428 protein-coding genes, 2 tRNA genes, 2 other RNA genes, 7 pseudogenes and 1 riboswitch (2 of these 440 only partly in view) are annotated in these 453993 nt (G+C 64.4%); of the genes and pseudogenes, 171 read left to right on the top strand and 268 right to left on the bottom strand.

From position 1 onward, the window contains the following. From AC0GNO_RS02465 to cbiT, 23 genes are all read right to left on the bottom strand, one after another. Positions 1-1001, bottom strand: the 5' portion of a protein-coding gene (locus AC0GNO_RS02465; protein WP_472902818.1) for a DUF445 domain-containing protein. Its footprint begins 280 nt before the window's first position; the window shows 1001 of its 1281 coding nt (coding positions 1-1001); it begins with the start codon at positions 999-1001; its stop codon lies off the left edge, out of view. 60 nt (positions 1002-1061) lie between these two features. After that, entirely contained in the window at positions 1062-1616 is a 555-nt protein-coding gene (locus tag AC0GNO_RS02460; protein ID WP_472902817.1) for a histidine phosphatase family protein, read from the bottom strand. Then, a complete protein-coding gene (locus AC0GNO_RS02455) occupies positions 1613-2422 on the bottom strand; it encodes an adenosylcobinamide-GDP ribazoletransferase (protein WP_472902816.1) in 810 nt (269 codons plus the stop codon). The genes AC0GNO_RS02460 and AC0GNO_RS02455 overlap by 4 nt, the downstream gene beginning before the upstream one ends. Before the next feature lie 127 nt (positions 2423-2549). Next, positions 2550-3617, bottom strand: a complete 1068-nt coding sequence (gene cobT, locus AC0GNO_RS02450; protein WP_472902815.1) for a nicotinate-nucleotide--dimethylbenzimidazole phosphoribosyltransferase — start codon at positions 3615-3617, stop codon at positions 2550-2552. A 3-nt stretch (positions 3618-3620) separates the two neighbouring features. Continuing rightward, complete coding sequence (locus tag AC0GNO_RS02445) at positions 3621-5087, bottom strand: cobyric acid synthase (RefSeq protein WP_472902814.1); 1467 nt, start codon at positions 5085-5087, stop codon at positions 3621-3623. Then, positions 5084-6064 carry an aminotransferase class I/II-fold pyridoxal phosphate-dependent enzyme gene (locus AC0GNO_RS02440; protein WP_472902813.1) on the bottom strand — a complete coding sequence of 327 codons (981 nt, stop codon included), beginning with the start codon at positions 6062-6064 and terminating at the stop codon, positions 5084-5086. Before AC0GNO_RS02440 ends, AC0GNO_RS02445 begins: the two co-directional genes overlap by 4 nt. Then, the gene (cbiB, locus tag AC0GNO_RS02435) at positions 6061-7038 is read right to left on the bottom strand and encodes an adenosylcobinamide-phosphate synthase CbiB (protein WP_472902812.1); all 978 of its coding nucleotides are present in this window, start codon (positions 7036-7038) and stop codon (positions 6061-6063) included. Before cbiB ends, AC0GNO_RS02440 begins: the two co-directional genes overlap by 4 nt. Then, a complete protein-coding gene (gene bioF, locus AC0GNO_RS02430) occupies positions 7035-8282 on the bottom strand; it encodes an 8-amino-7-oxononanoate synthase (protein ID WP_472902811.1) in 1248 nt (415 codons plus the stop codon). Before bioF ends, cbiB begins: the two co-directional genes overlap by 4 nt. A 10-nt stretch (positions 8283-8292) precedes the next feature. Then, a complete protein-coding gene (gene bioD / locus AC0GNO_RS02425; protein WP_472902810.1) occupies positions 8293-8970 on the bottom strand; it encodes a dethiobiotin synthase in 678 nt (225 codons plus the stop codon). Continuing rightward, positions 8960-10342: an adenosylmethionine--8-amino-7-oxononanoate transaminase gene (gene bioA, locus AC0GNO_RS02420; protein ID WP_472902809.1), complete on the bottom strand. Its 1383-nt coding sequence runs from the start codon at positions 10340-10342 to the stop codon at positions 8960-8962. The genes bioD and bioA overlap by 11 nt, the downstream gene beginning before the upstream one ends. Further along, on the bottom strand, positions 10339-10755 hold the full coding sequence (panD, locus tag AC0GNO_RS02415) for an aspartate 1-decarboxylase (RefSeq protein ID WP_236965711.1): 417 nt from the start codon (positions 10753-10755) through the stop codon (positions 10339-10341). The genes bioA and panD overlap by 4 nt, the downstream gene beginning before the upstream one ends. 47 nt (positions 10756-10802) lie before the next feature. Further along, the gene (bioB, locus tag AC0GNO_RS02410) at positions 10803-11840 is read right to left on the bottom strand and encodes a biotin synthase BioB (RefSeq protein ID WP_472902808.1); all 1038 of its coding nucleotides are present in this window, start codon (positions 11838-11840) and stop codon (positions 10803-10805) included. Positions 11841-11873: 33 nt separating this feature from the next. Next, the gene (gene bluB / locus AC0GNO_RS02405) at positions 11874-12563 is read right to left on the bottom strand and encodes a 5,6-dimethylbenzimidazole synthase (protein ID WP_236965713.1); all 690 of its coding nucleotides are present in this window, start codon (positions 12561-12563) and stop codon (positions 11874-11876) included. A gap of 18 nt (positions 12564-12581) precedes the next feature. Further along, a complete protein-coding gene (locus AC0GNO_RS02400; RefSeq protein WP_472902807.1) occupies positions 12582-12974 on the bottom strand; it encodes a DUF1636 domain-containing protein in 393 nt (130 codons plus the stop codon). A 27-nt stretch (positions 12975-13001) separates the two neighbouring features. Beyond that, on the bottom strand, positions 13002-13658 hold the full coding sequence (locus AC0GNO_RS02395) for a vWA domain-containing protein (protein WP_472902806.1): 657 nt from the start codon (positions 13656-13658) through the stop codon (positions 13002-13004). Positions 13659-13684: 26 nt separating this feature from the next. Continuing rightward, positions 13685-14752: an ATP-binding protein gene (locus AC0GNO_RS02390; protein ID WP_472902805.1), complete on the bottom strand. Its 1068-nt coding sequence runs from the start codon at positions 14750-14752 to the stop codon at positions 13685-13687. Further along, positions 14749-18537 (bottom strand): cobaltochelatase subunit CobN, encoded by a 3789-nt coding sequence (gene cobN / locus AC0GNO_RS02385; protein ID WP_472902804.1) that lies wholly within the window; start codon positions 18535-18537, stop codon positions 14749-14751. Before cobN ends, AC0GNO_RS02390 begins: the two co-directional genes overlap by 4 nt. A gap of 22 nt (positions 18538-18559) precedes the next feature. Further along, positions 18560-19606: a cobalamin biosynthesis protein CobW gene (gene cobW, locus AC0GNO_RS02380; protein WP_472902803.1), complete on the bottom strand. Its 1047-nt coding sequence runs from the start codon at positions 19604-19606 to the stop codon at positions 18560-18562. 54 nt (positions 19607-19660) lie between these two features. Then, positions 19661-20230, bottom strand: coding sequence for a cob(I)yrinic acid a,c-diamide adenosyltransferase (gene cobO, locus AC0GNO_RS02375; RefSeq protein WP_236965719.1), 570 nt, complete (start codon positions 20228-20230; stop codon positions 19661-19663). After that, positions 20220-21002 (bottom strand): precorrin-6A synthase (deacetylating), encoded by a 783-nt coding sequence (cobF, locus tag AC0GNO_RS02370; protein ID WP_472902802.1) that lies wholly within the window; start codon positions 21000-21002, stop codon positions 20220-20222. The genes cobO and cobF overlap by 11 nt, the downstream gene beginning before the upstream one ends. Beyond that, positions 20999-21784: a precorrin-4 C(11)-methyltransferase gene (cobM, locus tag AC0GNO_RS02365; protein ID WP_472902801.1), complete on the bottom strand. Its 786-nt coding sequence runs from the start codon at positions 21782-21784 to the stop codon at positions 20999-21001. The genes cobF and cobM overlap by 4 nt, the downstream gene beginning before the upstream one ends. Then, positions 21781-22191, bottom strand: coding sequence for a cobalamin biosynthesis protein (locus AC0GNO_RS02360; RefSeq protein WP_472902987.1), 411 nt, complete (start codon positions 22189-22191; stop codon positions 21781-21783). Before AC0GNO_RS02360 ends, cobM begins: the two co-directional genes overlap by 4 nt. 5 nt (positions 22192-22196) lie before the next feature. Next, a complete protein-coding gene (cbiT, locus tag AC0GNO_RS02355; protein ID WP_472902800.1) occupies positions 22197-23381 on the bottom strand; it encodes a precorrin-6Y C5,15-methyltransferase (decarboxylating) subunit CbiT in 1185 nt (394 codons plus the stop codon). Between cbiT and AC0GNO_RS02350 the strand changes: the two genes are divergently transcribed. Next, positions 23380-24138 carry a cobalt-precorrin-6A reductase gene (locus tag AC0GNO_RS02350; RefSeq protein ID WP_472902799.1) on the top strand — a complete coding sequence of 253 codons (759 nt, stop codon included), beginning with the start codon at positions 23380-23382 and terminating at the stop codon, positions 24136-24138. The two genes, cbiT and AC0GNO_RS02350, sit on opposite strands and share 2 nt — an antisense overlap. Here AC0GNO_RS02350 and cobJ read toward each other — a convergent pair. The 13 genes from cobJ to AC0GNO_RS02285 form a co-directional block, all read right to left on the bottom strand. Next, on the bottom strand, positions 24114-24848 hold the full coding sequence (cobJ, locus tag AC0GNO_RS02345) for a precorrin-3B C(17)-methyltransferase (protein ID WP_472902798.1): 735 nt from the start codon (positions 24846-24848) through the stop codon (positions 24114-24116). The two genes, AC0GNO_RS02350 and cobJ, sit on opposite strands and share 25 nt — an antisense overlap. Positions 24849-24975: 127 nt before the next feature. Beyond that, positions 24976-25707, bottom strand: coding sequence for a precorrin-2 C(20)-methyltransferase (gene cobI / locus AC0GNO_RS02340; RefSeq protein WP_472902797.1), 732 nt, complete (start codon positions 25705-25707; stop codon positions 24976-24978). After that, complete coding sequence (locus AC0GNO_RS02335; protein ID WP_236965726.1) at positions 25707-26339, bottom strand: precorrin-8X methylmutase; 633 nt, start codon at positions 26337-26339, stop codon at positions 25707-25709. The genes cobI and AC0GNO_RS02335 overlap by 1 nt, the downstream gene beginning before the upstream one ends. Continuing rightward, positions 26323-27513 (bottom strand): precorrin-3B synthase, encoded by a 1191-nt coding sequence (cobG, locus tag AC0GNO_RS02330; protein WP_472902796.1) that lies wholly within the window; start codon positions 27511-27513, stop codon positions 26323-26325. Before cobG ends, AC0GNO_RS02335 begins: the two co-directional genes overlap by 17 nt. A gap of 18 nt (positions 27514-27531) precedes the next feature. Further along, positions 27532-28278 carry a uroporphyrinogen-III C-methyltransferase gene (cobA, locus tag AC0GNO_RS02325; RefSeq protein ID WP_236965728.1) on the bottom strand — a complete coding sequence of 249 codons (747 nt, stop codon included), beginning with the start codon at positions 28276-28278 and terminating at the stop codon, positions 27532-27534. A gap of 63 nt (positions 28279-28341) precedes the next feature. After that, positions 28342-29019 carry an energy-coupling factor ABC transporter permease gene (locus AC0GNO_RS02320; protein WP_472902795.1) on the bottom strand — a complete coding sequence of 226 codons (678 nt, stop codon included), beginning with the start codon at positions 29017-29019 and terminating at the stop codon, positions 28342-28344. Positions 29020-29068: 49 nt separating this feature from the next. After that, complete coding sequence (locus AC0GNO_RS02315; protein ID WP_472902794.1) at positions 29069-29848, bottom strand: ABC transporter ATP-binding protein; 780 nt, start codon at positions 29846-29848, stop codon at positions 29069-29071. A gap of 8 nt (positions 29849-29856) precedes the next feature. Further along, entirely contained in the window at positions 29857-30900 is a 1044-nt protein-coding gene (locus AC0GNO_RS02310; protein WP_472902793.1) for a FecCD family ABC transporter permease, read from the bottom strand. A 116-nt stretch (positions 30901-31016) separates the two neighbouring features. Then, on the bottom strand, positions 31017-31910 hold the full coding sequence (locus AC0GNO_RS02305; RefSeq protein WP_472902986.1) for an ABC transporter substrate-binding protein: 894 nt from the start codon (positions 31908-31910) through the stop codon (positions 31017-31019). Between the two features lie 5 nt (positions 31911-31915). Then, complete coding sequence (locus tag AC0GNO_RS02300) at positions 31916-32491, bottom strand: bifunctional adenosylcobinamide kinase/adenosylcobinamide-phosphate guanylyltransferase (RefSeq protein WP_472902792.1); 576 nt, start codon at positions 32489-32491, stop codon at positions 31916-31918. After that, positions 32484-33305 carry a cobalamin-binding protein gene (locus AC0GNO_RS02295; protein ID WP_472902791.1) on the bottom strand — a complete coding sequence of 274 codons (822 nt, stop codon included), beginning with the start codon at positions 33303-33305 and terminating at the stop codon, positions 32484-32486. Before AC0GNO_RS02295 ends, AC0GNO_RS02300 begins: the two co-directional genes overlap by 8 nt. Further along, positions 33302-34657, bottom strand: coding sequence for a cobyrinate a,c-diamide synthase (locus tag AC0GNO_RS02290; protein WP_472902790.1), 1356 nt, complete (start codon positions 34655-34657; stop codon positions 33302-33304). The genes AC0GNO_RS02295 and AC0GNO_RS02290 overlap by 4 nt, the downstream gene beginning before the upstream one ends. An 8-nt stretch (positions 34658-34665) precedes the next feature. Further along, positions 34666-36510: a TonB-dependent receptor domain-containing protein gene (locus AC0GNO_RS02285; RefSeq protein WP_472902789.1), complete on the bottom strand. Its 1845-nt coding sequence runs from the start codon at positions 36508-36510 to the stop codon at positions 34666-34668. A gap of 81 nt (positions 36511-36591) precedes the next feature. Next, positions 36592-36837, bottom strand: a riboswitch (cobalamin riboswitch). Between the two features lie 50 nt (positions 36838-36887). Here AC0GNO_RS02285 and AC0GNO_RS02280 point away from each other — a divergent pair. The 4 genes from AC0GNO_RS02280 to AC0GNO_RS02265 all read left to right on the top strand — a co-directional run bounded on the left by AC0GNO_RS02280 (position 36888) and on the right by AC0GNO_RS02265 (position 38723). Further along, on the top strand, positions 36888-37124 hold the full coding sequence (locus tag AC0GNO_RS02280) for a DUF904 domain-containing protein (RefSeq protein ID WP_472902788.1): 237 nt from the start codon (positions 36888-36890) through the stop codon (positions 37122-37124). Next, positions 37121-37504, top strand: coding sequence for a cell division protein ZapA (locus AC0GNO_RS02275; RefSeq protein WP_472902787.1), 384 nt, complete (start codon positions 37121-37123; stop codon positions 37502-37504). The genes AC0GNO_RS02280 and AC0GNO_RS02275 overlap by 4 nt, the downstream gene beginning before the upstream one ends. A 73-nt stretch (positions 37505-37577) precedes the next feature. Then, positions 37578-37756, top strand: a non-coding RNA gene (ssrS, locus tag AC0GNO_RS02270) — 6S RNA. Positions 37757-37907: 151 nt separating this feature from the next. Continuing rightward, positions 37908-38723: a sulfite exporter TauE/SafE family protein gene (locus AC0GNO_RS02265; protein ID WP_472902786.1), complete on the top strand. Its 816-nt coding sequence runs from the start codon at positions 37908-37910 to the stop codon at positions 38721-38723. A gap of 104 nt (positions 38724-38827) precedes the next feature. Here AC0GNO_RS02265 and rraA read toward each other — a convergent pair whose 3' ends face one another. Further along, on the bottom strand, positions 38828-39334 hold the full coding sequence (gene rraA, locus AC0GNO_RS02260) for a ribonuclease E activity regulator RraA (protein ID WP_472902785.1): 507 nt from the start codon (positions 39332-39334) through the stop codon (positions 38828-38830). A 281-nt stretch (positions 39335-39615) separates the two neighbouring features. Between rraA and AC0GNO_RS02255 the strand changes: the two genes are divergently transcribed. From AC0GNO_RS02255 to AC0GNO_RS02240, 4 genes are all read left to right on the top strand, one after another. Next, on the top strand, positions 39616-40068 hold the full coding sequence (locus AC0GNO_RS02255; protein WP_177139822.1) for an SWIB/MDM2 domain-containing protein: 453 nt from the start codon (positions 39616-39618) through the stop codon (positions 40066-40068). Between the two features lie 276 nt (positions 40069-40344). After that, entirely contained in the window at positions 40345-42072 is a 1728-nt protein-coding gene (locus AC0GNO_RS02250) for an adenylate/guanylate cyclase domain-containing protein (RefSeq protein WP_472902784.1), read from the top strand. A 275-nt stretch (positions 42073-42347) separates the two neighbouring features. Continuing rightward, positions 42348-43196 (top strand): phosphatase PAP2 family protein, encoded by an 849-nt coding sequence (locus AC0GNO_RS02245; RefSeq protein WP_290966446.1) that lies wholly within the window; start codon positions 42348-42350, stop codon positions 43194-43196. Further along, on the top strand, positions 43193-45196 hold the full coding sequence (locus AC0GNO_RS02240) for a S8/S53 family peptidase (protein WP_472902783.1): 2004 nt from the start codon (positions 43193-43195) through the stop codon (positions 45194-45196). The genes AC0GNO_RS02245 and AC0GNO_RS02240 overlap by 4 nt, the downstream gene beginning before the upstream one ends. 90 nt (positions 45197-45286) lie before the next feature. Here AC0GNO_RS02240 and AC0GNO_RS02235 read toward each other — a convergent pair whose 3' ends face one another. From AC0GNO_RS02235 to AC0GNO_RS02220, 4 genes are all read right to left on the bottom strand, one after another. Next, a complete protein-coding gene (locus AC0GNO_RS02235; RefSeq protein ID WP_472902782.1) occupies positions 45287-45937 on the bottom strand; it encodes a Crp/Fnr family transcriptional regulator in 651 nt (216 codons plus the stop codon). A gap of 6 nt (positions 45938-45943) precedes the next feature. After that, entirely contained in the window at positions 45944-46639 is a 696-nt protein-coding gene (locus tag AC0GNO_RS02230; RefSeq protein ID WP_472887211.1) for a helix-turn-helix transcriptional regulator, read from the bottom strand. Between the two features lie 125 nt (positions 46640-46764). Then, entirely contained in the window at positions 46765-48462 is a 1698-nt protein-coding gene (locus AC0GNO_RS02225; protein ID WP_472902781.1) for a thiamine pyrophosphate-binding protein, read from the bottom strand. A 26-nt stretch (positions 48463-48488) separates the two neighbouring features. Continuing rightward, positions 48489-49718 (bottom strand): MFS transporter, encoded by a 1230-nt coding sequence (locus AC0GNO_RS02220; RefSeq protein WP_472902780.1) that lies wholly within the window; start codon positions 49716-49718, stop codon positions 48489-48491. 89 nt (positions 49719-49807) lie between these two features. Between AC0GNO_RS02220 and AC0GNO_RS02215 the strand changes: the two genes are divergently transcribed. Then, entirely contained in the window at positions 49808-50662 is an 855-nt protein-coding gene (locus AC0GNO_RS02215; RefSeq protein WP_472902779.1) for an AraC family transcriptional regulator, read from the top strand. On the opposite strand, the gene arsC is transcribed toward AC0GNO_RS02215, so the two are convergent. Beyond that, positions 50663-51043 (bottom strand): arsenate reductase (glutaredoxin), encoded by a 381-nt coding sequence (gene arsC, locus AC0GNO_RS02210; protein ID WP_472902778.1) that lies wholly within the window; start codon positions 51041-51043, stop codon positions 50663-50665. 148 nt (positions 51044-51191) lie between these two features. Between arsC and AC0GNO_RS02205 the strand changes: the two genes are divergently transcribed. Further along, complete coding sequence (locus AC0GNO_RS02205) at positions 51192-51437, top strand: hypothetical protein (protein WP_177139808.1); 246 nt, start codon at positions 51192-51194, stop codon at positions 51435-51437. Positions 51438-51449: 12 nt separating this feature from the next. Here AC0GNO_RS02205 and AC0GNO_RS02200 read toward each other — a convergent pair whose 3' ends face one another. The 11 genes from AC0GNO_RS02200 to AC0GNO_RS02150 form a co-directional block, all read right to left on the bottom strand. Further along, positions 51450-52883 (bottom strand): coniferyl aldehyde dehydrogenase, encoded by a 1434-nt coding sequence (locus tag AC0GNO_RS02200; RefSeq protein WP_472902777.1) that lies wholly within the window; start codon positions 52881-52883, stop codon positions 51450-51452. Positions 52884-52933: 50 nt separating this feature from the next. Then, on the bottom strand, positions 52934-55366 hold the full coding sequence (locus tag AC0GNO_RS02195; protein ID WP_472902776.1) for a DUF1631 family protein: 2433 nt from the start codon (positions 55364-55366) through the stop codon (positions 52934-52936). Between the two features lie 114 nt (positions 55367-55480). Continuing rightward, entirely contained in the window at positions 55481-58096 is a 2616-nt protein-coding gene (clpB, locus tag AC0GNO_RS02190) for an ATP-dependent chaperone ClpB (RefSeq protein WP_472902775.1), read from the bottom strand. Between the two features lie 154 nt (positions 58097-58250). After that, on the bottom strand, positions 58251-59003 hold the full coding sequence (locus AC0GNO_RS02185; protein ID WP_472887219.1) for a GNAT family N-acetyltransferase: 753 nt from the start codon (positions 59001-59003) through the stop codon (positions 58251-58253). A 14-nt stretch (positions 59004-59017) separates the two neighbouring features. Continuing rightward, complete coding sequence (gene moaE, locus AC0GNO_RS02180) at positions 59018-59491, bottom strand: molybdopterin synthase catalytic subunit MoaE (protein WP_290966480.1); 474 nt, start codon at positions 59489-59491, stop codon at positions 59018-59020. A gap of 2 nt (positions 59492-59493) precedes the next feature. Further along, entirely contained in the window at positions 59494-59745 is a 252-nt protein-coding gene (locus AC0GNO_RS02175) for a MoaD/ThiS family protein (RefSeq protein WP_472887221.1), read from the bottom strand. Positions 59746-59756: 11 nt separating this feature from the next. Further along, positions 59757-61037 (bottom strand): molybdopterin molybdotransferase MoeA, encoded by a 1281-nt coding sequence (locus AC0GNO_RS02170; RefSeq protein ID WP_472902774.1) that lies wholly within the window; start codon positions 61035-61037, stop codon positions 59757-59759. Between the two features lie 35 nt (positions 61038-61072). Continuing rightward, positions 61073-61606: a molybdopterin-guanine dinucleotide biosynthesis protein B gene (gene mobB / locus AC0GNO_RS02165; RefSeq protein ID WP_472902773.1), complete on the bottom strand. Its 534-nt coding sequence runs from the start codon at positions 61604-61606 to the stop codon at positions 61073-61075. 22 nt (positions 61607-61628) lie between these two features. Then, positions 61629-63071: a threonine synthase gene (gene thrC, locus AC0GNO_RS02160; protein WP_472902772.1), complete on the bottom strand. Its 1443-nt coding sequence runs from the start codon at positions 63069-63071 to the stop codon at positions 61629-61631. A 1-nt stretch (position 63072) separates the two neighbouring features. Then, on the bottom strand, positions 63073-64395 hold the full coding sequence (locus AC0GNO_RS02155; RefSeq protein WP_472902771.1) for a homoserine dehydrogenase: 1323 nt from the start codon (positions 64393-64395) through the stop codon (positions 63073-63075). A gap of 59 nt (positions 64396-64454) precedes the next feature. Beyond that, positions 64455-65735 (bottom strand): pyridoxal phosphate-dependent aminotransferase, encoded by a 1281-nt coding sequence (locus AC0GNO_RS02150; protein ID WP_472902770.1) that lies wholly within the window; start codon positions 65733-65735, stop codon positions 64455-64457. Between the two features lie 158 nt (positions 65736-65893). Between AC0GNO_RS02150 and AC0GNO_RS02145 the strand changes: the two genes are divergently transcribed. The 3 genes from AC0GNO_RS02145 (at position 65894) to AC0GNO_RS02135 (ending at position 68903) form a co-directional block, all read left to right on the top strand. Beyond that, positions 65894-66274: an Mth938-like domain-containing protein gene (locus tag AC0GNO_RS02145; RefSeq protein WP_177139783.1), complete on the top strand. Its 381-nt coding sequence runs from the start codon at positions 65894-65896 to the stop codon at positions 66272-66274. 178 nt (positions 66275-66452) lie between these two features. Beyond that, the gene (locus tag AC0GNO_RS02140) at positions 66453-66929 is read left to right on the top strand and encodes a peroxiredoxin (protein ID WP_305362684.1); all 477 of its coding nucleotides are present in this window, start codon (positions 66453-66455) and stop codon (positions 66927-66929) included. 183 nt (positions 66930-67112) lie between these two features. Next, entirely contained in the window at positions 67113-68903 is a 1791-nt protein-coding gene (locus AC0GNO_RS02135; RefSeq protein WP_472902769.1) for a PhoH family protein, read from the top strand. Positions 68904-68969: 66 nt separating this feature from the next. Here the strand turns inward: AC0GNO_RS02135 and dnaB are convergent, their stop codons facing one another. The 9 genes from dnaB to AC0GNO_RS02090 all read right to left on the bottom strand — a co-directional run bounded on the left by dnaB (position 68970) and on the right by AC0GNO_RS02090 (position 75528). Further along, the gene (dnaB, locus tag AC0GNO_RS02130) at positions 68970-70400 is read right to left on the bottom strand and encodes a replicative DNA helicase (protein ID WP_472887228.1); all 1431 of its coding nucleotides are present in this window, start codon (positions 70398-70400) and stop codon (positions 68970-68972) included. A gap of 211 nt (positions 70401-70611) precedes the next feature. Beyond that, positions 70612-71064 carry a 50S ribosomal protein L9 gene (gene rplI, locus AC0GNO_RS02125; RefSeq protein ID WP_472902768.1) on the bottom strand — a complete coding sequence of 151 codons (453 nt, stop codon included), beginning with the start codon at positions 71062-71064 and terminating at the stop codon, positions 70612-70614. Between the two features lie 13 nt (positions 71065-71077). Beyond that, positions 71078-71359 carry a 30S ribosomal protein S18 gene (gene rpsR / locus AC0GNO_RS02120; protein WP_177139773.1) on the bottom strand — a complete coding sequence of 94 codons (282 nt, stop codon included), beginning with the start codon at positions 71357-71359 and terminating at the stop codon, positions 71078-71080. A gap of 12 nt (positions 71360-71371) precedes the next feature. Further along, positions 71372-71644, bottom strand: coding sequence for a primosomal replication protein N (gene priB, locus AC0GNO_RS02115; protein ID WP_305723356.1), 273 nt, complete (start codon positions 71642-71644; stop codon positions 71372-71374). A gap of 38 nt (positions 71645-71682) precedes the next feature. Beyond that, entirely contained in the window at positions 71683-72072 is a 390-nt protein-coding gene (gene rpsF / locus AC0GNO_RS02110) for a 30S ribosomal protein S6 (RefSeq protein WP_305362689.1), read from the bottom strand. A gap of 149 nt (positions 72073-72221) precedes the next feature. Then, entirely contained in the window at positions 72222-74330 is a 2109-nt protein-coding gene (locus AC0GNO_RS02105) for a sodium:solute symporter family protein (protein WP_472902767.1), read from the bottom strand. 3 nt (positions 74331-74333) lie between these two features. Beyond that, entirely contained in the window at positions 74334-74594 is a 261-nt protein-coding gene (locus AC0GNO_RS02100; protein WP_472902766.1) for a DUF4212 domain-containing protein, read from the bottom strand. Between the two features lie 74 nt (positions 74595-74668). Next, complete coding sequence (locus AC0GNO_RS02095; protein WP_472902765.1) at positions 74669-75181, bottom strand: tetratricopeptide repeat protein; 513 nt, start codon at positions 75179-75181, stop codon at positions 74669-74671. A gap of 50 nt (positions 75182-75231) precedes the next feature. Next, positions 75232-75528, bottom strand: a complete 297-nt coding sequence (locus AC0GNO_RS02090) for a hypothetical protein (RefSeq protein WP_472902764.1) — start codon at positions 75526-75528, stop codon at positions 75232-75234. Positions 75529-75696: 168 nt separating this feature from the next. On the opposite strand from AC0GNO_RS02090, the gene AC0GNO_RS02085 reads away from it, so the two are divergent. Then, a complete protein-coding gene (locus AC0GNO_RS02085) occupies positions 75697-77553 on the top strand; it encodes a putative nucleotidyltransferase substrate binding domain-containing protein (protein ID WP_472887234.1) in 1857 nt (618 codons plus the stop codon). A gap of 37 nt (positions 77554-77590) precedes the next feature. Here the strand turns inward: AC0GNO_RS02085 and AC0GNO_RS02080 are convergent, their stop codons facing one another. From AC0GNO_RS02080 to ppsA, 5 genes are all read right to left on the bottom strand, one after another. Further along, positions 77591-79792 carry a 3'-5' exonuclease gene (locus AC0GNO_RS02080; RefSeq protein ID WP_472902763.1) on the bottom strand — a complete coding sequence of 734 codons (2202 nt, stop codon included), beginning with the start codon at positions 79790-79792 and terminating at the stop codon, positions 77591-77593. Beyond that, the gene (locus AC0GNO_RS02075; RefSeq protein WP_472902762.1) at positions 79789-80163 is read right to left on the bottom strand and encodes a response regulator transcription factor; all 375 of its coding nucleotides are present in this window, start codon (positions 80161-80163) and stop codon (positions 79789-79791) included. Before AC0GNO_RS02075 ends, AC0GNO_RS02080 begins: the two co-directional genes overlap by 4 nt. After that, entirely contained in the window at positions 80160-82937 is a 2778-nt protein-coding gene (locus AC0GNO_RS02070; RefSeq protein ID WP_472902761.1) for an ATP-binding protein, read from the bottom strand. The genes AC0GNO_RS02075 and AC0GNO_RS02070 overlap by 4 nt, the downstream gene beginning before the upstream one ends. Before the next feature lie 17 nt (positions 82938-82954). Next, on the bottom strand, positions 82955-83188 hold the full coding sequence (locus AC0GNO_RS02065) for a hypothetical protein (protein ID WP_472887238.1): 234 nt from the start codon (positions 83186-83188) through the stop codon (positions 82955-82957). A 151-nt stretch (positions 83189-83339) separates the two neighbouring features. Then, positions 83340-85751 (bottom strand): phosphoenolpyruvate synthase, encoded by a 2412-nt coding sequence (gene ppsA, locus AC0GNO_RS02060; protein WP_472887239.1) that lies wholly within the window; start codon positions 85749-85751, stop codon positions 83340-83342. Positions 85752-86002: 251 nt separating this feature from the next. Here ppsA and ppsR point away from each other — a divergent pair, with 251 nt between their 5' ends. Then, entirely contained in the window at positions 86003-86824 is an 822-nt protein-coding gene (gene ppsR / locus AC0GNO_RS02055) for a posphoenolpyruvate synthetase regulatory kinase/phosphorylase PpsR (RefSeq protein WP_472887240.1), read from the top strand. Between the two features lie 41 nt (positions 86825-86865). Here the strand turns inward: ppsR and AC0GNO_RS02050 are convergent, their stop codons facing one another. The 3 genes from AC0GNO_RS02050 to AC0GNO_RS02040 all read right to left on the bottom strand — a co-directional run bounded on the left by AC0GNO_RS02050 (position 86866) and on the right by AC0GNO_RS02040 (position 89563). Further along, entirely contained in the window at positions 86866-87237 is a 372-nt protein-coding gene (locus AC0GNO_RS02050) for a hypothetical protein (RefSeq protein WP_305339249.1), read from the bottom strand. Positions 87238-87436: 199 nt separating this feature from the next. Continuing rightward, positions 87437-89287: a sodium:solute symporter family protein gene (locus AC0GNO_RS02045; protein WP_472902760.1), complete on the bottom strand. Its 1851-nt coding sequence runs from the start codon at positions 89285-89287 to the stop codon at positions 87437-87439. A gap of 15 nt (positions 89288-89302) precedes the next feature. Next, complete coding sequence (locus tag AC0GNO_RS02040; RefSeq protein WP_472902759.1) at positions 89303-89563, bottom strand: DUF4212 domain-containing protein; 261 nt, start codon at positions 89561-89563, stop codon at positions 89303-89305. Between the two features lie 389 nt (positions 89564-89952). Between AC0GNO_RS02040 and AC0GNO_RS02035 the strand changes: the two genes are divergently transcribed. Further along, on the top strand, positions 89953-90261 hold the full coding sequence (locus AC0GNO_RS02035; RefSeq protein ID WP_472902758.1) for a DUF485 domain-containing protein: 309 nt from the start codon (positions 89953-89955) through the stop codon (positions 90259-90261). Next, a complete protein-coding gene (locus tag AC0GNO_RS02030) occupies positions 90261-91985 on the top strand; it encodes a cation acetate symporter (protein ID WP_472887374.1) in 1725 nt (574 codons plus the stop codon). Before AC0GNO_RS02035 ends, AC0GNO_RS02030 begins: the two co-directional genes overlap by 1 nt. 91 nt (positions 91986-92076) lie before the next feature. Here AC0GNO_RS02030 and ahpF read toward each other — a convergent pair whose 3' ends face one another. Continuing rightward, a complete protein-coding gene (gene ahpF, locus AC0GNO_RS02025) occupies positions 92077-93666 on the bottom strand; it encodes an alkyl hydroperoxide reductase subunit F (RefSeq protein WP_472902757.1) in 1590 nt (529 codons plus the stop codon). A 240-nt stretch (positions 93667-93906) separates the two neighbouring features. Further along, positions 93907-94470, bottom strand: a complete 564-nt coding sequence (gene ahpC / locus AC0GNO_RS02020) for an alkyl hydroperoxide reductase subunit C (RefSeq protein WP_177139734.1) — start codon at positions 94468-94470, stop codon at positions 93907-93909. A gap of 422 nt (positions 94471-94892) precedes the next feature. On the opposite strand from ahpC, the gene AC0GNO_RS02015 reads away from it, so the two are divergent. The 7 genes from AC0GNO_RS02015 to hemP all read left to right on the top strand — a co-directional run bounded on the left by AC0GNO_RS02015 (position 94893) and on the right by hemP (position 101450). Further along, entirely contained in the window at positions 94893-97145 is a 2253-nt protein-coding gene (locus AC0GNO_RS02015; protein ID WP_472902985.1) for a TonB-dependent receptor, read from the top strand. A 96-nt stretch (positions 97146-97241) separates the two neighbouring features. Then, entirely contained in the window at positions 97242-97934 is a 693-nt protein-coding gene (locus AC0GNO_RS02010; protein ID WP_472902756.1) for a Fe2+-dependent dioxygenase, read from the top strand. Beyond that, positions 97931-99037: an alpha-hydroxy acid oxidase gene (locus tag AC0GNO_RS02005; RefSeq protein WP_472902755.1), complete on the top strand. Its 1107-nt coding sequence runs from the start codon at positions 97931-97933 to the stop codon at positions 99035-99037. Before AC0GNO_RS02010 ends, AC0GNO_RS02005 begins: the two co-directional genes overlap by 4 nt. Before the next feature lie 308 nt (positions 99038-99345). Next, positions 99346-99999 (top strand): energy transducer TonB, encoded by a 654-nt coding sequence (locus tag AC0GNO_RS02000; RefSeq protein ID WP_472902754.1) that lies wholly within the window; start codon positions 99346-99348, stop codon positions 99997-99999. Positions 100000-100050: 51 nt separating this feature from the next. Further along, complete coding sequence (locus AC0GNO_RS01995) at positions 100051-100785, top strand: MotA/TolQ/ExbB proton channel family protein (RefSeq protein ID WP_472887250.1); 735 nt, start codon at positions 100051-100053, stop codon at positions 100783-100785. Between the two features lie 18 nt (positions 100786-100803). Then, entirely contained in the window at positions 100804-101217 is a 414-nt protein-coding gene (locus tag AC0GNO_RS01990) for an ExbD/TolR family protein (RefSeq protein ID WP_177139726.1), read from the top strand. Continuing rightward, the gene (hemP, locus tag AC0GNO_RS01985; protein ID WP_472902753.1) at positions 101214-101450 is read left to right on the top strand and encodes a hemin uptake protein HemP; all 237 of its coding nucleotides are present in this window, start codon (positions 101214-101216) and stop codon (positions 101448-101450) included. The genes AC0GNO_RS01990 and hemP overlap by 4 nt, the downstream gene beginning before the upstream one ends. A 112-nt stretch (positions 101451-101562) precedes the next feature. Here hemP and AC0GNO_RS01980 read toward each other — a convergent pair whose 3' ends face one another. After that, a complete protein-coding gene (locus tag AC0GNO_RS01980; protein ID WP_305359379.1) occupies positions 101563-101970 on the bottom strand; it encodes a GlcG/HbpS family heme-binding protein in 408 nt (135 codons plus the stop codon). Positions 101971-102217: 247 nt separating this feature from the next. Between AC0GNO_RS01980 and AC0GNO_RS01975 the strand changes: the two genes are divergently transcribed. Further along, on the top strand, positions 102218-102916 hold the full coding sequence (locus tag AC0GNO_RS01975; RefSeq protein ID WP_472887253.1) for a Bax inhibitor-1/YccA family protein: 699 nt from the start codon (positions 102218-102220) through the stop codon (positions 102914-102916). A 246-nt stretch (positions 102917-103162) separates the two neighbouring features. Here AC0GNO_RS01975 and rlmD read toward each other — a convergent pair whose 3' ends face one another. The 5 genes from rlmD to surE all read right to left on the bottom strand — a co-directional run bounded on the left by rlmD (position 103163) and on the right by surE (position 108226). Next, positions 103163-104629, bottom strand: a complete 1467-nt coding sequence (gene rlmD, locus AC0GNO_RS01970) for a 23S rRNA (uracil(1939)-C(5))-methyltransferase RlmD (protein WP_472902752.1) — start codon at positions 104627-104629, stop codon at positions 103163-103165. Between the two features lie 22 nt (positions 104630-104651). Beyond that, a complete protein-coding gene (locus tag AC0GNO_RS01965) occupies positions 104652-105437 on the bottom strand; it encodes a 3'-5' exonuclease (RefSeq protein WP_472902751.1) in 786 nt (261 codons plus the stop codon). Between the two features lie 143 nt (positions 105438-105580). Continuing rightward, positions 105581-106408 carry a peptidoglycan DD-metalloendopeptidase family protein gene (locus tag AC0GNO_RS01960; protein ID WP_472902984.1) on the bottom strand — a complete coding sequence of 276 codons (828 nt, stop codon included), beginning with the start codon at positions 106406-106408 and terminating at the stop codon, positions 105581-105583. Positions 106409-106565: 157 nt separating this feature from the next. Then, entirely contained in the window at positions 106566-107399 is an 834-nt protein-coding gene (locus AC0GNO_RS01955) for a protein-L-isoaspartate(D-aspartate) O-methyltransferase (protein WP_472887256.1), read from the bottom strand. Further along, positions 107396-108226: a 5'/3'-nucleotidase SurE gene (gene surE / locus AC0GNO_RS01950; RefSeq protein ID WP_472887257.1), complete on the bottom strand. Its 831-nt coding sequence runs from the start codon at positions 108224-108226 to the stop codon at positions 107396-107398. Before surE ends, AC0GNO_RS01955 begins: the two co-directional genes overlap by 4 nt. Before the next feature lie 156 nt (positions 108227-108382). On the opposite strand from surE, the gene AC0GNO_RS01945 reads away from it, so the two are divergent. Then, positions 108383-109369 carry an NADPH:quinone oxidoreductase family protein gene (locus tag AC0GNO_RS01945; protein WP_472902750.1) on the top strand — a complete coding sequence of 329 codons (987 nt, stop codon included), beginning with the start codon at positions 108383-108385 and terminating at the stop codon, positions 109367-109369. Positions 109370-109523: 154 nt separating this feature from the next. On the opposite strand, the gene AC0GNO_RS01940 is transcribed toward AC0GNO_RS01945, so the two are convergent. Then, positions 109524-110096, bottom strand: coding sequence for a hypothetical protein (locus tag AC0GNO_RS01940; protein ID WP_472887376.1), 573 nt, complete (start codon positions 110094-110096; stop codon positions 109524-109526). 335 nt (positions 110097-110431) lie between these two features. On the opposite strand from AC0GNO_RS01940, the gene AC0GNO_RS01935 reads away from it, so the two are divergent. The 4 genes from AC0GNO_RS01935 to AC0GNO_RS01920 all read left to right on the top strand — a co-directional run bounded on the left by AC0GNO_RS01935 (position 110432) and on the right by AC0GNO_RS01920 (position 113253). After that, positions 110432-110803, top strand: a complete 372-nt coding sequence (locus AC0GNO_RS01935) for a VanZ family protein (protein WP_472887259.1) — start codon at positions 110432-110434, stop codon at positions 110801-110803. A gap of 49 nt (positions 110804-110852) precedes the next feature. Further along, a complete protein-coding gene (aat, locus tag AC0GNO_RS01930; RefSeq protein WP_472887260.1) occupies positions 110853-111623 on the top strand; it encodes a leucyl/phenylalanyl-tRNA--protein transferase in 771 nt (256 codons plus the stop codon). After that, positions 111620-112357 (top strand): arginyltransferase, encoded by a 738-nt coding sequence (locus AC0GNO_RS01925; protein WP_472887261.1) that lies wholly within the window; start codon positions 111620-111622, stop codon positions 112355-112357. The genes aat and AC0GNO_RS01925 overlap by 4 nt, the downstream gene beginning before the upstream one ends. 92 nt (positions 112358-112449) lie before the next feature. After that, positions 112450-113253: an IclR family transcriptional regulator gene (locus tag AC0GNO_RS01920; protein WP_472887262.1), complete on the top strand. Its 804-nt coding sequence runs from the start codon at positions 112450-112452 to the stop codon at positions 113251-113253. A gap of 63 nt (positions 113254-113316) precedes the next feature. Here the strand turns inward: AC0GNO_RS01920 and AC0GNO_RS01915 are convergent, their stop codons facing one another. The 6 genes from AC0GNO_RS01915 to AC0GNO_RS01890 all read right to left on the bottom strand — a co-directional run bounded on the left by AC0GNO_RS01915 (position 113317) and on the right by AC0GNO_RS01890 (position 121037). Then, complete coding sequence (locus AC0GNO_RS01915) at positions 113317-114462, bottom strand: D-alanyl-D-alanine carboxypeptidase family protein (protein ID WP_472902983.1); 1146 nt, start codon at positions 114460-114462, stop codon at positions 113317-113319. A gap of 256 nt (positions 114463-114718) precedes the next feature. Further along, positions 114719-116260, bottom strand: coding sequence for a 2-isopropylmalate synthase (locus AC0GNO_RS01910; RefSeq protein ID WP_472902749.1), 1542 nt, complete (start codon positions 116258-116260; stop codon positions 114719-114721). Between the two features lie 235 nt (positions 116261-116495). Next, the gene (pssA, locus tag AC0GNO_RS01905; protein ID WP_472887265.1) at positions 116496-117305 is read right to left on the bottom strand and encodes a CDP-diacylglycerol--serine O-phosphatidyltransferase; all 810 of its coding nucleotides are present in this window, start codon (positions 117303-117305) and stop codon (positions 116496-116498) included. 203 nt (positions 117306-117508) lie between these two features. Continuing rightward, positions 117509-118525, bottom strand: a complete 1017-nt coding sequence (gene ilvC / locus AC0GNO_RS01900) for a ketol-acid reductoisomerase (RefSeq protein WP_472887266.1) — start codon at positions 118523-118525, stop codon at positions 117509-117511. A 135-nt stretch (positions 118526-118660) separates the two neighbouring features. Further along, positions 118661-119152, bottom strand: coding sequence for an acetolactate synthase small subunit (ilvN, locus tag AC0GNO_RS01895; protein ID WP_068168656.1), 492 nt, complete (start codon positions 119150-119152; stop codon positions 118661-118663). 109 nt (positions 119153-119261) lie between these two features. Continuing rightward, the gene (locus AC0GNO_RS01890; RefSeq protein ID WP_472887267.1) at positions 119262-121037 is read right to left on the bottom strand and encodes an acetolactate synthase 3 catalytic subunit; all 1776 of its coding nucleotides are present in this window, start codon (positions 121035-121037) and stop codon (positions 119262-119264) included. 264 nt (positions 121038-121301) lie between these two features. On the opposite strand from AC0GNO_RS01890, the gene AC0GNO_RS01885 reads away from it, so the two are divergent. From AC0GNO_RS01885 to AC0GNO_RS01875, 3 genes are read left to right on the top strand one after another with little or no spacing between them, the layout of a single operon-like run. After that, positions 121302-121847 carry an RDD family protein gene (locus AC0GNO_RS01885; protein WP_472902748.1) on the top strand — a complete coding sequence of 182 codons (546 nt, stop codon included), beginning with the start codon at positions 121302-121304 and terminating at the stop codon, positions 121845-121847. Between the two features lie 40 nt (positions 121848-121887). Then, positions 121888-122286: a diacylglycerol kinase gene (locus tag AC0GNO_RS01880; RefSeq protein WP_472887269.1), complete on the top strand. Its 399-nt coding sequence runs from the start codon at positions 121888-121890 to the stop codon at positions 122284-122286. A 25-nt stretch (positions 122287-122311) separates the two neighbouring features. Then, positions 122312-122899: an LOG family protein gene (locus AC0GNO_RS01875; RefSeq protein ID WP_472902747.1), complete on the top strand. Its 588-nt coding sequence runs from the start codon at positions 122312-122314 to the stop codon at positions 122897-122899. A 7-nt stretch (positions 122900-122906) separates the two neighbouring features. Here the strand turns inward: AC0GNO_RS01875 and AC0GNO_RS01870 are convergent, their stop codons facing one another. After that, on the bottom strand, positions 122907-123245 hold the full coding sequence (locus AC0GNO_RS01870; RefSeq protein WP_226466551.1) for a P-II family nitrogen regulator: 339 nt from the start codon (positions 123243-123245) through the stop codon (positions 122907-122909). Positions 123246-123334: 89 nt separating this feature from the next. Further along, positions 123335-125032 (bottom strand): NAD+ synthase, encoded by a 1698-nt coding sequence (locus AC0GNO_RS01865; protein ID WP_472887271.1) that lies wholly within the window; start codon positions 125030-125032, stop codon positions 123335-123337. A 104-nt stretch (positions 125033-125136) separates the two neighbouring features. Between AC0GNO_RS01865 and AC0GNO_RS01860 the strand changes: the two genes are divergently transcribed. The 6 genes from AC0GNO_RS01860 to AC0GNO_RS01835 all read left to right on the top strand — a co-directional run bounded on the left by AC0GNO_RS01860 (position 125137) and on the right by AC0GNO_RS01835 (position 128801). Beyond that, positions 125137-126357 (top strand): GNAT family N-acetyltransferase, encoded by a 1221-nt coding sequence (locus AC0GNO_RS01860; protein WP_472902746.1) that lies wholly within the window; start codon positions 125137-125139, stop codon positions 126355-126357. Between the two features lie 103 nt (positions 126358-126460). After that, a complete protein-coding gene (locus AC0GNO_RS01855; RefSeq protein ID WP_472902745.1) occupies positions 126461-126778 on the top strand; it encodes a hypothetical protein in 318 nt (105 codons plus the stop codon). Next, a complete protein-coding gene (locus AC0GNO_RS01850) occupies positions 126769-127209 on the top strand; it encodes a bactofilin family protein (protein ID WP_472887274.1) in 441 nt (146 codons plus the stop codon). Before AC0GNO_RS01855 ends, AC0GNO_RS01850 begins: the two co-directional genes overlap by 10 nt. A 76-nt stretch (positions 127210-127285) precedes the next feature. After that, on the top strand, positions 127286-127834 hold the full coding sequence (locus tag AC0GNO_RS01845) for a bactofilin family protein (protein ID WP_472902744.1): 549 nt from the start codon (positions 127286-127288) through the stop codon (positions 127832-127834). A gap of 9 nt (positions 127835-127843) precedes the next feature. Further along, on the top strand, positions 127844-128392 hold the full coding sequence (locus AC0GNO_RS01840; RefSeq protein ID WP_472902743.1) for a hypothetical protein: 549 nt from the start codon (positions 127844-127846) through the stop codon (positions 128390-128392). 4 nt (positions 128393-128396) lie between these two features. Beyond that, complete coding sequence (locus AC0GNO_RS01835) at positions 128397-128801, top strand: bactofilin family protein (protein ID WP_472887277.1); 405 nt, start codon at positions 128397-128399, stop codon at positions 128799-128801. Between the two features lie 95 nt (positions 128802-128896). Here the strand turns inward: AC0GNO_RS01835 and ppa are convergent, their stop codons facing one another. Beyond that, positions 128897-129433: an inorganic diphosphatase gene (gene ppa / locus AC0GNO_RS01830; RefSeq protein WP_472902742.1), complete on the bottom strand. Its 537-nt coding sequence runs from the start codon at positions 129431-129433 to the stop codon at positions 128897-128899. A 308-nt stretch (positions 129434-129741) separates the two neighbouring features. On the opposite strand from ppa, the gene AC0GNO_RS01825 reads away from it, so the two are divergent. Next, on the top strand, positions 129742-131805 hold the full coding sequence (locus tag AC0GNO_RS01825; protein WP_472902741.1) for a sodium-translocating pyrophosphatase: 2064 nt from the start codon (positions 129742-129744) through the stop codon (positions 131803-131805). A gap of 73 nt (positions 131806-131878) precedes the next feature. On the opposite strand, the gene AC0GNO_RS01820 is transcribed toward AC0GNO_RS01825, so the two are convergent. Beyond that, positions 131879-132505: a TetR/AcrR family transcriptional regulator gene (locus AC0GNO_RS01820; protein WP_472902740.1), complete on the bottom strand. Its 627-nt coding sequence runs from the start codon at positions 132503-132505 to the stop codon at positions 131879-131881. Positions 132506-132649: 144 nt separating this feature from the next. Between AC0GNO_RS01820 and AC0GNO_RS01815 the strand changes: the two genes are divergently transcribed. The 4 genes from AC0GNO_RS01815 (at position 132650) to moeA (ending at position 136720) form a co-directional block, all read left to right on the top strand. Then, positions 132650-133471: a metal-dependent hydrolase gene (locus AC0GNO_RS01815; RefSeq protein WP_472902739.1), complete on the top strand. Its 822-nt coding sequence runs from the start codon at positions 132650-132652 to the stop codon at positions 133469-133471. An 81-nt stretch (positions 133472-133552) separates the two neighbouring features. After that, the gene (moaA, locus tag AC0GNO_RS01810) at positions 133553-134689 is read left to right on the top strand and encodes a GTP 3',8-cyclase MoaA (protein WP_472902738.1); all 1137 of its coding nucleotides are present in this window, start codon (positions 133553-133555) and stop codon (positions 134687-134689) included. Positions 134690-134808: 119 nt separating this feature from the next. Further along, positions 134809-135432: a molybdenum cofactor guanylyltransferase MobA gene (gene mobA, locus AC0GNO_RS01805; RefSeq protein WP_472902737.1), complete on the top strand. Its 624-nt coding sequence runs from the start codon at positions 134809-134811 to the stop codon at positions 135430-135432. A 10-nt stretch (positions 135433-135442) separates the two neighbouring features. Continuing rightward, entirely contained in the window at positions 135443-136720 is a 1278-nt protein-coding gene (gene moeA, locus AC0GNO_RS01800) for a molybdopterin molybdotransferase MoeA (protein WP_472902736.1), read from the top strand. A 75-nt stretch (positions 136721-136795) separates the two neighbouring features. Here moeA and AC0GNO_RS01795 read toward each other — a convergent pair whose 3' ends face one another. From AC0GNO_RS01795 to AC0GNO_RS01775, 5 genes are all read right to left on the bottom strand, one after another. Then, entirely contained in the window at positions 136796-137245 is a 450-nt protein-coding gene (locus AC0GNO_RS01795; protein WP_472902735.1) for a hypothetical protein, read from the bottom strand. Beyond that, entirely contained in the window at positions 137245-140343 is a 3099-nt protein-coding gene (locus tag AC0GNO_RS01790) for an efflux RND transporter permease subunit (protein WP_472902734.1), read from the bottom strand. Before AC0GNO_RS01790 ends, AC0GNO_RS01795 begins: the two co-directional genes overlap by 1 nt. A gap of 18 nt (positions 140344-140361) precedes the next feature. Beyond that, on the bottom strand, positions 140362-141564 hold the full coding sequence (locus AC0GNO_RS01785) for an efflux RND transporter periplasmic adaptor subunit (protein WP_472902733.1): 1203 nt from the start codon (positions 141562-141564) through the stop codon (positions 140362-140364). Between the two features lie 117 nt (positions 141565-141681). After that, positions 141682-142116: a ribonuclease HI gene (rnhA, locus tag AC0GNO_RS01780; protein WP_472902732.1), complete on the bottom strand. Its 435-nt coding sequence runs from the start codon at positions 142114-142116 to the stop codon at positions 141682-141684. Positions 142117-142245: 129 nt separating this feature from the next. Then, positions 142246-143130 carry a class I SAM-dependent methyltransferase gene (locus AC0GNO_RS01775; RefSeq protein WP_472902731.1) on the bottom strand — a complete coding sequence of 295 codons (885 nt, stop codon included), beginning with the start codon at positions 143128-143130 and terminating at the stop codon, positions 142246-142248. A gap of 103 nt (positions 143131-143233) precedes the next feature. On the opposite strand from AC0GNO_RS01775, the gene gloB reads away from it, so the two are divergent. Continuing rightward, a complete protein-coding gene (gene gloB / locus AC0GNO_RS01770) occupies positions 143234-144007 on the top strand; it encodes a hydroxyacylglutathione hydrolase (protein WP_472887290.1) in 774 nt (257 codons plus the stop codon). Positions 144008-144129: 122 nt separating this feature from the next. Next, positions 144130-145629 carry a transglycosylase SLT domain-containing protein gene (locus AC0GNO_RS01765; protein WP_472902982.1) on the top strand — a complete coding sequence of 500 codons (1500 nt, stop codon included), beginning with the start codon at positions 144130-144132 and terminating at the stop codon, positions 145627-145629. Positions 145630-145654: 25 nt separating this feature from the next. On the opposite strand, the gene AC0GNO_RS01760 is transcribed toward AC0GNO_RS01765, so the two are convergent. The 5 genes from AC0GNO_RS01760 to dnaX form a co-directional block, all read right to left on the bottom strand. Then, complete coding sequence (locus tag AC0GNO_RS01760; RefSeq protein ID WP_472887291.1) at positions 145655-146722, bottom strand: ABC transporter substrate-binding protein; 1068 nt, start codon at positions 146720-146722, stop codon at positions 145655-145657. Between the two features lie 133 nt (positions 146723-146855). After that, a complete protein-coding gene (locus AC0GNO_RS01755) occupies positions 146856-147260 on the bottom strand; it encodes an MAPEG family protein (RefSeq protein WP_472887292.1) in 405 nt (134 codons plus the stop codon). Between the two features lie 26 nt (positions 147261-147286). Further along, positions 147287-147892 (bottom strand): recombination mediator RecR, encoded by a 606-nt coding sequence (gene recR / locus AC0GNO_RS01750; RefSeq protein ID WP_472887293.1) that lies wholly within the window; start codon positions 147890-147892, stop codon positions 147287-147289. Between the two features lie 19 nt (positions 147893-147911). Next, positions 147912-148244, bottom strand: a complete 333-nt coding sequence (locus AC0GNO_RS01745; protein ID WP_304836340.1) for a YbaB/EbfC family nucleoid-associated protein — start codon at positions 148242-148244, stop codon at positions 147912-147914. A gap of 45 nt (positions 148245-148289) precedes the next feature. After that, the gene (gene dnaX, locus AC0GNO_RS01740) at positions 148290-150236 is read right to left on the bottom strand and encodes a DNA polymerase III subunit gamma/tau (RefSeq protein WP_472902730.1); all 1947 of its coding nucleotides are present in this window, start codon (positions 150234-150236) and stop codon (positions 148290-148292) included. Between the two features lie 65 nt (positions 150237-150301). Between dnaX and ffs the strand changes: the two genes are divergently transcribed. Further along, positions 150302-150398, top strand: an RNA gene (gene ffs / locus AC0GNO_RS01735) — signal recognition particle sRNA small type. Positions 150399-150473: 75 nt separating this feature from the next. Here ffs and AC0GNO_RS01730 read toward each other — a convergent pair. The 6 genes from AC0GNO_RS01730 to AC0GNO_RS01705 all read right to left on the bottom strand — a co-directional run bounded on the left by AC0GNO_RS01730 (position 150474) and on the right by AC0GNO_RS01705 (position 157608). Beyond that, the gene (locus AC0GNO_RS01730) at positions 150474-150986 is read right to left on the bottom strand and encodes a bacteriohemerythrin (protein ID WP_472887295.1); all 513 of its coding nucleotides are present in this window, start codon (positions 150984-150986) and stop codon (positions 150474-150476) included. A 247-nt stretch (positions 150987-151233) separates the two neighbouring features. Continuing rightward, on the bottom strand, positions 151234-152226 hold the full coding sequence (locus AC0GNO_RS01725) for a Bug family tripartite tricarboxylate transporter substrate binding protein (RefSeq protein WP_472902729.1): 993 nt from the start codon (positions 152224-152226) through the stop codon (positions 151234-151236). Positions 152227-152328: 102 nt separating this feature from the next. Further along, positions 152329-154710, bottom strand: coding sequence for a YgiQ family radical SAM protein (locus tag AC0GNO_RS01720; protein ID WP_472902728.1), 2382 nt, complete (start codon positions 154708-154710; stop codon positions 152329-152331). 73 nt (positions 154711-154783) lie between these two features. Beyond that, on the bottom strand, positions 154784-154972 hold the full coding sequence (locus AC0GNO_RS01715; RefSeq protein WP_472887298.1) for a DUF2783 domain-containing protein: 189 nt from the start codon (positions 154970-154972) through the stop codon (positions 154784-154786). Positions 154973-154974: 2 nt separating this feature from the next. Then, positions 154975-156678 (bottom strand): FAD-dependent monooxygenase, encoded by a 1704-nt coding sequence (locus AC0GNO_RS01710; RefSeq protein WP_472902727.1) that lies wholly within the window; start codon positions 156676-156678, stop codon positions 154975-154977. Positions 156679-156774: 96 nt separating this feature from the next. Then, the gene (locus AC0GNO_RS01705) at positions 156775-157608 is read right to left on the bottom strand and encodes a helix-turn-helix transcriptional regulator (protein ID WP_472902726.1); all 834 of its coding nucleotides are present in this window, start codon (positions 157606-157608) and stop codon (positions 156775-156777) included. 178 nt (positions 157609-157786) lie between these two features. On the opposite strand from AC0GNO_RS01705, the gene AC0GNO_RS01700 reads away from it, so the two are divergent. From AC0GNO_RS01700 to AC0GNO_RS01685, 4 genes are all read left to right on the top strand, one after another. After that, the gene (locus tag AC0GNO_RS01700; RefSeq protein ID WP_472902725.1) at positions 157787-158365 is read left to right on the top strand and encodes a bactofilin family protein; all 579 of its coding nucleotides are present in this window, start codon (positions 157787-157789) and stop codon (positions 158363-158365) included. Between the two features lie 80 nt (positions 158366-158445). Beyond that, a complete protein-coding gene (locus AC0GNO_RS01695; protein WP_472902724.1) occupies positions 158446-160101 on the top strand; it encodes an ExeA family protein in 1656 nt (551 codons plus the stop codon). 26 nt (positions 160102-160127) lie between these two features. Beyond that, a complete protein-coding gene (locus AC0GNO_RS01690) occupies positions 160128-160841 on the top strand; it encodes a general secretion pathway protein GspB (protein ID WP_472902723.1) in 714 nt (237 codons plus the stop codon). 17 nt (positions 160842-160858) lie between these two features. After that, positions 160859-161482 (top strand): ABC transporter ATP-binding protein, encoded by a 624-nt coding sequence (locus AC0GNO_RS01685; protein ID WP_472902722.1) that lies wholly within the window; start codon positions 160859-160861, stop codon positions 161480-161482. A 92-nt stretch (positions 161483-161574) separates the two neighbouring features. Here the strand turns inward: AC0GNO_RS01685 and AC0GNO_RS01680 are convergent, their stop codons facing one another. From AC0GNO_RS01680 to AC0GNO_RS01575, 22 genes are all read right to left on the bottom strand, one after another. Continuing rightward, entirely contained in the window at positions 161575-161763 is a 189-nt protein-coding gene (locus tag AC0GNO_RS01680) for a hypothetical protein (protein ID WP_472887304.1), read from the bottom strand. Between the two features lie 34 nt (positions 161764-161797). Then, positions 161798-162988 carry a PLP-dependent transferase gene (locus AC0GNO_RS01675; protein WP_472902721.1) on the bottom strand — a complete coding sequence of 397 codons (1191 nt, stop codon included), beginning with the start codon at positions 162986-162988 and terminating at the stop codon, positions 161798-161800. Between the two features lie 5 nt (positions 162989-162993). Then, a complete protein-coding gene (locus AC0GNO_RS01670) occupies positions 162994-163518 on the bottom strand; it encodes a phosphoribosyltransferase (RefSeq protein WP_472902720.1) in 525 nt (174 codons plus the stop codon). A gap of 57 nt (positions 163519-163575) precedes the next feature. Next, a complete protein-coding gene (locus AC0GNO_RS01665; protein ID WP_472902719.1) occupies positions 163576-164964 on the bottom strand; it encodes an adenylosuccinate synthase in 1389 nt (462 codons plus the stop codon). A 13-nt stretch (positions 164965-164977) separates the two neighbouring features. After that, positions 164978-166144 (bottom strand): ATP phosphoribosyltransferase regulatory subunit, encoded by a 1167-nt coding sequence (locus AC0GNO_RS01660; RefSeq protein WP_472887307.1) that lies wholly within the window; start codon positions 166142-166144, stop codon positions 164978-164980. Positions 166145-166254: 110 nt separating this feature from the next. Beyond that, the gene (locus AC0GNO_RS01655) at positions 166255-166440 is read right to left on the bottom strand and encodes a DUF2065 domain-containing protein (RefSeq protein ID WP_472902718.1); all 186 of its coding nucleotides are present in this window, start codon (positions 166438-166440) and stop codon (positions 166255-166257) included. Between the two features lie 13 nt (positions 166441-166453). After that, positions 166454-167341 carry a protease modulator HflC gene (gene hflC / locus AC0GNO_RS01650; RefSeq protein WP_305724344.1) on the bottom strand — a complete coding sequence of 296 codons (888 nt, stop codon included), beginning with the start codon at positions 167339-167341 and terminating at the stop codon, positions 166454-166456. 38 nt (positions 167342-167379) lie between these two features. After that, positions 167380-168777 carry an FtsH protease activity modulator HflK gene (hflK, locus tag AC0GNO_RS01645; RefSeq protein ID WP_472902717.1) on the bottom strand — a complete coding sequence of 466 codons (1398 nt, stop codon included), beginning with the start codon at positions 168775-168777 and terminating at the stop codon, positions 167380-167382. A 46-nt stretch (positions 168778-168823) separates the two neighbouring features. Next, positions 168824-170014, bottom strand: coding sequence for a GTPase HflX (hflX, locus tag AC0GNO_RS01640; protein ID WP_472902716.1), 1191 nt, complete (start codon positions 170012-170014; stop codon positions 168824-168826). A 49-nt stretch (positions 170015-170063) separates the two neighbouring features. Next, entirely contained in the window at positions 170064-170333 is a 270-nt protein-coding gene (gene hfq / locus AC0GNO_RS01635; RefSeq protein WP_177134908.1) for an RNA chaperone Hfq, read from the bottom strand. 67 nt (positions 170334-170400) lie between these two features. Then, positions 170401-171735 carry a ribosome biogenesis GTPase Der gene (gene der / locus AC0GNO_RS01630; RefSeq protein WP_472902715.1) on the bottom strand — a complete coding sequence of 445 codons (1335 nt, stop codon included), beginning with the start codon at positions 171733-171735 and terminating at the stop codon, positions 170401-170403. A gap of 51 nt (positions 171736-171786) precedes the next feature. After that, entirely contained in the window at positions 171787-172947 is a 1161-nt protein-coding gene (gene bamB, locus AC0GNO_RS01625) for an outer membrane protein assembly factor BamB (protein WP_472902714.1), read from the bottom strand. A gap of 11 nt (positions 172948-172958) precedes the next feature. After that, positions 172959-173633 (bottom strand): YfgM family protein, encoded by a 675-nt coding sequence (locus tag AC0GNO_RS01620; protein WP_472887314.1) that lies wholly within the window; start codon positions 173631-173633, stop codon positions 172959-172961. 83 nt (positions 173634-173716) lie between these two features. Continuing rightward, on the bottom strand, positions 173717-175021 hold the full coding sequence (gene hisS / locus AC0GNO_RS01615; RefSeq protein WP_472902713.1) for a histidine--tRNA ligase: 1305 nt from the start codon (positions 175019-175021) through the stop codon (positions 173717-173719). Between the two features lie 65 nt (positions 175022-175086). Continuing rightward, complete coding sequence (ispG, locus tag AC0GNO_RS01610; RefSeq protein WP_472902981.1) at positions 175087-176355, bottom strand: flavodoxin-dependent (E)-4-hydroxy-3-methylbut-2-enyl-diphosphate synthase; 1269 nt, start codon at positions 176353-176355, stop codon at positions 175087-175089. Between the two features lie 32 nt (positions 176356-176387). Further along, positions 176388-177332 carry a RodZ domain-containing protein gene (locus AC0GNO_RS01605; protein ID WP_472887316.1) on the bottom strand — a complete coding sequence of 315 codons (945 nt, stop codon included), beginning with the start codon at positions 177330-177332 and terminating at the stop codon, positions 176388-176390. Beyond that, positions 177325-178110 carry a type IV pilus biogenesis/stability protein PilW gene (pilW, locus tag AC0GNO_RS01600; protein ID WP_472887380.1) on the bottom strand — a complete coding sequence of 262 codons (786 nt, stop codon included), beginning with the start codon at positions 178108-178110 and terminating at the stop codon, positions 177325-177327. The genes AC0GNO_RS01605 and pilW overlap by 8 nt, the downstream gene beginning before the upstream one ends. A gap of 119 nt (positions 178111-178229) precedes the next feature. Next, the gene (rlmN, locus tag AC0GNO_RS01595) at positions 178230-179384 is read right to left on the bottom strand and encodes a dual-specificity RNA methyltransferase RlmN (protein ID WP_472902712.1); all 1155 of its coding nucleotides are present in this window, start codon (positions 179382-179384) and stop codon (positions 178230-178232) included. Between the two features lie 23 nt (positions 179385-179407). Continuing rightward, positions 179408-179833 carry a nucleoside-diphosphate kinase gene (ndk, locus tag AC0GNO_RS01590; RefSeq protein WP_305360518.1) on the bottom strand — a complete coding sequence of 142 codons (426 nt, stop codon included), beginning with the start codon at positions 179831-179833 and terminating at the stop codon, positions 179408-179410. 109 nt (positions 179834-179942) lie between these two features. Next, entirely contained in the window at positions 179943-181268 is a 1326-nt protein-coding gene (locus tag AC0GNO_RS01585; RefSeq protein WP_472902711.1) for a pseudouridine synthase, read from the bottom strand. Beyond that, a complete protein-coding gene (gene scpB / locus AC0GNO_RS01580; protein WP_472902710.1) occupies positions 181265-181936 on the bottom strand; it encodes an SMC-Scp complex subunit ScpB in 672 nt (223 codons plus the stop codon). Before scpB ends, AC0GNO_RS01585 begins: the two co-directional genes overlap by 4 nt. Positions 181937-182145: 209 nt before the next feature. Beyond that, a complete protein-coding gene (locus AC0GNO_RS01575) occupies positions 182146-183141 on the bottom strand; it encodes an RluA family pseudouridine synthase (RefSeq protein ID WP_472902709.1) in 996 nt (331 codons plus the stop codon). Positions 183142-183243: 102 nt separating this feature from the next. Here AC0GNO_RS01575 and AC0GNO_RS01570 point away from each other — a divergent pair, with 102 nt between their 5' ends. Further along, positions 183244-184023, top strand: coding sequence for an outer membrane protein assembly factor BamD (locus AC0GNO_RS01570; RefSeq protein WP_472887321.1), 780 nt, complete (start codon positions 183244-183246; stop codon positions 184021-184023). Here AC0GNO_RS01570 and AC0GNO_RS01565 read toward each other — a convergent pair. Then, positions 183995-185986 (bottom strand): ATP-dependent DNA helicase, encoded by a 1992-nt coding sequence (locus AC0GNO_RS01565; protein WP_472902708.1) that lies wholly within the window; start codon positions 185984-185986, stop codon positions 183995-183997. The two genes, AC0GNO_RS01570 and AC0GNO_RS01565, sit on opposite strands and share 29 nt — an antisense overlap. A gap of 240 nt (positions 185987-186226) precedes the next feature. Between AC0GNO_RS01565 and AC0GNO_RS01560 the strand changes: the two genes are divergently transcribed. Further along, a complete protein-coding gene (locus AC0GNO_RS01560; RefSeq protein ID WP_472887323.1) occupies positions 186227-186985 on the top strand; it encodes a PP2C family protein-serine/threonine phosphatase in 759 nt (252 codons plus the stop codon). Positions 186986-187090: 105 nt separating this feature from the next. Here the strand turns inward: AC0GNO_RS01560 and zapE are convergent, their stop codons facing one another. The 7 genes from zapE to AC0GNO_RS01525 form a co-directional block, all read right to left on the bottom strand. Further along, positions 187091-188188 (bottom strand): cell division protein ZapE, encoded by a 1098-nt coding sequence (gene zapE, locus AC0GNO_RS01555; RefSeq protein ID WP_472902707.1) that lies wholly within the window; start codon positions 188186-188188, stop codon positions 187091-187093. Positions 188189-188201: 13 nt separating this feature from the next. Further along, positions 188202-189629 (bottom strand): dihydrolipoyl dehydrogenase, encoded by a 1428-nt coding sequence (gene lpdA / locus AC0GNO_RS01550; RefSeq protein WP_472902706.1) that lies wholly within the window; start codon positions 189627-189629, stop codon positions 188202-188204. Positions 189630-189803: 174 nt separating this feature from the next. Continuing rightward, complete coding sequence (gene odhB / locus AC0GNO_RS01545; protein WP_472902705.1) at positions 189804-191063, bottom strand: 2-oxoglutarate dehydrogenase complex dihydrolipoyllysine-residue succinyltransferase; 1260 nt, start codon at positions 191061-191063, stop codon at positions 189804-189806. A gap of 84 nt (positions 191064-191147) precedes the next feature. Then, the gene (locus tag AC0GNO_RS01540) at positions 191148-194039 is read right to left on the bottom strand and encodes a 2-oxoglutarate dehydrogenase E1 component (RefSeq protein WP_472887327.1); all 2892 of its coding nucleotides are present in this window, start codon (positions 194037-194039) and stop codon (positions 191148-191150) included. Positions 194040-194287: 248 nt separating this feature from the next. Further along, complete coding sequence (locus AC0GNO_RS01535; RefSeq protein ID WP_305360507.1) at positions 194288-194662, bottom strand: ArsR/SmtB family transcription factor; 375 nt, start codon at positions 194660-194662, stop codon at positions 194288-194290. Positions 194663-194835: 173 nt separating this feature from the next. Next, on the bottom strand, positions 194836-196869 hold the full coding sequence (locus AC0GNO_RS01530) for a propionate--CoA ligase (RefSeq protein ID WP_472902704.1): 2034 nt from the start codon (positions 196867-196869) through the stop codon (positions 194836-194838). 83 nt (positions 196870-196952) lie between these two features. Further along, positions 196953-197558 carry an isochorismatase family protein gene (locus tag AC0GNO_RS01525; protein ID WP_472902703.1) on the bottom strand — a complete coding sequence of 202 codons (606 nt, stop codon included), beginning with the start codon at positions 197556-197558 and terminating at the stop codon, positions 196953-196955. Positions 197559-197749: 191 nt separating this feature from the next. Between AC0GNO_RS01525 and AC0GNO_RS01520 the strand changes: the two genes are divergently transcribed. Then, positions 197750-198313, top strand: a complete 564-nt coding sequence (locus tag AC0GNO_RS01520; RefSeq protein ID WP_472887330.1) for a C40 family peptidase — start codon at positions 197750-197752, stop codon at positions 198311-198313. 53 nt (positions 198314-198366) lie between these two features. Here the strand turns inward: AC0GNO_RS01520 and AC0GNO_RS01515 are convergent. The 4 genes and pseudogenes from AC0GNO_RS01515 to AC0GNO_RS01500 all read right to left on the bottom strand — a co-directional run. Next, positions 198367-198618 (bottom strand): annotated as a pseudogene (locus AC0GNO_RS01515) (rhodanese-like domain-containing protein); the annotation flags it as partial. 242 nt (positions 198619-198860) lie between these two features. Then, the gene (locus tag AC0GNO_RS01510; RefSeq protein WP_472902702.1) at positions 198861-199532 is read right to left on the bottom strand and encodes a c-type cytochrome; all 672 of its coding nucleotides are present in this window, start codon (positions 199530-199532) and stop codon (positions 198861-198863) included. A 326-nt stretch (positions 199533-199858) separates the two neighbouring features. Then, entirely contained in the window at positions 199859-200503 is a 645-nt protein-coding gene (locus AC0GNO_RS01505; protein WP_472887333.1) for a class I SAM-dependent methyltransferase, read from the bottom strand. 150 nt (positions 200504-200653) lie between these two features. Then, the gene (locus tag AC0GNO_RS01500; protein ID WP_472887334.1) at positions 200654-201937 is read right to left on the bottom strand and encodes an OmpP1/FadL family transporter; all 1284 of its coding nucleotides are present in this window, start codon (positions 201935-201937) and stop codon (positions 200654-200656) included. A 337-nt stretch (positions 201938-202274) separates the two neighbouring features. On the opposite strand from AC0GNO_RS01500, the gene AC0GNO_RS01495 reads away from it, so the two are divergent. The 8 genes from AC0GNO_RS01495 (at position 202275) to AC0GNO_RS01460 (ending at position 212286) form a co-directional block, all read left to right on the top strand. After that, entirely contained in the window at positions 202275-203057 is a 783-nt protein-coding gene (locus tag AC0GNO_RS01495; protein ID WP_472902701.1) for a Crp/Fnr family transcriptional regulator, read from the top strand. A 211-nt stretch (positions 203058-203268) separates the two neighbouring features. After that, positions 203269-204072: a Crp/Fnr family transcriptional regulator gene (locus tag AC0GNO_RS01490; protein ID WP_472902700.1), complete on the top strand. Its 804-nt coding sequence runs from the start codon at positions 203269-203271 to the stop codon at positions 204070-204072. Between the two features lie 142 nt (positions 204073-204214). Next, positions 204215-204661 carry a PRC-barrel domain-containing protein gene (locus AC0GNO_RS01485; protein ID WP_472887337.1) on the top strand — a complete coding sequence of 149 codons (447 nt, stop codon included), beginning with the start codon at positions 204215-204217 and terminating at the stop codon, positions 204659-204661. 33 nt (positions 204662-204694) lie between these two features. After that, positions 204695-205033 (top strand): hypothetical protein, encoded by a 339-nt coding sequence (locus AC0GNO_RS01480; RefSeq protein WP_472902699.1) that lies wholly within the window; start codon positions 204695-204697, stop codon positions 205031-205033. Between the two features lie 11 nt (positions 205034-205044). Further along, on the top strand, positions 205045-205275 hold the full coding sequence (locus AC0GNO_RS01475; protein WP_472887338.1) for a hypothetical protein: 231 nt from the start codon (positions 205045-205047) through the stop codon (positions 205273-205275). Between the two features lie 183 nt (positions 205276-205458). Beyond that, the gene (locus tag AC0GNO_RS01470; protein ID WP_472902698.1) at positions 205459-207663 is read left to right on the top strand and encodes an EAL domain-containing protein; all 2205 of its coding nucleotides are present in this window, start codon (positions 205459-205461) and stop codon (positions 207661-207663) included. Beyond that, positions 207656-209800: a diguanylate cyclase gene (locus tag AC0GNO_RS01465; RefSeq protein WP_472902697.1), complete on the top strand. Its 2145-nt coding sequence runs from the start codon at positions 207656-207658 to the stop codon at positions 209798-209800. Before AC0GNO_RS01470 ends, AC0GNO_RS01465 begins: the two co-directional genes overlap by 8 nt. A gap of 68 nt (positions 209801-209868) precedes the next feature. Further along, the gene (locus AC0GNO_RS01460; protein WP_472902696.1) at positions 209869-212286 is read left to right on the top strand and encodes a GspE/PulE family protein; all 2418 of its coding nucleotides are present in this window, start codon (positions 209869-209871) and stop codon (positions 212284-212286) included. 66 nt (positions 212287-212352) lie between these two features. Here the strand turns inward: AC0GNO_RS01460 and AC0GNO_RS01455 are convergent, their stop codons facing one another. The 4 genes from AC0GNO_RS01455 to aceE form a co-directional block, all read right to left on the bottom strand. Next, the gene (locus AC0GNO_RS01455; protein WP_472902695.1) at positions 212353-214152 is read right to left on the bottom strand and encodes a sensor histidine kinase; all 1800 of its coding nucleotides are present in this window, start codon (positions 214150-214152) and stop codon (positions 212353-212355) included. A gap of 214 nt (positions 214153-214366) precedes the next feature. After that, positions 214367-216205: a dihydrolipoyl dehydrogenase gene (gene lpdA, locus AC0GNO_RS01450; RefSeq protein WP_472902694.1), complete on the bottom strand. Its 1839-nt coding sequence runs from the start codon at positions 216203-216205 to the stop codon at positions 214367-214369. Between the two features lie 92 nt (positions 216206-216297). Then, positions 216298-217995: a dihydrolipoyllysine-residue acetyltransferase gene (gene aceF, locus AC0GNO_RS01445; protein ID WP_472902693.1), complete on the bottom strand. Its 1698-nt coding sequence runs from the start codon at positions 217993-217995 to the stop codon at positions 216298-216300. Positions 217996-218013: 18 nt separating this feature from the next. After that, positions 218014-220716: a pyruvate dehydrogenase (acetyl-transferring), homodimeric type gene (gene aceE / locus AC0GNO_RS01440; RefSeq protein ID WP_472902692.1), complete on the bottom strand. Its 2703-nt coding sequence runs from the start codon at positions 220714-220716 to the stop codon at positions 218014-218016. Positions 220717-220921: 205 nt separating this feature from the next. Here aceE and AC0GNO_RS01435 point away from each other — a divergent pair, with 205 nt between their 5' ends. The 3 genes from AC0GNO_RS01435 to folD all read left to right on the top strand — a co-directional run bounded on the left by AC0GNO_RS01435 (position 220922) and on the right by folD (position 225031). Continuing rightward, the gene (locus AC0GNO_RS01435) at positions 220922-223480 is read left to right on the top strand and encodes a PAS domain-containing sensor histidine kinase (protein WP_472902691.1); all 2559 of its coding nucleotides are present in this window, start codon (positions 220922-220924) and stop codon (positions 223478-223480) included. Continuing rightward, positions 223477-224103, top strand: coding sequence for a response regulator transcription factor (locus tag AC0GNO_RS01430; RefSeq protein WP_472887348.1), 627 nt, complete (start codon positions 223477-223479; stop codon positions 224101-224103). The genes AC0GNO_RS01435 and AC0GNO_RS01430 overlap by 4 nt, the downstream gene beginning before the upstream one ends. A 79-nt stretch (positions 224104-224182) precedes the next feature. Further along, positions 224183-225031, top strand: a complete 849-nt coding sequence (gene folD / locus AC0GNO_RS01425) for a bifunctional methylenetetrahydrofolate dehydrogenase/methenyltetrahydrofolate cyclohydrolase FolD (RefSeq protein ID WP_472902690.1) — start codon at positions 224183-224185, stop codon at positions 225029-225031. Between the two features lie 105 nt (positions 225032-225136). On the opposite strand, the gene AC0GNO_RS01420 is transcribed toward folD, so the two are convergent. The 21 genes from AC0GNO_RS01420 to rpsB all read right to left on the bottom strand — a co-directional run bounded on the left by AC0GNO_RS01420 (position 225137) and on the right by rpsB (position 246570). Beyond that, positions 225137-225595 carry a DUF4149 domain-containing protein gene (locus AC0GNO_RS01420; RefSeq protein WP_472902689.1) on the bottom strand — a complete coding sequence of 153 codons (459 nt, stop codon included), beginning with the start codon at positions 225593-225595 and terminating at the stop codon, positions 225137-225139. A 5-nt stretch (positions 225596-225600) separates the two neighbouring features. Then, positions 225601-226077, bottom strand: coding sequence for a transcription elongation factor GreA (gene greA / locus AC0GNO_RS01415; RefSeq protein WP_472887351.1), 477 nt, complete (start codon positions 226075-226077; stop codon positions 225601-225603). Positions 226078-226220: 143 nt separating this feature from the next. Beyond that, positions 226221-229496, bottom strand: a complete 3276-nt coding sequence (gene carB / locus AC0GNO_RS01410; RefSeq protein ID WP_472902688.1) for a carbamoyl-phosphate synthase large subunit — start codon at positions 229494-229496, stop codon at positions 226221-226223. A gap of 27 nt (positions 229497-229523) precedes the next feature. Further along, the gene (locus tag AC0GNO_RS01405) at positions 229524-229886 is read right to left on the bottom strand and encodes a hypothetical protein (RefSeq protein ID WP_472902687.1); all 363 of its coding nucleotides are present in this window, start codon (positions 229884-229886) and stop codon (positions 229524-229526) included. Positions 229887-229905: 19 nt separating this feature from the next. Then, on the bottom strand, positions 229906-231066 hold the full coding sequence (gene carA, locus AC0GNO_RS01400) for a glutamine-hydrolyzing carbamoyl-phosphate synthase small subunit (RefSeq protein WP_472902686.1): 1161 nt from the start codon (positions 231064-231066) through the stop codon (positions 229906-229908). A gap of 265 nt (positions 231067-231331) precedes the next feature. Then, positions 231332-232099, bottom strand: a complete 768-nt coding sequence (locus AC0GNO_RS01395) for a TrmH family RNA methyltransferase (protein ID WP_472902685.1) — start codon at positions 232097-232099, stop codon at positions 231332-231334. Then, the gene (gene rnhB, locus AC0GNO_RS01390; protein ID WP_472887356.1) at positions 232096-232731 is read right to left on the bottom strand and encodes a ribonuclease HII; all 636 of its coding nucleotides are present in this window, start codon (positions 232729-232731) and stop codon (positions 232096-232098) included. Before rnhB ends, AC0GNO_RS01395 begins: the two co-directional genes overlap by 4 nt. Then, positions 232703-233845, bottom strand: a complete 1143-nt coding sequence (lpxB, locus tag AC0GNO_RS01385; RefSeq protein WP_472902684.1) for a lipid-A-disaccharide synthase — start codon at positions 233843-233845, stop codon at positions 232703-232705. The genes rnhB and lpxB overlap by 29 nt, the downstream gene beginning before the upstream one ends. Positions 233846-233864: 19 nt before the next feature. Then, positions 233865-234653 carry an acyl-ACP--UDP-N-acetylglucosamine O-acyltransferase gene (gene lpxA / locus AC0GNO_RS01380; RefSeq protein WP_472902683.1) on the bottom strand — a complete coding sequence of 263 codons (789 nt, stop codon included), beginning with the start codon at positions 234651-234653 and terminating at the stop codon, positions 233865-233867. A 19-nt stretch (positions 234654-234672) separates the two neighbouring features. Beyond that, positions 234673-235113, bottom strand: a complete 441-nt coding sequence (gene fabZ / locus AC0GNO_RS01375) for a 3-hydroxyacyl-ACP dehydratase FabZ (RefSeq protein ID WP_177134989.1) — start codon at positions 235111-235113, stop codon at positions 234673-234675. After that, the gene (gene lpxD / locus AC0GNO_RS01370) at positions 235110-236162 is read right to left on the bottom strand and encodes a UDP-3-O-(3-hydroxymyristoyl)glucosamine N-acyltransferase (protein ID WP_472902682.1); all 1053 of its coding nucleotides are present in this window, start codon (positions 236160-236162) and stop codon (positions 235110-235112) included. Before lpxD ends, fabZ begins: the two co-directional genes overlap by 4 nt. 17 nt (positions 236163-236179) lie before the next feature. Next, positions 236180-236698, bottom strand: coding sequence for an OmpH/Skp family outer membrane protein (locus AC0GNO_RS01365; RefSeq protein ID WP_472887360.1), 519 nt, complete (start codon positions 236696-236698; stop codon positions 236180-236182). After that, on the bottom strand, positions 236698-238998 hold the full coding sequence (gene bamA, locus AC0GNO_RS01360) for an outer membrane protein assembly factor BamA (RefSeq protein ID WP_472887361.1): 2301 nt from the start codon (positions 238996-238998) through the stop codon (positions 236698-236700). The genes AC0GNO_RS01365 and bamA overlap by 1 nt, the downstream gene beginning before the upstream one ends. 12 nt (positions 238999-239010) lie before the next feature. After that, positions 239011-240378 (bottom strand): RIP metalloprotease RseP, encoded by a 1368-nt coding sequence (gene rseP, locus AC0GNO_RS01355; protein ID WP_472902681.1) that lies wholly within the window; start codon positions 240376-240378, stop codon positions 239011-239013. Between the two features lie 81 nt (positions 240379-240459). Further along, positions 240460-241647 carry a 1-deoxy-D-xylulose-5-phosphate reductoisomerase gene (gene ispC, locus AC0GNO_RS01350; RefSeq protein WP_472887363.1) on the bottom strand — a complete coding sequence of 396 codons (1188 nt, stop codon included), beginning with the start codon at positions 241645-241647 and terminating at the stop codon, positions 240460-240462. Between the two features lie 5 nt (positions 241648-241652). Further along, positions 241653-242486, bottom strand: a complete 834-nt coding sequence (locus tag AC0GNO_RS01345) for a phosphatidate cytidylyltransferase (protein ID WP_472902680.1) — start codon at positions 242484-242486, stop codon at positions 241653-241655. After that, complete coding sequence (gene uppS, locus AC0GNO_RS01340; protein WP_472902679.1) at positions 242479-243249, bottom strand: polyprenyl diphosphate synthase; 771 nt, start codon at positions 243247-243249, stop codon at positions 242479-242481. Before uppS ends, AC0GNO_RS01345 begins: the two co-directional genes overlap by 8 nt. A gap of 43 nt (positions 243250-243292) precedes the next feature. Then, on the bottom strand, positions 243293-243853 hold the full coding sequence (frr, locus tag AC0GNO_RS01335; protein ID WP_472887366.1) for a ribosome recycling factor: 561 nt from the start codon (positions 243851-243853) through the stop codon (positions 243293-243295). Positions 243854-243895: 42 nt separating this feature from the next. Beyond that, entirely contained in the window at positions 243896-244606 is a 711-nt protein-coding gene (pyrH, locus tag AC0GNO_RS01330; protein ID WP_305361062.1) for a UMP kinase, read from the bottom strand. Positions 244607-244783: 177 nt separating this feature from the next. Then, entirely contained in the window at positions 244784-245701 is a 918-nt protein-coding gene (tsf, locus tag AC0GNO_RS01325) for a translation elongation factor Ts (protein WP_472887367.1), read from the bottom strand. 113 nt (positions 245702-245814) lie between these two features. Next, positions 245815-246570: a 30S ribosomal protein S2 gene (gene rpsB / locus AC0GNO_RS01320; protein WP_472902678.1), complete on the bottom strand. Its 756-nt coding sequence runs from the start codon at positions 246568-246570 to the stop codon at positions 245815-245817. A gap of 396 nt (positions 246571-246966) precedes the next feature. On the opposite strand from rpsB, the gene lysM reads away from it, so the two are divergent. Continuing rightward, positions 246967-247464 carry a peptidoglycan-binding protein LysM gene (gene lysM, locus AC0GNO_RS01315; protein WP_472902677.1) on the top strand — a complete coding sequence of 166 codons (498 nt, stop codon included), beginning with the start codon at positions 246967-246969 and terminating at the stop codon, positions 247462-247464. A 5-nt stretch (positions 247465-247469) separates the two neighbouring features. Further along, positions 247470-249021, top strand: a pseudogene (locus tag AC0GNO_RS01310) (NAD(P)H-hydrate dehydratase). A gap of 21 nt (positions 249022-249042) precedes the next feature. Here AC0GNO_RS01310 and AC0GNO_RS01305 read toward each other — a convergent pair. After that, complete coding sequence (locus tag AC0GNO_RS01305; RefSeq protein WP_472890331.1) at positions 249043-249594, bottom strand: YggT family protein; 552 nt, start codon at positions 249592-249594, stop codon at positions 249043-249045. A gap of 113 nt (positions 249595-249707) precedes the next feature. After that, complete coding sequence (gene rnr / locus AC0GNO_RS01300) at positions 249708-252008, bottom strand: ribonuclease R (RefSeq protein WP_472890332.1); 2301 nt, start codon at positions 252006-252008, stop codon at positions 249708-249710. A gap of 59 nt (positions 252009-252067) precedes the next feature. Between rnr and AC0GNO_RS01295 the strand changes: the two genes are divergently transcribed. Then, a tRNA-Leu gene (locus AC0GNO_RS01295) sits at positions 252068-252152 on the top strand. 169 nt (positions 252153-252321) lie between these two features. Here AC0GNO_RS01295 and rimO read toward each other — a convergent pair. From rimO to AC0GNO_RS01270, 5 genes are all read right to left on the bottom strand, one after another. Further along, positions 252322-253707, bottom strand: a complete 1386-nt coding sequence (rimO, locus tag AC0GNO_RS01290) for a 30S ribosomal protein S12 methylthiotransferase RimO (RefSeq protein ID WP_472890333.1) — start codon at positions 253705-253707, stop codon at positions 252322-252324. A gap of 44 nt (positions 253708-253751) precedes the next feature. Further along, positions 253752-254294 (bottom strand): polyhydroxyalkanoate synthesis repressor PhaR, encoded by a 543-nt coding sequence (phaR, locus tag AC0GNO_RS01285; RefSeq protein WP_177135022.1) that lies wholly within the window; start codon positions 254292-254294, stop codon positions 253752-253754. Between the two features lie 201 nt (positions 254295-254495). Next, positions 254496-254572 (bottom strand) — tRNA-Val (locus AC0GNO_RS01280). A gap of 60 nt (positions 254573-254632) precedes the next feature. After that, on the bottom strand, positions 254633-256960 hold the full coding sequence (locus tag AC0GNO_RS01275; protein ID WP_472902676.1) for a RelA/SpoT family protein: 2328 nt from the start codon (positions 256958-256960) through the stop codon (positions 254633-254635). 19 nt (positions 256961-256979) lie between these two features. Beyond that, positions 256980-257903, bottom strand: a complete 924-nt coding sequence (locus AC0GNO_RS01270) for an alpha/beta fold hydrolase (RefSeq protein WP_472902675.1) — start codon at positions 257901-257903, stop codon at positions 256980-256982. Between the two features lie 78 nt (positions 257904-257981). On the opposite strand from AC0GNO_RS01270, the gene AC0GNO_RS01265 reads away from it, so the two are divergent. Beyond that, positions 257982-258752, top strand: coding sequence for a 3-hydroxybutyrate dehydrogenase (locus AC0GNO_RS01265; protein ID WP_472902674.1), 771 nt, complete (start codon positions 257982-257984; stop codon positions 258750-258752). A gap of 62 nt (positions 258753-258814) precedes the next feature. Here the strand turns inward: AC0GNO_RS01265 and AC0GNO_RS01260 are convergent, their stop codons facing one another. Further along, positions 258815-259573 (bottom strand): SIMPL domain-containing protein, encoded by a 759-nt coding sequence (locus tag AC0GNO_RS01260; protein WP_472902673.1) that lies wholly within the window; start codon positions 259571-259573, stop codon positions 258815-258817. 6 nt (positions 259574-259579) lie between these two features. After that, entirely contained in the window at positions 259580-259885 is a 306-nt protein-coding gene (locus tag AC0GNO_RS01255; protein ID WP_472902672.1) for a hypothetical protein, read from the bottom strand. 154 nt (positions 259886-260039) lie between these two features. On the opposite strand from AC0GNO_RS01255, the gene ompR reads away from it, so the two are divergent. Together ompR and AC0GNO_RS01245 are read left to right on the top strand one after the other, a co-directional pair. Then, the gene (gene ompR / locus AC0GNO_RS01250; RefSeq protein ID WP_472890338.1) at positions 260040-260771 is read left to right on the top strand and encodes an osmolarity response regulator transcription factor OmpR; all 732 of its coding nucleotides are present in this window, start codon (positions 260040-260042) and stop codon (positions 260769-260771) included. After that, positions 260771-262174, top strand: a complete 1404-nt coding sequence (locus tag AC0GNO_RS01245) for a sensor histidine kinase (protein WP_472890339.1) — start codon at positions 260771-260773, stop codon at positions 262172-262174. The genes ompR and AC0GNO_RS01245 overlap by 1 nt, the downstream gene beginning before the upstream one ends. A gap of 12 nt (positions 262175-262186) precedes the next feature. On the opposite strand, the gene ispF is transcribed toward AC0GNO_RS01245, so the two are convergent. Both ispF and ispD read right to left on the bottom strand, forming a co-directional pair. Then, complete coding sequence (gene ispF, locus AC0GNO_RS01240) at positions 262187-262669, bottom strand: 2-C-methyl-D-erythritol 2,4-cyclodiphosphate synthase (protein ID WP_472902671.1); 483 nt, start codon at positions 262667-262669, stop codon at positions 262187-262189. Positions 262670-262680: 11 nt separating this feature from the next. Then, on the bottom strand, positions 262681-263403 hold the full coding sequence (ispD, locus tag AC0GNO_RS01235; RefSeq protein WP_472902670.1) for a 2-C-methyl-D-erythritol 4-phosphate cytidylyltransferase: 723 nt from the start codon (positions 263401-263403) through the stop codon (positions 262681-262683). Positions 263404-263527: 124 nt separating this feature from the next. Between ispD and mfd the strand changes: the two genes are divergently transcribed. From mfd to AC0GNO_RS01215, 4 genes are all read left to right on the top strand, one after another. Next, positions 263528-267103, top strand: a complete 3576-nt coding sequence (gene mfd, locus AC0GNO_RS01230; RefSeq protein WP_472902669.1) for a transcription-repair coupling factor — start codon at positions 263528-263530, stop codon at positions 267101-267103. Positions 267104-267218: 115 nt separating this feature from the next. Then, positions 267219-267725 carry a DUF4405 domain-containing protein gene (locus tag AC0GNO_RS01225; protein WP_472902668.1) on the top strand — a complete coding sequence of 169 codons (507 nt, stop codon included), beginning with the start codon at positions 267219-267221 and terminating at the stop codon, positions 267723-267725. Positions 267726-267770: 45 nt separating this feature from the next. Further along, a complete protein-coding gene (serB, locus tag AC0GNO_RS01220; RefSeq protein ID WP_472902667.1) occupies positions 267771-268496 on the top strand; it encodes a phosphoserine phosphatase SerB in 726 nt (241 codons plus the stop codon). A 7-nt stretch (positions 268497-268503) separates the two neighbouring features. After that, positions 268504-269064, top strand: a complete 561-nt coding sequence (locus AC0GNO_RS01215; protein ID WP_472902666.1) for a redoxin family protein — start codon at positions 268504-268506, stop codon at positions 269062-269064. A gap of 12 nt (positions 269065-269076) precedes the next feature. Here AC0GNO_RS01215 and AC0GNO_RS01210 read toward each other — a convergent pair whose 3' ends face one another. After that, positions 269077-269439: a translation initiation factor Sui1 gene (locus AC0GNO_RS01210; protein WP_472902665.1), complete on the bottom strand. Its 363-nt coding sequence runs from the start codon at positions 269437-269439 to the stop codon at positions 269077-269079. A gap of 59 nt (positions 269440-269498) precedes the next feature. Between AC0GNO_RS01210 and AC0GNO_RS01205 the strand changes: the two genes are divergently transcribed. Then, on the top strand, positions 269499-270746 hold the full coding sequence (locus AC0GNO_RS01205) for a DEAD/DEAH box helicase (protein ID WP_472902664.1): 1248 nt from the start codon (positions 269499-269501) through the stop codon (positions 270744-270746). 48 nt (positions 270747-270794) lie between these two features. Here the strand turns inward: AC0GNO_RS01205 and AC0GNO_RS01200 are convergent, their stop codons facing one another. Together AC0GNO_RS01200 and AC0GNO_RS01195 are read right to left on the bottom strand one after the other, a co-directional pair. Continuing rightward, positions 270795-271142 carry a DUF6172 family protein gene (locus AC0GNO_RS01200; RefSeq protein ID WP_210827372.1) on the bottom strand — a complete coding sequence of 116 codons (348 nt, stop codon included), beginning with the start codon at positions 271140-271142 and terminating at the stop codon, positions 270795-270797. A gap of 55 nt (positions 271143-271197) precedes the next feature. After that, positions 271198-271506: a hypothetical protein gene (locus AC0GNO_RS01195; RefSeq protein WP_472902663.1), complete on the bottom strand. Its 309-nt coding sequence runs from the start codon at positions 271504-271506 to the stop codon at positions 271198-271200. A gap of 92 nt (positions 271507-271598) precedes the next feature. Between AC0GNO_RS01195 and AC0GNO_RS01190 the strand changes: the two genes are divergently transcribed. Continuing rightward, positions 271599-272195, top strand: a complete 597-nt coding sequence (locus tag AC0GNO_RS01190; RefSeq protein WP_472902662.1) for a 3'-5' exonuclease — start codon at positions 271599-271601, stop codon at positions 272193-272195. 421 nt (positions 272196-272616) lie between these two features. Here AC0GNO_RS01190 and cysQ read toward each other — a convergent pair whose 3' ends face one another. Continuing rightward, the gene (gene cysQ / locus AC0GNO_RS01185; RefSeq protein ID WP_472902661.1) at positions 272617-273387 is read right to left on the bottom strand and encodes a 3'(2'),5'-bisphosphate nucleotidase CysQ; all 771 of its coding nucleotides are present in this window, start codon (positions 273385-273387) and stop codon (positions 272617-272619) included. 70 nt (positions 273388-273457) lie between these two features. Here cysQ and cysD point away from each other — a divergent pair, with 70 nt between their 5' ends. The 6 genes and pseudogenes from cysD to AC0GNO_RS01155 form a co-directional block, all read left to right on the top strand. Continuing rightward, positions 273458-275173, top strand: a complete 1716-nt coding sequence (cysD, locus tag AC0GNO_RS01180; RefSeq protein WP_472902660.1) for a sulfate adenylyltransferase subunit CysD — start codon at positions 273458-273460, stop codon at positions 275171-275173. After that, the gene (gene cysC / locus AC0GNO_RS01175; protein WP_472902659.1) at positions 275173-276045 is read left to right on the top strand and encodes an adenylyl-sulfate kinase; all 873 of its coding nucleotides are present in this window, start codon (positions 275173-275175) and stop codon (positions 276043-276045) included. Before cysD ends, cysC begins: the two co-directional genes overlap by 1 nt. A gap of 331 nt (positions 276046-276376) precedes the next feature. Further along, the gene (locus AC0GNO_RS01170) at positions 276377-277810 is read left to right on the top strand and encodes a tyrosine-type recombinase/integrase (RefSeq protein ID WP_472902658.1); all 1434 of its coding nucleotides are present in this window, start codon (positions 276377-276379) and stop codon (positions 277808-277810) included. Positions 277811-277970: 160 nt separating this feature from the next. Beyond that, a complete protein-coding gene (locus tag AC0GNO_RS01165; protein ID WP_297655429.1) occupies positions 277971-278303 on the top strand; it encodes a helix-turn-helix domain-containing protein in 333 nt (110 codons plus the stop codon). Beyond that, entirely contained in the window at positions 278293-279573 is a 1281-nt protein-coding gene (locus AC0GNO_RS01160; protein WP_472902657.1) for a type II toxin-antitoxin system HipA family toxin, read from the top strand. The genes AC0GNO_RS01165 and AC0GNO_RS01160 overlap by 11 nt, the downstream gene beginning before the upstream one ends. A gap of 94 nt (positions 279574-279667) precedes the next feature. Beyond that, a pseudogene (locus AC0GNO_RS01155) lies at positions 279668-280168 on the top strand (IS21 family transposase); the annotation flags it as partial. Between the two features lie 134 nt (positions 280169-280302). On the opposite strand, the gene AC0GNO_RS01150 reads toward AC0GNO_RS01155, so the two are convergent. From AC0GNO_RS01150 to AC0GNO_RS01140, 3 genes are read right to left on the bottom strand one after another with little or no spacing between them, the layout of a single operon-like run. Next, positions 280303-281235 (bottom strand): electron transfer flavoprotein subunit alpha/FixB family protein, encoded by a 933-nt coding sequence (locus AC0GNO_RS01150; protein ID WP_472902656.1) that lies wholly within the window; start codon positions 281233-281235, stop codon positions 280303-280305. A 37-nt stretch (positions 281236-281272) separates the two neighbouring features. Beyond that, positions 281273-282022: an electron transfer flavoprotein subunit beta/FixA family protein gene (locus AC0GNO_RS01145; protein WP_472902655.1), complete on the bottom strand. Its 750-nt coding sequence runs from the start codon at positions 282020-282022 to the stop codon at positions 281273-281275. Between the two features lie 45 nt (positions 282023-282067). Further along, entirely contained in the window at positions 282068-285553 is a 3486-nt protein-coding gene (locus tag AC0GNO_RS01140) for an indolepyruvate ferredoxin oxidoreductase family protein (RefSeq protein WP_472902654.1), read from the bottom strand. A 114-nt stretch (positions 285554-285667) separates the two neighbouring features. On the opposite strand from AC0GNO_RS01140, the gene AC0GNO_RS01135 reads away from it, so the two are divergent. The 3 genes from AC0GNO_RS01135 to AC0GNO_RS01125 all read left to right on the top strand — a co-directional run bounded on the left by AC0GNO_RS01135 (position 285668) and on the right by AC0GNO_RS01125 (position 288278). Next, complete coding sequence (locus AC0GNO_RS01135; protein ID WP_472902653.1) at positions 285668-286612, top strand: LysR family transcriptional regulator; 945 nt, start codon at positions 285668-285670, stop codon at positions 286610-286612. A gap of 63 nt (positions 286613-286675) precedes the next feature. Next, positions 286676-287530: an SDR family oxidoreductase gene (locus AC0GNO_RS01130; RefSeq protein ID WP_472902652.1), complete on the top strand. Its 855-nt coding sequence runs from the start codon at positions 286676-286678 to the stop codon at positions 287528-287530. 10 nt (positions 287531-287540) lie between these two features. Next, on the top strand, positions 287541-288278 hold the full coding sequence (locus tag AC0GNO_RS01125; protein WP_472902651.1) for an SDR family oxidoreductase: 738 nt from the start codon (positions 287541-287543) through the stop codon (positions 288276-288278). A gap of 87 nt (positions 288279-288365) precedes the next feature. Here the strand turns inward: AC0GNO_RS01125 and AC0GNO_RS01120 are convergent, their stop codons facing one another. Beyond that, on the bottom strand, positions 288366-289313 hold the full coding sequence (locus AC0GNO_RS01120) for a VOC family protein (protein WP_472902650.1): 948 nt from the start codon (positions 289311-289313) through the stop codon (positions 288366-288368). Positions 289314-289429: 116 nt separating this feature from the next. After that, the gene (locus tag AC0GNO_RS01115; RefSeq protein WP_472902649.1) at positions 289430-289657 is read right to left on the bottom strand and encodes a ferredoxin; all 228 of its coding nucleotides are present in this window, start codon (positions 289655-289657) and stop codon (positions 289430-289432) included. 339 nt (positions 289658-289996) lie between these two features. Here AC0GNO_RS01115 and AC0GNO_RS01110 point away from each other — a divergent pair, with 339 nt between their 5' ends. Continuing rightward, positions 289997-290821 carry an IclR family transcriptional regulator gene (locus AC0GNO_RS01110; protein ID WP_472902648.1) on the top strand — a complete coding sequence of 275 codons (825 nt, stop codon included), beginning with the start codon at positions 289997-289999 and terminating at the stop codon, positions 290819-290821. Between the two features lie 38 nt (positions 290822-290859). Here the strand turns inward: AC0GNO_RS01110 and AC0GNO_RS01105 are convergent, their stop codons facing one another. Together AC0GNO_RS01105 and AC0GNO_RS01100 are read right to left on the bottom strand one after the other, a co-directional pair. Further along, positions 290860-292509: an AMP-binding protein gene (locus AC0GNO_RS01105; protein ID WP_472902647.1), complete on the bottom strand. Its 1650-nt coding sequence runs from the start codon at positions 292507-292509 to the stop codon at positions 290860-290862. 2 nt (positions 292510-292511) lie between these two features. Next, positions 292512-293495: a Bug family tripartite tricarboxylate transporter substrate binding protein gene (locus AC0GNO_RS01100; RefSeq protein ID WP_472902646.1), complete on the bottom strand. Its 984-nt coding sequence runs from the start codon at positions 293493-293495 to the stop codon at positions 292512-292514. A gap of 610 nt (positions 293496-294105) precedes the next feature. On the opposite strand from AC0GNO_RS01100, the gene AC0GNO_RS01095 reads away from it, so the two are divergent. The 10 genes from AC0GNO_RS01095 (at position 294106) to AC0GNO_RS01050 (ending at position 304023) form a co-directional block, all read left to right on the top strand. After that, positions 294106-295077, top strand: coding sequence for a Bug family tripartite tricarboxylate transporter substrate binding protein (locus AC0GNO_RS01095; protein WP_472902645.1), 972 nt, complete (start codon positions 294106-294108; stop codon positions 295075-295077). Positions 295078-295102: 25 nt separating this feature from the next. Next, a complete protein-coding gene (locus AC0GNO_RS01090; protein ID WP_472902644.1) occupies positions 295103-296056 on the top strand; it encodes a porin in 954 nt (317 codons plus the stop codon). Between the two features lie 309 nt (positions 296057-296365). Continuing rightward, positions 296366-297673, top strand: coding sequence for an amidohydrolase family protein (locus tag AC0GNO_RS01085; RefSeq protein ID WP_472902643.1), 1308 nt, complete (start codon positions 296366-296368; stop codon positions 297671-297673). A 36-nt stretch (positions 297674-297709) separates the two neighbouring features. Continuing rightward, positions 297710-298879 carry an acyl-CoA dehydrogenase family protein gene (locus tag AC0GNO_RS01080; protein ID WP_472902642.1) on the top strand — a complete coding sequence of 390 codons (1170 nt, stop codon included), beginning with the start codon at positions 297710-297712 and terminating at the stop codon, positions 298877-298879. Positions 298880-298888: 9 nt separating this feature from the next. After that, complete coding sequence (locus AC0GNO_RS01075; RefSeq protein WP_472902641.1) at positions 298889-300004, top strand: acyl-CoA dehydrogenase family protein; 1116 nt, start codon at positions 298889-298891, stop codon at positions 300002-300004. Beyond that, positions 300001-300816: a crotonase/enoyl-CoA hydratase family protein gene (locus AC0GNO_RS01070; RefSeq protein ID WP_472902640.1), complete on the top strand. Its 816-nt coding sequence runs from the start codon at positions 300001-300003 to the stop codon at positions 300814-300816. Before AC0GNO_RS01075 ends, AC0GNO_RS01070 begins: the two co-directional genes overlap by 4 nt. Positions 300817-300845: 29 nt before the next feature. Beyond that, complete coding sequence (locus tag AC0GNO_RS01065; protein ID WP_472901382.1) at positions 300846-301970, top strand: acyl-CoA dehydrogenase family protein; 1125 nt, start codon at positions 300846-300848, stop codon at positions 301968-301970. Between the two features lie 26 nt (positions 301971-301996). Then, entirely contained in the window at positions 301997-302317 is a 321-nt protein-coding gene (locus AC0GNO_RS01060; RefSeq protein WP_472902639.1) for a 2Fe-2S iron-sulfur cluster-binding protein, read from the top strand. Between the two features lie 48 nt (positions 302318-302365). Then, positions 302366-303553 (top strand): MFS transporter, encoded by a 1188-nt coding sequence (locus AC0GNO_RS01055; protein WP_472902638.1) that lies wholly within the window; start codon positions 302366-302368, stop codon positions 303551-303553. A 56-nt stretch (positions 303554-303609) separates the two neighbouring features. Beyond that, positions 303610-304023: a VOC family protein gene (locus AC0GNO_RS01050; RefSeq protein WP_472902637.1), complete on the top strand. Its 414-nt coding sequence runs from the start codon at positions 303610-303612 to the stop codon at positions 304021-304023. On the opposite strand, the gene AC0GNO_RS01045 is transcribed toward AC0GNO_RS01050, so the two are convergent. Next, a complete protein-coding gene (locus AC0GNO_RS01045) occupies positions 304020-304799 on the bottom strand; it encodes an SDR family oxidoreductase (RefSeq protein ID WP_472902636.1) in 780 nt (259 codons plus the stop codon). The two genes, AC0GNO_RS01050 and AC0GNO_RS01045, sit on opposite strands and share 4 nt — an antisense overlap. A gap of 219 nt (positions 304800-305018) precedes the next feature. Continuing rightward, a complete protein-coding gene (locus AC0GNO_RS01040) occupies positions 305019-306293 on the bottom strand; it encodes a cytochrome P450 (RefSeq protein ID WP_472902635.1) in 1275 nt (424 codons plus the stop codon). Between the two features lie 249 nt (positions 306294-306542). Here AC0GNO_RS01040 and AC0GNO_RS01035 point away from each other — a divergent pair, with 249 nt between their 5' ends. The 8 genes from AC0GNO_RS01035 to AC0GNO_RS01000 are packed head-to-tail and all read left to right on the top strand — an operon-like array spanning position 306543 to position 314184. Next, positions 306543-307268 carry a hypothetical protein gene (locus AC0GNO_RS01035; protein ID WP_472902634.1) on the top strand — a complete coding sequence of 242 codons (726 nt, stop codon included), beginning with the start codon at positions 306543-306545 and terminating at the stop codon, positions 307266-307268. A gap of 43 nt (positions 307269-307311) precedes the next feature. Further along, positions 307312-308889, top strand: a complete 1578-nt coding sequence (locus AC0GNO_RS01030) for a phytoene desaturase family protein (protein WP_472902633.1) — start codon at positions 307312-307314, stop codon at positions 308887-308889. Between the two features lie 52 nt (positions 308890-308941). Beyond that, entirely contained in the window at positions 308942-310231 is a 1290-nt protein-coding gene (locus AC0GNO_RS01025; RefSeq protein ID WP_472901390.1) for a cytochrome P450, read from the top strand. A gap of 17 nt (positions 310232-310248) precedes the next feature. Continuing rightward, a complete protein-coding gene (locus AC0GNO_RS01020; protein ID WP_472902632.1) occupies positions 310249-311280 on the top strand; it encodes a hypothetical protein in 1032 nt (343 codons plus the stop codon). A gap of 15 nt (positions 311281-311295) precedes the next feature. After that, entirely contained in the window at positions 311296-311646 is a 351-nt protein-coding gene (locus AC0GNO_RS01015) for a Cif family virulence factor (protein ID WP_472902631.1), read from the top strand. 15 nt (positions 311647-311661) lie between these two features. Next, the gene (locus tag AC0GNO_RS01010; protein WP_472902630.1) at positions 311662-312084 is read left to right on the top strand and encodes a nuclear transport factor 2 family protein; all 423 of its coding nucleotides are present in this window, start codon (positions 311662-311664) and stop codon (positions 312082-312084) included. Then, positions 312081-312914, top strand: a complete 834-nt coding sequence (locus tag AC0GNO_RS01005) for an SDR family NAD(P)-dependent oxidoreductase (protein WP_472902629.1) — start codon at positions 312081-312083, stop codon at positions 312912-312914. Before AC0GNO_RS01010 ends, AC0GNO_RS01005 begins: the two co-directional genes overlap by 4 nt. Positions 312915-312963: 49 nt before the next feature. After that, positions 312964-314184, top strand: coding sequence for an MFS transporter (locus AC0GNO_RS01000; protein ID WP_472902628.1), 1221 nt, complete (start codon positions 312964-312966; stop codon positions 314182-314184). Here the strand turns inward: AC0GNO_RS01000 and AC0GNO_RS00995 are convergent. The 10 genes from AC0GNO_RS00995 to AC0GNO_RS00950 form a co-directional block, all read right to left on the bottom strand. Next, positions 314181-314612 carry a dihydroneopterin aldolase gene (locus AC0GNO_RS00995; protein WP_472902627.1) on the bottom strand — a complete coding sequence of 144 codons (432 nt, stop codon included), beginning with the start codon at positions 314610-314612 and terminating at the stop codon, positions 314181-314183. The genes AC0GNO_RS01000 and AC0GNO_RS00995 overlap by 4 nt on opposite strands. Before the next feature lies 1 nt (position 314613). Further along, a complete protein-coding gene (locus AC0GNO_RS00990) occupies positions 314614-315390 on the bottom strand; it encodes an SDR family oxidoreductase (RefSeq protein ID WP_472902626.1) in 777 nt (258 codons plus the stop codon). Positions 315391-315449: 59 nt separating this feature from the next. After that, the gene (locus tag AC0GNO_RS00985; RefSeq protein WP_472902625.1) at positions 315450-316028 is read right to left on the bottom strand and encodes a glutathione S-transferase family protein; all 579 of its coding nucleotides are present in this window, start codon (positions 316026-316028) and stop codon (positions 315450-315452) included. 62 nt (positions 316029-316090) lie between these two features. Next, positions 316091-317290: an MFS transporter gene (locus AC0GNO_RS00980; RefSeq protein WP_472902624.1), complete on the bottom strand. Its 1200-nt coding sequence runs from the start codon at positions 317288-317290 to the stop codon at positions 316091-316093. Continuing rightward, positions 317277-317825 carry a glutathione peroxidase gene (locus AC0GNO_RS00975; protein ID WP_472902623.1) on the bottom strand — a complete coding sequence of 183 codons (549 nt, stop codon included), beginning with the start codon at positions 317823-317825 and terminating at the stop codon, positions 317277-317279. Before AC0GNO_RS00975 ends, AC0GNO_RS00980 begins: the two co-directional genes overlap by 14 nt. Beyond that, the gene (locus AC0GNO_RS00970) at positions 317822-318349 is read right to left on the bottom strand and encodes a carboxymuconolactone decarboxylase family protein (protein WP_472902622.1); all 528 of its coding nucleotides are present in this window, start codon (positions 318347-318349) and stop codon (positions 317822-317824) included. Before AC0GNO_RS00970 ends, AC0GNO_RS00975 begins: the two co-directional genes overlap by 4 nt. Positions 318350-318351: 2 nt before the next feature. Beyond that, positions 318352-319527 carry a thiolase family protein gene (locus tag AC0GNO_RS00965; RefSeq protein ID WP_472902621.1) on the bottom strand — a complete coding sequence of 392 codons (1176 nt, stop codon included), beginning with the start codon at positions 319525-319527 and terminating at the stop codon, positions 318352-318354. Further along, the gene (locus AC0GNO_RS00960; protein WP_472902620.1) at positions 319524-320429 is read right to left on the bottom strand and encodes a 3-hydroxyacyl-CoA dehydrogenase; all 906 of its coding nucleotides are present in this window, start codon (positions 320427-320429) and stop codon (positions 319524-319526) included. The genes AC0GNO_RS00965 and AC0GNO_RS00960 overlap by 4 nt, the downstream gene beginning before the upstream one ends. A 19-nt stretch (positions 320430-320448) precedes the next feature. Continuing rightward, positions 320449-321294 (bottom strand): fumarylacetoacetate hydrolase family protein, encoded by an 846-nt coding sequence (locus tag AC0GNO_RS00955; RefSeq protein WP_472902619.1) that lies wholly within the window; start codon positions 321292-321294, stop codon positions 320449-320451. Next, on the bottom strand, positions 321291-322367 hold the full coding sequence (locus AC0GNO_RS00950) for an amidohydrolase family protein (protein WP_472902618.1): 1077 nt from the start codon (positions 322365-322367) through the stop codon (positions 321291-321293). The genes AC0GNO_RS00955 and AC0GNO_RS00950 overlap by 4 nt, the downstream gene beginning before the upstream one ends. A gap of 222 nt (positions 322368-322589) precedes the next feature. On the opposite strand from AC0GNO_RS00950, the gene AC0GNO_RS00945 reads away from it, so the two are divergent. Continuing rightward, positions 322590-323636 carry a universal stress protein gene (locus AC0GNO_RS00945; protein WP_472902617.1) on the top strand — a complete coding sequence of 349 codons (1047 nt, stop codon included), beginning with the start codon at positions 322590-322592 and terminating at the stop codon, positions 323634-323636. Positions 323637-323666: 30 nt separating this feature from the next. On the opposite strand, the gene AC0GNO_RS00940 is transcribed toward AC0GNO_RS00945, so the two are convergent. Then, positions 323667-324515 (bottom strand): TetR/AcrR family transcriptional regulator, encoded by an 849-nt coding sequence (locus AC0GNO_RS00940; protein WP_472902616.1) that lies wholly within the window; start codon positions 324513-324515, stop codon positions 323667-323669. 146 nt (positions 324516-324661) lie between these two features. On the opposite strand from AC0GNO_RS00940, the gene AC0GNO_RS00935 reads away from it, so the two are divergent. After that, on the top strand, positions 324662-326293 hold the full coding sequence (locus AC0GNO_RS00935) for an ATP-dependent acyl-CoA ligase (protein ID WP_472902615.1): 1632 nt from the start codon (positions 324662-324664) through the stop codon (positions 326291-326293). Between the two features lie 17 nt (positions 326294-326310). Here the strand turns inward: AC0GNO_RS00935 and AC0GNO_RS00930 are convergent, their stop codons facing one another. After that, a complete protein-coding gene (locus tag AC0GNO_RS00930) occupies positions 326311-327111 on the bottom strand; it encodes an SDR family NAD(P)-dependent oxidoreductase (protein WP_472902614.1) in 801 nt (266 codons plus the stop codon). 122 nt (positions 327112-327233) lie between these two features. Here AC0GNO_RS00930 and AC0GNO_RS00925 point away from each other — a divergent pair, with 122 nt between their 5' ends. Continuing rightward, on the top strand, positions 327234-327974 hold the full coding sequence (locus AC0GNO_RS00925; RefSeq protein ID WP_472902613.1) for a DUF2889 domain-containing protein: 741 nt from the start codon (positions 327234-327236) through the stop codon (positions 327972-327974). A gap of 15 nt (positions 327975-327989) precedes the next feature. Here the strand turns inward: AC0GNO_RS00925 and AC0GNO_RS00920 are convergent, their stop codons facing one another. From AC0GNO_RS00920 to AC0GNO_RS00885, 8 genes are all read right to left on the bottom strand, one after another. Further along, positions 327990-328529, bottom strand: coding sequence for a 3-phenylpropionate/cinnamic acid dioxygenase subunit beta (locus AC0GNO_RS00920; RefSeq protein WP_472902612.1), 540 nt, complete (start codon positions 328527-328529; stop codon positions 327990-327992). 60 nt (positions 328530-328589) lie between these two features. Continuing rightward, positions 328590-329990, bottom strand: coding sequence for an aromatic ring-hydroxylating dioxygenase subunit alpha (locus tag AC0GNO_RS00915; protein WP_472902611.1), 1401 nt, complete (start codon positions 329988-329990; stop codon positions 328590-328592). A gap of 181 nt (positions 329991-330171) precedes the next feature. Then, on the bottom strand, positions 330172-331098 hold the full coding sequence (locus AC0GNO_RS00910) for a quinone oxidoreductase family protein (protein ID WP_472902610.1): 927 nt from the start codon (positions 331096-331098) through the stop codon (positions 330172-330174). A 104-nt stretch (positions 331099-331202) separates the two neighbouring features. Further along, on the bottom strand, positions 331203-332513 hold the full coding sequence (locus AC0GNO_RS00905) for an amidohydrolase family protein (protein WP_472902609.1): 1311 nt from the start codon (positions 332511-332513) through the stop codon (positions 331203-331205). A 108-nt stretch (positions 332514-332621) separates the two neighbouring features. Then, positions 332622-333902, bottom strand: a complete 1281-nt coding sequence (locus AC0GNO_RS00900) for a cytochrome P450 (RefSeq protein WP_472902608.1) — start codon at positions 333900-333902, stop codon at positions 332622-332624. 35 nt (positions 333903-333937) lie between these two features. Continuing rightward, on the bottom strand, positions 333938-334507 hold the full coding sequence (locus AC0GNO_RS00895; RefSeq protein WP_472902607.1) for an aromatic-ring-hydroxylating dioxygenase subunit beta: 570 nt from the start codon (positions 334505-334507) through the stop codon (positions 333938-333940). Positions 334508-334544: 37 nt separating this feature from the next. Continuing rightward, positions 334545-335945 (bottom strand): aromatic ring-hydroxylating dioxygenase subunit alpha, encoded by a 1401-nt coding sequence (locus AC0GNO_RS00890; protein ID WP_472902606.1) that lies wholly within the window; start codon positions 335943-335945, stop codon positions 334545-334547. Positions 335946-336291: 346 nt separating this feature from the next. Further along, positions 336292-337311 (bottom strand): amidohydrolase family protein, encoded by a 1020-nt coding sequence (locus AC0GNO_RS00885; RefSeq protein WP_472902605.1) that lies wholly within the window; start codon positions 337309-337311, stop codon positions 336292-336294. Positions 337312-337449: 138 nt separating this feature from the next. Between AC0GNO_RS00885 and AC0GNO_RS00880 the strand changes: the two genes are divergently transcribed. Further along, on the top strand, positions 337450-338562 hold the full coding sequence (locus tag AC0GNO_RS00880) for an aldo/keto reductase (RefSeq protein ID WP_472902604.1): 1113 nt from the start codon (positions 337450-337452) through the stop codon (positions 338560-338562). A 15-nt stretch (positions 338563-338577) separates the two neighbouring features. Here AC0GNO_RS00880 and AC0GNO_RS00875 read toward each other — a convergent pair whose 3' ends face one another. Genes AC0GNO_RS00875 through AC0GNO_RS00855 form a run of 5 tightly spaced genes read right to left on the bottom strand, consistent with a single transcriptional unit; the run spans position 338578 to position 344141 of the window. Next, on the bottom strand, positions 338578-339345 hold the full coding sequence (locus AC0GNO_RS00875) for an SDR family NAD(P)-dependent oxidoreductase (RefSeq protein ID WP_472902603.1): 768 nt from the start codon (positions 339343-339345) through the stop codon (positions 338578-338580). 36 nt (positions 339346-339381) lie between these two features. After that, positions 339382-341010: an AMP-binding protein gene (locus tag AC0GNO_RS00870; protein ID WP_472902602.1), complete on the bottom strand. Its 1629-nt coding sequence runs from the start codon at positions 341008-341010 to the stop codon at positions 339382-339384. Then, complete coding sequence (locus AC0GNO_RS00865; RefSeq protein ID WP_472902601.1) at positions 341007-342056, bottom strand: phosphotransferase family protein; 1050 nt, start codon at positions 342054-342056, stop codon at positions 341007-341009. The genes AC0GNO_RS00870 and AC0GNO_RS00865 overlap by 4 nt, the downstream gene beginning before the upstream one ends. Further along, on the bottom strand, positions 342053-343336 hold the full coding sequence (locus AC0GNO_RS00860) for an acyl-CoA dehydrogenase family protein (RefSeq protein ID WP_472902600.1): 1284 nt from the start codon (positions 343334-343336) through the stop codon (positions 342053-342055). The genes AC0GNO_RS00865 and AC0GNO_RS00860 overlap by 4 nt, the downstream gene beginning before the upstream one ends. Positions 343337-343391: 55 nt before the next feature. Beyond that, positions 343392-344141, bottom strand: coding sequence for an SDR family NAD(P)-dependent oxidoreductase (locus AC0GNO_RS00855; protein ID WP_472902599.1), 750 nt, complete (start codon positions 344139-344141; stop codon positions 343392-343394). A gap of 97 nt (positions 344142-344238) precedes the next feature. Between AC0GNO_RS00855 and AC0GNO_RS00850 the strand changes: the two genes are divergently transcribed. Continuing rightward, positions 344239-344871 carry a TetR/AcrR family transcriptional regulator gene (locus AC0GNO_RS00850; RefSeq protein WP_472902598.1) on the top strand — a complete coding sequence of 211 codons (633 nt, stop codon included), beginning with the start codon at positions 344239-344241 and terminating at the stop codon, positions 344869-344871. Between the two features lie 34 nt (positions 344872-344905). On the opposite strand, the gene AC0GNO_RS00845 is transcribed toward AC0GNO_RS00850, so the two are convergent. The 3 genes from AC0GNO_RS00845 to AC0GNO_RS00835 form a co-directional block, all read right to left on the bottom strand. Continuing rightward, complete coding sequence (locus AC0GNO_RS00845) at positions 344906-345916, bottom strand: fumarylacetoacetate hydrolase family protein (RefSeq protein WP_472902597.1); 1011 nt, start codon at positions 345914-345916, stop codon at positions 344906-344908. Positions 345917-345986: 70 nt separating this feature from the next. After that, the gene (locus AC0GNO_RS00840) at positions 345987-346493 is read right to left on the bottom strand and encodes a bacteriohemerythrin (RefSeq protein ID WP_472902596.1); all 507 of its coding nucleotides are present in this window, start codon (positions 346491-346493) and stop codon (positions 345987-345989) included. Between the two features lie 17 nt (positions 346494-346510). After that, positions 346511-347206, bottom strand: coding sequence for an SDR family oxidoreductase (locus tag AC0GNO_RS00835; RefSeq protein WP_472902595.1), 696 nt, complete (start codon positions 347204-347206; stop codon positions 346511-346513). Between the two features lie 137 nt (positions 347207-347343). On the opposite strand from AC0GNO_RS00835, the gene AC0GNO_RS00830 reads away from it, so the two are divergent. The 4 genes from AC0GNO_RS00830 to AC0GNO_RS00815 all read left to right on the top strand — a co-directional run bounded on the left by AC0GNO_RS00830 (position 347344) and on the right by AC0GNO_RS00815 (position 351548). Beyond that, complete coding sequence (locus AC0GNO_RS00830) at positions 347344-347742, top strand: Zn-ribbon domain-containing OB-fold protein (protein ID WP_472902594.1); 399 nt, start codon at positions 347344-347346, stop codon at positions 347740-347742. Next, positions 347742-348932, top strand: coding sequence for a thiolase family protein (locus tag AC0GNO_RS00825; protein WP_472902593.1), 1191 nt, complete (start codon positions 347742-347744; stop codon positions 348930-348932). Before AC0GNO_RS00830 ends, AC0GNO_RS00825 begins: the two co-directional genes overlap by 1 nt. Positions 348933-348995: 63 nt before the next feature. Beyond that, positions 348996-350300 carry an MFS transporter gene (locus AC0GNO_RS00820; RefSeq protein ID WP_472902592.1) on the top strand — a complete coding sequence of 435 codons (1305 nt, stop codon included), beginning with the start codon at positions 348996-348998 and terminating at the stop codon, positions 350298-350300. Positions 350301-350306: 6 nt separating this feature from the next. Then, positions 350307-351548 carry an NAD(P)/FAD-dependent oxidoreductase gene (locus AC0GNO_RS00815; RefSeq protein WP_472902591.1) on the top strand — a complete coding sequence of 414 codons (1242 nt, stop codon included), beginning with the start codon at positions 350307-350309 and terminating at the stop codon, positions 351546-351548. A 152-nt stretch (positions 351549-351700) separates the two neighbouring features. Here the strand turns inward: AC0GNO_RS00815 and AC0GNO_RS00810 are convergent, their stop codons facing one another. From AC0GNO_RS00810 to AC0GNO_RS00770, 9 genes are all read right to left on the bottom strand, one after another. Next, positions 351701-352213 carry a DUF1993 domain-containing protein gene (locus AC0GNO_RS00810; protein ID WP_472902590.1) on the bottom strand — a complete coding sequence of 171 codons (513 nt, stop codon included), beginning with the start codon at positions 352211-352213 and terminating at the stop codon, positions 351701-351703. An 18-nt stretch (positions 352214-352231) separates the two neighbouring features. Beyond that, a complete protein-coding gene (locus AC0GNO_RS00805) occupies positions 352232-353062 on the bottom strand; it encodes an SDR family NAD(P)-dependent oxidoreductase (protein WP_472902589.1) in 831 nt (276 codons plus the stop codon). A gap of 32 nt (positions 353063-353094) precedes the next feature. After that, positions 353095-353931: an enoyl-CoA hydratase/isomerase family protein gene (locus AC0GNO_RS00800; RefSeq protein WP_472902588.1), complete on the bottom strand. Its 837-nt coding sequence runs from the start codon at positions 353929-353931 to the stop codon at positions 353095-353097. Positions 353932-353938: 7 nt separating this feature from the next. After that, positions 353939-354904 (bottom strand): VOC family protein, encoded by a 966-nt coding sequence (locus AC0GNO_RS00795; protein WP_472902587.1) that lies wholly within the window; start codon positions 354902-354904, stop codon positions 353939-353941. Between the two features lie 50 nt (positions 354905-354954). Beyond that, complete coding sequence (locus AC0GNO_RS00790; protein WP_472902586.1) at positions 354955-357378, bottom strand: efflux RND transporter permease subunit; 2424 nt, start codon at positions 357376-357378, stop codon at positions 354955-354957. Positions 357379-357418: 40 nt separating this feature from the next. Continuing rightward, positions 357419-358288 carry a WD40/YVTN/BNR-like repeat-containing protein gene (locus AC0GNO_RS00785; protein ID WP_472902585.1) on the bottom strand — a complete coding sequence of 290 codons (870 nt, stop codon included), beginning with the start codon at positions 358286-358288 and terminating at the stop codon, positions 357419-357421. Positions 358289-358558: 270 nt separating this feature from the next. Further along, a complete protein-coding gene (locus AC0GNO_RS00780) occupies positions 358559-359923 on the bottom strand; it encodes a DUF1329 domain-containing protein (protein WP_472902584.1) in 1365 nt (454 codons plus the stop codon). A gap of 18 nt (positions 359924-359941) precedes the next feature. Next, a complete protein-coding gene (locus AC0GNO_RS00775; protein ID WP_472902583.1) occupies positions 359942-361681 on the bottom strand; it encodes a DUF1302 domain-containing protein in 1740 nt (579 codons plus the stop codon). Positions 361682-361882: 201 nt separating this feature from the next. Further along, positions 361883-362206 (bottom strand): DUF937 domain-containing protein, encoded by a 324-nt coding sequence (locus AC0GNO_RS00770; protein WP_472902582.1) that lies wholly within the window; start codon positions 362204-362206, stop codon positions 361883-361885. Positions 362207-362567: 361 nt separating this feature from the next. Here AC0GNO_RS00770 and mscL point away from each other — a divergent pair, with 361 nt between their 5' ends. The 3 genes from mscL (at position 362568) to AC0GNO_RS00755 (ending at position 364217) form a co-directional block, all read left to right on the top strand. Beyond that, the gene (mscL, locus tag AC0GNO_RS00765) at positions 362568-362996 is read left to right on the top strand and encodes a large conductance mechanosensitive channel protein MscL (protein ID WP_472902581.1); all 429 of its coding nucleotides are present in this window, start codon (positions 362568-362570) and stop codon (positions 362994-362996) included. A gap of 458 nt (positions 362997-363454) precedes the next feature. Beyond that, positions 363455-363757: a hypothetical protein gene (locus AC0GNO_RS00760; protein ID WP_472902580.1), complete on the top strand. Its 303-nt coding sequence runs from the start codon at positions 363455-363457 to the stop codon at positions 363755-363757. A 13-nt stretch (positions 363758-363770) separates the two neighbouring features. Next, positions 363771-364217 carry a hypothetical protein gene (locus AC0GNO_RS00755; RefSeq protein ID WP_472902579.1) on the top strand — a complete coding sequence of 149 codons (447 nt, stop codon included), beginning with the start codon at positions 363771-363773 and terminating at the stop codon, positions 364215-364217. A gap of 35 nt (positions 364218-364252) precedes the next feature. Here AC0GNO_RS00755 and AC0GNO_RS00750 read toward each other — a convergent pair whose 3' ends face one another. Next, on the bottom strand, positions 364253-364564 hold the full coding sequence (locus AC0GNO_RS00750; protein ID WP_472902578.1) for a hypothetical protein: 312 nt from the start codon (positions 364562-364564) through the stop codon (positions 364253-364255). Between the two features lie 748 nt (positions 364565-365312). Here AC0GNO_RS00750 and argP point away from each other — a divergent pair. Continuing rightward, entirely contained in the window at positions 365313-366320 is a 1008-nt protein-coding gene (gene argP, locus AC0GNO_RS00745) for an HTH-type transcriptional regulator ArgP (RefSeq protein WP_472902577.1), read from the top strand. Here argP and AC0GNO_RS00740 read toward each other — a convergent pair. Then, positions 366222-367478 carry an SLC5/6 family protein gene (locus AC0GNO_RS00740; protein ID WP_472902576.1) on the bottom strand — a complete coding sequence of 419 codons (1257 nt, stop codon included), beginning with the start codon at positions 367476-367478 and terminating at the stop codon, positions 366222-366224. The two genes, argP and AC0GNO_RS00740, sit on opposite strands and share 99 nt — an antisense overlap. Positions 367479-367486: 8 nt before the next feature. Next, the gene (locus AC0GNO_RS00735) at positions 367487-368434 is read right to left on the bottom strand and encodes a fatty acid desaturase family protein (protein WP_472902575.1); all 948 of its coding nucleotides are present in this window, start codon (positions 368432-368434) and stop codon (positions 367487-367489) included. 271 nt (positions 368435-368705) lie between these two features. Between AC0GNO_RS00735 and AC0GNO_RS00730 the strand changes: the two genes are divergently transcribed. From AC0GNO_RS00730 to AC0GNO_RS00720, 3 genes are all read left to right on the top strand, one after another. After that, on the top strand, positions 368706-369119 hold the full coding sequence (locus tag AC0GNO_RS00730) for an ACT domain-containing protein (RefSeq protein ID WP_472902574.1): 414 nt from the start codon (positions 368706-368708) through the stop codon (positions 369117-369119). Between the two features lie 194 nt (positions 369120-369313). Further along, on the top strand, positions 369314-369754 hold the full coding sequence (locus AC0GNO_RS00725; RefSeq protein ID WP_472902573.1) for a hypothetical protein: 441 nt from the start codon (positions 369314-369316) through the stop codon (positions 369752-369754). Next, the gene (locus AC0GNO_RS00720) at positions 369729-370511 is read left to right on the top strand and encodes an autoinducer binding domain-containing protein (RefSeq protein WP_472902572.1); all 783 of its coding nucleotides are present in this window, start codon (positions 369729-369731) and stop codon (positions 370509-370511) included. The genes AC0GNO_RS00725 and AC0GNO_RS00720 overlap by 26 nt, the downstream gene beginning before the upstream one ends. A gap of 29 nt (positions 370512-370540) precedes the next feature. On the opposite strand, the gene AC0GNO_RS00715 is transcribed toward AC0GNO_RS00720, so the two are convergent. Then, positions 370541-371209, bottom strand: coding sequence for an SOS response-associated peptidase (locus AC0GNO_RS00715; protein WP_472902571.1), 669 nt, complete (start codon positions 371207-371209; stop codon positions 370541-370543). Between the two features lie 45 nt (positions 371210-371254). Between AC0GNO_RS00715 and AC0GNO_RS00710 the strand changes: the two genes are divergently transcribed. The 14 genes and pseudogenes from AC0GNO_RS00710 (at position 371255) to AC0GNO_RS00645 (ending at position 384013) form a co-directional block, all read left to right on the top strand. Beyond that, a complete protein-coding gene (locus AC0GNO_RS00710) occupies positions 371255-371695 on the top strand; it encodes a LexA family protein (RefSeq protein ID WP_472902570.1) in 441 nt (146 codons plus the stop codon). Positions 371696-371723: 28 nt separating this feature from the next. Further along, a pseudogene (locus AC0GNO_RS00705) lies at positions 371724-372923 on the top strand (Y-family DNA polymerase); the annotation flags it as partial. A gap of 60 nt (positions 372924-372983) precedes the next feature. Then, a complete protein-coding gene (locus AC0GNO_RS00700) occupies positions 372984-374141 on the top strand; it encodes an ATP-binding protein (protein ID WP_472902980.1) in 1158 nt (385 codons plus the stop codon). A 51-nt stretch (positions 374142-374192) separates the two neighbouring features. Continuing rightward, positions 374193-374726, top strand: a complete 534-nt coding sequence (locus AC0GNO_RS00695) for a hypothetical protein (protein WP_472902569.1) — start codon at positions 374193-374195, stop codon at positions 374724-374726. Continuing rightward, positions 374723-375727: a helix-turn-helix transcriptional regulator gene (locus tag AC0GNO_RS00690; protein WP_472902568.1), complete on the top strand. Its 1005-nt coding sequence runs from the start codon at positions 374723-374725 to the stop codon at positions 375725-375727. The genes AC0GNO_RS00695 and AC0GNO_RS00690 overlap by 4 nt, the downstream gene beginning before the upstream one ends. Before the next feature lie 211 nt (positions 375728-375938). Further along, positions 375939-376799 carry a hypothetical protein gene (locus AC0GNO_RS00685; protein ID WP_472902567.1) on the top strand — a complete coding sequence of 287 codons (861 nt, stop codon included), beginning with the start codon at positions 375939-375941 and terminating at the stop codon, positions 376797-376799. A gap of 105 nt (positions 376800-376904) precedes the next feature. After that, entirely contained in the window at positions 376905-377528 is a 624-nt protein-coding gene (locus tag AC0GNO_RS00680; RefSeq protein WP_472902566.1) for a hypothetical protein, read from the top strand. Between the two features lie 89 nt (positions 377529-377617). Next, on the top strand, positions 377618-377923 hold the full coding sequence (locus tag AC0GNO_RS00675; protein ID WP_472902565.1) for a hypothetical protein: 306 nt from the start codon (positions 377618-377620) through the stop codon (positions 377921-377923). Positions 377924-378245: 322 nt separating this feature from the next. Continuing rightward, a complete protein-coding gene (locus tag AC0GNO_RS00670) occupies positions 378246-378638 on the top strand; it encodes a hypothetical protein (protein WP_472902564.1) in 393 nt (130 codons plus the stop codon). 389 nt (positions 378639-379027) lie between these two features. Further along, positions 379028-379522, top strand: coding sequence for a lytic transglycosylase domain-containing protein (locus tag AC0GNO_RS00665; RefSeq protein ID WP_472902563.1), 495 nt, complete (start codon positions 379028-379030; stop codon positions 379520-379522). 10 nt (positions 379523-379532) lie between these two features. After that, positions 379533-380483, top strand: coding sequence for a TrbC/VirB2 family protein (locus tag AC0GNO_RS00660; protein ID WP_472902562.1), 951 nt, complete (start codon positions 379533-379535; stop codon positions 380481-380483). 473 nt (positions 380484-380956) lie between these two features. Then, positions 380957-382405 (top strand): tyrosine-type recombinase/integrase, encoded by a 1449-nt coding sequence (locus AC0GNO_RS00655; RefSeq protein WP_472902561.1) that lies wholly within the window; start codon positions 380957-380959, stop codon positions 382403-382405. Positions 382406-382586: 181 nt separating this feature from the next. Next, positions 382587-383168 (top strand): type IV toxin-antitoxin system AbiEi family antitoxin domain-containing protein, encoded by a 582-nt coding sequence (locus AC0GNO_RS00650; protein ID WP_472902560.1) that lies wholly within the window; start codon positions 382587-382589, stop codon positions 383166-383168. Next, complete coding sequence (locus AC0GNO_RS00645; RefSeq protein ID WP_472902559.1) at positions 383165-384013, top strand: nucleotidyl transferase AbiEii/AbiGii toxin family protein; 849 nt, start codon at positions 383165-383167, stop codon at positions 384011-384013. The genes AC0GNO_RS00650 and AC0GNO_RS00645 overlap by 4 nt, the downstream gene beginning before the upstream one ends. Here AC0GNO_RS00645 and AC0GNO_RS00640 read toward each other — a convergent pair. The 3 genes from AC0GNO_RS00640 to AC0GNO_RS00630 are packed head-to-tail and all read right to left on the bottom strand — an operon-like array spanning position 383968 to position 386179. Next, positions 383968-384663 (bottom strand): zeta toxin family protein, encoded by a 696-nt coding sequence (locus AC0GNO_RS00640; RefSeq protein ID WP_472902558.1) that lies wholly within the window; start codon positions 384661-384663, stop codon positions 383968-383970. The two genes, AC0GNO_RS00645 and AC0GNO_RS00640, sit on opposite strands and share 46 nt — an antisense overlap. Then, on the bottom strand, positions 384660-385343 hold the full coding sequence (locus AC0GNO_RS00635; protein ID WP_472902557.1) for a hypothetical protein: 684 nt from the start codon (positions 385341-385343) through the stop codon (positions 384660-384662). The genes AC0GNO_RS00640 and AC0GNO_RS00635 overlap by 4 nt, the downstream gene beginning before the upstream one ends. Then, positions 385340-386179, bottom strand: a complete 840-nt coding sequence (locus tag AC0GNO_RS00630) for a TIGR04255 family protein (RefSeq protein ID WP_472902556.1) — start codon at positions 386177-386179, stop codon at positions 385340-385342. The genes AC0GNO_RS00635 and AC0GNO_RS00630 overlap by 4 nt, the downstream gene beginning before the upstream one ends. Positions 386180-386304: 125 nt before the next feature. Between AC0GNO_RS00630 and AC0GNO_RS00625 the strand changes: the two genes are divergently transcribed. The 3 genes from AC0GNO_RS00625 to AC0GNO_RS00615 are packed head-to-tail and all read left to right on the top strand — an operon-like array spanning position 386305 to position 388190. Continuing rightward, a complete protein-coding gene (locus tag AC0GNO_RS00625) occupies positions 386305-386562 on the top strand; it encodes a multiubiquitin domain-containing protein (protein WP_472902555.1) in 258 nt (85 codons plus the stop codon). Further along, a complete protein-coding gene (locus AC0GNO_RS00620; protein WP_472902554.1) occupies positions 386537-387739 on the top strand; it encodes a ThiF family adenylyltransferase in 1203 nt (400 codons plus the stop codon). Before AC0GNO_RS00625 ends, AC0GNO_RS00620 begins: the two co-directional genes overlap by 26 nt. Further along, positions 387729-388190: a ubiquitination-like system serine protease family protein gene (locus AC0GNO_RS00615; RefSeq protein ID WP_472902553.1), complete on the top strand. Its 462-nt coding sequence runs from the start codon at positions 387729-387731 to the stop codon at positions 388188-388190. The genes AC0GNO_RS00620 and AC0GNO_RS00615 overlap by 11 nt, the downstream gene beginning before the upstream one ends. Before the next feature lie 106 nt (positions 388191-388296). Here the strand turns inward: AC0GNO_RS00615 and AC0GNO_RS00610 are convergent, their stop codons facing one another. From AC0GNO_RS00610 to AC0GNO_RS00595, 4 genes are read right to left on the bottom strand one after another with little or no spacing between them, the layout of a single operon-like run. Continuing rightward, positions 388297-390366: an AIPR family protein gene (locus AC0GNO_RS00610; RefSeq protein WP_472902552.1), complete on the bottom strand. Its 2070-nt coding sequence runs from the start codon at positions 390364-390366 to the stop codon at positions 388297-388299. Continuing rightward, entirely contained in the window at positions 390366-391331 is a 966-nt protein-coding gene (locus AC0GNO_RS00605; RefSeq protein WP_472902551.1) for a PD-(D/E)XK motif protein, read from the bottom strand. The genes AC0GNO_RS00610 and AC0GNO_RS00605 overlap by 1 nt, the downstream gene beginning before the upstream one ends. After that, the gene (locus AC0GNO_RS00600) at positions 391324-393984 is read right to left on the bottom strand and encodes a Z1 domain-containing protein (RefSeq protein ID WP_472902550.1); all 2661 of its coding nucleotides are present in this window, start codon (positions 393982-393984) and stop codon (positions 391324-391326) included. Before AC0GNO_RS00600 ends, AC0GNO_RS00605 begins: the two co-directional genes overlap by 8 nt. Next, the gene (locus tag AC0GNO_RS00595) at positions 393981-395459 is read right to left on the bottom strand and encodes an ATP-binding protein (RefSeq protein ID WP_472902549.1); all 1479 of its coding nucleotides are present in this window, start codon (positions 395457-395459) and stop codon (positions 393981-393983) included. Before AC0GNO_RS00595 ends, AC0GNO_RS00600 begins: the two co-directional genes overlap by 4 nt. A 139-nt stretch (positions 395460-395598) precedes the next feature. Between AC0GNO_RS00595 and AC0GNO_RS00590 the strand changes: the two genes are divergently transcribed. Beyond that, complete coding sequence (locus AC0GNO_RS00590) at positions 395599-396093, top strand: very short patch repair endonuclease (RefSeq protein ID WP_472902548.1); 495 nt, start codon at positions 395599-395601, stop codon at positions 396091-396093. On the opposite strand, the gene AC0GNO_RS00585 is transcribed toward AC0GNO_RS00590, so the two are convergent. From AC0GNO_RS00585 to AC0GNO_RS00560, 6 genes are all read right to left on the bottom strand, one after another. After that, positions 396032-397654: a DNA cytosine methyltransferase gene (locus AC0GNO_RS00585; protein ID WP_472902547.1), complete on the bottom strand. Its 1623-nt coding sequence runs from the start codon at positions 397652-397654 to the stop codon at positions 396032-396034. The genes AC0GNO_RS00590 and AC0GNO_RS00585 overlap by 62 nt on opposite strands. Before the next feature lie 8 nt (positions 397655-397662). Then, positions 397663-398565: an antitoxin gene (locus AC0GNO_RS00580; RefSeq protein WP_472902546.1), complete on the bottom strand. Its 903-nt coding sequence runs from the start codon at positions 398563-398565 to the stop codon at positions 397663-397665. After that, positions 398565-399659 (bottom strand): hypothetical protein, encoded by a 1095-nt coding sequence (locus AC0GNO_RS00575; protein WP_472902545.1) that lies wholly within the window; start codon positions 399657-399659, stop codon positions 398565-398567. The genes AC0GNO_RS00580 and AC0GNO_RS00575 overlap by 1 nt, the downstream gene beginning before the upstream one ends. A 145-nt stretch (positions 399660-399804) precedes the next feature. Then, complete coding sequence (locus tag AC0GNO_RS00570) at positions 399805-400998, bottom strand: hypothetical protein (RefSeq protein ID WP_472902544.1); 1194 nt, start codon at positions 400996-400998, stop codon at positions 399805-399807. After that, a complete protein-coding gene (locus AC0GNO_RS00565) occupies positions 400970-402028 on the bottom strand; it encodes a nucleoid-associated protein (RefSeq protein WP_472902543.1) in 1059 nt (352 codons plus the stop codon). The genes AC0GNO_RS00570 and AC0GNO_RS00565 overlap by 29 nt, the downstream gene beginning before the upstream one ends. A 131-nt stretch (positions 402029-402159) precedes the next feature. Next, positions 402160-402354 carry a hypothetical protein gene (locus AC0GNO_RS00560; RefSeq protein WP_472902542.1) on the bottom strand — a complete coding sequence of 65 codons (195 nt, stop codon included), beginning with the start codon at positions 402352-402354 and terminating at the stop codon, positions 402160-402162. A gap of 534 nt (positions 402355-402888) precedes the next feature. Between AC0GNO_RS00560 and radC the strand changes: the two genes are divergently transcribed. The 5 genes from radC (at position 402889) to AC0GNO_RS00535 (ending at position 408460) form a co-directional block, all read left to right on the top strand. Then, positions 402889-403398: a RadC family protein gene (gene radC, locus AC0GNO_RS00555; RefSeq protein ID WP_472902541.1), complete on the top strand. Its 510-nt coding sequence runs from the start codon at positions 402889-402891 to the stop codon at positions 403396-403398. 224 nt (positions 403399-403622) lie between these two features. After that, positions 403623-404015, top strand: a complete 393-nt coding sequence (locus tag AC0GNO_RS00550) for an ATPase (RefSeq protein WP_472902540.1) — start codon at positions 403623-403625, stop codon at positions 404013-404015. A 415-nt stretch (positions 404016-404430) separates the two neighbouring features. After that, entirely contained in the window at positions 404431-406485 is a 2055-nt protein-coding gene (locus AC0GNO_RS00545) for a ParB/RepB/Spo0J family partition protein (RefSeq protein WP_472902539.1), read from the top strand. Between the two features lie 695 nt (positions 406486-407180). Continuing rightward, the gene (locus AC0GNO_RS00540) at positions 407181-407486 is read left to right on the top strand and encodes a DUF736 domain-containing protein (RefSeq protein WP_472902538.1); all 306 of its coding nucleotides are present in this window, start codon (positions 407181-407183) and stop codon (positions 407484-407486) included. A 623-nt stretch (positions 407487-408109) separates the two neighbouring features. Continuing rightward, positions 408110-408460, top strand: coding sequence for a DUF2958 domain-containing protein (locus AC0GNO_RS00535; protein WP_472902979.1), 351 nt, complete (start codon positions 408110-408112; stop codon positions 408458-408460). 38 nt (positions 408461-408498) lie between these two features. On the opposite strand, the gene AC0GNO_RS00530 is transcribed toward AC0GNO_RS00535, so the two are convergent. Beyond that, positions 408499-408798 (bottom strand): helix-turn-helix domain-containing protein, encoded by a 300-nt coding sequence (locus tag AC0GNO_RS00530; RefSeq protein WP_472902537.1) that lies wholly within the window; start codon positions 408796-408798, stop codon positions 408499-408501. Positions 408799-408987: 189 nt separating this feature from the next. On the opposite strand from AC0GNO_RS00530, the gene AC0GNO_RS00525 reads away from it, so the two are divergent. The 10 genes and pseudogenes from AC0GNO_RS00525 (at position 408988) to AC0GNO_RS00480 (ending at position 416018) form a co-directional block, all read left to right on the top strand. Beyond that, entirely contained in the window at positions 408988-409329 is a 342-nt protein-coding gene (locus tag AC0GNO_RS00525; RefSeq protein ID WP_472902536.1) for a DUF2958 domain-containing protein, read from the top strand. Between the two features lie 84 nt (positions 409330-409413). Then, positions 409414-409620: a transcriptional regulator domain-containing protein gene (locus AC0GNO_RS00520; RefSeq protein WP_472902535.1), complete on the top strand. Its 207-nt coding sequence runs from the start codon at positions 409414-409416 to the stop codon at positions 409618-409620. Between the two features lie 52 nt (positions 409621-409672). Beyond that, the gene (locus tag AC0GNO_RS00515; RefSeq protein WP_472902978.1) at positions 409673-410224 is read left to right on the top strand and encodes a DUF2285 domain-containing protein; all 552 of its coding nucleotides are present in this window, start codon (positions 409673-409675) and stop codon (positions 410222-410224) included. 92 nt (positions 410225-410316) lie between these two features. Beyond that, positions 410317-410625 (top strand): helix-turn-helix transcriptional regulator, encoded by a 309-nt coding sequence (locus AC0GNO_RS00510; protein WP_472902534.1) that lies wholly within the window; start codon positions 410317-410319, stop codon positions 410623-410625. Positions 410626-410661: 36 nt separating this feature from the next. After that, positions 410662-411468 (top strand): annotated as a pseudogene (locus tag AC0GNO_RS00505) (replication initiator protein A); the annotation flags it as partial. Positions 411469-411677: 209 nt separating this feature from the next. Continuing rightward, positions 411678-412412, top strand: a complete 735-nt coding sequence (gene parA / locus AC0GNO_RS00500; RefSeq protein WP_472902533.1) for a ParA family partition ATPase — start codon at positions 411678-411680, stop codon at positions 412410-412412. Then, a complete protein-coding gene (locus tag AC0GNO_RS00495; RefSeq protein WP_472902532.1) occupies positions 412409-412672 on the top strand; it encodes a chromosome partitioning protein ParB in 264 nt (87 codons plus the stop codon). The genes parA and AC0GNO_RS00495 overlap by 4 nt, the downstream gene beginning before the upstream one ends. Then, positions 412669-413199, top strand: a complete 531-nt coding sequence (locus AC0GNO_RS00490) for a DUF2840 domain-containing protein (RefSeq protein ID WP_472902531.1) — start codon at positions 412669-412671, stop codon at positions 413197-413199. Before AC0GNO_RS00495 ends, AC0GNO_RS00490 begins: the two co-directional genes overlap by 4 nt. After that, positions 413196-413708 (top strand): conjugative transfer signal peptidase TraF, encoded by a 513-nt coding sequence (traF, locus tag AC0GNO_RS00485; protein ID WP_472902530.1) that lies wholly within the window; start codon positions 413196-413198, stop codon positions 413706-413708. Before AC0GNO_RS00490 ends, traF begins: the two co-directional genes overlap by 4 nt. Before the next feature lie 363 nt (positions 413709-414071). Then, on the top strand, positions 414072-416018 hold the full coding sequence (locus AC0GNO_RS00480) for a DUF3363 domain-containing protein (protein ID WP_472902529.1): 1947 nt from the start codon (positions 414072-414074) through the stop codon (positions 416016-416018). Here the strand turns inward: AC0GNO_RS00480 and paaZ are convergent, their stop codons facing one another. The 23 genes and pseudogenes from paaZ to AC0GNO_RS00365 all read right to left on the bottom strand — a co-directional run bounded on the left by paaZ (position 416019) and on the right by AC0GNO_RS00365 (position 436885). Then, positions 416019-418073 carry a phenylacetic acid degradation bifunctional protein PaaZ gene (gene paaZ / locus AC0GNO_RS00475; protein ID WP_472902528.1) on the bottom strand — a complete coding sequence of 685 codons (2055 nt, stop codon included), beginning with the start codon at positions 418071-418073 and terminating at the stop codon, positions 416019-416021. Between the two features lie 29 nt (positions 418074-418102). Beyond that, the gene (locus AC0GNO_RS00470; RefSeq protein WP_472902527.1) at positions 418103-418879 is read right to left on the bottom strand and encodes an enoyl-CoA hydratase-related protein; all 777 of its coding nucleotides are present in this window, start codon (positions 418877-418879) and stop codon (positions 418103-418105) included. A gap of 21 nt (positions 418880-418900) precedes the next feature. Beyond that, the gene (gene pcaF / locus AC0GNO_RS00465; protein ID WP_472902526.1) at positions 418901-420106 is read right to left on the bottom strand and encodes a 3-oxoadipyl-CoA thiolase; all 1206 of its coding nucleotides are present in this window, start codon (positions 420104-420106) and stop codon (positions 418901-418903) included. Positions 420107-420116: 10 nt separating this feature from the next. Further along, positions 420117-421445 carry a phenylacetate--CoA ligase PaaK gene (gene paaK / locus AC0GNO_RS00460; RefSeq protein ID WP_472902525.1) on the bottom strand — a complete coding sequence of 443 codons (1329 nt, stop codon included), beginning with the start codon at positions 421443-421445 and terminating at the stop codon, positions 420117-420119. A 15-nt stretch (positions 421446-421460) separates the two neighbouring features. Next, the gene (paaH, locus tag AC0GNO_RS00455; RefSeq protein ID WP_472902524.1) at positions 421461-422990 is read right to left on the bottom strand and encodes a 3-hydroxyacyl-CoA dehydrogenase PaaH; all 1530 of its coding nucleotides are present in this window, start codon (positions 422988-422990) and stop codon (positions 421461-421463) included. 7 nt (positions 422991-422997) lie between these two features. After that, positions 422998-424077, bottom strand: coding sequence for a 1,2-phenylacetyl-CoA epoxidase subunit PaaE (paaE, locus tag AC0GNO_RS00450; protein WP_472902523.1), 1080 nt, complete (start codon positions 424075-424077; stop codon positions 422998-423000). Positions 424078-424085: 8 nt separating this feature from the next. Beyond that, entirely contained in the window at positions 424086-424634 is a 549-nt protein-coding gene (paaD, locus tag AC0GNO_RS00445) for a 1,2-phenylacetyl-CoA epoxidase subunit PaaD (protein WP_472902522.1), read from the bottom strand. Beyond that, positions 424628-425383, bottom strand: coding sequence for a 1,2-phenylacetyl-CoA epoxidase subunit PaaC (gene paaC, locus AC0GNO_RS00440; protein WP_472902977.1), 756 nt, complete (start codon positions 425381-425383; stop codon positions 424628-424630). Before paaC ends, paaD begins: the two co-directional genes overlap by 7 nt. A gap of 12 nt (positions 425384-425395) precedes the next feature. Next, complete coding sequence (paaB, locus tag AC0GNO_RS00435; protein ID WP_472902521.1) at positions 425396-425686, bottom strand: 1,2-phenylacetyl-CoA epoxidase subunit PaaB; 291 nt, start codon at positions 425684-425686, stop codon at positions 425396-425398. Positions 425687-425721: 35 nt separating this feature from the next. Further along, positions 425722-426714, bottom strand: coding sequence for a 1,2-phenylacetyl-CoA epoxidase subunit PaaA (gene paaA, locus AC0GNO_RS00430; protein ID WP_472902520.1), 993 nt, complete (start codon positions 426712-426714; stop codon positions 425722-425724). A gap of 132 nt (positions 426715-426846) precedes the next feature. Further along, positions 426847-427476, bottom strand: coding sequence for a response regulator (locus AC0GNO_RS00425; RefSeq protein ID WP_472902519.1), 630 nt, complete (start codon positions 427474-427476; stop codon positions 426847-426849). Continuing rightward, positions 427473-428558: a PAS domain-containing sensor histidine kinase gene (locus tag AC0GNO_RS00420; protein WP_472902518.1), complete on the bottom strand. Its 1086-nt coding sequence runs from the start codon at positions 428556-428558 to the stop codon at positions 427473-427475. The genes AC0GNO_RS00425 and AC0GNO_RS00420 overlap by 4 nt, the downstream gene beginning before the upstream one ends. 11 nt (positions 428559-428569) lie before the next feature. Beyond that, the gene (locus AC0GNO_RS00415) at positions 428570-429571 is read right to left on the bottom strand and encodes a helix-turn-helix domain-containing protein (protein ID WP_472902517.1); all 1002 of its coding nucleotides are present in this window, start codon (positions 429569-429571) and stop codon (positions 428570-428572) included. 10 nt (positions 429572-429581) lie between these two features. After that, positions 429582-430232: an OmpW/AlkL family protein gene (locus AC0GNO_RS00410; RefSeq protein ID WP_472902516.1), complete on the bottom strand. Its 651-nt coding sequence runs from the start codon at positions 430230-430232 to the stop codon at positions 429582-429584. A 29-nt stretch (positions 430233-430261) separates the two neighbouring features. Then, complete coding sequence (locus AC0GNO_RS00405; RefSeq protein WP_472902976.1) at positions 430262-431020, bottom strand: FAD-binding oxidoreductase; 759 nt, start codon at positions 431018-431020, stop codon at positions 430262-430264. Positions 431021-431041: 21 nt separating this feature from the next. After that, positions 431042-431266 (bottom strand): annotated as a pseudogene (locus tag AC0GNO_RS00400) (2Fe-2S iron-sulfur cluster-binding protein); the annotation flags it as partial. A 96-nt stretch (positions 431267-431362) separates the two neighbouring features. Continuing rightward, entirely contained in the window at positions 431363-431881 is a 519-nt protein-coding gene (gene styC / locus AC0GNO_RS00395; RefSeq protein ID WP_472902515.1) for a styrene-oxide isomerase StyC, read from the bottom strand. Between the two features lie 32 nt (positions 431882-431913). Beyond that, entirely contained in the window at positions 431914-432903 is a 990-nt protein-coding gene (locus AC0GNO_RS00390) for an aromatic/alkene monooxygenase hydroxylase subunit beta (RefSeq protein WP_472902514.1), read from the bottom strand. Between the two features lie 25 nt (positions 432904-432928). Then, positions 432929-433246 (bottom strand): MmoB/DmpM family protein, encoded by a 318-nt coding sequence (locus AC0GNO_RS00385; RefSeq protein ID WP_472902513.1) that lies wholly within the window; start codon positions 433244-433246, stop codon positions 432929-432931. Positions 433247-433260: 14 nt separating this feature from the next. Continuing rightward, positions 433261-433596, bottom strand: coding sequence for a Rieske 2Fe-2S domain-containing protein (locus tag AC0GNO_RS00380; protein ID WP_472902512.1), 336 nt, complete (start codon positions 433594-433596; stop codon positions 433261-433263). Positions 433597-433599: 3 nt separating this feature from the next. Further along, on the bottom strand, positions 433600-433866 hold the full coding sequence (locus tag AC0GNO_RS00375) for a toluene-4-monooxygenase system B family protein (RefSeq protein ID WP_472902511.1): 267 nt from the start codon (positions 433864-433866) through the stop codon (positions 433600-433602). Between the two features lie 43 nt (positions 433867-433909). Beyond that, the gene (locus tag AC0GNO_RS00370; RefSeq protein ID WP_472902510.1) at positions 433910-435418 is read right to left on the bottom strand and encodes a ferritin family protein; all 1509 of its coding nucleotides are present in this window, start codon (positions 435416-435418) and stop codon (positions 433910-433912) included. 33 nt (positions 435419-435451) lie between these two features. Then, on the bottom strand, positions 435452-436885 hold the full coding sequence (locus AC0GNO_RS00365) for an aldehyde dehydrogenase family protein (RefSeq protein ID WP_472902509.1): 1434 nt from the start codon (positions 436883-436885) through the stop codon (positions 435452-435454). A gap of 404 nt (positions 436886-437289) precedes the next feature. Here AC0GNO_RS00365 and AC0GNO_RS00360 point away from each other — a divergent pair, with 404 nt between their 5' ends. Further along, positions 437290-438315, top strand: coding sequence for an AraC family transcriptional regulator (locus AC0GNO_RS00360; RefSeq protein WP_472902508.1), 1026 nt, complete (start codon positions 437290-437292; stop codon positions 438313-438315). A 141-nt stretch (positions 438316-438456) separates the two neighbouring features. Here the strand turns inward: AC0GNO_RS00360 and AC0GNO_RS00355 are convergent. Together AC0GNO_RS00355 and AC0GNO_RS00350 are read right to left on the bottom strand one after the other, a co-directional pair. Next, a pseudogene (locus tag AC0GNO_RS00355) lies at positions 438457-438621 on the bottom strand (transposase); the annotation flags it as partial. 62 nt (positions 438622-438683) lie between these two features. Further along, a complete protein-coding gene (locus AC0GNO_RS00350) occupies positions 438684-439826 on the bottom strand; it encodes an ABC transporter substrate-binding protein (RefSeq protein WP_472902507.1) in 1143 nt (380 codons plus the stop codon). 248 nt (positions 439827-440074) lie between these two features. Between AC0GNO_RS00350 and AC0GNO_RS00345 the strand changes: the two genes are divergently transcribed. The 15 genes from AC0GNO_RS00345 to AC0GNO_RS00275 all read left to right on the top strand — a co-directional run. After that, a complete protein-coding gene (locus AC0GNO_RS00345; RefSeq protein WP_472902506.1) occupies positions 440075-440962 on the top strand; it encodes a LysR family transcriptional regulator in 888 nt (295 codons plus the stop codon). 260 nt (positions 440963-441222) lie between these two features. Then, a complete protein-coding gene (locus tag AC0GNO_RS00340; protein WP_472902505.1) occupies positions 441223-443235 on the top strand; it encodes a conjugal transfer protein TraG in 2013 nt (670 codons plus the stop codon). Further along, the gene (locus AC0GNO_RS00335) at positions 443232-443714 is read left to right on the top strand and encodes a ribbon-helix-helix domain-containing protein (RefSeq protein WP_472902504.1); all 483 of its coding nucleotides are present in this window, start codon (positions 443232-443234) and stop codon (positions 443712-443714) included. The genes AC0GNO_RS00340 and AC0GNO_RS00335 overlap by 4 nt, the downstream gene beginning before the upstream one ends. A 52-nt stretch (positions 443715-443766) precedes the next feature. Further along, positions 443767-444726, top strand: coding sequence for a P-type conjugative transfer ATPase TrbB (gene trbB / locus AC0GNO_RS00330; RefSeq protein WP_472902975.1), 960 nt, complete (start codon positions 443767-443769; stop codon positions 444724-444726). After that, on the top strand, positions 444723-445079 hold the full coding sequence (locus AC0GNO_RS00325; protein ID WP_472902503.1) for a TrbC/VirB2 family type IV secretion system protein: 357 nt from the start codon (positions 444723-444725) through the stop codon (positions 445077-445079). The genes trbB and AC0GNO_RS00325 overlap by 4 nt, the downstream gene beginning before the upstream one ends. After that, positions 445076-445345, top strand: coding sequence for a VirB3 family type IV secretion system protein (locus AC0GNO_RS00320; protein ID WP_472902502.1), 270 nt, complete (start codon positions 445076-445078; stop codon positions 445343-445345). Before AC0GNO_RS00325 ends, AC0GNO_RS00320 begins: the two co-directional genes overlap by 4 nt. 19 nt (positions 445346-445364) lie before the next feature. After that, positions 445365-447800, top strand: coding sequence for a conjugal transfer protein TrbE (gene trbE, locus AC0GNO_RS00315; RefSeq protein ID WP_472902501.1), 2436 nt, complete (start codon positions 445365-445367; stop codon positions 447798-447800). Continuing rightward, complete coding sequence (gene trbJ / locus AC0GNO_RS00310; RefSeq protein WP_472902500.1) at positions 447797-448561, top strand: P-type conjugative transfer protein TrbJ; 765 nt, start codon at positions 447797-447799, stop codon at positions 448559-448561. Before trbE ends, trbJ begins: the two co-directional genes overlap by 4 nt. A gap of 30 nt (positions 448562-448591) precedes the next feature. Beyond that, positions 448592-448852, top strand: a complete 261-nt coding sequence (locus tag AC0GNO_RS00305) for an EexN family lipoprotein (RefSeq protein ID WP_472902499.1) — start codon at positions 448592-448594, stop codon at positions 448850-448852. A 4-nt stretch (positions 448853-448856) separates the two neighbouring features. Beyond that, on the top strand, positions 448857-450239 hold the full coding sequence (trbL, locus tag AC0GNO_RS00300; protein ID WP_472902498.1) for a P-type conjugative transfer protein TrbL: 1383 nt from the start codon (positions 448857-448859) through the stop codon (positions 450237-450239). 9 nt (positions 450240-450248) lie between these two features. Then, on the top strand, positions 450249-450956 hold the full coding sequence (trbF, locus tag AC0GNO_RS00295; RefSeq protein ID WP_472902497.1) for a conjugal transfer protein TrbF: 708 nt from the start codon (positions 450249-450251) through the stop codon (positions 450954-450956). Beyond that, on the top strand, positions 450953-451954 hold the full coding sequence (gene trbG, locus AC0GNO_RS00290; protein WP_472902496.1) for a P-type conjugative transfer protein TrbG: 1002 nt from the start codon (positions 450953-450955) through the stop codon (positions 451952-451954). Before trbF ends, trbG begins: the two co-directional genes overlap by 4 nt. Continuing rightward, entirely contained in the window at positions 451951-453249 is a 1299-nt protein-coding gene (locus AC0GNO_RS00285; RefSeq protein WP_472902495.1) for a TraB/TrbI/VirB10 family type IV secretion system protein, read from the top strand. The genes trbG and AC0GNO_RS00285 overlap by 4 nt, the downstream gene beginning before the upstream one ends. After that, positions 453246-453497, top strand: coding sequence for a DUF2274 domain-containing protein (locus AC0GNO_RS00280; RefSeq protein WP_472902494.1), 252 nt, complete (start codon positions 453246-453248; stop codon positions 453495-453497). The genes AC0GNO_RS00285 and AC0GNO_RS00280 overlap by 4 nt, the downstream gene beginning before the upstream one ends. A 127-nt stretch (positions 453498-453624) precedes the next feature. Beyond that, a protein-coding gene (locus tag AC0GNO_RS00275; protein ID WP_472902493.1) for a helix-turn-helix transcriptional regulator crosses the window boundary here: on the top strand, positions 453625-453993 show its 5' portion. The gene runs 45 nt beyond the window's last position; only the first 369 of its 414 coding nucleotides appear in the window; the start codon lies at positions 453625-453627; the stop codon falls past the right edge of the window.

Raw genomic sequence — 453993 nt, 5'->3', positions numbered from 1 at the left:
GCCAGCAGCTGCCGCCCGGCGGTCTGCACCACGCTGGCGTAGCGCGCGGCGAGCGCGGTGTCGGGTTGCTGCGCCTCGTTGCCCAGGCGCTGCATCACCTCGTGCCACCAGGCTTCGATGGGCTCGTTCCATTGCGGCTGGTCCAGCCAGGCGTCGCGCCAGGTGGCCACGCGTGCCTGCCAGTCGGCGTCGGTCTGCAGGCGCTGGATCGACTGCGCCATCCAGTCATCAAACCGGTGGCGCAGCTCGTGTTGCGGGTCGGCCGCCACATCGGCCAGGGTGTGCGTGAGCGCGGCCACGAGCTTGCGCGTGGCCAGGCGCGCGGCCATCTGGTCGAGGCCCACGTATTTGAGTTGTTTGAGTTCGCCCGCGATGCGCTCGGTGAGCTGCTCTTGCACCGTGTCCTGTTCGGCCCAGTGCGCCATCTGCTGCAACAGGCCGTTGAGCCATTGCTGGTGGTGGCCGTGTTGCGTGAGAGCGGCGAGCGCCTGCCCGCCGAGCGTGGCCAAGTCCACCTGGCGCAGCAGGCGCTGCGCGAGTTGGGCCACCCACTGCCGCACGAGGGTCTGGTCGAGCGCGTTCAGCAAGGCCGGCGTGGCCTGCTGCAGCCACCGGCCCACGCGGGCGGCCGACTCGGGCTGCGCCAGCCAGCGGCCCAGTTCCTGCCCCACGTCCCAGCGCGCCAGCATGGGGCGCACGTGTTCGGCGGTGAGGAAGTGCGTGCCCAGAAAACGCGCGAGCTGCGCGCCCAGCCGGTCCTTGTTGGCCACGATGATGGCGGTGTGCGGGATGGGCAGGCCCAGCGGGTGGCGGAACAGCGCGACCACCGCGAACCAGTCGGCCAGCGCGCCGACCACCGCCGCACCCGCTGCGGCGGCCACATAGGCCCAGGCGCCGTGGAGCGGGGTGAGCAGCGTGGCCACGACATAGATCACCACGGCCATCAGCAGCAAGCCGAGCGCCAGCGCCTTCATGCGGGCCAGGCTGGCGGGGGGTTTCATCGGCGGGAGGTTCATGGGCCACAGTGTGCACTGGTAGAGGCTGAGCCTTTTTGCGCCGGACTACCAGTCAAGGCAGAGGTGGCCGCCGGTGCCGGGCGCGTCTTTTGGCCACTGCGCCACGCCGCCGATGGGTCCGCGGCCGTGGGCGGCGACGAACTGCGCCGCGCGGATCACGCCGGCGTGGGTGACCCAGACCGCTTCGCCGAACGCGCTCTCACGCAGCGCGTCCAGCGCGTCGGCCACGCGATCAATGAGCTGCTGCGTGCTCTCGGCGCCACCGAAGCGGTGGTGCGCGAAGTCGGCCATCCAGACGTCGAACGCGGCGCGCGGAATGTCGTCCCAGCGCTGCAGTTCCCAGTGGCCAAAGTTCATTTCGTTCAGGCGGGTGTCGATGGCCGGGTCGCCGAGGTCGGGCCGCAGGCTGGCCAGTTCCAGTGCCAGCTGCTGCGCACGGCCCAGGCCCGACACCCACACCGGCAACCCGGGCGGCAGCATTGCCGCCGCGGCCTCGGCGGCCTGCAGCGTAAGCGCGGCGTTGGCCGGCACGTCGGTTGCGCCGTAGCAGAACCCGGATTCGAGCTCCACCCGGGCGTGGCGCAGCAGCCAGAGTTTCATACGCGCCAGCCCAGACCCAGTGCCATGCCCAGGTAGAACAGCACTTCGCACACCTGCTGCGTGGCACCCAGGCCGTCACCGGTGAAACCCTGCAGTCGGCGGCGCAGCAGGCGCCACATCCAGGCGAGGCCCAGCAAGGCGCCGAGCACTGCGGCGAGCCAGTGCAGGGCCGGCTGCAGGCTGACCACCACCCCCATGGCCAGCGCCCACCACAGCAGGCCGGTGAACACACCCGCGTTGCCGATGCTTTCAGCCAGCGGCTTGGATTTGGACGTGGGCGTGTCGCCCACGTGCGGCAGCGTGCGGATGATGAACAGCGGCATGAGGCGCGAGCTGACGTGGGCACCAAACAGTGCCGCGCTCGCCAGCAGCAGGCCACCGGCCTGCGCCAGCAGCGCGATGAGCGCCACCTTGCACAGCAAGGTCAGCACCAGCGCCACGGCACCGTAGCTGCCGATGCGCGAGTCCTTCATGATCTCAAGCGCGCGCTCCCGGTTCGGACTGCCACCCAGGCCATCGGCCAGATCGGCCAGACCGTCTTCATGGAACGCGCCGGTGAGCAGCACGCTGAAAACCGTGCATCCGATGGCCGCCACCCAGGGCGCGGCGGGCTGCGCCGGCAACAGCGAGAGAAGGCCACAAAACACGGCAGCCGTGAGCCCGCCCACCACCCATCCCACACCGGGGAAGTGCGCGGCGCTCGCGCGCAGCATGGCGGGCGAAAAACCGACCCAGTCCGCCAGCCGACCGGTCACCGGGATGCGGGTGAAGAACTGGAGGGCGATGAAAAAATGCTTCAGAGGCATGAACACCCCCCTGCACCGCTGCGCGGCCTCCCCCCTCTCCTGCGGGAGGGGGGACGCAGCCAGTGGCCCGGCGGAGCCGGTCCCACGGCTGCCTGGTTCGAAGTCACCGCGCTCCACCGCCTCGGCCTCAGACCGGGGCGACGCCGACGACCGGCGCATCGTCCTGGCGCGACACACCGGCCGATTCAAAGCTCGCCATCTCGCGCAGGATGGCGCAGGCCGACATGAGCAGCGGCCAGGCCATGGCCGCGCCCGAGCCTTCGCCCAGGCGCAGGCCCAGGTCGAGCAGTGGCTCGGCGCGCAGGTGGGCGAGCATGAGCGCGTGGCCGCGTTCGCCCGAGCGGTGCGCGAACACGCAGCGCTGCAGCACGGCCGGTTGCAACGCGCTGGCCACCAGCACGGCCGCGCTGGCGATGAAACCGTCCACCACGATCACGCGGCGCTCGGCCGCGGCCTGCAGCACCGCGCCCACCATGGTGGCGATCTCGAAACCGCCGAAAGCGGCCAGCGCGGCCAGCGGGTCCTTGGCATCGGGGTGGCGCGCCAGCACCTGGCGCAGGATGCCGATCTTGCGTTGCACGGCCTCGGCGTCGAGCCCGGTGCCGGCACCGGTACAGTCGGCCACCGACAGCCCGGCCAGGCGCGCAAGCAGCAGCGAAGCCGCCGAGGTGTTGCCGATACCCATTTCACCCAGCAGCAGCGCGTTGCCCGGCAACCCGCGCACCAGGGCGGCCCCGTTGGCGAGCGCCGCCTCGCACTGCGCGGCGCTCATGGCCGGGCCTTCCAGCGCATCGGCGGTGCCGGGCGCGATCTTGTTGATCACGAGGCCGGGACGGGGCGCGAAGTCGTGGCGCACGCCGCAGTCCACCACCGTGAGGCCGATGCCGTGTTGCCGCGCGAGCACGCTCACCGCGGCGCCACCGGCCAGGAAGTTTTCGACCATCTGCCAGGTCACGTCGCTCGGGTAGGCCGACACGCCGCGCGCGGCCAGGCCGTGGTCGCCGGCGAACACCACCAGCTGGGGTTCTTTGAGTTCGGGTGTTTCGCTGCCGAGGATCAGGCCGATGCGCTGCGCCAGCGCCTCGATGCGGCCGAGCGAGCCCTGCGGCTTGGTCTTGTTGTCCAGCTTGTGTTGCAGGCGCGCCGCCAGCACGGGTTGGGTGATGTCGGCGATGGTGGGAACGGTGGTGGTCATGGTTCAGTCCGGTTGGATGAGGGCGTCGAGCACACCGGGCTCGACATGGGTTTGAATAAAGTCGGCCAGGCCGTCGAACACGCTCTCCAGCGTGGGCGCGCTGGCGCCAAACAGCGCGTGCAGCACGCGCGGGTCTTCAAACAGGCCGTGCAGGTAGACGCCGAGCACGTTGCCGGTGGTGTTCTGCCAGGCCAGGCCGGGCATCACCTCGCGCGCCACGTCGCCCTTGGCGGCCATGGCCGGGTGCTGGGCAGTCTGCCCGTGGTGGATTTCGTAGCCGGCGGTTTCCACCCCCGACAGCTCGCTCCAGCGGCCGGCGAGCGCGCTGAAACGGGCCTGCGTGTGGCGCACGGTTTTCTGCGGATCGAACGCGGTCACCAGCGGCAGCAGGCCCAGGCCGGGCGCGTTGCCATCAATCCCATGCGTGTCGATCAGCGCCTCGCCCAGCATCTGCAGGCCGCCACAGATGCCCAGCACCGCCCCGCCCGAGGCCGCGTGTTCGGCCACGGCGCGGTCCAGCCCCTGTGCGCGCAGCCAGGCGAGGTCGGCCACGGTCGCCTTGGAGCCCGGCAGCACGATCCAGTCGGCGCCCGCGCAATCGGCCGGTGTGCGCGCCCAGACCAGGCGCACACCGGGCACGTTCTTCAGCGGCTGGAATTCGTCCAGGTTGCTGATGCGCGGCCAGGCGATGACGGCAATCGTTGTCTGCACCGCGCCGGAAGCGAGGGTGCGGTCATCGAACACCCCGTCTTCCTCTGGCAGGCCGTGTTGCCACCACATCGGCAGCGTCGCCACGGTGGGCACGCCGGTCAGGTCCTGCAGCATCTGCGGGCCGGGCGCGAGCAGCGTGGCGTCGCCCCGGAACTTGTTGAGCACGAAGCCCTTGATGAGTGCGCGCTCGTCTTCCGGCAGCAGCGCCCAGGTGCCGTAGAGGTGGGCAAAGGCGCCGCCGCGGTCGATGTCGGTCACCAGCAGGCAGCGCGCCTGCGCATGGCGCGCGATGCGCATGTTGACGATGTCGCTGGCATGCAGGTTGATCTCGGCCGGCGAACCCGCGCCCTCGATCACCACCACGTCGTTCTCTTCGCGCAGCGCGTCGAGCGCGGCCGTGATCGCCGGCCAGACTTTCTCGCTGCGGCCGCGCCAGGGCATGCTGGAGAGTTCTTCACTCACCTGCCCCATCAACACCACCTGGCTGCGCGTGTCGGCCTCGGGCTTGAGCAGCAGCGGATTCATGCGCACCTCGGGCTCGGCTCGCGCGGCCAGGGCCTGAAAGTACTGGGCGCTGCCGATTTCGCCGAGCGCACCACCGGGACCTGCCACCACCCGCGCGTTGTTGCTCATGTTCTGCGCCTTGAACGGGGCGACTTTCAACCCCTGGCGCGCGTAGTGGCGGCACAGCGCTGTGGTGAGCCAGCTCTTGCCGGCACCGCTGGTGGTGCCGAGCACCATCACACAGACCGCTGTCATGGGGAGGTTTCCTTCGTGGTTTCCAGCACTGCGGTGTGCAGCGCCTGCTGGGCCTCTGGTGGCAACACACCGAGCCGCCAGTGGCCCGGCAGGCCCAGCGAGGTGGTGTCGCGCAGTTTGATGCCCTGGGCGCGCAGCGCGGGCACGTCCAGCGCGTGCGGCGCCCGGGCGCAGACGTAGTTGGCTTCGCTCGGCAGGCACACCCAGCCGGCGTCTTGCAGCATCGCCCGTTGAGCGGTCTTCCACTCGGCCAGCTGCACGCAGCTCTGCGCCAGCCAGCGCTGGGTGTCGACCTGTACCCAGGCGGTGAGCATCGCGACCGCGTGGGCGCCCAGCGGCCACGAGGGCGCCATCCGGGTCAGCGTCTGCGCCAGGGTCAGGCCCTGCAGCGGCGCGATGGCGTAGGCGCCGCGCACCCCCGTCAACCCCAGCGCCTTGTTGGGCGACCAGAGTTGCCACACGCGGTCCAGCGCCTCGGCGCCCAGGCTGCCGTGCCCGCTCAGGCGCAGCGGCTCGTAAGCGCGGTCGAGCACCACCACACCGCCCTGCTCCGCCACGGCGTTCGCCATGGGCTCGGCGGTGCCCAGCGGGCTGGCGGGCTCGCACAGCCAGAGCAGGTCGGCCTGGGAGGGATCGTTCACCCGCTGCAGGCCCCAGGCCTTCGCGGCCTGCGCGTAGTCGCCGTAGGACAGCACGGGCAACCACACCCGCCGTCCGCCCGAGCGCGCCACGGCGGCCGTGACGCGCGCGATGAACTCGCTGGCGCTGCCCGCGACCACGATGCGCTCGACCGCCACGTCGTGGAACGCGGCGAGCCTGCTGCGCAGGCCCGTGTAACCGGGGTCGGGGTAGTGCTGCGGATCGGCCCGCTGCACGGCGGCCAGCGCCATGGGGCACGGCCCGACGGCGTTGGCGTTGGTGGAGAAGTCCCAGCGAGGCACGCCCAGGGCATCGGTGCCGCCGTGAATGCCGCTCATGCGAACGCCCTCCCTGCGGCGAAAAGGATCACCACACCGGCCAGCAGCGCGAGCACGCCCACCACCCGGCCCGCCAGTCGCAGGGCGCGCGCGGTGTCGGCCGCCTGCGGGCTGCGGCCGGCCGGGTGCAGGGTGTACACGCCGGGTTTGGCCAGGCTCACGTCGAGCGCCAGCGCCATGGCCGCCATGGGCCAGCCGCTGTTGGGCGAAGGGGTGAGGCCGGCCTGCGAAGGCAGTTGCTTCAAGGTGTTGGCGGCGCCCAGCCCGCCGAGCAGCGCGGCCGTGAGGCGCGCCGGCAACCACGACAGCACGTCGTCGGCCCGCGCGGCCCACTTGCCGGCCCAGGTCCAGTCGCGGCCCTGGCGCTCGCCCCGGTAGCCCCACATGGCGTCGGCCGTGTTGGCGAAGCGGTAGAGCGCGGCGCCCGGCAGGCCGGCCACGGCGAACCAGAACAGCGGCGCGACCACCGAGTCGTTGAGGTTTTCCGCCAGGGTCTCGATGGCGCTCTCGCGCACCTGCGCCGCATCGAGCGCGTTCACGTCGCGGCTCACCAGCCAGGCCAGGCGTTCGCGTCCGGCCGGCAACGAATCAGCCAATGCAGCCTCCACGGCCCGCACCTCGTCGCGCAACATGCGCCAGGCCAGCAGCGGCTTGAGCAACACGCCCAGTGCCAGCGCCTGCAGCCACCCCGGCGCCGCGCCCAGCGCACGGGCCAGCGCCCAGGCGCTCAGCGCCACCAGCGCGGCCCCCAGCAGCCAGGCCAGCGCACCGCGCGCGAACACGCGCCACCGGTGAGCTTGCGGCGTGGGCACCGGTGTGGCGATGCGCTCGCCGGCCCAGCCGAGGTAACGCCCCATCCCCACCACCGGGTGCCAGCGCGCCGCCGGCTCGCCCCACAGGCGGTCCACCCCCAGCGCCACCAGCACCGCGAGGGCGCCGAAGGCCACCGGCGACAGCGCCTGCGGTTCGATCATGGCGCGGCGCCCTGCAGCGCGGCGGCGTCGGCCAGGGCCAGCCGCCCGGCCGCGGCCGAGCGCAGCGCCGCCAGGAGCTGGTCCACGTCGTCGGCCTGGTGCGCAGCCGACAACGCGATGCGCAAACGGGCCGTGCCCTCGGGCACGGTGGGCGGGCGGATGGCGGGCACCCACAGGCCCTGTTCGCGCAGGCGCTTCATCACGTCCAGCGCGGCGGCGTTGTCGCCGATCACCAGCGGCTGGATCGCGGTGTCCGAGGGCATCAGTGCCCAGCCGGCGGCGTCGATGGCCGCGTGGGCGCCGGGCGCGAGACCCGCGCGAAGCTGCGCGATCAGCGCGGCCAGGTGCTGGCGCCGGCGCTCGCCCTCGGCGCCCAGCACACAGCGCAGCCCGGCGCGCACGGCCTCGGCCAGCAGGGCCGGCGCGGCCGTGGCGTAGGTGTAGCTGCGCGTCTTCTGCAGCAGCCACTCCACCAGACGCTCAGGCCCGGCCACGAAGGCGCCCGCCACGCCCAGGGCCTTGCCCAGCGTTGCCATGTAGAGCACGCGCGGTGAAGCGCCCGCACCGGTGAGGCCGGCGGCAGCCAGCGCGCCCCGGCCCTGCGGCCCCAGCACGCCGAAGCCGTGCGCGTCGTCCAGCAACAGCAGCGCGTCGTGCCGCTCGCAGAGTGCGTGCAGGCCGGTGATGTCGGCCACGTCGCCGTCCATGCTGAACACCGCGTCGCTGATCACCAGCTTGCGGCGCGCCGGACTGGCGGCCAGCAGCGCGTCGAGCCGGGTCAGGTCGCCGTGGGGGAAGCGGTGCACCGTGGCTTTGGACAGGCGCGCGCCGTCGATCAGGCAGGCGTGGTTCAGCGCGTCGGAGAACAGCGCGTCGCCCTCGCCCACCAGCGCCGGCACGATGCTCGCGTTGGTGGCGTAGCCGGCGTAGAAATACAGCGCGCGCGGCAGCCCCACGGCCTCGGCCAGCTCGCGCTCCAGCGCCGCGTTGGCCACGCTGTGGCCACTGACCATGGGCGAGGCCCCGGAGCCCACGCCGTAGCGGTCCACCGCGGCGCGCACCGCCTGGCGCAGCAGCGGGTCTTGCGCCAGACCCAGGTAGTCGTTGCTGCAGAAGGCCAGCAGGGACTCACCGTCCACGTTGAGACGAGCGCCCGGCTCGGGCGAGACCGCGCGGCGCACGCGGCGCAGCGACTGCGCGTCCAGCGCGGCGAGTCGGTCGTCAAATTCGTTCAGCCAGCTCATGGCCTTCCTTTCAACGCCATGTTTCAGGCAGTTCCAGTTGCACAGCGCGCGCGTCCGGCACCGGCTGCCAGGGCACGACGCCCAGCAGCGGCGCGCCGAGGCGCTGGCGCAGCGTGTGAATGTTCTCGTCGCGGCAGGCCATGGCCGGGTCCACAGTGTTGGCCACCCAGCCGGCCAGCTGCAGGCCGTCGGCGCGGATGGCTTCGGCCGTCAGCAGCGCGTGGTTCAGGCAACCCAGGCGCAGCCCCACCACCAACACCACCGGCAGGGCCAGCGCCACCGCCAGGTCGGCCAGGGTCTCGTTGTCGTTCAGCGGCACGCGCCAGCCGCCCGAGCCTTCGACCAGCACCACGTCGGCCAGGGCTCGCAGCCCGCGGTGCGCCGCCACCAGCTCGGCCACGCCCACGCGCCGGCCCGCGCGCGCGGCGGCCAGGTGGGGCGAGAGCGGCTCGGGCAGCATCACCGGGTTGTCCAGCGCGGCCGGCACGGCCACGGTGGACGCGGCGCGCAAGGCCAGTGCGTCTTCCGCGACCCACTCGCCGCCCTGTTGCACCAGGCCGGCCGCCACCGGCTTCATGCCGACCACGCGGGCATGGTGGCGCGCCAGCGTGTGCAGCAGCGCGGCGCTCACCAGCGTCTTGCCCACGCCGGTGTCGGTGCCGGTGACGAAGCAGCCGTCAAACGCCATCGGGCACCCCGCTCACCGGCGCCGGGCCGGTTTCTTCGGCCAGCGTGGCCTGCAGCGCGGTCAGCGCGCCCCGGGCCAGCAGCTCGCCTTCGGCCTCGTCGATCACATAGGGCGGCATGGCGTAGAGCGTGTGGCCGATGGGCCGCAGCAGCAGCCCCTGCGCCAGCGCGTGGCGGGCGTAGCGGCGGCCGAAGTCGGGCAGGCTGCTGAGCACGTCCCACGCGAAGACCATGCCCTTGCGACGCGCGAAGCGCACACGCGGGTGGTTGGAGATCGGCGCGAACTGCGCGGCCAGCCGCTCGCTGGTGCCCAGGTTCTGGCGCAGCGCGTCGGTCTGGTCAAACAGGTCCAGCGTGGCCAGCGCGGCGCGGCAGGCCAGCGGGTTGCCGGTGTAGCTGTGCGAGTGCAGAAAGCCGCGCGCCACCTCGTCGTCGTAAAAGGCCGCAAACACCGCGTCGGTGGTGAGCACCACCGACAGCGGCAGCGTGCCGCCGGTCAGGCCCTTGGAGAGGCAGAGAAAGTCGGGCCGGATGCCCGCCTGCTCGTGCGCAAACAGGGTGCCGGTGCGGCCGAAGCCGACCGCGATCTCGTCGAGCACCAGGTGCACCTGGTGCTGGTCGCAGAGTTCGCGTGCGCGCCGCAGGTACACGGGGTGGTGCATGGCCATGCCGGCGGCGCACTGGATCAGCGGCTCGATGATCACGGCGGCGGTTTCGTGCGCGTGGGCGGCCAGCCACTCGCCCAGGGCGGCGGCGGCCCGCTCGGCCACGTCGGCCGGGGTCTCGCCGGGCGCGGCCTGCCGGGCGTCGGGGCTGGGCACGGTGGCGGCCAGGCGCACCAGCGGCGCATAGGCTTCGCGGAACAGCGCAATGTCGGTCACGGCGAGCGCGCCCACGGTCTCGCCGTGGTAGCCCCCGGCCACACCGACGAACCGGCACTTGTCTGTCCGACCCGCGTTGCGCCAGTGGTGGGCGCTCATCTTCAGCGCGATTTCGGTGGCGCTGGCGCCGTCGCTGCCGTAGAAGGCGTGGCCCAGGCCGGTGAGCGCGGCCAGCCGCTCGGAGAGTTCAACCACCGGCCCGTGGGTGAAGCCGGCCAGCATCACGTGGTCCAGCGTGTGCAGCTGGTCGATGAGCGCGGCGCGGATCGCGGGGTGGTTGTGGCCGAACAGGTTGACCCACCAGGAGCTGATCGCGTCGAGGTAGCGCCGGCCCTCGTGGTCGTGCAGCCACACGCCCTCGGCCCGTACCACTGGGATCAGCGGCAACGCCGCGCCGTCGGGCGCGTGCAGCTTCATCTGGGTGCACGGGTGCCAGACGGCGGCCAGGCTGCGCTGGCGCCAGGCGGCATTGGCCGACACGGGCAGCGTCAAAGCTCGGCGCCCAGGGGCAGGATGACCGGGTCGCCGGCCTGCGGACCGGCGGGCTCGCTGCGGGTCTCGACGATGCGGTTGGCGGCATCGGGAAACACCAGCTTGGGGATCACCTCGTCGAGCTTGTCTTCGTGCACCATGCCGAAGGCCGCGATGATCACCAGGTCGCCCACGCTGGCGCGCCGGGCGGCCGAGCCATTGAGCGAGATGATGCCGCTGCCGCGCGGCGACTTGATGGCGTAGGTGATGAAACGTTCGCCGTTGTTGACGTTCCAGATGTGCACCTGTTCGTTGGGGCGAATGTTGCTCGCCTCCAGCAGGTCTTCGTCGATGCCGCAGGAGCCTTCGTAGTGCAGCTCGCAGTGGGTGACGGTGGCGCGGTGGATTTTGGATTTCAGCAGGGTGCGGAACATGAGGGATCTCCTTGAACTCAGGGGGTCTCGGCCATCGACAAGGAATGTCAGGCGTGCGCGCGCGTGGTGTGCATGCCCACGCGGGTCAGCAGGTCCTGGTCGGCCTCCACGTCGGGGTTGCCGGTCACCAGCAGCTTGTCGCCGTAGAAGATGGAGTTGGCCCCGGCCAGGAAGCACAGCACCTGGGTCGATTCGCCCATCTGCCGGCGCCCGGCCGACAGGCGCACCTTGGCCTTGGGCATGGTGATGCGGGCCACGGCGACCGTGCGCACGAACTCCAGCGGGTCGAGGTCGGGCTCGTCGGCCAGCGGCGTGCCGGGCACCTTGACCAGGTGGTTGATCGGCACCGACTCGGGGTACGGCGCCAGGTTGGCCAGCTGCGCGATCAGGCCGGCGCGCCCGGCGCGGGACTCGCCCATGCCCACGATGCCGCCGCTGCACACGTGGATGCCGGCCCCGCGCACATGGCCCAGGGTGTCCAGGCGGTCCTGGTAGTCGCGCGTGGTGATGATGTCGCCGTACAGCTCGGGCGCGGTGTCCAGGTTGTGGTTGTAGTAGTCCAGGCCCGCGCCCTTGAGGCGTTGCGCCTGGTCACCCGTGAGCATGCCCAGGGTGCAGCAGGCCTCCAGGCCCTCGTCCTTGATCACACGCACCAGCTCTTCCACCTTCTCCAGGTCGCGGTCGTTGGGCGCCCGCCAGGCCGCGCCCATGCAGAAGCGCGAGGCGCCGGCCGCCTTGGCGCCGAGCACGGCTTCGCGCACGGCCTCGGGCGTCATCATCTTGGTGGCTTCCACGCCGGTCTCGTGGTGCACCGACTGCGGGCAGTAACCGCAGTCTTCGGGGCAGCCACCGGTCTTGATCGACAGCAGCGTGGCCAGCTCCATCTCGGTGGGGTCGTGGTGCTCGCGGTGCACGGTCTGGGCGCGGTGCATCAGCTCGGGCAACGGCAGGTCCAGCAGGGCCTGCACCTCGGCCACCGACCAGGCCTGCTGGTGGGCCTCAACCGACGGCGCCGCGGCTTTGCGCGGGGCGTGGAAATGCAGGGTCTGCTCGGCAGAAAGCAGCAGGGTGGTGTCGGTCGTCATCGTGGTCTCCTCAAAGTTCAAGCAGCGGTGGGGTCACCCCGTCACCGATTCGCGGGTGCCCAGGGGCTGGCCCCAGGCGTTTTCAAACAGGATATTGTCCAATGCGCAGCGCTGGGCCCAGCGCTGCCGCTGGAGCAGGGGTTCTTCGTCGAACCGGTGCACCGGCCCGATGCACAACACGGCCACGGGCTCGGCCCCGTCGGGCATGCCCAGCAGCGCCGCCACGGCCACCGGGTCGAACAGCGAGACCCAGCCCATGCCCAGCCCTTCGGCGCGCGCGGCCAGCCAGAGGTTCTGGATGGCGCAGGCGGTCGAGGCAAGGTCCATCTGCGGCAGGGTCCGGCGGCCAAACACATGGCGCTCGCGCCCCTCGGCCAGCGCCACCACCCAGACCTCGGCCGCGTCCATCAGGCCCTCGACCTTCAGGCGCATGAATTCGCCACCCCGCTCGCCCAGCGCCTGCGCGGTCAACACGCGCTCCTGCTCCACCAGCGCCTGCAGCCCGCTGCGCAGCGCGGGCGAGGCCACGCGCAGGAAGCGCCAGGGCTGCATGAAGCCCACGCTGGGCGCGTGGTGCGCGGCGGTGAGCAGGCGGCGCATCCGCTCGGGCGCGACCGTTCCGCCGGCGAAGTGGCGCATGTCGCGGCGCTCGAAGATGGCGCGGTACACGGCATCGCGCTCGGCCGGGGAGAAAGCCTGGTCGGGGGTGGTCGCCTGGGTCACGTCATGCCACCTGGATCGTCATGGGGCTTCTCCAACGGTGAGCACGGTGGGCGGCAGGCGGCACAGGATGCCGTTGCGCAACAGCGGTGGGCGCGCATCGCGGGCGAGGTTGCCATCGGGCGCCCGGTGGTGCATCACGGCGCAGTCGAGCAGTTGCCGGGCAACGCCCTCGGCGGGTGCGAGGTCGCCGAACTGGTAGCTGTGTTTGCCCGGTGCCTGGAAGGCCACGGTGCAGGCGCGCGAGCAGCCGGCGGTGCAGGCCACGCCACGCACGCGCACGGCCGCCCATTCGGGCTGCTCGCCGAAGGCCTGTTCGGCCTGCACCGCTTCGAACAGGAGGTCGCCAGGGGCACGCTGGTCGCGCGGGACCCCGGCGGGGCGGCAGGTGGTGCAGATGATGAGTTCGGTCATGGGTTCAGGTGGTGTGGGCATCGGGTGTCAGGGGGTTCCGGGCTGGCGCAGCTCCGCGCCCCAGGCCGTGGCCCAGGCCGGGCAGCGCCCCAGGGGGCGAACAGGGTCGTCGAAGTTGACGATGACGATGTGGTCGGCCGCCGAGGGAGCGGCCGGCTGCTCCAGGCTGCGCCCGTCGGTGAGCAGCCACAGCAGGCGGCGCCCGCCACCGTGACGCCGCCGGTGGGCCAGGAGTTCGGTCTGCACCTGGCGCAGACCGGCCAGCAGCGGCGTGCCACCGCCACCGCCCAGCGGCTGGATGCGCCCCAGCGCCGAGCGCCGCGCCGGTGTGGGCGACAGCAGGCTTTGCACCCCTTGCCCACCGAACAGCACCAGACCCACCTGGTCGCCGGCGCGTGCCGCGTCGTCGATGAGGTGCGCCGCAAACCCCTTGGCGCGCGCCAGCCGGCCGCCGTGCCGCATCGAGCCGGAATTGTCCAGCGCGATCAGGTGCAGGGTCGGCGCCTCGGTGGGTCGCCGCACCCACCGCAGGTGGTCTCGCTGCAACGCGGCGGGGCCTTTGCGGACCAGGGTGCGGCACCAGTCGATGCGGCCCGCCGCCGAGGTGCCGGCCAGCGCACCGGTCTGCGCCAGCTGCGGCTTGGCACCGGGGTCGGTGGATGACCACCGCCGCAGGCCGGGCACCGTGGGTGCGCGGCCTGCGGGGTGGTTCAGGCTTTTTTTGCGACAGGCCCTCCTGTCCCGCGAACACGCTCCAGGCCTTCGGGCTGCGGGGGCAAGGCCCCCCAGTCGCCCTCGGCGCCCGACGGTGAATGGTCCGGCGCCGACCCGGCGCCGGGGGCGGATGCGGGGTCGGCCGCCGTGCGCGGGGGCGTGGGGCGCTGCGGGGCCGACGCCGAACGCCGGTGGCCCAGGGCCAGTTCGGCCAGAGCGTCCACGTCCGCGAGCGTCACCTGGCGCCGCCCCGCCAGCACGGCGCGGGCGCGCGCGGCCTTGAGCAGCACCAGGTCCCCACGCACACCGTCCACCCCGGCGCGCAGCGCCAGCGCGGTGGCGTGCGCCAGCACCGCGTCGCTCCAGTCCACCGCGGGCAGGGCCTCGCGCGCAGCGACCACCTGCGCCACCAGCGCGGCCTGTTCGGTGGCCGCGCGCTGCAGCAGGGCTTGTGGATCCAGGTCAAAGTCCAGGCGCGCACGGACGATGGACTGGCGCAGCCCGTGGTCGGCGGGGTTCTCCAGCACCACCGACAGCCCGAACCGGTCGAGCAGCTGGGGGCGCAGCTCGCCCTCCTCCGGGTTCATGGTGCCGATCAACACGAAACGCGCCGGATGCTGGCGCGAGACACCGTCGCGCTCGACCGTGTTGACGCCGCTGGCCGCCGCGTCGAGCAGGGCATCGACCAGCGCGTCGGGCAGCAGGTTGACCTCGTCCACATACAGCACACCGCCGTGGGCGCGGGCCAGCAGCCCCGGGGCCAGGCGCACGCGGCCATCGCGCAGCACGTCCTCCAGGTTGAGCGTGCCCACGAGTTGCTCCACGCTGGCGGCCAGCGGCAGGCTGACAAACGGCGCACCGGGCAGCAGGGCCGCCAGGGCGCGGGCCGCGGTCGATTTGGCCGTGCCCCGCGGACCGCTGATGAGCACACCGCCCATGCCAGGGTCCACCGCCGCCAGCAGCAGCGCCTGGCGCAGCTCGGCGTGCCCGATCAGGGCCGCAAAGGGATAGACCGCAGGGCTGGCGGCCTGCAGTTCGGGGAGTGTGGTGTCGGTGGTGTTCATGTCGTGGGTCCTTCGCCCTGGGTTTCCAGGCGGTGGTCCAGCGCCAGCAGGGTCTGCTCGATGCGCTCCCGGTGCTCGCGCGGGTCTTGCCACAGGCCACGCTGCATGGCTTCGAGCAGGCGCTCACCGATGCTGCGCAGGGCCTGCGGATTGTGTTGTTCCAGAAAGGCGCGGTTGGCGCTGTCGTGCACATACGCGTCGGCCACCAGCGCGTACTGGTGGTCACCCACCAGGCCGGTGGTGGCGTCAAAGCCGAACAGGAAGTCCACCGTCGCTGCCATCTCGAAGGCGCCCTTGTAGCCGTGGCGCTGCACGCCCGCGATCCACTTGGGGTTGACCACGCGGGCGCGCACCACACGCGCCAGCTCTTCGCCCAGGCTGCGGATGTGGGGCACGCCAGGGGTGCTGAAGTCGCCGTGGTAGAGCGCGGCGGCCTGACCGCTGAGGTGCTGCACCGCGGCGGCCATGCCGCCCTGGAACTGGTAGTAATCGCCCGAGTCGAGGATGTCGTGTTCGCGGTTGTCCTGGTTCTGCAGCACCACATCGAGGTCGCCCACGCGGCGCTCGAAACTCGCGCGCGCGGCCGCACCGTGTTCGTCCTGGCCATAGGCGAAGGCGCCCGCGCGCAGGTAGGCCTGGGCGATGTCGTCCGCCCCCTCCCAGCGCCCGCTGTTGATCACGTCCATCACGCCGGCGCCGTAGCCGCCCGGGCGCGGCCCGAACACGCGCCAGCTGGCCTGCCGCAGCGAGGCCGCTTCGGACACCCCCTGGGCGAGCGCCTCGGCCGCCTCGCGCCCCACGCGAACCCGCACCGGGTTGACGTCGTCGGGCTCGTCCTCCGGGGCGATGGCCGCCACCGCCTTGACCGCCGTGTCGAACAGGTCGATCAGGTTCGGGAAGGCGTCGCGGAAGAAGCCCGAGATGCGCAGGGTCACGTCCACCCGCGGGCGGTGGCGCATCGCCATGGGCAGCACCTCGATGTCCACCACCCGCCCGCTGCCCGGCGCCCACTTGGGCCGCACGCCCAGCAGGGCCATGGCCTGCGCAACGTCCTCACCGCCGGTGCGCATGGTGCTGGTGCCCCAGACCGACAAGCCGAGGGAGGCGGGGAACGTGCCGTGGTCCTGCAGGTGGCGCTCGATCAACCGCTCGGCCGCCAGCGCGCCCATGGCGTACGCGGTGGGGGTGGGCACGGCGCGCGTGTCCACCGCGTAAAAATTGCGCCCGGTCGGCAGCACGTCGGGCCGCCCGCGCGACGGCGCGCCGCTCGGTCCGGGTGGCACGAACCGGCCTCGCAGGCCGCGCAGCAGCTGGGTCATTTCCTGCTCGCCGCAGGCGTCGAGCCGGGGCGCGAGCCGCTCGTGCACCTCGTCCAGCACCGGCGCGGTGAGCGGCCACCGGGCGCGGTCCAGGGGTTCGTCGCCGCCCACCAGGCGGGTGGCCAGGCGCTCCAGCCGGTCGCGGGTGTGGCCGGCGTGGCGCCAGGCCTCATCACCCAGCACCGCCAATGCCGCGGGACGCGGACCGGTCCAGGGCTGGTTCCAGTCGGGGTCGAGCGGGTCGAAACCGTCCAGCCCCAGGTCGTGGGCCATGGCCTGCAACAGGCTGGCCTGCCCCTGCCCTTTGCCGCGCGGGAACCGGGCCAGCGCCAGCAGCGTGTCGCTGCGTTGGCGCCCCTCTGGCGAGCGGCCGAACACGTGCAGGCCGTCGCGGATCTGCGATTCCTTGATCTCGCACAGGTAGGCGTCGAGCCGCTCCAGCAGGCGCTGGCGCTCGGCCTCGTCGGCCGGCGCCTCGAAGCCCAGGTCGGCGTGCAGGCCGTTGGCAATCACATGGTCCAGGATGGATTGGCGCAGTTTCGTGGCGCGGCGCGGGTCGAGCGAAATGGCCTCGTAGTACTCGTCCATCTGCCGCTCCAGCACCTGCAGCGGCCCATAGGTTTCGGCCCGCGTCAGCGGCGGCATCAGGTGGTCGATGATCACCGCCTGCGTGCGCCGCTTGGCCTGGCTGCCCTCGCCGGGGTCGTTGACGATGAAGGGGTACAGGTGGGGCAGCGGCCCGAGGATCGCGTCGGGCCAGCACCCGGCGCCCAGCGCCACGCTCTTGCCCGGCAGCCACTCCAGGTTGCCGTGTTTGCCCACGTGCACCAAGGCGTCGGCGCGCCAGACGCGGCGCAGCCAGAAGTAGAAGGCCAGGTAGTTGTGCGGCGGCACCAGGTCGGCGTCGTGGTACGTGGCCACCAGGTCCAGGTCGCGCCCGCGCGCCGGCTGCAGGCCCACGAACACCCGGCCCACGCGCAGCCCGGGCACCATGAAGCGGCCGCTGCGCAGCATCGGGTCCTGCTCGGGGGGGCCCCAGAGTGCGTTGACCTCGGCCTGCCGCTCGGGCGCGAGCGCGCCGAAGTCGGCCAGGTAGTCGGCCATGGACAGGCTCTGGCCCACCGGTCGGTGGTCGTTGGCGTCCAGCTTGTGGGTCACGCTCTCGATCAGGCGCGCCATCAGCGCGTCGCCGTGTGCCGGCAGTTCGCCCGTGGCGCAACCCTGGGCCTGCAGCGCCCGCAGGATGCCCACCACCGAGGCCGGCGTGTCCAGACCCACGCCGTTGCCCAGGCGGGCGTCGTCGTTGGGGTAGTTGGCCAGCACCAGCGCCAGCCGCAGATCGGCCGGCGGGGTGCGGCGCAGGGCGCACCAGCGCCGGGCCAGCTCGGCGACGAAAGCGACGCGGTCCGCTTCCGGCTGGTAGCGCACCACATCCACCTGCGAGCGCTCGCAGCGCCAGGCCACGCCCTTGAAGCTGATGGCCCGGGTGCCGATGCGGCCGTCCACCTCGGGCAGCACCACCTGCATGGCCAGGTCGCGCGGCTGCAGGCCATGCGGGTCGGCCTGCCACTGCTCGCGCGCGCAGCCGGCGGTGATCAGCTGCAGCACCGGCGCATCGCCCGCCAGCAGCGGCGCGTCCACCCCGTCGGCACCGTCATCGCCCATGGCGCCCACGGCAAAGCTGGTGGCGTTGAGCACCACGTCGACCGCGTGCTCGGCGGCCAGGGCCTGCACGGTGGCCAGTGAAGCGGGCGACTTGAGCGAATCCAGCGCCAGGGCCAGCGGGTTCACACCCACAGCGTGCAGCGCCGCCATCTGCGCATCGAACACCGCCGTGTTGCCCGACTGCGCGTGGGCCCGGTAAAACAGCAGCAGCGCCACCGGGGCCTGCGCCAGCCAGGGCAACGGCCGGGCCGGCCGGTAGCGAACCACCGGGGGCATGGGCTGCGGCGGCGCCGGCAGGGGCCCCAGCCCCAGGGCCCGGTGCGCGATCAGGTCAAAGAAGGTCCGCGCGTTGTCGCGCCCGCCTTCGCGCAGGCATTGCCAGAGAAACCGGCTGTCCGCCACCGCCGCCGTGCCGCGCAACAGCAGTTGCGGGTCTTCCTGCTGCTCGCCAGAAAACAGGGCCAGCCACTGACCGTGCCGGCGCGCCAGCGAGGTCGCCTGCTCCACCACATACGCCCAGTCGGCCGGCGACCCGAGGTGGTCGATCACGACCACCCGCGCGTGGCGCAAGACGTCGTCCACGTACATGTCCATCGACGCCGGCTGGCGCAGCCACATCAGGTTGGCCAGGCGCACGGTCGGGAAGTCTTGTGGCAGCGCCGCCACCGCATCGGCCAGCAGCGACAGCGTGGTGTCGGCCACGGTGAGCACCACGATGTCGCCCGGCGTCTGCGACACGCGCACCACGCCCTGGCCACCGTCTTCCACATGGCCGCCGGGTCGGGTCGAGAGCAGGTGCATGCGTGGCTCCGTGAACGGGTGATCAGGCCAGCGCGGCCTGGAGCTCGGCCCGCAGGCCGGCGGCGTCGAGGTGGTCGCCGATCAGAACCAGGCGGGTCGCGCGCGGCTCGTCGGCGCGCCAGGCGCGGTCGAAGTGGCTGTCAAAGCGCTGGCCCACGCCCTGCACCACCAGGCGCATGGCGGCACCGGGCAGCGCCACGAAGCCCTTGACGCGGTAGATTTCATGGCGCTGCACCAGCGCCTTCAGCGCCGCGATCAGCCTGGCGCGATCGGTCACGTCCAGCCCCATCGACACCGAGTCGAAGGCGTCGTGGTCATGGTCTTCTTCCTCGTCGTGGTGGGTCTTGCGATCGTCGATCACGTCTTCCACCGCGCGCTGCAGGCCCAGCAGCACGTCCAGCGGCACGTCGCCGTGCGACGCGCGCACCAGCTTCACACCCGCAGGTGCCTCGGCGCGCACGGTGGCTTCCACGGCATCGAGCGCCGCCGGGTCCATGCCATCGACCTTGTGCACGATGACCAGATCGGCCGTGGCCAGCTGGTCTTCGAACAACTCGTGCAACGGGGACTCGTGGTCGAGGTTGTCGTCGGCGCGGCGCTGGGCGTCCACCGCCACCGGGTCGTCCGCAAAATCACCGGCCGCCACCGCGGGCGCGTCCACCACGGTGACCACCGCGTCCACGGTGAAGGCGTTGCGCAGCGCGGGCCACTGAAACGCCTGCACCAGCGGCTTGGGGAGCGCCAGGCCCGAGGTCTCGATGACGAGGTGGTCGATCTGGTCGCGGCGGGCGGCGAGCTGCTCCATCACGGGCGCGAACTCTTCCTGCACGGTGCAGCACAGGCAGCCGTTGGCCAGCTCGAACAGCTGGCCGTTGTCTTCGCCGTTCTCATCGCAGCCGATGCCGCACCCGCGCAGCAGCTCGCCGTCAATGCCCAGCTCGCCAAATTCATTGACGATGACCGCGATGCGGCGACCCTGGGCGTTGGTGAGCAGCTTGCGCAGCAGCGTGGTTTTGCCACTGCCGAGAAAGCCGGTGACGATGGTGGCGGGGATTTTCTGGAGAGTCATGATCGGTCGGTTGAAGGAATGGGGCCCCGGTGGGCGAAGGGCGTGGCGACGGGCTCAGTCCTCGATCCCGCGCTGCGCCGGCACACCGGCGTTGAAGTGGTGTTTGATCAGCGTCATCTCGGTCACCGTGTCGGCCAGTTCGACCAGCTCGGCCGGCGCGTTGCGGCCGGTCAGCACCACGGTCACCGATGCGGGGCGCTCGCGCAGGCAGGTCAGCACCGTGTCCAGCGAGATCCAGCCGTAGCGCAGCGGGTACATGATTTCGTCGAGCACCACCATGAAGTGTTCGCCGGCGCGGATGGTGGCGTCGGCCTTGGCCCAGCCGGCCTGCGCCAGTTCGGCCGAATGGTCGAGGTCGCGGCTTTTCCAACTGAAGCCGTCGCCCAGCCCCTCGATGGGAATGCCCAGCTGCTCAAACAGCCGGTGCTCGCCGAACCGGGCCGTCGGCACCTTCATGAACTGGTAGACCTTGACCTTCTTGCCCCGCCCGTGGGCGCGCAGCGCCAGGCCGAAGGCGGCCGTGCTCTTGCCCTTGCCGTGGCCGGTGTGGACCATCACCAGCCCACGGCGCTCGCCCTGGGGTTTGGGGGTGTCGCGGAGGACCGGGGGTGTTTCAATGTGCATGGTGTGATCCGTTGACGTTCGCTCGCTTGAGCAGGTAGGTGTCCATGATCCAGCCGTGTCGGGCCCGCGCCTGTTCCCGCTCGCGCAGGATCTGCGGCCCCACATCGGCCAGGCGGCCGCTGACGCAGAGCTGGTCCGGCATGCCCAGGAAGGCGCCCCACCAGATGTGCAGGCCCTGAGGGTCCAGGGTCTGGAAGGCGCATTGCCCGTCCAGCATCACCGCCACGGTGTCGGCGCTGTCGGGCCAGCCGCGCTCGCGCAGCTGCCGCCCGGTGGTGATGAGCACCGGCGCGTTGATGTCGTTGAGCGGGATGGCGTGTGCCGCCGTGAGGGCCTGCAGCGCGGTGATGCCCGGCACCACGGTCGTGGTCAGTTCGGTGTGGGTGGCCAGCCGCCGGGCGATGCGCAGCGTGCTGTCGTACAGCGAAGGGTCGCCCCAGACCAGCAGGGCCACGCGGCCGCCCTCGGGCAGGTGCTGCTCGATGGTGGCCAGCCAGATGGCCGCCACCGCGTCGTGCCAGCGGTCGACCGCACCCCGGTAGTCGGCCTCGGCGCCCTCGCGCACCGGCATGTCGAAGGTGGCGACCAGCGCTTCGCCGTGGGTGATCAGATCGCGGCACAGCTGCAGGCGCAGGTCGGCCAAATCGGCCTTGTCTTCCCCTTTGAGCGGGACCAGGACCAGCTGCGCCCGGTTGAGCACCGCGACACCCTGGCGGGTGATGTGGTCGGGGTGGCCGGTGCCGATGCCGATCAGGCTCAGTTCAATCTTCATTCGGCACCTGCGGGAAAGCGGGGCTCGGCGCCGAGCGGGCGGTAGCGGCGGTCGTGGTCGGCCGCGTAGAGGCGGCTGTGGCCGAAGTCCTGCGCGCCGAGGTTGCGCCCGACCAGGATGAGCGCGGTGCGGTCGATGCCTTCGCCGATGGCCGCCTCGATGGCCGACAGACTGGCCCGCACCACGCGTTCATCGGGCCAGCTGGCGCGCCAGACCACGGCCACCGGGCAGTCGGCCCCGTAAAAAGGCAGCAGGTCTTGCACCACCTGGGGCAGCACATGGACAGAGAGATGGATCGCCAGCGTGGCGCCGGTGCGCGCGAACTGCGCCAGGGCCTCGCCTTCGGGCACGGGCGATGCCCGCCCGCTGGTGCGGGTGAGCACCACCGACTGGCTCATGCCGGGCAGGGTCAGCTCGCAGCCCAGTGTGGCGGCCGCCGCCGCGAACGACGGCACCCCGGGCGTGACCGTGAAGGGGATGCCCGCTTCGCGCAAGGCGCGCAGCTGTTCGCCCATGGCCGACCACACCGACAGGTCGCCGGAATGCAGGCGCGCCACGTCCTGCCCCTGGTCGTGCGCAGAGCGCAGCGCCTGCACGATCTGCTCCAGCGACAAGGGCGCGGTGTTGACGATGCGCGCGCCCGGCGGACAGTGCGCCAGCACGCCCTCGGGCACCAGCGAACCGGCGTACAGACACACCGGGCTGGCGGCGATCAGGTCGCGTCCGCGCAAGGTGAGCAGGTCGGGGGCACCGGGGCCGGCGCCGATGAAATGGACGGTCATGTGACAGGAGGTTCAGAAAGGTTCAGGGCGATGGCGATGGCGATGGCGGCGGTGGCGCTGCCGTCGGCGCTGATGTGGCGGGGGGCGGCGAGCACGGCGCCCTGCCCCGCGGCCACCAGGGCGGCGGCTTCGGCCAGGCTGTGTGATCCATAGCGCGCGGGCACGCGGTCGCGGGGCGGCAGGTCTTTCGCCGCCAGCAGCGCCAGCGGCACGGCGTGCACCGGCAAGCCCTGTTCGGCCGCCAGCTGCACGAAGGCGGGGTGGTGGCACTTGTCTTCGGCGGTGGCCAGGGCCCGGAGCACCACGGGCGCCCGCTGCCCGCGTTCGGCCGCGCGCACCGCCTGCGCCAGCACCTGCTGCAGCGCCTGGCACGTGGTCTGCCCGCGAAAGCCCAGTCCGGCGACCATGGTCGTCACAGCACCACGCTCCACTGCACCACCGGGCGCGCGGGCTGCCAACCCCGCATGCGGCCCAGCGGCTGCGCCTGTGCAAGGGCCACCTGCAGGAGTTCGCCGCCGTGGCGGGCATGCAGTTGCAGCAGCAAGGCCTCGGTGTCCAGCGTCACGCTGTTGACCACCAGGCGCACCCCCGGCCCCACCGCGGCGGTGATGGCGTCAAAGAGACCGCCGTCAAACCCGCCCCCGACGAACACCGCGTCGGGCGCGGGCAGCGCGGCCAGGCAGTCCCGGGAAGCCCCGGTGCGCACGCTCAGCCGGTGCGACACACCGAACCGTTCTGCGTTCTGCCGGATGTGGTCCGCGCGCCCGGCCCGCTGCTCCACGGCATGCGCGTTGCCCCCCGCCAGGCACCATTCCACCGCGATGGAGCCGGAACCCGCGCCCAGGTCCCACAGGCATTCACCCGGGCGCGGCGCCAGGGCGCGCAGGGTCAGCGCCCGGACCGGCGACTTGGTGATCTGCCCGTCGTGGACAAACAGCTCGTCGGGCAGCCCGCTGGTGGCGGGCAGGCCCGGCGGTCCGCTGTGCAGGTCCAGGGCCAGCGCCAGCGGGGCCTGCAGATCGGGCAGGTCCGGCGCCGCCAGCCGGAACGGACGCACGCGCTCACGCGGGCCGCCCAGCCGCTCCAGCGCCCAGCCGCTCGCGGCCCCGAAACCGTGACCGCTGACCAAGGCCGCCAGCGCCTGCAGGGCCTCGCCGTCGCGCACCAGACAGATCAGCCGCTGACCGCGCCGCAGCCAGGGGCGGACGGCCCCCAGCGGTGTGGCGTGCAGCCCCAGACACTGGACACCCTCCAGCCGCCAGCCCAGGGTGGCGGCGGCACGGGAGAAGGTCGAGGGCGCGGGGGCCGCCGTCCATTCCCCGGGCTGCAGGTGCTGGCAGAGGCGGCCGCCGGCGCCGAACCAGAAAGGGTCGCCCGACGCAAGCACCACCACCGGCTGACCGCGCAGCGCCAGCACCGGCTGAAGGTCGAACGGCAGGTCCCAGGCCGTGCCGCGCTCGGCCACCTGCGCCAGCGCCAGGTGGCGCGGTGCGCCGAAGATGTGGCGGGCGCTGGCCAGCACGGCGCGGCTAACATCGTTCAGTCCTGCCAACCCGTCCTCTCCCACGCCAATGATCGACAACCAGGGCTCAGCCATGCTGCGTGTCCTCCTGCTGGGTGGCACCACCGAGGCCAGCCGGCTGGCGCAGGCCCTGGCCGGTGCCGGCGTGCAAGCCGTGTTTTCCTACGCCGGCCGCACCGATGCCCCGCTCGCGCAGCCCCTGCCCACACGGGTGGGCGGCTTTGGCGGTGTGGAAGGCCTGCGCGACCACCTGCGGGCCGAGGCCATCACCCACGTGATCGACGCCACCCACCCCTTTGCCGCCCAGATGAGCCGGCATGCGGTGCAGGCCTGTGGCGAGCTGGCGCTGCCCCTGCTGGCGCTGGAGCGCCCGGCCTGGCAGGCCCAGACCGGTGACCGCTGGCAGCACGTCCCCGATCTGGCGGCCGCCGTGGCGGCCCTGCCGGCCAGCCCGGCTCGGGTGTTCCTGGCGATTGGCCGGCAGCATGTGCAGCCTTTCCTGGAAGACACCCACCACTGGCACCTGCTGCGCCTGGTGGACCCTGGCTTCGAGCTGCCCGAGGAACGGGGCGCCGTGGTGATCGACCGCGGCCCGTTCACGCTGGACAACGACCTGGCCCTGATGCGGCGGCACCGCATCACCCACGTGGTGGCCAAGAACGCGGGCGGGCTGGGCGCGGCGGCCAAGCTGGCGGCGGCCCGCGCACTGGGCTGCCCGGTCATCCTGATCGACCGGCCGAGCCTGCCCCACCGCCCCACGGTGGGCACGGTGCAGCAGGCCTTGGCATGGCTGGGCGTGGCGGCCGTTCATGAGGCTGAGCGCGGGGTGTAGACGAAACGCCCCACGCAGCGCGTGGTGGAACTGCCCACGATGACCAGGGTGCGCATGTCGGCCATCTCGGACCGCGCATCGCACAGGGGCACACACAGCAGCTGCTCCTGCGGCGTGCTCACGGAGCGGGCGAAGATCACCCAGCGCGTGGGTTCGCAGGTCTCGCGCAGCACCGCCAGCACCTGCTCGAAGGTGTGGGGCCGGCTGGCGGAGCGGGGGTTGTAGAAGGCCATGGCCATGTCGGCGCCCGCCGCCGCCCGCACGCGCCGGTCGATCAGCGACCAGGGCTTGAGGTTGTCGCTGAGGTTGATGGCGCAGAAGTCGTGCCCCAGGGGCGCACCGGCCCGCGCGGCCGCGGCCAGCATGGCGGTGATGCCGGGCAGCACCCGCACGTCCAGCGCCTGCCAGTCGTCCCGCCCCTCCATGGCCTCGAACACGGCGGCGGCCATGGCGAACACCCCCGGGTCGCCCGAGGACACCACCACCACGCGCTCGCCTTGGGCGGCCAGCGCCAGCGCGGCGCGGGCCCGGTCCAGCTCTTCGCGGTTGTCGGACGGGTGCAAGCGCAGCCCGGGTCGGGCCACCACGCGGGCCACGTACGGGATGTAGCCCAGCACATCGGTCGCCTCGGCCAGCGCCTGACTGACGGCGGGCGTGACCATGGCTTCGTCGCCCGGCCCCAGGCCGGCAATGCAGAGCCAGCCGCTCACGGGACGGTCCTCCGTGCTGCGCACGGCGGGGCTGAGCGCCTTCGGCGCGGCCTGGCGGCGCTCACGGGCGTGCCTTCGCCCTGCGGGCTGCGGGGCGAGCTGGCTGGGGAATGGCCTGGCGCGGCGCTCATTCGACCACCTCCGGCCGCCGGCCCTGACCGTGCACCAGCACGATGGCGAAATACGGGCACACCTCGTCGGGCGTGTTGGCCAGGCGGCCGATCTGCTGCTGCGGCATGGTGCCGTGCTGCACCAGCCAGGCCTGATCCAGCCGGCCCGCCCGCGCCAGCGCCCGCCGCACCCGCGGCAGGTTGCGACCGGTCTTCATGACGGCGATGGCGTCGGCCGTCTGCATGCGCTCGACCAGGGTGTCTTCGGGCAGCGTGCCCATGAGCACCGTCATCACGTCATCGCCCCAGGTCATGGGTTGGCCGGTGGCCGACCAGCAACCCACCATGCCGGGGATGCCCGGCACCACCTCCACCTCGGCCCGCCCTTGCAGCCGGGTGTAGAGGTGCATGAAAGACCCATAGAAAAACGGGTCGCCCTCGCACAGCACCACGATGTCCTGCTGACAGGCCAGGCCGGCCAGTCGCGCCGCCCAATCGTCGTAGAACCGGGCCAGGCAGTGAATGTAGGCCGGGCTGTCGAACGGCAGCTCGGTGGTGACCGGGTACTCCATGGCGTGCTCCGTCACGCCGGGCGCCAGCAGCGTTTCCACCATCTTTCGGGCCTGGCCGGGTCGGCCCTTCTTGCGGAAGAAGGCCACGTGCTGCGCGGAGCGCACCAGCCGATCCGCGCGCACGCTCATCAGGTCGGGGTCGCCGGGCCCGAGACCGGCACAGATGATGCGGCCCATCAGATCTCCCGCTCGCTGGCCAGCGCATTGATGGCGGCCACCGTGATGGCCGAGCCGCCCAGGCGGCCGTGCACCACCAGCGCGGGGGCCGCGTTCGAGGCCATCAGGGCCGTCTTCGACTCGGCCGCCCCCACGAAGCCCACCGGACAGCCGATGATCGCGGCCGGTCGCGGGCAGTCCGGGTCCTGCAGCATGTTGAGCAGGTGGAACAGCGCCGTCGGGGCATTGCCGATGGCCACCACCGCACCGGCCAGGTGCGGGCGCCAGAGTTCCAGCGCGGCGGCGCTGCGGGTGGTTTCCAGCTGCTGCGCCAGCGCGGGGACCCGCGGGTCTTGAAGCGTGCACACCACCGGGTTGTCCGATGGCAGGCGTTGGCGGGTGATGCCCTCGCTGACCATGCGGGCGTCGCACAGGATGGGTGCGCCGTCCCGCAAGGCCTGGCGCGTGGCTTGCGCCATCCCCGGCGTGAACGCCACGTGCTGCTCCAGGCCCACCAGGCCGGCGGCATGGATCATGCGGACCACGGCCAGCTCTTCGACCGCCGAGAACCGGCTGAGGGTGGCCTCGCGCCGGATGATCGCGAAAGATTGGCGGTAGATGGCGTCGCCATCCCGTTCATACACGTGCAGCATGGGCCGTTTCTTGTTGCAGGAGTTGTTCGAGCGCTGGCAGGTCCAGCCCGTGGTGGTCCGGCGCGCCGGCTGCGGTGCCGAACCGGATGAAGTCGAAGCCACGCCGGGTGGCCACGATGGTGGTGGCCGCTGTCGGGTGGGCGCAGCCCTTGGAACAGCCCGAGACATGCAGCAGCTGCCCGGGGCCCACCGCTGATGCCAGCGCCAGCGCCAGATCCCTGGTGGGCGCCCACGCCTGCTCACAGCCCGGTGCGCCCGTGCAGGCAGCCACCCGCAGGCGGGCATCGAGGGGATCGGTGATGAGCTCGGCGCCCTCGGGCAAACGCGCCGCCCCCTCGACCAGCAGGCTGCGCCAGGGGGTCAGCCGCAAGGCACCGCACGCGCCCAGCGCCGCCAGGGTGCTGGCCCGCACAAGACCAAAGGCGAGGCTCACGATCGGCCCAGGTGCCTGGGGTCCGGGTCCCGGCGCAAGCACGGCGTGAGCGGGCACCGGCGTCTGCCGCCACTCGGCCGGCAGCGCGCAACGGCCCAGCAGGGCGGCCATGCGACCACGGCCCTCGGGCGCTCCGCCAGCGCCCAGAAACCACCGTGCGAGGTCCAGGGCGCGCCGGGGCGCCGCCTGCGGCGCGACGACCACGCCCGAGTCGGCCCCGTCGGCATAGACCAGCACGCCATCGGCGTGGCGTTCCAGCCGGATGTCGGCGTGAGCCTCGCGCAGGCACGGCGCAGCGCCGGTGTCCACCGCAAAGCCGAACTTGGCCGGCAGAACGGGTGCGTCCCGGCCCGCCAGCCACTCACCCAGCCGCAAAGCCAGACCGTGTGTCACGTCGCCCTCTGTCCACAAGGGCTGGACCTGCACGTTGCGCCGCGCCTCACTCGCAGCGTCTTTGTCGAGCAGGCCCAGACCGCGCAAGCCGTCGAGCAGGGGCGCATGGCACGCCGCACCGACACCACGCAACTGCAGGTTGGCCCGGTTGGTCAGTTCCAGCCACGGGCTGGCATGGCGCTGGGCCAGCGCCGCAATGCCCTGCGCCTGCGCCATGCTCAACCGCCCGGCGGGCGGGCGGATGCGCACCACCAGGCCATCGCTGGCCGCCATGGGCCGCAGGGCGCCCGGGCACCAGCCCTTGACCTGGGCAAGGGTTTCGCCAACGCGTGATGTGGATTCGGTCATGGGTCTGGTCGTCCGGCTTCACGCCGGCTGAAAGTGCGGGCTCAGCCGCACCGTCTCACCGATGATGAGCAAGCCCGGCTGGGGGCCGTAGGCCGGGGCCGATGCCACCAGCCGGCGAAGGCTGCAAGCCAGCACCGTCTGCGAAGGACGGGTCCCGTCGCGCACGATGGCCGCCGGGGTGTCGGGCGACAGGCCATGCGCGATCAGCTGCTGGGCAATGTGCGGCAGGCGCTGGATGCCCATGTAGAACACCCGCGTCTGCCCCGGGCGGGCCAGCGCACGCCAGTCGTGTGAGGCCTCGTCGTCGGCGAGGTGCCCCGGCAGGAACACGCAGCTGCCTGCCAGATCCCGGTGGGTCAGCGGTATGCCGGCGGCCGCCGAACACCCGCTGGCGGCGGTGACGCCAGGCACCACCTCGAACGCGATGCCAGCGGCCTGCAGGGCTTGAACCTCTTCACCGCCCCGTCCGAAGACGTAGGGGTCTCCGCCCTTGAGCCGCACGACCCGCCGCCCTGCCCTGGCGTGCTGCACCAGCAGGTCGTGAATGCCTTCCTGCGGCACGGCGTGTTCGCCCAGCGCCTTGCCCACATACACGCGCAGGGCCGCCGCCGGGATCCGCTCCAGCACCTCGGCGGAAATCAGCCGGTCGTGCACCACCACCTCGGCCGCCTGCAGCCGATCCAGCGCGCGCAGGGTCATCAGATCCACCGGTCCGGGGCCGGCGCCCACGATCGACACCCGGCCGGTGTTTTGCGGTTCAACCAAGCTCCACCCCTTCGCAGACCGCACCGGTCCATCCGCACACCATCGCCGCCATGAACACCCCCATCAGGCCGCGGTGTAGAGACGGGGCTGGACCACCGGCGAACCTTTGAGACGCTGCAGTTGTTTGGCCAAGGCCAGCACGGCCAGGTCCACCAGCGGCTCCAGCAACACGACGGTCATGTAGGCCGCGCCAAACGTGCCGATGCTCGACAGGTTCTCGGCACCCATGCCCTGGCCGTAGATGGCCCAGAAACCGACCCAGACCACGATGCCGCCCTGGTAGGCCACCGACAGCTTCAGTGCCTGCGCGTAGCGGATGTCGACATAGGCCGTGTCGGGCGCGATCACGCGACGGGCCAGCGCCTGGATGGCGAACAGGGGCAGCAGCAGCGTGGTGACGTTCATGCCGTATTGCGGCAGGTCGTCGGGCGCGAAAAACAGGCTCTGGACGGCCAGACCCACCACCAGACCGATGGCCGTCGGCGCGGCGCCGAACACCAGCAGCAAGGTGCTGCCCAGGATCAGGTGCACCTCGGACACGCCCACCGGGTGCGTGGGCAGCAACTCAAAGAACCCGAACACCAGCGCAGCGGCCATCACCGAGCGCACCAGGAGGGCTGTCACACCTTCCGTGCGAACCATGTCCCAGGCCAGTTTGGCCGAACAGCCGAGGGCTGCGGTCGCCGTCGCGTAGCTCAGGAAAATCTTGGTGCTGTCCACCAGTCCGGGTTCGATGTGCATGTTGCGGCTCCTTGGGTTGTGGGCGTTGTTCACAACGCGGTTGAAAAAATCAGTTGGTCGCTCGGGCGCGGGGCAAAGCCACCCACTGCCCTTGCAGGGCGTAGACTTCGATGCGGTGGTCGAACACGGCTTCGAGCGCCCGATGGGTCGCGGGCTCGGCGCAGCGGCCCTGGTGGGTGATGCGGCCCTGGGCCATCACCACCAGTTCGTCGGCGTGCAGGGCCATGGCCACTTCGTGCAACACGCTCACCACCGTCTTGCCCTGCGCCACCAGCGCCTGCACCAGGTCCAGCCAGTCGGCCTGGTGCGGTGGGTCGAGGTTGGCCAGGGGCTCGTCCATCAGCAGCACCTCGGCCTCCACGGCGAGGGCGCGCGCGAGCAGCACGCGCTGGCGCTCGCCGCCCGAGAGCTGGCCGAGCGAGCGGGCGCGCCAGTCCCAGGCCTGCGTGGCACGCAGCGCGCGCTCCACCGCCACGTGGTCGGCGGCACTGGGCGCACTCAGCCAGGCCTGGTGCGGCAGGCGGCCGAGCATGGCCACGTCCCACACGGTGAGGTCGTCGCCGCTGGACTCGTTCTGGCCCAGCCAGGCCATCTGCTGCGCCCGCTGGCGGCTGGGCCAGTCGGCCAGCGGCCGGCCCAGCAACGCCACCTCGCCGCTGTGCGGCAGCAGACCGGCCAGCGCCTTGAGCAGGGTGGATTTGCCCGCGCCGTTGGGGCCAACGATGCTGGTCCAGCACGCACGGGGCAGCGCCAGGGTGATGTTGTGCAGGATCTGTGTGTCGCCCAGCCGCGCGCTGAGGTCGCGCGCTTCGATGGCGATGGCGTTCACGGGTGCCTTCACAGCCCCGCCCCCCGCGACACGCGCGTGTTGCGCTGCATCAGCCACAGCAGGTAGCCGCCGCCGAGCACCGCGGTGAGCACGCCCACCGGCAGCTCCTGCGGCGCGATCAGCCAGCGCGCCAGCGTGTCGGCCGCCATCAGCAGCACACCGCCCATGCAGCTGGCCAGCAGCATCAGGCGGCCGCTGGTGGTCTTGACCAGTGAGCGCACCAGGTGTGGCGCGGCCAGGCCCACGAAGGCGATCAGCCCGGTCTGCGCCACGGCGGTGCCGGTGGCCAGCGCGAGCACGGCCACCAGCGCCGCGCGCATGGGGCCCAGCGGCAGGCCCAGGCTGCGCGCCGTGGCGTCGCCCAGGCTCAGGCCGTCGAGCACGCGCGCCAGCAGCCAGGCCGCCAGCGCGCACAGCGCCCACACGGTCACCATCAACACGCAGGCGGTCCAGCCCACGAAGCTGGTCGAGCCGAGCATGAAGGCCTGCATGGCCTGCAGCGATTCGGGCGAGAACAGCAGCACCAGGTGCGTCATCGCCCCCAGCACCACACCCACCACCACACCGGCCAGCAGCAGGCGCAGCGTGTGTTGCACGCCACGCGAGAGCAGCAGCGTGAGCAGCACCGCCAGCACCGCGCCGCCAAAGGCTGCGCCGGTCAGGCCCAGGCGCACCCAGGCGCTGCTGGAAAACACGCTCACGGCCACGCCGCTGTTCATCATGCTGGCGCCCAACATGCCCGCGCCGCCACCCATCGCGGCCAGCGCCAGCGCCACACCGAGCGATGCGCCGGAGGCACTGCCGAGCAGGAACGGGTCGGCCAGCGGGTTGCGAAACAGGCCTTGCGCCACCGCGCCGGCCAGGCCCAGCAGCGCGCCAGCTCCCCAGGCGCCCAGCGTGCGCGGCAGGCGGATCTCCCACACGATCTGCTGCGCCATCGCGGTGGCCGACGGGTCGGCTTGCGGGTTCAGCAGCGGGCCGATCAGGTTCTCGAAACCCGCGCTGCCCACGCACACGCCGAGCGCGGTCAGGCCCAGCGCGGCAAGCAACATGCCCCCCACCAGCCAGGACGCGCGGCGGGTCGAAGGACCCCCATGCTCCGCCGCTGCGCGGGTCGCTGCCCCCCGAGGGGGCTGATCCGGCTTGGGGCGGCCCTGCACCGGATCGTTCAAGGACGCGCCCCCGGCTTCTTCGCGCCAGGCGCCTTCTCGGCCAGGCAACCCGCCATCAGGCGCGCGCCCTCGGCCATGCGCGGACCGGGCCGCACCAGCGCGTCGGAAGCGTCGACGGGAAACACGCACAGGTGCTGCCCGCGCATGGCGCGCATGGACATCCAGCCCGGGCGCTGCGCCATGCCTTCCACGCTGCGCTGGCCGACCATGATCAGGTCGGGGTTGGCGCGCACGATGTACTCGGGGTTGAGCTTGGGGAAGGGCCCGAGCGACGCGGGCACGATGTTCTTCGCACCCAGGCGCGTCAGCGTCTCGCCGATGAAGGAGCTTTCACCCGCGGCGTACGGCCCGGGGTTGACTTCGAAATACACCCGCGTGCCGCGCACACCGGCGGGCAGCGACTGTGCGGCGGCCATCACGGCAGCGTCGATGGCGCGCCAGATCTTTTGCGCGTCGGGCACCTCCAGCAGCTGGCCGATCTTGAGCAGCACGCGCTGCACGTCGGCGTGCGTCTTGGGCTCCAGCGCCACCACCTTGATGCCCAGCGCGCGCAGGCGTTCGCCCGCGCGGGACGAGGTGGCCATCAGCACCACGTCGGGCCGCAGCGCGACGATGGCCTCGATGTTCGGGTCCAGCCCGCCGCCGACCTGGGGCAAGGCCTTCACGCTCGTGGGCCAGTTGGTGTAGCGGTCCACGCCCACCAGGCGCTGGCATTGCCCGAGCTCGCACACCGTCTCGGCCAGCGACGGCAGCAGGCTCACGATGCGCTGCGGCGAGCGCTCGAAGTTGACCACCACGCCGTGGTCGTCGGTGATCTGCAGCGCGGCGCGGGCCGGCAGGGCCAGCAGCGTCAGTGCCACCAGCATCACCGCGGACAGGATGCAACGCATCGGATTCATGTCGTGTCTTTCAGTGTCAGCGGCAGGCCCGCGGCCATCAGGGTGACGCGCTCGCACGTGGCGGCGACGCTCTGGTTCATGCGACCCAGCGCGTCCACGAACTGGCGCACCTCGTGCCCCAGGGGGATCACGCCCAGGCCGATCTCGTTGCTCACCAGCACCACCGGACCGGGCGCGGCGGCGATGGCCTCGCACAGCGCGTGGCCCGCAGCGATCACGGCAGGTTCGTCGAGGGCCTCGCCGGGCAGCGCGGGCATCAGCAGGTTGGTGAGCCAGAGGGTGAGGCAGTCCACCACGATCAGGGTGCGGGTGTCGCTGTGCTGGCGCAGGGTCTGGGCGAGCGCCACCGGCTCCTCCACCGTGAGCATGCCCGGCACCCGCTCGGCGCGGTCCCGTTGGTGGCGCGCGATGCGTTCGCGCATCTCGCCGTCCCAGGCCTGGCCGGTGGCGATCAACACGGCACGGTGATCGGGCGAACGCTCCAGCCACTGGCGCGCCAGCACCTCGGCGCGGCGCGACTTGCCACTGCGCTGACCGCCGAGGATGAATTCGCTGCGGGTCAGGTCAGCCATGCCGGTTCATCCACGTGGTGACGATGCTGTGCATCTGCGCCACGCCGTCGGTCAGCGCCGCCGGGCCGGGCTGGAGGATGTCGGCCGACTTGATCTCGAACAGCTGGCCGTTCTTCACCGCAGGCACGTCCTGCCATCCCGCGCGCGCCGCCACCTTCTCGGGGCGGAACTTCTTGCCACACCAGGATCCGATCACGATGTCGGGCTTGCGGCGCACGATCTCGGCGGGGTCGGCAATGATGCGGTCCTTGCCCAGCGACTGCACCGCCAACTCGGGAAACACGTCGTCGCCACCCGCGATGCCCAGCAGCTCGGACACCCAGCGGATGCCGCTGATGTGCGGCTCGTCCCACTCTTCAAAAAACACGCGCGGGCGGCGCTTGCCCGCCGCCACCAGCGCGCTCACCTCGGCACCGATGGCCGCCAACCGCAGGCGCATGACGTCGATGCGCGCCAGGCCCTCTTCAGCACAACCCACCATCGCCGCCACCTGGAACAGCATCGAAAAAATTTGATCCAGGCTGCGCTGGTTGAACACCGTCACCTGCACGCCCGCTCGGATCAGCTGCGCCGCGATGTCGGCCTGCAGGTCGGAAAACCCAAACACGCAGTCGGGCTGCAGCGCGAGGATCTTGTCGATCTTCGCGTTGAGGAACGCGCTCACCTTGGGCTTCTCGTCGCGCGCGCGGCGCGGGCGCACGGTGTAGCCGCTGATGCCGACGATGCGGTGCTCCTGCCCCAGCAGGTAGAGCCATTCGGTGGTCTCCTCGGTCAGGCAGACGATGCGCTGCGGTCCCTGGTGCGGTGTGCTCACAAACCCTCCTCAAGGAACAGCGAGGCCGCAGCCTCGGGGTTGGAAGAAAACCAGGCGTGGAAATAGCTGGCGCGCACCGACCCCTGCGCGTAAATGGCCTCGCCTCGCCCGCCCGCGCGCTGCGCCTCGGTCCGGAACCGCGGTGGCAGCGGCGACTCGGTGGTCGAGTAGTGAAAGGTGTGCCCGCGCAGTTCACCCTGCGCCGTGTCCCAGCGCTGCGGCCCGAGCGCGGCCAGGCGCTTCTGCATGGCCACGCGGCCGGGCAGCAGGCCCCACATCGGATGCTCGTCGCCGTCGGCGGTGACCAGGGTGTCGAACAGCGGCATCATGCCGCCGCACTCGGCCCAGACCGGCCGGCCCGCCGCGACGTGATCGGCCAGCGAGGCGCGGCAGTGCGCGCCTTTCGCCAGCGTGGTCGCGTGCAGCTCCGGGTAGCCGCCCGGCAGCCACACGGCGTCACACGCAGGCACCGGCTCATCGGCCAGCGGCGAGAAAAACACCAGCTCGGCGCCGAGCGCGCTCAGGCTGTCCAGGTTGGCCGGGTAGATAAAGCAGAAGGCCGCATCGCGCGCCACCGCCACCGTGCGCCCCGCCAGCCGGCGCTCGGACGCCGCGGGCGGCACCGCGTCAAACCGCACCGCCCAACGCTGCCAGCCCGCGTGGTCGAGCTGACCCAGCGGCGTCTGCGCCAGCGCGTCGGCCACGGCGTCCAGCCGCTCCATGGCGTCGGGCAGCTCGGACGCCACGGTCAGGCCGAGGTGCCGCTCGGGCAGCGTGAAGCCCGCGTCGCGCAACAAGGCCCCGAGCCAGCCGGCGTCAATGCCCACCGCGTCACCTTCGGCCATCGCCGGGCGCAACGAACGTTGCAGCATCTGCGCGTGGCCCTCGCTGGCGACCCGGTTGGCCAGCACGCCCGCCCAGGGCAGGTCTTCCTGGTAGTTGCGCAGCCCGTGCGCCAGCGCGCCGAAGGTGCCCGCCATCGCCGAGGCGTCGATCACCGCCAGCACGGGCAGCCCGAAGCGCCGCGCGAGGTCGGCCGCGCTGGGCTCACCGTCGAACAGGCCCATGACCCCTTCGATCAGGATCAGGTCGCTCGACGACGCGGCCTCAAACAGGCGCGCGCGGATGTCGGCCTCGCCGTTGAGCCAGAGGTCGAGGTTGTGCACCGGGTGGCCGCTGGCGAGCGTGTGCCAGTGCGGGTCCAGAAAATCCGGGCCGCACTTGAACACCCGCACCCGGCGGCCCTGCCGCGTGTGCAGCCGCGCGAGCGCTGCCGTCACCGTGGTCTTGCCCTGGCCCGAGGCCGGCGCCGCGATCAGCAGCGCGGGGCAGACAGCAACGGCGTGGTCCATGGTGGCACTCAACGTGGCGACCAGGACAGACCCAGATAGAAGGTGCGGCCGGCGGTGGCGTAACCCAGCACCGACTCGTAGGCCTTGTCGCTCAGGTTGTCGACACGGGCCAGCAGCTTCCAGTCGGGCGTCAGCGCGGTGCTGGCCGTCAGGTTCAGCAGGCTGTAGGCCGGCAGGCGCTGCGTGTTGGCCGCGTCGTTGAAACGCGAGCCGACATGCTGCACCTCGCCCCCCAGCGTCCAGCTGGCGAGCTGGGTGTCGGCGGTCAGCGTGGCCTGGGTCTGGGCACGGCGCGCGAGGCGCAGCCCGGTCTCCTGGTCTTTGGGACGCATCAGATCAAGCGAAGCCCCGAGGTTGACCGCGCCCACCCGGGTGCCGCCGCTGAGCGTGGCGCCGGTGTAGCGCGCCCGGCCCGTGTTGCCGTAACAACCCGCGAATTCGCCCACGCCGTTGGCACAGGTGCCGGGCCCGCTCACGTAGTCGATCAGGTTCTTCACTTCGTTGCGGTACAGCGTGAACCCAGCCCGGTCATGACCCGACTGGTAGCGCAGACCGGTTTCGAAGTTGCGGGCGGTTTCGGCCTTCAGATCGGGCGTGCCGTAGAGGCTGAAGCGCTGGAACAGCGTGGGCACACGGAACGCGGTGCCGGCCGACAGCGTGGCGCGCCAGGCGGACGTGAACGCATACGCATAGGCGGCGCCACCGGTGGACTGGCCACCGAACTCGCTGTCGTCGTCGTGGCGTGCGTTGAGCTGCAGCGTGTGTGCGCCGTGGCGCAGTGTGTAGCCCAGCGCGAGCGCGTTCTGGTCGCGGTCGTTCTGTTCGGGGGTGGTACTGCCGTTCGTGAGGCGGTCTTCGCGGCGCTCCAGATCGGCGCTCAGCGTGGCCGTGCCCATGCGCCACTCGTTGCGCAAGAGGTAGGTGTCGATGCGCGTGTTGGTGAGGTAAGGCGAAGGCGTGGTTTGATAGCGGTCGGTCCCGCGTGTCACCCCCACCCGGGTTTTCCAGGTATCGCTCCAGGCCGCCGACCAGCTGAGTCCCAGGGTGCGCAGGTCTTGCTGGCCCTGGTCGTCCTGGCCGGGAAGAAAGCCGTCGTAACCCGCCTTCTGCTCGCTGTCGAGCAGCGTCGCTTCCAGGTCGTGACCGGGCGCGAGCTTCCAGCCCAGCCGGCCAGAGACCGACTGGCTGCGGTAGCCGTCGCGGTCCGGGTTGCCCGAGGGCTTGGCGTTGAACCCGTCGCTGCGCTCACCCGAGAGGCCCAGCGCGTAGCTCACCGCGCCCTGCCCGCCGCGCAGCGACACGCTCATGTCGCGCGTGTTGTGCGTGCCCACGCCCACGTGCACCGAGGGAAAGAAGCCCGCCTCACCCTGGCGGGTGAAGATCTGGACCACGCCGGCCAGGGCGTCAGAGCCGTAGATCGCTGCCGCCGGGCCGCGCAGCACCTCGATGCGCTCGACCTGCGCCAAGGGAATCGCGTTCCAGCTGGCGCCGCCGGTGGACTGCGAATCCACGCGGACCCCGTCCACGAACACGGCGGTGAAACGCGTCTCGGCGCCGCGCAGGTACACGCTGGTGGCCGAAGCGGGGCCGCCATTGCGGGTCACGGTGATGCCCGGCACACGCGACAGCACATCGGCCAGGCCATTGGCGCCGCTGCGCTCGATCTGTTCGCGGTCAACGATGGAAACGTCGGCCACCACATCGGCCACCGGAATGGCAGACCGCGTGGCGGTGACCACGGTTTCAGGCAGTTCCATGGCCGTGGTGGTTCCGGAAGTCTGGGCGTGGGAAGACAGGGCCAGGATGGCCAGGGGCAGCACGGCCAGGGGCGCGCGCAGGTTGCGGTTTTTCATGAAAGCAGAACGAACGATGATGTGCTCTCACCGTCTTCCCCGACGGTGCCTGAGCGTCACGGCGGCGCGCCATTGTCTGGACGCACCGCCACCTCGTTGGCCGGTATCCGGGCTGGCAGAGCGACCTTCATCACCTTCCCAGACAGCGCGGGCCGTCCAGTGGTTGTGAGATGAAAGCGGAGTGGCCTGAAGACATCAGGCATCTCGTCTGCTTACCGTTGCGGGGGCAGCGCAGGTTAGGTCCGTCCGTGTGGACTTTCCCTCCTGCTTCCCGTTGAACTGCGGCATGTGAACCACACCGCGAGCACCAACAGAGCGCATTGTAAACGCGGGGTCCTTGCCGCAACCCTACAATGTGGAAGCAACATGTCGTAACCATGGCCGATCCCAAGCACCTTGACCAGATCACCGAACGCGTAGAGCGGCTGCTGCTGCGACACGAGGAACTGCAGCGCACCAACAGCCTGCTGCATGAACAGGTGCAGGCCCTGCAGGCCGAGCGCGACTCCCTCAAGTCGCGCCTGAATGCAGCCCGTGCCCGCATCGACGCCCTGCTGGACCGCCTGCCCGCCTCGGCCTCCGACGGCCCCAACCTGCCAAAGGAGCTCGAATGAACAAGCTGGCGAGCAAACAGATTGAAGTCCAGATCATGGGCCAGAGCTATCTGCTGGCCTGCCCCGTGGGCGGTGAGTCGGCATTGCTCGACGCCGTGGAGCGCGTGGACACGGCCATGTGCCGCATCCGCGATGCCGGCAAGGTCAAGGCCCGTGACCGTATCGCCGTGCTGGCCTCGTTGAACCTGGCCTTCGAACTGTCGCAAAAAGAATCGCTGCATTTTGAACACACCGTCTTCGGCAACACGGAACCCGGCCCAATGACCGAGCCCGCGCAAACCCCGGGCAGCACCGACACCGATCCGGCTGCGCAAGCCCGCATGGACGAGCTCATCCGCCGCCTCGACCAGACCCTGGGCAGCGACGGCCAGCTGCTCTGACGACCATTCGGCGGTACATCGGTATTTGTGGACCGGCGGTTCTGAAAACGCGGCCCAGCGGGCCTACAATCCAAACCGTCTGCAGTGCGCGCCGGGCTTTATATTTCCTTGAACCAATGCTCATTGAGCACGGACTAGGTACATTGCCTGACGGGTGTGAGCATCTCGCGTCAGATGAACCCGAAGTCACGCTGCCCTGGCCCACCTGAACCCCGGTTCAGGATGACGGTCCGGCGGCATTGCAGACACCTTATTCGAAACACCCCCCTGCGCCGCTTCGCGTCTTCCCCCCTCTCCTGCGGGAGGGGGCACGCAGCCAGTGGCCCGGCGAAGCCGGTTCCACGGCTGATCCGGGTGGCTCCCCCTCCTGCGCGTGCTTTCGGCGTTTGGCCCCGATCCCCTCATGATCCTTGAACCTCTGCTCATTGCCGAACTGGTTGCCCTTGGCCTGTGCACCGGCTTCCTGGCCGGCCTGCTCGGCATCGGTGGGGGCATGATCATGGTGCCCTTCATCACCGTGATCCTTTCGGGTCGCGGTGTCGCCCCCGATCTATCGATCAAGATGGCCATCGCCACCTCCATGGCCACCATCATCTTCACCTCCATCTCCAGCGTGCGCGCGCACCACCAGCGCGGTGCCGTGCGCTGGGACATCGTCAAGCGCCTGGCGCCGGGCATCGTGCTGGGTGCCGCGCTGGCCAGCCTGGGCGTGTTCTCGATGCTCAAGGGTTCGTGGCTGGCGCTGGTGTTTGCCGCCTTCGTCAGTTTCTCGGCGACGCAGATGCTGATGGACAAAAAACCCAAACCCACACGCACCCTGCCCGGCACCGCGGGCCAGATCGGCGCGGGCACGACCATCGGCTTCCTCTCCGGTCTGGTGGGTGCGGGGGGCGGCTTCGTGAGCGTGCCCTTCATGACCTGGTGCAACGTCGCCATCCACAACGCCGTGGCCACCAGCGCCGCGCTCGGCTTCCCGATTGCGCTGGCCAATGCCCTGGGTTACATCGTCGCCGGCCAGGGCGTGGCCGGCTTGCCCACCGGTTCACTGGGTTACGTGTTCCTGCCCGCGCTGCTGGTCATCGCCATCGCCAGTGTGCTCATGGCGCCGCTGGGCGTGAAGGCCGCGCACGCGCTCCCGGTGAAATCGCTCAAACGCGTCTTCGCCAGCATCCTGTATGTGCTGGCCGCCTACATGCTCTACAAGGGTCTGGCAGCCTGAAGGGCTGTGAGCCCCCACGCTCCACCGCGGCGCGGGTCGCTGCCCCCCCAAAGGGTGCGGTCTTGCGTGGGGCGGCCCTGCGCTGCGACCAGTGGCATTCCAGCTCAACCCGTGAGCTGAACGTTCGACACCACGATGCCGTCCTCGTCGGCGTAGAGCCAGTCGCCCGGCCGCACCCACACACCCTGGATCTGCACCGCCAGATCGCGCAGCCCCTCGGTGCGGCGCTCGGTGGGCAACGGTATGCAGGCCAGCGCGCGGATGCCCACGTTGCAGACGGCCAGCTCGGCCACATCGCGAACGCAGCCATCGATCACCACGCCAGCCCAGCCATTGCGGGCCGCCGCAGCCCCCAGGTTGCCGCCCAGCAGCGCGCGGCGCAACGAGCCGCCGCCGTCCACCACCAGCACCCGGCCCTCGCCCGCGCTTTCGACCGCCTGCTTCACCGGGGTGTTGTCTTCGAAGCATTTGACGGTGACCACCGATCCCGCGAAGCGGCGCACCGCACCGAAATCGCGGAACACGGGCGGCAGCACACGAAAGGCGCCGGAGTCATCGTTCTTGTGGGCGTCACACAAATCGCAGGTGGCCATCATGGGGGTGTTGGACATGGTGAAAATCGGATTGAAAACCGGTTGAAAAACGAACGGAGGAAGGGCCAGGAAATCGAGCGCATTGGAGCATGCCCACACGCTCTGACGAACAGCTTGCACAGGGCGTGGGCTGAAGTGTTGTTTTCAACGCCAATATGGGCCTCACTTCCTCTGAAAACCTGCAAAAAACCTGATCACGCCGCTTGGAATGGTGATGCAAGTCCATTAGCATCCGAGACACCGGTGAGAAAGCGCGTTTTCCGCTGGTGAATAGTCAACTTCTAGAAGGATATCCAACCATGGCAACTGCAAAAAAAGCGCCGGCTAAAAAAGCCGCCCCGGCCAAGAAGGCCGCTGCACCGGCAAAGAAGGCCGCTCCTGCGAAGAAGGTCGCTGCACCCGCGAAGAAAGCCGCTCCGGCCAAGAAGGCTGCTGCTCCGGCAAAGAAGGCCGCTCCGGCCAAAAAAGCCGCCCCGGCCAAGAAGGCAGCTCCGGCGAAAAAGCGCACGCCCAACGCCGCGTTCATGAAGGCCATGACGCCCAGCGCTGCATTGGCCGCCATCGTGGGCTCCACCCCGCTGCCACGCACCGAAGTGACCAAGCAGGTCTGGGCTTACATCAAGAAGAACAAGCTGCAGGACGAAGTGAACCGCCGCATGATCAACGCCGACGCCAAGCTGAAGGAGATCTTCAAGAAGGCCCAGGCTTCGATGTTCGAAATGACCAAGATGATCAACGAACACCTGAAGTGATCAGGCCCCGGGGCTCCGCGCTTCGCGCAGAGCCTTCGATCAAAAGAGCCGGCGCAAGCCGGCTTTTTTTCGTCTGGACGCGACCAGCGCTGCCGAAGGGTCACGGCAATCGGATGCCCCTGCAGAGCATCACCCAAATGTGAGAAACTGAAAAAAACCTACCCCCAATGAGGTATGACAGCTCCACCCCCACAGCCCAGCATGCCGGTCAGCGGTTCAGGTCATGAGGACCTGACTCCTCCGTTGCCGCTGCAATACAACAGGGTGGTCCTTGTGATGGACTTGGTGGAATCGGTGCGTCTGATGGCGGCAAACGAGTCGGCGGTGGTGAACCACTGGCACGGCTTTCTCAGCCATGCACGAACGCAGGTGCTGCCCCAGCGGCGCGGCCGACTGGTCAAGAGCCTGGGTGACGGCATCCTGGCCGAGTTCGACCAGCCCGTCGACGCGGTGCAGGCGGCCCACGAGCTCCACCGCTTCTTTGCCCCCCTCAACCAGACCCTGCCGCCCGCCGAGCAACTGCACCTGCGGGCGGGCATCAACGCCAGCCACCTGTATGTCGATTCCGAAGACGTGTATGGCCACGGCGTGAACCTGGCTGCGCGCGTGACCAGCCTGGCCGATCCGGGGGACACGGTGGTCACAGCGGCCGTGCGCGATGCCATCGTGGACGGGGTGGACGGTGAAGTCGAGGACATGGGTGAGAGCTATCTCAAACACTGGCCAGAGCCGGTGCGCACCTGGCTGGTTCACCCGGTGCGAGACGGCCAGGTGGTCTGGCGGCCCGCGGCGCGCGAGGCCGCGCCCGTCGACTTCCGGCCCTCCATCGCCGTCATCCCGTTCGAGGCCCGCAACCCTTCGCCAGAACACTTCGTCGTCGGCGAGCTCATTGCCGACGGCGTGATCGCACAGCTTTCTCGCACCCAGGACCTGCGCGTGATCTCACGCCTGTCCACCACGGCCTTTCGCAACCGCAGCGCCAGCCCCGGCGAAATCGACGCCCGCCTCGACGCCGCCTTTGTGCTCAGCGGCAGCTACGCCACCCTGGGTGACAGGGTGGTCATCATGGCCGAACTGTCCGACACGCGCCTGCATGAAGTCGTGTGGGCCGAGCGCCTCGGTGGCGACACCCTGGACCTGGTGCAGGAGCAAAGCGAACTGCTCAACACGCTCACCACCGCCTGTGCCAACGCACTGCTCCATGCTGAAATTCAGCGCAGTCTGGTGCTTCCCCTGCCCAAGTTGGACAGCAATTCGCTCATGCTGGGTGGCATCACGCTCATGCACCGCTCGACAGCCCGCGATCTGCAGCGCAGCCAGCGGCTGCTCGAAGCGGTGGCGGAACGCCACAAACGCGTGGCGGCACCCCGGGCCTGGATGGCCAAGTGGCACATCATGCAGGTGGTGCAAGGCCTCGCGGCCGATCCGGCCAGGGAGTTCCATCGGGCGATCGACATGGCCGACCGCGCGCTCGATCTGGAGCCCTCCAGCTCGCTGGCCATGGCCATCAAGGGCCATGCGCTGTGTCACTTGGGCGAGGACGTGGACGCCTCGCACCGCCTGCTGCAGGAAGCCACCCAGAGCAACCCGAACGACGCCATGGCCTGGCTGTACAACAGCGTGTGGTCACAGATGTGGGGCACCCCCACGGATTCGATGATCGAAGCCGAAAACGCCCTGCACCTCTCGCCGCTGGATCCGCAGAAATACTATTTCGAGATGATGCTGGCCAACAGCTACCTGGCGATCGGTGACTACGGCCGATCCATTGCGCTGTGCAAGAGCTCCCTGTGCAAAAACAGGTACCACCTTCCGACCATCAGGGCGCTGCTGTTCGGGCAGTATGAAGCAGGTCTCACCGACGACGCCAAACAGACATTCGAGTTGTTACGGCAGCTCCAACCAGACCTGACGGTGAGCCGATACCTCGCGTCAGGGAGCCAGAGCAAGACAAGGCAACACGGTGCACGCGTTCTGAGTGCATTGGGCTTGCCTGAACACTGAACTTCAACACCAGGATAGGAGTGCATATGAGCGGAGGGTATAGCGGCGGGTATAGCGGCGGCTACTCAGGGGGCTATAGCGGTGGCTATTCAGGCGGGTACTCGGGTGGATATTCGGGCGGTTACAGCGGAGGCTACGGATCAAGCCTGGAATCCCAGGCCATCGATGTCAGTCGCGCGGCCATCGCCGGCCCGTTCCAGAGTGCCGTTCTTCACCCGGGGACGCCCGGTTTTGATCACCCTGACAATCTGAAGCTGTGGGCTGACGGCCCGCGGATGACCACCTGCTTCGAAGAGCTGTTCGAAGGTGTGTCCGTCACGGTGAACAAGAGCCGAAAACAGGCGTCGATGCGTTTCGCCAATCTCAATGGCAACACCATCAAGAACAAGACGCTGGTGGATTTACAGGGGCCGGACAAAGACTTGCTCAAGCAGCAGTTGGAACTGGTGGCCGCCTACGCCGACCTGCGTGGCGACCGTGGAGCCGAGATCATCGACCAGTTGACGGCACCAGTCGGTTATTGGTCTGCCGTGCTGGGGCTGTCGGCCCATCGCCACAAAAAAACCATCCAGCTCATCGAGATCACGCTGGCGCTGTGTGTGCAGGTTGAAATGCGTTTCAAGCACATCTTCGCCACCCTGCGACCGGTCGAGTTCTCACCACAGATTCAACCCATGATCCCGACCCCGGGGCATGGCAGTTGGCCCAGTGGGCATGCCACCGAGGCCTTCGCCGTGGCCCAGATGCTGCAGTCCTTTATGAATCAGGCCCGGCCTGGCAAGAAGGATGGCGAGAACAGCCAGGTACAACTGCAACGCTTGGCCGCACGCATCGCCGTGAACCGCACGGTGGCCGGTGTGCACTTCCCGGTGGACAGCGCGGCCGGCCGCCTGCTGGGCTGCAGCCTGGGCGAGTTTTTTGTGGCCCGCGCAACAGGTGGCAGCGTCCGGCTGCGTGGGTTTGACAGCGCCAGGTTCGTCGAAGCCGATGGCTCACCCAAAGACTTCAAACTCAGCGACCCGTTGGACGCCGGTGCCTACAGCGTCAGTGGCCCGGCGATTGCGCTCCCCAAGGCTGACACCCTGGCTTGGCTGTGGCAGGAAGCGCTGAAGGAATGGGCATGAGACGCCAGGCACCGATGCCTTGGGCAGATTTGCCCAGGGGCGAAGTGACAGGCATCGACTGGTCCGCCACCGGAGCCATCAGCGGCGCTGACCCTTATCTGGCGTGGGCAGAAGCCGATCGATTCGCCGGTTATCGCCTGGGGGAAGGCGCAGCAGCCAAACCCCAGTGGTTGCCGATTGCCATCGAACTCCATCAGGACTACGGCGTCCAGGATCTGCTGCTGGCCTCTGACGTGAAATGGCTACAGGTGTCCAAGGCTTATCTGCAAGTACACGGACTGCGTTTCTGCACAGCCCGAGCGGCCAAGGGATTCTTCAAGGCGCTGCGCAAACGCCCTGCGCTTTCGGCCATCATCCGGCGTTTCGAGCTGGGGCTGCCTGTGGAGGAACACACTGGGCCGTTGAAAGACCCGGCCACCCCACACAGCACGCCAGATACGGAGCGGCCAGCACTGGACGGCAAGGTCCTGGGCATCATCGACGGGGGCCTGGCTCTCGCCAATGCCGCCTTCCTTCGCACCGATGGACTTCCCCGAATTCGCTATTTCTGGCGTCAGGACGAGTTCGATGGCCCCCACGGGCCAGGCATGGGACGCAGCCTGCGTGCCAGACTGGATCCGGTGCGCAGCGGTCCAACGCCATCGGTGATGGGATACGGCCACGAACTGACAGCGAAGGCGATACGGGACGCCATGGACCGTTTCACCATCAACGGAGCGGTCGACGAGGATGACCTTTACGACTACCTGCAGTTCTGGGACCTGAAGCACCCCGTCAGCCACGGTACTCACGTGGCCAGTCTGGCCAGCGGCCCTTGGCTGGCCACGGCCCGCATGAGTAGCGCAGGGCACACGCCCGACATGACCCCAGCCTATGATGCGGCCAGCCAGGCACCGTTGATTGCGGTACAGCTGGACTGGTCCAATGTCGTCGATACGTCGGGCGGGGCCATGAACGTGAGCATTCTGGATGCGCTCATCTATATCCTGAACCGCACAGCACCCAGCGCCCAAGTGGTCGTCAACATCAGCTGGGGAACGCTGGCGGGCCCGCACGATGGCACCTCGGTGCTGGAAGCTGCCATCGAACAGCTGATTGCCTTGCGCGGCCCCGAACATCTGCAGGTTTTTGTGCCGGCCGGCAACGGCTACCAGGATCGCACCCACGCGAACAAAACGCTGGCTCCTGGGGAGTCGGTTGAACTGTCATGGCACGTCCAGCCTGACGACCGGACACAGAGTTTTCTGGAGCTCTGGCTGGGTGATCCGGATTTGCCCGAAAAGGCTCTGCAAGATGTGCGTATCGAAGTCACCCTGCCCGGAGGGCGGGCGCTTGAAGCTTTGACGACCGGCAATGCAGGCTGCTGGCCCTCTTCCCAGAGCCCGCAACTGGCACTGGTGTTTCCCCACCGGACCGCCTTGGGTCGGTACGGCTCTTGCGCCCTGCTGGCGCTGTGTCCAACGGCGTCCCACAACCCGGCTGACCGGCTCGCACCAGCCGGCACCTGGCGGGTCAAGATCAGCAATGACGGCGTCCACCCGGTGGTGCTCGACGCCTACATCGAACGGGACGATGTGGCTCTGGGTACACATACCGGAGCCCGTCAGTCCTACTTCGATGGGAACTGCTACGACACCAGCGGCAATATTGAAAGTTTCGTGGACGAACCGGACAACCCGACGGCGATCCGACGCAGCGGCACGTTCAACAGCATCGGCACCGGGCAAGCCACCGTGTCGGTCGGCGGCGTGCGCTTCGCCTCCAGTGCCTTCGATCCGGCAGCACGCTACAGCCCCAGACTGCCGGACCCGGATGCCACACGGCTACCACAGCGCTACAGGGTCGCCAAAGTACCCGATGCACTGGCGGTTTCCGACGAGAGCACCGCACTCTGGGGTGTCCTGGGTGCCGGTAGCCGCAGTGGCAGCGCCGTGCGGCTTTTCGGCACCAGCTGCGCATCGCCCCAACTCGCCAGGGCGCGGTTCGACCGGCTTGAGTAAGCACTCTTCAGGTCGGCTCAACCGGCTTGGAGATGGGCCGACCAGTCGAGACGCCCACCCACCTTTCCCGAAAACAGAACAAACAGCCGTTCACCAACGCGCCGGTAGCGGCTTCAGCAGCCAGATCCAGCGCTCGCGCACGGCGATGTAGCCGCCGCTCTCCAGGTCTTTCAGCAGGCGGCTGACCATCTCGCGCGAACAGGCCAGGTGCTGCGCCATGGCCTGGTGGGTGATGCGTTCGCCCAGCATGCGTTCACCGTGTGGATCGGGCGCCTGAGCCATCTTGTTCAGCAGGCTCACCAGACGACCGTAAACATCGATGAGGGCCACGCTGCGCGCGCTTTCAGTGGCCAGGCGGGCGCGCCGGATCAGACGACCCAGGAGTTCGAGGGCAAATTCGGGGTGATCGGCAATGTAGCCCAGCAACGTGGCCCGGGTCACCACGGCACAGGTGCTGGCCTCGGTGGCCTCGACATTTGCCGACCGGGGGCCGCCGTCGAGCGACATTTCGCCCACGTATTCCCACGGCCCATAGGTGCCGAGGGTGAGTTCCTTGCCGCTGTTGTCGGCCAGAAAGGCCCGAAGCCGGCCCTTGAGAACGACGTAGAGCGTATCGCCGGTTTCCCCTTCCTGGATCAGCAGCGTCCCCCGGCGGTAGAGACGCGGCACCCCGAGGGCGGCCAGAGCCTCAATGTGTGATGTGGACCCGGGTTTGGGCGATAACGCGGCGGCAAGGGGCATGGATGCTCATGGTTGTGCGAACTCCATGGCATTGTGAGGCATCGGCGAAACGATGCGCAAGGCGGGCACCACCGGCGGCAGGCTGTTGACGCGCTGCATCATCAGCCGGATGCTGGGACAGCCGGTTTTTTCTCGCAGCGCCTTGATCTGGCTGCGCACCGTGGACTGGACCACGCCGTGTTCGGCGGCGATGTCGGGAATGGACAAGCCGCGGCACAGACCCATCAACACCGACTCTTCGCTGGGGCTGAGGTTCTGCGCCCGGGCGAACAGGCGCACAGCCAGGTTCTCGCTGGCGCCCTGTCGGGACAACAGCACCAGCACCGACGGCGAGTCGGTCTCCAGGGGATGGCTCAGCGGGATAAAGGCCAGCGACAGTTCCCGGGACACGTTGCGAAGCGAAACCAGCCTGCGTTGACCCCGCAGGGCTTGCTCCAGCGCCTGCTGGATCTGCAGAGTGAACTCGGTGGTGGTACCCAGCAGCGTGTTGCCGTGGTTCATGATCAGCCGGGCGCTGATCATTTCGTGGCGCGCCAGATGGTTGGCATGACGCAGACGGCCCTGCGCATCGATCACCAGCACACCGTAGTCGATTTCGTCCAGCACGCGCAGCAGGAGCGCCTGCTCCAGACCGCCCTGCGTACCCAGGCCCGCTGCCGAAAAATGGCTGCGGGTGGAGATGGTTTCATTGGCTTGCCACATGTGACGTTCCTCCGTCGTGTTGATGGAGGAACTTTAGAAAAAAGGCGGCCGGACAGATAGCGCGTGGTTGCCCGGCGTTTTGTGATCTATTTACATTTCGCCGAGAAATCGGCCTGAAACAGGTCTTATGCCCGCGCCTTGTCGCGGATGGCCGACAAGGTGCCCCGCGTGGTGATGACTTCTTCACTGAGCATCACTTCGATCACCGTGCCGCCGGGCGCCGCCAGGGCACGCAGCAGCGCGGGCTCGAATTCGGCGGTGTGGGTGATCTGCTCCGCCGCGTAACCGTAGGCCCGGGCGAGTGCACAGAAGTCCGGGTTGTTCAGGTCCGAACCGCTCACGCGCGCCGGGTACTCGCGCTCCTGGTGCATGCGGATGGTGCCGAAGGTGCCGTTGTTGAGCAGCAGCACGATGCTCTTGGCGCCGTGCTGCACGGCCGTGGCCAGCTCCTGACCGTTCATGAGGAAGTCGCCGTCGCCCGCGATGGTGAAGGCGGTGCGCCCGGTGAGGATGGCCGCTGCGATGCCCGCGGGCACGCCGTAGCCCATGGCGCCGTTGGTGGGCGCGAGCTGGGTCTTGTGACCTTTGACCAGACCGTGGTATCTGAAGAAGCGGTGCAACCATGACGCAAAGTTGCCCGCGCCGTTGGTGAGCACGGCATCGGCCGGCAGGTGCTGCTGCAGCGTGTGGATGAGGGCTGGCATGTCGATCGTGCCGGGCAGCACGATGCCCCCGTTGCCCACGTCCACGTTGGCCTCGTAATCGGCGTGGCAGGCCTGTGTCCACTGGCCCCAGGCGACACCGGGTGGCGCGGTCAAAACCTCCAGGCTGCGCGCTGCCGCGTTCATGGTGGCGTTGATCGCCAGCGTGGCCTGGTAAACGCGGTTCAGCTCTTCGGCGCTGGCGTGGATGTGCACCAGTTTCTGTTTCGGCACCGGTGCTTCGATCAGCGTGTAGCCGCCAGTGGTCGATTCGCCCAGTCGTGGGCCGATGGCGATCAGCAGGTCGCTCTCGCGCACACGCGCGGCCAGCGCCGGGTTGATGCCCAGACCGATGTCGCCCGCGTAGTTGGGGTGGTGGTTGTCGAAACAGTCCTGGAAGCGGAAGGCGTTGGCCACCGGCAGTTGCCAGTTTTCAGCAAAGCGCTGCAAGGCCGCAGCCGACTGCGGCGTCCAGCCACCTCCGCCGGCGATCACCAGCGGGCGCTCGGCCTGCAGCAGCAGTTCGCGCAGGGTGCGCAGCGCGCCCGGGTCGCTCCAGGCCTGCACCGGCTCCACGCGCGGCAGCGGTTCGACGTCCACGGTTTGCGTGAGCATGTCTTCGGGCAGCACGAGCACCACCGGGCCGGGCCGGCCGTTTAGGGCGGTGGCGAAGGCGCGGGCCACGTATTCGGGGATGCGGCGCGGGTCGTCGATGCGCTCCACGCGCTTGGCCATGCCCTTGGTGCTCGGCCCAAAGAAGCTCAGGTAGTCCACCTCCTGGAAGGCTTCGCGGTCGCGCGCGTCGCTGGCCACATCGCCGATGAACAGCACCATGGGCGTGGAGTCCTGGAAGGCGGTGTGCAGGCCGATGGAGGCGTTGGTCGCGCCCGGTCCGCGGGTCACGAAGCAGATGCCCGGTCGCCCGGTGAGCTTGCCCTGGGCTTCGGCCATGAAGGCCGCTCCGCCCTCCTGCCGGTTCATCACGAAACGGATGCGGTCGGCGTGGGCATGAAAGCCGTCGAGCACGGCGAGGTAACTTTCGCCCGGTACGCCAAAGGCGTGGGTCACACCCTGGGCGATCAGGCATTCAATCAGCAGGTGGCCGGCGAGTTTTTGTGTCATGCCGGCATTGTGCCGCGGGTCGAAATTCAGACTGTCCTGCGGCCGACACCCACAGCCGCATAGACCGATATGAACAGCACCACCGCGGCGCCGGCCAGCGTGAGCGCGTACCAGCCGCGGTCCATCAGGGCGCCAAACACCAGCGGCGAGATCGCAAAACCCACGTCCAGACCCGAATACACGGTGCCATAGACCCGGCCGGTTGCGCCTTTGGGCGTGGCTTTCTTGATCATCATGTCGCGGCTCGGGCCACCCACGCCGACGGCGAAGCCGGTGGCGGCCAGCGCCACCATGGTGCCGGTGGCGCCCAGCCAGCCGGTGGCGCACAGCAGCAGCAAGGCCGCACCGCAGGACATCGAGACCGCCACCACGCGGTCGCTGGAGAACCGGTGGCTCTGCCCATAAGCCGCCACGAAGCCGCCGACCAGCATGCCGCCGGCGCCGCACAGCATGTAGGCGCTGATGGTCAGCGTCGCCGCTTCGACGCTCACGCCGTACAAGCTCTTCAGGATCGACGGGGCAAAACTCTGCACCACCGCGAGCGTCATGGTGGACAACAGAAAAAAGGCAAAACACCACCACACCACCGGCAGTTTCAGATAGGCCAGCTCGGCGCCCTTCGGTGCGTCGGCGTGGCGCACGTGCACCTCGGTGCGCAGCTTGTCGCGCTGCCAGAACAGCAGGGCCAGAACGGCCACGTAGAGCAGCGCGGCGGCGTGGTACGCGGTGCGCCAGTCGGTCAGCGCGGTGATGCCGACCAGGAACGCGGGCGCCAGCGCCCAGCCCAGGTTGCCGGTGAGGCCGTGGGCACTGAAGGCGTGGCCCAGGCGCGGCGCCGACACGCGCTGGTTCAGGATGGTGAAGTCCGCCGGGTGGAACGGCGCGTTGCCCAGTCCGGCCAGAGCGGCCACCAGCACCAGACCCATGTAGCCCGTGACCATGGAAGCGGCCAGCGACGCCAGCAGGAAGCAGGTGATGGCGGCGAACAGCACCGGCCGCGCACCGATACGGTCCACCACGAAGCCGGCCATGGCCTGGCCCGAACCCGAGATGATGAAAAAGATGCTCATGAGCAGACCGACGTCGGAAAAGCTCAGGCCGAAGTCGCGCATGAACACCGGGAACAGCGGGGCGAGCAGCAGGTGGGAGAAGTGGGAGGTGCCGTGCGCCAGGCCGACGAGGCCGATCACGGAAGCATCCTGCTTGAGGGGAATGGGGTTGGCCGGCGCTGTGGCGCCCAGGGTGGCGGTGTTCATGCGGCCAATGGTAGGGTGGGCAGTTGGGGCTGTTATGCGATACAAAGACAATTCCTGTCGAATTCCAGCCAAACCACCCTGCCCCACCCATGAAACCCCGCCGCCCGCGCCAGGCCGTCCCGGTCGGCGACACCGACCCCTTCGAACCCACGCCGGCGCGGCCGGTGCGCTGCCGCGCACGCGCCATGGGGCACGACACCCAGTTCGAGCCGCACCACCACCCCTGGGGCCAGCTCGCCTGCTGCGCCAGCGGCCTGCTGCAGGTGACGGTGGCGGCGCCGTCGTGCGAAGGCGGTGAGCGGCCTGGCTACGAGACCACCACCATCGTTCCACCGTCGCGCGCGGTCTGGATTCCGCCGGGGGCGCGGCACGCGGTCACCATGCTCGAAGCCTCGCAATTGCACACCCTCTACATCGATGCGTCGGTGGTGCCGGCGGACTGGCGCTGTTCGCGCGTCCTGGTGGTGTCGCCGCTGCTGCGCGAGCTGGTGCGGGGCATGGACCAGCCGCACGCGCAGCCAGCACCCCAGCAACAGGCCCTGGCCACGCTCGTGCTGGCCGAGATCGCGCACGCGCCGACCCAGCCCCTGGGTGTGCCCATGCCCGACCCACAACAGGGCGACCGCCGGCTGCGCGCGCTGTGCGAAGCCGTGATGAACGCACCGGCGCAACACGCCACGCTGGCCGCCTGGGCGGCGCACAGCGGTGCGAGCGAACGCACGCTGGCACGGCTGTTTCGCGAAGAACTGGGCACCGGCTTCCAGCGCTGGCGACAGCAGGTGGTGCTGGCCCATGCATTGCCCATGCTGGCGCGCGGCACGCCCGTGAGCCAGGTGGCCGCGGCCAGTGGCTACGCGAGCGACAGCGCCTTCACCGCCATGTTCCGCGCCGCGCTGGGCCAGCCGCCCACACGCTTCGGGCCGGGTCGACCAGCGTCCGCCTGATCAGGCGGGCCGCTCGACAGGCAACACCTCCCAGACCCGCTCCTTGGGCCGGCACAGGCGCGTGCCCAGCGGCGTGACGACGATGGGCCGCTCCACCAGCACCGGGTGGTTCACCATGAAATCGAGCAATTGCTCATCGCTCCAGTCGGGCCGGGCCAGATCGAGCTGCGTGTACAGATCGCCCTTGGTCCGGATCACGTCACGCGGGCGCAGGGCCATGGCTTTCAGCAGGCCGGCCAGCTGTTCGCGCGTGTAGGGTGTCTTCAGGTACTCAACCACCAGCGGGTCGAAGCCCGCCTCGCGGACCATGGCCAACACGTTGCGCGAGGTGCTGCAGGCGGGGTTGTGGAAAAAGGTGATCTCGGAGTTCTTGGGCTTCATGTCGGTGCTTCGGTGGAGGCTGGCGAGAGCATAGCGCCCGCTCACGGTGCAAAGTGCCCGGCCATCGGGCGCTGGCGACCTTGTCACGCCCCTGTCACGGCCGGCCCGTATCTTGCTGATCTGAAGTCACACGCGCAGGGAGCACCATATGGCCAACATCGAACGGTTCGCCAAAACACCCAAGGCCTGGGACGCGCTCGCACGCCCGGGCCAGATCGGGCGCAAAGCCCACAGCCTGCTGCTGATGGCCAATGGACGGCGCAGCGAGCGGGAGCTTTCCATGCTGCTGGGGGATGACGTCTCCGAGCTGGCACACGGACTGCAGCTCCAGGGTTACCTGCAGCCGATTCCGCTTGTGATGTACAGCGACGGGGACAACACCCTCAACAGCTGATCGCCCCGGCGCTCAGAGCCAGCGCTTGAGCAGCCCCATCACCTGGTCAAAGCGCTTGCCGTACGGCGGGTAAAACAGGCTGCCCATCGCGAAGCGCGACTGCACCAGCACCGGCTTCTGCTGCGTGAAACGCAGGAAGCCGGTTTCGCCGTGGTAGGCGCCCCAGCCACTCTCCCCCACGCCACCGAACGGCAGGTTGTCGTGGGCAATGTGCAGCAGCGTGTCGTTCACGGTCACGCCGCCGCTCACCGTGTTGCTCAGCACGTGGTCACGCGCTCCGGTGTCGCTGCCAAACCAGTAGAGCGCCAGCGGGCGCGGCCCGGCGTTGATGGTGTTGATGGCGTCGTCCAGTTTTCTGTAGGTCAGCACCGGCAGGATGGGGCCGAAGATCTCCTCGCGCATCAGGCGAAGACCGGACGGGGCATCAAACACCAGGACCGGGTTCATCTGGCGCTCCTGGGCCACCGTGTGTGCCCCCTCCACAACCGCGGCACGAATCTCCACCACCCGCGCACCCTGTGTCCGGGCCTCTGACAGCAGCGACTGCAGGCGCGCATGGTGCCGGTCGCTGAGGATGCTCGTGTAATCGGGATTGCCGCCGATGGTGGGGAACAGGCGCGCCACGGCCGCGGCAAAAGCCCGCTCGAACTCGGCCTCGCGGCCTTTCGGCAGCAGCACGTAGTCGGGTGCGATGCAGGTCTGCCCGGCGTTGAGCAGCTTGCCGTGGGCGATCTTGATGGCGGCGCCGGCGATGTCGCATGAAACGTCGATGATGCAGGGCGACTTGCCGCCCAGCTCCAGCGTGGTCGGCGTGAGGTTGGCGGCCGCGGCCGCCGCCACCTTGCGGCCCACCGCGGTGGAACCGGTGAAGAACAGGTGGTCAAACGGCAGGCTGGCGAACTCGTGCGCCACGTCCGCCCCGCCCTGCACCACACACACCTCGTCGGGCGCAAAGGCCTGGTTCAACACCGCGGCCAGCAACGCCGAGGTGTGCGGCGTCAGCTCGCTGGGCTTGATCATCACGCGGTTGCCCGCCGCCAGCGCCGTGGCGGCCGGGCCCAGCGTGAGCTGCAGCGGGTAGTTCCAGGGGCCGATGACCCCGATCACGCCCAGCGGCTGGCGCTGGATGTGCGCGCTGGCGGGCTGCAGGTAGATGGGTGTGGACACGCGCCGCGGTTTCATCCACGCGCCGGTGTGCTTCTCCAGGTCGCCCAGCAGCGCGCGCAGCACAAAGAAGTCGGCCACCTCGGTGAGTTGCAGGGAGCGCACGCCGAAATCGGCCTGCACCGCTTCGGCCAGCGCCGCGCCGTGCACGTCGATCAAGGCCCGCATGCGCTGCAGGCGGTCGAGCCGAAGCGCCAGCGGCACGTCGATCTGGGAGCGGCTGGCCCGGTACTGCGCGTCAAACAGGGCGCGCATCGGGAGGTCGGGCGGGGTCTGGGTCATGGTGCCATCATAGAAAAGACGTCGCCCCGGAGATAGGGGTTGTGCCCCTATCAGGCCGGAACCGCTTCGGTGGCGACGACGCAGGCGTGAGCGGGAGCGCCGGGCACGCCCTTGACCACCGCGTCGATGGCGGCATCGACCACCGGACGCACCGCCAGCGGCCGCAATCCGCGCTGGCGGATGAGCTTTTCGCAGCTGCGCCGGGTCATGGTGTGCGGGTGCCCACCCCGGCTGGTGAACAGGAACAGCGTGGCCCGGGCGTTGGCCCAGACCAGCCGGGCGCGCAGCCACTGTCCGCTGGCCTGCAGATCCACCCAGTCACCCACATGCAGGCTGGCGAGCACGCCTGCGGCTTCCATCCCCACATCCACGTCATCGCCCTCTTCGCTGGATGTGGACAGAAGCGCTGCCGCGGGGTTCTCCACCACCGGAGCCTCCGCAACCGGTGCGTCCTCGAACCCGGCCTCGACCCGCTCACGCGCCGCGAGCCAAGGCGTTTCTGCCACCTGTGGCCTGGGGGCTTCGGCCAGGTTGTCCGCTTCGGGAAAGGTGACGACCGGGCTTTCGAGTGCCGCCGGCATCGAAGCCCCGGCCTGAGACCGGGCGCTGGCCCGACGCAACGCCAGCACCGGCTCGTGGTAACGGATCAGGGCATCGAAGAAAGACGCTGTTTCTTCCGCAGGCTTGTCCAGCACGGTCAGCCCGGCGCGCAGTCTCTGCAGCAGGCGAGGCAGCATTTCGAACAGTTTGCGCGGCTGGCGCAATGTGACTTCGTGCCGCACGCTCCACAGCAGATCCGGGATCACGGCCCGGAAGCCCATCGGGTCTGGGTCCCCATCGGGGTGGCGCAGCTGCGCCTCGGCGATCACCAGCGACCAGTTGCCGTAGAGGAAGTCCAGCACCACCGCGGGCGCGTTGAAAACGTCGGGCCGAAGACTGATTTCCCACGCCACCTGGTCGGCCAGGGCTTGGCGCGCCTCGGCGAAACGCAGGGCCTGCAGGTGCTGCTCCTGGGTGGCAGCCTCGGCCTGATCGACGTTCGCCCAGTCTTCCTGCAGGTGTTCCAGCGCCACCGCAAAGGGCTCGGGGGTCGCGCCCGGCAGGGCGTTGAGGGCGTTGACGGCCTCGCGCACCGGCGCATGGAACTGCTCGAACTCGGCCGAGAACTCATCGTTGAAACGGAAGCTGCGTTGCGCGACCTGCTCGACCAGCAGACGGGCCGGGTGCTGGTCCTTGGCAAAGAAACGCGGGTCGTCCATCGCCAGCCGCAACAGGGCCGGTTCCAGCGCCACAACCGCCTCGCGCACCGGCGCCAGCAGCAGCGGATCGCGCGCCACCTGGTTGACCAGTTTGCGCACCAGGTCTAGGCCCACGGCCTGCGACACGCGTTCGGCCTGCTGTTTGAGGTCGAGCAGCACCCGTGTGCGCTCATGCGGGGCGGCGTAAGGACCCCAATGGTCCGATCCCAGCTGCGAACCGATGCTGACCGCACGCGCAGGCCGGTCAACAACAGGCAGGCCGCGAAACTGCACACGCTCGCGATCAACCACCACTTCGTCCAGCAGGGGCAGATCCGCCTGGGCCTGGGCGATCCGCTGCTCGCGCGTCAGCTGCTCGTAATAGCCCGAATCGAGGGCCTGTTCGAACCGGTCGCCGCGCTCGGCCAGGAAATCGTGGAATACACGATGGTCCAGCCGGGTCTGGGCGCCGGCCAGGGCCGTCATGGGCGGCAATGGTTCGCTCTGTTCGCCGGATCCGGCCGCGGTGGGCGCCAAGGTCTGGGCATCCCAGTTCAACAGGTCGCGCCGGGCTGGGGCCGAGCCCGGGCTCGCCTGCGGATCGTCCACCAGCCGAATGCGGTAACCCGCCTCCTGCACATTGGCCTGCTGCAGCCGCAGCGCCAACTGCTCGTAGAGCTGGCACAGCCCGCGACCGAGCGGGGCGGCCAGGTGCTGCAACCACAGAGAGCGGATCTCGGGATCGCGTTCGATCTCGGCGATGAGGTCGCGCAGCACCCGCACAAACACCGAAGGACGCAGCGGGTTCTTTTCCACCTGCACGGTCTCGAAGCCAATCAGCGAACTCATGCGCGCATCCAGCGCCGCCAGCGCCTGCTCCACCACCGGCATCAGGTCCTGCAGCAGACGGGCCGACTCCAGCGATTCGGACACCGACAGGTCATCCACCAGCGCCAGCAACGAGGAGTCGGACAGCAGAGCCAGCGACGAGGTTCGCCCGTCTTCGTCCCCTCGCTCGAAGGCCTCGCGCAGACGCACCGGGTAGGCATCGGTCAGCGCGCCCCGGTGCTGCATCATGGCCCAGCACGCGCGGGCGATGCGCTGTCGCTCGCCCACCTCGCCAGCTTTCGCCTCGGACGCCTGCAGCGAGTTCACCGCCGCATCGACGCAGCGACCCAGCAAAGGTTTCGCCTGGCGGGCGACCTCATCAAAACATTGATCGAGCAAGTGTGACGAATTCGGCATATATCCTCGAATTTATACCGTCCGCCTCTTGTTCGAATGCAAGGCAATGGCAACGACCTGTTACCAGTGCGACCGTCTATCCCCCGATCACGACCGTCCGACGGTTCTCCTTCATCAGTCCATTTCGATGGGTTCGCCGAACTCGAACACGCCCGGGTGACGCACCGGGTCCACCCTCACCGGGATCACCGACTTGGGCGGGTACTTGCCTTCCAGCAGCAACTTCGAGAGCGGGTTCTCGATGCGCTGCTGGATCGCGCGCTTCAAGGGTCGGGCGCCAAACACCGGGTCGAACCCGACTTTGGCCAGTTCTTCGAGGGCCGCCGGCGCCACTTCCAGACGCAGGTCCATCTTCTGCAGTCGCGCCTGCAGGGCTTTCAGCTGGATCGCGGCGATGGACGCGATGTGCTGTGCGTCGAGCGCGTGGAACACCACGGTCTCGTCGATGCGGTTCAAGAACTCGGGCCGGAAGTGGTCCTTGAGCTCGCCCCACACGGCTTCCTTGATGTCGTCGTAGGGCTGGCCGACCATGGCCTGGATCAGGTGCGAACCGATGTTGCTCGTCATCACGATCACGGTGTTCTTGAAGTCCACGGTGCGACCCTGGCCATCGGTCAGGCGACCGTCGTCCAGCACCTGCAACAACACGTTGAACACGTCCGGATGCGCCTTCTCCACCTCGTCGAGCAGCAGCACGCTGTAGGGCTTGCGGCGCACCGCTTCGGTCAGATAGCCGCCCTCCTCGTAGCCCACGTAGCCCGGCGGCGCGCCGATCAGGCGGGCCACGGAGTGTTTCTCCATGAACTCGCTCATGTCGATGCGGATCAGGTGGTCTTCGCTGTCGAACAGGAAGCCCGCCAGCGCCTTGCACAGCTCGGTCTTGCCCACGCCGGTTGGGCCGAGGAAAAGGAAGGAACCGGTCGGGCGGTTCGGGTCGCTCAGGCCCGAGCGCGAGCGGCGGATGGCGTTGGCCACGGCCGAGATCGCTTCATCCTGCCCCACCACGCGGGTGTGCAGCTTGTCTTCCATCACCAGCAGCTTGTCACGCTCGCCCTGCATCAGCTTGGCCACGGGAATGCCGGTGGCGCGCGCCACGACCTCTGCGATCTCTTCGGCGCCGACCTGGGTGCGCAGCAGTTGCGGACCCACACCCGCGCCGCCCTTGGCCTTGCCGGACTCTTTCTCCTGCGCTTCCATGAGCTGCTTTTCCAGCTCGGGCAGCTTGCCGTATTGCAACTCGGCCACCTTGGCCAGGTCGCCCTTGCGGGTCAGGCTCTCGATCTGCTGGCGCAGCTGGTCGATCTCTTCGCGCACCTGCGCGCTGCCCTGGGCGGTGGCCTTTTCGGACTTCCAGATTTCGTCCAGATCGGCGATCTCTTTCTGCAGCTTGGTGATCTCTTCTTCGATCAAGGTCAGCCGTTTCTGCGAAGCCTCGTCCTTTTCTTTCTTCACCGCTTCGCGCTCGATCTGCAGCTGGATCAGCCGGCGGTCGAGCTTGTCCATCACCTCGGGCTTGGAGTCGAGTTCGATCTTGATCTTGGCCGCGGCCTCGTCGATCAGGTCGATCGCCTTGTCGGGCAGGAAACGGTCGGTGATGTAGCGGTGGCTGAGTTCGGCCGCGGCGACGATGGCCGGGTCGGTGATGTCCACGCCGTGGTGCACCTGGTAGCGCTCCTTCAGGCCGCGCAGGATGGCGATGGTCGCCTCCACCGTCGGCTCGCCGACCAGGATTTTCTGGAAGCGGCGCTCCAGCGCGGCGTCTTTTTCGATGTACTTGCGGTATTCGTCCAGCGTGGTCGCGCCCACGCAGTGCAGCTCGCCGCGCGCCAGCGCGGGCTTGAGCATGTTACCGGCGTCCATCGCGCCTTCGGCCTTGCCCGCTCCCACCATGGTGTGCAGCTCGTCGATGAAAACGATGGTCTGGCCTTCGTCCTTGGCCAGTTCGTTCAGCACGGTCTTCAGGCGCTCTTCAAACTCGCCGCGGAACTTGGCGCCGGCCAGCAGCGCGGCCATGTCCAGGCTCAGCACGCGCTTGCCCTTGAGCGAATCCGGCACTTCGCCGGCCACGATGCGCTGCGCGAGGCCTTCGACGATCGCGGTCTTGCCCACGCCGGGCTCGCCGATCAGCACCGGGTTGTTCTTGGTGCGGCGCTGCAGCACCTGGATGGCGCGGCGGATCTCGTCATCACGACCGATCACCGGATCGAGCTTGCCCAGGCGGGCGCGCTCGGTCAGGTCCATGGTGTATTTCTTCAGCGCTTCGCGCTGGCCCTCGGCCTCGGGGCTGTCCATCTTCTGGCCGCCGCGCACGGCCGTGATGGCGCTTTCCAGGCTCTTGCGGGTCAGCCCGTTTTCGTTCGCGATGCGGCCGATATCGCCCTTCTGGTCGGCCACGGCGAGCAGGAACAGCTCGCCGGCGATGAACTCGTCACCGCGCTTGATGGCTTCCCTTTCGGTGGCCTGCAACAGCTTGGCCAGATCGGAGCCGACCTGCACCTGCTCCTGTCCCTGCACTTCGGGCAGGCGCTTCACAGCCGCCTCGGCGGCCTTGGCCAGGCCCTGAACGTTCACGCCAGCGCGCTGCAGCAGCGACTGCGGGCCGTCGGCCTGGCGCAGCATGGCCAGCAGCAGATGGGCCGGATCGATGTAGGCGTTGTCGTTGCCGAGCGCCAGGGTCTGGGCTTCGCTCAGGGCTTCCTGGAACTTGGTGGTGAGTTTGTCGAGTCGCATGAAAGAGCTCTCCGGAAAATTTGATTACCCGGCATTTGGAGCGATTCCCCGGGTTTTCAAGGTGGTTTTTCCAGCTTGCGCCCGCGTGCACCACATCGTCTTGACGCAGATCAGCCGATACCCGCCCTTTGGGGGCCGTCTGGACCGGCGCCGCTCAACGGCGCCAGTAGGCGTAGGTCCAGGCGGTGGTCAAGCCCAGCCGGCGGTACAGCGCGAGCGCCGGCCCGTTGTCCGCCACGACCTGGAGAAACACCCGGTGAATCCCGCGGCGCAAGGCCTCTTCGGCCATGGCCTGCAACACCCGCCCGGCCAGGCCCCGGCCCCGGTGCGAGGCGGCGGTGCGCATGCCGTGCACGCTGAGCCAGCCGTGGCCGTAGGCCGCGGCCCCGCAGGCCACCGTCTGCCCGTCTTCGCGCAGGCTGGCAAACAGCGTCCCGGTGGCCCGGCTCAGCGAGCGGGCACGGCTCGCACCGTCCACCGGATCCAGGCCTTCGCCCAGGAACATCGCCATCCAGGCGGCGTCGGGCGTGTCCGCCAGGTCCGCCACCGGCCCGGTCTGCGCCATCAGCAAGTCCTGCACGCGGCCACACTGCGTCAGCGTGGGCTGGGCGCGCGCGAAGCCCCGCGCTTGCAGCCCCTGGTGCAGGGCTTCGAAGGCCGGTCCATCAGGCAGGCGGAAGGCCGGCACGAAACCCTGGGCAGCGTAGCGGTCGAGGATGTCGTCGAGCACCGCCGGGTCGGCATTGCCATGGCTCAGGGGGACAGCGCTGCGGGCACGGCCCACCGTGCCGCTGTCCATGGGCAGCAGCCAGCCGGGCAGCGACTCCACGCGCTCGGGCGACACGGCGTCGAGCGTGGCGCGTTCAATGGCTTCGATGTCGGCGTCGGAAAGGATCGTGGGCGCCATGTCAATAAGGGCTGTCAGGCGTTCTGACTCTGAATGCCCCACTTGGCCAGCGCCGCGTCATCGCTGACCCGCGCATCCACCCAACGTGCACCCTCCGGCGTCTGTTCTTTCTTCCAGAACGGCGCCTGGGTCTTGAGGTAGTCCATCAGGAACTCGCAGGCCTGGAAGCTCTCGCCCCGGTGCGCGGAGGTCACGGCGACCAGCACGATCTGGTCCAGCGGCTGCAGCAGGCCGACGCGGTGAATCACGCGCGCGGCGTAGATGTCGAAGCGTTTGAACGCCTCGTCGATCATGGCCTCGATGCTCTTCTCGGTCATGCCCGGGTAGTGCTCCAGCTCCATGGTGCTGATGCTCTGGCCATCGTTGCGGTCACGGACCGTGCCAACGAAGGTGCAGATGGCACCCACGCGCTTGTCCTGCTCGCGCAGCCGGGCGACTTCGGTGCTGAGGTCGAAGTCCTGGGTCTGGATGCTGACGCGGGCGTTCATGGTCAGCCTCCGGTCACGGGCGGGAAAAAGGCCACTTCCGCGCCCTCGCTGAGCGCGGCGGCTTCGTCGGTCATGGTCTGGTTGAGCGACACGCGCACCGCCCGGCCACGCGCCAGCGCCTCGGCATAGCCCCCGCCCCGCGCGATCAGTTCGTCGCGCAGGACGGTCAGCGTGCCGGCCGCCGTGTCCAGCGACTCGCTGCCGGTGCCGACGGATTCGCGGATGGAGGCGAAATAGCGCAGTTGAATCTTCACGGGATAGGCCTTCAGAGCAGCAGGTCGGCAAAAGAAAGATAGGACACCAGATCGTCCCGGGCGATGGTGGTGCCAGCCGGGTTGTCGACCAGACCGTCGCCCCAGACCGCGGACGTCAACACGCCCGAACTCTGGTTGGGAAACAGGTCCAGCCCGCCGGCGGCGTTGCGGCGCACGCGCAGGAATTCGCGGCGCTTGTCGGCGCGCGGCAGGTCGAAGTGGGCGGGCAGCTTCACCGGTTGCAGATCCGGCGCCTCGGCACCCTGCAGCCGCAGCAGGAAGGGTCGCACCAGCAGCAGGAAGGTGACGAAGCTGGACACCGGGTTGCCCGGCAGACCGATGAAGTGGCAGGGCTGCGCCGCTTCCGAGCCTGCGCCAGCATCGCGCCGCACCGTGCCGTACGCGAACGGCTTGCCCGGCTTCATGGCGATCTGCCACAGGTCGAGGCTGCCCAGCTGCTGAACGGACGGCTTGATGTGGTCCTCTTCGCCCACCGAGACACCGCCGCTGGTGAGGATCAGGTCGTGGTGGTCGGCCGCGGTCTTGAGCGCAGCCAGTGTCAGGTCGCGCTTGTCCGGCACGATGCCGAGGTCGCTCACCTCGCAGCCCAGCCGCTGCAGCAGCGTGCGCAGAAAGAAACGGTTGGAGTTGTAGATCGCGCCGGGCTTCATGTCCTGGGGAGCCACCTCGCCCGGCATCACGAGTTCGTCGCCGGTGGAAAACAGGGCCACGCGCGGACGCACCATCACCGGCAGCTGGGCACAGCCGATGCTGGCCGCCAGCCCCAGGCTGGCCGGGGAAAGCCGGGTCCCGCGCGGCAAGACCACCGCCCCACGCGTCACGTCTTCGCCGGCACGACGCACCCATTGGCCAGCGGCCGGCACGGCGTCAATGTGCACCGCATGCAGATTGCCGCCGACCTCGCGGGTGTCCTCCTGCATCACCACCGCATCGGCACCCGCGGGCATGGGCGCACCCGTGAAGATGCGCGCACACGTTCCGGGCCGCAACGGCTCGGCGGCATGACCGGCCGCGATGCGCTGCGACACCGCCAGCACCTTGCCGGCTTCGGTCACGTCGGCCGCGTTGACGGCATACCCGTCCATCGAAGAGTTGTCCTGCGGCGGCACCTGCAAGCCTGAAACCAGATCACTGGCCAGCACGCGGCCATCGGCCTCGAACGTGGCCACCGTCTCGACCCGCGGCAACGGAACGACCCGCGCGAGCAGGTCGGTCAGCGCGGTGTCCAGCGCCATCAAGGGGGCCCGGGCGGGCGGTGCAGAAACGTTCATGGCGTCAGGGTCGGTGGGTGGGCATGTCCGCCGGGTCAGATGTAGGCCTCGGGAACATAGTCAAAACGGTCTTCATTGTCGAGCAGCCAGCCGGCCACGGCAGCGGCGTCGTTCAAATTCAGCACCGGGCGCAGGGTGGTCTGCGGCAATTGATCGGCGCTGTCGGTGGCGATGGCGGCGACAAAGGGATCGTCCGGGTACAGCACGGGCTTGCCGGTGGCCGCACGCCAGACCTCGACCTTGAGCAGGTTGCTGTCGCGGTAGCCCTCGACCAGCACCCAGTCCACACCCGGGTGCAGCGTGCGAATCACGTCGTGGACCGTCAGCTCCACCGGCCGCTCGAATTCGCGCATCAGCACCAGACGCTGCGGCGACGCGGCCACCACCTCGTAGGCTCCGGCCTCGCGATGGCGCCAGGTGTCCTTGCCGGGGTGGTCCATTTCAAAGCCATGGTGCACATGTTTGACCACCGAGACCCGCAGGCCCCGCTGACGCAGGACGGGGATCAGCTGTTCAAGCAGCGTGGTCTTGCCCGCACCGGAAAAACCTGCAAAGCCGACGACTTTCATGCCCGCTGCCGACGCCCGGGCATCACGCCGCGGGGCAATGCTGGGTGATGTAGCGCTGCACCGCCGCCGTGTCCGCCGGCATCACCTGCACGCGCTTGGGCAGGGCTTCGATGCCGTCGAACTTGGCGGGCCGGTCGGGCTGGCGCCCCAGCGCCTCGACGATGGTCTCGGCGAACTTGATGGGCAAGGCGGTTTCCAGCACGATCATCGGCGTCGCCGCATTCAAATGCTCGCGCGCCACCTTCACGCCGTCGGCGGTGTGGGTGTCGATCATCACGCCGAAGCGCTCGAAGGTGTCCTTGATGGTGGCCAGGCGGTCGGCGTGGGTGCTCTTGCCGCTGACAAACCCGTAGTGGCTCGCGGCTTCGGCAAACACCGGGTCGGCGCCCAGATCAAAACGGCCGTCCTTGCTCAACGCCTCGCCAAACAGCGCCTTCACGCGCGCGCCGTCGCGGCCCAGCAGGTCAAACACGAAACGTTCGAAGTTGCTGGCCTTGGAGATATCCATCGACGGACTGGAGGTCTCGTGCGTGTCGGCGCTGGCGCGCACGCGGTAGACGCCGGTGCGGAAGAACTCATCGAGCACGTCGTTTTCATTCGTCGCCACCACCAGCGTCTGGATCGGCAGGCCCATCTGGCGTGCCACATGGCCGGCGCAGACGTTGCCGAAGTTGCCACTGGGCACGGTGAAGTTCACCTTCTGATCGTTCGACGTGGTCGCCTGGAAATAGCCGGCGAAGTAATACACCACCTGGGCTAACAGGCGTGCCCAGTTGATCGAGTTGACGGTGCCGATCTTGTAGTGGCGCTTGAAGGCCAGGTCGTTCGACACGTTCTTGACGATGTCCTGGCAGTCGTCGAACACGCCTTCAATGGCGATGTTGTGGATGTTCTCATCCATCAGGCTGAACATCTGTGCCTGCTGGAACGGGCTCATGCGGCCGTGCGGGCTGAGCATGAAAACGCGCACGCCGTGCTTGCCGCGCATCGCGTACTCTGCCGCGCTGCCGGTGTCGCCAGACGTTGCCCCCAGGATGTTGAGCTCTTCACCGCGGCGCGCCAGTTCGTATTCGAACAGGTTGCCCAGCAACTGCATGGCCATGTCCTTGAAGGCCAGCGTCGGGCCGTTGGACAAGGCTTCGAGGTAGAAGCCGTCTTCCAGCTGCTTCAGCGGCACGATGGCCGCAGAGCCGTACACCGCTTCGGTGTAGGTCTTGTCGCACAGCGCCTTCAGGTCGGCCGCGGGGATGTCGTCGATGTAGAGCGACAGCACCTCAAACGCCAGCGCGGCGTAACCACCGGCCGCTCCGCCATTGAACACGCCGCGCCAGCGCGCCAGCGTGGCCGCTTCCACCTGCGGGTAACGCTCGGGCAAATACAGACCACCATCAGGCGCCAGGCCTTCCAGCAGGATTTCGCAGAAGTGCTTGCGGTCCGGGTGACCGCGGGTGGAGAGGTACAGCATCTCAGTTCAGTTCTTCCTTGCGGATGCGCGTGATCGGTGCCAGCACCGAAGGCAGCGCCTGCATCTGCGCGAGCACGTCGTTCATGACGCCTTCACGGATGTCGTGCGTGAGGATGATCAGGTCGGTCTGGGTCGAACCTTCGCCGCCCACTTCGTCGGCCTCGCGCTGCAGCACCGCGTCGATGCTGATGCCGGCATTGGCCAGCAAGCCCGTCACCTTGGCCAGCACGCCGGCTTCGTCGGCCACGCGCAGGCGCAGGTAGTAGCTGGTCACCACCTCGCTCATCGGCAACACGCTCAAGTCACTCATCTTGTCGGGCTGGAACGCCAGGTGCGGCACGCGGTGCAGGGGGTCGGCGGTGTGCAGGCGGGTGATGTCCACCAGATCGGCGATCACGGCCGAGGCGGTGGGCTCGCTGCCCGCACCCTTGCCGTAGTACAGCGTGGTGCCCACGGCATCGCCCTGCACCACCACCGCGTTCATCGCACCTTCCACGTTCGCGATCAGGCGCTTGGACGGTACCAGGCTCGGGTGCACGCGCAGCTCGATGCCCTTGTCGGTGCGCTTGGTGATGCCCAGCAGCTTGATGCGGTAGCCGAGTTGTTCGGCGTATTTGATGTCGGTGGCGCCGAGTTGGGTGATGCCCTCCACGTAGGCCTTGTCGAACTGCACCGGGATGCCGAAGGCGATCGCGCTCATGAGCGTGACCTTGTGCGCCGCATCCACGCCCTCGATGTCGAAGGTCGGGTCGGCCTCGGCGTAGCCCAGGCGCTGCGCTTCCTTGAGCACAACGCCGAAGTCCAGCCCCTTGTCGCGCATCTCTGACAGGATGAAGTTGGTGGTGCCGTTGATGATGCCGGCGATCCACTGGATGCTGTTGGCGGTGAGGCCTTCGCGCAGCGCCTTGATGATGGGAATGCCACCAGCCACGGCCGCTTCGAACGCCACCATCACGCCCTTGGCTGAAGCCGCAGCAAAAATCTCGGTGCCGTGCACAGCGAGCAAAGCCTTGTTGGCGGTCACCACGTGTTTGCCGGCCGCAATCGCTTCCATCACCAAGGCCTTGGCGATGCCGTAGCCACCGATGAGCTCGATGACGATGTCGATATCGGGGTTGGCGATCACGGCGCGCGCGTCGTTCACCACCTGCACGCCGGGGCCGACGATGCCCTGGGCACGCGTCACGTCAAGGTCGGCCACCATGGTGATCTCGATGCCACGGCCGGCGCGGCGCTTGATTTCTTCCTGGTTGCGCTGCAGCACGTGGAACGTGCCGCTGCCCACGGTGCCTATACCCAGCAGGCCTACTTGGATCGGTTTCATCGTTGTTAACTCTCGGCTTCAAAAATATCGGTGCCAGGCCATGACCTGAGGTGCCCAGTTTAGGGAGCCGCCAGAGTGGCGGTGTTGCCCATTGCGGGGGCGATTGATGCGTGTGCGGACGCATGGCGCTTGCGCCAGCCTTCGAAGAACTTGGCCACGCGGCCAATGGCTTCGCGCAGATCGTCCTCGTGCGGCAGGAAAACGATGCGGAAGTGCTGGTTGTCCGGGTAGTTGAAGCCCGAGCCCTGCACCAGCATCACGCGGGTTTCCTGCAGCAGCTCCAGGAACAGCTGCTGGTCGTCTTCAACCGGATACATCGCCGGGTCAAGGCGCGGGAACATGTAGAGCGCCGCCGTCGGCTTGACGCAGCTCATGCCCGGAATGGCGGTGATCAGTTCGTAGGCCAAGTCGCGCTGGCGGCGCAGCCGACCACCTTCACACACCAGATCGTTGATGCTCTGGTAGCCTCCGAGCGCGGTCTGGATCGCCCACTGGCCCGGCACGTTGGCACACAGGCGCATGTTCGAGAGCATGTTCAGGCCCTCAATGTAGTCCCGGGCCGGCTTCTTGTTGCCCGAGACGATCATCCAGCCCGCGCGGTATCCGCAGGAGCGGTAACTCTTGGACAGCGAATTGAAGGTCAGCGTCAGCACGTCTTCCGACAGGCTGCCCATGGCGGTGTGTTTCACGCCGTCGTAGAGCACCTTGTCGTACACCTCGTCGGCAAAGATCACCAGGCCGTGCTCGCGCGCGATCGCCACGATCGCCTGGAGCAGTTCGTCGGAATAGAGCGCGCCGGTCGGGTTGTTCGGATTGATGACCACAATGCCCTTGGTCGCGGGCGTGATCTTGCGGCGGATGTCGTCCAGATCGGGCATCCAGCCGTTGGACTCGTCGCACAGGTAGTGCACCGGCGTGCCACCCGAGAGGCTGACCGCCGCCGTCCACAGCGGGTAGTCGGGCGATGGCAGCAGCAGCTCGTCGCCATCGTCGAGCAAGGCGTTGGTGGCCATCACGATCAGCTCACTGGCGCCGTTGCCGAGGTAGATGTCATCCAGCGTCACGCCCTTGACGCCCTGTTTCTGCGTCTCGTGCATCACCGCCTTGCGCGCCGCAAAAATGCCCTTGCTGTCCGAGTACCCCGCCGAGTTCGGCAGGTTGCGGATCATGTCCTGCTGGATTTCCTCGGGGGCATCAAAACCAAACACTGCCAGGTTGCCAATGTTCAGGCGGATGATCTTGTGGCCCTCTTCTTCCATCTGGCGCGCCGCGTCCATGATGGGACCGCGGATGTCATAGCAGACGTTGGCGAGCTTGGCGGATTTTTGGATGGTTTTCAAAGTCCCTCCCGCTTGGGGGCCGTAGAAAGAGGTGGAGAGCCGGGCTATGGCGCTGGGCGCTATATTACGGTGCGTCTTGTAGGGAAAACCTACAATTTGACCACAGTTTTACACCGTATCCGTGCACGCTCCGCCCCATTCCTGCGCCCGACTTTCCCATGAAACTGCACGCTGACAAGCCCGATCTGCACACCATCAACGCTTACGGCGATGGATGGATCGCGATCAACGGTCAGCGCCACACGCAAAGCCTCATCCTCGCGTCGTCCGGGGAATTGCTGCCGTGGGCCTGCGAGCGGTTCGAAGACCTGGAACCCGCGCATTTCGAGCAACTGCTGAGCTGCTCGCCTGTAAAGCCCGAGCTGGTGGTGTTTGGCAGTGGCCCGCGCCTGCGGTTCGTGCGTCCGGGCATGCTGGAGTGCCTGATCAACCAGCGTATTGGCGTGGAAACCATGGACACCCTGGCGGCCTGCCGCACCTACAACATCCTCGCCGGCGAAGGCCGGCGGGTGCTGGCCGCCCTGCTGATTGGCACCTGAATACACGGGTACCGAGCGGTCCATTCGGGTCCATCCTCGGCCCGGCAACGCTGTTCAGGGTAAAATACTGGATTGTTTCCTGCCTCGACAGCCATTGGGCGCACGCCGCCCGTGGCGTGCTCGATGCACACGGGAAGCCAACGAATCACCACCAACTTACGTCAGGGGTCCACGCAGTATGGCAGTCGTTGTCAACAAACCCATTCCCGAATTTGAAGCCCTGGCCACCAGCGGCATCAAAGTCAGCAACCAGACTCACCTCGGCCAGACCGTTGTGCTGTATTTTTACCCGAAAGACAACACGCCCGGCTGCACCACCGAGGCCATGCAGTTCCGTGACAAGTACAAAGACTTCGTCAAGGCTGGGGCCCATGTGTTCGGCGTCTCGCGCGACAACATGAAGTCGCACGATGACTTCAAAACCAAGCTTGAACTGCCGTTCGAACTGATCGCCGACACGGAAGAAAAAATGTGCCACATGTTTGGCGTGGTCAAGAACAAGATCATGTACGGCAAAAAAGTCAAGGGCATCGAACGCAGCACCTTCCTGATTGGCGCCGATGGCGTGCTCAAGGAGGAATGGCGCGGCCTGAAGGTGCCGGGCCATGTTGAAGACGTGCTGAAAGCCGTCAAGGCCCTGAAAAAGGCCGTTTGAGCTTAACCACACCGCCGGTGGCGGTGGAATTTGACCGCCATATGGCTCGTGCATAATGGGTTCATGACATTGGGAAGATCTTTCGCCCGCCCCTCTTTCACTGCCCTCAGCAGCCCAAAAAGCCGCCCGGTTTCCCCGGCGGCTTTTTGCTTTCCGGCCCAGCGCTGAACCTCCAAGCCCTCCATGCCACTGCCACCTGCCCCCTCCAAACGCGCCGCCCTGCTCGCCTCCGATGCCTACAGCCTCAGGGCATCAGAAGAATTGATCAGCTTTTCTCCAGAACCCGAGCGAGCGGTTTCTCCCTTGCGTGCCGCTCCTGCGGCACCCGCCAACGAGGCGACGACTTCAAAAGCCGGTGCGCGCTCCCGTGGCCGGGAGCGCAAGCCAGAGTTGGCTCCGGTGCCATCCCAACCTGCCGTGCGTGGGCCATCTCCCGCCGCCCCGGCAGCCGAACGCCAACCGGTCGAATTCCGTGCGCCCCAGCCAACGGGCAAACCACCGATCGGCAGCGAGACCGTGTCGCGCGCTTCGCCCGTGGCCAGCAACCGCCGCGCAGGGCGCGCCAAATCCGGCGGGTCAACCGGACCGGCCCGTTTGTTCGTCCTGGACACCAACGTGCTGCTGCACGACCCGATGAGCCTGTTCCGCTTCGAGGAACACGACATCTTCCTGCCCATGATCGTGCTCGAAGAACTCGACGGCCACAAGAAGGGCATGACGGAAGTCGCCCGCAACGGCCGCCAGACCAGCCGCACGCTCGATGCCCTGGTCGCACAGCAAGGCGGCGACATGACACGCGGCCTCAAGCTCTCGGCCACCGGCCACCTGTCTGCGCGCGGCTTGCTGTTTTTCCAGACCGAACCGCTGGACGCCCAGTTGCCCGCCAGCCTGCCCCAGGGCAAGGCCGACAACCAGATTCTGGGCGTGGTTCACGCCCTGCGCGACAAGCACCCTCAGCGCGAAGTGATCCTGGTGTCCAAGGACATCAACATGCGGGTCAAGGCCCGTGCGCTGGGCCTGGCCGCCGAGGACTACCAGAACGACAAGACCCTGGATGACGGTGAACTGCTCTACGCCGGTGCCTTGGCCCTGCCGCAGGACTTCTGGACCCGCCAGAGCAAGACGATCGAGAGCTGGGCCAGCGGCAGCCACACCTTCTACCGCGTCAGCGGTCCGGCGGTGAGCCAGTTCTACATCAACCAGTTTGTGTACTTCGAAGCGCCCGGCGAACCCTCGCTGTACGCCCGCGTGACCGAAATCCGGGACAAAACCGCGGTCCTCAAGACGCTCAAGGACTTCACGCACCTGAAAAACGCGGTCTGGGGCGTCACCAGCCGCAACCGCGAACAGAACTTCGCGCTCAACATCCTGATGGACCCCGAGGTCGATTTCGTCACCCTGGCCGGCACGGCCGGCACCGGCAAGACACTGATGGCCCTGGCCAGCGGCCTGACGCAGGTGCTGGATGACCGCCGCTACACCGAAATCATCATGACCCGCGCCACCGTGAGCGTGGGTGAAGACATCGGTTTCCTGCCCGGCACCGAAGAAGAAAAGATGGGCCCCTGGATGGGCGCGCTCGACGACAACCTGGAGTTCCTGGCCAAGGGCGACGGCGGCAACGCTGGCGAATGGGGCCGCGCCGCCACCAACGAACTGATCCGCAGCCGCATCAAGGTCAAGAGCATGAACTTCATGCGCGGTCGCACCTTCATGAACAAGTACGTGATCATCGACGAGGCGCAGAACCTGACGCCCAAGCAGATGAAGACGCTGATCACCCGAGCGGGCCCGGGCACCAAGATCATCTGCATGGGCAACCTGGCGCAGATCGACACGCCGTACCTCACCGAGGGTTCTTCGGGCCTGACCTACGCCGTGGACCGCTTCAAGGGCTGGCCGCACGGTGGGCACATCACGCTCGCGCGCGGCGAACGTTCGCGACTGGCCGACTTCGCCAGTGAAGTCCTCTGATCGGGCCTCAACCGGCCCCAAAGAAAAACCCGGCCATGCCGGGTTTTTCTTTGAAAGGTCGGAGGCTCAGAAATCGCCACCGCCCGCGAGGCTCTCGAAACGTGTGAGCGTGTTCAGGAAGGTCAGCTTCACGGTACCTGTCGGTCCGTTGCGCTGCTTGCCGATGATGATCTCGGCCACGCCCGGCTCCTTGCAGGCGTCCTTGGTGTAGTACTCGTCGCGGTAGATGAACATGATGATGTCCGCATCCTGCTCGATGGCGCCGGACTCGCGCAGATCGCTCATCATGGGGCGCTTGTCGGTGCGGGTTTCAACCGAGCGGTTGAGCTGAGAGAGCGCGATCACCGGGCACTGCAGCTCCTTGGCCAGCATCTTCAGGCCCCGCGAGATTTCGCCGAGTTCGGTCGCCCGGTTGTCACCGCCGTCGGAACTGGAGCCACTCATGAGCTGAAGATAGTCAACCACGATCAGGCCCAGCTTGCCGCACTGACGCGAAAGGCGCCGCGCGTTGGCGCGCAGCTCGCTCGGGGTCAGGCCCGGGGTTTCGTCGATGTGCAGCGACACGTTGCGCAGCTTCTCGATCGCTTCGGTCAGGCGCGGCCACTCGTCGTCGGTGAGCTTGCCGGTTCGCAGGTGGCCCTGGTTGATGCGGCCGATGGAGCCGACGATACGCACCGCGAGCTGGGACGCGCCCATTTCCATGGAGAACACCGCCACCGGCAGACCTTCGTTGAGCGCCACGTGCTCGGCGATGTTGATGGCGAACGCCGTCTTGCCCATGGAGGGGCGCGCGGCCAGCACCACCAGGTCGCCCGCCTGCAGGCCCGAGGTCATGCGATCCAGATCGATGAAACCGGTGGGCACGCCCGTCACGTCCATCGGGTTGTCGGCCATTTCCTGCACACGGTCCAGCAGCTCGACCACGAGCGTGTCCATGCCCTGGAAGCCCTCCTTCATGCGCGAGCCTTCTTCGCCGATCTTGAAGATCTTCTGCTCGGCTTCGTCCAGGATCTTGGCGACCTGCCGGCCCTGCGGATTGAAGGCCGCGGTGGCGATTTCGTCGCTGGCAGCGACCAGTTTGCGCAGGATGGCGCGTTCGCGCACGATCTCGGCGTAGCGGCGGATGTTGGCCGCGCTGGGCACGTATTGCGCCAGCGAGTTCAGGTAGGCCAGGCCACCGGCCTCGTCGGCCTTGCCCAGGTTCTGCAGGTGTTCAAACACCGTGACCACGTCGGCCGGCTTGCTGGCGTTGACCAGCGAGGCGATGGCGGAATACGTCAGACGGTGTTCGTAGCGGTAGAAGTCGGAATCGTTGACCAGATCGGCCACGCGGTCCCAGGCGTGGTTGTCGAGCAGCAGGCCACCCAGCACACTGGATTCGGCCTCGATGGAATGCGGAGGAACACGCAGCTGGGCGATCTGCCGGTCGGCACCGAAATCGACCTCGTCAAGTCCGGCATCAAACGAAGAAAGGGGGCTGGAGAATGCGGTTGACATGGCTTTCCTGAAGTAGCGCCAATGGTACGTCCGGGGCACCGGCCTGTCAGGGGACAAGTCTGTGGACAACCCGTGAACTTCCGGGGGAGATCGTGGGACAAGTCCGGCCAAAGCGCCAACGTGGCCGGCAGAAATAAAAAAGCCGCCAGCCCGAGGGCGGCGGCTTCCGGTTCCACGCCCGACAGCAAGCTGCCGGGGATGGCGGGAGCGATCAGGCGGTTTCGCCGAGCACCGAAACAGCGACATCGATGGTGACGTCGGTGTGCAGGTTGACGCTCACGGTGTAGTCGCCAGCGTTCTTCAGCGGCCCGTTGGGCATGCGAACTTGCGACTTGGTCACAGCGAAGCCTTGTTTGTTCAGCTCTTCGGACACGTCGTGGTTGGTGACGGAGCCAAACAGGCGACCGTCCACACCGGCTTTTTGCGACAGCTTGATGGTCACAGCAGCCAGCTTTTCACCCAGTGCCTGGGCTTCAGCCAGCTTGGCAGCCGCCACTTTTTCGAGTTCCGCGCGGCGGGCTTCGAATTCGGCGATGGCGTTTTGCGTGGCGCGGCGGGCACGACCGGACGGGATCAGGAAGTTGCGGGCGTAGCCGTCCTTGACCTTGACCACATCGCCCAGGGCGCCGAGATTGACAACTTTGTCGAGCAGGATGATTTGCATGTCAGGCTCTCTTTCAGACGCGGTGCTGGTCGCTGTAAGGCAGCATGGCCAGGAAGCGTGCGCGCTTGATGGCCGTGTTGACCTGGCGCTGGTAGAAGGCGCGGGTGCCGGTCAGGCGCGCGGGGATGATCTTGCCGTTTTCGGCGATGAAGTCACGCAGGACATCGATGTCCTTGTAGTCGACTTCTTCGACGTTCGCCACGGTGAAGCGGCAGAAGCGCTTGCGCTTGAACAGCAGCGATTGGGTGTTGCGCTTGGGGCGCTTGTCTTTGTTGAAACGTTTCGGTGCAGCCATGATGGGCCTTTCCTATGTCTTGCTGAAATCTTGGATATGAAACACGACGCCTTTGCCGTTGCGTGCATTCGTCAGGAAACCGTGAAACTCGCAAACCGATTCCAGCCCCTGTCGGGACAGTGTTTCGGCCTGGGCACCGAAGGCCACAGCCCTCAGTTGCAGTTTCACCAGTCGAGGGGTGTCCATTTCCGTGACCGTCGACTCGTGCTCCAGCACGAGATTGACAGCCGGGATGCCGGCCGGGGTGTAGCGCAGGCTTTGTACCTGCACGACCACGGCGGACAACTGGAACCGGTTGACCGCTGACGACGACACGCCCTTGGTCAGGCGGCTTGGGCTCGCGGTTCCTGGCTGGCGTGGGGGGCGGGTTGGGCCTTGCGGGCTTCTTCACGCTCGACCGACTTCATCATGCTCGAAGGGCCGGTTTCGGCTTTCTTCTTCAGCACGGTCAGGTGGCGCAGCACGGCGTCGTTGAACTTGAAGGCGTGCTCCAGCTCAGCCATCACAGCCTGATCGGCCTCGATGTTGACACACAGGTAGTGGGCTTTGGACAGCTTGTTGATCTGGTAAACCATCTGACGACGGCCCCAGTCTTCCACGCGGTGGATCTTGCCGCCGCCGGCCGTGATCATGCCCTTGTAGCGCTCCAGCATGGCTGGAACCTGTTCGCTTTGATCCGGATGGATCAGCAAAACGATTTCGTAATGACGCATAGACTCTCCTTTTGGATAAAAAAGCCGCCCCCAGCGTCTGTTTGGGGTGCAGCAAGGCAAGCCCGTGATTCTAGCAAAGAACCAGGGTGGTTGTAAAACGGACTTGGTTTGCTCCATCCATCCCGAAGCCGAGCAATGACTCCGGGGGCCTACCGCCGGGGATAGCGCACGTACTCCACCAGGTCCTGCACTTCGCGGCTGGGCGGCGGCGTGACCAGGCTCACCAGAATGATCACGGCGAAGCCCAGTGGGACGCCAAACACGCCGGCTGAAATCGGCAGGATGCCGAACCAGAGCTCCACCGGTGAGGTGACCCCAAACACATCGCGCAACCACGGCTGTGTGGTCACCATGTAGTAGAACGTGACGCCCAGACCCGCGATCATGCCCAGGGCCGCGGCAATGCCGGTGGCGCGTTTCCAGAAGATGCCCAGCACGAGTGCCGGGAAAAACGCCGCCGCGGCGAATGAAAACGCGGCCGAGACGAGGAACAGGATGTCCGCCGGCTTCTGCGCCGCCACGTACGCCGCGACCAGGGCCACCATGAGCAGCAGCACCTTGGAGATGGTGACCCGGCGCGCGGTGGACGCGTTGGGGTCGATCATCTTGTAGTAGAGGTCGTGCGACAGGGCGTTGGCGATGGTCAGCAGCAGGCCATCGGCGGTGGACAGCGCCGCGGCCAGCCCCCCGGCGGCCACCAGACCGGAGATCACGTAAGGCAAGCCACCAATCTCTGCGGTGGCCAGCACGATGATGTCGCCGCCGATGGACATTTCGTTGAGCTGCAACAACCCGTCCTGGTTGATATCGGTCACCGACAGCAACGAGGGGTCCACCTTGTTCCAGGCGGAAACCCACTGCGGCAACTGGTCGAACGGGGTGCCGATGAGCACATGGAACACCTCGAACTTCACCAGCACGGCCAGCGCCGGTGCGGTGAAGTACAGCAGGAAGATGAAAAACAGCGACCAGGTCACCGATTGCCGGGCTTCCTTCACGCTGGGCACGGTGTAGTAGCGCATCAGGATGTGGGGCAGCGCTGCGGTGCCCACCATGAGGCAGAAGATCAGCGCCAGGAAGTTTCGGCGCGATTCGTCGTAGGTCTGTCGGTCCTCGGCGTTTCCGTCGGGATCTCCGGCAAACTGGGCCGCATGGGGCGGCATGCCGTTGAGCGGCAACGACTTGGTGTCGGCTTCGACCTTGGCGCGGTTCCAGGTGACCCGGGCCGAGGCTGCATCTCGCGGCAGGGCCGACAAAGCCTTTTCGGCGGCCGATATCTGCGCCGACGGCGCATTCGCCGTGCGCAATCCGGCGAGTTTTGCCTCGGCGGCTGCCTTGGCGGCCACCAGGGCGGCTGCGGGGTTCTCCAGCCGAGCGGCGAGTTCGATCGCGCGTGCCTTGTAGATCTCGCGCACGGCCAACTCTTTGGGATCGTTCGCGAGCAGCTTTTCCTTGGCCGTCACCTTTTCAAGCTGAAACCCGTAGATGGCCTGGGGTACCGGAACCCCCGTCTGTTTGACGGACAGCCACACCACCGGCAGCATGTAGGCCACGATCAGCACGATGTATTGCGCCACCTGGGTCCAGGTCACGGCGCGCATGCCCCCCAGGAACGAGCACACCAGGATACCGCCCAGTCCGAGGAAGATTCCGAGCTCGAAAGCCACGCCGGTCAGGCGCGAAGTGATCAGGCCCACACCCGATATCTGGGCCACCACATAAGTGAATGAACACAGGATGGCCGCAGCAATCCCGAGCAGGCGCGGCAGGTTGCCGCCATAGCGCTCGCCCAGGAAGTCGGGGATGGTGAACTGACCAAACTTGCGCAGGTATGGCGCCAGCAGCAGGGCCACCAGGCAATAGCCGCCTGTCCAGCCCATGATGAAAGCCAGGCCGCTGTAGCCCGTGAGGTAGAGGGTGCCGGCCATGCCGATGAACGATGCGGCCGACATCCAGTCCGCGCCGGTGGCCATGCCGTTGTAGACGGCGGGCACCCGGCGGCCGGCGACGTAGTACTCGGTGGCGTCTGTCGTGCGGCTCATGATGCCGATGCCCGCGTAGAGACCGATCGTGGCGAGCAGGAAGATGAAACCGATCCAGTCGCGCGGCAGACCCATCTGCTCCAGCACGGCCAGTGTGACCACAAACAGGGCGAACCCCCCCGTGTACCAGAGGTACACCTTGTTGAGCTGCTGCTTGAACGTCTTGCCGGCGGCGATGTCGCTGGCGCTGCGGCGGGATTCGGGTCGACCGGTCATGGCTTAGGGCCTGTCCTCATCCACCCCGTGCTCGATGTCGAGCCGGTTCATGTACCACGCGTAGAACCCGATGATGAGGCAATACACCACCAGAGCGCCCTGCGCCCCCACCCAGAAGCTGAAGGGCCAGCCGAAAAAATTGAAGTTCAGATCGCGGGCGAAGTAACTCACCACGAAGGTCACGAGAAACCAGATCGCCAGCAGGACGGCCGTGATGTTCAGGTTTTTCCGCCAGTAGCGGCGGTGGTTCTCGGTGGGTTCCATGGGATCCATTGGTTTCTTCAACAACGTCTGGCTGCCATCACGTCCGCCACGCGGTGAGGGCTAACAACCGGGCCTCAGGCACGGACGGCCCCCAGGCCGGTCTCGCGCTCCAGCTGGGCTGCCACACGCGGCTCAAACCCGCGCAGGTGGAGAATGATTTTTTCGGCTTCTTCAGGCGCCTGCAGATCCACCTGCACCCGGGCCATCTGGTACCAGCCATAGGGGTTCATGGGTTGCAGCTCGGTGTTCTTGCGCAGCGCCAGCAGGGCTTCGTCCAGGCGCTGCTGGGCGATGAGGCTGAGCGACAGGCCGTACCACGCCCGGTCCAGCCGGGGATCGAGGGCGATCGCACGGCGGAACGCCACCTCGGACGCCGCCAACAGGCCCAGCGATTCGCACACATAGCCCAGATTGAACCAGCCGTCCGCCCGCTCAGGGTGCAGCCGCTCCAGCAGTCGCTGCGCAGCGGTTGGGTCGCCCAGGTTGGCGTGGAGGTGTGCGCCCGTGGCCAGAGAAAACGCGTCCGAGGGATGGGCATCGAGGCGACGCAAGACCTGCGCAAGCGCCTGCCGCTCCAGTCCGAACATCAACAGCAACCGGATCTGCCATCGCCCCAACCGAGAGAGAAGCCACGCCTTCATCGACACAGCTGCACCCCGATATCAAGGCAGTGGGCAATCTTGGCCGCCGTGGCCGCCAGCCAGACAAAACCCAGGATCAGAAAGGCCACCAGCGGTCGGTGGCGCTCGAGCACCACCCGTGGCGTCACCCAACCAGCCAGCTGGACAAATGGCCGGGCTATCTGCTGCAGCAGCTGGTAGAAGAGGTTCTGTGCCCGACGCTGGCCCGCCAGCAAACCCAACACCCATTGCCCGAGCAGCGCCAGCAGGGCGATTTCGGCAACGAGTTTGACGGCAGAGAGGAAGATCAACATGCGAGGCTCAGGACAGGGTGGCGCCATTCTGGATTTCGAGCTTACCAAGTTCTTACAGAATCATCGACATCGCCCGTGACACAGGTCAAACGCCAACAGGGTATACCCGCGATAGCCCCTTCTCGCGGGGTGTAGCATGCTCGACACGCATCCCAACAGGTCCAGGACATGAGTGCATCCGCCCGCAAATCCCCTTCTCTCACCACCACCATCGAAGACCATCGTGTGTTCGGCCGGTTGCCTTCCGGCGCCCAGGCTTCGCTGGCCAAAGCCCTGACGGTTCAACGGTACGAGGCGGGTGCACGCGTGGCAGACGGCGAGGCGTTCACGACCCATCTTTACTGGCTCATCGATGGCACCGTGGAGTTGCAGGACGCCGATGGTCAACCGATGCTCGGCTTGCAAGCAGGCGAGTTCTTTGGCCTGGACCAGGGCGCGGACCTGATGGTCAGCTCGGCGGTGGCCCTGAGTGCCTGCAGCATCGCGCAACTGGAGCACGCCACCCTGAAGGCGCTGCGTCAGGAGGCCCCTGCCCTGGCCTATTTTCTGCCCCGGGGTGCGGGCAGCCCGCGCACATCCGGTGCCAGCACCGGAACAGAGACCGACCCCGCGCTCAACCTGATGACCACGCCGGTGCGCGCGCTGATCAAACGCGCGCCCATCACCCTGCCCCCGCAAACCAGCGTCCGTGAGGCGGCGCAGGTCATGAGCGAGAAGCGGGTGTCGTCGGTCCTGATCGTGGAACAGGGCCACCTCTTCGGCCTGATCACCGACCGCGACCTGCGCAACCGCGTGATCGCCGCCGGCATGGACACATCACGCCCGATCATGGACATCGCCACGCTGGCCCCCATGACCATCGACGTGCAGAACCCGGCCTTTGATGCGCTGCTGCTCATGGCGCGCCACAACATCCACCACGTGCCGGTGCTCGATGGCCAGCGCATCGTCGGCATGATCACCGCCACCGACCTGACCGAACAGCACAGCACCTCGGCCGTGTACCTGGCGGGCGACATCTACAAACAATCCAGCATCGAAGGCCTGCAGCAGGCCAGCACCAAGATCAAGCGCCTGCAGCAAAGCCTGGCCTCGGCCCAGGCATCGGCCTACAGCACCGGCCACATCATCACCGCCATCACCGACGCCATCACCAGCCGGCTGCTGCAACTCGGCGAAGCCCGGTTTGGCCCGGCGCCGGTGGGCTATGTGTGGGTGGCGGCCGGTTCCCAGGCGCGCAGCGAACAGACCGCAAAGTCCGACCAGGACAACTGCATGGTGCTCGACGACAGCTACGACGAGGCGCAACACGGCGCCTACTTCAAAGCCCTGGCCCAATTCGTCTGCGACGGGCTGGACGCCTGCGGCTACGTGTACTGTCCCGGCGAAATGATGGCCATGACCGACACCTGGCGCCAGCCGAGCCGGCGCTGGGCCGAGTACTTCGCACGCTGGACCGGCCAGCCCGATCCCAAGTCACTGATGCTCACCTGCGTGTTCTTCGACCTGCGCGCGGTGCACGGCAATGCCCGGCTGCTCGACGAACTGCGCCACGATGTGCTCGAACGCACCAAGGGCAACAGCATCTTCCTTGCCCACATGGTGGGCAACGCGCTCACGCACCAGCCACCACTGGGCATGTTCAAGGGCATCTCGAGCATCCGCAGCGGCGAGCACAAAGGCACCATCGACCTCAAGCACACCGGCGTGGTGCCCATCGTCGACCTGGCGCGGGTTTACGCGCTGGCCGGTGGCGACGACGCTGTCAACACCCACGACCGGCTGCTGAGTGCCGCAGCGGGCGGCTCCATCAGCGAACAGAGCGCCCGCGACCTGCGCGATGCGCTGGAGTTTCTGGCCTTCACCCGCATACAGCACCAGGCCCGCCAGATCGCCGCCGGCCTGGACCCCGACAACTACCTGAATCCGGACGACATCTCCAACTTCGAACGCACCCAGCTCAAGGACGCCTTCACGGTCGTCCAGTCACTGCAAAGCGTGCTGGGCCAGCGCTATCACTTTTGACCCTCCCGCGCCGCGCCTGAGAACGCGGCGCGGAGGGTCAATACCTCAATCTGGCGTAGTACGTCTTCTGCGCCGCCTCGCGCGCCTGGCCCAGGGTGTGGATGCCCTTTTCGGCCAGCATCGGGATCAGCTTCACGAACACCTCGGCGGTGACCATGGCATCGCCCAGGGCGGTGTGGCGCCCGATGACGGTGACGTTGAAGCGCTCGGCCAGGGCCTCCAGCCGGTGCGAATCCTGGTTGGGATGGATCAGCGCGGAGAGCAGCAGCGTGTCGAGCACCGGGTGGTCAAAGACCACGCCCGCCTGTTCCTCCTTGAGCTGCAGGAAGCGCATGTCGAACGCGGCGTTGTGCGCCACCAGCACGGTGTCTTGCGCAAACGCATGAAACGCCGGCAGCACCTGGTCGATGGTGGGCTGACCCAGCACCATCTCGGGCTGGATGCCGTGGATCGGAATCGATGCCGCCGGGATCGGGCGCTTCGGATCCACCAGCTGTTCAAAACACTCCTGGCGCAGCAGCTTGCTGTTGACGATGCGCGCCGCACCGATCTGGATGATCTCGTCGCCCTGTGACGGGTTGAGCCCGGTGGTCTCGGTGTCGAACACGGTGTAGACCAGATCGACGAGCTTGCGGTCGTCCAGCGTGCGCGTCTGCTCGGTGGTCTTGAACAGGTCGAAGTCGTAATACTCCGGGCGGCTTTCGCTCTTCAGGAAGGTGGCGGCATCCACCTGCTCCTGGGGGTTTGCCAGCGGCAGCAGGAAACGGAAGAAGGCCTGGTGGCGCACGCGTTCGCGCTCGAACCAGAAAGCGCCTCCGTGGCGCTCGACCACGTCGCGAACAGTCAGGCGCGTGGTGTCAGCGCCCACCTTCATCGGGTCCATTTCCCAGCTCATCACCGTCTCGGTGCTCACCGCCGGGCCCGACCAGATCAGGTCCAGCTGGGCTTTGCCCGGGCTGCCCGCCGCGGGCGCCAGACGCAGTTGCACGAAACGCACCTGGAACTCGTCGGCCAGGCGGCCGGTCAGGTACACCAGCGCCTGCAGCATCGAAAAACTCTCCACCTTGAGCCACAGGGCGCTGTCCACGTCCAGCGCAGAAGCCGGCAGGCCGGTCACGACCTCAATGCGGCGCAGCGCCGCATTCACCAGGTCGGCACCCAGCATGTCTTCCAGCGGCCAGCGGGTCTTGAGGCTGTCGGCCGAACCCGCTTCCAGCGCCCCGATGCGCTGGCTGAGCGCGCGCGTCTCTTCGCGGATGACGCCCAGGAAGCGCTCGCGCATGGCGGCTTCCAGGTCCGGGTAATCGAGCATGTCGATCGCGGCCTGCATGTTGGCCAGCGCCGAGCGGCTGCCTTCGGTGAGCGAGTGAAGGACCTGGTCCTTGGCCGACTCGGCCTCGTAGTCGCGCGTGATGTTGTCCAGCATCAGCACGAAGCCGGTGAGTTCGATGCGGTCGGCCGCCGCCTCGGCGGCCTGCGCCTGGGGCGAGCGCACCGGCGCCATCTGCACCCGCAGCAGTTGTCCGGCCGCCGTGGTGGTGACGAACTGTGCCGAGGGCTGGCCGGCACCGCGCAGCATGCGCTGCTGGATGTTCTCCAGCGCGTGGGCCACCAGCTTGCGGTCGAACACGCTGTAGACCGAACGCCCCAGGCCGATCAACTCGGCGCCGCCGGCCACGCCGGGCGCCTGCGACAGCGCCCGGAACTGCATGCGCGCGCGGTTGTTGTAGAGGATGATGCGGCCGTCGAGGTTGCAGACCACGACGCTTTGCGTGAGCTCGGACATCAACGCAGCCAGGCGCGACTTTTCCTGCTCGATGCCTTGCGCCGCTTCATGCACCTTGGCGTCCATCTCTCGCCGCAGCTCTTCGCGCTGCCCCACCAGCTGATTGAACAGCCCCACCAGCACCTTGGTCTCGACGTTGCCCTTGGGCGTGAGTTCACGCACGACGTCGGTGCGCAGCAGCACCTGTGCCTCTTCGGCCAGTTGCACCGAGGGCGTGACCCAGTGGTCGAACCAGCGCTTCAGACCCCAGGCGATGGCCGCCATGCCAGCGCCCCAGGTCAGGCTGACCAGCATGAGTCGATCCCCCAGCAGGCCCCAGACGACCGCGCGGTCGTCCGGCTCCAGGGTCGAACCCAACAGACCCAAAGTCGCCAGCAACCACGCCACCGACACCAGGCCCGCCACACCCAGCAGCCACCACAGACGGCGGTCGGTTTTCTTCTGCCCGCTCATGGCGTCGCGCCCAGCAGCTCACGCACTTTCTGCACCAGCTCTTTGGTCGAGAACGGCTTGGTCATGTAGGCGTTGGCGCCCAAGGCAAGGCCTTTGGCCACGTCGGTGTCGCGGCCTTTGGCGGTGAGCAGCAGGATGCGGGTGTCGTGCAGGTCTTCGTTGGCACGCACTTCGCAGCAGACATCAAAACCGGTCTTGATCGGCATCATCACGTCGAGCAACACCAGCGCCGGGCGCTCGCGCGCAATCGCATCCATCGCTTCCTGGCCATCGCGCGCCAGCACCACCTCGAAGCCCTCGCGCTTCATGAGGAACTCCAGCGAAATGAGGATGTTGGGTTCGTCGTCGGCGATCAGTATTTTCTGGCTCATGTTTCTGTGCTCCTCTGGTGTTTGTCGTTGTGTGTGCCATCGACAGCGGTCTGTGCGTGGCGAGGCAGCGAGAAACCGAAGCAGGCGCCCTGCCCCGGCGTCGAGCGCAGCCACATGCTGCCGCCAAAATGCTCCACGATCTGGCGGCTGATGGGCAGGCCCAGCCCCGTGCCGCCGGCCCGGTAGTGATCGTCGCCGGTCACCTGCCGGAACTTCTCGAACGCCACGGCCTGCTGTTCCAGCGGGATGCCCGGGCCGTTGTCTTCGACCTCCACAGTCAGGCGGTCCGGATCCTCATGCAGGCGCAGCACCACGCGCCCCCCTTCTCGAGGGGCGTACTTCAGGGCATTCGACAGCAGGTTCAGCACCACCTGTGTGAGACGATCGGCGTCCGCCCGCACGGCATTCACCTGCCCTGGCAAGGTCAGCACCAGCGCCACCCCGCGCTCGCGGTAGCTCTCCATCATGGTGCTGGCAGCCTGTTCAGCCAGCTCGCGCAGGTTCACATCGGTTTCATGCCATTCGGCGTGCCCGGCCTCGATCTTGGCCATGTCCAGAACCTGGTTCACCAGCCGGCTCAGCCGCTCGGCCTCGGTGACGATGATGCCCAGGAACTGCTGTCGTTGCGCCGTGTCCATGTGGTCATCGTCCCGCATCAGCTCCGACAAGGCCCTGATGGAGGTCAAGGGCGTGCGCAGCTCGTGCGTCACCGAGGACATGAAGTCGTCCTTCATGCGGTCCAGGCTCTGAAGCTTCTCGTTCGCCTCGCGCAGCTCGGCCGTGGCCCGCTCCAGCGAATGCGACTTGTCCTCCAGCGCATGCGAATAGGCACGCAGCTGCGAGGCCTCGTCGAGGATGCGCATCACATCGCCCAGGTCCAGTTTTTCCTCTTCCACCACCGCCGCCACCATGATCCGCGCCGAAGCGCTGCCGATCGCCCCCGCGAGCTGGGTTTCGACGAACTGCACCAGACGCGCATCGCCCGGAATCTGGTCGATGCCGGCCACACCGAGGCGCCTCGCATACCCTTCGAAAAGTCGCTGTGCCACGTCCACACCGAGAAAGCGCCCGGTCAGCGGCAGCAGCGCCGACACCTGTGCCTTGCCCTGCCAGAACACCGGCCGCGCATGCGCCGTGCGGTTGAACACGTCGACGAACAGCAGCGCCTGGCTGGTTTCAGCCGCCGACGGCGCCCGCCACAGCGACACACCCACGTAGGCGCCAATGTTCGCCAGCAGGCTCCAGAAGAGCGAATGCGTCAGGTTGTCGAGTCCCGAAAGGCCAAGAAATGCCTCGGGTTTGAACCAGTGCCAGCCAAAGGGGCCGAACTGCAGAAAGTCCGAATCCAGCCAGCCCGACTTGGCCAGCGAAGGCAGCATCAGGGTGTAGACCCAGAAGCCGAAACCCAGCAGGAGACCGGCCAGGGCGCCACGGCGTGTGCCGCCTTTCCAGTACAGGCCGCCCAGCATGGCGGGGGCGAACTGCGCCACCGCGGCGAAACTGATGAGGCCGATGCTGACCAGCGCGTAGGCCTCGCCCGCCAGGTGGAAATACAGGTAGCCCAGCAGCAGGATGCCCAGGATGGCCAGGCGCCGGATGCCCAGCAGCAGGCCGGTGAGGTCTCCGCTGGCGCGCGCACCGAAACGCTTCATGCGCAGCAGGATGGGCATGACCAGGTCGTTGCAGACCATGGTGGAGACCGCGATCGCTTCGACGATCACCATGCCCGTGGCGGCGGAGAGACCGCCGACGAAGGCCGCCAGCGCCAACCCCCCATGGCCCTGCGACAGGGGCAGCGAGAGGATGAAGGTTTCCGGGTCCATGCGCCCCGGGCCAAAGTGCAGCAAGCCACCGATGGCAATGGGCAGCACGAACAGGTTGATCAGCAGCAGGTAGAGCGGAAACACCCAGACCGCGCGGCGCAGGTGCTGCTCGTCGACGTTTTCCACCACCATCACCTGGAACTGCCGCGGCAGAAAAATCACCGACAGCATGGCCAGCAGGGTGAGGCCGAACCACTGCGGATACGCAAAAGGCTGGTCCTGGCCGAACTGCAACAAGCGGCGCAGTTCGGCCACCGCGTAGGCCTGGTCAAACAGCGCGGCCGGGCTGGCGAACAAGCCGAACGAGACGAAGAGGCCCACAGCCAGAAAGGCCACCAGCTTGACCACCGACTCGAAAGCGATCGCCGCCACCATGCCTTCATGCCGCTCGGTGCTGTCGAGGTGGCGCGCGCCGAACACCATGGTGAAACCGGCCAGCATCAGCGCCACATAAAGCGTGCTGTCGGTCCACCACTGCGCACTTTGCACCGCGGGTGAGCCCAGCGGCGAGGTCAGCACAGCGTAACCGCTGGCGATCGCCTTGAGCTGCAGGGCGATGTAGGGCACGATGCCGACCACCGTGATCAGCGTCACCAGGCCGGCCAGCAAAGGGCTCTTGCCATAGCGGCTGGCGATGAAGTCGGCGATGGAGGTGATGCGGTAGGTCTTGGCCACGCGAATCATCTTGCGCACCACCATCCAGGCCAGGATCATGGCCAGCATCGGACCCAGGTAGATCGGCAGGAACCACACGCCCGAGTTGGCCGCGCGGCCCACACTGCCAAAGTAGGTCCAGGCGGTGCAGTACACCGCCATCGACAGGGCGTACACCCAGGGGCTGGAAATCACCGAGCGGCCTTGCGCCGCGCGCCAGTCGGCCCAGTAGGCCACGGCGAACAGCAGCAGCAGGTAGGCAAACGAAACGGCGATGACCAGCGGGGCGGACAGCATGGGCGGGTCGTGTTGCGTCAGTGGGGCCGGGCGGTGTCGCTGGCGGCGGGATCGCGTTCACGTCCGCGCTCGACGATCCAGGCCAGCGCCGCGATCAGCAGCGCCCAGATGCCGAACAAGGCCAGGGGAAACAGTGGCAACCCGAAGACCCGCGCCTCGTGGTCCCAGAGCGCCAGCAACGGAAAACTCAACAAGGCCCAGCCGGCCACGAACAGGGCCACCAGGCGTTGGGCATCCAGGCCTTGAAACATGTGTGTCTCCTCAAGCGGCGGGCGCGATGCATCGCCGCGCCAGTCTCAAAGGATTGTGCCCCAAGCACTGACCACGGGCTTACGTTGCAACGCAACAAAAAAGGCGGCAAGGGTTGCCCCCTGCCGCCGTGCGCCGTGGCTTGCCCGCGCTTTACTTCTGGGACGCTGCCAGCAGCTGCCAGGTGTCCACCACCGAGTCCGGGTTCAGCGAGATCGAGCTGATGCCTTCGGCCTGCAGCCACTGGGCGAAATCCGGGTGATCGCTGGGGCCCTGGCCGCAGATGCCCACGTACTTGCCCTCGGCCTTGCAGGCACTGATGGCCATCTTGAGCAGGGCCTTGACGGCCGGGTCGCGCTCGTCGAAATCCTTGGCCAGCAGCTCCAGGCCCGAGTCGCGGTCCAGGCCCAGGGTGAGCTGGGTGAGGTCGTTCGAGCCGATCGAGAAGCCGTCGAAGAACTGCAGGAACTCGTGGGCCAGCACGGCGTTGCTCGGGATCTCGCACATCATGATGACCTTGAGCCCGTTCTCGCCGCGCTTGAGGCCCTTCTCGGCCAGCAACTCGGTCACCCGCTGGGCCTGGCCCAGGGTGCGCACGAACGGCACCATGACCTGGACGTTGTCCAGTCCCATGTCTTCGCGCACACGCTTCAGGGCTTCGCATTCCATGGCGAAGGCTTCGCGGAAGTCTTCGCTGATGTAGCGTGCCGCGCCGCGGAAGCCCAGCATGGGGTTCTCTTCATCGGGCTCGTAGCGGCTGCCGCCCACCAGCTTGCGGTACTCGTTGGACTTGAAGTCCGAGAGGCGCACGATGACCGGCCTGGGCCAGAAAGCTGCGGCAATGGTCGCCACACCTTCGGCCACCTTGTCCACATAGAAGGCGCGCGGCGAAGCGTGGCCACGCGCCACCGATTCAACCGCCTTCTTCAGGTCGGCATCAATCTGCGGGTAGTCCAGGATCGCCTTGGGGTGCACGCCGATGTTGTTGTTGATGATGAATTCCAGACGGGCCAGACCCACACCACCGTTGGGAATCTGCGCGAAATCAAACGCCAGCTGGGGGTTGCCCACGTTCATCATGATCTTCACGTCCAGCGGAGGCATCTCGCCGCGCTGCACTTCGGTGATCTCGGTCTCCAGCAGGCCGTCATAGATGTGGCCGGTATCGCCCTCGGCGCAGCTCACCGTCACCAGGGTGCCGTCCTTGAGGGTTTCGGTGGCGTCGCCGCAGCCCACCACGGCCGGGATGCCGAGCTCGCGCGCGATGATGGCGGCGTGGCAGGTGCGGCCACCGCGGTTGGTCACGATGGCGCTGGCACGCTTCATCACCGGCTCCCAGTTCGGGTCGGTCATGTCGGTCACCAGCACGTCGCCGGGCTGCACCTTGTCCATCTCGCTGATGTTGTGCACCAGACGCACCGGGCCGGTTCCGACCTTCTGGCCGATGGCGCGACCGGAGGCCAGCACGGCGCCCTTGCCCTTGAGCTTGTAACGCACCTCAGTCTTGCCGGCCGTCTGGCTCTTCACCGTCTCGGGACGGGCCTGCAGGATGTACAGCTGCCCGTCGATGCCGTCCTTGCCCCACTCGATGTCCATCGGGCGGCCGTAGTGCTGCTCGATCACCATGGCGTAGTGCGCCAGCTGCTCGACGTCGGCATCACTCAGGCTGTAGCGGTTGCGCTGTTCGACCGGCACGTCCACCGTCTTCACCAGCTTGCCCTTGAGCGCGCCGGCGGCGGCTTTTTCTTCGGCGGTGGTGAACGTCATCTGGATCAGCTTGCTGCCCAGGTTGCGGCGGATCAGCGCGCGCTTGCCGGCCTTGAGCATGGGCTTGTGCACATAGAACTCATCGGGGTTCACGGCGCCCTGCACCACCGTCTCGCCCAGGCCGTAGCTGGAGGTGATGAAGACCACGTCTTCAAAACCGGATTCGGTGTCGATGGTGAACATCACACCGGCCGCGCCGGTGTCGGAGCGCACCATGCGCTGCACGCCGGCCGACAGGGCCACGTCGGCGTGGGCAAAGCCCTTGTGCACGCGGTAGCTGATGGCGCGGTCGTTGTACAGCGAGGCAAACACCTCCTTCATCTTGTGCAGCACCTCGTCGATGCCGTGCACGTTGAGGAAGGTTTCCTGCTGGCCGGCGAACGAAGCGTCGGGCAGGTCTTCGGCCGTGGCGGAGGACCGCACGGCGAAGGTGGCTTTGTCGTTGTCACCCACCAGCGTGGTGAACGCGTCGCGGATGGCCTTTTCCAGGTCGGCCGGAAAAGGCTGGTTTTCGACCATGGCGCGGATCTCGGCGCCAGCGGCGGCCAGGGCGCGCACGTCTTCGGTGTCGAGCGCGTCGAGGCGGGCGTTGATGCGCTCGGTCAGGCCGTCGTATTTCAGGAATTCACGGAAGGCGTGCGCCGTGGTGGCAAAGCCGGTCGGCACCTTCACGCCGCTGGGCAACTGCGAAATCATTTCGCCGAGGCTGGCGTTCTTGCCGCCGACGGATTCGACGTCGGACATTCGCAAATGTTCGAAGGGCACGACCAGATCGGTCGGGGAAAACAGGTTGGACATGGAAAGACTCCTCAAGGTTAAAAAACCGGGGGCTCCATGCACCGTGCTATCGACCTGTGGTTCTGTTGTGGGTCTTGCACCGGGCAACGGGGCTGAAATCTGGCGGGCCGGAACCGGGATAATGACCGGGGCCCGAACCCGCGATTGTAGGGCGCCAGCCCGTTTCAGACGGCACACCGCCGCCCTGCGGCGTGAAAACCGCGGGGGCACCGCCTGAATATTTTTGCAACCACCCAGCCCGGGACCGCTTCATGCCCAACAGAACCGTCTTTTTCGTTTCCGATGGCACCGGCATCACCGCCGAAACCTTCGGCAACGCCATCCTGGCCCAGTTCGAAGCCCAGGTGCGGCGGGTGCGCTTGCCTTTTCTTGACAGTGTGGACAAGGCCCACCAGGCGGTGCGCCAGATCAACCACACCGCCGTGGTCGAAGGCCGGCGCCCCCTGGTCTTCACCACGGTGGTCAACATGGAAGTCCTGCAGGTGTTCAAGGAACACTGCACCGGCATGATGCTCGACATGTTCGGCACCTTTGTGGAGCCGCTGGAGGCCGAGCTGGGCATCAAGTCCAACCACCGCGTGGGGCGCTTTTCGGACGTGTCCAAGAGCAAGGAATACCACGATCGCATCGAAGCGATCAACTTCTCGCTCATGCACGACGACGGCCAGAGCCACCGCGACCTGGCCGGTTCGGACGTGATCCTGGTCGGCGTGAGCCGCAGCGGCAAGACACCGACCTCGCTCTACCTGGCCATGCAGCACGGCCTGAAGGCATCCAACTACCCGCTGATCCCGGAAGACTTCGAGCGCCGCAAATTGCCGCCCGCATTGGTGCCGCACCGCAAGAAGATCTTCGGCCTGACGATCGCCCCGGAACGCCTGTCCGAGATCCGCAACGAGCGGCGGCCGAACTCGCGTTATGCCAGCCTGGAAAACTGCCGCATGGAGGTGGGTGAGGCCGAAGGCATGATGCGCCGCGAGGGCATCCGATGGCTCTCGACAACGACGAAGTCGATCGAAGAAATCGCCACCACCATCCTGCAGGAAATCCGGCCCGAACAGCTCAGCTATTGAGCCCCCGCCACGCACGCGGGTGCGTGGCGGGGACACCGCCCCTATTTGCCAGCGGCGGGCTTCTTCTTGGCCGGGCCGAGGCCGTGGGCCTGGCGACCCAGGGCAAACGAGGCGAACAGTTTCACCCACAGCGTGACGCCCGCAATGGCCACCCAGTCTTCCGATGCCAGCGCCTGAAAACCCAGCACGGCCACGAGCAGGACCACGATCACCACGCCGCCAATCATGTTGATCGCCATTTCATAGGGCGCGTACTTCTCGGCGTTGGGCGGCGGCAGGCCTTTTTTCAGTGCCACCTCGGAGAAGTCGTTCTTCACCAGGATGCGCCAGGCGCGGCGCAGCCAGAAAAAGGCCACGGGAAACAGGGCCAGCAGAAATATCCAGTTGAATATGAAAACACTCGGCAGATTCATCCGGGAAGTCCTTGTTGATACGGGGAGCGGGTGTGCTCTGCGCAAAGCGCCGGGAAGACGGTCTGTGCACAACAAACCTGGTGACAAAACAGCGACAGGCCGGATTGTCCTCCAAGAAAAAGACCCCGTCGGCAAGCCCACGGGGTCTTGATTCACACACCCGCCAGACCGAGGCCAGGCGGGTGGTTTTCAGTCGATCTCAGTGACCGGTGGCAACGCCCGCGCCTTTGGGCACGCGCACCGACTCCACCAGCTCCTGGATGTGCCTGGGCACCGGAGCACCCATCTTGCTCACCAGGTAGGCCACAGCGAAGTTCACGATCGCACCCACGGTACCGAAGGCTTCGGGGGAGATGGTGAAGAAGCCGTTGACGCCGCCGACCATGTCAACGTAGTCCGTGCCCTTGATGAAGAACAGGCCCTTGTGAGCGAACACATAGAACAGGGTCACGAACAGGCCCGCCAGCATGCCGGCGATGGCGCCCTTGTCGGTCACGGTGCGGCTAAAAATACCCATCATCAGAGCCGGGAAGATCGTGGAAGCCGCGATACCGAAGGCCAGGGCCACGGTACCGGCCGCGAAGCCCGGAGGGTTCAGACCCAGCCAGCCGGCCACGAAAATGGCCACGGCCATGGCGATCTTGCCAGCCATGAGTTCACCCTTTTCGCTGATATCGGGCTTGATGGCGCCCTTGATCAGGTCGTGGGAGATGGCCGAGGAGATGGCCAGCAGCAGACCGGCAGCGGTCGACAGCGCAGCAGCCAGACCACCGGCAGCCACCAGAGCGATCACCCAGTTGGGCAACAGCGCGATTTCCGGGTTGGCCAGCACGATGATGTCGGCGTTCACGGTCAGCTCGTTGCCCTTCCAGCCAGCGGCTTCGGCCTTGCCCTTGGCGACTTCGTTCTTGGTCGCGTCGTTGTAGTACTGGATACGGCCGTCGGCGTTCTTGTCTTCCCACTTCAGCAGGCCGGTCTTTTCCCAGCGCTTCATCCAGTCAGGACGCTGCTCGTAAACCAGGCTGGCTTCGGTGGCGTACAGGTCGCCGTTGGCTTTCACCACGTCGGCGTTCACCTGGATGCCTTCAGCCGTCTGGGTCAGACCCACAGCGGTGTTCACGGTGCCATGCAGGTTCAGCTTGGCCATGGCGCCCACAGCCGGAGCGGTGGTGTACAGCAGGGCGATGAAAACCAGCGCCCAGCCAGCCGAAGAACGGGCGTCAGCCACCTTCGGCACGGTGAAGAAGCGAACGATCACGTGGGGCAGGCCCGCGGTACCGATCATCAGCGACACGGTGTAGAAGAACATGTTCAGCATCGAACCGGCGCTGGACGTGGTGTACTGGCCAAAGCCCAGATCGGTCACCACCTGGTCGAGCTTGGACAGCAGCGACACGTCGGTACCGGCCATGGAAGAGCCCAGGCCCAGCTGCGGCAGGATGTTGCCGGTCAGGTTCAGGGAGATGAAGAACGCCGGCACCAGGTAGGCGCAGATCAGCACGATGTACTGGGCCACCTGGGTGTAGGTGATGCCCTTCATGCCACCGAACACGGCGTAGGCGAACACGATCGCCATACCGATGTAGATGCCCTGCTCGCTGGACACGCCCAGGAAGCGCGCGAAGGTCACGCCCACGCCGGTCATCTGGCCAATGATGTAGGTCAGCGATGCGATCAGCAGACACAGCACGGCGACGTTGCGGGCGGCCTTCGAGTAGAAGCGGTCGCCGATGAACTCGGGCACGGTGAACTTGCCGAACTTGCGCAGGTACGGCGCCAGCAACATGGCCAGCAGCACGTAGCCGCCGGTCCAGCCCATCAGGAACACGGCGCCGCCGTAGCCCATGTTGGAGATCAGGCCGGCCATGGAGATGAAGGACGCGGCCGACATCCAGTCAGCGGCCGTGGCCATGCCGTTGGTCACGGGGTGGACCCCGCCGCCGGCAACGTAAAACTCGGACGTGCTGCCCGCGCGTGCCCAGAAGGCGATGCCGAGGTAGAGCGCGAAGCTCAGCCCGACGAAAATGTAGATGGTGGTTTGGAGTTCCATGGTGGTCTTCCTTGATCAGTCTTCTTGCATGCCGAACTTGCGGTCAATCTGGCCCATCTTGTGCGCGTACCAGAAGATCAGCGCGATGAACACGTAAATGGACCCCTGCTGGGCGAACCAGAAACCGACGGGGTAGCCGCCGAGGTGGATGCCGTTGAGGGCATCGGCGAACAGGATGCCGGCACCGTAAGACACCAGGAACCAGATGATCAGCACCTTGGTCAGCAGACCCAGGGTGGCCGACCAGTAGGCCTTTGCGTTGTTGTCACTTGTCATGAAAGTCATCTCCTCGTAGTGATGCTTTTGCGATTTCAGCGGTGTGACCCGCCACGTTTTGCATGCCGCTTGCCTTGCGGTTTCCGGCATTACGGGGCGGACTGTGGAAGCACTTCCTTACAGATAAATTGCAAGTTCACGCTCATGTCCAGAAGCCAAGGGTAAGTCCCTAGAAGTCTTCGACGGCGGGATTGAAGGAGAGCAGAACGTGCACCTTGAGACCCTTGAAACATCAGACATTCAAAGGGGATAAACAAACCGACATCCCCCTGGGTCGACACAACATGTCGTGAAACCTGTCAGCGCTCGTTCAGCTAGCGGTCAGTGGGTGGTAAGAACCCGGCCATACGCTGCAACCTGCTTTATTCACCACCACAGGAGACGTCATCATGCAAGATGATCTGGTCCAGCGGATTGCCAGCAATCCCCAATATCAAGAACTCAAGGCCAAACGATCCCGTTTTGGCTGGTGGCTCACATTGGCCATGATGGTCGTGTATTACGGCTTCATCCTGCTGGTCGCCTTCAACAAGGAATTCCTCTCGCAGAAGCTGGGTGACGGCGTCATGACGATGGGCATCCCCGTCGGCTTCGGCGTGATCCTCTTCACCATCGTCATCACCGCCATCTACGTCAAACGCGCCAACACCGAGTTCGATGACCTCTCCAACGAAGTGATCAAGGCTGCGTACAAATGATGCCCGCTCAAAATTCCCTGCGTCGCGTGCTGACGCTGCTGGCGCTCTTCGGTGTGTCGTTTGCCGCCTGGGCAGCGGGCGCCGACCTCGGTCAGGCCGAGAAACAGCCCACCAACTGGACGGCGATCACCATGTTCGCGATGTTCGTGGTGTTCACGCTGTTCATCACCAAATGGGCCGCTGCCAAGACCAAGTCGGCCTCGGACTTCTACACCGCTGGCGGTGGCATCACCGGCTTCCAGAACGGCCTGGCGATTGCCGGCGACTACATGTCGGCCGCCTCGTTCCTCGGCATTTCCGCGGCCGTGATGGCCAGTGGTTTTGACGGCCTGATCTATTCCATCGGCTTCCTGGTCGGCTGGCCCGTGATCACCTTCCTGATGGCCGAGCGCCTGCGCAACCTGGGCAAGTTCACCTTCGCCGACGTGGCCGCGTTCCGCTTCAACCAGACCCCGGTCCGCGTCTTTGCGGCCTCGGGCACGCTGGTCGTGGTGGCGTTCTACCTGATCGCGCAGATGGTCGGTGCCGGCCAGCTCATCAAGCTGCTGTTTGGCCTGGAGTACTACATCGCCGTGATCATCGTCGGCGCACTGATGATGGTCTACGTGCTGTTCGGCGGCATGACGGCCACCACCTGGGTGCAGATCATCAAGGCCTGCCTGCTGCTGGGTGGCGCATCGTTCATGGCCTTCATGGTGCTGCTGCACTTTGGCTTCAGCCCCGAAGCCATGTTCGCCGGCGCGGTGCAGATCAAGACCGATCTGGCGCTGAAGGACGGCAAGATCGCCGAGGCCGCCACGGCCGCCGGTCAGTCGATCATGGGCCCGGGCAACTTCGTGAAGGACCCGATCTCGGCCATCAGCTTCGGCATGGCTCTGATGTTCGGTACCGCCGGCCTGCCGCACATCCTGATGCGCTTCTTCACCGTGCCTTCGGCCAAGGAAGCCCGCAAGTCGGTGATGTGGGCCACCGGCTGGATCGGCTACTTCTACCTGCTGACCTTCATCATCGGTTTCGGTGCCATCACCTTCGTGCTGATCAACCCCGACTTCCTTGATGCCAAAGGCGCCTTGCTGGGCGGCAACAACATGGCAGCCATCCACCTGGCCAATGCGGTGGGTGGCAACGTGTTCCTGGGCTTCATCTCGGCCGTGGCCTTCGCCACCATCCTCGCGGTGGTGGCGGGCCTGACGCTGTCGGGTGCTTCGGCCGTGTCGCACGACATCTACGCCACCGTGGTCAAGAAGGGCAAGGCCGATTCGGCATCCGAACTGCGCGTGTCGAAGATCACCACGATCTGCCTCGGCATCGTGGCGGTGGTGCTCGGCATCGCCTTCGAGAAGCAGAACATCGCCTTCATGGTGTCGCTGGCTTTCGCGATCGCGGCCTCGGCCAACTTCCCGGTGCTGTTCATGAGCGTGTTGTGGAAAGACTGCACCACCAAGGGTGCCGTGATCGGTGGCTTCCTGGGGCTGATCTCCTCCGTGGGCTTGACCATCGTGTCGCCCTCGGTCTGGGAAGCCACGCTGGGCAACCCCAAAGGTTCGGCCCTGTTCCCCTACACCTCGCCGGCCCTGTTCTCGATGACGATCGGCTTCGTGGGCATCTGGCTGTTCTCCATCCTGGACAACAGCGCGCGTGCAAAGGTGGACCGCGCGGGCTTCCTGGCCCAGCAGGTTCGCTCGGAAACAGGCATCGGCGCTTCCGGCGCTTCGGGTCACTGAACCACGAAAAATGCGGACCTCGGTCCGCACCCAGCAAAAAAGCCACCGGGATGCCCCGGTGGCTTTTTTTCGTCAGAAGCCTGAGGTTCGTTCAGGCTGCCACGGCCTCGGAGGCAGCGGCCACCACCGGCTGGCGGATCAGGTGATCAAACGCGCTGAGCGCGGCCTTGGCGCCCTCGCCCGCGGCGATCACGATCTGCTTGTAGGGCACGGTGGTGCAGTCACCCGCAGCGAACACGCCCGGCACGTTGGTGTGGCCCTTGGCGTCGACCACGATCTCGCCGAAGCGGCTCAGTTCAATCGTGCCCTTGAGAAACTCTGTGTTGGGCACCAGGCCGATCTGCACGAACACACCCTCCAGCGGCACCAGGTGTTCCTCGTTGGTCGCGCGGTCCTTGTATTTCAGGCCATTGACCTTGCCATCGGCACCCGTGATCTCGGTGGTCTGCGCGTTCACGTGGATCGTCACGTTGGGCAGGCTTTTCAGCTTGCTCACCAGCACGGCGTCGGCCTTGAGCTGGTCGGCGAACTCGACCAGGGTCACGTGCGCCACGATGCCGGCGAGGTCGATGGCGGCTTCCACGCCGGAGTTGCCACCACCAATGACCGCCGTGCGCTTGCCCTTGAACAGCGGGCCGTCGCAATGCGGGCAGTAGGCCACGCCCTTGTTCTTGTACTCCTGCTCGCCGGGCACGTTGACATTGCGCCAGCGAGCGCCGGTGGAGACGATCACGCTGCGCGCCTGGAGCACGCCGCCGTTGGCCATCTGCACCCGCACCAAACCGCCCGGCTCTTCAGCGGGGATGATCTTGTCGGCGCGCTGCAGGTTCATGATGTCCACCTCGTAGTGGCGCACCTGGGCTTCCAGCGCCGCAGCAAACTTGGGGCCGTCGGTCTCCAGCACGGAGATGTAGTTTTCGATCGCCATGGTGTCGTTGACCTGGCCACCGAAACGCTCGGCCGCCACCCCCACGCGGATGCCCTTGCGGGCGGCGTACACGGCCGCTGCTGCACCGGCCGGGCCGCCGCCGACGATCAGCACGTCGAACGGGTCCTTGGCGTTGAGCTTGGCGGCTTCGCGGTCACCCGAGTTGGTGTCGAGCTTGGCCACGATTTCTTCCACCGTCATGCGACCGGAGCCGAACACCTGGCCGTTCAGGAACACCATGGGCACGGCCATGATTTCGCGCTCGGTCACTTCCTGCTGGAAAGCGCCGCCTTCGATCACCACGGTCTTGACCTTGGGGTTGAAGATCGCCATCAGCGACAGCGCCTGCACCACGTCCGGGCAGTTGTGGCAGGTCAGGGACATGTAGACCTCGAAGCTGAAGTCGCCATCCAATGCTTTGATCGACTCGATCACATCGGCCTCCACCTTGGGCGGATGACCGCCGGTCCACAGCAGCGCCAGCACCAGAGAAGTGAATTCGTGGCCGAGCGGCAAGCCAGCGAAGCGTACGCCCTGGGTTTCGCCGTCACGCGCCACCACAAAAGACGGCTTGCGGGCATCGTTTCCCGACGTGTCCAGCGTGACCTTGTCGGACAGCGACACGATGTCATCCAGCAGGCTGCGCATCTCCACACCGGTGTCGCTGTCGTACAGCGAAGCGATCAGCCGGATCGGCTGGCGCAGCATGCCCAAATACTGTTGGAGCTGGGATTTCAAAGTGGCGTCAAGCATGGCGGACTCCTGAAAAAAGGAAAAGATGGATGTGCGGAACCAATGCCGCTGGTGCATGGGCCAACCGCTTGTGACGGAAGCCCATGAGGCAGCGGTACTGCCAGAAGAGAAAGGGAGACAACTGCAAGCTTGGAGGATCGCAAGGCAGTTCACCCAGAACGCCGCGGAACCGGCTTTGCCGGGCCGCCAGCGTTGTCCCCCTGGGGGAAAGACGCGCCGCAAGGCGCGGCGCAGGAGGGCTTAGATCTTGCCCACGAGTTCCAGCGAAGGAGCGATCGTCTTGGCGCCTTCGTTCCACTTGGCCGGGCACACCTGGCCGGGGTTGGCGGCGGTGTACTGGGCGGCCTTGAGCTTGCGCAGGGTTTCCTTGACGTCGCGGGCGATTTCGTTGGAGTGGATCTCGGCGGTCTTGATGATGCCGTCGGGATTGATCACGAACGTGCCGCGCAGGGCCAGGCCTTCTTCGGGGATGTGCACGCCGAACGCGTTGGTCAGGGTGTGGGTCGGGTCGCCGACCAGGGGGAACTGGGCCTTGCCCACGGCGGGGCTGGTCTCGTGCCACACCTTGTGCGAGAAGTGCGTGTCGGTCGTGACGATGTAGACCTCGGCGCCGGCCTTCTGGAACTCGGCGTAGTTGTCGGCGGCGTCTTCCACTTCGGTCGGGCAGTTGAAGGTGAAAGCGGCCGGCATGAAGATCAGCACGGACCACTTGCCCTTCAGGCTTTCGTCGGAGACTTCGATGAACTTGCCGTTGTGGAAGGCCTGGGTCTTGAAGGGCTGGACTTGGGTGTTGATCAGGGACATGGTATTTCCTAGGTTGGAGTTGAAAGAAACGGTGATCAGGACGCGACGGGTATCGCGATGGGTTGAATCATAGACGACAACTATCACGAAGTCGCATTGATAGTTTACATTGGATCGATAGCTTTTGTTGCGCAGCAGCATGACCGCGTGGCCCGCGCACCCACAGGCGATTCCGACCGGGCAACTCCACCCCATGTTGGGCCGGTGCTACAAAAATCGGGTTAGGGTGGCCATCCTGATCAACTTTATTGCGAATCGTTCGTGTTTGCAATAACATTGTGTTTCCAGCCAGCCACAGCGCAGTGCGTTGAAGCCAGCCGACAACCCGTTCGACCGATGCTTCCATGTCCCAACGCAAAAAATCCCTGCGCAGCGTTCAGCGCGCCCTGCCCCGTTCCTCCACCTTTGCAACCACCGGCGTGATGCTCCCGCTGGGTGCCATGCTGCTGGCCGGCTCCCTGAACGCCATGGCCCAGACTGCGCCAGCTGGCGCAGAAAAGACCTTGCCCACCGTGGTGGTGCGCGAACAGGCCGAAGCACCGGAAGGCAAAGACGCGCTGCGCGCCACCGAGACCCGCATCGGCAAAGGCCAGCAGCGGCTGCGTGACATCCCCCAGTCGGTCACCGTGGTCACCGAAAAACTGATCGACGACCGCAACCTGGACACCGTCAAGGAAGCCCTGAAGAACACCGCCGGCATCACCTTCCTGGCGGCCGAAGGCGGCGAAGAAGACATCCGCCTGCGCGGTTTCGCCCTGCAAGCCACCGGCGACCTGTTCATCGACGGCATGCGCGACCCGGCGATCTACGACCGCGACACCTTCAACCTCGACCGCATGGAAGTGCTGCGTGGCTCGGCCTCGATGATGTTTGGCCGTGGCTCCACCGGAGGCGCCGTCAACCAGGTCAGCAAGAACCCGCGCCTGATCGACGAGCACCAGGTCGATCTCACGCTGGGCAACCACCAATACGTGCGCGCCACCGGCGACTTCAACATCCAGACCGGCGAAAGTGCCGCGCTGCGCATCAACGCCATGGCCACCAAGGCCGACAACAACGGCAGCGGCGCCAGCCTCGACAAACGCGGCGCCGCGCTGGCCTGGCGCAACGGCATCGGTGAGCGCAACGAATTCCAGGTCAACCTGTACCACCTGGACAACAACAACGGCATCAACTACGGCATGCCGTTCATCGCGCCCACCGCAGGCTCCAGCGACCGCGTGTTGTTGCCGCTGGATGCCGACACCTACTACGGCGCGGCCAGCGACTACAACGACAGCAGCGCCACCATCGTCGGCGCCTCGCACACCCACCGCTTCAGCCGCGACAGTGAACTCAGGACCCAGATTCGTGTGGGCCAGTTCGAGCGCGACCAGCGCTCCGGCGCCATCCGCCTGTGCAGCCGTGGTGTGAACCAGCAGACCGGCGCCGTGACCAACCCGCAGTGCCCCAGCGCCAACTCGCTGGTGAACTTCGGTCCCAACACGGTTCTGACGCGTGGCAACCACCTGAAAATCCAGGACATGGACACGGCCCAGTTCCAGAGCGACTACTCGGGCAAATTCGAAGCACTGGGTGTCCAGCACGACCTGCTGGCCGGCGTGGACTTCTCTCGCGAAGAACGCACCGTCTACGCTGCGCGCTCCCGCGCCCAGGGTGGCGTTGACATCACCAAGCCCGCCACCCGCGTCGGAACGCCCAACGACGGCGCCTGGGTGGACGAATCTTCCCGTGTGCTGCGCGTGAACAACCAGTACACCGCGCAGGGCTGGGGCGCCTATGTGCAGGACACCGTTCAAGTGGCACCGGCCTGGAAAGTGGTGGCCGGCCTGCGCTACGACAACCTGACGGGCGACTACGACAGCTTCAGCCTGCCGCAGAACGCCGCCGGCCCGGCGAGCACCGAGCGCTACCGCATGGAGGTCTCGGAATGGAGCCCGCGCGCCGGGGTGCTGTTCCAGCCCACGCCACAGCAGTCGTACCACTTCTCGGTTGGACAGTCCTTCAACACCTCGGGCGACGCCTATTCGCTGGGTGCCAGCAACGTGGACACCCCGCCGGAAAAAAGCCGCAACATCGAACTCGGCGCCAAGCTGGATTCGGCCGACAAGCGCTTCTCCACACGCCTGGCCGTGTTCCGCTCGACCAAGTACAACGAGCGCAACACCGATCCGGATCGCCCGGTCGTGACGCTGTCGGGTGAACGCCACGTGGCGGGATTCGAGGCCGACATCGTGGGTCGCCTGACCTCCAGGTGGGAAGTCTTTGGCTCCTACATGTGGTTGCCCGTGGCCAAGGTGGATCGGGCGGCGCCCTGCCCGACCACCGGCCAGTGTTCACAAGGTGACGCTGGCGAGCGCCCGGGCGACCGCCCTTCGCTCACCCCCGAGCACAGCGGAACGGTGTGGACCACCTACCAGTTCACGCCCAAGCTGCGCCTCGGTGCCGGCCTGAACTTCCGTGGCAAACAGTCGCCGACCCGTGTCGCCTGGACGGTGCCGTCCTACATTACCGCCGACCTGATGGTCGAATACAGGTTCGACTTCGACCGCCTGACGCTCAAGGCCAACCTGTCCAACATCGCCGACAAGCTCTACGCCGACCAGCTCTACCCCGCGCACTACATCCCGGGTGCAGGGCGCACGCTGCAGGTGACCGCCAGCCTGAAGTTCTGAGCGAACGGATTCGCTTGACTGCCATCGGGCCGTCCTCGCGGAGAAGCGGGGACGGCCTTTTCCATTGATGAAACCATCCAACGACGGAAGCCCACGATGCTGCTCACTCTGCCCGACATCCTGTCACCCGAAGACCTGACCTTGGCGCGCCGGCTGCTCGCAGATGCGCCCTGGACCGACGGTCGGGACAGCGCCGGTCCGCAGGCGCGCACCGTCAAGAACAACCAGCAGTTGCCGCACGACAGCGAAGCCGCACAAAGCATCCGGACGATGGTGCTCAACGGCCTCAACCGTTCACCTCTCTTTTTCAGCGCCGCATTGCCACTGCGCATCTTCACACCCCGCGTCAACCGCTACGGCGGCGAAGCCAACACCTACGGCAACCACATCGACAACGCGATCCGGCTCAAGGTCAACGAAACCGGACAGACCGAATACGTGCGCACCGATGTCTCGTGCACCGTGTTCCTGAATCACCCGGAAGAGTACGACGGCGGCGAACTCACCGTGAGCGACACCTACGGCACACGCGGCGTGAAGCTGCCCGCCGGCCACGCCGTGCTCTACCCCGGTACCAGCCTGCACCAGGTGACCCCCGTCACGCGCGGACACCGGCTCGCCTGTTTCCTCTGGGTGCAGAGCATGGTGCGCAGCGACGAACAGCGCCGCCTGCTCTACGAACTCGACATGAACATCCTCGCCCTGCGCCAGCAGCACGGCGAAACGCCCGAGGCCACGGCCCTGACCGGCACGTACCACAACCTGCTGCGCATGTGGGCACAGACATGAGTGAATTGCCAGATGGGTTGGTCAACCTCGCCGACCACGAAGCCCATGCCGCATCCGTGCTCGATGCGAATGCGCAGGCCTATTTCAACGGTGGCGCGGCCGACGAGATCACCCTGCGCGAGAACGTGCTGGCCTGGCAGCGCATCCCGCTGTGGCCACGCGTGTTGCGGCCCCTGGCCGGCGGGCACACGCGGGTGACACTGCTCGGCCGCACCCTGGCCCATCCGGTCCTGGTCGCCCCCATGGCCTACCAGCGTCTGGCGCACCCGCACGGTGAACTGGCCACGGCGCTGGGCGCGGCCGTGCTGGGCGCGGGTATCGTGCTCAGCACCCAGGCCAGCACGCCCCTGGAAGAAGTGGCCCAGGTGGTGCTGGGCGAAGCCGATCGTGGCCCGCTGTGGTTCCAGCTCTACCTGCAAGCCGACCGGGGCTTCACGCGGGACCTCGTTCGACGCGCCGAGGCGGCGGGCTATGAAGCCCTGGTGCTCACGGTCGATGCGCCGGTACACGGGGCGCGGGACCGCGAACGCCGCGCCGGCTTCACGCTGCCGCCGGGCATCTCGGCCGTCAACCTGCAAGGCCTGCAGGCGCCCGCGCCCGCAGTCTTGCGACCGGGCCAAAGCCCGCTCTTCGACGACCTGCTGACCCACGCCCCCACCTGGGACGATGTGATCTGGTTGCGCGAGCAGACCCGTCTGCCCGTCCTGCTCAAAGGCATCACCCATCCGGCCGATGCACAGCAGGCGCTGGCTTGCGGCGTGGCCGGCCTGATCGTCTCCAACCACGGTGGCCGCACGCTGGACACCCAGCCCGCCACCGCCACCCTGCTGCCCGCCATCGCACAGGCGGTCGGCGGTGCACTGCCGCTGCTGGTGGACGGCGGCATCCGGCGCGGCACCGACGTGCTCAAGGCCATCGCGCTGGGCGCCACCGCGGTGCTGGTCGGCCGGCCGGCCATCCATGGGCTGGCCAACGCAGGCGCCACCGGCGTGGCCCACGTCATCCGCCTGCTGCGCGACGAACTGGAAATCGCCATGGCGCTGTGCGGTTGCCGGACCCTTGAAGAAGCCACCGCGGCGTTGGGGACCCGTCCGCCCGACTGACACCTGAACCCTCCACTTTCTTGGGTCTTTTTTCGACAATTATCGCGAATGCGATCAATTCGCATTTATACTGAAATCCTGTCTTCAACCGCAGACTGAAAGGAATCCACCATGACCACCAGTGTTCTCATACTGGGCGGCAGCTTTTTCCTGATTCTGGCTGCTGCATGGTGGGTTCTGCACCCCTGAATCCCCGAAGTGGCCCCTGCCAACCGAGCCTTCCGTCCGCCTACACTATGTCTTCCGCCAGCGCGAGCCTCGCGCTACCCCTTTCAGGAGCCCCGCAGGCTCCCATTCCGACACCCCGCATGGACCGCCGCCTGTTCATCGTGATCGCCGTGGTCGGCTTTCATGTACTGGGCCTGTGGGCCCTGCAAACCGGCCTGCTGCGCCGGGCGGTGGAGCTCGTGGTGCCGGTGCAGGTGATGGCCGAATTCATCGAACTGCCCCAACCCAAGGTGACGCCCACCCCGCCGCCACCGCAGCCCCGGCCCAAGCCGGTCCCCAAACAGGTCATCCCGCCCAAACCGGTACCCAGGCAGGTGCCGCAACCGGCGGCCATTGCCGACCCGACCCCTTCTCCCACCGTCGCGACAGGCATCACAGAACCCCAGCCACCCGCGCCGCCGCTGCTGACACCCGTGGTGGTTGCCGAGCCCACGCCACCAGCGCCGCCCAGGATCGAACTGCCCTCCAGCAGCGCCGACTACATCAACAACGCGCCACCGCCCTACCCGCCACTGTCCAAGCGGCTCGGAGAACAAGGCAAGGTGGTCGTGCGCGCCCTCATCGAGGTCAATGGCTCGGCGAGCAAGGCGGAAATCAGGACTTCCAGCGGCTACGAGCGCCTCGACCAGACTGCCTTGCAGACGGTGCTGAAGTGGCGCTACGTACCCGGCAAACGCGCAGGCGTTCCAGAAGCGATGTGGTTCAACATCCCCATCAACTTCGTCCTCGAATAAAGCGCCACGCGCACCTTCACCGAATCCGATCTCACTGGAGTTTTCTCACCCATGGAACCGCAAAACGTCTCATCCGGCCTGGCCCACGTCTGGATCCAGGGCGACGCCGTCACCCGCACCGTCGCCATCGTCCTGCTCGTCATGTCACTCGCCACCTGGATCATCATCCTGTGGAAATACCTCGACCAGCGCGCCCAGCGCCAGCAGGCCAGGGCCTGCGAAGGGTTCTGGCACAGCGCCGACTTTGCCGAAGGCCTGGACAAGCTCGGTGCGCAGGACGGCAACCCCTTCCGCGCGCTGGCCAATGAAGGCCGCGAAGCGGCGCGCCACGTGCTGCACAAGGACGGCCGGCCCGGCCCGCAACTGCACGACACGCTCGATGTGAGCGACTGGGTGGAACGCTGCCTGCGCCGCAGCCTGGACGACGCCACCGCACGCGCCCAGAGCGGCCTCACCGTGCTCGCCTCCATCGCATCGACCGCGCCCTTCGTGGGCCTGTTCGGCACCGTCTGGGGCATCTACCACGCGCTGCTCGGCATCGGTGCGGCCGGCCAGGTCAGCATCGACCAGGTGGCCGGCCCGATCGGCGAAGCGCTGATCATGACCGCCATGGGCCTGCTGGTCGCGATCCCCGCCGTGCTGGGCTACAACGTCCTGGTGCGCGGCAACAAGGGCATCAACCACCAGCTCAACCGCTTTGCCCACGACCTGCACGCCTACTTCGTCACCGGTGCCCGCGTGACGGCCGGTGGCGACGGCAAGGTCCTGCCCATGAAAAAAGCCTGACCGCCTGAGGACAACACCATGGCCATCGGAACCCAGGACGACAGCGACGAGATGCTCGCCGAGATCAACATGATCCCGTTCATCGACGTCATGCTGGTGCTGCTCATCATCTTCATCATCACCGTGCCGGTGATCAAACACGCGGTCAACATCGACCTGCCGCGCGCCAGCAATGAGAAGGTGCTCGACAAGCCGGAAAACATCCGCCTGTCGGTGGACGCCGATGGCGCCTATTTCTGGAACGAGACCCCGGTAAAGGACGCCGACTTCGAGCAGCGCCTCGCCAGCGCCGCGGCCCAGGAGCCCCAACCCGAACTGCATATCCGCGGCGACAAGGCGGTGCGCTACGAGCGTGTGGCCCTGGCCATGGCGGCTGCGCAGCGCGCGGGTGTGCGCAAGATCGGCTTCATCACCGAGCCGGTGGCGCCTTGAACCCCGCCGACCAGAAGGAACGCCCGATGATCAACCCGCCACCGAACGACCCCGTGTCCGGGTCGGGCCAGCCAGCATCCACTGAAGCACCGCCTGTTGCTGAAGACTCACGGCCGGTGCTGCTCACCAGCCACGATGTGCTGCGAGGCCAGAAGTCGGTGGCCATCACCCACAACGGCGCGCTTTACCGCTTGCAGACCACCCGCCAGGGCAAGCTCATCCTGACCAAATAAGGATCAGATCATTTTCATCGTGGGGCGACCCGGGGAAATACCATCTCCCCGAGCGTCGTTTTTGGCCAGCCAGGGGATCTCAGTCCCGGTAGCCAGTCATTTTTTCCGAGCTTTACAACCCGATGGCCGCGATGCCCGCGCGCGCGATCTGTGCGTCTTCGCTCGACTTCACACCGCTCACACCAACCGCGCCAATGCACTGGCCGTCTTTCATGATCGGCAAGCCCCCTTCAAGCATGCCCGCAATGGCGGGCGCGCTCAGGAACGACACCCGCCCCTGGTTGATCACATCCTCATACACCTTGCTTTCGCGACGACCCAGCGCTGCGGTATGGGCCTTGGCGGGTGCAATGTGCGAAGAGATGGCCGGTGCGCCATCCAGGCGCTGCAGCCAGAGCAGGTGGCCGCCATCGTCCACGATGGCGAACGTGACCGCCCAGCTGTTTTGCAGGGCTTCGGCCTCGGCCGCTGCGGCGATGAGCTTGACGTCGGCGAGTTCGAGCACGGCTTTGTTTTTCATGAACTTATTCCTTCTAAGGGGTATCTGACTGGGGTTCGCGAGCCGGCTTCACCGCCCAGGCTCTGGACTTGGGACGATACCGCACTACGGGCCCTGCGCAGGTCACAACTGCCCTGACCAGAATGCGGTTTTTGCCGGGTCGCACAGCGGACAAGGCCGCGCCCTACAATGCGGCTTCACCAGCGATCGGCCCCCCGGACCGGATGCTGTCAGACCACTGCGTCAGATGATGAAGGAGCTCACCACCATGACCGACCACGTACAACCCACCAGCGGCCGCTTCGGCACCGCCGTATCCACTTCCGCGCAGCGCAACAAGGTGATGCGCAACACCTACTGGCTGCTCGCGCTGTCCATGCTGCCCACGGTGCTCGGCGCCTGGATCGGCGTGGCCACCGGCATCACCGCCAGCCTGACGGGCGGCCTGGGTCTGATCGTTTTCCTGGGCGGCGCCTTCGGCTTCATGTTCGCCATCGAGAAGACCAAAAACACGGCCGCCGGCGTGCCGGTGCTGCTGGCCTTCACCTTCTTCATGGGTCTGATGCTCTCGCGACTGCTGGCCGGGGTGCTGGGCTTCAGCAACGGCGCCAGCCTGATCATGACCGCGTTCGGCGGCACCGCTGGCGTGTTCTTCGTCATGGCCAACGTCTCGACCGTGATCAAGCGCGACCTTTCCGGCATGGGCAAGTGGCTCTTCGTCGGTGCCCTGGCCATCATGGTCGGCGCGATCATCAACGTGTTCGTCGGCAGCACCGCCGGCATGGCCGCCATCGCCACTCTGGCCATCATCGTGTTCAGCCTTTACCTGCTGTACGACCTCAAGCGCATCGTGGACGGCGGCGAAACCAACTACATCAGCGCCACCCTGGGCCTGTACCTCAGCCTGTTCAACATCTTCCAGAGCCTGCTGGCCCTGCTGGGCATCTTCGGCGGCGAACGCGACTGATCACAGTCGCCTCCGCAGTGAAAAAAGGACCTTCGGGTCCTTTTTTCTTTGTCGGTTCGAAGGCCTCCATCCAGCGCCCGGGTATGCAAACCATTCAAGTTGGCGAGTCAGCCGCCGAAAGAAAGGTCATACCCGGATACAGCACCGTGCGACACACCACCCGCCCCTTCTGCCTGATCGCCGCAGCCAGCCAGGAGGACATGGACCAGTACATGCGCGAAAACGAGCCAGTCCTGATCGACGCGATCAGGCAGCGTCAGCCACGCGCTCGGCGTCCAGCTCGAACACCGCCATGCTCTCCACGTGCGCGGTGTGCGGGAACATGTTCACCACACCCGCCGCCACACAGCGGTAGCCCGCCTGGTGCACCAGCAGGCCAGCATCCCGCGCCAGCGTGGCCGGGTTGCAGCTCACGTAGACGATGCGCTTGGGCGGTGTCCAGCCACCGCGCAGTTCGGGCTGCAGGTGCAGGTCGGCCAGCGTCTTGGCCAGCGCAAACGCGCCCTCGCGTGGCGGGTCCACCAGCCACTTGTCCGCCTGCCCATCGCCCACCAGTTGCGAAGGTGTCATCTCGAACAGGTTGCGTGCCACAAACGCCGTGGGCGCCAGTGGCTCTGATCGCCCGGCCTGGTTGCCCGCCAGGTTGTCGCGCGAGCGGGCCACGAGTGCCTCGCTGCCTTCGATGCCCAGCACCTCGCCCGCCTGCGTCGCGATCGGCAAGGTGAAATTGCCGAGGCCACAGAACCAGTCGATCACGCGCTCGTGCTTCTGCGCATCGAGCAGGCGCAAGGCGCGCGAAACCAGCACGCGGTTGATGTGCGGGTTGACCTGGGTGAAATCGGTGGGTTTGAACGGCATCGTGATGCCGAAATCGGGCAGCGCATACTGCAGCTGCAGACCCCCTTCGTCGAGCAGCTTCACCGTGTCCGGCCCTTTCGACTGCAACCACCATTGCACGCCGTGCTGGGCAGCAAAGGCCCGCAGACGGGTGACGTCGTCGTCCGACAGCGGTTCCAGATGGCGCAGCACCAGGGCGGTCACGTCGTCGCCACAGGCCAGTTCGATCTGCGGGCAGGTTTCGCGCGCGTCCATGCCGAAGATCAGCCCGCGCAGCGGCATCAGCATCGCGCTCACATGCGGCGGCAGCACGTGACAGACCTGCATGTCGGCCACGTAGCGGCTCTTGCGCTCGTGAAAACCGATCAGCACTTCGCCTTTCTTGTGCACGAAGCGCACCGAGAGGCGTGCGCGGTAGCGATAGCCCCAGGCCGGCCCTTCGATGGGGCGCAGCATCATTTCAGCTCTGACCTTGCCGAGGTGCCAGAGATTGTCTTCCAGCACGCGCTGCTTGACAGCCACCTGAGCGGTCTCGTGCAGGTGCTGCATCTTGCAGCCACCACAGGCACCGGCGTGCAGGCCAAAGTGCGGGCAGCCCGGGCGAACCCGCTGCGATGATTCGTGGTGGATCGCCGTGACGACGCCCGCCTCCCAGTTGTTTTTCTTGCGATGGACGTTGGTGCTGACGACTTCAAAGGGCAAGGCGCCTTCGATGAAGACGACCTTGCCATCCGGACGGCGGGCGATGCCCTGGGCATCGATGTCGAGGGATTCCACCGCCAGCCAGCCATCAGGCAAAGTGGTTTCGGGAGCGGCGGGCGCGTCGTCGCGCGCGGTGGTGAGCAGGCTGTTTTCGTGGGCGAGGGGTGAGGTCATTTCCCGATTGTCTCAGGACGGGCTACACCCACGCCCGCAGGTACTCGTCCCAATGGCTCTCGGTGGGCGCCAGCTGGCCCAGAACCTCTTTCACGTAGCCAATTTCCTGTTCGTACTCGGCCTCGGTCAGGCCGCCGCGCATCTTCTGGAAACGGCAATACACCAGGTAGGTGTTCATCACGTCGGTCTCGCAGTAACGGCGGATGTCGTCAGTCTGCCCGTCCAAGTATTGCGCGTACACCTGCGAGCCGTCCATGCCCAGCTTGCCCGGGAAGCCACACAGCTTCGCCATCGCGTCCAGCGGCGCATTGTTCTTCGGGCTGTACATCGCCAGCAGGTCCATCAGGTCCAGATGGCGCATGTGGTAGCGGCTGATGTAGTTGTTCCACTTGTACTCGCGGTCGTCTTCGCCCATGTCCCAGTACTTGCTGGCCTCAACGCCGTGGCGCAGGCCACGGTAGTGCAGCACTGGCAGGTCAAAGCCGCTGCCGTTCCAGCTCACCAGCTGGGGCTGGTGCTTTTCGATGCTGTTGAAGAAGGTCTGCACCACCTTGCCTTCGCTCGCGCCATCGCGATCGACGAAGGAATGGATGCGCAAGCCCTCGGCGTTGCGAAACACCACGCTGATGACCAGGATGCGCTGCAGGTGCAAAGGCATGAAATCGCTTTGCCCTTTTTCCTTGCGCTCCGCCAGCCAGGCGGCGTAGACCTGCTCGTCGCTGGCCTCGGTGGATTGGCCTCGCAAGGCCCGAAGGCCCGCGATGTCCGGGATGGATTCGATGTCGAAAACGAGGACAGGCCAGACCATGGATTGTGTGTGAAGGATTGAGCGTTCAGCGAAGCGCCAATGGCGCGCGGATTTGCATCACAGCACACACCGGAGATCCAGCTTCGCCGGGCCCAGGATGTGGTTCCCCAGGGGGAACGCCGCCGCGAAGCGGCGCAGGGGAGTTACCTCTTCGGCAGGTGGATGAGCGGATCGACAGGCTTGCCCTGGCGACGCACCTCGAAGTGCAGTTTCACGCGATCGGCATCGCTGCTGCCCATCTCGGCGATCTTCTGCCCCTGGCGAACCGCCTGGTCTTCGCGCACCAGCAAGGCCTGGTTGTGGGCGTAGGCCGTGAGGTAGGTGTTGTTGTGTTTGAGGATGATCAGGTTGCCGTAGCCGCGCAGGCCGGCCCCGGCGTAGACCACCCGGCCATCGGCCGCCGCCACGATCGGATCGCCCACGCGCCCGGAGATCGCCACGCCTTTGTTCTTGGCCTCGTCAAACGGCGCAATCACCGAACCCTGTGCAGGCCAGACAAATTGCAGTTCCTCGGACGACGCAACCGGCGTCTCCGCTGCGGGAGCGGGCTGCGGCGTGACTGCCGGCGCCGGTACGTTCCCGGCGGTCAGGGGGCGCGCCACCACACCGGGCGCCGCGACGGGAGCCGCGGTCACAGCGGTGGGCGCCGCAGACGTGGTTTGCGCGCCGGGCACAACCGCCGCAGGCGGTGCCACACGCAGGACCTGGCCCACTTCAATCAGGTTCGGATTGGCCAGGTTGTTCCATGCCTGCACATCGCGCCAGGCCTGTCCGCTCTCCAGCGCAATGCGGTACAGGGTGTCACCCGGGCGCACCGTGAAATAACCGGGTTTTCCCGCATTCTCGGCACCCGGCAAGGGTTTGACTTCGGTGGCGCCGGCCCCCGAGCGGTCTTCCACCGGCGCGGGCTGCGTGACACGCCGGGTCGAACAACCCGCCGTCACCAGCAGGGTGGTTGCTGCAGCCACCATCAGCACGCTGCGCCACGACGCTCGACGCGCGGGCACGCCCCTCGGTGCCAACGGGTCGAATTCCACTCTGTTCATCTTGACTCCCACCTGGTTGCAGCCCCGGCGATGTTCCGAGGGTTGCCTGAAAAAATCCCAAACCCCTACCCGAAGGCGGATCTCATGCGACCCCTGATTTTAGAGGCACGAACAGCACCGGCTCCAGCACCGTTTTCTTCACGCCATGGGCGGTTTTGTCGATGACCACCAGGTGCTGCTGACCCGCTCCGGTCACGGCCGGTGCCACGAGACGCCCACCCACCGCCAGCTGATCTATCCAGGCCTGCGGAATGGCCTCACCACCGGCTGCCGCGATGATGGCGGCATAGGGGGCGCCCTGCGCAAAACCCAGCATCCCGTCACCAAACAGCAGGTGCAGATTGGTCAAACGCAAACCCCGCACATTCTCGCGCGCTTTTTCGTGCAAGCCGCGCAGGCGCTCGATGCTGTAGACCTCACGCGATACCTGGCTCAAGACCGCGGCCTGATAGCCACATCCGGTCCCGATTTCAAGAACCCGGCCGAGCTTTTCGGTCCGTCCCTCGCACAAGAGTTCCATCATCCGGGCCACCACATTGGGTTTGGATATGGTTTGACCCAAACCTATGGGGAGACTGGTGTCTTCATACGCCTGGTTGACGAGGGCTGTGTCAACAAACCGGTGTCGCTCCACCAGCCCCATCGCCGCCAGCACCGCCGGATGGCTCACACCCTGTGCCTGCAGCTTGCGGATCATGGCCGCACGCACCGCGCGCGAGTCCATGCCCACACCCTGCGTCGTCGGCAGTGGCCGCGCGGCCACTGCCGGCTTCGCGGCGGAGGGGGCTGCGGTGGAGGTTTTGCGGGCTGGTGCTCCCTGAACAGGTGCTGACAGCTGAATGGGGAAACCCGGCCGCGGTCGGGCCTGTGTCGTCGCACCCTGCGCGCTGGGGCCAGGCATGGGCGGCTTCTTCATGTTGCCGCGCTGCCCGAGCCGTGCTGCCCGGCTGTGCCTGCGGGCGAGGCAGCCGCAGAAGCACCCGAGAGTTGCGCCGCGGTGGGCACCCAGTACGGCAGGCGTTCGTGGTCCGTCAGGTCCACCTGCAGAGGCGTGATGGTCGCGTAACCCTGTGCCGTGGCATGGAAGTCGGTGCCTTCGGCATCGTCCTTGGCCGCTCCGGCGCCACCGATCCAGTACATGGTGTCGCCACGCGGATTGGTCTGGGCGATCACCTGCTCGGCCGCATGGCGCCGCCCCAGCCGGGCCACCTTGAATCCCGGTATCTCGTTCGCGGGCCGGTTGGGGATGTTCACATTGAGCAGCCAGGGCGCATGGCGTTGCGGGGCTACGTCCAGCGACGGCAGCAGTTGCGCCACCAGTTCTGCCGCCTTCTGCGCCGCCGTGTCCAGATGCCCCCAGCCCTTTTCCGTCTGGGAAAAAGCAATGGCCGGAATGCCGAACAGATAGCCCTCCATCGCCGCGCCCACGGTGCCCGAGTAGATGGTGTCGTCACCCATGTTGGCGCCGTTGTTGATGCCCGAGACCACCAGGTCGGGCCGGTAGCCCAGCAGCCCGGTCAGCGCGATGTGCACACAGTCAGCCGGCGTGCCGTTGATGTAGCGAAAACCGTTGTGCGCGGTGTGCACATACAAGGGCGAATGCAGTGTCAACGCATTCGATTTGGCGCTGTTGTTGTGCTCCGGCGCCACCACCTCCACATCGGCCAGCCCCTTGAGCGCCTCGTACAACGCCACGATGCCGGGCGCCTGGTAACCGTCGTCGTTGGAGATGAGAATCTTCATGGACTTGATTCTAGGTGGATTGCCTCTCGCAACCGGGCACAACCATCGACATACACCCCCGGTCACCCCAGCGACAGAAAGCGGGCATACCCGCTGTGCCCAGGTGGGGCCTGTGCCTATCATCGGCCGCTTGCCCCAGTTCAACGAGGAGAAACCATGCAAGCCTGGCTGTGCGAAAACCCTGTGGGCGTTGATGCCCTCACATGGAAAGAACTGCCCACCCCCGAGCCCAAAGCGGGTGAGGTGCTGATCGAAATCCAGGCCGCCAGCCTGAACTTCCCCGATCTGCTGATCGTGCAGAACAAGTACCAGATGAAACCCGCCCTGCCCTTCGTGCCCGGCTCCGAATACGCGGGCGTGGTGCGCGCGGTGGGCGAGGACGTGAAACACCTGCAGGTCGGCCAGAGCGTGGCCTGCCTGAGCGGCACCGGCGGGTTCGGCACCCACACCCTGGCGCCCGCGGCGCTGTGCATGCCCCTGCCGCCCGGCTTCCCGCCGGTCGACGCGGCCGCCTTCATCATGATCTACGCCACCTCGTGGCACGCACTGATGGACCGCGCTGCGCTCAAGGCGGGTGAAACCGTGCTGATCCTGGGTGCGGCCGGGGGCGTGGGCACGGCGGCGATCCAGATCGCCAAGGCCGCCGGTGCGCGCGTGATCGCCGCCGCATCCACCGACGACAAATGCGCGCTCTGCCGCCAGATGGGTGCCGACGCCACCATCAACTACAGCGTGCACACGCCCCAGGTGGGCCTGCGCGACGAGATCAAGCGCCTCACCGACGGCAAGGGCCCCGACGTGATCTACGACCCGGTGGGCGGCGACTTCGCCGAGCCCGCGTTCCGTTCCATCGCCTGGCGTGGGCGCTACCTGGTGGTGGGCTTTGCCAGCGGCCCCATCCCCAGCCTGCCGCTGAACCTGACCCTGCTCAAGGGCGCGAGCATCGTCGGCGTGTTCTGGGGCGACTTCGCGCGGCGCGAGCCGCAAGCCAACGCCCAGATGATGCGGACCTTGGCGGACATGTACGCCAAAGGCCAGGTCAAGCCCATGATTGACCAGACCCTGCCCATGAATGAATTGCCCAAGGCCTACGCCATCATGGGTTCGCGTTCGGTCAAAGGCAAACTGGTGCTGGTGAACTGAAAGCGCCCGGAAACGAAAAAAGTCAGCCGGTCCAAGCCGCTTGAGCTGGCGGCTCTCTCTACCTCCAGTTGATGCCAGCGGAGCAACTCGGAAGGCCTCACCCCCGGCTGTGCTGGGGTTTCACGAACCTGGTGCTTTTTTCCTGCCTGAAGGCTCAGTTCGCAGAAAAACAATAAAACAGCCCTGCCCCACCGGTGGCCTTGAGAGCGTCCATCCCGCAACCCCGCGTGCCGTGCGACGCGTTCCACGACTTGGCGGGCGCAGAATCATCCAGGCCCATGCGGTCGTGGTGGCCGACGGCGGCGGAACCAGCGCCGCTCTGGGTCCAGTTGCCGCAGGTCGTGTCGCCCGACGCCATGGCCACACGCCCGTCCGGTGCCGATCCGGTCAGGATGTCGTGCATGTTGACCGGATCGCCCCGGCCACTGACAACCTCACCTTTCTCGGTCAGCGCCGTCTCCTTGTTCAGCATGTTGGAGCCATGCAGCTCGTCCACGCTGGCGGCCACCAGCACCCCCTTGGCGTTGTGCCAGGGTCCACGGCCGATGCGGTCGCGTGCGTTCACAGCGGGCGTTGAACCACTCGCTGTTGTACTGAGATAAGCACGCCAGTTTTTTCCGCCCGCATTGACCGCGGCGGCGAGCTTCTCGCAATACGCATCGGCACCCGCCAGTCCACCGAGGTCTGCACCCTGACCCGGATTGGCGCTGGTCAGGAAGAAACTCATCGCGTTTTGCGATACCGCGGGCGTTGACAAGCTCACACCCAAAACAGCAATGGGCAAGAGCAAAAAGACACGTTGGATCCGAAGTGGCATGACAGTCTCCTTTTGTGATGTCGCGCACAACTCGACGCGAGGCACAACATACTCCGACCTTTCGGTCAGTTCAAGAAACCATACGGTTCGTCGGTACACTACAAAATGGAGGGCTTTTTGTATAAGAGGCAATGGCAGAACCCGATGCCACAACGGGCGCTCAGGAAGCCCTTCCGATTGCACCAGGCCGACCGCAAAGCATGCGTACACCGCGATTCAGCGACCCACACCCGACAAGAAATTTCATGCCCCTTCTGCTCAAGACATCGTTCTGGGTCAGCGCAATGGCTGTGGTCGTGCTGTCCCTTTTACCGGTGGCCTACCTGCCACCCCAAAGCTTTGACATATGGGACAAGACCCAACACGCCGCAGGCTTCCTGGCCCTCGCGCTGCTGGGACTGGCAGCGTACCCGGCCACCCCGGCCCTGCGCCTGAGCCTGTGGCTGCTCACACTGGGTGGTGCGATCGAACTTGCACAGTCGGCGACAGGTTGGCGACATGGTGATCTGCTGGACCTGGTGGCGGACGCAATAGGCATTGCGCTCGGTGGTGGCCTGGGCGGGTTGTCGCGCCGCCTGCTTGCTGCCGCACCCCGGCGTTCCCTGCGCCAGGGGTGATACCGGGATCAGCGGCATCCCACAGAAGCAGCGGTCGCACAATAACGGCATGTCATCGTCCCCCACGCTGCCTGCACTGCCCTGGCTTGAGCCCGGTGACGCGTTTCCGCCGATTGAACAAGCCTGGGGTCCTGCCGATCCGGCTCCCGGTCTGCTGGCTGCCGGTGGCATGCTTGACGTGCCTACCCTGGTCGCCGCCTATTCCCAGGGCATCTTCCCCTGGTACAGCGCAGGGCAGCCCATCCTGTGGTGGAGCACAGACCCGCGCATGGTGCTGCACAGCCACACCGTGCGGCTGCACCGCTCCTTGCGCAAGACGATCCACAAGCTCTTGCTGCAGCGTCGGCTGGAGGTTCGCTTCGACAGCGCTTTTGACCGCGTCATCCAGGCCTGTGCCCACATTCCACGCGATGGTCAGAGCGGCACCTGGATCGTGCCCGCCATGGTGCAGGCCTACATCCAGCTGCATCGGGCGGGTCGAGCGCACAGTGTGGAAACCTGGATCGACGGTGATCTCGTCGGCGGTCTGTACTGCGTGAACCTGGGCGCCATGGTGTTTGGCGAGTCCATGTTCAGCCGCCAGAGCGACGCCTCCAAGATCGCGCTGATGGCCCTGGTGGCGTTCTGCCGGGCCAACGACATTCCCCTGATCGACTGCCAGCAGGACACGCCCCACCTCTCTTCGTTGGGAGGCCAGCTGATGCCGCGCGATATCTTCAGCCGGCATCTGCAACTGGCCACGCTGCAGCCCGCGCCGGTTTGGTACTTCGAGCCCGTATACTGGAAATACCTCCTCACCGAAGACGGCGAACGAGCGTGACGCACCTCAAAGAACTCCCCCTGCAGGCGCTGCAGTTTTACGCCACGGCACCGTACCCGTGCAGCTACCTGGCTGGCCGCATGGCCCGTTCCCAGGTCGCCACTCCCAGCCACCTGATACACAACGATGCCTACTCGGATCTGGTGACGCACGGCTTCCGCCGCAGCGGTATGTTCACCTACCGTCCGAACTGCGATGACTGCAAAGCCTGCGTGCCCTTGCGCCTGCCGGTGGCGCAGTTCCAGCCCAGTCGCAGCCAGCGCCGCAGCCAGGCGTCCCATGCCCGGCTGCACACCCGGGTTCTCAAGCTCTGCTTCATCCCGGAGCACTACCAGCTGTACCTGCGCTACCAGAACAGCCGGCATGCGGGCGGTGGCATGGACCACGACAGCATCGACCAGTACACCCAGTTCCTGCTGCAGAGCCGTGTCAATTCCCGCCTTGTCGAATTTTTCGAACCCGCAGGCAACGGTCTCCCGGCCCGGCTCAAGATGGTGTCCATCGTGGACGTGCTCAACGACGGCCTCTCGGCCGTCTACACCTTCTACGAGCCTGACGAGAAGGCAAGCTACGGCACCTACAGCGTGCTATGGCAGATCGAGCAGGCCCGATCTCTCGGCCTGCCCCATGTGTACCTGGGTTACTGGATCGCTCAGAGCAGCAAGATGAGTTACAAGGCAGGCTTTCGGCCACACGAAGTCCTGCTCAACGGCAGCTGGGTCCCGGTTGCCTGAGCGCCTGGCAACCGACGGCACCGGCGTCGGGTGATCGCACAGGCATGCGACACAATTTCATCTTGTAAAATATGGGTCAACTTCTTGCAGCCATGACCAAACGTTCAGACTCCCTCCCCAGCACGCCAACCGTCCAGGTGATTGAGCGCATGTTCAACCTCCTCGAAGTGCTCGCCTCGCGCGAAGAACCCGTTTCGCTCAAGGACATCAGTGAAAAAACCGGCCTGCATCCGTCCACGGCCCACCGCATCCTCAACGACCTCACCATCGGCCGGTTTGTCGACCGGCCCGAGGCGGGCAGCTACCGCCTCGGCATGCGTCTGCTGGAGCTGGGCAACCTGGTCAAGGCGCGCCTGAGCGTGCGCGACGCGGCGCTCGCCCCCATGCGTGAGTTGCACAAACTGATCCAGCAACCGGTCAACCTGAGCGTGCGCCAGGGCGATGAAATCGTTTACGTGGAGCGCGCCTACAGCGAACGCTCTGGCATGCAGGTCGTGCGCGCCATCGGCGGCCGTGCCCCTCTGCACCTCACATCAGTGGGCAAACTCTTCCTGGCGGCAGATGATCCCCAGCGCGTGCGCGCCTACGCTGCGCGCACCGGCCTGGCCGGCAACACGCGCAACAGCCTGACGCAGCTGGCTACTCTGGAGCGTGAGCTCACCCAGTGTCGCCAGGCGGGACTGGCCAGGGACAATGAAGAACTGGAACTCGGCGTGCGCTGCATGGCGGCGGGCATATACGACGACCAATGCAAACTGGTGGCCGGGCTGTCAATTTCGGCGCCTGCCGACCGCATCGACGAAAGCTGGGTCCCGAAGCTGCGCGCAACCGCAGCCGACATCTCGGTTTCTCTGGGGTGTCCGAAGGCAACAGCTGGCAACGACAGTACCCGCTGACCCATCCATCTATAAAAAAAAGGGATCCTTTGCGGGATCCCTTTTTTTGGCTGGCTGCGCAGGTCAGCCTTGCGGTCTGATCAGAGGTCGCTGGCTGCCCAGGGCCTCAACCCAGTGGCGTACCCGTTCCGCGTCCTGCGCCCGACCGACCTTGCCAGCCGAATCCAGGAAGACCATGATGAGCTTGCGGCCACTCACCTTGGCTTGCATCACCAGACAACGCCCGGCTTCCGATATGTAGCCGGTTTTCTGCAGACCGATGTCCCATTCGGGGTTGCGGATCAGGCGGTTCGAGTTGTTGAACTGCAGGGTGCGATTGCCCAGCTCCAGCAAGTGGCTGGGCGAGGTGGACAGGTCGCGCAGAATCGGGCGCTCATAGGCCACCGAAACCAACGTGGCCAGATCACGGGCACTGGACTGGTTCTGGCTCATCAATCCGGTGGGCTCGACGTAACGCGTGTCCATCATGCCCAGATCTCTGGCCTTGGCGTTCATCAGGCCCACAAAATGCGCGAGCCCACCCGGATAGGTACGCCCAAGGGCATGGGCCGCCCGGTTTTCGCTGGACATCAGCGCCAGATGCATCAGCTCGCCACGGCTCAGCCGTGTGCCAACCGCCAGACGTGAACGGCTCCATTTGTGGGTGTCCACGTCATCCTGGGTAATGGTGATCATCTCGTCCATGGGCAACTGAGCATCCGCAATCACCAGACCTGTCATCAGCTTGGTGAGCGATGCGATCGGCAACACGGCGGAATCGTTCTTGCTGAACAGGACCTCACCAGTGTCCTGGTCCATCACCAAAGCCACACTGGAATTCAGGTCAAGCGGATCGTTCAGGGATCGCAAGCCCAGGCGCTCACCGGTCGACAGCCCGGGATCTCTCGCCACGCGAATGGCCCCTGCGCTCGTTGAGCGCTGGTGTACCGCGAGCTTGAGGTTGCCATTTTTGTTCTGGGCGAGACGGGAGGATTTTGCTGCCGCCCTCATTACCGGCTTCTTGGCCAGTCGGCGCGCTTCCAGGCGCTGGACCCGGCGTGCATCTTCACGACTCAAACGTTTGCCCTTGGTCGCCACCACCGACTTGCGAGGCGCCTTGGCCACAGCCGTCTTGCGGAAGGTGGCCTTCTTGCGTTCAACCACCTTGGCCGCCACCGGCTTCTTGCTCTTGCCAGACTGCTTCCGTTCAGAAGCAGCCTGACCACTCATGGGCATGAGCATTGCGGCAGCCAGCACCGTACAGACGGCAATCTGCAAGGTTTTCTGAAAGCAGTTTGGGAAATTGGTCATCGCTCCACTCCAGCCAGAGGGTTGTGCTGGAGCGGAGTATATGAGAAGTAAAAAAAACTAGCAATATCAAAAACTTGCAACATCTTCTTCAGTGAACGGTGGAACAGGTGCTACTTTTGGCATCTGTTCCACGCAAATCACCAAGTTCTGTTACAAGCCCTTGATTCCATTGGTTTTAACCCTGCGCAGCAACCTTGTCTGCCTTGCTTTCAAGCTTGTTGAGAGCGCTCAGATAGGCCTTGGCCGATGCCACAACGATGTCCGGGTCGGCTCCGACACCATTGACCACCCGTCCGCCGTGCTGCAGACGCACCGTCACTTCACCCTGACTTTCGGTCGAACCACTCGTGATGGCATTGACCGAATACAGCACCAGCTCGGCCCCGCTCTTGACGTGGCTCTCGATGGCTTTCAGCGAAGCGTCGACCGGCCCATTGCCGTCCGCCACCCCTTGGTACTCCTTGCCGGCGATGGTGAACACCACCTCGGCATGCGGCCGCTCCCCCGTTTCGCTGCGTTGCGAGAGGGAAACCAGCCCGTATCGCTCTTTTTCTGCCGTCACGCTCTCGTCACTGCACAGCGCAAGGATGTCTTCGTCGAAGATCTCGCTCTTGCGGTCAGCCAGTTCCTTGAAGGCGGCGAAAGCGGTGTTGATCTCGCTCTCCGACGCCATCTCGATGCCGAGGTCCTGCAGGCGCTGCTTGAACGCATTGCGCCCGCTCAGCTTGCCCAGCACGATCTTGTTGGCGGCCCAGCCCACGTCCTCGGCACGCATGATTTCGTAGGTGTCGCGCGCCTTGAGCACACCGTCCTGGTGGATGCCGCTGGCGTGGGCAAAGGCATTCGCCCCCACCACCGCCTTGTTGGGCTGCACCACGAAACCGGTGGTCTGGCTGACCATGCGGCTGGCTGGCACGATCTGCGTGGTGTCAACGCCCACATCAAGGTTGAAATAATCGCGGCGGGTGCGCACCGCCATCACAACTTCCTCCAGTGAGCAGTTGCCGGCGCGCTCACCCAGGCCATTGATGGTGCACTCGACCTGGCGGGCACCGCCGATCTTCACCCCGGCCAGCGAATTGGCCACGGCCATGCCCAGATCGTTGTGGCAATGCACCGACCAGATGGCTTTGTCAGAGTTGGGCACGCGCTCACGCAGACTGCGGATGAACTCGCCATACAGCTCGGGAATCGCGTAACCCACGGTGTCCGGGATGTTGAGCGTGGTGGCACCCTCCTTGATCACCGCTTCGAGCACACGGCAGAGGAAGTCCGGGTCGCTGCGGTAGCCATCTTCCGGGCTGAACTCGATGTCGGCGCACAGGTTGCGGGCAAAACGCACCGACTGGATGGCTTGCTCCAGCACCTGCTCGGGCGTCATGCGCAGCTTTTTCTCCATGTGCAGCGGGCTGGTCGCGATGAAGGTGTGGATGCGGGCGCTGTTGGCACCCTTGAGCGCCTCGGCCGCACGGGCGATGTCGCGGTCGTTGGCGCGCGCCAGAGAACACACCGTGGAGTCGTTGATGGTGTTGGCAATGGCCTGCACACAATCGAAGTCACCATTGGAGCTGGCTGCAAAACCGGCTTCGATCACATCCACTCGAAGGCGCTCCAGCTGACGTGCGATGCGCAGTTTCTCGTCCTTGGTCATGGACGCGCCGGGCGACTGCTCGCCGTCACGCAAGGTGGTGTCAAAAATGATGAGCTTGTCCGTCATGTGATTCTCCGGTGGGTTGCCTCGTGGGCAGCGCTTGAAAAAACCCGCAGTCCAAAACAAAACGGCCCGCTGCGGGTGCAAACGGGCCGTTGTTGGAAATCACTCTCGCGTTACCAGACCTGCCCGTGTCGGACACCCAGTAGTAGCGAGAGCGAAACTTGTTTCATGGCTGGCAATGTATCACAAAGGCCGGGCATTCCGCATGGAGGAAAACCATGGGCACCATGTGCTGGTCTTATTCGTGCAGGCCGCGCTCGTCGGGCTCGTCGGTGGAGGTGCTGATGACACTGGTCGGGCGTCCCTTGGCCTTGCGCCAGAAGTACATCGCATAGCCTGACAGGCCATAAACCACAAACAGCCCGAACAGCACGGTGGGCGGGTGGATGTTGATCACCGCAATGCCCAGAGCCACCAGCACGATGGCAGCGAATGGCACGCTCTTCTTGAGACTCAGGTCCTTGAAACTGTAGAACGGCACATTGGTCACCATCGTCAGACCCGAGTACAGCGTCAGCGCAAACACGGGCCATGCCAGATCGGCCCGTTCGAGCTCCAGCTCGGTCGCCAGCCAGATGAACCCGGCCACCAGAGCGGCCGCTGCGGGAGAGGGCAAGCCCTGGAAATAGCGTTTGTCCACCACGCCGGTGTTGACGTTGAAGCGCGCCAGACGCAGCGCCGCACAGGCGCAATAAACGAAGGCGGCGATCCAGCCCCAGCGCCCGATGTCCTTGAGCACCCAGACATACGCCACCAGCCCTGGCGCGGCACCAAAGGACACCATGTCGGACAACGAGTCCATCTGCTCGCCGAAGGCACTTTGTGTGTGGGTCATGCGCGCCACGCGGCCGTCGAGGCTGTCCAGCACCATGGCCGCAAAAATGCCCACGGTGGCCAGATCGAAGCGCCCGTTCATGGCCATGACGATGGCGTAGAAGCCGCCGAACAGCGCGGCCAGCGTGATCATGTTGGGCAACATATAGATGCCCTTGCGGCGCCTGGGCATGTCGGCGCTGGGGTCGTTCAGAGGATCGGATCCGTCGTGCATGTCGTGTTCTCGGCCGCGGCCGCAATGAAGCGCATAGGGCGCAGGCTGGCAGTGTAAGCCAGTGCATGGGCCCCAGAAACCACAAAGGCCACCGAAGTGGCCTTTGCGATAACCGGCCCGAGGCGGTCCGCCGTCGGGCCACCCCAAGGCGGATCAGACCCCTCGGGGGGCAGCGACCCGCGCAGCGGTGGAATGTGGGGGTATCAGTTGCGGGTTTGGTCGACCAGCTTGTTCTTGGCGATCCAGGGCATCATGGCGCGCAGCTGGGCACCCACCACTTCGATCTGGTGATCGGCGGTGTTGCGGCGGCGGGCGGTCATGCTTGGGTAGTTCAGGCGACCTTCCTGGATGAACATCTTGGCGTAGTCGCCGTTCTGGATGCGCTTCAAAGCATTGCGCATGGCTTTGCGCGACTCTTCGTTGATCACCTCAGGACCGGTCACGTACTCACCGAACTCCGCGTTGTTGGAGATCGAGTAGTTCATGTTGGCGATGCCGCCTTCGTAGATCAGGTCGACGATGAGCTTGAGCTCGTGCAGGCATTCGAAGTAAGCCATCTCTGGGGCGTAGCCGGCCTCGACCAGGGTCTCGTAACCCATCTTGATCAGCTCGACGGCGCCACCGCACAACACGGCCTGCTCGCCGAACAGGTCGGTCTCGGTCTCTTCCTTGAAGTTGGTCTCGATGATGCCGGCCTTGCCGCCACCGTTGGCCATGGCGTAGCTCAGGGCCAAGTCACGCGCCTTGCCGCTCTTGTCCTGGTGGATGGCGATCAGGTGGGGCACGCCGCCGCCCTGGGTGTAGGTGTTGCGCACGGTGTGGCCGGGGGCCTTGGGCGCGACCATCCACACGTCCAGATCGGCACGGGGCACGACCTGGTTGTAGTGCACGTTGAAGCCATGGGCGAACACCAGCGAAGCGCCGGCCTTGATGTTGGGGGCCACGTTGTTGGTGTAGACCTCGCCGATCTGCTCGTCGGGCAGCAGGATCATGACCACGTCAGCGGCCTTGACGGCGTCGTTGACTTCCATCACGGTCAGGCCGGCTTTGCCGACCTTGTCCCACGAGGCACCGCCCTTGCGCAGGCCGACCACGACCTTCACGCCGCTGTCGTTCAGGTTTTGTGCGTGGGCGTGGCCCTGCGAGCCGTAGCCGATGATGGCCACGGTCTTGCCCTTGATCAGGGAAAGGTCACAGTCTTTGTCGTAGAAAACTTTCATCTTTTGCTCCAATGGATTTGAGGTGTGTTGCCGTTCTTCGCGAGCCTGTCGAAGGGCTCTCGGGACCCCCATCCGGTGGACGGGGGCTTCGACAGGCTCAGCCCGAACGGGCAAATGGCTGAGCCCTGAAAAAGGTCAAACGCGCAGGATTCTCTCACCCCGGCCGATACCGCATGAACCGGTGCGAACCGTTTCCAGAATGGCCGCACGGTCAATGGCTTCCAAAAAAGCGTCGTTCTTGCCCTGGTCACCGGTGAGTTCGATGGTGTAGCTCTTCTCCGTCACGTCGATGACGCGGCCACGGAAGATGTCGGCCATGCGCTTCATTTCCTCGCGCTCCTTGCCCACAGCGCGCACCTTCACCAGCATGAGTTCACGCTCGGTGTAAGCGCCTTCGGTCAGGTCCACCACCTTCACGACTTCGATCAGCCGGTTCAGGTGTTTGGTGATCTGCTCGATCACGTCGTCCGACCCGGTGGTCTGGATCGTCATGCGCGAGAGGCTGGGATCTTCCGTGGGGGCCACGGTGAGGGATTCGATGTTGTAACCACGGGCCGAGAACAGGCCCACCACGCGCGAGAGCGCACCGGGTTCGTTTTCGAGCAGGACAGCGATGATGTGTTTCATGAATGAGATTCCTCTTTTCTGAGCCCTCCCCTGCGCACGGTAATGCGCAGGCTTGGCTGCAAATAGATTCGTCGAATGGCTGCCGCCATCAAGCGGCAGGGTGAAAAGCTCAGAGGTCTTCGGCGCCCAGCGTCATCTCGGTGATGCCCTTGCCGGCACGCACCATGGGGAAGACGTTTTCCGTCGGGTCGGTGCGGAAGTCCATGAAGACCGTGCGGTCCTTGAGCTTGCGCGCCTCGCGCAGCGCACCTTCCACGTCCTGCGGGCGCTCGATCAGCATGCCGACGTGGCCGTAAGCCTCGGCGAGCTTGACGAAGTTGGGCAGCGCGTCCATGTAGCTGTGGCTGTAGCGGCCCTCGTAGTCGAGTTCCTGCCACTGGCGCACCATGCCGAGGTAACGGTTGTTCAGCGCCACAATCTTGATCGGTGTGTTGTACTGCAGGCAGGTCGAGAGCTCCTGGATGCACATCTGCACCGAACCTTCACCGGTGACGCAGAACACTTCGCTCTCGGGCTTGGCCAGCTTGATGCCCATGGCGTAGGGAATGCCGACGCCCATGGTGCCCAGACCACCGGAGTTGATCCAGCGGCGCGGCTCGTTGAACTTGTAGTACTGTGCGGCCCACATCTGGTGCTGGCCGACGTCGGACGTGATGTAGGCATCGGCGTCTTTGGTCATGTTCCAGAGCGTTTCCACCACATACTGCGGCTTGATCACGTCCTTGTTGCCGCGGTCGTACTTGAGGCAGTCCGTCGAACGCCAGCCCTCGATGGCTTCCCACCAGCCCGCCAGTGCCTTTTCATCGGCCCGGGTGCTGGTTTCGCGCACCATGTTGATCAGCTCGGTCAGCACGTCCTTCACGTCGCCGACGATCGGAATGTCCACCTTCACGCGCTTGGAGATGCTCGAAGGATCGATGTCGATGTGGATGATCTTGCGTTCGTTCTGCGCAAAGTGCTTGGGGTTGCCGATCACGCGGTCATCAAAGCGCGCGCCGACGGCCAGCAGCACGTCGCAATTCTGCATCGCGTTGTTGGCTTCCACCGTGCCATGCATGCCCAGCATGCCCAGGAACTTGCGGTCACTGGCGGGATAAGCACCCAGACCCATCAGCGTGTTCGTCACCGGATAACCCAGCAGATCAACCAGCGTGCGCAGTTCCTGCACCGCATTGCCCAGCAGCACGCCACCACCGGTGTAGATGTACGGGCGCTTGGCGGCCAGCAGCAGTTGCAGGGCCTTGCGGATCTGGCCGCCATGGCCCTTGCGCACCGGGTTGTACGAGCGCATCGCCACCGACTCGGGGTAGCCGGCGAAGGCGGTCTTGTTGAAGGACACGTCCTTCGGGATGTCCACCACCACGGGGCCGGGACGGCCGGTGCGCGCGATGTGAAAGGCCTTCTTCATCACCATGGCCAGGTCGCGCACATCCTTCACCAGGAAGTTGTGCTTGACGATGGGGCGCGTGATGCCGACGGTGTCGCACTCCTGGAAGGCATCGAGACCGATCGCGGCCGTGGGCACCTGGCCAGCGATGATCACCATCGGGATGCTGTCCATGTAGGCGGTGGCGATGCCGGTCACGGCATTGGTCAGTCCAGGGCCCGAGGTGACCAGGGATACGCCCACATCGCCCGTGGCGCGGGCATAGCCGTCGGCGGCGTGCACAGCGGCCTGCTCATGCCGCACCAGCACGTGCTGGATGGTGTCCTGCTTGTAGAACGCGTCGTAGATGTGCAGCACAGCACCGCCGGGGTAGCCCCAGATGTACTTCACGCCTTCGGCCTGAAGGGCCTTGACGAGGATTTCGGCGCCGCGGAGTTCTTGGGTGGCTGCGCCGTGGGCAGCGGCAGCGGAGGCCAGTTCGGCCTTGTTGATTTCCATGATGAACCTTTCGAGAATTTCTCTGACGAAATACCTTGGGTGCCCCTCCACCCACTCTTGTGAAGCGGTGTCAGGACTTGAGGCCAATGGACATGAGCGGACACATACCCCGCCGGACCTTGACCCGTTTGCCTTTTTGAATTGCAGCCTGACATTATCGCACTGCAACACACCCTTGCGCCAGCCGGCGACTTGAGCCTGGGAACAAAACCGGTTGGCATGGGCCGCAATGCGACAATCCGGAGCCCGTCCTGATCACAAAAAATGACCGAAGCTGCCTCTTTCGCGCCCACCGCAGGCGCCCTCACCGCCCCACCGATCGCGCGCCGCATGGCCTGCTGGCTCTACGAGGGCATGCTGATGTTCGGCGTGGTGTTCATCGCGGGCTATCTGTTTTCCACACTGACGCAGACCCGGCACGCGCTGGACAACCGCCACATGCAACAGGCCTTTCTGTTCGTGGTGTTCGGCATTTACTTCACCTGGTTCTGGGCAAAAGGGCAGACGCTGGCCATGAAGACCTGGAACATCCGCGTGGTGGACCGGCAAGGCCGGCCGATCACGCAAGCGCGCGCGCTGGGACGTTATGTGCTGTCCTGGTTGTGGTTCCTGCCACCGCTGGCCGTGGGTGGCGCGTTCAGTCTGCCCGGTGGCGAACTGACGGTGATCGTGATCGGCTGGGTGGCCATCTGGGCCGTGCTCTCGCGTTTCCATCCCCAGCGGCAGTTCCTGCACGACGCACTGGCGGGCACACGCCTGGTTCATTTCAAACCGCCCCAGCCCGTCAAGGTCCAAAAGAAAGTCGCCTGAGGCATCGCGGAAGCCACTGCTCAGCGGATACACCTGAAACATGACCGACACAACACACCGCGAACCCACCAACGCACAGAAGCAGCGCACCGGCCTGGCCCGCATGTGGCACGCCTTCGGCTATTCCATGGCGGGTCTGCGTGCAGGCTGGCACGAAACGGCCTTCCGCCAGGAGGCCCTCGCGGCCATGGCACTGGTGCCGCTGGCGTTCTGGTTGGGTCGCAACTGGGTCGAGGTCGCCCTGCTGGCCGGCTCGGTGGTGCTGGTGATGGTGGTGGAACTGCTCAACACCGGCATCGAAACCGCCATCGACCGCATCGGTCCGGAGTGGCACGACCTGTCCAAACGCGCCAAAGACATGGGCAGTGCCGCCGTGCTGCTGAGCTTGGTGATGTGCGCCAGCGTCTGGAGCGCAGCGCTCTGGACGGTTCTGAACTGAGCCCCTTTCCAATAAGCCACAAGCCATGAACGACCCCCATTTCTCCCTCTGCGTGTACTGCGGCTCCCGCCCCGGCAGCCAACCCGAATTCATCGAAGCGGCACGGGCAGTGGGCGAGTGGATCGGCCGCCGTGGCGGACAACTGGTCTACGGCGGGGGCTGCAATGGGCTCATGGGCACCGTCGCGCAGGCCACGCTGGATGCGGGCGGACGCGTCATCGGGGTCATCCCGGAGGCGCTGGTTGACAAGGAATGGGCGAACCGCGCCTGCACCGAGCTGCATGTGGTGGAAACCATGCACGAGCGCAAACGTCTGATGGCCGAACATGCAGATGCCTTCCTGGCCCTGCCGGGCGGCATTGGAACGTTCGAGGAGTTCTTCGAGGTCTGGACCTGGCGCCAGCTCGGTTACCACGACAAGCCCGTGGGACTGCTCAATGTGGCCGGCTACTACGACGGCCTGATGCAGTTCCTGCGCAGCACCGTCGAGCAGCAGTTCATGGGCAGCTGGCAGATGGACCTGATCCGCATGGACACGGACCTGCAACGTCTGCTGCCAGGCCTGGTGCAGGACGCCGGCCTGGCGCCGGCCGCGCAGCTCGAAGCGATCTGAACCGCCGTCAGACGGCCGTTTCGTCCTCTTCGCCAGTGCGGATGCGCACCACCCGCTCCACCGTCGTCACAAAAATCTTGCCATCCCCGATCTTGCCGGTGCGCGCTGCGCGGACGATGGCATCCACACAGCGCTCGACATCATCGGTCTTCACAACCACTTCCAGCTTCACCTTGGGCAGGAAGTCGACCACGTATTCGGCTCCGCGGTACAGCTCGGTGTGGCCCTTCTGGCGTCCAAAGCCCTTCACCTCGGTCACGGTCAAGCCGGTCACGCCCTGTTCGGCCAGCGCCTCGCGCACCTCTTCGAGCTTGAACGGTTTGATGACGGCGGTGATCTGCTTCATGGGGGTCTCCTGGGCGGGTCGGGTATCGATGGCTTTTGATTATGCCCAAGGCCTTCACACCCGCAGGGCGTGAAGGACAAAGCCGCACATCAGGCGCGGTACTTGCTGGTGATCGGGTAACGCCAGTCCTTGCCGAAGCTGCGGTGCGTGACGCGGATGCCCACCGGCGCCTGGCGGCGCTTGTACTCGTTGATGCGGATCAGGCGCACCACCTTGTCAACATCGGCCGCATCGTACCCGTCGGCCACGATGCTGGCCGGACTCTGGTCGTTCTCCATGTAGCGCGCGATGATGGCATCGAGCACCTCGTATTCGGGCAGGCTGTCCTGGTCCTTCTGGTCGGCCCGCAGCTCGGCGCTGGGCGGGCGGGTGATGATGCGCTCGGGGATCGGGTTGGCGCCGGTGCCATAGGGATCGTGCAGGTTGCGCCAGTGCGCCAGGCGAAACACCATGGTCTTGGCCACGTCCTTGATGACCGCGAAGCCGCCCGCCATGTCGCCGTAGAGCGTGCAGTAGCCGGTGGCCATCTCGCTCTTGTTGCCTGTGGTCAGCACGATGCTGCCGAATTTGTTGGACATGGCCATGAGCAGCGTGCCGCGGATGCGCGCCTGCAGGTTTTCTTCGGTCGTGTCCTCGGGGCGGCCCTCGAACAGCGGGGCGAGCGAGGCTTTGAAAGCCTCGAACTCGGGCGCGATGGCGATTTCGTCATGGCGCACACCCAGGCGCTCGGCCATGTCGCGCGCGTCGATCCAGGAAATGTCGGCGGTGTACGGTGAGGGCATCATGACGGTGCGCACGCGGTCCTTGCCCAACGCGTCAACAGCGATGGCCAGCACCAGCGCTGAGTCGATGCCCCCCGAGAGGCCCAGGATGGCACCGGGAAAGCCGTTCTTGCCCAGGTAGTCGCGCACGCCGAGCACCAGCGCGTGCCAGAGATCGGCCTCCAGGCTGTGCGCCCGGTCGGTGCTGGCCTCAATGGACCAGCCGGCCAGTTCGCGGCTGAAGGCGATGTCGAACAAGGTCTCTTCAAAACTGATGGCGCGACCCGCCAGGCTGCCATCGGCCGACAGCACAAAACTCCGGCCCTCGAACACAATCTCGTCCTGCCCGCCCACCAGGTGCGCATACACCAGCGGCACACCGGTGGCCTGCACACGTTCGTGCATGGTGCCTTCGCGCTCGTTGCCCTTGCCGGTGTGGAACGGCGAGGCGTTGATCACCACCAGCAGTTCGGCGCCCGCGGCGCGGGCATCGGCGGCCGGCGCATCAAACCAGGCGTCCTCGCAGATCAGCAGTCCCACGCGCACGCGGTCACCTTCCGCATCCGTCACCTCGAACACGCCAACCTCGTCGCCTGGCACGAAATAGCGGCGTTCATCAAACACCTGGTAGTTGGGCAGTTCGCGTTTGGCGTAGCGGTGCACCACCTGGCCGTCGCACAGCACGCTGGCGGCGTTGTACAGGCTCGCCACCGAAACACTGCGCTCGCGGCGCTCCTCGCCCGCGAGGCCAGGCACCCGCACCGGATGCCCCACCACGATGTGCAGGCCTTTGAGCGCTGCGGTCTCCCCGGCCACGGTTTTCAGGGCATCATCGCAGGCGTCGATGAACGCGGGCCGCAGGAACAGGTCTTCGGCCGCATAACCACACAAAGCCAGTTCGGGCGTGAGCAGCAGGCCGATGCCGCGGGCATGGGCATCGCGCGCGGCATCGATGATTTTTCGGGCATTGCCCGCCATGTCACCCACCACAAAATTCAACTGGGCCACACAGATTTTGAGCGTCATGGAATCGGAAAAACTTGCGGGAAACGGGGTATTGGACAGAAGCCCCCGGCGCCGGGCGGCGAGGACTTCACGGCCCTGCAGACAAGACTCTGCAGGTCGCTGACATGGCGAAATTTGATTATGTCACCCGGGTCCTGAACTCGCCGCTGGACGTGCCGGCGTCCGACTGGGACGCCCTGCTGGCACTGGAGTCAGACCCGAGTCCGTTCATGCGCCACGACTACCTCGCCGCACTGCAGACCAGTGGCTGCGCCACCGCAGCGACCGGCTGGCAAGCCCGGTTCGTCACGCTGTGGGTGGGCGACACGCTGCACGCCGCCTGCCCGATGTACCTGAAGCAGCATTCCTATGGCGAATACGTGTTCGACTGGGCCTGGGCCAACGCCTACGAACAGCACGGCCTGTCCTACTACCCCAAGGCGCTGGTGGCGGTGCCGTTCACGCCGGTGCCCGGCGCCCGGCTGCTGGCGCGCGATCCCGCTGCGCGTGCAGCGCTCGTGCAAGCGCTGCTGCAACACGCGCGGGACGAAGACCTGTCTTCACTGCACCTGCTGTTCGCGCAGCCACAGGACGTGGCGGCTTGCGAGGCGGCAGGCATGATGCTGCGCCACACGGTGCAATTCCACTGGGAAAACCGGGTCGCGGCTTCACAGCCCGGCGGCGAAACGGTCTTTCGCGACTTCGACCACTTCCTGGCCAGCCTGCAGCAGGAGAAGCGCAAGAAAATCCGGCAGGAGCGGCGCAAGGTGGCCGAAGCCGGGGTGACGTTCCGCTGTTCGATGGGCAAAGACATCAGCGCGCAGGACTGGGATTTCTTCTACCGCTGCTACGAGCGCACCTACCTCGAACACGGCAATGCGCCCTACCTGAACCGCGATTTTTTCCACCGCCTGGCCCACTCGGTGCCCGAGAACTTGCTGCTGTTCGTGGCCGAACGCGAGGACCGACCGGTGGCCGCCAGCCTGATCGGCATCGATGCCGAACACGGCGTCGCCTATGGCCGTTATTGGGGTGCCCTGGAGCGGGTGGATTGCCTGCACTTCGAGGCCTGCTACTACCAGCCCCTGGCCTGGTGCATCGAACACGGGTTCCAGCGCTTCGAGGGCGGCGCCCAGGGCGAACACAAAATGGCGCGCGCCCTGCTGCCGGTTCGCACCACCAGCGCACATTGGCTGGCCCATCCCGCCTTCGCCGATGCCGTGGAGCGGTTCCTGCAGCGCGAGGGCGATGGCATCGGGCAATACCTCGAACACCTGTCCCAACGCAGCCCTCTCAAGGGAACAGCCGCATCACCGGACCCAGCCTTGCTCCACAATAGCAAATGAATGCGGATGAAAGACCGCGAGCCATGCTGTGTTTCACACCGAAGCGCCCCGTGGTCACCGTCGTTTGCAGCATTTAGTTACACAACTTTTAATCTCACCCCGCATGGACGAAGCCGACGCCTTTTTCACCCAGACCATTGTGGGCGCGCCCTTCACGGTCCTGCTCGGCCGTCGTATTCAGCCGGTGGCTGGTGAGAGTCAGGGTCTTGAAATCAACCCGACCACCGGCGAAAGCCGCCTGACCCGCGTCTGGCAGGATTGGATCGTGCTCAGCCATGCCTGCGATCCGGTGGGTCAATCCCGTTCGCGGCCCGGCCGGCTGCGGCGCCAACTGGAACGCCACGCCTTGTGGATCGGAGTTCTTGGCCTGCTGTCGTTGGCGGGCTCCCTCGTTTTCTGGGGAGTCACGCCATGGAGCTGAAGACCCCGCAAGACACCCTCACCCTCGATCCGATCGCGATGAACGTGGTCAGCCGCGTGGCGGCGGGGAGCCAGCTCAGCGGCGAACTCCAGTTCGAAGGCGGCCTGCTGGTGCAGGGTGAAATTTCGGGCCATATCCGGATCAATGGCCGGCTGATCGTCTGGGCCGGGGGCGTGGTGCGTGGGCGTGTGAAGGTGCTCGGTGATCTCTACCTGTTCGGACAACTGGGTGACACCGGTGCCAGCCCACAAGACACCAGCCTGGAATGCACTGGCATGGCCTATGTGTCCAAGACCGCCGTGTCCACGGGCACGCTGCTGGCCAGACGCCTGCAGCTCTATGAAGGCGCTGACTTGCAGGGGCCGTTCAAGACGCTCAAACTCGGCGACAACCTGCCGGTGCTGCACGATGTGCTCACCGACCCCCGTTGAACCGCCCGAGTCCGCCACCATGCCGCCCCTGAAAGCCCATCGTTATCAGAACCCCGACCGCCATCTGGAACAAGACATGGAAAACAACCACATGAACGACAACCACCAGACACCCGATGCCAGCCAGGGCTACGACGAACCCGGCAACGGCCCCGTGGACAGTGGCCAGACGCTGGAAGTGGACGTCGGCAACGCCATGCCACCGAGCCAGCCCAGCCACCTGCCCTTGCTGCAGCCCATGTCCCTGCCGGGTGTTGCTGGTGAGGCCTTTGAAACAAACCCGGCGCGCAGCATGGTGGCCGAAGGCATGCACTTTGTGGGCAACGCACTGCTGCGCGGCCCCTGCAGCGTGGCCGGTCTGGTGGAAGGCAACCTGACGCAGGCCCCCGATGCCGCGGTGGCGGTCGTCGTGACCGAAACCGGTCGCGTCAAGGGCGACATCACCGCACAGAAAATATCGGTCATGGGCCACACCGATGGCATCCTGGACTCCGGTCAGGGTGAAGTGGCCCTGCACGACACCGCCAGCGTGCACGGTCTGGTGCGCTATGGGCGCATCCAGGTCAACGGCGCCGACCTCAATGCCACGCTGGAGCGTGTGGCGATCCAGAAGCCGGGGGCCTGACGGTTTTCCATGCTGTGGCGCCGACCTCCACAAATCCGCCTGATTCCGCAAACCGCGCCCGTACCGGACGCCGAGGCCTTGCGCCGCGCGGTGTTGCAGGCGAGCTGGCGGCGCGATCGCTGGGTCGCGCGCCGTCGCGTGTGGCTGCGCTGGCTGGTCTGGGTGACTGTGCGTTACCTGATGCCGGCTCTGCTGGTCTTCGGCCTGGGCGCCTGGCTCTGGCTGGGGGTGCTGCCGGACATGGGGAAGCCGCTGGATCCCCGGACCATCTTCCAGAAACCCGCTGCCAGCCCGCCACCGGCCGCCCCACCTGCGCACGAGTCCGCGCCCCTACCCGCGACGACGCCGCCTCCGTCATCTGCCGGACCAGAAGCCGTCCTGTTCAGCCCGGAGGGCGAAGAACTGCCCGTGCCAGTGGCCCTGCGTTTCGAATCACGCTGGGCAGCCCCGGCCAGCAGCAGCAAGCTCGCCACCACCGTGTCCGCCGAGCCCGACACGCCCAACCCGACCCAACCCCATCTGAAACCCGAAAACTGGTTGCACAGCAAGGAGCCCTGACCCCATGAACAACAATCCCGCTTCCACCCGCCTCGTTCCGGCCGAACGCCTCTCGGCCATCACCAGTCTGATCGCCGAAGGCGCCGTGTTCGACGGCAACTTCCACACCACGCGCGACCAGGGCATCAAGGTCGATGGCCAGCTCAAGGGCAACATCACCTTCGAAACCGGCGGCACGCTGCATGTGGGCGCCACGGGAGTGATCGAAAACACGCGCCTGGAAGCGGACTACGTGTTCATCGAAGGCAAGGTCATTGGCACCGTGATCGCGCGCAAGGCGCTGGAGATCACCGGCTCGGCCACGCTGATCGGCGACGCCAGCTATGACGAACTGATCGACATGCACCCGCGTGCCCGCGTGCGCGGCAAGATCGAGTACCGCGGCGACATCGACGCGGCGCAGTCCTGATCGCCCACCACCACGAACCCACAAAAAAGCCTGCCAGATTGCTCTGGCAGGCTTTTTTTCGGAGACACCGCCTCGCGGCGGGGTCTTCAACGGGATCAGGCCTGGGTGGCGTTGTAGGCAGCAATGCCGTCCATGATCTCCTTGTGGGCGGCGTCTTTGCCTTCCCAGCCCAGGATCTTGACCCACTTGCCCGGCTCCAGGTCTTTGTAGTGCTCAAAGAAGTGCTGGATCGTGTTCAGGCGCATCGGGTTCAGATCTTCGGGCTTTTGCCACTGGGTGTAGATCGACAGGATCTTGTCGATCGGCACCGCCAGCACCTTGCCGTCTTCACCGGCTTCGTCCTGCATCTTCAGGATGCCGATCGCGCGGCATGGCACCACCACGCCGGGGATCAGTGGCACAGGCGTGATCACCAGCACGTCCACCGGGTCGCCGTCGCCCGACAGGGTCTTGGGCACATAACCGTAGTTGGTCGGGTAGTGCATCGCGGTGCTCATGAAACGGTCCACGAAGATCGCGCCGGTTTCCTTGTCCACTTCGTACTTGATCGGGTCGGCGTTCATCGGGATCTCGATGATCACGTTGAACGACTCGGGAACATTCTTGCCAGGGGTGACGTTGTCGAGAGACATGGGGTTTTCTGAGAGTTGATGAATCGGAAGCGGCCACGTGTGCACAGGCATGGCGCACGGAACCTGAACGGATGGGCGCAAACGGTGCGCGCATGGGCAGGATTTACCCTGATTTTACTGATCCCAGCCTTACTTCCTGATCCATATCATTTCCCAAATGAAGCAATTCCCGCTAAATTCCAGCCGTTGGCCAATCGCCCTGCCGTGCTGCACCACCTGTAGCACAAGGACACGAGGAAGCAACGCAGCGGGGGCCACCCTCAAAGCGTTGCCCCCTCCAAGTCAAAACGAATGAGCAGGAGTAATCTATGGTTGGACAATCTGCGCTGATCTTTGCGCTGGTGTGTGGACTCGTGGCCGTGGCATACGGTTTCTGGTCCCGAAGCTGGATTCTTTCTCAGGACGCGGGCAACGCCCGCATGCAGGAAATCGCCGGGGCCATCCAGACCGGCGCTGCCGCCTACCTCGCCCGACAGTACAAGACCATCGCCATCGTGGGCGTGGTGCTGACCATCCTCATCGGTGTCTTCCTCGACACCACGACCGCCATCGGCTTCGTGCTCGGCGCGGTGCTTTCGGGGGCCTGTGGCTTCATCGGCATGAACGTCTCGGTGAAGGCCAACGTGCGCACGGCACAGGCCGCCACCCGGGGCATCGGCCCGGCGCTGGACGTGGCCTTCCGCGGCGGTGCCATCACCGGCATGCTGGTGGTGGGCCTGGGTCTGCTGGGCGTGGCCGGCTTCTTCTGGTTCCTGGTCGGCAACGGCAACCTGGCGCCCGACAAGAACCTGGCCAATCTGCTGAACCCGCTGATCGGCTTCGCCTTCGGCTCGTCGCTGATCTCGATTTTTGCCCGCCTGGGCGGCGGCATTTTCACCAAGGGCGCTGACGTCGGCGCCGACCTGGTGGGCAAGGTCGAAGCCGGCATTCCCGAAGACGACCCGCGCAACCCGGCCGTGATCGCCGACAACGTGGGCGACAACGTCGGCGACTGCGCCGGCATGGCGGCCGACCTGTTCGAGACCTACGCGGTGACGCTGATCGCCACCATGGTGCTCGGCGCCCTGATGGTGACGGTGGCTCCGATGCAGGCCGTGCTCTACCCCCTGGTACTCGGTGGCGTGTCGATCATCGCGTCCATCATCGGCTGCTTCTTCGTGAAGGCCAGCCCGGGAATGAAAAACGTGATGCCTGCGCTGTACAAGGGCCTGGCGATCGCCGGTGTGCTCTCGCTGATCGCCTTTTACTTCGTGACCGCCTGGATCATGCCGGACGACGCCATCAGCACCAGCGGCAGCCAGCTGCGCCTGTGGGGCGCCTGCGCGGTCGGCCTGATCCTGACCGCGGCCCTGGTCTGGATCACCGAGTTCTACACCGGCACCCAGTATTCACCGGTCAAACACATCGCCCAGGCCTCCACCACCGGCCACGGCACCAACATCATTGCGGGTCTGGGCGTGTCCATGCGCTCCACCGCCTGGCCGGTGCTTTGTGTCTGTATCGCCATCATCGCGGCCTACACGCTGGCCGGGTTGTACGGCATCGCCATCGCCGCAACTTCCATGCTGAGCATGGCCGGCATCGTGGTCGCACTCGACGCCTACGGCCCCATCACCGACAACGCTGGCGGCATCGCCGAGATGGCCGAGCTGCCCAGCAGCGTGCGCGACGTGACCGACCCGCTGGACGCGGTGGGCAACACCACCAAGGCCGTGACCAAGGGCTACGCCATCGGCTCGGCCGGTCTGGCCGCGCTGGTGCTGTTTGCCGACTACACCCACAAGCTGGAAACCTACGGCCACCAGATCAGCTTCGACCTGAGCAACCCGATGGTGATCGTCGGCCTGTTCATTGGCGGCATGATCCCCTACCTCTTCGGTGCCATGGCCATGGAGGCGGTGGGCCGCGCCGCCGGTGCGGTGGTGGTCGAGGTGCGCCGCCAGTTCAAGGAGATCCCCGGCATCATGGAAGGCACGGCCAAACCCGAGTACGGCCGCGCGGTCGACATGCTGACCACCGCGGCCATCAAGGAAATGGTGATTCCCTCGCTGCTGCCGGTGGTGGCGCCGATTCTGGTGGGCGTGTTCCTCGGTCCCCAGGCCCTGGGCGGTCTGCTCATGGGCACCATCGTGACCGGCCTGTTCGTGGCCATCTCCATGTGCACCGGCGGCGGCGCCTGGGACAACGCCAAGAAGTACATCGAAGACGGCCACCACGGTGGCAAGGGCAGTGAAGCCCACAAGGCGGCCGTGACCGGAGACACCGTGGGCGACCCCTACAAGGACACCGCCGGCCCGGCCGTGAACCCGCTGATCAAGATCATCAACATCGTGGCACTGCTGATCGTGCCGCTGCTGCCGATGGCGGCCTGACCCGCGAGGTTGATCACAGTCTTCAAGGCCCGCTTCGGCGGGCCTTGTTGTTTTCGGGACTTTGCATCGACAGCTATGTTGCGTCAGCCCGGGTGAGCAGGCGCACCACCGCACTCGCACTGGGTGTCAGTTGCTGAAGGCGGTCGACCTCCCCACGCTCGATGGCCAGCATCACCAGTTCATTGATGCCCCCCACCGCGGCGAGAGCCATCGTGGGCGTCAGCACCGGGCTCACCCGTGCCCCGCCAGAACCAGGCCCACCGTTGACCGTTTCCAGCACAAAGTCGGCAAACTGCGTCATCACCTCGCGGCGGACCCGGAGCCCTTCGGGACCCAGGTGGTGGATCTGTACAAACAGCGTCCCGACCAGCCCCGGTCCCGCCGCCAGATGCGAGAAATAGGCCTCCAGCGCATGCTCCACCTGGTCCTGCCAGGGGCGATCGGGCTGGACCGCTTCGCGCAGCGTGCGCAGGGCCGATACGCTGGTGAGCCGGTACAGCGCCAGGAAGCAGCTTTCCTTGCCGTCGAAATGTTCGTAGAACGTGCGTTTGGAGACCCCTGCTTCGCGCACGATGTCGGCAATGGTCGCGGCGGCAAAACCCTTGCTGGCAGACACGCTCGCCATCCCTTCGAGCAAGCGCGACCGGTGTTCGTGCTGCTCGATGGTGGTGTCGCTGGTTTCCATGATGGGCGCTTTCATGCACGGCATCTTAGGCCCACCACTTGTCCAGCGGCTGACAAGGCCCTGCCCTTCTCTCCCCGGATTCCCGCTTGACAGCACGCACCCTGACAGGCAGCATTGAAACCCTTGGTACCCAAAGGTACCGTCACCCCGTGACCACCCATGACCGAGCTGATTGTCCGCCGCCTGCTGATCGATCTGGAACAACCCGTGGCCCGCCACTGGTGTGGCGGCGATGCGTTCCTGACCGCCTGGTTCAACGCCTTGTCCATGAGTTTCCCGGTCGGCGAACAGTTCTTCATTGACTCGGTACGCAACGGTCTGCAGGCGCTGGCGCCGGAAAAACACGACCGTTTCCAAAGCGAGGTCAAAGGGTTCATTGGCCAGGAAGCCACGCACCGCCGCATCCACGCGCACTTCAATACGCAGATCGAACGCCACGGTCTGGTCAACGACTGGGAGCCGCGCGCGCGCGAGCGCCTGCGGCTGGTCGAAGGCACCGACCCGCGCCATGGCCTCGCCATCACCGCGGCCAACGAACACTTCACCGCCCTTTTCGCCGAATGGATGCTGTCGCACCACCACCTGCTGGATGGCTGCGAACCCCGCCTCAAGGCCTTGTGGCTCTGGCACAGCGCCGAGGAAGCCGAACACAAATGCACCGCCTTCGACCTCTACCAGGCGCTGGGTGGCAGCCACGCCTGGCGGGTGAAATGGATGCGGCGCATCACCCTCATTTTCCTGACCGACACCCTGCGGCAGACCGCCAACAACCTTCGGCACGACGGCACGCTCTGGCGCTGGAGCACCTGGCGCAGCGCGGGGCGCCACATGCTCGGTCGCGAAGGTCTGCTGCGCCGGAGCTTCAGCCCCTGGTGGGCGTATTTCCGGTGCGATTTCCACCCCAGTCAACAAAGCAGCGATCTCTCCGGAAACTGGCTGCGCGACAACGCCGCCCTCTTCACCCGCGTCGGTACCGCCTGAGCCCACAGGCGCCTCGGGTTTAACCCCGCTTCGGCAAGGCTTGAGCACCAGCGCCCGCGCGGCGTCCACCATAATCAGTGCATGTCCGAACGCGTCATTCCCCTGGTCGATCACCGCATGTCCACGCTGTCAGCGGCGGTCCCGTCAAAGGCCATTCCCGCCACGGGCCTGCTCGGCGATACCCTGGGTCGCCCCCTGCGGGATCTGCGCATCAGCGTCACCGACCGCTGCAACTTCCGTTGCAGCTACTGCATGCCCAAGGAAGTCTTCGACAAGGACTACCCCTACCTGCCGCACAGCGCGCTGCTGAGTTTTGAAGAAATCACGCGCGTGGCGCGCCAGTTCGTGGCCCACGGCGTGCAGAAAATCCGCCTCACCGGCGGCGAGCCGCTGCTGCGCAAGAACCTCGAAATCCTCATCGCGCAGCTCGCCGCGCTGCGCACGGTCGAGGGCCGGCCATTGGACATCACGCTCACCACCAACGGGTCGCTGCTGGAACGCAAGGCGCAGGCCCTCAAAGACGCCGGGCTGCAGCGCGTCACGGTCAGCCTGGACGGTCTGGACGACACCGTTTTCCGTGCCATGAACGACGTCGACTTTCCGGTGGCCGACGTGCTGCGTGGCATCGAAGCCGCGCAGGCCGCGGGCCTGGGCCCGATCAAGGTCAACATGGTGGTCAAGCGCGGCACCAACGAGCATGAGATCCTGCCCATGGCGCGCCATTTCAAAGGCACCGGCATCGTGCTGCGCTTCATCGAATTCATGGACGTCGGCGCCACCAACGGCTGGCGCATGGACGAAGTGATGCCGAGCGCCGAGGTGGTGCAGATGCTCCACCGCGAGTTGCCGCTGGTGCAGCTGGAACCGTCGGCGCCGGGTGAGACCGCCGAGCGCTGGGGCTATGCCGATGCGAACGGCCAGCACGATGTGCGGGCGGGTGAAATCGGCGTGATCAGCAGCGTCACGCAGGCCTTTTGCAGCGACTGCAACCGCGCCCGCCTGTCCACCGAAGGCAAGCTCTACCTGTGCCTGTTCGCCAACCAGGGCCACGATCTCAAGCCGCTGGTGCGGGGTGGTGCGTCTGACGAACAACTCGCCAGCGCCATCGCCGCCATCTGGCAGGGCCGCAGCGACCGCTACTCCGAACTGCGCGCCAGCCTGCCGCCCGATGAGTCGGGCGGTGGCCGGCGGGTGGAGATGAGTTACATCGGCGGGTAGATGAGGCACCCCCTGCGCCGCTTCGCGCCTCCCCCCTCAAGGGGGGCCACGCTGGTGGCCCGGCAAAGCCGGTTCCACGGCGTGTGCTGGAAGAGACACTTCTCTGATCGGACTTTTTTGTGATCCAACCAAACGAAATCACCGCCCTCGTGCTCGCCGGGGGCCGCGGCTCCCGCATGGGGGGCGTGGACAAAGGCCTGCAGAATTTCAACGGCACGCCGCTGGCGCTGCACACCGTGTTGCGGCTGCAGATGCAGGCCGGTGGCCTGATCGGCGACCTGATGATCAACGCCAACCGAAACCTCGCTGCCTACGAGGCGTTTGGTGCGCCGGTCTGGCCCGACACGCTGAGCGACTACGCCGGGCCGCTGGCGGGCTTCATGACCGGGCTGGAGCGCTGCGAAACGCCTTACCTGCTGACGGCCCCCTGCGACACGCCGCTGTTCCCGCTCGACCTCGCTCAACGCCTGGCGCAGGCCTTTGAAGACGACTCGACCGAGATCGCCATGGCCGCTGCCCGCGAAGAAGACGGTCAGATCCGCACCCAGCCGGTCTTTTGCCTGATGCGCGTGAGCCTGCTGGAAAGCCTCGTGGCCTTCACCCAGGCGGGCGGCCGCAAGATCGACCGCTGGACCGACCAGCACCGCACCGTGGTGGTGACCTTTGACCAGCCGGGCGACGATCCGCGCGCCTTCTGCAACGCCAACACCCTCGCTGAACTGCACGCGCTGGAAAACAGCTGAACCCTGATCGATGAAAACGATAGAACAGATCGCAGCCGAGCTGCAGGGCTACGACCCGCAGGCCCTGAGCGCCGAGCGCGTCAACCAGTTCCTGGCCCACCTGGTCGAGCCCGTCACAGAAACCGAAACGGTGGGCGTGTTTGAGGCGCTCGGCCGCGTGCTCGCACAGGACGTGATCTCGCCCATCAGCGTGCCACCGCACGACAACTCGGCCATGGATGGTTTTGGATTTCACAGCTCGCAGCTCCAGCCGGGGCAGCCGCTGTCGCTGCGCGTGGTCGGCACCGCCTTCGCCGGCAAGGCCTGGCAGGGCACGGTGGCGGCGGGTGAATGCCTGAAGATCATGACCGGCGCGATCATGCCGCCCGAGCTGGACACCGTGGTGCCGCTGGAGTTTGTGAAGGCGCAGGATGACCGCGTGGAGATCCCCTCCGGCGTGGTGAGCGCCGGTGACAACCGCCGCCTGCTCGGCGAAGACCTCATGGCCGGCCAGCCCGCGCTGCGCCGCGGCCAGACACTCGGCCCCGCTGCGCTCGGCCTGATTGCCAGCCTCGGCCTGCCCGGTGTGGCGGTGTATCGACGGATCAAGGTGGCCTACTTCTCCACCGGCGACGAAATCCTCAGCCAGGGCGAACCGCTGCGCGAAGGCGCGGTGTACGACAGCAACCGCTACACCGTCTTCGGCCTGCTCACGCGCATGGGTGTGGAGGTGATCGACATGGGCGTGATCAAGGACGAACCCGCCGCCCTCGAAGCCGCCTTCCGCCAGGCCGCGCGCGAGGCCGACGCCATCATCACCAGCGGCGGCGTGAGCATGGGCGAAGCCGACCACACCAAGGCCATGATGAAGCAGCTTGGCGACGTGGCCTTCTGGCGCATCGCGATGCGGCCCGGGCGGCCGATGGCCGTCGGCCGGATCACGGAAAACAGCAAGAGTGCCGTCCTCTTCGGCCTGCCTGGCAACCCGGTGGCGGTGATGGTCACCTTCCTCGCCTTTGTGCGTCCCGCCCTGCAGCGCCTGATGGGCAGCACCGCCAGCGAGCCGGTGCTGCTCAAGGCGCACAGCGCCGAGGCCCTGCGCAAGAAACCGGGCCGCACCGAATACCAGCGCGGCATCGTCAGCCGCGGTGCCGACGGATCGTTGCAGGTGCGCACCACCGGCAACCAGGGCTCAGGCGTGCTGCGTTCCATGGTCGAAGCCAACGGCCTCATCGTGCTGCACCACGGCCAGGGCAACGTGGTCGCGGGCGACGAGGTGGATGTGATGATGTTCGACGGCGTGATCTGAGCGCTTGATGCGGCCCGCCCGGCCACGGATCAAGCCTGGGCCAAGCGACCTCTGCGCGCAGGGTGAGCGTCCCGCTTATGGGGTGTCCGGCTCTCGCGCAACCGCCGCGGACTGCTGGGCCAGAAACTCGTCGGCCCAGCGCTGGGCACGGGGCAGGCAACTCGCCAGCGAGGCCTGCAGCTCGGGCACCTGAAAGTACGCCGGTTCGTGCAGGTAAGGGTGGCGCATGCAGGCGACATCCCGGGCTTCATGACTCAGATCCACCCGTTGCCCGTCGATGAAGTTGTACTGGTGTTCATAGTGCCCCCGGATGGCGCCGCCGAAAACGCGCTGCATGAAGAGCGACCCGTACTTGCAGGCGCCCGAGAGGTCCAGCGGGACCTGGTCCGGCTGCCCGACGGCTTCTTCACACCACTTACCGAACACAAAGACCTTGGCCGCCCGGAAGTTCTCGTCGGTGTAGGGCAGGCGCCCGGCCTGCGGCAAGGTGCAGTCCAGGCCCATCGGTGGCTCCGGATCGGCCATCACTTCGCCACCAGGATGTCTTCGGACTCGGGTTCTCCGTGGCCCGGCACATCCTTAGGCAGCACCCGCGAACCATGCCGCGTGCGCGCCAGCAAGGTGTACATGGTGGGCACCACAAACAGCGTGAGCAGCGTGCCCAGGCTCATGCCGCCCACGATCACCCAGCCGATCTGCTGACGGCTCTCGGCACCGGCCCCGGTGGCCAGCGCCAGCGGCATGGCGCCGAGCACCATGGCGCCAGTGGTCATGAGGATGGGGCGCAGGCGCAGCGCGGCGGATTCTTTGACCGCTTCGAGCTTGTCTTTGCCCTTCTCGCGCAGCTGGTTGGCGAACTCCACGATCAGGATGCCGTGTTTGGTGATCAGGCCCACCAGCGTGATGAGCCCGATCTGACTGAACACGTTGAGCGTGCCGCCACTGAGCTTGAGCGCCAGCAGCGCGCCCAGCATGGACAGCGGCACGCTGAGCATGATGATGAGCGGGTCGACAAAGCTCTCGAACTGCGCCGCCAGCACCAGGTAAATGAACAGCAGCGACAGCGCGAACACGATCGCCAGTGAACCCGATGAGCTGCGGAATTCGCGGCTCTGCCCGTTGAGGTCGGTGGTGTAGCCGGGCGGCAGCACCTCGGCCGCGATCCCGTTCATGATCTGGAGAGCCTCGCCCAGCGCCAGCTCGGGTGCGAGGTTGGCCGTGATGGAGGCGCTACGCCGCTGGCCGAAGTGGTTGAGTTCGCGCGGCACCACGACCTCGCGCAACTGCACCAGCGAAGCGAGCGGGATCATGGCGTCGCCGCGACCGCGCACGAACAGCTTGTCGATGTCATCGGGCGCGCTGCGCTGGACGCTGTCGGTCTGCACCACCACGTCGTACTGCTCGCCGCCCTGCTTGTAGCGCGTGACCACGCGCCCGCCCAGCAAGGTTTCCACGGTGCGGGCGATGACGTCCACGCTCACACCCATGTCGGCAGCGCGCTCGCGGTCCACGTCCATGCGGATCTCGGGTTTGTTCAGGCGCAGGTCGGTGTCCACCTGCACGAAGCCCGGGTGTTTGGCCATCTGATCCTGGAAGCGGCGCACGGTTTGTGAGAGGTTCTGGTAACTGTCGCTGGTGACGATCACGTAGTTGATCGGCCGCTCGCGGAAGCCCTGACCCAGCGAGGGTGGCGTGATGGGGAAGCCGCTGATGCCGGGCAGCGCGCCGATGCGCGGCGCGATTTCGCGCGCGATCTCCTGCGTGCTGCGCTCGCGCTCTTCCCAGGGTTTGGCACGCAGGAACACCGTGCCCTGCGCCACCGTGGGGTTGCCGATGTTGCTGAAGATGCGGTCGAACTCGGGGTAATCCGCGCCGATGCGTTCGACCGCCTCGGCGTAGCGCCGGGTGTAGGCCAGCGTGGCGCCGTCGGGGCCGTTGACGTTGACCAGGATCACGCCGCGGTCTTCCAGCGGCGCGAGTTCCTGCTTGGTGGTCTGCAGCAGCCACCAGCTGCCCGCAGCGCTCGCCAGCATCACGCCCACCACCAGCCAGCGCACGCGCAGCGCCCCGGCGAGCAGGCGGCTGTAGCCGCGTGTGATGGCGACGAGCACACGCTCCATGCCGCGGTCGAACCAGCCCGGGTTGGGGTTGTGGCGCAGCAGCTTGCTGCTCATCATGGGCGAGAGCGTGAGCGCCACGAAGCCCGACACCACCACCGCACCCGCCAGCGCGAGCGCGAACTCGGCGAACAGACGCCCGGTGCGCCCGGGCGTGAAGGCCAGCGGCGCGTACACGGCGGCGAGCGTGAGCGTCATGGCCACCACCGCGAAGCCGATCTCGCGCGCCCCTTTGATGGCCGCTTCAAACGGCTTCATGCCTTCCTCGATGTGCCGGTAGATGTTCTCCAGCACCACGATGGAATCGTCCACCACCAGGCCGATGGCCAGCACCAGCGCCAGCAGCGTGAGCGTGTTGATGGAAAAGCCGAACAGGCCCATGAGGGCAAACGAGCCGATCAGGCTGACCGGAATCGTCACCAGCGGGATGATGGACGCGCGGATGGTGCGCAGGAAGACGAAGATGACCAGCGCGACCAGCACCACGGCCTCGGCGATGGTGGTGTAGACGGCCTTGATCGAACGGTCGATGAAGACCGAGTTGTCGTTGGCGATCTCGACGTTGATGCCCGGCGGCAGGTCGGTCTTGACCTTCTCCAGCAACTGGCGCACACCGGCCGCAAGTTCCAGCGGATTCGCCGTGGCCTGGCGGATCACGCCCAGCGACACCGAGTCGCGCCCGTTCAGCCGCACCGAACTGCGCTCGTCCTGCGGGCCCTGCACCACACGCGCCACATCGCCCAGCCGGATCGACTGGCCGTTGACCGTGCGCAGCGTGACCTCGCGGAACTGCTCGGGTGTCTGCAGGTCGGTGGCGGCCGTGACGTTGAACTCGCGCTGGCTGCTCTCGATGCGCCCGGCGGGCACTTCGAGGTTGGAGCGGCGCAGTGCGTCTTCCACGTCCTGCACCGTCAGGTTGTACGCGGCCAGGCGATCGGGGTCGATCCAGACGCGCATCGAATACCGTCGCTCACCGTAGATGCGCACCTCGGCCGCGCCGGCGGCGGTCTGCAGCACCGGTTTGGCAATGCGGTTGGCCAGGTCGGAAAGCTGCAGCGCGTTGTGCGTGTCGGAATTGAGCGAGATCCACATCACCGGGAAGGCATCGGCCTCGACCTTGGCGATCACCGGCTCGTCAATGCCCTGCGGCAGGCGCTGGCGCACCCGGCTGACCTTGTCGCGCACGTCGGCGGCGGCCGAGTCGGGGTCGCGCGCCAGGTTGAATCGCACCGTGATCTGGCTGCGTTCCTGCCGGCTGATGGAGGTGATCACGTCCACGCCTTCGATGCCGGCGATGGAATCTTCCAGCGGTTTGCTGACCTGCGACTCCACCACCTCGCTGGAAGCGCCGGTGAACGTGGTGCTGACCGTGACGGTGGGCTCGTCGATCTTGGGGTACTCGCGCACCGTGAGGCCGCTGAAGGCCACCAGCCCGATCAGCAGGATCAGCATCGACAGCACGCTGGCGAAAACGGGGCGGCGGATCGCGACTTCAGGCAGTTGCATGGTGCGCCTCCTGCGGGATCAGCCGCCACTCGCCGGCGGGGTGCCAGCGGGTGCGCCCTGGGGTCCGGGGACCGGGGCGCCTGGGGGACGGCTCATCTCCACCACGCGCACGGCCGTGCCGTCTTTCTGCAGCCGCTGCTGGCCGGCCACCACCACCGTGTCGCCCTCGGCCAGGCCCTGCGTGATCTGCACCTGTGCGCCCCGGCGCACGCCGAGCTGCACCTCGGTGCGGCGCGACACCAGCTTGGCGCCGTCGCCCTCGCCTTCTTTCAGCAACCGGAAAACAAACTGTTTGCCAGCCTGCGGCACGATGGCTTCTTCGGGCACCACCAGCGCAGCGGCGTTGGTGGAGAACACGGTGGTCACGCGGGCGAACATGCCGGGGCGCAACTCGCCCCCGGGCGCGGGCGGCAGCACGGCGCGCACGGCGATCGAACGGCCGTTGGCGTCCAGCAGCGGATCAACCGCCTGCACCTTCGCGCTGAAGCGTTTGCCGGGCAATGCGTCCAGTTCCACCTCCACCGCCTGGCCGGCGGCGATGCGGGTCTGGAAGCGCTCGGGCAGACGGAAGTCCACCGTGAGCTGCGAGGTGTCTTCCAGGTTCACGAGGTCCGCGCCGTCCTTGACGTAGTCGCCCAGGTGAACCACGCGCAGCCCCACGGTGCCGTCGAACGGCGCGGTGAGGCGCATGCGCGAGAGGCGCGCCTGCGCCAGCGCCACCTGCGCTTCGGCCACCTGCAGCGCCGCGCGGCTTTCGTCCAGCACGCGCTGGGCCACAAATGCCTGCGCCACCAGTTCTTCGTTGCGCTTGAGGTTGGCGCGCGCGATGGAGAGCTGGGCCTGCGCCTGGCTGAGTTCTGCCCTCTGCAACACGTCGTCCAGCTGCACCAGCAACTGGCCACGCCTGACCCGGGCGCCGTCGGCAAAGGCGATCTGAGAGATGCGGCCGCTGACCTCGGGCCGCAGCGTGACGCTCTGGCGCGAGCGCAGGGTGCCCACAGCCTGAGCGTCGTCCCGCAAGGAGAGCGATTTGACCTGCGCCACCTCGACACCGGGCGTGCCTGCAGCCGGTCGTCCTGCGGAAGCAGTGGCGCTGCCCCCCGGGGTGCCACCCGCAGCCGCCGCCGGGTTGGGCGTCCGGTTCTGGAGCCACCAGGCACCCGCCGAGGCCAGCCCGAGGCCGGCCGCAGCGATCACCACATAAAGGGTCTTTTTTGCCATGTTTCGATCAGGTGCAGGGGGATAGCGCCAAGTGTCACAACATTTTGCAATGTATCAGTGCATAGACACCCACGAGCGCATAAGTTCAATCGCCCGGCCAGCCGGCGGCTTGGCGGCTCAGCCCGGCACGCCCCGGTTGGCCAATGCATCGGCCTTTTCATTACCGGGGTCGCCGGCATGGCCTCTGACCCAATGCCATTCGATCTGGTGCACCCCGCCGTGCACGAGGGCATCGAGCTTCTGCCAGAGGTCGGCATTCTTGACCGGCTGTCTGGCCGCCGTCTTCCAGCCCTTGGACTTCCAGCCATGGATCCACTCGGTGATGCCTTTGCGGACGTATTCGCTGTCCAGGTAGAGCGACACCTTGCAGGGGCGCTTGAGCGCGGTCAGTGCTTCGATCACGGCCGTGAGTTCCATCCGGTTGTTGGTGGTTTCGCGTTCGCCACCCCAGAGCTCTTTTTCGTGGCCGCCGGCCTTGAGGTAAACGCCCCAGCCGCCCGGGCCCGGGTTGCCCTTGCAGGCGCCATCGGTGTAGATCACCACGTGATTCAAATCAGCTTCTCCAGAAAAACAAAACAGCGCCACCCCAGGGGCACCGCCGGGCTGGCTTTGCCAGACGGCCAGTGCCGCCCCCCTCCCCTGGAGGGGGGTGACGCGAAGCGGCGCGGGGGGTGTTTCACATCAATGCCGGTTGGCCACCGACACGGGCGCCGCAGCCACAGCCCGCCGCGGCTTCCACGCCGGGCCCAGCAGGCGCACACCCTGCACACGCTTGACCGCCACCTGAAAATAGACCGCGCCGAAGATCGGCCACCAGCGTGGGCCGGCCCGGTCCATCCAGGCGCTGTGGTTGAGCCACTTTTCGGTCCGCACCGCGGGCCGGTAACAGCCAAAGCGCTCCGACTCTACTTCAAAACTCAGCAGCCGCAGCCAGTCGCGCAACCGGCGCGGGCCGATGAATTCACCGGCCTCGGGCAGGTACAGGCTTGACAAACCCAGCCCATGCAAACCCAGCCGCCCCGCCAGGCGGGCGCGCCCCTGGCGCAGGCCCCAGAGACTGGCCGGATTGAAGCCCGAGATCACCACCCGGCCCTCGGGCACGAGCACGCGCTCCACCTCGCGCAACACATGGTGGGGGTCGGCGCTGAGCTCCAGCGTGTGCGGCAGCACCACCAGGTCCAGACTCGCTGGCGGAAACGGCAGCGCAGCCGCGTTGGTCACCAGCGCCACCCGCGGCGACTCGCCCGGGGCCGGCCAGGTCGAGACCCGGTCGCCACGGTCCCCGGATGGGGACTGCGGAGCATCCAGGTCCACCGTGCGTCCGCCCTCCCCGGTGAACAGCCGCTCGTCCAGCGGAGCAACGAGCATCTCTTCGGGCAAGGCCAGCCAGCGGTGCGGCATGCGGTTCGCGTCGAGGGCACGCAGCTCGGGCAGTCCCAGCTGCAGCGCGTTGTAACCAAACAGATCGCTCACGGCCAGGTCAAACTGCCGCTGCTCCCAGTCCAGCAAGTAGCGCCCGGGAGCGGTCTGAAACCAGTCGGTCAAACTTATAATGGGCGGATACATGGTGTGAGATGAAAAGACGGAGCCGGCGCAAGTCCGGCACCCCCAAACCCGGCTTTTCCGCGTACTCTACACGCCAACCCCGCATTCACACCGGGCTCCGCGCATGACACTTTTTCCCCTACCCGCGTTCAGCGACAACTACATCTGGGTGTTGCACGACGGGCAGCGGGCGCTGGTTGTCGATCCCGGCGAGTCCGTCGGGGTGCTGGCCTGGCTGGCCGAGCACCGGCTCACCCTCGAAACCATCCTGATCACCCACCACCACGCCGACCACACCGGCGGCGTGGCTGCGCTGCGCGAGGCCACCGGTGCACGCGTCATCGGCCCCGCAAGCGAACCCATGCCCGAGCCCCTGCTGCGCGTCGGTGCCACCGATACCGTGAGTGCGCTGGACCTTGACTGGACGGTGATCGAGGTGCCGGGCCACACCGCGGGACACATCGCCTATTTCTGCCCCGACGTGGATGGCAAGCCCCTGCTCTTCTGCGGCGACACCCTGTTTTCGGCCGGCTGTGGCCGGCTGTTCGAGGGCACACCGGCGCAGATGCTGGACTCACTGACCCGCCTGGCCCAGCTGCCCGGCGCCACCCGGGTCTGCTGCACGCACGAATACACCCTGTCCAACCTGCGTTTTGCCCTGGCCGTCGAGCCCGGCAATGCCGAACTCGCGCAGCACGCTGCCCATTGCTCCCAACTGCGCGCCGGGAACCTTCCCACGCTGCCCAGCTCCATCACGCTGGAAAAGCAGATCAACCCCTTCCTGCGCACCCATGTGCCCGCGGTCGCCGATGCGGCCGGCGCACATGCACCTGGCGCAGTCTCCGATGCCGTGAGCGTGCTGGCCACGCTCAGGGAATGGAAAAACAACTTCAAATGACACTCGCCTCAGCCCAGACCGTTCTGCCTCCGCCCCGTGATCCCCTCTGTAACCATCAGCCAGTGACGCCGTCGCGCGTCCGTCCGGGTGGTCTGTTCTGGGCCTTGGGCCTGACCCTGCTGATGGCCGGTTGTGCCGGTGTGTCAGCGCCGCGCCAGACCACCGCCGCCTCCCCGGGTGAGACCCGGTCCACGGCACCCGGCGTGCCCCAGGCAGCCCACCCACCGCTGAGCGCCATCGTCTCCGAACAGGCCAGCTTGCCACCGGTCGTGACGCTTTCTGCGCCGGAAGACATCTGGGAACGCATCCGCCGCGGCTTTGCCATGGCGGATCTGCAGAACGATCTGGTCCGCGACCGCGAGCAGTGGTATGCCAGCCGTCCCGACTACATGCAGCGCATGACCGAGCGGTCGAACCGCTACCTGTTCCACATCGTCGAAGAAGTCGAACGCCGCAACCTGCCGATGGAGCTGGCACTGCTGCCCTTCATCGAGAGCGCGTTCAACCCGCAGGCCGTGTCCAGCGCTCGCGCGGCCGGCATGTGGCAGTTCATGCCCGCCACCGGTCAGTCGTTCGACCTGAAGCAAAACGCATTCCGCGATGACCGCCGAGACGTACTGGCCTCTACCCGCGCCGCACTCGACTACCTGGAGCAATTGCACCGCCGCTTTGGCGACTGGCACCTCGCGCTGGCCGCCTACAACTGGGGCCAGGGCAACGTCAACCGCGCCATCACGCGCAACCAGCGCGAAGGCCGGCCCACCGGCTACACCGACATCGACATGCCGCTGGAAACACGCATGTACGTGCCCAAGCTGCAAGCCGTCAAGAACATCCTGGCCCGGCCCGAGGCCTTCAATGCGCAGTTGCCACGGATCGGCAACCACCCCTTCTTCGACACCCTGACCCTGTCGCGCGACATCGATGTGGCGCTCATCGCCAGCCTGGCGGATGTGAGCGAGAAGGATTTCCGGGCCCTGAACCCCTCGATCACGCAACCCATCGTGATGGCGGCCGGCACGCCTTACATCCTGCTGCCCTGGGACAACGCCAACATCTTCGAACGCCGGCTGGCCGACCACAAGGGCCCGCTCGCGAGCTGGACGGCCTGGGTCGTGCCGAACACCATGACGGCCGCACAAGCCGCCAGCCGCGTGGGCATGAGCGAGTCCGAGTTGCTGCGAGTCAACAACATCCCGCCGCGCATGCAGGTGCGTGCAGGCTCCAGCCTGCTGGTGCCGCGCAGCGACCAGCACAACCGCGACGTGAGCGAATTCGTCGCCGACAACGCCAGCCTCAGCCTGCAACCGGAAATCATCGTGCGCCGTGGCACCGTGATCGTCCGCAGGGGAGACACCCTCGGCAGCCTGGCGGCCCGCCATGGCGTGAGTGCGTCGAACCTTGCGAGCTGGAACAGGCTGCGGGTCAGTTCCAAACTCAGGGTCGGCCAGCGCCTGTCACTGGTCCAGACCCAGCGCTCCAGCGCGGTCGCAGCGAAAAGCGGCAAGAAAATCACCAGGAAAAGCACGAAGGCCAAGGGTCAGAGCGTCAAACGCAGCACCCAAAAAGCCGCCATCAAACCCACGCGCACGGCGAGCAAGAAGAAAGCGCGCAAGAACTGAGAATGTTGTCCGCCTTGCCGCGGGTTCAGGCGCGAAACCGTGCTTTCGCCTTCTGCGCAAATTCGTTGGTGAAGGTGCGGCCCAGGTTCACCCGCTGCAACAGCTGCGCATCGTCAAAATGCGCGAGCATGCGAACCGTGGTCTGGGGGCCGGTTTCGGGCATCAGACCATCGGGTGTCCACGACTCACGGGCCCGACTGAAAGCCGCCAGGTACAGCGCCCGGTCTCCGAGAAAATAGGCTTCGGGCACGATCTTGATCAGGTCGGACGGCCCCGCGGTCTGCAGCCACTTCAGGGCATGCACCATCGCATCGGTGATGGCCTGACAATGCCTCGGGTTGTTCGCCACAAAGTCGGCCGAGGCGCTCAGGCAACCCGCGGGCAGCGGACCACCAAACACATCGGCATTGCCCCGCATGGTGCGCGTGTCGGCCACCACCTTGAGTTCCCCCGCCTGCTCCAGCAGGGTGATCAATGGATCTGTGTAGCAAATGGCATCCACCTGTCCCGAGCGAAAAGCCGCCACCGCGGCCGGTGCACTGGGGAACGCCTGGTACCCGACGTCTTGCGGACCCAGCCCCGCCCTGGTCAACAGCAGGCGCGCAATGCGGTGGCTGGCCGAACCCAGAGCCGTCACCGCGACACGGCGACCGCGCAAGTCGCGCAACTGACGGTAGTGCCCCATGGTCTGCTGCGAAACGCCGAGCACGATTTGCGGCGTGCGCCCCTGCAACACGATGGACCGTATCGACTGCCCCCGCATCTGCAGACTGATGGTGTTGCTGTAGGGCCCTGACACCAGGTGTGTGGCGCCGCTGAGCATGGCCAGCAGGGCTTGACCCGGCTCCGTGAATTCGCGCAGCTGGACGTCCAGTCCCTCGGCAGCGAAATAGCCCAGCCGATCGGCGATCGTGAGCGGCAGGTAGCAGAACGAAGAGCGGTTCTCCACCGCCATCACCACGCGGCCCAGCGTGTTGCGTGGAACGGCGGGCGCGGCGCTGGTGGGAGGGCGCGACTGCGCAAACACCACAGGCAGGCCTGCCGTCAGCAACGCCGACGCACACACACGACCCCACCCACGGCGACTCCACATGACACATCCTCACTGACGACCTGTTTTCAGTTTCTCAGCGTACGCGCCCAATGAAAAACCCGCATCAGGACGAATCCCGAGCGGGTTTCCACCGAGAGGAAAAGCAAGCAAAAGTAACGGCTGGCCGCCTGTGTCAGACAAACAGGATCGCGATGTTGACCACCAGAGCCAGGGCCCATGCGATGCTGCGCGCCGTGGCCAGATCGGCCACATACAACAGGATGTAGACCAGTCGCAGCACGATGTAGAAGAAGGCCAGCAGATCCAGCCGGGTCTGGTAGGTGCCGAGCTGGTGGGCAATGATCACCGCACCCATGAAAAACGGCAGCGCCTCGAAGCTGTTGGCCTGAGCCGCATTGGCGCGCGCACGCCAGTCGACCTGTTTTGCCAGCCAGGCACGCGGATTGTGGTTGTCATAGCCACCTTCGCGTCGCGGCTTGGCGAACGTGCCCCACTTGGCCAGACCCGCACACACGATGGGCAGCAGCGCCGCCACGATCACGGCCCAGTAGGCCACGGTGAGTCCCACGAATTTCATGCAAAGCTTTCGTTGAATGCGGCCGGTCAGCGCCGGTCCACCAGGGCGTGGGCGATCGTGCCCAGATCCACGTATTCCAGCTCGCTGCCGACCGGCACACCGCGCGCCAGCCGGGTGACGTTCACGCCACGTGCTTTCAGCGCCTGGGCGATCACATGCGCTGTGGTTTCACCCTCGGCCGTGAAGTTGGTCGCCAGGATCACTTCGCGCACCTCGCGCGCGCCGTCCACCAGCGTGTCGATGCGGTCGAAGAGTTTTTGCAGACCGATGTCGCGCGGACCCACGCCATCGAGCGGGCTGAGCTTACCCATGAGCACGAAGTACAGGCCCTTGTAGGCCCCTGTGCGTTCCAGCGCCGACTGGTCGGCAGGGTTCTCCACCACACACAACTGGCTGCGATCACGCCGCCCATCGCGGCAGGTCGGGCAGATCTCGTCTTCGGTGAAGGTATGGCACAGCGCACAGTGCCGCACTGAGGCACAGGCGTGCTGCAGCGCCTGGGCCAGCTGCTGAGCGCCCTCGCGGTCGTGCTGCAGCAGGTGAAACGCCATGCGCTGGGCCGACTTGACCCCCACCCCCGGCAGGTGCCGCAGCGCCTGCACCAGCAGTTCAAGGGAGTGGGTTTCGGCCACGCGATGAGACTGTCAAGTGTCAGAAGGGGAGTTTCATCCCGCCAGGCAAGCCCGGCATGCCGGCCGTGAGCTTGCCCATCTTCTCGTTGCTGGTCTCTTCGGCCTTGCGCACCGCAGCGTTGAAAGCGGCTGCCACCAGGTCTTCGAGCATGTCCTTGTCATCGGCCAGCAGGCTGGGGTCGATGGTGACGCGCTTGACGTCGTGCTTGCAGGTCATGAGCACCTTGACCAGACCGGCACCGGACTCGCCTGTGACTTCGATGAAAGCGAGCTCGTCCTGGGCCTTTTTCAGGTTGTCCTGCATGGCCTGGGCCTGCTTCATGAGGCCGGCGAGTTGTCCTTTGTTGAACATGATCTTCCTTGTGTTTTCAATGAATGGTGAATGAAATGAATCGTCTCAATCCGTGATGGCTTTGAGCGTACCGGGCACGATTTTGCCGCCAAAGTCGCGCATCATGTTTTGCACGAACGGGTCGTCCCTGATGATCTGTTCGGCTTCGCGCTGCCGGCGCGCGGCATCGGCGGCCAGCCGCAGCGAAGCGGAGTCCTGCACCGGGCCGATCTCCAGCGCCAATTGGATGTGATGGCCGAGGGTTTGCAACGCCGTCGTCAGACGTTCCCGCGTGTTGCCCTGGTTCAGCGATTCGCGCTCTACGCGCAACAGCCACCGCCCCTGGTCGCGCGCCATCAGCTGAGACTGCAGGCCCAGCTCGCGCACCAGCGCCGTGATGGTCTCGGCGCGCACCAGCTGCATCACGGCGTCGAACCAGAAATCGCCTTCGGCGCTGACCACGGGCTCCACCACCGGCACCATTTCACCCGGCTCCTTCAACTGGTCAAGCCGCTGCGACGGCCCGGGGTCGCGCACTGGAACGGCCACCACCCGACGCGAGGTCTGTACGCCCTCTTCGACGGGCGGTTCTTCAGGTTCGTCCACCCAGGGCGGGTCGTCGTCTTCGAGAGCGGGCCCGTCAGCGGCCACCTGTGGCATTGAAACCGGCACTGGTCTTTGCGTCGTGGCGGGCGCGACCGATGGCAACGGCACAGGCCTCGCCTCCGCTGCCGCAGGCGCCGGCACAACGGGTCGATGGATGACTGCAACGGCCGGCGCAACCACCGCTGGCGCAGACACTGAAACAGATGGCGGCGCCACGGCGGGCGGCCGAACCGGGGGCGAAGGCGGCTCAGCCCCGGATTTCAGTGTTTTTTTTTCCGCCGCGGCGCCGGTCGCCGTCTGCGAAGGCTTGAACGCCAGCAGCCGCAGCAGCACCATGGTGAGCGCGGCGTATTCGTCGGGCGCCAGGCCCAGCTCGGCACGGCCGTGCAGGCACAGGCTGTAGAGCAACTGGGTTTCGTCGGCCGGCAGCGCGTGCGCCAGGCGCACGATCTCGGGCGTGTCGGGGTCGTCCGATTCCTGCAAGGCCAGCCGTTCGGGCACCGCCTGCAGCACTGCCATGCGCTGCAGCAGGCCGGTCATTTCTTCGAGTGTCGAAGCGGCGTTCAGGCCATTCAGGCGCAGGCTGTCGATGGTGTCGACCACGGTCGCGCCATCACCGCGCGCCAGCCCGTCGATCAGACGCAGCACATAGGAACGGTCCACCGCACCCAGCATCTGGCGCACGGTGGATTCCTTCAGCTGACCACCACCGAAGGCAATGGCCTGGTCGGTCAGCGAGAGCGCGTCGCGCATCGAACCCCGCGCGGCGCGCGAGATCAGGCGCAGCGCCTGCGTCTCGGCCGGCACGTTTTCGGCCTTCAGCACCTGTTCCAGATGCTGCAGCACGGTCTCGGGCGCCATCGGCCGCAGGTTGAACTGCAGGCAGCGCGAGAGCACGGTGACCGGCACCTTCTGCGGGTCGGTCGTGGCCAGCACGAACTTCAGATATTCGGGCGGTTCTTCGAGCGTCTTGAGCATCGCGTTGAACGCATGCCCGGTGAGCATGTGCACCTCGTCGATCATGAAGACCTTGAAACGCCCCTGCACCGGCTTGTAGACCGCCTGCTCCAGCAGCGCCTGCACCTCGTCCACGCCGCGGTTCGACGCCGCGTCCAGCTCGGTGTAGTCGACAAAGCGACCCGAGTCGATGTCGGTGCATGCCTGGCAGACCCCGCAGGGCTCGGCGGTGATGCCGCCCTGCCCGTCGGCCCCCAGGCAGTTGAGCGACTTGGCCAGGATGCGCGAGACCGTGGTCTTGCCCACGCCGCGCGTGCCGGTGAACAGGTAGGCGTGGTGCAGGCGCTGTGTGGTCAGCGCGTTTGACAGGGCCTGAACCACGTGCTCCTGCCCCACCATTTCTGTGAAATTGCGCGGGCGGTACTTGCGGGCCAGAACGACGTAGGACATGGCAGCGATTCTAAGCGGCGCCCTTGGTCGGCAAAGGGTGGCCGTCATCGCCTACAATCGATCCTGACGGGCCTTCCCGCATGGTGAAGCGGCCAACCGGGTCAGGTGGGGAACCAAGCAGCCCTAACTGTGGAGCCAGTGCCGGGGTCAAGGTCCGTCACCTTATTCAGCGCAGCAACGCAAAAGGCCGCATCAGCGGCCTTTTTTTCTTGCACGAACGGGTCTGAAATTGCCAGGCTATTCGCTGCCGCCGAACAGGCGTGCGAAGAAGCCGCGCTTCTTCTTCAGATGCAGTTCACGGATCAGCTCTTCCTTGATCTGATCCTTGACGCTGCCCTCGGACTGACCCCGGTTCTTCATGTAGACCTTGACCGCGTCGGCATAGCTCTTGTCGTCGTTGCGGATGTGGTTGAACAGCCAGCGAGAGAGCATGGCGTGCAACTCGTCAGCCACATCCTCTCCGGCTTCGAAGCGCAGGCGGTAATCGCCCACCTTGCGGGTGAAGAGTTCATGCACTTTCTTGTGCGGGCCGCTGTACATGTAGCCGGCATCAACCATCAGTGCCTCTTCAAACGCGAAATGCGACAGCGTGTAATCCACCGCTTCGTCGATCACGGCACCGACCCCGGCGCGGTCATGGCTGGTGCGGGCATCGTAGAGCTGGTTGATGTATTCCACGATGCGCTTGTGCTGCCCATCAATCTCGCGAATGCCAGTTTCCAGGTCAGGGGTCCAGTTCAGGTATGCCACGGGCTGCTTTCTCTCATTTGGGGACAGGGATTACCCTGTGGATGAAACAAATTGTGAAGCAAATACCAGCAATACGCCGCATCATCTGCAGGTTTCATGACTTATCTCAAGCGTGCCAGCCGCGCATCACCGTCTGAGGCGCCGCCAACGTGCCATGGCAACAACGCCACAAAGCCTTCCTCCACAGCCAGAAGGCCCTTTCAACGTGCGCGCTAACCCGATGCCTGCCTGCGTTCAGGCGCAGGCGTCAAAACGCATCGATCTTCAGCCCCTGCCGCTGCACCACCTGCTTCCAGCCCTCAAAGTCGCGCTGCAGGAACTGCGTCAGCTGGGCGGGCGTGCCGGTCGCGGGCGCCAGCGCATCCTTGTCCAGCCGTTCCCTCACATCAGGCAGTTCCATCACTTTCTCCAGCGCGGCATTGAGTGACCTGATCACAGCCTCCGGTGTTCCTTTCGGTGCCACGAGTGCAAAGTAGTTGAGCACATTGAAATCGGCCATGCCGGCCTCCTGCATGCCGGGCACCTGCGGCAGCGCGGGGCTGCGGTCGGGGCTGGTGACGGCCAGGGCCTTGAGTCGGCCGTCACGGATGTAGGGTGCCAGCGCGGGAATGGTGCCGGTGAGCAGTTGCACCTGGCCGGAAAGCGCATCCAACGTGGCCGGTGCGATGCCGCGGTACGGGATGTGGGTGATGAAGGTGCCGGTGCGCGCCTTGAGCGATTCCAGCACCAGGTGGTTGATGCCGCCCACGCCAGCCGAGCCGTAGTTGAGCCGCCCCGGCTGGCTGCGTGCGAGGGCCACGAGTTCGGGCAAGGTGTTGGCAGGCAGGTCCTTGTTGGCCGCCCAGACCAGCGGGCCGTGCGCGATCATGCCGACGGGGGTGAAGCTGGTGATCGGGCCGTAACCGGCGGTGGGCAATGCGGCAGGCACGGTGGTGAACGGTGCGGCCGCGAGCAGCAGGGTGTGACCGTCGGGCGTGGCCCTGGCCACTTCTTGCGCACCCAGCGCCCCCGAGGCACCGGTCCGGTTGTCCACGACCACGCTGACCTTGAGCAGCTCGGCCAGCTTGCCCGCCACCAGGCGGCCCATGGCGTCGGTGCCGGCGCCGGGCGCAAAGGGCACGATGATCTTGATGCTGCGTTCGGGGAAGCTGCTGGCCCAGGTGGCACCAGCGCTCAGGCCTGCGAGGCCCGCGCCCAGCTGCAGGCAAAAGTGACGACGATCCGGGGAGGTGAAGGCCATGGGTGAGCTCCGTGGTGAGTGACAGATGGTTCCGCTCACTGTAGACCCGGGCAGTGACCGCACGGTGACAAGGTCACTGTCACGGCGCAACGCCGCTGACTCCTAGCGTTCGCTTCGGTGTTTTGAGCCCTTGGCGCCGACGCCTGCCCGCGGCGGCAGGCCGGTGTGCTGGGTCAAGATCGCACCGCGCTGGGGCTGCGCCGATTTCATCCCCGGCTTCACCACCGCGGCCATCTTCTCGCTGGCCTTGCCCACGGCGGTGCTGTTCTTGCGGCGCGCGCTCTGGTAGCTGCCGTCCGTCATGGGCTGGAAGGTCGGGATCAGGTGGTGTTTGCCGTTGCCGATCAGGTCGGCGCGGCCCATGGTCTTGAGCGCTTCGCGCAGCAGCGGCCAGTTGTTCGGGTCGTGGTAGCGCAGGAAAGCCTTGTGCAGGCGGCGGCGTTTGTCGCCGCGCACGATGTCCACCTTCTCGGCCCGGTCGTCCCGGTGCACGCCCTTGAGCGGGTTCAGGCTGGTGTGGTACATCGCCGTGGCCGTGGCCATGGGGCTGGGGTAGAAGGTCTGCACCTGGTCGGCGCGGAAACCGTTCTTCTTCAGCCAGATTGCAAGATTCATCATGTCCTCGTCGCTGGTGCCGGGGTGGGCCGCGATGAAATACGGGATGAGGAACTGCTTCTTGCCCGCCTCTTCGCTGTACTTCTCGAACATCGTCTTGAAGCGGTCGTAGCTGCCGATGCCGGGCTTCATCATCTTGGACAGCGGCCCGCCTTCGGTGTGCTCGGGAGCGATCTTCAGGTAGCCGCCCACATGGTGCTGCACCAGTTCTTTCACGTATTCCGGGCTCTTCACGGCCAGGTCGTAGCGCAGGCCGGAGCCGATCAGGATTTTCTTGATGCCCTTGAGGGCCCGCGCGCGGCGGTAGATCCTGATCAGCGGGTCGTGGTTGGTGGTGAGGTTCTGGCAAATGCCGGGGTAGACGCAGCTGGGCTTGCGGCAGGCGGCCTCAATCTGCGGGCTCTTGCAGCCCAATCGGTACATGTTGGCCGTGGGGCCGCCGAGGTCGGAGATGACGCCGGTGAAGCCGTCGACCTTGTCGCGGATGTCTTCGACCTCCTTGATGATCGAGTCTTCCGAGCGGCTCTGGATGATGCGGCCTTCGTGCTCGGTGATGGAGCAGAAGGTGCAGCCACCGAAGCAGCCGCGCATGATGTTGATCGAGAAGCGGATCATTTCCCAGGCCGGGATCTTGGTCGCGCCGTCGTGTTTTCCGTGTTCGTCGGCGTAGGCCGGGTGAGGGCCGCGCGCGTACGGCAGGTCGAACACGACATCCATCTCGGCCGTGGTCAGCGGGATCGGCGGCGGGTTGATCCACACGTCGCGCGCCGTGGCGCCCTCGCCGTGCGCCTGCACCAGCGCACGGGCGTTGCCGGGGTTGGTTTCCAGGTGCAGCACGCGGTTGGCGTGGGCGTAGAGCACGGCGTCGCTTTTCACCTGCTCGTAGCTGGGCAGGCGGATCACACTGCGGTCGCGCGACAACTTGGCCACGCCGCCGGCGCCTTGGGGGCGGTGGATGGTGATGGGTTTGTAGGCTGAAGAGCCCTCACCCCGGCCCTCTCCCGCAGGCGGGAGCGGGGGTTGGGAGCCATCTTCCTTGGAGCAGCTCTGCCCCTGGGCCTGCGCCTGTTCGCTGGTGGTCTGGTAGGGGTTGATGTGGTCTTCGACGTGGCCGGGCTGGTCCACCTCGCTGGAGTCGATCTCGATCCAGCCCTCGGCCGTGGGGTCGTGCGGGCGGCGGATGAAAGCGGTGCCGCGCACGTCGGTGATGTGTTCGATGGGTTCGCGTGCGGCGATGCGGTGCGCCACGTCCACCAGCGCGCGTTCGGCGTTGCCGTAGAGCAGCAGGTCGCACTTGGCGTCCACCACGATGCTGCGGCGCACCTTGTCGCTCCAGTAGTCGTAGTGGGCGATGCGGCGCAGGCTGCCTTCGATGCCGCCGAGCACGATGGGCACGTCCTTGTAGGCCTCTCGGCAGCGCTGGCTGTAGACGATGGCCGCGCGGTCGGGGCGTTTGCCGCCCACGTCGCCGGGGGTGTAGGCGTCGTCGCTGCGGATCTTCCGGTCCGCCGTGTACCGGTTGATCATGGAATCCATGTTGCCCGCGGTCACGCCCCAGAACAGGTTGGGCTTGCCCAGCGCCTTGAAGGGTTCGGCGCTCTGCCAGTCGGGCTGGGCGATGATGCCGACGCGAAAACCCTGCGCCTCCAGCACTCGGCCGATCACCGCCATGCCGAAGCTGGGGTGGTCGATGTAGGCGTCGCCGGTCACCAGCACGATGTCGCAAGAGTCCCAGCCCAGCTGCTCCATCTCGGCGCGGCTCATGGGCAGGAACGGCGCCACGCCGAACCGCTTGGCCCAGTAGGGGCGGTAGCTGGTCAGCGGTTTGGCGGCGCGCGCGAAAAAGGAGACGTCGACGGGGGCGTTCATGGGGGGCAATCGGGGGATAACCCGCAAGTGTACGGTTTACCCCCTGCCCCGCCACTTCATAGGGCTGCTTGGGTCAAAGGTCTTTCAGTGCCGCGTTGATGTGCGCCTGGAACAGCGCCGGATCGGCCAGCGCGTTGGCGTTCAGCAGCGCGAGCTTGACGAGAAACAGCTCCGTCTTCTCCGGTCCTGCCCCGTCAATGGCGGTGGCCAGTGCGTCGTAGACCTGCTCCAGGCCGGGGATGGTCAAGGTGTTCTGGCTCATGTTCAGGCTTCCATTTTCAGACCAGCGGCGTTGAGCAGGGCGGCGCGCAGGCGCGTTGCATCCAGGCTCATCCAGCGGGCGCACACGTGTTGGTCGGGTCGCAGCAGGTAGGCGGCACCGCCAGCGAACACACCGTAACGCTCGCGCAGGTGGCCGTCGGTATCGGCCAGGGTTTCATCGGCGCCGGCGACCGGCCGGGCGCTGCCCACGGCGATCATGCGCAGCGGCAGGCCCCGCGCCCGCAACCCGTTTACCTCCGCTAGCAGCGCTTCGGGCACGGCGGCACCTTCGGTGAAGTACAGCAACGAAAAGCGGTGGTCCAGGTGGTCCAGCAGGTGGTCGTCGGCACCGAGGCGCACGTTCTGTGGTGGCGCACCGTGACCCGGCCCGGCTTTGAACAGCGCGTTGTCGTCGCCCGCGCTGTTGGCCGGCGAATGGCGGTACTCGTGCGGTCGCGAGGTGCGCCAGTGGTACAGCGGCCCCACGAAAGGTTCGCTGAGCGAGAGCGAGAGCACCGCGTCGCGCAGCAGGCGGAAGCCACGCGTGGGCGGGGTCATGAAGCGCGTGCTCTTGCCCGCCTCGTCGATGATCTCGCGCGCCGCGCCCACGCGTTCGCTGCTGTAGCCGGCCAGCAGCGGCGCGGCGGCCAGGCCCTGGACCACGAACGCCAGCCGCCAGGCCAGCGCCTGCGCATCCTGGAACCCGGTGTTGGCGCCGCGCACACCAAAGATCGGCAGCAGGTGCGCCGCGTCGCCGGTGAACAGCACGCGGCCGTGCACGTAATCCGGCAGCGTGAGCGCGCGCGCCGAATACACCGAGCACCAGTCCATCTCCCAGGGCACGCCGGCGTGGCCGATCATGGCCAGCTGCGCGTCAATGCGGGCTTTCAGCGACTCGGGTTTCAGGGCGGCTTCGGCGTCTTCGCCGGGCGGCAGCTGGTAGTCCACGCGCCAGATGCCGTGCGGCTCGCGGTGCATGAGGATGGTGTTGCCGGGGTTCCAGTCGGGGTCGAAGAACGCGAGGCGTTCGGTGGGCAGCGGCAGATCGATGCGGATGTCGGCGATGACGAAGCGGCCTTCGTAGGACGCGCCTTCAAGCTTCAGGTCCAGCATCGAACGGATGCCGGAACGCGCGCCGTCGGCGGCCACCAGCCAGTCGGTCTGCAGCGTGTAAGGTCCTTCGGGTGTGTCCACCTCCAGCGTGGCGCCCTGCCCGCCCTGCGTCACGGCGTTCACGCGGTTGCCCCAGCGCAGCTCGATCAGCGGGTTGGCCCGCACGGCATCGATCAGGTATTCCTCCAGGTACTGCTGCTGCAGGTTGATCATGGGGAAGAAGCGGTCGTCCGGGTCGTGCGGCGCTTCCATGCGGAACACGCGCTGGCCGCGGTAGACCGAGTTGCCAAAGCGCCAGGGCAGACCGTTCTGGGTGACCCGGTCGGCCACGCCCACCTGCTGCAGGATTTCCATGGAGCGGCGCGTGAACACGATGGCGCGGCTGCCTTCGGACACCTGGCGCTCGGATTCGAGCAGCACACACTTCACGCCGTGGCGCGCCAGCTCCAGCGCGGCCACCAGTCCGATGGGGCCGGCCCCGGCGATCACCACGGCGTGGTGCTGTGGCTGCGGGTGCTGTGATGGCAACCAGGCGTCGAACACCTGGTAGTCGTAGTAGATGGAGCGCCGGGGTTCGGCGTGCGGCTGGTGCATGGCTTGTCTCCTGTTGGTGGGCGCAGTGTAGGCAATGCCCATGATGCAGATGTCCCCATATGGGAACAAACCGAACCCACCTCGGGAAGACCCGGATCAGGCGCCGCCGTCGAGCAGCAAGGCCAGCAGTTCGCGCTGCCCGGCCACGCCGAGCTTGCGGTAGAGGCGCTTCTGGTAGGTCTGTGCGCTGGCCAGCGTCAGGCCCAGGCGTTCGGCCAGGGCCTCGGTGCCCAGGCCTTCGATGAGCGCGCGCAGCACGTCGTGGTCGCGCTGGGTCAGCGCCGGAAAGCGCCGTGCGAGCCGCGCCAGCACCAGGTCGGGCAGCTCCTGGCTCAGGGCCTGGCCGGTGTGGTGCAGGCGCACGGCGTGCACGATCAGCGGCGCAAACGCTTCCACCACAGCAATGGCCGCATCGTCGAATGGCCCGTGCTCGGTGCCGCGGTACAGGTTCACCGAGAGCCAGCGCCGGCCCTCGTAGAGCGCCATCACGGCCAGCCGCTCGGCCACCTGCGGCAGCTCGTAGCAGATGCGCCGGTACTCGGGGTGGGCGATGTCTTCACCGCGCTGGCGGTGCAGCACGATACGAGGCTCGGCCATGCCGGCCTTCTGCGCCGCGGCGAACTCCTGGCGCATCACCGCCACGCTGCCGTCAAGTCGGTAGAAGCGCGAGACGTAGGCTTCGGAAATATCGGGCAGCGCCTGCGTGCGCGAGCGGTCGCCCATGGCCACGGTGCGGGGCCGGCGCTGGCCTTCGAAGGCAAAGATCGTGCACTGCGCCAGCGGCAGCTGCGCGCCCACCAGGCGCAACAGGTCCTCGGCCACGGCGTGCCGGTCCGCCAGGCCCAGGCGCGTCAGCAGCGCCACCACCTGCGACAGGGGCACGGCGATGGACGAGGCAGGACGGGTGCCCAGCACCCAGTGATCGGACATGGTGGGGCACTGTAGCGCAGGGCCCGTTCGTCGCATCGGGAGGGCTGTGCCGTTACAAGAAAAAATGAAAAACAGGCAACCGCATGTACCGTTCTTCCCGTTACCACTCTTACGGGACAAACGGGAATGTAAGCCGCGTCGCCTTTAGCATGGGCGCTTCACTTTTGAAGGAGCTGACATGGCATTGCACTTTGGCAAACGCGAGACCGAACAACCCAAGACCCTGAACTCCGGCATGGCCACGCAACGCTACGGCGTTGGCAGCAACAGCTCATCTCCCGTGACGCCGCAAGCGACCACCGCGTCCGAGCCCATACCCACCCCCACACCATCAACCCCTCCGGCGCGCACCAGCGTTGCGATTCCCGAAGGCGGCAGCAAGCTGACCGTGGGACCGAACATCAAGCTCAAGGGCGTCGAGATCACCGACTGTGACACGCTGGTGGTCGAAGGTCTGGTGGAAGCCACCATGGATTCGCGCGTGATCCAGATCGCCGAACAAGGCGCCTTCAAAGGCTCGGCTGAAATCGACATCGCTGAAATCCACGGTGTGTTCGACGGCAACCTCACCGTGCGCCAGAAGCTCGTGATCTACGCCACCGGCCGCGTCACCGGCAAGATCCGCTACGGCAAGGTCGTGATCGAAGAAGGTGGCCAGCTCTCCGGCGACATCGAGTGCTCGGTGAACGCCTCTGCCAGCACCAGCAGCAGCAAGTCCAGTTCCACCAGCATGCCTGCCATGGCGCTCGCGGCCTGATCGAACGCATCTGACGCGCGCCCGGCAAACAGATGCCGGGCGCGATTGTTCCAGCCTCCGGCCCCCGCTATGCTGCGGGTATGTACGCCGAATTCTTTGGCCTGAAGCAGGACCCTTTTTCCATCGCGCCCGACCCGCGTTACCTCTTCATGAGCGAACGCCACCGGGAGGCGCTCGCCCATCTGTTGTACGGCGTTCAGGGCGGTGGCGGTTTTGTGCTGCTCACCGGCGAGATCGGCACCGGCAAAACCACCATCTGCCGCTGCTTTCTGGAGCAGACCCCCGAGAACTGTCGGGTCGCCTACATCTTTAACCCCAAGCTCACGGTCGTCGAGCTGCTGCGCACCGTCTGTGACGAGTTCGGGGTGGTGGTGAGCCACCAGGGTCCGGGTGAGGCCACCGCCAAAGACCACATCGACCCGCTCAACACTTTTCTGCTGGCCTCCCACGCCGCAGGACAGCACGCCGTGCTCATCATCGATGAAGCGCAGAACCTGTCGGCCGACGTGCTGGAACAGCTGCGCCTGCTGACCAACCTGGAGACCAACACCCGCAAGCTGCTGCAGATCATCCTGATCGGACAGCCCGAGCTGCGCCGCCTGCTGGCCCGACCTGAACTGGAACAACTCGCGCAGCGTGTCATTGCACGCTTTCACCTTGACGCACTCGACGAAGCTGAGACACAGCAATACATCCAGCACCGCATGGATGTGGCGGGATTGCACGGGCCCCTGCCCTTCACGCGCGACGCCTTGCGCCGGGTTCACACGCTCACTGCTGGCGTGCCGCGGCGCATCAACCTGCTGTGCGACCGCGCCCTGCTCGGTGCCTACGCCAGCGGCCAGCACCGCGTGGAACGCGCCGTGGTGGACAAGGCCGCCACCGAGGTGTTTGAACCCTCGGCGCCCACCCGTTCACGCCGTCCGCTGGCCAGCCTCGCGCTGGTGGCAACGGGCGCGGTGAGCGGCGCGCTGCTGGTGTTCGCGGCCATGCACGTTGACAAGAACCCAGCCAAGCTCGCCGCCGAAGCGGGTGCACCGCCGCCGGCGGCTGCGCCACGGCAGCCAGCCATGGCCGATCCTGCGCCGACCGACGAGCCCACCGCGCCCGCCACTGTGCGCGATGTCGAACCACCACCCCTCGTTGAGGTGCCCGCGTTCAGCGACCTCCTGCGCTCCGAAACCCTGGCCTGGCGCGCTCTCGGCCGGATATGGGACCAGCCACTGGAAGAAGGCGACCCCTGCAGCACCGCACTGAAACAGGGGTTGCAGTGCTATCGCACCGGACGCATGACGCTGCACGGCCTGCGACAGCTGGACCGCCCCGGCCTCCTGACCCTGCGCCTGCCCGGCCAACCCGTCGCCTGGGCCATGCTCGTCGCCATGGGCACGGACAGCGCGGTGCTGCAGGCCGGGGAACACCGCTGGCAACTCCCGCTGACCGGGCTTGCCGACATCTGGCGCGGTGACTACGCCACCCTGTGGCGACTGCCGCCAGGGCAATCGACCCGGCTGGTCGACGGCCGTCAAGGACTGGCGGCCGAGTGGCTCAACACCCAGCTCGGCACTTTGCAGCGTGACGGCAAGCTGGCGCCGGGCACGACCACTCTGGACGCCCGCGTGCAGACGTTTCAGCGCGCCAACGGGATCGACGCGAACGGCCAGGCGGGCCCTGTCACGTTCATGCAGGTCAATCGCGCCCGCGGTGTGGACGAACCCCGGCTGCAGCCCCTCTGAAAGACGGCCAGGAGGCCCCGCCCACCATGTCCTACATCCTCGACGCACTCAAACGGGCCGATGCCGATCGCGAGCGCGGCCACGTGCCCGGTCTTCACAGCCAAGGGAAAAACCACCCGGCAACCACACCGGGCGCAACATGGCACCGTCAAACCGTGTGGGCCATTGCCGTTCTGGTCTTGCTCGCGGCGGCGGCGCTGACGTGGTGGTTTCTTCGCGCGCCAGATACACCCATGGCACCCGACATGCGCACCGCTGCAGCATCCGTGGAGCCACCTCGGGTCGACGCAGCGCCACCCACCACGCCCAGCTTGCCCATCCTGGCGCCAGAGCCGCCCGTCGAAGCCCCGACCCCGGCACCCGCCCAACCACAGTCAACTCCCCCGCGCCCGCAGCCAAATCAGGCGAAGGCCGAGATCGTTGAAGAGGCTATGGCGGCTGACGCCGCCACGGAAAATGAAAATACCGTCGACTCGGTGGTCACACCGCCACCGCAGACAACCCTGCCCCCGCGACCAGCGGCACCGCGCCCTTTGGCCACAACCGATGCCAGCGGAAGGCCGACGGTCAGAGTCAGCGGATCTTCCTACTCGAAAAACCCCGCCCATCGCATGCTGATTGCCAACGGCAAGGTGGTGCACGAGGGACAGGAAATCGAGCCCGGCCTGAGACTGGAGACCGTCGGGCCACGCAGCGCCGTGCTCAACCACCGCGGCACGCTCTACAACATCACGTACTGAGACCTAACAGAACACCCATGAAGAAAGCCTCGCCCGTTCTGCAAGCCCAAGGGCTGTGCTTCCGCTGGCCGGAGCGATTCCTCTTCGAAGACTTGAGCTTCGACGTTCCCCCGGGTGTGAGCCTGATCAGCGGCGAAGAACACAGCGGCAAGACCAGCCTGCTTCAGCTGCTTGCGGGAGATACCCATCCCCAGTCCGGCACCCTGGTGATTCGGGGCGACAGCCTGCACGAAGATCCCGAGCGTTACCGCCAGCAGGTCTTTCGCACCGATCCACGCAGCGAGTCCATCGATCAGATCAGCGCAGCAACCTGGTTCCAGAGCCTGCCTGGCCGATACCCGAACTTCGACCCAGAGGCCCTGGCCGATCTGATCCAGGGCTTTGCTCTGGACCCACACATCGAAAAACCGATGTACATGCTGTCCGCCGGCAGCAAGCGCAAAGTCCTGCTCACCGCGGCATTCGCATCGGGAACGCCACTCACCCTGATCGACCAGCCCTTTGCCGCGCTGGACACCCCTTCCATGCGTTTCCTGAGCGCGCTGCTGCAGGAAGCCGCCGAACACCCCGGCCGTGCCTGGGTGCTGGCCGACTACGAGGCGCCGGTCGATGTGGTGCTGGCCAGTGTCATCGGACTCTGAGGCCAAAAACAACCATGTCAGGCTTCTTTGGACCGCGCTGCTTCCTGCAGACGGTTGTGACCGGATGGGTGGTTGAACGCGACGGCAGGTGATCAGCCCCGGCCCTCGCCGCCCGGGGCGGCGTTCTGGCCAGAATCAGGGGTCTGCTCGGTCGGCGCTTCGGGCACATCGCTGCCGTCGTGCGGCTTGCCCGAAGCCTTGGCACGCAACTTCTCTTCCTTCTTTTTCTTTTTGGCGAGCTCGCGCTGGCGCTTTTCGTATCCGTAATTGGGAGTGGCCAAAACAGTCTTTCTTTGGAGGGGTTGGAAGGATCGGTCAGGCGTTGAGTGTAGCCAGCGCTTGCGCCAGATCGGCGCGCAGGTCATCAACAGCTTCAAGACCGACGGCAAAGCGCACAAAGCCCCCCTTGTGGGGCCAGGCCTGGGTGCGGATCGAAGACACGTTGTACGGCGCGCAGAGGCTGATGGGACCCGCCCAGCTCCAGCCCAGCTTGAACAGCTTCAACCGATCGCAGAAGGCGTCCACCTGTGCCAGGCTGAAACGCGGATCAAACACCACGCTGAAGAGACACGCTGCGGCCTTCGCGTCACGGCGCCAGTTGGCGTGACCTGGAGAACCGGGCAAGGCCGGGTGCAGCACCTGCACCACACCGGGCTGCGCCTGCATCCAGGTGGCGAGTGCGCGCGTGGCGGCGTCCTGTGCCTGGTAGCGCAGGGCCATGGTGTTGAGGCCCCGCAGCACGAGTTCGGTGTCGTTGCCGCTGACCCCGAGTCCCAGGCGCATGTGCGTCATGAGCAACTGCTGGTGTAGCGTCTCGTCGCGGGTGACCACCGAGCCCATGAGCACGTCGGACCCGCCACTCGGGTACTTGGTGAGCGCCTGCATGGACATGTCCGCCCCCAGCTCGAAGGCGTTGAACGCGATCCCGGCACCCCAGGTGTTGTCGAGCGCGGTCAGGATGGGCCGCTCGCCGTCGCGGGCGGCATTGGCCTGTTGCACCGTGGCCACCAGCGCGGGCAGATCGGGGAACTCCAGCGTGACGGACCCCGGCGCTTCGAGCCACACCAGGCGCGTGGCGGGGCTGATCTTGGCGGCCAGGTCGGCCGGATTTTGCGCATCGTAGTAGCGGTGCGTGATGCCCCAGGCCGCCAGCTCGACGCTGGCGAAAGCCTTGTTGGGCCCGTAGGCGTTGTCGGGGATCAGCAGTTCGTCACCCTGCCGCAAAAAGGCCATGTCCACCAGTGACACGGCCGACAGGCCACTGGGCGCCAGCACGCAAAAGCGCCCGCCTTCGATGGTGGCAATGCGTTCTTCGAGAATGAAGGTGGTGGGCGTGCCGTGCAGGCCGTAGGTGTAGCCGCTCTTGTCTTTCCACTCCTGCGTGCGCAGTGCCTGCACATGGGGGAAGATGACAGTGGATGCTTTGTGAACGCCCGGCGCGACAGCGTCGAAGCCCTCAGGCGGGCGGTACGGATGGTGAATCAGTTGGGTGGAGAGATCGCTCATTCAGCTCAGAGCTTCCATTTTTCCAGCAGCTGCTCGGGGCGCATGCTGTCGTACCCCTCGAACGGCTGGTGGATCCAGGGGTTGGTGGGCAGGAATTCCACCGAGTAGTCGGGTGTGAAGGTCGAGAGCTGCTTGGTCCAGATCACCGCGCTGCGCAGCTCGGTGATGGGCGCGTAGTTGTTCTTCAGCATCTCGATCACGGCCTTGAGCGTGTGGCCGGAGTCGGCCAGATCGTCCACCAGCAGGACCTTGCCGGCGATCTCGCCCTTGGGGGTCGTGATGTAGCGCGCGATGTCCAGATTGCCCTGCTGCGTGCCCGCGGCGGCGCGGTACGAACTGGTGGACATGATGGCCAAGGGCACATCAAAGATGCGCGACAGCACGTCGCCCGGACGCATGCCCCCGCGCGCCAGGCACAGGATGGTGTCGAACCGCCAGCCCGACTGGTACACCTTGAGCGCCAGCTTTTCGATGAGGTTGTGGTACTCATCGTAGGAAACGTAGAGGTGTTTGCCGTCTTCGGTCAGCATGGGGACTCCGGGTTGGATGGTCTGTCTTCATTCTGCACGATTCCGTGCAGGATCCCATCAGGCATGGTACGGATGGTGGAGCAGGATGGTGTGGTCGCGGTCCGGACTGGTCGAGACCACGTGGATCGGCACCCCTGTGGTCTCCTGGATGCGGGTCAGGTAGAGGCGCGCGTTCTCCGGCAGATCGTCGTAGCGCGTGACGCCCACCGATGAATCGGTCCAGCCCGGCAACGTTTCGTAGATCGGCGTGCAGCGCGCGATCTCGTCGGCCCCCATGGGCAGGATGTCGATGGTTTCGCCATCGAGTTCATAACCGGTGCAGAGCTTGAGCTCGGCCAGGCCATCGAGCACGTCGAGCTTGGTGATGCACAGACCTGTCAGACCGTTGACCTGGGCCGAGCGCTTGAGCAAAGCCGCATCGAACCAGCCACAACGACGGCTGCGCCCGGTGGTCACACCTTTTTCTGCACCGACGGTGGCCATGTGCCAGCCCGGCGTGCCCTCTTTCTCCCACTCCAGCTCGGTCGGGAACGGGCCGCCACCGACACGGGTGCAATAGGCCTTGGTGATGCCCAGCACGTAGTGCAACAGGCTCGGACCCACGCCCGCACCCGCAGCGGCGTTGCCCGCCACACAGTTGCTGGAGGTCACAAACGGATAGGTGCCGTGATCGATGTCGAGCAACGTGCCCTGCGCGCCTTCGAACAGCAGGTTCACCCCTTGCTGATGGGCTTCGTTCAGCTCGCGCGAAACGTCGGCAATCATGGGCTTGAGCTGTTCGGCCTGGACCATGGCCTCGTTGTACACCGCGTCGAACTGGATCGCACCATCCTGCATGTAGGCCGCGATCTTTTCGTCCCAGACCATCTCGGCCGAGTGCAGATAGGTCTTGAGCATGTGGTTGTGCAGGTCCAGCAACTCACGCAACTTGGTGGCGAAACGCTCGGAGTATTTCAGATCCATAACACGCAGGGCGCGGCGGGCGATCTTGTCTTCATAGGCCGGACCGATGCCGCGACCGGTGGTGCCGATCTTTTCGGTACCGGCCTTTACCTTGGCGGCTTCGCGCGCGATGTCGATGGCGGCATGGAACGGCAGGATCAGCGGACAGCCTTCGCTCACGCGCAGTCGCGAACGCACTTCCACACCGGCCTTCTCCAGACCGGCGATTTCTTCAAACAGCTTGCCCACCGACAGCACCACCCCGTTGCCGATGTAGCACTTGACGCCTGTGCGCATGATGCCGCTGGGAATCAGGTGCAGCGCGGTTTTCACGCCGTTGATCACCAGCGTGTGGCCCGCATTGTGGCCACCCTGGAAACGCACCACGCCCTGTGCGGTTTCGGTCAGCCAGTCCACCAGCTTGCCCTTGCCTTCGTCACCCCACTGGGTGCCCACCACGACCACGTTGCGCCCGGGTACCACGGCGCTGCTGTTTTTGATCATCTGCTTTTTCCGGTTAAATGTTCTTCAGTGTCCACACCCCGCCCTGCGCTGGCACCTGCACCAGCTCGCGGTCGCAATGAAACTCGTCGACTTCGTGCTCATGGCCCGGCAAGGCACACACCACGGTGTGGCCCTGGGCCCGCAGGCTGGCGATGGCTTCGCGCAATTCCACGTCCATGCCCCAGGGCGCGCGGATCGCGGCCACCAGAGGGCGCGGCGCGATGGCCGATACCAGCTCCTTGATGTCCAGGCTGAAGCCGACCGCCGGGCGGTTGCGTCCGAACACGGCGCCCACCTCGTCGTAACGACCACCGCGCGCAAACTCCACCGACTCACCGTCCGTGCCCTGCGCAAACAGGGCAAAGCGCATGCCGGTGTAATAGGCATAGCCACGCAGATCGGCGAGATCGATCGACACTTCCAGGCCCCGGGCCTGCTCCGCCAGCCAGGCCAGGCTGTCCAGCGCGGCGTGCAGCTCGGGTGACGCCTGCAAGGTGCGGCGGGCTTCGTCCAGCACGGCCACACCGCCGAACAGGCGCGGCAGAGCGCACAGATCACGGCTCACCGACGCCGGCAAGTCACGAGACAGCAACTGCAACTCGGCCACATCCTTGATCGCCAGCGCCGCATGAATTTGCGCCGTGCGGGCTGCACTGAGTGGCACCGGGGCGAGCACGGCGTCGATGATCCGAACGTCGGCCATGTCGAGCAGCAACTGTTCCACACCGGCACCGCACAGGCAGGCGCGCGCCAGCTCAATGACCTCGAGGTCGGCCTCCAGGCCGGCGTGGCCATAAATTTCCGCACCGAACTGCAAAGGTTCGCGACTGGCCAGGGGGCGGTCGATGCGCGTGTGCACCACCGGTCCGCAGTAGCTCAGCCGCGCAACACCCTGGCGATTGAGCAGGTGGGCATCGATGCGGGCGACCTGGGGCGTGCTGTCGGCGCGCAGGCCGAGCGTGCGACCCGAGAGCTGGTCCACCAGCTTGAAGGTCTGCAGATCGAGCGCCTCGCCGGTGCCGGTGAGCAAGGATTCAAGGTGCTCCAGCAGCGGCGGCATGACCAGTTCATAGCCGTAGCTACGGGCTGTGTCCAGCAAACCCCGGCGGAGTTCTTCGATGTGACGGGCCTCGGAAGGCAGGACATCGGCAATGTGATCCGGGAGGACCCAGGCAGACATGGGCATAGGGGAACGCTGTTAAAAACGAGATTTTACCGGCCCGGCAGACCGCTCGGCGGCACCCTGGCCAGTCAATTGATATCGGTCTGCGTGGCAGACGGCTCAGCCACTCAGCCGACCCACCACCAGAGCAGCACACCCGCGCACAGACTGCACAGCCCGAAAAACCGGATCTGGCCGTCGTGCAACTTGAGCATTTCAGAAAAAACCCGGCGCCAGGCGCCGGGTGCGATGAAGGGAAGCAGCCCCTCGAAGATCAGGACCAGCGCCAGCGCTGCCCAGAACAGATCAGCCATGCGCAGCCCCGGATCACTTGGCGACGTTGCTGCTGCGCAGGGCCTTGAAGAAGTCCGAAGAAGGGTCGACGACCATGACATCGGACTTGCCCGCAAAGCTGGCCTTGTAGGCGTCCAGGCTGCGGTAGAACTGGGCAAACGCAGGGTCGCGGCCAAAGGCTTCGGAGAATGCCGCAGCGGCCTTCGCATCGCCCTCACCCTTGATGAGCTGCGCATCACGATAGGCCTCGGACACGATCACCTCACGCTGGCGGTCGGCATCGGCGCGGATCTTTTCCCCCTCGGCAAAGCCGGTAGAACGCAATTCGTTGGCCACGCGCTTGCGCTCGGCTTCCATGCGCTGGTACACCGACGCCGTGATGCTCTCGGCGTAGTCCACGCGGGTGATGCGCACATCCACCACGTCCATGCCCCAGGGCTTCTCGGCACCGCGCACCGCTTCAAGCACCTCGCGTTTCACGTCGGCCATGAGGTCTTCGCGACGGGTCGAGAGCAGTTCGTTCACGGTGCGTTTGTTCACCTCCTGCTGGAACGAGTTGCGTACCACGCGATTGAGCTGCAAGGCACCCGCGCGCTCATTGACACCCACGTTGCGGATGTATTCCTGCGGCTCGCTGATGCGCCAGCGCACATACCAGTCAATGACCACGCGCTGTTTCTCGGCCGTCAGCGAGGGCTCGGTGTCGGTGCTCTCCAGGGTGAGCAGCCGCTTGTCGATGTACGACACGTTCTGGAACGGCGGCGGCAGCTTGAAGTTCAGCCCCGGCTCGGTGACGACCTGCTTGATCTGCCCCAGCTGGAACACCACGCCAAACTGGCGCTGATCCACCACGAACAGCATGGAACTGGCAATTGCCAGCGCCACAAGAAGGGATGTGAGTATGAAACCCAGTTTGTTCATTTGCGTTGCTTTCTCATCGCGTGTACTTGAGCCAGCGCTCAGCGGCTCTCCCGCTCACGGGAGCGGGCGGCATTGTCCAGACTGCGGGACGCGGGCGTGGCTGGAGAGGTGGTCGCCGGTGCCGCGCTGGTGGAAGGTGCCGCGGCGCTCGGCCCGGTCATCTGCATGAGCTTGTCCAGCGGCAGGTACAGCAGGTTCGAACCCGACTTGGAGTCCACCACCACCTTGGTCACATTCGAGTACACCTCTTGCATGGCATCGGTATACATGCGCTCACGGGTTACCTGGGGCGCTTTCTGGTACTCGGTCAGAACCGAGCGGAAACGCTGCGAGTCACCTTCGGCCTGCGCCACGATGCGAGCCCTGTAGCCTTCTGCCTCTTCGGTCAGGCGGGAAGCCGCACCCCGTGCGCGAGGCACGACGTCATTCGCATAGGCCTGCGCTTCGTTCTTGGCCCGTTCACGTTCCTGGCCAGCCTTCAGCACATCGTCGAAAGACGCCTGCACCTGCTCGGGCGGCCGCACGCCGCCCTGCTGCAGGTTGATACCCACCACTTCGATACCGACCTTGTAACGATCCAGGATGGTCTGCATCAGGGCACGCACCCGCGGTGCGATCTGATCCCGCTCTTCGGCCAGCGCGGCGTCCATCTTCATCTTGCCCACCACTTCGCGCACAGCCGTTTCCGCCACCTTGATCACCGAAGCATCGGGATCCAGACTTTCAAACAGGAACGCACGGGCATCGTTCAAACGGTATTGCACCGCGAACTTGATCTCGACAATGTTTTCGTCCTGGGTCAGCATCGCCGACTCGCGCAGACCCGTGGCCGGCATCAGGTTGTCACGACCCACATCGACCGAGCGGATCTGGGTCACAAAAACCGTCTCGTGACGCTGCACCGGGTATGGCAGGCGCCACTGGAAACCGGCACCGACCGTGCTGTGGTACTTGCCAAACTGCGTGATGACGGCCTGCTGGCCTTCCTGCACGATGAAGAAACCCGTGCCCAGCCAGATCAGCGCCACCACGCCAACAATCAGGCCAGCACCAATGCCCGTGGTCTTGGGACTTGGATTGAAGCTGGGCAATCCGCCACCGGAACCATTGCCACCACCCTGCCCGCCGCCGCGACCACCCTTGCCGCCCAGCATGCCGCCGAGCTTGCGGTTGAAGTCACGCCAGAGTTCATCCAGATCGGGCGGTCCCTGATTGGGGCCCTGGCCACGCGGTGGCTTCTGCTCACCCTTGGGCCGCTCGTCGGTATCCCGGCCGGAGTCCGGCTCGCCGGACTGCGGCTTGTCGCCATCGCGGGCGTCGTCGCCACGGCCCCAGCGGGGATCGTTGAGATTGAACACGCCCAGCAGGCCACGCCAGCCTTTGCGGCGCCCGCCGGATTCAGCACCGCGGCTCGATGATTGCAGATTCACATCCATGTGTTGCCAACTTCTATTCGAATCAAAACCATGACATTGTGCCCAATCAGGGCCGCTCATTCCCGATCAAGGACATCTCCCCCGCGGTATTGCCGCCATCCGGGCCCTCGGACGGCGTCACCTGCTTCGCCAGCAAGGCCCGCAACGCCGGAAGACCGTCGCCCGTGAGGGCACTCACAAAAATACGAGGCATCAACACGCCATCAAGTTCCATCACATCTTCCAGCACGCGGGGCACTGCAGCCGGGTCCATGGCATCGAGCTTGTTGAACACCAGGATCTGCGGCACACGGTCGGCACCGATGTCCTTGAGAACACCCTGCACCGAAGCAATCTGCTCCAGATGCGAGGGGTTGGACGCATCGACCACATGCAGCAGCAGATCGGCGTCGGCGGCCTCCTGCAGGGTGGCCGCAAACGCGTCGACCAGCCCGTGGGGCAGATCCCGGATGAATCCCACGGTGTCGGACAAGGACACTGAACGCCCTGCTTCGCCCAGATACAACTGCCGGGTGGTGGTGTCGAGCGTGGCGAACAGCTGGTCGGCCGCGTACGCGCGGGCTTTGACCAGGGCATTGAAGATCGACGACTTGCCGGCGTTGGTGTAGCCCACGAGCGAAATCGCGAACGCATCCCGGCGTTCGCGCTGGCGGCGTTGCGTGGCCCGCTGTTTCTTGACCTTCTCCAGCCGCTCTTTGGTGCGCTTGATGCTGTCACCGATCATGCGGCGGTCGAGCTCGATCTGGGTTTCACCAGGTCCTCCGCGCATGCCGATGCCGCCGCTTTGCCGCTCCAGGTGCGACCAGCGGCGCACCAGCCGGGTCGACAGGTATTGCAGGCGAGCGAGCTCCACCTGCAGCTTGCCTTCATGGCTGCGGGCGCGCTGGGCGAATATCTGCAGTATGAGCAGCGTTCGGTCATTGACCGGCAGGCCGAGCGTGCGCTCCAGGTTGCGCTGCTGCGCCGGACTCAGCGCCTGGTCAAAAAGAATTTCGCTGGCACCCGTGGACTGGGCGAGCATTTTGATCTCTTCAGCTTTACCAGACCCGACAAACAGGGCCGGGTCGGGTGCGCGGCGCTTGCAGCTGACCCGATCGGCCACGGTGAAGCCCGCCGTCTGAGCCAACAGACCGAGTTCTTCGAGTTCGGCGTCAAAATGCGGCAGCCCGAAATCCACCCCGACCAGAATGACCGCAGGGGTGGACGGGTTTTGAGAGGCGGACGGGTTCAATGCCATTCAACAGCCGCCTGTGCCGTGACCAACACGGCAGGGTTCAGGGGCTGGATCAAGAGGCTGGCGCTTCGTCCGGGCCGGCTGCGGAAAATTGCACCGGGCGGCCCGGCACGATGGTGGAGATCGCATGCTTGTAAACCATTTGTGTCACGGTGTTGCGCAGCAACACGACGTACTGGTCAAACGATTCGATCTGGCCTTGCAGTTTGATGCCATTGACCAGGTAAATCGACACGGGAACGTGTTCCCGGCGAAGCTGGTTCAGGAAGGGATCTTGCAAGAGCTGGCCTTTGTTATTGCTCACGATATGCTCCGTGTTCAAAAAAAGTTGATAGGAGGCGCACCATACCACACCGCTGTGCTTGAACAGGCGATGGCGGGAAAGACGCTCACTCCTTGAATGGATTCTCCGACGTCTTGTACTCGATGCGCAGCGGCGTGCCCACGAGGTCAAACGCCTTGCGGAAGCGGCCTTCAAGGAAGCGGGTGTATGCGTCAGGCACGTGTTCCAGCGAATTGCCGTGGATCACGATCACGGGCGGGTTCATGCCGCCCTGGTGCGCGTAGCGCATCTTGGGGCGGAACATGCCGCTGCGGGTGGGCGCCTGGAAGGCCACGGCTTCCATCAGCAAGCGCGTGAGCACGGGGGTGGACATCTTGCGCATGGCCGACGCATGAGCCTGCGCGATCGACTTCCAGACCGGGCCCAGACCCTGGCGCTTCTGGGCCGAGATCAGGTGCAGCGAGGCGAACTTCAGGAACGCCAGTCGGGTTTCGATCTGGCGCTCGATCTGCTCGCGCTGGTAGGCATCGACGGCGTCCCATTTGTTGATCGCCAGCACCACGGCGCGTCCGCTCTCCAGGATGTAGCCCGCAATGTGCGCGTCCTGATCGGTCACGCCCTGGGTGGCGTCCAGCAAGAGCAGCACCACATGGGCGTTTTCAATCGCCTGCAGCGTTTTGACAACCGAGAATTTTTCAATGGCCTCAAACACCCGCCCTTTGCGACGGATGCCTGCGGTGTCGATCAACTCGTATTTTTGTCCACCGCGCTCGAAGGGCACCGAAATGGTGTCCCGCGTGGTGCCTGGCAGGTCAAAGGCCACCAGGCGCTCTTCGCCCAGCCAGACATTGATCAATGTGGACTTGCCCACATTGGGACGCCCCGCCACCGCCAGGCGGATCACACCGGTGTCGACTTCCGCCGCTTCTTCGTCTTCTTCGGCAAGACCCGGGATCGCCTCCAGCGCCAGATCCAGCATGGAGCGCACGCCCTGACCGTGTGCGCCGGACACCGGCACCACCTCGCCAAGACCCAGCTCAAAAAATTCCACCAGTTGCAGACCCTGCGTCATGCCCTCGGCCTTGTTGGCCACCAGCACGGTGGGCTTGCCCAGGCGGCGCAGGTACTTGGCGATTTCATGGTCCTGGGCGTTGACGCCGGCGCGCGCATCGACAACAAAAATCACCACGTCCGACTCGGCCACGGCCTGTCGGGTCTGCTTGGCCATTTCCTTGTAGATGCCAGACTCGGCCGCGGGCTCGAAGCCACCGGTGTCGATGACGATGTATTCCTGCTTGCCCGATTTGCCATTGCCGTAGTGCCGGTCACGGGTCAGGCCGGCAAAGTCGGCCACGATGGCGTCGCGAGAACTCGTCAAGCGGTTGAACAGGGTGGACTTGCCCACATTGGGGCGCCCCACCAGAGCGATGACGGGTTTCACTACAGAGCTTTCGTTCAGGACCAGGCGAACCGGCGGTTCGCCCTGCAATCGTTATTGGGGACGCCAGCCGTAGACGCCGCCGTTGCGCGTCTGCACCACCAGGATCTGCCCGGCCAGCACCGGGGCACCGACGATCGGTGACCCGTCGGTTGACAGCCGGTTCATTTCGCTGCCGTCCTCGCGGGACAGCAGGTGCACCAGTCCCTTGCTGTCGCCAATGGCCACCACGCGGCCCACGGCCAGCGGCGACGTGAGTTCGCGGTATTTGAGGCGTTCGATTTCCCAGCTGCGTTCACCGTTGGCGCGTTGCCAGGCGACCACGCGGCCGTCGGATTCGGTGCCAAACACCATGCGGTCGTCGCCATGCACGCCGGTGGAACCGCGTGCGGGTTTGCTCCACACCACAGCGCCACGGCTGGTGTCCACACAACCCACTGCGGCGCCAAAGGCGCGCGCACAGACACTGTCGCCCTGCCGGCTGACAGTGCCCACCAGGTCCACCAGGCGTTCGACCTCGTTGGTGCCCCGGGCGCTGGCCACCAGGGCCTCCCAGCGGATCGTGCCGTTGAGGGGATTCAGGCCGGTCAGGCGCGCGGACAAGCCGGCAACGAGGGTGTCACCCACCGCCAGCAGCACGCCAGACTGCCCCAGCACCAGCGGTTCACCCGGGCGGGCCTGGCTCCAGAGGCGTGCACCGGTCCGACCGTCAAAGGCCGTCACGCTGCGGTCCGCCGTCAGCACAAACACGCGCTGCCCCGCCACCAGTGGCGCCGTGAACGCGCGGGCCGGCAAGCGCACGCGCCAGAGTTCACGCCCCTCGGCAATGGCCACCAGGTCGTTGGACTGCGTGATCACGGCGGCCGTCTGGCCATCCGACCCCACGCCCGCCGAAATGCCGGTGCGCAGATCCACGCGCCAGACATCCTTGCCCGTGTCGGCATCGAGCGCCGCTACGGTGCCCGTGGAGCCCGCCACGAACACGCGGCCGGGCGTGACCAGCGGCATCAAAGCGGTCCCGGATGTCCCCACCTGGGTCGACCAGGCGAGATTGGCGCCCAGCAAAGCCGCAGGTGGCGGCAGGGGCGCCGGTTCAAATTTGGCGGGCGAAGAAGAACAGGCGGACAGCCCGATGACCACGGCGACACCCAGCCCAGACAGGAGCGAACGCCTCCGTTTAGCCGGTTGCACCGAAAACCCAGTTCCCTGGGGCATGATTGACTTCATCAACGCGTCACCTCCGCAGCGCCGCCCAGCGTGGAAGCATCCACCCCCAGCGACGCGAGTTTGACTTCCACCAGCTGGCGGTATTCGGTTTGTGGACCCAGCGCACGCCATGCGGCCTGGTACTGGGCCTTGGCTTCTTCGGTCTTCCCCTGGGCCAGGAACACATCGCCCCGGCGGTCCGCAGCGAGCGGCTCGAAGGCCTTGGGCATCGGCGTTTCCAGTGTCTTCAAGGCCTGGTCAAAAGCCTTGGATTCCACATCCAGCGCCGCCAGCCGCAAACGGGCGATGGCCTGGAGCGATGTGTCCGACGACTCTTCCGACACCCAGGTGAGCGCCGCGCGTGCACCATCGGCCTTGCCGGCTTCGTACAGCGTCTTGCTCGCCAGCAAAGCCCCTTGTGCGGCAAACGTGGTGCTGGCAAAGCGGTCTTTCATTTCGGCGTAGGCCCGCCCGATCTTGTCGGCATCGCCCGCCAGTGCGGCGCGCTCGATTTCTTCGTACAGGGCGGATGCCTTGGTCGCCTGATCGCGTTGCCAGTAGTTCCAGCCGTTCCAGGCAGCCAGGCTGCCAAACGCAGCGATCAAGACCCAGGTGATCAGATTGCCGTACTGGTCCCAGAAGTGTTTGATCTGGTCGAGCTGTTCCTGCTCTTCAAGGTCGAGGTGTTTGGCCATGGGTGGTAGTCAGTGAGTAACGTGGGATTGTAGGGCGCTGCCGGTGGCCAGGGCTGACCGGGGCATGCCCGGAGCAAAAGGTCTCAGCGCAGGCTCTGCGCCCAGGCGGCCAGATCGGCCAGCGGCTGGGTCACCTGGGCGGGCATGTCCCCTGCCCCTTCACCCGGACGCGAACCGCGCAAGGGCTTGACCGACACCAAACCTTGCGCCAGCTCATCGGCGCCAAAGATAAGTGCAAAACGCGCCCCGCTGGCGTCGGCCTTCTTGAATTGCGACTTCATGCTGCCCATGCCTTCGGCACCGCCAGCGTGCATCTGCACCCGCACGCCCTGCTGGCGCAGGGCGCGCAACACCGGCATGACCCGGGACACGCTGCCCGCATCGGGCACCACGGCGTAGGCATCAGGCGTGGGCTGTTCGGGCAGCCTGCCCTGCTCTTTCAGCAGCTCCAGGATGCGCTCCATGCCCAGCGCCCAGCCCACGGCCGGTGCGGCCTTGCCACCAATCTGTTCGAACAGGCCGTCGTAGCGGCCACCGGCGCAGACCGTGCCCTGCGACCCCAGCTGCGTGGTCACGAACTCGAACACGCTGAGGTTGTAGTAGTCCATGCCGCGCACCAGGCGCGGGTTGATGCGGTAGGCGATGCCGTGGGCGTCGAGCAGACCACGCAGGCGGTTGAAGTGGTCCAGCGACTCGGTGCCCAGGTGGTCCATCAGGCGCGGCGCCGCGTTGACGAGCGCCTGCATCGCCGGGTTCTTGGTGTCCAGGATGCGCAGTGGGTTGCTGTGCAGACGGCGCCTGGCGTCTTCATCGAGCTGGTCAGCGTGGCCTTCCAGGTAGGCAATCAGCGCCTGGCGGTGCGCCTGGCGCTCGGCCGGCTGGCCCAGGCTGTTGATTTCCAGCTCGATGCCTTCCAGACCCAGTTCAGCCCAGAGGTCGCAGGCGAGCACGATCAGCTCGGCGTCCACATCGGGGCCGACAAAGCCCAGCGCCTCGGCACCGAACTGGTGGAACTGGCGGTAGCGGCCACGCTGCGGGCGCTCGTGGCGGAACATCGGCCCCATGTAATAGAGGCGCTTGCCACCGTCGTACAGCAACGAGTGTTCAACCGCAGCACGCACCACACCGGCGGTGTTTTCCGGGCGCAGGGTCAGCTGCTCGCCGTTGAGCCGGTCTTCGAAGGAATACATCTCCTTCTCGACGATGTCGGTCACCTCGCCCAGGCCGCGAACGAACAGTGCCGTGGGCTCCACGATGGGTGTGCGCAGGTTGCGGTAGCCGTAGCGCTGCATGAGCGAGCGCAGTTTGTCTTCGAGCCACTCCCAGTGTGCGGACACGGGAGGAGCGATGTCGTTCATGCCTTTGACGGCGCTGAGTTTTTCTGCCATGGGAATGCGGTGCGACCGGGCACCATCTGAAATGCCGGCACCGTCCAGCGGCACCAGAGACAAAGTCAGACAGCTGCGCCGAATCTCTTTTCTATGTAGTTTTCAACGATCTGCTGGAATTCGCGGGCGATGCCTTCGCCGCGCAAGGTCATCGCCTTCTGGCCATCGATGAAGATGGGCGCAGCCGGCGCTTCGCCGGTACCTGGCAGGCTGATGCCGATGTCGGCGTGCTTGCTTTCACCGGGGCCGTTGACGATGCAGCCCATCACCGCGACCTTCAGGTTCTCGACACCGGGGTAACGCGCGCGCCAGGCCGGCATCGACGAGCGCAGGTAGTCGTCGATCTGCTTGGCGAGTTCCTGGAAGGTGGTGCTGGTGGTGCGGCCACAACCCGGACAAGCGGTGACGCTGGGCACGAAGGCGCGCAAGCCCAGCGCCTGCAGGATCTCGGCAGCGATCACCACCTCCTGCGTGCGGGCCTCGCCGGGTTGCGGCGTGAGCGACACCCGGATGGTGTCGCCGATGCCCTGCTGCAGCAGCACCGACAGCGCCGCCGTCGATGCCACGGCGCCCTTGGTGCCCATGCCGGCTTCGGTCAGGCCCAGGTGCAGCGCGTAATCGCAGCGCTGGGCCAGGGCCTGGTAGACCGCAATCAGGTCCTGCACGCCACTGACCTTGCAGGACAGGAAGATGTTGTTGCCGTTCAGACCCAGCGCCTCGGCCTTGGCCGCGGAGTCGAGCGCCGACATGATCAGCGCCTCGTACATCACCTGGCGCGCGTCCCAGGGCTCGGCACGCTGCGAGTTCTGGTCCATCAGGCGGGCCAGCAGATCCTGGTCGAGGCTGCCCCAGTTCACGCCGATGCGCACGGCCTTGTCGTGGCGCGCCGCGATCTCGACCATCTGGGCGAACTGGCGGTCGCCTTTTTCACCCTTGCCCACGTTGCCGGGGTTGATGCGGTACTTGGACAGTGCCTTGGCACAGGCCGGGTGATCGCTCAGCAGCTTGTGGCCGTTGTAATGGAAGTCGCCGATCAGGGGCACGTAGATGCCCATGCGGTCGAGCTGCTCGCGGATGTGGGGCACCGCCTTGGCGGCTTCGTCGTTGTTGACCGTGATGCGCACCAGCTCGGACCCGGCGATGGCCAGCTCCTTGACCTGGATCGCGGTGCCGATGGCGTCGGCCGTGTCGGTGTTGGTCATGGACTGCAGGCGCACCGGCGCGTCACCACCCACCGTCACGTGATGATCGCCCCAGGACACCACCCCCTGCCGCGTCCTGCGCGGTCGGGCGCCAGCCAGTGCGACCGGTGCAGCGGTTGGGTTGTTCTCCATCACAGACCGGTTGGCTACGGGCATGTCCATGGTCATTTCACCTCGAATCGGGCCACGCTGTTGCGGGCAAAAGGCGTCACGTCAAATGGACGCCCGCGCACCTGAACCTGCACCGCATCGGCGCGACCGAGCACCACCGAATAGGGCGGCGGGCTGGAAAAATTCAGCGCATCACCCGCTTTGAGCATGCGCTGCACCTGCACCTTGCCCGTGCCGTCGATCACTTCGACCCAGGAGTCGCTGGTCGCCTGCAGGATCAGGAGGCTGCCCGAAGCGACCGGTTCAGCGAGCGCAACGGGTGGCGTTTCAGAAAGCACTGGAGCCTGAGCCAGCACAGGCTCGGCCGGTGCGCCAGAGGCTGGCGCAGCAAGCACGTCGGTCACAGTGGACACCTGCGACACGGCGCTGGAGTCCGGCGAGTCTGAACCCGGCGCAGGTGGCACAACGGTCGTCACCACTTTTCCAGTCGTGGGATCGCTGCTGAAAACACCCGTGGCGCCTGTCAGCAGGTCCTTCCCCGGCAAGGCACTCCAGTCGGGCACCAACGCAATCAACAGCGCTCCCAGCAGCGCCAGCGAAGCAATCAACACCGCCGGACGGCGCAGTCCGTCCAGGGGACTGAAGGTCGACGCACCCTGATCGCCCTTGAAGGGCGCATTGATGGTCAGTCGGGAGTCGCCCAGCACAGGCATGTTCCCCTGGGGAATCTGTTCGAGGATGGGACCCGGGTCGGTCTTGAGCTGGCGGCAGGCACTGGACGCCAGTGCACGTGCAAACGTCAGGTCGGGCAGCTCGTCATAACGCCCGGCTTCCAGCGCTTCCAGCTTCTTGACCGGCACCTTCAGCGCCGCCGCCAGTGCGGCGATGTGCAGGCCCGCGGCTTCCCGCGCCTGGCGCAGCAGCACCGGTGCGGACCAGACCGGTTCTACAGCGCAGGCGCCGTTGACCTGTTGATCGTGGATCACCGACTCATTCATGGAACGAACCCCGTTGGTAGGCCGCCCATTCACGCGACTTCGGATACCGCCGCTCCAGCTGTTGCGCCAGCTGGCCGACCGCAGCGGTGTTGTTCAACTTGCGCTCAACCTTGATGCCCAGCCACAGCGTCTCGGCATTGGCCAGATCGGAGTTGTTCAGACGCCGGATATAGAACTGGGCACGCGTGTCGTCACCCCGTTTGAAGAGCAGCGCCGCCAGGTTGTAGCCTGTGATGGGGTTGGCGGCGTCCAGCTCGTAGGAGCGCGCAAAACTGCCTTCGGCCTCGGCCAGCTGGCCCATGCGGGTCTGGCAGATCCCCTTGGCCATGTAGGTCTTGGCCTGGCCTCCGTAGACCGGGCTGGCCAGCGCCCGGGTAAAGAGCTGGATGGCTTCGGTGTAACGGTTCTGGTTGCAGGTGAACCAGCCGTAATTGTGCAGTGCGTCCGGGTCACGGGGATTGATCTGCAGGGCGCGGCGGAAACTGTCCTCGGCCAGCCGGGCATCGTTCAGCCGCATGTAGACGAGCCCGCGCAACACGTACGCCGGCCCGTAGCCCGGGTCGGCGGCCAGCGACTGCTTGATTTCGTCCAGCGCCACCGTGTTTTGCCCTTGTTCAAAATAGCTCGACGCCAGCTCCAGGCGAATCCGGGCCCGCTTGCGCGTCTCGGGTTCATCGGAATCGGTGATCGGCTCGGCCGTGGTCGTGGTGGCCGAAGCCGGTGCCCCGGCGCAAGCCGACAACAGTGCCACACCGGCGGCCAGCAGCAGCCACAGCATCACGGTGCTGACCCAGAATCGCTGTCCTTCGCCGTTTGCCCGGGCGCCGGGCACCACACACGAAGCGGCCGGCAACATGGAAGGAGCGTGATCCCGGTGGCTGTGGGCAAATGCGTCTGTCATACCTGTGGGTCCTTGGCTGTGTGCACGAATCGGATGGGTTGCACGGCGGCGTCCTGGCGGCGCTCGGCCAGGCGGCGGGCTGCGTCGGTGCGGTCGAGCACGTCGCCCGCCAACTGGCCGCAGGCAGCGTCGATGTCATCGCCACGGGTCTTGCGCACCGTCGTGACCACCCCGCCCTCGTTGAGGATCTGCCCGAAGCGCAGTACCACGGCACGCGGTGAGCACTTGAGCCCCGAGTCAGGGAAGGGGTTGAACGGAATGAGGTTGATTTTGCACGGAACGCCGCGACCACCGCGCGTCTTGACCAGCTTCAGCAATTGCTGCGCGTGCTCGGGCTGGTCGTTCACCCCCTCCAGCATGCAGTACTCGAAGGTGATGAAGTCGCGCGGCGCGGCCGGCAGGTAACGCAGGCAGGCGTCGAGCAGCTCGGCGATCGGGTATTTGCGGTTCAACGGTACCAGCGAGTCGCGCAGGGCATCGTTGGGCGCATGCAGCGAAACGGCCAGCGCCACCGGCACGTCCTGCGCCAGGCGGTCGATCATCGGTACGACACCCGAGGTCGACACCGTGACCCGGCGGCGTGACAGGCCATAACCGTGGTCGTCCAGCATCACGCGCAGGGCGGGCACGAGGGCGCTGTAGTTCTGCAGCGGCTCGCCCATGCCCATCATCACCACATTGGTGATCACGCGGTCGGAGGACTTCAGGTGCTTGCGCAGGAAATGTTCGGCGTGCCAGAGCTGCGCCAGGATCTCGCCGGTGGTGAGGTTGCGCGAAAATCCCTGGTGGCCGGTGGAGCAGAAACGGCATCCCACGGCACATCCGGCCTGGGAAGAAATGCAGAGGGTGCCCCGATCGTCTTCAGGAATGAACACGGTTTCCACCGCGTTGCCGTCACCCACATCGAAAAGCCACTTGATGGTGCCGTCGGTCGATTCCTGGCGCGAGAGCACCGGCAGGTCGGTGATGTGGCAGACCGAGGGCAGTTTCTCGCGCAGGCTTTTGGCGAGATCGGTCATCTCGTCGAAACGAGAGGCCCCTTTTTGATGGATCCAGCGAAACAGCTGGACGGCGCGGAAACGCTTTTCGCCCAGCTGTTCGCAAAAGGCGGCCAGGCCCTCAAGATCAAGGTCGAGCAGGTTGGCCGTCATCACATGATCAACGCGCGGCTGTTTCAGCGCGTGTAGACGTTCATGCCGGCGAAGAAGAACGCCACTTCAGCGGCGGCCGTCTCGGGGGCGTCAGAGCCGTGCACGGCGTTGGCGTCGATGCTGTCGGCGAAGTCGGCGCGGATGGTGCCGGCTGCGGCCTTCTTCGGGTCGGTAGCACCCATCAGGTCGCGGTTCTTGGCAATCGCGCCTTCGCCTTCCAGCGCCTGGATCATCACCGGGCCAGAGATCATGAAGTCCACCAGGTCCTTGAAAAAAGGACGCTCTTTGTGCACAGCGTAGAACTGTTCAGCTTCGCCGCGCGACAGGTGGGCCATGCGGGCGGCCACGACCTTCAGGCCGGCAGCTTCAAAACGGGCGTAAATCTGGCCGATCACGTTCTTGGCAACGGCGTCGGGTTTGATGATCGAGAGGGTGCGTTCGATGGCCATGGTGGTCCTTGAATTTATTGATAAAAACGATTTTTTCGCGGTGCTGCAAAGCCTTTGATTCTACATCGCCCCGTGACTTGCACGGGGCACGCGCCGCAGCCCTGGAAGCTCAGCGCCCGCCAGAACGCCCGCCACCGCCACCACGGCGGCGACCACCGCCGGACGGACCGCCACGAGCGCCATCCTGCTCGCGCTTGCGCTGCAGGGCGTCCTGGCCGATGTAGCCGAACGAGGTTTTCAAGGGATCGGGTTGGGCAGCGCCGCCGCCCTGCCCGCCGGGCTTGCCGCCACGGGCCTTGGGGTTGTCGGAGGGTGTCCCAAACATGCTGCTGCGCCGCACAGCGGGCGCTTCACCCCGGCTGCCGGGCGGGTTGCCGTAGTTGCGCCCGCCACCCTTGGGTGCCGGCTTACCGCGCGTGGCCGGGTGCCGGCCACGGGGTGCACGGTCGTCGCCAGTGGCTGCCGGCATGCCGGCAGCAGCGGTCAGTCGGTCGATGTCCTGCTGGTCCAGCTCCACCCAGACACCCCGCTTGAGCCCCCGCGGCAGCATCATGGCGCCGTAACGGATGCGGATCAGGCGGCTGACCGCATGACCCACGGCTTCGAGCATGCGGCGCACCTCGCGGTTGCGCCCCTCGCCGATGGTCACGCGGTACCAGCAGTTGGCCCCTTCACCGCCGCCGTCTTCGATGCTCGAGAACTGGGCCACACCGTCGTCCAGTCGCACACCGTCGAGCAGGCGCTGTTTTTCTTCATTGGACAAGGCACCGAGCACGCGCACCGCGTACTCGCGTTGCAGACCGAAACGCGGGTGCATCAAGCGATTCGCCAGTTCGCCCGAGTCGGTCAGCAACAGCAGGCCTTCGGTGTTCAGATCGAGTCGCCCGACCGATTGCCATTTGCCCTGGTACAGGCGCGGCAGGCGGCGAAACACGGTGGGGCGGTTCTGCGGATCATCATGGGACACGACTTCGCCTGCAGGCTTGTGATAGGCCAGCACGCGCGGCGGCGGCGGTGTCATGCGCACACGCACCTGCTTGCCATTGACCTTGATCACATCGCCAAACTGGATGCGCTGGCCCACGTGGGCGGGCTCGCCGTTGACGGAAATGCGACCTTCCAGGATCAACTGTTCCATCTCCAGCCGCGAGCCCATGCCCGCCTGCGCCAGCACCTTGTGCAGCTTCGGCGAGTCGGCTTGGGGCGCGAGCACGCGTTTGGTCGGCAGTGGCAGGTCCTGTTCCTGCTCAGCATCAAATGCGCCACTGACCACGTCATCGAACTGCAATGCGACGGGTGCTTCGACCGGGGGCCGGGCCGGCGCCACAGGGACATCACTCTGCGCCTGCGGCGCGGTCGTGTCGTGGCCGACGGGTTCGACCATTTCGACCTCGCGGGGGGTGTCTGGAGGTGTGGGGGTGTTCGCCATGGTCATGGTGTTCCTGTGGAAGGCTCGGGCATCTCGGTCGCGGTTTCGGATTCGGTGGGTTCGGCGTCTATCAATGACACCTCAACGGTTTCGCCCGCCTCGGGCACCAGGCTCGATGAAAGCGCCTCGAAGTCCAGTCTGTCCAGCGCGGACTCCTGCACCTCGCTGCCTTCGAGCGGCGGCAGCTGGTCCAGCGAAGCCAGGCCCAGATCGTCCAGAAACTGGCGGGTGGTGGCAAACAGGGCCGGTCGTCCCACCGTTTCGCGGTGACCGATCACTTCGACCCAGCCCCGGTCTTCAAGTTGCTTCAGGAGCAGTGAGTTGATGGTCACGCCGCGGATGTCTTCCATGTCACCCCGGGTGACGGGCTGGCGGTAGGCGATGATGGCCAGCGTTTCCAGCGTCGCGCGGGTGTATCTGGGGGGCTTTTCGGGGTGCAGCCGGTCCAGGTAGGGACGCATGTCCGGCCGGCTCTGGAAGCGCCAGCCGCTGGCCACCTGCACCAACTCCACGCCGCGACCAGCCCACTCCAGCTGCAGGTCAGCCAGCAGGCTCTTGAGGGTGTCGGGCGAGACCTCCATGTCGAAAAGCACGCCCAGCTCCCGCACGGAGAGCGGTTGCGGCGCGCAGATCAAAGCGGTCTCGAGGACGCGTCGGGCATCCGTGGTGTTCATCGCTGGTGTCTGTCAAAAACCGGTTGTCCGGTCCGGGCTGCGGAGGATGCGAAGGCTGCTGGTGTGCCCGCCCGGCGGCGGGGCTGGGTCACCAGGCGGTCCGCAACATCAGGGCATCGGGCGGAGCCATCCGGGTGGGGCTGTCAAAATCATCGGGAACCATCCCGAAAAAGCGGCCTGCTGAAGGCTTTTGCACAGCCAGGGTGGCGTCACCCCAACTGGGCATCATTGTAATGGAGCCCGGCCTGTTCCAGTGCTTCCTGAAAATCGCCCGGTGGCGCGGACTGGAATGCGAGCTGAACGCCCGAGATCGGGTGCAAAAGACGCAGGCGCGTGGCGTGCAAGGCCTGGCGCAGCATACCGAACAAAGGTTTGCCGCCGTACAGCGCATCACCCACCAGCGGATGCCCCAGCCAGGCCATGTGCACCCGGATCTGGTGCGTGCGGCCGGTGTGCAGCTTGCAGGCCACCAGGCAGGCCTGGTCGTTGCCGTCGAGCAGCCGGATGGTGGTCTGGGCGGGTTTGCCACTGGTGGCACCGGGCCGAAGCACCGCCATGCGCAAGCGGTTGTGGGTGTCGCGGCCCACAGGCTGGTCCACCACCTGCTCGGCCGCGCCCTTCCAGCGGCCCTGCGCCAGCGCGAGATACCCGCGATGCACCTCTCGTGCAGCGATGGCACGCACCAGGGCGTCCACCGCCGGCCGGCTCTTGCCCACCAGCATCAGGCCCGAGGTGTCCTTGTCGAGCCGGTGAACAATGCCCGCGCGCGGCAACTGGGCTGCAGCAGCGTGGTGGGCCAGCAGCCCATTGAGCAGCGTGCCGCTCCAGTTCCCGGCCGCCGGGTGCACCACGAGCCCGGCGGGCTTGTTGATCACCAGCAGGTGCGTGTCTTCGAAAACCACGTCCAGCGCCATCGGCTGGGCGACGAAGGCCATGGCCTGCTGCGTAGGGCGCAATTCGACCCGCAGCAGATGCCCCACCTGGACGCGGGCCGACGGCTTGTGGACCGTGGTTCCGAGCAACTGAACCGCACCATCGGCCATGAGCTGCTGCAGGTAGGAACGCGAGAACTCGGGAATCAGGCGGGCCAGTGCGCGGTCGACCCGCCAGCCGTGCATCTCGACCGGAATTTCGCAACAACGGGTCTCGGTTTCCAGCAGGACGTCATCGCCGCCGTTCATTGGCTCGGAAGGCTCAGGGGTCATCCCCGGTGTCGGCTGCCCCCCCGTCGATATAATTTCTGCTGCCAAGACCTGTTTTCCTGTTGTAAAGGTGTGCGTGTGAAGCGTTCGTTCAGATTATCGGCTGTGTCTTTGTGCACGCTGGGACCATTGCTCGCCCTGTGGGGGTGCAGCAGCACGCCGGTGGACGAAACCGTGGGCTGGAGCCCCAACAAGATTTACAGCGAAGCCATTGAAGAGCGCGATGCCGGCAACTTCGAAAAGGCCGTGACGCTGTACGAAAAGCTCGAAGGCCGTGCAGCCGGCACGCCGCTGGCCCAACAAGCCCAGCTTGACAAGGCCTACGCCCATTACAAAGCCGGCGAACAGGCACAGGCCCTGGCCGCGCTCGACCGCTTTCTGCGCCTGCATCCCGCCAGCCCCGCGCTGGACTATGCGCTGTACCTCAAGGGCCTGGTCAACTTCAATGACAACCTGGGCCTGTTCGGTTCGCTTGCGCGGCAGGACCTGTCCGAGCGCGACCAGAAGGCGGCCAAGGCCTCGTTCGAATCGCTGCGTGAGGTCGTGACACGATTCCCCGATTCGCGTTATGCGCCCGATGCGCGCGTGCGCATGACCTACATCGTGAACTCACTGGCGCAGTACGAGGTACACGTCGCCCGCTACTACTACAACCGGGGCGCCTACGTGGCCGCCATCAACCGGGTGCAGAGTGCGTTGACCGACTACACCGACGCCCCGGCACTGGAAGAAGCGCTGTTCATTCTGGTGCGCAGCTACGACGCACTCGGCATGACCCAGTTGCGTGACGATGCCCGCCGGGTGATGCAGGCCAACTACCCGCAAAGCGCCTACCTCGGCCAGGGTGGCAAGTCCGTCAGCGAGCCCTGGTGGAAGCTCTGGTGAGCGCGAGCTCTTTCAGCGCGCGCATCACTTCGTCTTCGTCCACCAGTCGCCGCATCGGTGGCAGCGCGGCCAGCAAGGCATTGCCATAGGACCGGGTCAGCAGACGCCGGTCTCCGATCACCAGCACCCCGCGGTCGGTTTCGCTGCGGATCAGGCGCCCGACCCCTTGCCTGAGCGCCAGCGCTGCCTGGGGCAGATAGACACCGTTGAACGCGCTGAGCCCGGCATCGGTGTGTTTCTGGGCCCGCGCCTCGATCAAGGGATCGCCGGGTGAGGGAAAAGGCAGCTTGTCGATCACCAGCAGCTGCAGCACATCACCGGCCAGATCCACACCCTCCCAGAACGACGCAGACGCCACAAGGATGGCACCCGGCTGACCAACGCCGGCAGCCGCGCGGAACCGCGCCAGCAGCGCACGCCGGGACAAACGACCCTGGCCCAGCACCTGCAGCGCAGCGCCCGGGCCGATGGGCAACATTTCAGCGAGCAGATCGGTCATGCGGCTGGCCGCGCGCAGGGTGGTGGTCAGTACCAGGGTGCGCCCGCCCAGGCGCGACGCCCAACGCGCAACCGCCTGCGCCAGCCGCGGCGTGTGATCGGGTTCACCGGGTTCCGGCAGGTCGTGGGGCACATACAGGGAGGCCAGCGAGGCGTGGTCAAACGGACTGGGCAGTCGCAGGGTGCGCAACCCCTCGTGGTGATGCAGGCCCAGCGGCTCGGTGAACCAGCGCAGCGCATCGTCGCCGCCCAGCGTGGCCGAAGTGAATATCCAGCTGCGCGCCGCCTGAGGCGCCGTGCCCGCCAGCGCAAAGCGGGACGAAGCGTCCGGCGGCACGCTGACCAGGCGCCAGCCACCGGCCTCGTCCACATCGGCCCAACGCACGGCTTCACGGGCTGTGCTGGCCGTCGGTGGTTCTGTCCAGCGGGGCCAGTCGGCCAACAATCCCCGCACGGTGTCCAGGAGGCGCTGCAGCTCGACCGCAGCACCCTGGGTAGCCTCCAGCGCCTGCTCCATGGCGCGCAGGGCCTGGGCCAGGCCATGCAAGGCCTGCGTCCAGAGTCGCGGATCCAGCCCCTCGGGGGTTGGCGACGACCAGCGACAACGCCCAGCGGGTACCGCACCCGACCGTGGAACCCGTGCCAGGTGGTGAACGGCCTGCTCCAGCTCCAGCGCCAGATGCGCCCAGGGTCGCTGACCGCGCGCCCACACCGGCCCCTGGCTCGCCAGTTCGCGCGCCAGCGCGCGCAATCGCCCCGAGTCCAGCGACACGCCCATGAACTGCACCCCGATCTCGTTGAGCCGGTGGGCCTCGTCAAACACCACCACCTCAACCTGCGGCAACAGTTCCGACAGGCCAGACGCCTGCACGGCCTGATCCGAGAAGTACAGGTGGTGGTTGATCACCACCCAGTCGGCCTGCTGGGCCGCACGCCGGGCCCGGTTCACATGACAGCTCGCCAGCCGCGGGCAAGCGTCCCCCAGACAGTTCTCTCGCGTGGAGCTGACCCAGGGGCGCAGCGGCGAGCGCTCATCAAGCCCCGCCAATTCGGCGAGGTCGCCCTGCACCGATGCGCTGGCCCAGCGTTGCACGTGCTCCAGCCCGGCGGCCAGCGCCGGGTCGCGCAACGTGCCGGCCACAGGCCCGCTGCGCGCCTGCTCCAGCCGTTGCAGACAGACGTAGCTGGCGCGGCCCTTGAGCAAGGCCACCCGCACCGGAAGACCCAGCGCCCGGCTCAGCGCCGGGATGTCGCGCGCAAACAGCTGTTCCTGCAGAGACTGGGTGGCGGTCGACAGCAGGGCTCGGCGTCCGCTCAACAACAGCGGCGCGAGGTAGGCAAAGGTCTTGCCCACACCCGTACCGGCCTCCACCGCAAGCCAGGTCTGCGCCTCCAGGGCCTCGGCCACGGCGCGCGCCATGTGAATCTGCGCCTGGCGCGGCTGCAGACCTCCGGGGGTGGTCACAGCCAAGGGTCCATCGGCGGCAAAAACAGCCTCGACCGCGTCCACAAAACCGGTCAAACGACGCCTCCCGCTGGCACCGACAACCCGATGGTGGACAAGGCGCAACAGGACACCACACACCACGGCCCGCCAGCCGGATGAATCAAGCGCATTTGGTGATAGTCTCGGTCTCTGTAGGGAATTCTCGTTACCATTCGCATCGCCTCGACACCGCCTGTGTCGCCCTGATTTTTGATCCACATGTCCAAAGGCTACCGCATCCACGCGTCCACCGGCATCCACCGGGGTGATCGCGATTACCAGCAGGACCAGGTCTGCCTGCTCCACCACCAGCGCCACGACGGCTGCCTGCTGTCGGTGATCGCCGATGGCATGGGGGGACGCAGCGGTGGGCGCAAGGCATCGGACCAGGTCATGCTGACCGCGCGACAGCTCTTTGAACGCTTTGATCCCGAGACCGACGACCCGTCGGCGATGCTGCGCCAGATCGTGGAAGAGTCGCATCTGGTCATCAAGCTGACAGCGGTCTCTGCCGAACAGGAACCGCACAGCACTGTCGCAGCCTTCCTGGTGAACCCGGGTGGCGACAGCCACTGGATCCACGCTGGCGATTCACGCATCTACCACTTCCGCAACGGTCAGATGATCTTTCGCACCATGGACCATTCCTATGTGCAGACCCTGGTCAACCAGGGCGAGATCACGGAAGAAGAGGCGCTGGACCACCCCCACTCCAACATCCTCATGGGCTGCCTGGGCACCGACAACGATCCCCCGGTGGACATCCACGTGGCGCACAAGCTCGGGCCGGGAGACGCCCTGCTCGCCTGCAGCGACGGTGTCTGGCACTACTTCACGCCGGCAGAACTCGCCAGTACGGTGGCCATGCTCACCCCGCGTGAAGCGTGCGAATTCCTGATCCAGAAAGCGCGTTCGCGTGCCAAAGGCATGGGCGACAATCTGTCGCTGACCATCGTCAAGTTTGACCCCTTGGGTTGAACGCTTTTCTGCGCCATGCGGGTTTCGCCGCCGGGCTGCCCCAAGGCGAAACAGCCCCCTTGGGGGCAGCGACCCGCGCAGCGGCGGAGTGTGGGGGCTACGCCGTCAAGTAAGACCGGTATCCACCTGCCGGTGTTCCAGCGTCAGGTATTCGGCCGACTGCATCTCGCCCAGGCGCGATACCGTGCGCGGGAACTCGTGCGACATCGGCCCTTCCAGATACAGCTGCTCCGGCGGAACGGCGGCCGACATCACCAGCTTGACACGCCGGTCGTACAGCACATCGATCAGCCAGGTGAACCGGCGCGCCTCGGACGCCTGGCGCACCGCCATCTGCGGCACGTTGGACAGCAGCAGCGTGTGGAACTGCGACGCGATTTCCAGGTAGTCGTTCTGCGAGCGCGGCCCGCCACAGAGCGTGCGGAAATCAAACCAGATCACGCCACCAGCGCGGCGCAGCGAGCGGATTTCGCGCGACTCGATGTGCATCACCGGGTCCTGGTCGGTCATTTCGGCCAGTTCGCCAAAGGTCTTTTCCATTGCCGCGTCGGCCTTCGGTCCCAGCGGGCAGTGGTACAGCTGGATGTGCGTGAGCGTGCGCTGGCGGTAGTCGGTGCCGTTGTCCACGCTGAGCACCTCCAGACGCGATTTCAGCAGCTCGATGGCCGGCAGGATGCGGTCGCGGTGCAGACCGTCCGGGTACAGGCCGTCCGGATGGAAGTTGGAGGTGGTGACGAAGCCCACGCCGGCCTTGAACAGCGCGTCCAGCAGGCGGTGCAGGATCATGGCGTCGGTCACATCCGCCACATGGAATTCGTCAAAACAAATCAGCTTGTAGCGCTTGGCGATGCGCGCGCCCAGTTCGTCCAGCGGGTTCACTGTGCCCTGCAGGTCGCGCAACTCCCGGTGCACCTCGCGCATGAACTCGTGGAAGTGCAGCCGCGTCTTGCGGCGCAGAGGGACCGCGTTGTAGAAGCAGTCCATCAGGAAGCTCTTGCCCCGCCCCACCCCGCCAAACATGTAAACCCCGCGCGGGATCTCCGGGTTGACAAACATCTTCTTCAGCGCGTTGGAGCGGCGCTGCTTGTACGTTGCCCACTCGGACGCACACCGCTCCAGCGCATCGATGGCACGCTGCTGGGCGGGGTCGGTGGTGTAGCCGCGCTCCTTGAGCGCGGCTTCGTAGGTGCTGCGGACCGACAAGGGCGAACCCGGATCAGAAGTTCAAGGTGCGCTTGTCCACCGCGAGTGCGGCTTCCTTCGTGGCTTCCGACAGCGACGGGTGCGCATGGCAGATGCGCGCGATGTCTTCCGCACTGGCCTTGAACTCCATGGCCACCACCGCTTCGGAGATCAGCTCTGAAGCCATCGGGCCGACGATGTGCACGCCCAGGATCTCGTCGGTGGTCGCATCCGCCAGGAACTTGACCATGCCAGTCGTGTCGCCCAGCGCGCGGGCACGGCCGTTGGCCAGGAACGGGAAGGTGCCCGCCTTGTACGCCACACCGTCCGCCTTGAGCTGCTGTTCGGTGCGGCCGACCCAGGCGATCTCGGGGCTGGTGTAGATGACCCAGGGAATGGTGTTGAAGTTGACATGCCCGTGCTGGCCCGCGATGCGCTCGGCCACGGCCACGCCCTCCTCTTCCGCCTTGTGCGCGAGCATGGGGCCACGCACCACATCGCCCACCGCCCACACGCCCGGCAGGTTGGTCTTGCACTCGGCGTCCACCATGATGGCGCCGCGCTCGTCCAGCGCCAGGCCCACGGCTTCAGCGTTCAGGCCGACGGTGTTGGGGACGCGGCCGATCGAGACGATCAGCTTGTCGGCGTCCAGCGTCAGAGCTTCGCCCTTGGCGTTGGTGTAGGCCACGCTCACCCCCTTCTTGCCGGTCTTGATCTCGCCGACGGTCACGCCGAGTTCGATCTTCAGTCCCTGCTTGTCGAAGGCCTTCTTGGCTTCCTTGGCGATCTGCTCGTCCACCGCGCCGAGGAAGGTCGGCAGACCTTCGAGGATGGTGACGTCAGCGCCCAGGCGGCGCCAGACCGAGCCCATTTCCAGGCCGATCACGCCGGAGCCGATCAGCACCAGCTTCTTGGGCACGGCGCCGATTTTGAGCGCGCCGTCGTTGGACAGCACGTTGACCTCGTCGAACGGCGTGCCGGGCAGCGCGCGGGCGTTGGAGCCGGTGGCGATGACGATCTGTTTGCCGGTGAGGACCTCTTCCTTGGCACCCGATACCTGGACTTCGTAGCCACCGTCAGCCGCCTTCAAGAACGAGCCACGGCCGTGGAAGAAGGTGATCTTGTTCTTCTTGAACAGGTAGAGGATGCCGTCGTTGTTCTGCTTCACCACGGTGTCCTTGCGGCCCACCATCTTGGCCACGTCCATCGTCACCTTGCCGGTGCTGATGCCATGCTCGGAGAAATGGTGGTTGGCGTGCTCGAAGTGCTCGCTGGACTGCAGCAGGGCCTTGGACGGAATGCAACCGACGTTGGTGCAGGTGCCGCCCGGGGCCGGGCCGCCAGCGGCGTTTTTCCACTCGTCGATACACGCGACCTTGAAGCCCAGCTGGGCAGCGCGGATGGCGGCGATGTAGCCGCCGGGGCCGGCGCCGATCACGACGACGTCAAATGCTTGAGACATGTTTGTTCTTTCAATGAGGTTTTTCAAACCCCGGAAGGAACGTCAACGCAGACACGCGACGCCACAACTTCCAGAAATCCCGCGGAACCGGCTTCGCCGGGCCGCTGGGATTGCCCCCTTGAGGGGGGATTCGGCTACACGAAGTGAGCAAGAAAGGGAGTGAATCCGATCTCTTCAGATGTCGAACAAGAGGCGAGCCGGATCTTCCAGCGCTTCCTTCATCGCCACCAGACCCAGCACGGCTTCGCGGCCGTCGATGATGCGGTGGTCGTAGGACATGGCGAAGTAGTTCATCGGGCGCACCACCACCTGGCCGTTTTCGACCATGGCGCGTTCCTTGGTGGCGTGCACGCCCAGGATGGCCGACTGCGGCGGGTTGATGATGGGGGTGGACATCATCGAGCCGAAGGTGCCGCCGTTGGAGATGGAGAAGGTGCCACCGGTCATGTCGTCCATGCCCAGCTTGCCGTCCTTGGCCTTCTGGCCGAATTCGGCGATCTTCTTCTCGATCTCGGCAAAGCTCATCTGGTCGGCGTTGCGCAGGATGGGCACCACCAGGCCGCGCGGCGAACCAACGGCGATACCGATGTCGAAGTAGCCGTGGTAGACGATATCGTTGCCGTCCACCGAGGCGTTGAGCACCGGGAACTTCTTCAGCGCGTGCACGGCGGCCTTGACGAAGAAGCTCATGAAACCGAGCTTGACGCCGTGTTCCTTCTCGAAGCGTTCCTGCATGCGCTTGCGCATGTCCATGACCGGAGCCATGTTGATTTCGTTGAACGTGGTCAGGATGGCGTTGGTCGACTGCGACTGCAGCAGGCGCTCGGCCACGCGGGCACGCAGGCGGGTCATGGGCACGCGCTCTTCGGGGCGGTCGCCCAGATCGGGGGCCACGGTCGCCACCTGCGGCAGCACCTTGGTCGGCGCGCCCGTCGGGATCGCCACGGGCGCGGCCACGGCGGCCTTGGGCGCCGCAGCGGCGGCGAGCACGTCACCCTTGGTCACGCGGCCGTCTTTGCCGGTACCGGGCACTGAGCCCGGCGCCATGCCGCCGTCGGCCATCAGCTTGGCAGCGGCGGGCATGGCCACGCCGGCCTTGCTCGTGGAGGCTGCGGCGGCAGCAACGGCCACAGGTGCCGGTGCTACTGCGGCAGGTGCAGCTGCGGCGACAGGCGCAGTGGCACCGGCCACGGCGGCGGTGTCGATGCGGGCGATCAGCTGTTCTGCAGCCACGGTGGCGCCATCACCTTGCAGGATTTCCACCAGCACGCCGGACGACGGCGCCGGGCATTCCAGCACCACCTTGTCGGTCTCGATCTCGATCAGAGTCTCGTCGGCGGTGACGGCGTCACCGACCTTCTTTTTCCATTGCAGCAGGGTGGCCTCGGCCACGGACTCGGAGAGCTGCGGAACTTTGACTTCTACGATTGCCATGTGTCTTCTACCTTGATTTTTTGCGATTCGCGCCAGCCATCTTCGCGCCCCTTGACGGAGGCACCAGGCCGGCGCGGGTCCGGATTATTTGGTGAGGATGAAGCCCTTGAGCTTGCTGAAAGCGGCTTCGATCAGGGTCTTCTGCTGCTCCTGGTGCAGGTGCGCATATCCCACTGCGGGCGAGGCCGAAGCGGCCCGGCCGGCGTAACCCAGCTTCTGGCCATCGAGCATGTTCTCGTGGATGTAGTGCTGCACAAAGAACCAGGCGCCCTGGTTTTGCGGCTCGTCCTGGCACCACACGATGTCGGTGGCGTTGGGGTACTTCTTGATCTCGGCACCGAACACCTTGTGCGGGAACGGGTAGAGCTGCTCCACACGCAGGATGACCACGTCGTCATCGCCACGTTCCTCGCGCTTCTTGACCAGGTCGTAATACACCTTGCCCGAGCAGCAGATGAGGCGCTTGACCTTGTCCGCGTTCTTGACCACGGCGGCGTTGCTCTCGGGAATCACCGTCTGGAAGCTGCCCTTGGTGAACTCGGACAGCGGCGACGTGGCGTCCTTGTTGCGCAGCAGCGACTTGGGTGTGAAGATCACCAGCGGCTTGCGCAGGTTGCGGATCACCTGGCGGCGCAGGATGTGGAAGATCTGGCTCGCCGTGGTGGGCTGCACGATCTGCATGTTGGTGTCGGCGGCCAGCTGCATGAAACGCTCCAGACGCGCCGAGCTGTGCTCGGGGCCCTGGCCTTCGTAACCGTGCGGCAGCATCAGCGTGATGCCGTTGACACGGCCCCACTTCACTTCGCCAGAAGCGATGAACTGGTCGATCACCACCTGGGCGCCGTTGGCGAAATCGCCGAACTGGGCTTCCCAGATCACGAGCGTGTTCGGGTCGTTGGAGGCATAACCGTATTCAAAGCCCAGCACCGCCTCTTCGGACAGGATGGAGTCGATGACCACAAACGGCGCCTGGTTGTCGCCCACGTTCTGCAGCGGCGTGTAGGTGCCGGTGTCCCACTTCTCACGGTTCTGGTCGTGGATCACGGCGTGGCGGTGCGTGAACGTGCCACGGCCGCAGTCTTCGCCGGACAGACGCACCGGGAAACCACTGGCCACCAGAGAGGCAAACGCCATGTGTTCGCCCATGCCCCAGTCCACCGGGATATCGCCACGGCCCATGGCCGCGCGGTCGGCGTAGACCTTCTTCACCAGCTGGTGCGGGCTCACGCTGTCCGGGATGGTGGTCAGGCGATCGGCCAGGCGCTTCCACTCCGCCATCGGGATCGCGGTATCACCCGCGTCGGTCCATTTCTTGCCGAGGAAGGGCGACCAGTCGACCGCAAACTTGCTCTTGAAGTTGGTCAGCACCGGATCCACCGTGTGGCGGCCGGCATCGAGCGCGGCGCGGTAGGCCTTGGCCATGTCATCGCCCAGCGTCTCGCCCAGACCCTGCGCGGCCAGCTTGTCGGCGTAGAGCTTGCGGGTACCGGGGTGGGCGCTGATCTTCTTGTACATCAGCGGCTGGGTCAGGCTCGGCGTGTCCTGCTCGTTGTGGCCCAGCTTGCGGAAGCAGATGATGTCCACGACCACATCCTTGCGGAAGGTCATGCGGTACTCCAGCGCGAGCTGCATGCACAGCACCACGGCTTCGGGATCGTCACCGTTGACGTGCAGCACCGGGGCTTCGACGCCCTTGACGATGTCGGTGCAGTACAGCGTGGAACGCAGGTCGCGCGGGTCGGAGGTGGTGAAACCGATCTGGTTGTTGATGATCAGGTGCACCGTGCCGCCCGTGGTGTAGCCACGGGTCGCGGCCAGCGCCAGGGTTTCCTGGTTCACACCCTGACCGGCAAACGCGGCGTCGCCGTGCACCAGCACCGGCAGCACCTGCTTGCCCTGGGGGTCACCGCGGCGGTCCATGCGGGCGCGCACCGAACCTTCCACCACCGGGTTCACGATTTCCAGGTGCGAAGGGTTGAAGGCCAGCGAGAGGTGAACCGGACCGCCAGGGGTGGTCACGTCCGAGCTGAAGCCCTGGTGGTATTTCACGTCACCGGCGGGCAGGTCTTCAGGAGCGGTGTGGTCGAACTCGGCGAACAGGTCCTTGGGCATCTTGCCCAGGATGTTGACCAGCACGTTCAGGCGGCCACGGTGGGCCATGCCGATCACGATTTCCTGCACGCCCTGTGCGCCGGCCTGCTGGATCAGCTCGTCCATGGCGGCGATGAAGCTCTCGCCACCTTCGAGCGAGAAGCGCTTCTGGCCCACGTACTTGGTGTGCAGGAAACGCTCCAGGCCTTCGGCCGCGGTCAGGCGGTCGAGAATGTCCTTTTTCTTCTCGGCATTGAACGCAGGTTTGCTGCGGATGGCTTCCAGCTTTTCCTGCCACCAGCGCTTTTGGATCTGGTCGCTGATGTACATGTACTCGGCACCCACGCTGGCGCAATAGGTTTCGCGCAGCGCGTTGAGCAGATCACGCAGCGACATGACTTCTTTGCCGAAGAAGGTGTTGCTGGTGTTGAAGACAGTTTCGAAATCGGCGTCGGAGAAACCGTAGAACGCGGGATCAAGTTCGGGAATGCTGTCACGCTCGGTGCGCTTGAGCGGGTCCAGATCGGCCCAGCGGGAACCGACGTTGCGGTAGGCGGCGATCAGCTGCTGGACGGCGACGCGCTTGCGGCCCAGATCGGAGTCGGCGCCCGCGGCCACAACGACCTTGGTACCGCCTTGTTTGGCGCGCTCGGCAAAAGCATTGATGACCGGCTGGTGTGGGACGTCGCGGGCGTCGGAGCCGTCACCGGCAGGCACGTGCTGAAGGGCGTCGAAGTAACCGCGCCAGTTGTCCGGCACGCTGCCTGGATTTTCCAGGTAGTTTTCATACATCTCTTCCACGTACGGCGCGTTGCCACCGAAGAGATAGGAATTGTTCTGGTAGGCAACATAGACGTTGCCCCCATTCGATGGGGAATTGCTCATAGATTCGCTGACCTCCGCTTCCCTCTGGGAAACATTAGCTGGTTAAAGAAACCTCCCGCGACACGGCTTAACCGATTGGCGGATGCGACAGTGACTGTGGAAGGACCTGACTGCAGCCCGTGATTGTGCCACCAGAGCGCAGGCTCAGGGAAAAAGAATGCAGTGAAGAAGCCCGTGGGGTGGAATCACCCGGGCGATGTTGCAGCCGCGCGATGCGACAGCGCCGTGTCAGGCGCAACGATCTGGAATCAGGAAACCACGCGTGGCGAAAGGCGCTCGGATGCCGGCACAGCGCTGGGTTCGTCCATTTCGATCGCGATTTGCGTGCAGACCGTGCGGCACAGCGTGACCGCCTTTTCGCTCTGCACCCGGTAGATGACCTGGGTACCTTCCTTGCGCTTGGCCAGCACACCCGCCCGGTACAGCAGGTTCAGATGCTGGGACAGGTTGGGCTGGGTGGTGTTGATTTCCTGCAGCAGCTGGGACACCGATTTTTCCTTGTCGCACAGCGCGCTGAGGATGCGCAACCGCATGGGCGTGGCCAGCACGCCAAACAGCTCGGCGGCCATTTCGAACACGCGCACCTTCTCGACATTGGCATCGGACTCGATCATTTGTTCCATGGCAGACCACACTTTTGTCAATATAAGCATGGATCATACTTACAAAACCGGACTTTGACCATGCGTTTTTGTCGGGATTAACCCCCTGTTGAACAACCCCAAAAAGAAACCCGGTGCGTCTGGCGACGCCACCGGGTCTCAACGGAATGCTGGCGGCAAGCCAGCGGTGAATCTCAGCCCTGCAGATCCTTGATCTGCTGCAATGCGGCCGGGTCGTCCATGGTGGTCAGATCGCCCGGATCGCGGCCTTCGCAGACCGCCTGGATGGCGCGGCGCAGCAACTTGCCCGAGCGCGTCTTGGGCAAGACGTTGACAAAGCGCACCCTCGCCGGGCGAGCCACGGCACCCAGCTGCTCGTCCACCAGCTTCATCACTTCGCCTTCCAGCTTCTGGCGCGCGGCATCGTCGGTGAGCACGGAGGCGTCCTTCACCACGGCGAACGCCATGGCGACCTGCCCCTTGAGCTGGTCCGCCACGCCCACCACCGCCACCTCGGCAATCTTCGGGTGGCTGGAAATGCTCTCTTCGATTTCGCGCGTGCCCAGCCGGTGGCCAGCGACGTTGATCACGTCGTCTGTACGACCCAGGATGAAGTAGTAGCCGTCCTCGTCACGGATGCCCCAGTCAAAGGTGCTGTAGACCATGCGGCCCGGCACACTGGACCAGTAAGTCTTGACGAAGCGGTCGTTGTCGCCCCAGATGGTCTGCATGCAACCGGGCGGCAGCGGGCCCTCAACGGCCACGACACCCTTCTGGTTGCCACCCTGCAGCTCTTCGCCGGTCTGGTCGTCCAGCAGCTTGACGTTGTAGCCATAGACCGCCTTGCCCGGCGAGCCGAACTTGCTGTCGGCCTTCTCCACACCGTTGCAGATCGCCAGAATGGGCCAGCCGGTTTCCGTCTGCCAGTAGTTGTCCACGATGGGTTTGCCCAGTTCGTCGGAGATCCACTTCGCGGTGGTTTCGTCCAGCGGCTCGCCGGCAAGAAACAGCGCCTTGAGGCTGGAAAGGTCGTATTTCTTGATGAAGGACGAATCGTATTTTTTGAGCACGCGCACCGCCGTGGGTGCGCTGAACATGACGGTGACCTTGTACTTCTCGACCAGGCTCCACCAGATGCCGGCATCGGGCCGGATCGGCAGGCCTTCGTACATGATGGTCGCCATGCCACCGATCAGCGGGCCGTAGATGATGTAGCTGTGCCCCACGACCCAGCCAATGTCGCTGGTGGAGAAATAGGTCTCGCCAGGCTCGCCCATGTAGATGTGCTTCATGGACGCCGCCAGTGCGACGGTGTAGCCGCCGGTGTCGCGCTGCACGCCCTTGGGCTTGCCGGTGGTGCCACTGGTGTAGAGCGTGTAGCTCGGATGGGTTGCATCCACCCACTCACAGGGCACCACGGTGTCCATGTGGCGCGCGCGCTCGGCGCTGTAATCCACGTCCCGGCCTTCTACCGTGTTGAACGCCGCCAGCCCGCGATTGACCATCATCACCTTTTGCGGCTTGTGGGCCGAGAGCTTGATGGCTTCGTCCAGCAGCGGCTTGTATTCCACCACCTTGCCGCCGCGCGACCCGGCGTCGGCACTCACGATGGCCACGGGCGACGCGTCTTCGATGCGGCTGGCCAGCGAGTGGCTGGCGAAACCGCCGAACACCACGGAGTGGATGGCACCGATGCGCACGCAGGCCAGCATGGCGAACGCGGCCTCCGGAATCATGGGCATGTAGATCAGGACACGATCGCCCTTCTTCACGCCCTGGTCCTGCAGGATGGCGGCCATGCGCTGCACTTCGGCGTGCAGTTCGCGGAAGCTGTAGATCGTTTCGACGTTGGTCTCGGTCGAAACAAAGATCAGGGCGTTCTGGTCGGCACGGTCCGCCAGGTGGCGATCGACCGCGTTGTGGCACAGGTTGGTCAGACCCCCTTCAAACCAGCGGGCGAACGGCGGGTTGTCGTAATTGCAGACGCGGTCAAAGGGCTTGTGCCAGTCCACCAGCTTGGCCTGCTCGGCCCAGAAGACGTCGCGGTCTTCGATCGATCGGCGGTGGAAATCGGCGTAACCCTGAACGTTGCTCATGTGAGTCTCCTGCGTGGTGGTCGGTTGAGATGCGACAACGACCGCGCCGGGGCCCAGGGACTCCCGGCGTGGTCGAGAAAAACTGAATTCATAATTATGGCGTTCAGACTTGCGACAGTCTGACAAGACCATCGCACCACCCAACCCGCTTTCGCGGGAAGCCCGTTTGCTTCGGTGCTGGACAACCGACGCTCCATCGAGCGAATCCGTACCCCCTACTTGATCAGCGCATGAACCTCGCGAAACGCCAGGTGTTCAGCCGTGCGCAGCCACTCGAAGGCCACCATCTCCGTCGTGAGCAGTTCAGCGCCAGCCCCCGCCAGGCGGTCAAAGGCCGCATCGCGGTTGCGCTCGGTGCGCGAGCCGCAGGCGTCGGTCACGACCCAGACATCGATCTCCTGCTCGATCAGTTCCAGCACGGTCTGCAGCAGGCAGACATGGGCCTCACAACCGGCGATCACCACCGTATTGCGCTCGGGCGCCTGGCTCGGGGCGGCCTTTTGCAGGTGTTTGGGCAGGCTGCGGGCGTTGCCTGATGCCGGTCGGGTCGCAGGTCGCAACCAGTCCAGCAAACCGGCGTCGACCGCACTGAAGCTCATCTTGCTCAGGGTCTTATGGCACAAGCCCCGCAATTCCGCGTCGTTGGCGCCGAGCTTGTCGGGGTTCTGTTCGGTGCCAAAAACAGGTACCCGAAACAATTGAGCTATGCGGGCCAGGCGAACCGCATTGGCCAGCACCAGTGGCGCCTCGTGGATCGCGGGCAACAAGCGGGTTTGGTAGTCGACCAGCACCAGCTGGGAATCGGCGGCATCAAGCAGCATCGGACAGTCTCTTTGGTAGGTTGGAACACACCGGCCAGGTGGCGGTGAAGCCGGTCGTGCCCAGCATTGTGACAAAGGCGCATGCCTCCCGGCCAAGTCGGATGGCACAATGGCTCAATATTCAAATAAATCAACGCATTGCATGTCTTTCCTCGCTTGACTTCACAAAGCTTCACCCTTAACCTGACACCATGAAGCGTTGGATTCCTGTTCTGTTGCTGGCTGGCATGCCTTTGGCGCATGCCGTTCCCGGCGAAGTCGTCTATGAAGACATGGACGTGCTGCTACAAGAAAAAGGCGTCATCTCACGGCTGAGCGAGCAATTGCAGCAGGTACGCGACAACGTGGGGGCTTCGGCCTCCACCCTCGTGATCAACGCCATGGGGTTCCTGGGCGTCCCATACCGCTACGGCGGCAACAGTGCTGAAACCGGGGTTGATTGCAGTGGTCTGGTTCGCACGGTTTTTGAGCAATCGGTGGGCAAGGTGCTGCCACGTCGGGCGGTGGACCAGGCCGCCGCGACAGAGGCGATCGATCGCAGCGAACTCAAGCCCGGAGACCTGGTTTTCTTCAACACCATGAAACGGGCTTTCAGCCACGTAGGCATCTATGTCGGCGAAGGGAAGTTCATCCATGCCCCACGCTCAGGCGCCTCTGTCCGGCTGGAAGACATGCGCGTCGCGTACTGGAGCAACCGGTTCAATGGCGCCCGACGCGTGCCAATGCAGTCATCGATCAATACGGCGGTGCGCTGAACCAGCCGCAGCCCTTTTCGCTCGCCGTCTTTGGCGGTATCGCCCTCGAATCCGGCGATCAAGTTGTAGGCTCTGTTGAAACCGTGTTGCGCGAGCAGTCCGGCGGCGTGGTTGCTGCGAATGCCCGAGCGGCAGATCAGGACCACGGCTTCGTCTTGGCTCAGACCGGCCCGGGCCAGACAATTTTCCACATCCTGAACAAAATGGGTGTTGGACAGTTGCACAAACTCGTTGCGGGCAGCTCCACTCCCAGACTTCAGGAAACTCCAGGAACGGCACCAGGTGGTCCACCAAGATGGGGCCATGCCCACGTACATGGCTTCAGACCGTGTGCGGATGTCGATGAACAGCACCTTGCCCGGTGCGCCCTGCTTCATCTCGGCCGCTTCGATGGCCGCGAGGTGCAGGCCAGAGGCCGATGGTTTGGCGGCGGGGACCTTGTCCGCGTCGATGGCCATGACCTGACCTGCGAGCTACAGCGCACCTGCGTTGAAGATGGCAACCGCCTGCCCGAAACGGCGCCAGGCGGATGCAAAAGGCCCGGGCTTCATTTCAGGGCTCCCAGGTATTCGGCCACGGCCCTGGTTTCCAGCTGGCTCATGCGCGCAGAGATCACGGTCATGATCGCGCTGTCGTTGCTGCGCTCGCGCTGGTGGAAATGGAGCAACTGCGACTCGAGATAGCTGGGGTGCTGACCGGCCAGGCGTGGCATGCTGGCGCTGCCACGGCCATGGGTGCCGTGGCAGGACAGGCACGCGGGCAACCCCGCATACACATTGCCCCGCTCGTAGACGAATTGCCCCACCGCCATGAGCTGCGGGTCATCGGACGGGGTGCTGGAGGCTTTCTGGCTCGCATAGTGCGCGGCCAGCGAACGGATCATGTGATCGTCCATCATGGCCACCTTTTCTTTCATCAGGGGACTCTTGCGGTCTCCCGAGGCGAAGTCCTTCAACTGCTTGACCAGGTAGGTTTCGTTCTGTCCCGCCAGGCGCGGGAAATTGGGCGCCGCGCTCTGTCCGGTGGCCCCGTGACAGGAGCCGCAGTGTTCTGCGGCGAAGCGGGCTCCGGCAGCGAGGTCGGCGTCCAAAGTCTGTGCATTCGCCGACCAGGCCAGCGATCCCAGCAGCGAGGTTGCAAGCAGTGCACGGAACCTCTGCAACCAGCTGACCCGCTTGCGTGTGCGGCCTGTGGTGACCACCTTGACGTTGTTGCCCATCATGTCTCCTGTCCGTGAAAGTCAGAGGCATTCTGGTCACACGATCCGGGCCATCGATTGATGCAAGTCAATAATGATTAACTTATATTTACATCGGAAAATGAAGCGCTCCAACGGTCTTGCAGCGCGCTCACCGCATGCCCATTGCCAACCCAGACGCCACAAAAGCGAGGGAACAGTGGCTGCAGCACAACAGCTTCGCCACCGCGCTCCCGGGTATGCATGGCCACTGGACGGCGGTCAGCCCAGGCGTGTTGATCGGCATTGCTGACCACGACCACCATCCGGACCACCAGTACTTCGTCCGTCGCACCGAAGCGGCCGCGCTACGAGGGGTTACCGGTGGCCTGATGGCCCGGCCAGGTTCCGCTGGCGATGTAGATGCCGCCCATCCATGTGGAGCGGACGTCCAGCCCCGGCACGTGAGCCGCCAAGCCGCTCCAGGGCTGAACAAGGCCATCCAGGGTACTGACGGAACGCAGTGCCGCACCCCAGACAAAGAGATTGACCGGCCAGGCCCAAGGGCCGGCCCACTGCAACCCGGTTGCCACCACACGCGCACCCGGCTTGAGGTGCTGCAGCACATTGGCAATCGCCTCAGGGCGACGCAACACGTCGTGCGTGAAGTGAAACAGCGCGGCATCGGCATGCCCCGTCCAGCGCGCTGATTCGACCGGCGCATTGATCAGCGATACCTCGCAGGGCTCGACAGCCGCGAGACGTTCACGCGCCTTGACCCACATCTCCGGGCATTGTTCGATCCCCACGATCCGGCCGTGCGGACCCACGGCATCGGCGAGCAGAGGAAAACTCAGACCGGTGCCACAGCCGACATCCAGCACGGACGCACCAGGACGCAGTTGCAGACTCGCCACCGCCTCCCGGCGCAGTGGCTCGAACATCGCGAGTTCGTTGTCGTACACGCCGGCCCGCAAGCGGTACTGCTCCAAGGCAAACCTGCGATCGGGCATGCGTGTTTTCCTGCGACTGAGTGATGGACTTTTCATGATCTTGCTGAACCGTGGCGATCTCCACGGTTCAGCATAGTGCGCAGACCCTCGCACCGCAAGCAGCAATGGTCTGCGTTTGTTACCGAGTGTCCCAGCGCGCAGAAGCCTTGATCAGAAGCTGTAGTTGTAATTGATGCGCAGCGTCTTCTGGCTGTGCGACACCGTACCCGCCATGCCCGGGCCGAACATGTTCGGGTTGGTGCGGGTCACCTTGGGCGCAATGGCCAGTGAGCCGGCCACCGAGTGGCCGCCGCCGATGTTCCAGCCCAAACCAAGGGTGTAGTGGGACTCGATCGTGGCCGGGAACAGCGGGTTGAGCGTGCTGTCGGGAACGGGGTTGCTGGCGTGGTTGTAGCCAGCGCGCAGGGCCAGGCCCGGCGCCAGCATGTACTGGCCGCCGATCATGATGACGGTCTGGTCTTTCCAGTTCTGCGGCATCGCGCCCACCATCCAACCCCCGCCCATGTTCATGCCCAGGCGGAAATCCTTCATGCTGTTCGACCAGGCCAGGTGCTTGATGTCGGCCGCCAGCATGAAAGTGGGCGTGGCCTGCCAGGCCACGCCCACGCCATAGGTTTCCGGCCACTGGAAGTCCACCACCTTGAATTGCGTGGGGATCTGCATACCCCCCGGCAGCATGGTGAAGGTGCCGCTGCCTTGCAGGTCGCCAATGTCGGTCTTGCTGTGGTAGGTGGCTCCAAAGGCCAGGTCATTGGAGACCTTGTAGTGGGCGCCCAGCTTGAAGGCCCAGCCATTGCCGGAAGCTTCGCCGGTGAAGTCGTTCTTGTCGCTGAAGCTGGCGTGGCCCGAGCCGTCGGGCATGAGCATCTGCACGTCCATGCTGGCCCACACATAGTCGATCTGGCCGGCCACGGTGAAGCTGTCGTTGACGTTGTAGACCAGTGGGAACATCAGCCGGCCGAAGCCCACTTCGGAGCGCATGGGCAGGCCGGTGCCACCGGACAGGAAGGAATTGCTGCCGTACTCGGTACCCATACCACCCTGGGCCAGCATGCCGGCGCCGTAGGTGAACTTGCCGGACTTGCGGATCAGGGAGAGCGAAGGCATGTAATAGGCATCTCCGCCCGACTTCGCGTTCAGGGTGCCGGCCTGCGGGTGGTTCATGCGGGTGTTCACGTCCGGCATCAACACCGTCAGGCCCAGGCCCAGGTTGCTGCCTTCCTGGCGCAGACCCAGCGTGGCCGGGTTGTTCATCAGGGCGGAGTTGCCGTTTTCATGGGCAAACGAGGCGCCACCCATGCCTCCGGCCTTGGCGCCGTAGGCTTCCAGATTCATGCCGTTGGTGGCGGCGGCGGGCAGGGCCACCAGCGCAATCGCGGCCGCAGCGATGGCGGTGCGGGTGGGGCGGTGTACGAAGCGGCGAGCGTGTGGCATGCGTGTGGACTCCTGGAGCCAAAGGATTGATGGAACCCGAAGACTACTGGCACGGGTATTTTCTGGGGAGGCGGGAAGCTTCGGGTTGACGGCCGTCTGTAAAACATATACGGATACAGGTATCAGCATTTTTCAGTCATCTCCAAAGACCATTCCGGGCTGCACCTTGTGCCGTTGGGAATCCCCCCTTGAAGTGCACCCGTATCCGCCAGCCAGACGACAAACAATCCGGACCCACAACGGTCCGGGTTACTGCCTTGGTGAGCGCTGAAGCCGCCGGCTTCTGGGCAGGCATGTCCAGCACGCTGCTCCCTGCGGCCTTGCGCCACAATCGCGCATGACTTCAGATGCCGCCGCCACAACACCCATTGAACGTGCACCCGTCGCCGCGCTGGCCTGCACCCAGTGCCCCTTGCGAAAACTGCCCCTGTTCCAGGCGCACGAAGACGCCGAACTGGAACTCGTGCAGTCGCTCAAGCGCAAGGACATGCACCTGCCGGTGGGCAGCACACTGATCCAGGAAGGTCAGGTCGACGCGCCGCTCTACACGCTGCAAAAGGGCTGGGCGTTTCGCTTCAAGACGCTGAGCGACGGGCGCCGTCAGATCCTGAACTTCCTGCTCGCGGGCGATTTCATCGGTGTGCAGCAGAAGATGGGCGATGCCGCGGCCCACGGCGTCGAGACGCTGACCGATGCGGTGTTCTGCGTGTTCCAGCGCGACTCGCTGTGGGAGATCCACCGCCGCTCGCCCACCATGGGCTTCAATGTGACCTGGCTCACCGCGCACGAAGAATCGCTGGTGGACGACACGCTGCTCTCCGTGGGGCGGCGCAGCGCCGAAGAGCGCATTGCCATGCTGCTGATCCTGCTGTTCAAGCGCGCCGCTGCGCTGCAGGCCGATGGCGGCACGAGCGGTGTGCCGTTTCCGTTGACGCAACAACATGTCGCCGATGCGCTCGGACTCTCGCTGGTACACACCAACAAGACGCTGCGCAAACTGGAACGCCGGGGTTTGCACACCATTGGTGAAGGTCGGTTGTATATGCGGGACGTAAAGGCGCTCGCGCGCCTGGCCGACCTGTACGGAGATGGCCGCCCGCCCGTGCGCCCTCTGGTGTGACCGTTCCACGGACCTGCAATACACCCAGTGGTCGCTGACAACCGGTAACACCTGGGTATGCATTCATGTCTTTGTACATAACGAAAGGCTGACAGGCCACCTACATTGCGTTCAACCCTGCTTCCCGCCATCCAGGCCAGCAGGGACATCGACAGTCTCATGACCTTCAATGGTCGGGGCTCCGATGGAACGACATGTCCAAGGAGGCCGCATGACAGCCACCGCATCACGGTTCAACAAGAACCAACTGCTTGCCGCCCTTTCCAGCGCCGAATGGCAGCATCTCGAGCCCGACCTGGATTGGGTCGATCTGGAGGCCGGCACCGTCCTGCATTCCAGCGGCAAGGCACTGCACCATGTGCACTTTCCGGCCAGCGCCACCGTCTCCCTCGTGTCCTCGATGGCCGACGGCGCCTCGGCCGAAGTGGCCGTGGTGGGCAGTGAAGGCATGGTCGGCGTCTGCGCCTTCATGGGCGGCGCCAACCCCTTGAGCGACGCCGTGGTGCAGCGACCGGGCCAGGCCTGGCGCATGAGCGCGGCGGCCGTGCTGCACCACACGCGCCGCTCGCCCGATTTCATGCAGAAGTTGCTGGGCTACACCCAGGCCTTGTTCACCCACATGGCGCAGTGTTCGGCCTGCAACCGCCACCACGCGCTGGACCAGCAGCTGTGCCGCTGGCTGTTGCTGCACCTGGACCGCCAGGAAGGCACCGACATGCAGATCACGCAGGAACGCATTGCCTGCCTGCTGGGCGTGCGCCGCGAGGGTGTCACCGGCGGTGCACTCAAGCTGCAGAAGGCCGGGCTGATCGACTACCGCCGGGGCCACATTTCCATCATCGACCGCCGCGGCCTGGAAGCGCGCAGCTGCGAGTGTTACGGCGTGGTGCGACAGGCCTATGACCGTTTGTTGGGCGCCCACACCGCGCCTCGCCGGTCGTCAGGGGTTTCCGACCTCGGGCTGGCCACCCTGGTGGTGCACCGCCAACGCCAGCCTCTGTTGATGACCGCCTGAACTTTGCGTGGTCGAGCCGGCGGTGCCGTGCGGCCCGACACGCGACCCGTTCACCCCTGCAATTGCCAGGTGTCCCAAAGCCACGCTGGTGCACGCAGACCTCGCCCCTCCATGCACCCCCTCTTTTTTTGGGAGACATCACATGAACTACGAAGAACGCGATTCCTTCGGCATCTACGCTGCCACCACCGCCATGGACGACACCGTCCCGCAGCGCAACCGCGGCCCTGGCCCGTACCTGATGGGCGCCGACACCCTGCTGGGTAACGACGTCGTCAACGCCAAAGACGAAGACCTGGGCGACATCAAGGAAATCATGCTCGACATGCGCACCGGACAGGTGAGCTACGCGGTGCTGTCGTTTGGCGGGTTCCTGGGCCTGGGCGAAAAACTGTTTGCCGTGCCATGGACCGCGCTGAAGCTGGACACGATCAACAAGCGCTTCGTGCTCGACGCGAGCATGGACCGCCTGGAGAGCGCGCCCGGCTTCGACAAGAACGACTGGCCCGACATGGCCGACACGGCCTGGGAAAAGGGCGTTCACGACTTCTACGGGACCCGGCCGTACGTGGAACCACGCGGCAACTGAGCCTTTCAAACAACCCGCCGCCTCACTGCCAACGTGAGTCGCCATGAGCCCGCGCAAGCCACCTCGCTGCGCGGGCTTTTGCCTGTGCCTGGCACCGAGCGATCGCCCAGGGCCGAACCGGCCAGTACCGCCGTATCAACCTGGCGCATTGCCGAGGCCGCAAATGCCGATGCGTCTGCCGTGGATCCAATCCGGTTCGCTGGCGGTGGCGAGCCGCTCGGCATGGAGCAGCACCAACACGCCCAGGCCAGCGGTTGGTCCATGTTGGGGGGCGCCCTGGCTCATGGCAAGGCCTTGCGTACGGCGCAGGCACTTCCGTGCGTTGACGAACCGACCCGCGAAGATGGATGTGCCAAGCTCGCGCTTTACTGAAAAGGACACACATGGCTCAAACCGCACGCATTGTGGGCAAGGTTGAATACCGGGGAGGCGACGGCCCTGCCGTGGAGATTCGCGAAGGCCCGGTGGAGGTATCGCTCTCCAATACCGACGCCACCTTGAGCTGGGTCGAGGAGGATACCCACGGTTCTGCCGCCATGCCCATTGGCGACTTCCGGCGCTACGTGAAGGAAGGGAAGCTCAAGCTCGATGGACCGGTGCAGGCCGAGGCCTGAGCCGGCACAACACGCCGACAGGCGCCGAAGTTGCCCGAACGGCGGGAGCAAACCGTGGTACAAGGAATTTTTGCAACGCAACGTGCGTGTGCAGACATACCGAAGATCCTCATTCAATGAAGACAAATTTCCCTTCCTGCTCGGCGCGAGCGGCATTGAGGTTGCCGTCAACCTGACTGACACGTGGACCCAAACCCTGCCCCAGTCGACCACACCGTGAGCAGCGGTGCCCGGTACAGCTTCCGTCTCTATGTGGCGGGCGATGCACCCAATTCGGCGCTCGCCAGAAAAAACCTGTACGCGTTGTGCAATGAACAACTGGCTGGCCGACACGACATAGAAGTTGTTGATGTCTGCCAGGAGCCTGAGCGGGCGCTGACCGACCGGATTTTCATGACGCCAGCACTGCTCAAGCTGGCTCCTGCTCCGGCGCGCGTCATGGTGGGCGCATTGAGCCACACCCAGGCTGTGCTGCCGGCACCGGACATGGCGGATGCGGCAGGCACTGCCGCCACGGCTGAAGTCGCGGCGCTGATCAGGACCTTGTTCGAGACCAGCCAGCGCCTGGAGGACCTGACGGCCGGGGAGGTGGACACTGTCGCCGACCACGAGGGCAAGACCTTCCTTCTGCTCCATGCCCAGGAGCAACTGCGGCTGACGGAGGCGGCCAAGCAGGCATCGATCCTCAATGCGTTCCCGGCCCATATTGCCGTGCTGGACAACCAAGGCGTGATCACTTCAGTCAACGAAGCCTGGCGGCATTTCGCAGCGGCCAACGGCATGGCGAGCCCGAACTTCGGTCTGGGCATGAACTATCTGGATATCTGTGGCAGCACACAGGGTGATGAAGCCACCATGGCAGGACAGATTTCCATCGGCATCCGCCGCGTCCTTGACGGCCAGGTCAAGAGCTTCGTCACCGAGTACCCGTGCCACTCGCCCACCGTGCAGCGCTGGATCCTGCTCATGGTGATGCCCCTGGCCCGGGACCGGCTGGACGGCGCCGTTGTGCTGCACCTGGACACTTCGCTGCAGCACAAGGCCGAGGAGCGGTTGCAATACCTTGACTACTATGACGAGCTGACGGGCCTGGCCAACCGCAAGCTGTTCATGGAACGCGTTGCACAGTTCGTGCGCAGCGCTGCGCCCGAACAAAACGAACTGGGTGTGGTCCTGATCGACCTGGAGCGTTTCAAGAACATCAACGACAGCCTGGGCCGCGATGCCGGCGACGAGCTGCTGAGGCAAGTCGCCGCCTGGCTGACTCAGGCCATGGGCGACGCCAGCCTTGTGGCCCGCCTGGACGCGGACCATTTTGCTGTGGTCCTGCCCCAGTTCTTCCGGAAGCAGTCGAGCGTGGGCCGGATGATCGAGGACACCACGCTCGCCTTCAAGGAACACCCCTTCATGCTGAACGGCAAGGCGTTCCGCGTGGCCGCCCAAGCCGGCATTGCGCTGTTCCCGGGCGATGGCGCCGATGCAGATGTGCTGTTCAGGAACGCCGAGGCCGCGCTCAAGCGTGCCAAGGCAAGGGGCGCAAGCTACCTGTTCTACAACCCGGAAATGAACGCCAGTGTGAGCAGCCAGCTGACCATGGAGAACCAGCTGCACCAGGCATTGACCAAGGGCCAGTTCGTTCTTCACTACCAGCCCAAAGTCGATCTTGCCACCGGCAAGCTCACCAGTGCCGAGGCCCTGCTGCGCTGGAACCATCCGGAAACCGGGCTCGTTCCGCCCGACCGTTTCATCCCCTTGCTGGAAGACACCGGCATGATCCATGAAGTCGGGCGCTGGGCGCTGGGCAAGATCGTCGAAGACTATCTGCGCTGGCGCGCGGCGGGCCTGCCTGTCGTGCGGCTGGCCATCAATGTTTCGTCCGTACAGCTGCGCGATGCCGGCTTCAGCGCCGAAGTCAGGCGCCTGGTGGCTGCCAACCCGCTCTCGCAGCAGGGACTGGAGCTGGAGATCACCGAGAGCGTGATCATGAAGGACATGGAAATCACCATCGACAGCCTGCGGGAGATCCGCGCGCTGGGCATCACCATCGCCATTGACGACTTTGGCACCGGCTATTCGTCGCTCAGCTACCTGTCCAGGCTGCCCATTGATACCCTGAAGATCGACCGCTCCTTTGTCACGGCGATGACGGACGGCCCGCAGGCGCTCGCGCTGGTGGCCATCGTCATCAACATGGCGCACACGCTCAAGCTCACGGTGGTGGCGGAGGGCGTCGAGACCGAGGAACAGGCCGGCCTGCTGCGCGGGCTGAGCTGCGACGAGATGCAGGGCTTCCTGTTCAGCAAGCCGGTGCCGGCCGATGAGTTCGAGGCGAAGTTCCTGGCCGTGCCAGGCACGGGTGACATCCCTGCGGACATCCACCATGCCTGAAGTTCTTCACCCTGCACCCGAGCCCGACACTGCAATGCGCAGGGTGGTCAGCTATGCCGGCCTGACCGTATTGATCCTGCTGGCTTTCCTGTCTGTACGCCACGCCGGCTGGAAAAGCGACATGGTGTTTCACACCCTGCTTGAAACCGTGTCGACCATGCTGGCGGCGGTCGTGGGCTGCCTGGCGCTGGTCCGCTACTACAGCGAGAAGAAGACCATGTTCCTCTTCATCGGCATGGGGTTTGTGGCCACGGCGGTCCTGGACGGTTTTCACGGCGTCTTCAGTTCCGCCCACTTCATGCACGAGTTCCCGGCCGCTTCGGCATCGCGTATCTACTGGAGCTGGACCGTCTCGCGCACCTACCTCTCATTGCTGCTTTGGCTCAGCTGCCTGTTCTGGCAGCGCGAACAGCGCCTGGGCCCGGCCGGCAGGATCGCCGATGGGGTGGTCTATGCCATGGTGGGTGTGCTGGCGCTGGCGTGCTATGGCGTGGTCGAACTGCTGCCCATGCCACCTGCCGTCCAGGACGGCAGCCTGATCACCCGCCCCCAGGACCTGCTGGCTGCGCTGTTCTTCCTGCTCGCCCTGCTGGCGTACCTGCGCAAGGGCCACTGGCGGGTGTACCACTTCGATCACTGGCTGGTGCTCAGCCTCATCATCGGCTTCATGGGGCAGGCGCTCTTCATGGCGACGTCGAGCGAGCTCTTTGACGCGATGTTCGACGGCGCCCACCTGCTCAAGATCGCCTCCTATCTCTGCGTCCTGATCGGCCTGCTCTTCAGCATGCACCGCCTGTACAAGGAGTCGCTGGTGCGGCAGGAGCTGGTGTTCAAGAACACCATCCTCGCAACGCAGCAGGAGCTCTCGCGCGAGGCCATCCTGGTGGTGAATGGCCATGAAAAAATCATTTCCTACAACCGCAACTTCATCGATCTGTGGGGCATCGGGCAAAGCGTGATGGACACCGGTTCGGAAGCCGATGCGCTCAGGCTCGCCGTGGCGCAGATGCAGGACCCACAGGCAGATCTTGCCCGCATCCAGTCTGTATACCAGCACAAGACCGAAAAGAGCAGCGAGGAAGTCACCCTCAAGGACGGCCGCATCATCGACCTCTACTCCGCGCCGATGCTCGGTACGGACGGCACCTACTACGGCCGGGTCTGGTACTTTCGCGACATCACGGAGCGCAGGCTGGAAGAACGCAGAGTCCAGGACGAACGCAATTTTTCGGACAAACTGATCGCCAGCCTGCCGGGCACCTTCTGCGTGTTAGACACGTCCGGGAAGTACATCCGGTGGAACGACCGGCAGAAGGAGCTGCTGGGGCTGTCGGACGCACAGATGGCCTCTTCCCATGCGATTGACTTCGTCGATGCCGCCGATCGGCCGCGGATCATGCAGCACATCCGGCAGACCCTGGAACACGGATCGGCCACTGCCGAGACCCGCGTCACCGGCCTGCGCGGCCCGCGCGACTACACCTTCAGCACCATGCGCGTCAACATGTCTTCTGGCGACTACGTCATTGCCGTGGGCAGCGACATCACGCTGCGCAAGCAGGCCGAGCGCGAGGTGCAGACGCTGCAGGAACTGTTGCGCGAACAGGCCATCCGCGACCCGCTGACCGGTCTGTACAACCGCCGCTATCTGGACGAAACCATAGGACGGGAACTCATCAGGGCACGACGTTCCGGCCACGAGATGGGCATCATCATGTGCGACATCGACTTCTTCAAACGCGTCAACGACACCTGGGGCCACCTGGCGGGCGATGAGGTGCTCAAGGCATTCGCCGCCCTGCTCTCCCGCAATGCCCGGGGCAGCGACATCGTGTGCCGCTACGGTGGCGAGGAGTTCCTCCTGCTGCTGGCGGACATACAGCCCAACCTGGCGTACCAGCTGGCGTACCAGCGCGCAGAGAACCTGCGCATCGCACTGGAAGCGATGTCCATTGCATTCGGGGACACCGCCATCCGGGTCACTGCGTCCTTCGGCGTGGCGAAGTTCCCGGAGCACGGCACCACGCAGGACGAGCTGGTCCAGGCTGCCGACAGCGCCATGTACCTGGCCAAAACCGGCGGGCGCAACCGCGTGGTGATCGCCTCGACACCGGCCGCCCCAGCGCTGCCTGCCTGACAGGGTACGGTGCCCAACAGACGATGGCATGCGCGAACTGAGACTGCAGAACGCAAGGAAGCACCGACATGACACTGCCCTCCACAGACAAGCGTCCGCCGGCGGCGACCGCGGGCCTCAACTGGCCAGCCCCCCACCACATGACCGTGCTGGACCCGGGCGCGGCCTCGGGTGCCGAGCCGTGCCTGGTCACCATGCTCAACGGGGACGAGCTCAGGGCCACAGTTGTCCGGATTGACTTCGAGGCGGGGCGCCTTGAGATGATGCCGGCCGGCGGACCGGTGCAGATGCTGCCGTTCGCGGCATTCCGCAGCCTCTACCTCACCCGTGCCATCGAGGTCGAGCCCATCGCGCTACCTGTGTCCGCCGGTTCGGCGGAGGCCCGGCCCAGGCGCGAAGCACGCAGCTGCACCATCACTTTCAAGGACGGGACCGTGCTGGAGGCGCAGGTCACTTCTGCACTGTCCAGCAAGGCGGGCATGTTCCTGTTTGTCGTGGACCATGGCGGGACGGTGCTGCGCTGGTTCCTGCCTGCGGATGCCGTGGGCAGCTACCGGCTGGGCGAGCCGCTGGGGCAGGCGCAGCACTCGGCCAACGACATCACGCGGGATGCCCTGCAGGCGGCGCTCGTCACCCAGCAGAACCTGCGTACCCGCAAGGCAGGCGAGTACCTGGCGGAGCCGGGTATCGTCACGCGCGAGGCGCTTGAGGACGCCTTGCTGCGGCAAAAAAGCTCGTCAACCCGCAAGCTCGGCGAAATCCTGGTGCAGAACGGCATCATCACCGTGGAGCAGCTTGCAGAGGCGCTGGACCGCCAGGCCGGTGACCGGCGCAAGCTCCTGGGCGAGGTCCTGCTGGAGATGGGCGCCGTCACGCACGAGGTCATCCGCAAGGTGCTGGTGGAGCAGCTGGGCATGCCGACCGTGAACCTGGCGCGGTTCCAGTACGACCCCAACGCCATCCTGGCCATCTCGCCAGAACTTGCGCACAAATACCTGGTGATGCCCCTGTACCGGACGGACAAGCGGATAGCCGTCGGCATGGAGAACCCGCTGTCGTGGGAGGCGCTGCATGAGCTGGAGTTCTTCACCGGGCTCAAGGTCGATCCTGCCATGGCGGTGCGCGAAGACCTGCAGGCCGCCGTCGAGCAGTTCTATGGCGGCACGACAGAGGAGGAGCAGATCGCCAGCCTGGTGGAAAAGCTCGGTCTGGAAGGCCCCAAAGGGGTGGTGTCCGTGCTGCAGTCGGTCACCGACTCGGACAACACGCTGGTGCGCATGGTCAACAAGATGATCGTGGATGCTTTCGACCAGGGCGCCTCGGACATCCACATCGAGTCGGGCGCCGCCGACAAGCCCAGCCGGGTGCGCTTCCGGGTGGACGGTGTGATGGCGCCCTACACCAATGTGCCGCCCAACTTCCGCTCGGCGCTGGTCTCGCGCCTGAAAATCATGAGCGAGCTGGACATCTCCGAGCACCGCCGGCCGCAGGACGGTCGCATCCGCTTTGACGACTTCGGCCCCAGGCACATCGAACTGCGCGTCATCATGATGCCCACGGCCAATGGCCTGGAAGACGTGGTCATGCGCCTGCTGGCACCGCCGCGCGCGCTGTCCATTGACCAGCTCAGCCTCTCGCCGCGTGACCTGTCCGCCCTCAAGGCCATCGCCGGACGATCCTACGGGCTGCTCTTTGTCTGCGGCCCCACGGGCTCGGGCAAGACGACCACGCTGCATTCGCTGCTGAGCTTCATCAACACGCCCGAGCGCAAGATCTGGACGGTTGAGGACCCCATCGAGATCACCCAGGAGGGGCTGTGCCAGGTGCAGGTCAACACCAAGCTGGACCTGACCTTTCCCAACGTGTTGCGCAGCTTCATGCGCGCCGACCCCGACGTGATCATGGTGGGCGAGACCCGCGACCCGGAAACGGCGCGCACCGTGATTGCCGCGTCGCTCACGGGGCACCTGGTGTTCTCCACGATGCACACCAACAGCGCTGCGGAAAGCATCATCAGGCTGCTGGACTTCGGCCTGGACCCGTTCAACTTCTCGGACGCGTTGCTGGGCGTGGTGGGCCAGCGCCTGGTCAGGCGGCTGTGCACCGCATGCAGCACCGCCCGGGTGGCTTCGAGCGAAGAGATGGATGCCCTGGCCCACGAATATTGCCGGGATACGCAGGCCAACCCGCAGGAGATGGTGACCCGCTGGCGCTCCCGCTACGGCGCCGCTGACGGCAGCGTGATGCTGCATGCCCCCGTGGGCTGCCCCGTGTGCGATGGCAGTGGCTACAAGGGCCGCATGGGCGTCTATGAAGTCCTCGTAGCGACGCCCGCCATCAAGGCCAAGATCCAGAGCCGTGCCACGGTGGCGGAGGTGCAGCAGAACGCCATCGACGACGGCATGATCACCTTCGAGCAGGACGCCATTGAAAAAATCCTGCAGGGCTTTCTTGACCTCAAGCAGGTGCTGCTGAACTGCCGCTGAACCGGCCTGCATGGATGGCCAGGCTGTTGACCAGCACCTCATGAACCCCTGTGCGGCCTTTGTGGTTCAGGCGGAAGGCGTCTGATCCGACCCCAGGGGGACTTGCGGCAAGGCAATGCAGAACGTGGCACCGTTGCCTGGCACCGCATGTGCAGCAATCGCACCGCCATGCCGGTGCACGATGCGCTGCACAGTGGCCAGCCCGATGCCGATGCCAGGAAACTCCTCCTGGCGGTGCAGGCGCTGGAAAGGCTTGAACAGGCGCTCGGCGTGGGCCATGTCGAAGCCGGCACCATTGTCTGAAACGCAGAACCCGCGCACGCCGCCGACCTCGCCCCGATGCACGCGGATGGAAGGCGCCGCGGTCGCGCCAGTGTATTTCCAGGCGTTGTCGAGCAGGTTGACGAGGGCACTGGCGAGCATGCGCTCGTCGCCCTGCACGATGATGCCGTCCTCGACTTCGACCGCAACCCGCCGTCCGGGCTCTGCCTCGGCCAGTTCGCCCAGCCGCTGGCGCGCCAGCGCCGACAGATCGACACGGTCTTGCCGCAACTCGCCACGCGTGCTGCGCGACAAGGCCAGCAGGCCGTCGATCAATTCACCCATCTTGTGGACGGCCGCCGCGATGTGATCGAGATAGGACTTTGCCTGGCCTTGCAATGAAGCACCGAAATCCTCCTGCAGCGCCTGGGAGTAGCCACTCATCGAGCGCAGCGGCGCCCGCAGGTCGTGCGAGACGGCGTAGGCGAACGTCTCGAGCTCCCGGTTCGCGGCGGTCAGTTCGGCCGTGCGCAGGGCCACACGGGCTTCCAGGGTAGCGTTGATTTCGCGCAGAGCGGACTCCGCCGCCTTGAGCGCGTCGATGTCGGTGTGGGTCCCCAGCATGCGCAGCGGTCGTCCGTCGGCGGACCGTTCCTCGATCTCGCCCAGTGAAAGGATCCATTTCCAACCACCCTCCCGGGTGCGCAGGCGATGCTCGACGCGGTAGGCACGCAATTGCCCGCCCAGATACGCCTCCAGCGTCTTGAGCACCCCGGCACGGTCCTCTGGATGCAGGCGCTCACGCCAGGCAGCACACGATTCCTGGAACGACAGCGGGTCGTGACCGAGCATGGCGGCGTACTCCGGGCTCACCGTCACCGAGCCCGTCTCCAGGTTCATGTCATAGAGGCCCTGCTTGCCGGCCGCCAGCGCCAACCGCAGGCGTTCTTCGCTGTCGTGCAGGGCTTTCTCTGCTTGTCGGCGCCCGGTGATGTCGCGCGAGATGCCGAAGGTGCCGAAAGCCCTGCCCAGCTCGTCGCGCAAAGGTCCCTTGGTGGCGAGAAACACCCGCTCGCCCTCGGCGGTGTTCAATCGCTCTTCGTTGGTTTCAACCTGTCCGGAAGCGAAAACCCGGCGGTCGATGGCCATGAGCAGCGCCGCCTGTTCGTCCGGGAATGCGACACGATCGTCGTGTCCCAGCAAGTCCTCGGCGGACTTGCCCATGTACCGGGCCGCCGCGTTGTTGACCAGCAGATAGCGCCCCTGGTCATCCTTGGCAAAGATGGCGTCGTCGGAACTCTTGACGATCGCGGCGAGCAGCTGCGTTGCCCGCCACTTCTCTTCGGCTTCCGCCCGTTCACGCTGGTGCGACGCATTCAGCTGACCGACCAGGCGCGCAACCAGCACATAGAGCACCAGGGTGGTGACCGCTACGAAGAACCAGCCTTTGGCCGTGCTGGCCCACACGAGCGACTCGGGGTCGCGGAACAGCAGCCCCATGGCCCAGTCGGACAGCAGGATCCACAGCCCGGCGAAAACGGCATACAGCAGCGCCACACGAAGTGCGCCTTGCGAAGGTTTGGATGGGGCGTGGTCGGTGTTCATTGAAGCCGGATTGTCAGGCACTTGGGTGGCTGTTCTCTGGAAGATCTTCCCTACCCTGCTTCCCTGTATCGGCGGGTGCACGGCTCAGGCAAGCAGTGCCCCTCGTTGAAACGCCACCACACCCTGCTCCGTTCCGATGGATGCTCGCTGACCACATGGCAAAGGCCCGAACCGCTGCCGGTTCGGGCCTTTGCTGCCTGAGCGCTGAAACGGGTTACTTCTTCCCCGGCGGCAGGTCGGTACACGACCCATGCGCCACCTCCGCCGCCATGCCGATGCTCTCGCCCAGCGTGGGGTGTGGGTGGATGGTCTTGCCGATGTCCACCGCGTCGGCGCCCATCTCGATCGCCAGCGCGATCTCGCCGATCATGTCGCCGGCGTGCGTGCCGACCATGCCGCCGCCGAGGATCTTGCCGTGGCCGTGTGCTTCAGGGCTGTCGTCGAACAGCAGCTTGGTCACGCCTTCGTCGCGGCCGTTGGCAATCGCGCGGCCCGAGGCCGTCCAGGGGAACAGGCCCTTCTTGACCTTGATGCCCTGCGCCTTGGCCTGGTCTTCGGTGAGACCCACCCAGGCCACTTCGGGGTCGGTGTAGGCCACGCTGGGGATCACGCGGGCGTTGAACGCGGCCGCTGCCAGCTCCTTGTTGCCCTGCAGTTCCCCGGCGATCACTTCGGCCGCCACGTGCGCCTCGTGCACCGCCTTGTGCGCCAGCATGGGCTGGCCCACGATGTCGCCGATGGCGAAGATGTGTGGCACGTTGGTGCGCATCTGGATGTCGACGTTGATGAAGCCGCGGTCGGTCACCGCCACCCCGGCCTTGTCGGCCGCGATCTTCTTGCCGTTGGGCGTGCGGCCCACGGCCTGCAGCACCAGGTCGTAGACCTGCGGCGCGGGCGCAGTGCCGCCCTCTTCCGCTGCGGCAAACGTCACCTCAATGCCTTCGGGCGTGGCCTTGGCCCCCACCGTCTTGGTCTTGAGCATGATGTTGTCGAAACGCCTGGCGTTCATCTTCTGCCAGATCTTGACCAGATCGCGGTCGGCGCCCTGCATCAGGCCGTCGAGCATTTCCACCACGTCCAGGCGCGCACCCAGCGTGCTGTAGACCGTGCCCATTTCCAGGCCGATGATGCCGCCGCCCAGGATCAGCATGCGCTTGGGCACATCCTTCAAGGCCAGTGCGCCGGTGCTGTCCACCACGCGCGGGTCGTCGGGCATGAAAGGCAGGCGCACCGCCTGCGAGCCGGCGGCGATGATGCATTTCTTGAAGGCCACGACCTTCTTGCTGCCGGTCTTCTCCTGGCCGGTGCCGGTGGTCTCTTCCACTTCGACGTGGTTGGGGCCAACGAAGGCGCCATAGCCGCGCACGGTGGTGACCTTGCGCATCTTGGCCATCGCGGCCAGGCCGCCAGTGAGCTTGCCGATGACCTTTTCCTTGTGGCCGCGCAGCTTCTCGATGTTGACCACCGGACGGCCGAACTCCACGCCCAGGTCCGCCATGTGGCTGACTTCGTCCATCACGGCCGCCACGTGCAGCAGCGCCTTGGACGGGATGCAGCCCACATTCAGGCACACACCACCCAGTTGCGCGTAGCGCTCGACGATCACGACCTTCAGGCCGAGGTCGGCGGCGCGAAAGGCGGCCGAATAGCCGCCGGGCCCGGCGCCGAGCACGAGCAGGTCGCATTCGAGGTCGGCGCTGCCGCCGAAACTGGCGGCGGCAGGGGCAACGACCGGAACTGCGGCCGGAGCAGCAGCGGGTGCTGGCGCAGCAACGACAGGTGCTGCGGCTGGCGCGGCGGGCGCGCTGGCAGCGCCCTCACCGTCCAGCACCAGCACCACCGAGCCTTGTTTGACCTTGTCGCCGAGCGCAACCTTGAGCTCTTTCACCACACCCGCGTGCGACGAAGGAATCTCCATCGAGGCCTTGTCGGACTCCACGGTGATGAGCGACTGCTCGGCCTTGACGGTGTCACCGGGTTTGACCAGCAACTCGATCACGGCCACTTCGTCGAAGTCACCAATGTCGGGAACTTGAATATCGATCAGTGCCATCTTTAAGCCTCCCGCCGAGCCGCCTCAAGGGAGGCTTGCGCCCCCTTGGGGGGCAGCGAATGAATATGAGCGTGGGGGTACATGTTCCGTCCTTAAAGAAGAACGCGACGGAAGTCGCCGAGGATCTGGCCGAGGTACGCGTTGAAGCGAGCCGCAGCGGCGCCGTCGATCACGCGGTGGTCCCAGGTCAGCGACAGCGGCAGCATCAGGCGCGGCACGAACTGCTTGCCGTCCCACACCGGTTCCATGTTGCTCTTGCAGACGCCGAGAATGGCGACTTCGGGGGCGTTGATGATGGGCGTGAAATACCGGCCACCGATGCCGCCCAGCGACGAGATGGTGAAGGTGGCACCACTCATTTCAGCGGGGCTCAGTTTGCCGTCGCGCGCCTTCTTGGCGAGCTCGCCCATTTCCTGGCTGATCTGCAGCACGCCCTTTTTGTCGGCGTCCTTGATCACCGGGACCATCAGGCCGTTGGGCGTGTCGGCCGCGAAGCCGATGTGCCAGTACTGCTTGAAGACCAGCGAATCACCGTCGATCGAGCTGTTGAACTCGGGGAATTTCTTCAGCGCGGCCACCGATGCCTTGATCAGGAAAGCGAGCATCGTCACCTTCACGCCGCTCTTCTCGTTTTCCTTGTTGGTGGAGACGCGGAAGGCTTCGATGTCGGTGATGTCGGCGTCGTCGTGGTTGGTGACGGCCGGAATCATGATTGCGTTGCGCAGCAGGTTGGCGCCGCTGATCTTCTTGATGCGGCCCATCTCCTTGCGCTCGATGGGGCCGAACTTGGCGAAGTCCACCTTGGGCCAGGGAATCAGGCCCAACTCGGAGCCGCCACCACCGGTGGAAGCCGGGGCTTTGGCCTTCTGAGCGGCGGTTTGCACCGCACCGGCCATGACCGACTTGGTGAAACCCTGCACGTCATCCAGCGTGATGCGGCCCTTGGGGCCTTTGCCCTGAACTTCGGCCAGCGGCACACCGAGTTCGCGGGCGAACTTGCGCACCGAGGGTGAGGCGTGCGGCAGGCCCAGCGCCGGGGTGCCGGTGGGGTTGTGGGCGGGCGCGGCTTCCACCGACGCTGTGGCGGCCGCGGGAGCGGCCACGGCGGCGGCTGGCGCAGCTGCAGAGGCGGGCGCTGCGGCTGCTGGGGCTGGAGCGGCCGCGCCAGCGGCGCCCTCCAGGATGGCCAGCAGGTCACCAATGTTGACCGTGTCGCCGACCTTGACCTTGAGCTCCTTGAGCACGCCAGCGTGCGACGAAGGGATCTCCATCGAGGCCTTGTCGGACTCGACCGTGATCAGGCTCTGCTCGACCTTGACGGTGTCGCCGGGCTTCACGAACACCTCGATGACGGCGACGTCCTTGAAATCGCCGATATCAGGCACCAGGACCTGCACCGGGCCGGATGCTGCGGGTGCCGCCTCCGGCGCAGCGGCAGCCTCCGGCGCAGCGGCAGCCACCGGTGCGGCGGCAGGCGCCGCTGCCGGGGCCGGTGCTGGTGCGGGCGCAGCAGCGGCCGGAGCGGCCGCAGGCGCCGGCGCAGCGGCCTCACCAGCGGCTTCCACCACCAGCACCACCGAGCCCTCTTTCACCTTGTCGCCCAGCGCGACACGCAGTTCTTTCACCACGCCAGCGGTGCTGGACGGGATCTCCATCGAGGCCTTGTCGGACTCGACCGTGATCAGCGACTGCTCGGCCTTGACCGTATCGCCCACCTTCACCAGCAGTTCAATGACCGCCACTTCATCAAAGTCGCCGATGTCCGGGACCTTCACTTCTACCAGTGCCATGTTCTTGTCTCCGGATATTTACGCGTAGAGCGGGTTGATCTTCTCGGTCTTGATGCCGTATTTGGCAATCGCCTCGGCCACCTTGGCCATCGGCAGCTTGCCCTCATCGGCGAGCGAGCGCAGAGCCGCGATGACGATGTAGTGGCGGTTGATCTCGAAGTGCTCACGCAGCTTGCTGCGGAAGTCGCTGCGGCCAAAACCGTCGGTGCCCAGCACCTTGTACGAACGGCCCTTGGGCATGAACGGACGGATCTGCTCGGCGTAGTTCTTCATGTAGTCGGTGGAAGCGACCACCGGGCCGGCGTGTTTCTCCAGCTGTTGCGCCACGAAGGGCGCGCGCTGCGGCTCGGTCGGGTGCAGCATGTTCCAGCGTTCGGCGTCCTGGCCGTCGCGGGTCAGCTCGTTGAAGCTCGGGCAGCTCCACACATCGGCCTGCACGCCCCAGTCGGTGGCCAGCAGCTCCTGGGCGGCGATGCTCTCGCGCAGGATGGTGCCGGAGCCCAGCAGCTGCACGCGCTGCTCACCCTGGGCGCCCGGCTTGCACAGGTACATGCCTTTGATGATCTGCTCTTCGGTGCCCGGCGTGAGGCCCGGCATGGCGTAGTTTTCGTTCAGCAGGGTCAGGTAGAAATACACGTTGTCCTGCTTCTCCACCATGCGCTTCAGGCCATGGTGCAGGATCACGCCAACTTCGTGCGCGAAGGTCGGGTCATAGGAGATGCAGTTCGGAATCGTGCCGGCCAGGATGTGGCTGTGGCCGTCTTCGTGCTGCAGGCCTTCGCCGTTGAGCGTGGTGCGGCCCGAGGTGCCACCGAGCAGGAAACCGCGCGCCTGCATGTCGCCCGCGGCCCAGGCCAGGTCGCCGATGCGCTGGAAGCCGAACATCGAGTAGTACACGTAGAACGGCACCATGATGCGGTTGCTGGTGCTGTAGGAGGTGGCCGCCGCGATCCAGCTGCTCATGCCACCGGCTTCGTTGATGCCTTCCTGCAGGATCTGGCCGGCCTTGTCTTCCTTGTAGTACATGACCTGGTCTTTGTCGACCGGGGTGTACTGCTGGCCAGCCGGGTTGTAGATGCCGATCTGGCGGAACAGGCCTTCCATGCCGAAGGTACGGGCCTCATCCACCAGGATGGGCACCACGCGCGGGCCCAGGGCCTGGTCGCGCAGCAACTGGGTGAGGAAGCGCACATAGGCCTGGGTCGTGGAGATTTCGCGGCCTTCGGCGGTCGGCTCCATCACACTCTTGAAGATCTCGATCGAGGGCACGGTGAAGCTCTCGTCGGCCTTGGTGCGGCGCTTGGGCAGGTAGCCGCCGAGGGCCTGGCGGCGCTCGTGCAGGTACTTCATTTCCGGTGTGTCGTCGGCTGGCTTGTAAAACGGCAGCTTGGGCAGCTCGCTGTCGGGGATCGGCAGGTTGAAGCGGTCGCGGAAGATCTTGATGTCTTCGTCGGTCAGCTTCTTGGTCTGGTGCACGTTGTTCTTGCCCTCGCCCGATTTGCCCATGCCAAAACCCTTGACGGTCTTGATCAGCAGCACGGTCGGCTGGCCCTTGTGGTTGACCGCCTTGTGGTACGCGGCGTAGACCTTCTGAGGGTCGTGCCCACCACGACGCAGGTTCCAGATGTCGTCGTCGCTCATGTGCGAGACGAGCTCCAGTGCCTTCGGGTCGCGACCGAAGAAATGCTTGCGCACATAGGCACCGTCGTTGGCCTTGAAGGCCTGGTAGTCGCCGTCCAGCGTCTCCATCATGATCTTGCGCAGGGCGCCGTCTTTGTCGCGCGCCAGCAGCGGGTCCCAGTTGCTGCCCCAGAGCAGCTTGATCACGTTCCAGCCGGAACCGCGGAACTCACCTTCGAGTTCCTGCACGATCTTGCCGTTGCCGCGCACCGGACCGTCCAGGCGCTGCAGGTTGCAGTTCACCACGAAGATCAGGTTGTCGAGGTTCTCGCGCGCGGCCAGGCTGATGGCGCCCAGCGACTCGACTTCGTCCATTTCACCGTCGCCACAGAACACCCAGACCTTGCGGTTCTCGGTATTCGCAATGCCGCGGGCGTGAAGATACTTGAGGAAGCGCGCCTGGTAGATCGCCATCAGCGGACCCAGACCCATGGACACGGTGGGGAACTGCCAGAACTCGGGCATGAGCTTGGGGTGCGGGTAGCTCGACAGTCCCTTGCCATCCACTTCCTGGCGGAAGTGCAGGAGCTGTTCTTCGGTCAGCCGGCCTTCGAGGTAGGCGCGTGCGTACACGCCGGGCGACACGTGGCCCTGGATGTAGAGACAGTCGCCACCGTGGTTTTCGCTCTCGGCGTGCCAGAAGTGGTTGAAGCCGGCGCCGAACATGTGGGCCAGCGAAGCGAATGAGCCAATGTGGCCACCCAGGTCGCCGCCGTCTTCGGGATTGTGGCGGTTGGCCTTGACCACCATCGCCATCGCGTTCCAGCGCATGTAGGCGCGAAGACGTTCTTCGATCTCGATGTTGCCCGGGCAACGGGCTTCCTGGTTGGTCTCGATGGTGTTGACGTAGCCGGTGTTTGCAGAGAATGGCAGGTCGATGCTGTTCTGGCGGGCTTCCTCCAGCAGCTGTTCCAGCAGGAAGTGCGCGCGCTCCGGGCCCTCGCGCTGAATCACGGCGCCCAGCGCCTCCATCCATTCGCGGGTTTCCTGGGAATCGATGTCCCCCACACCACGGTCATTGAGAGCGTCTGACGCTGACATGTCTGTCTCCTGTTGGTTTGAAATCAAGCTTAAAGCGGCCTTTCCGCGCTGTGGTGAATTTTTGCACATTGGCGGATAAATTTCAATATGTGCTTTCAATTTCTACATTATGAAATTCTAGAAAACGGGATGAAACTGCAACCCGGGGCATTTGTTCGCGGCGTTCAGAGCGGTGGCGTGTCGCCTCACGTAGACTCGATCATCCATGCCGCCCACCACGAATACCCCTTCACCGCAGCCGGACAAGCGCTCGCCTTTGGCCCTGCTGCGCCAGTGGTGGCTGCGCCTGCCGCCATCCCGCCAGGACCGCTTTGCCACCCTGGCGCCTTTGCTGGCCGTGCTGCTGTTTCTGTCGGCCATCGTGGTGGCCATCACCTACCTGCGCTACGAAGAGCTGGAGCGCGAGCAGGAAGCCGTCACCCGCGACGTGGAATACGCGCAGCAACGCCTGCGCCTGCGCCTGCTGGAACGCCAGGAACAGCTGATGCGCCTGGCGCGCGAGGTCGACAACAAGGAAATCAGCAGCGAAGAGTTCGAGTTCCAGGCCGAAAACCTGATCAGCCAGTTCCCGGAGCTGTTGGCCGTCAGCTGGGTGGACGGTCGTCGCCATGTCCTGACCACCTACGCCTCGCCCAGCGCGCCGCCCGCTCTGGTCCGGCTGCCCGGGAGCACGCTCGCCCCCAACGAAACCGATGGCTCGTTTGACCTGGCGCGCGACCTGCGTCAACCCATCTACTCGCGGCCGCTGGGTGAAGATCCGCGCCAGGCCACGCTGATGCTGCAGGTGCCGTTGACCGAGCAGGGCCGTTTCGCCGGCACGGTGATGGGCGAATATTCGGTCGACGGCCTGCTGCGCTTCGGCATTCCGCCCGAGATCATGGCGCGCTACGCCGTGGCCCTGATCGATGACCGGGGACGTGTGCTGGCCGGCAGCCTGCAGTCGCCCAACACCGTGCTGCGCCTGCTGCCCTGGTCGTCTCAGCCGCTGGAACACGAAGTGCCTGTGTCACCGGTCGGCAACGGCCTGATCCTGAAGGCGCAGGGTTATCGCACCTCGCAGGACATCGTCGGCAGCGGCTTCTTCTGGGTCATCGGTGCGCTCAGCGCGCTCACGGTCTGGATGCTGCTTGGCACCTGGCGCCACACGCGCCGTCGCGTGCAGGCGCAGCAGGCGCTGGTGGCCGAAACCAATTTCCGCCGCGCGATGGAAAACTCCATGCTGACCGGCATGCGGGCGCTGGACCTGCAAGGCCGCATCACCTACGTGAACCCGGCGTTCTGCTCCATGACGGGCTGGACCGAGGGCGAGCTGGTGGGCCGCACGGCGCCCTTCCCCTACTGGCCGGACGAAGACCACGACCAGCTCGCTGCCCGCCTGGAAGACGAGCTCAGCGGCCGCTCCACGCCGGGCGGCTTCGAGGTGCGGGTGCAGCGGCGCGACGGCAGCATCTTCGACGCCCGCATGTATGTCTCGCCCCTGATCGACCCCAAGGGCCACCAGACCGGCTGGATGACGTCGATGACCGACATCACCGAGCCCAAGCGCATCCGCGAAGAACTCTCGGCCTCGTACGAGCGCTTCACCACGGTGCTGGAAAGCCTGGACTCCGCGGTCTCCGTCGCCCCGCTGGGCAGCGACGAAATGCTGTTCGCCAACAAGATGTACCGCCTGTGGTTCGGCACCCGCGGCCAGGGCCATCGGCACCTGGTCGACCTGGCAGGCACCCAGCCATCGCCGAGCCCGGACGACGGCGATGCGGTCGACGCTTTCGCCGGCATGCCCACCGAAACGCTGACCGATGCCGGCTCGGAAAACGCCGAGGTGTTTGTCGAGGAGCTCGACCGCTGGCTGGAGGTGCGCACGCGCTACCTCACCTGGGTGGACGGCCGTCTCGCCCAGATGGTCATTGCGAGCGACATCACCCCGCGGCGCACCGCCGAAGAGCAGGCTTCGCGCCAGGCCGAACGCGCCCAGACCGCCAGCCGCCTCATCACCATGGGCGAGATGGCATCGAGCGTGGCGCACGAACTCAACCAGCCACTGACCGCCATCAGCAACTACTGCAACGGCATGATCACGCGGCTGAGCGAGCAGCGCATCAGCAACGAGGAGCTGCTCGGCGCGCTGGAGAAAACCTCGCGCCAGGCGCAGCGCGCCGGCCAGATCATCCAGCGCATCCGGGCCTTCGTGAAACGCAGCGAACCCAACCCCATGCCGTCCGACGTGGCGCAGATGGTGGCCAACGCGATCGAGCTGGCCGACATCGAGCTGCGGCGCCAGCAGGTGCGGCTGTCGCCTTACGTGGCCGCGCGCCTGCCCAGCCTGATGGTCGACCCGATCCTGATCGAGCAGGTGCTCATCAACCTGCTCAAGAACGCGGGCGAGGCGATTGCCCAGGCGGGCCGTCCACCGGGCGAGCGCTATGTGGAGCTGCGCGTCGGCCCGCGCCGCCTGGACGACGAAGAAGTGGTGGAGTTTTCGGTACGCGACTCCGGCAACGGCGTGCCCGACGAAATGATCGAACGCATCTACGAAGCCTTCTACAGCACCAAGAGCGAAGGCATGGGCATCGGCCTCAAGTTGTGCCGCAGCATCGTCGAGTCGCACCACGGCAGGATGCAGGTACAGAACATCTACAATGGCGAAGAGGTGGTGGGTTGCTGTTTCAGCTTCTGGATACCGGTGCAAACCCGACTCCTGCCAGAAAATACGGCGCCCGCTGCACCTTCCGCGTCGTTGACGGATACAGAAAGATCGAGATGAGTTTGATCCCCAAAAAAGGCAATGTCTATGTGGTCGATGACGACGAAGCCGTTCGCGACTCCCTGCAATGGCTGCTCGAAGGCAAGGATTACCGGGTCCGCTGTTTCGAATCGGCAGAAGCCTTTCTCAGCCGCTACGATGCCCGCGAAGTGGCCTGCCTGATTGCAGACATCCGCATGGGCGGCATGACCGGCATGGAACTGCAGGAAAAGCTGATCGAACGCCAGTCGCCCCTGCCCATCGTCTTGATCACTGGCCATGGCGACGTGCCCATGGCCGTGGAATCCATGAAAAAGGGCGCGCTGGACTTCATCCAGAAACCCTTCAAGGAAGACCAGCTGGTGGCCTTGGTCGAGCGCATGCTGGAAACGGCCAAGGAGGCTTTCGCCACGCACCAGCAGGCCGCCAGCCGCGACGCCCTGCTCTCCAAGCTGACCGGACGCGAAGCCCAGGTGCTGGAGCGCATCGTCGCCGGGCGCCTCAACAAGCAGATCGCCGACGACCTGGGCATCAGCATCAAGACGGTGGAAGCGCACCGTGCCAACATCATGGAAAAGCTCGGCGCCAACACCGTGGCCGATCTGCTCAAGATTGCCCTGGGGCAGGCACCAGCCAAGGCTTGAGCAAGCCACCCTCCAGTCCAACGCCCGCCGGTGCCCTCGGCGGGCGTTTCCATTTCCAAACCACTCCACCACCCACGCCATGACCGCCCAACTGATCGACGGCAACGCCCTCTCCCGCCAACTGCGCGCCGATGTCGCCGCGCGCGTCACCGCGCTCAAGGCCAAGGGCATCACGCCCGGTCTGGCCGTGGTCCTGGTCGGTGACAACCCCGCTTCACAGGTCTACGTGCGCAACAAGGTCAAGGCCTGTGAAGACACCGGCATGCATTCGGTGCTGGAGACCTGGCCGGCCAGCATGAGCGAAGCCGACCTGCTGGCCCGTGTGGACGCGCTCAACCACGACGCCACCATCCACGGCATCCTGGTGCAGCTGCCGCTGCCGGCACACATCGACGCGCAGAAAGTGATCGAAGCGATTTCGCCCGCCAAGGACGTGGACGGTTTTCACATCGCCAGCGCCGGCGCCCTGATGACCGGCCTGCCCGGCTTCTGGCCCTGCACGCCCTATGGCTGCATGAAGATGCTGGAGAGCATCGGTTACGACCTCAAAGGCAAACACGCGGTCGTGATCGGCCGCAGCAACATCGTGGGCAAACCCATGGCGCTGATGTTGCTGCAGCAGAACGCCACCGTCACCATCTGCCACAGCGGCACGAAGGACCTCAAAGCCATGACGCTGCAGGCCGACGTGATCGTGGCCGCGGTGGGCAAGCGCAATGTGCTGACCGCCGACATGGTCAAGCCCGGCGCCGTGGTGCTGGACGTGGGCATGAACCGCAACGACGAAGGCAAACTCTGCGGCGACGTGGACTTTGCCGGCGTGAAAGAGGTGGCGGGCTACATCACCCCGGTGCCCGGAGGCGTGGGCCCCATGACCATCACCATGCTGATGGTCAATACCCTCGAATCAGCCGAACGCGCGACGTAAGTCCCCCGGCGCGAGCGGACTTCGACCCAGGGCACCGCGGAACCGGCTTTGCCGGGCCGCCAGTGCCGCCCCCTTGGGGGTGACGCCGGAGGCGGCGCGGAGGGGTTACCTGGAAAGGCGCGCTAGCACCACGCCAGCGCACAGCCATTGCCCCAGCACCATCACGCTACCCAGACCGTGCCACAGGCGCAGGTCGCCGCCGGTGGCGCGTGCCGTCACGATTTGCTGCGCCACGCCGAACTCCTGCAGCAAGGCCAGCAACATGGCCGCCAGCACGAAGCCCATGGTGGTCAGCACGCGCTGCATGGTTCGCAGTTGCTCCGGATCCACGGGCTCACCCGCCAGCGGGAAGTGCCCCAACGAACGTTGACGGCGCAGGATCAGCAACAAGGCCAGACCGAGCCCGAGCCCCGCCCAGCACTGCAGCGAAAACAGCTTCGCGGCCACCGGCCCGGCCACCGCCGGGCTGCCCAGGCTGGCGAACAGTGTCGGCACGGCCACAAAACTCAAGGACGAGATGCCGCCCCACCAGAGCGCCGCCAGGAACACCGCCAGCCGCTGCATGGGCATCAGGCGTAGCGCACGGCCACGATCTCGAAGCGGCGCGTGCCGCCCGGGGTCTGGACTTCGGCGGTGTCGCCCTCTTCCTTGCCGATCATGGCGCGTGCGATCGGGCTGCCAATGTTGACCAGGCCGAGCTTCAGGTCGGCCTCGTCTTCGCCCACGATCTGGTAGGTCAGGGCGGCACCATCGGACACATCCTCCAGGTCCACCGTCGCGCCAAACACAACCCGGCCGCCGGCATCCACGGTGGTCGGGTCAATGATCTGGGCGGTCGAGAGCTTGCTCTCGATCTCGGCGATGCGGCCCTCGATGAAGCCCTGGCGATCCTTGGCCGCGTCGTATTCGGCGTTTTCACTCAGGTCGCCCTGGGCCCGTGCTTCCGCGATCGCGCCGATCACCCAGGGACGGTCCACGGTCTTCAGCCGCTGCAACTCTTCCTTGAGCTTTTCTGCGCCGCGTTTGGTGATCGGAAAGGTGGACATGTGAACGCTCCAGAGTCTCGGAAAAACAGGCCCGACGGCCCGCAAGGTACAAAAGGAAACCGCCGAGCGTTGCCGGTCGGCGGTGTATGGGGACATTATGCCCCGGCGGGCATCCAGGAATCAACCGGGGCAACCCGGCGGCGTCAGATGGCCAGTTGGGCGTGCATCTCCTGCACCGAAATCACGCCCAAGCTGTCCAGGTACTTCATGCCTTCCACCGCCGCTTCGGCTCCGAAGATGGTGGTGAAGGTGGTCACGCGGGCCAGCAGCGACGAGGTGCGGATCGCACGCGAATCGGTGATCGCGTTGCGCCGCTCTTCCACCGTGTTGATGACCAGGCTGATGTCGCCGTTCTTGATCATGTCAACGATGTGCGGACGGCCTTCGGTCACTTTGTTCACGGTCACCACCGGCACGCCGGCCGCTGCGATCGCAGCGGCGGTACCCCGCGTGGCGACCAGCTCGAAGCCCATGGCCACCAACGCGCGCGCAATTTCCACCGCACGCGGCTTGTCGCCGTTTTTGACGGTCAGGAAGACCTTGCCCGACGGGCTGCCGTCGGCCTTGTGTGGACGCGGCAGGTTGGTGCCGGCACCCAGCTGGCTCTTGACGAAGGCTTCGCCGAAGGTCTTGCCCACGCCCATGACTTCGCCGGTGGACTTCATCTCGGGGCCGAGGATGGTGTCCACACCCGGGAACTTCACGAACGGGAACACAGCCTCCTTGACGCTGAAGTATGGCGGGTTCACTTCGGCGCCGATGCCCTGGTCCTCCAGCGACTGGCCGGCCATGCAGCGTGCCGCCACCTTGGCCAGCTGGATGCCCGTGGCCTTGGAGACGAAGGGCACCGTGCGCGAAGCGCGCGGATTCACTTCCAGCACGTAGATCACGTCCTGGCCGTCCACTTCCTGAATGGCAAACTGCACGTTCATGAGCCCGATCACGTTCAGGCCTTGTGCCATGGCCGCGGTCTGGCGCTTGAGCTCGTCCACCGTGGCCTGCTTGAGGTAGTACGGGGGCAGCGAACAGGCCGAATCGCCGCTGTGCACGCCGGCCTGTTCGATGTGCTCCATCACACCGCCGATGAAGACGCGACCGGTGTGGTCGCGGATCGCGTCCACGTCGCATTCGATGGCGTCGTTCAGGAAGCGGTCGAGCAGCACCGGTGAATCGTTGCTCACCTTCACCGCTTCACGCATGTAGCGCTCCAGGTCGCGCTGCTCGTGCACGATTTCCATCGCGCGGCCACCCAGCACATAGCTCGGGCGCACCACCAGCGGGTAGCCCAGGGCTGCGGCTTTTTCCAGCGCTTCAGGCTCGGCGCGCGCCGTGGCGTTGGGCGGCTGGCGCAGACCGAGCTCGTGCAGCAGTTGCTGAAAGCGCTCACGGTCCTCAGCGGCGTCGATCATGTCAGGGCTGGTGCCAATGATGGGCACGCCCGCGGCCTCCAGACCGAGCGCGAGCTTGAGCGGCGTCTGGCCGCCGTACTGCACGATGACGCCGGTGGGTTTTTCCTTGTCCACGATTTCCAGCACGTCTTCCAGCGTCAGCGGCTCGAAGTACAGGCGGTCAGAAGTGTCGTAGTCGGTGGACACGGTTTCCGGGTTGCAGTTGACCATGATGGTCTCGTACCCGTCTTCGCGCATGGCCAACGCCGCGTGCACGCAGCAGTAGTCGAACTCGATGCCCTGGCCGATGCGGTTGGGGCCACCGCCGAGCACCATGATCTTCTTGTTGTTCGTCGGTTCGGCTTCGCACTCGCCATCGCCGTGGCCTTCGTAGGTCGAATACAGGTAAGCGGTGTCGGTGGCGAACTCGGCCGCGCAGGTGTCCACGCGCTTGTAGACCGGGCGGATGTTCTGCGCGATGCGGCGCGCACGCACGGTGCCGTCGTTGGTCTTGAGCAGCTTGGCCAGGCGGCGGTCCGAGAAACCCTTCTTCTTCAGGCCGCGCAGGGTCTCGGCGTCGATCGCGTCCAGGCTGGTTTGCTCCAGTTGCAGTTCGATCTTCACGATCTCTTCGATCTGCACCAGGAACCACTTGTCGATCCTGGTGAAGTGGTGCACCTCGTCGATGGTCCAGCCGGCGGCAAAAGCGTCGCCCACGTACCAGATGCGCTCGGGGCCGGGTTCGCCCAGTTCGCGCTCCAGGATCTCGCGGTCCTGGGTCTTTTCGTTCATGCCGTCCACGCCCACTTCCAGGCCGCGCAGGGCTTTCTGGAACGACTCCTGGAAAGTGCGGCCCATGGCCATGACCTCGCCGACCGACTTCATCTGCGTGGTCAGGCGGCTGTCGGCGGTGGGGAATTTTTCGAACGCGAAACGCGGGATCTTGGTCACCACGTAATCGATCGAGGGCTCGAAGGACGCTGGTGTGGCGCCGCCGGTGATCTCGTTGCGCAACTCGTCCAGCGTGTAGCCCACGGCCAGCTTGGCCGCGACCTTGGCGATCGGGAAGCCCGTGGCCTTGGAGGCCAGTGCCGATGACCGCGACACGCGCGGGTTCATCTCGATCACCACCATGCGGCCGTCGGCCGGGTTGATGGAAAACTGCACGTTGGAGCCGCCGGTGTCCACACCGATCTCGCGCAGCACGGCCAGCGAGGCATTGCGCAGGATCTGGTATTCCTTGTCGGTCAGTGTCTGGGCCGGGGCCACGGTGATCGAGTCACCGGTGTGCACGCCCATCGGGTCCAGGTTCTCGATCGAGCAGATGATGATGCAGTTGTCCGCCTTGTCGCGCACCACTTCCATCTCGTACTCTTTCCAGCCGAGCAGCGATTCTTCGATCAGCAGCTCGTTGGTGGGCGAAGCTTCCAGGCCGCGTTTGCAGATGGTCTCGAACTCTTCCGGGTTGTAGGCGATGCCACCACCGGTGCCACCGAGCGTGAAGCTCGGGCGGATCACGACCGGGAACCCCACGGTCTTCTGTACCGTCCAGGCTTCTTCCATGCTGTGGGCGATGCCTGAGCGCGCAGAACCCAGACCAATCTTGGTCATGGCGTCCTTGAACTTGAGGCGGTCTTCGGCCTTGTCGATGGCTTCGGGTGTGGCGCCGATCAGCTCCACGTCGTACTTGTCCAGCACACCGTGGTGCCACAGGTCGAGCGCGCAGTTCAGCGCCGTCTGGCCACCCATGGTCGGCAGGATGGCGAAACCACCGCTGGTGAGCGGGCGCTCCTTGGCGATGATTTTCTCCACCGTCTGCCAGGTGATGGGTTCGATGTAGGTGACGTCGGCCGTGGCCGGGTCGGTCATGATCGTGGCCGGGTTGCTGTTGATCAGCACGACCTTGTAGCCCTCTTCGCGCAGCGCCTTGCATGCCTGCACGCCGGAGTAGTCGAACTCGCAGGCCTGGCCGATGATGATCGGGCCGGCGCCGATGATGAGGACGGTCTGGATGTCTGTTCTTTTGGGCATGGTTCGCTTGTGTCTTGTTGCGCAGGCTCAAGCCTGGCGCTGGGTTTCCAGTTTGTTCAGCAGCGCCTGCACGCGTTCGGCAGGCACGTTTTTCTGCATCAGCTGCAGCAGGCCGTCGCCTTCGATCATCGGACGCAACACCTCGATTTCGGCCGGGAAGAACAGCGCGTCCCAGGCGGCCATCTCGGTGTTGAAGGTCTCGTCGTCCCAGGTCTTGCCCTTGGCCAGCAGCGTCACCAGCGGCATGGCCTTGTTCTCCACGAAGGCCTTGCGGTAGGGCTTCTGCGCCCAGCGCTGGGCAAACCAGTCCTTGTGCGGCGCCGCCAGCGTCAGCATGCGCTTGGCTATCGCCTTCTCCACCGCAAACACCGGAAAACTGAAGAGCTTCATGGAAGGACCTTGGTGGGAATCAGGCGGCCACACGCTGTTGCATGAGCGCAATGAACCGGTCGAACAAATAGCCGATGTCGTGCGGACCGGGTGAGGCTTCCGGGTGGCCCTGGAAGCAGAAAGCCGGTTGGTCGGTGCGTGCCAGGCCTTGCAGCGTGCCGTCGAACAGGCTCACGTGGGTGGCACGCAGGTTGGCCGGCAGGTCTTTCTCATCTACCGCAAAACCGTGGTTCTGGCTGGTGATGCTCACGCGACCGCTGTCCAGGTCCTTCACCGGATGGTTGGCGCCGTGGTGGCCGAACTTCATCTTGAAGGTCTTCGCGCCACTGGCCAACGCCATGATCTGATGCCCGAGGCAGATGCCGAAAGTGGGCACGCCGCTCTCGATGATCTCGCGCGTGGCGGCGATCGCGTAGTCGCAGGGTTCCGGGTCGCCGGGTCCGTTGGACAGGAACACGCCGCTGGGCTTGAGCTTGAACACGTCGGCCGCGGGCGTCTGCGCTGGCACGACGGTGATCTTGCAGCCACGCTGAGCCAACATGCGCAGGATGTTGTGCTTGACGCCGAAGTCGTAGGCGACGACGTGGAACTTCGGCGCGATCTGCTCGCCGTAGCCGAAACCGAGTTGCCACTCGGTCTGCGTCCAGGCGTAGGGCGCTTCGGCCGACACGACCTTGGCCAGATCCTGGCCCGCCATGTTGGGCGCTGCCTTGGCGGCAGCGATGGCCTGGGCGCGGTGCGCCTCGGTCAGGGCTTCACCAGCGGCCAGCGCCACGATGCAACCGTTCTGCGCGCCGTGGGTGCGCAGGCGGCGCGTGAGCGCGCGCGTGTCCAGATCGGCGATGGCGACGGTGCCTTCGCGCTGCAGGTATTCGGACAGGGTCTCGGTGCTGCGGAAGTTGGACGCGAGCAGGGGCAGGTCTTTGATGATCAGGCCAGCGGCGTGGATGCGCGAGGCCTCCACGTCTTCACGGTTCACACCGGTGTTGCCGATGTGTGGGTAGGTCAGCGTGACGATTTGCTGGCAATAGCTCGGATCGGTCAGGATTTCCTGGTAGCCGGTGAGCGAGGTGTTGAACACCACTTCGCCCGAAGTCTGGCCGGTAGCACCGATGGAAATGCCTGTAAAGACCGTGCCGTCGGCGAGCGCGAGAAGGGCTTTCGGATGGACGGGAAGCACGGTTTTCTCCAGAGATTTTTTGGACGCAACCGCGCCCGCCATGGGAATCAACCGGGGAAGATTCGCGCCCGCTCCCGGAGCGCCGCGAACGGGTCGCAGCCGGGGGAAAGGACGGGGAACCTGGGCAGGAAGCCGGGGCGGACGCAGCGGGTTGCGTCGATTGCGGGTAAACCCCGGAATTATAGCCGCTCACCCTCTGCGATCCGACTCACCACGCCCCGAAAACGGGCATGTTTCAGGGCTCGTGCAGGCGGGTAACCCGGTTTCAACGCCCGGCCGCGCTGGCATGCAGGCAGATCGCCGCAGCCGCCGCCACGTTGAGCGACTCTTCGCCGCCCGGCTGGGCGATACGCACCTTTTGCGTTGCGAGCGCTTCCAGAGCCGGGCTCACGCCCTGCCCTTCGTGCCCGAGCACCCAGGCACAGGGCCAGGGCAACCTGGCCTGGTGCAGGAAATCGCCCTTGTGCGAGCTGGTCACCAGCAGCGGTACCGACAGGCCGGCCAGATCGTCCACCGACAGCCCTTCCACCAGGTGCAGGCCAAAGTGGGCCCCCATGCCGGCGCGCAACACCTTGGGCGACCACAGCGCCGCCGTGCCCTTGAGCGCCAGCACCTGGGCAAAGCCCATGGCCGCTGCGCTGCGCAGGATGGAGCCCACGTTGCCCGCATCCTGCAACCGGTCCAGCACCACCGCTGCGGCGCCGCTCTGCAACACGGCCGCTTGGGGCAGATCCCAGACAAACCCCACACCCGCCGGCGACTCGAGACCGCTGATGCCGGCCATCAGCGCGTCGGGAACGGTGACGATGTGGTCCGCCGCATCGCGCAGATCGTGCGGCGCCTGGGGCCAGAACGTCTCGGAAAAAACCGCGGTGGCCGGCCTGTGTCCACGGGCCAGAAGCGCTCGGCAGAGATGATCACCTTCCAGCCACACCTGGCCCTGTTTGCGGTAGGCCGTGCTGTCCTGCACGAGCAGCCGCAGGCGCTTGAGCAGCGGGTTGTCGCGTGAGGTGATGGTGGTGGGAACGTTCATGGTTTGGCTTGAGCGGCGGTCAGCACGCGCGCGACCGGTGCAAAGGAGCGGCGGTGCTCGGGCAAGGCGCCGTGGGTTTGAAGGGCCTGCAGGTGGACCACCGTGCCGTAGCCTTTGTGTCGGTCGAACCCGTATTCCGGGTGCCGCAGGTGCAGATCTTCCAGCAACCGGTCCCGGGTCACTTTGGCCAGGATCGAGGCCGCAGAAATGGCCGGAATCAGGGCATCGCCCGAGACGATGGCTTCGGCCAGCACGTCCAGCGCCGGCAGGCGGTTGCCATCGACCAGCACCTTGTTCGGCTTCAGGCGCAGCCCCTGCACCGCGCGCTGCATGGCGAGCATGGTGGCCTGCAGGATGTTCAGGCGGTCGATCTCTTCCACCGAGGCCATCGCGACGCTGCAACACAGCGCCTTGGCGCGGATCTCGTCGTAGAGCTTTTCCCGCCTTTTGGCGGTGAGCTGCTTGGAGTCGGCCAGGCCCCTGATGGGTTTGCGTTCGTCCAGGATCACGGCCGCGGCCACCACCGGACCGGCCAGCGGGCCGCGCCCGGCCTCGTCCACGCCGGCCACCAGGCCGGGCGCGTCCCAGACCAGTGCGGCCTGTTCAGCCTTGAAGAACTTTTTCGATCGCATCGGTGGCGAGTTGGGCGGTGTCACGGCGCAAGGTTTGATGCAATTCAGCGAATCGCGCCTGCAAGGCGGTGACTTTGTCGGGAGCGTCCAGCCAGTCCAGCGTGGCGCGGGCCAGTGCCTCGGGTGTTGCGGCGTCCTGCAGCAGCTCGGGCACGACAAATTCACCGCACAGGATGTTCGGCAGACCCACCCAGGGCTGCAGTTGTTTGCGGCGCATGATGTGCCAGGACAGGCGGTTCATGTTGTAGGCGATGACCATCGGCCGCTTGAAGAGGGCAGCTTCCAGGGTGGCGGTGCCGCTGGCGATCAGCGTGACATCGCAGGCGGCCAGCACGGCGTGCGACTGACCGTCGACAAGGCTCAGCGCGTCACCCAGACCGCTGGCCGCCGCCAGCTGGGCGATGCGTACGCGCAGCGCAGGCACCGCTGGCACGACAAAACGCAGGTCCGACCGGGCTTTGAGCATCAAGGCTGCGGCGGCAAAAAAACGCGCTGCAAGGTACTGCACCTCAGAGGCACGGCTGCCCGGGAGAATCGCCACCACGCGGTCCTCGTCGCGCAAGCCCAGCTGGCGCCGGGCAGCCGCGCGATCGGGTTCCATGGGGATCACATGTGCAATCGGATGGCCCACGTAGGTGGAAGCGATGCCATGCTCTGCCAACAAAGCTGGCTCAAACGGAAAAATGCACAGCACATGGTCGACCCCGCGCCGCACCTTCTCGATCTTCTCAGGCCGCCAGGCCCAGAAGGAGGGGCAGACGAAATGCACGGTGCGGACACCCGCGGCCTTGAGGTCGGCTTCCAGTCCGAAATTGAAATCGGGTGCGTCCACGCCGATGAACAGCGCTGGCGGCTGTGCCAGCAGGCGCTCGCGCAAGCGTTTACGGATGCGCAGAATACCCAGCAGCTTGGGCAGCACCTCCAGGTAGCCCCGAACGGCCAGCCTGTCGCTGGGCCACCAGGCGTCAAACCCCTGCTCGACCATGCGCGGGCCTCCGATGCCGGCCGCCACCAGATCGGGCCAGCGCTGGCGCATGCTCTGCAACAGCAGGCCGGCGAGCAGATCGCCGGACGTCTCGCCAGCCACCATCGCAAACCGGCGTTGCACTTCCATGTAGGGGGCCGGCAAACCGTCAGCGGGCAATGCCGCGGGTCGCAGAGGCGAGGAAGCGGTTCATCATGTCCACTTCGGCGGCAGCCTCGGGCATGCCACTGGCCAGTGCCTCGATGCCACTGCGTGACTGCTCCAGGGTGAGGCCCTGGCGGTACAGCAGCTTGTGCATCTGTTTGACGGCGGCAACCCGCTCGGGCGTGAAGCCGCGGCGACGCAGACCCACGACGTTGAAGCCGCGCACTGCCAGCGGATTGCCATCCACCAGCATGAAAGGCGGCACGTCCTGCGACACCGCGCTGGCGAAGCCGATCATGGCGTGTGCGCCCACCGACACGAACTGGTGAATGCCGGTGAGGCCGCCCACCGTGACCCAGTCGGCCAGGTGCACGTGCCCGGCCAGCGTGGTGTTGTTCGCCAGGGTCGTGTGGTTGTCGACGTGGCAGTCGTGGGCGATGTGGGTGTAGGCCATGATCCAGTTGTCATTGCCGACACTGGTCACGCCACCCGCACCAGGCACGCCCAGGTTGAAGGTGCAGAACTCGCGGATGGTGTTGCGGTCGCCGATGGTCAGCTCGGTGGGCTCGCCGACGTACTTTTTGTCCTGCGGGACCGCGCCCAGCGAGTTGAACTGGAAAATGCGGTTGTCCCGGCCGATGGTGGTACGCCCGTCGATGACGCAATGAGCGCCCACCGTGGTGCCAGCACCGATCTTCACATGCGGGCCGATGACGGTGTAAGGACCGATGCTGACCGTGCCATCGATCTCGGCAGCCGGGTCCACCAGCGCCGTGGCATGAATCTGTGTCACGAACTGATCTCCGCTGCGATCAGGCGACGGTGCGCATGGTGCACATCAACTCGGCTTCGCAGACCATCTTGCCGTCCACGGTGCACACACCCTTGAACTTGAAGATGCCGGCCTTCATGCGCTCCAGCGTCACGTCCATGATCAGCTGGTCACCGGGTTCAACTGGGCGCTTGAAGCGCGCAGCGTCGATGCCGGCGAAGTAATAGACCGACTTCTCATCGGGAACCGAACCCACCACCTCGAATGCCAGCAAGGCGGCCGCCTGCGCCATGGCTTCGAGCATGAGCACACCGGGCATCACAGGCCGGTGCGGAAAGTGCCCTTCAAAAAAGGGCTCGTTCATGGTCACATTCTTCAGCGCCTTGATGCGCTTGCCCGGTTCGAGTTCGAGCACACGGTCCACCAGCAGGAACGGATAACGGTGTGGCAACTTCTTGAGAATCTGGTGGATGTCCATCATGGCTTGAGCGTGCTTTTCGTAGCTTGTTCGATGGCCTGCTCCACGGCCTTGAGCCGTTCGCGCAGGCGGTTGAGTTGTTTGAGGGAGGCGGCATTCTTTTCCCAGCTCGCATTGTCGTCGATCGGAAACATGCCGGTGTAGTGACCAGGCTTGGAAATGGAGCGTGTCACCACGGAAGCGGCCGAGATGTTCACACCATCGGCCAGGGTCAGATGCCCCAGCACCACCGCTCCGCCGCCCACGGTGCAGTGGGCCCCGATGGTGGCACTGCCCGCCACCCCCACGCAACCGGCCATGGCCGAGTGCGCTCCGATGTGCACGTTGTGGCCGATCTGGATCAGGTTGTCGAGCTTGACGCCGTCTTCGATGACCGTGTCATCCAGCGCGCCACGGTCGATGCAGGTGTTGGCCCCGATCTCGACGTCGTTGCCGATGCGCACAGCGCCCAACTGCTCGATCTTGACCCACTGACCCCGGTGCGGCGCAAAACCGAATCCGTCGGCACCGATCACCACGCCCGGGTGCAGCACGCAGCGTTCACCCACGCTGCAGCGCTCGCCCAGGGTCACGCGCGGGTGCAGCAGTGAGTGGGCCCCGACCACGGCTCCCGCGCCGATCACCGTGTGTGAGCCCAGACGCGCACCGGCACCGATGCGGGCACCGGGTCCGACGGTCACGAAAGCGGCGATGTCCACGCCCTCGCCGATCAAGGCGTCAGGGTGGATGCTGGCCAGCGGATCGATCCGGGGTTCGGGTCGGGGCTCGTGCTGCGCGCGCCACCACTGGGTCAGGCGGGCAAAGTAGAGGTAGGGATCGTCCGTCACGATGCAGGCGCCACGAAGGGCCGCGACGGCCTGCAAGGCCGGTGGAACGATCAGCGCCGATGCGCGGGTGGTCTCGATCTGGCTGGCGTAGCGGACCTGGGCCACGAACGCGAGGTCGTGCGAACCCGCAGTGGACAGTGGTGCCAGACGCTGGATGAGTGCTTGGGCGTCGCCCTGTAACTGACCACCCAGGGCCTCAACAATAGACCCCAGGGATCTGGACACGTCAAACCCGCAACGCCTTATTTGGCGTTGTTCAAAGCATCAATCACCTTGGCCGTGATGTCGAGCTTCGGGTTGATATAGGCGGCGTCCTGAATGATCAGGTCGTATTTTTCCGCCTCGGCGACCTTCTTGAGCGCGCGGTTGGCCCGATCAACCACTTGTTGAAGGGCTTCACTCTTCCGGAGGGCCAGGTCTTCCTGAAACTCCCGCTGCTTGCGCTGGAATTCGCGATCCTGCTCGACCAGCTGACGCTGGCGGGTGATCCGCTGCGCTTCGGGCAACGTCGGTGCCTCACGTTCAAACTTTTCAGATGAGCTCTTGAGCTGGACACCCAGGGCTTGAAGCTCTTTCTCACGCGGCGAGAAATCCTGTTCCAGTTTCGCCGTCAGAGATTTGGCCAACGCCGAGTCCCGCACAATCGAGTCCAGGTTGACCGCGCCGATCCGAACTTCTTGAGCAGACACAGACGTCCCTGCGGCAGCCATCAGGAGCACCGAGAGCAACCCATGCAAAAAGAGGCGAGGAAACTTGTTCATCAAAAGGACGTTCCGATCTGAAACTGGAATTTCTGGATTCTATCCCCGTCGAACTTGCGCACCGGGTTGGCATAGGCGAAACGCAGTGGGCCAATGGGTGAAATCCAGCTCAGGCCCACGCCAACAGAGGCCCGCATTTCGCCAAAGTCCACTTTCTGCGATTCGCCAAACACATTGCCCACGTCGACAAAGCCGAACCAGCGCAAGGTGCGGTCGTTGCCCGCACCGGGGAACGGAGCGATGAACTCGAGATTGGCCACAAAATTGCGCGCACCACCGATGTTGACGGTCTCACCCGTGGTTGAGCCGATGACCGCCGATGTGGGGCCCAGGGTACCTTGCTCGAAGCCGCGGACCGAACCGAGACCGCCACCGTAGAAGTTGCGCAGCACTGGATAAGGCTTGCCACCCATGCCTTTGCCGACACCCAGTTCGGTGTTGAAGGCCATCGTGTACTGCCGCGTCAAGGGAACGTACTGCTGAAACTGGTAGCTCAGCTTGACATAGCGCTTGTCGCTGCCCAGACCAAACTCGGTATTGATACGCTGCAGACGGCCTTCGGACGGTACGAGCGCACTGTCGCGTTCGTCGCGTGCCCAGCCGATGGTGGCTGGCAGGTAGGTGCCCCCTTGGTCGCGGTAGGCTTCGGGCAACTGATCACCCTCCTCCACCTTCACACGCTCCGCACCAAGGCCGAAAAACACGGTGTCGCGCTCGGTGAACGGCACGCCAAAGCGCACCCCCACGCCGGGAGTCGAAATTTGGTAGTCACCACCTTGTGCGTCGTAGGGACGTGTGGTCTTGTAATACAGGTCAAAGGTGCGTGAAATGCCGTCCGCCGTGAAATACGGATTGGTGGTGCTCAGCACGAACTGGCGGTTGAACTCACTGGTGTTGAGGTCCAGGCCGAGGTAGTTGCCGCTGCCGAACACGTTCTCCTGCTTGATGCTGGCGAGGAACGACAACTTGTCAGCCTGGGAATAGCCGGCGCCGATGGACAGGTTGCCGGTGGGCTTTTCTGCAACGCTCACTGTCAGGTCCACCTGGTCATTGGTGCCAGGCACGGGTTCGGTATCGATGCCGACTTCTGTGAAGAAACCCAGACGGTCCACCCGGTCGCGCGACAGGCGGATGCGGTCGCTGTCGTACCAGGCCGATTCGAGCTGGCGGAACTCGCGGCGGATGACTTCGTCGCGCGTGCGGTTGTTGCCTTCCACGTTGATGCGGCGCACGTAAACGCGGCGCGAGGGCTGGGCACGCAACACGAAGGCCACCCGGTTGTTGACGCGGTCGATCTCGGGGGCAGCCTCCACCTGTGCGAAAGCGTAGCCAAACCCACCAAAATAGTCGGTGAACGCCTTGACCGTGCGACTCACGTCCTCGGCGTTGTAGGCCTCGCCGACCTTCAGGGTCACCAGCGACTTGAACTCGTCCTCCTTGCCCAGGTATTCACCCTCCAAGGCCACCGAAGACACCACGAAGCGATTGCCTTCGGTGATGTTGATGGTGACCGACATGTCCTGCTTGTCGGGCGAGATGGCCACCTGGGTCGAGTCGACCCGAAACTCCAGGTACCCGCGCGTCAGGTAATGCGAACGCAGGTTCTCGAGGTCGGCATTGAGCTTGGCGCGCGAGTAGCGGTCGGACTTGGTGTACCAGCTCAGCCAGCCACCGGTATCCAGGTCAAACAGGTTGCGCAGGGTGGCCTCGCTGAAGGCCTGGTTGCCGACGATGCGGATGTCCTTGATCTTGGCCACATCGCCCTCGATCACGCTGAAGTTCAGGTTGACCCGGTTGCGCTCACCCGGCGTGACCGTGGTGGCCACCTGTGCGGCGTACATGCTGCGGTTGATGTACTGGCGCTTGAGTTCCTGCTCGGCACGATCGGCCAGCGCCTTGTCAAAAGGCCGTCCTTCAGCCAGACCGACATCGCGCAGGGATTTCTTGAGCACCTCGGCATCAAACTCCTTGATGCCGGAGAAACTCACATCGGCCACCGTGGGGCGTTCCTCGACGATCACCACCAGCACATCACCATTGACCTGCAGTCGAACGTCGCTGAAAAGGCCCAGACCAAACAGCGAGCGGATCGCCGTGGAGCCCTTTTCATCGTTGTATTGTTCACCGATCCGGAACGGCAACGAGGCGAACACGGTGCCGGGCTCCACACGCTGCAGGCCCTCGACGCGAATGTCTCGCAAAGTGAAGGGATCCACGGCCCATGCCGGCAATGCCGTCAGAAGGAGGGATGCAGCCGCCGTGAACGACAGGCCACGCAGTCTGTTTGTGATTATTTTCATGAGGAAGAACGTTCAGCCAGCCAAGCGGGCCACATCATTGAACAAGGCGACGGACATCAACGCCAAAAGAATCGCAACACCACCGCGCTGCAGGCGCTCCATCCAGACGTCTGACACACGACGTCCAGTCACACCCTCCCAAAGATAATACATCAGGTGCCCTCCATCGAGGACCGGCAGCGGCAGCAGGTTGAGCACCCCCAGGCTGACGCTGATCAGCGCCAGAAAAAGCAGATAGGACGTCAGGCCCAGGCTGGCCGACTTGCCCGCGTAGTCGGCGATCGTCAAGGGGCCGCTGAGGTTCTTGATCGAAGCCTCTCCGATCACCATGCGCCCCATCATCTTGAGCGTGAGCCAGGAAACCTCCCAGGTGCGCACGGCGCCCAGCCACAGCCCGTCCACCGGACCATGACGCACCAGGGTCATGGCGGGCGCTGCGCCCACATAGGCCCCAATACGCCCGACCCAGACCCCTTCGTGCTGCTCGGGTTTCGGCTGCACGGGCAAGGTCAGGCGTTCGGCGCCCCGCTGCAGCAGCCACTGCTGCACCCGAGGCTCGCCTTGCGGCCCCACCGCTTCGCGAATCAGGGTCCGGAGGCTTTGACCATCGGCCACGGGCCGTCCGTCCACCTGCAAGACCAGATCGCCCGCTCGCAAGCCGGCGGCTTCACCTGCTCCGCCTGGCAGCAGATCGCCCAACTGCGGTGCGGTCCAGGGCGCCAGGATGCCGATGCGCCGGAACAGGCTCGCGTCGGCTTCGCGCACGTCCAGCGTGCTCAAGGGCAAGGTGATGGCACGCGCAGGGTCACCCTCTTCGCGCGCCACCCACAGCGTCATGTCCTCGCCCGACAGTGCGGCCTGGGTCAATCGCCAGCGCAGGTCTTCAAACGACAGCACAGCCACCGGCTCCGAATCGGCGCCTGCGCCGACTTGAGACACCCACTCCCCGCCTTGCAGCCCCGCCTGTTGCGCCAGTGAACCGGCCACCGGTGCCGCCAGCACCGGCTTGGGCTCATCCACGCCCGACCAGTTCACCACCGCGTACAGCACCACGGCGAGCAACAGGTTGGCCACAGGCCCAGCTGCCACGATGGCGGCGCGCGATTTCAGCGGCTGGGTGTTGAACGCAAGGTGCTTTTCGGCGGCATCCACCGGCGCTTCGCGCTCGTCCAGCATGCGCACATAACCGCCCAGAGGCAGCGCACACAGCACAAACTCGGTGGGGCTGCCCTTGCGCTGCCAACGCAGCAGGGGTTTGCCGAAACCGACCGAGAAACGAAGCACCTTCACGCCACAGGCCACCGCCACCCGGTAGTGCCCGTATTCGTGCACGGTGATCAGCAGGCCGAGGGCCACCACAAAAGCGATCAGGGTCAACATGGGGAGGGTCCTGCAATGACGGGGACAAGCTTGTTCAGGGAGACACCGACCGCCGGTGTCCGCGACCGTCAGGAACTCCGGTCAGGCCGCGCAACGCGCAACCACCGTGCCAGCCACTGCGCGTGCCTCGGCATCGATGGCCATCAGATCGCCCAGGCCCACCGGCTTGGAGGAGCTCATGGCGCCCAAAGTTGCATGGTTGACCGCGTGAATCTGGTCAAAACGCAGTCGCCGGTCGAGAAACGCGGCCACGGCCACCTCGTTGGCCGCGTTGAGCACGGCGGTGGTGCCGACCGGACCGGCCAGAGACTCCCAGGCCAGTCGCAACCCCGGGAAACGCTCGTCGTCCGGCTTTTCGAAACTGAGCGCGCCCAGGGTCGAAAAATCGAGCGCCGCCGCACCCGACACGATGCGCTCGGGCCAGGCAAGTCCATAGGCAATCGGTACGCGCATATCGGGCGTGCCCAGCTGGGCCACCACCGAACGGTCATGGTACTGCACCATGGAGTGGATCACGCTCTGCGGATGGATCACCACCTCGATCTGCGCTGGCGCCAGACCGAACAGGTAGCGTGCCTCGATCACCTCCAGCGCCTTGTTCATCATGGTGGCCGAGTCCACCGAGATCTTGCGTCCCATGACCCAGTTGGGGTGGGCGCAAGCCTCTTCGGGCGTCACCAGATGAAGGGTTTGCGGATCACGCTGGCGGAACGGCCCGCCGGAAGCCGTGAGCACGATCTTCTCCACCCGGCGCTCCCATGTGGCCGAATCTTCGGGCAGCGACTGGAACACGGCCGAGTGTTCGCTGTCGATGGGCAACAAAGTGGCACCACCCTCGCGCACCGCCCGCATGAACAGTTCACCGCCCACCACCAGGGCTTCCTTGTTGGCCAGAAGGAGTTTCTTGCCAGCCTGCGCGGCGGCGAGGCTGGGGGCCAGCCCGGCCGCCCCCACAATCGCCGCCATCACGGCGTGCACGTCGGGGTCGGAACTGACTTCACACAGAGCGCGCTCGCCCGCCAGCACCTGGACCGGCAAGCCCAGCTCTTTCACGCGCGCGGCCAGTTGCGCGGCATGGGACGCGCTGGCCATCACGGCGTAGCGCGGGGAAAAAGCCTGGCACTGTTGAAGCAACATCTCCACCTGTGTGGCCGCAGTGAGGGCAAACACCCGGTAGCGGTCGGGATGGCGTGCGATCACATCCAGCGTGCTGGTGCCGATCGATCCGGTCGAACCGAGAATGGTGACGTTCTGTCGAAGGGATGTCATGGTGTTCAGAGGGTGACCAGCATCATGGCCAGTGGCAGTACGGGCAACAAAGCGTCCACCCGGTCCAGCACACCGCCGTGCCCCGGCAGCAGCTGGCTGGAATCTTTCATGCCTGCGCTGCGTTTGACCAGTGATTCCAACAGATCCCCCACCACGCTCATGGCGGACAGACCGATCACGGCCAACCACGCAAGCAGCTCGCCGCGCTCCTGCAAACGGGTGAACAGGCTGGGCTGATCGGTCAGACCGAGCCGATCAAACCAGAGCCATCCGAGTCCGAGCAACAGAACGCCCACCAGACCGCTGACAGCACCTTCCCAGCTCTTGCCGGGACTCAGTGTCGGTGCCAGCTTGCGGCGCCCGAACGCACGCCCGCCGGCGTACGCCGCGATATCCGCCATCCAGACGAGGCTCAAAACCGAGAGCAAGAAACCCAGGCCCAGCTGACGCGCCTGCACCAGCGCCAGCCAGGCACAGGCCAGCAACAGCAACCCCAGCCCCAACCGGATCGCCGCAGGCCATGCACTCCATCCGGCCACACCGCGCCGCAGCATCACCACCGCCAGACCCACCCAGGCCATGGAAGACAGCAGCCAGACCGACCGCCAGGTCTGGTCCAGCCCACCCAGCAGCCAGAACGCCAGCAACACCAGCCCCAGGACGAGACCCACCGCTTTGGCCATGACCGGCGCACAGGCATTCAGCCGCGCCCACTCCCAGCCAGCTGCAACGATGAGCAGCAGCGACAGCAGCACAAAAGGCTCGCTGGACGGATAGAACAAGGCGGGCAACAAGACCGCCATCAAGAGCAGCGCGGTGATGATGCGCTGTTTAAGCATGGTAGGGTCCGACTTTGGCCTTGTCAGGCGGGTTCTTTTCCAGCTGATCGGATGTCTGACCGAAGCGGCGCTCACGGCCGGCGTAGTCGGCGAAAGCGCGGTCCAGCTCCGCCGCATCAAAGTCGGGCCACAGGCAGGACGTGAAAAAAAGCTCGGTGTACGCGGCTTGCCACAACAGGAAGTTGCTGATCCGCATCTCGCCGCCCGTTCGGATCAGCAAGTCCGGATCCCCCGAATGGGCGAGCGCCGTGGTTTCGCACAGGCTGGCTTCGGTGATCTCGCGCCCCTCGGCCGCCAGGCGGCGCGCCGCCTGCGCAATGTCCCAGCGTCCGCCGTAGTTGAAACAGACATTGAGCACCATGCGCTGGTTGTGGGCGGTGGCGTCCTGAGCACGCTGAAGACCTTGAACCACCCGGGGCGAAAGCCCGCTGCGATCGCCCGGAAAATACAGGCGCACACCGTTCTTGGTCAGCTTGGGTACCTCGCGCGACAACGCCATGACCAGCAGATCCATCAGTCCGGACACCTCGTCCACAGGACGGCTCCAGTTCTCGGAGGAGAAGGCAAAAACCGTGAGCACCTGAACGCCCCGCTCCAGGCAGGCCCGGACCGTGTTGCGCAGCGCATCGACCCCTTGTTTGTGCCCGGCCACCCGCGGCAGATGGCGGCGCTGGGCCCAACGACCATTGCCATCCATCACGATGGCCACATGGCGCGGCACGGTGTCAGGTGTTTTCGGATCGGCAGGCAAAAAATCGGCCATCAAGACTCGGGTTCAGCAAACAGGCAGGGATGACGCACCCGCGTCACACCGCCATGATGTCCTGCTCTTTGGAAGCAACCAGCCGATCCACCTCGTTGATCATGCGGTCGGTCAGCTTCTGGATGTCGTCCGTCGAACGGCGCTCATCGTCTTCCGACGCCAGCTTGTCCTTGACCAGCTTCTTGACATGTTCGTTGGCGTCACGTCGCAGGTTGCGGATCGCCACCTTGGCCGACTCGCCTTCACCGCGCACGACCTTGGTCAGCTCCTTGCGGCGCTCTTCGGTCATGGGTGGCATGGGCACGCGGATCAGGTCACCCTGGCTGGAAGGGTTCAGTCCCAGGTCGGATTCGCGGATGGCTTTTTCGATCTTCGCGCCCATGCCCTTTTCCCAAGGCGCCACACCGATCGTGCGGGCATCGAGCAGTGTGAGGTTGGCCACTTGCGACAGAGGCAACATGGATCCGTAGTAATCCACATGCACCGTGTCCAGCAGCTGGGGGTTGGGTCGTCCCGTGCGCACCTTGGCCAGGTTGCTCTTGAACGATTCCACCGACTGCTGCATCTTGTGTTCGGCGGTTTGGCGGACTTCAGCAATGCTCATGAATGCTCCTCAATTCGACAGGTTTCGGTGAATCAGTGGACGTCAGACGTGGACCAGGGTGCCCTCGTCGCCACCGAGCACCACATTGCGCAGGGCGCCCGGCTTGAAAATCGAAAACACCTTGACGGGCAGTTTCTGGTCTCGGCACAGCGCAAAGGCCGTGGCGTCCATCACCTGGAGGTTCTTGGCCATGGCTTCGTCAAAGGTCAGCGCCGTGTAGCGAGTGGCGCTCGGGTCCTTGTTCGGATCGGCGCTGTAGACACCGTCCACCTTGGTGGCCTTGAGCACGATCTCGGCACCGATTTCAGCGCCACGCAGGGCGGCGGCTGTGTCGGTGGTGAAAAACGGATTGCCGGTGCCGGCAGCAAAAACAACCACCTTGCCCTCTTCGAGGTACTGCAGCGCCTTGGGGCGAACGTAGGGCTCGACCACCTGCTCGATCGCGATGGCCGACATGACTCGCGCCACCAGGCCGGCCTTTTCCATGGTGTCGGCCAGTGCCAGCGAGTTCATGACCGTGGCCAGCATGCCCATGTAGTCGGCCGTGGCCCGGTCCATCCCCACCGAGCCACCCGCCACGCCACGGAAAATGTTGCCTCCACCGATGACGATGGCCACCTCCACGCCGAGGCGCGTGACTTCAGCGATCTCTTCCACCATGCGAACAATGGTGGCGCGGTTGATACCGAATGCATCGTCGCCCATCAGGGCTTCACCCGACAATTTAAGAAGGATGCGTTTATAGGCTGGCATGGACAACTTTCAGGAAATCAGAATCGGTAAGCTCAACCGGCAAGTGTACCGAGGAGCCGGCCCAGAACGCCCTGCAAGCGACACAATCACCGCAATGTGCAGGCATCACACAAGACAACGGGCCATGCGGCCCGTTGTCTTGTCTCGGCGAAGGAGCTGGCAGCGTCCAGCGTCAGATCAGGCGCCTTTGGCTGCGGCCACTTGCGCGGCGACTTCGGCGGCGAAGTCGTCCACCTTCTTCTCGATGCCTTCACCCACCACGTATATGGTGAAGCCCTTGACGGTTGTACCAGCGGCCTTGAGCATCTGCTCAACGGTCTGTTTGTCGTTCTTCACGAAAGGCTGGTTGAACAGGCTGACTTCCTTCAGGTACTTCTGCACCGCGCCGTCAATGCGCTTGGCAACGATCTCGGCGCTCTGCGTCGGCTTGCCAGCGGCCACAAGCTCTCTGTTGGCTTCGTCCGCTTTGGCTGTGGCCACCGAACGCTCGCGCTCGATGAACTCGGCCGGGACGTCGGCACTGGTCAGGGCCACGGGCTTCATGGCGGCAATGTGCATCGCGGTGTCCTTGGCGGGCACTTCTTCACCGTCAAATTCCACCACCACGCCAATGCGCGTGCCGTGCAGGTAGCTGACCAGCTTGGCGCCGTTGCTGTAGTGCTTGAAGCGGCGGAAGCTCATGTTCTCGCCGATCTTGCCAATCAGGCCTTTGCGCACGTCTTCGAGCGTGGGGCCAAAGCTGTCCTGACTGTAAGGCAGAGCGCCCAGCGCTTCGACGCTGGCCGGGTTGTGCTCGGCCACCAGCTGGGCAGCAGCGTTGGCCAAGGCCAGGAAGCTGTCGTTCTTGGTCACGAAATCGGTTTCACAGTTCACTTCGATCAGGCCGCCGGTGGTGCCATTGATGAAGCTGGCGACCACGCCTTCGGCGGTCACGCGGCTGGCAGCCTTGCCCGCCTTGGTACCGAGCTTGACGCGCAGCAGTTCCTCGGCCTTGGCCATGTCGCCATCGGCTTCGGTCAGGGCTTTCTTGCACTCCATCATGGGTGCATCGGTCTTGGCGCGCAGTTCGGCGACCATACTTGCGGTAATTGCCATTTCAGTTCTCCGTTGGCCGCCTCCCCCGAATGGGCCGGGCGGACTTTTCAATTGATCAGTTTTGCTTGTAAAAAAGGGGCTACAGGAGCCCCTCTTGCGCGCAGTGGCGAGGCTCAGGCGGCCGCGCCTTCCTTGACTTCGACGAATTCGTCAGCACCTTCGGCCTTGACAGCCTTGACGATGTCGTTGCCCGCGCTGGAACGGCCTTCAAGGATAGCGTCTGCAATACCGCGGGCGTACAGCGCCACAGCACGGGCCGAGTCGTCGTTGCCGGGGATCACATAGTCGATGCCCACCGGGTTGTGGTTGGTATCCACCACACCCACCAGCGGGATACCCAGCTTCTGGGCTTCAAGGATGGCGATCTTGTGGAAGCCCACGTCGATCACGAAGATGGCGTCGGGCAGAGCGGCCATGTCCTGGATGCCGCCGATGTCCTTTTCCAGCTTTTCCATTTCGCGAGCAAACATCAGCTGCTCTTTTTTGGTCATGCTCTCCAGGCCGGCTTCTTTCTGGGCCTGCATATCCTTCAGACGCTTGATGGAGGTCTTGACCGTCTTGAAGTTGGTCAACATGCCGCCGAGCCAGCGCTGGTCAACAAATGGCACGCCAGCACGGCGGGCTTCCTGGGCCACGATGTCGCGCGACTGGCGCTTGGTGCCCACCATCAGGATGGTGCCGCGGTTGGCAGACAGCTGCTTCACGAACTTGGCTGCCTCTTCGAACAGGGGCAGCGTCTTTTCGAGGTTGACGATGTGGATTTTGTTGCGGTGACCGAAGATGTACGGAGCCATCTTGGGGTTCCAGAAGCGGGTTTGGTGACCGAAGTGGACACCGGCTTCCAGCATTTCGCGCATGGAGATAGACATGGGATTACTTTCCTGAGGTTGGGACTAAAATCCAGCCCTGATTGCCTGGAGCGAAAGAAGCCAAACGGACTTCCTTCACATGCTCCGACAACACCCGGTTGGGCTGGTTTGCGATTACTTGGCCATCGGGCCCCCGAGTACACACTCAGAACACCCTTCAGCAAAGCCAATCAATTATAGCAGGCAGGCAGCGCGGGTCTACCGGCTGCCGGTCCGGCCAACATGTGACCCCAAAGGGACCCGCCCGCGGCGAAATCCCCTCAGAGTCTCTTCTGACTGCAGAGTATCGGACGCTGGCTGTCCTTCGCTTCAAAGGCCACCCTCCACCCGCACTTGACGCAAACGTGCAGCGCCTGCACGATGCCCTTTCCGTTCACCCCTCAAAGGAACAAAACCATGGGCATGTTCAGTTTCATCAAGGAAGCCGGCGAAAAACTGTTTGGCATTGGCAAGGCGCAGGCGGCACAACCCGCCACAGCCGCTCCCAGCGCGAACCAGGTTGCGGCCCTGAACCAGACCGCAGCCCAGGCCATTGCCACCTATATTGAAAGCATGAAGCTCAACGTGGAAGGGCTGGACATCACATTCGATGGCGCCACCGAAACAGTGACCGTGGCCGGCATTGCACCCGATCAGGCCACGCGGGAAAAGGTTGTGCTGTGTTGCGGCAATGTGGCCAACGTGACGACCGTCAACGACATGATGACCGTCACAGCACCCGAACCCGAATCGCAGTGGTACACCGTGGTCAAGGGCGATAACCTGTCCAAGATCAGCAAGGCGTTCTACGGCACACCCAACAAATACCCGCAGATCTTTGAAGCCAACAAACCCATGTTGACCCACGCCGACAAGATTTACCCGGGCCAGGTGCTGAGAATTCCCGCAGCCTGATCAACATGCATCGGGTTGGCGGTCATGGTTCGGAGCCACTTTATGGTCTAGAGGCCACGCGCTCGATCGAGCGCATCGCCACCAGCTCCCTACCACCCCATACATTGATGGCCCGCGCTGGCCTGCGCGTGGCCGAGCTCACCAGAGCCCTGGCGCCCCACGCGCGGCGCATCTGGATAGCTTGCGGCCCCGGCAACAATGGAGGCGACGGGCTCGTGGCTGCGACCCATCTCCATCGCTTCAGCCGGTCGATGGGCGGGCTGGACATTGTGGTCACGCTGTGTGGCGACCCAGCACGACAGCCCGCAGACGCGGCGCAGGCCCTGCAACAGGCACTTGCCGCTGGCGTGCAAATTCAAGACGCCCCCCCCTTCGAACTTCGATTTCGCCATGGATGCCCTGCTGGGCATTGGCGGCCGTCGCCCGCCTGAAGGGGTGCTGGCCGAGCACTTGCGAGTCCTTCGGTCAAGTGACGCACCCGTGCTGAGCGTCGACCTTCCCAGCGGACTGGATGCGGAGACCGGCGTGCTGATGCGCGCTCCAGGGGCGGCCGCTCAAGCACCCAACGAGCGCCACACCTTGTCACTCCTGACACTCAAGCCCGGCCTCTTCACCGCAGATGGCCGCGACGCGGCAGGTAAGGTCTGGTTCGACGACCTGGGCGCACCGCCCTGCGACGGCGTTCTGGCCCAGGCGCAACTCCTCTGCGAGTCGCCGCATGGCGGCGCTCCGCTGCGGCGAGCCCATGCCAGCCACAAAGGCAGCTATGGCGAGGTGGTGGTCATCGGCGGACAGGACATCGCCCACGCCGGCTCGGGCATGACCGGTGCTGCCGTGCTGGCCGCCCGCGCGGCCTTGCATGGCGGGGCCGGCCGGGTCTATGTTGCGCTGCTGGGTGAGACCCCCGGCGGGCCAGCAGTGCGCTGGGACCCTGTGTGCCCCGAGCTGATGTTCCGATCGGTGCAGGCACTGATGAGCAGCGCATTGCTGCAAAACGCCAGCGTCGTTTGTGGGTGTGGGGGTGGCGATTCGGTGGCGGAACTGTTGCCTGCGGTGCTGGCTCAGGCACCCACACTCGTGCTGGACGCCGACGCACTCAACGCTATCGCCCGGGACAACAGCCTTCTAAAGCGCCTGCAGGAACGCAGATCATCCGGCTGGATCACGGTGCTGACGCCCCACCCGCTGGAAGCGGCCCGCCTGCTCGGCAGCGACACCGCCACGGTCATGTCGGACCGGCTGTCGGCGGCTCAGCGCCTGAGCGACCGGTTTGCCGCCGTCTGTGTGCTCAAGGGGTCGGGCACCGTGATCAGCGCACCGGGTCGGATTCCGATGATCAACGCCAGTGGCAACGCAGCCTTGGCCACGGCCGGAACCGGCGACGTGCTCGCCGGCATGATCGGCAGTGCCCTGGCATTGCCCCCGGGAAGCTTCGAGCAAACCGTTCAACGGGTGGCTGGTGCCGTGCACCAGCATGGCCGTCTCGCCGACCGGTGGATGCAGACCAAGGGCGCTGGCCACCTCACCGCCAGCATGCTGGCCGAACAAGCCCTCTGAGCCGGCCCGGCTCCCGGCGCTTCAGCCCAGCAGGATCAGGCCCACCTGCAGCACGATCACCAACACCAGCACCGACAGGTCGACGCCTCCGATCGGCGGGATGATGCGGCGCACCGGTCGCAGAATCGGCCCACACAAGCGATCCAGCGTGGAGAGCACCGGTGAACCGGGTTGCACCCAGGACAACACGGCATAGACCAGCAACAGGATCATCAAGCCTTGCAGCACCACCCGCAGCAGCAACTTCACGGCCAGGGTTGGAATGGCCAGCACCAGAGCAGCCGACGACGCCGGTATCCCGGCGAACAGCGAGGCCAGCATCAACCAAAGCCCCCCATAGGCCAGCGCCAGCAACAGGGCCGCCATCAGGCTGCCCCAATCGACGCGGCTTTGCGCCAGGGACTTGGGGAGGATGCGCCGCACCGGTCGCACCAGCCAGTCAGTGACCGCGATGGCCAGGCGCCCGGGCTGCGCAGACATGTGGATCCGCAAATGGTTCATCCAGGCGCGCAGCAATGCGGCGGCGATCAGGAAAAAAAACAGGGTTTCCAGCAGAAAAAACAGGACACTCATGAAAACGGACCTTTGATCAGAACAAGCCAGAGAAGGCTCCGGCGACGGCGCCAAGCTCTGGGCCAGGCCGATCATCTCGCCAGCCCGCCCCCATCCAAAACAGACCCCGGTCCTTAACGTCGCCCTTTGCGCACCTTGCCCGCCGAGGGTCGCGCATTGCCCCGAGCCGTCTTTTTGCTCGCCGCACGCTTGACCGACGCCTTGACCTCCTGAACCAGGGCGTCGGCGGCACTCGCCGGACGGGGTTTTGACGCCGACTCGGCCGGGCGATTCCGCCTGGCCTTCCCCCCCCGCCCGGTGGTGGTCTCACCGTCAGCAGCAGCGCCTGCGCCGGTCTTGTCTCGCATCGCGCGCAACAGCAGATCGTCCTCACCGGTGACCAGGCGAAAGTCGATGCGCCGGCCATCCAGATCCACACGGCTCACCTGCACCTGCACCCGGGTGCCCAGCGCGTAACGGATCCCGGTGCGCTCGCCACGCAGCTCCTGGCGCGCTTCGTCGAACCGGAAGTACTCGCCACCCAGTTCGGTGATGTGCACAAGACCCTCGACGTACATCGCATCGAGCGTGACAAACAAACCGAAACTCGTCACCGAGCTCACCACACCGCTGAACTCCTCACCCAGGTGCTCGCGCATGTACTTGCATTTGAGCCAGGCTTCCACGTCGCGGCTGGCCTCGTCGGCACGCCGCTCGTTGGCGCTGCAATGCAGGCCGGCCGCCTGCCAGGCGAGTATGTCGGTCGACAGCTTTTTCACCGGCTCGCCAGCCACAGGCGGCTTGGCGCGGCTGGCCAGGCGCTTGCTGAGCTTGGCGTGCGCCTCGCCCGGCGTTGGCAGAGCCGGCAGCTGGTAGCGCTGCTGGGCCAGGATGGCCTTGATCACGCGGTGCACCAGCAGATCGGGGTAACGGCGGATCGGACTGGTGAAGTGGGTGTAGGCCTCGAACGCGAGACCAAAGTGGCCCTCGTTCATGGGTGTGTAGATCGCCTGCTGCATGGAGCGCAGCAGCATGGTGTGGATCTGTTGCGCCTCGGGCCTATCCTTGGTCGCTGCAGCGATCTGCTGGAATTCGGACGGCTGGGGGTTGTCGCTGATGGTCTGCGACACGCCCATGGCCTTGAGGTAGTTGCGCAGGATGTCCTGTTTCTCAGGCGTCGGGCCTTCGTGCACGCGGAACAGGCCCACGTGTTTGCCCTGGCTGATGAAATCGGCCGAACAGACATTGGCCGCCAGCATGGCTTCCTCGATCAGCTTGTGCGCATCGTTGCGGGTGCGCGGAACGATCTTTTCAATGCGGCCCGATTCGTCACACACGATCTGGGTTTCGGTGGTCTCGAAGTCCACCGCCCCGCGCACATTTCGAGCCGTCAACAAAGCTCGGTACACATCGTGCAGGTTCAACAGATACGGAATCAGCGGCTTGCGTTGCGCCGCCTCCGGGCCTCGGGTGTTCTGCAGGATGGCGGCCACTTCCGTGTACGTGAAACGCGCATGGCTGAACATCACCGCTGGGTAGAACTGGTAGGCATGCACATCGCCCTTGGCGTTGACCAGCATGTCGCAGACCATGCACAGGCGCTCCACGCCCGGGTTCAACGAACAGAGGCCATTGGAGAGCTTCTCCGGCAGCATGGGAATGACGCGACGCGGGAAATAAACAGAGGTCGCGCGGTCGTAGGCGTCGATGTCGATGGCCGAGCCGGTCTGCACATAGTGGCTCACATCGGCAATGGCCACCAGCAGGCGCCAGCCCTTGCCCCGGCCCACTTTGGCCGGCTCGCAATACACCGCGTCGTCGAAGTCGCGGGCGTCTTCACCATCAATGGTGACGAGAGGCACATCGCGCAGATCGACGCGGTTCTTGTGATCGCTGGAGCGCACATGGTCCGGCAGCGCCCGCGCCTGGGCCGTGGCCGCATCGGAGAATTCGTGCGGCACGCCGTACTTGCGTACCGCGATCTCGATCTCCATGCCCGGGTCGTCGATTTCCCCCAGCACTTCCTTCACGCGGCCGACCGGCTGGCCATACAGGGCCGGCGGCTCGGTCAGTTCGACCACCACCACCTGTCCCGGCTTGGCAGAGCCCGTGGCGCCTTTGGGAATCAAGACATCTTGCCCATAGCGCTTGTCTTCGGGCGCGACGAGCCAGACGCCACTTTCCTGCAGAAGCCGCCCGATGATGGGTGACTTTGAGCGTTCGATGATCTCCGTCACCCGGCCTTCGGGACGACCCTTGCGGTCCTGCCGCACAATGCGCGCCTTCACTCGGTCCTTGTGCAACACCGCCCGCATTTCGTTGGAGGGCAGATAGATGTCGGCCTGGCCATCATCGCGGACTACAAAGCCATGTCCGTCACGATGACCCGACACGACACCTTCAAATTCGGCCAGCAGGCTGTTTTTTTCGTTCACTTTTTGAGTTCACTTTTTGAGTTCAATTTTTGATGCTATACTAGCGTTTTTCCTGAAATGCCCAGGTGGCGGAATTGGTAGACGCACTAGTTTCAGGTACTAGCGCTGAGAGGCGTGGAGGTTCGAGTCCTCTCCTGGGCACCAATGATAAGGGCTTGCAAACGCGATGTTTGCAAGCCCTTTTTTTGTTTTTCCGAACGGAAAAACAATGAAGCCGGCACGCACACAGCGCGCCGGCTTTTCACTTTCAGATCCGGGGTTTCGCGGATGACCACCTGAAGGCCATCAGCGCGGCATGCCAAAGCGGCCAAGGTCAAAACGGCACCGCCAGCAAGTCGTGCCCCTCTGCGGCCACGATGCGCGCCTTGGTGAATTCGCCCACCTTCAGCGTCTTGCTGATCTTCTCGGGCGGCAGCAGCCGCACCACGCCATCGATCTCCGGCGCATCGGCATAGCTGCGGCCCACGCCACCCTTCTTGCCCATGCCCGGCGCCGAATCCACCAGCACCTGCATGGTCGCGCCAACGCGCTCGCGCAGCTTGTCGGCCGACACGCCTTCAGCCACCGCCATGAAGCGCGCACGACGCTCTTCACGCACCGCATCGGGCACCGGGCCGGCCAGCGCATTCGCTGCAGCGCCGCTCACCGGCGAATAGGCAAAACAGCCGGCACGGTCGATACGCGCTTCCTGCACGAAATCCAGCAGATGCTGGAACTCGGCCTCGGTCTCACCAGGGAAGCCGGCAATGAAGGTGCTGCGCACCACAATCTCCGGACACAGCTCGCGCCAACGCGCGATGCGCTCCAGGTTGCGCTCGCCGCTGGCTGGGCGCTTCATACGCTTGAGCACATCGGGGTGGCTGTGCTGCAGCGGAACGTCCAGGTACGGCAGGCACAGACCTTCGGCCATCAGCGGAACGATGTCGTCCACGTGCGGGTACGGGTACACATAGTGCAGGCGGACCCAGGCACCAAAGCCCTTGGCCAGTTCGCCCAGCGAGCGCACCAGATCAAACATGCGCGTCTTGACCGGCTTGCCGTCCCAGAACCCGGTGCGGTACTGCACATCCACCCCATAAGCCGAGGTGTCCTGGCTCACCACCAACAATTCCTTGACACCCGCTTCGAACAGTTTGCGTGCTTCGGTCAGCACATCACCGATCGGTCGACTCACCAGATCACCGCGCATGGACGGGATGATGCAGAAGGTGCAGCGGTGGTTGCAGCCTTCGCTGATCTTCAGGTAGGCGTAATGGCGCGGCGTGAGCTTGATGCCCTGTGCAGGCACCAGATCGACAAACGGGTCGTGCGGCTTGGGCAGGTGCAGGTGCACCGCCTCCATCACCTCGTGGGTGGCGTGCGGACCGGTCACGGCCAGCACGCTCGGATGCATTTGCCGCACCATGTTGCCACCGCCATCGGCTTCGCGAGCCCCGAGGCACCCGGTCACGATCACCTTGCCGTTTTCGGCCAGGGCTTCGCCAATCGTGTCCAGGCTTTCCCTCACCGCATCGTCAATGAAACCGCAGGTGTTCACGATCACGAGATCGGCACCGGCAAAGGTCTTGGAAGTCTGGTAACCCTCGGCGCTGAGCTGCGTGAGGATGAGTTCGGAGTCGGTCAGCGCCTTGGGACAACCCAGGCTCACAAAACCGACCTTGGGCGCCGCGGCGCCCGGGGTGGCAACAGTTTCAGTCATGGCCCGATTGTCTCAGACCCGGCTCGGAAGAACAGGTGACCGTGTCAGCGCTTGAGACCGAGTGCGGCCAGCATCTGCTCGCTGTTCTTTTGCATCTGCTCCTGCATCTGCGTGAACGCGCTGCGCGACTGCTCCATGTAGGTGCCCATCATGCCTTGCATCATGGGCGACTGCACATTGGTGAACTGCTTCCAGACTTCGGGGTTGAGGCCCTTCGTCTGCTCGGTCATCTTGTTCTGCAGATCCATGAAGATCTGCACGTTCTTCTCCAGATACGAGCCCATGAAGTCCTGCATGGCGTGACCGTAGAAGCGGATGATGTTGGCCAGCACCTGCTCGGTGAAGATGGGCACGCCCGCGGTTTCTTCTTCCAGGATGATCTGCAGCAGGATGCTGCGGGTCAGGTCGTCATTGGTCTTGGCGTCTCGCACCACAAAGTGCTCGTTGTCCATCACCAGCGCCTTGACCTCGGCCAGCGTGATGTAGGAAGAGGTATCGGTGTCATACAGACGCCGATTGGGGTATTTCTTGATGATGCGCAAGACGCCCGGGTTGGCGCTGCTGGCTTCGGCCTTGCTTTTTTGCACTGCTGGACTTTCAGAATGGGAGCGGCTCGGGAACCAGAGCTGGTCAGAGCATACGGCACATTCTAGGAACCCATCCTGACAACTGTCTGCATGGGTTTACCCTGTGGGCTACCGCGAGGCCCGGCGCTGCGCTCGATCGCATTCTGGACACAAAAAAAGGCCAGACGTTACCGTCAGGCCTTTGATGCATCGGAAAAGGTTTGGTAGGCGCGATTGGACTCGAACCAACGACCCCCACCATGTCAAGGTGGTGCTCTAACCAGCTGAGCTACGCGCCTACAAACTGTCCGAAGCCTCGCAGTATAGCAGCTTTCAGTGCGGCTTTTTGCCAGACTGTTTCATTTTCGGCGCACCACGCGAACACCAGCCACATCACCCACCACCGCCATCGCTCTCGCCACCTGGCGAGAGTCGAGCACCTCGATGGTGAACGTCATCCACGCAACGCCTTTGACCGACTGGGTCTGTACACCGATCACGTTCATTTTTTCACGGGCAAACACTTCGGAAATGTCGCGCAGCAGGCCCTGCCGGTCCTGCGCCTCGACCGCCACGTCCACCGGATACACCTCGGCCGAACCATCGCGCCCACCGCCGGTCTGTCCACCCCACTGCACCTCGATGACACGGTCCGGGCTCTTGCGCTGCAGGTGCGCGAAGTCACTGCAATCGCTGCGGTGGATGCTCACACCCTTGCCGCGCGTCACGAACCCGCAGATGTCGTCTGGCGGGGCAGGTTTGCAGCATTTCGCCAGCTGCGTCATGAGCGAGTCGACCCCCACCACCAGAACACCGCCCGGCGATGGCCCGGTGCGCTTGCGCGGCTTCTTCAGCCACGCCAGCTCTTCGGCCGGCTCGGAAGGCTCAGCGGGTCGCAGATGGGTTTCGATGGCCCGCAGCGAGAGCTCGTCTTTCCCGACCTGCTCAAACAGCGCCTGCGCTGAAGCCAGGCCCATGGCCGTGGCCAGGTCGTCAAACCTGAGCGCCGTGCGGCCCTCGCGCTGCAGCAGCTTTTCAACCGCGTCGCGGCCTCTGGCGATGGTTTCTTCCATGGCCAGGGCATTGAACCAGGCGCGTACCTTGCTCTTGGCCCGGTGGCTGACGAGGTAACCCAGGTCGGCGTTGAGCCAGTCCCGCGACGGCCCGCCTTCCTTGGCCGCGGTGATCTCCACCGTCTGCCCGTTTTGCAGCGGCGTGTTCAGCGTGACCATGGCGCCGTCGACGCGGGCGCCCCGGCAACGGTGACCCAGGTTCGTGTGCACGGTGTAGGCGAAATCCACAGCGGTGGCACCCTGAGGCAACTCCACGATCGCGGCATCGGGCGTCAGCACATAGATGCGGTCGTCGAACAGACCCTTGGCACTGCCACTGAGGTCGCGTTCCCAGGCCAGCAGCTGGCGCAGCACGGCGATCTTGGCGTCGTATTCCGAACTCGCCGAAACGCCCGCATACCCTTTCGCGCCCGCTTCCTTGTAGGCCCAGTGTGCGGCGACGCCGTGCTCGGCGTGGTCGTGCATGGCCTGGGAACGGATCTGGATTTCAAACGCCCTGCCCTGTTCGTCGCGCACCACGGTATGCAGCGACTGGTAGCCGTTGGGTTTGGGCTTGGCGATGTAGTCGTCAAACTCTTCGGCCACCGGTTTGAAGTGCGCGTGCACCAGCGCCAGAACTCCGTAGCAGTCGTCGGTCTGTGGAACCACCACCCGAAGCGCACGAATGTCGAACACCTGGTCAAAATCGAGCGCCTTGCCCCGCATCTTCTTGACGATGCTGTAGATGTGCTTGGGCCGGCCCTCCACCGAAGCTTTTATGCCCTGGCGCTGAAGGTCCTGCTCCAGCTGCTGGCGGACCTGTTCGACATGCGCTTCACGCTCGGCACGCTTCTCGTCCAGCAGGCGGGCGACCTGTTTGTAGGTGTGAGGCTCCAGGAAACGGAAAGCCAGGTCTTCCATCTCCCACTTGATCTGCCAGATGCCCAGCCGATTGGCCAGCGGCGCGAACACATGCAGCGACTCGCTGGCCAGCGCCTCGCCCGGGTCGCCCTTGCACGCAGCGAAGTAGCGCAAAGTCTGCAGCCGGGAGGCCAGTCGCAGCATCACCACGCGCAGATCGCGCGAAAAGGCCAGCAGCATCTTGCGCACGTTTTCGGTCTGGCTTGCCGCCAGCTCCGAAACAGGCGCCTTGCCCGGTGACACAACGGGCAAGGCCTGGTCCTGCGCAGCCAGGCGCTCTTCGACTTTCTTGGCCAGCACCTCGGCCGACTTGATGCGCGCCTGATGCTGCAGCTGCACCAGCTTGGTGGTCTCCATGGCCAGGGCGGCAAAGTTGTCACCAAAGGCCTTGGCAATCACCTCCTGCGGACGGTTCAGGTACGGACAGGTGTACACCAGATAGACGGCCGCTTGCATGGCTTCGGAGCCGCCAATGTCGCTCAGGATGGCCGCCACGGCATCGGCATGGGCCAGGGTGTTTTCGCCGGTGTCCAGTTGCTCGGAGGCCAGCAGCGGTTCGGCGAAAGCGCGCGCCCGCGCCAGTGCCTGCGCCTGGTGGGGCAAGCTGTCGGAAGTGGCAGCCACGATGGCCGAAGAAGTTCCCAGGCCCGTTGGGGCCACCTCAGACGGGGAAGGCGCCCCCACGGGCGGAAAAGTGGCAAGCGAACGTTTCATCTCAACTCAGTAGGTCGGCTCACACCGCCCACAAAAATTCCTGCACCACGGCGACCTGATCGGGGACCAACAGCGTCGGCGCGTGTCCGACGCCTGAAAATTCAACACAGCGCGCCCGCGGGCCTCTCTGACCCATCTCGGATGCGGTGGCACGGGTCAGCAGATCGGAGTCGGCACCTCGCAGCAACAGGGTGGGCGCGCCGATGGCATCGTAGAGCGCCCAGAGCGTGCGCTCACCGTCTTGCACAAACCGCCGAGCGGCCGCCTCTTCCATACCGGTGGTCATCGCTTTGTAAGGCTGTGCGATGGCCGGGTCGTAATGCAGCCACCAGCGCCCATCGCGCTCGCGCAACATGGGCCGGGAAAAAGCCAGCCATTGGGCCGGTGAGTGAGGCCCAAAGCCGGTGGAAATGGAGGCCAGGTACGCCACCGCATCCTGCTCGCTGGCGAACGATGGGTTCTGGCCCAGATAGTCGCCGATGCGCTGCAGGGCCGCCCATTCGATCACCGGACCGACGTCGTTGAGCACCAGCCGGCGCGGAGCCAGCGCGGGCTGGGCCGCGATCGCCATGCCGATGAGGCCGCCCATGCTGGTGCCTACCCAGTCGATCGCGGCGTCGGGAACTTCGGCCCGCACCTGCAGTACCAGCGCCGCCAGATCGGCCACGTAGTTGCCCAACTGGTACGCCATGGGATCGGCCAGCCAGTCGCTGTACCCCCTACCAGCGACATCGACCGCCAGCACACGCGAGCGCGGTGTCAGCGCCTGCGCCAGCACATCGAAATCTCGCCCCTGACGCGAAAGCCCGTGCACACAGATGACCACATGGCGCCCCTGTGCCTTCGGGTCGGAAGTCCAGTCCCAGTAAGCCATGCGGCGCACCCCCCCGTCGCGGGGAGCAGGCCCGCTGACGGGCAGAAATCGAAGCTGTGGTGACTGCATGAACCGGGCCCTTCCCTGTGTCTCCGTGATAATGAATCCAGTGTTTTCAACCTATCGTAATGGAACAGGAGCTTACCCATGCTTGCCAACAAAACTGCCCTTGTCACCGGTTCCACCAGCGGCATCGGCCTGGGCATCGCCAAAGCGCTCGCGCGCCAGGGTGCCAACATCGTGCTCAACGGTTTCGGCGATGTCGAAGGCCCGAAAGCCGAGATCCTTGCCCTGGGGGTCCAAGTCGCGTACCACGGTGCCGACATGAGCAAACCCGCCGAGATTGAAGACATGATGAAGTTCGCCGCCGAGCGGTTCGGGCGTGTGGATATCCTGGTCAACAACGCCGGCATCCAGCACGTGGCGCGGGTTGAAGACTTCCCCGTGGAGAAGTGGGACGCGATCATCGCGATCAACCTCACCAGCGCCTTCCACGCTTCCCGCCTGGCGATTCCGGCCATGCGCGCGGCCAACTGGGGCCGCATCATCAACGTGGCCTCGGTGCACGGCCTGGTGGGCTCGGCTGAAAAGTCGGCCTACGTGGCGGCCAAACACGGGGTGGTCGGCCTGACCAAGGTGACGGCCCTGGAAAACGCGACCTCCGGCGTGACCTGCAACGCGATCTGCCCGGGCTGGGTGCTCACGCCGCTGGTGCAGAAACAGGTGGACGCCAAAGCGGTTGCGCTGGGCGTTTCCAATGAAGAAGCGAAGAACGTCTTGCTCGGCGAAAAAGAGCCTTCGATGCAGTTCACCACCCCGGAGGAGCTGGGTGAACTGGCCGTCTTTTTCTGCTCGCCCGCCAGCAACAACGTGCGCGGCGTGGCCTGGAACATGGACGGTGGCTGGGTGGCGCAATAACAGGCCAACAACGCGAAACAAAAGGCCCGCGATGCGGGCCTTTTGCCTGGGAGCAGCGTTACTCAACGCAGCTGGATCGAACCGGACACCGTCACGCTCACCATGCTCTTGCCCGCCTCGACCGGCACCGGGGCATCGGCCATCGAGGTCTTGGCTTCCATGGCCATCATGCGCGGGCGCACCGGTCCACCGCCCTGGTCGGCCGAACTGACCGACACCTCGCGCAGGGTGTAGCCACTGAAACCAAAACCCTTGGCCACTTCAGCTGCCTTGCCTTTGAAGCGCTCGATCGCCTGCCCCTGCACATCCGATTCGAGTCGCTGCTGGGCCTTGCGCGACAGCGAAAAACCCACCTCGCCCATCGTGAGCGTCTGGACCTTGCCGGCGGTGCTGCTGATGCGGCCAAAGTCGCGCCCCTCCAGCCACAGTTCGGCGCTGCCCCGCCAACCGTTGATCTTGCCGTTGGTGCCATAGCGCGGATACAGGCTGAACTGCCCGGTCCGCAGTTCCAGCAACTCCGGCTGCGCCGCCGGCCGGGCCACGGCCAGCGCCGCGTCAATCGCCTGTTTGAGCTGACTCTGGACCGCGGTGGCGTCGTTGCCTTCGCGCGTGGTGCTCAGGCTCATGGAAAGCCAGTCCTGCTCGACCTCCAGAAAGCTGCTCGCGGACAGGTTCACCACATGGGCCGGCTCATGGGCAACGGCGGGGGTCTGGGCCCATCCACCCGACAGCAGCCCACCACAGGCCAACGCGACCAGCAGCGACCGACCAGGAACAAATGAAATCTCAGCGCCGTTTTTATTCAGGAAGGTTTTCAGCATGGAACTCTACTTTCTCGGTTGTTGATCAAACGACTGGTTGCGCAACTGCTCGCGCAACCGCTGCCGTTCTTCGACCGAGAGTCGGTAGGGTTTGACTTCCTCCGCGTCACTGTCGCTGTCCGAATAGCGCAAGGCATCACGCAGCCGCACCGGGCCACGCGGCTCGCCCGCGGAAGACTCCAAAGGCAGCACCATGGCCGCTGCCTGAACCTGGTCCTGATGGGCGGGAACCTCCGCGGCACCGACCGTGGGCGAGAGACACAGCAAAAGACTTCCCAGAGAAAAAACCAGCTTCATGTTGGAACGGGGCATGGATAAAAGCATCATTGTGGGAGGCAAGCATGGTAACGGTCCTGACCCCTTGGGCAACAGTTGTAACAGCCTGTCAAGAACACAAAAAACGTGGCCTGACAAGCACTTGGCGCTGCCACAATGGCCTCTGTTACATTTTCCGAGAGTTGCTGCCATGCCACAAACCAACACCCGCCCGAACAAGATCCTGGTCGTAGACGACGACGTCCGCATCCGCGATCTGCTGCGCCGCTACCTGATGCAGGAAGGCTTTGAAGTGATGCTGGCCGAAGACGGCAAGGCCCTCAACCGCGTGCTGCAACGTGAAGCGGTGGACCTGATCGTGCTTGACCTCATGATGCCCGGCGAAGACGGCCTGTCCATCTGCCGCCGCCTGCGCGCCAACGCCGACCGCACACCCATCATCATGCTGACCGCCAAGAGCGAAGACGTGGACCGCATCGTCGGGCTTGAAGTCGGCGCCGACGATTACCTGGGCAAGCCCTTCAACCCGCGCGAACTGCTGGCCCGCATCCACGCCGTGCTGCGCCGCCGACCGCCGACCGAAGTGCCCGGTGCACCGTCGCAGGATGCCGAGATGGTGACCTTTGGTCCGTTCGAGTTCGACCTGAGCCTGCGCACCCTGCGCAAGGAGGGCGTGGACCTGCCCCTCACCACCGGCGAGTTCGCCATGCTCAAGGCCCTGGTGCGCCACCCGCGCCAGCCGCTGTCGCGCGAGAAGCTGGCCCAGCTCGCCCGCGGCCGTGAGTTTGAACCGTTCGACCGCAGCCTGGACGTGCAGGTGTCGCGCCTGCGCAAGCTGATCGAAGAGGATGCAGCCTCGCCGCGCTACCTGCAGACGGTCTGGGGGGTGGGCTATGTGTTCGTGCCGGACGGCAGCGCCTGATGTCCGAAGAGTCGCGCGTTCCGTTTGAAACCCAGCCCGCTGCTCTCGAAACGGCCCCCGCGCCACTGGGTATTCGTCCGCCCAGGGAAGTCAGCCTTTTCTGGCGCACGTTCTTCCTGTTGGCCATGCTGCTGCTGGGTTGCATCATTGCGTGGCTGCAGACCTTTCGCGCCCTGGAGTTTGAACCCCGTGCGCTGCAAAGCGCCCAGCAGCTGGCCTCGCTGGTCAACCTGACCCGCGCTGGCCTGATCCACGCCGATTCCATCGCGCGGGTGTCTCTGGTCAAGACACTGGCAGACGAAGAGAAGGTGCGCATCGCACCGCGCGAGCCGGGCGACACCTACCGTCTCTACAACACCGACTCGCTCAGCCGCCGCATCAGCGAACAGGTCAAGGCCCGCCTGGGACCAGACACCGTGGTGGCCCGTGAAGTGAACAACACGGGCGGGCTGTGGATCGGATTCAGCATCGACAACGATCCCTACTGGCTGCAGACCGATCCCTCACGCGTCGAACTGGTGGCCGGCATCACGTGGCTCATCTGGCTCGGCACGGCCGCCCTGCTCTCCCTGGCCGGAGCGGCCCTGATTGCGCGGCTGATCAACCGCCCGTTGAAGAAGCTCTCGTTTGCCGCCAGCCGGGTGCGCGAAGGGGATTTCAACGCCAGCCAGCTCAATGAGACAGTGGCCACCAGCGAAATCCGCCAGGTCAACATCGGCTTCAACCGCATGGCCCAGCGACTCTCCAAGATCGAGCAGGACCGCGCGCTCATGCTGGCCGGCATTTCCCACGATCTGCGCACGCCCCTGGCGCGTTTGCGGCTGGAAACCGAGATGAGCGTGGGCGACCCGCAGGCCCGCGAGCACATGGCGGCCGACATCGAACAGGTCAACGCCATCATCGACAAGTTTCTCGACTACGCGCGCCCCGACCACCTGGAGCCCGAGCGCGTGAGTCTCAACCAGGTCATCGACGCCGCCGTGTTTTCGCTGGGCAGCGCGCCAGACGTGGAGGTGCTCACCGCCATTCCTGCCGACACGGTGGTCATGGGCGACGCGGTGGAGCTGCACCGCGTGTTCTCCAACCTGCTGGAAAACGCCCAGCGCTATGGCAGGGATCCGGAAAGTGGTCGGGTGCGGATCGAGATCGCCGCCCGCACCAAGGACGAATGGGTGCTGATCAAACTGCGTGACCACGGTACCGGTGTGCATGCGGAGATGCTGGCCCAGCTGACCCAGCCGTTCTTCCGGGGCGATGCCTCCCGTACCTCGGCCACCGGCACCGGCCTGGGCCTGGCCATCGTCGAGCGGGCGATTGCCCGCATGGGTGGACGCTTTACCCTGGCCAACAGCAGCACCGGCGGACTGGCTGCGCACATCAAGCTGCCGCTCGCCAAAGCCTGAGGCCGAACCCGCTCAGGGTGTCACGGTCAACAAAACCACCGCCCGGGCTTCGATCGACAATCCCTGCCCTACGGGTCCGAACTTCTCGGCGGTCTTGGCTTTCACATTGACCTGGTGCACCGCCACGCCGAGTGCACGCGCAATGGCCTCGCCCATGGCGGCGATGTGGGAAGCCAGCTTGGGTGCCTGCGCGATCACGGTGCTGTCGATGTTGCCAACCTCGAAACCGGCCGCGCGAACGCGGCGCATCGCTTCGGCCAGCAACACGCTGGAATCGGCACCCTTGAAGCGTTCATCGGTGTCCGGAAAATGGCGACCGATATCGCCCAGCGCAGCCGCTCCCAGCAACGCATCGGTGATCGCATGCAACAGCACGTCAGCATCCGAATGACCCAGCAGACCCATGGCGTGGGGAATGGTGACGCCGCCGATGATCAACGGACGACCGGGTACCAGGGCATGCACGTCCCAGCCCTCGCCGATTCGAAAAGACATGTGCGCGGCATTCATGTTCTGCTCCTGAGAATGGCTTCTGCCATTGCAAAGTCTTCCGGATAGGTGACCTTGAAATTCTGCGCGCTGCCGGGCACCAGCAGCGGTTGCAGCCCCGCCAGCTCCATGGCGCTGGCCTCGTCGGTCACACCGGCAAAGCCATTGTCTGCCTGGGCGGCCAGTGCCGCGCGCAAGGCGCCAATGCGGAACATCTGCGGCGTCTGCGCGAGCCACTTGTCCGAGCGGTCCACGGTCGCAGCCACCCGGCCCGCGGTTTCCACCTTGAGCGTGTCGGGCAGCTTGAGCGCCAGCAGGCCACCCACGGCATCGTGCGCGCAGGCGTCCATCAGATGCTCGATCTGCGCCGGGGTGACCAGGCAGCGCGCCGCATCGTGCACCAGCACCCAGTCGCTGTTATCGGCCCCGCTGTCCAGCAGCACCTGCAGGCCATTGAACACACTCTGAGCCCGGGTGGCACCACCACAGCGTGCGAGCTGGGTGCGTGGATCGTCCAGACTCAAAAAGTGGTCGCCGGGCGCCACCACCACCAGGCAACGCCCGATGCGCTCCACCGCCTGGAACGCGGCCAGCGTGTGCAAGACCATGGGCCGTCCGGCCACGGGCTCGTACTGTTTGGGCGCAGCGGTTCCTGCGCGCGATCCCGTTCCTGCGCAAGGCAGCACGACGTGGCAACGGGGTGCCAGGTTGGGGGGATTTGGAAGAAGGGTGTCGGTCATGGAAGTGACCGCATTCTAGAATCAGTGCTTTCACACCCCCCACCTCAACAGGCGGGGGGTGTTTGTCATGGGATCTGCAGGACCCGAGGTCTTGCACCCCGCACCGCGCGAGCCACCAACGCCCATGGACCTGCCCAAACTCACTCCCGGCAAACGCTACACCCTGCCCCGCCCGACCGGCGCCGCCGATGCGCTGCTGCTGGCCCAGCTCGGTGTGGGCGAGAAAGCGGCTGGCCGGCTCACCGCCATCGTCACCGCCGACGCCACCGACGCGCAGCGCCTGATCGACGAGATGGCGTTCTTCGCGCCCGGTCTGCGCTGCGCGCTGTTCCCGGACTGGGAGACCCTGCCCTACGACACCTTTTCGCCGCACCAGGACCTGATCTCCGAGCGCCTGGCCACGCTCTGGCGCATCCAGCAGCACGACAAGGACACCGGTGCCGACGTGGTGCTGGTGCCCGCCACCACCGCGCTGTACCGCCTGGCGCCACCGTCCTTCCTGGCCGGCTACACCTTCCAGTTCAAGGTCAAGCAGAAGCTCGACGAAGCCAAACTCAAGGGCCAACTCACGCTCGCGGGCTACCAGCACGTGACCCAGGTGGTGAGCCCGGGTGAATACGCGGTGCGCGGCGGGCTGATCGACCTCTTCCCCATGGGCTCGCAGGTGCCGTATCGCGTGGACCTGTTCGACGACGAGATCGACAGCATCCGCACCTTCGACCCCGACAGCCAGCGCAGCCTCTACCCGGTGCCCGAGGTGCGGCTGCTGCCCGGGCGCGAGTTCCCGATGGACGACGCCGCACGCGCCAAATTCCGCAGCCGCTGGCGCGAACTGCTCGACGGCGACCCGACCAAGAGCCGCGTCTACAAGGACATGGGCAACGGCGTGGCCACCGCCGGCATCGAGTACTACCTGCCGCTGTTCTTCGAGCAGACCGCCACGGTCTTCGACTACCTCGGCGAAGCGGCCACGGTTGTGCTGCACGGTGACCTGGAGCCCGCCTTCCAGCGCTTCTGGCAGGACACGCAGGACCGCTACCGCCTCGTCAAGGGCGACCCCGAGCGCCCGGCGCTGCCGCCCGAGAGCCTGTTCCTCTCGGCCGAGCAGTTCTACACCGGGGCCAACGCCCACGCGCAGCTCGCCATCAGACCCCGTGCCCCCACGCTCCCTGCTGCGCAGGGTTCGCTGCCCCCCGAGGGGGCGCTCGCCAGCTTGGGGCGGCCCGGCGCTGGCTCGGGCGTGGACGACATCGAAGACAACGCTTTCGCGCAGAAGCTGGGCGACCTCTCGGTGCTGCGCGGCGCCGAAGACCCGCTCTCGCGCCTGCAGGGCCATATCCGCAACACGCCACACCGCGTGCTGCTGCTGGCCGAGAGCGATGGCCGGCGCGAGAGCCTGCTGGACTTCCTGCGCGCCAGTGGCCTGAACCCGCCGGCCTTCGATTCGCTGGCCGAGTTCCAGGCCAGCGACGAAAAGACCGGCATCGCCACCTCGATGCTCACGGTCGGTTTCAGTTCGCTCGAAGACGGCATCGACTTCGTCACGGAGACCGAACTCTTCGCCGCCGGCCCCACCACGCGCCGGCGCAAGAGGCAGGAGCAGGTCAGCGACGTTGACGCGCTGATCAAGGACCTGAGTGAGCTCAACGTGGGCGACCCGGTGGTGCACAACGCGCACGGCATCGGCCGCTACCGCGGCCTGGTCCACATGGACATGGGCGAAAAGAACCCGGACGGCACGCCCGCGCTGATGGAGTTCCTGCACCTTGAATACGCCGACAAGGCCGTGCTCTACGTGCCGGTGAGCCAGTTGCAGCTGATCGGCCGCTACACCGGCGTGAGCGCCGACGAGGCGCCGCTGCACCGCCTGGGCAGCGGCCAGTGGGAAAAGGCCAAACGCAAGGCGGCCGAGCAGGTGCGCGACGCCGCCGCCGAGTTGCTGAACATCTACGCGCGCCGCGCCGCGCGCCAGGGCCATGCGTTCCGCTTCAGTGCGCAGGACTACGAGATTTTCGCCAACGACTTCGGCTTCGACGAAACCGCCGACCAGCGCGGCGCGATCCATGCGGTGATCCAGGACATGATCAGCCCGCGCCCGATGGACCGGCTGGTGTGCGGCGACGTGGGTTTCGGCAAGACCGAGGTGGCCTTGCGCGCCGCGTTCGTGGCCGTGACCGGCGGGCGCCAGGTGGCCTTCCTCGCTCCCACCACGCTGCTGGCCGAGCAGCACTACCAGACGCTGGTGGACCGCTTCGGCAAGTGGCCGGTGAAGATCGCCGAGATGAGCCGCTTCCGCTCGCAGAAGGAAATCACCGCGGCACAAAAGGGCATCGCCGACGGCTCGGTGGACATCGTCGTCGGCACACACAAGCTGCTGAGCGAGAAGACGCAGTTCAAGGACCTCGGCCTGCTCATCATCGACGAGGAGCACCGCTTCGGCGTGCGCCACAAGGAGCAGATGAAGGCCTTGCGCGCCGAGGTCGACGTGCTCACGCTGACCGCCACACCGATCCCGCGCACCCTGGGCATGGCGCTCGAAGGCCTGCGCGACCTGTCGGTCATCGCCACCGCGCCGCAGAGACGCCTGGCCATCAAGACCTTCGTGCGCAGCGAGAGCAACGGCGTGATCCGCGAGGCCGTGTTGCGCGAGCTGAAGCGCGGCGGGCAGGTCTACTTTCTGCACAACGAAGTCGAGACGATCGAGAACCGCAAGCAGAAGCTGGAAGAAATCCTGCCCGAGGCGCGCATCGCCATCGCCCACGGCCAGATGCCCGAGCGCGACCTGGAGCGGGTCATGCGTGACTTCGTGGCGCAACGCTACAACCTGCTGCTGTGCTCGACCATCATCGAGACCGGCATCGACGTGCCCACGGCCAACACCATCGTCATGAGCCGCGCCGACAAGTTCGGCCTGGCCCAGCTGCACCAGCTGCGCGGCCGCGTCGGCCGCAGCCACCACCAGGCCTACGCCTACCTCATGGTCCCGGACATCGAAGGCCTGACCAAGCAGGCGGCGCAGCGGCTCGATGCGATCCAGCAGATGGAAGAACTGGGCAGCGGCTTCTACCTCGCGATGCACGACCTGGAGATCCGGGGTGCGGGCGAGGTGCTCGGCGAGAACCAGAGCGGCAACATGCTGGAAGTGGGCTTCCAGCTCTACAACGAGATGCTCAACGAAGCCGTGCGCTCGCTGAAAGCCGGGCGCGAGCCCGACCTGCTCAGCCCGCTGAGCGTGACCACCGACATCAACCTGCACGCCCCCGCCCTGCTGCCCAGCGACTACTGCGGCGACGTGCACCTGCGCCTCTCGTTCTACAAGAAGCTCGCCACCGCCAAGACCACCGACCAGGTGGATGCGCTGCTCGAAGAGATCGTGGACCGCTTCGGCAAGCTGCCCCCGCAGACGCAGACGCTGATCGACGTGCACCGCCTGCGATGCATCAGCGCGCCCTACGGCGTGGTGAAGGTGGACGCGGCGCCGGGGGTGACCAACATCACCTTCAAGGCCAACCCGCCCATCGAGCCGATGCGCATCATCGAGTTGATCCAGAAGAACCGGCACATCAAGCTGGCGGGCAACGAGAAGCTGCGCATCGAACGCGCCCTGCCGGAGGTGAAAGACCGGGTGCAGCTGGTGCGCGACGTGCTGCGCTCTCTGGGGCAGCCACTGAAGCCCGAGGCTGCGCCAGCCGAGGCTTGATCTGCATCAAGGACCACCGCCGCTGGGCGCGGCGTTCACCTGCCGTTCACGTGCGCGCCAAGAAACTTCATGTTGGCGCCGCACCATCGCGGCTTCTGAACCGAAGGGAAACCCCATGAACCTGTCCACCCACCGCCCCTGGATCACGCCCGTCGTGATCGGCGCCTTTCTGCTCTCCGCCGTCACCGGCGTGCTGATGTTCTTTCACCTCGACAGTGGCCTGAACAAGACCGCGCACGAATGGCTGAGCTGGGTCATGGTGATCGGCGTCTCGCTGCACGTGCTGCTGCACATGCCGGCCTTCAAGCGCTATTTCAGCCAGACCCCGGGTCGCGTGATCATGGGGGCGTTTGCCTTGGTGCTGGCGTTGAGCTTCATTCCGGCCGGCGGCAGCGCAGGCAGTGAGCCGGGTTTTGCACCCCCGGTGCGCGCTCTGGCCAAGGCCCCGATCACCGTGCTGGCCCAGGTGGCGGGCACCAGCACCGACGACGTCAAGACCCGGTTGCAGGCAGCCGGCTTCACCGTCACCAGCGACCAGCAATCGGTGGCGGACCTGGTGGGCGGCGATCTGAAGACGCAGATCAGAACGATGAGCCAGGTGCTGTCACCACCCAAGTCCTGAGAGGCTGATCGGAACGGTCATTCCGGCTCCCGCGATAATTCCGGGATGACTTCCACCACCGAATTCGCCCCCGGCCTCACCGTTCAAGGCTTCACGCCTCCGCTGAAACTCAAGGACTTCAAGCTCATCGCGTTCGACATGGACTCCACGCTCATCAACATCGAGTGCGTGGACGAAATCGCCGACGCGGCCGGCCGCAAGGCCGAGGTCGCCGCCATCACCGAAGCTGCGATGCGCGGCGAGATCACCGACTACAAGGAAAGCCTGCGCCAACGCGTCGCGCTGCTGCGTGGTGTGACCGTGGCGCACATGGAGCAGGTGCTGGCCGAACGCCTGCAGCTCAACCCGGGCGCCGAAACGCTGGTGAAAGCCTGCAAGGCCGCCGGGCTGAAGGTGCTGCTGGTCTCGGGTGGTTTCACCTATTTCACCGACCGGGTGCGCGACCGCCTCGGCATCGACTTCACCCGCTCCAACGTGCTGGAAATCGAGAGTGGCCCCAACTGCGGCCAACTCACCGGCCGCATGGTGGACCAGGCCTGGGGCGACATCTGCGACGGCGCCGAAAAGCGCCGCACGCTGCTGGAAGTGGCTTCGCTGCTGGGCATCGAACCAGGCCAGTGCATCGCCATGGGCGACGGCGCCAACGACCTGCCCATGATGGGCGTGGCAGGCCTCTCGGTGGCCTACCACGCGAAGCCGAAGGTGCGCGAGCAGGCCATGGTCGCCATCAACGAAGGTGGTCTCGACCGCCTGCTCGAAGTGCTGCGTTGAACCGCCCATGAACACCACTCCCGGCTGGTGGGATCGCCTGCGCCAGAACCTGCGCACACGCTGGAAACACCACCTCGGCACGCTGGCGATGGTGCTGACCGTGGTGTTCGGCGTGCAGGCCTGGCAGACGCGCAACGTGCCCTCGGGCTCTGCGCCCGAGCTGGCCTTCACCCTGATCCAGCCCGACGGCAGCCGTGTCGACACCACTCTGGCCGCCTGGCGCGCGCAGCACCCGGGCCAGCCGGTGGCCCTGCACATCTGGGCCGAGTGGTGCCCGATCTGCCGCACCGAGGAACACAGCGTCACGCGCCTGGGGCGCGACTGGCCGGTGCTGACCGTGGCGATGCAGTCCGGTCCGGCCGATGCCGTGGCGCGTGTGCTGGTGAAACGGGAATTGCCCTGGGCCACCGCGGTCGACACGCGCGGCGCACTGGCGCAAACGCTGGGCTTTCGCGCCGTGCCCGCGTTCGTGGTGGTAGATGCCGATGGCCGTCTGCGCAACGCCAGCGTGGGCTACACCAGCGAGATCGGCATGCGCCTGCGGCTGTGGTGGGCGAAGCTCGTCTGACGAAGCGCCCTTTCAGCCTCCAGCGCGCTTGACCTTGTGGCCCGCTGCCTGCAACGAGGCCATCACTTTGTCCACGTGATCCCCCTGGATCTCGATCACGCCGTCCTTCACCGTCCCGCCCGTGCCACAGGCCGCCTTGAGCTGTTTGCCCAGCGCCGTCAGGCCCGCGGCATCCAGCGCCACGCCTTTCACCAGCGTCACCGCCTTGCCGCCCCGCCCCTTGGTTTCGCGCGACACGCGCACGGTGCCATCGCCCGCAGGCACCACCGCCTGCTTGCAGATGCACCGCGCCACCGGTTGCCGGCAAGCGGGACACATGCGGCCCGCTTCGGTGGAATACACCAGGCCGCCCAAAGAAGACAACTTGTTTTTCATGGGCCCGCATCGTAACGCGGGGCTGCCCCGCGGGGGCCGACCGTTAAACTCGACCCCCCATGCCATTCATCTCCCTCGGGCTTGCCCCCACCCTCGCCCAGGCCGCCGCCGAACTCGGCTTCACCGCGCCCACCCCCATCCAGCTGGAAGCCATCCCCGTTGTGCTGAGCGGCGCCGATCTGCTGGCCACCGCCCAGACTGGGTCGGGCAAGACCGCCGCTTTCGCGCTCCCGCTGCTGCAACGCTTGCAAGCCGGCACCTTGCACACACCGCGGCGCGTGCGCGCCCTCGTGCTGGTGCCCACGCGCGAACTCGCCGCCCAGGTGGGCGAGGTGCTGCGCAGCCTGGCGCAACACCTGCCCTCCCGCCCGCGCATCGCGGTGGCATTTGGTGGCGTGTCCATCAACCCGCAACTCATGGCGCTGCGCGGCGGCGCCGACGTGATGGTCGCCACGCCCGGGCGCCTGCTCGACCTGGTGGAGCACAACGCGCTGCGGCTCTCGGCGGTGGAGCTGCTGGTGCTGGACGAGGCCGACCGTCTGCTCGACCTGGGTTTTGCGGACGAGCTGGACCGCGTGCTCGCCCTGTTGCCCGCAAAGCGACAGAACCTGTTTTTCTCGGCCACCTTCCCGCCCGCTGTGGAAGCGCTCGCGGGTGGCCTGCTGCGTGACCCGCAGCGCGTAGACGTGCCCGCCCCGGCGCAGGCAGGAGCCGTGATCCTGCAGCGCGCCATCGCAGTCGATGCAAGCCGCCGCACCCAGCTGCTGCGCCAGCTGATCAAGGACAACGGCTGGGAGCGCGTGCTCGTGTTCGTGGCCACGCAGTACGCGGCCGAGCGGCTCGCTTCCAAGCTGCACCATGGCGACCTGTTCGCCACGTCGTTCCACGGCGGTCTGAGCCAGGGCGCGCGCAAGCAGGCGCTGCAGGAGTTCAAGGAAAAGCGCTGGGACGTGGTGGTCACCACCGATCTCGCCGCGCGCGGCATCGACATCGCACAGCTGCCCGTGGTGGTGAACTTCGACCTGCCGCGCTCGGCGGTGGACTATGTGCACCGCATCGGTCGCACCGGCCGGGCGGGCGAGAGCGGGCTGGCCGTGAGCTTCGTGAGTGCCGACACCGAGGCCCATTGGCGCCTGATCGAAAAACGCCAGGGCCTGAGCCTGCCGCTGGAGCAGCTGCCCGGGTTCGAGCCCACCGATGTGGCTGCACCGGCCGGGCCGGCGGGCGGCGGCATCAAGGGCAAACGCCCGAGCAAGAAAGACAAGTTGCGCGCAGCGGCGGCCGCGAAGACCGGCCAGCCCGAGTAGCGGCGAAGCCATCGGCCACCCGCTTGCCGGGTGACCCACCGCAAAGCATCAGTCGTCGGAATCGGAAGGCGCCGGCGAAGCCCCGGCATCGTCGATCACTTCCTGGCCAGCCGGTCGTGGCTGGCGCACACCGGGCTTGGCCAGCAGTTCCACGTAACATTGCTCGCCACCCGCCTTGGCCAACACATCGAGCAGGCCGATCAGCTCGGCCGGGTTGGCGGTTTGAGCACTGTCCTTGTCCGCACCGAAGCGGCAGTCGAAATCCCAGAACGTCGCGCCTTCAGGCAGATCGCGGCGGCGTTCGCGCTTCATGTATTTGCGGATGTCGTGCTTGACGGCATCAAGCACGCGGTCGGGATTTTTGCCTTCGGGCCGCAGGGGATAGGTTTTTCTCATGGGAAAGTCCTTCAAAGGGAATGAGCGCCCAGGGAGGACGTGAACGGGGTAGCGATTATGCGGGCAAGACGATCTGGTAGCCGCCTTCGTCCAGGTGCCGGTGCGGGCCGAACACCGCTTCGATGGCAGCGGTTTCGGCCAGTTGCCAGTGTTCGAGCACCGTGCGCTCCTCCACCGTGAGCGCCTCGGGGTCCGGCGTGTCGCCGTAACGGGCCACGATGGCCTGATAAGCCGCGTACACCGGCGCCACCAATGCGGCATCACCCAGGGTGGCCTCCAGCGCTTTGCGGAACAGCCGCTCTGCCGCCTGGCGCTGCGCTGGCGTGGTGTCGTCGGACACGTAGAGCTGGAGTGTGTAGGTCATGAAGGCATCGGGCGCAAAGGGGTGTATCGGGGTGCGTTGCACAATGCCCTGATTATCGATCCCGCCAGCAGCAGCCACCCGCCACCGACACCATGCAAACCACCCGCCCCACGCCCGACAAGGAAGCCATCGCGCTGCTGCCCGAATTTGACCGCCTGGGTCTGGACCGCATCACGCAGGTGGACACGGTGGCACAGGCCCGCGAAGCCGCAGCGGCGCTGCGTGACCATACGGCCTGGGGCTTCGACACCGAGAGCAAACCCACGTTCTTCAAGGACCAGGTGTCCGACGGGCCGCACATCGTGCAGCTCGCCACTTTGCAGCACGCCTGGGTGTTCCAGCTGCACGACCCGGCCTGCCGCGAGCTGGTGGCGGGCCTGCTCGCCGACGCCGCGTTCACCAAAGCCGGTTTTGGCCTCGGCGACGACACCAAGCGCATCGTGAGCAAACTGCTGGTGGAACCGGCCGGCGTGCTGGAGCTCAACCACGTCTTTCGCCAGCAGGGTTACCGCAAAGACATGGGCGTGAAGGGCGCGGTGGCGGTGCTGTTCAACCAGCGCTTCATCAAGTCAAAAAAGGCCGCCACCTCCAACTGGGCCAACCCACGCCTGAGCGAAGCGCAGCTGGTTTACGCGGCGAACGATGCGTACGCCGCGGCGCGGGTGCACGCGGCGCTGCGCCGCTCATGAGACTCCAGTGCCTGTGCGCTCTGGCACCCGCTCAGGTGCGGACGCACCCGGCTGTCGCCCTGCCGATGCAGGCCAATGCCACCGGCACCCCCCACCCAAGTCTGCTGGAACATGCCGATCGGCGACAGGTGACTGCTGGCGCGAAGCCGGGAGTGCCTTCTGCCGGAAAATTCGGTCCAGCAGCGGAAGCAGCGCCGAACGCTCCAGCTCCAGCGACACCAGCAGCAAAAGGATCAGCGTCGCCAGCGCCAGATTGAAACAGCGCGCCAGCAAGGCCTTTTCGTCGATCAGGCCAAACAGGAAATACGCCGCGGCCCACAGGCCAACACCGCAGCCGACCACCGGCCCTGGACCAGCCGCCCCAGCAGGACCATGTTGGACAACAGTGTCAGGGCAGCGGTCATCGCAGGTCCGCCGCGCTTCAGCGCAGCCCCCAGGCGGCAAAGTGGGGGTTGTCCAGGCCCGGTTTGCCGTAGCGCAGCGGTTGTCCGTCCAGCTGTTCGACCGCGCCACCGGCCCCGCTGAGCACCGCGTGGCCGGCGGCAATGTCCCACTCCATGGTGCGGCCCAGACGGGGGTACACATCGGCCTGCCCGCTGGCCACCAGGCACAGTTTGAGCGATGAGCCTGCGCTGACGTTGTGCGCGACCTTGCGCCCGGCCAGAAACGCGTCCAGCGCGGCCGCGTCGCCGTGCGAGCGGCTGGCCACCACCGACAGGCCTTCAGGCGGCACGGCACGGCAGGCAATCGGCGTGCGCTGCCCACCCTGCTCCAACCAAGCGCCCAAGCCCACGCCACCCGCGTACAACGCGTCCAGGGCCGGGGCCAGCACCACACCCAACACCGGCTGCCCGTGCTCCACCAGCGCGATGTTGACCGTGAATTCGCCGTTGCGGCTGATGAATTCCCTGGTGCCATCGAGCGGATCCACCAGCCAGAAGCGTTCACCGATGTCGGGCTGTGCGCCACCCGACACCGCCTCTTCGCCGACCACCGGAATCCCGGGTGTGAGCCGGGCCAGGGCTTCGGTGATCAGGTCTTCCGCCTGCTGATCGGCCGCTGTCACCGGCGAGGCGTCGTCTTTGCTGACCACGTCGAAGTTGGTGGCGTACACCGCCATCACCAGCTCACCCGCAGCGCGCACGATGGGCACCAGTTGCTGCAACAGGTCGGCGTGGTTGGGTGCGCTCATGGACGGGACTCCCCTCAGACAAACATGCCGATCATTCTATCGAATGGTTTAACATGATTCATTCAATTAAATGTTTAACACAGGGAAAGCCCCCTTGAGCGGCAACCAGCTCACCGTCGAAGCCTTGAACAGCCAGCGCCGCCAGGCGGTGCAGTTGCGGCTGGAAGGCCACACCCTGAGCGCTGTGAAACAGGCCACCCAGCTGAGCGCGCCCACCATCATCGCGGCGGTCAAGGCCTTCAAGACGGGTGGCTGGGCCGCCGTCACCGTCAACCCCCGGCGCGGGCGCCCGGCCGCGCAGGCCTCGGCATTCAGCCCCGCCCTGGAACTGGCCCTGCTGCGCCACATGCTCAGTGGCGACGGCCCAGCGGCCTGGAACGTGAACCAGGTGGCGCAATGGTTCAGCGAACACGGCCTGGTGGTCGGGCGCACAGGCATCCTCCAGTGGTGCCGCCGCATCGGCCTGTACCCTCCCGATCAAGCCCTGCCCCCGAGCCAGCCCGGACACAAGCGCTATCAGCTGCGCAGCTTCCCGCTGCGGCTCGACCCCGGCCATTACCAGGCCCTGGGCTGCCGACCGCTCAGCCGTGTGGCGGTCGACAGCCGCGGCGCCATCCACTGGCGCCTGCATGCGAGCGACGCCCTGCAGGCCAGCGACCACCTGGCGCTCTGGCGTCCGCTGGCCGATGCCAGCCACAAGCCCACCACCTTCCTGCTGGCAGGCGCCACCACTTTGCAGCGTCTGCCGGAAATCGCTGCCTGGCTGCAGCAGCGCAGCGGGTCGGTGGCCCTCCAGGAACCCGAGGGGACGGACGCCACGGACGCACCGGTCCGCCCCGCCACCCACCGCCCCCTTCTGTCACCCCAGTCATCCGAAAGCCAACCCATGACGCTGACCCACCTGCAACGGCTCGAAGCCGAGAGCATCCACATCATGAGAGAGGTCGTGGCCGAGACGGACAACCCGGTCATGCTCTATTCCATCGGCAAGGACAGCGCCGTCATGCTGCACCTGGCGATGAAGGCGTTCTACCCGTCCAAGCCCCCGTTCAAACTGCTGCACGTGGACACGCGCTGGAAATTCCGCGAGATGTACGCCTTCCGCGACCGCATGGCCAGGGAACTGGGCCTGGAGCTGCTGGTGCACATCAACCCGGACGGCATCGAGAAGGACATCAATCCTTTCACGCACGGCTCGGCCATCCACACCGACATCATGAAAACCGAGGGCCTGAAGCAGGCGCTGGACCTTTACGGTATTGACGCGGCCTTCGGCGGCGCGCGCCGCGACGAAGAGAAGTCCCGCGCCAAGGAGCGCATCTTCTCGTTCCGCTCGGGGCAGCACCGCTGGGACCCCAAGAACCAGCGTCCCGAGCTCTGGAAGCTGTACAACGCGCGCAAGCACAAAGGCGAGTCGATCCGCGTGTTCCCGATCTCGAACTGGACCGAGCTCGACATCTGGCAATACATCCACCTGCAAAACATCCCGATCGTGCCGCTGTACTACGCGGCCGAACGCCCGGTGGTCCGCCGCGACGGCACGCTGATCATGGTGGACGACGACCGCATGCCGCTCAAACCGGGCGAAGTGCCGATGATGAAAAAGGTGCGCTTTCGCACCCTGGGCTGCTACCCGCTCACCGGCGCCGTGGAGTCCGAAGCCGCCACGCTGCCCGAGATCATCCAGGAGATGCTGCTCACCACCACCTCTGAACGCCAGGGCCGCGTGATCGACCACGATGCCGCCGCGTCCATGGAAAAGAAGAAGCAGGAAGGGTATTTCTGATGGCACACGTTTCCGACCTCATCGCCACCGACATCGGCGAATATCTCAAGGCCCACGAACACAAGAGCCTGCTGCGCTTCATCACCTGCGGCAGCGTGGACGACGGCAAGAGCACGCTCATCGGGCGCCTGCTCTACGAGTCCAAGATGCTGTTCGAAGACCAGCTCGCTGCCGTCGTCGCCGACTCCCGGAAGTTCGGCACCCAGGGCGATGCCATCGACTTCGCCCTGCTGGTGGATGGCCTGGCCGCGGAGCGCGAACAGGGCATCACCATCGACGTGGCCTACCGCTTCTTCTCCACCGACAAGCGCAAGTTCATCGTCGCCGACACCCCCGGCCACGAGCAGTACACGCGCAACATGGTGACCGGCGCCTCGACGGCCGACGTCGCGATCCTGATGGTCGATGCGCGCAAAGGCATCCTCACGCAGACGCGCCGCCACAGCTACCTGCTGGACGGTGACAACGTCCGCCACGGCCTGAACAAGGACCTGGGTTTCACGGAAGAAGACCGTGTGGAGAACATCCGCCGCGTGGGCGAAGTCGCACGCCTCATGGTGGACGCCGGCCTGATCGTCCTCACCGCCTTCATCTCGCCGTTCAGGGCCGAGCGCCAGCTGGCCCGCTCACTGGTGGCCGAAGGCGAGTTCATCGAGGTGTTCGTGGACACACCGCTGGCCGTGGCCGAGGAGCGCGACGTCAAGGGCCTCTACAAGAAGGCACGACGTGGAGATCTGAAGAACTTCACGGGGATCGATTCGCCGTATGAACGCCCGCAGAACGCGGAGCTGGTGCTGCCGGCCTCGACCCTTTCTTCCGAGGAAGCGGCTGAGCGCGTGATCGAGCTGCTGCGGGAACGTGGCATCGTGTGACGATCCTGACCGGGTCAACCGCCATCGAGACAAGCGCACAACGGCTGCCCCATGGGTTGAAACCAGGACACAAAAAGAAAAGGACTTGCTGCTAGATTTCTAGCAACAAGCCCTTGATATAAATGGTCGGCGTGGCGGGATTCGAACTCGCCACCCCTTGCACCCCATCGAAATATACGTGAAATCTTGCGGGATTTCCCGGGACGTTATGGGACGACATTTGTCGTTCAAAATCATATATTTACATTGAATACTTGATCCCAGGTCGTCCCACGAAATACACTGACAGCGTTTTTTCGGTTTACCCCCCGGTTTACCCCCCAGGACCTGTATGACGCGATATCCGAAGTCAGGAAAAGGCAAAAAGTGGACGGCTCTGGAGCTCAAGGCCGTACCCCAGGCGTGGCGCGGCGACATGCTGAGCGACGGCGACGGCCTGACCGGCGAAGTCCGGGTCGTCGGCGACCAGACCATCTCCATCCACTTCAAGTTCGCCTTCAAATGGAACGGCAAAGTGGCCTGGCACTACTGTGGCACCTGGCCGGCCATGTCCATGGAACAGATCCGCCGGCAACGCGATGAGGCGCGCGATCTGGTCCGTTCCGGCGTCAACCCCAATGACCACAAGAAGGCCGAGCGCATCGAGAACCAGGCCGCGGTCGAAGCGACGATTGCGCAGGCAGCCGCCGAAGCCAGCCAGAACAAGCCCTTCAAGGACATGTTCGACGCCTGGCTGGCCGATGGCGTCGCCCGCAAAGACGGCAACGCCGAACTGCGCCGCTCCTTCGAGAAGGACGTGCTGCCTGTGCTGGGCGAGAAGCCCGTGCGCAGCATCACCGAGCACGACCTGCGCAAGGTCCTGCGGACCATGGTGGCCCGTGGCGTGAACCGCATGTCCGTGCGCGTGCACCAGGACCTGGTGCAGCTCTTCGCCTGGGCCGAAAAGCGGCAGCCCTGGCGCGGCCTGCTGATCGAGGGCAACCCGGCCGACCTGATCGAGATCCGCAAGATCGTCTCCAAGGACTTCGACATGGTCAACGAGCGCGACCGCGTCCTGTCGGCCAGGGAGCTGCAGGAACTGCAGGAGATCTTCGAGCGCATGGAGGCTGACTACGAAGAGACCCCGGCCGGTCACAAGTACGAGGTGCAGCGACCGCTCAAGCGCGAGACCCAGCTGGCGATCTGGATCTGCCTGGGCACGCTGTGCCGCATCGGCGAGCTGCTGATGACCCGCTGGGAAGACGTGGACTTGGTGGAGCGCTACTGGACCATCCCGGTCGAGAACGTCAAGGGCCCGATGGGTAAGAAGCAGGGTCACCGGGTCTACCTCTCGGACTTCTCGCTGCGCCAGTTCCAGGCGCTCAAGGCGCTCACCGGAGCATCGCCCTACTGCTTCCCGGCACGCAACCACAAGGAAGACACCCACATCGACGTCAAGACCGTGTCCAAGCAGGTGGGCGACCGACAGATCCAGTTCAAGGTCCGCAAGGACCTGTCACGCCGTGCCAACGACAACGCGCTGGTGCTCAAGAGCGGCAGCCATCGCGAGTGGACACCGCACGACATGCGGCGCACCGGCGCCACCATGATGCAGGCGCTGGGCGTCCTGCCCGACATCATCGACCGCTGCCAGAACCACGTGATGGCCGGCAGCCGGGTGCGGCGCCACTACCTGCACCACGAGTTCGCCGACGAGAAGAAGGCAGCGTGGGACAAGCTGGGAAAGCAGATTGACAGCATCATGGCGCAGACAGGCACGGCATGACCGATCACTCTCATTTCAGAATTTTCCCAAATATGCCCAATATACTGGGCATTATCTGGCCTTGTGCCTACTTAGAGCATCAAAATGGATGTTACCGTGTTGCCATCAGATTGATTTTTGCCTATTATGATGAGCATTAAATCCATTAACGCCCATCTAAATGAGCAACTTCTCAACGCCGCCGCAGGTGGTCGAACAGGTGGCGCAGCTCGGACAGCGCATCCGGACAGCACGAATCCGCCGGGGCTGGTCCGTCGCCGATCTGGCCAGCAAGGCAGGCATCAACCGCAACACCCTCACCGCGCTGGAGCTCGGCCGGCCGGGCACAGCGGTCGGCGTGTGCTTCACCGTGCTCTGGGCGCTGGGCCTGGACAAGACGCTGGACGCTGTCGCCGACCCCGACACCGACCTGCACGGCAAGGCACTCGAATCCTCGCGCCGTCCGGCGCGGGCGGGCAGGTCCACAAAGCCCAGCGAAAGCTATGACTTCTGAACGCCAGGCCTACGTCTACATCCAGTTGCCCGGCACCCTGGAAACGGTGCCAGCCGCACTGCTCAAGGTGCAGACCTTGCCCGACGGGACGCAGATCGGGCGGTTCCGGTACGGCGACCGCTACCTGCAACGCCCGGACGCGGTCGCGCTCGATCCGTTTCGGCTTCCGCTGGCCAGGACGGTGTTCGAGTTCACGCAGCTCAAGGGAATCCCAGGAGCAGTGCGGGACGCCAGCCCCGATGCCTGGGGTCGGCGTGTGATCGAGCACACCCTGCAGCGAAGCGCCGCTGACCTTCAGGAGATCGACTTCCTGCTGCACGGACCGCAAGACGGGGCGGGCTGCCTGAGCTTCGGGCTGAAGGTGGATCCCCCCGCGCCGAGGCGCACCTACAACCGCACGCACCAGCTGGCCGAACTGATCGCGGCGACCCAGGCGATCGAGGACGGGCGACCAGTGGCTGCACATCTGCTCGAACAGCTCGACCCTGGCACCAGCATGGGCGGGGCGCGCCCCAAGGCCACGATCGAGGACGCGCAGAGCCTGTGGCTCGGCAAGTTTCCCGCACGCGACGATCGCTTCAATCTGCAGCGCGTCGAATTCGCGACCCTCGACCTCGCACGCCGCTGTGGCCTGAACGTCGCGCAGGCTCGGCTGCAGGCGGTGGGCGCCAGCGATGTGCTCATGGTGCAGCGCTTCGACCGTGAACACACCAACCAGGGCTATCTGCGCTTCGGCCTCGTCAGCGGGCTGACCGTCCTCGACTGTGGCGACAGCCACCTGGACCGGGAGCGCTGGTCCTATCCGCTGCTGGCCGACAACCTGCGGCGCTGGTCGGACAAGCCAGAGGCCGATTGCACGGAGCTGTTCCGGCGCATGGTCTTCAACGCGGCCGTGACCAACAACGACGACCACCCCCGCAACCACGCCCTGCTGCACAGGCAGAAGGGATGGCGGTTGTCGCCTGCCTACGATCTGGTGCCCTCCCCTGTGGTCAGCCTAGAGAGGCGCGACCTGGCCCTGAGCATTGGCGATCACGGCCGCACGGCGAGCATCTACAACCTGATTTCGCAGGCCGGGCGGTTTGGTCTGTCTGTGGCCGATGCGCGTGCGGAAATCAACCGTCTGGTCGATGTGGTCCGGCACTGGCGGGAGAGCTTCTTTGCCTGCGGCGTATCAGCCAGGGACATCGACCACGTTGCACCGGCTTTCCTGCCTGAATGTTTCTTCTTCGAAAGCCTGCCCGAAGTGTTGGCGCCGACCGAAAACTGAGCCACTTTTGAGGGTAGTGCCGACCCAAAACTGAGCCAGGTGAACAACCTACTCTGCTGTTTTTTTGTGCAGCAGAGGACAAGGAGTGATCACCATGGACATGATTGGCAGGATCCGGCATTTGCATGCCCGGAAGAACAAATCGGAGCGCGAGATATCGCGCATGACAGGGCTCTCGCGCAACACGGTGGCGAAGTGGCTGCACGGCGAGGTGGACGGCCCACCGAAGTACCGGCGCGGCGAACAGCCCAGCAAACTCACGGCGTTCCATGACGCGCTCAGGCAGGCCTTGAAGGCCGATGCACGTCGGCCCAAACACGAGCGGCGCACGGCCAAAGCGCTGTACGCCGAGATCAGGCGCGCGGGCTATGAGGGCGGGTATACGCGGGTGACCGACTTCATCCGGGCATGGCGCCAGGGCGAAGGTCAGGGGTCTGCTGGCAACGCCTTTGTGCCACTGGCCTTCGAACTGGGCGAGGCCTTCCAGTTCGACTGGAGCGAGGAAGGCATGGTGATCGGTGGCATCTACTACCGGGTGCAGGTCTCACACATGAAGCTGTGCGCCAGTCGGGCCTTCTGGCTGGTGGCCTATCCGCTTGCCCTACGTCTACCGCAATACCTTGCAGCTGTGGACACACCCTTTGTATGAGGTGGTCGAAGTGACTCAGCAAACCGACGCACTTTCTTGCACAGGAACAAGGTGTTTTGCCAAGGCTGACCAAGCGCGTGCTACAAGCTGTGAGTCAGTTCCGGCACAGCGATAAACAGATCGGCCTCCAGGCCGTAGTCGGCCACCGAGAAGATCGGCGCCTCGGGGTCCTTGTTGATCGCCACGATCACCTTGCTGTCCTTCATGCCGGCCAGGTGCTGGATGGCGCCCGAGATGCCGCAGGCCACGTAGAGCTGCGGCGCCACGATCTTGCCGGTCTGGCCGACCTGCCAGTCGTTGGGCGCATAGCCCGCGTCCACCGCCGCGCGGCTGGCGCCGAGTGCCGCTCCCAGCTTGTCGGCCAGCGGGGTCATGACCTCGTTGAACTTCTCGGCGCTGCCCAGCGCCCGGCCACCACTGACGATGATCTTGGCGGCGGTCAGTTCGGGGCGGTCGCTCTTGGCGATTTCGCTGCCGAGGAACGTGCTCTTACCGCTGTCGGCTTGTGCGGCCTGGGTTTCCACGGCGGCGCTGCCACCGGTGGCGGCTGCGGGATCAAAACCGGTGGTGCGCACGGTGATCACCTTGGTGGCGTCGGCGCTCTGCACGGTGGCAATGGCGTTGCCGGCGTAGATCGGACGTTCAAACGTGTCGGCAGCTATCACCTTGGTGATGTCGCTGATCTGGCCCACGTCGAGCTGGGCGGCCACGCGCGGGGCAATGTTCTTGCCGCTGGCCGTGGCCGGGAACAGGATGTGGCTGTAGTTCGAGGCAATGGCCAGCACCTGGGCGGCCATGTTCTCGGACAGGCCGTGCGCTAGGTACTCGGCGTCGGCGTGGATGACTTTGGCGACGCCAGCGACTTGTGCCGCCGCTGCGGCAGCCGGGCCAGCGTTGTGGCCGGCGATGAGCACGTGCACCTCACCCCCGCACTGGGCGGCGGCGGCGACGGTGTTGAGCGTGGCGCCCTTGATGGTGGCGTTGTCGTGTTCGGCAATGACGAGTGCGGTCATGTTCTGTGTTCCTCTGGATCGTTGATGTCAGCGGTCTTCAGATGACCTTGGCTTCGTTCTTGAGTTTTTCGACGAGCGTCGCCACGTCCGGCACCTTGATGCCGGCACCGCGCTTGGGCGGCTCGCTGACCTTCAGGGTCTTGAGGCGCGGGCTCACGTCCACACCGAGGTCTTCGGGTTTGACGATGTCCATCTGCTTCTTCTTGGCCTTCATGATGTTGGGCAGCGTCACGTAGCGCGGCTCGTTCAGGCGCAGGTCGGTGGTGACGATGGCCGGCAGGCTCAGGCTCAGGACTTCGAGGCCACCATCGACTTCGCGGGTGACGTTCACCTTGCCGTCCACCACTTCAACCTTGCTGGCGAAGGTGCCTTGTGGCAAATCAGCGAGAGCCGCGAGCATCTGGCCGGTCTGGTTGCAGTCGTCGTCGATGGCCTGCTTGCCCAGGATCACGAGGCCGGGTTGTTCCTTGTCCATCAGGGCCTTGAGCAGCTTGGCCACAGCCAGCGGCTGCAGTTCTTCGGTGGTCTCGACCAGGATGGCGCGGTCGGCGCCGATGGCCATGGCAGTGCGCAGGGTTTCCTGGCATTGGGTCACGCCGCAGGAGACGGCGATGACCTCGGTGACGACACCCTTCTCTTTCAGGCGCACGGCTTCTTCGACCGCGATCTCGTCAAACGGGTTCATGCTCATCTTGACGTTGGCCAGGTCCATGCCGGACTGGTCGGCCTTGACGCGCACCTTGACGTTGTAGTCCACCACGCGTTTGACGGGGACGAGGATTTTCATGAGGGGTCTCCTGTGTATGGGATCGCAATCGGGTTCTAAACGGATTCAAGCTTGGGGAAGGCTGGCTTTCGCTTTCCAGCGTGTCATGAGTTCAGGCAGTTTCTTCAACATCGCCTGGTGCTCGCGTGCCTTCACGTGGCCGTAGCCCCGCACCTGCTGAGGCAGGCGGGCAAGCGCCAGGGCCTCCTGGAGGTTGTCGCTGCCCAAGCTCTGAAGCAGGCCCTCCACCAGCGCTTCAAATTCGGGAACCGCTGCGCGCTCTTCGCGCCGCTCCTGGGTCCAGCCGAACGGATCGATGACGGTTCCGCGCAGGAAGCGCAAGCGGGCCAGCAGGCCAAAAGCCGTTTGCACCCAGGCGCCGTAGCGCTGCTTCACCGGGCGACCTTGGGCATCGCGGCGAGCGAACAGCGGTGGGGCCAGGTAGTAGATGCGCTTGAAATCCCCTTCAAACCGCTCCTTCAATCGGCCAAGGAAGTCGCTGGCAACATGCAAGCGTGCCACCTCGTATTCGTCTTTGTAGGCCATCAGTTTGTAAAGGCTCACCGCGACCTCGCGCGCCAGCCGATCCCCGCCCACGCGGGCTTTTTCGGCATCGGCGACCCGCCGGACAAAGGCCTCGTAACGCCGGGCATAGCCGGCATTCTGGTAGCCGGTGAGCCGCTCTATGCGGTCCGACAAGATCTTCGCCAAGGTGTCCGCCTTCGGCGGCATGAGCACGACCTGTTCATCGGAGGGCAGTCCCGCCGCGCGGCGCACCACCGCCAGATCCACCGCCGCCTGACGCCCCCAGGCGAACGCGGCCCGGTTCATGCCCACGGCGGCGCCGTTGAGTTCAATGGCGCGCAACAACGAAGCTTCCTTGAGCGGAACCCAGCCCTTTTGCCAGGCAAAGCCCAACAGGAACACGTTGGTGGCCACCGCGTCCCCCATGAGGGCAACAGCCAGGCGCGAAGCCTCGAAGGCATCGACCTCGCCCGCCGCCGAACGGACACGCTCCAGCATCGCCTCGGGTGGGGCCTGCCAGTCGGGGTCGCGGGTGAAGCTGCCCGTGGGGGCCACATCGGTGTTCATCACCGCGTGGGTGCGCCCCGAGGTCATGGATGCGAGGGCATCCCCCGCGGCGGCCACCATCAGGTCGCAGCCGAGCACCACGTCCGCCTGACCACGGGCCACACGGGCGGCGTGCAGTTGGGCCGGATCGGCCGCCAGCCGCACATGGGACATCACCGCCCCGCCCTTCTGCGCCAGGCCCGCCATGTCCAGCACCAGCACGCCCTTGCCTTCCAGGTGCGCGGCCATGCCCATGAGCGCACCGATGGTCACCACACCGGTGCCACCGACCCCCGCCACCAGGATGTTCCAGGGGCGTTCCAGCTCAAGCCAGGCCGGTTCGGGAAGATCGGTGGGCGGCACCACGCGCTCACGCTGGGGCTTTCGCAACTCCGCCCCTTCGAGCACCACGAAGCTGGGGCAAAACCCGCGCACACAGGAGAAGTCTTTGTTGCAGCCGCTCTGGTCGATCTGCCGTTTCCGGCCCAGCGGTGTTTCCAGCGGGAGGATGGAGACGCAGTTGGACTGCACACCGCAGTCACCGCAGCCTTCGCACACGGCCTCGTTGATGACCACCCGGCGTGCGGGATCGGTCAGCGTCTTCTTCTTGCGCCGACGGCGCTTCTCGGCCGCACAGGTCTGCGCATACACGATCACCGACACCCCTTTGACTTCGCGCAACTGCCGCTGCAGCGCGTCCATGGTGTCCCGGTGCGACACCTTGACGCCTTGGGGGAAGTCCTCCAGCGACCGAAACAGCTCGGGTTCATCGCTCACCAGGTGCAGTTCTTTCACCCCCTCGGCGGCGATCTGGCGCAACAACTGGGGCACCGAAGGCGCGCCCTCGACCGGCTGGCCACCCGTCATGGCCACAGCGTCGTTGACCAGCAGCTTGTAGGTGATGTTCACCCCGGCGGCCACCGAGGCCCGGATGGCCAGAGAGCCCGAGTGCATGTAGGTGCCGTCGCCCAGGTTGGCGAACACATGCGGCGTGTCGGTGTAGGGTGCCTGCCCGATCCACGGCACCCCTTCGCCCCCCATCTGGCTGAACGTCTCCGTGCGCCGGTCCATCCACATCGACATGTAGTGGCAACCGATGCCAGCGAGCGCGCGCGAACCTTCGGGCACCTGGGTGCTGGTGTTGTGCGGACAGCCGGAGCAGAAATACGGCAGTCGTTGTGGCACAGAGGCATCCGCCTTGACCAGCGCGGTGCCCACCGCATGGCGCTCGATCCACCCACGCACCGATGCCGGCAGCGCGTCGTGACCGAACACCTTGGCCATGCGCGCGGCCATCACATCGGCGATGCCTGCTGGCGTCAGCTCGCCGTTGGGCGACAACAGAATGCCGCTGCTGGGCACCTGGACCCATTCGCCCGACTCGTCGTATTTGCCGACCACGCGCGGGCGGTGGGGCTCGTTGTAGAGGTGCTCCTTGATCTGGTATTCCAGCACCTGGCGTTTTTCTTCCACCACCAGAATCTCATCGAGACCCCGAGCGAACTCGACCACGCAGGTCGGCTCCAGCGGCCAGACCACGCCGATCTTGAGCAGGCGCAGGCCCAGCGCCTGCGCCGCCGCTTCATCCAAGCCGAGCAGCGACAACGCCTCGCGCACGTCTAAGTAGCTTTTGCCGGTGGTGCAGACGCCCAGACGCGCATCGGGCGCCACCCAGTCCTGGCGGTTGAGCTTGTTCAGCCGAACGTATTCGAGCAGGGCATACAGGCGCTCGCGCTGGAGCCGGTTCTCCTGCTCCAGCGGAGGATCGGGCCAGCGGATCGAAAAACCGTCGGCCGGGATCGGATACGACTGCGGAATCTGGATCTCAACCGACGTCGGATCGATGTCAAACGACGATGAAGACTCGACCGTGTCGCTGATCACCTTGAAGCCCACCCAGCACCCCGAATAGCGCGACATGGCGTACCCGTGGAGACCGAACTCGATGAACTCGCGCACTCCCGAAGGGTGCAACACCGGGATCATGGCGGCGATGAAAGCGTGTTCGCTCTGGTGCGGCAAGCTCGATGACTTGCAGGCGTGGTCGTCCCCCGCCACCAGCAACACGCCGCCATGCGGGGCGCCGCCCGCAATGTTGCCGTGCTTGAAGACGTCGCCACTGCGGTCCACACCCGGACCCTTGCCGTACCAGAGGGCAAACACGCCATCGACCCGCGCCTTCGGGTCCAGGCTCACCATCTGCGTGCCCCAGACCGCCGTGGCCGCCAACTCCTCGTTCAGCCCGGGTTGAAAGCGCACCTTGTGCTGCTCCAGCAGCGGCCGGTTCTTCCAGAGCTCCTGATCCACCGCACCCAGCGGGGAGCCGCGGTAGCCGGAAACAAAGCCTTCCGTGTTGAGCCCGGCGGCCTCATCCCGGGCCTTTTGCGCCAGCAGCAACCGCACCAGCGCTTGCGTGCCGTTCATGTAGACGCGGCCAGCGGGCAGCTCGTATTTGTCGGAGAGGGCGACGGAATGGGTCATGCGTGGGTTCTGGCCGCTCACGCAGCGCATTGAGTTATACAGTTACTGACATTGTGTTCATACTTTGTGGCATAGTCGAATTCAATTTTTGAACTTCACATATTGGCTTTTCCAATGTCTTCCGGCCTTCCTGCTCTGCCCCGCTTCACGCTGCGCCAGCTGCACTACTTTGTGGCCGTGGCCCGTTGCGGGCAAATCTCGGCGGCCGCCAACGAAATTGGCTTGTCGCAATCGGCCATGACCCTGGCCATCGCCGACCTGGAACAGGCCATGGGAACGGCGTTGCTGGAGCGCGGGCGACAAGGCGTCACCCTCACCTTGCAAGGACAGAGCTTCTTGCAGCACGCCGAGTCCGTCTTGCGCATGGCCAACGAGGCCGCCCAATTTCCGTTTCGCGGACGCGCCCTCGAAGGCCGGCTGGAACTGGCGGCGACCTACACCGTTCTGGGGTATTTCCTGCTGCCCGCCCTCGCCCGCTTTCGCGAGCTGTACCCCCGAATCGAACTCTCGCTGGAAGAGCTGTCGCGCAAGGACATCGAGACCCGGTTGGCCAGTAGGCAGCTGGACATGGGCGCGGTGCTGCTGTCCAACCTGGAAGCCCCGGAGCGTCTGCAAACCCGGGTGCTGGGGCGGTCCCGGCGGCAGCTCTGGATGGCCGCCAACCATGCGCTGGCGGGCCGTGGCAGCGTGAGTTTCGAGGAGCTGGCGACGCTCCCCTACATCCTGCCCACGGTGGACGAAGGTGACCGGAATGCGCGTCGCTACTGGGCCGACGCCGGGCACACGCCCCACAAGGTCATACAGACCTCGTCCATGGAGGCGTTGCGGGAAATGGTCGCCCTCAACCTGGGGGTGACCATCCTGTCCGACATGGTGTTCCGACCCTGGTCACTGGACGGGCGGCGCATCCACGCCGTGCCCATGGACGCGCACTTGCCGGTCATGGAAGTCGGGCTGGCCTGGTCTTCGGGCACACCCCTCAGCCCGTGCGCAGCGGCGCTGGAGCAGTTCCTGGGCCGTTCGTTCGCCAGCGGTGCGCTGACAGCGGCAAAAAATTGATGTGAACAGTTTTATTGTTTTTGCCTACAATAAAAGAAACGCGCAGCACAACCAGGAGACAACATGCACATCGATCTGAGCAACAAGCGCGTCATCGTGACGGGCGCCTCGCGCGGCATCGGCCGGGCCATCGCCAAGGCCTTCGCGCTGGAAGGCGCCCGTGTGGCGGTGTGCGCCCGCACACCCGCCGACATCGAGGCGGTGGGCACCGAACTGGCGGCGACTGCACAGGCCGTCATCGCGCGCGCCGTGGACGTCACCGACACCGCTGGCGTGAAAGCCTTTGTGGATGAAGTGGCCGCCGCCTGGGGCGGCGTGGACGTCTTGATCAACAACGCCGGTCAAGGCCGTGGCGGCAACCTCGACACCCTCACACCCGAGCAGATCCTGGAACACGCCAACGTGCTGCAGATGGGCCACTTCCGGTTCATCCAGGCGGTGGTACCCCACATGCGCAAACAACGCTGGGGGCGAATCGTCGAAATCAACGCGCTGGCCGGCACACAGATCACTCCCGACGGCATTCCGTCCGTGGTCAACCGTGCGGGCTGCATCGCGATGTCGAAATCCTTGGGCATGTCATTGCCGAAAGACAACATCCTGGTCAACACCCTCAACATGGGCTGGATCGACACCGGGCAGTGGGACCGCCACTACCGTGAAATGCCGGTCGGCACACCGCGAGAAGAGTTCGACGCCATGGTCCTGAAGGTGGTGCCTCTGGGGCGCTTCGGCAAGCCGGAAGACGTGGCCGGCATGGCGCTGTTCCTGTCGAGCGATCACGCCAGTTTCATCAGCGCGGCTTCGATCGACATCGCGGGCGGCATGGGCGGGCAGATCGCCTACTACCCGACCCTCAAGAGAGACTTTGGCGCCGCCATGGCGCAGCGTTACCCCAACACAGACACCCCTGCCTGAGGTGCATCACGTGAGCGAGCAAAAGCGACCGCTGGAAGGCAAGGTCGCCATCGTCACCGGCGCATCGTCGGGCATCGGTGAGGCCATTGCCCACGAACTCAGCACCGCAGGCTGCAGCCTGGTGTTGACGGCGCGCCGCACCGACCGTTTGAATGCGTTGTGCGCCAGACTCCAAGGACCGGCCGTGCCGCTGGGTGCAGAGATCGACGATCCGGCCACCGCAAACGCCTTGCTGGAACTGGCCCAACGAACTTTTGGCCGTGCCGACATACTGATCAACAACGCAGGCATGGTGGTCAGCGGAACGCTGGACACCATCGATATCGACGGCCTGGTGCAGATGACACGCGTCAACTACGAAGCCGTCGTTCGGACCTCCTATGTGTTCGCGCGCGCATTCAAACAACAGACCGCTGGATCGATCATCAACGTGTCCAGTGTGGGTGCCTACCTGAGCCATTCGTCCATGGGGGTCTACGCCGGATTGAAACAGGCTGTCGAGGTGTTCAGCACCGCGCTGCGCGTGGAACTCAAAGGCAGTGGTGTGCGCGTGGGCACCATTGCACCAGGCACCACAGAGACTGAAATCTTTGATCGGCTGAGAGCCTCCGGCCAACAGGTTCGGGCCGACCGGACGCCTGCTTTGCAGCCATCCGACGTGGCGTCTGCCGTGCGCTACATGCTGGAACAGCCAGCGCATGCCAATGTGGCGCGCCTGCTGTTGGTCTCGTCTTCAGAGTCGGTCTGAATACCGGGTGCAAAGCCCGCAGCGGCGCTGCGGGCTGGAAGACCAAAGCACTGGGATCTCACGTCAGCGCGAGATCCCAGGCGACTATCAACTCCGCTTGTATTTGGCCAACAACTCGGGCTCCAGAAGCTCTTCGGGTGTGCGCACGCTCGGGCCAAGGATCGGACCGACCACTTCGTGCCCCCAGGTGCTCAGCTTCTCGGGATTCAGCTCAAAGCCATCGTCGTGCCAGGGTTCCAGTTCGGTGATGGTTTCAAACGCAAAACCACCCGGGGTGAAATGGTAGAAGGAGGCATGCGGGTCCTGCGAATGTTGACCCAGTGTCATCATCATCGGGATCGCGCGTTGCTTGACGATGTCGTAAGTTTCACCGACATCGCGCAGGCTTTTCACAAACAGTCCCACGTGCTGGACGCCCATTTTTCCCGGGCCATAGCCATACGCGATATCGTGGCTGGTATAGCTGTTCAGCTTGGAGCGATAAAACGCCGTTTGGCCTTTTCCAGCGCCAGGACCATAGTAGTGAAAGCCCATCAGCTTGATGAAAAATTCCTGCAGCTCGGGTGGCCATTCCGGCGTGATCACGACCAGATGACCCATCCCTCGGACACCCGCCACAAACCCCCCGTGAGGACGGCCTGGTGTGAATGAACGGGGCATCCACTTCTGACCATGAAACATCTCATGCTGGTAGCCCACCGGGTCGCGAAAGCGAAACACGCCCTTGACGCCGCGCTGTTCGCACAGCGCCGCATCACCCAGGGTGACCTCCACGCCATGCTCCTGAAAGCGGGTGATGGCGGCCTCGAACTCGATCTTGCCTTTGGCTTCCCAACCGATGTAGGCCAGGCGATCCACCTTGCCGGGATGGAAGGCAAACCGGTGTCGGCGGTCGTCCGTGCGGAAGTACAGCGAATCCGGATCAGACGCTGGGGATTGCCCGATCTGGAACCCCATGACCTGCGGTCCGTACGCCCGCCACTCCTCCACCTTGGTGGTCTCGAAGCCCAGGTACCCGATGCCAATGATGTCCATGTTGATGTTGTCCAGTTAACTAAAGGGGCCGATGCGCAGCAGAAGAGGTCATGAGCACGGTTAGGCGCGAAGGCGAGCGGTTCACGGCACCCGGCGCTGCCGCCATCCCGACACGTTCAAGACGGAATCTCTTCAATGACCAGCGCTTCTGCGGGGCACGCTGCGGCCCCTTCTTTCGCCTCTTCCTCCAGGCCCCCAGGGATGATCTCAGTGTCCACAAACACCAGACCGTTTTCGTCGAGCTTGTACACCTCCGGGCAGAGCTGGGCACACAGCCCGTAGCCGCAACAACGGCTGCGGTCAACGATGACGCGAAGTGTTGGGGATATTCCGTTGGAACTCATGGCATGTCCTTCAAATGGTGTGGCAAGCCCTGTTTGGCCTGCACATGGCTACGTATATGCACATTATTCAATAAAGTGTCAATTTTAAAATCAGGGTTCTCCCTAGATCAAGCTTGTCCAGCCAAGGGGTCTCGCACAAAGTCCGCCTCCGGAAGCGCGCGCATCGAAGGCAGGGGTTTTCCCGATCTCCGGACAAGACGCAACTCCATACAGAATGCGTTTCGCCATTTAGAATGACTTGCGACACAAAGCTGTTGAAAGTTTGTTACCCCGCGTCGCTCCTGCACTTTTCAAGCAGCAGCCCCATTCAATACACAACGGGACAATATGGAATCCGCAGTGACCGAGGACAAAGCCACGCCGGACGGAGACCGGACCTTGGCCGACATCGCTAAAAAATCCGGTCCTGGCCATGGCGTGATCGTGAAGCCCGTGGTCAATGCCGTGGGGATACTTCGATACCTCGCGCACAAGGGAGCACCAGAACGCGCGGCAGACATTGCCCGGCACCTGGAGATCAACCCCAGCACCTGCTTCAACATTCTTCGGACCCTGGTGTCGGAAGATGTGGTCGATTTCAACCCGCTGTCGAAAACCTACTCAGCCGGGCTGGGGCTGGCCCGCCTGGCCGAGCAGCTGGTGACGCAGGGTCAGCGTGTGCAACTGGCGTTGCCCTTCATGCGGGAACTGGCCATCGAGCGCGGCATCACCGTCACGCTCTGGCGCCGCATGGGCAACGATCGGATCGTGCTCGTCAGCTCTGAGTCAAGCCCTACAGATCTGCACATCTACATGCCTCTGGGCCAGCGCCTCCCCATTGTGATGGGCGCCAGCGGCCGGCTTTTCGTCGGGCGGATGAACCTCTCAGAAGACGACCTGAGCGCCGAGTTCGCCAACATCCGCTGGGCACGCCCCTTGTCCTTCAAGGAGTACCTTGCCCAGGTGCACCTGGCCCAACGCTGCGGCTGGGCGGTGGACGACGGCTATTTTTCCGAGGGTGTGCTGGCCATCGCAGCCCCTGTGTGCGACGCCTCCCACAACATCGCCTACACGGTGTCGGCCGTCATGATCCGAAGCCAGACCGGGGACACCGAAGCGAGGATCAGGGTTCTGGGCGAGTCACTGAAAGAATTGGGCAAACGGCTGGAGTCTGTCCTGTTCTGAGGGCAGATCTTCCCAGCGCCAACGGGTTGACGCCCGAATCAAGGCGCCATGGAGGCCGCTGGCAAGGCACCCGCCAACGGCTTCAACCGCCCATCCAGCAGCGCCTGTCGCGCGGCTGCGCGGCCCACCTTCCCTGCATCGGTACGAGGAACGTGTGCCAACAGCAGGTGTTTGGGTCGTTTGAACGACGCCAGATGCTGCGAGCAGTAACCGATCAATTCGGCCTTCAATGCTTCCAGTGCGTGCGCTGACGTTTGCTCGCCCGGATCCACCAGTGCGCACACGGTCTGGCCCCATTCGGCATCGGGAAGGCCAAACACCACGGCGTCGGTCACTCCCGGGTGTTGCATCAGCACGGCCTCGATCTCGGCTGGGTAGATGTTGACGCCGCCGGACAGAATCAAATCGGAACGGCGGTCACAGAGGTAGAGCCAGCCTGCTTCGTCCAGGTAGCCGTGGTCGCCTGCGGTGAACATGTCTCCCCGTTTGACCGCGCGGGTTTTTTCCGGGTCGTTGAAATACTCGAAGTCAAAGCCGTCGTTCATGTAGATCAGCCCGGGTTCGCCAACGGGGAGTTCATTCCCGTTGTCGTCCAGGATGGACAGCCTGCTGAATGGGTAGCGACGCCCCACCGTTCCGGGGTGCCGGAGCCAGTCGTCACTGCTGACGTACGTGCCCCCGCCTTCGCTGCACGCGTAGTACTCGTGGAGGATGGGGCCGAGCCACTCGATCATCCGGCGCTTGGTGTCGGGAGGGCAAGGCGCCGCCGCGTGGATCACCACCTTGAGGGACGACAGGTCGTGCCGGCGGCGGACCGCCTCGGGCAGCTGAAGCAAGCGATGGAACAGGATCGGCACCAGCTGGACGCTGTCCACCCGTTCGCGCTCGATCAGGGCGAGCACACGCTCGCTGTCCCATTTCTCGACCAGCACGACGCGGTGCCCCAGGTGCAGCATCTGGACCGCGCGCGAGCCGGGCGCGGCATGGTAGAGCGGCGTGCAGACCAGATGCACGCCGTCGCCGGCGCACAGACCAAACATGGCCGAATACCTTGGCAAGGTCCGGGCCAGGGCTTCTTCCGGCATCCAGCCCGTGAGCGGCCGCCGAACGCCTTTGGGATGGCCCGTGGTGCCGGACGAATAGAACATCACGCTGCCCGCCAGACGGTGATCGGGCGGGCCATCGGACTGTCCATCCAACAGCGGTTGCAGATCCAGAAAACCCGGGATGCTGCCTGCGACCGCGAGGCATGCCTGCGGCGGCGACCCAACCAGTTGAACGGCCTGACGGGCCGCACTGGCAAAGCGGTGATCGGCCATCAAGGCCCGGCTGTGGCTGTTGGACAGCAGGTAGGCCAGCTCCGCAGCGGTCAAGTGCCAGTTCAGCGGAACCAGGTAGGCCCCGATCTGCGAAATGGCCAATGCGCTGCACAGCCACTCACGGGTGTTCGGCAACATCACCGCCACAGCATCGCCGACGCCCACACCGCAGGCGCGAAGGACCTTCGAGAGGCGATCCACCCGCAGGCGCATTTCGCCGAAGGTGGTGCTGCCGTCTGCGTCCACGATCGCCATGCGCTTGGGGTGGCGTTCTGCGATCTGCCAGAAACCCAGCGCCCCGTCGCACAGGTAGCTGGGATCGATGTCCAGCACCGACGTGGCGCTGACCGGGCCAGCCCTTTCCAGCATGGTCACTCCGGCGTGATGCCAGCCGCCCGGATGGCCTGAGCCCACGCCACCGTGTCCCGTTTTTGCATGGCCGCCAGTTGCTCGGGCGTGCCGAGAAGAGGCTGAAGGCCAATGCCGGTGATGAAGGCCTGGCCCTCGGGCGACTCCAGCACCTCATTGATCAGCCGGTTGAACCGCTGCACAGCGAATGCCGGGGTCCCCGCCTTGCCATAGAGCGCCAACCAGGCGGACACGTCGAAATCGGGAACGCCCAGTTCCGAGAGCGTCGGGATGTCGTTGGCAGCAGATATCCGGCTGCGCGTCGTCACGGCGAGCGCACGCAGGCGGCCTGAGCGCACGTGCGGCAGGTACCCCTGTGGGTCACCGAACGCGAAGTCAAGGTGCCCACCCACGACATCGGCCACCACCTGTGGCAAGGCCTTGTAGGGCACAAAAGTGGCCTGAAGGCCTGTGCGCTGCTTCAGGATTTCACCCGCCATCCGGCCGGCAATGGCGGAACTCCCGTAGTTCAGCTGCCCCGGCCGCGCTTTGACATGCGCGACGAATTCCTGGAACGTGGTCACCGGCACACGGGTGGGATTGACCACCAGGATGTAGGGAACGGTGGCCATCGAGGCGATCGGCGCAAAGTCCTTGTCCGGATCAAAAGGGAGCGATTTGTACAGACTGACGTTGGCTGCGTGGGTTGATGAGCCCGTCATCAAGAACTGATGATCGTCGCCCTTCATGCGGGTGAGCGCCTCGGCGGCGATGTTTCCACCCGCGCCGGGCTTGTACTCGATCACGAACACCATGTTGGGATGGCGCTTCTTGATTTGTTCGGTGCAGAAGCGAATCAGCCCGTCGATGGCGCCACCGCCAGCGTAGGCCACGGTGATCGAGACGGGTTTGGTCGGCCAGACCTCTTGGGCACGAACAGCGGGGAGAAAGGCGGGAAACACGCTGACCGCCAGACCCAGAAATTGACGCCGGGGCAGGTGATGCATCTCGGTACCTTCGTTGTTTGCGATGAAGTGGTTTGCAAAGGCAGACACAAGGCGGACCCTCGACGCCCTATCAGTGGCCCGGGCCTCGCGGGCCCGTCGGATTCATCGGAACCCTGGGGAGATCACCACCCACACATGGCTTAAGGGCGTGGAAAGGTGTTGGTGTGCAGGGTCGATCTGGGCGGTCTGATGACCAGCCTCCACGCTGAAATGCCAGAGCGCGGCAGCGACCACGGCCAAGCTCAGAACCATCGTGAGAGTCAAAGTTGCAGGGCTCATATTGTCTCCAAGGCAAGGTCCTCGGCGGGCAGGACGGTTGTGGCTTAGAAATATTTCTATCCACTTTTTCGAAAAGTGTACTAATTCGATCGCTACGCGTCAAAGCCAAATAGAGCCAACTTGGCTCTTTGTGTGCAACTTAAGGGAAAACACCGAGGCGCCGCATTCGGCTGGGTCGACGGTTCTCGCGCCTCGACCCTGTCAACGCGCTTCCTTGCGGAAGCACACAAAGGACCAAGGGTCAACCCCAATTCTCATGCGAGCACAACAGCCCCAAAATCCAATTTATTCTATATACAGAATTCAATTCTTTATTCAACATGGAGATGTAATGAAAAATGTTCAAACCTTGTCCAAGGCGCTCGCACTGACGTGCTTCCTTCTGGGCATTGGGGCCTCGGCTGCAGCCGAATTTCCAGAAAGACCCATCAGCATCGTGGCCCCGTTCACTGCGGGTTCCGCACCGGACGTCTACACCCGCGCACTGGCCACGGAGCTGTCAAAAGCAGCGGGGGTGCCTGTGGTTGTAGAAAACCGCCCGGGTGGCAGCTCCGGAATTGCCGCCCAACTTGTTGGATCTGCGAAGCCGGATGGATACCGCTTGCTGATTTCGGGGAATGTGGCATTCACCGGTAACCCGCACGTGATCAAGTCCTTGCCCTACGACCCCATCAACGGCTTCGTTCCTTTGACGACGCTTTCCAAAGGCCCCATGTACCTGTACGCCAATCCGGACAAGGTCAAGGCGGGTTCAGCCAAGGAACTTCTTCAGCAACTCAAGAGCGATCCCGGAAAGTTCACGTTCGGATACACGAGTATCACCAGCCGATTGCCGGCGGAAGTGCTGCAACAGACCGCAGGGGTGAAGGTGGTGGGAGCTGCTTATAAAAGTGGTGCATCAATGATGCCGGACCTGATGAGCGGTGTGATTGACTTCATGTTCACCGACTTTTCAGCGTGGACCTTTGTCAGCTCCGGAAAACTCAAGTCACTGGGCGTGACTGCTGACGTCAGAAGCCCGCTCGCGCCAGACCTGCCAACCTTCCAAGAAAACGGAATCCAAGGCATGGATATCAGTTTCTGGCTGGCGGCCTATTTGCCAGCCAAGACACCCCAGCCAGTGGTGGAAAAAATGTACGCCTTGCTGGTGCAGGCCAACAAGACTCCAGCGGTGCAAGCCGCGATGAAGGCATCTGGCACGTTTGAGTTCATCCAACCGCTGGGACAGCTTGAGAAGTACCAGGCAAAAGAACGCGAACAGTGGGGACAGATCATCCGGGCCGCCGGCATTCAACCTGAATAACGTCAACAACACACTTGGAAAAAGCATGAAAAACGCCTTCAAACCTCTTTCTCTGGCCATCTTGGCGCTGACCTCAACCACCGCGTTCTCACAATCGAGTGTCACCTTGTTCGGGAAAATTGACTCTGGACTGGTTCGCGCGATTGGGTCAGAAAAGACCGTCCTCGGAGAAGGCGCTCAAAGTCGTTTCGGTTTCAGGGGGGTCGAAGACCTTGGTCAGGGCATGAAAGTGTCCTTTGCACTCGAGAACCGGTTTCGGTCCAACAGCGGCGAGCTGACTGCTGTCCGGTTCTTCCAAGGACAGGCGATCCTTGCAATCGAAGGGGGTTGGGGCCGCGTGGCTCTCGGGCGAGACTATGTGGCGGGCTATCTAGAAAGTCAGATCACGCCAGATCCATTCATCCATACAGGCGTCTCTTCTATGGTCGCCATCGGCACCGGTGGCATTGGTACCGTCCGCAACGACGGCGCCATCACCTACAAACACAAGCTCGGTGATTTCGGGTTCTCGGTCCAGTCAGCCTCGGCGGTGAATCCCAACAGCACCACGCTGCCAGCCCCGGCGGCTGAAGATCGGCCACTCAGCGCACACCTTGACTACAAGGCAGGCCCCATCTATTTGGCCTTCAGCCATGAGAATCCCGGCGGAATCAACGATGTATGGAGTTTCCTTGCCGCTCGCGCGGCGATGGGTGCATGGACGCTCTCCGCTGGCTTCGGCACAGGCGATGACAACACAGGTAACAAGCGCAAAAGCTACATGCTGGGCGCTGCCATGAAAACAGAGTCCGGCCGACTCAAGATCGCGTACGGACAACTGAAGAACGACACGGCCAGCAAAGTTTTGAACAAAAAGTTCGCTTTTGGCTACAACCACGACCTGTCAAAACGGACATTCCTCTATGCCAACGTCGCAAGAGATCAAGTCGCGGTATCCAACAAGACGGGTTTTGACATCGGGATGCAGCACAACTTCTGAGGTCGTCGCATCTGTCCTTCGGTCATCCACGCACACCGCCCAAGGCGATCAGCCATTGGTCAAGCCCCTCACCCCCACCGAGAAGGATGACGCGGATCTCCCAGGGGATGAGGCTTCGGGAAAGAGTGAATGACGGGCAGACTTGAGCAAAAGTTCATGCCTAGGTGTATTCCCTAGGTTCAACCACAAATCAAAGTCATATATGAACAGTTTTATTGATTTTGTTCATATTTTGATCTAGCATCTACCACTTGCCCAAACACCCGATTCACTCTGGATCAGGTCAGATCACCACCCACAGGAGACATGATGAAACTCGAAGACCTCATCCTCGTCAGCGTTGACGACCACGCCATTGAACCGCCGAACGCATTTGCACGCCACATGCCCGCGAAGTACAAGGGGCGAGAGCCCCATGTCGAACAACACAAGGGCCGTGATGTGTGGGTGTTCGAAGAAAAGGCCACGGGTTACATGGGCCTGAACTCAGTGGTCGGTCGCCCCAAAGAGGAATACGGCATGGAGCCGTTGGGCTACGAACAGATGCGCCGCGGCACCTGGGATATCAAGGCCCGTGTGGACGACATGAACGCCAACGGCGTGCTGGGCTCCATGTGCTTCCCCACCTTCCCTGGCTTCGCTGGACAGCGGTTTCAGAGCTACGACGACCGGGGTGTCTCACTGGCCGCCATCCAGGCCTACAACGACTGGCACCTGCAGGACTGGTGCAACGCTGCCCCCGGCCGCTTCATCCCGCTGATGATGGTGCCCTGGTTCGACATGCAGGCCGCTGCCGCCGAAGTCGCACGCATGGCCAAGCTGGGTGTGCATGCGGTGACCTTCTCCGACAACCCCACCGTGCATGGATACCCCTCCATCCACAACAGCCACTGGGACCCGCTGTGGAAGGCCTGCGCAGACAACGACGTCGTGATTTGCTGCCACATCGGTACCGGTGCGAAAGCCGCCCACGCTTCGGACGAATCTCCGATTGACGCATGGATCACCTCGATGCCGATCTCGATCGCCAACTCGGCCGCCGACTGGATCTGGGCACCCATGTGGAAGAAATTCCCCAAACTGCGCATGGCCCTGTCCGAGGGTGGCATCGGCTGGATTCCCTACCTGCTGGAGCGCGCCGACTTCACGCACAACCACCACAACGCCTGGACCAACTCCAACTTCGACGGCAAAAAGCCCAGCGACATCTTCAACAAGCACATCATCACCTGCTTCATCGAAGACTCGTTTGGCCTGAAGAACCTGGATTCCATCAACGTGGACATGGCCTGCTGGGAATGCGACTACCCGCACTCGGACTGCACCTGGCCAGAATCGGCCGATGTGTTCTGGCGACAGGCCGGCCACCTGAGCGACGAGATCATCAACAAGATCACGCACCTGAACACGATGCGCGAGTTTTCCTACGACCCCTTCTCCATCCTGGGTCGCGAAAACTGCACCGTCGGGGCGCTGAAAGCGCAAGCCAAACACGTGAGCATCGAGCCAGCCTGCGGCATGGGCGGCGCGGCACCTCTTCGTGAACTGGAAAAACCGGTGACCTCGGGCGACATCAACCGGATGTTTGCCGCCGCCGACGCCCAGACCGCGCTGTAAACCGCACCCGAACTCACCCAGAAAACCTGGCATCCCATGGCGCTTGCATCTTTTCAATACCACCGCGTACCTGCAGAAGCCGAGCCGCTCCGTGCCGATGTCAGGCGCTTTCTGGCCACCGCGCTGAAGGACCGCAGTGCCCTTCGCCGTGCCGATTCGTGGATGGGTGCCGACCCGGCGTTCAGCCGTGAGCTGGGGCGCCGAGGCTGGCTGGGCATGGCCCTGCCGCGCGAGTACGGCGGGCACGATGCAGGTCCCTGGGCCCGCTACGTCGTGATCGAAGAGTTGCTCGCCGCCGGAGCGCCCGTGTCGGCACACTGGATCGCTGATCGCCAGAGTGGCCCATTGATCTTGCGCTACGGCACCGAAGCCCAGCGCCAGAAATACCTGCCAGGGATCTGCAAAGGCGAGGTCTATTTCTGCATTGGCATGAGCGAGCCCAACTCGGGCTCCGACCTCGCGTCCATCCGCAGCCGCGCGGTTCGTGATGAAGCGGCCGGCGACGGCAGCTGGCGGGTGACGGGCCAGAAGGTCTGGACCACCAACGCCCACCATGCGCACTACATGATTGCCCTGGTGCGCACGGGAGCCCCAACCAGCGAAAAGGCCGCGCGCCACGAGGGCATGTCGCAGTTCATCATCGACCTGAAGGCGCCCGGTGTCATGGTGCGCCCGATCCGCGATCTGGCCGGGGGCGAACACTTCAACGAGGTCTACCTCGACAACGTCCGGCTGGACGCCGATGCCCTGATCGGCACCGAGGGCCAGGGCTGGGAACAGGTCACCGCCGAGCTCGCCTTTGAGCGCAGCGGACCGGAGCGTTTCCTGAGCAGCATTGCCTTGCTGCACACCTTGATCGACGCGGTCGGCCCCCGACCCGATGCCTTGCAGGCCAACGCTGTGGGACGCCTCAGTGCCCGCCTGGTGGTGCTGCGCCAGATGTCGCTGGCGGTGACGGCCGAGCTGGCCGCAGGCGGCCACCCGGCCTGGGCCGCCTCTTGCCTGAAGGACCTGGGCGCCGCGTTCGAGCAGGAAATTCCCGAGCTCGCCCAACAGGTGCTGGACGTGGCGCCCGCCGTGGACGGCGGCAGCGACCACGCGCAGGTGCTGGCGGCCCTGATGCAGATGGCGCCCTCTTTCTCGCTGCGTGGGGGCACACGCGAAATCCTGCGCGGCATCATTGCCCGTGGCCTTGGACTGCGTTGAGAACACACCATGCGCGAACTGTTTGAATCCACCATCGAGCGGCTGCTGGCCGATCTGGTCACACCGGAACTGATCCGCCGCTGCGAGGCGGGCCATTGGCCCACAGAACTGTGGGCAGCCATCGAAGCATCGGGCTTTGCCGTGGCCGCCGCACCAGAAGCGCTGGGCGGGTCCGACGCCACCTGGGGCGACCTGTACGGCGTCGTGAAGGCCGCCGGGCGCCACAACCTGCCGCTGCCCCTGCCCGAGACCATGCTGGCCAACTGGCTGCTGGGCCAGTGTGGCCTGGAGGCGCGCAACGAACCGCTGGGCATCGCCATGCGGAGCACGCTGAGCCTGGACCATGCGGCCACCAGCGGGGCCTTCTATGACATGCCTTGGGTCGCGCCCGCAGACACACGCGTCCACGGCGTTCTGTTCGATGTGCCCTGGGGTCGTGATGTGAGCCATGTGGTGGCCGTCATCCCTGGCGAAAGAACCACGCTGGTGGTGTTGGCGCGCAGCGACGCCGAGATCAGCACCAAACGCAACACCGCCGGCGAACCGCGCGACGACCTCAGTTTCAAGAACGCAGTCCCCATCGCCACCGCGACCCTGCCCAGGCACTTGAGTGACGATGTGCTCTGGTGGGGCGGCTCCCTGTTGCGTACGGCCCAGATGGCCGGCGCGCTCGAAACCACGCTGGACCTGAGCACCCGTTACGCCACGGAGCGCGTGCAGTTCGGAAAACCCATCAGCGCGTTTCAGGCCATCCAGCACCAGCTGGCGCAAATGGCGCAGCAGACCGGCAGCGCCATCGTCAGTGCGGAGGCCGCTTTCGCCGAGTCGGGTGAGCAACTGGCGGCCTGGCAGATCGCTGCGGCCAAGGTCTGCGGCGCCGAAGCCGCCGGCACGGTGGCCGCCATGGCACACGCGGTGCACGGCGCCATTGGCTTCACCCATGAACACGCCTTGCAGCTGGGCACCCGCCGCCTCTGGGCCTGGCGCAGCGAATTCGGCAACCTGGGCCATTGGGCCCAGCGCTTGGGCCGGGCGGTGGCCCAGGGTGGCGCTGCCTCGCTGTGGCCTGCCGTCACCAGTGGCCAACTGGCCGCCTTGACCTCACCCCGGACGGACACACCATGAGCCAGCAGACCCCCTCCCCTTTCTTGTTGATCGAGCGCGAAGGCGCCGTGCTGACGGCGCGCCTGAACCGGCCCGAGACCCGAAACGCCCTGACCGATCCGGCGCACATGAACGAACTGGTGGACCTGTGCCGACAGATCCGCAGCGACCACAGCATCAAGGTGCTGGTGCTGACCGGCGAAGGCAGCGCCTTCTGCGCCGGTGGCAATGTGAAAGACATGCAGCAGCGCGGCGGCATCTTCGCCGGCAGCCCCTACCAGGTGCGCGACAGTTACCGGGACAGCATCCAGCGCATTCCATTGGCGCTGTACGAGCTCGACGTGCCGGTGATCGCCGCCGTGAACGGCCCGGCCATTGGCGCGGGCCTCGACCTGGCCTGCATGTGCGACATCCGCATCGCAAGCGACAAGGCCCTGTTTGCCGAGAGCTTTGTCAAGGTGGGCATCGTGCCGGGCGACGGCGGTGCCTGGTTGCTGCCGCGCGTGATCGGCATGCCCAAAGCCAGCCTGCTGGCCTTCACCGGCGACATGATCGACGCGGCCAAGGCGCTCGCCTGGGGGTTGGTCGCTGAAGTGGTGCCGGCCGACCAGTTGATGGTTCAAGCGCAAGCGCTGGCCCAGCGCATCGCGCTCAACCCCTCTCATGCACTGCGACTGACCAAGCGACTGCTGCGAGAAGGGCAGCATGTGCGCCTCGACACCTTGCTGGAACTCTCGGCCGCCTACCAGGCCTTGGCCCACCACACCGACGACCACCTCGAAGCCGTCAACGCCTTTCTGGACAAGCGCCCTGCGCAGTTCACTGGCCGTTGATGGCAAGAACCCACAGCCAGGACATTTCCATGCGCCCCGTATTCCGCGAAGACCACGAACAGTTCCGTGAACAGGCCCGCCGCTTCATTGACCGTGAAATCGTGCCCCACCTGCACACCTGGGAGTCTGAGGGCATCGTGCCCAAGAGCCTCTGGATCAAGGCCGGCGAAGCCGGCTTGTTGTGCTCCACGGTGCCCGAAGCCTACGGGGGCGCGGGCGGTGACTTCGGCCATTCCGCCGTGATGATCGAAGAGCTGGCACGCGTGAACGCCACCGCGGTCGGCTTCACCACGCACTCGGAAATCGTGGCGCCCTACATCGTGGCCTACGGCACCGAAGCGCAAAAGCAGCGCTGGCTGCCCAGGATGGTCAGCGGCGAGATGGTGGGCGTGATCGCCATGAGCGAACCCGGCGTGGGCAGCGACCTGCGCAGCATGCGCACCGCCGCCGTGCGCAACGCCGACAGCTACACCATCAACGGCCAGAAAACCTTCATCACCAACGGCGGCAACGCGGACCTGGCGGTGACGGCCACCAAGCTGGACCCCGCCGCCAAAGAGCTGACGCTGATCTGCGTCGAGACCGACCAGCCCGGTTTCTCCAAGGGCCGCCTGCTCGAAAAAATCGGGTTGAAGGGCCAGGACACGTCCGAGCTGTTTTTCGACAACGTGTCGGTTCCGCTGGAGAACCGCCTCGGCGAAGAGGGACAGGGCTTCAAGTACCTGACCCACCAACTTGCCTGGGAACGCACCATCATCGGCATCCGCGCGGCGGCCTCGATCGAGTCCCTGATTGACCAGACGGTCCAGTACACGCGCGACCGCAAGGTGTTCGGCAAGACGGTGTTCGACTTTCAGAACACCAAATTCAAGCTCGCCGAATGCAAGGCCCAGGCCACCATGTTGCGCGTGTTCGTCGACGACTGCCTTGCGAAAGCGATGCGGGGCGAACTCAGCGCCGAGGTCGGCGCCATGTGCAAGCTCATGGGCTCGGAGATGCAGGGAAAAATCCTTGACGAGCTGCTGCAACTGCACGGCGGTTACGGCTTCATGAGCGAGTACATGATCAGCCGCGCCTGGGTCGATGCCCGGGTGGCCCGCATCTACGGCGGCACCAGCGAGATCATGAAAGAGATCATCAGCCGATCGCTGTGACTCCCCCTTTATTTCAGGAAACACCCATGCCACACATCATCTGCATCACCCCCGACGGCAAGCAAACCGAACTGCAGGTCGCCGAAGGCACCAGCGTGATGCAAGCCGCGCTGGCCAACGGCCTTCCGGGCCTCAACGCCGACTGTGGCGGTGCCTGCCAGTGCGCGACCTGCCACGTGTACGTGGAGCAGCCCTGGGCCGATCACCTGGCCGCCGTGGGTGACACCGAAGACGCCATGCTGGACTGCACCGGCGAGCCCCGCCAGCCCAACAGCCGGCTGTCCTGCCAGTTGATGGTCACCGCCGCGCTGGACGGCATGGTGGTGCGCCTGCCTGCCATGCAGTAACCCCCGATCACCCCCCGATCAGGGTTCGGTCGCGGCCGAGGCCCCCACATGAGCGAACCAGCGGCATCTCCCGGGCGGATCAACCTCGGGATCGTTTCCATTGTCTGTTTCAACTTCGCGTCCTACGTCTGTAACGGGCTGCCGCTCGCGGTGCTGCCCGGTTATGTACTGAACGACCTGAACCTGGGTCCCGTGTTTGCCGGGTTGGTGATCGGCGTGCAATACATGGCCACCTTGTTGTCGCGCCCGCTGGCGGGTCAGCTGGCCGACCGATGGGGTTCCAAACGCGTGGTGCTGTACGGCCTCGGCGGACTGGTGCTCAGCGGGGTGTTGACCAGCCTCGCGATCTTTCTTCATGCCCAACTCTGGCTCGGCACAGGGCTGCTGCTGGCGGGACGAGTGGTTCTGGGCGTCTCTTCTGCCCTGATATCGACACCCTGTTGCACCTGGGCCATCGGCCTGTACGGCAACCAGAACACGGCCCGCGTGATGTCGTGGAACGGCATCGCCGCCTACGGCGGAACCGCGCTGGGTGCCCCCTTGGGCGTGCTCGTTCGCGATGGAACGCACCTGATCGGCATCGGACTGAGCACCGCCCTGCTCGGCCTTCTGGCCTTGCTGTTCGCCTCGACCCGACCAGCGGCACCCATCGTGTCGGGCGCCCGGCAACCGTTCCACCATGTGTTCCTGGCGGTCATGCCCAACGGCATCGCCATGGCCTGCAGCTCCGTGGGTTTTGGCGGTCTCACCGCCTTCATCGCGCTCTATTTCAACAGCCTTGGGTGGGACAACGCCGCCTACTGCCTGACCAGTTTCGGTGTGGCGTTCATCGTCGCCCGACTGGCCACCCCCAACTTGCTGCCGCGGTTCGGCGGCTACCGGGTGGTGGCTGTGTGCATGCTCGTCCAGAGCTTAGGCTTGCTGCTGATATGGCAGGCCCCATCGCCCGAGCTGGTGATGCTCGGTGCCGGGTTGACCGGCATCGGTGTGTCCTGGGTCTACCCGGGTCTGGGCGTGGAGACCCTGGAACGCACACCCCCTGCCAACCGCGGTGCGGCGCTCAGCGCCCTGTCGCTGTTCTTCGATCTGGCGGTGGGCCTTGCCGGACCGTTGATGGGCTTGATCGCCTCGGGTTGGGGTTACGCCGAGGTGTTTCTGGTCTCGGGGCTGCTGGGCATCGCGGGCTTCCTGTTGGTGATGCAGCTTCGTCGAACCGCTCACCGTTCCAGCGCATGAACGCACCTCACCGCATACCCCTGTTCCGTGAACCTGCATGTTCCAAGGAGCCCGTTGTGATCCAGCGCCCCGACCACTTCACCATCGTAACCGACCAGCTGGAGGCCACCCGCAGCTTCTACGTCCACCTGCTCGGCATGCGCGAGGGCCCGAGGCCCCCGTTCCCGGTGCCCGGGCTCTGGCTCTACGTGCACGACCACCCCGTCCTGCACGTGGTGGAGGTAAATCAGATGCCCACGCCACGGCGGGGTGCGCTCGACCACATGGCCTATTGGGCCGAAGAACTGACGAATACCGTCGCCAGCTTGCGTTTGCACGGTGTGCAACTGCGGTTGATCCGTTCGCCGGGCGCGAGCAGGACGTGGCAGCTGTTTTTCAACGACCCCAACGGCGTTGAAGTTGAACTGGATTTTGCGGAAACCGAAACGCCGCCCGAAGACTGGAAAACACTATCTGCTCCGCTTCGTTAAATCAGTCCTTCGTAGCTGCCGCCGTCCACCTGAAGGTTCTGGCCACTGATGTAGCCCGCCTGCGCCGAACACAAAAACGCGCAGGCATCCGCCAGCTCTTCGGGCCGGCCAAATCGCCTGGCGGCGACCGGCTTGAGCAGTTCGGCGCGCGCTTGTTCCAGGGACATCTGCCTCCGCTCGGCCAGTTGACCGGTCATGTACTGGATGCGATCGGTCTCGATGCGTTCGGGCAGCAGGTTGTTGATGGTGACGTTGTCGCGCACCACCTCGTTGGACATCGCCTTCGAGAAAGCGGTCAGGCCCGCGCGCGAAGCGGTGGAAAGACCGAGCATCAGCTTGGGTGACTTCACCATGGCCGACGTGATGTTGACGATGCGCCCGAAGCGGCGCTCCCGCATCCCGGGCACCACCGCCTGAATCAGCAGAATGCCGCTGAGCATGTTGCCCTCGACGGCGTCGATCCAGGTGGCGTGGTCCCACTGCCCGGCCTCACCGGGCGCCGGCCCGCCGTTGTTGGTCACCAGGATGTCGGGCGCCGGGCAGGCGGCCAGCAGCGCCGTGCGCCCGGCATCGGTGCTCACGTCCGCCACCACCACCTCAGGTGGCCGGCCCGACATCGCCTCGATCTCCGCAGCGGTCGCACGCAGCGTGTCGGCGTGGCGGCCATTGATGACCACCCGACAGCCTTCGCGTGCGAGCGCCACGGCACAAGCCTTCCCGAGCCCCCGCGACGAAGCGCAGACGATGGCCTTTCGGCCCACAATCCCCAGGTCCATCGGTATGCCTTATTCGAGCTTGCCCATGCGCCGGACCGCCTGGGTCAGGCGTGCCGCATCCAGGTCCCAAACGGTCTTGAACTCGGGCACGCCCAGGTAGGCCAGGAATCCTCGGCCTTGATCATTGCCTGCTTGAATTCGACATGCTCGGCGGCCATGCGAGGCACTCGCAACCGGCCGATGTCGGCGGGATATCTGGAGCGAATTTCTCATGAAAGTTCAGTCCCAGACCACATGCAGTTCATGCGGCCCCCGCAGCTGCGCCCCGGTGATCTTGGGAGCGGGCTTCGTGGGGTCCAGCCGCAGGTTGGGCATCAGGTCCAGCACGGCATTGAGCGCCACCTGCATCTCGGTCTTGGCGATGAACTGGCCGATGCACATGTGCGGGCCAAAGCCAAAGCCAAACGCAGGTTTGGGCTTGCGGTCGATGTCGAACTGGTCCGCGTTCTCGAAGGCATCTTCATCGCGGTTGGCCGACATCACGATGGCCTGCACCATGGCGCCCTTGGGGATCTTCACGCCGCCGATTTCCAGATCCTGCGCGGCTTGACGCACCTTGAAGGTGGCCACAGGCTCGAACCGCACCGCCTCATCGATCGCTTTGCCGACCAGACTGCGGTCGTTGCGAACGCGTTCCAGAAGCTCCGGGCGCTCCAGCAGCAACACCAGCAGCGAACCAAAGGTGCGCGTGGTGGTTTCTCCGGCGGCTGGCAGCAGCGATCGCACAAAGGTGGTGATCTCGTGGTCGTCGAGTTGGTGCCCTTCGTACTCGGCACGGATCAGCCTGCTGATCAGGTCCTCGCCCGTCGCACCCGCGGCTCGCACCTGAACCACCGCTTCCTTGACAGCGTCGTAAAGCTGCCTGGCGGCTTCCATGGCCGCGCCCCGCGCCTGGGCCGCCTTTTCAGGATCGACCTGAGGGCCTGCCAGGATCGCCAGCGCCCACGCCGCGACCTGCTTCACGCGTTCAGGATCGTTCTCCGGGAAACCGATCAGCGAATAGATCAGGCGGATCGGGAAGTGCAGCGCGAAGTCCATCAGATCGGCCTGTTTGCTGGCGGCCAGGGGCAGCAGGTACTCGTTGCGGACGATGGCGTCCATCTTCGGCTTCCAACGGTTCACCACATCGGGCATGAAGATCGGCTGCAGCAACGCACGCGCCTTGCGGTGCTCTTCACCGTCCATGCCGGTCAGGATCAGGCCGTCAAAAAAAGCTCCCAGCCCTTCCGCGATGAAGCCGCTGGTGAAGTTGGTCGCATCCCGAAGCACGGCCATCACATCGCGGTACTTGAAGACGGTGAAAGTGGGGCGCTTCGCGTCCAGCCCCGCGATGTTGGGAACACCGAGCCCCGCCATGAAGTTACCTTCCATCACGGGTGAGTCGCGGCGCATGGCCACGTACACCGCGTTGAGGTCGACATCAGAACCCCGGTAGTTGTCTGCGACGCCCGCAAAGGCCTTCTCAAGGCTGCTGGTGGTGGTGGTGATGGTCATTTCAGGCTTCCTGCCCGGCCTTCACAGGCGCGTAGGACATCGATTTATTTATGAACAGTTTTCAAAATTCTGCACTACTTAACACGAAACCACAAGCGGGTAAACCTGCAACGAATCATAGTAAACACCTATGTCACTCTGGTTTTAATATGATCACAATCACAATATCTGTTCAATATTAACTCGACCTGCTCCAGCAGGACTCGAACCTGGTTCAGCTCAAGACATCCACCGCGCCACCCGAAGACCATGAACGCCCGCCCGGTCCACCTCGAACCACCTGAGGTCGAACAGCCTGAAGCCGATCACCGCCACCGCGTGGCGCGCGAGCGCCGTGCCCGTATGCGGGAGCGCCTGATCGCAGCGACCATGGATGTCTATAGACAGAGCACCGGGGGACGCCGCCCGGTGATCGACGACGTGATCCGTGCGGCCGATGTCTCGCGCGGCACTTTCTACAAGTACTTCGACACGCTGGACGAGGTGCTGACCGAGATAGGCCACAGCGCCGCAAGCGAGATGCTGCTCAGCTACGACCGCCTGTTCGGACCGCTGGAGGATGGCGCGGTGATGCTGGCCACGGGCCCGCTGATGGCCCTGGCTCGCGCAGCCATGGACCCTGCTCACGGCGCCATCATTTCGCACGCCGACATGGTCGACCGTATCAGCGGCGACGATCCCCGGCGCCAGCAGGTGTACCGCAGCCTGAACCGTGGGCGCGATCAAGGCATCTTTGAATTCGGCGCCATCGAGGCCGCCTTCGACCTGGTGATCGGCACCAGCATCGAAGGGGCCAGGCGCATATCCCGAACCGGCCAGCTCGACGGTGCCTGCATCCGCGAGACCGTGGTCATGCTGCTGCTGGGCCTGGGCATGAAGCGGCCCGCCGCGCGCCGCGCCGTCGACTCCGCCTGGCAGCTGCTGCAAGGCGCCTCCGAACACCTGCACTGGTGGAAGCCGGTCAACCCCGTCTGAATCCGCCCTTCCGCGAATCTGCCCCTTTCCCACTGGAACCTGAATGAGCACGAACACCCCTTACGACGCCATCGTCATTGGCGGAGGCCACAACGGACTGGCCTCTGCCTGCTACCTCGCCGCCGAGGGCCGCAAGGTCGTCGTGCTCGAATCCCTCGCCAAAGTCGGCGGAATGGCCTCGTCGGGCTACCTCATCCCCGAGGCGCCCAAGCACCTGGTGCACCCCTGCGCGCTGGACCTGATGTCGCTGCGCGTGCACCCCATGATGCCGCTCGAACTGCAGCTGGAACGGCATGGTTTTCGCCAGACCGAAATGGACCCCGGTTATGTGTACCTGCACCCGGACGGCAGCTCGCTGGTGTTCGGCCGCAGTGCGGAGCAGACCGCCGCCGAGATCCGCCGCTTCAGCGAAGCAGACGCCACGGAATTCCTGGCCCTGATGAAGCTGGTGAACACCTTCATCGACCTGGCGATCCCCATGATGCGGGTCGATCCGGCGCAGAAGAACCTGGGGGCGAAATGGCAGGCGCTCAAGGTCTTGATCAAGAACCGGCACATGAAGCCGGAGCTCATGGGCTTGATCGGGAGCCCCGCCTACACCTCGATCATGGAACGCTTCGAGCACCCGGTGACGCAGTCCGCCCTGTGCTGCCTGCTGGGCGCTGCCGGCCCGATCACGGGGGAAGCCACCGGCGTGTATTTCGCTTTGCTGGGCTTCATCCAGCGCTTTGGCCTGGGCCGCGCCGTGGGGGGCATGCAGACGCTGTCCAACGCGCTTGCGGCGCGCTTGACCGAGCTCGGCGGCGAGATCTGGCTCAATGCGCCCGTGGCCGAAATCGTGGCCCACAACGGGGAGGCCCAAGGTGTCCGTCTTGCCAGTGGTGAGGTGCTGAAATCACGCAGCGTGATCGCTGCGGTGCACCCCAAAGTGGCGCTGCACATGGTGACGCCCGGCGCCGTCGAGCGTCGCTACCTGACGCGGGTCGATCTGGCCCCCGCCAACGGCCATGGCGGTTCGCCCATGAAGATCGACATCGCGCTCAGCGGTCAGGTGCGCGCGAGCCGTCACGAGACCCTGCGCAGCGACGGGCTGAGCCTGCGCAAGAGCGTGCTGCTGATCGGCACCGTGGAGGCGGTGCTCGACAACTTCAAATGCGCCGCCCGCGGCGAAGTGTCCCAGCTGCCCTACCTGTGGGCCACGGCGCCTAGCGCGGTCGATCCCACCCAGGCGCCCGAGGGCCAGGACATTGCGTACCTGTACCCGATCGCCATGCCACTGGAACCGCGCGAAGGATGGGATGCCATCCGCAACCAGGTGACCCAAACGGTCATCGACCAGACGGAGGCCTACCTCCCCGGCCTCAAGGCGCTGGAGATCGGTCGGCGCGCGGAGGCCGCGCCAGACTTTTCGAGGCGCTTGAACGTGCCCAACGGCTGCGTGGTGCACATCGACACCGGCGCCTCGCGAACCGGTCTCATGCGCCCCGCCTTCGGGCTGGGTGGCGAGACGCTGCCGGTCAAGGGCCTGTTCTTCGGTGGAGCGGGCATCCATCCCGGTGGCGGCATCAACGGGCTGCCCGGCCGCATCGCGGCGGGCCGCGTGAAACGCTATCTGAAGTAAGTCCGCCATCCCCTGCCTCGAAACCCACTTCCAACCCTGAAGGAGACGCTCCATGAGTACCGCCCCAAAAACCACCACCGAAAACGCCCAGAAGCTCGAAGCCGCCTATGCCAGCGTGTCCGACCTGTACCGCGGCAAGACGGACGACCTTTACGCCGCCTGCCGCGAGATGCGCAAGACCACACGCGTCTACGAAGGAGACTTCATCGCCAAGTTCCTGGGGGTTCCGACCAACGCGGGGCTCCAGACCAAACCGACCTACGCAGTGTTCCAGTACCAGGACGTGATGAACGTGCTCAAGGACGCCAACACCTTCACCAGCGGCTTCATCCTGGAAGGCATGGGCAAGGTGTGGGACGGTCTGATGATCCTCGGCATGGACGGCGATGCCCACCGCAAGGTGCGCTCCCTGCTGCAGCCGGCCTTCATGCCCGAGAACGTGAACAAGTGGCGCCCGAAGATCGACCGGGTCGCGCGCGAGGACTTCCTCATGCCCTTGCTGCCCAACAAAAAAGCCGACCTCATGGAAATGGGCCTGAACTTCCCGGTGCGTGCCATGTACGCCCTTGTCGGCTTCCCGGAAGACAACCCCGATCAGTACAACCAATACGCGGTCTGGGCGCTGTCGATGCTGGCGGCGAACCAGCTGGACAAGGCCAAGGCCGAAGAAGGCCGGCGCATCGCCGCGATTGCCGTCAAGAGCTTGTACGACGCGCTGATGGAACAGGTGAAGCGGCGCCGCGCCGAGGGCGCCACGGGCGACGACCTGATCACCCGCCTGATGAACGCCGAATACGAAGGCCACCAGTTGGATGACCACGAGGTCGCCACCTTCGCCCGCTCCTTGCTGCCCGCCGCCGGCGAAACCACCACACGCACCTTCAGCGCCGCGATGACGTTCCTGCTGACCGTCCCCGGCCTGATCGACCGCGTGCGCAACGACCGCGCCCTGGTGTCCAAGCTGATCGACGAAGCCGTGCGCTTCGAACCCTCTTCCACCTTCAAGGTGCGCGAGACCTCGGCCGATGTGCAGATCGGCGACGTCCTGATCCCCAAGGGCTCGTTCGTGCAGTGCATGGTCGCATCAGCCAACCGCGACGAAAGCGCCTTCGAGAACCCGGACGTGTTCGACATCGACCGCCGCCAGAAACCGTCTTTCGGCTTCGGCTTCGGACCGCACATGTGCATTGGCCAGTTTGTGGCCAAGCTCGAACTGAACTGCGCGATCAACGGCATCCTGGATCTCTTCCCCAATGTGCGGCTCGACCCCGAGCAACCCGCGCCGAAGATCGAAGGCGCCCACCTGCGCGGTGCCAAAAGCGTGCACGTGATCTGGGACTGAGCGAGGCCCATCCGATCATGCGAACTTTTGACACCATCCCCGAGCGCTCCGACTTCGGCTACCAGTGCCTGGTCGGCCCGCAAAAGGTCAGCGGCGCCCAGCTGGCTGACCTGCGCGACCACTTTGGCCTCAAGCTCACCAAGCACATGCCGTTCGGCAGCGTGCGCGACGAAGACGGCCACATCTACTCCATGGTGCGCGCCCTCAACGCGCCGGGCAGCACGCCCAACCCCACCAAGTTCATCTACCAGAGCACCCGCCTGGACGGAAAGAACATCCGCATCGACAAGGAAAATATCGCCCCCCGGGCGCTCACCATGTTCCCGGCGCGCGGACTCGATGGCGACACCGCCTGGTGGTCCAGCCACCCGGAAGAACCCGGCCAACCCTGGCGGTTGACCGCCTCGGGCACCGACTTCAGCTGGAAGGAAGAAGGCCTGTTCGACCTCACCGGCAAGCTCATCGGCAACGGCATGCAGTGGTACCTGCCGGGTGTGGACTGGGGCACCTTCTACGTCGCGCAGCTCTACGACGTGCAGGGCACCTGCGAGGGCAAACAGGTCAAGGGCATCATTTCGCTGGACCAGGCCTGGATGGCCGAAGGCGCCGCCATCCACATGCACAAGGACCTGGTGGTCAACAACAAGATGCACGTCATCTGGTGGAACTTCGCCACCATTTACAAGGACGGCAGCTGGGATGTGGGCTCCTTCCTGGTCGGTCACGAGAAGCTGGGCTACGCCATCTTCCAGAATGAAAAAGGCGAGATCCGCTGCACCACCGACACCGAGGGCACGGTGCGCCACGAAAAGGATGGCTGGTTCGCCGAAGACGCGCGCCTCGTGCTGGAAGGCAAGGAGGAATGGGAGTTCCTGCCCGACCCGAAGGGCCGGATGATCGACTTCGTGGGTGGCTTCCCCATCACCGCCCAGCAGGAAGGTCGCTGGCGCAAGGTGGGTGACACCCGAGAGCCCGACCGCTGGATGGCCTGGGGCGAAAGCGACAAGCGCAACGGCACGGCGCGCAATGTCCGTGGCACCGAAGCCTGAACCGGAGACCACGCCATGGACACATCCACCATCGAACACTTCCTGCACGCCCAGGTGCAGGCCTGGAACCGGGGCGACAAAGAGGGCTTCTTCGCCGCCTACCGCGCAGCAGCCCCCGAGGGCCTGCAGATCGAGTACGTGGGCCGTGGGCCTGCGGGCGAAGGTTGGCCTGTGCTGGAGGGCATGTGGGCGCAACAGAGCGCCAAGATCGAGATCGAAGAAGTCGCGCTGATCATCAACGGCAACGAGGCCGCGTGCCACAACCGCAACAAGGTTCGCGGCAGCTCGCTGGCCATCGAGACCATCGAGCTGTACCGCTTTGACCAAGGCAAGCTCACGGTGCGCTATTTCGTTCGCCAACCCTGACCGAAAGAAAACACCATGTCACAGATCACCCCCGAGCAGATTCAACGCTTCATGAGCGGCCAGGTCCGCTGCTGGAACCACCACGACAAGGCAGGCTTGCTGGCGCTCTACCGTGAAATGGCCCCTGCCCAGCTGGACATCGAATACGTGGGCCGCCCCGAGCAGGCCGATGGCTGGCTCGTCATCGAAGAGATGTACGACAAGCACAACCACCAGTTCCGCCTGGAGGTGGTGAACACCATCATCAACGGCAACGAGGCCGCCGTGCACCACCGCAACTGCATCGTGGGCAGCAGCCAGGTGATCGAGAGCATCGAGACCTACCGGTTTGGCCCGGGCACCCTGCACGTGCGCTACTTCCTGCAACCACCCCAGGACGCCAGCGTGAATCTCGAACAGTTCCGCGGCTTCGCCACCAGCACACCGGAGACGCCATGAGCAAGCCCACCCTTCCCGGCCCCCACGAAGGCCGCTTCAAAGACCAGATCGCCATCGTCACCGGGGGCGCGTCCGGCATCGGTGAGGCCACCTGCCGGCGACTCGTCGCAGAAGGCGCCACCGTGGTGGTGGCCGACGTCAACGCCGCAGGTGCAGCCACCTTGGCCGCAGAACTGGGCCCGCGTGCCAGCGCACAGGTCTTCGACGCCGCCGACGTGCAGAGCATCCAGCAGCTTGTACAAGGCACGATCGACCGTTTCGGCCGCCTGGATGTGCTGCACAACAACGCGGCACTGAGTTCCCCGGCCGTTCACGCCAAAGACAAAAACGCCATCGACATCGAATTCGAGGTCTGGGACCAGGTCATGGCCGTGAACCTGCGCGGCTACCTGGCGGGATGCAAGTTCGCCTTGCCGACCATGATCGCCCAGGGCGGCGGTGCGATCGTGAACACCGCGTCCACCGGCGGGTTCTCGGGTGACATCACGCGCATGGCCTACAGCGTGTCCAAGGCGGCCATCATCGGCCTGACCCGCCAGATCGCCACTCACCACGGCGCCCAAGGCGTGCGCTGCAATGCAGTGGCCCCGGGCCTGGTGCTGACACCAGGCACGCGTGGTGCGGCGGCCAGTGTGATCGACGTGATGCAGCGCCATTTGCTGGTGCCTGAATTCGGCGAGCCCGAAGACATCGCTGCGCTGGTGTGTTTCCTTGCCTCCAGCGAAGCGCGCTACATCAACGGACAGACCTACATCGCGGACGGCGGCATGCTGGCCCACAACCCGACCATGGCCGACCTCGTCGACATGGCCAAATCCAAGACCCTCTGAACCACATGAACCTCTTCCGTTGCGGCGCGCCATTGGGCCAGCCGACCTGATGCCGCGCGCGCCCTCAGACTCCCTGCTCGAACCCTTCCGGGGTTCGGGCTTTCGTTATTTGTGGCTGGCCTGGCTGTCCGGCAACATGACCATGTGGATGCACGAGGTGACGGCCGCCTGGCGCATGACCCAGCTCACCGAAAGCCCCGTCTGGGTGGCTTGGGTGCAGGCGGCCGGCACTTTGCCCCTCTTTGTGCTGGGTCTGGCCAGCGGCGCCCTGGCCGATCTGCTCAACCGCAGGCGATTTTTGGCCGTGGCGCAGGCCTGGATCGCACTTGTGGCGGCGGTTCTGGCAGTCCTCGCAGGCAGCGGCGCCCTGAAGCCTGGCACGCTGTTGCTGCTGTGCCTGCTCAATGGCGTGGGACTGGCGTTCCGGTTCCCGGTGTTCTCGGCCCTGGTGCCCGACCTGGTGGAGCGACGCCTGCTGTCGTCGGCCCTGACCCTGAACGCCCTGGCCATCAACCTGACGCGGGTGCTGGGCCCAATCGTGGCGGGCATCGTGCTGGCCTGGCAAGGATCGGCCATGGTGTTTGCACTCAACGCGGTGCTGTCCATCCTGGCCGGCGTGTTGATCTGGCGGGCCCCCATTCCCCCGCACACGCCCCCCGCCCAGCGCACCCGGTTGCTGCAGGCCATGCGCGATGGCGTGCGTCACGCAAGGGCCTCGCCCATCCTTCGGGCCGTGTTGTTCCGTGCCTTTGTGTTTTTCGCCCAGGCCGTGGCCTTGGTCGCCTTGCTGCCACTGGTTGCCAAGGGTCTCGGTGCCAATGAGGCTACCTACACCGCCCTGCTCGCGGCCATGGGTGCGGGGGCCGTGCTCGCCGCCATGGCCCTGCCCCGCCTTCCCGCCATGGCGGCGCGCAACCGCATCATCGATGCCGGCGTCTGGCTGCACGCGCTGGCCACGCTGGGCGCTGTGTGGGCGCCCAGTGCCTGGACGCTGGCCCCCGCGCTGGCGCTGTCGGGTGCGGTCTGGCTGTGCGTGGCCAACACGCTCACCATGTCGGCCCAACTGGTGTTGCCGACCAACCTGCGCGCGCGCGGCATGGCGATCTACCAGATGAGCATCATGGGCGGCAGCGCTGGAGGGGCCATCGTGTGGGGCGTGGTGGCTGAGCACACCTCGGTGAGCTCAGCCCTGGTGGTCTCCGCAGTGGTCAGCGTGCTGCTGCTGCTGTGGACCCGTGGCACCACCCTGGAAGAGCGCAACCCTCACTAAGGTTTCTGAACCTCTGCGCCCAGGGGATGCTGGCTGGTGTCTTTGAACCCGAACACCTCCACCCCGACCGCTTCGCAGTCGGGGTAGACATCGGGCTTTTCAGTCGAGACCCGCGCGGCCACCACCTGGGGGTGGGCCAGCAGCGAGCGCAGCAGGTCATCGGCCAGGGTTTCCTGCAGCCGGATGTGCCCTCGCCCCACCCGGTCACGGACGATCTCACGCACAAAGTCGTAGTCCACCACCTCGTGCAGCGCATCGCCCACCGGTGTGCTGCACGCGAGCGGCACGTACAGATCCACGTTGATCCGAACGCGCTGCGGGCGCCCTTGTTCAAAGGCGTGCGCCCCGATGCCGATGTCCACCACGTGGTTGCGCAGAAACAGGCGCCGGCATTGCGCCAGTTCGGCACTCAGGAGTGGGTCGGGCATGTCAGCGGGTTTCCATCTCGCGGGCGAGAAACATCACGTCGCGCGCCTGGCGAGACAGGTGCTGGCCACCGTCCACCAGGATCGTGGAGCCGGTCGTGGCGGGCGAGGTCAGCAGGAAGCGCACCGCGCTGGCAATGTCCTCTGGCGGCGAACTGCGCCCCAGCGGATTGAGCCGCTGGCCCACGTCAAACTCCTGCTCGTTCATCGGGCCCGAGAGCAATGCGAGACCAGGGGCCACGCCGCTCACCCGAAGCTGCGGTGCCATGGCCATCGCCAGCATCTTGGTGGCTGCCTCCAGCGCCGCCTTGGACAGGGTGTACGAAAAATAATCGGGGTTGGGATTCCACAACTTCTGATCGAGCAGATTCACCACGCACCCGGTGCGCCCGGTGTCCCTCAGGTGCTGGTACAGGCCTTGGGCCAGCAAGATGGCGGGCGCGGTGTTGGCCTTCCAGTGCCGCTCCATGGCCGCCAGCCCGCAGGTCTCAGCGTTGTCGTACTCAAAGGCCGAGGCGTTGTTCACCACCGCATCGATGCGGCCGAAACGCTCCACGACCTCAGGCACCAGCGCGCGGCAACTGGCCTCGTCGCTCAAATCGGCGAAAAGGGCTTCCGCTTGCCCGGGGTGGCGGCGCAGTTCCCGCAAGGTGTCTTGCGCTTCGGCCGACGACCGGCGGTAGCTGAACGCGACGCTCCATCCGGCGGCGGCGAGGTCGAGCGCGATGGCACGCCCGATACGGCGTGCTCCGCCGGTGACAAGTACGACAGAACGGGACATCAAGGTGCGCTCCAGAAAACAAACAGGGTCGGGCGAGGGAGCTGTGCTCGGTCGGCCATTCAGCGGTCCAGTGCCAAGGCGCGGCGCCGCGCGGGGCGGTCGGCAAGGGCCAGGTAGGCGTCGATGACCGGGCAACCGCCCAGCAGAGGCCGGGCCATCTCAAACAAACTCATGAACAGGATGTCGGCAGCGGTGAAGCGTTCTCCGAGCAAATAGGGGCCGCGCTGCAGCGTGTGCCTGATGTGCCGCATCATCGATTCGTTAAGGCCGCTCATGGCCGGGTCCTGCACTAGGAGGCCCTGCCCCTTCATGTATACCAGCGGTTCGGTCAAGCCCACCTGATAGAACAACCAGGTGAGGTAGGCACCACGCAGCGCATGGCCCACCGGGACACCGACTTCCGCCTCGGGATGCAGATCGGTCAGGTACAGCGCAATGGCCGCCGTTTCCGACACCAGGTGGCCCTCGTGTTCCAGCGCCGGCGTGAACCCGTGCGGATGCGGGTTGCGCGGATCGGCCTCGCTGCCGTCGTTGCGTGGGTACTTCACCACCACGACCTCCCGGTCGGCCCCCAGCTCCTCCAGCAGCCACAGGATGCGCGCCGAGTTGGAACCGGGTGAGTGATACAGCTTCAGCATGGTGTGTCCTTGCGGTGAATTCTTCTGGGTGATCGGCAGCGGAGCACTGCGGTGTGCCGCACTCATCCGGCGTGCTTGGCCCGTGACGGCAAGCCGAACGCGGCCCAGGCGCCCGCAGACAGCGCCGCCCCGGTCATCCAGAACACCGGCGCGACACCCAGCACCGCGCCCACGGCGCCGAAACTCAAGGGCATCACCAGGGTGGAGAAGTGGATGACGGTGGACCGAAGCCCCAGCGCCTCGCCCTGGCGCTCGGGCGGGGTGAAGGTGTGCAGGCTGGACATGACCGCGGGCTGGATGGCCCCCAGCCCCAGGCCCATGGTGCCGGCACAGACGGCCATGGCCCACGCACTGTCCAGCCAGGGGTAGAGCAGAAAAACCGATGCCGTCAGCGCCAGCGCACCGGTCATCACCCACCGGGGTTGCAAACGCTCCGCCATGAACGGGATCGCCAGGCGCACCGAGGCCGAGGTGACGGCGTAGCTGGCCAGCACCATGGCAATGGCGGACGCGCTCAGTCCCCGCTCATGGCCCAGGATCGGCAGGGCAAACGCGTGGGCGTCCCAGCAAGCGGCAATCAGCCAGTTGATGAAGAACAGCCGCCGAAGATCGCTGTTCCCCAGCAGATCCCACGCCTTCTGTGGCGCGGCGACCGGTTTGCCCGGCGCCCGGGGTGCTTCAGCAGGCACGCGGGTGGTTGCGAGCAACGTCCCCAAGGGGAACAGCGCCAACCCGACAAAGGCCGCGCGGTAGCTCACATGGTCGATCAGCGCGCCCGCCAGCAAGGGGCCCACAAACGTGGCGATGGACGGGGCGAGCGCCACCCAGCTGAAAATTTTCAGGCGTTCGGCCTCGCCCCGCGCCAGCCGGCCGGCGGTGCGCTGAAGTGAAATCATGCCCATCGCGGAGCCGGCGCCCACCATGGCAGCAGCAGCGCCCAACGCCCACACATGGGAACTCAGCGCAGCGAGCACCGCTCCCACCAGCGCCAGCAAGGCGCCGATGCGCGTCGCCAGGTGGTACCCGCGCCGGTCCACCAGACGGCCGGCGGGAATGGCCAGCAAAAAGGGGAACACGGCAAACAGGGCCATCAACACCCCGATCACGGCCGCGCCACGCGCCTCGTTCACCGCCAGCAAGGGGATGGTCATGCGCATGCCGTTGAGGCAGCCGTGCAAACCGACCTGGGCAGCGACCAGCGTCAGCAGCGTCCACCCGAACCGGGAACGCTCGCCGCGGGCCGCCGGATCAACCGAGGGCATCCTCGATGGCCGAGATCAGCCGTGCGTCATCGGGGGTCACATCGGGGGCAAAACGGGCCACCACGGCACCGTCGCGGTCGATCAGGAATTTTTCAAAGTTCCACATCACATCGGTGTCGCCCTTGGGCAGCAGTTGGTGCTTGCTCAAGGTGTTGCGCAGCAGCGAATCGCCGGACGCCAGGGCCTGTGGCTGCGCGGCAATGAGCGCGGCGTACAGGGGGTGGCGGGGTTTGCTGTTGATGCGCAATTTGGAGAACAACGGAAAGTTCACGTGGTACTCGGTGTCGCAGAAGTCGCGGATCTCGCCCTCGCTTCCCGGCTCCTGACCGGCAAAGTCGTTGCACGGAAATCCCGTGACTTGCAGCCCACGGTGGTGAAACCGGTCGTAGAGAGCCTGCAGGCCGGCGTACTGCGGGGTCAACCCGCATTTGGACGCGACGTTGACGACCAGAATCACCTGCCCCTTGAAGGGTGCGAGGTTGGTATCGGAGCCGTCCAGGGCTTGAAGGGTGATGTCGAAGATCGATGAGCTCATCGGGGTAGTTCCTCGTAGGCTTGTTGAACCAACGTCATGCGGCCGCCGGCCAGCATCAAGGCGCAGAACATCTGCAGATCCACGGTTTCGGCGGTCGAAAAGTGCGCCGCCAGCGCGGCGAAATGTTGTTCGTCAATGGCGTGTGCGTCGGCCGCGAACAGCTCGGCGTAGGTCAGCGCCGCGCGCTCGGCTGGCGTGAAGTGCTCGCTGCCGGTTTGCAGGCAGTTGAGGGCTTCAATGTCCTGCGCATCCACACGGTCACTTTTGCGCGCCAGCTGGCAGGCCTGGCACTGCGTGATGCTGGCGATGCGCAAACGCACCAGCTCGCGCAGGCGCGCGTCCAGCACCCCATGGTTGTGGAACTGGTCCAGCAGCGCCAGCCAGGCCAGCGCCGCCTGCGGCCGGTGCGCCCACACCTGGACCGGCACGGTGGAGCTGAGCATGCGGGTGTCCACGCCCCGCTGCACGGCCTCGCCCAGCGGCGCCGGGAGATCGGCCAGGGACACCAGCGGCAGGCGCGCCACGGTTACAGACGCTCGATCAGTGTGGCGGTGGCCATGCCACCGGCACAACAGATTGCCTGCAGCGCATAGCGGCCTCCGCGGCGCTCCAACTCGTGCAGCATCGACGTCATGATGCGCGCGCCACTGGCCCCCAAGGGGTGGCCCAGCGCGATGGCGCCGCCATTCACGTTCAGCCGCTCGGCGGAAACCCCCAGCTCTTTCATCCACACCATCGGTACCGGCGCGAACGCTTCGTTGATTTCGAAAAGGTCGATGTCGTCCAGCGTGAGGCCGGCCTGTGCCAGCACTTTGCGGGTGGCCGCGATCGGCCCCGTCAGCATCAGTGTGGGGTCGGAGCCCACCGTGGTCATGGCGCGGATGCGGGCGCGGGGCTTAAGACCCAGCGACTCGGCCTTGGCCGAGGACATCAGCAGCAACGCGGCCGCGCCGTCGGAAATCTGTGACGAGTTTCCGGCGGTCAGGCGTCCGTCGGTGCGAAAACTGGTCTTGAGGGTCGCCAGCTTTTCGGCCGCCGTGCCCGGGCGAATGGTTTCGTCCGCAGAGAACAGGGGCGCCTCGCCCTCGGCGCCCTTCTCTCGCACTTGCGCCACCGGCACCGACACGATTTCTTTCTGGAAATGGCCGGCCAGCGCAGCGGCGGCGGCGCGGCGGTGGCTTTCCACCGCGAACGCATCGAGCTCCTCGCGCACCAGTCCCCACTGATCGCACAGGCGTTCGGCGGCTTCGCCTTGACCCGTCATTTCGTAACGGTCGGCGGCCATCCAGCCAAAAGCCTCGCCGTGGATGCTGCGGTTGCTGCCCATGGGCACCCGGCTCATGTTCTCGGCACCGCCGGCCACGACCACGTCGGCCGAGCCAAAGGCAATCTGGCCCGCGGCCAGGTGCACGGCCTCTTCACCCGATCCGCATTTGCGATCGATGGTCAGGCCGGGAATCGTGCAGGGCCAGCCGGCCCCCAGCAGCGCGGTGCGCGCGATGTTGGCCGACTGTTCGCCCACCTGGGTGACGCAGCCGAAGATGACGTCGTCCACCAGCTCCGGTTCAAGCCCGGCACGGGTGATGAGTTCGTCCAGCACCACGGCCCCCAGGTGATCGGCGCGAACGCCCGCCAGACTGCCCTTGAATTTTCCGACGGGGGTGCGAACCGCCCCGACGATCACGACATCCACGCGGCTCACAGAACACTCGCTTTCAGGCCGGAGCCGGGCACGCGCTGGCCCTTGTCGTCGTACTGGTACACGCCTGCGCCGGTCTTTCGGCCGTGGCGACCGGAGGCCACCATCTTGATGATCAGCGGACACGGTCGGAACTTGTCACCCAGGGTGGAATGCAGGTAGCGCAGCACCGACAGCCGGGTGTCCCAACCGGTCAAGTCGCCCAGCTCCAGCGGCCCCATCGGGTGGTTGAAGCCCATGCGCAGCGCGGTGTCGATGTCTTCGGCCGTGGCCACACCTTCCTGCAGCATCCACATCGCTTCGTTGCCCAGCATGGCCGACATGCGGCTGGTGGTCAGCCCCGGCGATTCGTTGACGACGATCGAGGTCTTGCCCAAGGCGTCGCTGTAGGCTCGGCTCAAGGCCACGGCCTCGTCGCTGGTGGCAATGCCGCGCACCAGTTCGACCAGCTTCATCTTGTGCACCGGGTTGAAAAAGTGCATGCCCACCACCCGCTCCGGGTTGGGGACGGCCGTGGCGATCTCGGTCACGCTCAGCGCCGAGGTGTTGCTGGCGATGAGGGCGTCGGGCAGCATGTGGGCGGCGGCCGTGGCCACCACCTGCTTCTTCACCACGATGTTTTCGGTCACGGTCTCGACCAGCAACGCCGCCCCCGCACACGCGGTGGCCAGATCGGTTTGTGTGGTGAGGCGGGCCTTGGCGGCCTCGGCCACCGCCGCATCGAGTTTGCCGAGGCGAACGCCGTCGTCCAGGATCTTGGCCACAGCGGCCAGGGCCTTGGCGGCCGCGGCCTCGTTGCTGTCCACCAGCACGGTGGCGAACCCCGAACTGGCGAAGGCATGGGCAATGCCCGTGCCCATCAGGCCGCCACCGACGACGACCACTTTGTTTTGCGTGATGCTCATTTGATTTCTTTCTGAGTGTTTATTGCGTCGCCGTGACGGTGTTGCGCAAGACGCCAATGCCCGGGATTTCGGCCTCGACCACGTCACCCACCCGGAGGAATTTGCCGGAGCCCTGCGCCGTGCCGGCGGGCGAGCCGGTGAACATGACATCGCCGCTTTCGAAACTCGAACGCTCGTCCACGAACTTCACCAACTCCGCCACGTTCCAGGTCATTTCGGCGGTGTCGCCGTCCTGCCGAAGGTCGCCATTCACGCGCAGCAACAGGCGCAACGACAGCTTGCCTTCCAGCGGGAATTCATCGCGGGTCACGATCCAGGGGCCGAGCCCCGTGGTCTGGTCGCCGCTCTTGGCCGCAAACAGGTCCATACCCACACCGGGTGGTCCGCTGCGCTGCAGGTCACGCGAACTCACGTCGTTGCCCACGGTATACCCCAACACACTGGCGATCGGGTCCTGGCGGTTGACCACATCACCGATCACCGCCACCAGCTCCACCTCGTGGTCCAGCTCCTGGGTCAGTGGCGGGTAACGCAGCGTGTCGTTGGCGCCGATGAGTGCCCCGTAGGCCTTCAAAAACGCAATGGGCTGGCTGTGGCTCTTGATGCCGAAATCGGCCGCGAGGTGTTTGGCGTAGTTGGCACCGGCCACCACCACACGGTTGGTCTTCTCAATCGGCGGCAGAAGCCTCACCGAACCCATGGGCAGCACGGCCCCAGTGAATGGCAGTGCGGCCTCACCTTCACCGCGCGTGACCGCCGGCCCCCAGTCGGGCACGCCGCCCACGATCGGGCGAAGCTCTCCGCGTTCGGTGTTCACCAGCGCCCAGAACGGAGCGCCGCCATCGGTGCAGCGGGCGAGTTTCATGGGGCAGCTTTGACAGCGGGTTTGCCCAGCTTGGCCGGGTCGAGATGCAGCAGTTCACACGCGTTTTTCCATCGGATTTTCTGCAGATCGTCATCCGACAAACGCAGGCCATCGGTCAGGTCGTGGCGAACGGCGTCACTGCCGCCAAAGTTGCTGCCGTACAGCACGCGGTCGGCACCGATGATGTCGACCAGGGCCTGACGCATCGGCACTTCGTGCAGCTCCACGTCAAACCAGAAATTCTTCAGGTACTCCTCAACCGGCTTCTTGTTGAACTTCACATCCAGGTTGCGGTTGGTCTGGGCCAGACGACCGAGCTGGTAAGGGATGTAGCCGCCACCGTGGGTGATGTAGACCTTCAGGTCGGGGAAACGGTCCAGCACGCCGCCGTTGATCAGGTACCAGAAGAAGCGCGTTTCGTCGTAGTTCATGCCCACGATGGCCGTGGTCTCGTACGGGTCCTGGTTGGCCTGCATGCCCCAGGTCACCGACTGGTTGTAGCCGTGGATGAAGATCGGCAGATCCAGATCGCACATCGTTTTCCAGACCACATCGAGTTGCGGCGAATCGGCTTCCAGCCCGCCGAAGTTGGCGCCCCCGGCCACCAGGCCCTTGGCGCCAAGCTCGGTGCAGGCGCGGCGAATTTCCTTCGCGGCGTCGTGCGGGGCGTTCAGCGGCGCATGGGCCCAGAACATCAGGCGATCCGGTGCCGCCGAGCAGTAGTCGGCCAGGATGTCGTTGACCTTGGTGGCAAAGCGGACCGAGAACTCCGGGTCGGCCCAGTACATGTAGCAGTGCGACGGCACCGACAGCACCTGCGCGTTCTGGCCCGCAGCGTCCATGCCGTTCAGGCGGTTTTTCGGATCGGCCCACCGGGCCATGTAGTCCTCGACGCTCGGGCCATTTCCAGCAGCCACAGCCGCCTTGCGCTCGGGCGAGCCGAGGCGCAGCACCCAATGGCCGACGCGAAGCTTGACGTCGCCGTCCGGGTGGCGTTCGAAGAACGGCCCCCAGAACGGGTGCTGGTTGTAGTACCCGGGTAGCGGGGCGTGGGCGTGCAGGTCGATCAGCATGGTGGTCTCTTTCAGGTTCAGGCATGGCCGAGGTGGCCAAAACCAGGTTGTCTCGTGTGTCGGTGAAGCTGCGGCCACTGCCGAACTTTCGACAAAGGTTTGCGCTGCATCAACGCTATATTAATCAGAAAATGCGATTCTGTTCAAGTTATCGAAAACACTGACTTGATGACACGCCCCGTTTTGGGCACCCTGCAGACTGGTCCCACATGGAGATTTCTGATGTACAAGAACCTGCTTGTCGCCTTGGACGACACCCCCCTGGGGATGACTACCGTGACCCGCGCGGTCGAATTCGCGCGTGCTCTGGACGCCCGAATCACCTTCTTTCACGCCGCGCCAGACCTGACGGCAACCGGTGAAGGCGCCATGTTGTACTCACTGGACGACCAGGCATTTGCTGAGGAAAGCAATATGCCCCGCCATGCTGTTCTGCTCAAGGCCGCCACCGCAGCAAAGATCGGCGGCGTTGCTTGTACGACCGATGCAAGCGTCAGCGACCATCCGGCCCAGGCCATTCTCGATGCGGCTCATCGACATGCCTGCGACCTGCTGTTTGTGAGCTCGCACGGCCGCTTGCCAGGTTTGCGGGGTTGGCTGCACGGCAGCGTGACCCATCGGCTGCTACAGATCGCCGACCTGCCTGTGCATGTGGCCAGCATCGAGTCGAATGACCAGCAAGCTGATGCCAACCGCGCCCTCGCGATCATTGGAGGAGAACATCGATCCATCGCAGCGGTGCTGGGCGGACTTCAGCAATTGGACCGTGCGGGACGCGCCAATGGCAAGGCGCCAGACGTGGTGCAGATGTACCAGATGGTCAAATACCTTCGCCAGTTTCCGGCGGTATTGCATCACCCCAAGGAGGAGGATTTTATTTTTCGACTGCTCCGGCAACACGCCGGAGAGCACAACGCCGTACTGGACGAACTGGAGCGGCAGCACTCCCTGGAAAGCAGCTTGGTCGATGCGCTGTCCGACGCCCTATCCCGTCAGGAAAGTGGCCAGGCTGACGCCCCGGCAGCGATCACCGCCGCTGTCCAGCGCCTGAGTGGCGCGATCTGGGAACACATGTCACTGGAGGAGTCGGTCATATTTCCAGCAGCACGCCGGCATTTCACCCGTGCGGACTGGGCAACGGTCTACCAAGCCTTTTCGGCACATCAAGACCCTCTTCTCCACCACTCGTCCGAGATGCCCATGAAGCAGTTGTTCGCACGGATCGCAACGGCGCTGCAGCAGGATGCTTCTGAGCAAGCTCCCAGGTGATGGAAGGTTGACTCCCGATTGCCCCTCGGGTCACCGCCTGGCTCGAGAGGATGTTCCTGCGGTCAGGGACTCCACCAACCGTCCGATGCGACGGGGCAGCGCCTTGCGATCCGTGTCACCCGGTACCAGCTGCTCGCTGAGGACATAGCGGATAAGCAGTTCGCACACCAGCTCCCGGTCAAGCTTGACGCCGAGACGCGCCTCCCAGGCGTCAAAGACCACGCCCAAAACGTCCTGAAATCGAACGACCGAGTCGTGGAAGATGCGCCGGAAGAACCCCAGGGCGTACTCCGGTGCCACAACCAGCAGCCGACGCGCACGACCATGTTCCAGGTAGTAGTCCAGGTAGCGAATCAGCGCCGCAAAACGTTCATCGGGATCCTGGCAGGACTCCACGGCTTCGGCCAGCGCCACGTGAAACCGCTCCCGCTTGTGGCGCGAGAAGGCATCCAGAAGTTCATCCTGCGACGCAAAGTAGCGATAGAACGTTCCGCGAGAGACATTCGCCGCTCGACAGACATCGAGAATCGAGATCCGTTCGGCGCCGGATTCCAACACGATGTTTTCGGTGGCTGCCAGGATGTTCGCGATCGTTATCTCAGAGCGCCGATTACTGCGCGAACGCTTCACGACCACCGGCGTGGAGGCCACCGGGCTCTTGTTTGCCACGGCGACAGGTGCCACGGCTTTTTTCTTCGCGACCATCGTCTTCACAGGCACTGAAGCGGCACTGCTCACCACCTTGAGGCGGGACGATTTGCCATTGGGCTTGGCTTGCGCATCCACCTGCGCAACAGCTGATGCTGGTCGCTTGCTTTTGGGCTTGTCATCGGCGTCCGGAGCGACCGAGGTCCGCTTGTTCGTGCTCTTGAGACTCATATTCATACTTTCTGAAGGTCGAAGGGAGATTTTGCGGCCAGCACATTCAAGGGTTTACCAGCACACCCAATGAATGAGTCTGTATATAGAATATTCGTCTGAATATAGAATTTTTGTGCCTTTCGGCACGGCTTGGAGCTTTTCACATGGCAGGCATCGGCAACCCCGACTCGTGGTCTCTTGGGCAACAGGATACGGTCATCGCAGCGCTTGAGCGCGCTGTTTCGAAACACCCCAACCGGGTTCTGCTCGATTTTTCGGGGGAATTTCATACCTACGGGGATGTTGACCGCCAATCGACCCGCCTGGCCCATGCGCTGGCTGCGCTGGGTGTGCAACCTGGGCACACCGTGGTGACGATGCTCGACAACAACGTCGACGCGGTGCTCTGCTGGTTCGCCATCAACAAGCTTTGCGCCGTCAGCGTGCCCATCAACACCGCGCTCAAGGGCGAATTCCTGCGCCACCAGATCGCAGACGCCGGGGCGGCGCTCGTGGTCTGCGAAGCCACCTACGCCGAGCGCATCGCGGCCGTGTCGGACGGGCTGCCGGACGTGAAGCTGGTGCTGACCCGGGGCGAGCCCGGCGACGGGCGCTGCGGCACCCTGCCACTGGCGTCGCTCAACGGACACCGGGGCCACGACGACAGCGCTTTCGAGCGCAAACCCAACCCCTGGGAACTGGCCTGCCTGATCTACACCTCGGGCACGACCGGGCCGTCCAAGGGCTGCATGATCAGCTACAACTACATGTGCAACCTGGCGCGCCTGCAATTGCGCGCCGGCCCGGCCAACGAACATGACGTCACGATCACGCCGCTGCCGCTGTTCCACATGAACGCCATGTGCGTGGGCGTGCTGGCGTCGATCCTGGTGGGTGCCCGCGTCGCCTTCGTTCCGCGCTTTTCGGTGTCGAATTTCTGGCCCGAGGTGGAGCGCAGCGGCGCGACCATCGCCTCCATCCTGGGCAGCATGGGCGCCATGTTGGCCAACGCGCCCGACACCGAAGCGGGACAGCGCTGCAAGGGGCAGATCCACACGGTGCGCGGCAACCCGTTCACCGAAGAAGTCAAGGCCATCTGGCGCGAACGCTTCGGTGCCAAACAAGTGGGCGGCAACGGCTACGGGCTCACAGAGGCGGCGGTAATCACCTCGCTGGCCGGTGGCGAATACGCGGCGCCCGGCTCGTCGGGCACGCGCATCCCCGACTTCGACGTGCGCATCGTGGACGACCTCGACCGCGAGGTGCCCGCCGGCACGTCCGGCGAGATCGTGGTGCGTCCGCTGCGCCCCGACATCATGTTCATGGGCTACTGGCGCCGGCCCGAAGACACGCTGAAGATCATGCGCAACCTCTGGCTGCACACCGGGGACATTGGCAAGTTCGACGAACAAGGTTTTTTCTACTTCGTGGACCGCAAGAAAGACTACCTGCGCCGGCGCGGCGAGAACATTTCCAGCTTCGAGATGGAGGCGGCGTTTGCGCGTCATCCGGCCCTCGCTGAAGTCGCTGTGCACGCCGTGCCGTCCGACAAGGGAGAGGACGACGTCAAGGTGACGGCCATGCTGCGCCCCGACATGACGCTGAGTCCCGAAGACCTGTTCCGGTGGGCCATTGACGCGGTGCCTTATTACGCGTTGCCGCGCTACATCGAATTCCGCGACAGCCTTCCCAAGAACCCCCAAGGGCGGGTCCTCAAGTACGAGCTGCGCGACGAAGGTTGCACGCCGACCACCTGGGACCAGGAGACCAGCGGCATCCAGGTCAAGAAGCGCTGAACCCAGCGCTTGGTCCATCAGTATTCACGCACCGGCACGTGGGCCGGGCGCGAGTTGTAGCCGGGCAGGTGCAGCCCGCCGTCCACGTGCATGGTGATCCCGGTCACAAACCGGGCCATCTCCGAACCCAGAAAAACGACCACAGGCCCGATGTCCAGCTCCGGGTCACCGGATCGACCCATTGGCCGTGCCGCCGCCGAGCGCTCGGCAAAACCGGGGATTTCAGCGGCCAGCTTGTGGAAGGTGGCCCCCATAGCGGTCGGCGCGATGGCGTTGCAGGTGATGTTGAAGCGGCCCCACTCGGCGGCCGCACTGCGGGTCAGCCCGACCACGCCCGACTTGCCCGTGTTGTAGTCCGCGTGTTGCCAGGCGCCGATGTCCACATCGATGGAAGTGAAGTTGATGATGCGCCCGCCACCGCGCTGGCGCATGTGCGGCATGGCCGCACGCATCGCCCACCAGCTGGCCCAGACGGTGGAGGTCAGGGTGCGCTCCAGCATGGCGTCCGTCTTGTCCTCCAGCAACACGTTCTCTGAAGGCACAAAGGCGTTGTTGACAAGAATGTCGAGACCTCCAAAGCTGTCCACAGCGGCCTGGATTGAAGCCTCCACACTCTCTTTGCTCAGGACGTCGGTTCGAACGAACAGGGCGCGGGCCCCCATCTGCCGGAGTTCCAACTCGGCCTCGGCCCCCGTCACCGGGTCAAGCTCGGCAATCAGCACCGCGGCGCCCTCTCGCGCAAAGCAGCGAGCGACACCCCGGCCAATGCCACCACCGGCACCTGTGATCAGGGCCACTTTGTCTTTCAGCAGATCCATCGGGTCTCCAAATATATATTGAACATAATTCTATTTATCGTACACTTTAAGACATGGTGTGTCAGCCGGGAAGACGTGAACATCGTGGATTTCCTGCTCGGTAAAAACCCTAGAAAGTCCGCATGCCCCTGTTCCGACGACGCATTCTGATCGCGACCGATCCCTTGAGAACCGGCACCCGGTACCGGGCTGCGCTCGAAGACGACTTCCACCACTTCCGGGTCGAACTGGTGGTGCGGGACGGGCTCATAGCCTCGCTGCATGCGGAGGCGCCCCGCCACCCCTACAGCCTGTGCCCGTCTGCGGCAGATCAGCTCCAGCAGCTGGTGGGCATGGCCCCGGAAACCAGTGCACACGCGGTGATGCGCCAGGTCGACGCCAGCCAGCAATGCACCCACATGCTGGAGCTCAGTGGCCTGGCGGCCGCAGCAGCGGCACGCGCCCTGCCACAACGGCGCTATGACATCGAGGTACCGTTGCGGGTCGAAGGGCGCACCCATGCGACCCTGGACCGAGACGGCACCCGGCTGCTGGCCTGGGATGTCCAGGATCTTGAGATCGAAGGACCGCCGCCCTACAACGGCATCGGCTTGCGCCAGGGCATGGCACGCTGGGCCATGACCCACCTGAGCGAGGAAATGGCTGAGGCGGCGCTGGTGTTGCGGCGTTGTGCGGTGATTTCTATGGGAAAAAACCGCCCTCTCGATGCACAGAAACACGCCAGGTTGTCCGGCGCCTGCTATGCGCAACAGCCAGACCGGGCCCCGCTGGCCCTGCGCCAGGTGGGCTCGACCTGGAACTTCACCTGGCAGCCCGACCAGCTGTGCCGGGACGACCTGGACTGGATCGCCTTCAAAGTCTGAAGGCGATCGGCAGACTCAGAGGAAGATGGCCAGGTTCGGGGTGCCCAGCACGGCCTGGTCCAGCAGGATCTCACGGCGGGCCAGCTTGAAGCTCTCGCCATCGACCCGCAACACATCCCGGCGCTCGGCGCTGATCAGATCGAACTCGTCGAAGTTGAACCGGCTGCGGGTCACCAGCAGGTAGCTGCGCACGCTGTATTCGTCGGGCTTGTCGGCGGTGGCTTCCACCAGGACGTTGGTCACCAGCCGTCGCGTGCGCGAGGGCGGGTCTTCCGCCCAAGCGCTCTTGGTACCGGTGAGGCGGACAATGCGCCCCATCACGGAACGCCAGTCGTCGTGGTAGTGCTGCATGGTGCGCACCACCGACGCCGCCTGCTGACTCACCGGCCGGGTTTCCCTCAAGGGGGCGGTGTAGATCAGATCCTGTGCCAGCGTGTCGCCCCATTCCTTGAGGCGGGTTTCATCCAGCAGTCGCGCTTCGACGTACAGGAATTGGAGGATCTGGTTGTAAACAGGCGATCCAATCGGCACCAGGGCGCCTTGGGCTTCACTCATGAGAATCTCCGAAAATGGGGGTATCGAATTGCGACGAGAGCTCGGGGGCTCGAAGAGGGTTCAGACATTGCCGCCCATGAGCTGGCGCCAATACATCCACCAGTGCCACTGCGTGTCGTCCTTGGTGAAGCCCTCGTTGACGATGCCGGGGCCGGGCCAGCCTTCGGGGGCGCCGGTTTCGTAGACCGCCTGGTACTTCAACGTCATCTTCTTGCCCTGTGCGCCCTTGGCGGCCAGGGTCATGTGAGGCCAGGTATCGGAGTCGTCTTGCTCGACCATGCCCGACGTGCCAAACAGCTGGATGGTCTGCCTGAGCATCTTGTCCCGCAACTCTTGCGGCGCATCCTTCTCGGCAAAGATCCAGTTCACGAACTCCAGCTTGTCCGGTCCCTTAGGGACGTAGGCGTGCATGGTCATCGAACCGACCACCGTGCCATCCGCCTGAGGGATGTAGACAAAGCCAAACAGAACGTTCGGGAAAATCCCCCCCACTTGCGGGGGCATGCTGGTTTGCACCTTCAGCTGCTCGGGGGTAAGGTTGCGTTTGAGTTGTTCGACCATGTCCTTGGTCATACCGGCCGGCGGCAGCGCGTTGAGCTTTTCATCCACGCTCAACACGTCGGGATCCAGTCCCGTCATGCGACGGATCTTTCGCCCCAGGTCGATGCAGCGCAGCGCATGGCCATGGGGAGAGCTCACTTCCACGCCGTACATCTCGGGGCTCAGATCGCCACCACCGCCCTCACCCTCGCCCTTCTTGGAGTAGTTGCCCACCTCGGCCAGCCAGCGGTGCAAGGTCAGCGTGTGGTAGCCATCAGCGGCCGACTGCTCGCCGGCGGCTTTCCAGTTGGCGCGCACCGTGAAGCGCTGCGGCGGGCCCAGCACTTCCATGCCTTTGTCGGAGCGTTTGAAGAGGATGTCGTAGTACCACTTGGCGTCGCCCAGAAACTCGTCGAACGAGGGGCCGTCGATGTTCCAGGTCGCAAAGATCAGCCCGCCGTACAAGGTGACCCGGGCCTTCTTCAGCCCCAGGTCCTCTTTGCTCATCATCTTGCCGTGCATGGTCTCTTTTTCGACTGGCGCACCGAGAAAGGCACCGTTCGGACGGAAGGCCCAACCGTGGTAAATGCAGGTGTGAATCTGGGTGTTGCCGGCATCGAGGGTGGACACCCGCATGCCGCGGTGCGAACACAGGTTGAGCAGCACATGGACCTCGCCCGACTTGTCGCGCGTGACCAGCACCGAGTCGGAACCCATGTCACGGGTGATGAAATCACCGGAGTTCGGGATCTCAGATTCGTGACCGAGGAAGACCCAGATCTTGCCGAAGATCTGCTCCATCTCCATCTCGTAGAGCTCGGGGTCCGAGAGCGCGCGCATCTGCACCTCCCGGGTGGCCACATTGACCAGGTCAACGACCTTGGTCCCATCGGAAAGGGTCGGGTGTGTCGGGCTCAGCATGGGGGTCTCCTTCATCTGATTAAGCAGCGGTGGAGACGAAATATAAACAACTTAGCCAAGTGTGTACATATAAAGCCCGTCGCATTGGACAAAAGCAGATCAAACCAAGGGTTAACACCGATCATTTTCCCCACTCACCGCCCTGCCCTGCGGCTGGATCAACCCCTCCACAGCATGCGCATCAGCCCTGAAAGGAAGCCGTGATCTTGGCGTGAGGCCCCGCCACCTGCGCCGCCCAGGCATCAGGCATCTGGTCAAAGCGGTAACCGACATGATCGAAGGCAATCTGGTGCTCACGCGCCAGCTTCAAGAGCCTGCGCCAGGTGGCCTCACGATCGCTCGGTGAACGTTGACCAGTCCCCACACAGCTGAGCGTTCGGAACAGCAGATCGGCGATGTTGAGGTTGATTTCGCGTCCGGCGCCGGTGCCGATGGTGAGGATGCGTGCCCCCCAGCGTGTGGCCTTCAGTGCGGCGAGCAGGGGTGGACCACAGACACCATCGAGCACCACGTCGAATCCCTCGCCCGCCACGGCCTTGAGGGCCGCGGCATCGTCGTCGCTGCCCAGCGCCACCACCGCATCGGCCAGGCCGCGCGCGCGCAGGCGCTCCAGGGCCGCCGCGTTGCGGGCCGCCCCCACCACCCGGCCGGCCCCCAGAATGCGCGCGAGCTGAAGGGCGATCTGCCCCAATGTGCCGGTGGCACCCAGGATCAACACGCTTTCGCCGGGCTTGATGCCGGCCTGCTCCAGCGGCAGCAGCGCACCCGTGCCCGCGATGCCCATGGTGATGGCGAGCACATCGTCCACATCGTCGGGCACGTTCCACACCTCTTCGGTCGGCACCAGGGTTTGTTCGGCCCAGGCCCCGAAAGGCGCCACCGAGCGTTCCCCAAAATAGACCCGGCGCCCATCCGGCGCACGGCCGACCCCCTCACCACGTATGACGCACGGGAATTGCACGCCCAGGCGGTAGGCCCCCAGAACGTCCCAGCCCCCCAGTCCGGCGGTTTCCACGTTGACCAAGGTTGCACCCTCGCACGCTTGCGGCACAGAAAAGACCTGAAGGACCGGCCCCAGGCCGCGCTCGGTGATGACGGCGGCCCGCATCACGCAACCGCCTGAGGATCAAGGTTCGGACCGACAGCGTCGAGGTGCCGGGGGTTGCCCTGTCGGGGCCGGTCGTTGCATGGGTTCATCGGTTGCTCCTGGGGTCACAGCGCGGTTTCGGCATCGGCGTCGGCAAACATCTTGTTGATGTCGCCCGACGTCACGGGCTTGCCGGCCACACGCACCGGCTTGGCCCCGCCCATGCCCAGCATGGGCTCCACGCTCACATGCTGGGCCTGCGCCCGCAGCGCGCCCACCGTGCAGTTCTCGCGGCCCAGAATCGAGAACGGGTCATAAGAGAACTCCCGCATGGCATTGAGGTGGCCGATCTTGTCGATCTGCACATCCGTCAGGTGCTGGGTCTGGGCATGGAAGATCTCCGGCGAACCCGGCCAGGTGCAATCGGAATGCGGATAGTCGCACTCCCAGGTCACTTTGTCTTCACCGATGTCGGCCAGATTGCGAAGACCAAATTCGTCTTCGATGAAGCAGGTGATGATGTGTTTTCTGAAGACATCACTGGGCTTGCCGCCGCCGAAGTCGGTGTTGGTCCACTCGTGATGGTGCCGGTAAGTGAAGTCGGCGCGCTCCAGCAAGTAGGGGATCCACCCGATGCTGCCTTCGGACAAGGCCATGCGCAGGTTGGGGTACTTCTTCCACATCGGCGCCCAGATCCAGTCGGCGGCCGAATTGGCGATCGAGATCGGCATCGAGGTGATCCAGGCATCGATCGGTGTGAGGTCCGAGGCATGCTCGGCCTTGACGCCGGTACCGATGTGGCAGCAGATCACGACGTCGTTGTCCGCACAAGCCTTCCAGACCGGGTCCCAGTGGTCAGAGTGGATCGAAGGGAATCCGTGCAGCGCCGGGTTGTCTGAGAGCGAAATCGCGTGAACGCCGAGTTTGGCCATGCGACGGATTTCCTGAGCCGCCAGCTCACCGTCCCACCAAGGAATCAGACTCAGTGGAATGAACCGACCCGGAGCAGCGTTGCACCAATCGTGCAGGTGCCAGTCGTTGTAGGCCTGGATGGCGGCAAACGAGACCTCCCGCGCGTCCTTGTACTGCTGGAAGCGTTGACCCGCGAAACCGGGAAAGGTCGGAAAGCAGATCGACCCGAGAACGCCGTTGGCGTTCATGTCGTCGACACGGGCTTTGATGTCCCAGGTGCCGCGGCGCATGTGTTCGTAGCCCAAAGGCTCCATGCCGTATTCGTCCTTGGGTCGCCCCACCACCGAGTTCAGGCCCATGTAGCCCGTGGCGCGGCCTTCAAAGACCCAGACATCACGGCCCTTGCTTTGCACCACCTTGGGCTCGCGGCCCTTGAATTTGACCGGCATGTGGCGGTCAAACGCACCGCGCGGTTCGATGGCGTGGTCGTCCACGCTGACAAGAATGAGGTCGTCGAGTTTCATGAGGTTCTCCAGATCAAAGGAATGTGCAAAGGGGTGGGGTGGTGATGGCCGATGGGTCGATCAGGGGTTTGTGGCGCGGCAGTTGGGGGGCCTGCCGTGCCAGGGTCTTCAGTCCCAGATCACGGGAACAGAGGAAGCGCCGCGCAACATGCTGCCGGCGATCACGGGCGCGGGGCGGTCCGGGTCGAGCCGGATGTTGGGGAACAGGTCGAGCACCGCATTGATGGCGATGGACAGTTCCATCTTCGCCAGGTACTGGCCGATGCACATGTGCGGGCCGAAGCCGAAGGTAAAGGACGGCTTTTGGCGGCGGTCGATGTCAAAGGTGTCGCAGTTTTCGAAAACCTCTTCGTCGCGGTTGGCGGAAGCAACCACGCACTGCACCATCGCATCCTGCGGAATCATCACGCCCCGGATCTCGACATCGCGAACAGCCTGGCGCACCTTGACCGTGGACACAGGTTCGAAACGCACGCTCTCGTCGATCAGTTTGGCCACCAGGCTGCGATCGCCGCGAACCCGCTCGACCAACGCTGGGCGCTGCAACAGCAGCGTCATGATCGAACTGAAGGTGCGGGTGGTGGTTTCGCCGCCGGCGGCCACCATCGAGCGAGCGAAGGTCGTGATCTCGTGGTCGTCGAGCTTGCGGCCCTCGAACTCGGCGCGCAACAGACGGCAAACCAGGTCGTCACCGGGCGCACCTTCGGCGCGGCGGCGTTTGACCAGCGCCATCACGGCCTCGTACAAGGTGTTGGTGGCCTTCATCGCGCGTTCGCGGGATGCCGCCTCTTCGGTCGGGTCGAGCTTGGGGCCGGCCAATACGGTCAGACCCATCGCGGCGTACTCGTAAAAGTTGCCCAGCTCTTCGTCTGGAAAACCGATCAACCCGTAGATGACCCGGATCGGGAAGTACAGCGCAAAGTCCATCAGGTCGGCGCGCTTGTCCGACACCAGCGGCAGGATGAATTCGTCGCGAATCTGGTGCTCGATGGCGGTGCGCCACGGCAGCACCGCGTCGGGCGCAAACACCGGCTGCAGAAGCCCTCGGGCCTTGCGGTGCGCTTCACCGTCCATGGCGGTGATGACCAGCCCGTCGGCACTGAAAAAGCTGCCGAAGCCCTTGGCCATGAAGCGGCTGTTGAAGGTGGCGGAATCCTGCAGCACGGTCTTGACGTCGTTGTACTTGAACAGGGTAAAGGTCGGGTGGCCGTGGTTGGCGCCCGCATGGGTGGGCACGCCGATGCTGTTCATGAAGTCGCCGGTCGCGACCGGCGTCTTTGCGCGCCTGTCGCGGCACGCCGCGTACAGGTCGATGTCGGTTCCCCGGTAGTTGGCCGACAGTGCCGCGAACGCTTGTTCGAGCTTTTCGGAACGGTAGGTGGTGGTCATTGTTGATCCTGATCAGCAGAGGGTGGGTGGACAGATCAAAGGAAGATGCCCAGGTTGGGCGTTCCGAGCACGGACTGGTCGATCAGGACCTCGCGCCGCGCCAGCCGCAGGCTGTCTCCGTCTTTGCGCAACACGTCGTGGCGGTCACAGGGGATGAGGTCGAAGTAGTCGAAGTCGAACCGGTTCCGCGTGAGCAGCATGTAGCTCTGCACCTTGAACTCGTTCGGCTTCTCGGTTCTGTAGACCCGCACATTGCTGACCAGGCGGCGTGTGCGCGACGGCGGGTCTTCGCACCACGCGCTGCGGGTTTCAGTGATGCGGCGCACGCGCAGCGTCAACGACGCGTGGTTGTCGTGCATGTGCTGGACGGTGCGGATGAAGGTGCCGTCCTGCATGCGCACGGGCCGTGTCAAGCGCTGCGGGACGTTGTATTCAATGTCCTGCGCCAGAAGCTGGCTCCATTCGGCAAAGCGAAGCTCATCGAGCATTTCGGCTTCGTCAATGAGGAACTCGACGCATTCGTTGTACAGCGGGCTGCCGACGGGCACGCGGTTGCTGCGCACGGTGGGTGGCAGGGGTGTGGGTTCGAGCAAATGGGCAAGCATGGTGATCTCCTGGTGATGGGGGGCTGGCATGGGCAACTCAAGACGCCTGAGTCATCAGTTCGTGCCAGTACTGCCAGAAGCTCCAGTTGGTGTCGTCCTTGGTGAAGCCGCTGCCCACATGGCCGGGACCGGGCCAACCATCGGGCTTGCCGGTCTCGTATTTAGCCTGGTACTTCAGCGTGATGTGCCTGCTCATCGCGCCCTTGGACACGATGGTCTGGTGCGGCCAGGTGTCGGAATCGTCCTGCTCGACCATGCCGGAGGTGCCCAGCAACTGGCAGGAGATGCGCAGCATCGCGGCCTTCTGTTCGGGCGGTGTGTCCTTCTCCGCGAGGATCCAGTTCATGAACATGAACTTGTCCGGCCCCAGGGGCACATAGGTATGCAGCGCCATCGCGCCGGTCACTTTGCCGTCGGCCGTGGGCAGGTAGATGAACTCGAACAGGCCGTTGGGGAAAAAGTTGCCCACCTGCGGCGGGTTGGAGCTCATCACCCGGACCTGGTCGGGGGAAAGGCGGCTCACCACGTCGGGAATCATCTCCGGTGTCAAACCCGGGGGCGGCAGCACGGCCAGCTTCTGCTCGGGTGTCAGCTCGGACGGGTCCTGGCCGGTGATGCGACGCACCTTGCGGTCCAGATCGATGCAGCGCATGGTGTGGCCGTGGTCGGTCCAGACTTCGACACCGTACATCTCCGGGGTCAGGTCGGCACCGCCGCCCTCGGCACCGGGCTTCTTCGCGTAAGGGCCGATCTCCCCCAGCCAGCGGTGCAAGGTCAGCGTGTGATAGCCGTCGCAAGCCCCCTGCTCGGCCGCCGTCTTCCAGTTGGCCTTGATGATGAAGCGTTGCGGCGGGCCGAGCACTTCCATGCCGTTGGTGGTGCGGCACCACATGGTGTCGTAGTAAAACTTGGCATCGCCCAGGAATTCGTCGAACGACGGGCCTTCGATGTTCCAGGTGGCGAAGATCATGCCGCCATAGATCGTCACGCGGGCTTTGGTCAATGAGAGCTCGGCCTTGCTCATGATCTTCCCGTGCATGCACTCTTTGTCAACGGGTGCGCCGATGAAGTCCCCGTTGGGCTTGAAAGCCCAGCCGTGGTAGATGCACATGTGGGCCTGCGCATTGCCCATGTCCAGGGTGGACACCTTCATGCCCCGGTGGGTACAGGCGTTGAGCACCACATGCACCTGGCCCTCGCGGTCGCGGGTGACAAGGACCGAGTCCGATCCCATGTCCCGCTGAACAAAATCACCCGAATTGGGTATTTCCGTCTCGTGAGCCAGAAAGACCCACGTCTTGGCAAAGATTTTTTCCATCTCGAGCTGGTACAGCTCGACATCGGACAAAACCCGCATCTTCACCTCGCGGGTGTCCAGGTTGATGAGGTCCGAGATCTTGGTTCCATCGGCCAACACCGGGTTGCTACGCGTCAACATATCAGTCTCCTTGGAGCCAGCACCATTGCAGGCATGGAAACTAATTTAAGACACTTTTAGCTTTTGTGTATAACTGACAAGGGTTTACCCGGAATCGAAACGCGCGCCGAGTTGATCTACCTCAATCTTTTAGGGTCTTTGACAGCTGTTTGAGCAATCAAACCGATTCTGTTCTAGTCGGCCACAAGGCGATACCGATCGCCAGCATGGAGCAGCAACTCGCCCCAGTGCCGCCAAGGCTGGTGAAGCGGTACCCGCAACAGCTTCAGCCCCACCCACGAACAAAACAGGGGGACAAACTCCAGCAGCCAGACTTGGCGCCGGCTGTGAACCAAACCCGTCACGATCACACCGCGACGGGGGCGTCGAGCTTCAGCAGACGGCGCGCGTTCCCGCTGCGGATCTTGGCCACGTCGGCGTCCGACAGGCCGAGCCCGGCGGTCAGGTCACCGTTGTCGTAGGCACCGCCAAAGTTGGTGCCGTAGAGCACCTGGTCAGCGCCCACCACGTCCACCACCGCGCGGCGCAGGGCCGGGTGGTGCAGGTCCAGGTCGAACCAGAAACTGGACAGGTAGTCCATGAGCGGGCGTTGGTTGCGGGCGTCCGGCGCCATCGATTTGTTCAGTTCGGCCAGGCGCCCGAGCTGGAACACCGACATACCCCCGCCGTGGTTGATGTAGGTCTTGAGCGTGGGAAACACGTCCAGCGCACCGCCACAGATCAGGTACCAGAAGAACAGGGTTTCGTCGACGCAGTCGCCCACGATGGAGGTGGTTTCAAAGCGGTCTTCCGCGTGCTTGTCGCCCCACCACACCGACTGGTTGTAGCCATGCACCATCAGCGGAACGTCCAGCCGGGTGACGGCTTCCCAGACCGGGAACAGTTCCTCGCTGTAGGCCTGCAAGCCCTTGAAATTGGCGCCGCCCACACACACCCCTTTGGCCCCGAGTTGTGTCACGGCGCGCTCGATCTCGCGCGCGGCCTCAGCGGGCTCGGCCAGGTTGGCGTGGGCCCAGAAGGCAAAGTGCGCCGGGTCCTGGGCGCAGTAGGCCGACATCTCGTCGTTGCAGATGCGCGCGTACTCACTGCCGAAGTCGTCCGCCCAGTACATGAAGGCATGCGACGGGGTGGACACCACGATCTGGTCCACGCCCCGCTGCGCCATCAACTCGCGGCGCGAGGCGTGCGTCATCTTCGCCAACAGGCTCGCTTCCGCTTCCTCGTCACTGGCCGCCTTGGATTTCTGTTTTGTACCGAGCGAAAAGTCTCCGACGGTGAAGCCCTGCATCTTCATGAACGGTCCCCAGAACGCATGGCGGTTGAGCATTCCGGGGGTGAGCAGGTGGGCGTGGGCGTCGATCAGCATGGTTTGAAACGGGGAAAGTGACGAGGAAAGGGTCCTCGAACGGCCACCCGCACTTGACAGCAGCAGGGCCCAAACAGTCTAATGTTTGAACACTTTTTGTCAATCTGTATTAATACAAAGAAAGATCAGGTGCATCCGATGACACCCACCACCTACCACCTGCTGGGCCGCACCGGCTTGCGCGTCTCGCGCCTTGCGCTGGGCACCATGACGTTTGGCACCGAAAACGGCTGGGGTTGCGACCGGGAGACCGCGCGTTCGATGTTCGATGCCTACCTGGCCTCGGGTGGCAATTTCATCGACTCGGCCGACATCTACACCCAGGGCACCGCCGAGACCTGGCTGGGCGAATTCATGGCGGAAACGGGCACGCGTGATCGCGTGGTCCTGGCCACCAAATACAGCTTCAACCACCAGAACCCGCAGGGCAACCCGAACGCCGCGGGCAACGGCCGCAAGAACCTGATGCGCTCCATCGACGCCTCGCTGATGCGGCTGAAAACGGACTATGTGGATCTCTACTACCTGCACGCTTGGGATGGCATCACGCCAGCAGAAGAGGTGCTGCGCAGCATGGACCAGCTGGTGCGGGCCGGGAAAATCCGCCACTGGGCGCTCTCTGACGTGCCCGCCTGGTACGCCGCCCGCATCACCACCCTGGCGCAATGTCACGGCCTCGAAGGGCCTTGCGCCGTGCAGCTGGAGTATTCGCTGGTGCAGCGCGGCATCGAATACGAGTTTCCGGCCATGTGCCAGGAGCTGGGTCTCGGGCTCGTGGCCTGGAGCCCCCTGGGCGGTGGCCTGTTGTCTGGCAAGTACCGGCCCAACGTCGATGCGCAGGCCCAGCAGGCTGGCCGCATCAAGACCACCGCGGCGGTTTCGACGCCCGCGCTGAATAAACTGACGCCGCGCAACTGGGAGATCGTGGCAGCGCTGGAGTCTGTCGCCCAGGCCTTGGGGCAGCCCATGGCAAGGGTGGCCATCAACTGGCTGTCGGGTCGCCCTGCCCTCAGCTCGGTGATTCTGGGCGCCACCCGGCTGGAACAGCTGGAAGACGGCCTGTGCGCCCTGGACTTTGAATTGCCGCCCGAACTGCGCGACCGGCTGGACCAGGTGGGCGCTCTGCCGGCGCTGTTCCCGTACAACTTCCTGGGCGCCGTGCAGCCGCGCCTGCACGGCGGTGCCAGCGTGGTGGTGCGCCCCCCGCACTTTGATCAACTGCCCGCAACCCGCAGCGGCGGCTGGCGCTGATGCGCCAGCTCCCGATCAGCGAACCATCAGGGTGCCACCGTCCACGGCGAATGTCTGGCCCGTCATGAAGCGCGCGCCCGGAGAAGCCAGAAAGGCCAGCACGGGCACCAGGTCGCGCTCCATGTCGCCCAGCCGGCCGCCCAACGGAATCACCTTGGCCATCATGGCGTCGTGCGCGGTCAGTTGCTCCGGGCTCATTTCGGCGCGGGTCTTGTCGTACATCGGCGTCCAGATGGCCGGGGCGATCGCGTTCACGCGGATGTTGTAGGGCGCCCACTCCTGCGCCACGGTGCGGGTCCAAGCCAGCACGGCCCCTTTGGCGGCCGAATACGCCGATTTGTTGGGCAAGCCCAGCGCCCCGGCCGCGGACGCGAAGTTGATGATGCTGCCGCCGTGTTCCCGCAGGTGGGGGAACACGGCCCGGTTCATCAGGAAGGTGCCGGTGGCGTTGACCGCGAAGACCTTGTCCCACAGCGCCAGGCTGGTGTCTTGCGCCGGCGAGGACGGCGCGATGCCGGCGGCATGGATCAGCACATCCAGGCCACCCAGGCGGGCGCAGGCAGCGTCCACCGCTTGCGCCACGGAGGCCTCATCGGCCACATCGACCTCGATGAAACCGTGGGCGCCCGCGGCCGTGGCGATGGCTTCGCCGCTGGTGCGGTTCAGGTCCATGGACACCACCAGCGCGCCCATGGCCGTGAGCGAACGCACCAGGCCTTCGCCCATGCCACTGGCCCCGCCGGTGATGAGGATGCGGCGACCGGTCAATTCAGAAGCAGACATGTGGGTTTTCCTTGAACGTGAGCCTGACCGTGACCGTCAGCGCTTCACTTTGATGGGGGACTTTTCGATGTCCCAGGTGGCGGGGGTCACGCCTTCGTCGCGCAACTGGTACTTCAGCACCCGCCCTTGCGGGTTGACCGGCAGCCCCTCCCGGAACTCGATGTAGCGGGGCACAGCGTAGTAGGGCACGCGATCCACCAGCCAGCGGCACAAGGCTTCCTCGGTGAGTTGGGCGTGCTCCACCAGCAGGGCGGTCACCTTGAGATCGTCCTCGCCCAGGTTCGATTGCACGGCGTGCACCGCGACCTGCTCAACATCGGGGTGCAGCAAGATCGCCGACTCCATTTCGAAGCTTGAGATGTTTTCCCCGCGCCGGCGCAGGTAGTCCTTCTTGCGGTCCACAAAGTAGAAAAAGCCCTGCTCGTCGAACTTGCCGATGTCGCCCGTGTGGAACCACATGTTCCCCATCACCTTCTGCGTGTCTTCGGCCCGGCGCCAGTAGCCCTTGAACATGATGTCGGGATGCAGGGGACGGCACACGACCTCGCCGGCCTGGCCCGGCGGCAGCGGGTGGTCCTGGTCGTCAAAGATGCGCACATCGAACTCGGGAGCGCAGCGCCCTGAAGAACCCGGCGGCACCGGCTCACCCGCGGGCACCGAGGTGATCAGGGCCTCCGTCAGGCCGTAGGCGTTGGACCCGATGTGGCGCGCACCAAAACGCGTGCGCCAGAGGGCCTTGATTTCCTCCGGGAACGGATTGCCCTTGACCGTGTGGATCTGGCCGAAGCAACGCTGCATGGTGGCGTTGTCCGGGGCCTGCGCGAGCAGCGTGCCGAGCGCACCCAGGATGGACACCACGGTGGCGCCCGAGGCCTCCACGGCAGGCCAGAAGCCACTGACCGAAAACCGGGGCGCGATGGAGATCGTCGCGCCCACCAGCAGGGTAGACACCACACCGGTCGCGATCGCGTTCATGTGGTACAGCGGCAGCGGGGTCCAGAGCACATCGTCCGGCCCGAACGGGGCGGCCCGCAAGAGCAGGCGGGCCACGTGGCACATCTGGTTGCCGCTGATCATGCAGCCCTTGGACGGGCCGGTGGTGCCGGACGTGTAGATCAGGGCGTTGAGCGCTGCCGGGTCGGGCAGCTCGACCATGGGTGTGGCGTCGTGCCCCCGGTGGTCGTCCAGGTTGTCGATGGCGAAGCCCACCGCCGGGCGGCTGTCGAGCGGTCCACGAACCAGCACGCGCTTGACGTTGCCGAGCAGCTCGGCAACCTCGAACAGGCGCGGCGCGTAGGCCGCATCACACACCACGATCTCGGCCCCCGAGTCCACCACCTGGTGCCGCAGGAACTCGCCTTTGAGGGCGGTGTTCAGCGGCACGCTCACGGCCGACAGCTTGTTGAGCGCGATCCACAGCACCACCGCGTCGAGGTGATTGTCCAGCAAGGAGGTGACGGTGGCGCCGGCCTTCACTCCCAAGGTCTGCAGCGCGTGGGCCATGCGGTTGCTGAGTGCATCGAATGCGGCGTAGGTGGTGGTTTCTCCGCTGAAATCGAACAGCACTTTGTGCGGGTGCGCGGCCACGGCGCGCGCCAGGGCCGCGACCGGGGTGTCGCGATGCCCGGGCGCCCAGCCCGGTGTGTGGTCAATGGATGTGCTCATTCGGTCCACCTCGCCGCACGTTGCAGCAGATTGACGGCATTGTGGTGAAAGCGCTCACCCAGCGCCTGCTCCGCCTGGCCGGCACAGGCCCTCGCAAAGGTGCCTTCCAGCAGCAGGCCGAGCTTGTAGCAGGCCAGCACGCCGTACCAACGCGCCTGGGATACGTCGGCACCGGTGCGCTCGGCGTAGCAGTCCACCAGCTCGGCCGCCGTGGGGAACCCCGACCAGGGTTCGATGACGATGGGCGACCCGGGGTCGTCCGCGCCCTGCCCTCGCCAGGTGGCCATCAGCCACCCGAGGTCGATCATCGGGTCGCCCACCGTGCTCAACTCCCAATCGACGATGGCGGCCAGCGCCGGGCCGTCTGGAAGGAACAGCACGTTCTTGATGTGGTAATCGCCGTGCAGGATGCCGGGCGTGAAGCTTTTCGGCATGTGTTGCTCCAGCCAGCGCCCGACCGCCTCCACCTGCGGCAACCCGCCCGGGCCCGGCCAGCCGGTGTAGCGCGCATAGCTCTCCAGCTGGTGGCGCCAGCGGCTGACCTGGCGCTCCAGAAAACCGTCGAGGTGGCCCAGGTCGGCCAGACCCGCGCTCACGGGGTCCACACGCCGCAGCGCGGCCAAGCCGTCGATCAACGCGAATCCCATGGCGCGCCGCATCGCGGGCTGGCTGGCGTGGGGTTCGGGCATGCCCACGCCCACGTTGAAGCCCTCCACCGGCTCCATGAGGTAGAACGCGCCGCCCAGCACCGCATCGTCATCGCAGGCCGCGATGAGGCGGGCGTGGGGCACATCGGTGCCGGCCAGCGCCGCCAAAATCCTAGCTTCACGGCGCATGGTTTCGCTGCCGTTGGCGTAGGCCGTGCCCGCCGCCTTGCGCAAGACGAACGCCCGACCACCGCAGCGGAAACGCACGATCAGGTTCTGCGTGCCGCCCGCCAGCAGGGTGGGCGCCTCGACCGTGCCATCGGCCAGACCCTGCGCCTGGAGCCAACGACCCAGGCGCACAAAGTCGATGGTCGCGAGCCTCTCTTGTGCATCGCTCATGGAAGGTCTTCCTCCAGGATCGCGGCGTAGCGTTCCTTGGCGGCCTGCGCGCGCTGAGGCAGGTGGTAGTCGGGAAAGGGGCTGTCATCGGCCACGACCTGCCGCGTGAGTTGTTGGGCCACCGTCACCTTGTGCACCTCGGTCGGCCCATCCGCCAGCCCCAGAAAGTACGACTCAGTGACCCAGTGCATGAACGGCATTTCATCGGACAAGCCCAGCGAACCGTGCACCTGCAGCGCGTGGCTGGCGATGTCGTGCAGCACCTTGGGCATGGCGGCTTTCACCGCCGCGATGTCCTTGCGGACCATTCGGTAGTCCTGGTGCTTGTCGATCAGCCAAGCCGTGCGCATGACCAGCAACCGGAACTGTTCGAGCTGGATCCACGAGTCCGCGATGCGCTCCTGCACCATCTGTTTCTGTGACAGCAGCGAGCCTTTGGTGCTGCGGGAGACGGCCCGCCGCAGCATGTAGTCCAGCGCTTTTTTGGCCTTGGCGATGGTGCGCATGGCATGGTGGATGCGGCCGCCGCCGAGCCGGGTTTGCGCCACCAGAAAACCCTGGCCCCGCTGGCCCAGGATGTGGTCGGCCGGCACACGGACCTGATGAAAACGCACGTACGCGTGGGTCTTGGTCCCGGTGCCGTAGCCGCAGTCGCGCACGATCTCGATGCCGGGGGTTTCTGCGGGCACGATGAACGCCGAGATGCGCTGGTGCGGCGCCGAATCGGGCTCGCTCTGCGCCATCACGATGAAGAACTCCGCCAGGCTGGCGTTGGACGCGAACCATTTTTCGCCCTCGATCACCCAATGATCGCCCTCCAGCACCGCACGGGTGCGGATCTCCAGCGGGTCGGCGCCGCCTTGCGGCTCGGTCATGGAGAAGCAGGACACGATGTGGTTGTCCAGCAAAGGCTGCAGGTAGCGGACCTTCTGATCGGGCGTTCCAAAGTGGGCCAGGATCTCGGCGTTGCCGGTGTCGGGCGCCTGGCAGCCAAACACGATGGGGCCGAACCGGGCGGCGCCCAGAATCTCGTTCATCAGCGCCAACTGTACCTGGCCGTAGCCCTGCCCGCCCAGTTCCTTGCCCAGGTGACAGGCCCACAAACCCTGGGCCTTGACCCGCTGCTGCAGCGGCCGGATCAAGCGCACGTTGTCGGGATGCTTGACGTCGTAGTGGTTGCCCAGCACGAATTCCAGCGGATCCACCTCCTCGCGCACGAAGGTGGTGATCCAGTCCAGTTTGGCCTGAAAAGCAGGTTCGGTCTCAAAATCCCAGCCCATGGTGATGCCTCGTCTTTAAAGTTCGTGAAGTGGGAGTGAGTGGCGTCCAAGCCCGTCAGGACAGGCCCTTGCCGCCATCCGCCAGGATGGTTTGCCCCACGACGTACGACGCGAGGGGCGAGGCCAGGAAGAGCACCGGGCCAGCGATGTCCTGTGGCGTGCCAAAGCGGCCGGCCGGAATGCCACGCAGCACCTTGGCGGCCCGCTCGGGGTCGTCAAAGGTGACGCCGGTGAGCTTGGACGGCACCAGGCCTGGGGCCACGCCGTTGACACGGATGCCATCCCGGGCCCATGCCTCGCCCAGGGATTTGGTGAGCGAGATGGCGCCCGCTTTGGACGCCGCGTAGGCCGGGTTGCCAATACGGGCCGCAAAGCCCGCCAGCGAGCTGATGATGATCAGCGCCCCCCGGCGCTGCTTGAGCATGCCGTGGAACTTGTGTGCGCAATCCATCAGGCTGTTGAGATTGACATCCACCACATTGCGGAAGCCTTCGGGCTCGTACTCGTCACGCCCGTACCGAACAATGCCCTGGCACAGCACCAGCACGTCCAGCTCATCAAAACCGGGCCGCAGGGCGGCGACGTCATCGCTGTTGGCCACATCGCACTGGGCGTAGTGCAGCCCCTCCAGGTCGGAACCCTTTTCTGCGGCGTAGTCCGCCGCGCTGGCCCGCGTGCCCCACACGTGCACGTCGGCACCGCGCGCCCGAAAGGCCTGGGCGATGCCGTTGCCGATGCCGCTGGAGCCCCCCACCACCAGCACGCGGCGCTGGTCGAAATCGAGTTCTTTCATGATGTCTTGCATGGTGTCCAGTAGGATGAATGCCTGCCCTCGGGCATTTAGGTCATCATGTTAAAGCAAGTGACCTAAATTGTGCAACCCCTGAAAAAAGAAGCCCTCCATGAGCGGAAACGACACCCGTGAGCACATCAAACTCTCAGCCAGACGGCTGTTTGCCCAGCGCGGCATCGACAGCGTGACCGTGCGGGAAATCGTGGCCGCGAGCGAGCAAAAGAACTCCGGTTCGTTGCACTACTACTTCCGGACCAAGGACGCCCTCGTGCGGGAGCTGATCGTTGACACCGCCCAGTTGATCGACGACCGGCGCAACGCCGCACTGGACCAGATGGAGGCCGAGGGTGGCCCCAGACACCTGCGTCAGGTCTTGGAAGTGCTGGTGTTCCCCTCGATCAACCTGGGCGAGGCGAACGGCGAGGAAGACACCTACCTGCGCTTCATCAGCCTGCTCGCGCTGCAGAACCGCGGGCTGCTCAACGAGGTACTGGAGGGCGGTCTGAACACGGGCTACCAGCGTTGCCTGGCGCACATCCGGCAGCTGGTCACGGCCGTCCCAGCAGCGGTTCTGGAGCAGCGCCTGGTGTTCATGAGCATTGCCCTGCGCGCCATCCTGGCGGCCCGCGAGGCGAGCCTGGAACGCACCGAGACCACCCACGCGTTCTGGTCGGCAGACGGCACGCTGGGCAACCTGCTCACGGCGCTGGAGGGAATGTTGGGCGCCGTCACCGACTCATGATCACGGCGCCCAGAGCCCGCGAGCGGGCCCTTGCTCAAGGCTGGATCGTGGGCTGATTGGTGGGCTGGGTGATGCGCGTGCGCAGCAGGCCGATGCCTTCGACCTCCAGATCCACCACGTCACCGGGTTTGAGGTAGCGCATCTGCTCCAGGCCGCAGCCGTTGCCCACCGTGCCCGACCCGAAGAACTCGCCCGGGTGCAGGGTTTCGGAGCGGGAAATGTGCGCGATCACGTCCTCGAACTTCCAGTACATGTCGCGTGAATTGCCGCGCCCCCATTCCTCGCCATTGACGCGGGCGACCATGTTCAGGTTGTAGGGATCGGGCAGCTCATCGACCGTGACCAGGCAGGGGCCCATCACGTTGCCGGTGTCAAAGTCTTTGCCCTTGGCCGGCCCGAGCATGCCGCCCATTTCCACGGCTTGCGCATCGCGCGCGCTGATGTCGTTGAAGATCGTGTAGCCAAAAATATGCTCGCGCGCCTTCTCCTTGGGCACGTCCTTGGCCCGCGCGCCGATGTAGAAGCCGAACTCGAGTTCAAAGTCCAGCAACTTGCTGTAGCTGGGCCACACCACGTCGTCGTCCGCGCCGATGGTCGCGAAGCGGTTGCACTTGTAGTAAATGGGCTGTCGCTGGAAGGTCTCGATCACGCGGTCGTCGGCGCGGGTGTTCATCGCCTTCAGCGTGGCCTCCGGGTCCGGTGTGCGCGCGGCGCGGGCGCGGCGTGCGGCCGCGAAGCTCTGCCGCAGGTGCAGCTCGAAACACGAGGCATCGCGCATCTGCGGCGGGGGTTGAATGGGCGCCAGGATCTTGACCTCGCTCCGCTGCCGGACCGCCGCGCTCGGTGCGCGCGCGATCAGGCCTCGCGCCAGCTCGGAAGCCGCAGGCCCCGCCTCGATCAGCGACAGCACGCTGGCCAGTGCATCGGCGCTACCGCCGTGCACGGCCTGCGCGGCCTGCCGCAAATCCAGCACCGCCTGATCGCCTTCGATGAAGGCGCCGGCGCGGGCCGCTTCGCCGGGGGTCTGAAATGTCACAAGTCTCATGGTGTGTCTCTGCGTGATTCTTTGAAGAAAGTGGGAAACCAGGGTCCACATCGACCCTGGAAGCAAGGGTTCAATCGGTCTCGGGCGGAACCGCTGCGTCAGCCGGGTCCAGGCGGCGGCGAAGCACCACGGGCGCCCCGCCATGGCTGCGCTTGATCAGCCACTGGGACAGCGAAGCGTCCATGTAATCAGCATGTCCGGGAAACCAGTCCGCGAGCGCACGGGCGAGATCACGGGCCACCTGCCCGGAGGCCCCGTTGCGCAGCAACTCCTGCACCTCGTGCACGGAGTTGAGAACCGCGGTGTGTTCGTCCACATGGCACTGCGCGGCGGGAAACGCGGTGCCCTCCATCCAGCGCCTCTCTTGCTCGAAATGTTCGACGGCATGCGCCTCGAAAGCGGCGAGGCATTCGGCCAGTTCGGCGTCGCCCGCTGTTTGCAGGGCGGCCACGCAATCGACAAACTCGCGGTGGGTACCGTCCATGCCACCGTGCCCGAGCAGGTAGCGGTCGGACCACGTCATGGTGCCGCCACCCGCCGAACCGGTGGCCGTGGATGAAGAAGATTCGGAAGACACGTTCAGCACCTCCATCGTCAAACCCGACCCGCCACCGGTACGCAGGCACCGGTGACGGCACTGGCGTCGTCAGACAGCAAAAAGGCGATGACCGCCGCCAGCGAGCGCGGGGGCACCCAGCGGGTGGCGTCTGCGTCGGGCATGTCGGCCCGGTTGGCGGGCGTGTCCAGGATGCTGGGCAACACGGCGTTCACACGCACGCCACGGTCTTTCAGCTCCTCGGCGAGCGCTTCGGTCAGCCGGGCGACACCGGCCTTGGAGGCCGCATAGGCACCCATGCCCATGCCCGCCTTCTGCGCCGCCAGCGCGCCCACGTTGACAATGCCCGACCCAGCTGCTTGCACCAGACGCGGCAAGGCCTCGCGGCACGCCACCACGGTGCTGCGCAGGTTCATCGCGTAGAGCGCATCCCAGGACTCCAGGCTCCCGCTCTCCAACGTCTCCCAGCGGAAGCCCCCGGCCACGTTCACCAGGCCGTCAAAGCCATGGAGCCGCTCAGTGGCCTGATCGAATGCCAGCCGTGTGGCGTCCGGGTCGGTCAGATCGACGCCGCCGATCACCGCCGCCACGCCGGGCACATCCTGCGCCGGCGCACGGTCGAGCAGAACCACGCGGGCGCCGTATTCGGCGAGCACGGCGCCGACGGCACGGCCCAGCACGCCCAGGCCGCCGGTCACCACGATATGGCGGTTCGCCAAAGAAAATTCAGTCATAAGTGCGGAGAGTTGGTGTAAACCATTAGTTAGACATATTGACGCAATCTGTTCACATATTAAACTCGTTCGCACCCCCTGCGTCAATTCGTGGCGACCCTGATCACCCCTCCGTTCGCTTCACCCACCACCTCCACATGCCACGCAAACTGCCCCAGATCACCAGCGACTCGTCGGCCTTCTGGCAAGGCGGGGCAGCGGGTCGGCTGATGATCCACCGCTGCGGCGCATGCCGGCGCTTCTTCCATCCGCCCGCACCGATGTGCCCACGCTGCGGCTCGATGAATGTGGCCCCGGAGCCCACGAGCGGTCGCGGTCGCGTCGCCACCTTCACCGTGAACCACCAGGCCTGGAAACCCGAGCTGACCGAACACTACGTGGTGGCCATCATCGAACTCGATGACCAGCCCGGCTTGCGCTTGCTCAGCAACGTGGTGGGGATGCCGCCCGAGGAGGTGCGCATCGACATGCCGGTCCAGGTGCATTTTGAACAGCACGAAGATGTCTGGCTCCCGCTGTTCGAGAAAGCCGAATGATGTTTGACCACCTGTACGAGAAGAACGTGGCGATTGCGGGGGTGGGCCAGTCCGAGGTGGCTCGCCCTTCCGACAAATCCGCCATGCGCCTGACCCTGGACGCTTGCGTGGAGGCCATTGCCGACGCCGGGCTCAAGCGCGAGGACATCGATGGTGTGGCCTGCTGGCCGGGCGACAACAACAACGGCAACAGCTTTTCACCCGTCGGACCCAATGCCCTGATCGGCACCATGGGGCTCAAGGTCAACTGGTACGGCGGCGGCTATGAAGGCCCGGGGCCGTTGGCCGGCGTGATCAACGGCGCCATGGCCATCGCCGCGGGCCTGTGCCGCCACGTGCTGGTGTTCCGCACGATCACCGAAGCGAGCGCCCGGCGGGTCGACAAACATGCCAACGCCTTGAGCAACAAGACCACCGGCCGCGACAGCAGCTTCTTCTGGCAGTGGTACACCCCCTACGAAGTGCACTCGGCCATCAACCTGATGGCGATGTACGCCCAACGGCACTTTCACGAATATGGGACCACCGAGGAACAACTGGCCCAGATCGCCCTGACCTGCCGCGCCAACGCGGTGGTCAACCCGAAAGCCGTGTACCGCACGCCCATGAGCATGGACGACTACATGGCGTCGCGCATGATCTCGACACCGCTGCGCATGTTTGACTGCGACGTGCACTGCGACGGCGCCACGGCCATCGTGCTCTCGCGCATCGACGCCGCTCGCGATGGACCCAACGCCCCCATCCGCCTGGAAGCGATCGGCTCGGCCCTGCACCAGCCCTGGTCCTGGGACCAGATTTCCTTGACGGGCGGGGCGAGCATCGATGCCAGCAACATGATGTGGCAGCGAACCGATCTCAAGCCCGCCGATGTGGGCAGTGCGCAGTTGTACGACGGGTTCTCCATCCTCACCATGTTGTGGCTGGAGGCCCTGGGCCTGTGCCCGGTGGGTGAAAGCGGCCGCTTTGTCGAAGGCGGTGCGCGCATCGCCCGCGACGGCGCGCTACCGATCAACACCAACGGTGGCCAGCTCTCGGGAGGGCGAACCCATGGCCTGGGCTACGTGCACGAAGCCTGTACCCAGCTCTGGGGCCGGGCCGGGCTGCGCCAGATCGCACCGCACCAGGTCGCGATCGCGGCGGCCGGCGGGGGTCCGCTCGCCGGCTCGCTGCTGCTCGTGCGCGAATGATGTGATGCCGGCCACCACGCGCTCCGCCCACCGTCGAACCTGCTCCCCACCCGGAAAGACCGAATGACACCACACCCCCCCCACGGTTCACACGCTCCTCGTGGCCTGGGCATTGATCTGACCGAATTCAAGAACGCCTGGCGCATCGTGGTCCTGGCCACGCTGGGGCTCGCGATCAACTCCAATTCGTCCATGTTGTATGCGTACGGAGCCATGATGGTTCCACTGCAACAGACGTTTGACTGGGCCCGCGCCGATCTCCAGTCGGCGGTGAGCTTCATGTTTCTCGGGTCGGTGGTGGCGTCCCAGATCGTGGGCTGGCTCAACATGCGCTTTGGCATGAAGCGAGTCACCATCATTTCCTTGTGCGCGCTCTCCCTGAGCTTCATTGCCATGACGCGCATGGGTCCGTCCATCGTGACGCTTTACCTGAGCTTCTTCCTCATGTCCATGGCCAGCATGGGCACCATGCACGTCACCTGGACCCACCTGGTGAACCTGTGGTTTGAACACAATCGCGGGCTGGCACTGGCTCTGGTGTTGTCTGGCACCGGGCTCGCTGCCATGCTGATTCCCTCTGCGGTGAGTTCGGTCATCACCCGGTGGAACTGGCAAGCGGCCTTCTGGCTGCTGGCCGCCCTACCCGTGGTGCTGGTGTTGCCGCTGGTGCTGGCCTGGATGAAAGAGCCCGCGCGCGCAGCGGTTCGCGTGGGCGGCCCCCAGGCCCCTGCGGCCGCGCCGGCGGCAGGCGTCTCGTTGCGCGAAGGGGTGCGCAATCCCCGCTTCTGGCTGCTGAACATCGCCCTGTCGATGATCGTGGCCTGTGTGGTGACACTGGTCACCAACGGTGTGCCGCTGTTGCGCGACAAGGGACTGGAAGCGGTGGACGCCGCGCGCATCTTCGGCAGCTTCGGCCTCTCGCTCATCCTCGGGCGGGTCGTGGTCGGCTACCTGGTTGACCGGCTCTGGGCGCCCGGTGTGGCCGCCGTGGCCTTGAGCTTGCCAGCCCTGGGGTGCCTGCTGCTGGGCACCAGCGGCGCGGGCGACACCGCCTGGCTGGTCGCTGGGGTGATGCTGGTGGGCATTGGCGCGGGCGCTGAATTCGACCTGGCGGCGTTCCTCGTGTCGCGGTATTTCGGCATGCGCGACTATGGCCGCCTGTTTGGCATCCACCTCGGTCTGATCACCCTGGCCTCCACCCTGGCACCCTGGCTCTTCGGTCAGCTCTACCGGAGCACCGGCTCCTACCAGGCGACGCTGATGGTCTGCGGCCCCCTCTTTCTCGCAGGTGGCCTGGCCTTGCTTGCGCTGGGTCGTTACCCGACCTTTGACCGCAGCGCCACGGCTGCCCCAACCCATTCAAGCTGAACCACCATGTCAAACAAACACATCGTCATCGTCGGCGCCGGCCAGGCCGGGTATCAGGTTGCGGCATCGCTGCGGCAAGAAGGGTTCGATGGCGCGATCACGCTCGTCGGCGACGAACCCGGCGTTCCTTACCAGCGACCGCCACTGTCCAAGGCCTACCTGCTGGGCAAGGTCGGCGTGGCCGCGCTGCGCTTTCGCCCACCCGAGTACTTTGACGAACACCGCATCACGCGGGTACAGGGCAGCGTCGCCACCATCGATCGGGAGCAGCGCGAGGTGCTGCTCGCCAGCGGCGAAAAGCTCGCCTACGAGCACCTCGTGCTGGCCACGGGCGCGCGCAACCGCGTGCCCAACGTCCCGGGCATGGCACTCGACGGCGTGTTCGGTTTACGCAGCCTGGCCGACGCGGACGGGTTGTCGCAGCGCCTGGGCAGCGCAAAGCGCGCGGTGGTCATCGGGGCGGGCTTCATCGGCCTGGAGTTCGCTGCCGTGGCGGCCGCGCGCGGCATCTCGGTGGATGTCCTGGAGCTGGGCACACGGCCCATGGCGCGGGCGGTCTCCACGGTCACCTCCAGGGTGTTCGACCAGGCCCATGCCAGTTGGGGCGTGCGGATTCACTACGGTCAAAGTCTGGCGGCCATCCTTGGTGCGGATGGTCATGTGACCGGCGTGCAATTGGCCAGCGGTGAAACACTGCCGGCCGACCTCGTGGTGTACGGCATCGGGGTGCTGCCCAACGCGGAACTGGCGAGCGAAGCCGGGCTGGCGGTCCACAACGGCATCGCGGTGGACGCACAGCTGCTCACCAGCGACCCGGCCGTCTCGGCCATTGGCGACGTGGTCAGCTTCCCCAGCCCTTGGGCACAGCAGCCCATCCGGCTCGAATCGGTTCAAAACGCCGTCGATCAGGCCAAGGCCGTGGCGGCCCGGCTCATGGGCAAGCCCACTGCCAGCTACGCCGCCCTGCCCTGGTTCTGGACCGACCAGGGCGAACTCAAACTGCAGATTGCCGGCCTATCCGATGGACACGATGACACCGTGGTGCTCGGGTCCGAGGCGCTGCGCCAGATCAGCGTGCTGTGTTTTCGCGCGGGCCGTCTGGTGGCGGTGGAATCCTGCAACCGGCCTGCCGACCACATGGCGGCACGCAAGCTGATCGCGCGCCACACGCCACTCAGCGCGGCCGAGGCTTTGGCGGAGGGCTTCGATCTCAAAGCCTTTGAAGCCGCGACGCGCGAGGCGGCCTGAAGACCCACCCCACCCCACACCCAGCGGGCAAAAAAGAACCCTGACAAACCGGCGGCTTGTCAGGGTGTTCAATCGCCCCGGGTTCAACGGGGCAAGGAAGCCGCCACCGGCCTTGGTTCCGGTGATGGCCACCTCGGAGACAAGGGTTCAGGTCAGGTCATCGGGCCCAGGTAGTCGGCTTTGCCCAGCTCCACACCGGCCTGGCGCAGCAGCGCATAGGCCGTCGTCACATGGAAGAAGAAGTTCGGCAACGACCACTGCTGCAGAAAGGTCTGACCGGTGAAGTGCAGCGGATCGCCTTGCCGCTGCGGCAGCACCACGGCCCGCTCGGCACTCCCGGCCAGCTGTTCGGGCGACACACCTTCAACAAAAGCAATGGCATCCCGCACACGAACGCGCAGCCCGTCGAAGCTGTCGTCGGTCCCTTGAGCGGCCGGCAGATCCAGGCCACCCAGCCGGGCAACGGCCAGCCGCGCCACCTCGCTGGCGATGGCCACCTGTTTGCCAAACGACAGCATGTCGGGCGACAGCTTCGAGCCCAGGAACACGCCGCTGTCAAAGCCCCTGGCCTTGGCGTGCCCCTCGGCTTTGTCCAGCCAGGTCAGCAGGTTGCGCAACATGCGGACATAGACCTCTGCACTGGCGGCGTACATGGAAAGAGACATGATCGAATGGAGTTTGGGTCAGAGTTTGTTGGACCCCATGCGGGCGAAGAATTCGCGCATGGGCACCATGGAAGGGGAATGGCTGGTGAAGCCGCCGTCCACCGGAATCACCGCGCCGGTGATGAACGAAGACTCGTCACTGGCCAGGAAGCTCACCACGTCGGCAATCTGCCGGGGCGAACCCAGCTGCGGCGTGAGGTGCTGGTCCAGCAGGATCTGTTTGATCTCTTCCGGAACGCCCTTCTGGGCGTGCTCGTTGAGCACAAAGCCGATCATGATGGCGTTGGACCGGATGCCCTGCTTGCCGTACTGCGCCGCCACCGAACGCGCCAGCGCCATCAGCGCCGCCTTGGAGGCGGCGTAGGCGGTCAGCGTCACGTCGCCCAGCAAGCCGAAGCCCGAGGTGGCAAAGATGATGGAGCCACCACCGGTGGTGAGCATGTGGGGGATGGTGTGTTTGCAGCACAGCATGGCGCCGCGCGCATTGACGTTCATGGCCTGGTCCCAGGCGGCGATGTCCACGTTGCAAATATCGCGGTCTCCGGCCCGCTGGGTGGGCGCCAACGCAGCGGCGTTGTTGTGCAACACATCGACACGGCCGAAGTGCTGGACCACGGCCGCCACCATCGCCATCACCTCGGCCTCGGAGGTCAGGTCGGTCTGGACGGCCAGGGCCTGGCCACCGGCCGCCTCGATCTCCGCGACCACGGACTGAGCCCCCGCCAGGTGGATGTCCACCACGGCGACCCGGGCGCCGTGCCCGGCCAGCGAGCGGGCACATTCAGCGCCGAGGCCGGCACCCGCGCCGGTGACGATGGCGACCTTGCCATCCAGTTTGCGTTCACTCATGGGGTCTCCAGACATTGATGGGCGTGACGACGTCATTCGCCGGTAAAACAGGGTGCACGCTTTTCGCGAAACGCCAGCGCGGCTTCTTTGACATCGTGCATCGGGACCAGCATGGCGAACAGGTCCAGCTCCAGGTCCAGGCCGCTCTGGAGATCCAGTTGCGTGGCGGCGCGCGCGGCCTGCTTCACGAACAGCGTGGCCGTGGGCGGCTTGACGGCAATGCGCTCGGCCAGTGCCGTGACCTCGTCGTCCAGCGCGTCCGCGCTGCCCGCCACCCGGGTGACCAGACCGATGGCCAGTGCCTGGGAGGCGTCCATGCGGTCACCGGTCAGCAACAGGTCCAGGGCACGGCCCGGCCCCACCACGGACCCGAGACGCTGCGTCCCGCCGCCGCCGGGGATCAACCCCAGACCGGTCTCGGGCAGGGCAAACACGGCATCGGGCGCGGCGAAGCGCACATCGCAGGCCAGGGCGAGCTCCATGCCCCCGCCCATGCAATACCCATGAATGGCCGCAATGACCGGCTTCTCGGTGCGGTCCAGCGCCTCGATCCAGCGCGACTTCTGCATGCGACGGCGCACCTGGACCGATGACTCGGCCGCCCGCCTCTCCTTGATGTCGGCCCCTGCACAAAACCCCCGCGCTCCCGCGCCGCGGATCACGATCACGCGCACCGACGGGTCTGCATCCAGCTCGGCCAGGGCCGCCGGGACACCGCGGCGGATGTCGTCGTTGATGGCATTGATCTGGTCCGGGCGGTTGAGCACGATCCAGCCAACGGCACCCCGACGCTCCACCTCGACGGCAGGACCAGAGGCTGTTGCTTGAACTCGCACTTTTGAGGCTGGTTTGTGAAGGGTGGTTTCCATGATCTGTTCAATACTCCTCGAACTCAAACAGCTGCCCGCGCACATCGGCCGGATCGACACGGATCAGCGACTTGCCGCCCACCGCCTCACATTCGTCGATCCAGGTGAAGCGGGTGCCACGGGCCTTCAGGTCGTCGGCCTTGGCCTGGAGACCGGTGACCGCGATGCGGATGTAGTAAGGGCCAGGGCCCCAGGCGTTCAGGTAAACGCCGGCGTCACCGTTCCAGCGGGTGGCTTCGATCACGTCCAGCGTGGCGCTGTGCGGCACGGTGAACCCCATGCGGGCACGGCGGTAGCCCTCTTTGCCGAGCGCCTCCACCGGACCGGTGGGCTCCCAGTCGAGGTTGCTCGACACGGTGCGCAGTGTTTCGTCGAGGTTGCGAACGATGAAGCCACGCGAGGTCACGCGCACCATGTCGCCCGGCTTGGAATCGCGCGGCTCGGGCGGCGGCACCTTGAAGGTGTCGGCCGGCATCTGCAGCGGCTCCAGCGGCATGACCTCGATGCACAGACCCCCATCCACCGAGGGGTGGTAGTGAGGGTCTTCGGGCGTGGCGCCGAGCCAGAGCCGGTCAAACGGCATGTCGGGCGTGCGCTGGGCCATGCGGAACCGCAGGCGCCGGCGCATGAGCTTCTCCACCAACTGGTCGAACTTGTCGCCCCGCGCAGCCAACACGATCGAGTGGGTCACCATGGGGCGGTGCGGACCCTGGTAGGCCTTGAGGCTCTCCAAGAAGTCGTGAAACATCGGGTCGCCCGGATTGGGTTGGTCCAGATGGCACTGCGGCTCGATGCGGGTGGGCGCCACGGCGAGCGACTTGTGCACCCGCAGGAAGTGGGCGATGTAGGGGTGCCCGTCAAACGCCTGGCGCCAGTTGGGGTGGCCGTGCACACCCAGTTTCTTCACCAGAATATCGGCCATGCCGTCCGGGTCGGACAGCATCATGTCGGCACTCATCAACAAATCAAACACAGGCGTTGCTCCAGAAGGTATTTTTGGGAAGGGTCAACAGGAAGAGCGCGTCACCCCGCAGGCAAGGGAGAGACCGGCTGCTTCGGGTTGAGCAGGAAATGGGACAGGGCGGGGATCAGCACCAGGGCGCCCACCATGTTCCAGAGGAACATGAAGGTGAGCAAGATGCCCATGTCAGCCTGGAACTTGATCGGGGAGAAGGCCCAGGTGATCACGCCGGCGGCCATGGTCAGGCCCACCAGCGCCACCACGCGCCCCGTGAAATCGAGCGACTTCCGGTACGCCTCGGCGAGCGTGGCGCCCCGGCGCTGCATGGCGATCTGAACGCTCAACAGGTACAGGGCATAGTCAACACCGACACCCACACCCACCGCGATCACCGGCAAGGTCGCCACCTTGAGACCGATGCCCATCCAGACCATCAACGCCTTGCAGATGATGGTGGTCATCACCAGAGGAATCATGGCCACGAGGGTGGCGCGCAGGCTGCGGAAGGTCAGCAGGCACAGCAGTGCCGTGGCACCGTACACCGCCAGGTACATCAGCAAGATGCCGTGCTCGACCTCGATGTTGGTGGCGGCTTCGATGCCCGCAGAGCCTGCGGCCAACAGGAAGCGCGGCCCGTCTTCGGGTTTGGCGCTGTTGTGTTCGGCAGCGAAGGCCTCGCTGATCTTGAGCACCCGGTTGAGCGTGTCGGCTTTGTGGTCGGCCAGGTAGGCGATCAAGGGCGACACGGCACACGAGGTGTTGGTGATGTCCGGGGTGGCGATCATGGCGGCGCCCACAGCCGCGTTGGTGATGCCCTGGTCACGGCTGATGGTGAGCCACTTGCCGCTGCCTTCGTTCAAGGCCGCGGTGATGAAGCGGGTGGATTCCGCCAGCGAACTGGTGGCCTGCACGCCTTCCGTCTGGCGCAGCGCCTGGGCCAGCTGGTCCATCAGCTGCAAGGTGCCGTACAGGCGGCAGCCATCGTCCGGGTTGGTCATGATGACCACGAACTGGTCGCTCGACAAACCGTAGTGGGCCGTGATGTAGGCGCTGTCGCGGTTGTAGCGCGAGTCCTGCCGCAACTCGGGTGCGCCCGGGTCCAGGTCACCGATGCGCAGGTCAAACATCACCACCGAACACACCAGCGTGATCACCGCAGCCAGCGCCACGGTGACCGTGGCCGCACGCCGTTCCGTCAGGCGGTCCAGCGCGTTCCAGGCACGGCCCAGCATGCCCCGCTTCTGCCCGGTGTCTTCGGCCAGGGCCCGACGCGCCGCCACCTCGCTAACGCCGATGTAGGACAAGGTCACCGGGATCAGCACCAGCTTGGTGAAGATCAGCACGGTGATGCCGATGCTGGTGGTCAGGGCCAGGTCGCGGATCACCGGGATGTCAATGATTACCAACACGGCGAACCCGACGATGTTGGTCAGCAGCGCCGTGAGGCCCGCCATGAACAGCCGCCTGAACGTGTAGCGCGCCGCAACGTATTTGTGCGTCCCTCGCCCCACGTCCTGCAGGATGCCGTTCATCTTCTGGGCACCGTGCGAGAGCCCGATGGCAAAGATCAGGAACGGCACCAGGATCGAATACGGGTCCAGTTCGTAGCCCAGCAGGCTCATCAGCCCCAGCAGCCACACCACCCCGGCCACCGCCACACTGACCAGCAGCAAGGTGCTTCGGATGCAGCGCGTGTAGAGGTAGACGAACAGCGCGGCAACCGCCACCGAGAGTCCGAAAAAGAGCATCACCTCATAGAGCCCCGCGATCAGATCGCCAACGATCTTCGCGAAGCCGACGATGTAGACGCCGGTGCTCTCGTCTTCAAACGAGCGGATCTGCGCCTCCAGGGCCCGCGAGAACTCGCCGTAGTTCAGCGGCTCACCCGTCTGTGGGTGCCGGTCCAGCAGCGGCGCGATGATCATCGTCGAACGCGAGTCGTTGGCCACCAGGCTGCCCACGATGCCGGAACGCCCCACGTTCTCCTTGAGCTTGCCAATCGATTCCGGCGTGCCGCTGTAGTCGGGCGGCATGACAGGACCACCCACGACGCCCTCTTCCGTCACCTGCCGCCACCGCACGATGGGCATCCAGAGCGACTTCATCCAGGAACGGTCTACCCCCGGAATCAGGTAGAGGGTGTCATTGATCTTGCGCAGCTTCTCCAGATGGGCTTCGTCGTACACATCACCGCTCTTGTTCTCGACGACGATGCGAACCGTGTTGCCCAGCCCTGGCAACTCCTTGCGATAGGCAAAGTAGTTTTGAATGTAGGGGCTGGATGACGGGATCATCCGCTCGAAGCTGGCGTTGACCTCCAGCTTCAAGGCGAAGAAGCCCAGCACCACAGTAGCGATCAGGCACAGCAGCAGAACCGGCAACCGGTTGTTGAACACCAGCTGTTCCAGGCGGCTGCCCGACTTTCGATCAAAGAGGGCCGGGTCGCTGACGACCGGCATGGCGGGTTGTTGGGAATGAGCAGACATCAGAACTTTCGAGGGCATGGACCAAACAGATCGGCCACCTTCACTTGGCTTGCGCAGAGACAGCGACCACACCCACACCGTTCAAGCGGGCGAGCGCCAGCCGATGGGAGGTGGTCATGGCCGCGCCATACACCTCGGCACCCGGCGCCTGGTCGTAGATCGAGGCACGCGACGCAGAAAAATCCACGGCCAGCACATCACCCTTCTGCGACACCAGGAGCACCGCATCGCCATGAGCGACCGCGCCCACCAGGTTGGCGTCGACACCGGTCTCGATTTTTTGCCACGCCTGCCCAGCGTTGTCGCTCACAAAGGCATTGCCGCGAAGGCCATAGGCCACGAGCCTGGAGCCCAGTTGGTCGATGCCGAAAAAGCTGCCGTTGTAGGGGGTGACAATCCGTTCGAAACGCTGCCCCTCGGCGTTCAAACGCATCACCAGCCCCTGTTCACCCGCCACGAACACCGCGCCGTCGTTGCCCGTCAGCGCGTACAGGTGGTAGCGCTGTTCGTTCTCGGCCTGGCTCTGCCACGACCGCCAGGTCTTGCCACCGTCGGTGGTCTTCAAGATCAAGCCGAAGCCGCCCACGGCGAATCCCGTGAGGCCGTCGGCAGCGAAGCGGATGTCGAGCAACGGCGCAGGCCAGACGTCGGCGGTGGCCGATTGCCCCATCGTTCGCTCGATTTCGGCCTCCAGCTGTTCAGAGCCTTTGGCCGATTCACGCAGCAGCTTCAACACGGTGCGGCCGTCCAACATGCGCTCCCATGTGGAGCCCCCATCCGAAGACCGCAAGGCCACCGCGTCGTGGCCCACCGCCCAGACCACGCTGGGGCCGGCGAACCGGACCGTGGCGAGATCGGTGGACACCGGGCTGGAGACCTGGCGCCACGATCCACCAGCATCGTCAGACAACAAAATCAAACCTCGCGGGCCCACCGCGACGGTGCGCCCGCCCTGACTGGCCACCCCACTGACCATGGTTCGCAGCGCCGTCGAAAGCTGCCTCGACGGTGTATCGATCAGATCGGCGGACCCAGCCCCTGGTGCAGCGATCACCCAGGTGGCCGTCACCAGCCCCAGCAGCGCGCCAACGCGCCAACCTGGCCGGAAAAATGCACCCATTGAAACGCGCAAGCTGGTCATGGTCCGAGGATCCGATCGATGTCTGCCATTGGCAATGGTTCAGCGCGCCGATTCGCGGGACACGATGGCTTCAGGGTTCATCTCGCGCTCGCTGCGCACCGTTGAAAGCACTTGCCACCCTCCGACCATCACGTCGTTGACATAGGCGTACATGCCCTTGTTAAAGTCGTACACCACGTTCTTCGCAGAAAAAGGAATCTGCTTGTCGTACATGGGTGACGTGGTTTGAAAAAGTGCGCGATACAACTGACCATTCTGGTCAAAGGCGTCGTAGCTCGCGGCGCCGCTCATGTCTTCATCAAAGTAGTAGGTGCGCTTGGAGTACGCATGGCGCTGGCCAGGCTTGAGCGTTGCTTCAACCACCCAGACCCGATGCTTTTCCCAGCGCTCGCACTCAGGGTTGACGTGTGTCGGCATCAAGGCTTTCTCGGCGGTCGGACAGTCGTACTGGTTCTTGTAGCTGTTGTACTGGATGTACATCTCCTTCTTGCCAACCAGCTTGAAATCGAAGCGATCCATGGTCCCGGAGAAAACGAACAGTTCGTCAAACAGCGTCACGCCGCCCATGCTGGCCACTGGGGTGTCGTATGAAAACTCGGGAGAGAGTTTCACGCGGCGCAGCCCCGGGGTGTAGCTCCAGGCCCTGCGAGGACGCGCCACCGGATCCAGGTAGTCAGCGAGCCCAGTCATCTCACCGGCACGACGGGCAGGTGACTTGCTGATGGAGTATGTCCGCCAGGCCATGTCGGGATCGCGATCCGCCTGTTCGGTCTGGTAGTACACGAAGTCCTGCACCGTCGCCTGCTCAGCCGTCATCACGGCCTTGCCGGAAGAATCGACCACCCAGGAGCGCGAAGCGGAGGTGTTGATCATCGCCTCACCCTGGTACCGAAGCATCTGGTTCCACATCACCTCATGTCCCGTTTTCGGAATCGGGAACGGCATCCCACCGCGGCACGCACGGTCAATGGCGAGGCCCTCTTTGGTGGTCTTGCAGGTGGTCGCATTGCGCACCGTGGCATCCAGGATCTTTTTGGGATATGCCACAGTCCTGTGCGTCGGATACACATTGAGGTAGTAAGAAGGGTTCTTGGACAATAAGTGCTTCTGCCCTTCGCTCAACAAGGCAGCGTGCTGAGCCATGTTCTTGCTGTCGATACGCAGCACCGGCTTTTCGTCCTTGAACGGATCAACCCAGAAGCCACTGTTCGGCTTGAAGCCAGCAGGTGCCTTGGTCAGGCCGCCGGTGTAGGCCGGGATGCTGCCGTCGGCGTTGCCCGCCTTGATGGCGCCGAATTCCGTCAGCGTGGTGCCCAGTTGCTTGGCTTCTTCGGCCGTCACCGCTGCAAAAGCCGGTACGGCGAGGCTGATGGCAGCCAGCGAAAGGATGTTTTGAAGTTTCATGATGGCGACTCCTGAGGATCAGAACGAGGTCTTGTAGGTGAAGAGCAGGCGACCACGGTCGGTCGCGCCCACGGCGCTGTTCAGAGCGTTGCCACCAATGGCGGCGGTACCGGCAGCGTTGTACTTGGTCGGGACGGCAGCGTCTGCATACGTCAAAGTGAAGTCATGTTTGCCAGCATAGGTGGCCAACAACCCCACGGACCAGGACATGCGCCCCTCAAAACCACCTCCACCGGTGGCTGCAGTGCCCTTCAGGCCGTAGTTGAGTGCCATCGGAATGGACAGATCTACCGAGGGCAGGATGCCCAGATACTGCGGAGTGAAGCGAAGCGCCATCTCCCAGTAGTCTTTGGTGGAACAGGTGTCGGTGATGTCACCCGGCTGGGCAGTGGCACCGCTTGTACCGAGCTTGACGCAACCGGCATAGCCCACACCGCGATACAGCTTTTCGTTGGCGGTGACCTTGTTCAACCGGCTATAGGCCAGTTCACCAATCAACGATCCGGTGTCCCACATCGCCGTCTTAGGCAACAGGTAGACACCGTTCACAACAGCGTGCATGGTGTCGCCCACTGCGCCGGTGCTGGTGGTGGTGTAGCTGGCTACCGAGTTCAAATGCGCATCTTTGCGCCAGGACAGCTCTGCTCCCACGCTGACAGGACCCACAGACTTCGACAAGCTCACGCCAATTGCCTTGGTGCTCTCTGGATAAACAAAGCGGAAGGTGCCCGGAAGGGTTGTTGCCGCCACGCCAGGAATGGCTTGGTAGAAGTTGCCGAGCTGAATGCCGGTTTCCGGGTTGTAGTCGTTGAACTTGCGGTAGTAAAAGCCCACGGTTGACTCAATGGCGTCCACATCCAGACGCGCCGAAAGACCCCAGTTGCCCGTATCCCCTGGCTCCTTGGCTGCAGTGTTCGTCATCGTCTTGCAGGACAGAGGACCCAAGGCCGGATTGCAAGGCGTCAAGGCAAACCGGTCCACACCCGGCGCGTTGTCGGCACCCATCAGGAACGTGCCTGCATAGGGCACGCGGGTGGGCTTCCACTCCAGTGCGTACTGACCGGCGAGTGACAGCTTATCCGTCACTTGCGCCTTGAATGTCAACTGGTTGATCGGAAGAAACACCTCTTTGGTTTCGATACCCGGGCTAGAAACCGCTTTGACGCCATCGACCGGCGATTGACCGTAGGAGATGGCATGCCCTCCGATCAGAAGACCCTCACCCCACACCACGGTATGGCGACCCAACTTGACGTTGACCGGGACCGCTCCCACGTTGAAGTTGGACCACAGGAATGCATCAAGAATCTCACCCGATGGGCCGTGCACAAAACGGCTGACTTCATCGGAATAGGTGTTGTTGTTGTATGAAGTGGCCGAGCCAGCGGGAGAGCTGACAGAACCATCGCGGTATGCATGGTCGTACCATGCGGCGGCGGCTACGCGCCCACCGAATTTCTCCTTGTAGGAGACATCCAACTCACCAAGCACATCCAGGCGGTTCGTCACCACGTCCCCACGCTTGAACTTCGCGTTTCCTTCGTCGGTGGTTGCGAAATTGAGCAGCCGAGGGTCCTGCTTCTCGGTACGCACGCCCAAGTTGTAACGCAATGTCGTATCGGCACGAACCTTGAAGTCAGGATTTCCCGTATCCAACTCCAAGGCATGTGAACCGCCGGACACCACCAGCGCCGCGGCCGCGGCGATCACATGCACAGCAACCCCGCAAGGCGCTGTTACTTTGTTTCTACTGCTCATTGGTTTGTCTCCGTTGATCGGGGGGGGGATTGCTTGGTTCTTGGCACAAGGATCTGTTGTCGCGCACCTTTGTGTACTTTGCGTGTCGGGCTAAGCATGCGCAAGTGCGTTTATTCTGTATGCCGATTCATATTCTGCATCTAGAATTTCAACCACCGCTCTCGGGTTTTCACCTATGTGAACAAAAATAAAAATACTGTCCTATTTAAGCAGGGTGTTGTCAGCCACTGCACGACTCACATCCTTGGAGCCAAAAATCTGGCCCAATACTTCGTTCCCTTGACTTGGGTCTGTGGGTTGTGCCCCGAGGACTTGATCGAGTAGACCTCCGCCTCCGAGCTGTCCCAGCAACCCACCCAATCCGTCAAGACCGGACGGCTGGGCCTGGGCCTGCCTTTTCATTCCGCCCAAGATCGCAGGCAACAATGCATCCGCACCAGCAGCAGCCTGATCTTCACTCAGGCCCAGGTCGCGCGCGACCGATTGCAAGCCGCCCGCTTGGGCAAGGATATCGGTGAGGTTCATGGTTTTCTCCGTGTTCAGATGAGCTGATTCATCATCACGTTAACCGCTCTTGGCGGCAAGCTTTTGGCAACACGACCTCAGAAAGCCTCACGAGGGCAACTGGACCGAACTGCCATTTGCATTAAATGGTCAACCCAACTCGCAGGCAAGTGCCATGCGCTGTCCGTACTCCGAAGTGGATCAGTCGCCCCATCACGTACTGCGTCCATTTTTGCGAGACAGTCAGCGCCTTAGACCGGGGATGTCGGTTCTCGAAAAATACCCACCATCCTGTCTTGCGCGTGTGAGAATTGTTCACGCCTACAAGCTGCATGGTAAGCTGAGGCGGTCAGTTTTTTCACCATTCGATAAGGGGAGCGCCATGAGCATGATGCAAGAATTCAGGGAGTTTGCAGTCAAGGGCAACGTCATTGATCTGGCTGTGGGCGTGATCATTGGAGGAGCCTTCGGCAAGATCGTTACTTCGATGGTGGACGACATCATCATGCCCATCGTGGGCTCCATCTTCGGCAACCTGGACTTCACCAGCTTGTACGTGGCACTGGGCAAGGTACCCGAGGGCACCGCTCCTACGTTGGCCGCACTCAGGACTGCTGGCGTGCCGACGCTGGCCTACGGTAACTTCATCACGGTGGCCATCAACTTCATCATCCTGGCATTCATCATTTTCCTGATGATCAAGCAGGTCAATCGGCTCAAGCGCGAGACCCCGGTTGCACCACCCGCTCCGGTGGCCACCCCTGAAGATGTGGTGTTGCTGCGCGAGATCCGCGACAGCCTCAAGAAGTGATGTCTCGGGCCTCCAATTGGCGCCACTCGTCTTGACAAACCTTGTCTGGGGATTCGGGCATTTGCTTCTCTCCCAGCTGATAAAAAGGGTGCGACTGGTGACGGAGGTATTGCCGCCGTTCGAGGTGCTACGTACCCGACGACCGGTAATTTCACTTGAGACGATCTAAGCCCTTGAGCGCGACCGTCTGCAACCAGCCTTGACCTGCCCTTGAAGTCGGTGGTCCAAAATGCCTGCTCCTGGCCGGAAGAGTGAGTTCCCCGCAGCGCCCGGGAGCTGCCGCTCGCGGGAATGTGCCGGCGGCTGACAACGCGCGGGCCATCACTGGATTGAGATGATCCGGCGTCTCCATGGTCGGTGCCGAGTTAGTCTCAGATATCCTCTGGTCAGCCGTGAGACAGGGAGGGACGGGATCGACCTCGAAGCTCAAGTCTCGGCGGAAAATTGAATCACGTCTGATGTACATCACTGACCTCACACATTTGCTCGACGAGTCTGGCGCAATCGGCCCCGTCAAGGGGCCCGCCCGCGCTATGGCGCAGTTTCTTGTTGGCGTGGTTACCCATGCGTCTGACGCCACGGGAGTCCCGTTGGCCGCTCCGACCTGCTTCAAGTGCAAGAAGATTGCGGTCGAGGCAGCTCGCGCCCATGACGACGCCATCGTATGGACCTGCCCTGCCTGCCTCACGGAAGGACGGATTTCGAACTGGAAGGACAGCCTATGGGATTTACGCGACCGCCCGCAGGCCCGCAGCAGCTAGTCAGAGAAGACCCATGGGCTTGTCGTCAAAGTTGTTCCTGATCTCCGCCGACGACACTGTGCACGCACTGTCCAACGCGGCCTTCATGCGAATGTTGCGCCAGGAATCCGTCGCCCGCATTCCCGAATTCGCCGGGCAGCGCGTTCGCCAGGCCAGCATGGTCGTTGCCGTGGTGAATGGTGCGCCAACGCGGATAGTCCGCTGCACTTTCGCCATTCTTGACATCAATGAGGATGGTGTGCTCGATGTCGAGCGCTGGAACGCCCAGCAATTTGCCCGTGTGGGTGACCCGTGCGCCCCTGAGCGACCGGATCGCGGGAGCATGCCTCAAGTCATCAATGCCGCCAGTCGCTTCATCGCTCGCGGCGGATCCTGGGAGCCGGATCAAACATTGCTGCATCGCATAGAAGAGGCTGCGCTGCTGAAACGGGTCTGCCCCCGGGTGCAAGTGGTGCGTTGAACGCCAGCGACACATTTGACTTGCCTCGGTCGGTGTCAGGCTCCCTGCCCCGTCGCGAGCTTCAAGACCATACCGATCACCATCAGCGCGATGGCTATGCGACCCCAGCTCCAGGTGGTGAACCAATAGCGGTGGTTGACCCACACCGCGCGATGGATTCGCTCTGATGCGACCAGGAGAGCAATCGCAACGACCACGGGGCCGACGATTCCGACGGGTGCATCGATCTGGCGCAGTAGAAGCACCCAGAACAGCGGCCAAGCCGCGGCATCAATGGCCGCGAGCCACCGCCGACCGATCCAATACGGCGCATTGGCCCGGGGTTCACGCGCAACGAGCAGCCACATACCCACCCCCTTTCACCTTGCACTTCAAATCTGCGATGCACTGGCAAACTGCCCTCTTGACCCGCAGCGTTCGCCAATAAGGCCAAGACAACTGGTCGACTTTTCAGAGTGCCACATCGAACCCTGCTGTTGAATTCGCATGGCAACCAGCTGTAAAAGATGTGCCATCCTTCGCTGGCACCCAGACCGGTGCTTCGCTTCAAGCAACCTCATGGGTCTTCCCCCCAAAGGTCACTGCCTCAATTTCCGAGGGAGCCGGATTGGGCATCGTGCCCTCGGCCATCGGGTCTTCACAGGGTGTCCTCCCTGCCCCGCATTCGTCGGTCGCCGTGCGAATCCCAATGCGCTGCGACAAGGTGCGGACGCATGGCATCGTGGAATAAATGGAAGGGGCCCACCAGAGTGAAACGGCGGTGGGAAGGCGACCGTTTATGCCGCGAAAGGCCCTTGCGTCTGCGCCGGCAGCGCTACGGTTCGCACCATGGCGATCGGCGACATGGGGTGGGTTGGCCCACTGGGAATCTGGCTGAGGAAACCTTCTCGGCAGTGCGCCACTTTTCAACGGAATTTCCGTTTGTTCGATGTGTGAACCATTCGCCATACCTCGGCCGACTCGAAGTGAATGAAAAGACTGGTAACCATTGAGATGCGCACGATACACGCCAGGTATGGACAGGGTTTCTCTGCACCCCACTAATTGGGCAAGGTCGGACAACAGCCGCCGCAGGCCCAACGGGAGGAGCCACACATGCTGGATCGTGATCAGTTGGAAACGTTTGCCACGGTGGTTGAGCAGCAAAGTTTTGACCGTGCGGCCACCGTGCTGAGCATCACGCGCGGGGCCGTCTCACAGCGCATCAAAGCATTGGAGGAGTCGCTGTCCACCATCCTGGTCAAGCGCGAAAGGCCCGTGGCGGCCACGCACGCAGGCGAGGTGTTGCTGCGCCATGTGAAGGCATTGCGCATTCTTGAAGGTTCTGCACTTCAAGAGTTGACGCCCATTGCCAAGCCACACGCGCCGGTGTCGCTGGCCATTGCGGTGAATGCCGATTCCCTGGCCACCTGGTTCCCCGAAGTCCTCAGGGAGCTGTTGCTGGGCCAGTTGGTTGCCCTGGAGGTGGTCACCGATGACCAAGATCACACATCTGCCTTGTTGGCTCGTGGCGATGTCATCGGGTGCATCTCAACGTCGGCCAAGCCAGCCGATGGGTTTATTGCTGAATGCCTGGGCGCCATGGAATACCGCTGCTACGCAACGCCCGATTTCGCGCATTCGCACTTTCCGAGCGGGCTCACGGTGCCCGCCGTGCTCTCAGCCCCTGCCGTGCTGTTCAACCGCAAGGACTCGTTGCACGACGATTTCCTGAAGGTGCATTTCGGTTTCGCCGTCGAGCGGTACGCCAGGCACTACCTGCCTTCGCCCGTCGCCTTGCTGGAGGGCGTCGCGATGGGTGCTGGCTACGGCCTGATACCCAGCTCGCAAGCAGCGCCCCTGGTCGAGGCTGGCCAGCTCGTGGACGTCTGCCCCAGCGAACGGGTGATGGTGGACCTTTTCTGGCACCACTGGGACCTGGAGCCGCCTCTGGCCAGTGACATCACCGCCCTCATCGTCAAAGTGGCCAGGCTCAGTCTGGACCCTTCTGCCGAGTTCAGCCCTTCATCGCCGACTGCCGGAGAACCGGCCAGACCATCCACCGGCGGCAAAACGAAACCACAAGGCCATGGCGGCGGACAAGAAGCACCCGAGCACCAGTGAGATCACATCGGTGTCTTCGCCATGACTCCCCAGCCAACCCACCAGGTACACGGCGACTGAGGCGACAAAACCCACAGCCATGATCCACCGCGCCTGCTGTGGCGGAATGACAATGCCCGTGACCATGGTGGCAAAACAAACGCCGATGCTGGCGATGTAGACCACGTTGACCGACACCATGGTGTCCACGATGCCTTGATTGCGCGAAGCCAGCATCGCGCTCGCACCCAGCGCGATCAATGCAAAAACAGGATGACTGGTGGCGCGCTTTCCGGAAGCGGCACAAGCCAACGCATCCGTCATGGCGCGCAAGATCGCAGCTCCAGCGCCCAGGGCAGCCAACGACAGGGCAATGAGCATCAGCTTGTCAGCAAGCTGCCCCAACGATCCAGCGACTTGGCCCAGCACCCATGGCACCACCTGTTTGGTGTTCGCCCAACCGACCAGCGCCCCGTTGTTCTGCATGGCAACCACCACGGCCGACGGCAAGAACCCGACGATAAACACCAGCAGCGCCGCCAAAAGACAACCTCTCACGGCACTGCCGGGGGTGCGTGCGGCCAAGACAAACTGCTGGTAGTCGGCACCGGTGCACACCAGGAGACCGATGGCCAACGAAATGGCCACCACCCGGGATGGACTGAAGGTGGACAGGTCTTCGGTGAAGGTGGGAATGGCCTGGAGGTAGAGCCCAACGCCATCAGCAACCAACAGTGCGTAGACCAGGACCGCAGCGCTCACGAGCAGGCAAGCGGCGAACACGGCCGATGCGAACCGCAGGTCCATGCGCGAGGCGCCGTAGATCAACAGCAAGATCGCCAGGTACCCGCGGGCCTCGTCAAGGCCGAGCAGGGCGAGCACCGCCACACCCCCCTGAATCTGAGCGGCCAGCACGCCCGACATCCAGATCAGTGACAGCAGTGCCACCACGCCCTGGAGCTGCGCCCCATAGGCGCGGCCGAACAGTGCCCAGACCGGTAGCCCGACGGCCCACAGTCGGCGTGCGAACAGGGCCAGCACCAGCATCCCGAATGCCGTCGCCACCCCATAGATGCTGCCTGCCATCCCATGGGTAAGCGCCAGTTCACCGGAACCGAACAGAAAACCGATGCCATAGCTCGCGGACACCAGCAGCGCTGCCACCTGCAGGCTGCCCAACGCCCTGGTCATCGAATCCGCCCCGGTCCCTGCCACGCCTGCGTGACCGGATCAGCGCCTGAAAAGTACGAGAAACAGACAGTCGCGCTGCCTTGAAACAGCTGCTGACGCTGCAGCAGTCGGTGCGCCTCGGGCAGCCGGTAGTACGGCACCGCTGGCAAGAGGTGGTGGGTGAGGTGGTAGCCGTTGTTGCGCGGGTGGATGAGCTTGCGCCAGAAGCCATGACTGACCATGTCGCGCGTGAAGGTGAACACACCTCCCGGCTGAAGGCCGAAGTGATCGCACATCTCGCGAAAGGTGGTGATGAGGTGAAAAACCGTCGCTCTGGCCAGCAACCACAGCACCAGGAACGCCAACGTGAAGCTGGCACCTGCCGTGGCCCACATCGAGGCCACCGCAACGACCCACCATCCAAGGATGTACAGCTGGCTGGCCGCCCGGACGTGTCTTGAAAACAGATGCCCGCCCACTGAAGACAGCCAAGCGTTCAGAGAGAAAACCTGATCCAGGTAGTTCAATCCCCAGGGACCGGGGGCCTTGCGAGAGGAAGTCAGGAAATCAGGGTCTCCACCCGCATCCCCAAGCACCATGTGGTGTTTGAAGTGGGTTTCGCGGTACAAGCTCAAGCTGGAGAACAGCAAGGGCGCGATGAACAGGCGGGCCACCAGATCGTTTCGCCGTCGATCCCGCCAGAGATTCCGGTGCCCCGCATCGTGGAGAATGTTGCCGAGCGCACGTTGACGGTTGGCGATCAGCACAAGGGCCAGCGGCGTGAGCAGTTCGCTCCACCACACGACCATCGCCACCGCGCCGAAGATGCTGAGCCAGTCGAAGGCAATGTCCAGCACGGCACGCCAAGGGGTCAGTCGGAACAGCTCACAGTGCGGGTCACCTTGGCGGCGCAACTCTGATCGAAGCTCGGCCATGTCCGCAAGGACATTCGAAGTCGTTGTCATGATGGACACTCCTTCCTCACAGCACATCGCTGCAGGCGGCCTTGCAGCGAATGGTGAAGTTCAACGAAGCTCAGGGTTCCGGGCCGCGTCAAACGGTAGCAGGAGATACCACCAGCGCACGCTGGTTTAGGAACTTTGAGCATCCGGCAAAACCGCTAAACATGCGGCCTCACCAGCCCCTGTTTCCGTTGTGGGACAGACCATCCGAGGCTGAGCGGCCCATAATCCAAAGCCCCTACACAGCACTGGCGCAAGATCAGGAGGACTTCGAATGAGTGGCGAACGCGATCACCTGCAGCTGAAAAAAATGATGGCCCCGCAGTTGCTGCCAGAGACGTATGTCTACTGCACGTTTCCGGACTTTCGGTTGCCAGACCGGCTGGCGCCCATCTGCACATTCAGGGAAGCAGAAGGCCTCACCGCCATCGTGGAACGCTCGCGAGCCGAACGCGCACAAGTCCCCTTCATCTTTGAGTCACAACTCATCACCTTGACGGTGCACTCCTCGCTGGACGCCATCGGCTTCTTGGCAACGATCTCGACCTGCCTGGCCCAGGCCGGCATTCCCTGCAATGCCATCGCCGCGTACCACCACGACCACCTGTTCATCCCGGTGGGTCGCGCCCAAGAAGCACTCGCTTTGCTGCAAGCGCTCAGCGCGGACTGCGTCCAAGCCGCCGTTTGAATTGGATTGCGCTGGGAAGTGGCGCCCGGCGGTTTAGCTGCAATGAACACGCCGCAGATTTGGGATTCATTGCCGAATTTCCTTTGACAGCGCCCAGCACGACTCCCTACCCTTGCCACTGATTTTTGTTTGTGGCGTGTCATTTGGTCCCAAGGATCAACACGACTCAATGGGCTGGCCCCGGGGGAGCTTTGATGAGCACCGATCTCGAACACATCGCTGTGGCGACACCGACCCCTTCAACCGTTGCCGAACCCCTGAGCCGGCGACGCATCGACCGTGTTGACGAGCCCGCGCGGCCACTGGGCGCCAAACGCGCCGCACTTCAGATTCGCCGAAAGAGACCTGTGGGCACCACCGCTCGATCCAAAGCCGCCTCAATAGAATCCGGCGCGCTTTCCCTGGCATCGCAAGACGAGTCCGTGGCATTCACGTTGCGAGCGACCGCCCTCGGGCTGGTGATCGAGCGTACGCAGAGGCAGGTAGTGGGCACCCGCCTGGTTCAGGTCTTGGTGTTCACCGACCAACCGGCATTTGACCGCTGGTGTGAATTCGAACCCATGCGGTTCGAAGACGCCGTGCTCTACAGCCATCTGCGCCGTGAAGGCCATGCAGCACTCACAGCCAAACGGTGAAACGCTAAGCCTGAGCGCCGAGGGACGCTCGACTGGCGAGGACGCGCGCCTGCTTGAGATGCTTCCCAGGATCGGCGATGCCGAATCCACCGAAACAGCAGTGACTTTGTTCCGCGAAGCGGTGTTCAGCCTGGGGGCAGACGCTGGCGTTTTCATGAGCTGCCTGAGTGACGATGCCACCCGCACATCACTCCGCTCCCTTTGGGCTTGTGACCCCGTTTGGGCAGCGGAGTACGCCAGCCGCAGGCTTTTTTCACACGACCCATGGCTGCGATACGCAACGCATGAATCAGAGCCCATATTTACCAGCGCGCTACGACCAGCATCAGCAGAGGAAGGGGCTTTTCTGGCAACGGCTGCAACGTACGGGTTCGCTTCTGCGGTGATTGCACCAGCGCCCAGTGGCGTCGGCACATCGCGCGTGGGCATGCTCTGCATTGGCTCGCAAGACGCCCAGCATTTTGTTGATGGGACAGGCGCGAAAGTCCGTGTACTGGCGAGGGCGTTGGCCATGGAGCTTCACCGGTGGCTACAGCAGTCCATGCGAAAGGAACTGCTGCTCAGGGCGCACCTCACGGACGCCGAACTCGAACTGCTTCGCCACGAAGCCGCCGGCCACAGCAGCAAAGTGATCGGTGCGGCGCTGCATGTCGAGGCCACCACCATCGACTGCCGGTTCCAGCGACTGAATGCCAAGCTGGATGCTCCGGACCGGCGAACCGCACTGCGGATTGCGAGGCTTTACGGTCTCCTTTAGCCGACAGACCATTCAAGTCAACGGCGGTATCAGTCCTTGCGCTTGCCCCTGTCCGGCTCCGCTGTCGCCATCAGCAACTGCGCCGGAAACTGCTGCATGAAGGCCATCGACCTGGCTGCCGGTGCATCCAGCCACTCGTCGTACTGATCCTCCCGCAAGATCACGACCATGCGCTTCTCGTCGCCGGGTTTGTGGAAGTACTTGAACAACTCGTGCTCGTCGGCGTTGACCGTGAGCATGGTGAAGCTGAACACCTCTTCCCCGGTGGCCTTGGTGTTGCTGGCCCACAGACCCGCAATCCCCATGGGATTGCCGTCCTTGCGTTGAATGCGGGTCGGCACCGCTGAGCCACTGCGCCAATCCGGTTCGTAAATGCGCTCCACCGGCACGATGCAGTGCTGGCCGTTTTTCCAGGCATCTCGGAAGCTGGGTTTCTCGGCCACGGTTTCGGAGCGCGCGTTGAAGGTGCGCCGGCCAAAAGTCAGTTCACCGGCCCAGTGCGGAATCAGCCCGAACAGGCCGGCCATGGCCTCCCGCGGGGGGACCGCCTCATCACCCACATCCCTGTGCGGATGCCGACGGATGAAGCAGCCTTCGTAAAGCGGCCAGACCTGGGCCTTGGCCGCCGGTGGGGCATCCACCCCGAAGTAGAGTCGCAGTCTCTCCGTGCTGACCACGGCGTCGTAGTTGGAACACATGTCGTAATTCTGGTCGGAAACGGGTGGCAGCCGTATACTGGATGCATGACCAGTATATGCATCAGCTCCGTGCCCCAGCCACTGGCGGCCACCCCGCTGGTGCTGCCCATGTCCGAAGGCCACGTGCGTGCCGGGTTTCCCTCACCGGCGGAAGACTTTGCGGTCAACCGGCTGGACCTGACACAAATCCTGGTCACACACCCCCAGGCAACCTTCCTGCTGCGGGTAGCCGGTGCTTCCATGCGCGAAGCAGGTATTGATGACGGCGACACCTTGGTGGTTGACCGGGCCATCAAGCCCCAGCACGGCCATATCGTGGTGGCGGTCGTCGACGGCGAGTTCACCGTGAAGACGCTGCACCAGCGTGCGGGACGCATGCGCCTCAAGGCCGCCAATCCCACCTTTCCCGACATCGTGCCCAAGGATGGCCAGACCGTTGAGGTCTGGGGGGTCGTCTCTTCGTGTATCAAACGCTTCACTGTCTGACAGCGACCCGGGTTCAAAGGACGCGGCCATGTATGCCCTGGTCGATGGCAACAATTTCTATGTCTCGTGTGAACGGGTGTTCCGGCCCAGCCTGAACGGCCGGCCTGTCATCGTGCTCTCCAACAACGACGGCTGCGCCATCGCACGCTCCAACGAAGCCAAAGCGCTGGGCATCGCGATGGGCGCACCTTGGTTCAAGATTCGGCACCTGGAGCAGGAAGCGGGGCTGGTGGCCCTGTCGGCCAACTTCACGCTCTATGGCGACATGAGCGACCGCATGATGAGCCTGGCCGCCGGGCTGGGGCCTTCCCAGGAGATTTACTCCATCGACGAGAGCTTCGTCGGATTGCAGGGGGTGCGCGGGGACCTGGTGGGCCGAGCCCACAAAATCCGCAGCCGCATTCTTCAGTGGACCGGCATCCCAACCTGCATCGGCATCGCACCCACCAAGACCCTGGCCAAGCTCGCGAACCACATCGGCAAGACCGCCGAACGCAAACCCGGCAGCTACCCCCTGGAACTGGCCCAGGTCTGCAACCTCGCAGCCTTACCGGCCCAGGACCTGGATGACGTGCTCGACGCCACCGGGGTGGGTGAAGTCTGGGGTGTAGGCCCCCGCATCGCAAAGCAGCTGCAGGAGGGCGGCATCAAGACCGTTCTGGACCTCACCCGCATGGACCCGGCGACGGTTCGCCGCGGCTGGAGCGTCACGCTGGAGAAAACCGTTCGCGAACTGCAGGGCCTGCCCTGCATCGAGCTGGACGATGCGCCAGGGCTCAAACAGCAAATCGCCTGCACCCGTTCCTTCGGCAAACCCATGCACGAGCTGGGCCCCTTGGTCGAAGCCGTGACCGAGTTTGCCGGGCGGGCCGCGGAAAAGCTGCGCAAGCAGCACTGCCTGGCCACCGAACTGCTGGTCTTCATGCACACCTCACCCTACCGCCCAGGAGCGCAATGCTCACGCAGCGTGGTGGTGCCCCTGCGTAGACCCACCGACGACACCCTGGCGCTGGCCCAGGCTGCAGCAAATGGTATGCGCTACATGTACGTGCCGGGCTTTCGATTCATCAAAGCCGGGGTGATGCTGCTGGACCTACAACCGGCAAACATCCTGCAGCGGGAGCTGGACCTTGAGCCTGCAGCGCTTGAAGACGCCAGTACGCCACGCGACCGCTCCGGGCTGATGACTGCGATGGACGCCATCAACGGCCGGTACGGAAAAGGAACCAGCCGTCTGCGTGCCCTGCGTGTCGCCCAGTCCTTCTTCGCGCAGCGCCAGGCACTCATCGTGTTCGACGAGGCCGAAGACGTGTTCGACGACGGCGGGCATCCGCTCTTTGGCCAAAAAAGCACCGGTCAGACGCGCAAGGCCTGGCTCAACCGCACGCTGGAGGACAACCCTGTGCCAGCCCTGTGGCTGACCAACTCGATCAACAGCATCGACCCCGCCTTCGTGCGCCGGTTCGACCTCGTGATCGAACTGCCGATTCCGTCCAAATCGCAGCGCCAGCGCATCCTGCAGCTGGCCTGCGGCGATCTCGCCGACGCGCCACAGTTGGCGCGGCTGGCCGGACTCGACACCCTGGCCCCTGCTGTGGCGACCCGTGCGGCTGCGGTGGTGCGCGCCATTGGCAGCCAGCTTGACGACCCGCAGCGCGCCCACGCGCTGGACCGGCTGATCGACAGCACCCTGCAGGCCCAAGGCCATGTCGGCGTGCGGCCACACAATCCGGACCTCCTGCCAGAGATCTATGACCCGGCGTTCATCCGGTCAGACACCGACCTCGCCCAAGTGGCCCAGGGCCTTCAACGGCTGCGCTCCGGCCGCATCTGTCTCTACGGCCCGCCCGGCACCGGGAAAACCGCCTATGCCCGCTGGCTGGCCGAACAGTTGGCAACCCCGCTTCTCGTGCGCCGCGCGTCCGACCTGCTGTCTCCGTGGGTCGGCGGCACCGAGAAGAACCTCGCCGGCGCCTTTCGCGATGCTGAGCGCGAGAGCGCCGTGTTGCTGATCGACGAAATGGACAGCTTTCTGCAGGACCGCCGCCACGCGCACCATGGCTGGGAGGTCGTGGCCGTAAACGAAATGCTCACCCAGATGGAATCGTTCTCCGGCCTGTTCATTGCTTCTACCAACCTGATGGATAACCTGGACCCCGCCTCGCTGCGGCGCTTCGACCTGAAGGTGAAGTTCGACTTCCTCTCGCCCAGTCAGTCGATCGAACTGCTGCGCCGCCACTGCCAGCACCTGGGGCTGCCGGCACCCAATGCAGCAGCCGAACACGCGATGGCAGGCCTGAGCACCCTCGCGCCAGGCGACTTCGCCGCCGCTGCACGGCGGCACCGTTTCTACCCCATGGCCGACCCCCGCCAGTTTGTCGGCATGCTCCAGGCCGAATGCGCCCTCAAGGGCCATGCTGCCCCGTCAATGGGGTTTCTGAACTGATCACTCAAGTAACATGCTTTTGTAACAAAACACATACGCCTCTCGACTGGCATGCGCACGCTCTCCAAATCCAGGCTGCTGGCTTACCGCCAGTGCCCCAAGCGGCTCTGGCTGGAAATCCACCACCCGGAATACCGAGCCGACTCCGCCGCCAGCCGGGCCAGTTTTGCGACGGGCCGCCAAGTGGGCGACATCGCCCTGCTCCTCTACGACCCACAACGCAAGGGCGTGCTGCTCGACCCCAAGGCAGAGGCTATCGATCACCTGCTCCAGCTCAGCCAGCAACTGTTCCAAGCCAAGCCGCCGCGCGCCCTGTTCGAGGCTGGCTTTCGCGCCGAAGGCGCGTTGGCTTCGTGGAGCATCACTGCCATGCTGCCGACGCCGCATCCAGACCTGCGCTACGCCGACCTCGACGGCGTGCAGGACGACGGCATGGCCATGCAGGCCTACCTCGAAACGCTCTCGCCCGACACCAGCCAGACGCGAAAAACGCAGATCGACCACCAGTTGCGCAGCTACTGCGCGCTCGACACCCTGGCCCTGGTCCGCCTGTGGTCGTCCTTCACGGATCAACCCGTTCCATGAAAAACAAGCGCTCCAACACGACCGAAACCGTCATCCTGGCCCTCGAAGTGCTGCGCCGCATCCCGCGCGGGCGCAAAGTCACGGCCGCCGAGCTGCACGCCCAGTTGCGCGACACCGGCACCGTGCGCGACCTGCGCACCATCCAGCGCCAGTTGGAAATGCTCAGCGAGCACTTTCCCATTGAGCGCGACGACCGCAGCAAACCCTACGGCTACACCTGGCGGGAAAAGGCCGAAGCCCTGGCCCTGCCCAACCTGACGCCGCAGGAATCGCTGCTGCTGCTCCTGGCCCAGGAACACCTGCGCCATCTGTTGCCCTCCCGCCTGATGCACGGCATGGAAGGCTTCTTCGCTCAGGCCCGGCGCAACCTCGGCCCTGACAGCAACGCCCAACTGGAAAAGCAGTGGCCCGACAAAGTGCGCGTGGTGGCCACCAGCCAGCCGCTGCTGCCCCCCAGGCTCCAGCCCGACGTGTTCGAAACCGTCAGCGAGGCGCTGTACGCCAACCGCTGGCTGCGGCTGGGTTACCGGAACGCCCAGGGCAAGCTCGGCGACATCGAAGTCATGCCCCTGGGCTTGGCCCAGCAAGGTCCGCGCCTCTATCTGGTGTGCCGCTACAAGGGCTACGACAACGAGCGCAGTCTGGCGTTGCACCGCATCCAGCGCGCTGAGGCCACGCCATTCACCTTCAAGCGCCCGCCCGGATTCGACCTCCGGCAATATGACGACGATGGCCGCTTCGGCATCAGCAAAGGCCAACGCATCCGCCTGAGCTTCCACATCAGCCAGCCCGCCGGCCTGCACCTGCTCGAATCGCCGCTGTCCACCGACCAGACGGTGGAAACCACGGCCGAAGGCTATCGGATCACCGCCACCGTGGTCGAAACGGCCGTACTCACCTGGTGGCTGCGTGGCTTTGGGGATGCCGTCTCCGAAGTGCGGCGTGAACCTCTCGATGCCGAAGCCGAAAGCCAGTGCTCACCACGAGATGCGGGCCAATGAACACCGCTACCGGCATTGCAATTCAAATAACCGCTACAGCGGCCAAGCGCACGATACCAAGATGGCAGCGACGGGGCAGTTGGTATGGCTCAACGTTCTTTGGTCGGAGTGCGCGCGTGACACGTAGTTACCCGAGAAGACTTGAAATTTAAACAAATATCGGATTATTGACATCATAAGCCACACGTTCACTCAAAATCAATAACCTGACATGTTAAAAATATATCGCGATTTTCACGGAACAAATGCACAAGATACCACAAAAGGAAATGCAAACACTTTTCTCCATAGAATTCTAATTGAAGTTGTTACCGAAAACTACAGACAGATGATGTTTGAGTACCAAGCATTGCATTCGTATTACAACGATGCATCAACCCTTCTTGACCCTCCATTGCGCGCAAATGAAAAAGTTATAACAGGACTGTTTTCAAACGCAATATCTCGGGTCTCACCCCGCTCAAGACCAGAGGCCAGAATAGACAGAGATGAAATCATCATTGCCACCGAAGTAGCAAGCAGAAGCGATAATTCTATTTATGGTGGAAATCCGCGAAAAAATGTAAAATATGGGCGAGTCGATTTTCTAGCTTGGCATGAAAATCGCATTTTCGCCATAGAATTAAAAGCCGCATCTATGAATTGCGGTAGCCCCAAAATCACTACCCCAATCGAAAAACGCTGGGAAAGCGTAGTCAAGCAGACAAAAGGAGTTCAACGCCATCTTCAAAAATTGACAAAAATAGATCCAGCCAGATACCCAAATCCAATTTCTATTGGCATAATGGCAATCATCGGAAGACGAACCACCAACACAGAAAATGAGAATTTCAAGCCGGCAGACGAAGATGAATTCATAAAAACTCTCAGCGATGGGTTGAAAAAAACTCAAAACCCAACCTATCAAGCGATATACACATTTCCAGAGAAATTCAACAAGCTAGTTCCGCGCAAAAAGGGCAGGCCAGACCCCAATGGAATCAAAATAATACACACTCCATACATAGCATTTTTAGGCTACACATCCATCTCTCCAAACAGCGGATCAACTCAAAAAAGTAATGTGAACTGAATTCGCTACCAACCTTCATCCAAATTAAGTTCATGGATTGACATCAGTCATTCGAAACATCGCAGTTAAAGACGAGGTGGGTCAAAGAGGTTTTTATTGCAATAAATGAAAAATCAAATGCATCAGCATCAACTTACCCCTTGGTTTGACACAAAAGTGGACGGCCCTCCTCGCAGAGTGGGTGTCTATGAAGGCAGCGCCATAGGAATACCAGGGGAAGGAGGAACTTCTCAGCATGGTTACTACTATTGGGACGGAGAGAAATGGTCTGGCTGGGGGGCAAGTCTTGATCAGATCACGCCTTGCTTATTTTTTAGAGCCCGTCATTGGCGCGGCGTCATCCCCGGCAAGGGCTACCCCTATGACCAAATCAAGGTTTATCGGCCCACCCATTTCGTTGGAAGACTGGAGTCCGTCGGTACAGCAATGGGAAGTATCAATATCAATCGGCTGGAAATCACAGAGAAGCATTTGAGTATTCAGCTCACGTGGGAATCCGCTTCCCGCGACTCGGAGAAGTATCAGTGCACCCTCATTGAGCAGGGAGGGGAATTCATGGGCAAGGCGAAAGCGCGCATCCGCAACTTCACTCTCGATGTCGACACGCATTTCCGGGCCGTGCTTTCAACCAAGACCAATGACGGATTTTCCATGACACTCAACCTGAAAATGCCGACGAAGCAGTGGCAACAATTTCAGGGAGTTCTGAAAAAACCATCCACTCCATGATCCAGCCGCCTGGGAGCACAGCGTCAGTTCCCGCTGCAGACCAAAGCGCGAATGTTCTCCACCGCGGCTGGCTCCCCCTGACGGTCGTCTTGCGCGAACAGGTAGACAACCTGCTCGGCCCGGACAGGGATGCCTTCCATTGGGTTCAGTTCAAGGAGAAGCTGGGCAGCGCCCGCTTCCATGGGGTGTGGACGCACGAGCCGCGTGACGCAGCGGTGAAAGAAGCTGTCGCCGACGTGGTGAACCGTGCTGTGTTGGCGTCGGCGCGCACCTGCATCGTCTGCGGCGCCCCGGCACCCGTGGCCGCTCCAAACGTGCCCTTGTGCGCCGACCACGAGGCGCTTCGTCCCGGGCGCCGCTGGGCAGCGGCGGCGGCGCCCCACTGGCCTTGGTAGTCATGGATTCATTGGGAGTGCTACGTGCAGCATCCAGGCACGTGAACTGACCCAGTCCGTTGTCTAGGCGCACGCCAACCGCAGGGGGCTCCAGTGGAAATCCGCTGGTCCGAAGAACAGGCGCAGTATCCGCATCCTGATGGCATTGGATTGCGACACATGTTGTCGCAGCAAGTCGGAACATGGACTCTGTTCAATCAGGAGGCCAACACCTCATGCCATTTGCCACGCACTCCACCGACGCGCGTCTTCCCGACGGTGAGCCTCTTCACACCCGCAAAGCTGGGGATCAGCGTGCAGCGGACATGGAAGGAATGCCGGTATGAACGCCCTTCTCGCCTGGTGGACCTTCATCTGGGATTTGTACCTGCAGGCCCTGGCATGGGGCTCAGACCTTGGGGGGTTTTGGGGACTGCTCATCTACCTGCTGGCGACAGTGGCCGCGTTCGGCGCTGCCGTGGTCGCCCCCATCGTGCTTTTGATCAAGCTGGTGATCATTGCCCTGGTGCTATCGGTCAAACTGGCGATACTGGCCATTCTGTTCTGGGCCGCAGCACACGCCTCTCAGGCCATTGGGAATCAACAGACTGAGGAAATTCGGCCATCCGCCACAACGAAAACGGTGCCCTCGGACACGAGCCATATCGTGGAAGCAACACTGGCGGGTCTTCACTGCATCCACGAGTTCAACTTTTTGTACGCGAAGGCCGGGTAGCGATCGCAGGCGGCACAAAATTTCTAGACGTTTGTGACGGCGTGAATCAAAAATGCAGCTGAGTAGGCCTTGATCAGTCGGCCCACATCCCAGGAGAGTCGGGTGACAGCGACTTTCAATTTTGCCCGGCCCTCGCGCCGGGCATTTTTTTTCTGGCGTGCCGAACAGGTCAGGTCTCGCAAGTTACGAATGTGCTGGAAAACAGCCCGAATCCAGCAGCGGCGCATGGGGTTTCAAGTCCTACATTGACTTCACGGCGTTCAAAGAGCCGGCAGCAAATGCCTCCTCACGAACAGCGTCGAACTGAGGGACTTGACCATGCACCATTCATCTCCTGCCGACACCTTGTGCCGGCGTTCCACCGAAGCCGGATGATGAGGACGGCGGCCATGGATGCGTCCACATTCCTCTCGCTCGCTCTGGCCTGTGCGCCGCAGGTGCACGCGACCACTGTGCATGCACTGGTCAGTGTTGAAAGCGCCTTCAACCCCTGGGCCATCGGCGTGGTCGGTGGAGCGTTGCAACGCCAACCGCGACACCGCATGGAGGCACTTGCCACCGCAAAGGCACTGCAGGCCACCGGGCGGAACTTCAGTGTGGGGTTGGGCCAGATCAATGTGGGCAACTTTTCGCGGTTGGGCCTGTCGCTGACCACCGCTTTCGAGCCTTGCACCAACCTGGCCGCCATGCAGGCGGTGTTGAGCGAGTGTTTCGAACGGGCGCTACGCAAGTCGTCTCGCACATCGGGAGAACAGGCAGCCCTGCGTGCCGCCCTCTCCTGCTACTACAGCGGCAACTTCTCCACTGGCTTTCGCCATGGCTACGTGGGAAAGGTTGTCGCGGCAGTCCGAACCCCTTTCCCCTCTGTCCAACCAACCCGGTGAAGGAGCCGTCATGAACCGCGTCCGTCTTTTCCTGCGCCAGCGCAAAACACTTCTCGCTCTGCTGTTGTCAACCGTAGGCTCTGTCGCCTGGGCGCAGGGTTTCGACAAGATCAACACCACGGTCACCAACGTCAACACCATCCTGGTGACGATCTCGATTGCAGTGGTGACCATTGCGATCATCTGGGCCGGCTTCAAGATGATCTTTCAAGGCGCGCGCCTGGCCGATGTGGCCAACGTGCTGATTGGCGGCACGCTGGTGGGCGGGGCGGCGGCCTTCGCCAGCTACACCCGCAAGTGGAACCCGGCTCCAAGGCTGGTGCTGTTCGACCTGGACCGGGGTTGCGAGATTGCGATTCGGGCCTTGAACGGCCGCTATTTCACCCTCGAAGCGGGCAAGCCCACCCACCTGAACCCGCTGCAACGCGACCCCACGCCAGCACGCATCCAGTTCTGGGAACAGCTGATCCGCATCTGCATCGCCACGCCTGCTCTGCCTTTGCTGCCGGCCGATGAGCGTGCGATTGCCGACGCCGTCAAGACGGTGGCCACGATGCCTACTGCCCTGCGCCGCTTCTCGACGGTTCGACAGAACCTGCCGAAATCGGGTGAAAACAGCTTGTACGAGCGACTCGGGCGCTGGTGTGAAGGTGGTGCGCTGGGCTGGGTGTTCGACCAAGCCAACGACCAGTTGGCTGACCTGGACGCGGCATCGGTGATCGCCTTCGACACCACCGAGTTTCTGGACCTGCCCGAGGTGCGCACACCGGTCATGCTCTACCTGCTTCAGGTGATGGAAGAGTTGGTCAACGGCGAACGCCTGATCTATGTGATTTCGGAGTTCTGGAAAGCGCTGGACCACGAGATCTTCAGCGACTTCGCCAAACAGAAGCAGAAGACCATCCGCAAGCAAAACGGCTTGGGCAACTCCGCACACAAACCGAGCGCAGATCAAACGTGACCCCGTTAGCGACACGTCACCAGAACATGTCGCCAAAAACCCATTTCGCGAACACGAACTTTTTTGTCGTCCGGTGGCGCAAAGACCGGCAGGCGTTGCTTGACCGCCACAGGCGCCTACATGCAAGACCCTGTGAGAACAAAAAGCCTGTTGCTACGACGTGGGTTCTTCGTGAGGCCGTCATCAGAACGGCCTGCGCAACGGCGGTTTACCCCCCGGTTTACCCCCGGAGCGCCAAAAAGAAAAACGGGCTAGCTCATTTCTGAGCTAACCCGTTGATTTTATTGGTCGGCGTGGCGGGATTCGAACTCGCGACCCCTTGCACCCCATCGGCCCTAAGGCAGATTTCCCCGGACATCCACGGACGTAAATTCTCCTTATAAAACAATCAGTTATTGCATTTTCTTGTCCAGAGCCGTCCTGCTGAATACACTGAAATCCAGCGATTTTTAGGACACGGCTAGGACACGGAAATGGCAAAACTGACTGTGCGAGGTATCGAGGCACTGCGCCCCAAAGAGGCCAGCTACAAGGTCACGATTGATCGTGGCCTCTATCTGCGGATCGCTCCCGATGGCGTGAAAACCTGGTTGGCACGCTATGTGGTCGCTGGCGTCCAGAAGCAGGCTCGGCTTCCTCGACCCTACGGCAGTGGTGGAGACGAAGGGTACATGTCATTGGCGCAGGCCACCGCGGAGAATGCCCGGATCCAAGCCCTTGCCAGGGACGGCATCGACTTCCTGGAACAGAAAGCCGAAATCGAGCGAGCCCGCGCGGAAGCCAAGGCAGCTGCTGAAGCCACCAACACACCGTTCGTCCAGCTGTACGAAACCTGGCTGGCCAATGGCGTCAGCCGCAAAAACGACAACGCCACCCTGCGCCGGGCGTTTGCCAAGGATGTGCTTCCCTTCGTGGGTGATCGCCCAATACGCGAGGTCGACGACATCGAGTTGCTCCAACTCTTGCGCAACATCGGCAGGAAACGCAACTGTCCCAGGACGGCCGAGTCCCGGCTCGCGGACCTCCGGCAGATGTACCGATGGGCGATCAAACGCCAGCCGTGGCGCTCCATACTCGTGAATGGAAACCCCGCCGACCTCATTGAGCTCAAGCAGATCACGGCAGCCAACTACGAACCGGTGATCCGGAGCCGGACGCTCTCGCCCTTGGAGATCCGCGGGTTGCGCGACGTTTTCGAGAACATGCAGCAAGACTACGAGAACGCTGCCGACAAACGTGCTGCGGATCGCCCGGTCCAACTGGAGACCCAACTCGCACTCTGGATCTGCCTGGGAACCGGATGCCGCATTGGCGAGTTGCTGCAATCGCGCTGGGAGCACGTCGATCTGGACAAAGGGACCTGGTTCGTGCCGCGTGAGCACACCAAGACCCATGTCGATTGGCTGGTCTACCTGTCGGACTTCAGCAAACGCCAGTTCAAGGCTTTGTATGAGCTGACCAGCAAGGTCGCCTGGTGCTTCCCATCAAAGGACAAGACGGGCCATGTCTGTTTGAAAACGGTCGGCAAGCAGGTGGGGGACCGGCAAACCCGGTTCAAGAAGCGCAAGGCACTCAAGAACCGGCGGAACGACAACACCTTGGTGCTCGCTGATGGGGAACACGGAGCATGGACGCCTCACGACCTGAGGCGGACGGCGTCTACCCTGATGCAGTCGCTGCGGGTGCACCCAGACGTGATCGACCGCTGCCAGAACCATGTGCTGCCGGGTAGCAAGGTTCGCCGGCACTACCTGCACTACGACTACGCCGAAGAAAAGCGGGAAGCATGGAAGCTGCTCGGTGATCGGCTGGATGCGATCCTGAACTCCAGCAATGTGATCCATTTGCAGTGGCCGGCCGAAAGGTCCACGAATGCTGAAGCCGGTGCGCCCCATTCAACAAGCCGCGTCGCTAATTTTTGACAGGCGGTTTTGCCATTCTCGGGTCGGATGCGCGCGACCATCCCCCACCTGAGTTTCAACTTGACCATGTGCCTTGGGTTTCGTTGAAGTTGTGTTATTTAGTTTTTTATTGACAAATAACTAGCAATTACAACAAACTCCGAAAATAACTCTGGACTCGAACTCGACGCTCGAACAAGCCGTGCTCGCACTCGCCGAGCGCCAGCCACTTCTGCGCGCGCGCGATCTGACGCTGCAAGCGCTGCCGACCGTGATGCTCAGCCGCCTGGTCGCGGCGGGCAAGCTTGAGCGTGTGGCCCGTGGCGTCTACAGCCTGCCCGGGCGTGCACTCAGCGAGCACCGATCCCTGGCCGAAGTTGCACTGCGGGCGCCGCGTGGTGTCGTGTGCCTGCTGTCGGCACTGCGCGTTCACGGCATCGGCACCCAGGCACCTTTCGAGGTCTGGCTGGCGATCCCTCCGCACACACCCACACCCCGACTGGACCAGCCGGCACTACGCGTGGTGCGCATGTCGGGTCCTGCCCTTTCCGAAGGTGTTGAACTCATCGACATCGATGGCGTGCAAGTCCCCGTGTTCAATCCAGAAAAAACGGTGGCCGACTGCTTCAAGTTCCGCAACAAGATTGGCCTGGACGTGGCGCTGGAGGCGCTGCGCGATGGCTGGGCTCAGCGCAAGCTGACCATGGATGCGCTCTGGCACTACGCCGCAGTCAATCGCGTGGCCAATGTGATGCGGCCCTACCTGGAAAGTGTCACGGCATGAGTCGCAACCTGGCCGCCTCCATCCGCGCCCGCTTGAAGCAGCGCGCCGATGCCACGAAGCAGGACTTCAACCTGATCCTCACCCACTACGGGCTGGAACGCTTGCTGTATCGGCTGTCGATCTCACCCCACGCCGGCAACTACATTCTCAAGGGAGCGCTGCTGTTTTCGCTGTGGTACGACCAGCCACACCGGCCAACGCGCGACGCGGACCTGCTGGGCTTTGGTTCGGACGACATCGATACCGCCGTATCGGCCTTCTGTGAAATCTGCGCGCTGGAGGAGGAAGACGGTATCGCGTTCGAGCCCACATCGGTCAGGGGCTCGGTGATCCTCAAGGACGCGGGCTATGGCGGTGTGCGGATCGACCTGCTGGGGAAGCTGGACGGAGCGCGCATCACGCTGCAGGTGGATATCGGTTTCGGCGATGCGGTCACGCCCGCACCAGAATCGGTGAGCTACCCGGTTTTGCTGAATGACCTGCCTGCACCGCAATTGCGCTCGTACCCGAAATACACGGTGGTGGCCGAGAAGCTCCATGCGGTGTGCCTGCTCGGCATGGCCAATACCCGGATGAAGGACTACTTCGATCTGTGGGTGCTATTCACCGAAGGCACATTGAAATCGGCGGAACTGCGACGTGCAGTCGAGGCGACATTTGCATGGCGGCAATTGCCTGTGCCAAACACTGTCCCCTCCGGCTTGAGCGATGTCTTTGCACAGGATGCCGTGAAACGGGCGCAGTGGGCAGCGTTTCTGAAAAAGAACCGGCTGGATGCCCTGGGTTTGGCTTTGCCCATTCACGGCATGATCATCGGCCACCAAGTAGGCATGCGGTCGTGCTGAGCTACTAACATGCCGTTCCTGACTATCGCTACAGGACGATGGCTTCGACCAGCGCCCCCTTCGTCACGGGAGTTGTCGAAGAAGAGCGCCAGGGGAACGATCCGGATTGCACTACGGGCGTTGGCGAACACACGGCCGAATCGGTCTTCCTGTACTTCGGGCGGCACGTCGTGCCCTCCCTGTGCCGCGCGATGCTGGACCCGCTGCTGAGCGAGCGCGAGATTGTCGAGCCCTACAAACACCATGACCACAAAATATCCAGCGGCCACTCCGCGCTGCAACTCGGCGAGCTTGTAGCCGTATGGATCAGAGAAGACGGTCTCGAAGACAAAGTGGGACTGCATGCCTGCTGGTGCAGCCAGTAGCAGTTCGCGGCGCCTTGTAGCCTCAGCTTGAGCCTGCAATGCGGTCTCCCGAGACTGCAGAGCGCGCGGATCAAGTTGAGCCGCTTCGTTCAGCTCGCGCTCAATTTCGTCTGCATTGATGTAGATGGCTTCGACCCCACCTTCTAGCATCGGCTCAAGCCGTTTTCGCCAGAGCGTTGTCTTGCCTGCGCCATTCGGGCCCGCGACCATCAACATGAGGGACCGATTGCCCGAGCCGCCGCTCAGCTCGTCAAGAAAAATCTCGAAAAGCTGTGCGCCGGTCAATCCAGATCCATCCCGAATTTGTCGGTATTTTTACGCAAGTTCTCGATACCCCTTTTCAGGGCGAGACGCTGCTCAGCCCGATGTCGCTGCATGCGGGCACCGGAACCCGTGGCCCGAGCAAGAAGCTCATAAGCTTGCGCGAATGTCCCTGCATCCAGCTGTTCTGCGCATAGCATCTGCATGAGGGTCAAATTCCGGTCCGGCAATGGTTCAACCAGATACTTGCCGGCCAGAGGCGTGTAGCTGCACCATTGCTTTGCAATCTGGTAAAGGCGCCACAGGCGACTTCGATTGGAGGGATTGAGCTTCTCCATCCGGTCGGTGCGCAACCATGCATACACCGTAATTCTCTCGATGCGCAGGACCTGCGAGAGCTGGGTGACATTCAGGCCGAATGACTTGCGCAACTCTTCCACCATCTCGGCCGGAGTCGTGAGCGCAGGTTCAGTGTGAGGTGCGGCCGCTGCAGATTGCAACGACAGAGGTCTTGCCAGATTGACACTGGTGCCAAGGTACTGCTGAAGGTCATCGAGTCCGATGACAATGGTTGGCAATGCAGTCCCGAAATCCAAGACAAACGCTTTGATGTCCCGGATGCCCGTGGACCCTGACTTGCGCCAGACCGCATTGGCGCCAATGGTCCCACCAAGCTTTGCGTCTCGAAGGGAGGCGTAGATCATTCGCCAACTCCTTTTTTGGATTCTGGGTTCCATTCCCTTTTCGCCAGAGGCGAAATCATGGCTTGGAATGCACCGGAAACCTCGGTGTGCATTTGAGTGAACAGCTGACTGAGCGTGGCTACATCTGCCGGGTGTTCACCGTCGATCCAGCGATCCGTATCGATCACCCCACACACAGTTGGATGCCCCTGCGGTGACTCGTGCCGAGGAGTCAGCATCCCCTGTAGGTCCATCGGCAATGTAGGTACCCCAAACCCGCGCATGAATTGCAGCCGCATGCGACCCACGGGATAGCGAAGATCAAGCAGCGATACCTGCAAGTCTGGTGCCCCCAACGCTCCTGGAAGTACAGGCAGACCAGCCAGGTTCCAGGGTGCCTGGACGTACTCCTCCGGCACTCCTCCCTCTCTCGGCTGCAGAAAGTCGACATAGCGAAGGCCCGCCCGGGTCACTGCCGTCACATGCACGTCCGCCAGCGCAGCCGCCACCTGAAGCCAGTGCTCGCGGAAGTGCGATGAGTCAACGTAAGACGTGACCGCGTACGTGAGCGAATCCTGCTGTACACGAACCATTGCATCCACGTTTTCGTTGATCAGGTCATACGCAATCGCACTCGCAGGTCGCTGCACGCTGGGTTCGGAGTCGAGGTTGATCTCGATTGCGGGACCACTGATCTGGCTGATGGTAGGAAAACGTGCCCCCAATCGGGTCGTGATCGCATCGCGCAGCTTTTCGGGATCGGCAGCGGAGGTCGGCAGAAAACGGACCTGTGCGAGCACAAACACGACGGGTGCACTCGCCCACTGGCCCCGCCCACGGGTTGCATCACTGGTCAAGCGGTCTCCTTGCAATTAATTTCACTCGCATCTTACACGAGACTTTACACCTTTCAAAAAATCTGCCACACTGCACTCACCTTACACAACATCTAACACCAATTTGCCGATGAAAGGGTAAATCCATGAGCAACTCAAAGCAGCCCAACACGAAAATTGTTCTCAATCTCGAAGAGATCGAGGTTCCGCAGGAAAAGCTGACGTACGCGCAGCTGGTGCACTTGGCTTACCACCAGGACCCGCCAGCGGACACTTCGGACTTCATCTACACGATCACGATCAGCCACCCTGAACTCGGCGATCTGTCATTGGCACGCGGGGACAAGCCTGTGCCGGTCAAGGAAGGAATGGTGTGCCATGTCCGCAAGACCGGCCGTTCTTGAGCAGGCGCTCGCACCGTTCGTCGCCGCAGGCCTGCGGGTGACGGTGCACGGGTCGCACCTCCTTTTGCACGATGTCCCAGTGGTGGACGAGCGCGCCAGGCTGCAGCTAGGTACGCTTGTCGCCAGTCTGATCTACACGGACACGCAAATCATCCTGCCAGCCACCCATCAGGCTTGGTTCGACGGGCCGTTCCCCTGCTTCGCAAACGGCACTCCGATGGAACAGTTGCGCCACTCCGAGGTTGCGGGTGGCTTGGTTGCCCCCGGCGTCGCCGCCCGGTTCCATTTCTCCAACAAGAACGACGGCTGGACGGCGTACGCGACCCACTTTGACCAGCTGATGCACTACTGGCGCATCATCACGGACCAGGCACGCGTGCTCGATCCGCACTGCACCCGACCGCTGGGGCCCGGCTCAGCAGTAGTGGCGCCACGCACCAGCCCATTCCGGTACCCCGATGCGTCCTCCGTTCGCGGCAACTTCGCGATGGCCTCGGAGCGTCTGGCGAACCTCACCGTGGCCATCGTGGGCTTGGGCGGCACGGGTTCGTACGTGCTGGATCAGGTGGCCAAGACGCCGGTGCGCGATATTCATCTCTTCGACGGTGACGTGTTCGAGTTGCACAACGCTTTCCGAGCACCCGGCGCGGCACACGAGAACGATTTCAACGCGCCCAAGGTCTCGTACTTCGCTGACATGTACGGCCACATGCACACCGGGATCGTGCCACATCCAACATATGTAACCGATACCAACGTCGGGCTGCTCGGTCAATTCAATTTCGTCTTCGTCTGTGTCGACAAAGGCCCTGCAAGGCGGCTGATCTGCTCTCACCTGATTCAGAAGGGCGTGCCATTCATCGACTGCGGCATGGACATGTCGCTGTCAACGGCTCAGCAGATCTTCGGCACGTGTCGTGTCACGCTGGCCACGCCCGCGAAAAATCAGCACTTTTTTGACCGTGCCCCAACCATGGACGAAGCCGGAGATGCACTATACGAGCAGAACATCCAGATTGCAGATGCCAACGCGCTCAATGCCATGCTCGCCGTAATGCTCTGGAAACAGCACTTCGGCTTCTATGCAACCAACTGGGACTGGCATCACCTGGAGTTCGCTGTGAGCTCGATGGGGTTGGCGAAAGCCGAAAGGACAGAGAATCCCGATGCGGATTGACCAAATCAAGGCGGAGGTCGTCGACTTGGCACCCAAGGTACTCGAGCCAGGACGACTCTACATCAGCCATAAATACCGAGCAGCTGTTCATCTTTGCTGTTGCGGTTGCGGAGAGAAGGTGGTGACGCCTCTCTCCCCAGCTGAATGGCAAGTCCACGTGCAGAATGAACGCGTGACGCTCCACCCATCAATTGGCAACTGGTCAATGACATGCCAGTCTCACTACCTGATCCGCGACAGCCGCGTCATCTGGGCAGGCACGTTCTCAAAGAAGCAGATGACGGCAGTATTTGAACGTGATCAGCGTGATCTGAAGCGCCTTCATCAAACCTCAACAGATCGCCCAACGCCTGCTCCTTCTGTTCCACCAAAGATGCCCACGAACATGCAACCCGAGTCACGCGGCTGGTTGGGATGGCTCAAAGAACTGTGGCTTCGACTCACCCGCTAACGCCCTCAAAATAACGATCGCTGTCGCCCAATGCCCTGCTTTGGTTATTTTCAGGCGTTCGGTATGCGACACGTAGTTCCAACTGCAGCAGGCGTGTTCGAGGACTTCATCCGCCAATTTCTATGCCTTCGGCTCGTCCTCTTTGAAGGACATCCAGAAGAACCGCACACTGCTTTTCAGTGGGGAGCTTCGCAGGAATTTGCATGGCAATCTGGAGAATCCCGACCTCCTTTGGTGTAAGCAGATCCTTCTCCAGCAAGGTCCGATGAAGACGCCCCCACTCACCGGCGGAAACAGCCAACACCTGCCGCTGCGTCTCTATGCCGTTGTCAACCTTCTGGATTTTCTTGGCGGATCTGAGTTCTAACACCTGCTCATCGAGTGGCAGGAGCGTGTCATAGAACTCGGTAGCGAGCATCGTCTCGACATCCACAATGCGCGTCAGAAGTCGCGTCCAGCAGGCTTCCCGCTTGCACCATTCCGAGATGTTCGAGATGCCGGCCGGAGGGCTGATGATGTCCTCGTTCACGACTCCGGACACGACGGCAATGGCGTCCTCAAGCGCAGCGCCAGGGCCCTGGGCATTCCATACGCCAAGAAAATCCACGCACGCCCTCCGTCGCCTCTCGAGTTCGCTGAGCATGGCAAGCGTGTAGGCCACGATGTTGGCCCGGTAACCACCGTTGTACCAGGGCTGCGCAGATACGATCCGCTCAGTGGCACGGAAGACAAGTCCACGGGCAATTGCCCTCTTGAAATAGAACTCGTTGAACACGTCGGAGGACTTCTCCCACTCGGCCCCGATACGGGTCGCATATCGTGCAAAGTTCTTCTGGGAACCAAGATTGACCCACCTTGGATGGTCATCCCAAACATTTTCGAACTTTGCCAGATCGGTCTTCGTGAACATCTGCGGCTTGGGATGCTCCGCCTTGAAGCGGCGCTGCTCAGCGGGCGTGAGCTTCGATTGCGCATCCGCGTACTGGCCACGCGCACGCTCGTAGAACCACTTTGTCTCGCGCTGCTGACCCTTCTGTGCCGGCGCCCATATGCGCCTTGAGAACCCCTCCATCCGAACATGGAAAGGATGATTCGAGAAGAAGTCTGCTGCATTCACCCGATTCTGGGTGTTTGCATACTCTGATATGCGTGGGACGACCGTTTCGCTCTGTTGGCTGTCGATGACAGACAGCTTCATCTGGACGAATATCTGCGAAAGGTCGGCTCGGTCGCGCTTCCTCGTATGAAATAGCGAAGCAGTGGTCTGACCACCGTTCACGATCTGAAGGTCAAGCATTCTTGTGATCGCGAGACCGGCATCCGTTGTTCTCGTTTCGATGCCCTGGGCCGTCGCCGTGATGCCGTTGTTGTAGGCAAAGAACATTCCAGGTTCATTCAGAATGGTCGCTCTGATGCCCTGATTGACGCTGCCTCGCGCCTGAAGAAACGTTCGCACGTTCTGCTCAAGCAGTCGGGCACCGAACTTCTCGTAAAGGGTGGCCAGTACATCGGCCGGCATGACCATCAGATACGACTGGTAGGCCTCTGCACCCAGGTGGGCCGGAAGGCAGGATATGCCCCGGCCGAACATTTCTTCGAAGTCAAGGTCAAGTGGCTCCTTGTGACCGCGGGAACTGTGCTGACGCTGAAGGCGCGAAATGTCCCAGATCTGATGGCTGGCCGGAACTCCCGCCACCTCCGTGTCAGCGATGGATTGGAGCTTTTCGCTCAGGGCGCGCTCCGAGAAGAGAACCAGATTGAGCTGTCGGATCGAGACTCTCCGGTCGGCAATCTGCCGGGCAAGCCCGTACTCAGGCGACGTGACCTCCAGCTCGGCCGCCAATCCCTTGCTGATGCTTGCCTCGAAGAAGTTGGCGAGGCGCCTGAACGCGGCGACGACATCCGTCCGTGTAAGGGATGCGAGCTCGACCCGGGAATCGAAGTCCGCGATGAAGAGATCAAGAACCCCTTCGTCATTGAACCAGTAGCCATCGACGCGCATTCCCCGCTGCGCCCTGAAATGACAGATTTCGAAGCCCTCGGCGAACCCCGTCTCGATCAACTCGCTTCCGACGGTTTCCATGAATTCCGTGAGCTGAAAGCTGCCATTCGCTTGGGCACTGGCCAACAGTTCCTGACGGAAGTTGTGAAAAAACTCCTCGCTGCTCTGCTCCATCATCCCTCCCCAAAGACAGCCACTCCGTCACACTCGTATGGCGCGATGGCTTCCAACCTGATGTCGTAGGCTACCTTGGCAATTCCCGCAGGCAGTTGCGACCTGATCAGGCGCGGGAACGCACCTTGGACACGATAGGTGATCACGCTGCTGATCACGAACCTCAACACGTCGTAGCCAGGCAGTGGCGCGTAACCGTACGCCACCAACTTGCGGTCGAATGCCTCTACAGCCTCCGCGTCGCCCAGCCGTGCTTGAACCTCAGCGACGATCATGTTGAGCGACCGCGCGCCCGCAGCATCCGGCAGATTGCTCAGCCGGTAGATGCGCAGGAACAACGCATCGTTGAGAGATTCGAGCTGGTCTTCGGACGAGATGCGGACAGTGCTGCGCTCGGCTCCCGAGAGCGATTTGATCTCCACTGCCGTATTGCCGAAGATGAAGTCCTGATGCGACTTGTCCGGTCCAAGCCAAGCTTCGAGAGCCGTGACGGCAGAAACTGGCTGGTCCAGCAACTCCAGCAGGAAAGTGAGCTCGGCAAAGAGGCCTCGGACTTCCTCGTGCGAAAGATGCTGCCCTCGGCCGGACAGAAAGGTCTTCCATCGGTGGATATGTGTCAGCGCCACGGCAAGTGAGCCTACCGAATCGGTCGCATGCTCCAGTGCCGAGACGAGTGTGCGACAGAGCCCCTCAAAAAGGTCGCGGTCAACCTGTTTCTCAAGGGCAAGAACCAGACGCTGCGGTCCAGCGTCTCTGCCACGTAAATCAACGTCGATTCCGTTCACCGTGACGGCGCTCTTCCGGTACTGCTCCCTATGGTCGCCCTGCAACTCGACGATGAAGAGGCAGGCACCGCTCTTGTCCCTGCCCCAAAAACAGGGCACCGCCGTTTTTCCCATGGCCTGACGAACATTGAAGTCCGTGCCAGGAACACCTATGTCATCCCAAGGCGACACATCAGGCATCGTAGTCCTCCTCGTCGTCCGGGTTGTCGGCTGAACCCTGCATCAGCTGGAGCCAGACCTTGTTCACGACCACATTGATGGTTGTCGAGTAGTCACCGTAGGGAAAGCTGATCCCGAAGGCCGCAATCGGCCCTCTCACAGCATCGCCCTTGGGCTCAAGACTGTGAATCATCAGCAATGGCTTGTTGCGGAGCATCCGGTAATGCGCATCCGATGCCGACGCCGTTCCGTCCTCGCCACGGGCTAGTTTCGCGGCCTCCTGCCGCTGCGTTTCGTTCAGCCCCAGCTTCTCGTCCCCGCGCGAGGCCACCCGATCCTTGTTCAGACGCCATGCGACTCCATTGGGCTGATCCTTGCCCACCGCGCGCTCCTGGTTTCGCAACGTGAACGGCGCCTCGCCACCGGAACCTCCCAACGGGGAAATCAGCAGAACATCGGCCCACTTGCGCTTGGTCGATATCCTTTCGAGATAGCTCACCACGTCAGACTTCTGTCCGGAGAAGAGCGAGTGGCACTCGAACCGGGAAATGAAATCGTCGATTACCTCAACCGGCACGTCCCTGAAAATAAAGCCCTTCTCCGTTGATTCCTCCGCCCGCCCGCCGAAGCCGTTTCGCCAGTGCTCGGCGATCAGGCCGAAGTTTCTGGTGTTCACGTCGGCATCGGTCGAGACGATGTAGCTTTCCCGAAGCCTGCCGCTGAAGCTCTGCTCAACCGTGACCTCCTGACCAGACCGCATCTTGTTGGCGGCGGTGATCAGCAAGCTGTCTGGATGGGAGCGAACATACAGGCCGAAATCCGTTGGACTCAGCCCATCGCGCCTCATTCGCTTGACCTGCTGGGTAAGCTCCTCGGCGGCTTCGGCGATGTGCGAGTACCAGTTGATGGAATCTCGCGAGAGATGAACGCGGCAAAGATCCTCGAAACCCGGTCGATAGCCGAACCATCGGCCCATCTGCATGAGCGTGTCATACATCTTTGTATTGCGATACATGTAGCTGACGGTCAGTCCCTCAATGGTCAGACCGCGCGACAGGCTCAGGCCGCCGACAGCGATGGCCGTGAGACCAACGCCGTCCTTTTCATACTTCGAGTAGTCGAGAACCTCGTCGCTCTTGCTGTTGATAACGAAGAGGTGGAGATGCTCGAAAACACCGTCCAGGGCGGTCTTGACTTGTTCCCAGGTGAATCCGGCGCCGGCATATTCGACGTCGAATGCCCGTTTCAGGCCCTGCATGTAGATGTTCGCCGAAGATACGGATTCGGGCATCCTGTAGTTGGCCCGCACGGCTTCCCTGATTTTCTTCTCCCGCAGGCTGAGGAACTCCCGCACCGCCCTTTGCGTCGGAACGAAGCGGGAGACGTTGACCATCATGGAGCAGTGCTTGTTCGCCTGCCCGCGCAGGTTGCGAATGGCGCGGGCAACAATGAATTCGTCCAGCGCCCTGTAAAGGCTCGGAGGCAGCTCGAAGAGCTGATCGTCCCTCTTGTGCGTGTAGGGAATGAGGTCTTCGCAATCGTCGATCGGTCGCACGATCGACTGGCTGGTCTCCTCGTTCAGGAACACCTTCTCCGCGCCGAAATAAGTAGTGGGTGCGTCGAGACAATAGATGAAATCGCGCGGAAACAGCTCCTCCCGAACATCGTCGCCGTAGGCATCGGGATTGATGAAGATATTGGCAAAGGGCGTGGCCGTATACCCTACGTAGCAGGACTTCGCAAAGAGACCGAGAATGCTCCGAATCATGGCGTTCGTACGCGTCGGATCGAGGTCCTCCTTGTTCGTGTTGATCGACGCATTGTCGGCCTCGTCGTCGACCAGAAGCATCGGCACGTCAGAAATACGGTCTCCACCTTTGGCGTTGAGTGCCTTGAGCCATTTGTGAAGTGCGGTCAGCGTCGTGACGTTTTTCTTGATGACAAGAATGATCGGCTTGCTGAAATCGTTGATCTCCCAGCCGCTCTTGGCCGCGGTGTTCTTGTTGAAGTCCTCGTTGATATTGGTGAGAGTCGCAGGATGCGGATATCCGGGGTTCAGACCAACGCCGATTGTCCTGCGGCCCTCCGGATCACTCGATCGACCGATGAACGCTTCGTCGATGCGCTCCTGCGTCTGCTTTCGCAGGTTGTTGTGAATGCCGGCAATGACGATGATGAACTTGTAGCCTGCGTCGGCCGCCCGTGCGATCAAACCGGTGTAGTTGGCCGTCTTGCCTGACTGCACGTGGCCGATGACGAGACCGCGGCGGTTCCAGCTTGTTCCCTCGCTCCGCGGGTCCTGCAGGTGTCCAAGTATCCGATTGGTCACGTCGCTCAGCGATTGCACCATTCGAGGCGGCCAGCCCTCCTTGAGCAGGAAATTTCCGTAGGCGTTCGCATAGGTCCATGTGATGTCCTCTCGCTTGCGGACCCATTGAACGTCATGCGTCGCCGTGACATCGACCAGTGACACACCTGCGCCCATGCGCGTGTCGACCGAGATCATCGCTTCGGTAATGATGTTCCGCAGATCGCCGCTGTAGCCGAAGATTGCCGCGATCTGCCTCGCCTTGTCCTCGACCTGCTCGCGTGTTGGCGTCTCCGCCATGTTGGCAAGGCCCGAGATGAGCGCATTTGCGATGTTTCGTTCTTCCGTGATGACTGTGCCGTTCATGTGAAGGTTTCGTTGATGAATGTCTTGGCTGTCTCGATCTGCCCCTCGAAGAGATGGGTGGATCGCACGATCTGGAGAAATGCGTCCGGGTCGACCGGTCCGTCGCCGTAGAGCACCTGCTTGAGGCTTCTGAGACGGTGGAAGGTCAGGTCGTTTTCGACGGCCGCCTGGTGCACGTCCCGGGGATGTGTCGAGTAGTCGGAGTAGATCATCTCGACAGGGAGGGCCGCGGTAATCGAGTCGAGCAGGACGAGCATCGAATTCGCCTCCTCTGGCTGCAGTTTCGCGGTCAACGAGAGGACGAGCGGGTGCTGCACATTGATCGCGAAACGAATGCCTCCATGATCCGCGTAGCGCTCCCACAATGGCGCTTCGCTTTCCTGGAATAGCTTCTGACCTCGGCCTCGATGAACGGTCACGCTGCGGGCAGTGATCTTGGAAATGATCTGACGCAACCTCTCCCGCACTGCGTGGGGCGGACGGGCACGCGACTTCTTGATGTCGATGGTCCAGGCTTCGTCGAGGCTGTTGGGGAAATCAATCTGGACCCTGGCCAGCTTCGTGGCTTCCCCCTTGGGCACCAACCGGAACCAGTCGCCCCATGCCATCAGACGGCCATTCCGGTAGATGTAAGCACCCTGATTCGAAATGAAGTCACTGCGGCTCTGATAGAAGTCGTACTCGCGAGCGGTCAGCCTGGAGTGGTGCGGCAGGACATACGGCTGAAGACGGACTTCGGCTTCGCCGATGCGGACGACCTCCTCAGGAAGCAATTGCGTGGCCGGGTTTTTTCTGCAGAATGGGTCGAAGGCCTCGACTGCATGACCATTGACCGCAATGGAAATCCGGGGATGGCCCTTGACGTCTCCTGCGAGGAACCGATGAAAAACGATCGAGAGGTGCCTACCCAGGGCATCCAACTTCTCACTGACGATCTCATTTCGGCGGTCGCCAACCTCGTCTTCAACAAGCCGATCGAGTTCCCGCCAGACAACGGCGGTACCGTGATCTCCAATTCGGTCGACATATGGCAATGCATCGATATCCGCGTCGTCAAGGATGGACAGGATCCAGTCGTCTGCGGCATCGATGCGATCGAGATTCCATTCGGCTCCGCACCGCACCCCATTCTTCGCGGAGGTCACCGTCAGCGACCGGCACTGGGAAAACGATGCCGTTTTCAGTCCGAGGCCGAAGCGGCCGAGATCCCGTGGTGATCGCTCGTGCCTCGGATTCGCTGTTCCATGGCGCATGGCTTCGAGAAGCTCGGCCTCCGTCATTCCACTGCCGTTGTCCAAGATGACCACCAGTGGCTGTGTACCAGCCAGGTCGCAGATGATGCCGATGACATCTGCACCTGCGGAAATGCTGTTGTCGATCAGGTCGGCAATCGCCGTTTCCAGCGAGTACCCCAGGTCGCGCATCGAGGCCGAAAGGCATGCGGCACTCGGCGGATGATTGTGATCACGCGCCATGAATCTCCCTCCTGCAATTTTTCATGAATCAGGCCCACAGCGCGCCTCCGTTTGCCGCATCGAGCACTTCTTCTGCCAGAGTATTCTGCTGTATATGTTGAAGAGCCGATCTCCGCAGACATTCAGACTTCTCTAATCCATGCGCCTTCCAACCACTCCCCAGCGCAGCCGCATGATGTCGAGCATCCGCGGAAAGGATACTTGGCCTGAGCGGATGCTTCGCTCCCGTCTTTTTGCCAGTGGGTTCCGCTACAGGCTGCATGTTCGAAGCCTCCCAGGCTCCCCTGATCTCGTGTTCCCGAAGTACAGGGCCGTGGTATTCGTGCATGGCTGCTTTTGGCATAGGCACCAAGGCTGCCGATTTGCAGCCACGCCGAGGGCAAATGCAGATTTTTGGGAAAGAAAGCTCCAGGGAAATGTCGACCGGGACGCCCGCCACACAGCAGCGCTTCGCGATCTTGGCTGGCGTGTCGCCGTCGTCTGGGAATGCTCCCTGAGGCAGTCGATCGATCATTCGGCACAGATCGTTGGGGAGTGGCTGCATGGCAAAGAGGCTTGCTTGGTGATTGCCTCTAGCTCGCTTCCGCAAGCAGCGAAATCTGAGCCTTGCTTGCAGGCAGCTGCGACGCGGTAGCCGATCGACTCTTTTGTAAAAGGTCGCCAGTTTCTCGGCGCTTCTTTCTGTTCATCTGGTTCAGGAGGCTACGCACAACCATCGCAAGCTTGTGAGCCAATAGCGGTGGCACTGCGTTCCCGACCTGGGTGTATTGTTCTGTACGGTTGCCTGCAAAGAAATAGTTGTCGGGAAAAGTCTGAAGTCGTGCAGCCTCCCTGACCGTCAGGCTCCGGCACTGAGCAGGGTCGTAATGGATGTAATAGTGTCCGTCCTTGGCAATGTGCGCCACTACAGTGGTGGCCGGCTCATTCCTGCATTGGACCCGGAAGCGATCTTTGAAGGGAATGGCCTCAAGTCCTTCAACATGGACATTGCTGTGCTCGGGAAGCAGTTTGGGAGGAAAAATGTCCAACCGCGCCGAGTAGCCCGAAGAGTGCGCGAAGCATGCTGAGAAAAGATATCTGGCCAAGTCTGATGCCATGTGGGATCGCGCCTCATGCTGGCAGACTCCCCCAAGACTTCTGTCGTGAAGCCATTGCTGGAGCTCAGTCGGATTCTTCGGACGCTTGTACTCTCGGGCAATGAATGCCCCTCCGATCGACGTATAGGTTGCCGCAGAGGCAAACGCCCGCATAGCTTCAGTCAAGCTGCGTTCGGTCTCCGTATTCCATCCCTCTACGCACGCCGGTGCTGCCTGAACGGCCTTGCGCCATGCATCGAGGGAGTCTCCGCTGGACAGGCGGCTTCGAATGCGCGGAAGGTCGTCGATGGCCTGCCTGACCGTCACGGCCTTTGAGACAGCCTCCAGCAACTCGTGTCTGGGCAAACCAGCACCTTTCCGGACACCGAGGAGGATCACACGATGCCTGCTCTGGGGAATCCCGTATCGTTCCGCGGGAATGACATAGTCAACTGGCTCCAGATCATCACCGTTGCCTGGCTTGACGAAAGAGCGAATCTCATACTCCAGCCCTTCGGAAGGCTTCGAAAGATCCGCAAGGATCCTGTCGAACATTGGATTCCCGGAGTGCTGAGAGGACAGCAAGCCTTTCACGTTCTCCATCACGAAGATGGTCGGTCTGTGAACCCTGATGATTCTCAGGTACTCCCTGTAAAGAAAGTGTTTTTCGTCGGTGTGAAATGTCTCGTCCTTGGCGCGTCTTGATCGCCCCGCAAGTGAATACGCCTGACAGGGAGGCCCGCCAATAAGCACCCAGGTGTCATGTCCCTTCAACGCTGCCTGGATTTCAGTGTCTATGCCACCGTCATCCGACTTTCCCAACTCCAGACATCTGGCCTCTGTCTCAGCATGCGCAAAGGCGCTGGCCACGGCCGGGATTCGGCGAAAGGCGGCCTCATCAATTTCGCCGCGTACATAGCTGTAGTAGTGTCTTATGTCCTTGGTTCCACGAAGACGCCTGAACACTGCACGCAGCTTCAGCGTTCTGTGAGCGACAGGATTCTTCTCAATGGAAAGACCAATCTCGAAAAACGCCTTCCCTCCGTGCCCCTTGAGAGAGGCAAACCCTTCCCCAAGCCCTCCCGGCCCTGCAAAGAGATCGATTATGGGAACTGGCATGCTGTACCTTATTGATATTCAATTCGTGCAAGAAGCTGTTCAATGAGGTCGCTGACCTCGCGCTGACGCAGCGCCCTCGCTTCCCGCTGATCCGACTCATCACTCTCGCCCATTTCGAATTTGGCTGTTGCGATTGGCCCGTCCTTGCGATAGCCCTCGACATCACCGGCCCGCGCGAAGCGCGTTTGCAATATGTTGAGAGCAGCTTTCACTACATCACGGTGCTTGCTTTCAAGCGATTGGCGAAACGCTTCAGCCACCGCGTCCGCACCTTCAGGGGCATGCTCCAAGCAATAGATCAGGTCGTGCGCATCCTTGCGCTCGAAGCGCTGGTCGAATGCGAAGGACTTCAGGCAAGTAAAGCTGACGAGATTGGCGTGCTTGATCTTCTCTGTGGCCACGCCATTGCCGCCCAGCAACTCGGCCTGGATTTCGGTGACCTGGTGCAGGTCGAAAACGATCGACGAGTGCGGTATGTTCAGTGCAGAGATCGTGCCGTCGGTCGGCAACGGCTGCACCCTGCCACCAGCGATGTCCGGCGCGTCAGCCAACAACTCCAGAACCATCAGTGCACCGTGCTCAGTGCGGGTCTGCCATCGCCATGAGAGCTTCTTCCCAGCCTCGTTCTCGGCGCGCTCGAAGCCCATCCGCTTGAGGTTGTCCTCCAGCGTGTGGTATGCCTCAGTATCGGCAAGGATCTGCAGGTCAATCACAATGTCCACGTCGAGGGTGCCAGCATGTGCGGGCACAACTGGTGGGCGTGCAGGGACAAGGTATCGCGGCGTAAGTCCACCGACCAGGCAGACCGAGTCCTTCCAGGGACCCAGTCCACGCAGCAGCGTCACGAGGACGCGCTCGCAGTCCACCGTGTACTGGTCGCTGTAGCCGTCGAGCGTTGCAGGTTTGGCCATCAGAAGCCTATCCTTTCTTTGCGGAAGTGTTCGGCCATCTCCTTCGAACGGCCTTCGCCGCGCACCAAGTCAAGGTAGATCTGAATCGGGCTGGCCAGCCACAGTCCGTCCATGCGCTCGCGGAACAGCAGGTCCCCTGTCGACTTGGTCTCGATCACAGCCAGGTTGGCCCCTTCGGTGACCAAGCGCGCACCCAGGTCACTCAGGGTGGAGTCGGTGGCCTGCCCGGGCAACAGCCGCAGGCGCACCTGGGACACGTTGGACAGGAAGGGCGCGAGCTGCTGGGCTGCAGCCTCGTGGCTGATCGCGTACTCGACGCCTCGCCCTTCCAGAGCCGCACCAACCTTCATCGGCAACGTGTCTGGCTTGGTTGCCGGCACGAAGTACCTGCGCAGCACAGGTGTGCGATCAGCTTTCACCTGCTTGACCCAGGCATCGAGCAGGGCCGCAGGTTCGCGAAGGTGGCGCTCCTTGCTGGGGCCCTGCCCTCTCGCTTCGAGCCAATCGAAGCGCTCCAGCTCGGTCAGCACCTGCGACGTGGTAGCTGGTGACACCTGCGCCAATTGGGCCAGCTCGGTGACGCCGAACCAAGTTTGGCGATGAATGAGCAGTGCGTGCAACACCTGCGCGCGTCGACCAGAAAACAGAGAGCGGATCGACTTGATCAGGGTCTTGGGCGGCGGTTTGTCGATGTAGAGGTAGATGCCAGGCGCAGACAGATAGAGACTTCCACCGCTGTCGTAGTAGCCCACACCCTCGCTCCTAAGCAGCTCCTTGGCGCCGGGCGAGATCGACTCTGCGGCGATCAGCGAAACGACGTCGCCTGGATGCTTGCCTGCCCAGGCGCGGCTTGCATCCCGGATCTGCCAGATCACCTGGCGCACATCGCGAGGGTAAACCGCCTTCTTGGCTTCGACCAGCACGGCCAGCGATTTTCCAGCCACATGCAGATCGACCGCAGCATCCAGCCCCCGATCAGGTCGCCTGCCTGATAGCTCCCAGCGCCCCACATCTGCATGGACGTCGGGAATCTCGCGCAACGCATCCACGAGGAGCGAGACCAACTGGCGTTCGGTTATGGTCAGCTCAAGCATGCATGTTGGGACGGTTTACTGCACAGTGAATTTTTGCATTTTAGCGAATTTTCAGAAAAATCGCAATATTCACTGTTCAGAAAAGATAAGAATTCAGCCCCTTCACCTAAGAGGAACGTATGCAGGAGACCACCACTGCGCCTGCCTACGTCCCGGAAGCACCCGCGCCAAGCACCACCTCAATACCCTGACGAACATAACCCCACACTTCAGAAAGCTGACCTATCACGAACCCTGGCCATTGGGCATTCACAACAATGACTGTTGCCACGAGCCACACCAACAGAACAGCGCGTCGAATGTTTCGAAGGACCAATTTTTGCGAGATCACACGGTCTTGAAGTGACTGGAACCGAGGCAACACCCGCCGCGACACGTCGGCAGGCTGTTCCTTCACCTTTTCCACGCGCAAAAGAATCTCTTGATCGATCGACGCAATTGAGCTCTGCTGATTTTTTACCAGCTGATGCATGACCCAGATGAACACGGTCACGCCTATCCAGATGGAAAGATTTGTGGACAACACCGTGTCCTTGACGCCTGCACCTGCGAGCATGAGCGCAGCAGGGAGGGCCAGAAGCTGATTCTGGATATCCGAAAGGGTCTTATTCAGCCGCAGTGTGTCGTCGACGTTTTGTTTATCGACCTCTGAGCGCAGCTTCTCGAACGAGAAGTCTGCCGTGTAGAGAGAGTAAGAAGCTTTGACCCGCTCCACGAAGTCATCGAACCGGGGGAGCAGGTCTGACAGACGAACAACCAATTCGCCCTTGCACACCTCCAGCAGAGAAGACCGGATGATGTTCCTCTTCTGCTCCTTGTGATGTTCCGACTCGAAGTAGGCGGCTGCGAAGCTCGACAAACCGCCCAATGGGCACAGATCTTGGGCCCGATAGTCGGCCCGAACTTCGACCTTCGACTCGAAGGTCTTGATGAACACCACCGCTTGGTCAAGCCGATAGTCAGCAGAGGCAGACAGCAGCTGCCACAGACGTGCTGTATCCAGGTAGTTGGTGATCACCGGAGGGACTGGTTGCGTTTTCCCGTGGGTGTAGTTGAGACCACGAACCGTAAAAACAGGAAGCGGGCTTCGGCGTCGAGGGCCGTTCACCAGTTCATCGATGGTTTGAAAGACACCACCAAATTCTGGATGAAACTCGATGCGGCGAGAGTGTGGGTCCAACAGTCCTTTGAGCTGCTCCGGGAGCGCGTTCGCCACCTCATCGAAGTCAAACTCCCCTGGGAGGGTCCCCTCCCAGTGCGACTCCACTTGCTGGACATTCTCTAGCCGATCAAGCAGCCAAAGTGCCCAGTCATGCGGATGGTTGGGCAGCGGCTGCATGTTCCTGAATGGCTGACTTCAAATGATCAGACGGCGACGACAAAATGATCGCGTCGGTATTTGGATCGTACCGAACCCGCTCCGCCTGAACATCTGCCACATCAAAGGCCAGAGACACGGTTCCAATTTTTCCACTGACCCGCTTCAGGCCGACATACACCGCTCGATGCGGCTTGAATCTGTCGTCCAAGTGATAGGAATTGGCATGCGCGTCACTTCTGACATGGGCGACGAATTGATCCGGATCCTGGGGGTGGACCGCTGCGGCCACAGTCGCGAGAGGCACTTCATCACGGTTCTTGTCCAAGCAATCGAAAAGTCGCTGCCGCATCTCGACCATTTCGGTGCGTTTCTGTCCTTCTGACAGGTCTTGTCGCGCGTTCACAAAATCACGGGCGGCACGCATCACTTGCTCAGTGTGATGCTTGGAGTCCGTAAAGCTGGTGCAGGACAACGCGTCTCGAAAGTAGTCGCTGACATCATTCTTGCGGGCTCGCCCCTTGATAAAAGTCAGATAAGGCTGCTGATCGGACCTCCACCGCGTGAGGTTGATACGCGCGGCTTCGTGCAGGTGTGCCAGATCGATATTCAACGTCTCCGTCAGGTCCAGCGTGTCGGCGTCGATGCCCGCACCAGGCCGCAGTTTGAGCATGACCACGAGCAAGAAATCCTGCTCATCAACCTTGTAACGAAGGAAAAGAGCGTACCCACCGTTGGACAGAAAGGCCTTTCTCATCTCGTCCGCAATGAGCTCAATCGCAATCTTGGTAAACGCCAAGAACTCCGTCGTCTGAGCTTCATAGGCGTGCAACTGCACTGGAAACTTGTGAGCGTTGGGGTCCACACCCAGCGTCCCATTGCTGTTGGCCATCTTTCCGTACATGCGGATGAGGTCATCGCACAAGCGCGTCAGGACATCGTTCACCGGAAGATGGGTATCCCTTGGCTTCAACGTCACGCTGTCATCACCATGCGTTTGTGCCAGCTTGTCCAGCTGATGAATAGTGGCCTCGATGATCTGAACCGTCATGCTTGTGTCCCTCCTTGTTGCATTTTTTGACAGCTTACCAGTCAGCAGGAAACCCGAAACACTGGTGCCCCGTTTCAAGCCCTCATCGAAACGTCAATCTGTCGAAGGTGACAGCACTACCCACCACAAATTCACGCAGTGCCTACGTGCTTGGCCTGTTCAACCCGGCTGCCATTGACGAAGATCTCATCGCCGACGGCCTCAATCAGGATCTCGCCATAGCGACTCTCCCAGACATAGCGCAACACACCGGCGGTGGCCAAGGGCAAATCGTCACCGTGTTCGTTGATCCGCAGCAGCACTTCCTGGAGCACGGGGGCGTTCATGCTCGGACCTCGTGGGGTGCAGGCATGGGCTGTTCAGAACCAGCGCCAGACGCGGCGCAGCCATTCCGAACGGCGCTGGAAGCGGGGTTGGTAGAGCTGACGGAATTCGTGATGCATGGGTTTCTCCTTGCGAATACTGTAATTTTATCCAGCTTTTCTGACAAGCCCTGTTTTTTTGAACTGAAGGACGGTTTGTCGGTCCAGGGATTCGGGCGTCCCGGCTGGCGCCGTCGGGCTACCCGGGCGTCGCCCCGAGCCAGGCGGAGCCCGTCTCGGCCGTTCGGCGGCAATCCCTGACGCCTCCGGCAGGCTGCGCTGCCTGCGCGCTGTGCTTGCCCTGGCACGCGTGAGGTGTGTGGGTGGGGCGTCTTGCTGTTCCCTTCACCGTAGCACGCCGTTCTCGGCGTCAAGGTCGGCGCGCCCTGCCCTGCGGTGGTGCGCTGGCGTCCTGCGGCCGTCTTCGAACCTTGACCCCTGCGCTGCGCCGTGCAGGTGCCGGTCTCGGGCAATCCCGCCCGATTCACGGAGCCGACCATGGCACACGATCTCTTCTCCTTCGATCCTTCCGTTCTTCTGGTTCGCGACAACGCGGGCGACTACCGCCCGGCGCAGGCCGATGAGGTGCTGCGGGCGGCGCAACGCATCCTGCGGCGACAACTGGGCGAGCGGGCGCTGTTCGACTCACCGGCGGCGGTGCGGGAGTTCCTGAAGGTGAAGCTGGGTGCGCTGGAGCACGAGGTGTTCGCGGTCCTGATGCTGGATTCGCAGAACCGCCTAATCGAGTACGTGGAACTCTTCCGGGGCACGGTGAGCCAGACCTCGGTCTATCCGCGGGAGGTGGTCAAGGAGTGCCTGGCCCGCAATGCAGCCACTCTGGTTCTGGTGCACAACCACCCCTCGGGGGTGGCCGAACCGTCCCGGGCCGACGAGCACCTGACGCAGACCCTGAAGTCGGCCTTGTCGCTGGTGGACGTGCGGGTGCTGGACCACATGATCGTCGCGGGCGACAAGGTCCTGTCAATGGCCGAAAGGGGCCTTCTGTGAACCCCGGGGGCGCTGCCCCCTTTTTTTCGTGCCTTTGACGAAGGTTGGGTGGTCTTGCTGTCCTCTTCACCGTAGCACTGCGTGCTCGCCGTCAAGGGCGGCGCGTGCCCTGCACGCTGGCGTCCTGGCGGCCGTCTCTGGCTGCGCCCTCGACCCCTGACCGCTTGCGCTGCGCCGTGCTGGACCGGTTCCGGGCAATCCCGCCCGATCAACCGGAGATCACCATGGACGACAAGTCACACGTTTCGCTGGAGCAGCAGTTTTGTCTGGTGTGCGGCACCTCTTTTGACACTGGCAACATCCTGCTGGACCGGCGCCTGCGCGCGAGCATGAAACACCACACGACGACGGGCTGGGGACTGTGTCCTGAGCACCAGCGCATGTTCTCAGAAGGCTTCGTGGCATTGGTCGAATGCGATCCACAGCGCAGCGGCACGCCGTCGGGTTCAGGCCTGATGAAGCCTGATCAGGCGTACCGCACCGGGCGGGTGGCGCATCTGAAGCGGGACGCGTTCGCCCGGATCTTCAACGTTCCGGTCGCGACCAAGCAGCCTTGTGTATTCGTCGAACCCGGCGTGATCGAACAACTGCAGGCGATGGTACCGGCGACGGATTGACGTTGCGCTGAGGCCTTGATGCGCCACCCCGTGGATCGCGGGTGCGGCGCTTTTTTTTTGCGCCGTGCTGTTCGGGCTGGCCATCGACCGAATGGGTCGAACGTGTTCTCTCCGGCTGAGCTGCGCCAGCTTCGCCGGCTTGCCTGGCCTCTGCGGGCGCTCCTCCCGTCAAGGGCCGCTGCGGCGCCCGTGTCCTCGGCTTCGCCTGCGGGCCGCGCCAGCGCCTTCGCTTCCTCCCTTGACGGCGCACCCGCGCCGGCCCCAGCTGCTGCCCATGGCCGCGAAGGGCTTCGCGGCCCCTGCGGAGCCCAACACCCAAGGAGAGCGCCCATGCACAGCACCGACTGACTTCCCATCCGTTTTCGATGTCTTCCATTGTTTGAACAAGGTCCCCGTGTGGGACAGGAGATTTCACATGAACACCGTTACCCAATCCGAAACCCTGGCCTTGAGCGCCGTGGCTGCCGCTGCGACCGTTGGCGCATCGGCTGTTGCAGTCGAATCCGTCACCGTGCCAGAGGTCGCACCTTATGAGCTGCATCTGATTCCCTTGTCGCGGCTGCGGCCCTCCAGCCGCAACGTGCGCCAAAGCGGTGGTACGGCGATTCCCGAACTCGCCGCATCCATCGCCCGCGTGGGTTTGCTGCAGAACCTGACCGTCGTCACCACGCCCGATGGGCGGTGGTTCGAGGTGGTGGCCGGACGTCGGAGACTGGCCGCCTTGAAGTTGCTGGTCAAACGCCACAAGCTCGCCAAGGACCACCCGGTGCCGTGCCTGCTGGTGCCCGACACCTCGGCCCGCACCGTCAGCCTGACGGAGAACCTGCAGCGCGAGGCAATGCACCCGGCCGACCAGTTCGAGGCCTTTGCCGCGTTGGTGGCCGAGGGGCGGCCGATCGAGGACATTGCGGCGGACTTCGGCGTCACGCCGCTGGTGGTGCAGCGGCGCCTGAAGCTCGCCAACGTCTCGCCGCGCCTGCTGGCCGACTACCGGGTGGAAGCCGTCACGCTGGAGCAGTTGATGGCCCTGGCCATCACCGACGACCATGCGGCCCAGGAGGCCGTGTTCTACGGGTCGCCGCACTGGCAGCGCAGCCCGCAGGCATTGCGTGAACACCTGACACACGAGGAAATCGATGCCAGCCGCGATGCGCTGGCCCGCTTCGTCGGTGTCGAGGCCTACCAGTCGGCGGGCGGTGGCCTGCGGCGCGACCTGTTCGCCGACGACCAGACCGGGGTGTTCCTGGCGGACCCGGCCCTGCTGGAGGCGCTGGCGCGTGACAAGCTCGCCGCGATTGCCGAGCAGGTGCGCGCCGAGCGCTGGGGCTGGGTGGAGGTGGTGCCGCGCGCCACCCACGCCGACCTGCACCGCTTCCAGCGTGTGCGCTGTCAGCGCCGGGCGCCGAGCAAGACGGAGGTCAAGCGCATCGCCCAACTGGAAGCCGAACAGAACCGTTTGCAGGAGCGCCTGGACGAGGTGGACGACGACCTGAGCGACGAGGCGGCCCAGGCCCTGCAGGACCAGATGGACGAACTGGGCAAGGCACTGGACAGCATCGAGCATTCGCTGCTGAGCTACCCGCCCGAGGCCATGGCGCTGGCGGGCGCGGTGGTGTCGCTGGATCACGAGGGCAGTGTGCTGGTGCACCGGGGTCTGCTGAAACCCGAACAGGCCCGGGAGGCACGTGCGGCCGGGGCCAGCGGTGCCGAACCGTCGGATGGCGCCGGGCACGATACCGCGCCGGACAGCACGCCGCCCCGGGCCATGCTGTCCGAGAAGCTGGTGAAACGCCTGAGCGCCCACCGCACCGCCGCCTTGCAGGCGGAGGTAGCGCGACACCCCGAGGTGGCGCTGGTGCTGCTGGTGCACCGGCTGGCGCAGCGCGCCATCCTGGGCGACTACGGCGGCTCACCCTTGCACATCAACGCCAACCCCCAGGACCGGCTGGAGCAGTTTGCGCCTGACGTGTCTGAATCCCGTGCAGTCCAAGGCCTGCGCGAGGTTCGCGAGGCCTGGAGCCAGCGCCTGCCCCAGGACCCGCAGGCCTTGCTCACCGAGTTGCAGGCCATGCCGATGCCCGAGTTGCTCTCGCTGCTGGCGCTGTGTGTGGGCTTGACGGTCAACGCCATGGCCTTGCGCGAGGAAGAGACACCGGCCTCGGCCATCGCACAAGCGGTGGGCCTGGACATGCACGACTGGTGGACACCCACCGCCGAGGGCTACTTCGATCACGTGTCCAAGGCCCGGTCGCTGGAAGCCGTGCGGGTGTTCGCGCCCGACCAGGTGGACCGGTTGAGCAAGCTCAAGAAGGCCGACATCAGCCGCGAAGCCGAGCGCCTGTCGGCGGGCAGCAGTTGGCTGCCAGCGTTGCTGGAAAAACCAACGGCCCTTGTTGTCGTTGAGGCGGAGCCGGACGGGGCCGCAGAGGCCGACACCGGGGCCAGGGACAACGACGAGGTTGCGCACTGATGAATCCATGCCCCGACCTACAGGTCGGGGCATGGGGAGGTGGCGCGACGCGCGCGGCAGGTGTGCCGCGCGCGTTTTGTTTTGATCTGTGCGGACCGGGTGGTTCGCCGCATCCCCAGCTGCTCCCCGCCTTGGGCGGTGCGATGGACAACGATGGCCCTGGCTGCACTGGGTGGTGTCCCGAGGCGCCGTCCTTGAACATGTTGACAGTAGGCGCCCGGAACGACAGCGGCTCACCGGAAGGCCGTTCACCATGCCGACAACCCCACTGGACACGAACGCCGATGTCAGGCCCGGCCTCGATGTGGAGGTGCGTTTCGCTCACAGCATGGGTCGTTGGCAGAGTGCACCAGGTCGGCGATCAGGGTTGTGCCGACGCCTTGAAGCGGTGGCGGCGGTGCCCGGGCCATGCGTCCTCGCGGAACAGGATCACCCCCACTGCGGCCTTGTGATGTTCGTGAATCCTGGCACGGGCACGGCGCCACTGCGCGGCGCCTCGGGCTTCATCGCCACAACCCTGCTGCCCGACAAATTTCCCCGACCTGCGGTCTTCCTCGCGAGACAAATTTCTCGTGCCTTCGGGTCCTCCACGCTGTTGCGGCCGTTGCACGGTGCGGCGAGCCCGGACCCGTGCCGGTCGGATCACGCCAAGGCCGCGATGGGCGCGACCTGGTCAACTTCAAGAGGACTTCATCATGGCCAACATCGGCACCTTCACCGCACAGAACAACAGCTACACCGGCACGGTTCGCACCCTGACGCTCAACGTCAAGGTCAAGATCGTTGCCAACGACAAGGAGAGCGAGAACGCCCCGGACTACCGCATCGTTGCCGGCAACTTCGAGATCGGCGCGGCGTGGAAGAAGATGAGCCGGCAGGAACGCCCGTACCTGTCGGTGACCCTGGATGACCCGTCGTTCCCGGCGACCATCTACGCCCGCCTGGTCGAAGGCGAGGACGGCGCGCACAACCTGATCTGGTCGCGCAGCAAGGGCGACTGAGCGTCGCCCACCCGCCCCGCCTCACGGCGGGGCATTTTTGTGGATGGCAAGGACCACGCACCTGGCGCGTGGTGGAGCATTCTTGCGTCGGAGACCCGGCGCGCCGTCGCACCTTAAAAGCGCATGTACGGAACGTCGTATTCCCGGATTTGCGATGGCGCGGTTTTGCGAGCTTGTGCTTTCACGGCTCTGCGGATTTGCATCGAAACGTACAAGCGGGAAGGTGATCAGACGCAAAGGCGTGAAAGCTGATTTGAGTTTCAGCGGCTCGCTGGCTTCTCGTACTTCAGTGCATACGGTACTGCGATTCTGTGCGTCTCCGGCCAAGCCGGACCGCGCTGTTGTGCTGCGCATCGAGCCACCGATGGTGTCTCGCCCCTGCGGGCTTTCATCGCTGACGCCTGCGCGCTCCGCTTGCCTCACTTGCCTTCGTCGGCGCTTGACGGGTCTGTCGCGCCCATGGCCACCCACCGATCGGACAGACCGCGCAGCGTGGCGCACGCCGCACGGCGGTCAACCCCCGGCCCGCACCAGCTTCGCCCGTGTTGGGGGTGTGACCGCCGCGCTTTTCGCGCGCCGGGATCGCAGCGCTCCGATCGGGAGCGTCCATTCAAGGAGTTGCGATCATGACCAAGCTCATCACCGACGAACAACGCGCCCAGTTGCTGGCCAATGGCAGGCACTCGCAGGCCGACGAGGCTTTCGACCCGGCCCCGGTGGTCAAGCTGTTCACCCCCGACGCGGGTGCCACCTGGCTGTTGACCGAGATCGATCCCACCGAACCCGACCACGCGTTTGGCCTGTGCGATCTGGGACTGGGCTATCCGGAACTGGGTTGGGTGAGCCTGGAGGACATCACCGCGTTGCGGGGCAATCTGGGCCTCGCGGTGGAACGGGACCTGCACTTCCGGACGGACAAGCGTTTGAGCGCCTATGCGCGCGAGGCCCGTTTGGTTGGGCGCATCGTCGTCTGACGCGTGCGGCAATCGCCACCGGCGAGCCCGTTGGCCTTTTACGGCTGCACAGGATCCGGTGGCAGCCGGGCCTCGGTCTCCAGCATGAGTTCGCTGGCGCTGCGGCCCAGCGCGCGGGCGATCTTCAGGATCATCGCGAGCGTGGGCATGTGCTCGCCACGTTCGATCTTGCCCATGTGCGAACGCTCGACCCCGGCCAGGTGGGCCAGGGTCTCCTGGGCAATGCCATCGGCGGTCCGCAGCGCCCGCACCGCCTCGCCGAAGGCGAGCGCTGGCCCGGCTTCAAAGGTGGTGGCGCCGGACGGCCGGCCGCGCTGGATTTCCCGCTTCTGCTGCATCGCAGAAGGGTTGCGTTTTAGAACAAGTTAAACCACGTTATATTTAACTCATTCGACATTGACGACTTTCGAATATCGCCGCGTTTGTGTCACCATAGCCTCCAAATATTGAGTGCCCGGGCACCACGCTGAGAGCGACCCGAGGACAGGGGGCCATCCACAGTTGTCACGCCACGTGATGGGGTATCGATGTCCTTTCTTTCTGATGAGCAACGCGTGGTGATGCTGGCCCATGGCGCCGCGCGCCAGCGCGGCGAAGCCCACGACCCGTGGCCGGTGCTCAAGCTCCACACGCTGGACGCGGGAGCTGTCTGGTTGCTGACCGAGTTGGCCGCCGACGGCGACACGGCCTATGGCCTGTGCGACGCGGGCATGGGCCACCCGGAACTGGGGGCGGTGCAGTTGTCGGCGCTGGCCAACATGCGTGGCCCGCAGGGCCAACGCGTCGTCGCCGATCCGTATTTCCGGGCACGCCAGTCGCTCTCGGCCTATCTGGTCGAAGCGCAACGTGACGGTTCGATCAATGACTGACCCCAAGTAACAGCCTCTTGCAATTCGGCCGCCGACACGGCCACATCCCATGGCATCCTCCGCCAACTTTCGGGGAGCTTACCTATGAAGAAGTCTGCCAAGGCAGTGGCGCAGCACGGCGCCTGGTCGGTCTCTGCCGCCTACCTCTACACCCTGGACCTGGATGGTCCTGGCCTCGCCTGGGAGTACCTGCGCAGGCACCCACGCTACCGCGCCGACTGGCAGCGCCGGCAACGCATCACATCGTTCAGCCCTTGGGGGTTGCGATGTCGCCGAAGACCCCGCCCTTGACGCCTGCTGTGCAAGGCCCCAGTGGCTCACGCCCTCTGAGTCCTTGCTGCTGGTGCGTGCCGCACACGCAGCGGGTCCCTATCCGCGCCCTGCTTCGCCGGGCTTTGACTTGTGGCGCGTGCCCGGCCGCAAGCAACTCGCCCTGGCGTTCGGCGAGCTGACACTCACGGTTAATCTCTCGGCGCAACGGCTGCAGATGGTACTGGCCAGCGACGTGGTCGACGGCCTCCCCTTTGCCAGTTCGGTGCCATTGGATGTCGGGCCACGAACGACGGCCGGGCACTTCCATGCCCAGGCACAGGCCCTGCACGGTCAAACCTCGGACGTGCCCGTCGCGCGCGCGGTGACCCGCGCCGCGCTGCTGCACCTGCGCGCCCTGCAGGCGCTGGATGCTTCGCTGGAAGACGTGCCTCACCGCACCCTGGCACAGGTTCTGTTTGGCGCAGACACCGTCCAGCAGCGGTGGCACAGCGACGGTGAGTTGCGTGCGCAGGTCCGTCATCTGATCTCGCGCGGCGAGGGCCTCATGCGAGGCGGGTACCTGGCCCTGGCCGGCATCGGCCCACCGCCATCCACAGACCACGGAGACGAAACAGCGCACTGAATATCTCCCTGCCGGGGTGACCGGTTACGCCAGAGACTGCCTCCAACCCGCCGCGAACGGATCGCGGTGGCCCCACCCCGATGGAGACCCTCATGGCACGTGCGATTGCTTCACCCTTGGACGCCAGTACCGGCGCTTCGCGCCAGCCCGATGGCTCCACCGAACCCGATCCATCCAGCGCCACCGCGCGCGAGTTCCTGACCACCGACGAAGCGGGCAGCTTCCTGCGGCTCTCTCCCCGCACCCTGGAAAAACAACGTGTGCTGGGCGGTGGCCCGCGCTTTCGCAAGTTCGGTGCGCGGGTGGTCTACGCGGTCGAGGACCTGCGCCACTGGGCCAACAGCCGCTCGTATGAAATGACCTCGGACCCGGGCTACACCCAGCGGTCCAGCGTTCGCTGACATCGCCGCATCCACGGGCTTTCAGGATCGCCGGCCATGTCCACGCGCCCGAACGAACGCGAACAGCTCACGCTGTTCCGCGCCCTGCCCGGTGGCGACATGGCGCCGCGCGATGCGCAGGACCTGATGGCATACCCGTTCTTTTCTTTGGCGAAGTCGCGGCGCACCGCGCCGATCCACTTCGAAGCAGGCCAGGTGCGCATCACCGTGGAAGGTGTTCCCGAACACGGCATCGCGACCATCTGGGATGCCGACGTGCTGATCTGGGCCGCGAGCCAGATCGTGCAGGCGCGAGACGACGGCCTGCAGCCCTCGCGTCTGATGCAGGCCACGCCGCACGAGATCCTGCGCTTCACCCAGCGCCGCACTGGCCAGACCGACTACCGCATGTTGCGCGCCGCGCTGGACCGCCTGCAATCGACCACGGTGGCCACCTCCATCCGGCAGGGTCAGGCCAAGCGCCTGCACCGCTTCTCATGGATCAACGAGTGGAAGGAGCACGTGCGCGCCGATGGCCGTTCCGAAGGCATCGAGTTGATCCTGGCCGACTGGTTCTTCAGTGGGGTGATGGACAGCGCGCTCGTGCTCACGCTGGATCCGGCGTATTTCCGGCTGTCCGGTGGCATCGAGCGTTGGCTCTACCGATTGGTGCGCAAACACGGCGGGCGGCAGGCCGAAGGCTGGCGTTTCGAGTTGCACCACCTCCATTTGAAGTCCGGCAGCCTGCAGCGTTTCAGCGACTTCACATTGCACCTCCGGCGCCTGGTGCGGCGCCAGCCTTTGCCGGGCTACTGGCTCGCCATCGAAGGCGTCGGCCGCACCACCTGGCTGCGTTTTAGGCCCTGGCTCTCGCAGGTGCGCGAACCGGACTTGTTCACAGATGCTGGTGAAGACCCTGTGGACAAGCTGTGGCCGGACTCGGGGAATCACCCGCATTCGACACGGGTAATCGCCCGCACCGGACACGGGTAATCACACGCATGAACCCCGCGCCAAGCCACGCCCCGTCTGGGTTTTCGCCCTCCTTAACGTCTCTAACCAAATGCATAACCATGGATAAAAGAGCGAGCTGGCCTGCTGAATATTCAGGCACCCTGATCAAGCCACCGGCCGTACTCGCCGGAACAGATCTGTCCCAGCGCCCCGGTCGGGTCATTGCGTTGCTCAACCAGAAGGGCGGCGCAGGCAAGACCACGCTGGCCACCCACCTAGCCGGCGAGCTCGCCTGGGCCGGTCGGCGCGTGACGCTGCTCGATGCCGATCCGCAGGGTTCGGCCCTGGACTGGGCACAACGGCGCGCCCAGAGCGGCCTGGAACGCCTCTACGGCGTCTTCGGCCTGGCCCGGGACACCCTGCACCACGAAACACCGCAGATCGCACAGGAGGCGGATTTCGTGATCATCGACGGGCCGCCCCGTGTCGCAGCCCTCGCGCGCTCCGCGCTGCTCGCCGCCGACCTGGTGCTGATCCCCGTGCAGCCCAGCGCCTACGACGTCTGGGCCACGCAGGAAATGGTGCAACTCATCGTTGAAGCCCAGGTGTTCCGGCCATCGCTGCGCGCGGCCTTCGTCATCAACCGGCGCATCGTCGGCACGGTGATCGGCCGAGAGGCCCGCGCGGCACTGGCCGACCAACCTTTCGCGGCTTTGACGACCGAGATGTCGCAGCGCGTTGCCTTCGCCGACAGCGTGGCGGCCGGCAGGCTGGTCGGCGAGGTGGCGCCAGCCGGCACGGCCGCACGCGAAATCCATGCATTCACCCGCGCGGTGCAGGAGATGTGGTCATGAGCGACGTCGGCTCACCAGTCAAGATCGGTCGCGCGCCCATCGGGCGCCGCCCGGCCGCCGATCCCGCCTCGACCTGGGTGCACCAGACCGAACGGCCCGAGGCCCCGATCAAAGTCTCGCCCTTCACCGCGCGGTTGACCATCGACATCACGCCCGCGCTGCGGGGACGCATCAAGGTCATCGCCTTCCGACGCGGCATGACCGCCGCCGACATGTTGCGCGTGCTGCTGGAGCGCGAGTACCCGGAGACGTCCGCATGAACGCCCTCGCCTGCTCCGCTATCGAACGCGTTCCTGCACCATTGCCTGCATCGGCCATGCCTCAGCGCCCGCTTCCTATGCGGGTGTCGCTGGCCTTCGTGGAGCACCGCGTCAACATCTGGCTGCGCTTCGGCAAGCCCTCGCGCGAGACCGTGCTGGACCGCTGGCGGCGCATGGCCGTCTTCGATCCGGGCGCAATCTGCTGCCGCGTGAAATGGCAGGGCAACGACTTCGGCACGGCCATGTGGCAGCTCATGGTGCTTCAGGCACCTTCCGGTGGCGCGCTGGTTCAGCGCATCGGAGGCGTGTTGCCCGGCGCGCACCTGCTGCTGCGGATTGACGGCGAAAGTGGCGTCAAGTCCGTGCTCCGGTTGATCGACGACATGGAAGCTGCGGGCATCGATCCATGCACTGCCGCCCTCACCTACTGGTCCACCTTGGGCAACCGCTTGGCGAGCCGCCAACCCTTGCCAGCGTACGGCAGCGAGCGACACACCGCGCACCTCGCCCGCGAGGCCTTGCGATGAAGCAGCGCTGGATCTTGGGTTGGGCATCTCTGGGGCTGGCGGCATGCCTGTTGCCCGGTCTGACGCGTCATCCGGTGCAACTGGTCTTCAACCCCAGCGACAGCGTGCCACGCGGCTGGTACCGCGTGGAGGCTGTGGACGAACTGCACCGTGGCGACACGGTGCTGGTCCGGTTGCCTGCACGTGTCCAGGCATTCGCTGCGCAACGCGGCTACCTGCCCGACGGTGTTCCCTTGCTCAAACGGATTGCGGCGCTTCCACCGCAAAGGGTGTGCCTTCTTGGCCGAGTGGTGTTCGTCGACGGCTACGCAGTGGCCACCGCCCTCGCACACGACACACAACACCGGTCGCTGCCTATCTGGTCCGGGTGCCGTGCGCTGACAACAGGTGAAGTGTTCCTGCTCAGCGACAGTCACCCAGCGTCTTTTGACAGTCGGTACTGGGGCCCCATCAACGTGTCCTCCGTGATAGGTAGCGCACGACCACTGTGGACATGGGAGAGGCCATGAACGCACAAACTTCGCGCAGCCCGGCTGCACTTTCAGCTCAACTGGCTGCACCCCGCAATGTGCCGCGCGCTCGCCACCTACGTGCAGCCCACGCTGCACTGGAGCCACCACTGCGGTGGCCCCTCGTTCCGAGCGCCCGCCCGGTGACCAGCCTGGACACGGATCGCACGCGAGGGACAAAAACCGAGGGCAAGATAAAGGGGCCGGCACGCCTCCCCCTGAAAAGCCAGTCTGCACGTGGGGTGGGCACGGCACGGCGCCCCTGGCGTCCGGTGCCGCGCGATGCCTGCATGTCGCGCGTGCGCAGCGTTGCGAGCGTGCCATCCGCCGTTCATTGCGTCACGCTGCGCTGGAGTTTGCGTCATGGTCACGCGTGACGACGACCGGTTCCAGCCGCGACCAGGTGAATCCAAGGCACGATCAGGTCCACGGTCCCAGCGTTTCATCTCGCAAGTCCTCAAGGCTTCGTCCAAGTCTGGAGCAACGGGCTCCGGTTCACGACCGGCTTCGACATTTGGTCGTGGTCGTGTGGCATCCGTGCGCGCCGGTCAAGGCCTGGCACCCAACGCCCGGCGCTCCATCATCAAGGCCCGCTACGTGGTCCTGAAGCGCGCAGGAGCCAAGGCCGTGGCAACCCACCTGCGCTACATCGAACGGGACGGGACGACACGCGACGGGAAACGCGGTCAGGCCTACGGTGCGGACACCGATGCGGCGGACCTTCAGGCCTTCGAGCAGCGCGGTCGAAGTGATCGGCATCAGTTCAGGTTCATCGTGTCGGTGGAGGATTCACCGGAACTGGAAGACTTGAAAGGATTCACGCGGCAACTGATGCAGCGGGTACAGACCGATCTCGAAACTGGGTTGGACTGGGTGGCGGTGGACCACTGGGACACCGACAACCCGCACACCCACATCGTGCTGAGGGGGCGAGCTGAAGACGGGCAGAACCTGGTGATCGCGCCGGACTACATGGCGCACGGCATGAGGATGCGCGCCAGCGAACTGGCGACCGAATGGCTGGGACCTCGCACCGAACTGGAAATGCGGCAGAGCCTGCAACGGGAGGTGGATCAGGAGCGCCTGACCAGCCTGGATCGCGCGCTGATCAGACAGGCCACCGATCTCACGGTGGATCTCACATCTCAGCCGACGGGCCAGCAACGACAGACACTTTTGAGAGCCCGGCTTCAGCGACTCGAAGCCATGTCATTGGCTGAACGCATGGATGCCAACCGATGGCGTCTCTCACCGGCCATGACCAACACACTGTCGTGCCTGGGCGAACGGGGAGACATCCTTAGAACCATGCACAAGGCGCTGGGAGGAGAACAACGTGAATGTGTGTTGGAACCTGTACCCGCAACAGCCGTGATTGGTCGCATCGCAGGAAAAGGGCTCGCCGACGAATTGCACGATCGCGCCTACCTTGTGATCGACGGCATGGATGGTCGGGCACACTACCTGAAACTGCCTCTTGGAACCGATCTGGCCGAACTCCCAATTGGGGGCATTTTGGAGACAAAAGCCGCAGGTGCAGTCCGCGTGGTCGATCTCAACATCGCGGCGCACTCAGATGGTGGCATTTACCGCACGGCCGATCACTTTTCGCACTTGCAAAGAAGCGGTGATAGAGACCCACAAGCGGCTGTAGATGTCCACTTTCGCAGGCTGGAAGCGCTGCGTCGGTCCGGTATCGTGAAACGAGTGACGGAGGGTGTCTGGCAGATACCGGAGGACTTGACGAAAAGAGCTAACGACCACGACACAAAGCGAGCTTCAGGTCAGAATTTCGAGCTGAAGTCGCATTTGTCAGTCGAACAGCAGGTCACGGCTCTGGGCGCCACTTGGATAGACCAACTCCTGGTCACTGGCGGAGGTTATTCAACATTCACCGAACCTGCCAGCACTAGAGGCTTCGGTGCTGAAGTGGCCCGGGCTTTGAATGCACGGCAGAGCTACCTGGTCGGCGAAGGACTCGCTATATCGAACGGTCAGCGCATTGTGCTCGCACGCAACCTCTTGGCAACATTGCGCGAACGTGAAGTGACCGCCGCTGGTGAATCCCTCGCAGGGATAAGCGGAAAACGATTTCACCGGTTGCAGGATGGCGAGAACGCACACGGGGTATATCGCCGATCAATACAGCTTGCCAGCGGAAAATTCGCGCTAATCGAAGATGAAAAGAGCTTTTATCTCGCTCCGTGGAAGCAGATGGTTGAGTCCCGTCTGGGACAACGGCTATCAGTCTCGATTCGAGGATCCTCTGCGTATTGGAAACTCAATGTGCAGAAGGATTTTTCCATATGATCACTCCTGCGATTTTTTCAGAACCAGTGTCAGGATGTCATAGCTCGCCACGAGATCGTCCGCTTGGTTCACTACCTGTACATCCCAAGCGACAACACCCTGCGCTGGCTGGCCGGCTTTGGTGGCCTTCTCAACTTTCCGTTTGCACGTGAGACGAGCACGGATGGTGTCCCCAATGGCAACTGGTTTGACGAAGCGCAAAGTGTCGAGCCCGTAGTTGGCCAGAACAGGGCCTGGTGCGGGCGACACAAAGAGGCCTGCAGCCGCAGAGAGCACGAAGTAGCCGTGGGCAATGCGTTGCCCAAACGAGGACTCCTTGGCGGCCACATCATCAAAGTGCATGTAGAAGTAGTCGCCTGAGATGCCGCCAAAAGCGGTGATATCAGCTTCAGTGACGGTCCGTCGGTGAGTCAGGAGCGAATCCCCCACTTCCAGATCATCGAAGTACTTTCGGAACGGATGCAGGTCGCTTTCTTTCAACTTTGCACCGCGAACGTACTCATTGGTCACGGCACTGAGCATCGAAGGGGATCCTTGAACCGCAGCGCGCTGGAGATAGTGTTTCACGGCACGCAACCCACCCAACTCTTCTCCTCCGCCGGCACGACCAGGTCCGCCATGCTTCAGGTGCGGCAAAGGTGACCCGTGTCCCGTGGACTCTTTTGAAGACTCTTCGTCAAGAATGTGTACCCGACCGTGGAACGCGGCCAGCGCCGGAACTAGCTTGGCGGCCGTCTTGGGGGTTTTGGTCACCAACGTTGTCACCAGACTCCCTCTACCTCGCGCGGCGAGGGAAACCGCCTCGCTCTCGTCTTCATAAGGCACCAGCGTGCTCACTGGGCCAAATGCCTCCAAGTCATGCACGCAGTCTCCATCCGCGCCCGAGTCCCTGCTCATCAGCAAAGTGGGAGGGAAAAAGGCCCCAGATTCAGCGCCCTCCCCCACAAGCTTGATGTCGCCAGCGCCCACCAGAACTTCACAGCTGCGTGCCAGCTGAACCACACGCTCGGCGACATCGTTCTTCTGAGCGGCAGAGGCCAGGGGTCCCATCGTCACTCCTTCCATAGAGGGGTCTCCGAGCACGATTTTTTCTAGCCGCGCTTTCAATCGTTCTGCGACCGCTTCGACATGTCGCTTTGGAACCAGCACACGCCTGATCGCGGTGCATTTCTGCCCGGATTTCACCGTCATCTCTCGAGCCACCTCGCGAACAAAAAGGTCGAACTCCACATCGTCGGGCGTCACGTCGGCAGCAAGAATCGCGCAGTTCAGGCTGTCGGCCTCAGCGTTGAAGGGTACCGACTTGGCAATCAGCCCCGAGTGGGCGCGAAGTTTTGCCGCCGTATCCGCGGACCCTGTGAATGTCACGATGTCCTGCCCATCCAGTCGGTCAAGCAAATCACCAGTGCCACCAATCACGAGCTGAAGGCTTCCGGGTGGGAGCAGCCCGCTGTCCATCATCAAACGAACTGCGGCCTCAGTGAGATAGCTTGTCGCAGAAGCTGGCTTTGCGATGCAGGGCATACCGGCAAGGAAACAGGGCGCAAATTTTTCAAGCAGACCCCAGACCGGAAAGTTGAAAGCGTTGATATGGACGGCTACTCCGCCTCGGGGAACCAAGATGTGAGTACCAGAGAACTTGCCCTGTTTACCCAGGGAAATCGCAGGCCCCTCATGCAACACATTGCCAGAAGGGAGCTCCCCCGCGCCGATGCTCGCGTAGGCGAAGCAGGTCCCTGCGCCACCTTCAATGTCAATCCAGCTGTCGTTCCTGGTGGCGCCCGTGTGTCGAGAAATCTCGTACAGCCTTTCCTTGTTGGCGACCAGATAGGTGCCAAGGCTCTTCAGCCGGGCTGCCCGCTCTTGAAAATCCAACTCCAAGAGTGATTTCGTGCCCACGCGGCGGGCAAAGTCGACAGACTCGCCGAAATCGATGACTTCAGCGTGGGTGTGAAACACCACCTTGCCGTTGACGGCGCTTGCCAGGGGCACAGCTGCCGACTTGCCGAGCCAATTTCCGCCAATGAAACTTTGAAGAACGGGTGTGTTGGTCATTACATGATCCTTGCGATGTAGGGGTTGGGTCAATGGCCACGAAAGCTGGGCTCTCGCTTTTCGAGGAAGGCGGCGATTCCCTCCTGCCTGTCTTGGGTCGCTGCGAGGACAACGAACGCTTTTCTTTCCAGCTCAAGGGCAAGTGACAGCGGGGCCTCCTCTGCCAGGAGAACTGCCTGCTTGGCAGCACGGAGTGCCAAGGGAGCTCGAGCGGCAACTGCGCTCGCAACAGCCAGAGCGCGGTCCATGAGCTTGTCCTCTGGAAGGACCTCAGTGACCAAGCCGCGGTGATGCGCGGTTTCGGCCGAGATGGGCTCGCCGGTCAGGACCATCTGCATTGCCAATGATTTGCCCACGGTTCGGGTCAGCCTTTGGGTACCACCTGCGCCGGGGATGATGCCGAGACGAATCTCCGGCAATCCGAATCGGGCAGACGTACTCGCAATGACCATGTCACCGTGCATCACGAGCTCAAGGCCAGCACCCAGGGCGGGCCCCTGGACAACGACGATGATGGGCTTGGGGCACCGTGCAATTCGAGCCCACTGATGTGGTCGCTCCTCAAGAAGCAGGTCCACCACGCCTTTCTGCTCCATCTCAGCCAGGTCGGCTCCTGCCGCGAAGCACTTTCCCTCGGCGGCTAGGACGATGGCACCTACATCCGTTGAAGCAGTTGCCTGTTCAAGCGTCGCAGCAATTTCGAACAAAGTCTGAGTACGAAGTGCATTTCGTACGGCGGGCCTGCAGATGGTGATTCGGCGCACACCTGAAAGCGGTGTGTCGACCTTGATGTCTTCTAGCGTCATGGGGTGAAGAATTTCTAAAACTCAGACGCGTTCGATGACCATCGCGATGCCCTGGCCTACGCCAATGCACATGGTGCAAAGCGCGAAACGACCACCGCGCCGCTCCAGCTCGTTCAGCGCGGTAGTGACAAGTCTTGCCCCTGATGCGCCCAGTGGGTGGCCAATCGCTATGGCGCCACCGTTCGGATTGACGTGCTCAGAGTCATCGGCGAGGCCCAAGTGGCGAGTGACAGCGAGAGCCTGGGAGGCGAACGCTTCATTGAGTTCAACAACGTCCATCTGGTCCAGCCTCAGGCCGGTCAAAGCGAGCACTTTCTTGACCGCCAAGGCTGGGCCGAAACCCATGATGCGTGGTGCCAGGCCGGCACACGCCATTCCCACGACTCTTCCCCGGGGATTGAGGCTGTATTGCTTTGCAGCATCAGCTGAAGCGAGAAGAACAGCGCACGCTCCGTCGTTCACCCCAGAGGCATTGCCGGCAGTGACACTACCGTCAGGCCGAACCACGCCTTTGAGCTTCCCGAGAGAATCAAGGGTTGTGTCTGCGCGAGGATGCTCGTCCATGGAGAAAGACACGGCTTCCCCCTTCTTCTGCTTGATATCAACGGCGACCACTTCGGAATCGAAGAACCTGCGCTCATTTGCAGCAGCCCATCGTCGCTGACTCCGAAGTGCGAAGGCATCCTGGTCCTCTCTGGAGACGTTGAACTCGACTGCAACGTTCTCGGCCGTCTCTGGCATCGAGTCGATGCCGAACTGCGCCTTGAGCAACGGATTCACAAAACGCCATCCAATGGTGGTGTCCTCAACCTTAGCGGTGCGGGAAAAGGCGCTGTCAGCTTTCCCCATCACGAAAGGCGCACGGGTCATGCTCTCCGAGCCGCCAGCGAAGACCAATTGGCTCTCCCCTGTGCGGATACCGCGTGCGGCCATCCCGATGGCATCCAGGCTCGAGCCACACAACCGGTTGACGGTCGTGCCCGGCACGTTCACCGGAAGGCCTGACAGCAGGCCCGCCATTCGACCGACGTTTCTGTTGTCCTCCCCCGCTTGGTTCGCACACCCCCAGATGAGGTCGTCGACCGCTGAGAAGTCCACCCCTGGGTTGCGTTGAATCAGCGCGCGCAGGGGGATGGCACCCAGGTCGTCCGCGCGCACCGAGGCAAGCGCTCCACCGTATCGAGCAAATGGAGTGCGGATGGCGTCACAGATGTATGCGTCTTGCATGAAGTGTTCCTTAAACTGCTGCTTTAGGGCGCTTGTCGACCACGCGACGAGCCTTCCCGGTTTCGGTTCGTTCGATGCCGGAGGATGTGAGCACACTGACTTTGGTGCTCACACCGACGTTGGTCTTGATGGCCTGCTCCAGCCACTTCCCAATACCGTCTGTCTCTGCGCCAGGCAAATCTGCGGATACACCCTCGCGCGTTTCCACGAGGACGTCGAGTTTGTCCAGGTGCCCGTCGCGGGATACAACCAGCTGGTAAATAGGAGCCAGTTTGTCGTTCTTCAGAATCAGTTCTTCGATTTGGGTGGGGAATACATTGACGCCACGGATGATCAGCATGTCGTCGCTGCGGCCCGTAATTTTTCCGATGCGGCGCATCGAGCGTGACGTCGGGGGAAGCAGGCGCGTCAGGTCACGTGTTCGATACCGAATGACAGGCATGGCCTCCTTGGTCAAAGAAGTGAATACCAGTTCGCCCTCCTCGCCATCGGGCAACACTTCGCCCGTTTCGGGGTCGATGATTTCCGGGTAGAAGTGGTCTTCCCAGATGACCGGACCGTCTTTCGACTCCACGCATTCGCTAGCTACGCCAGGGCCCATCACCTCAGAAAGCCCGTAGATGTCGACTGCTTGGATGCCCGCTCGACGCTCGATTTCGCCGCGCATCGCATCCGTCCAAGGTTCGGCGCCAAAGATGCCCACTTTCAAGGACGACTTGGCTGGGTCAACACCCTGCCTCTGGAACTCTTCGATGATGTTGAGCATGTAGCTCGGCGTCACCATGATGAGTTCGGGCTTGAAGTCACGAATGAGTTGAACCTGCTTCTCCGTTTGACCACCACTCATGGGAATGACCGTGCAGCCGAGACGCTCTGCGCCGTAGTGGGCACCCAGACCGCCCGTGAACAGTCCATAGCCATAGGCGATGTGAACCTTGTCGCCGGCACGCCCGCCCGCAGCACGAATCGACCGAGCGACCACATCGGCCCAGGTGCTGATGTCCTGCTGGGTGTAGCCGACCACAGTGGGCTTGCCAGTGGTACCGGAGGAAGCGTGGATCCGCACCACCTTCTCCGTCGGGACAGCGAAAAGCCCAAACGGATAGTTGTTTCTCAGGTCCGACTTCCCGGTAAAGGGGAATTTTGCGAGGTCCTCCAGCGACTTGCAGTCATCAGGATGAACGCCTGCTTCATCAAACTTGGCTTTGTAGTGCGGTACGTTCTCATACGCGCGCCGCAGCGTCTCCTTCAGCCGTTGAAGCTGCAGGGAAGCAATCTCGTCTCGGCTAGCAAGTTCGATGGCTTCAAGTTCGTTGGGTGATGGTTTGAGTATTGGCATGGTGGTGCCTCCTGTTCAGTTGTGAAACCGCCGACCGTTCGCGACCAAGCGACGAATCAACGGCGAAACCCTGTATCTGTCTTCGCCATAGGCTTGAGCCAGGTTCTCAAGCACTTCAGCCACTGCGGATAGGCCAATTTCGTCGGCCCATGCCAGCGGCCCTCGGGGATAGTTCACGCCCGAGGTCATGGCCAAGTCCACATCAGCGGCGGAACACACGCCCTGGTTTACGGCATCCGCAGCCTCGTTGGCCAACATGGCAACCGTCCTCATCACGGCCATGCCAGGCACGTCGTCAATCTGAGATACCGCCATGCCCGCGGCTTGGAGAACAGCCGCCACCCGAGCCAGTCCCTCCGGATTGCAGTTGTCTGACGCTGCCAGTGCGATGCGCGAGCAGGTCCGCGGCGCCAAGGTATGGTCGAGCAACACGACCGGGATGCCACCTTCATCCAGGCTTCGCTGAGCAGCTGTACGCCCATCTGTGATGCAGACAGTGAGGCCGGCCTCCACGAAGACAGGCCCCTTTCCTGCGCCATTGCGCGTGACCACTTTGAAATTCTTCGAAGCGAGCCGCTCAACTAGCGCGCCCCCAAGCGCGGTCGAGTCAACGATGGCGGGTAGCTCAGAGACATCAGAAATCTCGAACTGACGAGGTGACGGTGGGACACTGCTATTGCCATAGTTGAAGAAGCCTTGACCACTTTTCCGGCCGAGTCTTCCCGCTGAAACCAGCTCCTGCTGAATCAATGACGGCGTGAACCGGGGGTCACCGAAGTAGGCGTCGAACACGGAGCGCGTGACCGCAAAGTTCACGTCATGCCCAATCAGGTCCATCAACTCGAACGGTCCCATTCGGAAGCCACCCGCCTCCCTCGCAATGGCATCCAGGGTCGCGGCATCACTGGCCTGTTCATTCAGCAATCGAAGGGCTTCGGCGTAGTACGGCCGAGCCACCCGGTTGACAATGAATCCTGGAGTCGACTTGGTGTGCACAGCGCGCTTGCCCCAAGTCGTAGCCGTGGCAAACACCAAAGCGGCGACCTCATCGTCTGTCGCTAGCCCGCTGACGACCTCGACCAACGCCATGAGTGGTGCTGGATTGAAGAAGTGCATTCCGACAACTCGACCGGGGTGCTTCAGTCCAGCCGCAATCGCCGTGATTGAGAGCGACGACGTATTGCTGGCAAGTACAGCATCGACCGGAACGACCTTTTCAAGGTCAGAGAAAATTCCGCGCTTCACATCGAGCCGCTCAACGACCGCTTCCACCACCAGGCCAACGTTTCCGAAGCCTGTGTAAGAGTCGACGGCAGAAAGTCGTGAAACTGCAGCATCAGCGGCTTCTGAGGACATGCGCCCCTTGTCGACCATTTTGCGCAGCGAGGCACCGATGGTCACCATCGCAGTGCGTGCAGCCTCAGCGTTGGCATCAAACAAAAGGACCGGGTGGCCGGCAACGAGCGCGACTTGAGCGATTCCGGCGCCCATTGCTCCGGCACCAATCACTGCGACAGGACGCGACACGGGTAATGAAGGTCTCATGTCGGCCTCAAGAGTCAAGGTCGAAATCAAGCACGAGCGAATCGCTGACCGGAAACGCCTGGCAGCTCAATACGAAGCCGCGCGCGATTTCGTAGTCCTCAAGCGCGTAGTTGGCGTCCATTTCGACCTTGCCGTCTATCACCTTGCAGCGGCAGGTTGCGCACACCCCACCTTTGCATGAATAACGAATGTCGATACCGTTCTTCAAAGCTGCGTCGAGAACAGACTCCTGGTCCATTGCCATCGAGAATGAACGATGGCTCCCATCGGCGACGATGGTGACCTCGCACTCCTTGGTGCAGACTGCCACACGAGCTGCTACGCCATTGCCGTTCTTGGTGGGGGCTGTGCCGAACATCTCCAACTTGATGTTCTCCTTGGCCATTCCAGCGTCGACAAGCGCATCACCGACCTCGCGCATCATTTGCTCGGGCCCACACACGAAGGCTGCGTCATGGCTGCCGACGTCTATCCATTGCTCGAAGAGTTTTTTGCACTTCTGCGCGTCGATTCGACCGTGGAAAAGGTCAATATCCTGAGGCTCTCGACTCATGACATGCACGAGACTGAGTCGACTCGCGTACAAGTCCTTCAGCTCAGCCAGCTCCTCGCGGAAAATCACAGAGGATGTCGCGCGGTTTCCATAGACGAGCGTGAAGGAAGAGCCAGGCTCTCCAGCCAAGGTGGTCTTGAGGATTGAAAGAACTGGTGTTATTCCGCTACCCGCTGCAAACGCCAAGTACCTGCGCGGGTTGTTGGGGTCGATGGGGAAATTGAACCTCCCCATGGGTGGCATCACTTCGACCACGGTTCCCGACGTGAGGTGGTCATTCGCCCAGTTTGAGAAGCGACCGCCCGCAACACGCTTGATGGCAATTCTCAGGTTCGGCTCTCCGACGGCTGAGCAGATTGAGTAGGAACGTCGAATTTCTTCTCCATCGACGACGGCGCGCAGGGTCAAGTGCTGACCTTGCGTAAATGTGAACTGTTCAGACAGCGCGCTGGGGATAGAGAAGCTGGCGACAAGGGTGTCGCGGGTGACCTGCTGGACACTCGAAACCGTCAATGGGATGAAATGGTTGCTCATCACTGCTCTCAGTGGCATTTGAAGTAGTCAAAGGGCTCCCTGCAGCTAAGACATCGGTACAGGGCCTTGCAGGGGGTTGAGCCAAATTGGCTGCTGAGGGAAACCGAAGTGCTTCCGCACTGCGGACAAACGACATGAGGAACCTCAGCGATGGGTCGTCGTCCAAGCTTGATGTCCGCGATCGAAATACGTTGCTCCATCGCGGCGCCCTTTGGAGGCGCGATGCCATAGGCATGCAGCCTCTCCTTTCCAGACTCGGACATCCAGTCCGTCGTCCACGGAGGCGAAATCTGGGTCTCGACCCGCACTGCACCAAGGCCTCTGTGACGCAGGGCGTCAACGATTGACTGTGCAATGACATGTGTAGCCGGGCACCCTGAGTAGGTTGGGGTCACAGTAACCACCCACTCATCTGGGCCTCCCGGGGTGTGCCGTACTCCGCGAACGATGCCCAGGTCTACGATGGAAATCACTGGGACTTCGGGGTCTGGTACCTCGTCCAGCCACGCCAGAACTTGTTGCGCTGATGGCGACGCAATGTCGGAAGTGGTCACCATTGCAGACCAGGATAGGCACGCTGGAGGAACTGCATCTCGGCGAGCAGGTATCCCAAATCTTCGGTGTGTCGACCTGTTTTCCCCCCGGATTGCATCCAAGCCTTAGCGTCTGGGGTTTTCAAGGTGCCCGCCGTCAAAGTCGACGTGACTTGGGTGAGCCAGGGCGCATGGAGGTCTGAAACGAGGCCACCAATGAGACCTGCCTCAGCGGCTGCACGGTCAAAATCATCCGCGACGAACATCTCTCCGGTATATGCCCAGTGGCTGTCGATGGCCAACTGAATGCGCGTGTGGCTTTCGTCCGTCCCATCACCAAGTCGAACAATCAGGTCTGAGCTGCGACGAAGGTGGTAAAGCACCTCTTTCGTTGCCTTGCTCGCGATAGCGGCGATCTTTTCGTCCTTGGAGCGGGTCAGTTGGTCCAGCGCCAGGATGTGCCAACTGTCGAAGAAGTACTGGCGCACAAGTGTGTCGGCATAGCTCCCGTTTGGCCGCTCCACAATCAGCAAGTTGCGAAACTCGTGCGAGTCTCGCTGGTAGGCGATTTCGTCTTCTGTACGACCCCTGCCTTCGATATCCGCGGCATATGCGAGCCACAGACGAGCCTGCCCAACCAGGTCCAGCGCTGTATTGGCCAAAGCCATGTCTTCTTCCAAGGCGGGACCCTTTCCCACCCAAGCGCAAAGCCGCTGACTCAGCACCAATGCGTTGTCGCCCATGCGGAGCACAAGCTCCAGTTGTTCTTTCAACATGCCGTGGCCTCAGAGGTTCTTGACTTCTTCCGGCATAGGGAAGAACGTGGGATGGCGGTAGACTTTGCTGTCAGACGGCTCGAACATCGGAGCCTTGTCACCCGGCTTGCTTGAGATGAGGTCTGTGCTTCGAACCACCCAAATCCCAAGGCCTTCGTTGCGACGTGTGTAGACGTCCCGTGCGTTGTTGATTGCCATCTCTCCGTCAGCGGCATGAAGGCTTCCAACGTGCTTGTGGGCGAGACCGTGCTGGCTCCGAACGAATACTTCCCACAGAGGCCATTCACGACGATTGCTCATGTCACTCATTCCTTAAAGTTGTTGCTTCGAACAAGTCACGCCAGTTGCGCTTGAGCGACCGTCCGCTTTTCAGCATTTGTGTACAAACCGTCGCGAAACCAACGGCCGTCTTCATAAGCCGTGACGCGTGCGCTCAACCGCTCACGGTTGCAGGGGCCGTTGCCTTTGATGACGTCGTTGAACTCGGTCCAGTCAATTTCACCGAATTCGTATGCACCCCGCTCCTCGTTCCACTTGAGGCTGGGGTCAGGGACCGTCAGACCGAGGTACTCGGCCTGAGGTACGGTCTGGTCGACCATCTTTTGGCGTAGCTCATCGTTCGAGAAAAGCTTGATTCGCCACTGAGCGCTTTGGGCGCTGTTGACGGACTCTGTGTCGGGAGGTCCGAACATCATCAGAGATGGCCACCACCAACGATTGAGTGCGTCCTGAGCCATGCGCTTCTGCTCCGGGCTCCCACGGCAAAGCGACAGCATGATGTCGTAGCCTTGACGGGCGTGGAACGACTCTTCTTTGCAGACGCGAATCATTGCCCGCGAGTACGGCCCATATGAGCAACGGCAAAGGGGGATCTGATTGATGATGGCTGAGCCGTCGACCAGCCATCCAATGGCACCCATGTCAGCCCACGTCAGGGTGGGGTAGTTGAAGATGGTGCTGTACTTGGCCTTTCCCGAGTGCAGAGCCTCCAAGAGCTCGTCGCGGGACACACCGAGCGTCTCGGCAGCACTGTAGAGGTACAAGCCATGGCCGGCTTCGTCCTGAATCTTTGCCAACAGAATGGCTTTGCGCTGAAGGGTCGGTGCACGCGTGACCCAATTGCTCTCAGGCAGCTGTCCCACAATCTCCGAATGCGCATGCTGAGAAATTTGTCGGATGAGGGTCTTGCGATAGTCCTCTGGCATCCAGTCCTTCGGTTCGACCTTGATGCCCGCGTCGATGCGCTCCTGGAAGACTCGTTCTTGCGGCTCGAGCTCAGCAAGCTTGCGCAAGCGGTTTGCGCCCGTCTCGACCATCTGTGCGTACATCGACTTGTCCTTGGGTTGCCAGCGCGCACTTCGCGCTTGATGGAGCAATCGTAGAAATCGAGGCCCAGTTTTGACAGGTGTGTTTTTCTGAGCTTCAACTAGGGTAAGTACGGGGAGAGTTGCACTTTTCACTCAGTCGAGAAGCTGGTGACGCACGGCAAATGCAACCAACTCCGCGTTGCTGGAGACAGAGAGCTTTTCCAGTATTCGCGCACGATGGGAGGCAACCGTCTTCACGCTGATGCACATCTGCTGGCCAATCTCGGTCAGCGAGACCCCCCGAATCATTCGGCTCATCACCTGCTGCTCTTTGACGGACAAGGATTCATGGGGCGTAGCTTCGGTTTTGTTGCGCTCAGCATGGATTGCGTCCATCGCATCACGGCTCATGTAGGTCCCGCCGGAGGACACAAATCTCACCGCATACAGCAGTTCGCTTGGGCTGACATCTTTTGAGAGGTAGGAATTGGCGTTCGCGTTCAACGCTCGCCTCGCATACTGCGGTTCGATGTACATCGAGAGCATGATGACCGGCAGACGTGGCCATTCCGAACGAATCGACGCGAGAGTCTCCAGGCCACTGCGGGGGCCCATGTTGATGTCCATCAGCACCACGTCATAGTGGCCAGAGCGCAGCATCGAGATTGCCGTCACGCCGTCGGGTGCCTCGCCACTGACCCGAACATCCAATTCATCGGACATCAAGCGAGCGATGCCCGCACGAAAGATGGTGTGGTCGTCAACGACAAGCACGCGAATCATGTCGCTTCGACCTCAATCGTTCCTGACAGCTGAGGAACCGTCAGGACCACAAGCGCTCCTCCGTCCGCGCAACTGTCCACAAACAGATTCCCACCGACTTCAAGAGCTCGCTCCTTCATGCTCAGGAGTCCAATGGCGCCCGGTCGTCGTGACCCGCTTCCCAGTCCATTTCCGTTGTCGCGAAGACTCAGATGGAACATTCCCTTATCAACCATCATCCGGAGGTCAACAGCGCTGGCACCAGAATGCTTGGCCACGTTGGTAAGCCCTTCCTGAACAATGCGGAAGATCTGCAGAGTTGACCCCCGCGGAACCTGCGCGGCCGCTTCTGCGCCCTCAATGGTGGTCGCCAGGCCATGGCGCTCACCAAACCTCGTGATGAGCATCTGCAGCGTTTGACCGAGTCCCAGCAGGTCCAGGCCGGCCGGCCGGAGGTCTTCCGAAATCGTGCGGGCGGTGTCGATGGTCTCCTGCATCAAGTCCAACAGTCCGCTCGCGATGTGATTGACCTCGATCAGCTCATCTGAGCGCGTTCTTCGAACGATGCGCGACAGGTCAAACTTCGCAGACGTGAGCATGCCTCCGAGGACATCATGTACTTCTCGGGACAGCCGCAGGCGCTCCGCCTCTCTTGCTGTATCGAGGTGTCGCACGAGTTCTCGTAGTTGTTCCCGGGACCTCCTGATCTCTTCCTGCGCTTGAACTCGCTCAGTGACGTCAAGTGCAACACCTGCGAGCGCAGGGCGCCCTTTACAGATGACTCTCGACGCATGAAGCTCCAGATGAACAATGGCACCGTCCTTCTGGACACCCTTAGTGAAGTAGTGGATGGCGGATACTTTTCCAGTGATCCGAAGGAGGTAGTTTTCAAGGACCTCTGCTGCGGAGTCAGGCGTCACGCAGTCGACCATCCTTCGACCAATGAACTCTTCCTTCTGATAGCCAAACATCGTCGCGAATGTCTCGTTCGCATAGACGAATCGCTCATCCTGGACCACGTAGATGCCAGCCAGCGACTGCTCGACGATGCCCTGGAAGGGGACTTCTTCAAAACTTACAGTGGAAAGGGCACCAACATTCATGGCACAACCATTCACCTCGACGAATCCCGCGAGTCACCACTGCCGATGCTGGCATTTCCGAGGGTCTTTCGGCGGAATTCACTCGGCGACACACCGTACTGAGTCTTGAAGAGTCGGCTGAAACTCGCACTGTCTTGGAATCCATATTCGAAGGCAATGTCGGTGATGCTTCGTTGTTGCTGTGAGAGGTCTGACAGCGCCTTGTGACAGAACTCCAGACGAAGGTCGTGAATCATCCGTCCCGGGGTCATCCGGTACTCTTTGAAGAGCATGTACAGCGAGCGGCGCGACATGTGAAGTGCGGACGCGAGCTCATCCGCATCCAGGGTGGGGTCGCCCAGGTGCTGCAGGACGTAGCTTTGTGCCTTGCTCAGCCGTCCGTCCGACGGTTCTGAGTTTCCCTCTCGCAATGCGGCTCGTCGTAGCGAGGCCGTGAGCATCCACTGAACTGCGCGAAGCGCGTCATCCGCACCCTCGTTGTCGACGGTCGCGCTCGTCTGGCTGAGCGCTAGTAGCGCACTCAGGGCGACGCGCGATGTGACCTTATCCTGCAGCAGGGAGCCGCAGACCTTTTGACTGATTTGCTCCCATCCTGGAAGCGCGCCATAGGGAAGAGTGAGGACGGCGAATTGAGAGTTCTCAATCACCGCCACGCGGTATGGACGTGCAGTGTCACAGACGCAAGCCTCGCCGGAAGCAAGCACCGAACGTCGCTTGTCCTGCTCAATCTCCATGGAGCCCGTGAGCTGCCACAGTAGCTTGACGTAACCTGCATCAGCGCGCTCAGCCAATTGCCGAGTACGGTGCACCTCTGTCTCCGAGCTGCGGATGGTCGCCAATGCGCTTGCGCCAATCGAGAGGCTGTTGACCTCTGCGTCAAACCCTCTGAGACGAGAGCCACCACTTATCTCCAACCAGGGAAAGCGGTCTCGGACATAGTCCTTCCACTGCGCTAGGTTGGAGATGTTGTCATGTGCCGATACGGGCGTTCGACCCGGTAGTCGTTCGGCCACGGTGTATGCGTTAGAAGCGATAGCTCACACCAAGGTGGACCAACGTCGGGTCCAGGCGGATTTTGGCGGAGGCTGGAGCGCCACCGAAGGCAGGCACAGTGCCGGTGGCAGTCGTTTTCAGAAAGATTTTCTTCACGTCAAAGAAGAAACCCCAGTCTTGATTCACCGGCACTTCGAAACCCGCTTGAAGCACGGTGCCCCACGCGCTCTTGACCTTCAGGTTTGCCACGGCACCATCCTTATCAGAAAGGACTGCTGTGTAGTTGACCCCCGCGCCGAAGTAGGGGGTAACCGTTCCAAGGTTGTTGAAGCGGTAGTTCATCGACAGCACCGCCGGGCCGTACGTCACCTTTCCGAGAGCCAAGCCGTCAACCGGTCCGCCTTTGCCGACCAGCGTGGTGGTGGGCGGAGTGCCTAGTGTCAAGGAGACGCCCCAGGTCGGGTTGAGCAGGTACACCACCTCCACCCCCAATGCGACGTTGTCCTTGGCACGTGCATTCGCACCTGGAACCAGTCCGCCACCAACATTCAGGGACGTGTTGGTATCAAAGCCGATGAAGACTGGCCCCGTTTTGAGAATGAGGTTCTTTTCTTGCGCGTACGCACCCGCGCTCAACAGGGAAGCTGCGGCCAGAACGGTAATGGTCGAAATTCGATTCATGCTTGTCTCCAGGTAGTTGGTTTTGCTGACTAAAAAAATCGGTCGAAATGAATCTGCGAGTACGGCACACCACTCTCAACCATCAGGAGGTCGAGTAGCGCTTGCGCCATAGGCGGTGGGCCTGCGAAATAGACCTCGTGACCAGGTAAGGTGTCGCCGAAGGTTCGCTTGACTTCTTGATGGACGAATCCGGTTGGGCCTGCCCAGCCATCGCCTTCAATCGGCTGCGAAACAACCTCAACGCATTCGAGCCGACCGCTCTGTGAGCGAAGCGTCTCGAGTTGCCGCTGGGCTACAAGGTCCTTGGTGGTTCTCGCGCCGAAGTAGAAGTGCAGCTTGCGACCCGATTCTTCGAGCAGCGGAGTTGCCGCATAGGCGATGGACAACATGGGGGCCAATCCGGAGCCCCCGGCAATGCAAATCAAGTCACGGTCCAGCGGTCGCATCCACGCCATGCCGTACGGACCGTCAAGTTCGACAGTGGCCCCTGGCGAGAGCTTGTTGAAAAGGTATTGCGAGACGACACCGCCGGCAACACTTCGGACGATGAATTTCCAATGGCCCTCCCCATTCTTGAGATTGCTCATCGAGTACGCGCGTTGCAAGCCGAGTTCAGGGAGCGTCAGCAATGAGTACTGACCGGGGAGAAAGTCTGCTGCTCCCTCAGCCTTGAAGCTGAACTCCGCCATGTCATGCGTCAGTTGCCGGGCCGCAGTGAACTTCGCCTGGAACCGCCTCGGATTGACGAAGGGGATGTACTCAGGTGAAGGACGCACTTTGATGCGCAAGTCACCTCTCGGCAGCGACTGGCATGCGAGCTTCTTTCCTCGCTGGCGCTCCCTCGCGCTCAACCCGGGGGCGTCCGGCCAAAGGGTTTCAATCTCGCCTTCCAGCAAGTCGAATTTGCAGGCGCCACACCCGCCTGAATGGCACTCGTAAGGAAATCCAACGCCCGCACGAAGCGCCGCTTTCAATAGAGACTCTTGCTCGCTAGCGGCAAAGCAAGGGCCTGCGTCAATTTGGACACATGACATGATTGCCTACAGGGAATGGAGCCCTCCTGGGGAGAAGGCTCAAGAGAAGAAATAGATGCGGACAATGTCCGCATCTGTTTTATGCGGAGGGCTGATTCAGTCGCGAGCCAGAGCAACGCCTACAGACGTGCGCCGACCACCAAGCCCGACCTTGACGCCCTGCCAGCCGATGATGGCCAGAACGAACATCGCGATGACCCCGAACAGATACGCAGGCGCAAGTGCGATGAAGGAATAGAGATTCCCCTCACCGAACACGTTGGGCCCGAAGCTCAGGCCCCGGTTCACGGCGAAGTTGCCGAAGAAGTAGAAGATGACATTGGCCCAGCCGTCAGCGACGATGAGCCATCCCAACCAATGGGCTTTTTTTGCGGAGAAGCTCAGTGAGGGCAACACGGCTGCGACCGCAATCACCATCAGTCCGTTCATGGCAGGCCCAGTATGAGTGCGGCGCCAACCTTCCGCAGTGCCAGGCAACTGTATGGAGAAGATGTAGCCCGGAACGATTTCAAAGCCACCGATGAGGAAAATCCAGTAGCCCAGGCCACCGACGAGCGTGGCAAAGATCATGAGAACACCGTGGCCGTACCACTGCTTTTGCACTTCCAAGTTCATGTGATGTCTCCTTTAGTTTTCGTGGGTTGATTTCAAAGGCCAATCGAGCGGTGGAAGCTCTCAATGACCTTGATGGCTCGGTTGGCAGCCACTTCGCGCTCTGAGAGGGCTGCGCAGTAACCATGGATGGCTTTCTCGGCAAGTGGCATCCACTTGTCGAGCCACCCCTTCAGTACCTCTTGGTTGCCGGGGACTTCCAGCGCCATGGCAACCAGACCGGTGGCCCAACGGCGGTGACGCCGAGCATCGTTCAGTTGCGAATCGACCACCAGCGGAACGACGGTGTCGCTGTTCTGCCGTGCCATGTCGGCCAATGTCAGCATCACCCCCTCCTCGAGGGTGGGCTTGAGCACCAGGTTGAGCACAACAAAGGCCTCAGCCCAGTCCCAGGTGACCAGTGCACGCTCGACCAATTCGCGAACACCTTGCCATGCCGGATCAGTTTCCCAGTAGCTGCGCTCATCGCGACCAAACCCGATATCGGGGAAAGTGCGGGCGAGTTCAGCGGTCCTGTATGCGGTGTGCGACACCCAACGAAAGTGGTCACCCGTCTGGTACGACGCGCAGTTGGAGATGGTGGAGCCAGGCCCCATCAGGGTGAGGTAAGCGGACATCATCTGCAGTGCGTGAAATGCGTACCTGGAGGGCGCATAGAGTCGCGCGAGGCTCCCGGCCCAGGTCCGTTCGAGCATACTGTCATGCCCGCGTTCGGACATCTGGTCGAACACACCGGAGATGAACGACTCTTGTCCGTCTTGAACGATGTTGTAGACACGGTAGGTCAACTCGGAAGGGTCGCGGAACTGATTCCAGTCAGCATGCTTCAGAGAAGACTCGTTCCGGTACTGCCTGAACCAGACTGCCATGTCCATGTTCGTATCGAGCTCGAACGGCGAGTTGGGGTCACGCGTGGTGGTGTGCAAGTCCACCGAAACGATTTCGTACTCACTCGGCTTCTTGCGACGATTGCCAAAGTGGCTCCAGGTCTTGAGGGGTTTAGCGGTTTGCTCGGTCGTTGTCATGGCATTTGTCTCCGTGTTCTGTGAGTCACAGTGTCTTGCTGAGGAAGAACCGAACTTGGTCCTGGGTCGTCTCAATGCGACCTGCAAACGTGGCGAGGTTCAACTCGAGTTCGGCCATCTCGAACGGCCGACCAAGTGCTTCTTCGAGCGTCGTGCGTCGGATGATGAGTTCGCCATCCGTCGAGATGCGGACGTAGGCCATCTGGTCATCGACCACGATTTCTCGCCCGGGGTTGTCCTCGCGCGCAGCCTCAATCACCGCCCTTGAGATTTCGCAAGCCCTGATGACGGGGCCAACGCGGTTGTTCTTGTAGCCTTCGCCAATGGTCGTGGGGGTACCCATGGATTGCTCCTGTGTCAGGTGTGCGTGAACTTGCGGACTTCGACATCCAGGTCGACAAGGACCTTGTCGCCTTCGATTCGCAAGGGAAATTTCGTCAACTCGCAATCGCCGGGGTTGATGCCCTTGCCTGTGCAGGCATCAAACACCCAGTTGTGAGCCCGGCAGATGAGCGTCTTTCCGTCGAACTTGCCGTCAATCAAAGCCACTTCCTGGTGAGGGCATAGCGGCTGATACGCGATGAGTTCGCCGTCGGTTGGCCAGACAAGCAACACCTCTTGACCTTCCAGCTCACGCGCCTCCATCTCGCCTTCCCAGAGCTCGTCCAGGGGGCACAAGAATTTGAAGGCCATGGCTCAGGACTCCTGCGGTTCGAACATGAACTGCAAGCATTGCATCGGTGCGATGCCCGCGTCGATGAGCTTCATGTCCCGCGGCAGGAACGCCTGTTCACCCTGCTTTCGAACTCGTATGTGATGCCCTTTCCGGGGAGCCACACTTCTGTTGATAGAGTGGTGCGCCGCAGCTGCACACACCTCGTCCATGGTGTTCTCGGTGTCGACGGGAACCAACTTCAAACAGAAGTCGCCTTCGAACGCCGACGAGATTGGGAAAAGTGCCATTTCAGTCTCCAAAAAAATGTCTGGTCTTTTGGTCCGCGCTCAATCAAGCTGCAGCGGCGAGCTTTGCAGCACGGTGCGCATACTCGGCAACCCAGGCGTATGCATGGGCGTCGTCCCCGGCCTCTCCAGGGCCCAGACTCATGTACTGGAGTGCCCCCTGGAGGTTCATCGGTTGAATCATTCCGGCCAGGAATCGGTCAACCACGCTCATGTGATTGCGATAGCGTGCAGGGTCCACTTGGAAAATCCAGCGGTCGATTTCTGAGCCGAAGTGGTAAGTGCGACCTTCGTGCTCGAGGGGGTAGTCCTGCAGTGACCACTTGTCACCCGGGACGCCGCAGATAGGGATGCCAGACATGTTGCAGATGACCGGCAGCGTCTCTGGGTAGGTCAGGTCGGTGCGACCCGCCACAAGGTTGTCGATGATGACGTCCCAGCAGCGGCCGAAGGTGGAATTCCAGCCTGGGTACTTCTCTTCCAGCCACTCTCGGTCACCAGGCGTGACGCCTGCCGCCGGGTTCCACCACACTGTCGGACGCCAGGTCCAGATGCCAATGTGGTACGCGTGGTGCATGTACTCGGTCTCCTTCATGAGGATGTCCCAGTACCAGGGGAGATCAAGGCCGAGGTCGATGAGCGTGCGCTGGAATTGTCCAACGATGAACTCATTGGCAAATTCTTGGAATGAGTGCTTGCGGTTCTCCCGCGGCGTGTAGTAGTCCATCGACAGACCGCTGACAACCGCAAAGACACGCCACGCCCGAGCAATGGCCACATCGATCATGCGTTGCGCCTCAGCCTTCTTCCCATTGGCAATGAGGATTTGCAAGGTCGGCCCGCCAATCTGGGCATGACGCGCTTCGTCCGTCTGGATGCTGGAAATCAGGTGCGAGAACGAGTAGTCACCGGTTTCGCAAGCGTCTGCCGAGAGGCCCACAAACTGCATGTTCGTGAATCCCGTTTCGAAGGCGAATGTGAGCATGATTGCCGAGGAGACAGCATCACGCGCCAGGTGCAAGTCGTCGCCCATGGCGCGAATGGCGATGGCACCCCATTCATTGGTGTGCAGCGCCTTGTGCGCCCAGTCGAACTGGCGGTCCTGAGAGACCAGTTCGTGCGGGAAGTACAGCTGCAGTTGGGCGTGGCGGTTCTCGTCGAGCATCCCGAACGTCGCCATGTTGCGCATGCCTGGTGCCAAACCGAAGCGAGCCATGCGCGCCTCGCCTTGCTGTGCGGCGTACTCAGCGAGAGCCACACCACCGTAGTGCAATTTCAAGATGTTCCGCCAGCCGGCATCGGCCTCGGTGAACAGACGGTTGCGCTCCAACGCTGCCTTGACGGAGTAGACTCCAGAGTCCTTCTCCCGCTGCACCCGGACGTACTCGGGGTAGCTGGTTTTGTAGGGCTCATCGTAGGTTTCCCATTGTTCGATGGGGATGCCCATCGAGCCAGCCTGCACATCGGGGAAGATTTCCGCTTGGGTGACGAACGTGGGGGTCCAGTTCGTCGTACGTGCCAAGTCGTACCAGTCGCTGCGTTTCAAAAGTGCCATTGCTGTCTCCTTGAAGATGAATCGATCGAAAACTCAGGCCTTCTTGAGGCTGATGACTTGCGGCTGGGTGACGCCTTTGAGGCCCTCGATGCCGAACTCGACACCCCACCCCGAGCCCTTCATGCCGCCAAAAGGCACCATGGGGTGAATCGCACCATGCTGGTTAATCCACACGGTGCCAGCCTCAATCCTTGAGGCCACAGAACGCGCTTCGTCGAGGTCGGCTGACCACACCGACGCGCCCAAGCCCACGTTCAGACGATTGGCACTGCGAATTGCATCCTCGACATCGCTGTACTTGATGATGGGGAGCACAGGACCAAACTGCTCTTCGTCCACCAGCGCAGCGCCATCGCCAATGCCAGTCACGAGCGTGATGGGGTAGAAGTACCCTGGGCCTTCGGGTGCCTGTCCACCACAGACCACCGTCGCGCCACCCGCCTTCGCCTTTTCGACCAGGGCGCTGACTTTGTCGAACTGCATGCGGTTCTGAATGGGCCCCATCGCAATACCCGGCTGCATGCCATCACCCATGGGCATGGCCTGGGCCAAACTTGCCAGTTGATGGACAACCTCGTCGTGCAGGCTCTCGTGCACGTAGAGGCGCTTTGCACATGCACAGGTTTGCCCCATGTTGAGGAATGCACCCCAGAACAGGCCCATGGCCATGGCCTTGGGGTCAGCGCCAGGCAGGACGATTGCTGCGTCGTTACCACCCAGCTCCATGGTGGTGGGCTTGAGGGTTCGAGCTGCTGTCGTTGCGATCTTGGAGCCGGTCGTGCTTGAGCCCGTGAAGAGAATCTTGTCAACTAACGGGTGCTCGACCAGCAGGGCTCCCACGTCGCCCAGACCGCTCACAGTATTCAAGACGCCGGCGGGAAGGACTTCGGCCATCAGTCGCACCATCTCCAGAGTCCCAATGCTGGTGTACTCGGAAGGCTTGATGACCACCGTGTTGCCCGCACGAAGCGCGGGGATGATTTGCCAGATAGCAATCAACAGCGGCCAGTTCCACGGAGCAATCGCTGCAATCACGCCGTAGGGTTTGCGGTGCAATTCATCTCGACGCGTGCCATCCTCGAACACGATATCCACCGTCATGGGCAGACTGGCGGGAACCTGCGTCCAGACTTCGCAACCCCAAAGCTCGAAGCGCGAGCCAGGAACCTGGTCTGGCCCAACGCCACCCAGTGGTTTACCTTGTTCGCGGGTGACAAGTTCTGCGAGGTACTCAGAGTTGGACTTCAGGACTTCTGCCACCTTCATGAGGGCCGCCTGACGCTCGCTGTCTGGCCGCGCCGCCCACTCTTTCTGAGCAGCCTTTGCGGCTGCCACAGCTTGATCAACTTCTGCGAAGCTGCTCTTCGCTACGAGGCCAAGGACGCCCCCGGTCGCGGGGTTGAACGACTGGAATGTGTCGCTTGTTTTGACCGGCTGCCCATTTACCGTATTCAGATACGTCTTCAAAGCTTGTCTCCTGATTGGATTGCCACAAAATGCAGTGAGTGATGGTCGCGAACTCAGCGTTTAGATGCATGACAGACAGTGCAATGCGGTTGACTGCTGGTGCAAGACTTCTTAGGGGTTTTCGCTACCAGCTGGACCACCCCACTATCAGTTCGGGCCCGTTTGCTGTGAAGGAATTGTTGGCCTGTGACGGTGGTGGTTCTATCCCGGGAACGCAGTCGGTATCCCTGGGCTGCAGCCGCGAGGGGCGGACTTTCCCGAATACGGCATCACGGGTAAGCCCTCATCGCCCACCTAGGGTTTTTCCCTAAACTGAATGGTGTCTTGTCTCTTCAGCCGAGTAGCCAGCGTTGTTTCCTGGATGCCTTGAGAGTTCAGATTTGCCTTTGAAATCGCCGTCCTACATGCACTCCACGATACAAGCCGAACAGCTCAACGAGGTGCTTTCGTCGCACACTCTGTTTCGCTGCGCGGACGACGCTGAAGAAACCTGCTCTCGAGTGGGTCAAGTTTTTCGACCACACAGAATGCGTGTACTGGGGAGCCAGCAGCGACTGTCGGCTCGCATGGACCACCTTCCCTTCGCGAGCATGTCGCTGAACCGACTGAGCTATGGCTCAAGCGTTTCGATTGCCTCTGACCCCATGGGAGAGTTCGCGATGGTGTTGATGCCTCTTGCGGGAGGTGCTGACATCCAGTGCGGTCATCAGCAGGTCTACTCAACACCTGACAGGCCTGCGCTGGTCAGCGTGAATCAACCGCTGTCAATGCGTTGGTCCGGCGATAGCGACATGCTCATTCTGAGAATCCAGCAAAGGGCCCTGGAAGCAGTCTGTGAAGAGCTACTCGGCCGCGAGCTTGAGCGACCACTTGAGTTCAAGCTGTCAATGGACCTTGACGACAAGAACCTCCGCGGGTGGCAATCGTTGATTGGTTTCTTTGCAACCAACAGCGCATTTACCGAGCAGGCCGCAGGCACACCCTTCATTTCTGCCAACTTTGAACACTTGCTTATTGGCACTCTTCTACAGAGTCACCAGCACAATTTCTCTGTTGAACTTGAACGCCCTTCACTGCCGGTTTCGCCCATCTACGTACGACGCGCGGAGCAGTACTTGGCCGACCATTGCGAGCAGTCGATATCAGTGGAAGATGTCGCCCGAGCTGCAGGAGTGAGCGTGAGAACTCTCTATGCTGGATTCCAGCAGTACCTGCAGACCTCGCCGATGAACGCGTTGAAGGACAAGCGGCTGGAGCGAGTGAGGACAGAATTGCATAGCGCCGTTCGTGCCCGTTCGACCATCACAATCGCAGACGTGGCACTGAACCTCGGCTTCACGCACCTCGGGCATTTCTCCAATGCCTATCGTCAGAAATTCGGCGAGTTGCCCTCGCAGACGCTCAAGGGCAAGTCGAAGTCAGAAAACTAGTGTCCTGGCCCGGCCGCGCTCGCCCGCTTCAGCGCGCTGCGCGGGCGCACCCATCCCGTGAGCCGCTATCTCGACAAGTCACCTTTGAACACATCATGTCATTGGGTGTGTCCGGGAAACTGGGGGCAACCCACGAAGCTCCTTCAATCTGATCAACCCCACTTGGCTGGGGTAGGCGCTATCGCTGTACACGCGCTGTTGGTTGCCACGCACCAACTCGGGCAGCAGGTGCATACCGTGCACGTTGGCTGCGGTTACCACAGCGCTGTGGGCCAGTCTGGTGCAGCTGTCCACACCGATGTACATCTACATGTCCATTCAAAAGATAGTGCAACAGCATTTATGCCACATATTAACGGGACAAAACTCTAGTAGAGGAGCCTTCCGCCATTGGTAACAACCCCGATATCAATATATTGAAGTCCAACATGCTGATTTGGACTGTAGCCAAACTGAAGATCTCCGAGGTCCAGCTGGAGGCCCTCGAGTTGATTTCTCAGCTTAACTGGGCTCGGATTTGGCCCCACGCGAATCAATCCCTCGACAATGACTTTAGCCGCAATATATCCCTCCAATGAAAGTGAACTAAAGCGGACGTCAACACCCTCTTTCTTGCGAAGATCTTCTTGGTAGGTCCGTATAAGACGACGGCGTGAATCGAATGGATTCGGAATCACCTGAGATAGCCCTACGCCGACAGCAAGATTGCTCCCTGCTGACCGGTATAGTGCCCCGGCCTCATTGTAGGAAGGGGCATAGATCCATATCCGACTCCCTCGACCTCTCAACTCTGCCGTTAGTCTTGCCGTTTCATTCACGGGCAATAGAGCAATCACAGCTGCTGGATTCTTCTTGACCAGCATTTCTGCCGCCTGTGAAATATTCCCTTCGCCTTTGGGCGCAATAGGTATTTCTCCTAAAATCTTTAAATCCAAACGAAGAGCAGCTTCTTCCGCCACAAGAATAACATCTCTTATCGACTTCTCATCCCAATAAACCAACCCCACCTCTTTTAAGCCAATAGATGCTATATGCGCAATCAGCTTTTCTACCTCAGCATCATCTCCCAGCCCCAAATGAAAGACGAATGGGTTAATTGGATTTCTAAGTTTATAGAGACCTGGAATCCATCCAACCAATGGAACACCCAGATTTTTAGGGATTCCCTGAGCCAGCAGCGCTTCGATATTCGCTGGCCCTATTGGATAAATAAATGCCACAGGTTTTTCTGTTCTATGTAAATCCTGAAACAAGGCCACTGTTTTGTTTGGATCAAAGGCATCATCACGTGATATTAAGCGAATTTTTGCACCAAGCACCCCGCCTTTCGAATTCACAGCAGAGAAATATGCCATCGCGCCTCGATGCACTTCATTTGCATAAAATGAAACAGGGCCGCTAAACGGAGCGACTTGTGCAATAACAATTTCCTTGGTTCCACCTGCGACCGGGGAAAAGAAAATTAGCCCTATCAAGAACGACCATCCAAGAAAAATAGTTTTGAAAGTCATAGATACAATTTCCGCATATTGCTAGAGATTCAATCTTTCCAGACTTCGACGTTCTCCGCCCACCAATTTGTGCAAGCAAGTTGACTCACAGTGCAAAAATCTATTGGTGTTTACCCTTTAGATGAGTGCAAAGTAAAGAACTCGGGTAAAAGCTGTCACCTTCACTGCAACCTCTTTGAGTGAAACATGCCCAGGACCAGACGACACGCGAAAGGCCCGTGCCGGACCAAGATCGATCCATGTGAAAAATGTTTGAACTAAGACACCTTCGCTACTTTGTTGCTGTTGCAGAGCAACTCAACTTCCACAGAGCTGCAGAACAGGTGCATATCGATCAATCGCCACTTTCACGCGCAATACGCGATCTGGAAGAAGACCTCTGTGTCCAATTATTCAAACGCACATCCCGCACCTTGCATCTAACGCCAGCAGGTGAAAAACTGCTTCTCGATGTCCGCGCGTTGTTCGCCGGCTTGGAGCGCACCAAACGTGCCGTTCGTGAGACTGATAAAAACTGTCGAGCTCCTCTTCGTATTGGGGTGGCAGATGGACTCTGCCAGCCAAAACTGACCACATGCCTCTCTGATTGGGTTCGTTTAGTACCTCAGGTACCGCTTGAGCTTCACGATATGTTGGCATCTGAGTTGGCGGATGCCCTACGTCGTGAAGAACTGGATGTCGGTATCTCGTTTGGTGTGCCAGACGAGGAAGCACTCATCCAGGAATCCGCTTGGGGATATTCTTTGAAAGCGGTGATTCCCATCGGTCACGAACTAGCGACCAGGACGAGCCTGTCTTTGAATGAGGTCGCATCTTTCCCCATGATCGCCAGCAGCCACAAGTACATACCAGGAGTTCGAAAGCAGATTGATGCCCTCCTAAAGCGATGCGCGATAGAACCAGCTATCGCGGGCGTGGCGAGTTCAATGGCGAGCTACCTCGCTCAAATTGCTGCAGGTTTTGGCGTAGGCTTGGCTGACTCGGGGCACTTACAAAACCTGCAATGTGAGGGCATTGTCTGCATCCCACTGGTAGACCCCGCAATGAAAATCACCACCCATGTACTGCACAAGCGCCAGCGCTCTGTGTTGCCAACTTCGGTGCAACAGTTCCTCACACACACAAAGTCCATGTAGCAAAAGTTACCGTGTCGCTCGGTGGGTCATGGCTTCCCGCCAAAACGGCCACGAAAGCGTCGGCGATACCAGCAACATGCTGAGGCAAGCACGCGTCAGTGTGCCTGCAGGACTCGTCGTTTTCGACTGCCAATCACGACCGCCTTAGCTCCGCTTCGCCCGGATGGGTGTTACCGACATCGCATTGATTTCACACTCGATTCTGCGATGCCATGGGGGCATGCGCGAAACGTGGAACCAGAATGCGAGGGAGGTAGCACATGTCAGGTGCGGCGACCGGAATCCGGTTCGGCCAGATTTTCTTGGTGCTCGCCACCGCCTTGGGTGGGGTGTGGGCGGCCACGCAATGGACCGCCGCGGCACTGGGGCATCAGCCGCGGCTGGGGTCGCACTGGTTCGACCTGTCGGGTACTCCGGTGTACGAGCCCTGGAAGCTGTTCGAATGGTGGTACTTCTACGATGCCTACGCGCCCAAGGTGTTCGAGCGCGGCGGGCTCATCGCAGCATCGAGTGGCATTGTGGCCACGGGAGCGGCTATCGCCATGGCGGTCTGGCGCTCACGCATGTCTCGCCAGGTCACAACCTACGGTTCGGCGCGCTGGGCTGAACGAGATGAGATCGCCAAAGCGGCGCTGATTCAGCCTGCCGGAGTGTTCCTGGGGTTGTTGCGAGACAAGGAATTTCGCGCCGCTGCGCTGTACCTTCGACACGACGGACCAGAACACGTGATGGCCTTCGCACCCACCCGCTCGGGCAAGGGCGTGGGACTCGTGGTCCCCACCCTGCTGAGCTGGCCAGGTTCGACCGTGGTCCATGACATCAAGGGTGAGAACTGGACCCTCACCGCGGGCTGGCGCTCGCGTTTTTCGCACTGCTTGCTGTTCAACCCGACCGATGTCCGGTCGGCCGCGTACAACCCGCTGCTGGAAGTCCGACGCGGAGCGCACGAGGTGCGCGATGTGCAAAACATCGCCGACATCCTGGTCGATCCCGAAGGCGCACTGGAGCGGCGAAACCATTGGGAGAAAACCTCCCACTCACTGCTGGTGGGCGCCATCCTGCACGTGCTCTACGCGGTGGAGGACAAGACCTTGCGCGGCGTGGCCAACTTCCTGTCGGACCCGGCCTGCCCCTTCGAGCTGACGCTGCACCGCATGATGACGACGGCGCACCTGGGTGTGGCGCCACACCCGGTGGTCGCTTCGGCCGCGCGCGAGGTGCTGAACAAGAGCGACAACGAACGCTCCGGGGTGCTGTCCACCGCCATGAGCTTCCTTGGGCTGTACCGCGATCCGACCGTGGCGGAGGTCACCTCGCGCTGCGACTGGCGCATCGCCGACCTGATCTCCGGCAAGTCACCCCTCTCGCTCTACCTGGTGGTGCCGCCTTCGGACATCAGCCGCACCAAGCCGTTGATCCGCCTCATCCTCAACCAAATCGGTCGGCGGTTAACCGAATCGCTGGATGGCTCAGACGGCATCCAGCGCAAACACCAGTTGCTGCTGATGCTCGATGAGTTTCCGGCGCTGGGGCGGCTGGATTTCTTCGAGAGCGCCCTTGCCTTCATGGCGGGCTACGGCCTGCGGGCCTTCCTGATCGCGCAGTCGCTCAACCAGATCGACAAGGCCTATGGACTGAACCATTCCATCCTGGACAACTGCCACGTGCGCATCGCCTTCGCGACCAACGACGAGCGCACGGCCAAACGCATCTCCGAGGCGCTGGGCACCGCGACCGAGTTGCGCGCCCAGCGCAACTACGCCGGCCACCGGCTGGCACCCTGGCTCGGTCACCTGATGGTGTCGCGGCAGGAGACTGCCCGCCCCTTGCTCACGCCGGGGGAGGTGATGCAATTGCCACCCGACGACGCGGTGGTGATGGTGTCTGGCCATCCGCCGATCAAGGCGAAGAAGCTGCGCTACTACCTCGACCGCAACTTCACCCAGCGGGTGCTGGCGCCTCCCGAGCTGCAAGTTGGCTCCTATGCAGATCGCCCCACCCATCGGCCGGATGACTGGGCTGGCTTGCTGCTCCCGGTCGCAGCAAATGGCGCGGGCTCAGGACACGGCATTGGCTTGGCTGACGAAGGCGGACACCAGCTCAAGCCCGAACTGGAGGTGAGCACTGAGCTGCAACCGGATGCGGATGCTGGCGACCTCCTGATGCTCGACGACGAGGACGATCTGCCCTTGCGGCCGCAGGACTTGGACCGCCAACTGATGCGCAGCGCGCGTCTTGCCGCGCTGGATCCAGACGATGGAATCGCGCTGTGAGCCGCACCCGCCTGAACATTTTCATCGAGCCGGACCACGCCAAGCGGCTGGACCAGTTGGCCGCGCACAAGGGCGTGTCCAAGTCGGCGGTGATCGCGGCCGCGCTGGCCTCGTTCTTGTCGCCCGATGGTGGGGACCAGCGTGAAGCCGCGATGGCCAAACGGCTGGACCGGCTCTCGCGCCAGTTCGACCGGCTGGAGCGTGATCAAAACGTGCTGATCGAAACCGTGGCGCTGTACGTGCGCTATTTTCTCACCGTGTCCCTGCCGGTGCCGGAAGGCCAGCAGGAAGCCGTGCGCGCCCAGGGTCGCATGCGCTACGCCCAGTTCATCGAGCAGTTGGGCCGTCACATCCAGCGCGGTCGCAGCCTGGTGCGCGAAGTTCACGAGGACGTCACCCCAGCTGATGTGCCGACGCCGGACGCGAGCGATGGAGCGGCAACAGCGACCCAGGAGAACGGCCTTGAACCGCAGGTCTGAGCCATCGCCGCCCTCGACCGGATCGGACGTGCCGCTGGAGCGCAGCGTGCGCATGTTGCGCACGGCCATGGGGCCCGAGATCGCGAGCGCATTGGCCGATCCAGAGGTCGTGGAGGTGATGCTCAACCCGGACGGCGCCCTGTGGGTGGACCGTCTGGGTTCGGGGCGGCAGCCCACGGGCGTGTCCATGCCGTCGGCCGTGGCCGAGCGGATCATCCGCCTGGTGGCCGCGCACGTGAACGCCGAGGTGCACGCCGGCCTGCCGATCCTGTCGGCCGAGTTGCCCGAAACCGGTGAACGTTTTCTGGGGGTGCTGCCGCCCGTGGTGCGTGCGCCCTCCTTCGCCATCCGCAAACGGGCGCTGCGCATCCTGTCGCTGGCGGACTACGTGGCCGACGGTGTGATGAGCGAGGCCCAGGCCACGTTCCTGCGCTGGGCCGTGCGGGAGCGGCTGAACATCGTCGTGGCCGGCGGCACCAGCACCGGCAAGACCACCCTCGCGAACGCACTATTGGACGAGATCGCCCAGACCCGTGACCGCGTGTTGATCCTGGAGGACACGGTGGAACTGCAGTGCCGCAGCGACGACCACGTGTGCATGCGCGCCGAGCCCGGCGTTACCACCATGGCCGATCTGGTGCGCGCCACGCTGCGGCTTCGACCCGACCGCATCGTTGTCGGCGAGGTGCGTGGCGCTGAAGCACTCGACCTGCTCAAGGCCTGGGGCACCGGCCACCCCGGTGGCATCGCCACCGTGCACGCCGGTTCGGCCGCCGGTGCGCTGACACGTTTCGAACAACTGGTGCAGGAAGTCTCCGTCACCGTGCCCCGCCCGTTGATCGCCGAGGCGGTGAACGTGGTCGTGTTCCTGGGTGGGCGGGGACGCGCGCGCCGGGTGCGCGAGATTGCCCGGATAACGGGTTTCGACACCCACGGCTACCAGTTGTCCCACGACCTCTACCCCACCTCGTTTTCAACACCCGTCACCCAACCACCTGGAGAAACGCCATGACGCCTTTCCACACTTCCGTGCAAACGCAAAACCTGAGCCATCGATTCCCTTTGCGAATCGCCCTGCTGCTGGTTTTCAGCTTGCTGGTGCTTGCCCTGCCCGCCCACGCGGCGGGTTCGAACATGCCGTGGGAAGCACCGCTGCAGTCCATCCTGGATTCCATCCAGGGGCCAGTGGCGCGCATCGTGGCGGTGATCATCATCATCGCCACCGGCCTGACGCTGGCCTTCGGCGACACCTCGGGTGGTTTTCGGAAGCTGGTGCAAATCGTATTCGGCCTGTCGATCGCGTTCGCGGCATCGAGCTTCTTCCTGTCGTTCTTCTCGTTCTCCGGTGGGGCGGTACTGTCATGACGGCCCCCACCTCGCTGATCGGCTTCGAGGTGCCGCTGCACCGGTCCCTGACCGAGCCCATCCTGATGGGCGGGGCACCGCGCACCGTGGCCATTGCCAACGGCACCCTGGCGGCCGCCGTGGGTCTGGGTCTTCAGCTCTGGATCCCCGGCCTGGTGCTGTGGCTGGTCGGCCACTCACTGGCGGTCTGGGGCGCGCGGCTAGACCCGCAGTTCATGCAGGTGTTCGCGCGGCATGTGAAGCACCGCATGTTGCTGGACACCTGAACACGCGAGAGCTGTAGCCATGTTGAACCTCACCGAGTACCGCAAGCGCCCCGCCCTGCTGGCCGACTGGTTGCCCTGGGCAGGCCTGGTCGCGCCCGGCGTCGTGTTGAACAAGGACGGCTCGTTCCAGCGCACGGCACGCTTTCGGGGACCGGACCTGGACAGCGCGACCCAAGGCGAGTTGATGGCCACGGCCGCCCGCCTGAACAACGCGCTGCGTCGCCGGGGTTCGGGCTGGGCCTTGTTCGTCGAGGCGGAGCGCCGCGCCGCAGCGGGTTACCCAGACTCGGTGTTTCCGGAGTCCTTGTCCTGGCTGGTCGATGAAGAGCGGCGCGCCGCCTTCGACGAGGTTGCCAGCCACTTTGAGAGCAGCTACCACCTGACCTTGGCGTGGCTGCCACCTGAGGAATCCCGGTCGCGCGCATCGGGTCTGCTGTACGAGAACCGCTCCACCGAGAACGTGGACTGGCGCGAACGCCTGCAGGGCTTCATCGCCGAGTCCGACCGCTTCATGGGACTGCTCGAAGGCGTGATGCCCGAGGTCGGCTGGCTGGACGATGCGCAGACGCTTAGCCACCTGCACGCGGGCGTGTCCACACGGCGCCATCCTGTGGCTGTGCCCGAGGTGCCGATGCACCTGGACGCCCTGCTGGCCGACGAACCGCTGACCGGTGGCCTGGCCCCCATGCTGGGGCAGCAGCACCTGCGGGTGTTGTCGGTGCGCGGGTTTCCGACTTCGACCTGGCCGGGCATCCTGGACGAACTCAACCGCCTGGGTTTCGCCTACCGCTGGTGCACCCGTTTTCTCTGCCTGGACAAGGCCGAGGCCGAACGCGAACTGGTGCGCTTGCGCCGGCAGTGGTTCGCCAAACGCAAGAACATCGCGGCCCTGCTGCGCGAGACCATCTTCCAACAGGAAACCCCACTGGTCGATTCGGATGCGTCCAACAAGGCCGCCGACGCCGATGCCGCGCTGCAGGACCTGGGCAACGACCAGGTGGCCTTCGGCTACGTCACGGCCACCGTCACCGTGATGGACAGGGACGCCAGCGCCGCCGACGAGAAGCTGCGCGAGGCCGAGCGGGTGATCCAGGGGCGCGGTTTCGTGACCATTCCCGAGACGCTCAACGCGGTCGAGGCATGGTTGTCCTCGCTGCCGGGCCACGCCTACGCCAACGTGCGCCAGCCCATCGTGTCCACGCTGAACCTGGCGCACATGATGCCGGTGTCGGCGGTGTGGGCCGGCCCCGAACGCAACGCCCACCTTGAGGGTCCGCCCCTCATCGTCACCCGCACCGATGGCGCCACGCCGTTCCGGCTGGTGACCCATGTGGGCGACGTGGGCCACACCCTGGTGGTCGGGCCCACGGGCATGGGCAAGTCGGTGCTGCTCGCCACCATGGCCATGCAGTTCCGCCGCTACCCCGGTGCCCGCGTCTTTGCCTTCGACATGGGTCGCTCCATGCGGGCCACGGCGCTGGGTCTGGGCGGGGAGCACTACGACCTGGGAGCCGATGGTGCCGTCGCCTTCCAGCCGCTGGCCCGGGTGGATCAGGACGCGTACCGCGCCTGGGCGACGCAGTGGATTGCCGGCCGTCTGGTGGCCGAAGGTGCCCAGGTCGGCCCCGCCGAGAAGGAGCAGATCTGGAGTGCGCTGGCCAGCCTCGCGAGCGCGCCGGTGGAGCAGCGCACCATGACCGGCCTGAGTGCCCTGCTGCAGTCGAACGCGCTGCGGCAGGCGCTGGCGCCCTACGTGCTGGGAGGCCCCCACGGCAAGCTGCTGGACGCGGATCACGACCGGCTGGGATCGGGCGACGTGCAGTGCTTCGAGATGGAGGAGCTGATGCACAGCAAGGCCGCGGTTCTCGCCGTCCTGGCCTACCTGTTCGCGCGTCTCGAAGAGCGTTTCGACGGCGCACCGACCCTGTTGATCCTCGACGAAGCCTGGCTGTTCCTGGACGACCCGGTGTTCGCGTCCCGCATCCGGCAGTGGCTCAAAACACTGCGCAAGAAGAACGTGTCCGTGGTGTTTGCCACGCAGTCGCTCGCCGACGTGAAGGAGTCGAGCATCGCGCCGGCCATCGTCGAGAGCTGCGCGAGCCGAATCTTCTTGCCCAACCCGCAGGCGATCGAGCCACAGGTGCGCAGCATCTACGAAGGCTTCGGCCTGAGCAGCCGGCAGATCGAGATCGTCGCCAACGCCGGTCCCAAGCGGGACTACTACTTCCAGTCGCGCCTGGGCAACCGGGTGTTCGATCTGGGTCTGGGCCCCATCACGCTGGCTTTTGCCGGTGCGTCCTCACCCGAGGACCAGCGGGACATGGACCGCGTCTGGGAAGCCCTGCCACCGACCCGAAGGGGCGTTGACTTCGCGGCCACCTGGCTGCGCCACCGAGGCCTCGACTGGGCCGCCGAGTTGATTGACCGCCATCCACCACCAGGAGAACTTCCATGAAAACCCGTCCTTCCCTCCATCGCAAGCTGCTCGCCCTGCTGGTCGCGGGCACCCTCACCGTCGGCGCCGTGCAGCCTGCGCACGCGCTGTTCGGCATCGGCGACATCGTGTTCGATCCGTCCAACCTCACGCAGAACATCTTGACCGCAGCACGCACGCTGGAGCAGGTCAACAACCAGATCCGCCAGTTGCAGAACGAGGCGCAGATGCTGCTGAACCAGGCGCGCAACCTGACCAGCCTGGACTTCAGCGTGCTCAACGACCTGCGCGCCACGCTGTCGGCGACCAACCGCCTGATCCAGCAGGCGCAGGGCCTGGCCTACAACGTCTCGCACATGGAGTCGGAGTTTCGGCGCCTGTATCCCGCGTCCTACTCGGCCGCGGTCACCGGCACGCAGATGGCGCAGGACGCGCGCTCGCGCTGGCTCAATTCGCTGGAGGCCCTGCGCACCGCGACGCAGGTGCAGTCGCAGGCGGTGCAGAACTTCACGGCCGACGAGCGAACCCTGAGCGAGCTGGTGAACCGCAGCCAGTCGGCCACCGGTGCCCTGCAGGCGATGCAGGCGACGAACCAGTTGCTGGCGTTGCAGTCGCGCCAGGCGATCCAGGCCCAGCAACTCCAGATCACACAGGACCGGGCCGAAGCGCTGGAGCAGGCGCGCCAGGTTGCCGTGCAGGAGCGCTCGCGCGAAGTGCGGCGCCGCTTCCAGGGCGAAGGCACGCCTTACACGCCCGCCAGCGTGAACTTCTACCGCCAGTGAACCCTGCCACCCACCCACAGGAGAGCAGCCATGTTCCGTCTGTTGATCATCCCCACCGCATTGGCCGTGTTGACCGCCTTGACCACCCTCGGCGCCTGCTCCGACAAGGCGCCCACCGACACGGCCGAATCCTTGCTGGCCAACCCGGAGCGGCTCAAGGAACTGCGGGTGCAGTGCAAGGCCAATCACGCCCAGGTCGGCGACGCGACCTGCAACGCGGTCAGCGAGGCCACGCGACAGCGCTTTATGGGCGCGGGCACGCCCTACACACCGGCACCGGTCAAGGACTGAGGCCATGAACGACATCGCGGTCATCGACCGCTTCCTGGATGTCTTCTCGCGCTACATCGACTCGGGCTTCGGCCTGCTCGGCGGCGAGGTGCGTTTCCTGACCGCCACGCTGGTGCTGATCGACATGACACTGGCCGGGCTGTTCTGGGCCATGAGCCACGCGGGTGGCGGAACGGGCGACGAGGTGATCGCCAAGCTGGTCAAGAAGGTGCTGTACGTCGGGGCCTTCGCCTACATCATCGGCAACTTCAACAGCCTGGCCAGCATCGTGTTCCGCTCGTTCGCCGGTCTCGGTCTCACGGCCTCGGGTTCCGGCATGACGCAGGCCCAGTTCCTGCAGCCCGGTCAACTGGCCAAGGTGGGCGTGGACGCTGGCCGCCCCATCATGACTCAGATCAGCGACCTGGTGGGCTTCCCCGAGGTGTTCGCCAACCTCGACGTGATCGCCGTGCTGTTCCTGGCCTGGCTGGTGCTGATCGTGAGCTTCTTCGTCCTCGCGGTCCAGCTCTTCGTGACCCTGATCGAGTTCAAGCTCACCACGCTCGCGGGTTTCGTGCTGGTGCCCTTTGCGCTGTGGAACAAAACCGCGTTCCTGGCCGAGCGGGTGCTGGGCCATGTGATTTCTTCGGGCATCAAAGTGCTGGTGCTGGCGGTGATCGTGGGCATCGGCTCGAGCCTGTTCGCACAGTTCACCACCCCGCCCGGGACCGAGCCCAGCATCGACCACGCGCTGGTCATCATGCTGGCCGCCCTCTCGATGCTGGGACTGGGGATCTTCGGACCGGGGATCGCCACCGGCCTGGTGTCGGGGGCGCCGCAGTTGGGCGCCGGTGCGGCTGCGGGCACGGCGCTGGGCGCGGCAGGTCTCGCCGTGGCCGGCGGTGCGGCCGTTGCTGGCGGCGCTTCCGCCGTGGCGGCCGGCGCCCGCATGGCGCCCGGTGCCGCGCGGGCGGCCATCGGCGGCGGTGCCGCAGCGGCCCGCTCGGCGGGTTCGCTGGCCGCCAGCACCCAAGCTGCGTACCGGGCTGGTGCTTCGGCATCACCAGACGGTGGCCTGAAAGCCGCTGGCGCCGGCGTGGCGCAGGTCGCGCGCAGCGGCGCGGCAGCCGTCGGTCAACGCGTGGCGGCGGGTGCCCAGGCGGTCAAGGACAGCGTGGCCGGCTTCGTGAGCGATGCGGCGGCGCCATCGGCATCGTCGGCCGGACCATCACAGGCCTCGCCGTCACCCGGTGACGGGGGTGCGCCGCCCGCCCCAGCGTGGGCGAAGCGCCTGCAACGCCACCAACGGATCTCGCACGGTGCCACCACCGCCGTGCACGCGCTGCGGTCCGGCGATGCCGGTGGCAGTGGTGCCCACCCCAGCCTTCGTGACGACTCGAACCCCTGAGGAGGTCCCATGCGATTCAAACGACCCCAGGTGCGGTACTCGGACACCCCCGAACCCGTCACCCCCTACCAGGCCGCCGCACAGGTCTGGGACCACCGCATCGGACAGGCCCGTGTGCAGGCCCGCAACTGGCGCTTCATGGCCTTTGGCTGCCTCTCGCTCGCGCTGCTGATGGCAGGCGGTCTGGTCTGGCGTTCCGCGCAGTCCATCGTCACGCCGTATGTGATCGAGGTGGACCAGGCGGGCCAGGTGCGCGCCGTGGGCGAAGCGGCGACCCCATACCAGCCGAGTGACGCGCAGATCGCCTTTCATTTGGCGCGCTTCATCACCGACGTGCGCTCGCTCTCCATCGATCCCATCGTCGTGCGCCAGAACTGGCTGGAAGCCTACGACTACACGACCGATCGAGGGGCTGCCACCCTGAACGACCACGCCCGCGCCACCGATCCGTTCGCACGCATCGGGCAGCAATCCATTGCGGTGCAGGTCAACAGCGTCGTGCGTGCGAGCGACAACTCGTTCCAGTTGCGCTGGACCGAGCGCCGCTACGTCAACGGCGAAGCCGCTGGACTCGAACGTTGGACCGCCGTGCTCTCCACCGTGCTGCAGGCGCCGCGCACCGAGGAGCGCCTGCGCAAGAACCCATTGGGCATCTACGTCAATGGCTTGTCCTGGAGCCGTGAACTCGACACCACCGAAGGAGTGAAAACACCATGAACCCGTCCCTGCACACCGCCGTGTTGGCGATCGTGTCGCTCGCCTTGGGCGGCTGCTCCACGCCGCTCAAGCCACCTCCCACCATCACGCTGGACGAACCCACGGTGGCCGCCCAGGCCTTGCCCGACCCCCCGCTGCCGGTGGAGGTGGTTCAGGTGCCTGCGCCCTTGCCGCTGCCCAATCAGTTAAAGGCCCTGCCCGCAGACGCTTCATCAACGCACTCAACCGAATCCCTCGATGAGAAGGTCCGGGTCTGGCGCGCCAACCGCGAGGCGCGTGTGGCGCCCACCCGCGAGGGCTACGTGAATGCGATCCAGGTCTGGCCCTACACCGAGGGCGCGCTGTACCAGGTCTACACGAGCCCGGGACGGGTGACCGCCATCGTGCTGCAGGAAAGCGAAGAACTGGTGGCCGTGTCGGCTGGCGACACCGTGCGCTGGGTGGTGGGCGACACCGCGAGCGGCGCCGGCCCCACGCTGCGCGTGAACGTGTTGGTCAAGCCCACACGCACGGGCCTGAAGAACAACATGGTGATCACCACCAACCGCCGCACCTACCTGATCGAGTTGTCGTCCACCCCGCAGGCCTGGATGGCCTCGGCGTCCTGGGACTACCCCAAGGACCGCATGCTGGCCCTGCAGCGCCAGACGCGCGATGCGCAGGCCTCGGCACCCATCGACACCGGTCTGTCGCTGGAGAACCTGCGGTTTCGGTACGCGATCAGCGGCGACGGGCCTTCGTGGAAACCGGTGCGGGCTTTTGATGACGGGCAGAAGGTCTACATCCAGTTCCCGGGCGGCATTGCCCAGGGCGAACTGCCGCCGCTGTTCGTGATCGGCGCACAGGGCGATGGCCAGTTGGTCAACTACCGTTTCCGGCCGCCTTACTATGTCGTGGACCGCTTGTTCGGCGCCGCCGAACTGCGCATGGGGGCTGGCAAGGCCGAGGTGGTGCGCATCGAGCGCACCGATGGCGTGGCACGTGGGGGTGGGTCGTGAGCGAGCCAACCGCCCAGCCCTCGCCACCGCCGGCCCCCGCGCCGAAGCTGGACCCGGAGCGCCTGGCCCTGCGCGCGCAGCCGCGCCCCGTGGTGCGCCTGAACCGGCGTGTGCTCGCTGCGCTGATCGGTGGACTCGCGGCCCTGGTGCTCGGCGCCACCTTCTGGTCCCTGCAGCCCCGCACCCGCGAACACCACCCGGACGGCGAGTTGTACAACGTGGACCGGGTGGCCCGCTCCGAGGATCTGGAGCGCCTGCCCAAGGACTACGCGGCTCTGCCGTCCATTCCCAAGGCACCGCCGCCTTTGCTCGGTGAACCGCTGCCGGGTGACCTGGGACCTGCCATCTTGAAGGCCCAGCAACCGGGCGGCTCCATGGCGGGCGGAGGTGGCATCGATCCCGCCCAGGTGGAGCGCTTGGCGGCCGAGGAAGCGGCGCGCTCGTCGGTGTTTTTCAGGGAGGCGGCAGGACGCGGAGCTTCAAAAGCAACAACGCCCTCACCCACTGATCCGGGTTCGCCCATGACCTCGCAGCAGCCTTTCAATGCGCTCGCGGACGTGCCCATACGCACGGCGGCCGGCGCAGCGTCCATCGACCCTGTGGCTATGCAGAACCGACAGGACCAGAAGGAAGGTTTTGTGGTCAAGCCCGGAGACACTTCAACACGCCATCCCGGTGGTCTGCAATCGCCGGTATCACCCTACCAGGTGATGGCGGGCACCATCATCCCGGCTGCATTGGTCACCGGCATCAACTCCGACCTGCCGGGCCAGGTGATCGCCAACGTGACCGAAGGGGTGTACGACACGGCCACTGGTCGCCACCTGCTCATCCCGCAAGGCTCGCGCCTGATCGGTCGCTACGACAGCCAGGTCGCCTTCGGGCAACGGCGCGTCCTGCTGGTCTGGACCCGCCTGGTGTTGCCCGACACCGCCTCCATCGCACTCGACCGCTTGCCCGGCATCGATCCTGCGGGCTATGCCGGACTGGAAGATGGTGTGGACTGGCATTGGGACCGCCTGCTCGCGGGGGCAGCCCTCTCCACCTTGCTGGGGGTGGGCGCGGAACTGGCGGCACCCGACAGCCAAATTGACAGCGATCGCGTGGAGGTGGCCGTGCGCCAGAGCGCACAGGAAACAGTGAGTCAGGTGGGGCAAGAAGTCACCAAGCGCAACCTGAGCATCCAACCGACTTTGACGATCCGGCCGGGGTTTCCGATGCGGGTGATGGTCAGCAAGGACCTGGTGTTGCGGCCGTACCAGCCGTTGTTTTTTCAGAGGGGTTCGTCGCAATGAAAGACGCCTCAACCAAGCTACGCTTGGGTCCACTGCCCAAGACCGACATGGTCAAGCTCACGGTCACCATCACGGCCGACTTGAAGGCTCAACTGGATGCTTATGCGGAGGTGTACAGCCGCGTGCACGCACCGACCGATGTCCTTACATTGGTGCCCCACATGATCGCCGCGTTCATTGAACGGGACCGCGGATTCAAGGCCATGCGCGCTCGACCGCCTGCGCGATCAACGACACCCACCCAGTAGGCCACGAGCCCTACCCTGCCCCTCGCTGCGCTTGGCTGCGGCGGGTGGGCGTCGATGGACATCGACGGCAATCTATGGACGTGCACGGTAGCGATCGCTGCTGTGATGAACGTCAAAGGAGCGCCCCATGCCTGCATCGGCTCATCGCACCGCGAAAGATCCCAGCGCCAATGACCTGGCCGCGCAGTGCGCCTTGCAGGCAGCACAACTGCTGCAGCAGGCGCTGATGCTCATGGGCGTCGAATCTCACTCGGCCCACGCGGAGTTTCGATGGCCTGATCGGTTGTTGAAGCTTCCAGAGGTGGAGCGGCTGACCGGGCTTTGTCGCTCGACCATCTACGAGCACATGCAGAAGGGGACATTCCCCAAATCCGTGAAGGTGGGCCGCAGAGCGGCCACATGGTCGGAGAGTGCGGTGCAGACCTGGATTGCGGACCGGGTCGAAGGCCGCACGCTGGGCCAGACCATCCGCCGAACGGCAAGATCTGCCGACGTG

The organism is Hydrogenophaga sp. L310 (assembly GCF_055703065.1).
Note: the sequence above shows the minus strand (reverse complement) of the source record. Positions and strands in the feature narration are given on the sequence as shown.

Coding starts and splice junctions, on each gene's coding strand:
- AC0GNO_RS02040 (WP_472902759.1), bottom strand. CDS start 89,563: ATGACAAGTGACAACAACGCAAAGGCCTACTGGTCGGCCACCCTGGGT.
- AC0GNO_RS02050 (WP_305339249.1), bottom strand. CDS start 87,237: ATGAATCTGCCGAGTGTTTTCATATTCAACTGGATATTTCTGCTGGCC.
- AC0GNO_RS00865 (WP_472902601.1), bottom strand. CDS start 342,056: ATGAGCGATGCACAAGAGAGGCTCGCGACCATCGACTTTGTGCGCCTG.
- AC0GNO_RS00490 (WP_472902531.1), top strand. CDS start 412,669: ATGAACGCCCTCGCCTGCTCCGCTATCGAACGCGTTCCTGCACCATTG.
- ispD (WP_472902670.1), bottom strand. CDS start 263,403: ATGACCGACACCCTTCTTCCAAATCCCCCCAACCTGGCACCCCGTTGC.
- AC0GNO_RS00495 (WP_472902532.1), top strand. CDS start 412,409: ATGAGCGACGTCGGCTCACCAGTCAAGATCGGTCGCGCGCCCATCGGG.
- AC0GNO_RS00810 (WP_472902590.1), bottom strand. CDS start 352,213: ATGTCTCTTTCCATGTACGCCGCCAGTGCAGAGGTCTATGTCCGCATG.
- AC0GNO_RS02035 (WP_472902758.1), top strand. CDS start 89,953: ATGCAAGATGATCTGGTCCAGCGGATTGCCAGCAATCCCCAATATCAA.
- AC0GNO_RS00955 (WP_472902619.1), bottom strand. CDS start 321,294: ATGAAACTCGCCCGCTGCACCGATGGCGGCGCTCCGTTCTGGGCGCTG.
- AC0GNO_RS01055 (WP_472902638.1), top strand. CDS start 302,366: ATGAGCGAACCAGCGGCATCTCCCGGGCGGATCAACCTCGGGATCGTT.
- AC0GNO_RS02000 (WP_472902754.1), top strand. CDS start 99,346: ATGGACCGCCGCCTGTTCATCGTGATCGCCGTGGTCGGCTTTCATGTA.
- ompR (WP_472890338.1), top strand. CDS start 260,040: ATGCCACAAACCAACACCCGCCCGAACAAGATCCTGGTCGTAGACGAC.
- AC0GNO_RS01700 (WP_472902725.1), top strand. CDS start 157,787: ATGGCATTGCACTTTGGCAAACGCGAGACCGAACAACCCAAGACCCTG.
- AC0GNO_RS00345 (WP_472902506.1), top strand. CDS start 440,075: ATGTTTGAACTAAGACACCTTCGCTACTTTGTTGCTGTTGCAGAGCAA.
- AC0GNO_RS02335 (WP_236965726.1), bottom strand. CDS start 26,339: ATGCTGCACGTGTATGAACGGGATGGCGACGCCATCTACCGCCAATCT.
- AC0GNO_RS00360 (WP_472902508.1), top strand. CDS start 437,290: ATGCACTCCACGATACAAGCCGAACAGCTCAACGAGGTGCTTTCGTCG.
- AC0GNO_RS01620 (WP_472887314.1), bottom strand. CDS start 173,633: ATGGCCAAACACCTCGACCTTGAAGAGCAGGAACAGCTCGACCAGATC.
- ndk (WP_305360518.1), bottom strand. CDS start 179,833: ATGGCCATCGAACGCACCCTCTCGATCATCAAACCCGACGCCGTTGCC.
- trbE (WP_472902501.1), top strand. CDS start 445,365: ATGTTGAACCTCACCGAGTACCGCAAGCGCCCCGCCCTGCTGGCCGAC.
- AC0GNO_RS01165 (WP_297655429.1), top strand. CDS start 277,971: ATGAGCAACTTCTCAACGCCGCCGCAGGTGGTCGAACAGGTGGCGCAG.
- trbF (WP_472902497.1), top strand. CDS start 450,249: ATGCGATTCAAACGACCCCAGGTGCGGTACTCGGACACCCCCGAACCC.
- AC0GNO_RS01940 (WP_472887376.1), bottom strand. CDS start 110,096: ATGAGTTTCTTCCTGACCAGCGCCAATCCGGGTCAGGGTGCAGACCTC.
- AC0GNO_RS00550 (WP_472902540.1), top strand. CDS start 403,623: ATGGACGACAAGTCACACGTTTCGCTGGAGCAGCAGTTTTGTCTGGTG.
- AC0GNO_RS01695 (WP_472902724.1), top strand. CDS start 158,446: ATGTACGCCGAATTCTTTGGCCTGAAGCAGGACCCTTTTTCCATCGCG.
- cbiT (WP_472902800.1), bottom strand. CDS start 23,381: ATGGCTGAGCCCTGGTTGTCGATCATTGGCGTGGGAGAGGACGGGTTG.
- AC0GNO_RS01655 (WP_472902718.1), bottom strand. CDS start 166,440: ATGGCTGATCTGTTCTGGGCAGCGCTGGCGCTGGTCCTGATCTTCGAG.
- AC0GNO_RS02075 (WP_472902762.1), bottom strand. CDS start 80,163: ATGAGCCAGAAAATACTGATCGCCGACGACGAACCCAACATCCTCATT.
- cobG (WP_472902796.1), bottom strand. CDS start 27,513: ATGACCGAATCCACATCACGCGTTGGCGAAACCCTTGCCCAGGTCAAG.
- AC0GNO_RS01500 (WP_472887334.1), bottom strand. CDS start 201,937: ATGCCACACGCTCGCCGCTTCGTACACCGCCCCACCCGCACCGCCATC.
- AC0GNO_RS00880 (WP_472902604.1), top strand. CDS start 337,450: ATGACACCCACCACCTACCACCTGCTGGGCCGCACCGGCTTGCGCGTC.
- pssA (WP_472887265.1), bottom strand. CDS start 117,305: ATGCACGACGGATCCGATCCTCTGAACGACCCCAGCGCCGACATGCCC.
- paaK (WP_472902525.1), bottom strand. CDS start 421,445: ATGCCAATACTCAAACCATCACCCAACGAACTTGAAGCCATCGAACTT.
- bioF (WP_472902811.1), bottom strand. CDS start 8,282: ATGAGCTGGCTGAACGAATTTGACGACCGACTCGCCGCGCTGGACGCG.
- panD (WP_236965711.1), bottom strand. CDS start 10,755: ATGTTCCGCACCCTGCTGAAATCCAAAATCCACCGCGCCACCGTCACC.
- pyrH (WP_305361062.1), bottom strand. CDS start 244,606: ATGCCAGCCTATAAACGCATCCTTCTTAAATTGTCGGGTGAAGCCCTG.
- AC0GNO_RS01075 (WP_472902641.1), top strand. CDS start 298,889: ATGCGCGAACTGTTTGAATCCACCATCGAGCGGCTGCTGGCCGATCTG.
- AC0GNO_RS01980 (WP_305359379.1), bottom strand. CDS start 101,970: ATGAAAAACAAAGCCGTGCTCGAACTCGCCGACGTCAAGCTCATCGCC.
- AC0GNO_RS00570 (WP_472902544.1), bottom strand. CDS start 400,998: ATGCAGCCGCTGCCCAACCATCCGCATGACTGGGCACTTTGGCTGCTT.
- cobT (WP_472902815.1), bottom strand. CDS start 3,617: ATGACCACCACCGTTCCCACCATCGCCGACATCACCCAACCCGTGCTG.
- AC0GNO_RS00950 (WP_472902618.1), bottom strand. CDS start 322,367: ATGCTGATCGACCTGCACGCCCACGCCCCGCTACCCGGGTACTACAAC.
- AC0GNO_RS01305 (WP_472890331.1), bottom strand. CDS start 249,594: ATGAGTGTCCTGTTTTTTCTGCTGGAAACCCTGTTTTTTTTCCTGATC.
- AC0GNO_RS01200 (WP_210827372.1), bottom strand. CDS start 271,142: ATGAGAAAAACCTATCCCCTGCGGCCCGAAGGCAAAAATCCCGACCGC.
- rpsB (WP_472902678.1), bottom strand. CDS start 246,570: ATGTCTATCTCCATGCGCGAAATGCTGGAAGCCGGTGTCCACTTCGGT.
- AC0GNO_RS01865 (WP_472887271.1), bottom strand. CDS start 125,032: ATGACGCTCAAAATCTGTGTGGCCCAGTTGAATTTTGTGGTGGGTGAC.
- AC0GNO_RS02360 (WP_472902987.1), bottom strand. CDS start 22,191: ATGGTCGCCGGACTGGGCTTTCGCGGGCAGACCACGTGCCAGGCGCTG.
- AC0GNO_RS00720 (WP_472902572.1), top strand. CDS start 369,729: ATGCAGCACTCACAGCCAAACGGTGAAACGCTAAGCCTGAGCGCCGAG.
- AC0GNO_RS01890 (WP_472887267.1), bottom strand. CDS start 121,037: ATGGAAATCAACAAGGCCGAACTGGCCTCCGCTGCCGCTGCCCACGGC.
- paaA (WP_472902520.1), bottom strand. CDS start 426,714: ATGTACGCACAGATGGTCGAGACGGGCGCAAACCGCTTGCGCAAGCTT.
- AC0GNO_RS01405 (WP_472902687.1), bottom strand. CDS start 229,886: ATGAAGCTCTTCAGTTTTCCGGTGTTTGCGGTGGAGAAGGCGATAGCC.
- AC0GNO_RS01690 (WP_472902723.1), top strand. CDS start 160,128: ATGTCCTACATCCTCGACGCACTCAAACGGGCCGATGCCGATCGCGAG.
- pilW (WP_472887380.1), bottom strand. CDS start 178,110: ATGCTGTGGCTGCTGCTGGCCGCCGGTGTGGCACTGTTGTCGGCTTGC.
- AC0GNO_RS00305 (WP_472902499.1), top strand. CDS start 448,592: ATGTTCCGTCTGTTGATCATCCCCACCGCATTGGCCGTGTTGACCGCC.
- AC0GNO_RS00510 (WP_472902534.1), top strand. CDS start 410,317: ATGGCACGTGCGATTGCTTCACCCTTGGACGCCAGTACCGGCGCTTCG.
- AC0GNO_RS00980 (WP_472902624.1), bottom strand. CDS start 317,290: ATGCCCTCGGTTGATCCGGCGGCCCGCGGCGAGCGTTCCCGGTTCGGG.
- ahpC (WP_177139734.1), bottom strand. CDS start 94,470: ATGTCCCTGATCAACACCCAAGTCCAGCCCTTCAAGACCCAGGCCTTC.
- moeA (WP_472902736.1), top strand. CDS start 135,443: ATGAAAACGATAGAACAGATCGCAGCCGAGCTGCAGGGCTACGACCCG.
- folD (WP_472902690.1), top strand. CDS start 224,183: ATGACCGCCCAACTGATCGACGGCAACGCCCTCTCCCGCCAACTGCGC.
- bioD (WP_472902810.1), bottom strand. CDS start 8,970: ATGGCGTTTGACGGCTGCTTCGTCACCGGCACCGACACCGGCGTGGGC.
- AC0GNO_RS00900 (WP_472902608.1), bottom strand. CDS start 333,902: ATGACCACCACCTACCGTTCCGAAAAGCTCGAACAAGCGTTCGCGGCA.
- rpsR (WP_177139773.1), bottom strand. CDS start 71,359: ATGGCTGCACCGAAACGTTTCAACAAAGACAAGCGCCCCAAGCGCAAC.
- AC0GNO_RS01275 (WP_472902676.1), bottom strand. CDS start 256,960: ATGAAACGTTCGCTTGCCACTTTTCCGCCCGTGGGGGCGCCTTCCCCG.
- AC0GNO_RS01510 (WP_472902702.1), bottom strand. CDS start 199,532: ATGGGCAACAACGTCAAGGTGGTCACCACAGGCCGCACACGCAAGCGG.
- AC0GNO_RS02185 (WP_472887219.1), bottom strand. CDS start 59,003: ATGGCGCCCACGATCCTTTCCGACGCCGACATCGAAGCCATTGAACGC.
- odhB (WP_472902705.1), bottom strand. CDS start 191,063: ATGGCAATCGTAGAAGTCAAAGTTCCGCAGCTCTCCGAGTCCGTGGCC.
- AC0GNO_RS02230 (WP_472887211.1), bottom strand. CDS start 46,639: ATGTGGCAAGCCAATGAAACCATCTCCACCCGCAGCCATTTTTCGGCA.
- AC0GNO_RS00325 (WP_472902503.1), top strand. CDS start 444,723: ATGACGCCTTTCCACACTTCCGTGCAAACGCAAAACCTGAGCCATCGA.
- greA (WP_472887351.1), bottom strand. CDS start 226,077: ATGTCCACCTTTCCGATCACCAAACGCGGCGCAGAAAAGCTCAAGGAA.
- moaA (WP_472902738.1), top strand. CDS start 133,553: ATGTCCGAACGCGTCATTCCCCTGGTCGATCACCGCATGTCCACGCTG.
- AC0GNO_RS01920 (WP_472887262.1), top strand. CDS start 112,450: ATGACCAAACGTTCAGACTCCCTCCCCAGCACGCCAACCGTCCAGGTG.
- AC0GNO_RS01705 (WP_472902726.1), bottom strand. CDS start 157,608: ATGTCCGATCACTGGGTGCTGGGCACCCGTCCTGCCTCGTCCATCGCC.
- AC0GNO_RS00935 (WP_472902615.1), top strand. CDS start 324,662: ATGGCAGGCATCGGCAACCCCGACTCGTGGTCTCTTGGGCAACAGGAT.
- AC0GNO_RS01530 (WP_472902704.1), bottom strand. CDS start 196,869: ATGGTCTTGTCAGACTGTCGCAAGTCTGAACGCCATAATTATGAATTC.
- AC0GNO_RS01190 (WP_472902662.1), top strand. CDS start 271,599: ATGCAAACCACCCGCCCCACGCCCGACAAGGAAGCCATCGCGCTGCTG.
- AC0GNO_RS01265 (WP_472902674.1), top strand. CDS start 257,982: ATGCTTGCCAACAAAACTGCCCTTGTCACCGGTTCCACCAGCGGCATC.
- AC0GNO_RS01710 (WP_472902727.1), bottom strand. CDS start 156,678: ATGCACCAGCCGCACGCCGAACCCCGGCGCTCCATCTACTACGACTAC.
- AC0GNO_RS01485 (WP_472887337.1), top strand. CDS start 204,215: ATGAACTACGAAGAACGCGATTCCTTCGGCATCTACGCTGCCACCACC.
- AC0GNO_RS01140 (WP_472902654.1), bottom strand. CDS start 285,553: ATGACCCATTCCGTCGCCCTCTCCGACAAATACGAGCTGCCCGCTGGC.
- AC0GNO_RS01660 (WP_472887307.1), bottom strand. CDS start 166,144: ATGTCTGCCTGGGTCCTCCCGGATCACATTGCCGATGTCCTGCCTTCC.
- rseP (WP_472902681.1), bottom strand. CDS start 240,378: ATGTTGACCCTGATCGCTTTTGTGGTGGCCCTCGGCCTGCTGATCACC.
- AC0GNO_RS00565 (WP_472902543.1), bottom strand. CDS start 402,028: ATGACGGTTCAGATCATCGAGGCCACTATTCATCAGCTGGACAAGCTG.
- AC0GNO_RS01455 (WP_472902695.1), bottom strand. CDS start 214,152: ATGAACACCGACCACGCCCCATCCAAACCTTCGCAAGGCGCACTTCGT.
- AC0GNO_RS00845 (WP_472902597.1), bottom strand. CDS start 345,916: ATGAGACTTGTGACATTTCAGACCCCCGGCGAAGCGGCCCGCGCCGGC.
- AC0GNO_RS00350 (WP_472902507.1), bottom strand. CDS start 439,826: ATGACTTTCAAAACTATTTTTCTTGGATGGTCGTTCTTGATAGGGCTA.
- AC0GNO_RS00870 (WP_472902602.1), bottom strand. CDS start 341,010: ATGAGCACATCCATTGACCACACACCGGGCTGGGCGCCCGGGCATCGC.
- AC0GNO_RS02445 (WP_472902814.1), bottom strand. CDS start 5,087: ATGACAGCGGTCTGTGTGATGGTGCTCGGCACCACCAGCGGTGCCGGC.
- AC0GNO_RS01135 (WP_472902653.1), top strand. CDS start 285,668: ATGTCTTCCGGCCTTCCTGCTCTGCCCCGCTTCACGCTGCGCCAGCTG.
- AC0GNO_RS00595 (WP_472902549.1), bottom strand. CDS start 395,459: ATGGCGCGTGATCACAATCATCCGCCGAGTGCCGCATGCCTTTCGGCC.
- AC0GNO_RS00780 (WP_472902584.1), bottom strand. CDS start 359,923: ATGAAACTTCAAAACATCCTTTCGCTGGCTGCCATCAGCCTCGCCGTA.
- cobM (WP_472902801.1), bottom strand. CDS start 21,784: ATGACCGTCCATTTCATCGGCGCCGGCCCCGGTGCCCCCGACCTGCTC.
- AC0GNO_RS01490 (WP_472902700.1), top strand. CDS start 203,269: ATGACAGCCACCGCATCACGGTTCAACAAGAACCAACTGCTTGCCGCC.
- AC0GNO_RS02235 (WP_472902782.1), bottom strand. CDS start 45,937: ATGCCCCTTGCCGCCGCGTTATCGCCCAAACCCGGGTCCACATCACAC.
- AC0GNO_RS00985 (WP_472902625.1), bottom strand. CDS start 316,028: ATGCTGAAGCTGTATCACTCACCCGGTTCCAACTCGGCGCGCATCCTG.
- AC0GNO_RS00805 (WP_472902589.1), bottom strand. CDS start 353,062: ATGAGTGAACGCAAACTGGATGGCAAGGTCGCCATCGTCACCGGCGCG.
- AC0GNO_RS01210 (WP_472902665.1), bottom strand. CDS start 269,439: ATGAAAAACAAGTTGTCTTCTTTGGGCGGCCTGGTGTATTCCACCGAA.
- AC0GNO_RS01860 (WP_472902746.1), top strand. CDS start 125,137: ATGGCGAAATTTGATTATGTCACCCGGGTCCTGAACTCGCCGCTGGAC.
- traF (WP_472902530.1), top strand. CDS start 413,196: ATGAAGCAGCGCTGGATCTTGGGTTGGGCATCTCTGGGGCTGGCGGCA.
- AC0GNO_RS00320 (WP_472902502.1), top strand. CDS start 445,076: ATGACGGCCCCCACCTCGCTGATCGGCTTCGAGGTGCCGCTGCACCGG.
- AC0GNO_RS01995 (WP_472887250.1), top strand. CDS start 100,051: ATGGAACCGCAAAACGTCTCATCCGGCCTGGCCCACGTCTGGATCCAG.
- AC0GNO_RS00830 (WP_472902594.1), top strand. CDS start 347,344: ATGCCACGCAAACTGCCCCAGATCACCAGCGACTCGTCGGCCTTCTGG.
- AC0GNO_RS00790 (WP_472902586.1), bottom strand. CDS start 357,378: ATGTCTGCTCATTCCCAACAACCCGCCATGCCGGTCGTCAGCGACCCG.
- AC0GNO_RS00480 (WP_472902529.1), top strand. CDS start 414,072: ATGGTCACGCGTGACGACGACCGGTTCCAGCCGCGACCAGGTGAATCC.
- AC0GNO_RS01935 (WP_472887259.1), top strand. CDS start 110,432: ATGCCCCTTCTGCTCAAGACATCGTTCTGGGTCAGCGCAATGGCTGTG.
- AC0GNO_RS01725 (WP_472902729.1), bottom strand. CDS start 152,226: ATGGCCTTCACCTCCCCGGATCGTCGTCACTTTTGCCTGCAGCTGGGC.
- AC0GNO_RS00850 (WP_472902598.1), top strand. CDS start 344,239: ATGAGCGGAAACGACACCCGTGAGCACATCAAACTCTCAGCCAGACGG.
- AC0GNO_RS00835 (WP_472902595.1), bottom strand. CDS start 347,206: ATGACTGAATTTTCTTTGGCGAACCGCCATATCGTGGTGACCGGCGGC.
- AC0GNO_RS01915 (WP_472902983.1), bottom strand. CDS start 114,462: ATGAGTGGTCAGGCTGCTTCTGAACGGAAGCAGTCTGGCAAGAGCAAG.
- AC0GNO_RS02105 (WP_472902767.1), bottom strand. CDS start 74,330: ATGACCGGTCGACCCGAATCCCGCCGCAGCGCCAGCGACATCGCCGCC.
- ahpF (WP_472902757.1), bottom strand. CDS start 93,666: ATGCTTGACGCCACTTTGAAATCCCAGCTCCAACAGTATTTGGGCATG.
- AC0GNO_RS01840 (WP_472902743.1), top strand. CDS start 127,844: ATGCTGTGGCGCCGACCTCCACAAATCCGCCTGATTCCGCAAACCGCG.
- AC0GNO_RS02455 (WP_472902816.1), bottom strand. CDS start 2,422: ATGCCTCTGAAGCATTTTTTCATCGCCCTCCAGTTCTTCACCCGCATC.
- AC0GNO_RS00585 (WP_472902547.1), bottom strand. CDS start 397,654: ATGCCAGTTCCCATAATCGATCTCTTTGCAGGGCCGGGAGGGCTTGGG.
- AC0GNO_RS02080 (WP_472902763.1), bottom strand. CDS start 79,792: ATGAGCGGGCAGAAGAAAACCGACCGCCGTCTGTGGTGGCTGCTGGGT.
- ppsA (WP_472887239.1), bottom strand. CDS start 85,751: ATGTCCAACCTGTTTTCCCCGACCGATCTGGTCGTGCCCTTCGAACAT.
- AC0GNO_RS01060 (WP_472902639.1), top strand. CDS start 301,997: ATGCCACACATCATCTGCATCACCCCCGACGGCAAGCAAACCGAACTG.
- aceF (WP_472902693.1), bottom strand. CDS start 217,995: ATGGCACTGGTAGAAGTGAAGGTCCCGGACATCGGCGACTTTGATGAA.
- AC0GNO_RS01790 (WP_472902734.1), bottom strand. CDS start 140,343: ATGCAACTGCCTGAAGTCGCGATCCGCCGCCCCGTTTTCGCCAGCGTG.
- cobW (WP_472902803.1), bottom strand. CDS start 19,606: ATGACTCTCCAGAAAATCCCCGCCACCATCGTCACCGGCTTTCTCGGC.
- AC0GNO_RS01245 (WP_472890339.1), top strand. CDS start 260,771: ATGTCCGAAGAGTCGCGCGTTCCGTTTGAAACCCAGCCCGCTGCTCTC.
- AC0GNO_RS02195 (WP_472902776.1), bottom strand. CDS start 55,366: ATGCCGAATTCGTCACACTTGCTCGATCAATGTTTTGATGAGGTCGCC.
- scpB (WP_472902710.1), bottom strand. CDS start 181,936: ATGAACACCACGGATGCCCGACGCGTCCTCGAGACCGCTTTGATCTGC.
- trbB (WP_472902975.1), top strand. CDS start 443,767: ATGTTGCGCACGGCCATGGGGCCCGAGATCGCGAGCGCATTGGCCGAT.
- AC0GNO_RS00525 (WP_472902536.1), top strand. CDS start 408,988: ATGTCCTTTCTTTCTGATGAGCAACGCGTGGTGATGCTGGCCCATGGC.
- AC0GNO_RS01145 (WP_472902655.1), bottom strand. CDS start 282,022: ATGAAAATCCTCGTCCCCGTCAAACGCGTGGTGGACTACAACGTCAAG.
- AC0GNO_RS02015 (WP_472902985.1), top strand. CDS start 94,893: ATGCTCCCGCTGGGTGCCATGCTGCTGGCCGGCTCCCTGAACGCCATG.
- arsC (WP_472902778.1), bottom strand. CDS start 51,043: ATGAAGCCCAAGAACTCCGAGATCACCTTTTTCCACAACCCCGCCTGC.
- AC0GNO_RS00915 (WP_472902611.1), bottom strand. CDS start 329,990: ATGCTGAGCCCGACACACCCGACCCTTTCCGATGGGACCAAGGTCGTT.
- clpB (WP_472902775.1), bottom strand. CDS start 58,096: ATGCGACTCGACAAACTCACCACCAAGTTCCAGGAAGCCCTGAGCGAA.
- paaZ (WP_472902528.1), bottom strand. CDS start 418,073: ATGACCAACACACCCGTTCTTCAAAGTTTCATTGGCGGAAATTGGCTC.
- AC0GNO_RS00715 (WP_472902571.1), bottom strand. CDS start 371,209: ATGTGTTCCAACTACGACGCCGTGGTCAGCACGGAGAGACTGCGACTC.
- AC0GNO_RS01115 (WP_472902649.1), bottom strand. CDS start 289,657: ATGAGTTCCAACGGAATATCCCCAACACTTCGCGTCATCGTTGACCGC.
- AC0GNO_RS01990 (WP_177139726.1), top strand. CDS start 100,804: ATGGCCATCGGAACCCAGGACGACAGCGACGAGATGCTCGCCGAGATC.
- AC0GNO_RS00990 (WP_472902626.1), bottom strand. CDS start 315,390: ATGTCCCGTTCTGTCGTACTTGTCACCGGCGGAGCACGCCGTATCGGG.
- AC0GNO_RS01495 (WP_472902701.1), top strand. CDS start 202,275: ATGACTTCAGATGCCGCCGCCACAACACCCATTGAACGTGCACCCGTC.
- serB (WP_472902667.1), top strand. CDS start 267,771: ATGACTTCCACCACCGAATTCGCCCCCGGCCTCACCGTTCAAGGCTTC.
- AC0GNO_RS01015 (WP_472902631.1), top strand. CDS start 311,296: ATGGACACATCCACCATCGAACACTTCCTGCACGCCCAGGTGCAGGCC.
- AC0GNO_RS02290 (WP_472902790.1), bottom strand. CDS start 34,657: ATGGACCACGCCGTTGCTGTCTGCCCCGCGCTGCTGATCGCGGCGCCG.
- AC0GNO_RS00635 (WP_472902557.1), bottom strand. CDS start 385,343: ATGATCTACGCCTCCCTTCGAGACGCAAAGCTTGGTGGGACCATTGGC.
- lpdA (WP_472902694.1), bottom strand. CDS start 216,205: ATGGCACTGATCGATATTCAAGTTCCCGACATTGGTGACTTCGACGAA.
- rnhB (WP_472887356.1), bottom strand. CDS start 232,731: ATGCGATCGAAAAAGTTCTTCAAGGCTGAACAGGCCGCACTGGTCTGG.
- hflC (WP_305724344.1), bottom strand. CDS start 167,341: ATGAACAAACTGGGTTTCATACTCACATCCCTTCTTGTGGCGCTGGCA.
- AC0GNO_RS01855 (WP_472902745.1), top strand. CDS start 126,461: ATGGACGAAGCCGACGCCTTTTTCACCCAGACCATTGTGGGCGCGCCC.
- paaB (WP_472902521.1), bottom strand. CDS start 425,686: ATGAGCAATCGTCGTGAATGGCCTCTGTGGGAAGTATTCGTTCGGAGC.
- AC0GNO_RS01965 (WP_472902751.1), bottom strand. CDS start 105,437: ATGGTCTGGCCTGTCCTCGTTTTCGACATCGAATCCATCCCGGACATC.
- AC0GNO_RS01030 (WP_472902633.1), top strand. CDS start 307,312: ATGAGCACGAACACCCCTTACGACGCCATCGTCATTGGCGGAGGCCAC.
- AC0GNO_RS02140 (WP_305362684.1), top strand. CDS start 66,453: ATGGCAGTCGTTGTCAACAAACCCATTCCCGAATTTGAAGCCCTGGCC.
- AC0GNO_RS02030 (WP_472887374.1), top strand. CDS start 90,261: ATGCCCGCTCAAAATTCCCTGCGTCGCGTGCTGACGCTGCTGGCGCTC.
- AC0GNO_RS00340 (WP_472902505.1), top strand. CDS start 441,223: ATGTCAGGTGCGGCGACCGGAATCCGGTTCGGCCAGATTTTCTTGGTG.
- AC0GNO_RS00940 (WP_472902616.1), bottom strand. CDS start 324,515: ATGAGTCTCAAGAGCACGAACAAGCGGACCTCGGTCGCTCCGGACGCC.
- AC0GNO_RS01435 (WP_472902691.1), top strand. CDS start 220,922: ATGCCGCCCACCACGAATACCCCTTCACCGCAGCCGGACAAGCGCTCG.
- AC0GNO_RS00770 (WP_472902582.1), bottom strand. CDS start 362,206: ATGAACCTCACCGATATCCTTGCCCAAGCGGGCGGCTTGCAATCGGTC.
- AC0GNO_RS00910 (WP_472902610.1), bottom strand. CDS start 331,098: ATGCGGGCCGCCGTCATCACCGAGCGCGGCCTGGGGCCGGTCCTTCAG.
- AC0GNO_RS00735 (WP_472902575.1), bottom strand. CDS start 368,434: ATGACAACGACTTCGAATGTCCTTGCGGACATGGCCGAGCTTCGATCA.
- AC0GNO_RS01835 (WP_472887277.1), top strand. CDS start 128,397: ATGAACAACAATCCCGCTTCCACCCGCCTCGTTCCGGCCGAACGCCTC.
- AC0GNO_RS02220 (WP_472902780.1), bottom strand. CDS start 49,718: ATGAACACCGCCACCCTGGGCGCCACAGCGCCGGCCAACCCCATTCCC.
- AC0GNO_RS01255 (WP_472902672.1), bottom strand. CDS start 259,885: ATGCCCCGTTCCAACATGAAGCTGGTTTTTTCTCTGGGAAGTCTTTTG.
- AC0GNO_RS02215 (WP_472902779.1), top strand. CDS start 49,808: ATGAAACCCCGCCGCCCGCGCCAGGCCGTCCCGGTCGGCGACACCGAC.
- rplI (WP_472902768.1), bottom strand. CDS start 71,064: ATGCAAATCATCCTGCTCGACAAAGTTGTCAATCTCGGCGCCCTGGGC.
- AC0GNO_RS02460 (WP_472902817.1), bottom strand. CDS start 1,616: ATGAAACTCTGGCTGCTGCGCCACGCCCGGGTGGAGCTCGAATCCGGG.
- AC0GNO_RS00545 (WP_472902539.1), top strand. CDS start 404,431: ATGAACACCGTTACCCAATCCGAAACCCTGGCCTTGAGCGCCGTGGCT.
- AC0GNO_RS00695 (WP_472902569.1), top strand. CDS start 374,193: ATGCGCACGCTCTCCAAATCCAGGCTGCTGGCTTACCGCCAGTGCCCC.
- aceE (WP_472902692.1), bottom strand. CDS start 220,716: ATGTCAGCGTCAGACGCTCTCAATGACCGTGGTGTGGGGGACATCGAT.
- aat (WP_472887260.1), top strand. CDS start 110,853: ATGTCATCGTCCCCCACGCTGCCTGCACTGCCCTGGCTTGAGCCCGGT.
- AC0GNO_RS00655 (WP_472902561.1), top strand. CDS start 380,957: ATGGCAAAACTGACTGTGCGAGGTATCGAGGCACTGCGCCCCAAAGAG.
- AC0GNO_RS01365 (WP_472887360.1), bottom strand. CDS start 236,698: ATGAACAAGTTTCCTCGCCTCTTTTTGCATGGGTTGCTCTCGGTGCTC.
- AC0GNO_RS01120 (WP_472902650.1), bottom strand. CDS start 289,313: ATGGACATCATTGGCATCGGGTACCTGGGCTTCGAGACCACCAAGGTG.
- AC0GNO_RS02440 (WP_472902813.1), bottom strand. CDS start 6,064: ATGAGCGGCATTCACGGCGGCACCGATGCCCTGGGCGTGCCTCGCTGG.
- AC0GNO_RS01170 (WP_472902658.1), top strand. CDS start 276,377: ATGACGCGATATCCGAAGTCAGGAAAAGGCAAAAAGTGGACGGCTCTG.
- AC0GNO_RS01685 (WP_472902722.1), top strand. CDS start 160,859: ATGAAGAAAGCCTCGCCCGTTCTGCAAGCCCAAGGGCTGTGCTTCCGC.
- cobO (WP_236965719.1), bottom strand. CDS start 20,230: ATGCACATTGAAACACCCCCGGTCCTCCGCGACACCCCCAAACCCCAG.
- rimO (WP_472890333.1), bottom strand. CDS start 253,707: ATGACTGAAACTGTTGCCACCCCGGGCGCCGCGGCGCCCAAGGTCGGT.
- AC0GNO_RS00680 (WP_472902566.1), top strand. CDS start 376,905: ATGAAAAATCAAATGCATCAGCATCAACTTACCCCTTGGTTTGACACA.
- AC0GNO_RS01010 (WP_472902630.1), top strand. CDS start 311,662: ATGTCACAGATCACCCCCGAGCAGATTCAACGCTTCATGAGCGGCCAG.
- ppsR (WP_472887240.1), top strand. CDS start 86,003: ATGCCCAACAGAACCGTCTTTTTCGTTTCCGATGGCACCGGCATCACC.
- AC0GNO_RS01870 (WP_226466551.1), bottom strand. CDS start 123,245: ATGAAGCAGATCACCGCCGTCATCAAACCGTTCAAGCTCGAAGAGGTG.
- AC0GNO_RS01815 (WP_472902739.1), top strand. CDS start 132,650: ATGACCGAGCTGATTGTCCGCCGCCTGCTGATCGATCTGGAACAACCC.
- surE (WP_472887257.1), bottom strand. CDS start 108,226: ATGAAGATTCTCATCTCCAACGACGACGGTTACCAGGCGCCCGGCATC.
- AC0GNO_RS02400 (WP_472902807.1), bottom strand. CDS start 12,974: ATGACCGAACTCATCATCTGCACCACCTGCCGCCCCGCCGGGGTCCCG.
- AC0GNO_RS00660 (WP_472902562.1), top strand. CDS start 379,533: ATGAACCGCGTCCGTCTTTTCCTGCGCCAGCGCAAAACACTTCTCGCT.
- ppa (WP_472902742.1), bottom strand. CDS start 129,433: ATGTCTCTCGACAACGTCACCCCTGGCAAGAATGTTCCCGAGTCGTTC.
- hisS (WP_472902713.1), bottom strand. CDS start 175,021: ATGGCAGAAAAACTCAGCGCCGTCAAAGGCATGAACGACATCGCTCCT.
- moaE (WP_290966480.1), bottom strand. CDS start 59,491: ATGAACGCCCGCGTCAGCATCCAGACCCAGGACTTCGACCTCAGCACC.
- ispC (WP_472887363.1), bottom strand. CDS start 241,647: ATGACATCCCTTCGACAGAACGTCACCATTCTCGGTTCGACCGGATCG.
- AC0GNO_RS02265 (WP_472902786.1), top strand. CDS start 37,908: ATGATCCTTGAACCTCTGCTCATTGCCGAACTGGTTGCCCTTGGCCTG.
- fabZ (WP_177134989.1), bottom strand. CDS start 235,113: ATGATGGACATCCACCAGATTCTCAAGAAGTTGCCACACCGTTATCCG.
- AC0GNO_RS00905 (WP_472902609.1), bottom strand. CDS start 332,513: ATGAAACTCGACGACCTCATTCTTGTCAGCGTGGACGACCACGCCATC.
- AC0GNO_RS00725 (WP_472902573.1), top strand. CDS start 369,314: ATGAGCACCGATCTCGAACACATCGCTGTGGCGACACCGACCCCTTCA.
- AC0GNO_RS02245 (WP_290966446.1), top strand. CDS start 42,348: ATGACCACCTGCTTCGAAGAGCTGTTCGAAGGTGTGTCCGTCACGGTG.
- AC0GNO_RS00750 (WP_472902578.1), bottom strand. CDS start 364,564: ATGTGGCTGCTCGTTGCGCGTGAACCCCGGGCCAATGCGCCGTATTGG.
- cysQ (WP_472902661.1), bottom strand. CDS start 273,387: ATGAGCGCACCCAACCACGCCGACCTGTTGCAGCAACTGGTGCCCATC.
- AC0GNO_RS01720 (WP_472902728.1), bottom strand. CDS start 154,710: ATGAACGCCCCCGTCGACGTCTCCTTTTTCGCGCGCGCCGCCAAACCG.
- AC0GNO_RS00730 (WP_472902574.1), top strand. CDS start 368,706: ATGAGTGGCGAACGCGATCACCTGCAGCTGAAAAAAATGATGGCCCCG.
- AC0GNO_RS01845 (WP_472902744.1), top strand. CDS start 127,286: ATGGAAAACAACCACATGAACGACAACCACCAGACACCCGATGCCAGC.
- cobF (WP_472902802.1), bottom strand. CDS start 21,002: ATGAAGATTGAACTGAGCCTGATCGGCATCGGCACCGGCCACCCCGAC.
- AC0GNO_RS02310 (WP_472902793.1), bottom strand. CDS start 30,900: ATGTTGCTTGCCGCGCTGGGCCTGACCGCGCTCGGCGTGTGCGTGGGC.
- AC0GNO_RS00960 (WP_472902620.1), bottom strand. CDS start 320,429: ATGAGCATCACGCAAAACAAAGTGGTCGTCGTCGGTGGCGGCCTGATG.
- AC0GNO_RS02095 (WP_472902765.1), bottom strand. CDS start 75,181: ATGTTCGGACTGGAGCGGCAGGCGCTTGCGCAGGTCTTGCGTCGCCTC.
- ilvN (WP_068168656.1), bottom strand. CDS start 119,152: ATGAAACACATCATCGCTGTCCTGCTCGAAAACGAACCCGGTGCGCTC.
- rlmN (WP_472902712.1), bottom strand. CDS start 179,384: ATGACGGCCAACCTGCTCGACCTTGATCTTGAGGGCCTGGCCGCCTTT.
- AC0GNO_RS01420 (WP_472902689.1), bottom strand. CDS start 225,595: ATGCAGCGGCTGGCGGTGTTCCTGGCGGCGCTCTGGTGGGGCGGCATC.
- AC0GNO_RS01820 (WP_472902740.1), bottom strand. CDS start 132,505: ATGAAAGCGCCCATCATGGAAACCAGCGACACCACCATCGAGCAGCAC.
- AC0GNO_RS01045 (WP_472902636.1), bottom strand. CDS start 304,799: ATGGACCTGGGGATTGTGGGCCGAAAGGCCATCGTCTGCGCTTCGTCG.
- AC0GNO_RS02255 (WP_177139822.1), top strand. CDS start 39,616: ATGGCAACTGCAAAAAAAGCGCCGGCTAAAAAAGCCGCCCCGGCCAAG.
- AC0GNO_RS02205 (WP_177139808.1), top strand. CDS start 51,192: ATGGCCAACATCGAACGGTTCGCCAAAACACCCAAGGCCTGGGACGCG.
- AC0GNO_RS00420 (WP_472902518.1), bottom strand. CDS start 428,558: ATGAATGTTGGTGCCCTTTCCACTGTAAGTTTTGAAGAAGTCCCCTTC.
- ilvC (WP_472887266.1), bottom strand. CDS start 118,525: ATGAAAGTTTTCTACGACAAAGACTGTGACCTTTCCCTGATCAAGGGC.
- AC0GNO_RS01080 (WP_472902642.1), top strand. CDS start 297,710: ATGGCGCTTGCATCTTTTCAATACCACCGCGTACCTGCAGAAGCCGAG.
- AC0GNO_RS00560 (WP_472902542.1), bottom strand. CDS start 402,354: ATGAACGCCCCCGTGCTCCAGGAAGTGCTGCTGCGGATCAACGAACAC.
- hflK (WP_472902717.1), bottom strand. CDS start 168,777: ATGGATGTGAATCTGCAATCATCGAGCCGCGGTGCTGAATCCGGCGGG.
- AC0GNO_RS02045 (WP_472902760.1), bottom strand. CDS start 89,287: ATGGAACTCCAAACCACCATCTACATTTTCGTCGGGCTGAGCTTCGCG.
- AC0GNO_RS01585 (WP_472902711.1), bottom strand. CDS start 181,268: ATGACCATGGCGAACACCCCCACACCTCCAGACACCCCCCGCGAGGTC.
- AC0GNO_RS01910 (WP_472902749.1), bottom strand. CDS start 116,260: ATGACGGACAAGCTCATCATTTTTGACACCACCTTGCGTGACGGCGAG.
- AC0GNO_RS01225 (WP_472902668.1), top strand. CDS start 267,219: ATGAACCTGTCCACCCACCGCCCCTGGATCACGCCCGTCGTGATCGGC.
- argP (WP_472902577.1), top strand. CDS start 365,313: ATGCTGGATCGTGATCAGTTGGAAACGTTTGCCACGGTGGTTGAGCAG.
- AC0GNO_RS00605 (WP_472902551.1), bottom strand. CDS start 391,331: ATGCCTGATGTGTCGCCTTGGGATGACATAGGTGTTCCTGGCACGGAC.
- AC0GNO_RS01005 (WP_472902629.1), top strand. CDS start 312,081: ATGAGCAAGCCCACCCTTCCCGGCCCCCACGAAGGCCGCTTCAAAGAC.
- AC0GNO_RS00620 (WP_472902554.1), top strand. CDS start 386,537: ATGTCCGCAAGACCGGCCGTTCTTGAGCAGGCGCTCGCACCGTTCGTC.
- AC0GNO_RS01065 (WP_472901382.1), top strand. CDS start 300,846: ATGCGCCCCGTATTCCGCGAAGACCACGAACAGTTCCGTGAACAGGCC.
- cobN (WP_472902804.1), bottom strand. CDS start 18,537: ATGCACCTGCTCTCGACCCGACCCGGCGGCCATGTGGAAGACGGTGGC.
- bamB (WP_472902714.1), bottom strand. CDS start 172,947: ATGCCCCAGGGAACTGGGTTTTCGGTGCAACCGGCTAAACGGAGGCGT.
- AC0GNO_RS00775 (WP_472902583.1), bottom strand. CDS start 361,681: ATGAGCAGTAGAAACAAAGTAACAGCGCCTTGCGGGGTTGCTGTGCAT.
- AC0GNO_RS01465 (WP_472902697.1), top strand. CDS start 207,656: ATGCCTGAAGTTCTTCACCCTGCACCCGAGCCCGACACTGCAATGCGC.
- AC0GNO_RS02305 (WP_472902986.1), bottom strand. CDS start 31,910: ATGCGTTGCATCCTGTCCGCGGTGATGCTGGTGGCACTGACGCTGCTG.
- dnaX (WP_472902730.1), bottom strand. CDS start 150,236: ATGTCCTACGTCGTTCTGGCCCGCAAGTACCGCCCGCGCAATTTCACA.
- rraA (WP_472902785.1), bottom strand. CDS start 39,334: ATGTCCAACACCCCCATGATGGCCACCTGCGATTTGTGTGACGCCCAC.
- AC0GNO_RS01215 (WP_472902666.1), top strand. CDS start 268,504: ATGAACACCACTCCCGGCTGGTGGGATCGCCTGCGCCAGAACCTGCGC.
- AC0GNO_RS00625 (WP_472902555.1), top strand. CDS start 386,305: ATGAGCAACTCAAAGCAGCCCAACACGAAAATTGTTCTCAATCTCGAA.
- bamA (WP_472887361.1), bottom strand. CDS start 238,998: ATGAAAATAATCACAAACAGACTGCGTGGCCTGTCGTTCACGGCGGCT.
- AC0GNO_RS01085 (WP_472902643.1), top strand. CDS start 296,366: ATGAAACTCGAAGACCTCATCCTCGTCAGCGTTGACGACCACGCCATT.
- AC0GNO_RS02085 (WP_472887234.1), top strand. CDS start 75,697: ATGAGTGCATCCGCCCGCAAATCCCCTTCTCTCACCACCACCATCGAA.
- AC0GNO_RS02285 (WP_472902789.1), bottom strand. CDS start 36,510: ATGAAAAACCGCAACCTGCGCGCGCCCCTGGCCGTGCTGCCCCTGGCC.
- AC0GNO_RS02070 (WP_472902761.1), bottom strand. CDS start 82,937: ATGCTGTCCGCCCCGCTGGTCATCGCCGTTTCGTTTGCCTACCTGCTG.
- AC0GNO_RS01875 (WP_472902747.1), top strand. CDS start 122,312: ATGAACGACCCCCATTTCTCCCTCTGCGTGTACTGCGGCTCCCGCCCC.
- AC0GNO_RS02065 (WP_472887238.1), bottom strand. CDS start 83,188: ATGTTTCAAGGCCTGGATGCCCAACGCCTGGTGGCCCTGTTCGTGGCC.
- cobI (WP_472902797.1), bottom strand. CDS start 25,707: ATGGGCCGCATCATCTGTGCCGGTCTCGGGCCCGGCGACCCCGACCTG.
- AC0GNO_RS01100 (WP_472902646.1), bottom strand. CDS start 293,495: ATGCATCACCTGCCCCGGCGTCAATTTCTGGGTCTGGCGGTCAGCGTG.
- AC0GNO_RS00920 (WP_472902612.1), bottom strand. CDS start 328,529: ATGAGTGAAGCCCAAGGCGCCCTGGTGCCGATTGGATCGCCTGTTTAC.
- hflX (WP_472902716.1), bottom strand. CDS start 170,014: ATGGCATTGAACCCGTCCGCCTCTCAAAACCCGTCCACCCCTGCGGTC.
- paaH (WP_472902524.1), bottom strand. CDS start 422,990: ATGAGACCTTCATTACCCGTGTCGCGTCCTGTCGCAGTGATTGGTGCC.
- styC (WP_472902515.1), bottom strand. CDS start 431,881: ATGAACTTGGAAGTGCAAAAGCAGTGGTACGGCCACGGTGTTCTCATG.
- AC0GNO_RS00875 (WP_472902603.1), bottom strand. CDS start 339,345: ATGTCTGCTTCTGAATTGACCGGTCGCCGCATCCTCATCACCGGCGGG.
- AC0GNO_RS00890 (WP_472902606.1), bottom strand. CDS start 335,945: ATGTTGACGCGTAGCAACCCGGTGTTGGCCGATGGAACCAAGATCTCG.
- AC0GNO_RS00590 (WP_472902548.1), top strand. CDS start 395,599: ATGCGCCTTCCAACCACTCCCCAGCGCAGCCGCATGATGTCGAGCATC.
- cysC (WP_472902659.1), top strand. CDS start 275,173: ATGGCACACGTTTCCGACCTCATCGCCACCGACATCGGCGAATATCTC.
- AC0GNO_RS02390 (WP_472902805.1), bottom strand. CDS start 14,752: ATGAACACCACCGACACCACACTCCCCGAACTGCAGGCCGCCAGCCCT.
- AC0GNO_RS01560 (WP_472887323.1), top strand. CDS start 186,227: ATGTCCAAAGGCTACCGCATCCACGCGTCCACCGGCATCCACCGGGGT.
- lpxB (WP_472902684.1), bottom strand. CDS start 233,845: ATGGAAGTGCAACGCCGGTTTGCGATGGTGGCTGGCGAGACGTCCGGC.
- AC0GNO_RS01260 (WP_472902673.1), bottom strand. CDS start 259,573: ATGCTGAAAACCTTCCTGAATAAAAACGGCGCTGAGATTTCATTTGTT.
- AC0GNO_RS01575 (WP_472902709.1), bottom strand. CDS start 183,141: ATGACCCCTGAGCCTTCCGAGCCAATGAACGGCGGCGATGACGTCCTG.
- AC0GNO_RS01665 (WP_472902719.1), bottom strand. CDS start 164,964: ATGATCAAAAACAGCAGCGCCGTGGTACCCGGGCGCAACGTGGTCGTG.
- AC0GNO_RS01850 (WP_472887274.1), top strand. CDS start 126,769: ATGGAGCTGAAGACCCCGCAAGACACCCTCACCCTCGATCCGATCGCG.
- AC0GNO_RS02145 (WP_177139783.1), top strand. CDS start 65,894: ATGAAACTGCACGCTGACAAGCCCGATCTGCACACCATCAACGCTTAC.
- AC0GNO_RS00825 (WP_472902593.1), top strand. CDS start 347,742: ATGTTTGACCACCTGTACGAGAAGAACGTGGCGATTGCGGGGGTGGGC.
- AC0GNO_RS01825 (WP_472902741.1), top strand. CDS start 129,742: ATGGTTGGACAATCTGCGCTGATCTTTGCGCTGGTGTGTGGACTCGTG.
- lysM (WP_472902677.1), top strand. CDS start 246,967: ATGGGCATGTTCAGTTTCATCAAGGAAGCCGGCGAAAAACTGTTTGGC.
- AC0GNO_RS01000 (WP_472902628.1), top strand. CDS start 312,964: ATGCCGCGCGCGCCCTCAGACTCCCTGCTCGAACCCTTCCGGGGTTCG.
- AC0GNO_RS01795 (WP_472902735.1), bottom strand. CDS start 137,245: ATGGCCGATCCGGAGCCACCGATGGGCCTGGACTGCACCTTGCCGCAG.
- AC0GNO_RS00760 (WP_472902580.1), top strand. CDS start 363,455: ATGTACATCACTGACCTCACACATTTGCTCGACGAGTCTGGCGCAATC.
- thrC (WP_472902772.1), bottom strand. CDS start 63,071: ATGCTGTACCTCTCCACCCGCGGTCACCCGGACCGCAAGCACTTCTGC.
- AC0GNO_RS00930 (WP_472902614.1), bottom strand. CDS start 327,111: ATGGATCTGCTGAAAGACAAAGTGGCCCTGATCACAGGTGCCGGTGGT.
- AC0GNO_RS00280 (WP_472902494.1), top strand. CDS start 453,246: ATGAAAGACGCCTCAACCAAGCTACGCTTGGGTCCACTGCCCAAGACC.
- cysD (WP_472902660.1), top strand. CDS start 273,458: ATGTTTAACACAGGGAAAGCCCCCTTGAGCGGCAACCAGCTCACCGTC.
- AC0GNO_RS01525 (WP_472902703.1), bottom strand. CDS start 197,558: ATGCTGCTTGATGCCGCCGATTCCCAGCTGGTGCTGGTCGACTACCAA.
- AC0GNO_RS02100 (WP_472902766.1), bottom strand. CDS start 74,594: ATGGAACCCACCGAGAACCACCGCCGCTACTGGCGGAAAAACCTGAAC.
- carB (WP_472902688.1), bottom strand. CDS start 229,496: ATGCCCAAAAGAACAGACATCCAGACCGTCCTCATCATCGGCGCCGGC.
- AC0GNO_RS01430 (WP_472887348.1), top strand. CDS start 223,477: ATGAGTTTGATCCCCAAAAAAGGCAATGTCTATGTGGTCGATGACGAC.
- AC0GNO_RS01765 (WP_472902982.1), top strand. CDS start 144,130: ATGGCCGGTTGTGCCGGTGTGTCAGCGCCGCGCCAGACCACCGCCGCC.
- frr (WP_472887366.1), bottom strand. CDS start 243,853: ATGAGCATTGCTGAAGTCCGCCAAACCGCCGAACACAAGATGCAGCAG.
- paaD (WP_472902522.1), bottom strand. CDS start 424,634: ATGGTGACCACTTCCGACATTGCGTCGCCATCAGCGCAACAAGTTCTG.
- AC0GNO_RS00610 (WP_472902552.1), bottom strand. CDS start 390,366: ATGGAGCAGAGCAGCGAGGAGTTTTTTCACAACTTCCGTCAGGAACTG.
- mfd (WP_472902669.1), top strand. CDS start 263,528: ATGGACCTGCCCAAACTCACTCCCGGCAAACGCTACACCCTGCCCCGC.
- AC0GNO_RS01130 (WP_472902652.1), top strand. CDS start 286,676: ATGCACATCGATCTGAGCAACAAGCGCGTCATCGTGACGGGCGCCTCG.
- AC0GNO_RS00945 (WP_472902617.1), top strand. CDS start 322,590: ATGTACAAGAACCTGCTTGTCGCCTTGGACGACACCCCCCTGGGGATG.
- AC0GNO_RS00885 (WP_472902605.1), bottom strand. CDS start 337,311: ATGCTGATCGACGCCCACGCCCACCTGCTCACCCCCGGAATGCTCAAC.
- AC0GNO_RS00895 (WP_472902607.1), bottom strand. CDS start 334,507: ATGCTTGCCCATTTGCTCGAACCCACACCCCTGCCACCCACCGTGCGC.
- AC0GNO_RS01205 (WP_472902664.1), top strand. CDS start 269,499: ATGCCATTCATCTCCCTCGGGCTTGCCCCCACCCTCGCCCAGGCCGCC.
- AC0GNO_RS01475 (WP_472887338.1), top strand. CDS start 205,045: ATGGCTCAAACCGCACGCATTGTGGGCAAGGTTGAATACCGGGGAGGC.
- AC0GNO_RS00390 (WP_472902514.1), bottom strand. CDS start 432,903: ATGACAACGACCGAGCAAACCGCTAAACCCCTCAAGACCTGGAGCCAC.
- AC0GNO_RS01520 (WP_472887330.1), top strand. CDS start 197,750: ATGAAGCGTTGGATTCCTGTTCTGTTGCTGGCTGGCATGCCTTTGGCG.
- AC0GNO_RS00575 (WP_472902545.1), bottom strand. CDS start 399,659: ATGCTTGAGCTGACCATAACCGAACGCCAGTTGGTCTCGCTCCTCGTG.
- AC0GNO_RS01395 (WP_472902685.1), bottom strand. CDS start 232,099: ATGAACGTTCCCACCACCATCACCTCACGCGACAACCCGCTGCTCAAG.
- pcaF (WP_472902526.1), bottom strand. CDS start 420,106: ATGCAAGACGCATACATCTGTGACGCCATCCGCACTCCATTTGCTCGA.
- AC0GNO_RS01675 (WP_472902721.1), bottom strand. CDS start 162,988: ATGAGCGATCTCTCCACCCAACTGATTCACCATCCGTACCGCCCGCCT.
- AC0GNO_RS02135 (WP_472902769.1), top strand. CDS start 67,113: ATGCCACTGCCACCTGCCCCCTCCAAACGCGCCGCCCTGCTCGCCTCC.
- AC0GNO_RS01605 (WP_472887316.1), bottom strand. CDS start 177,332: ATGAATGAGTCGGTGATCCACGATCAACAGGTCAACGGCGCCTGCGCT.
- AC0GNO_RS02275 (WP_472902787.1), top strand. CDS start 37,121: ATGAACAAGCTGGCGAGCAAACAGATTGAAGTCCAGATCATGGGCCAG.
- gloB (WP_472887290.1), top strand. CDS start 143,234: ATGACACTTTTTCCCCTACCCGCGTTCAGCGACAACTACATCTGGGTG.
- AC0GNO_RS01715 (WP_472887298.1), bottom strand. CDS start 154,972: ATGAGCCAGAACACCTTGACCATCCCCGGCCTGGAGCAGGTCTACGAC.
- AC0GNO_RS00520 (WP_472902535.1), top strand. CDS start 409,414: ATGAAGAAGTCTGCCAAGGCAGTGGCGCAGCACGGCGCCTGGTCGGTC.
- AC0GNO_RS01460 (WP_472902696.1), top strand. CDS start 209,869: ATGACACTGCCCTCCACAGACAAGCGTCCGCCGGCGGCGACCGCGGGC.
- AC0GNO_RS00755 (WP_472902579.1), top strand. CDS start 363,771: ATGGGCTTGTCGTCAAAGTTGTTCCTGATCTCCGCCGACGACACTGTG.
- AC0GNO_RS01090 (WP_472902644.1), top strand. CDS start 295,103: ATGAAAAACGCCTTCAAACCTCTTTCTCTGGCCATCTTGGCGCTGACC.
- AC0GNO_RS01345 (WP_472902680.1), bottom strand. CDS start 242,486: ATGCTTAAACAGCGCATCATCACCGCGCTGCTCTTGATGGCGGTCTTG.
- AC0GNO_RS00385 (WP_472902513.1), bottom strand. CDS start 433,246: ATGGGTACCCCCACGACCATTGGCGAAGGCTACAAGAACAACCGCGTT.
- AC0GNO_RS02350 (WP_472902799.1), top strand. CDS start 23,380: ATGCTGCGTGTCCTCCTGCTGGGTGGCACCACCGAGGCCAGCCGGCTG.
- AC0GNO_RS01955 (WP_472887256.1), bottom strand. CDS start 107,399: ATGAAGAAGCCGCCCATGCCTGGCCCCAGCGCGCAGGGTGCGACGACA.
- AC0GNO_RS01885 (WP_472902748.1), top strand. CDS start 121,302: ATGACCGAAGCTGCCTCTTTCGCGCCCACCGCAGGCGCCCTCACCGCC.
- lpdA (WP_472902706.1), bottom strand. CDS start 189,629: ATGTCTCAAGCATTTGACGTCGTCGTGATCGGCGCCGGCCCCGGCGGC.
- AC0GNO_RS02250 (WP_472902784.1), top strand. CDS start 40,345: ATGGACTTGGTGGAATCGGTGCGTCTGATGGCGGCAAACGAGTCGGCG.
- AC0GNO_RS02200 (WP_472902777.1), bottom strand. CDS start 52,883: ATGACCCAGACCCCGCCCGACCTCCCGATGCGCGCCCTGTTTGACGCG.
- AC0GNO_RS02005 (WP_472902755.1), top strand. CDS start 97,931: ATGAGTGAATTGCCAGATGGGTTGGTCAACCTCGCCGACCACGAAGCC.
- rpsF (WP_305362689.1), bottom strand. CDS start 72,072: ATGCGTCATTACGAAATCGTTTTGCTGATCCATCCGGATCAAAGCGAA.
- AC0GNO_RS01270 (WP_472902675.1), bottom strand. CDS start 257,903: ATGCAGTCACCACAGCTTCGATTTCTGCCCGTCAGCGGGCCTGCTCCC.
- AC0GNO_RS00380 (WP_472902512.1), bottom strand. CDS start 433,596: ATGGCCTTCAAATTCTTGTGCCCCCTGGACGAGCTCTGGGAAGGCGAG.
- AC0GNO_RS02090 (WP_472902764.1), bottom strand. CDS start 75,528: ATGTTGATCTTCCTCTCTGCCGTCAAACTCGTTGCCGAAATCGCCCTG.
- mobB (WP_472902773.1), bottom strand. CDS start 61,606: ATGAAAGTCGTCGGCTTTGCAGGTTTTTCCGGTGCGGGCAAGACCACG.
- rlmD (WP_472902752.1), bottom strand. CDS start 104,629: ATGACCTCACCCCTCGCCCACGAAAACAGCCTGCTCACCACCGCGCGC.
- parA (WP_472902533.1), top strand. CDS start 411,678: ATGGATAAAAGAGCGAGCTGGCCTGCTGAATATTCAGGCACCCTGATC.
- AC0GNO_RS01745 (WP_304836340.1), bottom strand. CDS start 148,244: ATGTTCAACAAAGGACAACTCGCCGGCCTCATGAAGCAGGCCCAGGCC.
- paaE (WP_472902523.1), bottom strand. CDS start 424,077: ATGAGCAACCATTTCATCCCATTGACGGTTTCGAGTGTCCAGCAGGTC.
- AC0GNO_RS02155 (WP_472902771.1), bottom strand. CDS start 64,395: ATGAAACCGATCCAAGTAGGCCTGCTGGGTATAGGCACCGTGGGCAGC.
- AC0GNO_RS01880 (WP_472887269.1), top strand. CDS start 121,888: ATGACCGACACAACACACCGCGAACCCACCAACGCACAGAAGCAGCGC.
- trbG (WP_472902496.1), top strand. CDS start 450,953: ATGAACCCGTCCCTGCACACCGCCGTGTTGGCGATCGTGTCGCTCGCC.
- AC0GNO_RS01775 (WP_472902731.1), bottom strand. CDS start 143,130: ATGTATCCGCCCATTATAAGTTTGACCGACTGGTTTCAGACCGCTCCC.
- AC0GNO_RS01505 (WP_472887333.1), bottom strand. CDS start 200,503: ATGCCCGATCGCAGGTTTGCCTTGGAGCAGTACCGCTTGCGGGCCGGC.
- AC0GNO_RS00815 (WP_472902591.1), top strand. CDS start 350,307: ATGTCAAACAAACACATCGTCATCGTCGGCGCCGGCCAGGCCGGGTAT.
- AC0GNO_RS01670 (WP_472902720.1), bottom strand. CDS start 163,518: ATGCTGACCGAAGACGGCAAACACCTCTACGTTTCCTACGATGAGTAC.
- uppS (WP_472902679.1), bottom strand. CDS start 243,249: ATGGCCGATTTTTTGCCTGCCGATCCGAAAACACCTGACACCGTGCCG.
- AC0GNO_RS01070 (WP_472902640.1), top strand. CDS start 300,001: ATGAGCCAGCAGACCCCCTCCCCTTTCTTGTTGATCGAGCGCGAAGGC.
- AC0GNO_RS02280 (WP_472902788.1), top strand. CDS start 36,888: ATGGCCGATCCCAAGCACCTTGACCAGATCACCGAACGCGTAGAGCGG.
- bioB (WP_472902808.1), bottom strand. CDS start 11,840: ATGACGACCGACACCACCCTGCTGCTTTCTGCCGAGCAGACCCTGCAT.
- trbL (WP_472902498.1), top strand. CDS start 448,857: ATGAACGACATCGCGGTCATCGACCGCTTCCTGGATGTCTTCTCGCGC.
- AC0GNO_RS01150 (WP_472902656.1), bottom strand. CDS start 281,235: ATGACCGCACTCGTCATTGCCGAACACGACAACGCCACCATCAAGGGC.
- AC0GNO_RS00685 (WP_472902567.1), top strand. CDS start 375,939: ATGTTAAAAATATATCGCGATTTTCACGGAACAAATGCACAAGATACC.
- AC0GNO_RS00425 (WP_472902519.1), bottom strand. CDS start 427,476: ATGATTCGCGTGCTTGTCGTTGACGACCACACCATCTTTCGTGCGGGC.
- AC0GNO_RS00580 (WP_472902546.1), bottom strand. CDS start 398,565: ATGGCCAAACCTGCAACGCTCGACGGCTACAGCGACCAGTACACGGTG.
- AC0GNO_RS00600 (WP_472902550.1), bottom strand. CDS start 393,984: ATGAACGGCACAGTCATCACGGAAGAACGAAACATCGCAAATGCGCTC.
- ispF (WP_472902671.1), bottom strand. CDS start 262,669: ATGTCTTTTCGAATCGGCGAGGGCTGGGACGTGCATGCCCTGGTACCC.
- ispG (WP_472902981.1), bottom strand. CDS start 176,355: ATGGAGAACAACCCAACCGCTGCACCGGTCGCACTGGCTGGCGCCCGA.
- AC0GNO_RS00710 (WP_472902570.1), top strand. CDS start 371,255: ATGACCAGTATATGCATCAGCTCCGTGCCCCAGCCACTGGCGGCCACC.
- AC0GNO_RS01095 (WP_472902645.1), top strand. CDS start 294,106: ATGAAAAATGTTCAAACCTTGTCCAAGGCGCTCGCACTGACGTGCTTC.
- AC0GNO_RS00925 (WP_472902613.1), top strand. CDS start 327,234: ATGCCCCTGTTCCGACGACGCATTCTGATCGCGACCGATCCCTTGAGA.
- AC0GNO_RS00820 (WP_472902592.1), top strand. CDS start 348,996: ATGACACCACACCCCCCCCACGGTTCACACGCTCCTCGTGGCCTGGGC.
- AC0GNO_RS01035 (WP_472902634.1), top strand. CDS start 306,543: ATGAACGCCCGCCCGGTCCACCTCGAACCACCTGAGGTCGAACAGCCT.
- AC0GNO_RS02225 (WP_472902781.1), bottom strand. CDS start 48,462: ATGACACAAAAACTCGCCGGCCACCTGCTGATTGAATGCCTGATCGCC.
- AC0GNO_RS02170 (WP_472902774.1), bottom strand. CDS start 61,037: ATGAACGTTTCTGCACCGCCCGCCCGGGCCCCCTTGATGGCGCTGGAC.
- AC0GNO_RS01160 (WP_472902657.1), top strand. CDS start 278,293: ATGACTTCTGAACGCCAGGCCTACGTCTACATCCAGTTGCCCGGCACC.
- cbiB (WP_472902812.1), bottom strand. CDS start 7,038: ATGATCGAACCGCAGGCGCTGTCGCCGGTGGCCTTCGGCGCCCTCGCG.
- tsf (WP_472887367.1), bottom strand. CDS start 245,701: ATGGCAATTACCGCAAGTATGGTCGCCGAACTGCGCGCCAAGACCGAT.
- dnaB (WP_472887228.1), bottom strand. CDS start 70,400: ATGTCAACCGCATTCTCCAGCCCCCTTTCTTCGTTTGATGCCGGACTT.
- AC0GNO_RS01975 (WP_472887253.1), top strand. CDS start 102,218: ATGACCGACCACGTACAACCCACCAGCGGCCGCTTCGGCACCGCCGTA.
- AC0GNO_RS00615 (WP_472902553.1), top strand. CDS start 387,729: ATGCGGATTGACCAAATCAAGGCGGAGGTCGTCGACTTGGCACCCAAG.
- radC (WP_472902541.1), top strand. CDS start 402,889: ATGGCACACGATCTCTTCTCCTTCGATCCTTCCGTTCTTCTGGTTCGC.
- AC0GNO_RS01535 (WP_305360507.1), bottom strand. CDS start 194,662: ATGGAACAAATGATCGAGTCCGATGCCAATGTCGAGAAGGTGCGCGTG.
- AC0GNO_RS01960 (WP_472902984.1), bottom strand. CDS start 106,408: ATGGTGGCTGCAGCAACCACCCTGCTGGTGACGGCGGGTTGTTCGACC.
- AC0GNO_RS02010 (WP_472902756.1), top strand. CDS start 97,242: ATGCTGCTCACTCTGCCCGACATCCTGTCACCCGAAGACCTGACCTTG.
- AC0GNO_RS00540 (WP_472902538.1), top strand. CDS start 407,181: ATGGCCAACATCGGCACCTTCACCGCACAGAACAACAGCTACACCGGC.
- AC0GNO_RS01945 (WP_472902750.1), top strand. CDS start 108,383: ATGCAAGCCTGGCTGTGCGAAAACCCTGTGGGCGTTGATGCCCTCACA.
- AC0GNO_RS02320 (WP_472902795.1), bottom strand. CDS start 29,019: ATGCACATCGAACCCGGACTGGTGGACAGCACCAAGATTTTCCTGAGC.
- AC0GNO_RS01760 (WP_472887291.1), bottom strand. CDS start 146,722: ATGTGGAGTCGCCGTGGGTGGGGTCGTGTGTGTGCGTCGGCGTTGCTG.
- AC0GNO_RS00645 (WP_472902559.1), top strand. CDS start 383,165: ATGAGTCGCAACCTGGCCGCCTCCATCCGCGCCCGCTTGAAGCAGCGC.
- AC0GNO_RS00670 (WP_472902564.1), top strand. CDS start 378,246: ATGAACGCCCTTCTCGCCTGGTGGACCTTCATCTGGGATTTGTACCTG.
- AC0GNO_RS01540 (WP_472887327.1), bottom strand. CDS start 194,039: ATGAGCAATTCCCCATCGAATGGGGGCAACGTCTATGTTGCCTACCAG.
- AC0GNO_RS02300 (WP_472902792.1), bottom strand. CDS start 32,491: ATGGCTGACCTGACCCGCAGCGAATTCATCCTCGGCGGTCAGCGCAGT.
- AC0GNO_RS00665 (WP_472902563.1), top strand. CDS start 379,028: ATGGATGCGTCCACATTCCTCTCGCTCGCTCTGGCCTGTGCGCCGCAG.
- AC0GNO_RS00690 (WP_472902568.1), top strand. CDS start 374,723: ATGAAAAACAAGCGCTCCAACACGACCGAAACCGTCATCCTGGCCCTC.
- AC0GNO_RS01195 (WP_472902663.1), bottom strand. CDS start 271,506: ATGACCTACACACTCCAGCTCTACGTGTCCGACGACACCACGCCAGCG.
- AC0GNO_RS00855 (WP_472902599.1), bottom strand. CDS start 344,141: ATGCAAGACATCATGAAAGAACTCGATTTCGACCAGCGCCGCGTGCTG.
- AC0GNO_RS00995 (WP_472902627.1), bottom strand. CDS start 314,612: ATGCCCGACCCACTCCTGAGTGCCGAACTGGCGCAATGCCGGCGCCTG.
- AC0GNO_RS00860 (WP_472902600.1), bottom strand. CDS start 343,336: ATGGGCTGGGATTTTGAGACCGAACCTGCTTTTCAGGCCAAACTGGAC.
- mscL (WP_472902581.1), top strand. CDS start 362,568: ATGAGCATGATGCAAGAATTCAGGGAGTTTGCAGTCAAGGGCAACGTC.
- AC0GNO_RS00975 (WP_472902623.1), bottom strand. CDS start 317,825: ATGAGCTCATCGATCTTCGACATCACCCTTCAAGCCCTGGACGGCTCC.
- AC0GNO_RS00375 (WP_472902511.1), bottom strand. CDS start 433,866: ATGGCACTTTTCCCAATCTCGTCGGCGTTCGAAGGCGACTTCTGTTTG.
- AC0GNO_RS01785 (WP_472902733.1), bottom strand. CDS start 141,564: ATGGCAAAAAAGACCCTTTATGTGGTGATCGCTGCGGCCGGCCTCGGG.
- AC0GNO_RS02240 (WP_472902783.1), top strand. CDS start 43,193: ATGAGACGCCAGGCACCGATGCCTTGGGCAGATTTGCCCAGGGGCGAA.
- AC0GNO_RS00800 (WP_472902588.1), bottom strand. CDS start 353,931: ATGGAAACCACCCTTCACAAACCAGCCTCAAAAGTGCGAGTTCAAGCA.
- AC0GNO_RS00410 (WP_472902516.1), bottom strand. CDS start 430,232: ATGAATCGAATTTCGACCATTACCGTTCTGGCCGCAGCTTCCCTGTTG.
- AC0GNO_RS01025 (WP_472901390.1), top strand. CDS start 308,942: ATGAGTACCGCCCCAAAAACCACCACCGAAAACGCCCAGAAGCTCGAA.
- AC0GNO_RS01105 (WP_472902647.1), bottom strand. CDS start 292,509: ATGCTGGAAAGGGCTGGCCCGGTCAGCGCCACGTCGGTGCTGGACATC.
- trbJ (WP_472902500.1), top strand. CDS start 447,797: ATGAAAACCCGTCCTTCCCTCCATCGCAAGCTGCTCGCCCTGCTGGTC.
- AC0GNO_RS00370 (WP_472902510.1), bottom strand. CDS start 435,418: ATGGCACTTTTGAAACGCAGCGACTGGTACGACTTGGCACGTACGACG.
- AC0GNO_RS01040 (WP_472902635.1), bottom strand. CDS start 306,293: ATGACCATCACCACCACCACCAGCAGCCTTGAGAAGGCCTTTGCGGGC.
- AC0GNO_RS00470 (WP_472902527.1), bottom strand. CDS start 418,879: ATGACGCTAGAAGACATCAAGGTCGACACACCGCTTTCAGGTGTGCGC.
- AC0GNO_RS01020 (WP_472902632.1), top strand. CDS start 310,249: ATGCGAACTTTTGACACCATCCCCGAGCGCTCCGACTTCGGCTACCAG.
- AC0GNO_RS00530 (WP_472902537.1), bottom strand. CDS start 408,798: ATGCAGCAGAAGCGGGAAATCCAGCGCGGCCGGCCGTCCGGCGCCACC.
- AC0GNO_RS01755 (WP_472887292.1), bottom strand. CDS start 147,260: ATGAAATTCGTGGGACTCACCGTGGCCTACTGGGCCGTGATCGTGGCG.